This is a genomic window from Streptomyces sp. NBC_01445, from assembly GCF_035918235.1.
In the GTDB taxonomy this organism is placed as follows: Bacteria; Actinomycetota; Actinomycetes; order Streptomycetales; family Streptomycetaceae; genus Streptomyces.
Map to the genome: position 1 here is coordinate 684,655 of NZ_CP109485.1, position 456,614 is coordinate 1,141,268.

Here is a 456,614-nt window from a genome sequence, read left to right on the forward strand (position 1 = left end):
GCACGACCGAGACGTCGTACGCCCGTGTCTTCCGCCACGACCTGCCGGCGCGCGGCGCGCGCTACGTGATGCTCTTCATGCTGAACAACACCACCAACCACCGTGACATCTGCTGGGGTTGGTCGGCCGACGGCAGAAGCTGGACCTTCGACCAGACGCCGCTCGTACGGCACTCGGACGTCGGCGCGGTGAACGTGGGCGGCCCCCACCTGCTGACCCGGAACGGCTCCGCGTACGTCGTCTACAACAAGGACAAGGAGAGCGGCGGCGACCTCATGATCACGGAGGTCGGCGCGGACTTCTCGCTCCGCAAGCACCTCGGCGTCTTCTACGACTCCCGTTCCACAGCCCCCGAGAACGGCCGGGCGGCAGCGCCGTCGTTCGGAACGGAGCACGGGGTGCCGTACATGGTGTACGAGGCGGGCGAGCGGTTGGCCGGGGCCATCGCGGTCGCCCGGGGCTGACCGAACGGATCCCGGGCGGGACACGAACTGACGGGTGGTCCGCACGGCACGTACCTACCGTGCGGACACGCCGACAGCCCTCAGGGCGTCATGCTCTGCGCAGGCCGTCCAGGTGGTCGCGCAGAGCCCGGGCGGCCAGGTCCCGCCCGCCGACGCCGTGCTGAGCGCGCAACCCGGACTCCCCGCCCCGTTCCCCCTCCTCGCCAACACCTGTGCAGAGCACCCCCAGTTAGCCTGGATCACAGCGAAGGGAGGCAGTTCCGAGGACCGCTGGTCGACACGCTGGGTGCTCCGGAGCACCCCGGCCACCGGGCTCCCGCACACTGTGCGGGGGCGGACGAGACCTTCGGCCAAGGCATGATCCGGCCCCACTGACGTGTGGGCCGTTCCATCGTGCCCGGCCGAGTGGTTCTCCCGTCGCCCCATGGGCGCCGATGAGCTGACGGCCCGGCCCCAGCAGAAAGCAAGGCAATGACCTTCGACCCCCTGGCGTTCCTCACCGCCTTCGGGCTGATCTTCCTCGCGGAACTCCCCGACAAGACCATGTTCGCCTCGCTGGCCATGGGCACCCGGATGCGGCCGCTGTACGTGTGGTTCGGCACCTCCACCGCCTTCATCGTGCATGTCGCGATCGCTGTCGGGGCGGGCAGCCTGCTCAGCCTGCTTCCGGCCATGGCCGTCAAACTGGTCTCCGCCGCTCTGTTCGCGTTCGGCGCCGTCGTCCTGCTGCGTGGCGGGGACGATGACGACGAGGAAGGCGCCGCCAAGACCGTCACCGGTTTCTGGCCCGTCTACACCACCGCCTTCATGGCCGTGTTCATCAGCGAATGGGGCGACCTCACTCAGATCACCACCGCCAACCTGGCCGCCACCAACCCCTGGCTGCCCACCGCCCTCGGCTCGGCCCTCGCGCTGATGTCGGTCTCCGCCCTCGCGCTGCTGGTCGGCCGCTTCATCGCCAAGCGCGTTCCTCTCAAGACCGTGCAGCGCATCGGTGCCGCGTGCATGGCCGGACTCGCCATCTGGACCCTGATCGAGGCCTTCACCGTCTGACGCCGCGACGTGAGCGCCTGACGGGCCTCAGGTCGGGCGCTCAGCCCCTTCCCTGCGCCCGATCGACCCACCCGGCGACGGTCCAGGGGCGCGCCTTGACTTCAAGCGCTTCAAGTATTAGAGGGTTGGCTCATGGCGATGACGTACAGGTCCGGCGCGGTGGACGACGCCACACCACTCACGATCCAGCAGGTGTCCAGGCGTACCGGTCTCTCCGAGCCGACGCTGCGCTACTACGAGAAGATCGGCCTGATCGGCACCGTGGGGCGCGACGAGAGCAGCGGTCACCGGCGCTACAGCCCGGCTGCCGTGGAGACCATCGAGGCGCTGAGCTGCCTGCGGTCGACGGGGATGAGCGTGCGGGACATGCGCGCTTACCTCGCGCACCTCGACACCGGTGACGCGCCGCGCCTGCGCGAGCTGTTCCAGGACAACGCCGAGCGCGTTGCCGAGGAGATCGAGCGCATGCGGATCCGGCTGCGCTACCTGCAGCTCAAGGCCGATCTGTGGGCCGCGCGCGAGCGTGGGGACACCGCGGCGGAGCAGCGCGCCGTCGCCGAGGTCACCCCCGTCATCGCCGACCTACGTTGATGAGAAGGAAAGGCAGGAGTACGCCATGAACAACGATCTCGTTCTGGTGACGGGCGGCAGCGGCTATGTGGGGTCGCATGTCGTCAAGCGGTTGCTCGACGAGGGTTTCCCGGTCCGCACGACGGTCCGCTCGATGAACCGGGCGGACGACGTGCGGGCCATGGTGGGCCCGCGTGCCGAGCGGCTGGAGTTCGCGCGGGCGAATCTGACCGATGATGCGGGCTGGGAGGACGCCGTCGACGGATGCACCTATGTCGTGCATGTCGCGTCCCCGTTCCCGCCCGCGCAGCCGGACGACCCCGACGAGCTCATCGTCCCCGCTCGTGACGGTGCCCTTCGCGTCCTGCGGGCGGCGCGGGACGCGGGCGTCAAGCGCACCGTGCTGACGTCGTCGTTCGCCGCTGTGGGCTACAGCCGCAAGCCCGGTGAGGACTACACCGAGACGGACTGGACGGACCCAGCGGACGACAACACTCCCTATGTCCGCTCGAAGGCGATCGCGGAACGGGCGGCATGGGACTACATCGAGGCGGAGGGCGGTGGACTCGAACTCTCTGTGATCAACCCGAGCGGAATCTTCGGCCCGCTTCTCGGCCCCCACCTGTCCGCATCCACCGGCCTCGTCAAGGCGATGCTGGACGGCGCGATGCCCGTCGTGCCGCCTGTGTACTTCGGCGTGGTCGACGTGCGTGACGTGGCGGACATCCACGTCCGGGCGCTGACCCACCCGGCGGCCGCCGGCGAACGGTTCCTCGCCTCCAACGGCCCCGCCATCAGCTTCCTCCAGCTGGCCCGGATCCTCCGCGAGCACCTCGGCGAGGCAGCCGCGCGCGTCCCGACCCGCGAACTGACCCCCGACGAAGTGCGCGAGGCCGCCGTCAGCAACCCCACCCTGCGGGATGCCGTCCGGCAGTCGGGCGGCATCCCCGTCCTCCACACCGAGAAGGCCCGCACGATGCTCGGCTGGGAACCGCGCGACACGGCGACCACGATCGTCGACACCGCCAGGAGCCTCATTCAACTCGGGCTCTGTGAAGGCGAAACGCCCCGCCCGCCGCACCGAGGTGTCAGCCGGCCGAAGGAAGGGCGGTCCCGGATCCGCTGAGGATGAGGCGGGAGCGCCGCCGCGACGCGATCGCAATGGCCGTACCGATGCCCGCGATCAGCAGTCCGATCCCACAGAAGACCAGCGGAATCAGCCACAGCGAGACAAACCCGTCGATCTTCGCGTCCTCCGGGTCATCGGCGCGGTACAGGACGTCAACCCGCTCACCCTCGTCGTACGCCGGTGGGTTGGAGCCCATTGAGCTCCGGAACGTCGTCGGCGCACCGCCCGCCGGCGTGAACTCGACGACCGGGTGCGCCGTGGGCCCGCTGCTCTGCCGTGACTTGCTGGACGAGCTGACGTTGCCGCCCTCCCACTCCAGGTACACCACGGTTCCCCTGGCACGCTCCGCATCCGTCACGAACGAGATCGACACCCCTCCCACAATCGCCCCGATGGCGAAGAACAGCGTCCCGAACGCGATGACCCCGAATGTGATCCACCAGCCGGCACTCCGCCGCCCACGTACCTGAACCTGCACAACTTCCCTCTCACTTGTCCGGAGTGAGAGGACGCTATCCCAAGTGCAAAAACCACTGCGCACCCGCCCCCACGCACGTCGTTCACGACGCGGGGGAACTCCGGGGCCCTGGTCCCCGGCGAGATTCGGCGTACTAGATGGTCGGCCGCTCCAGACGAGGATCGCCTGGCGGACCGATGAACTGCCCGGCGGATCCCTGCGCATGACGATCGGTGATGTCGACGCCGCACCCAAGGACCCCAAGTCCGTCCGGAGCAACGACTATCGCGCACCCGCCGGCCAGACCGAGTGCGACAACGTCAGAATCATCAAGGTCCACGGCTGGTGGTGCACCACCACCGTCTCCTCCGTCGCACAGGACGGCGAGATCGTGCTCGGCGGCGCCGCACCCCGCGCGACGATCCACTCCGCAGGCTTCCGCACGCATTGTTCTGGCCACCACGCGCGGATCCGGCAGCACCACGAGATCCAGCGGAACAGCTGGTCCGGCTGGCGCGCCGACAGCAGGCGCCGCGACACCCCCTGGACAACCGCCCGACACCAGGCCCACGGAACCGTCTCAGCACCCTGCCCGCGCGGACGGGCCGGCACCTACACCTACCGCTGGCGGTCACGGTCGAGGTCTTCGGCGTCCAGGCGGACGACTCCCCGGCCGCGAGCGCCGAAATCCGCGCGGACTGCGGTTCGGGCATCAGCTGAGCGCACACGCGGACACCACGGACGGGTGAAGTCAGCTGTTCTCGCCGTATGCCGCCGCGATCTCCGCCGACTCGGCCCACCGGCTGTACGTCGGCTGCTGCGGCCAGCCCTCCGGCGAGTCCTGCCACTCCTCCTGGCGGCCGTACGGCAGCAGGTCGACCAGGCCGAACAGATAGCTCAGGCGCTCGACGCCGCGGCCGTCGGTGTGCCAGGTCCGGTACACCTTGTCGCCGTCGCGCAGGAACACGTTGACCGCGAATCCGGCGTTCGGCGGGGCGCCGACGTCGCCGCCGAACGAGCTGTTCGCCGTCGAGTACCACGTCATCTCGTTCCCGACCTTGCGCTTGTAGGCGAGCGCCTCGTCGATCGGGCCCTGGGTGACGATCACGAACCGGGCGTCGAACTTCTCCAGGCCCATGAGCCGGGTGAACTGGGTCGTGAAGCCGGTGCAGCCGCTGCACTGCCACTCCGCGTCCTCGAACCACATGTGGTTGTAGACGATCAGCTGCGGGTGGTCGCCGAAGATCTCCGCGAGGCGGACCGGGCCGTCCTCGCCCTCCAGTACGTAGTCGGGCATCTCGACCATCGGCAGCTGACGGCGCTGGGCGGCGATGGCGTCGAGCTCCCGGGTGGCGGCCTTCTCCCGGACGCGCAGCGCCGCCAGCTCCTTCTGCCAGGTGGCCGCGTCGACGACGGACGGCAGGGCGTTTTCTGTGGTGGACATGGTGCCTCCGGACGGATCTGGTGCCTGTCTGGGAGTACTGACTCCCGGGGCGGCCGGAAGTCATCGGTCGTCCCCCCAGCAAGATCGCACCAGCGACGGCAACCGGCACCTTCAGAGCCCGCACGGTCAGCTTCCGGGCCCGCATGATCAGCCAACTGGCCGGACCACTGCACTGCCGTTGCCCCCGGGCGTCGGCGCCCCCTACTTGTTCGGGCCCCGGAAGCGGCCGAACGCCTTCGTGAAGGCGGTCAGCGGCGAGCCGTCCAGTCTGGCCGAGCCCGGGTCGACCGGCCGGGGCACACCCGCGCCGCCGGTCGCCTCCGCCAGCGCGGCCTGCGCCGCCTCGGCCGCCTCCCGGTAGAGGTCACAGGACTTCGTCATGGCCTCCAGCGCCTCGGCGTACCTGACGACCATGCCCTGGGCATGAACCAGCTCCTCGTCCGGAGTGAGCAGGTGCCAGCCCTGCCGCAACCGCGTCAGGGCCCGCTCGGCGTCAGCGGGCATCGGCCTCGGCAGCGCGGCGAACTCCCTGATCCTGTCGAGGAGTTCGGTCGGTTCGGAACCGTCCAGGAAAACACTGCGCACCGTGAAGCGCTCCGCCTCGTACCCCGGGACGGGCGGCACCGTGGGCAGGACGACGGCGCCGCCGCGCGGCATCCGCAGGCTCAGCTCCCGCTTCATCGCGACGTCGGCGATCTGGGCCTGGTCCGGCGTGCCCCGGTGCTCGACCACCCGGTGCCGCAGGCTGGGCGGCAGGAACGCCGAGACAGGCTTCTGCCCCACGGCGTCCGGCGTCATCGCCTCGTGCACCACGACATGGATGAACCAGCTGCTACGGGTGCAGTCCCGCAGCCGGTGGCGCAGCTCGTCGTCGTCCTTGGGCAGGTAGTTCGCGGCCCTCAGGCGCACGCCCGGCACGGTGTCGTGGTCCCAGTCGACCCGGTCGCTGTCGGGCCAGAACATGGTGGCGGGCGAGGGCCAGTGCGCGTCCCACGCCCGCTGCGCCTCGGCTGCGAGAACCCAGGTGACACCCTCGCCTTCCTTGCGGCGGGCCTCGGGGTCGTACGTCGTCAGCTGTGCACGCACGGTGACGTCGTCGGCGACGCGCCAGCGGGCCTCGAAGAGGCGGCGGGCCGTCGGACCGGGGTCGGCGGATTCGTCCCGCGGGTGCAGGGCGGTGGAGCGGGCCGCCTCGACGGGGTCGAGGTCCAGGAAGTCGTCGAGCACCCCGGCCGCCTTGAGGGCGATCAGGTTGCGCCGGACGTCCTGCTCGGGCTCGGGCCCGAGATGGCGCCCGCGCCCCAGCCACGCGGTGTCGGGGGCGATGGTCGAGGAGCTGCTGTTCTTGGCCATGGAATCGTTCTGTGGGTGATCGGGGGCTCGACCAGTATGGTCCCTGCACCTGTCGATGGAAGGGGAACCCCGCCCCGACTTGCATCAATCGCGGCCGGACGGGCCCGAACCCCGACGTCAGGCGCGGGGCGGCGGCTTCGGAACGTGGCGCGTGCACGCGTCGGCCGCCGGCGCCTGGAGCACCAGCACCGACAGGTCGTCCTCGACCGGGCCCGTCCCGAAGTCGTGTGCCGCTCGCCGCACATGCTCCGCGAGCGCCTTGGCGCCGAGGCCCATGCCCTGGCGGAGCACGTCCGCGAGACCGTCGTCGTCGTCCAACTGCCAGTTGCCGCGGCGTCGTTCGGTGACGCCATCGGTCACGCAGAGCAGCGTTTCACCGGGTGCGAGATGGAAGGTGCTGGCTCGGAATTCGGCGCCCTCGTCGATGCCGAGCAGCATCCGGGGTTCGCACGCCGGTTCCACTCTGCCGTCGGTGAACAGATGGAGGGGCGGGGGGTGGCCGGCGCTGGCGACCCGGCAGCGGGCTCCTGCCACGCCCGGTTCGACGGCCAGCTCCCCGTACAACATGCTCAGGAAGCGGGTGGCCGCCTGCTCGCCGTCGGCCGTGAGCGCTTCGGCGCTCTCCTCCGCCATGGCGGTGTTCAGCCGGTCGAGCACCGATTCGACGCCGTGGCCTTCGCGCGCCAGGAGCCGCACCAGATGCCGGGCGAGGCCGGTGACGGACATCGCCTCCGGGTCCTTTCCCTGCACGTCCCCGAGCAGGAAGCACCAGCGGCCCTCGCCCTTCGGGAAGATGTCGTAGAAGTCGCCGCCGACGGTCTGGCCCTCGCCGTGCGGCTCGTAGACGATCGCGGTGTCGATTCCCGCGATGCTGGCCAGGGTCGTCGGCAGCTGCCTGCGCTGGAGGGCCACGCTGATGGTCGTCTGTCTCGTGTACTGGCGGGCGGTGTACACGGCCTGTGCGACGCGGCGGGCCACGTCGTCCACCATGCGCACCACCGCATCGGTCATCTGCAGATGGCCGGTCCGGCCGAGGAGCAGTACCCCGACGTCCGTGTCACGGATGGCGAGCGGGAAGGCGAACGCCGACCCGCCCGCACGGTCGGCCCCGCCGCTCTCCGGCCAGGGCCAGGGCGTGCCCCCGGCGCGGATGCCCGCGGACGGCGGGATCCGCTCCAGTTCCTCGCGCAGCGGCACGATGCGCCGCTCGTCGACGTGCCAGACCCGGGACAGTTGCAGCCCTCTCCCCTGGGTTCTCAGCCAGATGCCGCACCAGTCCGCGAGGCGGGGTACGAGGAGCTGGGCCGCGAGCGCGGCGACCATGCTCTGGTCAAGCTGCCCGGCGAGAAGCTCGCTGGTCTCGGCGAGGAACGACGGGCCGCTGTGGTCGACCCACTCGGCGGCGTACCCATGGCTGCGCACCAGGTGTTCCCTCGCGTCGGTCGATTCCGCGATGCCGGCCGGTGCCTGCCCGGTCCCGGGGCCCGCGGCCTCGCCGGTACGGGCCGCCGTGGCCTGGGTCGCCACGGATCCCGGCTCCGCCGACGAGGCCTCCAGCCGGAACCACACCCGCTTCTCCGACCGCCGGTAGGTCACGCCCCAGGCCTGGGAGATCGCGCTCACCAGCTGGAGGCCGTAGCCGGGCTCCCCGTGCCGGGCGTCCGCCGCGGCGCGTACGCCCCTGGAGGGGTGGCGGTCCACGACCTCCACGACTACGGCCAGTCCGGTGTCCGGGTGCCGCTCCAGGCGGCAGACCACGTCGATGTCGGTGCCCGCGTACACGACGGCGTTGGTGACCAGCTCGCTGGCCAGCAGGACGGCATTGTCGATGAGCCCCTGCGGGACCTGCCCAACGGCCGGAACGGCGTCCTGGCCGGGAGGCGTCGCGGTGGACGCCATTCCGCCCGCCAGCACCTCACGCAGAAATCTTCGCGCCTGTGCGGACGCGAGCTGGTTCGCCGGCAACTCCTTGCTGCACACGAAATCAGCCGAGTGTGCGGGCAACGGGATCACGACGCCCCCTGGGTCCGCCGACAGCGTCTGGGAGAAGTATTTTCGTGCCCCTTATAATATGACAAACATGGCTAAACAGGCCGCTGGTGTGCGCGATGAACTCCGGGCGGAGGGTGGTTCATGACCATGGACACGACTCGGCCCGACCCGGCCGAACCGGCCACTGAGGCCTCCGGGCACTGGGTCCGAACGAGTGAGCTGCGCCCGCTTCTCGCCGCGATGAAGGCCCTGCGCGACGGTGACTTCACGGTGCGTGCGGACGGTTCACGGGACGTGGGGGAACTCGCCCCGCAGGACCCGGTGGTCGCGGAGATGAGCGCCGTCCTCAACCAGGTCACCGCGCGAAACGCGCATCTCGCTACGGAGCTCCAGCGCGTCCGGCACGAGATCATCCGGCGGGGCCGGCTGGACGAGCGCATTTCCGCGAGTCCGGGCTCGGGCACCTGGACGACGAACGTGGAGGCCGCCAACACGGCGATCGAAGCACTGGTGGGGCCCGTCGCCAAGGCCACGCGGGTCCTCGACGCCGTCGCGGACGGCGATCTGACGCAGCATGTCGATCTGCACGACGGAAGCCGCCAGCTCCGCGGCGACCTGCGGCGCCTGGGCATCGGCGTGAACCGCATGGTGGACCAGCTCTCCCTGTTCACCGGTGAGGTGACCCGGGTCGCCCGTGAGGTCGGCACGGAGGGGCGCCTGGGTGGCCGCGCGAAGGCACAGGGGCTGTCGGGCGACTGGCTCCACGTGACGGAGGCGGTCAACACGATGGCGTCGCGGCTGACGGCTCAGGTGCGGGACATCGCGGTGGTGACGACCGCCGTGGCGCGCGGCGACCTGACGCAGCAGGTGACCGTCGAGGCAACCGGCGAGCTGCTGGAGCTGAAACTCACCGTCAACAAGATGGTGGACCAGCTGCGGGCATTCGCCGACGAAGTGACCAGGGTCGCCCGCGAGGTCGGCACCGAGGGCCAGCTGGGCGGCCGCGCCCAGGTCAGGGGCGCTTCCGGGGTCTGGAAAGACCTCACGGACAGCGTGAACTTCATGGCGTCGAACCTGACCTCCCAGGTCCGCAACATCGCCCAGGTGACCACGGCCGTCGCGAACGGCGATCTGAGCCAGAAGATCACCGTGGAGGTCCGGGGCGAGATCCTTCAGCTGAAGTCGACGATCAACACCATGGTGGACCAACTCTCCGCGTTCGCCGACGAGGTCACCCGCGTCGCCCGCGAGGTCGGCACCGAAGGTCAGCTCGGCGGACGCGCGCAGGTCAGGGGCGTGTCCGGGGTCTGGAAAGACCTCACGGAGAGCGTCAACTTCATGGCCGACAACCTGACCTCCCAGGTCCGCAACATCGCGCAGGTCGCCACCGCCGTCGCCGAGGGCGACCTCGGCAAGACGATCACCGTGGAGGCCAAGGGAGAGATCCTCGAGCTGAAGTCGACGATCAACACGATGGTGGACCAGCTCTCCGCCTTCGCCGACGAGGTCACCCGCGTCGCCCGTGAGGTCGGCACCGAGGGCAACCTGGGCGGACAGGCCCAGGTCAGGGGCGCTTCGGGGGTCTGGAAAGACCTCACCGACAACGTGAACTTCATGGCGCTCAACCTGACGTCGCAGGTCCGCAACATCGCCCAGGTCACCACCGCCGTGGCCAACGGAGACCTGTCGAAGAAGATCGACGTCGACGCGCGCGGCGAGATCCTGGAGCTGAAGGACACCGTCAACACGATGGTCCAGCAGCTGAGGGCGTTCGCGGACGAGGTGACCCGCGTGGCCCGCGAGGTCGGCACCGAGGGGCGGCTCGGCGGCCGCGCCCAGGTGCATGGCGCGTCCGGGGTCTGGGAGAACCTCACGGACAACGTCAACTTCATGGCCGACAACCTGACCTCCCAGGTCCGCAACATCGCCCAGGTCGCCACCGCCGTCGCGCGCGGCGACCTGTCCAAGAAGATCGATGTCGACGCACGTGGCGAGATCCTGGAGCTCAAGACCACGATCAACACGATGGTCGACACGCTCTCCGCGTTCGCGTCCGAGGTCACGCGTGTGGCCCGCGAGGTGGGCTCGGAGGGGCAGCTGGGCGGCCAGGCCCGCGTGGAGGGCGTCTACGGGACGTGGAAGCGGCTGACCACCAGCGTCAACGAGCTGGCCCTGAACCTGACCACCCAGGTGCGCGCGATCGCCGAGGTCGCCAGCGCCGTCACGCAGGGCGACATGTCCGGCTCCATCTCGGTGGAGGCCCAGGGCGAGGTCGCCACCCTCAAGGACAACATCAACCTCATGGTGGCGAACCTCCGTGAGACGACCCGGGCGAAGGACTGGCTGGAGTCCAACCTGGCCCGTATCGCCGGGCTCATGCAGGGCCACCGCGACCTGGTCGAGGTCGCCGACCTGATCCTGCGCGAGCTGACCCCTCTGGTGAACGCCCAGTACGGTGCGTTCTTCCTGGCCGAGGCGAGTGCGGAATCGGGCGAGGACCTGGAGCTCCTGGCCGGTTACGGCACCGGCCAGGAAGAAGGCCACAGGCCGCGTCCCCGGCTCAGCCTCGGGGGGCCCGGCTGGGGCCTGATCACCCAGGCCGCCGCGGAGAAACGGCGGATCCTCGTCGACGCGGTCCCCGCGGACTACATCACCATCAGCTCCGGCCTCGGCTCCGCGCCGCCGGCCAGCGTCGTCATCCTGCCGATCCTCTTCGAGGACCGGGTGCTCGGCGTCATCGAACTCGCCTCGTTCAGCCGCTTCAGCGAGGTCCACCTCGCCTTCGTCGACCAGTTCGTGAACACCATCGGTGTCTCCATCAACACCATCATCGCCAACTCCCGCACCGAGTCCCTCCTCTCCGAGTCCCAGCGCCTCACCGCCGAACTGCGCCAGCGCTCCGACGAGTTGCAGCTCACCAACGCCAAGCTGGAGGAGAAGGCGGCGCTCCTTGCCACGTCCTCCCAGTACAAGTCCGAGTTCCTGGCGAACATGTCGCACGAGTTGCGCACACCCCTCAACTCGCTCCTCGTGCTGTCCCGGCTGCTCGCCGACAATCCCTCCGGCCGGCTCTCCGCGGAGGAGGTGGAATTCGCCGTCACCATCCACCAGGCGGGCTCCGACCTGCTGCAACTGATCAACGACATCCTCGACCTGTCGAAGATCGAAGCGGGCCGGATGGATGTGCACCCCAAGAAGCTGCCGCTGAACAAGCTGCTCGACTATGTACGGGCCACCTTCCAGCCGCTCTCCGGGGACCGGGGCCTGTCGTTCGACATCACGGTCGGCGAGGACGTTCCCCAGGAGCTCTACTCCGACGAGCAGCGCCTCCAGCAGATCCTCCGCAACCTCCTCTCGAACGCGGTGAAGTTCACCTCGTCCGGCGGGGTGGAGCTGCTCGTGGAACGTGCGACGCCGACGAACTTCGAGGAGGAGACGCTGCGCGACGCGGACGCCGTCATCAGCCTTGCCGTCAAGGACACGGGAATCGGCATCCAGCCGGAGATGCTCAGCGGGATCTTCGAGGCGTTCCAGCAGTCCGACGGCGCCACCAACCGCAAGTACGGCGGCACCGGTCTCGGCCTCTCCATCAGCCGGGACATGGCGGCCCTGCTCGGCGGCCGGATCATGGCCGAGAGCGAGCCGGGCGTCGGCTCCACCTTCACGCTCTTCGTCCCCGTGCACTACACAGCCCCCATCGTGGAACCGCTCCCCGCGAGCGGCGACGTGCAGGCCATCGCCGGACCGGGCTCTGTGGGCAGCCGGCCCGCGGCCCTCTCCGGGACCGCGCAGTACGAGGCCTTGAGCACTCGGGAGGCCGCGCCCCTGCCGAGAGTCCGTACCCCCGACGAACTCGGCAGCCTCGCCATCGCGGACGAACACACCAGCTGGCCGGAGACGACCCGGCTCAAGGAGTGGCTGACCGGCGACGCGGCCGGGGTACTGGCCAACCGCCGCATCCTGATCGTCGACGACGACATCCGGAACGTCTTCGCGCTGACCCATGTGCTGGGCCGCGTCGGCATCAGCGTCAAGTACGCCGAGAACGGCCGCGAGGGCCTCGAGGTCCTCGACCGGACACCCGATGTGTCCCTGGTGCTGATGGACATCATGATGCCCGAGATGGATGGTTACGAGATGATCGGCGCGATGCGGCGCACACCGCGCTTCGCGAACCTGCCGGTCATCGCGCTCACCGCCAAGGCCATGCCGGGCGACCGCGAGAAGGCGATCGAGAGCGGAGCGAACGACTACATCCCCAAGCCGGTGGACGTCGACCGGCTGCTGTCCGTGATCTGCCGGCTCCTCGACCCGCAGACCCCCTCGGAAACGCCTCCGGGCGGCCCCGGCGACGACACCGACGACACCACGGGGCAGGCGACATGACAGCACCGCAGGGAGCAGCGGCGGACGCCTCCAGCATCCTCATCGTCGACGACATGGAGGAGAACCTGGTCGCCCTCGAAGCCGTACTCGGCTCGCTGGCCCGGGTGGTCCGTGCGCGCTCGGGCGAGGCCGCTCTCAAGGCGATGCTGCGGCAGGACTTCGCCGTCGCGCTCATCGACGTGATGATGCCCGGCATGAACGGTTTCGAGACCGCCGCCAACATCAAGGGCCTCCACCAGACCAAGGACGTCCCGATCATCCTGCTGACCGGTGCGGCGGTCGATCCGAACTACGCCTACCGCGGCTACACGGTCGGCGCGGCCGACTTCCTGATCAAGCCGTTCGACCCGTGGCTGCTGCGGACCAAGGTCAACGTCTTCCTGGACCTTCACCGCAAGAACCGGCAACTCGCCGAACAAGCAGAGCAGTTGACACGCCTTCTGGCGGTCGACGTGCCCGCGAACCCACCCGAGGAGCAGCACCGGCTGGCCGACGTCGAACGTCAACTCGCCCAGGTACAACGCCTGCTGCGCGAAGGAGACGGTTCGGACGAACCCGAGGCGGCGGGCCTCGCCGACCGGATCGCCGTACTGGAAGAGGCTGTGGGACGGCTCCTGGAGCCCCCGGAGCAGTAGGAGCCCACCGGGCGTGCCCCGACGGCCGACGGCAGAACCGGCCGGCGGGCCCGGCTCCCCTCAGCCCGCCGCCAGTGCCTCCTCGGCGGCCTCCAGCTCGTCCTGAGGGTCCAGCATCCGGGACAGCACGTCCAGATCATCTGCGTCGTAGCGGGACCTGACGTCCTCCCGCCAGTGCTCGGCGGCTACGCGCAGCACGTCCACGGCCTCCTTGTGGCGTCCGGTCCGGTTCAGCACGAGGCCGTAGTAACCCGCCGCCTCGGTGCCGAACGCCTCGTCCCGGCCCTCTTCCCATGCCTTGCGCAGGTACGGCTCGGCTTCCTCGTACGCACCGCGCTGGGCGATGGCCTTACCCGCCAGCATCGCGTTCAGTGCGCTGTTGTCGGCTGCCGCGCGGACGTACCACCGCTCGGCCTCCTGGTAGTCCTTGTGGTAGTCGGAAAGCCAGGCCATGGCACCGCAGGCGTCGTGGTCCCCGGCCTCCGCGGCGATCCGCTTCCAGTGGTCACGCCGCACGGGCTCGCCCAGGTCGTCATAGAGCCACCTGAGATCGGCCGCGGCCGCCATGTCGCCCGCCAGCGCCGCGGGCTCGTGCCAGGGAAGCATCCAGCGTGCCGCCGCCCCGCCCGACTCGTAGAGCATCTTCCCGTACGCGTACGAAGCCTGGAGATCCCCGGCCTCGGCCCGTTGACGCAGCTCCTGCAAGCGGCGCAGATCCTGCTCGGGCGGCACCTCGTCCTCCTCACGGAGCCGGGCGATCTTGGCGAGCCGATCGGGGACGACCTCGTCGTCGGGGTCGACCTCCCTCAGCCGGTCCTCGGCCTCGTCGAGCCGGCGCTGCCGGCGGAACAGATCGGAGAGCCTCACCAGCGCAGCACGGTGCCCCGTGTCGGCCGCGAGGGCGTACCAATGCTCGGCCTCGGCGAGTTCGCCGCGCTCCTCGTTGAACAGGCCCAGGATGAAGGCCGCGCCGTCGTACCCCTCGCTGTGGGAGCGCAGGAGGAGTTCACGGACCTCGGGCCAGCGGTCGTCGGAGTGGTGCCGCTCAAGGAAGATCGCGTGCTCGACGAGAGCCACCGGGCTGAGGTATCCGGCCCTGCGGAAGCAGTTCCCAGCTTCGTCGGTCAGACCGGGATAGTCCTTGAACTCACTGTCCAACTCCCCCAGGGGTTCCACCGCCTCGCCCGCGGCCTCGCCGTCCTCGGCGTCCTCCGCCGCCTCGAGGTCATCGGCGACCCGGTCGAAGGTCTCGCGAATATGCTCGAAGAGCTGCACCCACCGGAAGACGGCGATGTCCCCGATGTCCACGCCCTTCATCAGGAACTCGGCTGCCTCATCCGGCTTTCCCTCGGCTGCAAGGAGCTTGCCCAGCTCGATCTTGCAGTCGAGACGGCCCATCTCCCAGCCTTCCCGGAACCACTCCGCAGCCTCCGGGTCACCGTTCTCCTTGAGCAGTACGGCCAGACCGTACGCGCAGCCGGAGTGGCGGTCCGCGGCAAGGCGGTAGAGCCGCTCGGCCTCCCGACGGTCACCGCGGATCTTCCGATAGCGGGCGAGGGTGTACGCCGAGAAGGCGTCGCCCGCCTCAACTGCCCGTTCCCAGTACGGAATTCCCTCGTCGATCCGGCGGCCGAGTACAAAGAAGTCGGTGTGGCGACGGGCGGTCTCCTCGTCGCCCACTACCGCGGCGGCGACGAGGCCCTCGCCACGTTCCTCGATGGTCTGCGCTTCGTTCTGTAGTGCCATGCGAGAGATCGTTTCATCCAGCCGCGACTCAACCAACCTCGGGACATCGGCGCCAAGTTCATGGGCCCAGGGGCCCCGGTTTCGTGTCTCGCGTCTCGTGTCTCATGGCTCGCGTCTCGTGACCACAGCGCGACCGGAGTCGTCGTCTTCATCACCGACAGCCGGGCAACCCGTCAATGCCTAGGCGCGCGAGGCCAGCGCGGTGTTGGCGGCGTCGAGGATGTTGCCGAAGGTGCGGGTGATGATCGGCCGCGCGAGGCGTCGGGTGAGCATGCCTCCGAGCAAGGGGACGGGGATCTCGGCGCGGGTGGTCCAGCACACGCGGGTGCCGCCGTCGACCTCGGTGAACGTCATGCGGCCGAGTTCGTGCCGGGACGGCGGCAGGCTGCGCTCGACGACGTACTCGGTGGCGTGCGGCGGGTCGTAGTGGGTGATGCGTTCCCGGAACCAGCCGATCAGCCACAGGTGACCGCGTACCGCACCGACGCCGTACGGCGCGGACTCGCCGTGCCGGGTCAGGCGGCAGCGCACCACCAGGGGTGAGCTCGTGTAGTTGGTGGTCGTGGTGAGCCAGGCGAAAACATCCTCGACCGGGGCGGCGATGACCCGTTCAACGGTCATGGATTCCATGGCTGTTGGGCTCCTCTGTCGATGAGGGACACCGCGTCGGCGCGATGGAGCTTGTCCGGGTTGCGGATGCCGTACAGGCCGGTGATCCGTCCGTCCCGGATCTCGAACGCGACGAGCCAGTCGAGTTCACCAGCGGTGATGAACCGCGCCGCCGGCATGCCGTTGTACGTCCCGTGCTCGACGTGGGTCGCCGCTGTCGTGGTACGGAGGACGCCGAGGACGAACCGTGCGACGTCGGCGCGGCCGGTGATGGGTCGCCGGGCTGCGACCACCTTCCCTCCGCCGTCGGAGATCTGCACGACATCGGGTGCCAACAGGTCCATCAGCGCCTGGACTTCGCCGGTAGCCGCCGCGGTCAGGAACCGGTCGACGATCTCCCGGCCGGCATCCGAGTGAGGATCGAAACGACGGCGCCGCGCGCGGACGTGCCCGCGGGCGCGATGGGCGATCTGCCGGACGGTGGCCTCGGCCTTGCCCACCGCGGCGGCGATCTCACCGTGGGTGTAGCCGAACACGTCGTGCAGCACGAACACCGCGCGCTCGGTCGGGTTCAGCGTCTCCAGGACGAGCATCATGGCCATCGACACCGACTCGGCTAGGATGATGTCGTCGGACACCTCGGGTGCGGTGCGGATCGGCTCGGGCAGCCAGGGCCCGACGTACTCCTCGCGCCGCGCCCTGACCGAGCGCAGATGGTTGAGTGCCTGCCGGGTCACGATGCGGACCAGGTAGGCGCGCGGATGCTCGACCGACGTCTGGTCGACGTCGCGCCACCGCAGATAGCTCTCCTGGAGCACGTCCTCGGCGTCGGTGGCGCTGCCCAGCATCTCGTAGGCGATGGTGAACAGCAGCGGACGGTGTTCGGTGAAGGCGTCCTCAGTCACGGCCCTCCCCCACCACGCGCTCGCGTCGGCACTCCGGCAGCACGCCCGGCTCCTCTCGTCGGATGCCCATCGAGACACCCCGTACGAGCGATCCGTGACAGTCCGAGCGTGTGATTCAGTTCACAATGTGGTCACGCCGACGTCGACGCTTGGTCGAGGGGGATGACCCGGGCCGTGGCACTGGCGGTCGCGAGGATCGCCCCGCCGGTGTCGGCGAGGGTGGCATCCAGGAAGGCGATGTCCCCTGCCCGGTGCACCACGCGCCCCTTCCCGATGATCCGGCCCGGGCGGACGGGCCTCAGGAATTGGGTGTGGAGTTCCAGCGTGGACTGGAACTGGTCCGGTTCGAGCGTGGCCAGAAGTGCGGGACCGACCGTGTCGTAGAGCATCGCGGCGAGGAAGGCGCCCAGCACGTTCCCGGCCGGGTTGGTGAAGTCCTCCGTCGCGGTGAAGGCGAGCTCGACGGTGCCGTTGTCACCGTCCGCGTCAAGGACCTCCAACCCCAGCGTGGCAGCCGCCCGTGGCAGCGGCGCGCGCCCCTCCACGCCATCCCAGAACGGCCCGGATCGTCCTGTCATCGCAGCGCTCCCAGGTCGAAAATTCTGTCGAGAGCTCCGTCGGGGCTTCTCCTGCCGTCCCTATTCTCCGTCTCCCCCTCGGACCTCACCCCTGGTCGTCCAGCAGGAAGGATCCGTACTGGGGCTTGCCGGCCCGTTCGTAGACGCAGTATTGAACACCCGCGCCGGTGGCGCCGGATTCGGTAAGCGTCCAGGCGACAGAGGCGGCACCTTCGGCGAAGAGCTGCTTGCCCGTCCCGCGGATCACGGGGTTGATGAGCAGCCGGTACTCGTCGACGAGGTCGTGCTCCTGCAGGTGCGGATGAGGTCGCTGCTGCCCTGCGTCATGATCACGCCATCGACCCGGCCCTTGAGCTGTGCGACGGACTCGGCGGCCTCGCCCTTGAGGAGGTGGGAGTTGTTCCACTCCAGGCCGCTGTCCAGGGTGCGCGAGGCGACGTACTTGGGCATCGTGTTCAGCTTCACGGCGATCGGGTCGTTCTCATCGGTCACGCGGGGCCAGTGGGCGGCGAAGATGTCGTACGTCTTCCGGCCGAGGAGGAGATGGTCGGCGGTCTGCTCGACGACCCCCGTCATGAGGACCATGAAGTCGTCGTCGACGTACGGGACTTGCCAGCCACCGTGCTCGAACCCGGCGTCGACGTCCTCGCCCGGATCGCCCGGAGCCTGCATGACGCCGTCCATGGTGACGAACGCGGTGACGATCAGCTTGCCGCTGCTCATGACGGTGCCTTTCCATACGACTGTTTCCGGTCCAGCGGATTCAGCGAGCGCGGCCACCGGGCCGACGGTGCGGTACGCGAATGCGTTACCCGTTGCGCGCGGCCGCCACGAAGCGGCGGATCAGGTCGGCGCTCTTGACGCCCTTCTCTGACTCGACGCCGCTGGACACATCGACACCACCGGGGGCGGCCGAGCGTACGGCCGCGCCTACGTTGTCAGGGTCCAGCCCCCCTGCCAGCAGCCAGAATCCCTGGGGCGGGCGTTCGGCGAGCAGGTCGGTGTCGAAGCGGGCACCGCTGCCCGGCACCGGGGCGTCGAGGAGCAGTCGGTCAGCGGGATCCATCTCCGGGCGCGCGAGATAGCCGTCCCAGGCCAGGGCCCGGATCGTCCGGAACCCTTCGGCGCGGAGGCGTTCGAACGCCGCGTCCTCCTCGTCGCCGTGCAGCTGGACGGTGGTGAGGCGCGCGGCTGAGGCCGTTGCCAGGACCTCCTCGATGGGCTGCCGCCGGAACACGCCCACGGTCTCGACCGCGGCGGGCACGCGTCGTGCCAGCTCGCGGGCGGCTTCGGCCCCGATCAGTCGCGGGCTGCCGGGCGCGAAGACGAATCCGACGGCGTCCGCGCCTGCCGCGACCGCCGCGTCGAGTGTGTCCGCCGTGCGCAGACCGCAGATCTTTACGTACACCGATCCCTGCTCTCTTCCTTCTCTGCCTTCGCCGGGCCGGCCCCGGCGCGATGAGCTGCCGAGGCCTCGTTCGCGGCGGCCGGTGTCACCGTAGACGATCCCGTCACCGCGCCTGCGGGGTGCGTGCCCGGCAGGCGCGGCGAGGGCGACGGGTCCCGCAGCGTCCGCACCGGCGATACGGACTCGGGGGTCTCCGCGTCGACCGGGCGCGGAATCGGCAGGGACATCAGGAACGCGAGCACCATGACCGCGGCTCCGGTGAGCCTCGCCCCCAAGGTGTCCCTGGCCGCTCGAGCTCCCGGCGGCCTGCATGGCGGGCAGGGACCTGCTGATCGCCGCCTCCCACTGCGCGCTCGACAGATGGATGATCCGACCGGACACTCCCGCTCAGACGAAGTGGACGCCATCGCCCGCCGCTGCTGTCCTGTCCTGTCCTCCGACGTTGCGTACCGCTCGAGCTGCTGTTGGCTCCGCTGCCCGGGAGGTTCGCCGTGGTGGCGGTGGCGTCGAGGGGCCAGCCCCTCGACGCCACCCGCGTCACTACTTGGGCATCAGCACCGTGTCGACGATGTAGACGTTGGCGTTGGCCGTCTTGACGTTGCCGCAGACCACACTGGCGGAGTCGTTGACCTTGTAGGACTCGCCGGAGCCCGCGGTCGTCAGCCTGGACTTCTCCAGCGTCGCGTACGAGCCGCTCTCCAGGTCCTTCGGCGCGAGCTTCTGCCCCACGACGTGGTAGGTGAGGATCTTGGTGAGCGTGGCCTTGTCGTTCAGGACCTTGTCCAGGTCGGCCTTCGGGATCTTCGCGAAGGCGTCGTTGGTCGGCGCGAACACGGTGATGTTCTCGGCGTTGTTCAGGGTGTCGACCAGGCCCGCCTTCTTGACCGCGGTCACGAGAGTGGACAGGGCCGGGTTGTTGGACGCGGCGGTCGCGACCGGGTCCTTCGCCATGCCGTCGAAGGAGCCCGCGCCGTCCTTGGGCACGGAGGAACAGGCCGGGCCGAACGGCTCGTCCGCGTTGTTCATGTCGCCCGAACCGCTGTCGTTCGCCTTGTCGGACGCCTGGTCGGACGCGGCGGACGACTTCGTGTCCGAGGCCGCCTTGTCCTTGCCGTCCTCGCTCGAGCAGGCGGTCAGCGCCAGCGGCAGCATCGCCGCCGCGGCGAGAACGAGGGCTCCACGACCGGTTCGGCGGGTGACGGTGTTCATTTCTGCTCCTTGAAAGGTGTGGTGAGGGTGCTGAGTTCAGGTCGTGCGCCGAGATCGGCGCGGCGGTCAGTCCACGGTGACCACCACCGAATGCCAGCCACTGGCCCCATCGGGGATGGTGCGGGTCCGCTTCTCCGTCTGGGTCTCGCCCGTGCGGTCCGTGGCCCGGACGGTCAGGGTGTGACCGCCCGACGCGGCCTTCCAGGGGAAGGACCACTGGCGCCAGGTGTCCGTGGTGTCCTCGGCGGCCAGATCCGCCCGCCGCCAGGGCCCGTCGTCGACACGGACCTCGACCTTGTCGATCCCGCGGTGCTGGGCCCAGGCCACTCCGGCGACCATGACCGTTCCGGCCCCGAGGCGCGCGAACGGCTTGGGGGTGTCGATCCGGGACTGTGTCTTGATCGGCGCCCTGCGCGCCCAGTGCCGCTTCACCCAGTACGGGTCGTAGTCGTCGAACGTGGTGAGTTCGATGTCGTGGATCCATTTACAGGCGGACACGAACCCGTACAGGCCGGGAACCACCATGCGCACCGGGAAGCCGTGGGCGAAGGGCAGGGGCTCGCCGTTCATCCCGAGGGCGAGCATCGCGTCGCGGCCGTCCATGACGTCCTCGACGGGGCTGCCGATGGTCATTCCGTCGACGGAGCGCGCGACCAGCTGGTCGGCGGGCCCGCCCTTCGATGGCGGCTCGACGCCGCACCGGCGCAGGAGGTCGGCCAGGCGCACGCCGATCCACCGCGCGTTGCCGACGTACGGGCCGCCGACCTCGTTCGAGACGCAGGCGAGCGTGATGTTCCGTTCGATGAGCGGCATGCGCAGCAGCTCCGCGAACGACACGGTCGTCTCGCGGGTGACGCCCTTGCCGTGGATCCGCAGCCGCCACGCGTTCGCGTCGACCTTGGGCACCACGAGCGCGGTGTCGACCCGGTAGAAGTCCCTACCGGGCGTCATGAACGGGCTGACTTCCTTGATCCGCAGCGCCGCCCCCTTGGGTAGGGGTGCGGCGGCGGAGGCGGGCGCGGGCAGCGTGATCCGGCGGCGGGAGGCGACGGCGTTCTCGCCCTGCGAACCGTTCAGGGAGCGGCCCAGGAGGCCGAGCCCGGTCGACGCGGCCGCGGCGGCAGTCGCCGCGACAATGAACCCCCGCCGGTCCCAGCCCGCCTCCTCCTCTCCGCGAGCGGGCTCTGCCTCCGCGGGCGCCGTCGCACCTTGGCCGACGGGAACCTCTCTCCTACGTGGCTGCAGGCGCCCGGAGAGCCGGTACAGAAGCCCGGCTCCCACCACGGCTCCGGCCACCGACGGCAGGGCGTCGGCGACGCTCGTGGAGTCGGGCCGGCCGGTCGCGGCGAGGGCCCCGACCACGCCGAACAGGAGCACACCCGCCGAGCCGATCCGCCGGTGCCGTGCCGCCACCACGCCGAGGACGAGTGCGAGAAGCGTGAGCACGCCGAGGATGCCCAGTTGCAGGACGAGCTTGTCGTTCGTTCCGAAGTGGCGGATCGCCCAGTCCTTCACCCCGGCGGGCGTGCGGTCGATCGCCGCCCCGCCCACCGCGACGACGGGACTCGACTCGGGACGTACCGCGACAGACACGAGCTCGGCCGTCGCGAGCGCGGCGTAGCCCGCCAGGAGGCCGATCAACGCACCGAGCCCGACAAGTCGCCACACACGGGGGTGACTTGATGTCTTCGCTTCTGTACTCACACCGGTCATCCGGAGCAGTGGCCGGGTTCGGATTGGCCTCTCACTCGATCGAGGGAGAATTTCTTTCCGACCAATCCGAAGGGCTCGCGGGTACGAATGAACGGGGCGTCGCGGTCCCCTTGTCCTGCGGGGCCCTGCGGAACAAGTCCCTTTGTCGACCGGCGGACAGCGGACCAATCCGGTGGTCCCGCGCGCCAGGAATTACTTATGGACAGGACAGGGACGTGCCTGCGCCCACTCAAAACAGTTCCGGCGAGGCATTTCCATGCCTCGCCGGTGCCATGGAGGATCAGGCGGGGAAGTCCATCAGGGCCACCGGCGGGGAGGTGGGTTTGGGAGATCCGCCCGCCGGTTCGACAGTGATGCCCATGCCGGACGCCCGGTCGACGGGACCGTCCAACAGGACGGCCTGCGACCGCGAGGCGGGGTCCAGGAGTCCGGCCGGACGCATCGTTCCCCCGTCGGCGAACCACAGCTGGTAAACCTTGCCGGACGGCGGTGCGGCCAGGCCGGACGACACGAATGCCGCCTTGTCGCGGCTCTTGGAGACGACCACCGTGCCACTCGCGCCGTCGCCGAGACGCGCGGTGCCGGCCTTGGCGTCGGGCGCCCCCAGGACTGCCGCGAGCTCGGCCGACCGCCGCTGCTCCGCGCCGGCCTCGGCGCGCGCGTCCCGTGCCTCCTCGTGCTGCCACACCGCGACGCCGCCAAGACCGGCGGCGGTCGCCAGGCACGCGGCGAGCGCCCAGCGCGTGGCCCGGCGTCCCCGCGCCGGGTTCCCGCCACCGCGCGAGGGCGGCTTCGGGAGGGGCGACTCCTGGCGGACATTGGGGATCCGTCCCATGACCCGGGCCCTGAGGGCGGGCGGCGGCGTCTCACTGACGGCAAGCCCCAACCTTCCTGCCGTGGCATCCAGTTCAGCGACCTCCTGAGTGCAGGCCTCGCAGGCCACGAGGTGGCGCTCGAAGGCGGCCCGCTCGTCCTCGGACAGCGCGTGGAGCACGTAGGCGCCGGTCAGCGTGTGGACATCGGCGTTCGTCATGCGTTCACCCCCAGGCAGTCGCGCAGGCGGATGAGACCGTCGCGCAGGCGCGTCTTGACCGTGCCGAGAGGCAGCGCGAGCAGTTCGGCCACTTCCCGGTACGTGAGTCCGCGGTAGTAGGCCAGCGTGACGGACTGACGCTGGAGCTCCGTGAGGCCGCGCAGACAGCGGCGTACCTGTTCGCGTTCGAGGCGGTGCTCCACCTGTTCGGTCACCTCGTCGAACTCGGGGGTGCGGTCCAGGAGTGCGGCCTGCCGCTCCCTGGCGGCCGATGCCTCGACCGATCGGACCCGGTCGATGGCCCGCCGGTGGGCGAGGGTGAGTATCCAGTTCATGGCCGTACCGCGGTCGGGTCGGTAGCGGGCGGCGCTGCGCCACACCTCGATCAGGACCTCTTGGGCCACCTCTTCGGACTGGGCGTGGTCGCGCAGCACGCTGCGCACCACGCCGAACACCGGCCCGGCCACCCGGTCGTAGACGGCGGCGAATGCCTCCTGGCTGCCCTTGGCGGTCCGCCCCATCAGTGCCTGGAGATCGGGCTCCGGCACGGGGGACGCCCCAAGGGGTGCGATTCGGTTCACGTGGCGATCTTCCGGGAGGGAACGGCGGGACACCGGTAATGCGTAGCGGGCGGGCCGGCGGATTGGTCCTGATCCGGACGAGTTCTCCACGCGGCGCGTGCTCCGCACCCTGCGGCCGTCGCCGCTCTCGCCCCGCTCACGATGAGCTACCTGCTGCTCAGTGGCAGCGGAAAACCTCTCCTGGAACACCGGCACACGGCCGAGCGCCCCGGACACGCCGGATACGCCGCCCGCACCAACAGCTTCGTCCCTCGCCCGCCTGAAAGAGGCCCTTGACGCGGGCCGCGCAACCAGCGCGCTCAGTCCCGCCCTCGCGCCCGATTGAATCGCTCGAGCCCTTCGGCGAGTTCGATGATCGGGTCCGGGTACGCGTACTTGGCGCGCTCGGGTCCGGGCAGCTTCCACGGTTCGTGCACGGCGGGCCCGGCGAGGCCCGCGAGTTCCGGGACCCAGCAGCGCACGTACGCGCCGTCCGGGTCGTAACGCTTCGCCTGCGTCACGGGGTTGAGGACGCGGTTGGGGCGCGAGTCGGTGCCTGTCCCCGCCATCCACTGCCAGTTGAGCTGGTTGTTCGCGATGTCGCCGTCGACCAGGAGGTCCAGGAAGTGCCGGGCGCCGACGCGCCAGTCGACGTACAGCGTCTTCGTGAGGAAGCTCGCCGTCAGGAGGCGGCCGCGGTTGTGCATCCAGCCCTCGTGACGCAGTTGCCGCATCGCCGCGTCGATCACGGGATAGCCCGTACGCCCCTCGCGCCACGCCTCGATGTCGCGGGCCGCGGCCTGTTCGGAGCGCCAGCGGTCGTGGCGGGTGCGGTAGTCGTGCGCCGCGGACGCCGGGCGCGCGGCGAGGACCTGGTGGTGGAAGTCGCGCCAGGCGAGCTGACGTACGAACGCGTCGGCGCCCGGACCGCCGGCTCGGCGCGCCCGATGGACGAGTTCGACCGGGGACAGCGTGCCGAAGTGCAGATGGGGCGACAGACGTGAGGTCGCGTCGCCGGGCAGGTCGTCGTGCCCGTCCTCGTAGCCTCCGACACCGTGCCGCAGCCACGCGGTCAGCTGTGTACGGCCCGCCCTCTCCCCGCCCGCCGCGAGGCCCGGGGAGGTCCCGGAGACCCGCGCGTGTGACGGCACCTCCTCACTGGCCACGCCGTCCGGGACCCGGATCGTGCGCGGCGGCGCGAGGACATCGCGCAGGCGCTGCGCCGACCAGTGCCGGAAGTACGGGGTGAACACGGCGAAGTGGTCCGACGACGCCGGGGTGACGGCGCCCGGCGCCACCGCGGTCACGACCGCGTCATGGACGATCAGCCTCCGCCTCTGCGCCTCCAGCACGTTCCGCAGCCGCTCCTCGCGCCGCTGCGCGTAAGCGCTGACGCCGGCCGCCATGTGCACCTCGTCCGCGCCGGTCTCGGCCGCGACCCCGGCCACGGCATCGGCGACGTCCCCCGACCGCACCACGAGACGCCCACCGCACGCGCGCAACGCCGCGTCGAGATCACCCAGGCAGTCGGCGAGGAACGCCTCCCGATTGGGCACCGCATACCCGGCGGACGCGATCCCCGTGTCCCGTACGAACAGCGGCACCACCTCACTCGACGCCCGGAGCGCCGCCCGCAGCGGCGGATGGTCGTGCACACGAAGGTCGGACGTGAACAACACGATCGAGACGTTCGCCATGGCTCCGGACTCTACGAGGTGGAACAGCGGGACGTCTGGACGCGGACGGTGCGGTCACCGAGAGTCGTCACCCTCTGCCATCTCCACACGTGAGGAGCCTCTCGGCACCCGCGCCGCCCTCCGAGGGTGCACAGTGGATGGGTGGACCTACGGCGGCGCCTGGGAGGTCTGTGGCAGCGGTGGCAGCCGAGTCACGCGCTGGTGATGCTTCCGCTCGCGCTCATCGTGGTGATCACGGTCGTCGACATCCTGGTGCCGGCCGACGTGCATCTGGGGCCGCTACTGGTCGTGGCCCCCGCGCTCACCGCCTCCTTCGCCGGACCCCGCCTGACGGCATTCATCGGGGCCCTGGCGATCGGGGCCCAGATGTTCATCGGCATCCATTTCGGCGTCCTGACCACGCGCAACGTGATGGTGCAGGTCTTCTCCCTCACCGTGCTCTCCGCCCTGATCGCGTTCTTCTGCCGCGTGCGTGAGCGCCGCAAACAGGAGCTGGCCAAAGTGCGATCCGTGGCCGAGGCCGCGCAGAAGGCCCTGCTGCGACCGCTCCCCCACCGCATCGGCCCGTTGCGGATCACCTCGCTGTACCTGGCGGCGGAGGACGAGGCCGAGATCGGCGGGGACCTCTACACGGCGACAGGCACCGACGACGGCGTACGGATGATCATCGGCGATGTACGGGGACACGGGCTGTCCGCGGTCGGCGAGTCGGCGCAGCTGCTCGGTGCGTTCCGCGTGGTCGCCGACCAGCACGCCACGCTGCCCGCGCTCGCGGGCGCCCTGGACCGGAGCGTGTCCCGTTACCTCACCGATTTCATCGAGGCTGAGGACGGGATCGCCGAGCACTTCATCACCGCCCTGCTCCTGGAAATCCCCAATGACGCGCGCATGACCCGCATGACCTGCTGCGGACATCCCCCGCCGTTACTGCTGCACGAGCGCCACGTCCGTACTCTCACCACCGCCCACCCGGCCCCGCCCCTGGGCGTGGCCGCGCTGCCGGCCGCGCAGTTTCCCGTCGAAGAGTTCGCCTTCGACGCCGGTGACACCCTGATCCTTTACACCGACGGGGTCACCGAAGCCCGCGATGAGAACGGGGTCTTCTACCCGTTGGCGCAGCGAGTCGAGCAGTGGGCCAAGAACCGCCCGGAAGCACTCCTGGATCACCTCCGCCGGGACCTCCTCGCCCACTGCCGAGGACATCTCGGCGATGATGCCGCCGTCATCGCCATCCAGCGCACACCGGCCCCTCGGGTGGACCGGCACTGACGGGTCCGCCTGCGAAAGGGCCCCTAGCGTCGGCCGGTCCTCGGCGGTTCGCCGGGCCGCTGTTCGATGAGAGCGTCCAGCGCCGGCAGCGCGTCGTGCAGCGAGCGCTGCTGGTCGGGGGTGAGCTGGTCGATCCGCTCGGCGAGGCGGGTGGCTGCCTGGCGGCGCGTGGCCTGCAGGAGCGCCTGACCTGTGTCGTTGAGGGCGATCAAGGTGGCCCGCTGGTCCTTCGGGTCCGTCTCACGCTCGATCCATCCGAAGCCGTCGAGGAGGTCCACCATGCGGGAGACGGTGGACAGGGCGATGCCCATGCGCGTGGCGAGGTCGCTGATGCGCAGCGGCCCGTGAGCGGCGAGCGCCGCGAGTGCGGCCAGCCGACTGGGGGTGAGCTGGCTCTGCATGCCCTGGGCGCGGAGTTCGGGGAGGAGCTGCTGGATCGCGGCACGAAGCCCCTCGGCGAGCTCCGCCGACTGCTCGTGGTCGAAGGGGGAGGTGGGGGAGGTCATCACGGCCCCTCGGATCGGGGCGTCGGCGGGGGCGCCTCAGGGAGCGTAGTCGTCTGGGGAGGAAGGGCGGGCGCCGGGAGCGTAACGGGCTTGGGCAGGGTCCGGTCGTCGTAGATATAACGGCCACCACGCAACAGGGAAGCGATGGCGGCGACGACGCACGCGGCGATCGCGAAGCCGAAGGCCACGGACAGGCCGTCGGCGAACGGCTGGGAGATGAGCTCCGGGAAGAAGCCGCGTCCGGTGAGGTAGTGGGCGTGGCCCGGGGGCAGTTGAGCGAGTACGTGCGGGCCGAGCAGGGTCTGGATCGGGTTGTAGCCGAGGAGCGAGGCGAACAGCACGCCGACCGGCGGGAGGGCGGCGACCTTGGCGGCGTCGGCGGCGGGTACCCCCTGGGCGGTCAGGCCGTGGTTGAGGGCGGCGGGCAGGGCGCTGGACAGGCCCGCGATCATCAGGGAGAAGAAGATGCCGATGGAGAGCACCGTGGCCGAGTTCTGGAACGTGGTACTGATCCCGGCGCCCACCCCCCGCTGGTCGGGCGGCAGGCTGTTCATGATGGCCGCCCGGTTGGGTGCCGCGAACAGGCCCATGCCGAGCCCGTTCAGCAGCAGGACGAGGGCGAACATCGGATAGCTGAAGTCGACGGGCAGCGCCTGGAGCGCCAGGAAGGTGGCGGCGGCCAGCAGCATTCCCCCGGTGGCGAAGGCCCTGGCCCCGAACCGGTCGGAAGCCCAGCCGGAGAAGGGCCCCGCGACGAGGAACCCGACCGTCAGCGGAAGCATGTAGATGCCGGCCCACAGCGGGGTCTGCTCGAAGCCGTAGCCGTGGCGGGGCAGCCAGATGCCCTGCAGCCAGATGATCAGGATGAACATCAGGCCGCCGCGCCCGAGCGCCGCCAGCAGACTGGCCACGTTCCCCGCGGTGAACGCGCGGATCCTGAACAACGACAGGTGGAACATCGGCTCGGGGACCTTGGTCTCCACCACGCAGAAGACGACCAGCACCGCCACGCCACCGGCGATCGCGGCGATCACCCATGGGTTGGCCCAGCCCATGATGTCGTCGCCGTAGGGCTGGATGCCGTAGGTGATACCGGCCAGTACGGCGATCAGGCCCACGGCGAAGGTGAGGTTGCCCCACCAGTCGAGCCGGGCCCCTGCCCGTACGCCCGTGTCGTGCAGCTTCAGGTACGCCCACACGGTGCCGAAAAGGCCGAACGGCACGGACACCAGGAACACCAGATGCCAGTTGACGGGGCCGAGCAGGCCGCCGAGGACCAGGCCGATGAACGATCCGGTGATGCCCGCCACCTGGTTCAGCCCGAGTGCGAGGCCGCGCTGACGGGCGGGGAAGGCGTCGGTGAGGATGGCGTTGGAGTTCGCCATCAGCATCGCCCCGCCGACGCCTTGCAGGACCCGCATCCCGATCAGCCACAGGGCGCCCGCCGTGCCGTGCATCCAGGTCACCGACAACAGCACCGAGAACACGGTGAACACCGCGAACCCCATGTTGTACATCCGGACCCTGCCGTACATGTCACCGAGGCGGCCGAAGCTGACCACCAGCACGGCGGTGACCACCATGTAGCTCATGATCAACCACAGCAGAAGGCTCGTGTTGCCCGGCTGCAGCGGGTCCACGCCGATCCCCCGGAAGATGTCCGGCAACGCGATGAGCATGATCGACATATTGATCGTCGCGATCAGCACGCCCAGCGTGGTGTTGGAGAGCGCGATCCACTTGTAGCGCGGTCCTGGCTCACGGAAACGACCCCGACGTGCGGCGGCCGACTCAGCGGTTGTCCTTGCCACAGGGCATCACTCCCGCCCGGGAGTTAGTTGCTTGACATCAACCAATCTACTCCCGGCACCCGCATGCGGCCATGCCACCTGACCTGGGCAGACGCGCCGCCCGTCGAGACTGCGCCATCGGTGTGGCCTCCGCTCATTACCCCCGGGGTAATCGACCGACCCCTCCCCGCTCCCCGCTCCCCGCTCCCCTTGAAGGATCAAGCGCATCGCAAGGAATCCCGCCGGGATCCGGCCGCAGCCGCGAGGAGAGCGCCATGTCCGTCAAGTCCGCTGCTGCGACCGCGAGTTCAGCCGCCAACGCGACTTCCGTCGCCGAGGACACCCGCGTCCGCGGACCACGGCTGTCGAATGCGCCGACCGGTTCACGGAGACGCACCCCTAGAACGCCCGCTCACCTGACGGATCCGTGCGGAGATGGGCTGCGCCCGAGTGCACCGCCCATACGAAGACCGCGAGCGCCAGCACCCCGACCACGACGGAGTCGTACGGAGCCGGCAGATGTCCGGAGCCTCCGAACGTGCCGAGCCATGACAGCAGGGTCAGCGCCGCCAGATGGAAGACGATCCAGGCCCCCTGACGCAGTTCCTCGCGTACGGGGCGTCCCGCCGTCCGGCGCCGTTGCAGCAGGTACAGCGGGACTCCGGCCAGGACCAGAGGCAGGGCGAGCCGCAGGTGTTCCCAGCCGGACCAGTAGACGAACTCGGTGGACACGGCGAAGCTGACCGGCGCGATCCAGCGCACGCCCGGCACCTGACCGTCCGCGAGGGGCACACCGCGCTCGCGGTCGTGAGCCCGGAAGGACGCGACGGCGACCGCCGAGGCCGCGTAGATCAGGAGGTACATGTCCCCCATCACGCTCACGATGTCCTGCCAGCCGCCGAACGGCAGCATGAACAGGATGATGACGACGAGGTTGAGGACCAGGGCGCGGCGCGCGATGCCGGACCGGGGGTCGATCCGCATGAAGAACCGGGGCACCAGGCCGTTCTTCGCGAGGGCGTACGTGTGGCGGGCGTCGATGGCGACGCCCACGTAGGCCGAACCGCCCGGGGAGACGACCGCGTCGGCGTAGAGCAGGGTCGCCAGCCAGTGCAGGTTGAGCACCAGGGCGAGCTGGCCGAACGGGGAATCGAAGTTGACGCCCTGCCAGCCGTGCGCGAGGAGTGAGTCGGGCACCGTGTACAGGAACGCGAGCTGGAGTCCGAGGTAGACCAGCACCGCGAGGGCGATGCCGGTGAGCACGGCTGCGGGGACGTTGCGGCGCGGATTGCGGGCTTCGCCGGAGAAGTCCAGGGGGGCCTGGAAGCCGTTCACGGAGTACACGATGCCGCCGCCGGCGAGTGCGGTCAGGCACGCGGCGTAGCCGTACGGGGCGAAGCCGCCGTGGTCGGAGAGGCGGCCCGAGTGGGTGCCGGACAGGAAGAGCGCGACGATCGTGACCACGGGGACGACGACCTTGAACACCGACACGAGGTTGTTCAGGCGGGCGAACATCCTTACCGCGAACCAGTTCAGCGCGGTGAGCAGCACACTGAGCGCGGAGGCGACGCCCAGGCCCGACGCGGTGAGCTTGCCGCCTTCGTAGAGCCCGGGCACGTAGTGGGCGGCGTATTGCATGATCGCGCTGATCTCGGCGGCGGTGCCGCCCACGGAGAGCAGGACGGACCAGCCGACGACCGTGCCGACCAGTCGGCCGCTCGCGTACAGCGGCCACCGGACGGTGCCGCCGCCCTCCGGCCTGGTGGCGCCGAGTTCGACCATCACCAGGGCCACCAGTGCGCAGAGCGCGCCGGCCGCGATCCAGGACAGCAGTGCGGCGGGGCCGGCGGTCTGGGCGGCGTACAGGGCGGCGAACAGCCAGCCCGAGCCGAGGATGTTGGAGAAGCCGATCGCGGTCAGGCCCCAGAAACCGAGATCCTTGCGGAGCCGGTTCTCCTCGGCTCGGGCGTCCGCATCGCCCACAGTCCCCGCCGGCTGATACTGCGCCACGTGGCCAACCTCCCAGACGATCACAGACCCAGGGGGCTCAGCGTGCCATGCGGCGCCTCACCGTCGAAGGAGCTCTGCCGTGCTCAGCCGCCGCTCTTGCGTCGGAACGACTTCTGGCTCGAAGCCGGACCGTGCGCGCCACGGATCTTCGACGCGGTCTTCGCGGCGCCGCCGGCGGCGTCCGCCTGCATGCCGCGCTTACGGTCGAGCGCCTCGCGGAACTTACGCTTCAGGTCGTACTGGCCCTCCTCGTCGGGCGCCAGTCCTTGCGTCTCGGGCGCCGGCTTTTCCGTCTCGGCCTCGGTCGGCTCCGAACCTTCCTGCGATGCAGACTCTGCAGCCATGGTGACCTCCTGGGTTCGGGCAATGGGAAGGACAGCTTGTCATGCTCGTCAGTACTTGTGTGCCCGCGCCCGGTAGGGCCGGTCGTCGCCGGTGGACGGTCATGTCGGTGCGACGAGTGCGTCGATGACTGTGATGAAGGCGGACCGGTCGGGGTCGGAGCAGCTGAGCGAGGCGGCCGGCTCGGCCGGCGTCGCGGCCGCCGTGTCGACGAGCCAGGACGCCGTCCGCAGAAGCGCTGCCGATCCGGCCGGGTCGGCGCGGATCCCCGACGGGGTCAGGTCCAGACTGCGCATCGCGTCGAGCGCGGCGGTCAGCAGGCGTGCGGCGACCCCGTAGGCGTTGCCGGCCGTGGCGGTGCGGGCCAGTGCGGCGTACCGGGCCCGGGCGGCGTCGGCCGGTGCAGGGGTGAGCAGGGCGTCGAGGCGCTTCCACTCGGCCGCCATGTGTCCGGCGAGCCGGCCGGACAGGCGCTCGTGCTCCTCAGCGGTCGATTCGAAGCGCCTTTTCATCGCGGTCGGTTCGGCCGGTTCGATGCCGTCGGCCATGAAGAGGACGCCGGTGGTCGCCACGGTCGTACGGTCGCTGGGGTCCGGGCAGCCGGCCGCCGCAAAGGTCGGGGCTTCCGGCTCCGCCCGCGCCGGGCCGGTGGCGGCCTCCAGCCAGCGGTCGGCCAGCACCTTCACGGTGTTGGCATCCCTCCGCAGGCTGACAGCGTGTTCGAGCTTGAGCAGGGAGTGGTACCGCTCGTGCTCCCGGTGGGCGCGCGCGACCGCCAGCATGGCCTGCAGTTGTGCGTGTGCAGGTGGTTCGTCGTTCACAGCGCGGCCTCCATGCCGGGCGATCGCGTGGCGCGCAATCTGGATGATCTCGCATCAACTCATCCTGAACAACGGCCCGTTCGACATGCCGACGGGTACCGGCCGGGCGTCGGTACGACGAATTCCGGTCGTTTCCCGTTCCCTGAACGTCAAGCATCTGTCCCCGCTTGCGTTGTGTGCCGTATCTAGGGTCCTCGGAGGTTTCCAAGGAAGGGACTCATGGACGCACGCCTCGCAATACGGGCTCGCGGGATCACCAAGTGTTTCGGCGACGTCATCGCGCTCGACGACATCGATCTGGATGTGGCGCAGGGGCAGATCCACGGCCTGGTCGGACCGAACGGCGCCGGGAAGACGACGCTGCTCGGGCTCCTGCTGGGCCTGGCCGTCGCCGACGACGGCCGACTGGACATCCTGGGTACGCCCATCGGACGGGCGCTCGCCGCTCCCGAAGGCGTCGCCGGCTTCGTGGACGGTCCCGGTCTCTACCCCTCGCTCACCGCCAGGCAGAACCTGGCCGCGCTGGCCGCCCTGCGCGGCGTCGACGCACGGGCGTCGGGGATCGGCGACGTACTCGAAGAGGTCGGGCTCACCGATGTCGCCGACGACCGCGCCCGCGGCTTCTCCCTCGGCATGCGTCAGCGGCTCGGGCTCGCCGCGGCCCTGCTCACCAAGCCCCGGCTGCTCGTGCTCGACGAGCCGTCCAACGGACTCGACCCGGCAGGGAAGAAGCACGTACACGGTGTCCTGGCCCGGCTCGCGACGGAGGGCACCAGCGTCGTGCTGTCGAGCCACCGCATGGACGACCTCGAGGCGCTGTGCTCGGAGGTCACCATCCTGGCCACCGGACGGATCGTCTTCTCCGGCCCGCTGAGCAAGCTGGCCGCCGAGAACAGCGAGCTCGACTACCGGCTGCTGACCTCCGACCCGCAGGCCGCGCGCCTCCTTGCGGCCGACACCTCTGGGATCCGCGTCGTCGACAACGCCGTGGGCGTGAGACGGCACGACACCGAGGCGCTCGTCGTGCGCGCCCCGGTGCCCGCCCTCGACGAACTGGTGGTGCGGCTCGTGCACGCGGACATCGCGCTGCGCGAGCTCGCGCCCGTGGTGTCGCCGCTCGAAGCGGCGTTTCTCGCCCTCACCGAGCAGCAGGAGAACAGCAGATGACCGCAACCATCGCCGCCGGCCCCGCCGCCGCTGCCGCCGCCCGCGTCTCGGTGGCCCGCGGCTACCGCTTCGAGCTCGTCAAGCTCGTCTCGCAATGGCGGATCCGCCTGCTGGTCCTCGCCTGCTGGATCGCGCCGGCGCTCTTCGTCGCAGCGGTGAGCCAGCAGAGCTCGCTCCCCGTCGACACGCTCTTCGGTCGCTGGATGCACGCCACGGGATGGGCCGGATCGCTGGTGGTGCTCGGTTTCTCGGGTACCTGGGCGCTCCCGCTGCTGACTTCGGTGGTCGCCGGTGACGTGTTCGCCTCCGAGGACCGGCTGGGTACCTGGCGCCATCTGCTCGTGGCGGTCCGCTCGCCCCGGCGGATCTTCGCGGCGAAGGCACTGGCCAGCCTCACCGTCATCCTGCTGCTCGTCGCCGGCCTGGCCTGTTCCGGCGCGGCCGGTGGGGTCGTGGCGGTCGGCGACCAGCCGCTGGTCGGTCTCGACGGCCACCTCTTGTCGCCGGGAGACGCAGCCGTCCAGGTCCTGCTCGCCTGGGTCTGCGTACTCGCCCCGACCCTGGCCTTCGCCGCGATCGGACTGCTCGGTTCCGTCGCGCTCGGGCGCTCCCCGATGGGGCTCCTGCTGCCCATGCTCGTCGCGCTCACGATGCAGCTCGCCCAGATGCTGCCGCTCCCGGTCGCCGTGCGCCTGGCCCTGCCCAGCTACGCCTTCATCGCCTGGAACGGTCTGTTCACCGGCCCGGCACAGCTCGGTCCGCTCCTCATTGGCATCGTTGTCAGCCTGTTGTGGGCGGTGACCGCGACGGCGCTGGCCTATGTCCTTTTCCTGAGGCGGGACTTCACCAACCTGACCCACGACGGCTCGGGGCGCCGCGCCATCACGGTCGGAGCGCTGCCGCTCGTCGGGCTCCTCGTCCTGACGGCCGTCGTCGTCGCCCCGGCGACCTCGGCCACGGGCTCCGGGATCGAGCAGGACAAGGTGCAGCGCTCGGTCGCCACGGCATTCGCCCATCTCTACCGCCTGCAGACCGAGCAGCTCAACCGCCCCGACGTCACCGAAGCGCAGCTCAAAGCGAGCGCGGTGTGCACCAAGGGCAGCACCAGGGTCGCGGCCGAAGGGCCGGGCAACGACTGGCGCTGCGTCGTCTCCTGGCATCTCCCCGACGTCGAGGCCACCGGGTCGGCCATCTACCAGCTCGACGTCACCGCTGACGGGCGGTTCATGGCCGACGGCGATGGGCCGAAGGAAGTGAACGGCTACTTCCTGGTGCGGACCCCGACCGGGGACGGACCGAACCCGCTCTGGCAGTTCGACGGCAATGTCGAGCTGCTCTCTACCTCGAAGGGATAACTCCATGCAGGTGACACGCCGTCGCAGGCGTACCGCGAAGGGCCGTTCCGGCCTTCTCGGCAGACGCATCGGCCGCCGGATGCCCCTGGCCACGGCCGGTATCTCGGCTCTCGCCCTCGCTGCCGCGGGCACCGCTTTCGCACAGACGCACCAGTTCGGCACCGACCAGGTCGGCCAGAGCACGCGTCAGGGCCAGGTCATCTCCAGTGATCAGTACATCGCCCCCTACGGCGACCGTCTCGTCGTCAACAACGGCAAGATCATGTCGTCCTCGGTCAGCCCGGACGGCACGCATCTCGCAGCCTCGATCACCGACGGCGGTATGGCCCTTTCCGTCGTGGACCTCAAGACCTGGAAGGTGCAGCAGCTCGTCGGCAACTCCGCGTCGGCCGACCTGCGTATCAGCGGCAACGACGTGGGCCAGGAAGGCCCCACGTACTCGCCCGACGGTTCGCAGCTGTGGCTGGGCCAGATCGACGGCTACACCAGATTCACCGTCGACGCGGACGGCAGCGTCGCCAACCCGACCTCCGTGAAGATCCCGGCGGACGGGCCCAGGCACGCGCTGGTGGGCGAGCCCGTGTTCTCGTCCGACGGCTCCACCGTGTACTCGGCGGTCAACGGCCAGAACCGCGTCGTCGCCATCGACGCGGCGACCGGCGCCGTCGAGCGGAGCTGGTCCGTGGGCAACGCCCCGCGTGACATGGCCGAGGTCGGCACCAAGCTCTACGTCAGCAACGAGGGCGGGCGTCCGGCGAAGCCCGGCGACACCACGATCAACTCCTACAACACCCAGGTGCCCGCCGACCCGGTGACCGCCTCCACCACCACCGGCACGGTCAGCGTCATCGACCTGGCGAACCCTGATGCCGCCGTATCGAGCATCAACGTCGGTCTGCACCCGACCGCGCTGTACGCCAAGAAGAACGCGCTGTTCGTCACCAACACCGCCACCAACGACGTGTCGGTCATCGACACCACCAAGAACAAGGTCGTGCAGACCGTCGCCACCCAGCCGTGGCCGGAGTCGTCGGTCGGCTACGAGCCCGACGCGGTGACGCTCACCGACGACGGCCATCTGCTGGTGACACTCGGCCGCGCCAACGCGGTCGCCGTCTACCGGTACACGACCCCGCAGGAGCCGGTCAGTTACGTCGGCCTGCTCCCGACGGACTACTTCCCCGCCGAGATCGCCACCGTCGGCAAGCAGGTGGTCGTCTCCAACACCCGTGGAATCGACGCCCGCCGCCCCACCACCAGCGCCGGGCACGCCACCCACGACACGACATCGAGCGTGCAGCGGTTCACCTTGCCGAACGACCGCGTCATCAAGTCGCAGACGGCCAAGGTCTTCCGGCAGAACGGCTGGACCCGCGGCTCGGTGACACTGACCCACGGCAAGGGCAAGAAGAAGCCTGTGCCGGTCCCGGAGCGGCTCGGTGACCCGTCGACGATCAAGCACGTCTTCCTGATCGTCAAGGAGAACCGGACCTACGACCAGATTCTCGGCGACGTCCCGGAGGGCAACGGCGACCCGTCGCTGGCACAGTTCGGCGAGAACGTGACGCCGAACCAGCACGCGCTGGCCAAGCAGTTCGGCCTGTATGACAACACGTACGACATCGGTACGAACTCGGCCGAGGGCCACAACTGGCTGATGCAGGCCGACGACCCGGAGTACACCGAGTCCTCGGCCGGTGAGTACGCGCGCAGTTACGACACCGAGGACGACGCGCTCGGTCACCAGCGGACCGGCTTCATCTGGACCGGTGCCCAGGCCGCGGGCAAGTCCGTACGGGACTTCGGCGAGTTCCAGCAGTTCCTCACCAAGCCGGCGGACGCGAGCTGGCAGAACCTGTACTGCGACTCCAAGAACATGGGCGCGACCGGTCAGGACACCGCCTACCCCCTGGTGTCCTCCTCGCCCATCCCGTCCCTCAACTCCGTGTCGGTGCACGGGTTCCCGAAGTTCGACACGAGCGTCCCGGACATCTACCGGTCCGAGATCTGGAAGCGTGACTTCGAGAAGAACGGGCCGGCCAACCTGAACATGTTCTGGCTGTCCAGCGACCACACCGGCGGTCCGGCGAACGCCGCCGCCCAGGTCGCGGACAACGACCTGGCGGTCGGCAGGATGGTCGACGAGATCTCGCACAGCAAGTACTGGAGGGACTCGGCGATCTTCGTGGTCGAGGACGACTCCCAGGCCGGCCTCGACCACGTCGACGGCCACCGCGCCCCGATCCAGATCATCAGCCCCTGGGCCAGGCACGGCGTCGTCGACAGCCACTACTACTCGCAGATCACGATGATCCGCACCATCGAGCAGATCCTCGGGGTCCACCCGATGAACCAGAAGGACAGCGCGGCCAGCCCGATGCGTGGGGCGTTCAGCCAGAAGGCGGACCTCACGCCCTTCAAGACGCTGCCCAACCGGACCTCGCTCACCGGCGGTCTGAAGACCCCGCCCTCCTGCGGCCTGGACACCCCTGCGCCGCAGAACCCCAATGCCGCGGCGGCGCCGTCGGCGAAGGTGCCGGCGGACAAGCAGAAGCTCGCGGCACAGTGGGACGCCTGGAAGTCGCAGCAGCGGCTGACCGGGCGCGACGCCAAGCCCGACTTCGCGAACCCCGCGCAGATGAACCACTTCACGTGGTACCAGACGCACGAGTGGTCGAAGCCGTACCCCGGCGAGAACAAGATCTTCGCCCCGAAGGACGTGCCGGGTGCCTACATCCCGTCACCGGAATCCGACGGCTGACGTAGTCAGAGCGCGGATCCCAGGTCGCAGATCCCAGAAGGGGCCCCTGCCCGGCATCGATGCCGGGCAGGGGCCCCTTCTGCTGATTCGGGGCCCGTTTCAGTCCGGGCGCCGCTGACGAAGCATCAATCCCGCGTAGACCAAGGCGCCCAGGGACATCCCGACGACTGCGGACAGGTCGGCGCCGCCGAGGGCGGCTGCGACCGGGCCGGTGTAGATGGCCGTGTTGGCGCACAGGAGCGCCGCCCCGACGCCGATGGCCCACGCGGCGGCTCCGGCGGGATTCACTCCGTGCCGGTACCAGAAGCGGCTGTTGGGGGTCTGGTCCTGCAACGCGACTCCGTCGTAGCGGTTGCGGCGCAGGAAGATGTCCACGGCGTAGATCGCGAACCCAGGGCCGAGGAACGCGACGGAGAGCTCCAGACCGCTGTTCATGGTGTCGAGGAAGTCGGACACGAACAGGGAGTAGAAGGTGAGGCCGAGCGCGATGGAGGCGTCGAAGATGACGGTGAACGCGCGGCTCCAGGGGATCCCGCCGGATTGAAGGGCCAGGCCGCCGCTGTACGCGGTGAGTACGTTGTTCGTGATCGAGCCGAAGATGACGACCAGCAGGAAGACCGGATAGAACCAGCCGGGCACGACCGCCTTCAGTGATGTCTGCGCGTCGGTCATGTCCACCGCCGTCCCGGCCAGGACTCCGAGTCCGCTCAGCAGGACGGCCGGCACGAATCCGCCGACGGCCGTCCACCAGCACACCGCCTTGCGTGAGGTGTCGGCGGGCAGATAGCGGGCGTAGTCCGCGCTGCTGCTCCATGACAGGGGGCCACCCACCATGATCGTGAATCCCGAGGCGAGGATCACCCACAGCTCGCGGCCGTGGACCGCGGTGGCGGCAGGTGTCCGGTAGCCCCAGTCCGTGTGGCGCAGCACGTAGTACGCCAGGACCAGGACGCAGGCGGTCAGCGCCCAGGTGAACCAGATGCTGCACCGCATGATGGTGGCGTGTCCGTACACGCTGATGGAGAACGTCACGACGGCGGTGACCAGCACGATCGCCACCTTGACCGGGGTGTTCGCGTGGATGCCCAAGTGCTCGACCAGTGCGAATCCGGCGAGGGATCCCAGGGCCAGGCTGATCGCCTCGTAGGCCACCGCGACGGTCCAACCGAGCGTTACGTTGAGGACTCTGTTGCCTCGGACGCCGAACATCGCCCGCGTCACCACCCAGCTCGGCGTCCCGGAGGTGGGGCCGCTGATCGCGAGGTACCCCACGCCGGCCCAGAGGAGGTTACCGGCCACGATCACCGCGAAGGACTGCCAGATGTCGAGGCCGAGCAGCACCATCGCGCCGCCCAGCACGATGTACAGGTAGCTCATGTTGGAGGCCGCCCACACCGTGAACAGGGAACGTGGCCGACCGTGGCGATCGGAGTCCGGGATGTGGTCGACTCCGTGCGTCTCCACGTGACCGGTGCGGTCGGTGACCGGCTCGCCCCGCTCGGGCCCCTCGCTGGTGCCGCCAGTTGCCCTCAACGCCATCCTGACCTCCGGAAACCCACTATTGGGATGCGCACCAGTTGCTTGTTGGGGTGGGCGTCAATAGCATCCCAGGTCATGACGCCGACCTCACGGACCGGACGACGCCGCTTGCCCGCCGGCGAGCGGCGCGCGGAGATAGTGCGGGCCGCGAGCGTGATCGCCGTGAGCGAGGGCCTGGACAAGCTGACGGCGAAACGGGTCGCCCAGGCCGTGGGCGTCGTACCGGGCCTGGTGGACTATCACTTCAGGTCCGCCGACGAACTCATCGCCGCGGCCTTCAGCCACGCCGCGACCGCCGACAACGACGCGGTCTTCGAGCACGCGGAGCGCGTGGACCATCCGGTGGACCGGGTACGGCAGTTGATGCAGGCGTGGCTGCACCAGGACCGCGACCCCGTCAGCCTGTTGTGGCTCGACGCCTGGCAGGCGAGCCGGCGCCGCCCGGCGCTGCTCACGGCGGTCACGCGCCAGATGACCGCCACCCAGGACCGGCTGGAGGCACACATCGAGGCCGGGGTCGCACGAGGCTGCTTCCGCGTCGACAACGCCGGTTACGCGGCGATGCGCATCCTCATCCTCATCGACGGCCTCAGCCCACAGGCCGCCATGCGCACACAGATCGACTATGCCGAAGTGCGCGAGCTGATAACCGCCACGACGGAACGCGTCCTCGGGCTCGACGAAGGTGTCCTCGCCCGGGCGCAGGACCACGGCAGAACCGACACATAGCCAGGCGAACCGACGCGGCGACCGGACGACGAACCGCGCACGGACCCCGCGGTCGCACCAACGGGCCCTCGATCAAGGGCACATGATGGCAAGCCATCCGGCAGCGGCTCTGTCGGATCATCGACGACTACCCGCCGCAGACGGCTCGCGGTAACCCGGGTTCCGCCCGGAGACCTAGGGCCTGCGCCGGATGGGCGAGTGATCGCTTGCTCGCTAGGCTCCGCGTACGACCTGTCAGTTGACAAGAAGTCCTCACCGATCAGGAGTTGACACGATGCCGGCCAACGCCGCGGCTCATGTACGCATCGCCCGTCCGTCGCGTGACCTTGAAGCGGCGGAACACTTCTGGATCTCGGGACTCGGCCTCGACGTCCTCTACCGGCACGCGTCGGACGGCACGCCTGACGACCACTCACTTCTCATGGCCGGCTGGCCGGATGCGGCCTGGCACCTGGAACTCGTAAACGATCCCGCCGCACCCGTGGAGCCGCGGCCGACCGCCGAGGATCTACTGGTGATCTACCTCGGCGAACCGGTACCGGACTCCCTCGTGGAACGCCTCGAACAGCACGGCGGCAAGCGGGTCCCGGCGCACAACCCGTACTGGGACACGTGGGGTGTGACGATCCAGGACCCGGACGGCTACCTGCTGGTGCTGTCCACCCGCAACTGGTCCAACTCCTAGCGCTCTCGTCCGGTCAGACGAGGACGGACAGGAGCAGGGCCATCCCGAGACCCATCACACTGACCAGGGTCTGCACGACGGTCTGTGTCTTGGTGGCCTGGGTGAGGTCCATGCCGAAGGACTCCTTGACCAGCCAGAACCCGGCGTGGTTGACGTAGTTGAGGCCCAGGGAGCCGGCGCCGATCGCGACCACCAGGAGCGAGGCCTCGAGCCCACCACCCGTGCCTATCAGCGGGGCGACGATGCCGGTGGCCGAGACGATGCCGACGGTGGCCGAACCGGTGGTCAGGGACAGGAGCAGCGCGATCAGCCAGCCCAGCACGATAACGTTGAGGTGGGCTCCCTCGGCTGCGGAGGCGATGGCGTCACCGATACCGGAGTCCTGAAGCACCTGCTTGAACGCGCCGCCGCCACCGATGATGAGCAGGATCGCGGCGATGGACTTGAGGCTGTCCGTCAGGGAGGAGCGGGTCGCCTCGCTGGAGCGGCCACCGCGTACGAGGGTCACACCGAGCGCGAACAGGAAACCGGCGAGCATCGCCACCAGCGGTTCACCGACGAACGTGAGCGCCGCACGCACGGTGCTGGACTCGTCGAGCACGGTTTCGGCGAGGGTGCGCAGCAGCATCAGGGCGACGGGTATGAGAACCGAGGTGACGGCCAGTCCCGTGGACACACCGGCGCGCTGCAGAGTGTCGGTGTCCGTGCCCTCGGCCGGGCCGGTGGAAGAAGCGTTGATGGTGGTGTCGACCGCGTTGTTCCGGTCGGCTCCGGTGAACTGGGCCACGAGCACGGGGTCGGGCCGTACCTCGGCAAGGCGGGGCGCGATCCAGCGGGCGTACACAGGGCCGGCCAGGATGACGGTCGGGATCGAGCAGATGATGCCGACGCCGAGGGTCAGGCCGAGGTCCGCGTGCAGGCCTGTCATGGCGGTCAGCGGTCCGGGGTGGGGCGGCACCATGCCGTGCAGGGTGGACAGCGCGGCGATGGCGGGCACGCCGAGCAGCACGTACGGAGAACCCTTCGTCGCGCCGTCGTCCTCCAGGCGGCGGGCGACGCTGAAGATCAGCGGCAGGAGCACGATGAGGCCGACCTCGAAGAACATCGGAATGCCGATGACGAATGCCGCGGCCGCGACGAGCCAGGGGAGCCTGCGGTTGTTGGAGCGGTCGACGATGGCGTGGGCGATGGCGTCGGTGGCGCCGGAGTCGGAGAGGAGGCGGCCGAGCATGGCTCCGAGGGCAAGTGTGAGGCCGATGTCACCGAGCGTGCCGCCCGCTCCTTCCTCGATGGACCCGGTCAGCTTCGCCACGGGTTCGCCGGCGGCGAGCCCGGTGCCGATGGTCACCACTAGGAGGGCGATGAACGGGTGGATGCGGAGCCGGGAGTTGATCAAGTAGATCAGCAGACCGATCGCCACGGTGAGGACGAGCAACAGGTACCAGGTGTGTGAAGTCATACGGGAGGGGGTGCCTTTCGGGATCTGGCCGTGGGTCGGGCCGGGGGAAAACGGGCATGGCTCGGCGAGCCCGCGCACACGGGGGCTGGACCGTCCCGGTCATGGGTGGGTGGGGTCACGTCGGGCAGCTGCCCGTGGTGAAAGCCTTCGGTGTCGAAGCGAGCCGTCGGTGGACGACCGCCTGGTCACTCCCGTCCGAGGGAGGCGGCGAGATCGGCGACGAGCTTGTCCTGCCGGGTGAGGTAGGCCGCGAAGGTGTCGCCGGTGGCGAACGCGTCGGTCCAGCCGTGCCGGTCGAGCTCGGCCTGCCACCGCGCGGACCGATGCAAGTCGGTCAACGCATCGACCCAGCGCTTCCTGTCGGCGTCACTGATGCCGGGCGGGGCGACGATGCCCCGCCAGTTGCTGAAGACCAGGTCGATGCCCGACGACTTGAGCGTCGGGACCCCGGCCAGGGGCTCGACCGGATGCTCGCCGGTGACGGCGAGGACACGCAGCTGGCCGCTGTCGACCTGGTCGAGGAACTCGCCCAGGCCGCTGGTGGCGAAGTCGACCTCACCGTCGAGCAGGGCCGGCAGCAAGTCGCCGCCACCACCGCCGTAGCCGACGTAGTCGACCTTCTTGGGGTCGATGCCGACTGTCTTCGCCAGCTCCATGGGCAGCAGATAATCCGGTCCACCGGGGGATGATCCGCCACCGACGGCGAGGCGTTCAGGGGCCTTTCGCCACGCGGTGATGAGGTCGCCGACCGTTCTGTACGGCGAGTCCTTCCGGACGACGACCGCGCCTGCCTCCTCGATGAGACGGGCGATCGGTGTGGTCCGGGCGACCGTCACCTTCGCCTTCGCCTCATGCGACGCACCCACGACGCCGAGGCCCATCTGGAGCGCGAGCTCTCCGTTGCCTCGTTCGTCGACGATGCGCTGCAGTCCGACCGTGCCGCCCGCGCCGGGAAGGTTGAACACCTGCACATCCGGCGCGATGTGCGTCTCGTCCATGACTCGGGCCGCGGTCCGTGCCGTGGTGTCGTAGCCGCCACCGGGTGTGTTGGGCACCATGATCCGCAGATCGCGGTCCGACTGTGCCTGCCCGCCCGGAAACACCCCACATGCGCTGACGGTGAGAAGTGTCAGTGTGGCGACGGTGCCGAGAAAGGCACGTGCGGGACCTCTCATGGCACCTCGCTTTCGATTTCAACTGCTGGGCGTCATGATTGTCCGACATGGCACGCGGGCTGCCCACGTTGTGTCAGTAGCAAAGATTGAGTTAATTGTGGTCACAACGTTCCGCCGCCATACCCTCGCGGGCCAGATGCTGGTGCTCCAGCTCGCCATCGTCGTGGTGGTGCTGCTGGCGGTCGCGGGTGTCTCGCTCGCCCAGTCCGAGGCCACCTTCCAGCGGGTCGAAGGTCGCAAGGTCGACGCGCTGGCCGAGCAACTGGGCGCCAACCCCCTGGTCCGCAGCCAGCTCGTGAGGCCTTCTCCCGGGGAGGCACTGGCTCCGCTGGTGCACTCCACGCTGGCGCAGTCCGGCGTCACGTCGGTGACCGTGGCCGACGCGCAGGGCCGCATCGTCTCGTCCACCAACCCCACGGTGGTGGGTGAGCGGCTGAGCCTGGGAGCGGGGGTTGCCAGGGGCCGCAGCTGGTCCGGCGACCTGACGCTGGACGGAAGCCGGGAGCTGGTGGCGCAGGTGCCGGTTCTGAGTGCCGCACGGAGAACGCTCGGGCAGCAGCTCGGCACCGTGATGATCGGCGAGGCCTCCCCCACCGTGTGGCAGCGGCTCAGCGGCGCCTCGTCGTACCTGCTCGCCTACCTGGGCATCGCGAGCGGACTCGGCGTGATGGGTTCCTGGCTCCTTGCCCGACGGGTCAAACGCCAGACGTACGGCCTGGAGCCTCGCGAGATCGCGGGCCTCGCCGAGCACCGCGAGGCGATGCTGTACGGGATCGCGGAGGGCGTCGTCGCACTGGACCCGCAACTACGTCTCACGTTGGTCAACGACGTGGGCCGGCGCCTCCTCGACCTGCCCGAGGACTGCGTGGGGCAGAGCATCGACGACCTGGGCCTCGAGGGGCGGCTGCGGGACGTCCTCGTAGGGGCCCGGCACGGCGCGGCCGACCGGCACGACCAGGTGGTGATCCGCCGTGGGCGCCTGCTGGTGATGAACCGGATGACCGTCATGAAGGACGGCCGCCTGCTCGGTTCGGTCACGACCCTGCGCGATCGCACCGAACTGGCCGCGCTGGAACGGGAGATCGGCTCCTTCCGCAGCTCCTCCGAGCTGCTGCGCGCGCAGGCCCACGAGTTCGCGAACCAGCTCCACACCATCTCCGGTCTGATCCAGATCGGGGAGCAGGACGAAGTGGTCCGCTATATCCGCGCCCTCAACCAGCGCCGCCAATCGCTCGATGTCACGCTCGCCCGGCGTGTGCGCGACACCGCGATCGCCGCGTTGCTGATGGCGAAGTCCTCCCTTGCTGCCGAACGCAAGGTCAGCCTGCGGATCTCCGCCGGGACCGCACTCGGCCGGCTGGCACCGGAGGACGCGGCCGATCTGGCCACCGTGATCGGCAACCTCGTCGACAACGCGGTGGACGCCGCCGCTTCCGATGACGACACCGGCGACGCGTGGGTCGAGGTGGAGCTGCGGCAGGACGCGTCCAGCGTGGAGGTCGTGGTCCGGGACTCCGGCCCCGGTCTGCCGCCCGAAGTCGCTCGGGAGGTCTTCGCGCACGGCTTCACCACCAAGGCCGCCCAGGAGGGCGAGCGCGGGATCGGCCTGGCCCTCACCAAGCTCGTCTGCGAGCGCCACAGCGGCGAGATATCGGTGGCCAACACCGCTGACGGCGCCATGTTCACCGCCCACATGCCCCTCGGTCACCCCGCCGATGTGGCGCCCGAAGGAGTCCCCGGATGACCGCTTCGCACGACACGGCCGCAGGAGAAGACTCGATCGACGTGCTCGTCGTGGACGACGACTTCATGGTGGCCCGGGTGCACCGCAGCTTCGTCGAACGCGTCGTGCCGTTCCGCGTCATCGGCACGGCTCACACCGGGCAACAGGCGATCGACGCCGTCGAGGAACTGCGCCCCGACCTCATCCTGCTCGACCTGTACCTGCCGGACGTCTTCGGCCTCGATCTCATCCCCCGGCTGCGGTCCGCCGGCCACGACTGCGACATCATGGTCATCAGCGCCGCCCAGGAAGCGGAGACGGTGCGCCGCGCCGTCCGCCGCGGCGTGGTCGACTACCTGCTCAAGCCCTTCGACTTCGAGGACCTGCTCCCCCGGCTCGAGCGGTACGCCGCCCGACGCCGCAGGCTGCTCTCCGCGGTCGTACGGGGCCAGGCCGACGTGGACCGCGTGCTGGGCGGAACGGCCCTGGCCACTCCGGGCGGTGGCCTGCCCAAGGGCATGAGCGTCGAGACCGCCGCGGTGGTCGAACGCTCCCTTCGCGAGGCCGGCAGTTCTCTGTCCGCCACCGAATGCGCCGCCCTGACCGGCATCTCCCGCGTCAGCGCCCGCCGTTACCTCGAATATTTCCACGGCACCGGCAGCGCCGGCGTGTCACTGCGCTACGGCGTCGCCGGCCGACCGGAGCGCCGCTACGACTGGCAGGGGTGACGTCGGGCGGGTATCCGTGTTTTCGGCGGCAGCCGAAGGGGGCGTCCCGCAGACCGTGCTGCGGAACGCCCCCTCCTGAGGCGGGTCATCGCTGCCCGCGGGCTGGGAGTCCCGCGGGCAGGTTCAGGTCAGCGGTGGCCGCCGCCGTGCCCGCGTCCGTCGCCGCCGTGCCCGCGTCCGTCGCCGTGGTGGCCTCGGTCGTCGCTGTGGCCGCCCCAGGAAAGGGTGTCGACCTTCCAGTTGCGGTCATCGCGCAGGGTGGCGGTGTCGGACCGGTTGTCCCACACGTACCTGCGACGGTCCTGGTACACGTCACGGCCGCTGTCGCGTCCGACACCGGTGTGGACGCGGACCGTCGAGCGGCCCGCCAGGCGGTAGTGATGGAAGGTGTAGGTGCGGCCGTCCCTGGCCGACAGCGTCCACCCGTCGAGGTTCACCGCATAGCGGGACGTGTTGGTGACATCGACCCACTCCTTGTTGAGGGAGCGGTTGGTGCCGTTGTCCCAGCCCGGGGAGTCGTACTGCGCGCCGGAGATCTCGACGCGGTCGCGGTGCGGGCGGCCGGCGGCGTCGGCCGATGCCGACGCGGCGAACGTTCCGACCAGCGCGCCGGCCGCGAGAGCGGCGGCAGCCGTACGGCGGGCAGTAACTGACATGAAAGCGGACATGAACGCCCCTTCATTTCGTACTGCAGACCCGTGTGCCGGCGTGGTGCGCCGCAGGTCTGCTATGTGCGGGTCCCGGCCCGGTGGCCGAGAACGCACAACTTGCCAACGAATCGTCCCGAATGTGCGCAAGGCGTGAAGGCGGTTACAAGTCGTCCATATTTCTGTTGCTCTCATGTGTATCGTCCATTTATGCACTGAAGGCACCAAGTTGACGCCTCAGCCGTTACCCCGCACGGCTCCGGCCCGGCTTCCGCCGCGCCTCGCGGCGTCCCGTCACCCAGAAGCGCGTAACAGCCGCACCGCTCCCCACCCGTTCGGCCCCAATTCCGAGCGCCCGGGCATCACCGGGGGTCTGCGAGCGGGAAGAGTCTCGTGACGACCTGCCGATCACCCACCCATTCCAGTAAGGGAACAAGACGTGCACCTGGATCTCTCGGGCCGGACCGCTCTGGTGACGGGCTCCACGCAAGGCATCGGAGCCGCGATCGCGACCGGGCTCGCACGCGCCGGCGCGCGGGTCGGAGTCAACGGACGCGACCAGGGCAGGGTGGAGGCGGCCGTCGAGCAGCTCAAAGCCGGCGTGCCGGACGGCGACTTCGTTCCGGTCGCCGCCGATGTCGGTTCCGAGGAGGGCGCTCGACGCGCCTGGGAAACGCTGCCTGACGTGGACATCCTCATCAACAATCTCGGCATCTTCGACGCGAAGAACCCCTTGGACATCACGGACGACGAATGGCGCCGCTACTTCGAGGTGAACGTGCTGGCCGCCGTCCGGCTCACGCGGCTGTATCTGCCGGGGATGACCGAACGCGGCCGGGGGCGCGTCCAGTACATCGCGAGCGACTCCGCGGTGGTGATCCCCGCCGAGATGATTCACTACGGCATGTCGAAGACCGCTCTGCTCGCGGTCAGCCGCGGCTTCGCCAAGCACGCCGCGGGAACCGGCGTCACCGTGAACTGCGTCATCGCGGGCCCTACTCACACCGGTGGCGTCGAGGACTTCGTGTACAAACTCGTCGACCGTGACCTGCCTTGGGACGAGGCGCAGCGAGTCTTCATGCGCGAGTACCGCCCGCAGTCGCTGTTGCAGCGCCTGATCGAACCCGAGGAGATCGCCAACATGGTGGTGTACCTGAGCTCCGACCTGGCGTCCGCGACCACGGGCGGCGCGCTGCGGGTCGACGGCGGATACATCGACGCCATCCTCCCGTGAGACGGCGCCCTGCCATCGTGCGCCTCCGGCCGGAGGACTCATGGGGTCGCCGCTGCGCAGCACCACCAAGTAGCCGTCTCCCAAAGGAAGTTCGACGGACCCGCGGCAACTCCCGCCATTCGTCAGACTGTTCGCGCCTTCATCAAACGTACTTCCTCGACCCCCAGCAGGCCGAGCAGCGGAACCCTGCCGGTGCGCTGCCCGGGATCAACGACGAGCCCTGAGCTGCGGATCCGGTCCAGCAGCAGTTCGGCGAGCGGCATCACCATGTGCCGTCCCCAGCAGCGCTCTGAGGCATGCCCGAAGGGCAGATAGCCCGGCGTGGCATCGGGGTCGAGTTCGTCCCAGCGCTCGGGCCGGAACACGGGCGCGTCCTCCCACCGGGCCGGGTCGCGGTGCGAGAGCAGGGGAAGCAGCAGGACATCGTCATCGTCCCGGATCCGGCTGTCGATCGCGGGGTACTCCGCGGAGGCGTTGCGGAGGATGTTCCACGAGGGCGGCAGAAGTCGCAGGGCCTCGTAAACGATGTTGCGGTTCGACGTGCTGTCGTCGAACGGGGAGCCGAGCCACAGCGCGTTCGCGACGAGCGTCGAGACCGTGAAACACACCGGTGCGGCCGCTCGCCGGTAGACACCCATCGCGTACCTGCGGTCCTGGTAGCCGACGGCTTCGGCCGCCCGCCCCGCGAGACCGGTGAGGTGGGCGCCGGGGCGCGGCCAGCCGGGCAGCGCGGCGCCTGCGGCGATCACGGACCAGGTCAGCTTGGGCGTCAGTTCGAGGTTACGGCTCATCAATATTCGCAGACGGAGAGGGTCTTGGCCAAGGATGAGGTCCCTCAGGAAGAGGTGTCCGGTGAGAGGCCAAGGACCCGACAGGTCGACGTCGGGCGGCAAGGGGCGCTTCAGTGCCTCGCGGACGTCGTCGCCTGTCGTCCGGGTGACCGACGAGGCTTCGCCTCGCGAGATCGAGCGGCCGTGCAGCGGCTTGAACGTCGGCCGCTCGGTCTCCGTCGCCCGGCGCGCGGCCAGGATCCGGTCGGCGACGTCGTATCCGGCCACTCCGACGGTGTCGCTCTCGAGCCGGAAGACGTCGTGGCCCAGGTGATCGTGGAGGAGGGCTGTGAGTCGCGGGGCGAGCACGGTACGGCGCGTGCGCGGCGCGGAGGTGAGCGACACGGGGTCTCCGGTGGCGGTGGGTGGCGGAACCCCCGCTGTACGGCAGCCGGCGTCGGGCGCATTGCTCGCTGCCACCGAACAGCGGGGGCGGGTGGAGGCGTGCCGGATCAGTACCAGAGGTACCAGGCGCTCGCCTTCAGGGACTTTCGGGCCGCGGCCTTGTTGCGGATAGCGAAGAGAAGCTTCATCACTGCACCCCCTCTCAGGGCGGACGGAAGACACGCGACGGGTGCCGGGGTGAGCCGGTGAAGATCGCATGCCGGTGGCGCGGTGAACCTTCCCTGCCGTGATCAACGGCCAATCCATCAATTCACCGAAGAGCGTTTCGCATATCCACTTTCAGACCTTTCATTTCCCTCCGAGGACAGCGCTCTGCGTGAACCGGGTGCGGTCTCGAAGGGTCGCCGGGTTCGCTTCATGCCCTGGTCGCGGCCCTGCGGGTGAGACCCGGAAAGGGGACGGTGCAAAGCGCCGGGTTGTGGAAGGCGACGTTCCCACCGCGGCCAGTTTGGCCGGATGGGCAGCCCTCGCCGCCGAGCAGGCAGCGCCGTGACCTGCGTGCGAAGATGGGTGCCGGGTCATTCCAAGGCATCCCTGACGGCGTTGGGGCGCCGTAAAGGGGAAGTCACCCGGCGCCGCCACTGCCCTCTTGCCGATCCCGTCGACGGGCCGGGAGGCTCTCCATGAGCGAACGACGTACCACGTGGCCGGAGCTGGTCTACGAGGATCTGGCGCCGATGGTCGGCTACGTCAACCGGCTGGTGCAGGTCGGAGGCAAGTACACCCTGGACGAGCCCTTCGAGGCCGGCTGGGGAAACATCGTTCTCGATGTCACTTCCCGTGGGCTCCGGACGCCGACCCACCGGCGGCAGGGAGTGACCTTCGAGGTGCACTACCGGCTCCTCGACGGTGACGTGGTCATCGAATCCGACCGGGGCTCGGTGACGGTACCCCTGCCCAACGGGTCCCTCGCCGCCTTCTACACGTCGTTCTGCGACGCCGCTGCCGAGCTCGGTGTGCGCCCACCGCGCACGTCATTGATCTGCGAGATCCCGGGTGCCCCGCGAAAGTTCGAGGACGATCAGATCGAACGTAGCTGGGACGGGGACGCGGCTCGGCTGATGTCGACGGCCTTCAACCTTGCGGCCGGCGGGCTCGAAACGTGGCAGGCGCCCTTCCAGGGGCATCGCCCGCGGGTCGGTGTGATGTGGGGCGGTTTCGATCTGTCCGCCACGCGTTACCGGGCGCATCGAGCCACTCCGGAGGCTGACCGTCCGGCGTTCATGCAGAACGCCGCGCGCGACGAGTACGTGTCGGTCGGGTTCACGTTCGGGGACGCCAAGTCGCCCAACGCCGGTATGTACGCGTACATCTGGCCCCAGCCGGACGGTCTCGAAGGCCGGTCCTGGGGTGTCGACGGCGCGGCCTGGAGTGCCGATGCGGGGCTGGCCCTGCTGCCATGGACCACGCTCAGGGAGATGGCCGATCCGCACCAGGCCATCGTGGCCTTCGGCGACGCCGTCTACGACGCGGCCGTGGAAACGGCGGGCTGGCCGGCCGACCTGATCGGACCCCGCTGCAACGGCTGGCGCATGAGCACGACACCACCAGCAGCCGACTGCGGCCGGGACCACTGAACCAGCCGTCGCCGGCCGGCTTGGGCGCCGGCCGGTCCGTAGTGCCGGGTGACTCTCAACGCCGCGCGTGGCGGATCTTCAACCGGCCGAACCCCATGGTCCCGGAGATCCGAATCCTCGGCCCGCCCTGGCCGGAGCTCCGCGGCGCCTTGTAGCGCAGGTCCTTCCACCCGGTGTGCAGACCCTCGACGTCGACGATCGCGTCGCGAGGAACCGTGATCTTGGCCCTGCCGGTGCCGACTTGGAGCTCGATGTCGACTGCCGGATGCTCGAAGACCGCCCGGGACAGGTCCAGGCGCACGCTTCCGAACGCGGACTCGACCTTGAGATTCCGAGGGACCCGCCATGCTCCGCGCCGCTGGATCCGTCCGCCCAGCGCGCCAATCGTGGACGAGGTGCCCGCATCCTCCTCCGGGAGCGAGGCAAGAGCCGGCCCGAGGTCGCTGTGCGTCTTGGCGGTGAGCACCTGTTGCAGCCGCTCGTCCATCTCCTCATGCGAGAGGTGCCCCTCGGCGTACGCCTCCTGCACACGTTGCACAGCAGTGGTGCGGTCGTCTTCGCTGATCGGACGTGCCGGGTTTTCCTGCGGGAGATTCACCGTTTCACTCTAGTGTCGGGAATTCCGCTGCCGCCGACGAATCCACTCGTCCAGGGCCCGCCCCCCGGGAAGTCGGTCTGCGCCTATCCCCGCTGAGCAGCTGGAACGCGACTAGTGTGCACCCCTGACAAAACGTCACGAAAGGAATCCCTCATGGCCTCTCGACTCAACCCGTACATCAGCTTTGCCGGTGACGCCAAGCAAGCCATGGAGTTCTACAAGAGCGTTTTCGGCGGCGACCTGTCGGTGAACACGTACAGCTCATTCGGCTCCGAGACGCCCCCCGGGTACGCCGACAAGGTCATGCACGGCATGCTCGAGGCTCCGAACGGCTTCACGCTCATGGGGGCGGACAACCCTCCGGGCATGGAGCTCAAGCAGGGCAACAACTTCTCCGTGAGCCTGAGCGGCGACGACGCCGACGAGCTCCGCGGCTACTGGGAGAAGCTGTCCGCCGGCGGCAACGTGGCGGTCCCGCTGGAGAAGCAGATGTGGGGCGACGTGTTCGGCATGTGCAACGACAAGTTCGGCATCACCTGGATGGTGAACATCAGCGAGGCCGGCGCCTGACCAGCCGCAGATGCCGGGCGATTCGCGGACGAGCGGTGTGCGTCAGCTGCCCCTGCGCATCAGCAGACGCCCCTGGCGGAACCGTTCGCCCTCGCGAGGCTCGCGCAGCATCCGGCCCACCTCGGTGAACCCGGCCTTGGCGGCCATCTTCGCCAGGTCGTCGATCGGCCACCGGTAAGCCGTCACCACCTTGTGGTCGAACTCCGTGACCGGATCGTCCCCCGACTCGAAGAAGGCGAGCAAGAGGTGGCCGCCGGGCGTGAGTACACGGCGGAACTCGTCGAAGTACGAGGGCACGTCCTCCGGTGGGGTGTGGATGACCGAGTACCAGGACACGATGCCGTTCAGCGATCCGTCGGCCAGGCTCAGGGCGTCCATGGAGCCGACCTCGAACCGGAGGTCCGGGTAGGTCTCGCGGGCCAGATCGATCATCGCCGGCGACAGGTCGATGCCGAAGACATCGAGGCCGAGGTTCCGCAGGTGCGCCGTCACTCGGCCCGGGCCGCAGCCCAGCTCGGCCACGGGCCCGCCATCGTTCGCCTGCGCGAGTTCGGCGAACGCGGCGAGCACCGCGCGGTCCAGCGGCTGTGTGTCCAGCTCGTTGCGGACGAGTTCGGCGTAGAGGGCGGCCACGGCGTCGTAGGCGTCCGCTGTCGCATTGTGGTGGGAGGGAGTCTCAGTCACAAGCGACGAGACTAGAGCCTCGCGCTGACAAGTGCCCGTCGTGGGCCTCCCCCCTCTCAGGGGCCCATGACTGTGTCAACTCCCTTGTTTCGCCAGTAGTTTGACGCAGCCAACCTCTCAGGCCGCCGCCGCACACACATCGGTCACCGGCCCCCGCTCAGCCCCTTTCGGTGCGCACGCCGCGTCAGTGGGCGGTCGATCGCGTCGACCAGCCAGTCCAGCTCTGCCTGATCCCCGAGTACGGGATTCGAGAGCTTCCCGACGCCGTCGATGGTGATCTCGACGATGTCGCCGCCCCGGAGGGTGAAGTCGAGTCCCGGCACGATGCCGGTGCCGGTGGACAGCACCGCGCCGTCGGGGAACGGCTGGGAGTGCCAGAGATGGTCCACCAGCCCTTGCGGCGGACGGTGGAAGGAGGCCGTGGTGGTCGTCGCCTCGTAGGCGACGGCCCCGCCCCGCCGCACCACGAGGGCGATCTTCAGGGCGGTCGCGTCCTCGATCTCCCAGAAGGGTGCGATGCCTGCGGACACCGCCGCGCTTCCGGCGTAGATCTTGGCCTGGGGCAGATAGAGGGGGTTCTCGCCCTCGATCGAACGGGAGCTGACGTCGTCCACGATCACGTAACCGACCGTCTCGCCATGCCGGTTGAGCACGAGGCCGAGTTCGGGCTCGGGGACGTCGAGGTCCGAGTCCTCCCGTACGGCGATCGGCTCGTCGTCGGTCACGACGCGCCAGGGCTGGGACTTGAAGAACAGCTCCGGGCGCTCGGCGTCGTAGATCCGCTCGTACACGGACTGCTCGGTGCTCTCCGCCACCCGGGCGTCCCGGGAACGCTCGTACGTGACGCCGGCGGCCCACAACTCCATCAGGCCGTCGAGCGGCGGCAGCAGCAGGACGTCGCCCGCCGGAAGGCCCGGCCCGGTGGAGGCCGCGGTGGCCTCCGTCAGCGCGCGCAGTTCCCCTGCCTGAAGTCGCAGCAGGTCGGCGATGCGCGGCGCGCCATCGAAGGTGCGGATGGTTCCGGTCCCGTCGCTGACTCCGGTGTGTACCGTTCCGGTGTCGTCAGCGAAGCGCACGATGCGCGTCATTTTCGTTCCCCTCTGCGGGAGTTCGGGTGGTCTGCCCCACCCAGTCGAAACCGGTGGCCACGACGGCCCCGGCGGCGGCGATCGCCGCGATGACATAGAGGCCGCCGGCTCCCGAACCGGTACCCGACTCGACGGCACCCATCACATACGGGCCGACGAAACCGCCGAGGTTGCCGAAGCCGGAGATCAGCGGGATGGTGCCGGCGATCTGGATGCCGGCGAGGATCGTGGGCGGCACCGTCCAGAACACCGGCTGCGCGCCCAGGAAGCCGAAGGCGGCGACACACAGGGCGGCGACCGCGGGCACCGGCGGCAGGAGCACGCCGCCGAGCAGTCCGGCGACGGTCAGTACGAGGGCGAGCCGCAGGGGCCCGCGCCGGTCGCCGGTGCGGTCGGAGTACCAGGGCAGGATCACCACGCCGAGCAGGGCGAACACCCAGGGCAGAGCGGACACGAAGCCGATACCGACATCGCCGAGACCGTCGATGCGGCCGACCAGCGCCGGCAGCCAGAAGGTGACCCCGTACACGCTGATCTGGATCGCGAAGTAGACGAACATCAGCCGGAGCACCCGGCTGTCGCTGATGATGGCGCGGGCGCGCTGCGGTGAGCGCATGCTCGGGTCCGGGCGGTCCGCGGCGATGCGGTCGGTGAGGAGCACCTTCTCCTCGCTCGTCAGCCAACTCGCCTGTTCCGGTCGGTCGGTGAGGAGCCAGGGGACGGCGATTGCCAGCAGGACGGTGGGCGCGCCCTCCAGGAGGAACATCCACTTCCAGCCGTCGAGCCCGGCCAGGCCGTGGAGCCCGATGAGATAGCCGCCGAGCGGGTTGCCGATGATGCTGGAGATGGCGACGGCGGATTGGAACATCCCCGTCGCCTTGCCGCGGTCGGCGGCCGGGAACCAGTACGTGATGTAGAGGATCACGCCGGGGAAGAAGCCGGCTTCGGCGGCACCGAGCAGGAAGCGCAACGCGTAGAAGCTGGTGGGGCTGTTGACGAGCGCCATCGCGCAGGACAGCAGGCCCCATACGAACATGAGGCCGGCCAGCCAGCGGCGGGCGCCGATCCGGTGCAGAGCGAGGTTGGACGGGACTCCCAGCACGGCGTATCCGACGAAGAAGACGCCGGCGCCGAGGCCGTAGGCGGCGGCGTCGATACCCACGTCCGCCTCGAGGTGGGGTTTCACGAGCGCGACGTTCGTGCGGTCCAGAAAGCTCAGTACGAACATCAAGAAGAGTGGGGGGAGCAAGCGCCGGGACACCTTCCGGCGCACGTTCTCCACGGTGGACACCGTGTTCATCGGACCTCCCTGCGGTCCACGCTGACTCGCGTAGGGGCTGCGGCTGTCTGTCAGATGTCTGGCCTGGGGGCGCCGCAGACATCTGATCACTGGACCGTAGCGATGGCCCAACTAGCGGGCAATACCTGGGAACTAACTTGATGATCTGAGCGAAACATCTGGCGAGCGCGACAGACATCTGACATCTTGGCCATCAATCCGCCGGAACACACAGGAGTGACCGCCGATGACTGCTCGTATCGTCGATGTGGAAACGATCGACGTCCGCTTTCCCACGTCCAAGGATCTCGACGGCTCCGACGCGATGAACGACTCGCCGGACTACTCGGCGGCGTATGTGGTGCTGCGCGTGGCAGGCGGCGACAAGGCCACGGACGTGTCCGAGGGGCACGGCTTCACCTTCACCATCGGCCGCGGCAACGACCTCGCGGTCCAGGCCGCACGGGCGATCGGCGAGCGGGCCGTGGGCATGTCCGTCGCCGAGATCGTCAGCGACCTCGGCGGCTTCTCCCGTCATCTGCTCGGCGACAGTCAGCTGCGCTGGCTGGGCCCCGACAAGGGAGCGATCCATCTCGGCACGGCCGCGGTCGTCAACGCCGCCTGGGATCTGGCCGCCAAGCTGGCGGGCAAGCCGGTGTGGAAGCTGCTCTCCGACTTCTCACCGCAGCAGTTGGTGGACCTGGTGGACTGGCGCTACCTCAAGGACGCGCTGACTCCGCAGGCCGCCCTCGAACTCCTCGAGTCCCGGGTGCCGGGCCGCGCCGAACGGGAGGCGTACGTGCGCCGGCACGGCTACCCCGCGTACACCACCAGCGCGGGCTGGCTCGGTTACGACGACGCCAAGCTCGCCCGGCTGTGCAAGGAGGCCGTCGCGCAGGGCTGGGACGCGGTCAAGCTCAAGGTCGGCGCCGACCTCGAGGACGACATACGCCGCTGCCGCATCGCCCGCGAGATCATCGGCCCCGACCGCAGGCTGATGATCGACGCCAACCAGACGCTCGGCGTCGAGGAAGCGATCGCCTGGGCGGACGCGCTCGCGGAGTTCGACATCTGGTGGTTCGAGGAGCCGACCAGCCCGGACGACATCCTGGGCCACGCCGCCATCGCGCAGCGCATCGCACCGATCCACGTGGCCACCGGTGAACACGCCCACAACGCCGTGATGTTCAAGCAGTTCCTGCAGAGCAAGGCGATCGGCATCTGCCAGATCGACGCCTGCCGGCTCGGCGGCGTGAACGAGGCGGTCGCCGCCCTGCTGCTCGCCGCCGCGCACGATGTGCCGGTCTGCCCGCACGCGGGCGGCGTCGGTCTGTGCGAGTTGGTGCAGCACCTGTCGATCTTCGACTACGTGGCGGTCAGCGGCTCGATGGAAGACCGCGTCGTGGAGTACGTGGACCACCTCCACGAGCACTTCCACGACCCGGTGCGCATCCGCGGCTCGCGCTACCTGGTGCCCGAGGCTCCGGGCTACAGCGCGCAGATCCACCGCGAGACGCTGGAGACCTACCGCTACCCCACCGGTCCGGTCTGGGGCGAGGCCGACCGGATGGGATCCTGAGCCCATGTCAACGAAGAGGGATGCGGACGGCATCGGCGGGAGCGGGCACAGTGTCGTCGACGTGGCGATCAACCGGCTCAAGAAGCGCATCGAATCAGGCGAGTTCGCGCCGGGGCAGCGACTCCCCCCGGAGACCGCGCTCGCGAACGAGCTGCAGCTGTCCCGCCCCTCTCTCCGCGAGGCCGTACGCGCGCTCGCCATGGCCGGGGTCCTCGACGTACGGCGCGGTGACGGCACGTTCGTCACGGATCTGCGGCCGGACCGGCTGGTGCGCGCCATCGGCAGCTTCCTGGACCTCGCCAACGACACCGGGCTCGACGAGGTGCTGGAGTGCCGCAAGGTCATCGAGCCCGGCGCCACCGCGCTCGCGGCCACCCGGATCGACGCGGCCACCCTCGATGGTCTCCAGCAGCGGATCGAGCGCATGCGCACGCTGAACGACCCGGAGGAGCTGGTCCGCGAAGACCTCGCGTTCCACGCCGACATCGTCGCCGCGACGGGCAACCGCACCCTCGAGTCGCTGCTCTCCTCGGTCACCCAGCAGACGGCCAGGGCCCGTATCTGGCGGGCCCTGATCAAGTCCGATGTACTCGCCTGGACCCACGAGCAGCACATGGACATCTACCGCGCGCTGCGCGACCACGACAGCCTCGCCGCCTTCACCGCGGCCAGCCGGCACGTCAACGACGTGGACGCCTGGGTGCGTGACCGCCTGGACGCGGTGCGGGAGCGCTCCTGAGGGAGGGGGACGCCGCCACTGTTCGTGTCACGCGCGCCCCAGGACGACGAGCGCGACCAGCAGCACCGTGACGGCGGCGCTCATGCCGTGGGCGACGACCGCGGTGAGCGGGAAGTTCCGTTCGGCGGTGGCATGGCCCTGCGAATGTCTCCCCCGGCTGGGCAGCCAGCGGAAGAGCATCATGAAGCCGAAGGCGGCGACGATCAGAACGACGGCGCAAGCGGCCCAGGCGGAGCCGCGCGCGTTGCCGAGGAGGTACGCGGTCCAGGCGGCAAGTCCGGCGACAGCGAGGGCGATGTGGCCGAGGACGAGCCACAGCGGCAGCCGCGTCACGCCCGGCGTGCGCTGTTGCAGCCCGCCGTGGCGGATCCACACCGTGGCCAGATATCCGCCCAGGCTCGCGGTGACCAGCCAGACACACAGCACGGCGACACGCATACGCTCCCCCTCGGCATCCGTTGTCCTTTGACCCAGCACAGCGCACCGCCGGGACGTCCGTTCAGACGTCCATTCATCAATTCACTCGTAGGGATGAATAACGGCCCTGTCTCCCCCGTCGAAGCCCTGTGGTTGGCTGCGTTGTATGGGTCTCAGGCGATCGTTCCGCAGTCCGACAAGGGGTGGGTCATGAGTGACCGCCGCGCGCGCTCGGAATCGGAGTCCGGCCGGGCCCCGGCACCCACGGCGGCGCCCCCGTTCGACCCCGAACAGAGCCTCGCACTCGCTGACTTGAACAAGGAGTCGAGGGAGCCGCTCACACCGGAGAATCTTGCGGCCCGGCAGATGCGGGATGCCACGGCCCGGCCCAGGCCAACCGTCGAGGATCTTCGCGCGGACGGCCGCTTCGAGGTGACGGAGTTACGCGCACCGGGACCGCCCGGCGGGCCGGACGTCACGCTCGTGAGCGCCCGGCCGTCCGGGCTCGTCGGACCGCTGCCGCTGCTCTACTACATGCACGGCGGCGCGATGGTCATGGGCAACGCATGGTCCGTGCTTCCCCGGATTCTTCGCGAGTGGGCGCTACCGCTGGACATGGCCGTGATCTCGGTCGAGTACCGGTTGGCGCCGCGGGCGCTGTACCCGGGGCCGCTGGAGGACTGCTATGCCGGGCTTGCCTGGGCGGCCGAGCACGCGGCCGAGCTGGGCGTCGACCCAGACCGCATCATCATCGGAGGCAAGAGCGCCGGCGGCGGGCTCGCCGCGGCCCTCGCTCTGCTGGCCCGCGATCGCGGCGGTCCGGAGCCGCTGGGGCAACTGCTGCTGTGCCCCATGCTCGACGACCGCGGCAGCACCTTCTCCAGCCGGCAGATGTCGGGCCTCGGGCTTTGGGACCTCACCTCGAACGCCACCGCGTGGCAGGCACTGCTCGGTGACCTCTACGGTGCTGAGGACCTGCCCCCGTACGCGGCCCCCTCCCGTGCCACGGACCTGTCACAACTCCCCCCGGCGTATCTCGACGTCGGGTCGGCAGAGATGTTCCGGGACGAGGGTGTGGCGTACGCGAACGCGATCTGGCAGGCCGGCGGCCAGGCTGAACTGCACGTATGGCCCGGCGCCTACCACGGCTTCGACAGCCTGGCGCCAAAGGCGGCCCTGAGCCGGGACGCACGCGACGCACGCACCCGATGGCTCCGGCGCCTGCTCGCCGACCGCCGTACTTGAGCCTGCGCTTGCGCTCGCGGCTGCGGCTGCGGCTGCGCACCGGTGTCAGGGGAACAAGTCTGCGAGCTTGGAGAGTTGATATGCCACGGCTCGACCACTATCCAGCGAATGGAAAGGAATGTTCTGTTCGGGGCGATATCTTCAAGGCATGTCAATGCACGGTTTTGTCGGGACCTGGGCCGGATCCATCGCGCGGCGAAGGTGCCGAGGCGGCCCGCCGCGGGACCTGGTGCACGGAACGGGGGTTGAGGCCCCGTGTCTCTGATGTCCCCGGCACTCGCCGACCCGAACACCCGCACCCGGTCCGCTCTCGTGTCCCGCCACGAGTGGGAGGGATACCGCTGCGAGTCGCGGCTGGTCCGGGCGGCCGCGCCGCGTATCGCACCACTGGTGCTGGTCGGCGGCGCGTTCCAGACCAAGGAGAGTTGGGGCCGTCTGGAACGTGAACTGCTCGCGCACGTGGACGTGTTCACCGTAGACCTGCCGGGATGGGGTGCCGGGAACGTCCTGCCCGACCGCCATGGTGCGGACTTCCTCGCGGACGCCCTGGGTCACATGCTCGACGAGTCGGGGCTGACCTCCGTCAATCTCGTGGGCGGTTCCTACGGCACGGCGATTGTCTACCGCCTCGCGCAGCGGCGGCCGGAACTGGTCGAGAGAATGGTGCTGGTGGGCACCATGACGTCCATTCCCCGGCACGCCCAGGTAGCCATGCGCCGGACTCTGGACCTGCTCGTGGAGCGACGTATGGAGGAGTTCGCCGAGGAGACGGTCGCGTTCATGGTCAACTCCGACCGGATCGACTCCGTCACCGCAGGCTCCCGGGTTCGCCGCTTCCTGATGCGCCGGATGCTCAATCTGAGCGAGGAGGACGTCGCGAAGCACCTCGCCAACACGATGCGTCTGCTCAGGCACGAGATGCTCGACACGAGCCGGCCTCCGGCGATGCCGGTGCTGGTCGCCACCGGGGAGCACGACACGTTCACCACTCCGGACCTGTGCCGACACCTCGCCGCCACGTGCTCCGACAGCTGGTTCACGCAGGTCGCGGATGCCGACCACATGCTTCCGCTGGAGCGACCGGTCGAACTCGCCGATCTGATCACACACTTCCTGGCGGGCGAGGCGTTGGAACAGCTCGCGTACTGCCGCGAAGTCGAGCGGACTTCCCCGCCCTGGCCAGCACGGTGAGAACGCCCGGCGGCGTCCCGGGCAGTACGTGGTCATGTGACTCCCGGTCCGCGTGCTCGTTGGTGGCGTATGGAAAAGCGCGAGTCGCGGCAGCCCATCGACCTGGCAGGAACCCCGGGCTGCGCGACTCCGGTTGAAAGGGGACCCGCACTCGATGCGCATCCAAGTCATCACGGTGGGTTCGACCGGTTCGGTCGCCCCGTACACCGGCCTCGCACATCGGCTGTTGGCCGACGGGCACACCGTCGAGATCGTCACTCACGCCAAGTTCGCCCCGATGGTTGCTTGTTGCGGACTTCGCATGGAGCCGCTCGAAGCCGATCCCTTTGAGGCGCTGATCGGCGCCCACAGGCGTGCCAACGGCGGCGCCAAAGGTGCAGCGCATCCGTCGAGCGCTCCCCACTCGATTCAGCTCCAGGGGCTCAAGTCGCTACGGTCGCTCGTCCGGTCGACCGAACAGGCCATGCTCTCGCTGGTGGACGCCATCCTCGCCTCAGTGGATCCGAAGGCCGACCTCATCCTGCTGTCGACCATCGCGGCTCCGATCGGCGCGGCCATCGCGCGCTACCACGGCATTCCCACCATGGGTGTCTTCCTTCAACCCGACGTACCCACAGTCGAGTTCGCCCCGTGCACGATGGCCTGGCACAGCCCAGGCCGCACCAACCGTCTGCGGGGCCACGCCGCGAACGCCCTCTTCGACACCCTGTACCGCACGGCCCATCGCGCCGTCCACGCCCGCCTGGGTGTCGCCCACCGCAGCGCCCACCGCCTGCGCAGCGTCCGCGAACGCAACCAGTGGCCGATCTGGCACGGCTACAGCCCTTGGGTCGTTCCACGCCCGGCGGACTGGCGACAAGGACTGCACGTGGCCGGCTACTGGTGGCCGCACGAGTGCCCGAACTGGCAACCACCCACCCTGGTGAGGGACTTCCTGGCCGCAGGACCACCCCCGGTACTCATCGGTTTCGGAAGCATGATGCCCGGCGACCCCGAGGAGCTCGGCCAGATCGCAGCGCAGGCTCTTCGGCGCGCGGGGCTGCGTGGGGTCGTCCAGTCGGGCTGGGCCGGTCTCTCGGTGGTCGACGACGACGTCATCACTGTCGGCGAGATCCCGCACATCTGGCTGATGCCGCAGACGGCCGCGGTGGTCCACCACGCGGGCGCGGGCACCACCGCGGCCGGTCTTCGGGCGGGGGTTCCTGCGGTGCCTGTCCCGGTCATGACCGACCAGCCCTGGTGGGCCGCCCGACTCGTCCAGCTCGGGGTGAGTGCGGAAGCAGTCCCCTGCACCGAACTGACCGCCGCACGGCTGGCCGACGCGCTCACCCGCGCGACCCAGGACCGTGCACTGTCGCGGAACGCCGCGGCAGCGGCCGTACGACTGGCGAAGGAGGACGGAGCGGGGGCCGTCGCCCGAGCGGTCGCCGCGCTCGGCTGATCCGTGTCATCCGTGCGTGCGCCGGCCCGGCGCACGCCGGACGCACCGAACGGAGCGGCCCACCGCCAACATCAGCGTGAGGATTCCCTATGACGCAACAAGCCCCGCCACCACACCTCGCCACACCCTTGGCATCACCCGAACACGGCACCTCGCACCCCTGCACCCCAATGCCACCGCTGGACGCCTGGATGCACCGCCAGCAGAGCAGCGGCGGCTCCACCATGACGGCGGCGCTGCTCGCCTGGTTCGAGGGCCCTCCGCCCACACTCTCAGCCCTTCGCCGCCTGGCCGGTGACCGCCTTGCGCGCTACGAGCGGCTACGGCAGTTGCCGAGCAGCGCACCCGAGACCGATCCCACCTGCCACAGCTGGCCTCTGTGGTCGACCGGCGGGCCCTTCGAGGCCGATCACCACGTCGCCGAGAGCCCCGACGTCACCACGACCGGGCTCGAAGCGCACATCGCAGCCCTGTTCACCACACCACTCGACCCACGCCGCCCGCCATGGCAGCTGCACCTCATCCCCACCCCGGGCGGCTTCGTCCTCCTGTTCCGCGCTCATCACGCACTGCTCGACGGCAGGTCGATCGCCACGTTGCTCCGCGCCCTGTTCGACGAAACCGGCGCCCTGCGCCCTCCACGAGTCGGCGGCCCGGCGACGGCGGACGCACCCTCCCGAGCCCGTCAACTCGCCTGGAATGTGGGCGACTTGCTCCCCAAGGCACGCCCACTGCCCTTTCACGGTCCGGTGGACCCTCACCGCGTCCTGTCCTTCCGCCAGGTGCCGCGCAAGGAACTCGACGCCGCCCGCGACTCCTTGCGCTCCGCCGGGACAGCCGAACGCGCCTCCACCAACGCGGTCTTCCTCTCCGCCACAGCGGGAGCGTTGCGAACGATGGGCATCACCGGCCGGCCACTGCCGATGTTGCCCGGCATCTGCGCCCTGGTCCCCGTCGACGTACGCACCAATGAGGAGTCACAACTCCTCGGCAATCATTACGCCACCGTCCGGGTGCCGCTCCCCCGGCAGCGGGACGCGCGGCTGAGACTCGCCGCCGTCGACTCCTTCATCCGGCGAAGTGCCACCGGCGCCAGGGCACGCGCCCAGGCCGCCGTGGTCTCATCACGACCACGCAAGATCACCCCTCTGAGCAACGCGGCGGGCCGTTACGTCGACTCACCCCGCTACTTCTCCCTCCTCTGCAGCAGCGTGTCCACACACGCCGGCGAACTCACCCTCGGACCGGCGCGACTCACTGCGATGGCAGGCATCCCACCACTCGGCCCGGGCCACCCCCTCGCAGTCACCGCCATCCATCACAGCAGCACGTCGGTCGTCACCGCCATCACCGACCACAACCACCGCCACCTGGCCCAAGCGCTCGCTGAACGAATCCACGACGAGATCCGCGCTCTGGCCAACTGAACGCCTCCAGGAAGGAGAGGCGGTCCGCCGGCGTCGGTGGAGTCGAGGTGTCGGGCGTCGGAGTAGACCGCTTCGCCCGAAAGCCCGGACTGGAGAAACTCGCACGACAGTGGGCAATCGGATCGCGTCAATGTCTCGTTCGTACGTCGGCCGCAGGTCACCTCCGAGGACGAACTCCTTGCCCGGCGGCTGCCTCGTGGAGCAGGCCGCTGAGACGAGGTCACTGAGCTGTGCCGCGACCGGCGTGCGCAAGCGTCGGCGCTGTGCCCGCGGCTCGCGTCAGGCAGTCATCGACGGCTCCTGGAAGTAGTGCCCCTTGTCGAGGTCTTCGAGGAGACCGGGCTGGGACGGCTCCCATGCCAGCAGTTCGCGGGTCAGCGTGTTCGACGCCGGGGCGTCGATCCCGACGAAGGCGCTGAGCCAGGTGAAGTGCTCGGCGGCACTCTCGGGCGCCACGGAGGTCACCGGCAGGTCGAGGTGACGGCCGATCACTTCGGCGACGTCGCGGATTGCGACGCCCTCCTCCGCGACGCCGTGCAGGACCGATCCGGCGGGGGCCTTTTCGACCGCGAGGCGGAACAGGTGGGCGGCGTCGAGCCGGTGGACGGCCGGCCAGCGGTTGGCGCCGTCGCCGAGGTAGCCGGAGACGCCCTTGGCGCGGGCAGTGGCGACCAGCGCCGCCATGAAGCCGTTGTCCCCGTCGCCGTGGCAGGTGGGAGAGAGCCGCACCACGGACGAGCGCACGCCCTGCGAGGCGAGGGCGAGCACCGCATCTGCGGTGGCCACCCGGATGGAGATCGGCGAGCCGTCGTTCGTGGCCTCGTCGTGCTCGGTCGACACCCGCCCGGGCGCGAGGCCGGCCACGCCGGAGGCGATGACGAAGGGCCGGTCGGTGCCCACGAGCGCGGCGCCGATGGTGTCGACGGCGCGACGATCCGCCTCCGCGGCCCCCCGGAAGTCGCCGGTGAAGGCGATGTCGTGCTTGAAGGCGAGGTGGATCACCCCGTCCGACGCGACGGCCGCGTCGTGCAGTACGTCGAGGTCGTCGACGGTGCCGCGCAGGACCTCAGCCCCGGCGGCGGTGAGCGCGGCCGCGGAGGCGTCGGAGCGGGCCAGCCCGACGACCTCGTGCCCCGCGTCGATGAGCTCGGGAACGACGGCGGAGCCGATCCAGCCGGACGCGCCGGTCATGAAAATGCGCATGAAAAACCCCAAGGAGTCGATGGCAGGTGGCACCACAGTGATGTCAGTGCCTGTCATCAACGCTACACCTGATGTCATTCACTGTCATCACGTAAGATCTGCGTATGGGTAGATGGGAGCCGAACGCGCGTGGGCGTCTGGCGAACGCGGCGTTGGAGCTCTACAGCGAGCGCGGGTTCGAGCAGACGACCGTGGCAGAGATCGCCAAACGGGCAGGACTCACGGAGCGCACGTTCTTCCGGCACTACGCGGACAAGCGCGAGGTCCTGTTCGCCGGCTCCAGCCAGCTGGAGGAGGCGCTCGTGAAAGCGGTCGCCGACGTTGCGAAGTCTGCGGCGCCGATCGACGCGGTGGCGGTGGGCCTCGACACGGTCGCCGAGTTCTTCGCCGACCGCCGCGACTTCGCGCGGCAGCGTCAGGCCGTGATCATGGCGACCGCGGAACTCCAGGAGCGCGAGCTCATCAAGCTCGCCTCGATGTCGGCCGCGCTCGCCGACACCCTGCGCCGACGCGGCGTGGCGGAACCGGCCGCGAGCCTGACCGCCGAGGCGGGCGTCGCCGTCTTCAAGGTGGGTTTCGAGCGGTGGATCGGCGCGGCCGAGGAACGTGAGATGTCGCAGTGCATGCGGGAATCACTGAACGCACTCAGGACGGCGCTGACGGGCAACTAGCCCGCCTCTCCTCTGTCACGCACCCTTTCGGCGTACGCGAGGCCGGTGCCTGCGTGCCCATTGCTGTACGCCGACGAGCGACGGGAAGCGTTCGTGCAGCTGTTGGGCGTTGCGGTCCAGTTCCTCCATCAGGCGCTGTGAGCGGTGTTCCGTGTCGAGTTCGGCGAGGATGCGGTCGATCTCGGTGAGCAGGGCCCCCTGCAGTTGCCACTGGCTCGGGTCGTCCTGGACGGCGTCCAGAAGCAATCGAGCGACGTGTTCGCGCTGCACATTGGCGGCGGCGAGGTGGCTGATCAGGCGGTCCTCGGCCGTTTCCGATTCCGAGCTGGTTCCGGTGCCGACGAGTACGGCGAAACTGACGACGGCGTCCGCGACATGGCCGAACAGATCACGCATCGCGTTCGACACCTCGGGTTCGAGCAGCCACCTGTCGTCACGCTGTTTGGCCAGGTCCGTGAGGGTCCGGGCGATGACGCGCAGCACGACGGTGCAGATTTCGAGCGTGTCGAGGCCGGTCCGCAGCACCACGCGGTGCAGTCGCCCCTCCCGTACACGCGGATTGAGCCGGAGGCTGTCCTCGGCCTGCCGCAGGGAGGCGTCCACGTCGGCGATGTCCTGGTCGAGGCGGCGCGCCTCGTGGAGCCGTGCCGCAGCGAGTGGCCAGGGGGTCTCCTCGTCGAGCTGGTCGCTCAGGTCAAGCAGCAGTCGGCGCATGCGCCGGGCGAGGTCCTCCAGGGCGTCGCCCGCGGTGTCCACCCAGAGGGGCGGGGCGAAGAAGAGGTTGAACGCGAGCCCGGTCAAAGCTCCGATCAGGGTTTCCAGTACGCGGTCCCATGCGCTCGATGCCACGCGGGTGACGCCGAGTACGAGCATGGCGCTGATCGCCACCTCGGGCACGAACTCGTTTGCGCGCACGAAGGGGCCGATGGTGAGCGAGGCCAGGATGATCAGCGCCAGGCTCCACCAGGTCAGCCCCACCAAGGCGCTGAAGCCGATGGCGATGAACACCCCGACGACCACGGAGTTGATGCGGCGGATGCTCATCTTCACGGTCGCGTACAGGGTCACCTGCACGACCAGGAGAGCGGTCAGGGGTGCGGTCAGGGGGGCCGGTTCGCGGCTGAGGTGCAGGGCGATGACGTAGGCGATCGTCGCCGCGGCGGTGGCCCTCAGAGTCTGCACGGCGACCGGGTGCCGCAGCCGTTTCACGAGCTGACGCCCGTTCGGAACACGGCTCAGCAGCTTCGCCAGCCGCTCGGGTACCAGACGCATCTTCAGTCCCTTCCCCGATCCGTACGACACCTCCCGGCGGCGTAGACCGCCCGGGTCATGCAGGACGAGATCGCGGGCGGCCACCGTGCACCGCCGACGCGGGCGGCACGGTCCTGCGGCTGCTCGGGCTCGGTGACGGCCGGCACGAACTGAAGTTCACGGACGGCTCCAGCGTGAGCAGCGACATCGAGACCTACCTGTAGGACGCCGACGAGCGGCACTCCTCGGCGGCCGAAGACCCGGCACCGGTGGGACCGCGTGCCCGGGGTGACGCTCCTCGGTGACGCCGCGCACCTCATGCCGCCGTCCGGCGAGGGCGCGAACCTGGCGATGTTCGACGGCGCCTACCTCGGGAAGTCGATCGCCGCGCACCCCCGACGACATCGAAGCGGCACTCGCCACCTACGAAGAGGCAATGTTCCCGCGCAGCGAGTCGGAATCCGAGGATGCGCAGCTGCTCATAGCGCTCTGCCTCGACGACCTGGCGCCGCACAGCCTCATCGACTTCCGCACCGGCTGAAGTGGTCTGCGGCACAGGTCTGTTCAGGGCAGATCGGTTCAGGGCGGATCTGTTCAGGAGGGGGCGCCGGCCAGGACTTCCACCTTGCCGGTGTCGAGTGAGTAGTAGGCGCCCACGACGGCGAGATCCCCCTTCTTCACGAGAGGGGCGAGGTCGTTGTTGGTGCGCAGTTCGTTCGCGGTCAAGGTGACCTGCGCGCGGGCCATGGTCTCGACCGGGTCGCCGCCGCCCTCGCGGACTGCCTGCTTGTATGCCGGTTGCAGAGCCTCGACGATCGCCTGCAGGTTGCCCGGCAGCGGCTTGTCGTCGCGCAGGGACTCGTACGCCGCCTTGACGGCTCCGCAGCGCTGATGGCCGAGGACCACGATGAGCGGGGTGCCGCTCGTCATGGGCCCGTACTCGACGGATCCGGTGACGACGGGCCCTACCGCCTCGCCGCCCGTGCGCATGACGTAGAGGTCGCCGAGCCCGGTGTCGAAGAGCAGCTCGGGCGGTACGCGGGAGTCGATGCACGAGAGGACCGACCCGTACGGCTCCTGTTGCTGAGCCACTAGCTCACGCCGGTCCGGATCCCGGTCGGGGTGCTGGAGGTCTCCGCTCACCCAGCGCTTGTTGCCCTCCATCAGTCTCGCGAATGCCGCCGCGGGCGTGGAGGGCCTCGGCATCGACGTGGTGCTGCTGCTGGTCGGTGCTGTGACGGCTTTGGTCGGTGTGCACCCCGCCAGCGCGACCGTGGCGCTCGCGAGTGCCCCGGCGAGCAGAAGTCTGCGGTCCGGAGATGCTGCTGTGTCCATCGGTCGTTCCCCTCGGTGCCGCGTGCCGCTCACACACGCCCATGCGTTCTGACAGGGGCGATTGTGCTGCCAGGTGCGGGTGACCTGACGACAGGCACGAGCGGGCGCGCGGCACTTTGCCACCGGGCGGGCTACAGGGCGGGCCATGCGAGCTGTGCCGGCTGCAGACAGGCTCAGGCGGCGGCGTCGGGGATCCGGTCGGTCGTCAGGCGCGGCAGCGAAGCATCTCCAGCGGGGGGTTGGCGAGGAAGTCCGCCCAGAAGTCCGCGCCGAACTCGCGCACGCCGGCGTCGGACACCTTCAGCGGGACCCAGGTCACCTCGCCGAACCCGGCCGCCCGCAGGCACTCTTCGTAGACCTCGCGGCGCGGGCACGTGGTGACGAACGAGATCGGCCCGACCGGCGGGTCGAGCAGCGCCGAGATCTGGACGCGCGGGCCGGTCTCGGCCTCCTCGCCGGTCAGCTCGGAGCGGAAGCCGTACTTGTCGAGGGACGGCCCGTCGAAGCGGTAGTCGGGTGTCTGGTTGAGCAGGAAGAACTCGGCGCCGGGCGCCAGGTTGCGGTGCACGTTGCGGCCCATCTGCTCGAAGGCGGCGATGTCCTCGGCGTAGTTGAGCAGCTGGACGGCCGTGGCGATGTCGAAGCGCCGTCCGAGGGGCCGCAGTTGGGACACATCTCCCACCTCGTAGCGCACGCCCAGCGGATCGCGCTGCTCCAACTTCTCGGCCACGGCGACCATTTCACCGGAGATGTCGATTCCGAGCACCTCCGTGGCGCCGCGCCGCTTGAACTCCCTGCTGTAGAAGCCGGTACCGGAGGCCAGGTCGAGGACCGACTTGCCGCGCACATCCCCGACCATGCTCAGGAAGCCGGGCACCTCCCCGTACTGTGCCAGCGGCAGGGCCTTGAACCCCTCGAACGCCTCACCGATCTCGTCGTACTGCTGCTGCGCGCTCACCGTGATGTCCTCCCCTGCGCTTGGTCATCCCCTTGGCCCGGCCCCCGTTCCCCCGGAGACGCCGCGGCCACTGGCGGGAAGTCTTCCCGCACCCCGGCAGAAGGTCGTACTGGCAGAAGCCACAAGATCCGGGCATCGACGCGGTGTCCGGGTACAAGCGGGCACAGGACACGGCGAGGTGCTTGCACAAGCGGGGGCAGGACGAGGCGAGATGCTGGGCACAAGCAGGCGCAGGGCGAGGCGAGATGCTGGGCACAAGCGGGCTCCGGATGCGTCAGGGCATACGGGCTCGAATGGCCCGGCGGCTCAGCCGTCGGCGGCGAGACGTTCCAGCCACTCGGTCAGCAGGCGCTGCTCCGCTCCGCTGAGGCTTGTCTGTTCGGGCAGCGCGGCACGCAGGGCGCGCGCGGCGCCGGCCGGGCCCGCGGCCTGCACAGCCGGTTCCTGGTTGGTGACGGTGGCGACCATGGACTCTCGAAGCGTGGTCAACAGGGCCGGATTGCGCTGTTCGTCGGGCAGTGACAGCCAGGTGAGGACCGCGCCGCGCGCCGTGGCATGGATGATCATGGCGGCGAGCTCCTCGTCGACCCGCAGCCATCCGCCGGCGGCCAGCCGCCGGATCCGCCCCATGAGGATCTTCATGCCAGCCTCGAACGCGGCCGACGAAGTGGTCGTGGGTTCGCTGTACATCAACGTGTACAGCGCGGGGTTGTCCAGCCCGAACTCGACGGCCAGATCCCAGCCGGCCCTCAGATCCTCGATGGGGTCCTGCGGATGGGGCGCCACGGTCTTGCCCGCGAGGAACTTGGCGAAACCGTGCTCGGCCACCGCTTCGAGCAGTCCGTCCTTGTCGCCGAACAGCCGGTAGATAGCGGGCGGTTGCAGGCCGGCGGCGACAGCGACAGCGCGCGTCGTGACCGCGTCACGACCCTCGCGCGCCAGCAGGTCGGCGGCGGCCTCGATCACCCGCTGCCGCGGCTCTTCGCGCCCCGCGGGTGCGGGTGTCTCGGAATCGACGTCGGCCGCGCCGCGGCTACCTCGTGAACGTAGTGGCATATATCAACGATACAGCACGAGCGATACCATCGATAATATCAGTGATACGCTAAATGCGATTTCACTGGAACCACGCATGGGAGCAAATCATGATCGTCGTGACCGGAGCGACCGGAAAGCTCGGGCGTCAGATCGTCGAGAGCCTGCTGACACACGTACCCGCGGACCGGGTCGGCGTCAGTGTCCGCGACCCGCAGAAGGCGCAGGACCTCGCGGACCGGGGAGTACGTGTACGGCAAGGCAGTTTCAGCGACGCGGCCGGTCTCGCTCACGCCTTCGAGGGCGCCTCGCAAGTGCTGATCGTCTCCGTCGACAAGATGGGCGAGGAGGCCGTGCGGCAGCATCGCGCCGCAATCGAGGGCGCGGTCGCGGCGGGCGCCCGGCGCATCCTCTACACCAGCCACATGGGCGCGAGCACCACGTCGCATTTCGAGCCCTGCCGCGACCACGCCGCCACCGAAGAGGCCCTGCGGACCTGCGGTGTGCCGTACACCGCGCTGCGCAACGGCTTCTACGCCACGAGCGCGCTGCAGTTCCTGGGGCATGGGCTGGAGTCCGGTGAGGCAGAACTCCCCGCGGACGGGCCGGTGAGCTGGACCGCGCACGCCGACCTCGCCGACGCGGCGGCCGCCGTCCTCGCCGACGAGGGCCGCTTCGACGGCCCGACCCCGCCGCTCACCGCCGCGCAGGCGCTGACCTTCGACGACATCGCCGGCATCGCGTCGGAAGCGCAAGGCCGCAGCGTCAAGAGGATCACGACACCTGATGACGCGTTCCGCGAGCAGCTCGTGGGCCACGGCATCCCCGCCGAGGCTGCCGACCAGCTGCTCGGCGTCTTCACCGCCAGCCGCGCGGGCGAGTTCGCAACAGTCGACCCAACGCTCGCCGACCTGATCGGGCGCGAACCCACCCCCCTGAGCACGGTGTTGCGCGAGCACCTGGGCGGCAACTGATCCACACCCCCGTACGAGCGTTGAGCATCGGGCCCGTCGACGTCAGGTTCCACCGTGCTGGTGGGCCCGCAGCGGCGGGGCGGGCGTGGGTGCCGGGGACTGTCAATCGCCGCTCGGCCACGCGACCAGCGCCAGCTCGGCCACCTGGGACAGCTCATGCGCATCAGCTCCGTCCCGCGCGCGCTGCGAGAGTCCCTGCACGATCGTGGCGAAGTAGGACGCCAGGGCCGACGCATCGGTCCCAGCCTGCAGCTCCCCTTCTCCCTCAGCCCGGCGCAGCCGCTCCTCGATGGCGGCGACGCCCGTGTTGCGCACGTCGCGCAGGAACTTCGCGATCTCCTCGTCATGCACGGTGACGTTGGTGGCCGCGCTGATGGCCAGGCAGCCCGGCGGGTGGGACGGATCCGCGTAGACCGCCGCCGCCTCACGCAGGATCCGCGACACGGCTCCGCGGGCCGTCGGCTCCTCGGCCAGCGCACGCGCCGGGAAGGACCCCATCGGCGACCGCCCGTACACCTCGACGGCCTCCCTGAAGAGCGCCTTCTTGTCGCCGAACGCCGCGTAGAGGCTGCCCGGGCGGATGCCCATCGCCACCGTCAGCTCCCCCAGGGACGTCGCCTCGAAGCCGCGCTCCCAGAACAGCCGGATGGCCGCCCACAGCGCCGCGTCCCGGTCGAACGTGCGCGGACGTCCTCGTGCATTGCTCATGCTGACCATTCTAGAGCGTTCACTCAAAAACTCATGCTACGGTCCTTTCTTGATCGGTCACTCAACAATTAGCGCGAACTCGGTCAGGGGGGTTCTCAGCCCATGAACGGACATCTCGACGGGCATCTGGACGGACACCTGAACAGGCGGCTGGAGAGGCATCCCAGCGGGCAGCTCGGCGGGCAGCTCACCGCGCACCGCCACGACGAGGGGCACACCGTCGCCGGGTGGGCCGGCTTCGCGGTTGCCACGGCCGGGGCGATCGTCACCGGGCTCGGCATCTGCGGCTGGCGCCCGGGGATCTGGCTGGGGATCTGCGCCCTGGCCGTGGCGGCGCTGGTCACATGGGGTCTGCACCTCACGGGCTGGGGCAAGCCGCCGGGCCCGCGACCTTCGGGCCTCAGAGGCCGGGACCGCGCCGCGCGCGACGGGCACGCGGACTGCCTCGGGTGCCGACTGGCGGGACGACGCGGCGTTCCGATACGCCCGGAATCCGCCCCCGAACCCACCGTCACACCCGCACAAACACCGCCCCCCGCCGACCTCTGACACGGGAGACGACCAGGACACACCGGGCGTACATGAACCCGCCCATCACCACCGCTGGCATTATGCAGGTGAATACCTGCATAATCGGAGGGTGAGTTTCGAAGCGACTGCGATGGACCAGGCATTCAAGGCGCTGGCCGACCCCACCCGGCGGCGGCTGCTCGACCGTCTGCGCGAGCACAACGGCCAGACGTTGCGCGAGCTGTGCGACCGCCTGGACATGGCGCGCCAGTCGGCCACCCAGCATCTCGACATCCTCGAGCGGGCCGGCCTCGTGACCGTCGTCCGGCGCGGACGCGAACGGCTTCACTACCTCAATCCGGCCCCGATCCACGAGATCGAGGAACGCTGGATCTCCGAGTTCGACAAGCCCCGGCTGCAAGCGATCAGTGCCATCAGGAACCAGGCAGAGGAGTACGCCATGACCAGCGGATCAGCATCCGTACCGTCCTACGTCTACGTCACCTACATCCGGGCCAGTGCGGAGCAGGTGTGGCAGGCGCTGACGGACGCAGACCTGACAGCGCGCTACTGGGGACACGCCAACGTCTCCGACTGGGAGCCGGGCTCGGCCTGGGAGCACCGGCGCGTCGACGGATCGGGGGCCGTCGACGTCGTCGGTCAGGTCCTCAAGGCCGAGCCGCCGACGCGCCTGGTCATCACGTTCGAGGACACCCCGGACGCCCAGGCGCCGCGCGACCCGTCCGTCGTCACCTTCCTCGTCGAGCCGCACGAAGACATCGTCCGGCTCACCGTGACCCACGAGAACCTTCCCAACACGGAGATGCTGAACGGCATTTCACAGGGATGGCCGGCCGTCCTGGCGAACCTCAAGTCGCTGCTCGAGACCGGCGAGGTGCTCCCGCAGGCACCGTGGGACATGGCCGGCACGCACGCCTGAAGCGGCAGGTACGACGCCACTCCCCCAGTCACCCCGCGCAGGACTGAAGAAAGAAGACGTGATGGACACCATCCCTCTTCGGGACGCCTACCGCTCGCTGATGGACGCGGCCGCCACAGTGGCCGGCTCCGGGGGCACGATGCCCGTCCCGCCCACCGGCGAGTGGAACGCCGACCAGATCCTGGCGCACGTCGCCATCGTCAACGCCACCACCATCGCGACCGTCGCCGCCGCGTCCTCGGGAGCACCCGCTACGTACGACAACCGCACGGCGCACGACACCTGGACCATCGAGCGCGTCATCGGTCTCGCCGGTGACAACGCAGGACTCCGTGAGCGCATCCGCCTCCAGGCGGACGCTCTCTGCGCCCTCGCCGGGCCGATGCTGAGCGAGACCGAACTCGACACGCTGGTGCCGACCTTGCTGCTGTCCCACGACAAGGTCCAGGTCAATCAGCCCCTCCCGCTCAGGGACCTCATCACTGGTCTGGCGGAGGCGGAACTGCCCGGCCACACGCGGCAACTCCTGTCCCTGATGCCGCCATCGGCGACTGGTAATTGAGGGGTGCCAGTTGCCACCTTCCCCCCAGGTGGCTCCGTCGTCGGACACCAACCCCTGAGTGGCCCGGTGCACACCGATGATTTTGTGCAGGCTCCGCAGTCATTCAGTCAGTGACAGTGGGGATCCGCGGGCGAGCAGCCGTAGCGGCCGGCCAGTACGAAGCACACCAGGAGACCGTGAGATGCGCACTCTGATCAGCACCGCCTTCGTCTCGCTCGACGGCGTCGTCGAGGCCCCGGGTGGCGAGCCCGGCTACCGGAACTCCGGGTGGACCTTCAAGGACGTCGAATTCCTCCCGGAGGCGTTCGAGATCAAGGGCCGCGAGCAGCAGGAGGCCGCCGCCATGATGATGGGCCGCGTCAGCTACGAAGCGTTCAGTCCCGTCTGGCCCGGCATGGAGGAGTTCGCCCAGTACAAGGTCATGCCGAAGTACGTCGTCTCCACCACCCTCACCGAGGACGATCTCGTCGCGGACTGGGGCGAGACCACGATTCTGCGCTCCCTCGACGAGGTCGCCGCGTCGAAGGAGACCGAGGGCGGGCCGATCATCATCCACGGCAGCGCCGCCCTCAACCGGAGCCTCTCCGACGCCGGCCTCATCGACCGCTACCACCTGCTCGTCTTCCCGCTACTGCTGGGCGCGGGCAAGCGGCTGTTCAGCGACGCGGACAAGGACACCCAGAAACTCGAGCTGGTCGAGTCCGAGGCGTACGCCAACGGCTTGCAGAAGCAGGTGTTTGACGTCGTCCGCTGACGGCACCGGGTGACGGTTCAAGCGGGCTGAGGCGCGTCGGCCTCGTCGGGGGCCGCAGGGCGGATCCGGCCCCGGTCAGGGATTACGACCTGGTCGGCGGCCGCTGGGCCCGGCGGCTCGCGCGTGATCAGCAGCGTCGTTCGGCCGCGGGTGGCGTCGAGTATGTCCGCGAGCACGGCGGCGGCGGTGTCCGGGGCGCGTCCCTCGGTGGGCGCGTCCAGGACGAGCACGGGCGGGTCGGCGAGCAGCGCGCGGGCCAGGAGCAGGCGCCTGCTCCTGGCCGCCGACGTCGAAGACAGCGGCGTCCCCTTTGAATTCACCCGCCGTCACGGTTCCGGTGGTGCTTCCAGGTGTAGGTCAACGTGCCCGATCCCCCGGTCGGGGCGCAGGACAGAACTGACTGGTGCAGGGCACCTTGAATCCGCCGCTGGACAGCGTGGGGTCCGACGAGACCGGACAGTCGAAGTAGCCTCCCCCGCTGACGGTGACGCCCAGTCGGGCGGTATCCATGTTCGATACCGCCCGCATGACGCCACCGTGTGAAGCGGGCCCCTGCCTCTTGTTCAGGCGGCCCGCGGCGGCCAGTTCTTGATGGCCTTCGTACGCGGCGCCGCGTACGTGCGCACCTTCGAGGTGGAGAGGCCGAGGCGGACGAGGGACTCGGCGATGGTGACGGCCGCCGCGACGCCGTCCACGACGGGGACGCCCGTGCGCTCGACGACCCGCTCCGTGAGGCCGGCCATGCCGCCGCAACCGAGGCAGATCACCTCGGCCTTGTCACGTTCGACGGCCTGGGCCGCCTGTTCCACGATGGCCTCGACGGCGGCTTCCGCGTCGCTCTCCAGGTCCAGTACGGCCATTCCGCTGGCCCGCACCGACGCGCAGCGGTCCGCGAGACCCGCGAGCTTGAGGCGGTCCTCGATGAGCGGCACGGTCCGGTCGAGCGTGGTGACCACGGAGTAGCGGTGGCCGAGGAACTGCGCGGTGCTCGCGGCGGCTTCCGTGATGTCGACGACCGGGACGTCGAGGAGTTCCTGGAGCCCCTCGCGACCGTGCTCGCCGTACCCGGCCTGGATGACGGCGTCGAAGGGGTGCGGGTAGGAGCGGACCGCCTCCATCACGGCGACGGCCGCGAGGTAGCTCTCGTAGTTGCCCTCCACGGACTCGGCCCCGAACGGCGGGGTGAGGGGCACGATCTCCGTGCCCGGTGAGGCGACGGCGGCGGCCTGGGCGCCGATGCTCTCGGTCATCGAGGCGGTGGTGTTGACATTGACGACGAGGATGCGCATTTCTTGGCTTTCTCTGCTGAGGCCGGCCTGGGCCGAAGGTGGTGCGGGGGGGGTGGCGTGGAGTCGTCAGGCGGCGTCGACCGCGATGGCCTCACCGTCGACATCCCGGGTCGCCTTCTGGCGGTCGGCGAGGACCAGATAGACGACGGCGGAGAGGACCGCGCCGATGAACCAGGAGAACCCCGAAACGGACTTGAAGGCGGGGACGAGCGCGATGACGACGGCGACGGCCGCGGCGGGCACGAAGGCGGCGATGGCCTTCAGGTGGAACCCGCGCTGGTAGAAGTAGTCGCCCTGCCGGTCGTCGGTGTAGAGGTCGGGGACGTTCACGCGGGTCCTGCGGACCAGCCAGTAGTCCGCCATGACGACGCCGAAGATGGGGCCGAGCAGTGCTCCGAGGCCGCCCAGGAAGTAGTTCACGACGGTCGGGTTGTCGTAGAGGTTCCACGGCAGGATGACCAGGCCGATGACGGCGCTCACCACGCCGCTGCGGCGGAAGTTGAGCGTGCGCGGGAAGAGGTTGACGAGGGCGTAGATGGGCGCCACGAAGTTCGCCATGAGGTTCACCGCGATCGTCAGCGTGATGAACGCGAGTGAGGCCGCCGCCATCAGGAACGTGTTGGGGATCGAGCGCACGATGTCCTCGGGCCCGGTGATGACCTCGCCGTTCAGCTTGAACTGGGCCCCGCTCAGCACGACCACGATGCCGGCGAAGAACAGCATGTTCACCGGGATGCCGACGAGGTTGCCGCGCACGATCGCCCGGCGGCTCTTGGCGGAGCGCGTGAAGTCGCAGAAGTTGAGCACGAAGGTGCCGTAGATGACGACCCAGAGTGCGGCGCTCTCGAAGATCTGGCGCCACATGTCGAGTCCGTGCGGTGCGTGCCCGGTCGACATGGAGATGGAGCCGTCGGCGCGGATGAACATCCAGATCGCCAGCGCGGACATGGTGATGAGGATCGTCGGCGCCGCGAACGCCATGTACTTGCGGATGAGTTCCATGCCGTAGCTGACGATGACGACCTGAATGACCCACAGGGTCAGGAACGTTGCCCAGCCCAGGGTCGACAGCCCGAGGATCGAGTTCTCGTCGAGCGAGCGCAGGCCGGGGAAGAGCACCTTGACGAGCGCGCCCAGCACGGACGCAGCCAGGTACGTCTGGATGCCGAACCACGCGATGGCCACGACGCCACGGACGATGGCCGGGATCTGCGCTCCCTTGACGCCGAAGGAGATGCGGCTCATGACGGGGAACGGGACACCCGTCTTGCTGCCCATGTATCCCGAGAGGGTCAGGAGCAGGAAGAGCAGCGCTGACGCGATCGCGAAGGCGGCCAGGATGTTCCAGACGCTCATCCCCAGGGCGAACAGGCCTATCGCGAAAGCGTAGTTGCCGAGGCTGTGCACGTCGTTGCCCCAGAGGGTGAAGACGTTGTAGGCGCCCCAGCGACGTCCTTCCTTCTTCGTGGGGGCGAGGTCGGGGCTGTACAGCCCGGGGCTCGTCCGGGGTTTCCCGTCGACCGCAGCGGTGGGTGGCGATTCGTGCACGGCGGCCATGACACACTCCCGGCGTTTCCGTATTGCGGAATAATTTTTCCTTGTTTCGGAACGGGAGATTACGGGGGGTGGTTGGGGCGGTCAATAGGTCGCTGCCCAGAATTTATTCGCAACCGTGCGACGCTCCACCGTGACATCTCTCACGGCGTGAAGATTGCGTGAGCAAATTGTTTCCGGGGGACGCAGGCCTCTCGAACCGCCCGTCGCCACCTCGCACGCCCACGAGCAGGCTTTCTGCATACCAAAACATGAGGCCGCACTGGATCCATGGGCGTGACCTTTACGTTCACCCGTATTTTGGTATACAAAATCTTCATGCCAGCCCCGCCGCCATCACCCAGCACCCAGCACCCAGCACCCAGCAGGAACAGCTCCCGGATCCCCGGCGCTGGTGGGCCCTGTGCGTCCTCGGTCTGGCGCAGCTGATGATCCTGCTGGACAGCACCATCGTGAACGTGGCCCTGCCGTCCATGCAGACGGAGTTGGGCATGGCGGACGGTGACCGCCCGTGGGTCGTCACCTCTTACACGGTCGCGTTCGGCGGGCTGCTCCTGCTCGCGGGCCGCATCGCCGACCATGCGGGGCGCAAGCGCGTCTTCGCCTCGGGTCTGCTCGGTTTCGCGGTCGCCTCGGCGGCGGCGGGAGCCGCTCCCACGGCGCAGGCCCTGTTCGCCGCCCGCGCCGTACAGGGCGCCTTCGCCGCACTTCTGGCGGCCTCGGCCCTCGCCCTGGTGGCCACGACCTTCACCGACCTGCGCGAACGCCGGAAGGCCATCGCCGTCTTCGGTGCTCTCGGCGGGGCCGGCGCCTCCCTCGGCGTCGTCCTGGGCGGGCTGCTCACCCAGTGGTTCGGCTGGCGCTGGTGCCTGCTGGTCAACGTACCCATCGCCCTCGCCGCCCTGCTCGGCACGCTGTGGACACCACGCGATCGCGCCCGGCGCCTCACCGGCCGCATCGATATCGCGGGTGCGGTGCTCGGATGCGGTGGCCTGACGACGGTGGTGTACGGGTGCAGCCAGGCGGAAGCTCAGGGCTGGACGTCTCCCGGCGTAGTCGGCGTGCTGCTCGCCGGGGCCGTGCTGCTGACGGCGTTCGCCTGGTGGCAGACCCGGGCCGCCGCCCCGCTGCTGCCCCCGCGGCTGCTGCGCGACCGTCGCCGAGTCGCCTCACTCCTTGCCGGCGGCGCACTGATGGCGGGCCAGCTGTCCGTCTCGCTGTATCTCACGTACTACCTGCAGACCGTTCTCGACTGGTCCGCGCTGGCCAGCGGCCTGGGCTTCCTGCCCATCAGCCTCGTCACCACCGCGACCGCCACCCAGCTCGGTACCCGCCTGCTGCCCAGGCTCGGACCGCGCGTGATGATGACGGCCGGCCTGTGCATCGCGGCGTGCGGGCTGTTCCAGCTCACGCTCCTGGACCCGGATTCCACGTACGTCGCGAACGTCCTCCCCGCGCTGATCACCTTCAGCATCGGCCAGGGTGGCAGCTTCCTGGCCATCATGACCGGCGCCACCTCCGACGTGCCCGCGCAGGACTCCGGCATCGCCTCGGCGACGGTCAACTCCGCGCAGCAGATGGGCGGTTCCGTCGGATCTGCCGTGTTCAACACAGTGGCCGCGAGTGCGGCAGCGGCCTTCCACGGGAGCCGACGAGCCGCCGCCCTGCACGGCTTCACCTCGGCCATCTGGATCCCCCTCGCCCTGCTTCTCCTGGCAGCGGTCGCGACGGCCACGCTGGCCGGCCACCAATCTACCCGCGTATATGCGCACGCAAATACTTTGCGCCGTAATCCTGAAGACGTCGTAAAAAGGCAGGGGAGCGGAAGTCGCGGCGCTTGACGCGGAGAAATAGAGGGAAATCCCGAAGGTGTGATCCGACTCCCCCAGCGGGCAGCCGGACCACTACCGTCCGTAAATTCCTGAACAGACTTCCTCGGCTCAGGCGAAGACGATCCCCTCCGCGACGTCGGCCCGGATCTCCGTACCCACCCGGCGCTCCAGCAGGTCGTCGATCCGTTCGAGCGGTCCGATGAGCGCGCGTCCGCCGGCCTTCGCGACCCGCACCGCGGCGTCGACCTTCGGCTTCATGGACCCCTCGGCGAAGGTCAGTTCGGAGATCGCTTCCGGGGATGCCGTCAGGATGTCCCGCTGCTCGGGTGTCCCCCAGTTCTCACTGACGTAGTCGCCGTCCGTGAGCATGACCAGCATGTCCGCCTTGAGTTCGGCCGCGAGTGCCGCGCTGGCGAGGTCCTTGTCCACCACGGCCTGCATGCCGGTCTGGCGGCCCTTGCCGTCGATCTTCACGGGCACGCCTCCGCCGCCGACACAGACGACGAGCCGGCCGTTCTCCAGGAGCATCCGCACGAGCGGCGCCTGGACGATGCGCCGGGGGGCGGGGGACGGCACCACGCGCCGGAACGCCGCACCGTCGCGCGCGATCGTCCACCGGTACTCGGCCGCTGCCTCAGCGGCGTCCTGCGCGGAGTACTGGGGGCCGATCAGCTTCGTCGGGCGCTCGAACGCCGGGTCCGCCTCGTCGACCTCGGTGGTCGTGACGACCGCCGCCACCTCGCGCTCCCCGGCGAGAGCGTTGGAGAGCTCCTGCTGGATGACGTAACCGATCATGCCCTGCGTCTCCGCGCCGAGGATGTCCAGCGGATACGCCGCCACGTCCTGGTAGGCGAGGTTCTGCAGAGCGAGCAGACCCACCTGGGGTCCGTTCCCGTGTGTGATGACGAGCTCGTGCTGACGTGCGAGGCCGGCGAGCGCCTCACACGTGGACCTCACGTTCGCCCGCAGATGGTCGGCCGTCATCGGCTCCCCCCGACGGGCCAGCGCGTTGCCTCCGAGAGCCACGACGATGCGCATGGATTCCCTCCACAGACTTGTTCGCTTCCCCATTGTCAAATGGTATACCAGTGAGCGAATGTTGAGGGGACCCCATCACGCCCCATGGGCACGGTGAGGGCGAGGAGGGTGCAGTGACTTCTCTGCGTACAGCCACTGAGCTGCGCGCCATATCCGGCGACGCCGCTCTGATCGCGCACCTGCGCTCACTCCGCGGGCTGGGCGTCGTCGAAGGCGTCTTCCACCGTACGGTCAACGTACTGACGCCTGGTGACAAGCTCATCGCTCTCGCCGCCCGAGGCGGTGGCGACGCTCCACGGACCCTCGTCACCGATGCGGACAGCTGGTCGGACCGGGGCATCGTGGCGAGTCGGACCGTGGAGTTCGCGCCGGGGGTCATCACCCTCCGTGCGGCGCGCGGACGCCTGCGGGTACGTACGGAAGGTGCGGATGAATGGCATCCCATTCTGCCGTCGCTCGCGGCGCTCGGCCCGGGCGAACTCGCGACCGCCGCCTCGGCGCTCGACCAGCTGATCCGCGCACACGGCTCACTCGGCGGCATGCTCGGTCCGACTCCCGCCGCATCGCCGATGGAGGTGGCCGTCACCCGGGCACTCGCCGACGGGCGCGACGTCCTCATACGCGCGATCAGGTCCGGGGACGACGCCGGTATGCGCGGCGGCGTCCTGGCGCTCCTCGGACTCGGCCCGGGACTGACGCCCGCGGGCGACGACTTCCTGACCGCCCTGGCCCTGTTGTCCTCGCTCCACGGCAGCGGGCTCGGCCTCTTCGGGCGGGCGCTTCAGGACGTCCTGCTCGAACACCCCGACCGCACCACGCGGTTGAGCGTCACCACGCTCGACGAGGCCCTGGCGGGACGGGCCCGCGCCTCACTGCTCGACGTCCTGCACGCGCTGGCCCGCCCCGACCGGTGGGGCGAGGTACACGTAACGCAATCCATCCACACCCCGGTCCGACATGTGCTGGCCATCGGCCACACGTCCGGCACCGACATCTTGTCCGGTCTCGTGACCGGGCTTCGCCTGGAGAAAGAACTGCGAGGTTCGCTGTGAGCACCACAGCAGTCGTCAAGAAGAACACCTACTTCGACTCGGTGTCCCTGATGTCCGTCTCGACCCGGGCGAATCAACTGCCCGGCGTGGAGCAGGCGTTCGTCGCCATGGGCACCGAGATGAACAAGGGCGTGCTGAGCAACCTCGGCCTCCTCACGGCGGATCTCCGTGCCGCGGGCACCGGGGATCTCATGATCGTCGTGGAGGCGGGCGAGGAAGCCGATCAGGCAGCGCTGCTGGCGGAGGTCGAGGCACTCCTCGTACAGAAGGCGCCCGGTGCGAGCGGTGCGGACACGCTCACGTACCGGACGGTCGACAGCGCCGCGCGCAGCATCCCCGGGGCGAACCTCGCCATCGTCGCGGTCAACGGCGCGTACGCGGGCCGCGAAGCGCGCAAGGCGCTGGAGAACGGCCTGCACGTGATGGTCTTCAGCGACAACGTCCCGGTCGAGGAAGAGGTCCGCCTCAAGCAACTGGCGCACAGCAAGGGCCTGTTCATGATGGGGCCCGACTGCGGCACCGCGATCATCAACAACGTCACGCTGTGCTTCGGGAACGCCGTGCGGCCCGGCACCGTCGGTGTCGTCGCGGCATCCGGCACCGGCGCACAGGAGGTCAGTGTCCGTATCCACGCGCTGGGCGCCGGCATCTCGCAGCTCATCGGCACGGGCGGCCGCGATCTCAGTGAGCAGGTCGGCGGCATCATGATGATCGACGGGATCCGGGCCCTTGCCGCCGATCCCGGGACCAGCGTGATCGTGCTCGTGTCCAAGCCGCCCGCCCCGGCCGTACAGGACAAGGTGCTGGCCGAGATCGCGGACGCGGGCAAACCCGTCGTCGTCTACTTCGTCGGAGGATCCGAGGAGGCCGTGACCGCGGCCGGCGGACACTTCGCCGCGAGCACCCAGGACGCGGCGCTCCAGGCCGTCCGCCTCGGGTTCGACTCTCATGCTGCCGTCGAGGAACTGGCCGCCAAACAGGTGGACGAGGCGTGCGCCCGGCTCGCACCTGAACAGCGTTACGTGCGTGGCCTGTTCTGTGGCGGGACCCTGTGCGACGAGTCGATGTACGCGCTGCTCGAAGTCAGCGACAACGTATGGAGCAACATCCAGAAGGACCCCGAGCGCCGTCTTGCGGCCGGCAGTCCCAGTGTCGGGCACACCTTCCTCGACTTCGGCGACGACGACTTCACCAACGGCCGCCCGCACCCGATGATCGACCCGTCGCTGCGCCTGGCGCGCCTTGTCCAGGAGGCCGCGGACCCCCAAGTCGCCGTCGTCGTCATGGACTTCGTCCTCGGATTCGGCGCCCACGAGGACCCGGTCGGGGTCACGCTCCCCGCCATCGCGCAGGCCAGGAAGATCGCCTCCGACGCGGGCCGTCACCTGGAGATCGTGGGCTACGTCCTGGGCACCGACCTCGACACCCCGGCCCTCGCCGAGCAGGTCGCGGCCCTGGAGGCCGCCGGAGTCACCGTCACCCGCAGCAGCACCGAGACGGGCCACTTCGCCCGTGAGACCGCCCGGAAGGCACACCGCGCATGAGTACTCAGGCCACCAGCCTCTTCAACAGCGACCTCAGCGTCATCAACGTCGGACTGGCCATGTTCGACCGGGACATCACCGCCCAGGGCGCGCAGGTATCGACCCTCGACTGGACTCCGCCGGGCGGCGGCAGCCCCGAGGTCATCGCGGCTCTCGACGCGCTGGAGGACCCGCGCGTCGCCGAGCGGACCGAGGCGGCCAATACCGAAGCCGTCGACCGCATCATCGGCGCACGTCCCATGCTGGTCGGCTTCGGCCGGGCCATCGACGTGGTGCCCGGGATGACCCCGACGACGATCCTGCACGCCGGCCCCCCGATCACCTGGGACCGGATGGCGGGCGCCATGAGGGGGGCCGTCACCGGCGCCCTCGTGTTCGAGGGCCTGGCGCGCGACCTCGACGAGGCCGCACGGCTCGCGGCCTCCGGCGAGATCACCTTCTCGCCCTGCCACGAGCACGACTGCGTCGGTTCGATGGCCGGTGTCACGTCCGCGTCGATGTACATGCACATCGTCCGCAACGAGACCCACGGCAACACCGCCTTCACCAACCTCTCCGAGCAGATGGCGAAGATCCTCCGCATGGGGGCGAACGACGAGAGCGTCATCGAGCGCCTCGTCTGGATGCGGGACGTCCTCGGCCCCATGCTCAAGGAGGCCATGGAGATCGGCGGCCCCGTCGACCTGCGCCTCCTGCTCTCCCAGGCGCTGCACATGGGCGACGAGTGCCACAACCGCAACATCGCGGGCACCCTGCTCCTCACGCAGGCACTCACTCCCGCCCTGCTGCAGACGAGCTTCACCACCGAGCAGAAGAAGGAAGTCTTCGACTTCATCGCCGGCTCGGACTACTTCTCCGGACCCACGTGGCTCGCCATGGCCAAGGCAGCCATGGACGCCGCTCACGGCATCGAGGGTTCGACGATCGTGACGACGATGGCCCGCAACGGCGTCGAGTTCGGCCTCCGCGTCAGCGGCCTGCCCGGCAACCAGTGGCTCACGGGCCCGGCCCAGCCCGTCGTCGGGCCGATGTTCGCCGGGTTCAAGCCCGAGGACGCCGGTCTGGACATCGGTGACAGCGCGATCAGTGAGACGTACGGGTTCGGCGGTTTCGCGATGGCGACCGCACCCGCCATCGTCGCGCTCGTCGGCGGAACGGTGCAGGAGGCCGTCGCCTTCACCCGGGACATGGGCGAGATCACGACGACTGAGAACCCGAACGTCACCATCCCCGCTCTGGGGTTCCGGGGCATCCCCACCGGCATCGACGTCCGCAAGGTCCTGGCCACAGGGATCCTGCCGGTCATCAACACGGCGATCGCCCACAAGGAAGCGGGCATCGGGATGATCGGCGCCGGCATCACGCACCCGCCCGCCGCTGTCTTCGAGCAGGCCGCCATAGCCCTAGCCCTTTCCAGCACGGTCGCCTGACGGCGCGCCGGCCCACCCACGGAGGCCAGGATGAACAGACGCGATCCCGCCGCGGCGGACACGGCCCACGCGGGCCTCGAGCTGGACCCGGAATACGAGCACACTCCCGTTCCGACGGAGAGCCGCAAGTCCCTTCTCACCGTGTCGGCCGTGTGGTTCGGATTCCCGATGATCCTGACCAACGCCGTCCCCGGCGGAATCGTCGTCGCGCTCATGGGCTTCTGGCGCGGCCTGGCCGCCATCGTCGTCGCGAACCTCGTGATGCTGGTCTACGTCGGTCTGCTCAGTCACCGGGCGGGCAGCACGGGCGAGAGCTTCTCCCTCCAGGCGACCAAGACGTTCGGGAGGGTCGGCTACGTCGTCGCGTCCGGCTTCCTCGCGACGGTCGTCGTCGGGTGGTTCGCCTTCAACACCGGCGCCACGGGTGCCACCCTCCACCAGGCGTTCGGCTGGCACGAACAACTCGTCGCCGCCGTCGCCGGGGTCGCCTTCGTCGCGATCACGTTCCTCGGCATCCGCGCACTGTCCTGGCTGGGCGCGGTAGCCGCCCCGCTGTTCATCCTCGTCGGCCTGATAGCCCTGGTGATCGTCTCCAGGGACCACGACCTCGCGACCGTCCTCGACTACCAGGGCGTCGGCGGGAACAGCGCCCTCACCTTCGGCGCCGCGGTCTCCCTCATCATGGCGACCTTCGCGGACTCCGGAACGATGACGGCCGACTTCACCCGCTGGTCCAGGAACGGCAGACAGGCCGTCATCGCGACGGCCACCGCGTTCCCCGTGGCAAGTCTCGTCGCCCAGGTCACCGGAGGCATCGTCGTCGCGGCCGGCGCCGTCGCCTCGGCCGGCACGGTCGGCGGCAACTTCCTCCCGATCCTCACCGGCGGCCACGGGATCGCCCTCGACGTACTGGCCGCGGTGTTCGTCTTCGTCAACCTCGGCTCCGTCTGCAGCCACTGCCTCTACAACGGCGCCCTCAGCTGGTCACATCTGACTCGTACGAGGATGCGCGTGATGACGCTCGTCCTGGGGGCCGTCGGCACGGTGGCCGCCCTCGCCGGTGTCTGGGACCACTTCCTCGACTGGCTGGTCGTCCTCAGCGTGTTCGTCCCACCGCTCGGCGGTGTGCTGATCGCCGACCAGGTGCTCCTGCGCCGCCGGCTCGACGAGCGCGCCGCGACGGCGGTACGTCCCACCGCGTTCGCCGCGTGGGCCGCCGGAGCAGCGGCCGGAGGGCTCGTGCACTGGTACGCGCCGCAGTTCTCCGACGCGGTCACCGGGCTGCTCGTCGCCCTGATCGCCTATGTCGCACTGGAGGGGATGCCCGTACGAAGCCGGGGTGCGTGATGGCGGACGCAGGTGTGTGTCTACTGCTCCGGGGCGCGCCTGCGGTGTGCGGCGGCTTCGCTGCGGCCGGTCGCCAGGTGCTTGAGGGCCAGTTCCTCGACACGCGGCACGTCCCGGGCCTCGATCGCCTCGTACAGCTCCTCGTGCTCCCTGGCGACGCCGGCGATGTCGTCGTGCTGGCCGAGCAGCCAGCGCATGCGGCTGCTCAGGGTGCGGCCGAGCTCGTTCAGCAGCTCGTTGTCGGCCAGCGCGGTCACCGTCTCGTGGAAGTCGGCCGCGGCCCGCCGCGCCGGTACGGCGTCCCCCTTGGCCGCCGCCGTCAGCTCGGCGTCCAGGTCGGCCCTCAGCCGCGCGAGTCCCGCGCGGGTGCGCCGCTGGGCGGCGAGACGGAACGCCAGCATCTCCAGGGCGGCCTTGACCTCGTCCAGATCCTCGACATCGGAGGCGGTGAACTCACGCACCACGGCCCAGCTCCGCGGGCGCGGCGTGACAAGACCCTCGTTCACCAGGTCCTTGAGGGCGTCACGGACGGGCAGGCGGCTCACCCCCAGCTCGGCCGCCAGTTCCCGCTCCACGAGCTTGCTGCCCGGCGCCCGCACACCGTCGAGAATCTGATCGCGCAGCGTGCGCGTGACCCGATCCGACTCGGGTTCAAAAGTGTCATCCCCTGCCATGATCCCTATTCTCGCACCGCGTCACAGGTCATTCGGCCTTACCCCACCTTCGGCAGAAGACGGAGGCCCGGGTCACGGCCGGCCGGCCGGGTCGTCGGATCCGCGCTCCTGCCGGTCGAGGATGGCCACCGCGATGGCGGCCGCGCCGGCCGCGTTCCCGTCCTTGACGGCCCGGTGCAGGTCCTCGTGCGACGTGTCATCGCCGCTGAGGGTGTGCTGCATGCACTGGTCGGCCTTGACGCTGTCGCGCAGGGCGTCGCTCATCCCCCGGTAGAGGTTCTGCAGTACGGGGTTGTGCGAGGCCTCGGCGATGCGGAGGTGGAAGTCGACGTCGGCGTCCGCGAAGGCGTCCACGTCGGCGTTCCGGCTCGCGTCGGCCCGGTCGTCCAGGGCCTGCTGCATCTGCTGGAGATCGTCCGCCGTGCGCCTCGTCGCGGCGAGCCGGGCGGCGACGATGTCGAGGCCGCGGCGTACGTCGATGATGTCCTGGGCGGCGGCGCGGTCGAGCTGACGGCGCAGCGCGACCTGGGCCTCGTCGGTGGCGGTCACGAAGGTCCCGTTGCCCTGACGGGTCATCAACAGACCCGAGTGCACGAGGACGCGCACGGCCTCGCGCACCGACAGGCGGCTGACGCCCAGTGTCTCGGCGAGCCGGCTCTCGGACGGGATCTTGTCGCCGAGCTGCCAGGCGCCCGTAGCGATCTCCTGTCGCAGCGCGGCGATCACGGTGTCGACGAGGGACGGCGCCCGTTCCACGTTTTTCATCCCCACCCCTTCTCTAGTCATCTGATGACCTGGTAACTCTAGCGGTCGGTTCTTCTCCAACGAAGGAGTTATGCCGTCATGACGCACATCTTGTTCACAGCAATACGTCTGGACGGCGGGCAGCCCCGCGACGTTCTGGTCGCCGACGGGCGTATCGCCGCCATCGCCCCTCCCGCTCTGCCTGAAGAGTACGAAGTCGTCGACGGCGGCGGCGCCTTGGCCCTGCCCTCGCCGGTCGACGCCCACATCCACCCCGACAAGACCACGTGGGGTCAGAGCTGGCTCAGCCGTACGCCCGCGTCGACCCTGCGGGATCTGATCGACGGCGATGTGGCCGCGCGGGCCGGCATGGCGGCGCCGGTCGAGGAGCGCGCCGGTGCGCTCATGGACCGTGCCCTCACCCGCGGCACCCGCGCGATGCGTGCGCATGTCGACGTCGCACCCGTCCACGGGCTCTCCAATGTGCACGGCGTCCGTGCCGCCGCGGCCTCGCGCGCCCACCTGCTCGACGTACAGGTGGTGGCCTTTCCCCAGCTCGGTCTGCTCACCGAGCCGGGGACGGCCGAGCTTCTCGAGAAGGCACTGTCCGAGGGCGCCGACGTGCTCGGCGGCCTGGATCCGGTGGGCGTGGACGGGGACATGCACGGCCAACTCGATGTGCTGTTCGGCCTGTCCGAGAGGGCGGCCGTCCCGCTCGACATTCACCTGCACGACGGTGGTCCGGCCGGCAACGAGCAGGTCACCGAGATCGCCCGCCGTACGGTGGCGCACGGCATGCAGGGACGCGTCACCGTCAGCCACGCCTTCTGCCTCGCCGATCTCGAAGGCGACGAACTCGCGCGGACGGGCGAGATCCTCGCCGGGGCGGGGGTGTCCCTCACGACCTGTGCCCTGGGAGCCGACCCCGTCGTCCCCTTCGGTCCCCTGGGCGGGCATGGGGTGCTGGTCGCGGCGGGCTCCGACGGCGTACGCGACCCCTGGACCCCGTTCGGCGACGGCGACATGATCACTCGGGCCCACCTTCTCGCGTACCGCACCGATGCCCGTACGGACGCCGAACTCGCCGCGTGCTACGCGGTCGTGGCGCACGGGGGCGCCGCGCTCCTGGGCCTTGAGCGGACGGAGCTGCGCGTCGGTGACCCCGCCGACTTCGTGCTGCTTCCCGGCGACTCGGTGGCGCAGGTCGTCGTGGACCGGCCCGTACCGAGCCTGGTCGTGCGGGGCGGACGCGTGATCGCGCGCAAGGGACAGCTGGTCGACGGCCGGCAACAGCGAGACCGTCTCGTCGAAGGGGCCTCCCGATGATGCGCCGCGCTCTCCCCGTGATCGGGCTCGTCCTGACGCTCGCCGCCTGCACCTCCGGAGCTCAACAACCGCAGCAGGGCTCCGCACCGGCGAAGCTCGACCTGAAGACCACCACCCCCGCCGCCACCAAGGGCCTGGGCAAGGTGACGTGGAACCTCCCGTACGAGCCGCAGACCCTGGACCCGATCCGTTCCTTCAACTACGCGGAGAACACCGCCCTCGCCAACATGTGCGAGAGCCTGCTGCGGCTGACCCCGGACTTCAAGATCAAGCCGGGCCTCGCCGTCAAGGCCGCCAACCCGACGCCTACCACCTGGGTCTACACGATCCGCAAGGGCGTGACGTTCTGGAACGGCGATCCGCTGACCGCCGACGACGTCGCGGCGAGCCTGCGACGGCACCTCGACCCGAAGCTCGGCACCTGGTGGGGCGACTACTTCAACACCGTCAAGTCGGTCCGGGCCACCGGCTCCATGCAGGTCACGGTCACCCTCAAGCAGCCCGACGCCCTGTTCAACCAGGCGATGGCCACCGGCGCCGGCGCCGTCGTGCAGAAGAAGTTCCTCGACAAGGCCGGCAAGTCGCTCGGCTCGCCGTCGAGCGGCGTGATGTGCACCGGACCGTTCCAGTTCCATGACTGGAAGTCGGGCGACTCGATGACGCTCAGGCGCTACGACCACTACTGGAACAAGCCCCTCAAGGCCAAGTCCGAGTCCCTGGTCCTGCGGTTCATCGCCGACGAGACGACCGCCGTCAACGCCCTGCGCTCCGGCGAGGTCGACGGCCAGTACTTCTATCTGCCGCCCGCGGGTCTCAGCCAGCTCCAGAAATCGACCACCGGCTCGGTGACCCTCGGCCGCTCCCTCACGTTCTGGGCGCTGCTCGGCTCGGCGAAGTCCGGCCCCTACGCCGACCCGAGGGTGCGCCAGGCCCTGTCGCTCGCGCTGGACCGCGCGGCGATATCCAAGGTCGTCTTCCAGGGAACGGCTTCCCCGCAACGCGCGCTGACGGGCAGCGACTACTGGGGCTACGAGCGCAAGACGTATCAGAAGGCGTACGAAGCCCTCCCACCGGAGACCACCGATCTCGCGAAGGCCAAGGAGCTTCTCGTCCAGGCAGGCTCGCCGACGAAGCCCATCGTGATCGGCGTCCAGGGCAGTTCGGCCGTGCACGAGCAGACCGCCAACCTGCTGAAGGCCACCGGCGAAGCGCTCGGCCTCGACATCGAGATCCGGGTCGTCCCGGTCGAGCAGTACGGCAACCTCTACAGCGACCCCAAGGCGCGCAAGGGCATCGACGCCTTCCTCAGCACCTGGTACGGCAATGTGCCGGATCCGCTGGACATCTACACCGTGTTCCGCAAGGGCGGGCGGACGAACTTCAGCGACTACAAGGCAGTTGACGGCGCCATCGCCAAGGCGCGGGCCGAGGGGGACCCGGCAGCACGGGCGTCGCTCGTCACCGGGATCCAGGAGAAGGTGACCCGCGACGTCGTGTGGATGCCGCTCAACAACCTGCCCGTGATCCTCTACATGAACAAGCGGGTCACCGGCGCCGTGCCGTCCTTCCCCTACCTGTACTACCCGTGGGCCGCAGGGCTGGGGGCCAGATGATCACCTATCTGGCACGGAAGTTGATCGCACTGGCGGTCGTCCTGGTCGTCGCCTCGTTCCTCGTCTACGGACTGCTCTACCTCGTACCGGGCGGGCCGATGGCGTTCCTGCTCGGCAACCGGAGCGGCACGCCCGAACAGATCGCCGCCATCCGGGCCCAGTACCGGCTCGACGACCCCTTTCTGGTCCGCTACGCGGCGTGGCTCGGTGACGCCGTGCGCGGCGACTTCGGCAGCTCCCTGGTGTACCGGCAGCATGTCTCGGGCCTGATGGGTGCCCGCGCGGCGACCACCGCGTTCCTGGTCGGCTACTCCACCGTCCTGATCGTCGTGGTCGGTGTGGCGGGCGGCGTGCTGGCCGGACTGCGCCGGGGCCGCGTGGACGCCGTCATCAGCGCGGTCTCCTCGGCGTTCCTCGCCACGCCGACATTCGTGATCGGTGTGCTCCTCGTGATCGTGTTCGCCCTGGGCCTGGGCTGGTTCCCGGTGTTCGGGCCTGGGGAAGGCCTGTTCGGCCGGCTGTATCACCTGACGCTCCCGGCGATCACCCTCAGCCTCGGCAGCGCCGCCTTCCTCGCCCGCATCACCCGCGCCTCGGTCCGCGAGGAGCTGGGGCGCGAGCATGTGGAGACCGCCCGCAGCCGGGGAATCGCCGAGGCACTGGTCGTCCGCCGGCATGTACTGCGCAACGCGTCGATCCCGGTGATCACCGTCACCGGCCTGACCGTGGCCAGTCTCATCGCCGGCTCGGTCGTGGTGGAGAACGTGTTCGCCCTCGACGGCCTCGGCTCCCTCTTCGTACGGGCGATCCTGCAGCGCGACTTCGCGGTCGTGCAGGCCGTCGTTCTCGTTCTCGTCGCCGCCTTCGTCCTCATCAACCTCGTGGTGGACCTGTGCTACAAAGCCCTCGACCCGCGGATGTCCCGATGACCGCCGTGGCCACCCGCGTGCGCGGGACACTCGGCAGGTTCAGCCCGTCCCGTGCCGTGCGTGCGCTCGGCGTGTCCGGCGTCGCCGCGGCGGCGCTGCTCGCCGTGGTGCTGACGGTCACGCTGCTCGCGCCCGTCCTTGCTCCCTACGACCCCGACCAGCCGGACCTGTTCAACTCGCTGGCCGGGGCCTCGGCCGCGCACCCCCTGGGCGGCGACGCCCTCGGCCGGGACGTGCTGTCACGGCTGATGTGGGGCGCCCGTACGACGTTGAGCGGTCCCGTCCTCATCATCTGCCTGTCCACCGTCGTCGGCACCGCGCTGGCGATCACCGCCGCATGGGCGGGCGGCAAGGTGGACGCGGTCGTCTCGCGCCTGCTGGACGTCCTGTTCGCGGTCCCGGGCATCGTCTTCGCCCTGATCACCGTGGCCGTACTCGGCCCCGGCGTCACCGGCGTCGTCCTGGGCCTTGCCGTCGCCTACACCCCGTACGTGGCACGGGTGGTGCGCAGTGCGGCGCTGCGGGAACGCAACATGCCCTATGTAGCGGCGGCCTGGGTTCAGGGCAGGTCCGCATTCGCCATCTGCGTACGGCATCTGCTGCCCAATCTGCGCCCGATCATCGTCGCCCAGTCGGTGTCCGCCCTGGGCTTCGCGGTCATCGACCTCGCGGCGATCTCCTTCCTGGGGCTCGGCGTGCAGCCGCCCACCGCTGACTGGGGGCTGATGGTCAAGAGCGGACTGGACGGCGCGACGCGCGGACAGCCGCTGGAGGCACTGGGTGCGGGCCTGTTGATCGTGCTCGTGGTCGCCGCGGTGATCGTGCTCGGCGACCGCCTCGGCAAGGAGGAGGGTGACCACCGATGAGTCTCCTGAAGCGTGAGAGGGATCAGCCGGAGAAGAGTCGGGCGGAGACGGGTCTGCCCGGGGGCAGTCTGCTCGATCTGCGTGGACTCGGGCTCGCGGTTCCGGCCGGCCGGGAGTGGCGGCCCCTCGTCGAGGAGGTCGACCTGTCGATCGGCCGGGGCGAGGCCGTGGGGCTGGTCGGCGAGTCCGGCTCGGGCAAGTCCATGACGGCGCGGACGATCCTCGGGCTCACGCCGCCGGGGGCGCGCGTCACCGGTGACATCGTCTTCGACGGGATCCGGGTGACCGGCATGGACCGGCGGGCGCTGCGCGGCCTGCGGGCCCGGCGCATCGCGATGGTCTTCCAGGATCCGCGGGCCCACATCAATCCCGTGCGCAGCATCGGCGACTTCCTCACCGAAGCCATGATCGCCAACCTGGACGTGCCCGCCCCCGAGGCGAAGGCGCGGGCGGTGCGGCTTCTGTCGGACGTCGGTATCGCGGACGGCGAGCGGCGGATGCGCCAGTACCCGCACGAGCTGTCCGGCGGGCTGCTGCAACGCGTCATGATCGCGTCGGTCCTTGCCGTCGAGCCCGATCTGATCCTTGCCGACGAGCCCACCACGGCCCTGGATGTCACCACGCAGTCCGAGGTCATGGCCATCCTCGACGAGCTGCGCCGGGAGCGCGGTACGGCCATGCTGCTGATCACCCATGACCTGGAGCTGGCGGCGGCCACCTGCGACCGGCTCGCCGTCATGTACGCGGGCCGGATCGTGGAAACCCAGGCCGCCGGCGCGCTGACGGCCACGCCCCGTCACCCGTACACCTCCGGTCTGATGCTCTCGCGGCCGAGCATCGATCAAGTCGTCCACCGGCTGCCCGTCATCCCCGGGCGGCCGCTTGCCGCCTTCGAGGCGGAGGACGGGTGCGCGTTCGCCCCGCGGTGCGCGCATGCGCGACCGTTCTGCGGGGACGGGCGGCCGGCCGTGGTGGAACTGGAGGGGGCGCGCGTGGCGTGCACGCGGGCCGGCGAACTCACCTTGCAGGGAGAGTCATGAGCGACTTCGTGATCGAGGCGGCGGGTCTGCGCAAGGAGTTCGGGCAGGCGGTCGCCGTCGACGATGTGTCCTTCACGCTCTCGCGAGGCCAGTCGCTGGCCGTGGTCGGCGAGTCCGGCTCCGGCAAGACGACGGTCGCGCGGATGCTGGTCGGCCTGGAGACGCCGACCGGCGGGTCGATCGGCGTGTGCGGCCGGCCGCGTCGGGGCGGGCGGGTGTCATCGGCGGAACGCCGCAGGCGTGCCCGCGAGATCCAGATCGTGTTCCAGGACCCCTACTCGTCGCTCGACAAGCTCCAGCGGATCGGCGATGTCGTGGAGACCAGCCTCGCCCTGCACTTCCCGCTGACTCCCGCCGAACGGCGCAGGCGGGCGAAGGAGTTGCTCGAAGCGGTCGGACTGGCCGAGCGGCACGCTTCCATGCTCCCCCGCCAGCTCTCCGGCGGGCAGCGGCAGCGCGTCGCCATCGCCCGCGCCATCGCCGTCGAGCCGGAGGTCCTCGTACTGGACGAGGCGGTGGCGGCGCTCGATGTGTCCATCCAGGCGCAGATCCTCAATCTGCTCGCCGACATCCGCGAACGCAGCGGCATCAGTTACGTCTTCATCTCGCACGACCTCGCCGTGGTCCACCAGATCAGCGACATCGCCGTCGTGATGTCCGGCGGCCGGATCGTCGAGCGCGGGGACACCCGCGATCTGCTGCGCGATCCCCAGGAGGAGTACACCCAGGCACTGCGCGCGGCGGTCCCGCGTCCCGGCTGGAAGCCGAGTCGGAGGCAACCCGCCTGAGGCTCGTGAGGGGAGTGGCGGCGGGCGCCGCCACTCCCCCGGCCCCGTTCAGGAACCGACCGTCGCCCCCACCGGCGCGCGCCGCGCGACGTCCACCAGTGACCGGTCAGTGATCTTCAGTGCGGGGGACACGGCGAGCGTCAGAGTGGACACGCTCATGAACGGGTTGAGGTGCTCCCATCCCCACGCCTCCAGGGCGGCTCGCACGGCGCCCGCTTCTTCGGCGACCCGCGCTGCGGGCTCGGCCGACAGCACGCCACCGACCGGGAGCGGCATCCGCGCCGCCACACTCTCTCCGGCGGTCCCGCGGACGACGGCCACGCCGCCACCGTCGGCCACCACGTTCGCCGACGCGGCGGCCATCGCCGCACGGGACGTACCGATCGTCAGCAGGTTGTGACTGTCGTGGGCGTACGTGGTGGCCACCGCGCCCGAGGCCAGGTCCCGACCGAGCAGCGGCGCGAAGACAACTCCGTCGCGCCCGTGGCGATTGCGGACGCGGACCAGCACGGCCCGGCCCTCCCACGCCACTTCGCCGCCGGACACGGGGAGTTCGACCTCGGCGGCCTCGGTATAGGTGTCGCGCGGGTTCACGCGCATGGCCCGGAACCGGTGCGTCCCGTCGGGCAGGTCCACGCGCCAGCGGAACCCTTCGGCCTCCTGCGCCTCAACGTCGACCCGGCTTTCCAGGGCGCCGGCCTCCCCGGACCGTGCCTCGTAGACCGCGGCTCCGTCCCTGCCCACGACCTGGCCGCCGGCCAGCACGACGGCCGGGTCGAACGCGGCGAGTTCGCCGCGCAGGAGGACCAGGTCGGCGCGCTTGCCGGGCGAGACGACGCCCCGGTCGTACAGTCGCAGCCGCTGCGCCGGGGTCCAGGTCAGCGCGCGCAGGACGACGTGCGGCGGGAAGCCCGCCGCCACCGCCACACGGGCAATGTGGTCCAGGTGTCCCTTGGTGACGATGTGGTCGGCGGCGAGGTCGTCGGTCACGAGGCACAGCGGCGGCAGCTGGGGCAGGTCGAGGAGCGCCTTCGCCACGTCCTCGTCGAGGCACTTCTCCTGGAGCATCATCGTCATGCCCAGGCGGGCCTTCTCCAGGACCACTTCGGTGCGGTTCTTGGTGTGGTCGGAGTCCACGCCCGTGGCCAGGTAGGCGCTGAGTTCCGCGCCGCTGAGGTTCGGGCAGTGGCCGTCCAGGATCGTTCCCTGTGCCCGGGCGGCGGCGGTGACCGCTGCCATCCGCGGGTCGCCGGCCACGACCGCCCGGTAGTCCATGACCTCGCCCAGCGCCACCACTCCCGGCCAGCGCAGCATCTCCGCGATGTCGTCGGCGGACAGCGCCGCACCGGCGTGCTCAAGACCTTCCAGCGCGGGCACGCACGAGGGCACGCCCCACAGCTGGGTCTGCGGCGTCCGGTCACCGGCGTCGATCATCCACCGCATGGCGTCCCGGCCCGCGACGTTGACGATCTCGTGCGGGTCGGCGAGGACGGTGGTGGTGCCGCGGGCCAGCGTCACCGCGGCGAACTGCTGCGGCGTGAGGAAGGCGCTCTCGATGTGCATGTGGGCGTCCACGAAACCGGGGACGATCCGCATGCCGGTGGCGTCGATCTCCTCGCGCGCCTCGGCGGGTGTGCCCGGCGGCAGTACGGCGCTGATCGCGCTCCCCCGGACCAGCACGTCCGCGGGGAACTCCTCGCCGGTGAAGGTGGACACCACGCTCCCGCCGAAGATCCGGAGGTCGTGCTGTTCACTCATGTCGTCGTGCTCCTTCGTGGACGGTGCCGTCACGGGACGAGGGTGTAGAAGTAGTAGCCGAGCGGGATCATCACGATCCACAGCGGCCAGGCCACCTCGCGGATCCGCCCGCTGACGGTCTTGACCAGGACGTGCGCGGCCAGGCCCGTCGCGATGCCGGTGCCGAAGTTGCCGAAGAACAAGGTGGTCGCGACGGTCAGTGCCGCGGGGACGGCGTGGGTCGGGTCCTTGAAGTCGACGTTCTTCAGGGCGCCGAGCATGTTCAGCCCGATGTACATGAGGACGGGCGCCGTGGCCGCGGACGGGATCAGCGTCGCGAAGGGGGTGACCAGCAGCAGGAGGCCGAAGCCGCAGGCCGCCCACACCGACGCGAGGCCGGTCCTGCCTCCCGAGTCGGCACCGGCCGACGACTCCAGGTAGGCCGTCATCGAGGGCGCGCCGACGGCGGCCCCGCCCATCACGGAGACGGAGTCGACGAGGAACGGGCGGCGGGAGCCGGGGATGTTGCCGTCCTCGTCGAGCAGCCCGGCCCGCCCGGCGACGGCCAGCAGCGTCCCCGTCATGGAGAAGAACTCCGAGACGAAGAACGCGAAGATGTACGGGAAGTACTCGGGCCTGAGCGCGCCCAGGACGTCGATGTGGAAGAGCAGCGGGCCGGGTGAGTCCGGGGCCGAGAAGAGGCTGTCGGGGACCTCGGTCACGCCCAGCGGGATACCGGCGATCGTCACCGCCGCGATGGTGATGAGGAACGCGCCGGGCACCTTGCGCGAGGCGAGCGCCGTGAGCAGCAGCAACCCGGCCAGGGCCAGCAGCCCGGCGGGCTTCGACAGGTCGCCGACGGCGAGCGCCGCCTTGTCGGCGTTGCCCACGACGAGGTCCGCGTCCCGGAATCCGATCAGGGCGATGTAGAGGCCGAGGCCGCCGCTGATGGCGTACTTGAGGTGCATCGGCATCAGGCGCGTGACGAGGTCGCGGATGCCGAGGAGGGTCAGCACCAGGAAGGCCACGCCGGACCAGAAGACCATGCCGAGCGCCGTGTCCCAGGGGACGTGGTCCTGGCCGACGATGGTGAACGCGACGAGCGCCACTCCGCCGAGGCCCGGGGCGACGACGAAGGGCAGGTTGGCCATCAGGCCCATCGCCAGGGTGGCCAGGGCTATCGCGATGATGACGGCGGTGGTGGCGGCGCCGTGCGGCACACCGGCGCCGGCCAGCTGACCGGGCACGACGACCACGGCGTAGGCGGCGGCCATGAACATCGAGGCGCCCGCCACTATTTCGGTGCGGTGGGTGCTGCCTCGGCCTCGGACGCTGAAGAGACGTTCGGTGAGCGAGGCGGGTGGCTCGGTCGTGACGGCGGTCTGCTCGCCGGTGGTCGGAGCGGTGGGTGGCATACGAAACCTCGGCGGGGATGAGGGGTCGGGCAGAACTGCCTGCGGCGGCGTCGGCGCGGGAGGGCTCGCGGGAGGTGGGGGCACCCGGCTTGGGCCAGGTCTCTGCAACCGGGTTCTGTAACCGGTTGCAGAGACCGGTTGCAGGTATGATGACACGCCGTAAAGCGAATGTGAACACAGGGGCCCGCGCATGCTCGGCGGGCACGTCAGGCAGGGGGCGGCGATGGCGACGCTGATGGATGTGGCGCGCGCGGCGGGGGTGTCCAAGGCCACGGCCTCAAGGGCCCTGCAGCGCCCCGAGCTGGTCGCGGAACCCACCCGCCTGCGGGTACTGGACGCCGCGCAGCGCCTCGGCTTCCACCCCAACGCCGCCGCCCGCGCGCTGACCACCGGGCGGACGGGCCTGGTCGGTCTCGTCGTGCCGACGCTCTCCAACCCGTTCTTCGCGCCGCTCGTGATGGGCGCCCAGCAGACCGCCGAGAAGACCGACCATCACCTCTTGATCGCCGTCTCGGAGTACGACCCCACGCGCGAGGCGGAGCTCGCCGACCGCCTCGCGGAACAGGCCGACGGGCTGATCATGGTCACTCCGGTAGGCACCGATGCCGCGCTGCGCGAACGCGCGCGGCGCGTGCCCCTCGTACTGGTCGACCGCCAGGTGGGCCGGCTGCCCGCAGTCGTGGCCGACACGGCGACGGGCCTGGCGCAGCTCATGGATCACCTCCTCGACCAGGGTCACCGGGACATCGCGTATGTCTCGGGTCCCGCGGGCTCCTGGGCCGACGGGCAGCGGTCCGCGATCCTGAGGGAGCGCGCGGAACAGGCGAAGGCCCAGCTGCATGTCCTCGGCCCGATGCCGCCCACGTTCGACGCGGGGATCGAGGCCGCCCGCACCCTCCCGCGCGAGGCCACGGCCGTGCTCGCGTACAACAGCTACCTGACGCTCGGCCTGCTGCACGGACTCGCGGCGGCGCACCGCCGGGTGCCCGAGGACGTCAGTCTGGCCGCGGCCGACGATCTGAGCAGCCTCAAGTCGACGACACCTTCCGTGACCGCGCTCGACGTCCCGGTGGAGGAGGTGGGCGCACTCGCCGTCACGCGCCTCATCGACCTGCTCGCCGGCCACCACGTCACGGTCACCTCCCGGCTGCCGTCCCGGCCGGTCCTGCGCGCGTCGACGGCTCCGCCCGCGAACCGGTAGCCCCCGCCGGCCCGCTACCGAGCGCGGGTCAACGCGTCCAGACAGTCGTCAAGGAGCTCGGCCTGGCGACGGGGCGGGAACGCCTCGGGGTCGAACAGCGCCTGCACCACCAGGCCGAGTACGAAGGCCTGAGCTCCGGCCGCGATGCGCGCCGGATCCCCGGCGCGCAGTTCGCCCGCCTCCTGAGCGGCCTCGACGAGGTCGCGCAGCTTGTCGCGGCCTCGCCCGTACTTGCCGGCGTAGTCGGCACTCAGCCCGGGGTCGGCGAGCGCGGTGTCCCAGGAGGACACCCAGATCCGGTTGCTGTCGGTTGCCTCGCCCGTCAGCGGGAGGATGCTCATCAGGGCGGCCTTCAGCGCGGCCAGGCCCTCCCCCGCCGCAGGCCGGGGGCGCGAGACGGTCCGCTGCTCGAGCAGGTCGAGGGCGTACGCGACCAGGTCGCGCTTGGCCGGGAAGTAGTGGGTCAGCAGGCCGGTGGACGCGTCGAGTTCGGCGGCGACGGCGCGCATGGTCAGGCCGCCGAATCCGTGCGCGACCAGCACCCGCCAGACCGCCTCGGAGACGTCACGGCGACGGGCCTCATGGTCCCCCTTGGTACGTGGCATGCTGCTACGGTACATAGCCAAAACGCTTGTTGTGTGAATGGGGTCCTCATGTTCTCTCTCCCCTTGCGGGACGACGCCCGTCTCGCCCCGCTCGAGATATGGCATGCCGAGGAGTTCGCCGCCCACCTGGACCGGGCGCGCGAGCACATCCGGCCGTGGGTCGGTGCGGGCTTCGTCACTGTCGACGTCGACGGGGCGCGCGCCACACTGCGCCGGTACGCCGAGCGCCAGGCCGCGGACGGCGGCCGCCTCTACGGCATCTGGCTCGACGGCACGCTCGTCGGCGGCGTGATGTTCGTGGACTTCGACGCCGCTTCCGGTTCCTGCGAGATCGGCTGCTGGCTGGAGCCGGACGCCGAGGGCCACGGCCTGATCACACCGGCGTGCGGCACCTTGCTGGACTGGGCGTTCACCACACGGGGCCTGCACCGCGCCGAGTGGCACTGCCGGGCCGACAACGAACGCAGCGCCGCGGTGGCCAAACGGCTCGGCATGACACTCGAAGGCGTTCAGCGCGAGTCCTGGCCGTACGACGGCACCCGTCACGGCACGCAGCTCTGGGCGATCCTCGCTCCGGAGTGGCGCGCCCAGTAACCACGACACCGCGCGCCCGGGAATGGCGAACCCAGTAGCCACCCACCGCGGCGCCCCATAGCTCGTACGCGTCCCGCGCACACGTTCCCGTGGTGCGGGACGGCGCGCGATCACGTTCCGCTTGGCCGTCTGCCTCATTCGGCAGGTTTGCACTTCCAGGACGCGAAATCGCCCCCTTCGCGCCGTACCTGGCCACCACTCCCGGCTGCTTGCCTTGTGGGTGCAACGAGGAGCTTTCGTACCACCGATCGCTTCGCCCACCCTCGTTACATCTCCTGGGAGGGAATGTGTCCGTACCGGACAGCGCCACCGGTCCCGCGAGCGACGAAGAAACCGCACCTGAAGTCCCGACCGACCAGCAGCTGACCAGTCTCGGTACCCATGCGGCACGCCGGCTGGCCACGACCACCAAGTCCGCACCGCAGATGCAGGCCATCACCTCACGGTGGCTGCTGAAATCCCTGCCATGGGTGGACGTCAAGGGCGGCACGTACCGGGTCAACCGGCGTCTCCAGCTCAGCATCGGCCGCGGCAGGGTGCAGTTCGACCAGAACGGCGGGAACGACATCAAAGTCATCCCCGAGACGCTCACCGAACTCCCCGTCCTGCGCGGGTACGACGACATCGACGTACTGAAGGAAATCGCCACCCGGTTCCGGACCCGGGAGGTGCGGGCCGGGCAGGTCCTCTTCGAGGCCGGGCAGCCGGTGACCGAGGCTTACCTGGTGGCCCACGGGCGGTTCACTCGCTTCACCGAAGGCAAGTACGGCGAGGAGGAGGTCATCGGCGTCGTCACGGACGGCGACCAGATGGGCGACGAGGCCATCGGCCAGCCGGACCCGCTGTGGCTCAGCTCGGTCCGGGCCGAGACCGCGGGCACCGTTCTCGTACTGCCCTGGGACGTCGTCGAGGAGCTCACCGAGCGGACACCGTCCCTCGCCGCGCACCTGCGGGAGTACGTCGAACGACAGCGGCTGCCGAGGAACCGCAAGGGCGAGGCAGACGTCCCCGTGCAGTCCGGGCACACGGGTGAGCCGACGCTGTCCGGCGGCTTCGTCGACTATGAACTCACGCCGCGCGAATACGAGTTGTCCCTCACCCAGACCGTCCTGCGCGTCCACACCCGCATCGCCGACCTCTACAACGACCCGATGGACCAGACCGAGGAGCAACTCCGCCTCACCATCGAGGAGATCCGCGAGCGCCAGGAGTGGGAACTCCTCAACAACCGCGAGTTCGGGCTGCTGCACAACGTCGACTACGGCCAGCGCATCAGCACCTTCTCCGGCCCGCCCACCCCCGACGATCTCGACGAACTGCTCTCCATGCGCCGTAAGACGAAGCTCTTCCTCGCCCATCCGAAGGCGATCGCCGCGTTCTTCCGGCAGTGCAACCGGCGCGGTCTGGTCCCCGGGACCGCGAACGTCGACGGTCACGAGGTGCCCGCCTGGCGAGGCGTTCCGCTGTTCCCCTGCGGCAAGATCCCGGTCACGCCGCAGCACACGACCAGCATCCTCGCGCTGCGCACCGGGGAGTCCGACCAGGGAGTCGTCGGCCTCTACCAGACCGGCATCCCCGAGGAGTACCAGCCCGGCCTGAACGTCAGGTTCATGGGCATCAACACCACCGCGATCATCAACTACCTCGTCACCGCCTACTACTCGCTGGCGATTCTCGTCCCCGACGCGGCGGGGATCCTCGAGAACGTGCAGATCGGACGGACCGCCGAATGACGCGCGACGACGGACGGGGTACGCGATGAGTGCACCGCCGGACACAGCCGCCCCGTTCTCTCCGCCGGGGCCGCCCAGCCTTGCCCGCGCCCTGCAGACACGGCGCGGCGGTGCGGTCCCCGGACTGCGTCACCAGCCGGCGGTCCCCGCCGATCCCGTGAAGGTCGAGGAGGTCGACCGCAGGCTGGAGATCTGGGCCCGCGGTCTCGATCTGTTCCCCGAGGCGTGGTTCGAGGACTTCGCGCGCTTCCAGGTCGGGCGGGCCGTGGTGCTCCAGCACCCGGGGGCGGCCGACCTGGACCGCCTCACCGCCGCGGGCAAACTGCTGCTCGCGGAGAACATGGTCGACGACTGCTACTGCGAGGACAAGGGCGGATCACCGCGCGGCCTCGGCGGCCGGCTGATCATGGCGCAGTCCGCGATCGATCCGTACCACGGGACAGCCGAGGCGGAGGAGCAGTGGCGCCACGGCGTGCAGGCCGACGGCCCGCTGCGCTCGTACCACGTGGCCTTCCAGGACTACGCCGCCTTCGCCACACCCAGCCAGGCATCCCGGTTCGTCCACGACATCGCGCGGCTGCACCTCGGGTACCTCGCCGAGGCCGCCTGGGCGGAGACCCGGCACATGCCGCGCGTGTGGGAGTACCTGGTCATGCGGCAGTTCAACAACTTCCGCCCCTGTCTGTCCCTCGTCGACGCGGTCGACGGCTACGAACTGCCCGAGGCCGTCTACGCCCGGCCCGAGATCCAGCGGGTCACGGCGCTGGCGTGCAACGCGACGACGCTCGTCAACGACCTGTACTCCTTCACCAAGGAACTGGCCAACGACCCCACCCACCTCAACCTGCCGCAGGTCGTCGCGGCCAACGAACGGTGCGGCCTCAAGGCCGCCTACCTCAAGTCCGTCGACATCCACAACGAGATCCAGACGGCCTTCGAAGAGGAGGCCGCGCTTCTGTCCGCCATGTCACCCCTCGTCGAACGGTACGTCCAGGGCCTCAGCACCTGGGTGGCCGGCAACCACGAGTGGCACGCCACGAACAGCCGCCGCTACCACCTGCCCGACTACTGGTAGTCCGCGCACCGGTCCAACCACTCGGACCCGAAGTCCGTTTCACCTGATCCACTGTCAAATGCACTGCGAGGAGTACCTGTTGACCACCGCTCCCCACTTCACCTCGGCCGTTCCGCTGCCGGCCCAGTCCACGTACCAGTCCCGTGTCGCCGAATACTGGAACGCCGAGGAAAACCCGGTCAACCTCGAACTCGGCAAGATCGACGACCTGTACCACCACCACTACGGGATCGGACCCGCGGACAACTCGGTGCTCGACGAGCCCGACCCCACGCGGCGCAACGACCGGATCACCGCCGAGCTGCACCGGCTCGAACACGCCCAGGCCAACTGCCTCGCCGACCACCTCGGACCGCTCACCGCCACCGACCGGGCCTTCGACGCCGGCTGCGGACGCGGCGGCGGCAGTGTCGTGGCGCATCTGCGGTACGGCTGCCAGACCGACGGCGTCACCATCTCGGCCAAACAGGCGGACTTCGCCAACGCCCAGGCCGCCAAGCGCGGCATCGACGGCCAGGTCCGCTACCACCACCGCAACATGCTCGACACCGGTCTGCCGACCGGCGCGTTCGGCGCGTCGTGGAACAACGAGTCGACCATGTACGTCGAGCTGGAGCTGCTCTTCGCCGAACACGCCCGGCTGCTGCGCCGCGGCGGCCGGTACGTGGTCATCACCGGCTGCTACAACGACGGTTACGGCCGGGCGTCGCGCGAGGTGTCCCTGATCAACGCCCACTACATCTGCGACATCCACCCACGGTCGGAGTACTTCCGCGCCATGGCCCGCAACCGCCTGGTCCCCGTGCACGTCGAGGACCTCACGGAGGCCGCGCTGCCGTACTGGGAACTGCGCAAGCAGGCCGACCATCTGGTCACCGGCATCGAGGACACGTTCCTCACCGCGTACAAGAACGGCAGCTTCCAGTACCTGATGATCGTCGCCGACCGCGTCTGACTCCGCCCCCGCCCTGATCCCTGATCCGGCGACGTCCGCGTGAACCGGCCTTCGTGGGGTAGGAAGGCAAGGCCCGCACACCGGGCGGACGGATCACGCGGAACAGAGAGAGGGCGGTCGGGTCATGGCGCTGGAGCAGGCGGCCCACGGCATGGTGCAGGCGGTCGTCATCCACAACGGACGCCTGCTCCTGGTGGAACAGCCGGACGGCAGTGAGCTGCCGTCCGGCATTCCCGAGCCCGCCGAGTCGGCGGAGGCCACCGCCGCGCGCCTTGTGTACGAGCTCACCGGCTATCTCGTCGACGGTTCATCGACACTCGAACCACAGGCGGCTCAGGGAGATCCCGGGCCGGCCGTCCTGTGTCAGCTGCTGACCGAGGATCCGTCGGACGGGGCGCGGCTCAGGCCGGAGCAGATCCATTGGGTTCCGGTCGCGGCGGCCGTCGACGCCACGCCCCCGGGAGCCGTGCGCAACTACTTGGAGGGCCACACGCCGGTGTGAGGCCCTCCAACTGGTCTGCCGGACCTCGTCACGGGGCCCAGCGGCCGTTGGCCTTGCGATGATCGTGGGGCTGCTGGGACTTACCGGGCAGCTGGTCCTTCGCCTGCTTGACGGCCGCCTGCGGGATCTGCGAGTGGAAGTACAGCAGCTTGCCCTGCCCTCGTGCACCTATGCCGTGGTGCCCTTTCGCCGGTGAGTTCTTGCTCATGACTCGGCACCTCGCCATCTCACGTCGGCTTCGCGGGCCCGGAAGTGGAAGTCCCCGGTCGCGCATTCCGTAGATTTCACGGTACGCCGCTCCTGACGATGACGGCGGGTCGAGACGGTGACTGCGGGTCGAGACGAACCCACCCCGCAGGGCAGGGACCTGTTACCCGTCGGTCGGCCGTTTCCGCCCTGCGTGTCCCGGTGATCAATGCGAGGCTGAAATCGTGCATACCTCCGATCTGACTCCTGAAATCCGTGCCGCCCTGAGCAAGAAGCGGCCGTATCCCGCGATCACGTTGGTCACGCCCACCGATCCGGATTTCCCCTTCAGCGACAAGGACCGAATCCTCATCCGAGACCTGGTCACCGAGGCCAAGCGGCGGCTGGTGGACGACCCGGACGTGGAGCGGGAGACGAGGTTGGAGCTGCGGGATCAACTGCTGGATCCCGCGGAGATCGAACGCGCGACCGATCCTTTCCACCCGGACGACGCCATGGTCGTCTATGTGGCCGTGAACGAGCCGGTCCAGGTATGGCGGATGACATCGCTCGCACCGGTGGAACCCCGCGTGGAATTCGGCACGGCATTCCTGACGCGGTACCTGGTGGCTGCCGAGCAGCGCTCCCGCCCGTACCTGGTTCTTGTCCTCGACCAGGAGATGTGCCGTCTGTACCACGGGTCCGTACGACGACTGCAGGAAGTGGAGAAGAACGGGTGGCCGGACAAGCCGCAGATCCCGTCCCCCGAGGATGCGATTCCCGGGTCCATCCCCCACTCCACGCCGTACGAGGGGCATGAGGAGCGGGTCGAGCAGTACCTGCGGACCGTGGACAAACGGCTGGGGCAGTCCTTCGAGGAGCACGACGGACTGCCGCTGTTCGTCATCGGCGGCGACAAGATCCTCTCGACGTTCAGGAGCGTCACCCGCTACGGGAATCTGATCGCCGGGACATTGCCGCTCACGGGCATGGACAAGGAATCGGCCCAGGATCTGGAGAAGCGGCTCCAGCCGGCCCTCGCGGACTTCTACGCCAAGCAGGTCGCCGAAGCCGTCTCCGAGCTGAGCGAAGCGCGTGGACAGGGCAAGTACGTCGGCGGCGCGCCGGAGGTGTGGACCTCGGTCGCCGACAAGCGCGTGCACCGCCTGGTGGTGGAAGAGGGGCTGATGCTGGCGGGCCGCATCACCGAGGACGACCGCGTCCTGGAGCTCGTGGACGTACCGAAGCCGGTGACGTTGCCGGACCCGAAGAAGGACATGGAACCGTCGGCGCACGCACTTGGTGTGGCCACCGACATCGTCGAGCGACTCGTGGACAACGCGATCGCTGCCGACGCCCGGGTCCTGTTCGTGCCCGACGGGACGCTGACGGAGGCCGGCGGCGTGGCGGCGCTGCTGCGCTACTGATCCCCACGTACGGGCGCACGCGAGATGGGATCCCTCAGTGAGGGATCCCATCTCTCGTGTCTGTTTCCGCCGTCTCTCGTGTCTCTGTTTCCGCGCAATCAGAGATACGGCGAACCGGATACATCGACCACGTGCGTGTGGCGCTTGCAGTGTGCCTTTTCTACGTCTGGCCCCGGCGCGACCACAGCAGTATGGCCGTCCGAAAAGGCCACTTGGTAGAGATCGCGGTTCGTACCAGAGATGATCTCCTCGACCCTTACGGTCCTGTCACCCCTGAGGCCGTGCAGGGTCAGATAATCGCCCTTCTTGGCTTCCATAGTGATCAGCCTCTAATGCTGACAGCTTCCGACGCCTCTGATGGGGGCACCGTTTCCACTCAATCCCGGTGGTTGCCGATCCGCAAGCGGAGCGGAAATTGGCCGCCTCCACCCGGCCCCAGCTCCGCCCGGCCCGATGCCGCTTTGTGCTAAAGATAGCTTTTGCCCGAATGTGAGGAACTCCGGCCGAGAGATGGTGCAGTGGTACTAGCAGTCGCTCAAGAGACCATGGCGCGATGGCAGTTCGGCATCACCATCGTCTACCACTTCCTCTTCGTCCCGCTGACGATCAGTCTGGCCGCCATCGTGGCGGGCTTCGAGACGGCCTGGGTGCGGACGGGCAACGCGAAGTATTTCCACGCCACGAAGTTCTGGGGCACGCTCTTTCTCATCAACATCGCGATGGGTGTCGTCACCGGCATCGTCCAGGAGTTCCAGTTCGGGATGAACTGGTCCGACTACTCACGCTTCGTCGGCGATGTTTTCGGTGCCCCGCTGGCGATGGAGGCGCTGATCGCGTTCTTCTTCGAGTCCACGTTCATCGGCCTGTGGATCTTCGGCTGGGACAGGCTTCCCAAGAAGTTGCATTGCGCGTGCATCTGGCTGGTCGCCATCGGCACCCTGCTCTCCGCGTACTTCATTCTGGCGGCCAACTCCTTTATGCAGCACCCGGTCGGCTACCGGATCGACAAGGAGTCCGGGCGGGCCCAACTCACCGACATCGGCCGGGTGTTGTTCCAGAACACCACGCAGGTGCAGATGTTCCACACCGTTACCGCTGCGTTCCTCACCGGTTCCGCGCTGGTGATCGGCATCTCCTCGTACCACCTGCTGCGCGCCAAGCGCGGCAAGGAGACGAACCGCCGGAACATCGCGCCGATGCGGACCTCACTGCGGGTCGGCCTGATCATCGCGGTGGTGGCCGGGCTGGGCACCGCGCTCAGCGGCGACCGGCTGGGCAAGGTCATGTTCGATCAGCAGCCGATGAAGATGGCTGCCGCCGAGGCGCTCTGGGACACGCAGGGTCCCGCCCCCTTCTCGATCTTCTCGATCGGCAATGTCTCCGAGGGCCACAACACCGTCGCACTGGAGATCCCGGGCCTGCTGTCCTTCCTCGCCAAGGACAACTTCCACTCCGCCGTCCCCGGCATCAACAACAGGGCCCGTGACCAGGCGGCCGAGTTCGGCGGTGAGCCGGAGGACTACATCCCGAACATCTTCGTGACGTACTGGGGCTTCCGCCTGATGATCTTCTTCGGGATGACCAGCTTCGTGGTCGGTCTGATCGGTCTGTGGACCACGCGGCGGAAGTTCTGGCTGACGCAAGGGCGCAAGACCGACGACGACGAGCCGCCGATGCTGATGCTCACCGACAAGGTCGAGATGAACGCCTTCTTCACCAAGTGGAGCTGGCGGGTCGGCATCCTCACCATGGCGTTCCCGCTGGTCGCCAACAGCTTCGGCTGGATCTTCACCGAGATGGGCCGCCAGCCCTGGGTGGTCTACCACCTGATGCGCACCTCCGAAGCCGACTCCCCCCACGTGACGACCGGCACGGTGATCGGCTCGATGACCGCGTTCACCGTGCTCTACGCGGTACTTGCGGTGATCTGGGTGAAGCTCATGGCCAAGTACGCCATGGCCGGCCCGGACTCCGGTGAGCGGCCGCCGACCAAGGACCCGACCCTGCGCGGGCCCTCCGCGGAGGATACCGACCAGCCCCTCGCCCACGCGTACTGAGGACGGATCGTCATGCACCTCCACGATCTCTGGTTCATCCTGATCGCCGTCCTGTGGATCGGCTACTTCTTCCTCGAGGGCTTCGATTTCGGCGTCGGCGTCCTCACCAAGTCGCTGGCCCGAAACAGCACCGAGCGCCGGGTCCTGATCAACACCATCGGCCCGGTGTGGGACGGCAACGAGGTCTGGCTGATCACGGCCGCCGGTGCGACCTTCGCGGCCTTCCCCGACTGGTACGCCACGATGTTCAGCGGCTTCTACATCCCGCTGCTGATCATTCTGTTCTGCCTGATCGTGCGGGGCGTGGCCTTCGAATACCGGGCCAAGCAGTCCGGGGCGCGCTGGCAGCACAACTGGGAGCAGGCCACCTTCTGGACGTCGTTGCTGCCCCCGTTCCTCTGGGGCGTGATCTTCGCGAACATGGTCCGCGGGCTGGCGATCGACGCGGACAAGTCGTACGTGGGCGGCCTCGGGGACCTGTTCAACGGTTACACGATCCTCGGCGGCGTCATGACGCTGGTGCTGTTCGTCTGCCACGGCGCGGTCTTCGCGGCCCTGAAGACCCTCGGGGACATCCGTGACCGGGCCAGGACGCAGGCGACTCAACTCGGCGCGCTGGCGGGCCTGTTGCTGCTGGTGTTCCTGATCTGGACACAGGTGGAGTCGGGCAACAGCCGGAGTCTGGGCGTGATGATCGTGGCGTTCCTGGCACTGATCGGGGCGCTGGTCATGACCCGGCTCGGCCGTGACGGCTGGGCGTTCACGCTGTCGGGACTGACCGTCGTGGCGGCGTTCGCGATGCTGTTCCTGGCCCTGTATCCGGATGTCATGCCGTCGACGCTCAACCCCGACTGGTCGCTGACGGTCTCCAACGCCTCTTCGTCGTCGTACACGCTGAAGGTGATGACGATCGTCGCGGCGGTGTTCACGCCGATCGTGCTGATCTACCAGAGCTGGACGTACTGGGTCTTCCGTCGGCGGATCGGCGTCCAGCACATCCCGGCGGGTCACTGATCATGCGACCTGTCGATCCCCGGTTGCTGGCGTACGCCCGCACCACCCGCGCCTTCCTCGCCGGATCCGTGGTCCTCGGCGGGGTGGGCGCGGCCCTGCTCGTGGCCCAGGCAAGCCTCGTCCGAGATCGTGGTGCGGGCGTTCGAGGAGCACGCGTACGACCTGACGTGGCCGCTGCTCGGTCTGGTGGCCGTCGCGCTCGGGCGGGCGCTCGTGGCCTGGCTGACCGAGCTGGCGGCACATCGGTCGGTGGCCCGGGTGAAGTCCACGCTGCGGGGGCGGCTGCTCGACCATGCCACCGCGCTCGGCCCGTCCTACCTGACGGGCCGGCGCACCGGCGAGCTCGCGACCCTGGCCACCCGGGGAGTCGACGCCCTGGACGACTACTTCGCCCGCTACCTCCCGCAGTTGGCGCTCGCCGTCGTCGTGCCGGTCGTGGTGCTGGCCCGGATTCTCGGTGCCGACTGGCGGTCGGCGGCGATCATCGCGGTGACGCTGCCGCTCATCCCCTTGTTCATGGTGCTGGTCGGGCTTGCGACGCAGGACCGGATGACCAGGCAATGGGCCGGCCTGTCCCGTCTTTCGCATCACTTCCTGGACGTGGTGGCCGGGCTTCCGACGCTGAAGGTCTTCAACCGGGCCAAGGCGCAGGCCCGTTCCATCGCCCGCATCACGGACGACTACCGCAGGGCGACGATGCGGACGCTGCGGATCGCGTTCATGTCCTCGCTGACGCTGGAACTGCTGTCGACGCTGTCGGTGGCGCTGGTCGCGGTGGCGGTCGGGTTCCGGCTGGTCGACGGATCGCTGGATCTACGGACCGGCCTGCTGGTGCTGGTTCTCGCCCCGGAGGTGTACCTGCCGATTCGTCAGGTGGGCGCCCTGTACCACTCGAGCGTGGAGGGGCTGACGGCCGCGGGCGAGATCTTCGAGGTCCTGGAGACCGCGCCGCCGGACTCGGGGACCGATCCGGCGCCGGCCGGCGCGGAGATCAGGCTGTCGGCGGTGAGTGTCGCTTACGAGGGGCGCTCGGTGGCGGCGTTGCAGGATGTGTCGCAGACGCTCACGGCCGGGGAGACGGTTGCCCTGACCGGGCCGAGTGGCGCGGGCAAGTCCACGCTGCTCGCTGTGCTGCTCGGGTTTGTCCCGCCGTCGGCCGGTGCCGTGCTCGTCGACGGGCGCGACCTCGCCTCCTTCGACCCGGAGAGCTGGCGTCGACAGATCGCGTGGGTGCCGCAGCATCCACACCTCTTCGCGGGGACGGTCGCCGCCAACGTACGGCTCGCCCGGCCCGAGGCGACCGGCGCCGAGGTACGTGCTGCGCTCGCTGCCGCCCACGCGTCGGACTTCGCGGAGCCGGGCCTGGTGCTCGGTGAAGGCGGTGCGGGGCTCTCGGCCGGGCAGCGGCAGCGGCTGGCCCTGGCCCGCGCGGTACTGGCGGACCGGCCGCTGGTGCTCCTGGACGAGCCGACCGCCAACCTCGACGGCGAGAGCGAGGCCGCCGTGGTCGAGGCCGTCCGCTCGCTGGCAACGGGCCGCACGGTCCTGCTCGTGGCCCACCGCCCGGCCCTCCTCGCCATCGCTGACAGACGCGTGCACCTGGACGTCCCCCATGAGAGCAGGGATGTGCGCACGGCGGAACCCCGGCGTTCATCGGTCGCAGCTCCTGCCGGCCACTGCCCATGTGCGGTCGAGCCACCTCCAGGGCCCGGGCGAGGCAACGAGACCCGGCCCCGGCTCGGCCTCGCCGTGCTCCTCGGGTCTACCTGCGTCTCGCCCGCCCCGACGCCGAGGAGCCCGGCCTGCGGGCCGCACTCGCCAGGGCCCGCCTGCTCGACTGGGTCGACAGCCTGCCCGCCGGTCTCGACACGATGGTGGGCGAGCACGGGGTCCGCCTCTCCGGGGGGCAGCGGCAGCGGCTGGCGCTGACCCGCGCGCCGCTCGCGGACTTCCCCGTACTGATCATGGACGAGCCCGCCGAACACCTCGACCTGCCCACCGCCGACGCCCTCACCGCGGATCTGCTCGCCCTCACCGAGGGCCGTACCACTGTGCTGATCACCCACCGCCTTGCCGGACTTCGCAGTGCCGCCGTCGACGAGATTCTGGTTCTCGACCAAGGCCGGATCGCCGAGCGCGGCAGCTGGTCCGAGCTCATCGACCGGCAGGGTGGACGGCTCCGTGCCATGTGGCTCCGTGAGCGGCGGGCGGACGCCCTGGTTGCCGCGGGCGACGGTGTCCCCGGGCAGGTGGCGCCCATTGATCAACCGGCATAGCCTGACTGAAACTAATATTTTGTCGGCTTATGCCCGTATTTGCATGGTCGAAGGGTTGAGTGTCTTGAGCATCGACAGTGAGGCGCCGGAAGAACTGGAACCCAGTGTGGGGCCGATCCCCAAGGAGGATCCGGAGTATCACCCCTACCACCACCCGGCTGCCGGCTGGGGTGCCGCGAAGAGCGTGACCCAGTTCCTCGTGCGCGAGCGCGAACTGGTGGATGGCCCGCGGGCCATCATGAAGATGAACCACGAGAACACAGGCTTCGACTGTCCCGGTTGCGCGTGGCCGGACGACACCAAGGGCCTGAAGCTCGACATCTGCGAGAACGGCATCAAGCACGTCACGTGGGAGATGACGCGCAAGCGCGTCGAGCGCGACTTCTTCGCCGCCCACACGGTGACCGAGCTGTTCGAGTGGAGCGACTTCAAGCTGGAGGACCAGGGCCGGCTGACCGAGCCGATGGTCTACAACCCTGACACGGACCATTACGTCCCCATCAGCTGGAAGGACGCGTTCGAGCTGGTCGGCAGCACCCTGCGCGGCCTTGAGAACCCGAACCAGGCGTCGTACTACACGTCCGGCCGGCTCGGCAACGAGGCCACGTTCCTCTACCAGTTGATGGCCCGTGAGCTGGGCACGAACAACCTGCCCGACTGCTCGAACATGTGCCACGAGGCCAGCGGCCGCGCCATGCAGGCGTCCCTGGGAACGGGCAAGGGAACGGTCGACCTCAAGGACTGGGAGAGCGCGGACGCGCTGTTCATCATGGGGGTCAACGCCGCCTCCAACGCGCCCAGGATGCTCACAGCACTCGCCGAGGCCTACCACCGCGGCGCCCAGATCGTGCACATCAACCCGCTGGTCGAGGCGGCCGCCACACGCACCATCGTCCCGCACGACTTCATGGACATGGCGCTGTTCAAGACGACGAAGACCAGCACCCTGAACCTTCAAGTGCGCATCGGCGGCGACCTGGCGCTCCTGCGTGGCATGGCCAAGGCGGTCATCGAGGAATCCAAGCTGGACCCCAAGGCGCTGGACCAGGAGTTCATCGAACGCCACACCACCGGCTTCGACTCCTACCGGCAGCTGTGCGAGAGCACCTCCTGGGACGAACTGGAGAGGCAGTCCGGGGTCAGCCGCGACGACATCCTCAAAGCGGCGCGCGTGTACTGCGACGCCGACCGCAGCATCATCAGCTGGTGCCTGGGCCTGACCCAGCACGAGCACGGCGTCGACACCGTCCGCGAGATCATCAACCTCCTTCTCCTGCGCGGCAATCTGGGCCGTGAGGGAGCCGGCCCCTCCCCCGTACGCGGTCACAGCAACGTCCAGGGAAACCGCACCTGCGGCATCGATCACCGACCCGACGACGAGTTCCTCGACCGCCTGGCCGAGTACTGCAAGATCGACCCGCCGCGTGAGCACGGCCTGGACACCATCGGCACCATCCAGGCCATGCGCCGGGGCGATGTGAAGGTGTTCGTCGGCATGGGCGGCAACTTCGCCCTCGCCGCACCGGATTCGCCGATCACGTACGAGGCCCTGCGCAACTGCGACCTCACGGTCCAGGTGAGCACCAAGCTCAACCGCAGCCACCTCGTGCACGGCCGCCAGGCGCTGATCCTGCCGTGCCTCGGCCGCACCGAGAAGGACCATCAGCGCAAGGGCATCCAGAGCACGTCCGTCGAGGACTCGATGAGCATGGTGCACATGTCCGTCGGCATGAAGCGCCCGGCGTCGCCGCACCTGCTGTCCGAGCCCGCGATCGTCGCGGGCATGGCCCGCGCGGCCCTGCCTGCGAGCAGCACGCCGTGGGAGTGGTACATCGAGGACTACGACCGGATCCGCGACACCATGTCGCAGGCCCTCGACGGGTTCGAGGACTTCAACCGCCGCGTGCGCCTGCCCCTGGGCTTCCGCCTGAAGCAGCCCGCCCGCGAACTGGTCTTCCTGACCCCGTCCGGCGGCGCGGAGTTCTCCGACGCGGCCCTGCCCGACGTCGTACCGGCGCCCGGCACCCTGGCCCTGGGCACCATGCGCTCCCACGACCAGTGGAACACGACGATCTACTCGGACAACGACCGCTACCGCGGCATCAAGAACCTGCGCGAGCTCGTCTTCATGAACGAGGACGACATGCGCGAGCGCGGGATCTCCGAATTCGATCCCGTCGACATCACCAGCACGGCAAGGGACGGCAGCCACCGCTACCTCAACGGCTACCTCGCCATCCCGTACGACATCCCGCGCGGCTGCGCGGCCGGGTACATGCCCGAGATGAACGTGCTGTGCGCGCTCGTCGACTACAGCACGCAGAGCGACCAGCCGATCATGAAGCACGTCAAGGTGACCATCGAAGCGGCCGCCTGAGCTGGAAGTCGGGCGAAGGAGGGGCCCCGGCCGGGCTGACGACCGGTCGGGGCCCCGTCGCGTTCGCTCGTGACACGGCGTCAGGCGGGTTGCCGGACTCCGAGGTACCTCAGAGCGGACCTCGCCGCGCCGGCGCCGCACATGCCGTGTGCGCCGGGGCCGGGCGGCGTGGCGGCCGAGCAGATGAACACGCCGGGCAGACCGGTGCCGTAGGGGTCGAGCGCGGGGCGCGGGCCGAGGAGTAGGTACGGGACCGTGTTGGCTCCCGTGACGATGTCGCCTCCGACGAAGTTGGGGTTGGCCGCGGCGAAGTCGGCGGGCCGGGTGATGTGCCGGCCCACGATGCGTTCGCGTACGCCGGGGGCGAATCGCTCGAACTGGCGGAGGATCGCTTCGGTGGCGTCTCCGTCGTAGTCGTACGGGACATGCGCGTAGGCCCAGACAGGGTGTACGTCGCCGACCGAGCGGGTGGGGTCGGCCAGGTACTGCTGGCCGACCAGGACGAAGGGGCGCTCGGGCATCCGCCCGGCCACGACGTCCCGCTCCCCACGTGCCACGTCGGCGAACGGGCCGCCGAGGTGGACGGTGCCTGAGCGTCGGGCGTCCTCGTTCGTCCAGGGCACGCCGCCTTCGACGGCCAGGTCGACCTTGAACGCGCCGGGACCGCGGCGGAAGCGCCGGTAGGCGGACCGTACGCGGGCGGGAAGCCGGTCGCCGTAGATGCGGGCGATCTGGCCGGGGTCGAGGTCGAGGAGCGTCACGTCGGCGGGCGGGATCTGCGAGGAGCGGGTGATGTGTACGCCGGTGTGGATCGTGCCGCCGTGCTCGCCCAGTACGTTCTCCAGGCTGCGGGCGATGGACTGTGAGCCGCCCTCGGCGACGGCCCATCCGGCGGCGTGCCCGGCGGTGAGGATGCCCAGTCCGATCGCCGACGTGAACGGGTGGGTCAGCGGACGGAACGCGTGCGCCGCGACGCCCGCCCACAGCGCCTGCGCCTGGGGGGTTCTGAAGAGACGTGCGAGGACGGTGGCGGGCAGGGTGGTCGGCAGGCCGAAGCGCGCGAGCAGCAGCGGGTGCGTCGGGACGCGCAGCAGAGGGCGCATGACGTCCTGGGCGAGCGCGTCCCAGTGGCGCACGGGCGTTTCGAAGAGTGCCCGGTACCGTCCGGCGTCGGCACCGAGCATGAGGGCGGTGTCCTCGACGGAGCGCATCAGTACCCCCGCACTGCCGTCGTCCAGCGGGTGTACGCAGTCGACGTCCGCCAACTTCCAGCGCAGTCCGTGCCGTTCGAGGCCGAGTGAGCGAAGCGCCGGCGAGGTGACGGCCATCGGGTGGATGGCCGAGCAGTGGTCGTGCAGCAGGCCGGGAAGGACGGCCTCGTGGCTGCGGGTGCCGCCGCCGACCTCGTCCGCGGCTTCGAGGAGCGTGACCTCGAGGCCCGCCTTCGCGAGCAGGGCCGCGGCGACGAGCCCGTTGGGCCCGCCGCCGACGATGACGGCGGACGTCATGACGCCGTGTCCATGGGCGGCAGGCCCTCGACGGAGCCGTCCGCGTCGGGCACCGGCCGCAGCGGGTGCACGGACTGCACACCGTAGACCGGGTAGCCCGGGCCGTCGGTGGGCCACGGCTGCCGGGTCACCATGTCGTGCACCTTGACGTGTCCGCGTTCCAGCAGACCGAGGGCGGCGTCGTGGACCTCATACGTCTGATTCTGCCGGTGGATGGGCTGACTCTCCAGGCAGATCACGCGGACCTCGCCGGGCGCGAAGCCGCAGCGGGCCTGTACGGCGCGCAGGAGCTGATCGTCGTGGAGGTGGCCCTCGCCGAAGTTCCAGCCGATCGCAAAGCCGCCGATCAGCTCTCCCTCGACGACGACGGCGTCTTCCTGACCGTCGGCGACCCGGTCGATGAGTCCGTTGTGGGCGCGGCCATGGGCGTGCATGGCCCGCCAGCCGTGCGCCTTGCTGGCCACCAGCAGCGCGGTGTCCGCGTCGTACAGGGTCTCCAGCTGCTTGGTGGGCAGGCGGCACGACGTGGTCAGTCCCGCCTCCAGTCGCTCCAGGGCGTCGCCGGTGAACACCCACACCGTGGTGGCCCAGTTGCCCGCGTAGTAGCGCATCGCGGGGAGGAAGGAGACGAGGTCGGGCCGTACGTTGCCGAGGATCGGCAGAAACAGCAGGCTCGGCAGGATCACGACCAGCAGCCAGGGCGATTGCAGGTCCTGGACCATGACGTCGCCGTGGGCACCGAAGAGGTAGAACAGCGAGAAGATGAAAAAGAGGTTCCACTCCAGCGGTACGCCCATGGGGACCGTCGAGAGGATGTGGAGGTGGAAGACGGCCATGTAGATCAGGGCCGCCCACGTCCACCAGCCGCCGTCGCCGAAGAACACCAGGTAGAGCGGGACGCCGTATTCGGTGGCGGTTCCGATGTGGGCGAGGAGGAGCGGCAGCGGGGAGGGGCGCAGGTCGCGCGGGTGGTCGCGGTAGAAGACCCGCTTGACGCGGCCCGAGGGGATCAGGGGCGCGTTGCTCATCATCGTCGCCACCACGAACGGGAAGTGGCGGTTGAGCTTGGACGTCGCGGCTCCCCACCACAGCGCCAGCATGACGAGCTTGAAGCCGATGAACATGTCGCTGCAGGGGAAGAAGAAGATCAGCAGCGAGAGCCAGTACTGCTCGCCGCGTGCCGCGAGGAAGATGGTCTTGTCCCGCAGGCCGAGCACGGCGACGGTCGCGATGAGCGGTAGGGCCGCCAACGGGTCGAACAGGCCGACGTGGCCGAATCCCACGATGCTGCTCCCGTCGCCCGGGCGGCTCAGCAGCCATGCGCCCGAGGCGAGTACGGCGGCGTACAGCAGGACGTCGGCGACGGTACGGCGGTCGCCTCGGGTCAGCGGCACCTTGTCCGGCCACGGAGGCAACCTGATGGTGCCCGGCCGCAGCCAGTACAGGATGGAGCCGATCGGCGGGTTGAAGCGGGAGGTGAGCGGGCCGGATCCGCAGCCGAGGCCGATCACTTCCCACAGGAGCGTGAAGACGATCAGCTTCTGGTAGACGATCGGCTCGTCCCACCAGGAGGCCACGTCGGTGACGGTTCCGAGGCCCGGGGTCAGCGAGATCACCAGGGCCGCCCCACCGCCGTAGAGCAGGCACTTGACGACGTAGAACAGGAGCACCCCGTAGGGGCTGCCGAAGCCGTACTCGACCCAGTCCCGGGTGAGGATCTCCAGGCGCTCGCGGCGCGGCAGGGAGCGGAACGTGTCGGCGTCGACAGGCGGCAGTTGGGGTTTGATGAAGCCCATGAGGTCACACCTTTGTGTCTCGTCGGAGCCGTTTGTCGTGAGGAACGCGGTGGCCCGGCCTGGTGGCCTCCGTGAACGTAGGACCAATTGCCCCGCCGCGGCGACGGATGCGCGTCACAAGATGTGCGCGGGCTTTCGTGCGGCGGGCACGAACGAGGGGAGAGCGCCTCCGCGTAAGGTCCGGGCATGTCGACAGAACAGTCGTTGGCCATCGCAGCGGTCGACAGCCTTTGGGACGCGCGGGAAGAGCTCATCGCGGGGCTCGTGCGGGTGACGCCCACCCAGATCGCCGCGCTCGATCACGACGCCGCCCTGCGTTCCCTGCTCGAAGCGAGCATCACCGAGAACATCGTGGCCGCGTTGAACTTCATCAAGCAGGGCATCGACCCGGACGATCTGGAGGCGCCGACCGCGGCTCTCGCGTATGCCCGCGTGCTGGCCCAGCGCGACGTGCCGCTCTCGGCCCTCATCCGCGCCTATCGCATCGGGCATTCCCTGGTTCTCGACCAGGCCTTCGCCAGCCTCGACGACCTGCCACCCGACGACCGGGTGCCGCTCGTTCTTTTCCTTGTCCGCCGCTCGGCGCTGTTCATCGACCAGATCTGCGAGCAGGTCGGGCGGGCCTACGAGCGCGAGCGTGAGCGGTGGGTGGCCGGCCGGAGCGGCGTCCGCCAGCAGTGGGTCAACGAGTTGCTGGGCGGCGGCCCGGTGGACAGGGCGGCCGCCGAGCGGGCACTGCGCTATCGGCACGCCAGGCCGCCCAGGTCAAGGAGATCCTCGCGACACGACTCGACGGCACGCGGACGCGGCTCGCCGGCGCGAGGAATCGGGGCCCGCGCGCCGGCCGACCGCACTGGGTGCACTACGCCGATGTGGCACCGGTCGCGCTGATGGCCGGAGACCTCCCGGCCGTACACGACTTCGTGGCGGCCACGCTGGGCGAACTGGCGCAGGCCGGGCCACGCGGTGCCACCCTGCGCGAGACGCTACGGACGTTCCTCACCCACCACCGCAGCTACGCGGCCGCGGCACGGGCGATGAACCTGCACCGCAACTCCGTCCAGTACCGGGTGCAGCAGGCGACCGCGCTGCTGCCGGACGGCGCCCACAGCCTCGACGACGACTTCCACGTCCGCGCCGCGCTGCTCGCCGCGCACTGGCTGGGGAGTGCGGTCCTTGCGTGACGGATCCCTCGCGCCCACCGGTCACTTGCCGGTGCCGACGGGGTCGACCGTGATGGCCGGGCCGGAGCCATCGGTGGCGGGAACGTTGATGGTGACGGGCAGGGTGTGGGAATGCGTCTCGTTGGGCGGGGTGACGACGAGGCTGGTGAAGGTGACGCCGGAGCCGCCGGAGTCGTTCGACGGGTAGTGGAGCGTGAAGCGGGTCTCCTCGCCGGGCTTGACGCTGACGCTCGGCGGGGCGAGCTTGCTGCGCTCGGCGCTGACGGTGCCGTCCTTGCCCTTCAGGTCGGCTCCGGGGAAACCCTTGAGGGTGCAGGTGGCGGAACCGGTGTTCTTGAGGTTCACGACGAGCGTGCCCTCGGCCATGCCGCCGGAGCTGCTGAAGGCGAGGTGGGAGGTCTGGCAGGCACCCGTACCCGTTCCGGAACCGCCGTTGGAGGAACCCCCGGTGCTCGCGTCGGATCCCGCCGTGCTGGTGCCGTTGCCGGTCGATGCGCTGCTGCCGCCGGAGTCCTGAGAACCGGAGCTCTGGGAACCGGAGCTCCGGGCGGACGAGGAGGAGTCGTCCGACCCGGCCGAGGAGTCGCCGCCGCTCTGGCAGGCGGTGAGCGAAAGGCCCGCGACGACGGCGACGGCGAGGAGGGAGAGCTTCTGGACGCGCATGGGGGGTCCCTTTCAGGGTGTCCGCTCAATCGTCTTGAGCGAGCCGTACTGATCGTTGATCGATCGCTTGCCGATCGCTTCCTGATCGGCTGTCGATCGCTTGCTGATCATTGAGACCCTGGCTGCGCGGGAGCCGTTCCGTCCAAACGTCCTCTAATACATGGCTGTTACAGACACCCCGGCAGGCGGGATCCGGCATACGCGGTGTGTGCCCGCGCAGGACAGAGGGAGTTGGATGCGGCGGAGCGCGGCCGACCCGACGGATCAGGCCAGTTCGGCGTCCAGCCACTGCTGGACCTCGGGGGTGACCGGGTCGGTGATGTCGGCGAACTCCTCGTGCTTCTTGAGGAACTTGGCCACGTAGGGGCAGACCGGGACGATCCTCTTGCCGAGCTCGCGCACGTCGGTGAGTGCCTGCTGGACCAGCTGGCCGGCCAGGCCCTGTCCGGCATACGCCTCGTCAACTTCCGTGTGGAAGAAGACACGTTGCACACCGCGGTCGCGGTAGGCGGTCAGGCCGGCACGTGCGCCGTCGACCAGGATCTCGTACCGGTGGCGCTCATCGTTCCGCTCGACGGAAGGAACGGAAGGAACAGAGGGAACAGAGGAAGGCTGGGTCATCGGGTTCCTTCGGAAGAGATCAGCGACGCGGGGGGGGGTCTTGCGCGGCGCGAGGGCGGCATGGGGCAGAGCAGGGGCGGGGAGACGGTCTCCGGGGTAGCCCTCGACAGCGCCGAAACGCTCCGAGGCGCTCTCCCATTCCTCTCGCGCCCGGACGATGTCCTCGTGACTGCGGCCGATGAAGTTCCACCACATCACGATCTCCTCCTCGAACGGCGTTCCGCCGAGAAGGACTGTCCGGGCCGTCTCGTCGGACTCGTTGACGAGGGTCAGGGTGTCGGCGCCGGGGTGGACGTAACCCAGGTCGGCGGGGCGTAGCAGGGCGTCGGCCACACGGACCTCCCCGTGGTCCACGAGTACGCCGTGTTCGAAATCGGCGTCCACGGCGAGCGTGAGCGACGCACGTGGCGCAAGGGTGATCTCGGCGCCGAGCAGGGGCGTGAAGGTCGGCACCGGGGAGACGGATCCGGCCAGGGCACCCAGGAAGACCCTGATCTCGGCACCCTCCGTCCGCACCGGCTCGGGCACATGGTGCTGGAAGTCCCGCCCGGTGTGCCGGTGTTCTTCGGGGAGCGCCACCCAGAGCTGGACGCCGTGCAAGGTCGTGGTGCGCGGGGTGGAGACCTCGCTGTGGCTGATGCCGTGTCCGCCCGTCATCAGGTTCAGTTCACCGGGCCGTACGTAGGCGTGGCTGCCGAGGCTGTCGCGGTGTTCGATCTCCCCGCTGAACAGCCAGCTCACCGTCTGCAGGCCGGTGTGGGGATGCGGGGCGACATCCATGCCACCTGTGCGGCCGACATCGTCGGGGCCATAGTGATCGGCGAAACACCAGGCACCGATCAGGGTCCGGGACCGCTGCGGGAGCGTACGTCGCACGGTCATCGCCCGCGGCCCGCCCAGAGGGACGTCGCGCGGGGCGAGCACGTCGACCCGTTGGCCCTCGGCCGACAGCTCGCCTGCCACCCGGGAGCCGCCATGCACTCCGACCGGACCTGCTTCCGCATTACTCATCGCGGCCACCTCCTCCACCATGATAGTTTTACGTTCAACAACTTGTCTCGATCTTAGAACACGAAACGGCCCCATGTACACATCGGAGCAAGGGCCCGCGAGCGGCCCGGAGAAGTCCACGTCGAACCAGCCGGCGGCGGGATCCACACCCCGGCGGATCTTCATCGACAAGCAGAGCCCCAAGGCCTACCACGCACTCGTGCAGACGTCGGAGGCGGTGCGAGCGGCCGCCGCCGACGCGGGCCTCGACCGCAGGCTGGTGGAACTGGTCAACCTCCGCGTGTCACAGATCAACGGCTGCGCCTACTGCCTGCACGTACACACCCGGGCGGCGCAGCGCGCCGGCGACACGACCGAGCGGCTGGGCGTGCTGTCGGCGTGGCGGGACACGGAACTGTTCAGCCCCACGGAACGAGCTGCCCTGGGACTGGCGGAGGCGACGACCGTGCCGTCCGACGCCGTCGCGCAGGAATCCGCCTACACCGCCGCCCGGGCCGAGCTCACCGAGGATCAGATCGCCGCCGTGATCTGGGTCGCGATAACGATCAACGCATTCAACCGCGTATCGATCCTCAGCAAACACCCGGTACGGGCGGATGGCTGACGCGTTCTCAGACCTTCACATCCCTAGCCATTCAGGCGGTTGCCGAAATTCGCTTCGTGTGCCGTGGTGGGTGCCTCTACCCTGACCCGGTGACGACTCAGGTGATCGTGTTGAACGGTGGGTCCAGTTCGGGCAAGTCCGGGATCGTCCGGTGTCTACAGGCGGTACTGCCGGATCCATGGCTCGCCTTCGGCATCGACCGGCTGATCGAGGCGATGCCCGCGTCCATGAAGGCATCGGGCGAAGGAATCGAGATCACTTCAGCCGGCGCGGTGAGCGTCGGAGCGGTGTTCCAGGAGCTGGAAGCAGCATGGATGGAGGGGGTCGCCGCGACGGCCGGTGCAGGCGCCCGGATCGTGATCGATGACGTGTTCCTCGGCGGGACGGAGTCACAGGAGCGGTGGCAGAAAGCTCTGGGCGGACTCGACGTGCTGTGGGTCGGCGTCAGGTGCGACAGCGAGGTCGCCGCGGGCCGCGAGATCGTCCGTGGGGACCGCGCCCAGGGGATGGCCGCAGCGCAGGCGGAGACGGTCCACCGGGGCGTCGTCTACGACCTGGAGGTGGACACCACGCACACGGAGTCCCTGGAGTGCGCGCGGACCATCGCCGCCCAGGTCAAGTGATTTTCCGCAGGTCGGCCCGGGTGCCGTCACCATGACCGCGCCGTTTAGGGTGCGGTCATGACCTCGCAGAACTACCTCTCCGAACTGTTCTCGCTCGACGGCCGGACCGCTGTGGTGACCGGTGGCAGCTCCGGCATCGGCAAAGCCATCGCCGGTGCGCTCGCCCGCGCTGGGGCGAGCGTGGTGATCGTGGCCCGCAAGGAGGCCGAACTCACCGCAACCGTCGACGAGTTGACGGCGGAGGGTTGCCGAGCGGCCTGGGTGAGCGCGGACCTGAGCACCCGCGACGGGGTGCGCGCGGCGGCGGAGCGGGCGGCCGGGGTGTTCGGCGAGCCCGACATCCTCGTCAACAGCGCCGGGATCAACCTGCGGCCCCCGATGAGCGAGCTCGACGACGAGGTGTGGGACGTCACGATGGCGGTCAACCTGGAGGCGCCCCACCTCCTGGGCCGGCGCTTCGGACCCGGCATGGCCGAGCGGGGCTTCGGGCGGATCATCCACATCACCTCCCAGCAGGCGCACCGGGCGTTCGTCCAGAGCGGCGCGTACGGGGTGTCCAAGGGCGCCCTGGAGGCGCTGGCCCGCTCGCAGGCCGAGGCGTGGTCGCCCCACGGCGTCACCTGCAACACACTCGTGCCGGGCTTCGTCATGACCCCGCTCAACGCGCGCTTGTCGTCCGACCCGGAAAAGGTGGCCGCGCTGGCCGCCCGCACGATGGTCGGCCGCAACGGCCTGGCCGAGGACTTCGCCGGAGCCGCGGTGTTCCTGGCCGGCCCGGCGTCCGCCTACGTCACCGGCCAGGCAATCTTCGTCGACGGCGGATTCTCGGTTCACTAGCAGCCCAGGGTGGGCTTAACTGCCGTCGTACACATCACGTCAGTTTGAAACTACGCCCCGTGGTCAGCTTCCCGCGCCGCACGCTCGACCCGGCCTCGATAGTCCTCCCACCAGGCCGGGTCGTCCGAGGCCATGCTGTCGTTGCCCTTGCTCATCCCCGAGGCGCCGTCCAGGAGTTCGCGGATGATGTCGGCGTGGCCGGCGTGGCGATGCGTATCGGCGATGACGCGTACGACGGCATGATTCAGCGTCACCTCGTCCCTGCCGCTGGGCCACCAGGGCACCTTGCCGACGGTGTCCAGCGGCAGCGCGTCGATCGTCGCGTCGGCATGCGCCCATGCGCGCCGATAGAGCTCCACGATGAACTCGCGTGACTCGTCGGCGGTGGCCCACATGTCCGCGTTGAGTTCTGCGCTCTCTTCGACCCAGGGCATGGGCTCACCGGACGGCCGCCCGAAGGTGTCACCGAGGTAGCCGAGTTCGACGCTGGCCACGTGCTTCACGAGGCCGAGCAGGTTGGTTCCGGTCGGTGTCAGCGGGCGGCGGATGTCGTACTCGGACAGCCCTTCGAGCTTCCACAGCAGGGCATCGCGGGCGGACTGCAGATAGAAGTGAAGGTCAGCTTTGGGCTCCGAAGCGTTCATGGGGCCAGTCTGCCGCCCGCGCGATCGTCGTTCACCCTCGTCAGCGAACAATATGAACGCTACTGATCCCGTCATAGGTTTTCGGCTCGGCCGTCCCTAGCATCTCCCCCGCCGCGCAACGGTGCGCGCCGGGGTGACGAGGAGCAGGCCACATGGGCATGATGACCAGACGCATCACATCGGGTTTCCGCACGAGGTCCGTGTCCGGTCGGCGCCACCGACGCGCTGCGACGGTTGCAGGCATCGCGGGTCTGGTCGCCTGCGCGCTCCCCGTTCCGGCTTCCGCTTCGTCGGCTGCCCTCGCGAGCAGACCGGCCTCCACCGCCTGCCCCGCGAATCTGGCCGGGAAGGCGACCTGTTACACCGGCCGGGACTCGAACGGCGCCTACTACGCGATCGCCGTCCCCAAGACGTGGAACGGCTCGCTCGTGGTGCACGCCCACGGCGGCCCTGACCTCGGCGCGGGCTCCGACCCCGAGCGCAGCGTCGACGACCTGAACCGCTGGGCGGTGATGGTGGACGAGGGCTACGCCTGGGCCGGTTCGTCGTATCGGCGTGGTGGCTACGGGACGCGGATGGCGGCCGCCGACACCGAGAATCTGCGTCGCCTGTTCGTGGGTGAATTCGGCAACCCCAGGCGGACCTACGTGCACGGCCAGTCCTGGGGCGGCAATGTCGCCGCCAAGGTCGTCGAAACCTACGGCGCGGCAAAGCACGGCCCGTACGACGGAGCCCTTCTCACCAGCGGCGTTCTCGGCGGCGGTTCTCGCGGATACGACTACCGGGTCGACCTGCGCGTGGTCTATCAGTACTACTGCCGCAACCATCCCCGGCCCACCGAGCCTCAGTACCCGCTGTGGGAAGGGCTGCGCGCCGACTCGACCATGACGGCCGCCGGGCTGCGGGCGCGCCTTCAGGAATGCACCGGGTACGCCTCCGAACCCAAGGAGCGGACGGCGACTCAGCAGCGCAACCTCGACGACATCCTCGCGGTCACGAAGATCCCCGAGCGCACCCTCGAGTCGCACCTGCGGTTCGCCACGTTCACGTTTCGCGACATCGTGCACAGCCGGCTCGGCGGGCGGAACCCCTTCAGCAATCAGGGCGTACGGTATTCCGGCTCCCACGACGACCGGGCGCTCAACGCCGGGGTCGAGCGGTTCTCGGCCGACCCGACCGCCGTACGCGACCTCTCATACGACAGCGACCTCACCGGCAAGGTGACCATCCCCGTGCTCACCATGCACGCGATCGACGACCCCACCGCGTTCGTCGAGCACGAGGCGGCCTACCGTGCCAGTCTCCAAGGCGCCCACCGCGAGCGGCACTTGGTGCAGACGTTCACTCGGGAAAGCGAACACAGTGAGCTGAGCAACTCCGAGTACGCCAACTCGATCACCGCACTGGACACCTGGGTGCGGACCGGGAAGAAGCCGACGCCGAACGCGATCGCGGCCTCGTGCGCCGCATTCGACGGCAGGTACGGCACCGGCTGCTTCTACGACCCGAGCTTCTCCCCCAGCGCCTACGCGTCACGGGTCAACCCGCGTCCGGGTGGCCTGCGTTGGCCGGCCATGACCGCCGCCCAGGAGAAGACCTGGAGCCGGATCGACGGCGTGGGCATCGCACCCTGAGACCACCGACGTGACCGCGATGCCACCGGGGGACGGCCCCACTCCCGGTGGCATCACACCGTGGTGATCATGCCTCCGTCGATGACGAAGTCGGAGCCGGTGACGTTTGCGGTTCGGTCGGAGGCCAGAAGCAGCACGAGCTCGGCGACCTCCTCGGGGTGGGTGAAACGGCCGGTCGCGGCTTCCCGCGCGACGTGTTCGATGACCGCGTCCGCCTCAAGTCCCCCGGCCTGACCGACCGTTGCCGCTACGCCGTCCTTCCCCAGCCACAGATCCGTGGCGACCGGACCCGGGCTGACCGTGTTGACGCGGATACCACTAGGCCCCAGCTCCTTGGACAGCGACTTGCTGAAGCTCAGCAGCGCCGCCTTCGCCGCGCAGTAGTCGATCACGAGCGGGTCGGGCAGGCGTGCGTTGATGGACGCCACCGTGATGATCGACCCGGCGGTGCGCTGGAGCATCAGCGGCAGCACCTCGCGGGTGGCGCGTACGGAGGCGAGGAAATTGATGTCCAGGGTGGTCGTCCAGTCCCGGTCGGTGACGGACGAGAAGCCACCGGTGCGTGTCCGGACCGCACCCACGTTGTTGACCAGGATGTCGGGCGGCCCGAAGGCGGAGCCCGCCGCCGAGACGAGCACGGCGGGCCCTTCGGGAGTCGCCAGATCCACCTCGACGGCCTGTACGGATCCTGTCCGGGCGAGGTCGGCCAGTTCGCCGCCCACGTGGCGCGCCCCGGCCGTCACGCGGACCCCTTCGGCCACGAGGGCCTTGGTGATGGCCAGCCCGATGCCCTTGCTCGCACCGGTCACCACCGCGGCTCTGCCCTGCAGCTTCAATTCCATGGGACGCCTTTCTGCGCCGGGCGGCGAGAGAAAACCGCTTAAACGGGACGGCGTTTCACAATACGGACTCCTACGACGCGCACGGCGCGACGCGCGGCAAGGCCGTGCGGCGCCAAACGGGGGTCAACTTCAACGTGAGAACGTCATCGTCGCCAGGCGCTGGTCCGGCCTGCACGGCCTTTTTTTGGCGCAATCGGTCACGAGCACTGCCCACTGTCCGGCGAAGGCGCCCCACAGCGTTCGCAACCCCGTCTCCCCCGGGGTCCGGAGTGTGAGGCAGTGCGTCTCCCGCCCAGGGGCGGCACAGGACCATCAACAGACCCTGGCCACAGAGTTCGGCCAGTTCGCGCATCACGGCGGACGGGTGGACACCCTCAGGGAGTGGTGCCCGGGTCGTCCCACGGGACGTGGCCGACCGCCCGGCCGTGAGGGTCGAGGAGTCGGCCCATGCGCTTGGCCGTGACGAGCGTGACGGTGCGGTCGTGCACGCGCAGATCCGGCAGTTGCTCACACATGTGGGCCTCGAACCCCGTGACATCCTCCGCCGTGCGCAGCCACGCGATGACCAGGAAGTTGGCTGTCCCGCTCACGGCACTGCACAGCCGGACCTCGGGCATGAGGCCGAGCGTGCGTGCCGCCGCCGTCAGTTGGTGGGCGGGGAGGTCGATGCGGTAGGTGGCTGCGAGCGGCCAGCCGGCGGCTCTCTGGGCGAAGTCGCAGCGGAAGTGGACGGACCGCGTTTCCATCAGTCGCTGGACCCTCCGGCGCACCGTCGCCTCGCTGACGCCCAGATCCCGGGCCAGCTCCTGGTGGCTTCGCCGCCCGTCCCGGCCGAGCGCGGCGATGAGTGCCACGTCGGCGGTGGCCGCTGTCGGGGAACGGCGCGGAGGTTGCTGCTGGGGAGCCAGGAGTGAGCGTTGCTGCCGGTCCAGGGCGCGCATGCGCCAGCCGCTCCCTTCTTGGTAGAGGCGCAGGCCGAGGTGGACGGCTGTCGCTTCCACGCCGGGCGCGGTGGGCAGGTCCCGGCGGACAAGGGCTGCGAGGGCGGCCGGCGTCGGGGCGGCCACGGTCACGGTCACGAAGAGATCGAAGTCACCCGTCACCTCCTCGACGCTGAGGACTTGGGGCAGCGCGCACAGGTGGCGCGTCACGTCGTCGACGGTGTTCGGTCGGCAGCGTACGTCGACGTAGGCGAAGCTCGTCGTGCTCGCGGACGGGTAGGCCGTCAGCCAGGCCAGCCCCTGGGCGACCAGCCGGTGCCAGCGCCGGGCCGCGGAGGTGGCGTCCACGCCGAGCGCCGGCCCGATCTGCGACCACGGCGCACGCGGGCTGCGCTGCAGGGCCTCGATCAACGCCAGGTCCGACTCCTGAAGCGAACCGGTCACCGCATCCCGGCGTTCCTCCGGCACTTCTGTGCTGGCATCAGGCATCGTGCACGATTCTCCGTCGAATTCCTGCGTTATCACGAGTGGGTGATCAGTGATCACCATCCTGGACTCACTTCGGCCCAGGTGTCGACCCCCGACCCCCGGACCCCGCCGGAGGTCTGGGAGGACTGACATGGAGACCGACGGGTCCCTGACCGTTGCCGCACCGCGCGAGGGCGTTGCCCTGCGGGACGGCCTCGCCCCGCGACTGCCCGCCCTCGGCCTGCTCTACCGCGATCTGCACTCCCATCCCGAGCTGTCCATGCAGGAGCACCGCACGGCCGGGATCGTGGCCGCGGAGCTGCGCGGGCAGGGCTGGGAGGTCACCGAGGGCGTCGGCGGCACGGGGGTCGTCGGGGTGCTGCGTAACGGCGAAGGACCGGTGGTCGCGCTCCGGGCCGACATGGACGGCCTCCCCGTACGCGAGGCGACAGGACTCGACTACGCATCCACGGATACGGCGCTGTCGCCGGACGGCGAGCCGGTTCCGCTCATGCACGCCTGCGGCCACGATCTGCACACGGCTGCTCTGCTCGGCGCCACCGGCCGGCTGGCGGCGCATCGGGAACTCTGGCGCGGCACGCTGCTGGCGATCTTCCAGCCGGGGGAGGAAACGGGCGCCGGGGCCAGGGCCATGCTGGCCGACGGTCTCCTGGAGCGTTTCCCGCGACCCGACGTGGTGCTCGGCCAGCATGTGGGCCCGCTCCCCCTGGGTTCGGTGGCTACGCGCCCCGGTGTCGTGATGGCCGCGGCGGACAGTCTCAGGGCACGTCTGCTCGGGCGGGGCGGGCACGGTTCGGCTCCGCACGCCACGGTCGACCCCGTGGTCATGGCGGCGGCGACGGTCATGCGGTTGCAGGGAATTGTGGCCCGCGAGGTCTCGCCGACGGAGTCGGCGGTCGTCACGGTGGGCTCACTGCGGGCCGGCACCAAGGAGAACAGCATCCCCGACGAGGCCGAACTCAAGATCAATATCAGGACGTTCGACGCCGCCGTGCGGCAGCGGGTGCTCGCCGCGGTGCGCCGTACCGTCGAAGGGGAGGCGGCGACCTCCGGTGCGCCTCGCCCCCCGGAGTTCAGCGAGCTCAACTCCTTTCCCCTGACGGTCAATTCGGACGGGGCGACGGAACGCGTCCTCCAGGCGCTCGGGGCGGGCGGCGCTCAGGTGCACACCCTGCGCTCCCCGCTGTCGGGCAGCGAGGACTTCGGCCTGCTCGCCACTGCGGCCGAGTGTCCGTCCGTCTTCTGGTTCTTCGGCGGTACGGAGGCCAGCGGCTGGGAGGGCGCCGATCCGGCGGGCGAGCAGCCGCCCACCGTGCACGGCAACCACTCGCCGTCCTTCGCACCGGTGGCGGATCCCGCGCTGCGTAACGGGGTCACGCATCTGCTCGACGCCGCCGCGGAGTGGCTCGACTCGGTGTGAATCCGGCGCCGAGGCCGGCTCAGGCGCCGGCGTCCGTGGGGGCATGCGGTGGCCCCTACGGACGCCGCGCCACAAAGACGAACTCCCTACCGGGACGGTCAGCGGCGTCACGAACCTCGTCGACCACGAATCCGCGTGCGGCCAACTGCCCCTCGATTTCTGAGCGTTCGCGGAACCGCAACGTGGAATCGGACGTCAGCACGTCACCGTCCCCAGAGAATACGTACGTCCACCGAAAGGTCACCAGAGGTCCACTCACGTCCGTCACCTCGACCCAGCTCTCGACCACACCGACTCCCGGGATCCGCGTCTGTGAGTACGACTCCTCGCGGTTCCACTCCTCCCAGGCGCGCCTGGCCGGGTCCCGGGTCTCGAACACCAGGCGACCGCCGGGCCGCAGTGCCTCGTACGCTCCTTGCAGCGTCCGTTGCCAGACCTTCGGATCGACGATGGCCTGCGCGACGTTCGCCGTCATGGTCGCCAGATCCGTCCGCAGGGGCGGGAGCGCTGTCGCGTCACCGCAGATCCAGCGCACCCGCTCGCTGCCGGGCTTGCCCCGGGCCACATCGACGGACGCCCGCGCGGGATCGACCCCCACGACGTCGATCCCCCGATCGGCCAGCAGCAGCGCGAACACTCCCGTCCCACAGCCGATGTCCAGCACGTGACGGGCTCCGAACTCCTCCGCCATACCCACGTATGCGTCGAGATCGCTGCGGTCGGGATCGAGTGCGTCATATACCGCGGCGAGCCGTGGATGCTCAAAACCCTCATCTGCCATGCGGCCGAAGGTACCGGGCACGATCAGTGAACCTCGCGTAATTTCCGGCCGGTTCCGCTCGGCACAACCGCGGCGCGCCGTCATGTGTCCAACCACAGAGCGCCGGCAGGAGCCGGCAAGGGGGACGGGGACGCGGGCCATGGGGAAATACACGGTCGCCCAGCACATCACGCGGTTCTTCTGGCTTCCGCGCGGTACGGAACGGCATCAACCCACTTCGTACGCGCGCCTGACAGGGATCTGGCTGGCGTCGATCGCCGTCGGGACGGCGGTCACCGCGGCCGGCGGGGCCGAGGAGTACGGCGGCGCCGACATCATGACGGTGATCGTCGTCCTGAACGTCATCGACGACATCATCACCGGCGTGCGGCACCGCTGGCCGGCCGCACTCGCGGCAGTGGCCCTCCTGTACGGCGGGAGCCGGCTCACCGGCGCCGTCCTGTCCGACTCCCTCGACACGGACTGGGCCACGACCATCGCCGCCGCCGTCGGCGTCACGCTCGCCCTCGCGGCAACGGCCACCCTCACCCGGCTCCCGCAACGCCCGGCAACGACGGCCCGGTGAGCCGCATGGCGCCCCCGGTTCGCCCCGCAGGCAGAGATGCGGCTCAGCCTTGAGTGATCTGGACAGGCCGATGGAGACACCACGAGCCCCGCACTCCGGGAGTGCGGGGCTCGTGCAGTGCTCAGGAGCTGGTCACGCGGTGACGGAGTACCACCGGGAGCAGATGGCCTCGCCCTTCACCACACAGACGCGCATGTTGAAGGTGTGGCCCTCCGGAAGGTTCTGGGTGTTGCAGTGGACAGCCGGAGCGGTGTCGTGATTGGTGTTCGCCGAGAGACCGACGGCGAGTTCGGCGCGGATGTAGTAGCCCTCGCCCGTGCCGTCCTCGGCACACACGGTGTCGCCCTTCCGGGTGTCGGTCGGGTCCTGGTACCACCTGCCGTCGCCGGCGAACTCGCCGTTGATGTACGCGTAGATCGTCGTGCCGTTCGGGTCGGGCGAATTGTGGAAGGAGACCGAAGGTGCCGCGCTCGCGGGCCCAGCTCCGAATCCGAGACCCGCGGCGGTGATCATGAGGCCGCCGGCGGCGACCGAAGCGACTCGCTTGGTGATCTGCATGGGATGTTCCCCCTGTAGTTGTGGCCCGCCTGGCCATACCTCCGCGGGCAGCCCAGTGGCTTCCGGCGACGCGGTGCGGCGTCGCGGCTCCCGGCCGGTGGCTCGATGCCCAGGCGGCGGACGGCGTACAACGAGAAGTCCAGGGCCTGGTCATGGCCGTACGCCTCAGGAAAGTATCCCCGAGCCGCGCTGGGGAGTCGTTAGCACTCAGTCCATGGATGCCTTGGCTGTGAGTCGACATCGGGCGCGTCCACGACGGAACCGATCACCTGCCGACCGCGTGATCCCGCTGAGTAGGATTCCCGCGCCCCGCCCCGAAGGGTGAGGAAGTGGGCAGGGATTCGGGCAGTGAGGGGCATATGAGATCTGGGGTCGGGGACTTCGTCCGCGCGGGAGTGTGTCTGCTGCTGGCCGTCGTACTGCTCGGCGCGGCCTGGCCGCTGTGGCACACCGCGCAACAGGCACGGCAGGACGACGTCGACTTCTCGAAGGTGGCCGTCGTCGAGAACGGTCATCGCACCGGCCAGTTGAAGGTGTGCGGAGACCTCAACCGCAAGCCGTACTGCCTGCAGCGCGAACGCGTCACCGTCCGGGACTCCGCCTACTCGCTCAAACGCTCCAGCACCAAGTACACCCTGGAACTGACCCGGGCCGACCACCGCCGCACGATGGAACTCGCCTACAGCGATCACCGCTCCCACGACGAGCGGGACTCGGTGTACGGGCGGGCACGTGCCGGGGAGCCGGTGACGCTGTTCTGGTGGCGCGATTCGGTACGCATGATCCAGGCAGGGAAGGACAGCGGCGACGACAGGTCCGTCGTACACACCAGCCACTACCCGGGACGGCTCTTCACCGCGCCCGCGGCCCTGGCCTCCGTCCTTTGGGGGCTCGGACTCGGGCCGCTGTGGGCAGCGATGTGGCTGCTGCTGCGTGGTCGGCGCAACCCGCTGACGATGGCGTGGCAGTGGCTCGCACCTGTACTCGCCCTGGCCACCGCGGGCGGCGTCGGGGCAATGGCCACATTGATCGACCCCCGGCCCAGAGCGGTGGTGCTGAGCTTCGCGGTGGCGGCCGTGGCCCTCCTGGTCCCCGCTCTGCTCGGGCTGCGCCGGTGGACGCGGACCCGGCTGCCGCGCAAGTGCGACGTGGAGCCGGTTCAGCCGGTCGAAGTGCACCCGGTGGACGGCGGTGTCTCCGGCACCGGCCCATGGAAACTCGGCATCAAGGGCCCGCTGTACGTAGGACCGGAGGTCATCGGCACCACCCCCGACCCGGCCGCGAAGGTGGCGCTGAAGCCGCTGCCGGGTCCGCTGCGCGTGATCACCGTACGGCCGCCGTACCGCAGCGACCCGCGCGCAGTACGCCGGTACTCGATCCAGCCCTACCTCGACGAAGAAGCACGCGCACGTAGAGCAGAACAAGAGCGCTGGTACACCCGCGGGCCGCAGAGCCAACCGACCCACCCCCTCGTCGCCGTCTGCGAGGTTCTCGACGGCCCGGGCCGCGGCTCACAGGTACTGATAGGCGCACCGGAACAGGACATGCCGGAGGTGCTGGGCGCCATTGCCGCCCATGCTCGGCAATGGCAGTGAGCCGGGCGGTGCCTGCCGCGAGCCGCTCGAGCAGGTCACCGTCACGTGTCAGGGGGATGGGGGATGGACTTCGGAGGCCACACAAAAATGAAGTCACAAATTAATCACCTGCTGTTCATATTTCCTTCACATGCTCCGTCGACGTAATAGCCTCATCCCACCTGTAACACCTCAGGGGGGACGACATGACCAACGCGTACACAACGCCGCCCGCGCCGCGCCCGGTTGACACCCGTCCGCTGCGCAAGCGGAAGCGCGTGTGGCTCGGCGGGTCGGGGCTGCTGCTCACCGGCGCGCTCATAGTGGGCGCCGGGAACGGCGATCAGCAGCCCGTCGCCGCCGAGGCCAAGCCCGCGCCGACCGTCACCGCCACCGTGACCGCCACGCCGGAGCCCGCGCCGACCGTCACGGAGACCATCAAGGCCAAGGCGAAGCCGCGCCCCACGGTCACCGTCACCAAGACCGCCCGGGCTGCAGCCGACACCGGCAGTGATACGGGCAGCGATACGGGAAGTGGAAGCGGCAGCCAGGACACCACCGGCACCTGCTCGATCACCTCCAACGCGGGCAACTGCTATTCGGCCGGCCAGTTCTGCCGCAACAGCGATCACGGCGCCGTCACCACCAACGAGGGCGGCACGCGCATCAAATGCGTGTACAGCTCCAACGCCTGGCGCTGGACGTACGCCTGACGGCACGTCACTACAGGCCGGTTGGCGCACTCGGCGGCCCACCCGTCAGGGGTCAGGCAGACGGAAGTGAAGGGGACCGGGCCTCACAGGTCGGGGCCCCGGCCTCCCTCACCGAGGTCGTCGGGGAGGCGTACCGCAGCGCCCGGGCCGTTCGGCGCAACGAGGACGTCGCCGTGCGTCTGCGGCGCGTTGACGACCCGCGCATGGATCAGCTCTGCGTCGCCGGCGCACCGGGCCGATACGAGGACTTCTGCTGTCAGCCAAGACCTCACCTCCGGCGTGGCATGGGCGGCAGAATCGTCGAATGCAGCAGGCGGTCTTCGTACTCGTACACAGTCCCTCCGTGGGTCCCTCGACCTGGCACCCGGTAGCCGAGCACCTCAAGGCGAGCGGTCACCAGGTGCGGGTGCCGTCACTCCTGCACATCGGCGCCGGTGTCCCGCCCTGCTGGCCCCGCGTCGTCAGTGCCGTCCGTGACGGACTCCGGGAGGTTCCGGCCGGCAGCCCTGTCACGTTGGTGGCCCACAGCAACGCCGGCTTGTTCCTCCCCGTGATCCGCACGGGGCTCGACCATCCGGTCAGCGGCTCGATCTTCGTCGATGCCGCGCTGCCGGCCCGCGTCGGACCAACTCCCCTGGCACCACCGGAGTTGCTGGAGTTCCTCACGCCCATGGCCGTCAACGGCAGACTGCCGCGCTGGACCGACTGGTGGGACGAGGCCGACGTGGCACCCATGTTCTCGGATCCGACGATGCGTCAGACCGTTGTAGAGGAACAGCCCACCCTGCCGCTGTCCTACTACGAGCAGCGCGTCCCCGTCCCGGACGGGTGGGACGACCACCCGTGTTCCTACCTGCTGTTCGCCCCGCAGTACGAGGATGCCGCCGCCGAAGCCCGCGAACGCGGCTGGCGCGTGGCACACCTGCCGGGCGAACACCTCCACCAGATCATCGCCCCGGAAGCCACGGCACAGCACCTCATCGAACTCGCCCGCACACCTTGACGCGCCGCCCGCTTCACCCCGACCGCACACCAAACGGTTCCGCCGCCGTGCGAGACTCGGGGCATGGCAGGTTCTGGGGAGTTCGAGCCGGAGTCGGAGCGGGTTACGCGGCAGCTCCGGGACGACATTCTCGACGGTGTGCGCAAGCCCGGCAGCAAGCTCGTCGAGCGTGAGCTGGCGTCGCAGATAGGGGTGAGCCGCGTACCCGTGCGCGATGCCCTGCGGGTGCTCGTCGCCGAGGGTCTGGTCACGCCGCGACCACGGACGTGGGCGGTCGTAAGGGAGTTCACACCTACGGACATCGCGGATCTGAACGAGGTCCGCGAGGCCCTTGAGGTGATGACCTTCCGTCTCGCAGCTCAACGCCGTGACCGTGCCGGGCTCGAGCAACTGCGGACGAAACTGGACGAGGAGCTGAGCGCCGCCCGGGCGGGCGACGCCGTGCGCGCCCGGCGCGCGGCGGCCGACTTCCACGAGACGGTGACGTCGATGGCGGCCAACGAGTTGCTGAGCGAGCTCGAAGTCACATTGCGCAGCCGGATGCGGTGGCTCCTTGGCCAGCACGACGACCTGCTGGCGATGGCGTTGGAACACGAGGCCCTCTACGGCGCCATCGAGGACCGCGATGTCGCACTCGTCGAGGAACTCGTCGTCGAGCACCTGGCGAGCAGCCGGCGCGCGATCGCCAGCGGCCCTCACTGACCACAGCCCCGGCCCCCGCCCCCGCTCAGCGGCCGATACCCCTAGGTGGCGTGCCGCGGCCCAGCCACTGCGAGAGCGTCCGTCGCGGGGGCCGCACGGTGATGTCGCCGCCGCGGGACTGTCCGGCCAGCTGCACCCGTCCGTGCCGGACGCCGGCCGGATGCTGATGTCTCCGCTGCCGCGCACCAGGCCGTCGGTGATCACGTGTCATGAACCGCAGACCTGCGGCCCCGGATCAGCCCCGCACCAACGCCAGTTGGTCGGCGACGACCACTCCGTCGTGCAGGACCGTGCGGTCCGTGCCGCGGTCCATCACCGCGCTGGACGGTGTCTCGCCGTCGACAATGAGCAGGTCGGCGCGGTCACCGACCGCCAAGCCGGGCCGGTCGGCAACCCCGGCCGGCCGGGCCACGTCGTGGCTCATGATCGACGCCCCGCCGATCGTCGCGATCGCCAGGGACATCTCGATCAGCTCGTCACGGCGGAAGTTGTTGGTGAAGGCGAGCTGCCAGGTGCGGTCGAGCATGTCGCAGTTGCCGTACGGGCTCCAGTAGTCGCGCTGGCCGTCCTCGCCCAGGCCCACGCGCACGCCCGCCTCCGTCAGATCGACCAGTGACAGCTGCCCACGGGCAGACGGCGCCACCGTGGCCATCGCGATGTCCAGCTCGGCGAAGTCGTCGATGATGCGGCGGCTCACCGACTCGGAGACCGAGCCCAGTTCATAGGCGTGGGACATCGTGACCTTGCCCTGCATGCCGAGCGCCCGGGTACGCTCAAGGATCAGATCGGTGGAGAACACACCCAGCTCCCCGGGCTCGTGCAGGTGGATGTCGACCTCGACCTGGTACTTCTCCGCGAGCCCGAACACGACGTCCAGGTGGCCCTTGGGGTCCCGGTCCAGGGTGCAGGGATCGATGCCGCCCATCACGTCGGCGCCCCCCTTCAGCGAGGCCTCCAGGTATTCGACGGTGCCCTTCTCGCGGAGGATGCCCGCCTGCGGGAACGTCATGATCTGGACCTCGGCCTGATCGGCGAACTTCTCCTTCGCGGCCACCACCGCCTCGAACTTCTCGAGCTTGCAGTCCACGTCGACCTGGGCGTACGACCGCACACGGGTGGTGCCGCGGGCGATCATCCGCTCCAGTGTGCCCGCGACGCGCTCCACGAGCGGGACCTCCGCGGAGCGCCAGTTCTCGCGGTCGTTCATGGTCATCGTCCACACTCCCGGACCGCCGGTGTGCGGCCGGAACGGCAGGCCGATCCGGGTCGAGTCCAGATGCACGTGCACGTCGCTGAACGACGGCAGCAGCAGCCGGCCGCGGCCCGCCACCACCTCACCGTCCGGCTGCGCGGCCGGGTCGTGCGGGCGGATCGCCGCGATGCGGTCACCTGACAGGACGACGTCGCTGCGCTCGCCACCCCACGGACGGACGTCACGGATCAACACTGCTGTCACCTTTCTGCTGTGCCTTGTGGTGTGCTGCTGGCGGTACTGCTGTGCGTGTGGACAGGGGCCGGGCTACCGGGACGTCGTCGTGGCCAGTGTCTCGGCGGTGACGTCGGTGTGGTGGCAGGCGATGTCTCCGCTCGGCACGCTCTCCGTGCACAACTGGCGACGTTCCGGATCCAGTTGCGTATGCACGGGGCACCTGGACTGGAACACACAGCCCCGCGGAGGGTCGGCCGGGCTGGGCAGATCGCCCTTCAGCCGGATCCGCCCGCTCCGGTCCGCCGCCGGGTCGGGCTGCGGTACTGCGGACAGCAGCGCCCGCGTATACGGGTGTTCCGGAGCGCCGAAGACCCTTGAGGTGTCTCCGTATTCCATGATCTTGCCGAGGTACATCACCGCGATGCGGTCGGCGAAGTGCTGGACCACGGACAGATCGTGGGCGATGAAGAGGTAGGCCACCCCGGTGTCCCGCTGGATGTCCTCGAGGAGGTTGATGACCTGCGCCTGTACCGAGACGTCCAGGGCGGACACGGGTTCGTCGCAGATGATGAGCTGCGGGTCCAGGGCGAGCGCCCGGGCGATGCCCACGCGCTGCTTCTGGCCGCCCGAGAACTCGTGCGGGAAGCGGTTGTAGTGGTCGGGGCGCAGGCCCACCCGGTCCATCAGGTCCCGCACCTTGGCCTTGACGCCGCCGGCCGGCGTGATCCGCTGGGCGAGGAGCGGTGCGGCGATCGCGCTGCCCACGGACTGGCGGGGGTTGAGAGAGGACGAGGGGTTCTGGAACACCATCTGCACCCGGCGCCGGTATTCCTGCAGTTCCGACCGGCGTAGCTCGGCGATCTCCCGGCCGTCGAGCCGGATGCTCCCGGACGTCGGCTCGAGGAGTCGCATGAGCAGTCGGCCGGTGGTCGACTTGCCGCAGCCTGACTCCCCCACCAGGCCGAGGGTCTGTCCGGCGTCGACGGAGAAGCTGACGCCGTCCACGGCTTTGATCGCGCCGCCGCCGGGCCTGAAGGCGCGGGAGCGGATCGGGAAGTGCTTGGTCAGGTCGGTGACCTCCAGCAGCGGCGTCATCGGGCCACCTCTCCGGTCGGTTGCAGCGTCTCGAGGTGGCACCGCGAGGGGTGCCCGTCGATGCCGGTCAGTGTCGGGCGGCGCGTACCGCAGGCGTCGTCGGGCACCAGGTGTGTCTTCGGGCAGCGGTCGGCGAAGAGGCAGCCGTCGGGCAGCGCCAACAGTGAGGGCGGGAAGCCCGGGATGGGGTTGAGCCGCTCGGACCGCTGCGCCAGCGACGGCATCGAGGCCAGCAGTCCCTGGGTGTACGGGTGTCGCGGGTCCTTGAAGAGGTTCGCGACGGTCGCCTGCTCCACGCACTCACCGCCGTACATCACCACGACCTGGTGACACACCTCGGCGACCACGCCGAGGTCGTGGGTCACCAGGATGACGGAGGTCCCGGTCTCGTCCTGCAACTCGTTCAGCAGGTCGAGGATCTGGGCCTGCACGGTGACGTCGAGGGCCGTGGTGGGTTCGTCGGCGATCAGCAGCTCGGGTTCGCAGACAAGGGCCATGGCGATCATCGCGCGCTGCCGCATACCGCCGGAGAACTCGTGCGGGTAGGCCGAGTAGCGGCGTTTCGGGTCGGGGATCCCGACGCGGCCGAGCATGTCGACGGCGACCTGTGCCGCGGCCTTCTTGGACACGTTGTTGTGCACCCGGTAGGCCTCGGCGATCTGGGCGCCGACGGGGTAGAAGGGGTGCATGGCCGACAGCGGGTCCTGGAAGATCATCGCGATCTTCTTGCCGCGGTAGGCGCGCATCTGCGTCTCGGTGAGGGTGTTGAGGTCCTGTCCGTCGAGGAGGATCTGTCCGGTGACGGCGGCCGTGGTGTCCTTGAGCAGGCCCATGAGCGCCTGGGACGTGACGGTCTTGCCGGAGCCGGATTCGCCGACGATTCCTACGGTTTCCCCACGCGCCAGGGTCAGGTCCATCCCGTTGACGGCGTGCACGACGCCGTCGTCGGTCGGGAAGGACACCCGTAGATCGCGGATTGCCAGCATGGGCGCGGCTTCGGGCGTGGTCATCAGGCGACCCTCACTCGCGGGTCGATCACCGCGTAGGCGATGTCGACCAGGACGTTGGCGACAATGATGAAGAACGCGGCCATCATGGTGATGGCCATGGTGACCGGCAGGTCGCCGGCCTGCGCGGCGTGCACCGCGGTGAAGCCGACGCCGGGCACCGAGAAGATCTGCTCGGTGAGTACGGCGCCGCCGAGCAGCCCGCCGATGTCGAGGCCGAGCATGGTGACGACCGGAGTGATGCCGGCCCGCGCGCCGTGCTTGAACACGATGCTGCGCCGGGACAGTCCCTTTGCGCGGGCGGTACGCATGAAGTCCTCGCCGAAGGTCTCCAGCATGTTGCTGCGGGTGACCCGGATGTACTGCGCGCTGAACAGAACGGCCAGCGCCACCCAGGGCAACAGGTAGTTCAAGAACCAGCCACCGGGACCCGCCGCGTCGAACGGCGTGGCGATCTCGTTGGTGGTGAACGGCAGCAGGTCCAGCGTGCTGACGAACAGGAGCAGCAGCAACAGGCCGGTCACCGGAATGGGCAGCGAGACGCCGACGGAGGCGCCGCCGACGATCAGCTTGTCGGCGAACCGGCCCTTGCGGAGCGCCGCGAGCAGGCCGAGGCCCACACCGGCGATGGTCCACAGCACGATCGCACCGCTGGCCACCGACAGTGTGTACGGCAGGGCCCGGCCGATGATCGTGGTGACGTCCTCGTTGGTCTGGAACGACTTGCCCAGGCACGGCCAGTTGCACAGGGTCTCGGCGCCGGGTGCGCCGACCGTGTGGCTGCTCACCAGCCCCGACATGTACGTGAAGTACTGGGTGAGGAAGGGCTTGTCCATCCCGAGCGCGACCCGGGCCTCGGCGATGCGCTGCGGTGTGCACTCCTGACCGCAGGCCGCCGCGGCCGGGTCCGCCGGGCCGAGCTGGAACAGACTGAACGTCACGAAGCTGATGACAAACAGGAGCACGATCATCGCGACGAAGCGCCGCATCAGGAAACTGGTCATGGGTGCGACCTGCCGGCTCGGGATGAACTCACCGTTCGATTACCTCTCTTGTGCTGCGCGCGTCAGTGCTCGGCGCCGACGATCGACAGGTCTATGGCGCCGAAGAAGTACCCCATCTGGGCGCCTCGGACCTTGGAGCCGACCACGCTGCTGGTGTAGCTGCGCACCAGCGGGACGAGCGGGTAGGCCTGCATGGTCCGGTCGAAGAGGGTGGCCCACTTCTTGCCCAGCTCTTCGCTGGTCCCGTTGGTGCCGCGGAGCTTGTACATGTCGCGGGCGATCTTCGGGTCGTGGAAGCGCGGGATGTTGGAGAAGCCGTAGGTCTTGCCGTCCAGGCTCGGCCCCACGTTCGGGTCTACGGTGGTGCGCACCGAACCGCTGTCGGCGCCGCCGCACCAGCCGCTGCGGGCGATGTCGGGCATCTGGTCACCGGCCAGCACGGTGTAGTAGTTGGCGGCCGGGATCGGGCGCAGTTGCAGGTCGATGCCGAGCTTCTTGAGGTTCTGCTGGAGCACGGTGCCGACGTTCTTGTAGCGGGCGTTGGTGTCCGCGTAGCCGTAGACCAGCTTCTTGGGGACCTTCTTTCCCTTCAGGAGCTTCTTGGCCTCGTCGAGCTTCGGCTTGCCCGCGGGGTCCAGGTCGGTGTGCTGGGCGACGTAACCGCGCTGGGCCGGGTTGATGTACGACTGGGCCACCTTGCCGAAGCGTGCGCCGCCGTACTGGACCTGGATGGAGCCGCGGTCGATGGAGAGTGCCATCGCCTTGCGGACGTCGGGGTCCTTGATGGTCTCGGTGTTGAAGTTGAGCACGTCCGTGCAGCCCAGCAGACCGGCCGCGGTGCGCTTCTTGACCTTGGGGTCGTTGAGCTTGGCCGCGTCGGACGCCTGGAGTCCGCCGTTGCTGTCCAGCGTGATCGCCGTCGGGTCCGAGTCGGCGAGCAGCTGCTGGCTGATGGTGGCCTGGGCCGTGGACAGCGAGAAGGTGAACGTGTCAGGCAGGGCAGGTCTGTTGGGGTCGGTGGCCGGGTCCCACTGGTCGTTGCGGACCAGCTTCATCGAACGCCCGCGGTCGTACGACTTGATCTTGTACGGGCCCGAGGAGACCGGGTGGTTGGTGTAGTCGAGCTTGGTGTCCTCGGCCTTCGGCACCGGCGCCGTGTTCGACCGTGACACCAGCGCGGGGAACTCCGCGAACGGCTGCTTGAGGTGGAAGACGACGGTGTGGTCGTCGGGGGTGTCGATCGCCTTGAAGTCGCCGCCGGCGTACGGGCCCTTGTAGCCGTCGTCGGCCAGGGCCGAGTTCAGCTCCTGCGGTGCCTGGGTGTAGACGTCGCGGGCGTAGGTGCGCTCGACGCCGTACTTGATGGCCTTGCTGGTGATCGGCGTGCCGTCCTCGAACTTCAGCCCCTTCTTGAGGGTGTAGGTCCAGGTGAGGCCGTCGGCGGAGGGCTTGCCCAGGTCGGTGGCCAGGTCCGGCACGATGGTCGGCGGCCGGCCGGCGGTCTCCTTGGCCATGGTCAGCGTGCGGTAGTACAGCTGGCCGACGTTGGCGGTCTGTACGTAGTTGCTGTTGCCGGGGTCCAGGGTCTGGAAGTCCGAGGACATCAGGACGTTGATGTTCCCGCCCTTGGCGGTGTACCCCTTGCCGACGGTCACCGGCGCGTAGGCGTCCGCCTTGGCGCCGGCCCGGTCACCGGGGGTGGGCTTGGGGCCACCGCAGGCGGTGAGGGCCAGCCCGGCACTCACCGTCAGGGCGAGCGCCGCCTTGGTGCTTCGATTCACTGCGTCTCCTTGCGGACGGGAAAGGGATGGCGCACGTCAGGGGGCGACCCGAGGTGCACCACGGTGGATCAGAGGTGGGTGGATCAGCTTCGGGACGACTTCGGGTCGAGGGCGTCCCGGACCGCGTCGCCGAGCAGGTTGAAGGCGAGCACGGTGATCACCAGTGCGCCGGCCGGGACGGCCAGGAACCACGGGTCGGAGAGGTACCAGTTCCCCGACTGGGCCGCGTTGAGCATCTGGCCCCAGGAGGGCGTGGGGTCCTTGACCCCGACGCCGAGGAACGACAGGGCCGCTTCCGCGGTGATGTTGGTGGGGATCATCATGGTCGCGTAGACCAGCACGACCCCCATGACGTTCGGGATGATCTGCCGGAAGATGATGCTCCGGTGGGAGGCACCGTAGGCCTGGGCGGCCTCGACGAACTCCTGCTGCCGGATCGAGAGCACCTGGCCACGCACGACTCTCGCCAGGTACGCCCAGCCGAAGAAGCCGAGGATGATCACCAGTGAGGCGATCGGCACCAGGCTGCCCGAGTCGAGGGAGGTGCCCCGCAGCCGGGACTGGAGGATCGGGGTCAGCGACAGGACGAGCAGCAGGTGCGGGAAGGCCAGGAACAGGTCCATCACGCGGCTGATCACCATGTCGACCTTGCCGCCGAAGTATCCGGCGGCCGCGCCGAGCACGGTGCCGAGGACCACCGACACCACGGTCGACAGCAGCGCGATGGTGAGGGAGATCCTCGCGCCGTAGGCCATGCGGGCGAAGATGTCGCGCCCGAGCCCTGGTTCGAGACCGAGCCAGTGCTCCCCGGACGGGAAGCGGTAGTACGACAGCGGCAGGCCCGGTGTGTCGAAGTCGTCCAGGAATTCGGGCCCGGTCCTGGCGCTGAACGGGTCGGAGCCCTCGATGGCCACCAGCACCGGGGCCAGGATGGCGAACAGCACCATCAGGGCCACCACGATCAGCGCGGCGACGGCGATCCGGCTGCGCCGAATGCGAAGCCATGCCGTGCCGAGCAGCGATCGCGCGGTGGCGATCTCGGCGGTGGGCTCGCGCTCGGTCGGTGCGGCCTCGGACTCCGGTGAAGGCAGGGTGGCCACCTGCCCTTCGGAGGGCTCCGGCGCGCTGACGCGGCGCGTCCGACTCGGCGACTCATGCGGATCCGGCACGTCGATCCTTCGGTGCTCAGGGGTGTGGGTGGCCGGAACGGTATACCAAGAATCGTGGTTTCCACCAGGGTGATGTGACATCCGGTGCAGCACCGTTGCGCAGCCCACAAATCGGCCTTACTTCCCTTGTCATCGGCGGGTTATGGTCATGCGGAGAGCGGTGCGAGCCCGGTGCCGGCGACCTGTCCGATGGTGCGGCGCAGCCCTTTGCACCCCGGGATTTCGGCGGCCGATCCGCCTACTTGGTGTACCAAATCTGAAAGGGATGTCGATGAGAACCTTGGTGACCGCTTCCTGGGTGATAGCCCACGACGGACGCTCGCACGTGGAGGTCCCGGACGGTGCCGTGCTGATCGACGGCGACACCGTCCTCGACGTGGGTGCGCGCGCCGAACTGGCGCGCCGCGAGGCCGACGAACACATCGACCTCGGTGACGCGGTGATCACCCCCGGCCTCATCGACCTCGACGCTCTCACCGACATCGACCACCTGATCCTGGACTCCTGGGCGTCCCCGGATCTGTCCTCGGGCTTCACCTGGTCTACGGAGTACTTCGCCTCGCCCCGTGCGGTGTTCGACGCGGCGCAGCGGCGCACGGTGCGCGAGTACGCGCTGACCCAGCTCGCCCTGCACGGCGTCACCAGCTACATGCCGATCGCCTCCGAGGTGCACAGCGACTGGGCCGAGACGTACGAGGACTTCGTGGCGATGGCCGAGGTGTCCACGAAGCTGGGTCTGCGTGCCTTCCTCGGGCCGTCGTTCCGGTCCGGGGTCAACGTGATCGGCGCGGACGGCAAGCGCACCGTGCAGTTCGACGAGAAGGCGGGCCGGCGCGGCCTGGCCGACGCGCTGCGCTTCCTGGACCACACCACACAGCTCGCGGACCCGCTGGTGACCGGGGTCCTGCTCCCCTGCCGGATCGAGACGCTCACCCCGGACCTCCTGCGCGACGTCGCCCGGGCCGCACACCAACGCGGAGCGCTGGTACGCCTGCACGCCCTGCAAGGCGTGTCAGAGCGCGACTTCATCCAGCACACCTACGGGCGTACGCCGCTTCAACTCATCGCCGAATCAGGGCTGTTGTCGGACCGGCTGATCGTTCCGCACGGAGTGGTGCTTGACGTGCACCCGGAAGTGCTCGGTGCCGACACCGGAGATGTCGCGGTGCTCGCCGACGCAGGTGTGTCGATCGTGCACTGCCCGCTGACCAACGCCCGGTACGCCCACAACCTGCATACGTTCGCCGGGTACCGGGCGCAGGGGGTGAACCTGTGCCTCGGTACGGACTCCTTCCCGCCGGACCTGATCCGGGGGATCGACGTGGGCACCCAGGTCGCCAAGATCCAGGCCGGCGACCTGGGCCAGGGCCATCTCGCCGGCTACTTCGAAGCGCTCTGGACCGGTGGCGCGACAGCGCTGCACCGGCCTGACCTCGGCCGCCTGTCCGCGGGGGCCACCGCCGACCTCGCGGCCTTCGCCCTCGACGACTTCCGCATGGGCGTCACCGAGGATCCGCTGCGCACCCTCGTGCTCAACGGCACCGCCCGCGACGCGGTCCTGACGATGGTCGCGGGCAAGGTGGTGATGCGCGACGGCGCGATCCCCGGCGTCGACCTTCCCGCACTGAGGCGCGCCGGGCAGGAGCTCTTCGACCTGATGCGGGCGGCGTATCCGGAGCGGGACCATCGGCGTCGCCCGGTGGACCAGCTCTTCCCGCCGGTGTTTCCGCGGAGGTAGGGACCTTGGCCCCTCCCCCTCGATAATCGCTGGCGCGGTGCTCCGCCCCCTGGTGGGGTGTGGGGATGAACGAAGACAAGGAGAGCCGGGCGGCCGTGCTGACGCTGCCCACGCTGGAGCTCCGGCATCACGCCGTCATCGCGGGCGAAGACGGTGAGGAGCAGGTGGCGGCGTCCGTCGGTCCGGACGGGCAGGTGATCGCTTTGTGGTCGAAGCCGCGCGACGTCGCCGGACTCTCGGCCACTACGACCAGCCCCGGGGGCGCGACGTTCCCCGAACCGCGCGCGACGAAAGCCGTCGACGCCCGCGTGACGGTGCACGCGCCGCACCTCACGGCCTCCGTTGAACTGCCCGGCCTGGAGCTCGCGCACGTCACCGTTCAGCCACTGCCTGGGGCGCGGGTGCTTGTCGTCGGCGCCCGAGCCAGGTGGCGGCCGGAAGGCGCTGACCGTAACGCGATCGTCTACGACGCCGACGGCCGCGTGGTCGCCGAAGCCACCCTCGGAGACGGAATCTCGCACATCTTCACCACGCACACCGGCGACATCTGGGTCGGCTACTTCGACGAAGGGGTCTACGGCAACCTCGGGTGGGGCAACCCGGGCACACCGGCGCCCATGGGCCAGTACGGCCTGACCCGCTTCTCCTCCGACCTTGAGACGCAGTGGCACTTCCCGTCGCACACATCCGAGCCGTGGGGAGCGATCAGCGACTGCTACGCACTCAACATCGACGGTGACGCCGCCTGGGCCTGCTACTACACGGACTTCCCGATCGTCCGCATACGCGACGGCGTGGTCACGTCCTGGCACAACAGCGTGGCCGGAGCCACGGCCCTCGCCGTCGAGGACTCACGCGTCGCCCTGCTCGGCGGCTACGGACCGCACCACGACCGGCTGTCCGTGGGCACCCTCGACAGTGACGAGCTCCGCGTCACAGCCGAGTACCGGATCGTGCTGCCGAACGGTGATCCCCTGCCGAAGTACACACAAGTCATCGGCCGCGGCCCGGACTTGCACGTCCTTTCGGGCAACGACTGGTACCGACTCGGCCTCAGGGACATCCCCCACGGCGCTCCCTGAGAGACTGCACGTCATGACCACCGCCACACGCAGCACCACTGTCGAGATTCCCACCGGGGACGGCACCGCCGACGCCTATCTCGCTCACCCCGACGACGACGCCGCCCACCCGGCCGTCCTGCTCTACATGGATGCCTTCGGGCTGCGCCCTCATCTCCGGGCGATGGCCGACCGGCTCGCCGCGGCCGGCTACACCGTACTCGTCCCCAACGTGTTCTACCGTCACGGCCGGGCGCCGGTCGTGACGCTGCCCGACTTCATCAGCGACGCCGAGCGACCGGCGCTGTTCGAGCAGATCGTCCCCCTCATGGGCGACTTGACCGCGGACGCGGTGGCAGGCGACTCCGCCGCGTACCTGTCCTGGCTGGCCGACTGCCCCGCGGCCGCCGCCGGGCCCGTCGGCGTCACCGGTTACTGCCTGGGCGCCCGCCTGGCCCTGCTCACCGCGGGCAGCCATCCCGAGAGGGTCGCGGCGGCGGCCGGCTTCCACGGCGCGGGGCTGGCCACCGACGACCCCACGAGCCCCCACCTCCTCGCCGGCCGGATCACCGCGGAGCTCTACTTCGGTCACGCCGACCAGGACCCGTCCATGCCACCCGAGCAGATCGAACGCCTCGACAAGGCGCTCTCCGCGGCGGGCGTCCGCCACCGCTCCGATGTCTTTACGGGCGCCCACCACGGCTTCACCATGGCGGACACCAACCGCTTCGACACCGAGGCCGCGGAACGGCACTGGGTCGCTCTCCTCGACCTGCTGGGCCGCAACCTCTGATTCTGCGTCGAGCAGCTGGGTCCGATCGCCTCCCGCGAGACTGCCCCGCTCGGAAGCGTGGGAGGCCCGGGAAGCGTAGGAAGCCTGGGAAGCGTAGGAAGCCTGGGAAGCGTAGGAGGCCTGAGCGGCCAACCGCGCAGCGTTCGTGCTGCCACCTCCAGGCCTTCGAGCTGCCCCCGATCCAGGCCCTCGTGCGATGGTTCGCCGCAGGTCACGCGACCGTCCCGCTCACCTAGCGCGTCGCCGCCTGGAACGTGCGCCGGTATGCCAGCGGCGAGACGCCGATCGCGGCGTGCAGATGCTGCCGCAGTGACGCGGCCGTCGCGAAGCCCACTTCGCCGGCGATCCGGTCCACCGGCAGATCGCTGGACTCCAGCAGGTGACGCGCCCTCGCAACCCGCTGCTGGGTGAGCCACCGACCCGGGCTCATCCCGGACTCGTCCCGGAACCGCCGGGCGAACGTACGCAGGCTCATCTGCGCATGGTCCGCGAGTTCGGCCAGCGTCAGCGGCAGGTCGAGGTGGTCGAGTGCCCACTGCCTGGTGGCTGCCGTACCGGCGACGGACGCCTCGGGAACGGGCTGCTCGATGTACTGCGCCTGGCCCCCTTCGCGCCAGGGCGGCACCACACACCTCCGCGCCACCTGGTTGGCCACCTCGGCGCCGAAGTCCTGCCGTACGACGTGGAGGCAGACGTCAACGCCCGCTCCGGCACCGGCCGAGGTGAGGATGTCGCCGTCTTCGACGAAGAGCACATCGGGGTCGAGCCTCACCTGCGGGAAAAAGAGCCGGAAACTGTCGGCCAGGGCCCAGTGCGTGGTGGCGCGACGGCCGTCGAGCAGACCGGCCGCCGCGAGGACGAAGGCGCCGGTGCAGATCGACACGACGCGGGTGCCGGGCGGGATGTGCGCGAGAGCGGCGGCCACCGGGCCCGGGAGCACGGACCCGTTGGGCGGGCACTCGTCGACCGGCGGGATCACCACGGTGTCAGCCTCGGCCAGCGCTTCGGGGCCGTGCTCGACGGTGATCAGGAAATCGGCGTCCGTGCGCACGGGACCACCGTCGACGCTGCAGGTGCGGATCTCGTACCGGCCGTCCGCGGCGCCGAAGATCCGCCGCGGAATGCCCAGCTCGAACGGGTGCACCCCGTCGAGCGCCAGCACCACGACCCTGTGCACGCCACTGACGCGCCTGGCGTCACCGACACCACTGCCACTGCCACCGCTGCCACCACTCATGGCACGATCCTATCGAATGGTGGCAGTCATGCCATTTTCTCGGGCGGTCGGCCACGGCACGCTGGAGCCGTGAGCACTTCAGAGAACACCGCACCCACCACGCCCGTCACGCCCGCCGCCCCCACCATGCGGGCCATCAGCCAGGACACCCTCGGCGGCCCCGAGGTACTGAAGGAGGTCGAGCGCGAACGCCCGGCACCGGGACTGAGCGAGATCCTTGTCAGGGTCCATGCCGCAGGCGTCAACCCGACCGACTGGAAGCACCGGGCGCACGGCATCTTCCTCGGCCAACCGCCGTTCGTCCTGGGCTGGGACGTGTCCGGCGTCGTCGAGGAGACGGGTCTCGGGGTGACCCTGTTCAAGCCGGGCGACGAGGTGTTCGGCATGCTGCCCTACCCGCACGGCGTGGGTTCGCACGCCGAGTACGTCACCGCGCCCGCCCGCGCGTTCGCGCTCAAGCCGTCCGAGGTCGACCACGTGCAGGCGGGCGCCATTCCGCTCGCCGCTCTGACCGCCTGGCAGGCCCTGGTCGACACCGCCCAGGTGCAGCCGGGGCAGCGCGTCCTGATCCACGCTGCGGCCGGCGGCGTCGGCCATCTCGCCGTGCAGATCGCCAAGGCGCGCGGCGCGTACGTGATCGCCACGGCCAGCGCGGCCAAGCACGACTTCGTGCGCGGTCTGGGCGCCGACGAACTGATCGACTACCGGACGACCGACTTCAGCGAGGCGGTCCGCGACGTGGACGTCGTCCTGGACACCATCGGCGACGACTACCGCACCAGGTCCCTGCCCACGCTGCGCCCGGGCGGTCTGCTGGTCTCCATCCTGCCGACCGGCACCACGGAGCTGGCCGAGGAGGCCGAGCGGGTCGGCGTGCGGGCCGTGGAGATGCTCGTGGAGGCCGATCACGCCGGAATGAACGCGATCGCCGACCTGATCGCCACGGGCAAGCTCCGCGCGACGATCGCCGACACCTTCCCGCTCGCCGAGGCCGCCAAGGCACACGAGCTGGGCGACACCGGCCGCACGACCGGCAAGCTGGTCCTCGTCGTGCGCTGATCGCGTCCGCTCGTCCGTCAGCCCATGGACGGGTCGCCCTTGATGAGGGCGAAGGTGGCACCGAACGGGTCCTTCACCATGGCCAGGCGGCCGACGCCCGGCACGTCCATGGGCGGGAAGAGCGTCGTGGCACCGCGCTCGGTGGCGGCAGCGTAGGTCGCGTCGCAGTCCTCGACGCCGAAGTACGGGTGCCACTCGGCGCCGGACCCGGCGTCGAGGTTCTCCTGCTGGAGCTGCAGGATGCCGCCGTGGCCCGCCTCGCCCACGTCCGCGGAGCCGGCCGGGGCGACGACCGTGTACTCGGGGCCGGCCCCGCCCGTCGGCATGTCCTGGTACAGCCAGGAGAACACCTGGCGGTAGAAGTCCTTGGCCGCGCCGGCGTCGGTCGCGTAGAGCTCGGTCCAGCACAGGGCGTTGGGCTGCATGACCGTTTCGAGACCCTGGACGTCACCGGGCTGCCAGACCGCGAACTGTGCACCGGCCGGATCGGTGAAGGCGGCCATCCGCCCCGAGGTGAAGACATCACCCGGGGGAACGCGGACCGTGCCTCCGGCCGCCTCCACCGCCTTGGCGACACCGTCCGCGTCGGGGGTGTTGAAGTAGACCGTCCAGGAAGGGGAGGCACCCTCCTCGGTCAGCGGACCGGCGGCGGCCACGTCCTTGCCGTCGAGCTGGAAGAACCCGTAGCCGCCCCCTTCCGGCCCCGCCGACCGGAAGGTCCAGCCGAACACACCGCCGTAGAACGCAGCGGCCGCGTCCACATCCGGCACACCGAGGTCGAGCCAGTTCGGCGCGCCCGGTACGTACGTCGTCGAAAGCATGATCAGGCCTTTCGTGTACTGACGAATCCCGATGCAACGCAGCATGGCAGCCCGCACTGACAATCGCCGTTCGGCGCACGGTCTCCGCAGGTCGCGGGCGGTGCCGGCTACCCGAACTGGCCGGGCTGGTAGTCGCCGGCGGGCTGCTGAACGAGGACGTTCACGCGGTTGTAGGCGTTGATCAGGGCGATGAGGGACACCAGCGCGGTGAGCTGGTCCTCGTCGTAGTACTTGGCCGCGTTCGCCCAGGCCTCGTCGGAGACGCCGCCACCCGCGTCGGCGATACGGGTGCCCTGCTCGGTCAGCTCCAAGGCGGCGCGCTCGGCATCGTTGAACACCTTCGCCTCGCGCCACGCCGCGACCATGTTGAGGCGCGTCTGGTCCTCCCCGGCCGCCGTGGCGTCCTTGGTGTGCATGTCGGTGCAGAAGCTGCAGCCGTTGATCTGGCTGGCGCGGATCTTCACCAGCTCCTGCGTGGCAGCCGGAAGCGTCGAGTCCGTCACCACCTTGGCGCCCGAGTTGATGTGCTTCAGGACCTTGGCCCCGACGTGGTTGGCGAAGAGGTTCAGGCGGGCTTCTTCCATGGCGAGCTCCTAGTTCGTGCCGGTGGTTACATCCCTCTGACGGAGCGGCTCGGCACGATGTGACGAGTCTGGATGTGACGCGCGCCACACAGGCCTTCCAGGCCCGGGCGCCGGCGGTGAGAGCCCCGCCCTCGGCGTCCCGATAGGCAGTCTGCACGTCCGGCCCAGGTATCGCACGACGGGAGCGCTGACCACGGAGAGGGAACGAGCGGGAGAGAGTGATGCCGGGCTCCGCCGTTCGTCAGCGGATACCAAGTGCCGTCCGGCAGACCGCGCTCGGCCGGATCCCGGTAGCTTGGCCCTATGCCCTCTGCACTTGTTGTTGGTTATGACCCGGAGGCGATTCCCGGCGTCGATGCGGGAGCCCTTCGCAAGGGTCTTGACGAGGAGTTGGACCGGTTCGGCGAGCACGGCATCGATGCGGCCATGGCGCTGGTCGTGTTCGACGATTCCGCCGAGTCCGTCCTCGTGGCGGCGCTGACGGAGCGCCCGTGGGACGTGGTGGTCGTCGGCGGTGGGATCCGCAAGACCGAGCAGCTGCTTCCGCTCCTCGAAGAGATCATGAACCTGATCCGCATCCATGCGCCCCACGCCGCGATCGCGTTCAACACGAACGGCGGCGACAGTGTCGAGGCGGCACAACGCCGGCTGTGAGTCCGGCCTGCCCGAGAGTGGCGGGTGGGACGGGTGCCGGACGCAGCTAGGAAGCCTTCGGCAGGTTCAGGTCGCGGTTGATGACGCGGGCCGCACGCTCGACGGTCGCGACGCCGTTCTCCATGGTGCGGTTGTCGTGGGAGAGCACGGCCATCCCGTAGTCGTGACCGCCGCCTGTGAACACGCCGACGCTGTGCACGCGCCAGCCGTTGGTCGAACGCGGCAGCCAGCCGTTCTTGACGTGAACGGTCGCCGTCCCGGGCGCGCCGGCCGGTGTTCCCCAGCGCTGATCCGGGACGACACGGTTCATGAGCCGCAGGGCGTAGCTCCGGGAACGCGCGCCGAGAACGTTGGTCTCCGAGGTCAGCAAGCGGAGCAGCTTCACCTGGTCGCCCGCCGTGATCTGGGTGCGACCCCACGCGCCCTTCGGGCCGGGCACGGTGTCCCGCATTCCGGCCAGGTTCAGGAAGTGCTGGATGCCGTCATGGCCGATCTGGTGCCAGAGGGCGTTCGTGGCGGCGTTGTCCGACTTGGTGATCATGGCGGTGGTCAGGTCGACCTCGCGTGAGGTCAGGTGACGGTTCTCGTCGGCGACCTGGCGCAGCAGGGCTCCAAGAATCGTGACCTTGACCACGCTCGCCGAGTCGAAGGCCGTGTCGGCCCGGAACGCGCACGACGTGTCCGTGGTCCGGTCGTAGAGCGCGAGCGCCGAGGCCTTGCCGTGCCCGTGGAGCGATGCGGCTATGTCGCGCTCCAGTCGGTCCGCCAGTCCGGGCCGGTGCGAGGTGCACCTCACCGGGGAGCCTCCGACGCTCGTGGCGGCACTGCTCGTACCAGCCGCCGCGCCCGCCTGAGCAGGGGCGGCGGCCGCGAAGGCGGTGAGCGCCGAGCCGGCGGCCAGGGCCGCGGCGAGTCCCTGCTTTGCGCGCCGCGGCAGCGGCATGTGCGTTCCCTGCATGGAGGTTCCGTCCTGCTCTGTGTCTGCGGTCGCATCGGCAGCGGTGCTGACCCGTCAGCGGCGAGGTCCACGTCCTGCGACGAGGTCGGGGTTGCGGCCGATGCCCCACACCAGGGCTTCGCGCCGACCGGTGCGCATAGTCCGTCCGTCACACTCGGTGAGCAGCGCTTCGTCGCGCGCCCGCCGGGCGGCCGGCGGTCGGATGAACGACCCGGATCCCGAATGACGGCGACGCTACAGGGACGGGGCGGCGGCCGGGCGAAAGATGAGTCGGTATGTCCGCTATAGGCGTTTTAGCTGCGTGTGATGTTGTTCATGGATGAATTGACCACCGGGGCGGCAATCGCCACAGGGAGGTGCAGGGGGGCCGAACAGAGCGCGTCCCGTGGGTGGTCGAACAGGCCGTACTCGCATAGGCGGTTGAGCAGGCCGCACACGCACCACCCGCACGAAGACGACACGCCCCACCCGCCCGAATACTCTTGTCCGCCCTTCCCGGCCCGCATTACCGTGCAGCGGTGGATCTCTTCTCACGTTCCTGGACGGCATTGCGCACCGCCGTCGCCGAAGTCCCGGACGAGGACTACGAGCGGCCCTCCGGCTGTACGGGCTGGCTTGTGCGGGACCTCGTGTGCCACCTGGTCATCGGCGCCCAGGACGTCCTGATCACCCTGGTCACGCCGGCGGAATCCGAACCGACCGTGGACGCCGTCACCTACTGGGGCATCGTCGAACCCCCGACCGGCGAGGACCCGCTCGACGCGCTGATCCCCCGGCTGGCCGCCGCTTACGGCGAGCCGAGGTGGCTCAAGTTCCACCTCGACGACGTCGGGTCCGCGGCGGGCCGCGCCGCCCAGCTCGCCGATCCCGCCGCCCGCGTCAGCACCCGCGACGAGGTGCTGACCGTCGGCGACTTCCTGTCCGCGTACGTCCTCGAATGGACCTTGCATCACCTCGACCTGATCGCCCACCTGCCGTCGGCCGCGCAGCCTCCCGCCGAGGCCCTCGCGGCGGTTCGCGCGACGCTGGAGAAGATCTCCGGGACCCCGTTCCCCGCCTCGTTCTCCGACACGGACGCGCTCCTGGTCGGCACCGGACGTCGCACACCGACCGACGAGGAGAAGGCCGCGCTGGGCGACTTCGCCGAGAGGCTCCCGCTCGTCATCGGCTGAGCGGGCTCTGTCCACGGGGCGGGCGCGAGCGACATGACGTCGCGGCAGGGCGACGTCCGAATCCCGCCAGCGTCGGCTCACGCGGGCAGCAAATATCGGTAGGGCCGAAGGCGCCGGCCTGCGGCCGCACCCCTAGGGGCAGGACCTCGAGCCCGCCCCACCCCGCCCCGTTCCGCCGCGCGAGAGACCCCAGACTTGAACCAGCCGCACCAGCGCACCCCCGCCCCGGACACACTCTTCAGCGACCACGCACCGGCCGCCGGCGCGCCACCCCGCATCCCGTACGACCCAACCGTCCCGGCACTCGGCGAACTCAACTGGGCTGATCTGTATGGCCAGTTGAACGATGCGGGCGTCGCCGTCACCCCACCTCTCCTGTCCCGCACACAGTGCCAGGAGATCATCGACACGTTCGGGGAACCCGCCCTGTTCCGGTCCACCGTGGTCATGCAGCGATACCAGTTCGGCCGGGGCACCTACAAGTACTACGCCGACCCCACCGACGTACCGCTCGTCCAGACCCTCCGCGAGCGGCTCTACCCGCCGATGGCGTGGATGGCCAACCAGTGGGCGCCTCAGCTCGGCGAGCGGACCTTCCCCGGCACGCTGGACGAGCTGATCGACGAGTGCGCGGACAACGGGCAGAAGCGGCCGACCCCGCTGATCCTCCAGTACGGCCAGGGCGACTACGCCTGCCTTCACCAGGACATCTACGGCGACATCGTCTTCCCGCTGCAGATCGCCGTCATGCTCAATCAGCCCGGCGAGGACTTCACGGGCGGCGAGAACGTGTTCGTCGAGCAGCGCCCGCGCTTCCAGTCCCGCGCCATGGTGGTCAAGCCGCAGCTCGGCCAGGGAATGATCTTCCCGGTCCGGCACCGCCCGGTCCGCGGCAAGAACGGCTTCCGCCGGCACCCCATGCGGCACGGCACGAACGCCGTCGAGTCCGGACACCGCAACGCCCTCGGCCTCATCTTCCACAACGCCCGCTGACCGTCCGCGCCCAGCCCGCCGCTACCCCTCACGACAAGGCACCGACCCCCGTCAGGGCAATGTCCGAATCCCGCCAGGCATAGCGGTATATAAGGCGCAGAGTTGGCAGTAGGACATCACCTTACGAGGAGATCTGGAAGGAACAGACCCATGACCGTCTACACGACGCTCGACAGCCCGCTGGGTGAACTGCTGCTCGTGGGCGAGGAGTCGGCCACCGCAAAGGGCGGCACCGCACTTGCCGCGCTGACCGTACCGGGCCAGAAGAACGGCGCCGTCGTCAAGGACGACTGGGCCGAGGACGCGGACGCGTTCACCGAGATCACCGCGCAACTGCGCGCCTACTTCGACGGCAGGCTCACGCACTTCGACATCGAGTACACCGGCAGCGGCTCGGAGTTCCAGCAGCGGGTGTGGAAGGCGCTGGAAGCCATCCCCTACGGCAGCACCCTGACCTACGGCGACGTCGCCGCGCGCATCGGCGCCTCGAAGGCCGCCGTCCGCGCCGTGGGTACGGCGATCGGCGCGAACCCGCTGCTCGTCGTACGCCCCTGCCACCGTGTGATCGGCGCCAACGGCACCCTCACCGGATACGCGGGTGGACTTGAGCGCAAGCGGCAGCTTCTGGACCTGGAGGGCCTGCGGCAGACCGCATGAACGCAGGTCCCTGAACGCCGCCCCTACGGCTCCCCCGGCTCCGAGGACACGCACGTCGACGGAGCCGGGGGGACACCTTCGACCCGAGGATCCTCACCATGCTGGACACCACCCGCCTGACAGGCCCGGTCGCGGACCGCGTCGCTCACGAGGAGTGGGGCGCCCTGGCCGACGAGCTCAACACCTACGGAAACGCCCCGACGGGCCGGCTCCTCACACCCGAAGAGTGCCGTCGGATCGCGGACCTCTACGACGACGCCGAACGCTTCCGCACCACCGTCGACATGGCCCGCCATCGTTTCGGCTCCGGGCAGTACCGCTACTTCACACATGTACTGCCGGACGTCGTACGCGAGTTGCGGGAGGCGTTCTATCCGCGGCTGCTGCCCATCGCCCGGGACTGGGCCGAGAAGCTCGGCAGACCCGCGCCCTGGCCCGACTCACTCGACGAGTGGATCGAGATGTGCCACACGGCCGGGCAGGACCGCTCGGCGCAGATTCTGCTGCGGTACGGGCCCGGTGACTGGAATGCGCTGCACCGCGACGTGTTCGGCGACATGCTCTTCCCGCTCCAGGTCGTCGTCGGCCTCGACGCACCGGGAACCGACTTCACCGGTGGCGAGTTCCTGATGACCGAACAGCGCGCCCGCGCACAGTCGAGGGGATCGTCCACCACCCTGCTCCAGGGCCACGGGCTGATCTTCACCACCCGCGACCGGCCCGTCGCCTCGAAGCGCGGCTGGTCCAACGCCCCCATGCGGCACGGCGTGAGTACCGTGCGCACCGGGCAGCGGCACACCCTCGGGCTCGTCTTCCACGACGCGGCATGAACCGAGACGGCCCGCCCGCCCCGTACGAGCATGAGCGCACATACACACTGCTCGGCCGGAGCGGCACGCCCTACCTGAGCACGACCCCGGGAACGCTCGGCGGGCACCGCCGCGGGCGCCTCTACGGGCGTCTGGGCTGCCCGTCCGCGCTGCGGGCCATCTCCCGGGGCCACTACGTGAAGCACCGGGTGTTCTTCCCGGACGAGGCCACCGCCGTCGCGGCCGGATTCCGGCCGTGCGCGGTCTGCCTGCCCGAGGAGTACGCCCGCTGGAGAGCCGACCGAGAGAGCACGCACCACGCCATGAACAACCTCTCCGACCGGGAATCGTCCCGCTCACCCCTGATCAGCCCTGCGGACCTGGCCGCGCACGGCGACCTGCCCCGCCCCTCGCCGCACACGGAGGCCGAACTCGCCGCACTCATACGCCTGTTGACGCTCCCCAGGTCCCGGATCGAGACCGTCACCGTGGGACACAGCCGTGACGAGGCGTCCCGCCAGGCCGCCGGCGCGTTCGCCACCGCCTGGGCCGCGCGGGGCGGCAAGGTGCTCACGACGGTCAACTGGCCCGAGAACGCGGCCTCCTGGCTGCGGCCGGCCACCCGGCTCACTGCCGGACTCCCCGACGCATGGGTGGTGGCCGCGGCCCCGCTCGGCTTCGCCCAACTGGCCCGCCGCCTGCGCCACTCCACCGACTGGGACCCGTCCCGCACCTACGCGTTCGCCTCCCTCAACGACTCCCGCGTGCCGGCACTCACCGGCCCGGACACCCTGCACGGCCTGCGCGGAGCGACCGCCGACGGGGGCACATGGGAGATCCGCCGCGGCTGGGTAACCACGTACGACCCCGCCGACTCGACCTCATGACCGGGACCTCATGACCAGACCGGCAACACCTCTCCGCGCGACGGAATGCGCGGCACTTCGTACAATTTGGCCCCGAACGATACCCTGCCCGGAACGCGCCGCGGTGGCGCCGAAGGAGTGTGCTCGTGCCAGGCCAACGATCCATCACCGAAGCCGAGAAGCTGGCGGAGGCGAAGCTCGGTGGAATGCCGGTCCGCCATGAACAGATGGCGGTGGTTGCCAACATCTACCGTGCCGCCTCGGCCGTCCGTCAGCACCTGGAGAACTCGGTCCTGCGCGAGTCCGACCTCACCTGGACCGCATTCGTGGTGCTCTGGGTGATCTGGGTCTGGGGCGAGTCGGAGACCCGCCATGTGGCTGAGGAGGCCGGTATCTCCAAAGGCACGCTCACCGGGGTCTCCCGCACGCTCGAGGCGCGGGGCCTGGTCCGGCGTGCCGGGCACCCGAACGACGGCAGGCTCGTGCTGCTCAGCCTCACGGACGAGGGCGAGGAGCTGATGCGACGGGTGTTCCCGAAGTTCAACGAGGAAGAGGCCTTCGTCGCCGGGCAGCTCAGCGACGAGGAGTGCCGCAGCATCGCGGACGGGCTGCGCAGGGTGGTGCTCCAGGTCGAGGAGCACGGCGAGGAGCGCCGGCTCGACCTTCTGGACGGCGCCGAGCCCGCCCCCCGCCGCAGCGGGCGCCGCCCCAAGGCCTGACCGGCGCCAAGGGAGGTGTCAGTCGTGAGCGCGCGCGGCCCGGACCAGGGCATCGAAGATGCCCTGCTGTGCGCCGTCCTCGTGTGCCGTGTCCTCCGGATGCCACTGCACGGCAGTGAACCAGCCGCGCGCTTCCGGGAGTTCGAGCGCCTCCACCGTTCCATCGACGGCGCGGGCGGTGACACTGAGTCCGGAGCCGAGCCGGTCCACCCGCTGGTGGTGGTAGCAGGACGCGTCCACCTTCTCGGTCCCGGTGGCCTGTTCGAGAAGCGAGAGGCGCTCGATCGCCACCGGGTGCACGATGTGCCGGTGCTCGCGTTCGGGACCGCCCATGTCCTGGTGCAGCGTGCCGCCGAGAGCGGTGTTGACCACCTGGAGTCCCCGGCAGATCGCCAGTAGCGGTATCGCGGCGTCGAGGGCCTGGCGGGCGAGTTCGAGGTCGAAGGCGTCCTGGGTGTCGTCGACGTCGTAGACGCTGGCGTGTGCCGCGGCGACTCCGTAGCGGTGCGGTGCGATGTCGCCGCCGCCGGGCAGGAGCAGGCCGTCGAAGCGGGCCAGCCGGGCGGCCACCTCGCCGGGGTCGGCGGTGCCGCCCGGTGCGTGCGGATGGACAGTGACCGGTTCCCCGCCGGCGTTCCAGACCGCCTCGATCAAGGCGCGGGCGTTGACCTCTGCGGCGTATCGAAGTGCTGAGGTGGAGGTGGCGAAGCGGGCCGGTACGGCGATGAGGGGCCGGGCCGTCACAGCTGGATCCAGGTGGTCTTGAGTTCGGTGTACTTCTCGAGCGCGTGGGCGGACTTGTCCCGGCCGTTGCCCGATTGCTTCATGCCGCCGAAGGGCACGGTGAGATCGCCCTCCTCGTAGCAGTTGACCCACACCGTTCCGGCCTTGAGAGCGCGGGAGACCTGGTGAGCGGTGGACAGGTCGGAGGTCCACAGTCCGGCGGCGAGCCCGTACTCGGTGGCGTTGGCCAGCGCGACGGCCTCGTCGAGATCGTGGAAGGTGAGCACCGACAGGACGGGGCCGAAGATCTCCTCCCGGGCGAGCCGCATCCCCGGGTTCACCTCGTCGAAGACGGTGGGCTGCAGGAAGCTGCCGCCGGTGTCGGCCAGGGTGCGGGTGCCGCCGGTGCGCAGCCTGGCGCCCTCGCTCGTGCCCGTGTCGATGTGGTCGAGTACGCGGCCGAGGTGGGCCTCGCCGACCAGGGCGCCCATCTCGGTGGCGGGGTCGAGGGGGTCGCCGACACGCAGTTCGCCGGCCCGTCGCACGATCGCCTCGGTGACACGTTCGGCGACGGAGGCGTGGACGAGGAGACGGGAGGGGGCGGTGCACATCTCGCCCTGGTTGAAGAAGATGCCCCAGGCGGCGGTCGCGGCCGCCTTCTCCAGGTCGGGGGCGTCGGGCAGGATGATGTTGGGCGACTTGCCGCCCAGTTCGAGCCAGACCCGCTTGAGGTTGGAGTCCGCGGCGTAGTGCAGGAAGTGCCGTCCGACGGCCGTCGACCCCGTGAAGGCGAGGACGTCGACGTCCGGGTGCAGTCCGATGGCACGCCCGGCGGTGGGGCCGTCGCCGGTGACGACGTTCAGGACGCCGGGGGGCAGGCCCGCCTCGGTGGCCAGCCGCCCCAGTTGCAGCGCCGACAGGGGCGAGTTCTCGGACGGCTTGAGGACGACGGTACAGCCGGCCGCGAGCGCCGGGGCGACCTTCCAGGAGGCAATGGTCAGAGGAAAGTTCCACGGGACGACCGCGCCGACGACTCCGGCCGGCTCGCGGGTGACGAGGGCGAGCGCGTCGGGCGCGGTGTGCGGGGACTCGTCGGTGAGCTTGTCGGCCAACTGCCCGTAAAAGCGGAAGGTGTTGACGGCGGCACGCAATTCGATGTCGTACGCGTCCGTGATGGGTTTGCCCATCTCCAGGCTCACGGTGAGGGCGAGGCGGTCGCGCCGTTCCTCCAGGAGGTCGGCGAGGCGGAGCAGTGCGCGGCCGCGGTCGGCGGGGGCGAGGCGGGGCCACGGGCCGGCGTCGAAGGCGCGGCGTGCGGCGGCCACCGCGGCGTCGACCTCGGCCGCGCCACCGTCCGCGACCTGCGCGAGAACCTGTCCGTCACGGGGTGACACGGCCGCGTAGGTTGCGCCGCCGCCCGGTTCGTCGGAGCCGTCGATGTGGTGGAAGCCGGACAGGTCCAGCTCCTTGGCGCGGCTCAGCCACTCGTCGTGGGTGAGTTCCAGCATGGTGTGGCCTCCGGCTCACTGAATGTGTTTGAGGTCAAAGGAAATCGCGCCCGCTTGTCGGGGTGCGCCGGCGGCCTGTGCGCCGGGCGCACCCCGAGAGGGAGCGGGCAGAGTCAGGCCGTCGCGGCCCGCGCACGAACCGCCCGGGCCGCGACGGCGCTCAGCACGAGGACGGCCGGGACGCTCAGCACGAGCCAGGTCGCCGTCTCGGCCGAACCGCCGATGAGCGTCGTGAAGTTGGCCAGGATCACCCAGATCGCGCCCCCGATTCCGAGCGCGCCCAGGGCCGGCGCGATCAGCGTGTTCCAGGGGCGGGTGTCGAGGCGTTCCCTGCGGAAGAAGACGATCACGGAGACCGACGTCAGGAAGTACAGCAGCATCATCGCGAGGACGGCCACCCCGCTGAACCAGGAGAAGAGGCTCAGCACGGGGTCCTTGCCGAGCAGCGCGAAGGGCACGACAAGGAGCAGCGCGAGCGCGGTCTGCACGGTGCCGGCGGCCCAGGGCGAGTGGCGCCGGTTGAGCGTACAGAGTCTGCGCGGGAGCACCCCTTCGCGGCCGAGCGAGAACAGGTAGCGGTTGGCGGAGTTGTGGAAGGCGAGGATGCCGGCGAAGAGCGAGGTGGCGAGCAGGACCGGCAGGACGTCGCCCGCCCAGCCGCCGAACAGGTCCGCGACGGGCGAGAGGACGAACACCACGCCGTCGCCGCCCGCCAGCGCCTTGCCCGCGGCCGCGGTGGCGTGCGAGGCCCCGTAGGCGGAGACGAGCATCCAGGAGGTGAAGGCGAAGAAGCCGGTGACGACGGCGACGGACAGGTAAGTGGCGCGCGGAACGGTCTTCTTGGGCTCACGCGCCTCCTCTCCGTAGATCGCGGTCGCCTCGAAGCCGAACATCGACGCCACCGCGAACATCAGCGCCACCCCCGGTGCCCCTTGCAGCGCGGCCTTCGGCGAGAAGCTCTCGGCGAGGCCGAGTCCTTCCGGGCCGCCGCCCTTGACCAGGGTGACCAGCGCGAAGACGAGCAGGATGCTGAACTCGGCGATAACGAAGACCGCGAGCACCTTGGCGCCCATCTCGATGCCGGCGGCGCCGAGCACCTGGACGATCACCATCGTGACCACGGCCCAGACCCACCAGGGCGCGTCGAGGCCCGTGTACTGCGCCACAAGCCCGCTCACGATGGACCCGTAGAGCCCGTACATGGCGGCCTGGATCGTGCAGTAGGCGAAGAGTGCGACACCGGCGCTGCCGGTGCCCGTGGTCCGGCCGAGGCCCCTGCCTATGTACGTGTAGAAGGCGCCGGCGTCCACGACATGGCGACCCATGGCGACGAAGCCGACCGAGAAGAGGAAGATCACCGCACCGGCCACGGCGTATCCGGCCGGGGCACCCGCGCCGTTGCCGAGGCCGACGGAGATGGGGAGCGCGCCTGCGATGCCGGTCAGCGGCGCCTGCGCGGAGAGGACGAAGAAGAGGATGCCCACGACGCCGAGGGCGTTGGACTTGAGCTTGCCTGCTGTGGGCGGGTCCTGCACGGTCTGTTGCCTTGTGACCGTCTGACTGTCCACGCGGATCACCTGCCGGGGATGAGGGAGGGGCGATTCGTTTCAGGCCAAACGAGTTGCCCCATAGTCGGATGGGACTCGGCGTTTGGCAAGGCCCTGCGGGATGGTTCCGGCTGGGCTCCGTCTGTCCCCCGAACCCGTGGGTGGCGAAGGTCAGACGTCTTCTTCGGAGTCGGCCCCGAGCCCGCGCAGCAGGGACCTCAACTCCTCCAGCGCGGCCTCGGTCATCTCCGGCTCGCCCAGCACGAGTTGGTGCAGGACGAGACCGTCCAGCGCGGCGAAGACGAGCCGCATGAGGGCCGGGCTCGCATCCTCGGGAAGCATGCGGTTCAACTCGCGCTGGGCCGCGTCGAAGTACTCGTCGTACAGGGTGCGCAGCGGCGGCAGCAGCTCCGGCCTGCGCCGGGACTCCAGCATCAGCTCGTACTGGAACGCCTGCAGGTCCGGGTTGGCCGCGACCATCTCCGACAGCCCGGCCGAGAAGTCCGCGGTCCTGCCGGTGCCGGACTCCATGGCGCTGGTGTGCAGGCTGGTGTGCACCGTGTGGGCCAGCGCCGCCTCGATGAGGGCATCGCGGGAACCGAAGTGGTGCACGACCAGACCGTGGGTGACACCGGCCTCCTCCGCGACGGCGCGGTAGGTCAGTTTGCGCAGGCCACCGCGGGCCACCACCCGCACGGCCGCGCTCAGGAGCGCGTCACGGCCCGCTCCGTAGTCCAGCCGCTTGCGCGCCCCGCCACGAGGGCTTCGGCTCTTCTTCTCGTCTGGCGCTTCGGCGGAATCGGTCACGTCAGGGACCCTACCTAGCTCGCGGTGGCTGCCCGTCGTTTGCGCAGCACCGCGCTCGGGGCGCCGCGCCGGGCGGCTTCGGAGTCGGCCCGGCACGACGCGGTTCGTGGTCCGTCAGCCCCGGCGGGGCGGGCGGATGCCGCGGAACTCCCAGTCGCCGCCCAGCGCGGTGGACAGTACTTCCTCGGACTCGGTGGGCTGGGCACCCACGTCGGAGCGGATCGCGGTGGGTCCGGTGACGATGTGGTTGGTCAGCCGCCCCAGACCCTCCACCTCCACCTCGACGATGTCACCGGGCTGCACGGGGCGGGAGTTGGCCGGTGTGCCCGACAAGAGCACGTCGCCGGGGTACAGCGTGATGGTGCGGGCGATGTCGGCCACGAGGTAGTGCATGTCCCACTCCATCTCCGCCGTGGAACCGTCCTGCACCACCTCTCCGTTGACGTAGGTGCGCAGGTACTTGTCGTGGAAGTCCCAGTCGGTGACCAGGCCCGGGCCGAGCGGGCACAGGGTGTCGGAGCCCTTCACCCGCAGCATGGAACCGGCGTCGGTGTCACGGAAGTCGTGCAGGCCGTAGTCGTTGGCGATCGTGTAGCCCGCGATGTACTCCCCCGCGTCGGCCGGCGAGATGTTGCGCGCCGTCCTGCCGATCACGATGGCGACCTCGCCCTCGTAGTTGAGCCACTTGCAGCCCTCGGGGCGCACGATCGCACCCTTGTGGGAGTTGAGGGCCGAGGTGGGCTTGTGGAAGTACGTCGGGGTGGGCGTGAGCTCGATCTGGAACTCGTCGACGCGGCTGCGGTGGTTGAGATGGACGGCGACGACCTTCGAGGGGACGACCGGGGGAAGGTGCTGGGCGTCCTCCACCTTGACGCGGCGGCCGTCACCGGCGACCAGTTCGTCGTCCTCGCGAAGGACCTGGACGGCCGCGCCGTCCAGGAGGATGCGGCGGTACTCGGGCATGAGGGGGCTCCTAGGCGCGGCTGTGGGGGTTGTGCGGGGCGGGGTGTGCGGGCAGGCCGTTGCCGGTCCAGCCGCCGGCGGGGCGGTCGAACCACAGGTGGACCTGGCCGGTGCCGATCGAGTTCTCGTACTCGCCGTACTGGCGCGCCCTGGCGACGCAGGCGCGTTCGCCGAGGGCGCCCGCCATCATCAGGTAGTGGAAGAACTTGGCCTCGGGCTTGAACTTCCAGAACTCGTCCATCGTGTCGAGGACCTTGTCGTGGCGGCCTTCCTTGAACCAGGCGATGCGTTCGTGGTCGGCCTCGCGCGCCTCGGCGGTGAAGATGTGTGCGGGGTCGCTCGATTCGTGGTCGCGCAGTTGCCGCAGCGGCCAGAAGGTGTGCGAGAGGGCACCCGAGGCGATGAGCAGGACGCGGCGGCCCGGGGTGGCGGCGATTCCGTCGGCGAGCGCTCGTCCTAGGCGCAGGTGGTCCTCCATGTCACCGGTCTGGCAGACGCCGATGGTGACCCACTTCTTGTCGGGCAGGCCCTCGCCGAGGAACTTCCACAGGTTGGTTGTGGCGTAGTAGATCGGCAGGTACGGGTCGTCGATCGCGGTGATCCAGGTGCCGTGCTTGTCGGCGGACCCGGCTATGTTCTCGGCGAGTTCGGGGTCACCCGGGAAGTCGTAGGGCATCCGGCACATGCCGCGCGGCAGCTCTTCGGAGGTGAAGAGGCCGGCCCGGCGCTGCTGGGCGGTGACGACGAATTCGACGGTGGTGGCCCAGTGCGAGTCCAGGACGACGACAGTGTCGTACTCCTGGGAGGCATCCCGCTCGAAGACCTCGCGCCGCAGTTCCTTCAGGCCGGTGACGAGGGTGATCTCCTTGCCCTCGTTCAGTTCCAGGCGCGTCTCCTGCGGAAGCACGACGGTGGGCACGTGAGCGAGCAGCCCCGCCCCGACGATCTCACCCATGGTCCCGCCAGCCCTTCGGCGCCGTCACGGTGTTCTTGAGGTCGCAGTAGAAGTCGAAGCTCCAGGTGCCTCCCTCGCGGCCCACCCCGGAGTGCCGGGAGCCACCGAAGGGCGCCTGGAGGTCGCGTACGAAGAAGCAGTTGACCCAGACCGTGCCGGCCACGAGCCGGTCGGTGACGCGCTCGGCGCGCCCGCGGTCGCCGGTGGCGACGGTCGCGGCGAGCCCGAAGCGGGTGCCGTTGGCCAGGCGGACCGCCTCGTCCTCGTCGGCGAAGGTCTGCAGGGTCAGGACGGGGCCGAAGACCTCCTCCTGCACGATCTCGGAGTCCTGGGCGACATCGGTGAGCAGGGTCGGGGCGTAGTACTGGCCTTCGCCCCGTCGGCCGCCGATGACGGCGCGGGCCCCGGCTGCGAGGGCCCGCTGCACGAAGCCGTCGATCTTCTCCAGCTGGCGGGGGTGGATGTTGGGGCCGATGTCGGTGGTCTCGTCGCGCGGGTCTCCCTGCCGCAGGGCCGAGGCCTTCTCGGTGAAGCGTCGGGTGAACTCCTCCGCGATCGTCTCCTCGACGAGGATGCGGGTCGCGGCCAGGCACACCTGTCCGGCGTTGTCGTACTGCTCCACGGCCAGGTCGACGGCGAGGTCGAGGTCGACGTCCGCGAAGACCAACAGCGGTGACTTCCCGCCGAGTTCGAAGCTGGCGGGCACCAGGTTGGCCGCGGCTGCCGCGGCGATGGTCTTCGCGGTGGGCACCGATCCGGTGAAGCTGATGCGGCGGACGTCGGGGTGGGAGACGAGGGCGCTGCCGGCCTCGGCGCCGTAGCCCTGCACGACGTTCAGGACGCCGGCGGGCAGTCCGGCCTCGGCGGCGATGTCGGCGAACAGGGAGGCGGTGAGGGGCGACCACTCGGCGGGCTTGAGGATCACGGTGTTGCCCGCGGCGAGCGCCGGGGCGATCTTCCAGGTGGCGAGCATCAGCGGTGCGTTCCACGGGGTGATCAGCACACAGGGGCCCGCCGGGTCCCAGCTGACGTGGTTGGTGTGGCCGCGGGTGTCGAAGTCGTCGTGGCCGAGGCTCACGAGCCAGTCGGCGAAGAAGCGGAAGTTGTGTGCCACGCGCGGCATGACTCCGCGCCGGTGCGAGCGCAGCAGGGCGCCGTTGTCGTGGGTCTCGACGATCGAGAGGTCCTCGATGCGCTTCTCTACGGCGTCGGCGACGGCGTGCAGGATCCGGGCCCGTTCGGCGCGCGGGGTGGCCGCCCAGCCGGGGAAAGCGGCGCGGGCCGCGGCGACGGCGGCCGACGCTTCTGCCGCCGTGCCGCGGGCGATCTCGCCGAGGACGCTCCCGTCGATCGGCGAGACGTCCACGAAGGTGTCGGCGGAGGCGACGCGTTCGCCGCCGATCCAGTGCCGGGTGTCGACGGTGACACCGGCCACGGTGAGGGTGTGTTCGCTCATGTTCATTCTCCAAGTGGCAGGTAGTGGGCGGGAGTCACTCGGCTCCGGAGGTGCCGGACTCGAGCAGCGTGCCGCCGTCCCACACGACGCCGACCTGCCGGTAGTAGGCGGCGATCGGCTCCCTGATGTCCAGTCGGGCCAGCTCCTCGGTGGGCGCTTCGAACAGCTCCAGCTCCGCGTCACCGACCCACGCCTGACCGGCCTCGAAGGAGGCGGCGCCGGTCTCTATCAGCTCGTCGAGAGCCAGTGCCTTGCCCTTCTCGATGGAGGGCAGCCAGCGGTGGTGGGCCATCGGGTGGCTGTTGACGAAGCCGTTGGTCTCGGACGGTTCACGCAGGGTGACCACGGCCTGGGCCAGGCGGCGGTCGGCCGCGGCGAGGGTCGCGCCGAAGCGGGCGCCGGCCTCGATCCGCGGGGCGGGACCGTAGGGGTGCGGGCGGGTCTGGTGGATGGAGCCGAGCTTCTTCGGGTAGCCCTGGTGCAGGCCGCGCGCGACGGCGAAGTCCTTGTCGACCCAGATGTACACGCAGCGCGAGTAGGTGCGCCCCTCGTACTGGCAGCGCACGACCGCGAAGGCCTCCTTGTACTGGGCGAGCACGGGGTCGAGCAGCTGGCTCCCGTCCGCGGCGCAGGACTGCCAGTCGGCCCAGATCAGCGCGACGGCACCGGGGTCCTCGTCGGCCAACTCCAGTGGTTCGGGCAGGAGTTCACGCACCCGGGCGGGGTCGGTGCGGTACTCGACGGTGAGCAGGTCGCCGGAGTAGTGCCACGGCGGGGAGGGGATCAGCGAGGCGTCGCCGGTCGCCGTCTTGGGGTGGAAGTAACCACGGACGCTGGCCATGACTGGGGGTTCCTTACGAGGTGAGGGCGGGCTGCGCGAGGAGCTGGGCGCGGTAGCGGGCGGCGCCGGTGGTGGCGGCGGGGCCGCCGAGCGCGACCACCCCGACGAGCCGGTCGTCGGCGTGATAGCCGACGAGAACGTCGCCTTCCGGATCGCCGTCCAGGACACGCACGTCGGCGATGCCCAGGGCGGGTGCGCCGAAGGACTGCAGCCGGAACTCGTGCTGGTCGCTCCAGAAGGTGGGCAACGGGGCGAACGGCGGGGGTTGCGCCACACTGCCGACGAGATGGGCCACGAGGCTCTTCGCGGCATGCTTGGCGGTGTCGGTGGGGATCGACCAGTGCTCGACGCGGCGGGGTACGCCGTCGTAGCGGGCATTGGGGAAGCGGGCGATGTCGCCGACGGCGACGACGTTCGTGTGGCCGCCGACGCGCAGCTGCTCGTCGGTCAGGACCCCGTCGGACAGATCCAGGCCGTTGCCGTCCAGCCATTCGGTGTTGGCGACCGAGCCGACGGACTCCACGACCACATCGGCCGGAAGCACCGTCCCGTCGGTCAGGACGACACCGGTCACCCGGTCCTCGCCCGCGAAGCCCGCGACACCCGCGCCGAGGGCGAAGCGTACGCCGCGCTCCTCGTGGCGCCGGTGCAGCGAGCGGGCCAGGAGTTCGCCGAGCGGGCGCAGCATCGGCAACGGCTCGGGGTCGACCACCGTCACCTCGCCGACGCCGAGGCCCTTGGCGGTGGCGGCGACCTCGCAGCCGATGAAGCCCGCGCCGATGACGACCACGCGGACGCCCGGCCGGGTCAGTTCGTCACGCAGACCCTGGGCGTCGGCGAGAGTGCGCACGGTGTGCCGGCCGCTGCCCGGGCCCGAGGGGCCGTCGCAGCGCAGCCTGCGCGGCCGCATGCCGGTGGCGACGACCAGGCCGTCGAAGGCGAGTTCCGTACCGTCGTCGAGTCCGACGACGCGCTCGTCGAGGCGGGCGGAAGTGACGGTCGTGCCCAGCCGCCACTCGACGTCCGCCGCACTTGCTCGGGGCGTGAACGCGAGGGACTCGAACGGCACCTTCCCGGCGAGCACGTCCTTGCTCAGCGGTGGCCGGTTGTACGGCATATGGGGCTCGTCGCCGATGACCGTGATCGCGCCCGTCCAGCCGGCGGCGCACAGCTGTTCGGCGGCGCGCAGGCCGCCCATCGAGGCACCGGCTATGACGACGCGCCCCGGACTCCGGGGTACGTGAGCCGTCTCGGCCATCTCAGGCCTCGATCCGGATGGCCTGCAGCGGACAGACGTCGGCGGCTTCCTCGACCTCGTCGCGCAGCGCGTCGTCCGGGTCGCTGACGTAGGCGAGGCGCCCGGTGTCGTCCAGCTGGAAGACGTCGGGGGCCGAGAAGACGCACTGTCCGTGGTCCTGGCACTTGTTCATGTCGACGACGACCTTCATGGCCGGTCCTCCTGGAGGTGAGGGCGTCGGGGCGCACTGAGGGAAGTGGGGCCCGGCTCCGTGGCCGGGCCCCTGCCAAAGGGGTACGGATGGCCGCACTCCCCAACTCGTTTGGCTTCAAACAACATAGAAAGCGAACGGACCCTGGTCAAGAGCTATCCAGATGGATAAATTCTTTCCCTGCACCCCTTGCGGAGAGGGGCGACCGTCCATACCGTTTGGCACCAAACAACGGGTGGGCGCCGGTCTGGCGTCCGCACCCCGACGCCGGGCCCTCGCCGGGCGGGCCACCCCGCCCGGCTGCCGGCCACCACGCCCCCGTTCACATCCGCCGAGGAGACATCGGTGAGCGCTCAAGACACCCCAGAAGTCCGCACCGCCATGGACCGGCTCGCCGCCGACGGCATCGACGTGGTCCGGGTCACGTATCCCGACCTGATCGGCACCGACCGTGCCCGTGACGTCCTGCTCGACCATCTGCCCTCGGCCTGCGACCACGGCCTCGCCTTCTGCCGCGCGGTCTACCACACCACCCCGCAGGGCGACGTGGTCCCGGTCCGGGGCGGCCTCGACGCGGGCCTTCCGGACGTGACCGTACGACCCGACCTCTCCACCGCCCGCGGCCTGCCCTGGGAGCCGGGCGTCGCCTGGTGCCTGGGCGAGACGACCGACCCCGCCACCGGCTCGCCCAGCCCGGAGTCCCCGCGCGACCTGCTGCGCTCGGTGCTCGCCCGCTGCGAACAAGCGGGTCTGCGACCTGTCGTCGGCCCCGAGCTCGAGTACTTCCTGCTCGAACAGGACACGGCCGCGCCGACCGGCTGGCGCCGCTACGGACAGGGCGTCGCCGGAGTCGTCTATACGGCCGGACTACGCGCCGACGCCGACAACCACCTGCTGCCCACCCTGCGCAAGCTGCGCGATCTCGGCATCGGTGTCATCAGCGCGAACCACGAGTTCGACGCGGGCCAGTTCGAGATCAACCTGACCCACTCAGAGGCGATGGACGCCGCCGACCGCGCCTTCCTCTTCAAGTCGGCCGTCAAGGAACTCGCCCGCAAGGAAGGGAAGTTGGCCACCTTCATGGCCAAGCCCTTCAACGACGCGGGAGGCTCCGGCTTCCACCTCCACTTCTCCGGCGAAGCCACCGGTGGCTCCGTCGCCGAGGGGGGCCGCAACGTCTTCGACGACCCCTCGGGCGCCTACGGCCTGTCGGACACCGCCCGCCACGCCATCGCCGGCATCCTCGCCCACGCACCCGCGCTCACGGCCCTGCTCAACCCGACCGTGAACTCGTACAAGCGCTTCGGACCCGACACCCTCGCCCCGTGGCTCATCGACTGGGGCCTCGACAACCGCAGCGCCATGGTCCGCATCCCGCCCGAGCGCGGCTCCGGCGCCCGCCTGGAGCTCCGGCTCGGCGACGCCAGCGCCAACCCCTATCTCGCGACCGCGGCGCTCTGCGCCGCCGCGCTCCTCGGCATCCAGGACGGCAAGGAGCCGCCGGCACCCCTGCAGGGCTACGGCTACGACCCCGAGAAGTCCCAGATGCTGCCGACGACCCTGCCCGCCGCACTCGACGCCCTCGAAGCGGACGACGCGCTGACCGAGGTCCTCGGCAAGGACTTCACCGAGTCCTTCCTCACCTACAAGCGCGACGAGGTCGACCGCTTCAACCACCACGTCACGGACTGGGAGTTCACCGAGTACTCCTACCACCTCTGACCGGCCGCACCACCTTCAGGAGCACCCTCATGACGAACCCGACCGACGCCATCGACCCGGCCGACCCCATGCCGCTCGCCGATGTCGACCTCGCCGACCTCGACAACTTCACCGACGGCGTCACCCCCTGGCGCATGTTCCACACCCTGCGCCACGAGGACCCGGTCCACTGGCAGCCGGAAGAGGCCCCCAACTCGGGCTTCTGGGCCGTCACCCGGCACGAGGACATCGCACGCGTCGACCGCGACGCCGAGACGTTCACCTCCACCAAATTCGTCAACCTCGAAGAGGTCGACGACGACCAGATCAAGAAGCGCGCCTCGATCCTGGAACTCGACGGCGTGCGGCACCGCGCGATGCGCAGCCTGCTCCAGCGCCAGTTCGGCGCGAGCGTCATCAACAGCTACACCGACTTCCTGCGCGGGCTGACCGCCAAGACCCTGGACGCGGCGCTCGCGAAGGGCAGCTTCGACTTCGTCAAGGAGGTCTCCGCCGACTTCCCCATCAACGTACTGGCCCGCCTCCTGGACGTGCCGTCGGAGGACAACCAGCAGCTCATCGACTGGGGCAACCGGATCATCGGCAACACCGACCCCGACTACGCGGACGTGCTCCTCGGCAGCGAGGAGAGCGAGAAGTTCCGCGACCTGCCGTTCCGCTCCCCCGCGTCCCTCGAAGTCTTCGAGTACGGACGCGAGTTGGCCCGTCAGCGACGCGGCGGCCACGGCACCGACCTGGTCTCCAAGCTCGTCAACGAGACCCCCCGCGACGGACTGCCGCTGTCCGGACAGGACTTCGACAACTACTTCCTGCTCCTCGTGGTCGCCGGCAACGAGACCACCCGCCACACCATCACGCACTCCATGCTGGCGCTGCTCCAGCACCCCGAGCAGCTGGCCCGCCTCCAGGAGGACCCCTCCCTGATCCCGACGGCGGTCGAGGAGTTCCTGCGCTGGGCGTCCCCCGTCTACCACTTCCGCCGCACCGCGACCCGCGACGTCGAACTCGGCGGCAAGCAGGTCAAGGAGGGCGACAAGGTCGTCATGTGGTACGCGTCCGGCAACCGCGACGAGAAGGTCTTCGGCAACCCGTACGACTTCGACGTCGCCCGCGCGGACAACGACCACGTCACCTTCGGCAAGGGAAGTCCACACCTGTGCCTGGGCAACCTTCTTGCCCGCACCGAGATCCGCATCATGTTCGAGGAGCTGATCCCGCGCCTGGCCGGCATCCGCCTCACCGGCGACGTCCCACGCGTCCGCTCCAACTTCGTCAACGGAATCAAGAAGCTGCCCGTGGAAGTCACGCTCGCCTGACGAGTTCTCCCCCACTGCCAGCCGCCGAGACGCTGCGCGAGACCGACCAACTCGCGCAGCCGACTGCGGCGACCGTCTCGGCCGGGCTCCGATGCCGCCCCGCCGCCCGGCCGCCTCGGAAGCCTCACAAACCCCTGTCGGCCGCGCAGCGCTTCGTGCCAGAATCCGCGCATGTCGGTTCGATACCCGCGCCCCCTGCGTCCCGGTGACCGTGTCGGTGTCACCTCTCCGTCGAGTGGTGTCTCGAAGGAGTTGAGTGCGCGCCTCCAGGTCGCGATCCGTGAGGTGGAGGACCGCGGGTACGAGGTTGTGGTCGGGCAGTGCATGGGCGCTTCCCGGCACATCAGTGCATCGGCCGCCGACCGCGCGGCCGAGTTGATGTCGATGCTGACCGATCCCACCATCAGGGCGGTCGTCCCGCCGTGGGGCGGGGAGACCGCGATCGATCTCATCCCGCTGCTCGACTGGGACCGGCTGCGCGACGCCGAGCCGACCTGGTTCGTCGGGTACTCCGACACCTCGACCCTGATCACACCGCTGACCCTGCTCACCGGCACCGCGACCGTCCATGGCAACAACCTCATGGACACGCCCTATCGCGTGCCCGAAGGGCTGCTGTCGTGGCTCGACATCGTCGCCGCTCCCCCGGGCCACCGCTTCACCCAGACTCCGCCCGGCAGCCACCGTTCCAGCGGCTTCGACGACTACGCCGTATTCCCGGACGTTCGCGAGTACACGCTCGATGTCCCGGGCACCTGGACCCGGATCGACGGCAGCGGCGACGTGGAGGCCGAGGGACGGCTGATCGGCGGATGCATCGAGACACTGTGCAATCTCGCGGGAACGCCGTACCTCGACGCCTCGGCCTTCGCCCGGGACGAGTCCCCCGACGGACTCCTCGTCTACGTCGAGGCGTGCGAGGACAACGCCTTCACCATCTGCCGGAATCTGCACGGCATGAAGCTCGCCGGTCTCTTCGACCACGCGAACGCGATCCTCGTCGGCCGGACCAACGCACCGGACCGCCGCACCCTCACCCAGCACGAGGCCGTGCTGGACGCGCTCGGCCCCCTGAACGTGCCGATCGTCGCCGACCTGGAATGCGGCCACGCCCCGCCCTACATGCCCATCGTCAACGGCGCGCTCGGCCGTATCGTTCACACGTCGACCCGAAGCGAACTCACACAGACACTGGCCTGACGACGTCGGCGGGAGGGCCCGGACCCATCGGCCCAGAGCCCTCCCGCCTGAAGAACCGCCCACCCCCCGTCAGGCGATGTGACGGATCCGGCGCAGGGCGAGGAAGACCAGGACCGCCGCCAGAGCGAGGAAGACGCCCGTCTCGATGCCCTGGAAGGCCCAGAACCGGTCGCCGGGCTGGTAGAGCTGCCAGTTGTGGGACCCGGGTCCAAGGCCCTGATGCGCCATCTGGTCCAGGCACGAACTCGCGCCGGGCCAGCGGGTCCAGAGCCGCGACCGGCTCGTCGAGCAGCAGCAGACGAGGCCGCTTGGCCATGGCCAGCGCCAGAGCCACCTGGGCGCGCTGCCCGCCGGAGAGCTTCCCGACCGGCTTCTTGAACGGAATATCGAGTTGGTCGATCCGCTCACGCGCGAACGCGGCGTCCCAGCGGCTGTTGAGCCTGCCGCCCAAGGTGATGTGGTCGGCGGCGGTGAACTCGCGGTAGAGCGGCGTGTCCTGGGCCACGAACCCGACCTCCCGCAGGACCGCGGTGTTGTTACGCGGATCCTGGCCGAAGACGCGCACCTGTCCGGCGTCGGGCCGCAGCATTCCGACGGCGAGATGCAGGAGGGTGGACTTGCCCGCGCCGTTGGGTCCGGCGAGCCCGGCGATCCGGCCGGCGGGCAGGTGCAGGGAGCACTCCTGGAGTGCCCATGTGCGCCCGTACCGCTTGCCGAGCGCATCGGTCGCCAACGCCATTTCCGTCATGTGCCATCCCCCAACTGGTCACGAGGCGTCCTCGGCCGGCGGTGCGTCGAGCGTGGTGCGCAGAGTGGTGTCGATCAGCGCGGTGATGTCCTCGCGGCTCAGACCCGCGGCCTGAGCCTTGTGGAGCCAGGCGAGCAGGTCCTCGCGCAGCCCGGCCTGGTGGACCAGGGCCGGGCCGGCGAGGGTGCCCACGAGGAAGGTGCCCACGCCGGGGCGCCCCTCTGCCAGTCCTTCGAGCTCAAGCTCGCGGTACGCCTTCAGCACCGTGCTCGGATTGATCGCCAGCGACTGAGCCACCTGACGAACCTTGGGCAGCTGGTCCCCGGACTCGGCGAGGCCGACCCGCAGAGCCTGGCGCACCTGGAGCACGAGCTGCATGTAGGTGGCCACCCGTGAACGGCCGTCAAGTACGAACTCGATCACTACTTCTCCCGTTGTCTTACGACAGTAAGACAGCAGGAGGCAGGGGTGGGCCCGTGGGAGGCGGAGGGGGCTGTTCAGCACCCGTCGGCGTCGATGCGGAAGCGAAGCCTGCAGATCACCGCGTCGGTATCGCGGCGTACCGCGTGGGCGACGACGGAACCGCGGTGGTTCTGGAGCAGCCGCTGCCAGACGTGGGCGAACTCCGTTTCCGGGATCAGCACGGTGATCTGGGAGTCGGCGTGGGTGGCGGACAGCTCGCGTACGTATGCCGAAACGGGACGGCCGAGGGCGCGGGTGGGCGAACTGAGCTCGACGAGATCGATGCCCGGGTTCCACAACTCCCAGTCGCGGCGCAGGGCTTCGGCCTCGCGACGGTCCTCGGGAGCGGGGTGGGTGACGGTGATCGCCAGCACTTCGTCGCCCAGCGAACGGGCCGCGGTGAGCGCCTTGCACGTCAGCTTGGACAGGCCCGCGACGGGCACGACGACCAGCGAGTGAGCCTCCTGCGGCGGCTCGGGGACGCGGCCGAGTTCCAGACGCTCGCCGATCCGGCCGTACGCGCGATGCACCCTCTCGAAGCCGAGGACCAGCAGCGGCACGGCGAGGACGATCAGCCACGCCCCCTCGGTGAACTTCGTGGCGGTGACGACCACTCCCGCGACGCCGGTGAGCAGGGCGCCGAAGCCGTTCAGCACGGCCTTCGCACGCCAGCCCTTGACCCGGTCGCCGTACCAGTGCCGGACCATGCCGATCTGGCAGATGGTGAAGCCGATGAACACGCCGATCGCGAAGAGCGGTACGAGGGTGTTGGTGTCGCCGCCGGAGAAGACCAGCAGGAGCGCGGAGATCAGGGCCAGCGCGAGCACCCCGTGCCGGTGCACCTGCCGGTCGGCCTTGAGGGCGAACACATGCGGGAGGTGGTTGTCGCGGGCCAGCAGGCTCATCAGTACGGGCAGCCCGCCGAAGGACGTGTTGGCGGCGAGCGCGAGGAGCACCATCGTCGCGAACTGCACCACGTAGAAGGCCACGTTGTGCCCGAAGGAGGCGTCCGCGAGCTGCGCGAGGACCGTTACGCCCTCGACCGGCTGGAGATGGAAGCGGCCGATGAGGATGGACAGGCCGATCAGCATCACACCGAGGAGGGCGCCGAGCGCCACCTCGGTGCGCTGCGCGCGACGGGCGGCCGGGGCGCGGAAGGACGGCACCGCGTTGGCCACGGCCTCGACACCGGTGAGGGCGGAGCAGCCGGCCGCGAACGCCTTGAGCAGGAGCAAGGCCCCTACGGTGGTGGCGCTGTTGCCGAGCGCGGAGGTGTGGCCGTCGGCCGACCCTGTGCTGACCGGGCCGTCGCGGAAGAGCCCGACCACGATCATCGCGAGGATCGAACCGACGAACAGGGCGGTCGGCAGCAGGAACGCCTTGGCCGAGTCGACCACGCCCCGCAGGTTGACCGCCGTGACGAGGACGAGAACTCCCAGGCAGATCCAGGTCCGTTCGTCGTAGAACTGCGGGAAGGCGGAGGTGAGCGCGGCGACACCGGCGGTGACGGAGACCGCGACGTTCAGCACGTAGTCGAGGATCAGGGAACCGGCGGCCACCAGGCTGGTACGCCGCCCCAAGTGCCGCTTCGCCACGGCGTACGAGCCGCCGCCGTCCGGGAACGCGGCGATGACCTGGCGGTAGGAGGCCACCAGCACCGCCAGAAGCACGGCGATCGCCAGCGTGACGGGAAGCGTGAACCCCATCCCGTAGGCACCGGCCACGGCCAGCACCAGAACGATCGACTCCGGCCCGTACGCCACCGAGGCCATCGCGTCCAGGGACAGTGCGGCGAGCCCCTGGAGCGCGGTGAGCTTGTGCCGGTCACCGGCCCCGGCGGCTCCGGCGTCCCCGGTGTCAGGCGGCTCCTGGACGCCGTCGCCGTCTGCCGCCGTGTTCGCGCTGCCTGCGTGTATGACCATGTTGCCGGTCCTCCGATAGAGCAATTCGAGGACCAGCGTGCGTGCCGTTCGGGAAGGGGCCCAGCCGTCTTGCCGTGATCAATACGCCCGCCGGAGCACTCTTCACGCGCCTCATACGCCGCGGCAATCGGCGATGGCCCGAATCCGCAGTGCCATGGTCACGGTCAACATTCCCTTCGGATACTGGTGTCGTATCGACAAGCACTGGCCGTGAGGAGAGGGACGACGTGGCAGACAAGCGCAACGAAGTGCCGGACAGCAGCGCCGTACGGGTTGCCCTCTGGCGGGCGTTGCATGTGCGGATCGACGCGCCACCGCACGTGTTCGAGGACGAGGTCGGCCTGGAATTGGCGGCTCCTGAGGCCGGATGGCAGGACCGCCCGGACATGGACCCGCACGCCACCAGCGGATTCCGGGCCGCCATCGTGTCCCGCGCTCGATTCGTCGAGGACCTGATCGACGAGCGGATCGACGACGGCATCACGCAGTACGTCGTCCTGGGCGCCGGGCTCGACACGTTCGCCCAGCGCCGGCCCGACGTCGCGGGACACCTGAGGGTCTTCGAGATCGACCAGCCGGCGACCCAGGCCTGGAAGCGGCGGCGCCTGATCGAGCTCGGCTACGGGGTCCCCGACTGGCTGCGGCTGATGCCGGTCGACTTCGAGGCGGGCGAGGACTGGTGGGAGCAGCTGTCGGGCGCCGGTTTCGATTCCGCCCGCCCGGCGGTCGTCGTGTGCACCGGCGTCACCATGTACCTCACCAAGGACGCCACCTCGGCGACCCTGCGCCGGCTCGCCGGGCTGGCCCCCGGGTCGACGCTCGCCATGACGTTCATGCTGCCGGCCGAACTCATCGACGATGCCGACCGCCCCGCGCTTGAGGCGACCGAGCCGCAGGCGCGGGCAGCCGGAACTCCGTTCATCAGCTTCTACACCCCGGAGGAGATGCTGGAGCTGGCCCACGACGCCGGCTTCAAGGATGTCCGGCACGTAGCGGGAACCACCCTGGCCGACCGCTACTTCGCCGACCGGACCGACGGTCTCCGCCCGTCGAGCGGCGAGGATCTGCTGGTGGCCACGACCTGACACCCCCGCGGCCCACGCCCTCAGCCGCCCCTGGCCGGGCGCGTGATGTCCAGCGCCGCACCCGTCTGATCGGCGAGCGTCACAGCGACGAGGCGGGCCTGGAGCGGCGGGACGGGGCCGGGCCCAGGCGTGAGCATGTAGCGGCCGAGGTAGCGGCCATTGCCGTACGCACGCAGTTCGATCTCGCCGTGCGGCCAGCCCCCGCTGTCGACGTCCCAGCGCCTGCGGCCGACCACCACGGTGCCGTCCTGTTCCAGGCGCGGCGGCCGCCCCATGAGCGTGCCGTACTCGAATCGGCAGCCGCGCAGTCCGAGCAGCTCGGTCAGCTGTTCGCGCACATGGCCGACGACCGCGTCCGCGGAGGTGGACGACTGGGCGAGGTCGGCGGTCCCGTGGATCCGCGCGAGGTACTCCGCGTCGGTCACGGTGACCACCTTCAGCCGGCGCGCGCGGGCCGCGAGCTGCGACACGATCAGCCCGACGACCAGGAGCAGCACCGCCGTTTCGACGTCGTCGGAGTCGGTGATGCTGAACCGTTGGTACGGGCGGGTGAGGAAGAAGTCGAACCAGGCCGCCGCCGAGAGCGCCGCGACGGCGCCCGCCAGCCGGCTGCCGACGGCCGCCACGGCGACGACCACCACGACCAGGATCAGGGCCGCGTTGGTGGACGAGAGGTCCGTACGGAAGGGCACCAGCACGAGCGCGACGAGGAAGGGGCAGACCAGGCCGGCGGCCAGTGCGATCCGGTCCCGCACGGGGTAGCCGGTCAGCGGATTGCCGGTCATACGTGTCGCCTCCAGCTCTCGGGCACCGCCCCCAGACCTACGTATCACGGGGGTGCTCCGCCCGCCCCGCGAAGCCCGGGGCCAGCCGCGTGACCTGCCTTCCTTTCAAGTGTGCTGCGCGGCGTGGGCACCGTCCATCGCCCCGGCCGTGGCCCCGCCGGATGCGCTCCGTCGCCGTGCCGATCCCCCGGCCGCTGGTGACAATGGGCGGCACGGACGTGCGGAACCGTTCCTCTCAGCGCGGAGCCGGGCGTGGGCCTGGGTCTCGCGAGCTGTGGACGTCGGCCCGGGTGTCCGTGTGATGGCCGGGACCCCGGGCTGGGCAGCACGTCAGGAGTACACCGATGGCCACCACCCACGGGCCCCGTACGAGTCGCCTGCGCGCGTGGATGCTCGAGGGCCTGTCCGACATGGCGAAGACCGCTCCGCACGGGGCGGGCGCCGCCGCGGAGCCGTCCCACAAGGGGCAGCCCTGGTGGCGCGTGATGTGTCTGACCGGCGTCGACTACTTCTCCACCCTCGGCTACCAGCCCGGCATCGCGGCTCTCGCGGCCGGTCTGCTGTCTCCGGTGGCGACCATCGTGCTGGTGATCGTCACTCTTGTGGGTGCGCTGCCGGTGTACCGCCGGGTCGCGGAGGAGAGCCCGCACGGCGCGGGCTCGATCGCGATGCTGGAGCGGCTGCTGTCCTTCTGGAAGGGCAAGCTGTTCGTCCTCACCCTGCTCGGCTTCGCCGCGACCGACTTCCTCATCACCATCACCCTGTCGGCGGCGGACGCCTCCACCCACCTCGTCGAGAACCCCCATCTGACCGACACCCTGCACAACAAACAAATGGTCATCACGCTCGTACTGGTGGCCCTGCTCGGCGCGGTGTTCCTCAAGGGGTTCCTGGAGGCGATCGGCGTCGCCGTCGTCCTGGTCGGCATCTATCTCTCGCTCAACGTCGTGGTGGTGGTGACCGGCCTCTGGCACGTGATCACGAAGGAGCATGTGATCACCGACTGGTCCACGGCACTCACCGCCGAACACGGCAACGCGTTCGCCATGATCGGGGTCGCCCTGCTGGTCTTCCCCAAGCTCGCGCTCGGCCTCTCCGGCTTCGAGACCGGCGTGGCGGTCATGCCTCACGTAAAGGGCGACCCCACCGACACCGAGGAGCAGCCGAAGGGCCGTATCCGGGGCGCGAAGAAGCTGCTGACCACGGCCGCCGCGATCATGAGCGTGTTCCTCGTCTGCACGAGCTTCATCACCACACTGCTCATCCCGGAGAAGGAGTTCGAGTCCGGCGGCAAGGCCAACGGCCGGGCGCTCGCGTATCTGGCTCACGAGTACCTCGGCAACACCTTCGGCACGGTCTACGACATCTCCACCATCGCGATCCTGTGGTTCGCGGGCGCCTCCGCGATGGCCGGACTCCTCAACCTGATGCCCCGCTACCTGCCGCGCTACGGCATGGCGCCGCACTGGGCCCGCGCGGTACGTCCGATGGTGATCGTCTTCACCCTGGTCGCGTTCCTGGTGACCTGGATCTTCAACGCCGACGTCGACGCGCAGGGCGGCGCCTACGCCACCGGTGTCCTCGTCCTGATCTGCTCCGCCGCGATCGCCGTCACCATCGCCGCGCGCAAGGCCCGTCAGCGCAACTGGACGATCGGCTTCGCCGTCATCTCGGCGGTGTTCCTCTACACGACCGTCGTGAACGTCATCGAGCGCCCTGACGGTGTGAAGATCGGTGCCTGTTTCATCGCCGGCATCATCCTCGTCTCGCTCCTCTCCCGGCTGGCCCGTGCCTTCGAACTGCGCGTCACCCACGTCACGTTCGACGCCATGGCCGAGCGTTTCGTACGGGACATCGCCAGCCGCAAGGTCAGGTTCATCGCGAACGAGCCCGACAACCGGGACCTCGCCGAGTACCGCGCGAAGATCGACCAGATCCGCCACGACAACGACGTCCCGGCCCACGAGGACTTCGTCTTCGTCGAGGTCACGGTGGTCGACCCGTCGGAGTTCGAAGGGGACCTGACCGTGCGCGGTGAGGTGCTGCACGGACGCTACCGAGTCCTGACCCTGGAGGGCTCCTCCATCCCCAACGCCCTGGCCGCCCTGCTCCTGCACATCCGCGACACCACCGGCCGGGTTCCCCACATCTACTTCGAGTGGACAGAGGGCAATCCGCTCGCCAACTTCCTGCGCTTCTTCCTCTTCGGCCAGGGTGAGGTGGCCCCCGTCACCCGCGAGGTCCTACGCGAAGCCGAACCCGACCCCGCCCGCCGGCCCCATGTCCACGTGGGCTGAACTTCCCGGCGCTCCCGTCAGTCGGTTGCCGTCAGCGCTTCGCGCGCGGCGGTGAGGATCTCCTACGAGATCGGGAATTCCCTGGTGGCGCGGGCCAGAACGAAGATAGACGTCGATCAACGCCTGCTGCGCGGCATCGCGCTGCCCGTCACTCTGCTCGAGGCCGTCCGTGCGACGCCGAGTGAGCTCGGCAACGCTGATGCGCACCCCCCATTGGATGTCGTTTGACATCTATCCTGGAACTCGTTTAGATTGTGTCCATAATCTACTTGGTGGGGCCCGGACACCGGCCCCCCGAATCGCTGGGAGCGGACATGGAACTCAAGGGCGCAGTCGCAGTCGTCACCGGGGCCAACCGAGGGCTGGGCCGCCATCTGGCCGACCAGCTCGTCCAGCGCGGAGCGAAGGTGTACGCGGCGGCGCGGCACCCCGAGAGCGTGGACCTGGCGGGCGCCACCCCGCTCCGCCTGGACGTGACCGACGCGGGGTCGATCCGGGAGGCGGCACGCATCGCATCCGACGCGACCCTGCTCGTGAACAACGCCGGGATCTCCACCGGCACCACCCTCATCACCGGCGAACTGGACGCGGTACGCCTCGAGTTGGAGACGAACTTCTTCGGGCCTCTCGCCCTGACGCGGGCGTTCGCCCCGATCATCGAGGGCAACGGCGGAGGCGCGGTACTGAACGTGCTCTCCGCGCTGTCCTGGCTGCACCCGGCCGGTCTCGGCTCCTACGCGGCGACCAAGGCCGCCACATGGGCGCAGACGAACGCGGTACGCGAGGAACTGGCCCCCCGCGGCATCGCGGTCACTGCTCTGCACGTGGCGTACATGGACACCGACATGGCAGCCGGTGTCCCCGCCGACCAGAAGGTCGACCCCGTGGATGTGGCGGCTCAGGCCCTCAACGCCGTGGAGAACGGCCTCCCCGAAATCCTCGCCGACGACGTCACCCGACAGGTCAAGCAGAGCCTGGCCACCGCACTGAATCCGGCGTGAGGCCGATTACCTCCCAGCCGTGGCCGAGCGGGGGTCATTGCGCCAGATGAAGATCTCTGCGCTCGGCTGACGCTCCGAGAACCGGCCCAACGGGGAGACATCCCACAGCAGTTGGCGTAGGTCCGCCTCAAAGGCGTCGAGGCGCGTGCCGAACAGGTGCGGCGCCGAGAACGACATCGAGAACACGCCTGCGACCAGGTTGTCAGCGGTGCGTTCCACTGGCTGTCCGCCTGGCACGACGTGGCGCTGCGGTCCGGAGAATCCCGCCCGCGTGAGCACTGCGGCCTCGTCGCCCGGTGTCCCGTGAGGCAGCACGCCCCGACCGGCCCGGCGGACCGGTCCGAGATACTGCTTCACCAGCTCGTCGATGGCCGAACAGGGCACCGCCGGGTGCGGAAGCCGATCGACGGCGCGCGTGTCCTTCTCCCTCTCCGTCTTCAGGTCGGAGATGTGCGCGAGGACCCCGCCGGGCCGGAGCATGCCCTTGATGGTGGCCGCGACCCGATCACGGTCCATCCAGTGGAAGGACTGGGCGAAGGTCGCCACGTCGAACGTGCCGAGGCCTGCCGGCAGATCCTCGGCCCGGGCCTGGACCCACCGCGTCTTCCCGGCCACGCCCTGATCGTCGGCTTCTCGCGTGGCTTCGGCGATCATCCCGCGGTCCGGGTCCACGCCGACGATCTCGCTGAACCGATGCGCCAGGCTCAAGGCGATGACGCCCGGTCCGCATCCGACATCGATGAGCCTCCCGCGCCCCTCAAGCCTCAGAACCTCGGCGAGTGTGTCCGCCAGCCCGGGGGCGTACGGCAGTCGCCCGAGCCGGTAGTAGCGAGCGGTGCCTGCGAACAGGGTGTCGTCCCACTCCCATCGACCACTCATCCCCACCCACCGCCCGTCATAGAGTTCACGCACATGTCCGGCGGGCCGATGATTCCACGGCCGGACGGTAACGTCTCGTCGCATGCCGTTTCCCGATGAAGTCGTCAGCCCCTTGGCAGTCGTCGACTACCGGCCGCAGTGGCCGCTGGAGTTCGAGCAGTTGGCCCGGCAGTTGCGTGCGGCCATGGGTGGAGTGCCGGCGGCTGTCGATCACGTGGGGTCCACCGCGGTGCCGGGGCTGGCAGCCAAGGACTGTATCGACGTCCAGATCCGGGTGCCTTCGATCGACGAGGCGCGCGATGTCGCCCTGCTCTCGGCTGTCGGGTTCCGGTGTCGGCCCGAGCCGTGGAACCGTACAGAAGTCTCCGACGGGATCGCGTGCCGCAAGCTCGTCTTCGCACCGCCCGTCGGCGCCAGGTCCTGCAACGTCCATCTCCGGGAGAGCACCGGGTCCAACGCCCGCTACGCGCTCCTGTTCCGCGACCATCTGCGAGCCGACGAGCCGGCACGGCGGGCATGGGGAGCGTTCAAGCAGAGGCTGGCGGCGAGTGTGCCCGACCTGTTCGACTACGGGCAGATCAAGGCGACCGCCACGGAGATCCTGATGGCCGCGGCCGAGCGGTGGGCGACGGACACCACCTGGACCGTCCCGCCGCCGCAGACCCCGACGGCGTCCGAGTGACAACGGACAGCGGGTGGCGCCTACCCCCGCCCCGCATCCCCACTCCATGATTTCGATCATGGGTAATCCGCACGCTTCGCCCTAGCATTCGCGCCGTGAACAGACACCCGATGCGCAAGAAACTCGTCCTCCTCGGCGCGGCGGGCGCCCTCACCGGCACGGTGGTCGCCGCGGGCGCCCTGTGGCCGGACACCGAGGCCACGGCCGCGGCGGACGGCGCACAGCAGCGTTCGGTGGCGGCGGAGCTCAAGCACTGGCCGGCGCCCGTGGCGAAGAAGCTGGCGAAGGTCATCGCCGCCCATGACCACCAGGGCGCGTACGCGGTCTTCGACGCGGACAACACCACGTACCGCAACGACCTCGAAGAGGCCCTGCTCCCCTTCCTGGAGATGAAGGGCGTCCTGACGCGCGACACCATGGACCCGTCCTTGAAGATCATTCCTTTCAAGGACACGGCCACGCACAAGGAGACGCTGTCCGAGTACTACACCCGTCTGTGCGACATCGACGACCAGGTCTCGTACCCGTGGGCCGCGCAGATCTTCTCCGGGTTCACGCTGAAGCAACTCAAGGGCTACATCGACGAGTTGCTGGCCTACGACAAGCCGCTGCCGGGCGGGGTGAAGCCGCCGCAGTTCTCGACGGGCATGCAGGAGCTCTACCGCACCCTGAGCGAGCACGGCATCAAGGTGTACGTGGTGAGCGCCGCGAGTGAGGACCTCGTACGGATGGTGCTCGCCGACCCCAAGTACGGCTACAGCGTCCGGCCCGAGAACGTACTCGGCGTCTCCGCCCTGCTCAAGGACCGCAAGACGGGTGAAGTGACCAGCTCCCGCAAGGAGATCGCAGCCGGCCACTACGACCAGGCGAAGCTCGCCGACCATGAACTGACGCCCACCCTCTGGGCGCCGGCCACCTGGTACGAGGGCAAGCCCGCCGCGATCAGCACGTACATCGACGCCTGGCAGAAGCCCATCCTGGCCGCGGGCGACACCCCGAAGAGCGACGGCCCGATGCTGCTGCGGTCGACGGACGTGGAGCACGGCGGCGTCCGCGTGTGGGTCAACCGCAAGGACAGCTACATGAAGGAGATCGACGGCATGAAGGCCGCGGGAGCGAAACGGCAGAAGGAGCTTGGCCAGAAGGTCACGGCGGACAAGCAGTGGCTGACGGTGACGCCGGAGCAGATCCGCTGACGCCGGCCGTGACGCGGTCGGTCACCGGTGGGAGACGGGCGGGGAGCCGTCCCTGCGTCATGTCTTCCAGTAGTCGCGCTGCGGCAGTTCGACCCACGTGTCCGGTGGGCCTATGACGGCGCGCGCGTCGGTCAGGCGCAGGCCCGCACAGGCGCACGAATAGGCCACCGCGTTGTAGTGGAAGAGGTAGGAGAGCAGGACTTCTTCCGATGTGTCGCCGTGGTCCGGCCCACCTCCCGGGTGGAGGTCCGAGCCTTCGATGACCCCGTCGCGCGCGATGATGCCCTGGTTGCCGCTCTTGGGGTTGGCGTACAGGCCGTAGGAGTAGGTGCCGGTGGACAGCGCGGTCATGACGCCCGGCATCTGGGGCGCGTAGCCCCAGGGCTGGGTGACGACGCACCCTCCTGGCACGGTCGTCACGCCTATGATCTGTAGGCTCTCGTCCATGTCGTAGGCATAGGGGTCGTCCAGGAGTTCTTCGAGGTCCTCGCCGTCCGCGGGCTTCGCCTCCAGGCGGCGGATCGCCTCTTGCGCGTCGATCCCGGCCACGCAGGCGAGACCCGTGCCCTCGTAGTGGAAGGTGCCCAGCGCCTCGACGAGGCGTCTGCCCTCCCGGGCCACCGTGCGCTCCGCCTCGGTCAGCCCGCGTTCGCCTTCGGGCAGCGGGAACAGATCCGGTGTCGGTCCTGCCAGGCTGAGCCTGCCGGGCGACCAACCGCCGAACTGGAGTCGCCAGGGATCGGCCCCTGCAGCGGCCAACGCCCTTGCGTTGTCGGGCCGGTTCCCCATGACCGCCTCCCACAGCGCAGTCGTACCGTCGTCGAACGCGTCCACATCCCGTACGCGTCGCGCCAGTTCCGCCACGACCTCCGGTGAGCCGAAGGTCGCCGCCCGGTGCAACGGGCGTCCTCCGCCCCAGCCTTCGGGATCGGCCCCCTGATCGAGGCGCCGCCGGATGTTGTCGGCGTCCTGCCAGTCCTCCCACCTCACGCCCGCCCAGCCGCTGTTGACCTCTGCCATCGTCCGCCCCCTCCGGTGCTCGCACGGGCAGTTCGTCGCACCGCCCCCGTACGAACACCATGGCAGAGGGGTCTGACAACGCAGGCCCTGCCGCGGTCGGTCAGCCGAGGGGCACGTCCGCCGAGCGCGACGGAACGGCGTCGAGGGAGGCGACCATCGCCTCGTCGAGTGCGATCGCGCCCGCCGCGATGTTGGCCTCGAGATGATCGGGGTCCGCGGTCCCCGGGATGAGCAGCATGTTCGGGGAGTGCTGGAGCAACCAGGCAAGACCGACCTGCGACGGCGTACTGCCGAGGGACTGCGCGGCGGCCAGGACCGCAGGCTCCTCCGTCACCTTCGGAATGCCGGGGAACGCGCTGCCGAGCGGGAAGTACGGCACCCAGGCGATTCCCTCGGCGGCGCAGATTTCCACCATGGTCTCGTCGTCGCGCGCCACGAGGCTGTAGGCGTTCTGCACGCACACGATGCCCGCCGGGATCGCCCGGCGCAGGCCCTCGGCCGTCACGCTGCTCAGTCCGATCGCGCCGATCATGCCCTCGTCGCGCATCGCGGTCATGGCCGCGAGCTGGTCGTCGATGTCGACCACCTGGTCGCCCTCGGCCCGGAGCCCGGGTCCGGAGTCGAGCCGCCGCAGGTTCACCACAGGGACCTGGTCGACACCCAGGGATTTGAGGTTGTCCTCGACGCTCGCCCGGAGCTCCTCGGGCCGCTGCGCGGGGCGCAGGGGAATGCGACCGCCCGGATCGGGGTCAGCGCCCACCTTGCTCACGACGAGTACGCCGTCCTCGGGGCGGAGCGCTTCGCGCAGAAGCCCGTTGACGAAGGCATTGCCGTAGAAGTGCGCGGTGTCGACGTGGTCGATACCGAGCTCGACGGCTCGGCGCAGGAGGGCAAGTCCGGCGCGGCGGTCGTCGCGCAGGCGCTCGAGCTGCATCGCTCCGAAGCCGACGCGCGAGACCGTGCGGCCCGCGAGCTGTCCGGGGCCGCCTGGGCGTGCCGCGCCCGTGGCCGTGGCGTCGGAAGAGGGAGTGCCGGCGGTCGTCATAGGAAGTGGCTCCTGTGGGACGATTGGCTTAAGCGGAGGAACCTCCGCTCTATCGACCGTACCACTACCGGAGGGACCTCCGCTTTGACTCCGCCGGAACCGACCCCCACCGGCGCGCCCGCAGACATGCCTCAACCTGCCGAGCGCGGCGAACGCCCCCTGCGCGCCGATGCCCGGCGCAATCGCGAGAACCTCGTCACTGTCGCGCGGGCAGTCTTCGCCGCCGCCGACGGCACCGTCGCCTTGGAGGGCGTCGCCCGCGAGGCAGGTGTCGGGATCGGCACGCTCTATCGCCACTTCCCCACGCGCGAGGCGCTCGTCGAGGCCGTCTACGCCGCCGAGCTCGACGCCGTCACCACGAGCGCTCCCGCCCTGCTCGAGGAGTTCCCGCCCGATGTCGCGCTCCGCGCCTGGCTCGACAACTACGCGAAGTTCACGGCGACGAAGCGCGGGATGATCGACACCCTGCGAGCCGGCTGGGCCTCGGGACGGATCACGACGCCGACCACGCGCGAACGGATCACGGCCGCGATCGGCACGATCCTGACGGCGGGAGCGGAAGCGGGCTCGCTGCGCGGGGACGTCGACCCGGATGACGTCACCGCGATCGTCCTCGGAGCGTTTCTGTCGACGGCCGCGAACAGCAGCACGCCGGAGCAGACGGGCCGACTGCTCGACCTGGTCGTCGACGCCGTGCGACCGAAGTCGCAGTCGCAGTCGTAGTCGTAGTCGTAGTCGTACAAGAGGCGGACGACGTCAGCCGGATCGCGTCATTCCGCGCTGAATCTGCCGAGCAGCTCCAACGTCGTGTCCAGCGCCGCCTCCAGATGGGCGATGCTGCCGGTGGCCATGAGGACGGTCACCCCGCCCTGCACCGCGGCGACCAGAGCCGCCGCCGTACGGTCGGCGTCCAGCGCGGGGTCCATCCGCCCGCTGCCCTGCATGCACCGCACGCCGTCCCTCAGCGCGGACTGCCACTGGGCGAGCAGCTGCCCGGTCAGCTGCTGCGAGGCGGGCGTTCTGCGGCCCAGCTCGGTCATGAGCACGCCCAAGGGGCAGTTGACGCCCTGCAGTTCGTAGCGCCGGACGACCGCGCCGCGCCAGTCGCGCCATGCCTGCCAGGTGTCCAGCCGGCCGAGGTCGTCCAGGTGGGGCTGCTGGTCCTCCAGGATCCGCTCCGCCTCCAGGGCGGCGACGGCGAGGAGCAGCTCGTCCTTGCCGCCTGGGAAGTAGTGGAAGATCTGGCTCTTGCTGGTCGCGGTGCGGGCGCGGATGTCGTCGAGCGTGGTCGTGGCAGCGCCCCGCTCCCTGATCTCGGCGGCCGCGCCCTCGACGATGCGTAGCCTGGTGGCGGCACCCTTCGCGGTGAGGCGCGCCGCTGTCGTCCCGCTGGAGATCATGGATTCCCTCGCTGCCACTGTGGACCTGCTGGTCCATTCTACGCGGAAGCCCGCGAGGCCAGTCATCGTGCTTCGGCCGAGCCGGTACGGGACTGGGCCCGCCCAGGAGTTCCCTGGCGGGCCCAGTCGTGGTGCTCCGGCGTCAGATCAGCTGGCGGAACAGCCGCTGCCGAGCGCGGGGTTCAGCAGACCGATGACGCTGACGGAGTCGCCGCAGGCGTTGACCGGAATGTCGATCGGCAGCTGGATGACGTTGCCGGAGAGGAAACCGGGCGAGTTGGCGGCGGAGCCGTCCGTGTCGCTGTCGGCGCTGGCCACGCCGGCTCCTGCGAGGACGGTGGCGGCGCCCAGAGCGGCAGTGACGATAAAGGTCCGGATACGCATTCTTCTCCTCGAGTGAGATGACGGTACTTCCGGACCAATAACACCCCCCTCACCCGCCCCGCGCGATTCATTGCACCCATCAGGGGCGTGGCGCCGACCCGGCGCGGCCAAGCGGTCAGCTCGGGAACATCCCCGCCGTCGCGTTGATCCACGTACCCGTGATCGCGGAGGCCGCGTCCGACGCGAGGAAGGTCGCGAGCGCGGCGATGTCCGCGATTCTCGGTGAACGCTTCGTCATGCGCAGGCTGTCGAGGTGGGCGAGTACCCCCTGGAGGGCCGCCTCGTCCATGTCCGGGGCGCCGGCCCCCGCCAGCTTCTCCGGCGTCAGCGTGTCCGCGACACCTGCGGTCCAGATACCCAGGGCACGCACGCCGGACGGGCCCAGCTCCTGTGCGAGTTGGCGGATCAGCGCGTCCATCGCGCCGTCGGCGGCGCCGGTGCCGCCCAGCATCGGGGTGCCGTTCTTGGAGCCGCTGTCGAGGGAGAGGATCACTCCCCCGCCCTGGTTGACCATGCGCCGGGCGGCGGCTCGCGCGGTGATGAACTGCGAGGAGATCCCCTGTACGACCGGCCGCGTGTAGTCGTCGACGGACATCTCCGTGAGCGGGATGCCCTGGAGGTCGCCTCGCGGCACGAGGTTGAAGGAGATGTCGATCCGGCCGGCCCGCTCGACCACCGCGTCCGCCTGCGCCTCCACGGCCGCTTCGTCCAGGGCGTCGACGACGTCGTACTCCGCGCCCACCTCGGCCGAAGCCTTCCGCAGGGTGTCTTCCGTGCGCCCCGCAAGAAAGACCCGCGCGCCCGCGTCCGTGTACGCCCGCGCCACACCCGCTCCCAGGGAGCCGGCTCCGCCGTAGATGACCGCGACCTTGTCCTTCAGCGCGTCCGTGAGCATGGGGCGTCGTCCTCTCCTCGGCCGGACGCCGCGTGCGTCCGCTGCTTCATAAGACTCGTCGTCCGCCGAAACTCATCGCCGCACCGGCAGATTGTTCATAGGAGCGGCACCCCATGGGGTGAAGCTTGCGGGCCCGCCCGTTCGCCGCCGAGGACATGTGGGAGGGGTATGGCCGTACCTCCCGCCACCGGAACGAGGTCGTCACATGCTTCGCACCAGGTTCCTGTCCGTCGCCGCCGCATCGCTGTCTGCCTGGCTCGGTCCGGCGGCCCCAGCGGTCTCCGAACCGCCTGATGCCACGGTCACCGTCACGTCCCCGGCCGCCGATTCCGTGCACCCCGTGAACAGCAGTCTCTTCGTGCGGTGGCGCAACGACACCGGACAGGAGGTCGACGTCTGGCTGACGCAGGGCGACGGTGAGGGCGGAGCGCAGCGCCTGTTCAAGCTGGCCTCGAAAGCGAGCAGCAGACCGGAGACTGAGCTGGTCGCGGCGGTGCCCCCCGTGCCGGACGGCGCCGATTACACGGTCGAGGTCACGGCCCGGGACACGGGTGTACGCGGCTACAGCGCCCCCTTCGAGGTGGGCCCGGTTCCAGCCGAAGCCCCGGCCGTCGGCTCCGGCTCCGAAAAGGCCGCCGCGCCGCTCAGCCGGGTTCAGGCGCAGGACGGGCAGAGCCCTCGGTAGGTCACCTCGACCTTGGACACTCTGAAGCCGAACCGCTCCTGCGCCGGGAGGCCGGACAGTGGGTCGCCGGTCGGATGCACGTCGCGGATGATTCCGCAGCTGGAGCACACCAAGTGCTGGTGCGGCCGGTGCGCGTTCGGGTCGTAGCGCTTCGCCCGGCCGTCGGTGGAGACCTCTATGACCTCGCCCAGCGCGACCAGCTCGCCCAGCGCGTTGTACACGGTCGCTCTGGAGATCTCGGGCAACCGCTGCACTGCGCGGGCGTGCACCTCGTCGGCGGTGAGATGCACATGATCACCGTCGAGAACCTCCGCCACGACGCGCCGCTGAGAGGTCATCCGCCAGCCACGCCCCCGCAGTCGCTCAAGCAGGCCACTCATATCGCTTCACCTTTTCAGGTTCGGTGGGATACCCGAGGTTGACCGGCGCACTTCCGGTCCCATCGGAAATGCGATTGGTGCACTTCTTGACTTGGATTCTGTCCATCGTAGGATCGGTTATGGCGATAGCCAAGGGACAGGAAGACTCCAGTGCGGCAGGAGACAGAAGTTGATCAGCTCCGAGGGGCGCGCGGTCGTGCGTCGGTCGTCGCTCCCTCCACGCCGCCTGAGGCCCTCCGCGCACTCGACGCGGCCGAATTCGTACCGCTTCGCCTCACTTTGAGCCGTAGTGTCGAACTGTCCCGGAAGACCGCGGCCTCGCGATCGACACGATCCGCTCGATCGACACCCGCGTCTCGATTGTCTGGATCGACGAGGCTGAGGCCATCCACGGGGCCCGCGCCCCACCCGTTCCACCGCCGTAGTTCCTGAGCAGTGTGATCCGCCCCGTCCGGAAGGATTCCCAATGTCTGAGAACCAAGATGCGATCGTCACAGACGCGAAAACACAGGACGGAGGAGGCTGCCCGGTCGTGCACGGGAGCGCCCCGTACCCGACGCAGGGCAACGGCGCGAACAGCCAGTGGTGGCCACAGCGGCTCAACCTGAAGATCCTTGCCAAGAACCCTGCCGTGTCCAACCCGCTCGGCGAGGGCTTCGACTACGCCGAGGCGTTCAAGACCCTCGACCTTGCCGAGGTCAAGCAGGACATCGCGGAGGTGCTGACCACCTCGAAGGACTGGTGGCCCGCCGACTTCGGCCACTACGGTCCGTTCATGATCCGCATGGCCTGGCACAGCGCCGGCACCTACCGGATCAGCGACGGCCGCGGTGGCGCCGACACGGGGCAGCAGCGCTTCGCCCCGCTCAACAGCTGGCCGGACAACGGAAACCTGGACAAGGCCCGCCGTCTGCTGTGGCCGGTCAAGAAGAAGTACGGCAAGAACCTGTCGTGGGCCGACCTCATGATCCTCACGGGCAACGTCGCCCTGGAGACGATGGGCTTCGACACCTTCGGCTTCGGCGGCGGACGTGTCGACGCCTGGGAGCCCGACGACGACGTCTACTGGGGTCCCGAGACCACCTGGCTCGGCGACGAGCGCTACACGGGTGACCGTGAGCTGGAGAACCCGCTCGCCGCAGTCCAGATGGGCCTCATCTACGTCAACCCGGAGGGCCCGAACGGCAACCCGGACCCGCTCGCCGCGGCCCGCGACATCCGTGAGACGTTCCGCCGGATGGCGATGAACGACGAGGAGACCGTCGCCCTGATCGCCGGCGGCCACACCTTCGGCAAGACCCACGGCGCAGGCCCCGCCGAGGAGGTCGGCCCCGCTCCCGAGGCCGCCACAATCGAGGAGATGGGCCTCGGCTGGAAGAACGCGTTCGGCACCGGCAAGGGTGACGACGCGATCACCAGTGGTCTCGAAGGGATCTGGACGGACACCCCGACCACCTGGGACAACACCTTCTTCGACATCCTCTTCGGCTACGAGTGGGAGCTCTTCCAGAGCCCCGCCGGCGCCAACCAGTGGCGGCCGAAGGAGGGCGCGGGAGCGGGCACCGTGCCCGACGCCCACGACGCGTCGAAGAGCCACGCTCCCACGATGCTGACGACGGACCTCTCGCTCCGGTTCGACCCGACCTACGAGCCGATCTCGCGCCGGTTCCACGAGAACCCGGCCGAGTTCGCGGACGCCTTCGCCCGCGCGTGGTTCAAGCTGACCCACCGCGACATGGGCCCGATCGTGCGCTACCTCGGCCCCGAGGTCCCGAGCGAGGAGCTGCTGTGGCAGGACCCGCTCCCCGCGGTGACGCACCCGCTCGTCGACGCCTCTGACGTCGCCGCCCTCAAGGACCAGATCCTGGCTTCGGGCCTGACGGTCTCTCAGCTCGTGTCCACGGCCTGGGCGTCGGCCTCGTCCTTCCGCGCCAGCGACAAGCGCGGCGGCGCGAACGGTGCGCGCATCCGCCTCCAGCCGCAGAGCGGCTGGGAGGTGAACCAGCCCGACGAGCTGGCGGCCGTGCTGCGCACGCTGGAGGGGGTCCGCCAGACCTTCAACGGCGCCCAGTCCGGTGGCAAGCAGATCTCGCTCGCCGACCTGATCGTGCTCGCCGGTGCGGCGGGCGTCGAGAAGGCCGCGAAGGACGCGGGCTCCGACATCCAGGTGCCCTTCACGCCGGGGCGTGCGGACGCCACTCAGGAGCAGACCGACGTGGAGTCGTTCTCCGCGCTCGAGCCGTCCGCCGACGGGTTCCGCAACTACCTCGGCAAGGGCAACCGCCTGCCGGCCGAGTACCTGCTCATCGACAAGGCGAACCTGCTCGACCTGAGCGCCCCCGAGCTGACGGTCCTCGTCGGCGGCCTGCGCGTCCTCGGCGCGAACTACGGGCAGTCGGCGCACGGCGTCCTCACCACCACCCCCGGGTCGCTGACCAACGACTTCTTCGTCAACCTGCTCGACCTGGACACGGCGTGGAGCGCGACGGCCGGCGACGCCAGCACCTTCGAGGGCCGCGACGCCTCGGGCAAGGTCATCTGGACGGGCACCCGTGCCGACCTCGTCTTCGGGTCGAACTCCGAGCTGCGCGCGGTCTCGGAGGTCTACGCGAGCGATGACGCGAAGGAGAAGTTCGTGAAGGACTTCGTCGCCGCGTGGGACAAGGTCATGAACCTGGACCGGTTCGACCTCTCCTGATCACACCAAGTCCAGGCCGGCCCGCAGTGGGCCGGCCTGGACTTCTGCGTTTGCGGATCACGACTCCGGCTGCGCCGGCGCGAGACGCGCCGTCCCGGAGGTCACCACCAGTACGCCGGGTACTTCGGCGCCCCGCGCCGCACCCGAGAGGCCGCGAAGCCGGTCAGTACGAGCAGCACGGTGGAGCCGAACAGCAGCGGCACGAAACGGCCGGGGGCCGGCGTCTGGAGTACGACGATGACGGCGGTGGCGCAGGCCGCCGAGTGCGGGGTACGGGCGAGCATCGTCGCGGCGAGCGTGATGCCTCCCGCCAGTGCTGCCGTCCACGGGCTGCTGTTCGTGAGCGCGAGGACCGCATATCCGGCCCCGGCGCCGAGCAGGTGGCCGAGGACGATGCTCCGGGGCTGTGCCAGGGGCAGGGTCGGTGCGCTGTGCACGAGGGCTGCACTCGCGGCCAGCGGCGGTATCAGGACCGGCTCGTGAATCATCGCGCCGATCGCCACCAGACCGAGCAGGACCGCGGTGACCGCGCTGATGCTGTGGAGGGCCGCCGCCGCGCTGGGCCGGGCCGGAGCCCTACCGACTCGGCGCGGCGTTCGGGGCGAATCAGGGGCGGGGGTGGGCTGCTGGCGCAGCACGGAATCAGTGCTCACGGTGACGTTTTCTGGGGCAGGCGGCTCGCGGCCGGCAGGACGACGGGAGAAGGAACGGTCGTAGCTGCGCGGAGCACACCTCTGTGATCAACAGTGGTTCTGACCTTGCGCCTGTCCGGGTGGGGCGGGCGCAGTCCGGGGACAATTTTACCTGTCGAGCCGTACCCGCCAGGCATGGGGGCCGACCGCAGTCCCGGAGCGCTGCGCCGCCCCACGCAGGTCACACCGCCTCGGAGCCACGGCAGCCTTACCCCGCCCTGAACAGTCCCTGACCGCAACCTTGTTGAGCCGACCCGTGGCGCGCGGGACCATTCGCCCCATGGACGAGCCGGGCGCTGCTTACGAGATCCGCTACGGGTGGACCGTCCCGGCATGGGTGGCTCTGGCGTTCGCCCTGCTCATCGGCGCGGGATTCATCCCCGGCGCCGAACCACCGGGAAGCGACCACGTCGAGCTGATCCTCGCGCCCTACGTGGCACTGATCGTGCCGCCCGCCACGCTCCGACTGACCGCCGCACGTATCGGCCCCAACGGCATCACCTTGGGCCGCCTGCTGTTCTTCCGTAGACCGGAGTTCCATCCCTGGTCCGAGATCGTGTCCGTCAGCCTCTCCGACGGCGCGCGGGGGCCAGGACGCTTCCGGCTCCCCGAGCTCACAGTGCGTCACCGCAGCCGGCGCGTCCCGCGACAGGGGCGGACCACGTCCCATGCGCTTCGCGAGTTCGACGCCTATCTGACTGCGTACGTGGATCCCGACTTCGTCGAGGCCTTCAGAGGAACCACGGAGTCCGCCCGTTCCATGGTGCTGTGCAGGGTGGACACGGCACGCCTCGAACGGGCCGTACGCGCCTTCGCTCCCCAGGTCCACTTCTTCGGCGATGTCGGCCGGCCATGACGATACGGCCAAGGATCTGACCGAACGCATGCGTCGTACAAGGGAGTTGAGCGACCATGGAGACGCCTGCGGAGGCGGGCCGGGGAGCGATCGTCACGTACGGGGGACGAGGGAGCCATGGCCGAACGGACGGGGCCCCAGCCACCGTCGCCCTCTCCGGCACCGGTCGCCATGAGCCTTGGCTCGGGCTGCTTCCCGTGGACGGTGCTCGCGGTTCTGATCGCCCTGGTCTCCGGGCTGTTCCTGATCCTCGGCCGCGGCGGCGGACCCGGGAGCGGCCACCCCGACGGGGGTAGACAGCAGGCCTATGTCGACGAGATCGACGAGGCGCGGCAGCAGCTCTTCAAAGGTGAACTCGTCCGCACCAGTACGAAGTCGCTGCATCTTGTGGCCGGCGGCGATCCAGTCCCTTACCGGGCCCAGATCCTGGGCAGTTGGCGCTCGGACGGAGCCGGTGAGACGCACTCCCCGACCAGCGCGGGCGCTCAGATCGGCGTGAAGTTGCACTGCTCGGGCGCCCAAGTGCGGTGCACGCCGCTGTCGTCGGAGCGTCAGAACGTCATCTCCAAGAAGGACACGGCGACGTGGCTGTGGGAGGTGAGCGCCGAGAAGGCAGGGACTGTCACTCTCTCCGTGACGGTGACCGCCTACTACGAGGACACCGACACCGTGCTCTTTGAACAACAGCCCGCGCCGGCCCACGTCGAGGTGGCAGCCCGGCCCGGCGACCGCTTCGCATGGGCGGCAGAGGCGTGGCGGTGGATTTCCGGCGCGATCACAAGCCTGGGCGGGTTCGCCGTGTCCGTGACGGCCGTCATCAGCCTGGCGGTGCTCGTGGCCCGCCGAACGCCCCGGGCGCCCGCCCCGAGCCCGGCAACGACGGCGCCGACGCGGACACCGACTCGCCCTCCTGAGCGTCTCAGAGCGCCGCGACACTTCGTGAGGCCAAGGTCACAGTTTCGCGCGGAGTGGCCGACTCCAAGCCCGATTCCCCAGGTCAGGGCCGACCGCGGGGCAACTCTCGACCTCCGCCCCGCGGCACAGTGACGCCGATTGTCACACCGACCCTCTAGGCTTCTTCACATGTCCACCACTCCGATCCCTGGTTCCGTGCGGTCCGCCGACGATCTGAACGAAGAGATTCGCTGTCTGATGCTGTGCAGCGGTGGCCGGTTGAGTGCGGAGCAGCGCCGGGAGTACGAAGTTCTCGTCATCGAGTGGTCCGCGGCGGTACGTGGCGAGGTTGTGAAGGCCGCGTAAGTCCCGGACCTTCACCTGCCGATCCCCCGCGTGGGTCACTCGGACGGCTGCGGGGTCAGGCGGTGCAGCCCCTTGCGGTCGTAGTAGCGGGTCATCGCGAACCCGAAGACCGCGGAGATGACGGAGCCGACCGCGATCATGATCCAGGCGCGCAGGAGACCGGCATCGGCTCGCGCTTCGAAGAAGAGGATGGAGCGGACTCCGCCGCTGAGCTGCCTCATGGGTTCGAAAATGCCGAGGAAGCGGTAAAAACCGGGGACCGCCTCCAGCGGAATGGTCGCTCCCGACGACGGCAGCCCCAGGACGATGAACACGAACATGGACACGAGCTGCCCGATCCCGCCGAAGGCCGCGTTGATGGCCTGGACGCCCAGGCTGACCGCCAGGGTGGCGCAGTAGGAGAAGACCCACAGCAGCGGCAGGTGTGAGGCGTCCATGCCGAGGATCCCGACGGTCGCCAGCATGATCAATGTGGTCGTGAGGAGCGTGATGCCGGCGCTCATCACGATCTTCAGCAGCAACGTCTGCGTACGGCTGATCGGCACGGTGGGGCGGCGGGCGTGCCAGGGGCCGATCTCGCTGTCGGCGTAGCCCAGAGCGGTGTCGACGCCCATGCTGGTGAGGTTGGCGCCCAGGAACCCGGTCAGGACGAGCAGCAGGGTGTAGTAGAAAGCGCTCAGGCCCAGGCCGCTGTGGTCTCCGATGGGGTGCCCCACCTGCGTTGTGACGCTGATCGGATCGGCGAGCAACAGGCGTGCGGTGGGCGTGACTTGTCGGTCGGCGTTGGCTGCCGTCAGCTGTTTGCCGATGGTCTGGGAGGCCTGCTCGGCTGCCGTCGTACTGATCCTGCCGGCAAGCGAGGAGCCGAGGCTGCCCATGCCGGGGTTGGTCAGCACGGTCAGCGTCGGCCGCTGCGTGGCCCTGCTGGTGGTGAGCGCGCCGATGGAGTCGGTGAAGTCCGGCGGGATGACGAGGGCACCGTAGACCTTGCCCGATTCCAGCTCGTCCTGGGCCTTGCCGCGGGTGAGCGGATGCCAGTCGACCTTGCCGCCGGAGGTGTTGGCGAGGGCGGCCTGCGCGACCTGCGTCCCCAGGTTCCGGCTCTGCCCCGGCAGGGGTTCGCCGCGGTCCGAGTTGACGAGCGCGATGGGCAGGTTCTGCAAGTCGCGGTTCGGGTTCACGATGCCACCCATGTAGAGCAGGGACAGCAGCAGTGCGAGCATCCCGGTCAGAATGGTGGGTACCAGCCACAGCTTCGGGCGACGCACGAGTGCGGAGGCGCGCGCCTTGGCTGCGGCGTGGCGGGGTGCGCTGTCGTCGTCCATGATTCTCCTCGGTTCGCGGCGCCGGGCCGGGCGATCGCACCCAAGGGTCGCCGGAAAGGGGCGAATGAGGTGCGTTTGCCACCTTCTCTGCCGCGACAGCCGTCCGCGACGACCAACACGGCCGAGGACGTACGACCAGGGGCGTTCCAGGTGCCTGCACCAGCAGTCCGGCCCGTGTGGCCACCCCGCCACGTGACCGGCGCCGCATCCCGCATCGGCTCCAGACACAGCAAGGCCCGGATCCAGAAGGATCCGGGCCTTGACCGTCAGTAGCGGGGACAGGATTTGAACCTGCGACCTCTGGGTTATGAGCCCAGCGAGCTACCGAGCTGCTCCACCCCGCGTCGGTAGACACCACCGTACGCCATCGCAGCCGGTCCCCATGACCATGTGCCTGCCGAGCGCTAGCGGACGAGGCACGGGCGCTTGCTGTCGAACTGCCAGTCCGGGACGAGATACCGCATGCCGATGGCGTCGTCGCGCGCGCCGAGGGCCTTCGTCCTGTAGAGGTCGTGGGCCGCGAGGAGCCGGTCCATGTCGAGCTGGACGCCCAGACCCGGGGCGTCGGGCACGGCGATCTCACCGTCGACGATCCGGGGCGGGGCGGTGGTGAGGCGCTCCAGGCCTTCCTGCCAGATCCAGTGCGTGTCCAGGGCGTTGTACTCGCCGGGAGCGGCGGCTCCGCAGTGGGTCACCATGGCGAGGGAGATGTCGAAGTGGTTGTTGGAGTGGCAGCCCCAGGTCAGGCCCATCGCGTTGCAGAGCTGGGCCACGCGGACCGAGCCCTGCATGGTCCAGAAGTGCGGGTCGGCCAGAGGGATGGAGACCGACTGGAGGGCCAGGGCGTGGGTGAGCTGGCGCCAGTCCGTGGCGATCATGTTGGTCGCGGTGGGCAGGCCCGTGGCGCGGCGGAACTCGGCGAGGATCTCCCGGCCGGAGTAGCCGCCTTCGGCTCCGCAGGGGTCCTCGGCGTAGGCGAGGGTGCCGGACAGGGGCGTGCACAGCTCGATCGCCTCGCGCAGCGACCACGCGCCGTTGGGGTCGAGCGTGATCCTGGCCTCGGGAAAGCGGTCCTTCAGCGCCTGTACGGCCTTGACCTCCTCGGCGCCTTCCAGGACGCCGCCCTTGAGCTTGAAGTCACGGAATCCGTACCGGTCGTACGCGGCTTCGGCCTGGCGGACGATTGCTTCGGGTGTCAGTGCCTCTTCGTGCCGGACGCGGTGCCAGTCGACGGCCGCGTCGGGTTCGCGGACGTATTCCAGGTCGGTGCGGCCGGGGTCACCGACGTAGAAGAGGTAGCCCAACACCCGTACGGAGTCGCGCTGTTGGCCGTCGCCGAGGAGTGCCGCGACGGGGACTTCGAGGTGCTGACCCAGGAGATCGAGCATCGCCGACTCGACGGCGGTGACGGCGTGGACGGTGGTGCGCAGGTCGAAGGTCTGGGCGCCTCGTCCGCCGGCGTCGCGGTCGGCGAACCTGGCTCCGATCTCGCCCAGGACGCGCTTGTAGTCGCCCACCTTCGCGCCGACCACGAGGGACTCGGCGTCGCGCAGGGTCTGGGTGATCTTCTCGCCGCCCGGCACCTCGCCCAGGCCGGTGCGGCCTTCCGAGTCCTGGAGGACGACGACGTTGCGGGTGAAGTAGGGGCCGTGCGCGCCGGAGAGGTTCAGCTCCATGCAGTCCCGGCCGGCGACTGGATACACGGCGAACGCGGTGACGGTCGGCTGCTTGCTCAAGGTCATTGCGGTTCCTGTGGTCAGAAGGTGTGTGGGTTGGTGTGTGTCACAGGCTCAGGACGTCCAAGGCCCATTCCATGGCAAGTACGCCGCCCAGGCCCAGCACCGCGAGCACCGTCGTGTACGTGGTCCTGACCTTGATCGCCTCGATGACCGAGAGGTTGAAGTACTCCTTGAAGAGCCAGAATCCGGGGTCGTTCACATGGGAGAACGCGATCGACCCGCAGGAGACTGCGAGCACCATGATTTCGGGGTGGATCCCGCTGCCCGCGAGCAGCGGAAGCACCACGCCGGACGCCGTGACGACGGCGACCGTCGCCGAGCCGAGGGCCACGCGGAGGATGACCGCGATGAGCCACGCCAGGATGAGGGGCGAGATGGCCCAGCTGTCCGTGACGTCCTTGATGTAGTCGGAGATTCCGCCCTCCACGAGGACGTTCTTGAAGGCGCCGCCGGCGCCGATGACCAGGAGGATCATCGCCATCGCCTGGGCCGCCGAGGCGCAGGAGGCGCTGACGTCCGTGAGGCTGCGGCCGATGCGCGGTCCGAAGGCCCAGATCGCCAGGAGCAGCGTCAGCATGAGCGCGATCGGCGCCGAGCCGATGAACGCGACCGCGTGCAGGAGCGGGCTCTCGCCGGACGTGACCATGTCGATCACCGCGGCGCCCGCGATCAGGACCACGGGGAAGAGGGCCACGAGCAGCGACCAGCCCATGCCGGGCATCTCTTCGTCGGTGAACTCGCGGTCGCTGACGAGGCCCTTGGGGATGGACGGGTTCATCGCCTTGACGAACGGCAGGCGCGGCCATGCGAGGGCGATGAGCGCTCCGGCAGGTACGGCGATGAAGAGGCCGTAGAACAGGGTGTGTCCGACGGAGGCGTGGAAGGTCGCGGCGACGGCGGTGGGGCCGGGGTGCGGCGGGAGGAAGCTGTGCATGGTGGACAGGGCGATCGACATCGGCAGCCCGACCCACAGCAGCTTCGCGCCGGTGACCCGCACGAGGGTGAATGCGATGGGCACGATGATGATGAAGGCGACCTCGTAGAACATGGTGACGCCGATGAGCATCGACGTAACCACCATGGCCACCTGCACCCAGCGCGGCCCGAAGGCGTCGAGGAGCCGGTTGGCTATTCGCTGCGCCGCCCCGGAGTCCCCCATGACGCGGCCGACCATGGCGCCGAGGCCGATGGTCAGCATCGTGTCGCCGATCTGGCCGCCGATGCCCTCCGAGAGGACGTCAGGGATCGTCGCCGCCGGAATCCCCTGCACCAGCGCGACGCCGATCGCCACGAGGAGGAGGGCGGCGAACCCGTTCATTCTCAGCCTGGTCATGAGGAAGAGCAGAATCAGAACGCTGATTCCCACTACGACGAGAGGCAAGTCAGTTCCCCTTTGAACTGTGGAGCGCGAGTCGGGCGGTTACGGGGGTGAGCGCGTCGAAGCGGCAGGGCTTCAACTACGTGCGCTTGACGGTCAGTTGACGCGCCGCACGGCTCCGACGAGGTTCAGCCCGGCGTCCAGCACCTTCTCGAGATCCGCGAGGTCGGCCGGGGACGGGTCGGTGAGCGGGGCGCGTACGGGGCCGACCGGGAGACCCCGCAGCCGTGCCGCGGCCTTGACCAGGGAGACGGCGTAGCCCGGGACGCGGTCGCGCAGGTCCACCAGGGGAACGTAGAAGTCGCGCAGCAGCTTGTTCACCGCCTCGTCATCGCCCGCGCGCAGTGCGGTGAAGAAGGCGTTCGCGATCTCGGGCGCGAAGGCGTGGACCGCGGAGGAGTAGGCGGGCACGCCGACGGTTGCGTAGGCGCGGGCCTGCATCTCGGCGGTGGCGGCGCCGTTGAAGAAGAGGAAGCCGTCGGGTGCGGCGAGTGTCAGGCGCTGGAGCCGGTCGAGGTCGGAGTGCCCGTCCTTCAGACCGATGACGGTGGGGATCTCGGCGATCCGGCGCAGGGCATCGGCGTCGAACGTGACCTGGTCGCGCTGGTACGCGATGAGCGGCAGCGGGGTGCCGGCGGCGATCCGCCGCAGTTGCTCCACCAGCCCGTCCTGCGGGGCGCCGACCAGATAGTGCGGCAGCACGAGCAGGGCGTCCGCGCCTTCCTCCTGTGCGATCCGGGCGAACCGCAGCGCCTGCGACCAGCCGTAGCCGATGCCCGCGACGACCGGCAGCCGCCCGTCGGCGACCTCGACCGTGACCCTGAGGACAGCCCGGTACTCCTCCTCGTTCAGCGAGAAGAACTCCCCCGTTCCGCAGGCGGGGAAGACCACGCCCGGCTCGTTGGCCAACTGGGCGGTGAGATAGGTCCGGTAGGAGTCCAGATCGAGGCTGCCGTCGTCCCGAAGGCTCGTGAGCGGGAAGGACAGCACCCCCTTCGCCATCCCGTCACGCAGCCTCTGCGCGACATCCTCGGGTTGCATACCGACCTCGTTCATAGATCTGATCCCCATATGCAGATGGTGTCCATGTATGAGAATGGAGGCTAAGTCGGTGAACTGGCCGGGTCAATGGGTGAAGCGCCGCCGATTTACGATGACCGGCACCGGGAAGCAGGGGGACACAAGTGACATCAGGGGTTCGCGGGGTGAAGTCGGCACTGCGCACGGTCGCACTGCTGGAGCTGCTCGCGGCGAGGGACGACCGGCCCGCGCGCCTGGACGAACTCGCCGAGGAAATGGACGTGCCGCGCAGCAGCATGTACCAACTCCTGCGGACCCTCGTCGACTGCGGCTGGGTGCGCACGGACACCACCGGCTCGCTGTACGGAATCGGGATCCGCACCCTCCTCACCGGTACGAGCTACCTCGACAGCGACCCACACGTGCGTACCGTGCGCCCGTACCTCGACGAGGCGTCGGACGCGCTCGGCGAGACGATCCACCTGGCGCGGCTCGACGGTCCGTACGTCGTCTATCTCGCGACCCGCGAGTCCCACGAGTACCTGCGCACGATCAGCCGTGTCGGCCGCCGCGTCCCCGCGCACGCCGGCGCCCTCGGAAAGGCGTTGCTCGCGGAGCGTGCGGACAGTGAACTACCCCTCGGCGACGGCCCGTTGACCGCCCTCACGGAGAACACCCACACCGACCGCGCCGCGCTGCTCGCCGACCTGGCGGAGGTTCGCGAGCGGGGCTACTCCCTCGACCACGAGGAGACGGTGACCGGCATCGCGGGCTTCGGCTTCGCCCTGCGGTACGACGTGCCGGCGGTCGACGCCATCAGCTGCTCGGTCCCGGTCGCCCGCCTCACCGGGGAACGTCAGGAACGCGTCGTCGCCGTGATGCGGGACGTACAGACGAAGATCGAGGCGGTGTTGTCGCGTCGCTCGGGGGCGCCTGATTGGCGGTGAGTCGGTGCGACGGGGTGAGCTCTGAGCTTCGTCACAGGTGCCGGAGCAGGGCCTCCAACGCCGGATTGTCGTTGTTCTTGCGCCACACCAAGTTCAGCTCGACCGGCTTGGGCTCCCTCAGGTACAGCGGCTTGTACGTGATCCCGCTGAACCTCATCTGAGCCGCGGCCTCCGGGACCAGAGCGATGCCCCAGCCGGCGTTCACCATCGCCAGAATGCTGTGCACCTGGCTGAGGTACTGGGTGAAGACGGGTGCGACCTGGGCCGCGCGGAAGATGCTGACGAGCAGCTCATGGAAGTAGCGGGCCTCGACCGGCGAGTACATCAGCACCTGCTCCCCGTCGAAGTCCTCCACGCGCAGATCGCCCTCGCGCGCGGCCAGCGGATGACCGGTGGGCAGGGCGGCGAGCAGACCCTCCCTGACGGCGGGCCGGGTCTCCACATCGGGCCCGGTGTTCGCGGGGCGGATCATGCCCAGGTCGAGGGAGCCTTCGGTGATGGCCTCCAGCTGGTCGCGGGTGACCAGTTCGCGCAGCACGACCTCCACACGAGGCATGGCCGAGCGGGCCACTTCGAGCAGGGTGCCGAGGGCCGAGTTCGCGCTGGCCGCCGTGAATCCGATGGCGATGGCTCCGGCCTCACCGGCCGACACCTGCCGTACGGCGAGGGCCGCGTGCTCGGACTGGCGCAGGATGTGGCGCGCCTCGTTGAGGAAAGTCCGGCCTGCCGGGGTGAGCCGCACGGACCGGTTGGTGCGGTCGAGGAGCTGTACTCCGAGGTCGTGCTCGAGGAGCTGGATCTGCCGGCTCAGCGGGGGCTGCGTCATCTGCAGGCGCTCCGCGGCGCGGGTGAAGTGCAGTTCCTCGGCCACCGCCACGAAGCTCACAAGCTGTGCCAGCGTGAACAATGATTCCCTCCGGGTATCAGCGCATGCAAAATTGGTCTTGGACGTGGATCAATCGCCGACTTTAGCTTCAAGGGGAGTCAACGCCTCCGTCGGCCGCAGGGCGGCAGCCGCCCGCGCCGACATCAGCCCGCCCCCACCCGCCGACACGACCGGGCGCGCACAGCCTGCCGGCCGGTCGCATCCGCCTCACACCCCAGGGACACGCAGTGGTGACGAAGACCCACACGACCACCAACGCCGCGCACGTCGCAGGCGAGGCGACGCTCGACCGGATCTCCTGGATCAGGCTCTCCTCCGTATCGCTGCCGCTGGCCACGCCGATCAGCGACGCCAAGGTCCTCACCGGGCGCCAGAAGCCCATGACCGAAGTGGCGTTCCTTTTCGTGGAGTTGGAGACCGAGCAGGGGCACGAGGGCATCGGCTTCAGCTACTCCAAGCGGGCCGGCGGCCCCGGCCAGTTCGCCCACGCCAGGGAGATCGCCGACGATCTGCTCGGCGAGGACCCCAGCGACATCGGCAAGATCTGGACGAAGCTGGCGTGGTCCGGCGCCTCGGTGGGCCGCAGCGGTCTGGCCACACAGGCCATCGCCGCGTACGACGTGGCCCTGTGGGACCTCAAAGCCAAGCGGGCAGGCCTGCCGCTGGCCAAACTCCTGGGCGCCCACCGCGACTCCGTACGCTGCTACAACACCTCCGGCGGCTTCCTGCACACCCCGACCGAGCAGGTGCTCGACAACGCGTCCGCCTCCCTGGCGAGTGGCATCGGCGGCATCAAGATCAAGGTCGGCAGCCCCGACCGCAAGCAGGACCTGCGCCGCCTGACCGCCGTCCGCGAGCACATCGGCGACGACGCCCCGCTGATGGTCGACGCGAACCAGCAGTGGGACCGGCCGACCGCCCAGCGGATGGGCCGGGCCATGGAGGAGTTCGACCTCGTCTGGATCGAGGAGCCGCTCGACGCCTACGACGCCCAGGGGCACGCCGCGCTCGCCGCTTCGCTCGACACCCCCATCGCCACCGGCGAGATGCTCGCCAGCGTGGCCGAGCACTGGGAGCTCATCCGCAACAACGCGGCGGACATCATCCAGCCCGACGCCCCGCGCATCGGCGGCATCACGCAGTTCCTCAAGCTCGCGGCGCTCGCGGAGCACCACAACCTCCAGCTGGCACCGCACTTCGCCATGGAGATCCACCTCCACCTCGCGGCCGCCTATCCGATCGAGCCGTGGGTGGAGCACTTCGACTGGCTGGAGCCGCTGTTCAACGAGCGCCTCACCATCAGCGACGGCCGCATGCACGTCCCGTCCCGCCCCGGCCTCGGCATCACCCTCACCGACCAGGCCCGCGCCTGGACCCAGGCCACCCATGAGGTCGGCAAGCGCCACTGACGCCTCATGGCACAACGCTCACTCGTCCGGCGCCTCCTCAATCAAGGAGGCGCCGGACGCATGCCCGCACCTCCCCCGCTCACGTAATACCGATCCTGTATCACCGGATGCGAAATCAGTGTTGGACCGGCATGAGTCGTTGCTCGTAGCGTCGTCACCAGGGGCACCCATCACGCCCTACCTCGACTCCAGGAGCAGAACGCAGATGACGTCGTCCTACACCCCGTCAGAGCTCGGCAGGCGCATCGGATCCGGCCTGCTGTCCTTCCCCGTCACCCACTTCACGGCCGACGACCACTCCTTCGACGAGAGCGCCTACCGCGACAGCATCACGCGCCTGGCCGGGTACGAGGTGGGCGGCCTGTTCGCCGCCGGCGGCACCGGCGAGTTCTTCTCTCTGACGGGCGCCGAGGTCGAGCGCGTCGTCGCCGCAGCCGTGCAGAGCGCCCCCGAGTCGACGCCCATCCTGGCCCCGGCCGGATACGGCACACGTACGGCCGTCGAGTACGCGCAGGCCGCGGAACGCGCGGGCGCCGACGGCATCCTGCTCTTCCCGCCGTACCTCACCGAGGCCGGGCAGGAGGGCCTGGCCGACCACGTCGAGGCCGTGTGCCGCTCCACCTCGCTCGGCGTCATCGTCTACAGCCGCGCCAACGCCGTCTACACCGCACCCACGCTCGCCCGCATCGCCGACCGCTGCCCCAACCTCATCGGCTACAAGGACGGCGTCGGCGACATCGACACCATGACGCGGATCTACGCCCGCCTCGGCGAGCGCCTCACCTACATCGGCGGCCTGCCCACAGCGGAGACGTTCGCTCTCCCCTACCTCGAACTCGGCGTCACCACCTACTCGTCGGCCATCTTCAACTTCCTGCCCGAGTTCGCCCTCGAGTTCTACGGCGCCGTCCGCGAGCGCAAGCACGACACCGTCATCAAGCTCCTGGGCGACTTCGTCCTGCCGTACACCGAGATCCGCAACCGGCGGCCCGGCTACGCGGTGAGCATCGTGAAGGCGGGCATGACCGCGGTCGGCCACAGCGCGGGCCCGGTCCGACCGCCACTGACCGATCTGACTCCGGACGAACTGGCCGAGCTCGCCGCGCTGATCAACGGCCTGCCCACGGCCTGACGCCCCGCCGGAGTGCCCGCCACCGATGTGGCGGGCCGGCCGGTCACAGCTTGAACACCACTCCGCGCCACGTCCACCCCGCGCCGAGGATCGCGTTCTGCAACGGGGCCTTCATCTCCGCGGGGTCGAAGCGGAACACCTCCGTCTTGTGCAGGCGGCCGTCGGACCCCCGCTTGACCTCCCACTGCCGGCTCACCGTGGTCACCTGCCCTCGGGAGTACTCACGTGACCAGGCGAGCCTCGGCGTGTCCCCGACCCACGTGACCTCCCACTGCTCGTCGAGCGCGCGAACCTCATTGCTCTCCGGGACCAGACGCATCCTCGTCTTCAGCGTCCGGCTCATCTGGCTCCGCGAGAAGAAGGTGCGCCAGGCCGGTTCCATGACCCGCCACTCGGCGACGAGGTCGGCACTCTCGGCCGGGGTGCCATTGCGTACGACGTACGGCACGTCGGGCCCGTTGATCGCGAGCAGCGCGGCCCGGACCTCTCCGGCCGGGCGCGGTATGACACCGGCGTCGGGATGCCTGGTGCCGGTCAGTTTGTCGAAGAGACCCATCGGGTCAACCTACGGAGACACCCGCCGTACGGACAAGCTCGCCGCCGACCTGCGCCATGACCCTCGCGCAGACCAACTAGCGTTCCGCGCTTCGTCTTCGCCGGCACCGGGAGATCCACCCGCCGGCCTCCGTCGCGAGGCCCAGCACGAGTATCGAGCCCAGCACCGATGCCACGAGAGCCTGCGAAACGGCTGCCGCCCGCAAGTCCACCTCGAAGAAGCCGACGGCGGCCAGGCCGGGCAGCGCTGAGCCGACACCCAGCGCCACGACGATCCGACGTGTCCCGCCGGGAACGGAACTCCCCTGCGCCGCCCAGACCTTCAGGCTCTCCCGGAACCAGAACAACGCCAGAGCCGCCACTTCGAGGCCGGTGACCAACACCGCCAAGACAAGATCAATCACCCAACCCACCACGTCCCCATGCTTTCGCGCCGATCGGATCCTGGCCTGAGTACGGATACTCAGGACCCTGCGCGCAGGCGCGATTTTGCCGTCATTTTTGCATCCGACCGCACAACCATTTTATGAATGCCATTCGCGCGACGATGCGCAAAAAGAATTCGAAGAATGGTGGAACTGGCGGACCGCGAGTGCAGTCTTATCCCGTGACCAGGAGCCCGCAGGATTCTCTGCGGCACCGAATGACGGGGAAGGTTTCACCGACCATGCACGCTCGCACTCGCACCGCTCTTTTCGCCTCCGCCGCTATCGCGGCCACGCTCTCTCTCACCGCGATCACCCCGGCCCTGGCCGGCACGTCCGCCCACACCACGGCTGTCGCCGCCCCCGCACCGTCCCAGGGCGACCCGCGAAGCACCACCAACCGCGTCGCCGATTTCTACGGTGCGTACATCGACTCGATCTGGGACAACGAGGACCCGGCCGCCGGCGCCAACGCGAAGGCCCTGCGCTCCTTCTACCTGTCGACGGCAGCGCAGAAGAAGGTTGCCGCGTTCGAGGCGAAGGAGCACGCCGACGGGATCCTGTTCGCGCAGAACGTGCCCGTGAAGTGGAAGGTCGACTACACGGGCTCCGGCGCCGGCCACGCGACCTCGCTCGTCACGCTCACCTGGAGCGACGGCGCCAACCCCGAGGTCACCAAGATCAAGGTCCAGTCGGACCTCCAGACCCGCAAGATCACCGACCTGGCGGCCGTCAACTAGCCCGCGCCCGCCTGGCAGTGGCCCGTACCGGAGACGTCCGGTACGGGCCACGCGCATCTCCCTTTCACAGGGCATTCAAAAGCACGGCCGTCGATCGCAATCTCACGGGCCAGGCTTTATCGGCTCATCGCATTCGAGGGTGTAGGCGGGGTCTGAATCCACCGGTTTCAAGCAAGCTCCGGCGATGTGGTTGGTGAGGGCGGGACGCCGCTGGTGACCGCGTCGATTACGGCCTGCATCAAATGCTTGCCCTTGGCCTTGTCCCAGATCCCGGTAGGCAGCGATGGTCCGCTGGTAGACGCCCCAGGTCGCTTCGACCTCGACGTGCCCCTCGACGGCGAACACCGCCTCCAGTCGGGTGCGCTGCTTCTCGGTGAGAAGGCCCGCGCCGGTGTGCAAGGTGCGACGAAGTGCCGATGAACGTCGCCGATCAGTACACGTAGACGTACTGATTGAGGACGTTGATCGAAGGCGACGGATGGCTCTCAGTGGTGCCGTTGGGGTGCACCCAACGCGACAGATGTGTCGCAGGCGTGGGGCCCACTTGGATGTACCGAGGTAACGATCACTCCGCTGATCCGGGGTTTTTGCGCTGGTTGGCATTGAAGCGCGCCTTCTTCTGACGATTCCCGCACGTGTTCATGTCACACCACTTGCGGGTGCGACTCTGGCTGGTGTCGAAGAAGGCGGCTCGGCAGGTCGGTGATGCGCACAAGGCCAATTTTCCGTCTCGTTCGCCTGCGATGATGCTGATCGCGTCGGCGGCGATCACGCTGAGGGCATCTTCCACGCAGGAAGCCGGGCTGAGCCGCCATCGCCGCTCACCCTCGGGCGTCAGGATCGCCGCGGCCCGACCCTGAGTGCTGCAGTCATTGATGACTTGGACAGCAGACGCAGGGAGAGCGTCCTGGATCGCGGCCGCTGTCGCGGCGGCGTGAATCGACTCCCTCAGTTCCCGAGCGAGGTCGAGCTGAGCAGTCGTGCAGGACGCCACGGCGAGGCCGTTCACCGCCAGCCAGTCGACAAGTCGGTGCGGCGTCGGAATGCGCTCCACAGCGTTGCCATGACGCTCCGACAGAGTCCCCGTGAAGCTGGTCGCCAGCACGCTACCGAGGCGGAAGTCAGGGAACCCAGCACGCATGGAACCACCTTAGCCGGTTGCACGCCGGCATGAAGGCGCGGTAGAACCGCCTTAGCCGGTTCGCACTGGTTCGCAGCCGGTTCCACGATGGCCAGGAGGTCTCATGCCCCGTCCAACCAGCGACGTGCAAGCATTTGAAGCCCAGGCAACTGACGCTGACCTCGACGATCTGCGCGCGCGACTGGCCGCGGCGCGGCTGCCGGAGGCTGAGACGGTCTATCGCCCCGCGCCCGACCCCCGCCGATGGGAACAGGGCGTTCCTCTCGCCGACCTCGTGGACGTCGTGAACTACTGGCGCACCGGGTACGACTGGCGGTCGTTCGAAGCGCGCCTTAACCGGATCGGCCAGTTCCGCACGACCATTGACGGTCTGGGAATCCACTTCCTGCACCGCCGATCCGCGCGCGCAGATGCCACTCCGCTGATCTTGACGCACGGCTGGCCAGGCAGCATTGCCGAGTTCATCGATGTAGTGGACGAGCTGGCAGATCCGAAAGTTGCAGACGCGCCGGCGTTCCACGTCGTGGTCCCGTCGCTACCAGGCTTTGGTTACAGCGACAAGCCGGCCACCACCGGGTGGGGAATCGAAAAGATCGCGGCCGCATGGGTGGAACTGATGGGAAGACTCGGCTACAGCAAGTTCGCAGCCCACGGCGGCGACTGGGGAGGTAATGTCACCACGGTTCTCGGCGGCAGGTTCCCGGCGCACGTTCTCGGCATCCACACAACGTTCGCGTTGGCACCGCCCGGGTTGACAACGGACGGGCTGACGGCGGTCGAGCGCAAATGGACCGAGGAAACCCGCGATTTCTGGCGCCACCACCGGGCGTACGCGAAGCAGCAGGCGACCCGACCGCAGACCATCGGCTACTCGCTCGTCGACTCACCGGTCGGGCTTCTCGCCTGGATCCTTGACAAGTTCGCCGAGTGGTCAGACACCGAAGACAGCCCGTTCGAGACGATTTCCAGAGACAGAATTCTTGACGACGTCACCCTGTATTGGCTGACGCGGACCGGCGCATCGGCGGCCCGCATCTACTACGAATGCCCCAACTCGCTCGATCCCGAACTTCGGGTCGACGTCCCGTCAGCAATCACTATGTATCCCCGCGATATCGAGTCGCGCACTCCGCGCGCCTGGGCACAGGAGCGGTACCGACAGATCGTCCGATGGAGGTCGCCCGAAATCGGGGGGCATTTCCCGTCGCTGGAGGTTCCCGAGTATTTCGTGAAAGATCTACAAGAGGGCCTCGCGGCAGTGCTGGCCGCTAATCGGTGAACACGGCTGGGCGCCGGCACTCGATCACCGCCCACGTGCTGCCGTCTCGATGGTCGGTCAGGCTTCCGTGCCGCCCACAGCAGCAGTCCCGGCGTCCACAACGTCAGTGCAACGCAAGCCCGTTGACTCGGCCGGATTGACTGCCCAGCAAACAACAGAGGGCAAGGAGAGTGTCCACTCCCTTGCCCTCTTCAACATATAGCGCACAGGGGGCCTTGCGGCAAGGCCCCCGTCTTACCGCAGAATGGCCGGCCTGGGCCAGGACCTGCGGAAGTCAGAGATTCGCGTAGTACATGCACTTTGTTCATGTATGGGGCATACGTGAATCTCGCCATCGTCGCCATCGTCGTCATCGCTGCCGGACTTCGCGGACCGCCCGGCCCGTATTCAACTCGTCACGTAGGGGATTTCATGATCGACGTCATCGTTGTGGGCAGCGGACCGACCGGCTTGATGCTGGCCGGCGAGCTGCGGCTGCACGGCGTGAACGTGGTCGTGCTGGAGAAGCTGAACGAGCCGACAAAGGAGTCCCGCGGGCAGGGCCTGCACGCGCGCAGCGTGGAGATGATGGACCAGCGCGGCCTGCTTGACCGGTTCCTCGAGGTCGGCGAGAAGTTCAGCGTCGGCGGTCTCTTCGGCGGCATCATCAAGCCGTGGCCGGACCAGTTGGACACCGCTCACCCGTTCGGCGTCAAGGCCTGGCAGCCGGTCACCGAGCGGCTGCTCAATGAGCGTGCGCTCGAACTCGGCGCGGAGATCCGGCGCGGGTGTGAGGTGGCCGTGGTGAGCCAGGACGAAGACGGGGTGAGCGTCGAGCTGACCGACGGCACGCAACTGCGCTCGCGCTTCCTCGTCGGGTGCGACGGCGGCCGCAGCGTGGTGCGCAAGCAGGTCGGCGTCGGCTTCCCCGGCGAGCCCGCCACGGTCGAGACGCTGCTGGGCGAAATGGGGGCGACCGAGGACCCGGAGTCGATTGCCGCCGTCGTCGAGGAGGTCCGCAAGACTCAACTGCGGTTCGGTCTCATCCCCCAGGGGGACGGGATATACCGCATCAGCGTGCCCGCCGCGGAAGTGGCCGAGGACCGTGCGACCGCGCCGACCCTCGACGATTTCAAGCAGCAGCTGCTGGCGATCGCCGGCACCGACTTCGGCGTGCACTCGCCGCGCTGGCTGTCCCGGTTCGGCGATGCCACCCGGCAGGCGGAGCGCTACCGGGTCGGCCGGGTGTTCCTTGTCGGCGACGCGGCACACATCCACCCGCCGACCGGCGGGCAGGGGCTCAACCTCGGCGTCCAGGACGCCTTCAACCTCGGCTGGAAACTAGCCGCAGCGGTCAACGGCTGGGCGCCGGAAGGGCTGTTGGACACCTACCACGCCGAGCGGCACCCGGTGGGTGCCCGTGTGCTGGACAACACCCGTGCGCAGATCACCCTGCTGGGCACCGATCCGGGCGCGGCCGCGCTGCGGGAGCTGCTCTCGAAGCTGATGGACTTCGAGGAGGTGAACCGGTACGTGACCGGGATCATCACCGCGGTCGGGGTCAGCTACGACTTCGGCGAGGGCCACGAACTGCTCGGCCGTCGAATGCGGGACGTGGAGTTGAAGCGGGGCCGCCTGTACGAGCTGATGCACGACGGCCGCGGGCTGCTCCTCGACCGGACAGGCAGCCTCTCGGTGGAGGGCTGGGCGGACCGGGTCGACCACGTCGTCGACGTCAGCGAGCAACTGGACGTGCCCGCGGTACTGCTGCGGCCGGACGGTCACGTGGCGTGGGTCGGCGAGGATCAGCCGGATCTGCTCAGCCACTTGTCCAAGTGGTTCGGTACTGCTGCCAGTTGAGCGCGCAGGCTCGGACGGGAGCGCGGCAATCGTGAAGTGAGACAGCAGGTCGCGGCAGCACCTCAGCAGCACCGGCCCCGTCGGTTGAGCGACGGGGCGGCGCGGGGGACGGCCGCGATGGGTTGTCCCCCGCGACCTGCACAGGAGAGAGATGAACGACGGAATCGGCTGGATCGCCCGCGAAGAGATCGCCTGGACCGGCTACTGCATCACGCTGGCACGCGGCCTGGAGCCCGAGGAACTGGTCAGGCGTCTCGCGGGGAACACGGCCCCTGCCCCTCTGGGCGACTGCACCGGCTACGACCTGGACGCCCAACTGACCCAAGCCGCTCCACGGCTCATGGCCACCGCCGCGGCCCATCGCTCGACCAGGGCCCGAATCTGCCGCTCGTCGTCCGTCATGGCCGGCTCACCATCCCTTCGACGCGCGGCTCGCTCGCCTCAGTCGCCGCGTCTCCACGCCCCGTACGTCTCGCCCCCCACGCTCATACGCTAGCTCCGTTCGTGTGCGCCCGGGCCCTGGCCTCCGTGGCCAACCCGGCCGTCACCACCAGTAGACCGGCGGTCACACCGAAGGCGGCGGTGAGGCCGTTCAGCCACGCGTAGCCACTGCTGCTGGGGTACGTGGTTCCGTCGTCCAGCACGCAGTCGAAGCGCAGCGGCACATAGGAAGTCCGGTGCCCGACCAGGTGCTGGAGGGTGCTGTCGTCGACGGCGTCGCGGCACGAGGGCGCCGGAGACGAGGAGGCGCCGCTCTCCGACTCGTGTTCGGACAGCTGCACCGCGCCGAGCCCCAGCACGTACAGGCCGGCTGCCGCTGCCGCCGCCATCGCGGCACACCATCGCAGCAGATCCAGCGACCAGTCCGCGCGGCGGCCGGGAAGGGCGACGGAGACGAACTTGACGACCACAGCGACGACCCAGACGGGGATCGCGACCAGAGCGGGCAGTGCCAGAAAGACGAACACGAGCCAGGCACCCTTCACAGGCGTTCGGCGCGGACGAGTTCATGGAGCGCAGCTCGCCGCCTTGCCCGGAGTAGACCTTCGAAGGCATCAACAGGTTGTGGTCATCGCCTGTTCGTCACGGGTGTGCGTTCACCGAGTGGTACTCCCGGTACCAGGTAGATCCGCGCCGGGCGGTGCACAGTGGAGTCATGGCGACCACGGAGTTCGGGCACACGGTGCGGCGCTGGCGTGACCGCGTCCCGCCGGAGGCGGCCGGGCTGCCCGTCGGCGGTGGCCGGCGCGCGCCCGGGCTGCGCCGCGAGGAACTCGCCCTGCTGGCCGGTATCTCCGTCGATTACGTCACCCGCCTCGAACAGGGCCGCGCGACCAACCCCTCCGAGCAGGTCGTCGAGGCGCTGGGCCGGGCGCTGCGTGTGTCCGCGACCGAGCGTGAGCACCTGTTCCACCTGGCCGGTCTCGTACCGCCGGGGCAGGGCACGGTGCCCGCCTTCATCACGCCGAGTGTCCAGCGGATGCTGGACCGGCTGACCGGGACGCCCGTCGCGGTCTCCGACGCCACCTGGACGCTGCTGCTGGCCAACCCCCTGTACACGGCGTTGATGGGTGAGCGGCACGGCGACGAGCGCAACGCGGTGTGGCGCAACTTCCTCGGCGCGGCCGGCCGCGTCCGCCACACGCCGGAGTCCCTGCGCGCTCTCGAGACGGCGCAGGTCTCCGACTTGCGTGCCGCGGCGAGCCGCTATCCGCAGGACCAGCGGCTGCGGCGCCTGATCGCGGAACTGCGCGCAAACAGTGACCGGTTCGCCGAGCTGTGGGATTCCGGCGCTGTCGGGCAGGCCGCGGCGTCGCGCAAGACCATCGATCATCCCGAAGTGGGCGCCCTGACGCTGGACTGCGACATCCTCAGCGTCGCGGGCACCGGCCTGCGCATCATCATCTACACCGCCGAGCCCGGCACCAAGGACGCCGAGCGCCTCGCGCTCCTCGGCGTCATCGGCACCCAGACACTCGCCGGACACCAGTTGGGCGCTCAGTGGCCGTAGGGCGGCTCGAAGCAGCCGGTCTCCATGTACGGGCCATTGACACTGACCTCGTAGTTCGTCTCCTGCACGAACGCCGTGACGCATGCGTCGGCATGCACGCGAAGGCCGACCTGTGCGCCTTCGGGCGTGACGTACTGGTCGGTCTCGTAGCGCGCGTCCATCCCTCGCACGCTCAGCGTCCCGCCGGCCCGCTCGCCCACGTCGCCGCTCCCCTCCTGCGCGTAACCGAGCTCGAGGAGTGCCGCGCGGACGCTCTCGGGGTCCCACTCCTTCTGCCCCCAGAGGCGTTTGAGCACGGGCTCGATGCGGGCGGCTTCCCGCCGCGCGTCCTTTTCACTGGCGGGCGACATGTCGCCGGCGCGGCGGTAGGCGTTGTTGTCGCCGATGTGCGGCGCGCCGTCGACCACTCCGGGCTCCACATAGGGGGAAGCGGAAGGAGGCGTCGTGGCGGAAGAGGGCGAGGGAGGCGGGCTGGAACTCGCGGATGAGGTCGGCAGTCCGGCCGCTGTGTCCGCGGCGTGCTCCTCGCCGCAGCCGGTCAGCGTCATGGCGGCAGCGCTCAGCAGGAGTGCGAGCGCGGCGCACCGTCTGCGCTGCGGCGTCGTCAAGGTCAGCATGGACGAGACTCTGCCATTGCCGGGCCGGCCGTGGGGGCCGCCGAGCCATGGTGTCCGCGAATGCGTGACACCGCGTCCGGGCCGTGGGCCGGTCCTCATCCGGCGGCGGTCCGGTATTCCTTCGGAGGCGATCCGTACCTGCCGCGGAAGGCGTGGCTGAAGTGGAACGGCCCCGCGAAGCCCGAGGCCGCGGCCACCTGGGCCACGGTGAGTTCGGTACCCGTCAGCAGGCACGCCGCATGCTGCAGCCGCGCCTCCCGCAGGGCCCGCATCGGCGTGGAGCCGGTCTCCTCGGCGAACAGGTGGGCGAACCGTGAGGGTGACAGGGCCACCGCCGCGGCCAGGGAGTCGACGGTGTGCGCGGCTGCCGGGTCGGCGTCGATCAGGGCCTGGGCGCGACGCACGCGCGCGTCGCCGGGGCCGGTGATGCCGGACGGGGAGGTGGCGAGCAGCAGGGCGCGCTCCACGGAGCCCAGGGCCAGCGCGGCGGCGTCCGGGCCCGTCGCCACCGAGGCCGGGACGGTGCGGCGCGTGGCGCTCATCGGGCGCGGCGGAGCGCCGGCGCCGGTCCAGCGACTGTCGGCGTGCGCCTGCCGCAGCGCCGCGGCGACGCCGGTACGGGCTCCGGGGTGGACATTGGGCATCACGTGGCAGCCGCTGCCGAGGTCGTACGGGCGGAGGCGCTGCTCCCAGCCGGGGCGCAGCAGGAAATGGGCCCACCACAGGCCCCAGTGCTCGGCGTCCGGCGCGGTCCGGTAGGTGTGATGCACACCCGGCGCGAGCAGCACCAGGCTCCCGGGTCCCGCAACCGTCCCGGCGCCGCCCTGGCGGACGTGACCGGCACCGGACTCGGTCCACAACAGGAGCCAGCTCGGGGCGCCGGCCGTCCTGCGGACCGCGTAGTCGGGCTGCCCGTCGTAGCGGCCGACGATCAGGACACCCGAGGGCGGCGCAGCAGTTTCACGAAGGTCTGTGGCGGACACGCGCATAGCCTGGCACACCGGAGCGGTTCTACGGTCGCTGTATGAACACAGTCGACATCTCGAACTTCGAGGCCTCGGGCTACGCGATCGCCCGCCAGCTCCTGTCACGCGAAGAGGTGGCCGCGCTCACCGACAGCTTCATGGAATATCCCCAACGAGGCGCCGTACCAGGTCACTTCCAGCCGTCGGCGCAGAATCCCGACGGCCCGCACGATCCACTGCGCGAGTACCCACGCATCATGCACCCCCACCTGATCGACGACACCGCCATGCGTTACCTGCTCGACCCGAGGATCACCGCGATCGTCGCCGAGCTGATCGACGAGGAGCCGATAGCAGCGCAGAGCATGCTGTACTTCAAGCCTCCCGGCGCCCGCGGGCAGGCGCTGCACCAGGACAACTTCTATCTGCGGGTCGAGCCGGGCACCTGCGTCGCGGCGTGGGTGGCGCTCGACCACGTGGACCGCGACAACGGAGGGCTCGAAGTCGTCCCCGGCACGCACCTCATGGACCTCTTCTGCCCCGAGGAGGCCGACCCCGACACGTACTTCACGAGGGAGTACGTGCCACCGCCGGCGGGCCTCGCGCGCGTGCCCGTCGACATGGAGCCGGGCGACGTCCTCTTCTTCAACGGCAGCCTGGTCCACGGCTCCGAGCCGAACACGACCACGGACCGGTTCCGCCGCAGCTTCGTGTGCCACTACGCCCCGCGTTCGGCCCGCCGCATCGCCCGCCACTACCGCACGTTCACACTGGAGGGCCAGGAGGTCTTCCTGGCCGAGGCCGAGGGGGGCGGCCCCTGCGGTACGGAGTTCCCGGTCACGTCGCCGCACTAGCGGCTCTCGTTCGGATCATGCCGGGTTCGCGGGGCCTGGCACGCCCTCCCCAAGTCTGGCCGCGAGGGCCGCCGACGCGCTCATCCTCGCCGCAGAGGACGCCGGGGCGACCGCGCCGCAGCACTGGCCCAGTGGCAGCCGTGCATCCTCCGGCACGAGGTGGAGCACGGCGGCGGCCGCCCTCGGTGACGGGGTCAGCGCTGCGGCGGCTTGATCAGGTACATCCGGCGGGCCAGATCCAGCGCGGTCAGCAGCACGAAAACCCCGTTCCACCGGTATTCACGGCGCTGCTGCCACACCTCGCCGGTACCGCTCGGGTCGGCGGCGCGTGCCTGAATCACGACCTGGGACCGCTGGTCCCAGCTCGTGATCTCGTCCGCGTGGCTGCGCACCTCCCAGTCCCTCCCGCCACGGATCGCCTGGGTGATGTACGCGGGAATCGCCTGGAACCGCGCCCCTTCTGCCAGGGCCACGGCCAGCGCCTCGACTCCGGTCGCCAGTGTGTGGGTGCTCGTGTTCGGGTCATGATGGAAGATGTCGCGCACCGCGTTCCGCAGGCGGCCCCGGCTGATCGTGGTTCCGGAGAGATTCCGGTAGTTGACGCCCCAGCCGAAGTGCTCCCTGCGGACGCCCGGGTACACATTGCCCGGGATCATGTCCCTCGTGCGGCCGTCCACCTGCTCGGTGAACGTGTAGAAGACCCGGCGGCTCGCGTCCCTGTTCTCCACGTAGAAGCCCAGCAGATAGCTGTCGGACCGGCGGAAGACTCCTCGGACCATGCCACCCAGGATGAACTCGTCCTCGGTGAACCGTCCGATGTTGATCGACTGGAAGGCATTGGGGTCGGGGTTCTGGATCAGGTGGCCGGCGCCGGGCCGTCGGACGCTCTCGTCCCCCAGCATCGCGTTGCGGACGTTCGCGACCGTGCGGGTGTAGAGGTCGGCGAAATCCTCGTCCTCCGTCACCGCCCTCGGGTGCGCCTGCTCCTGGGGCTGTGGCTGGGCCCGGGCGCTGTGGTCCTGCCCGGTCCGGGCCGGTGCGCCGTAGGTGACCGCCCCTCCCGCGCCCAGCGTGCCCGCCAGCACCGAAACCACCACAGCCGCGCTGACCAACCGCCGCCGCACCGGCCCGCGTTCAGACCGTTCGGCCCGTTCAACCCTTCGCGTCATCTCTTCGGTGTCTCCCATGTCAGGCCCAGAACTCGAACTCGGCCTGCAGCGTGCCCCTGGTGACCCGGCCCCCGTCGCTGTAGTAGAGGGCCTTGTACTCCGCGCCCTTCGTCAGGTTCGCGTCGATCAGCGTCGAGCCGTACGCGCCGCAGTTGGCGTTGCCGCAGGCCCAGTCCCACGTGACGCGTTTGCCGTTGCTGTCCTGGATCTCGATCCAGTCCCAGCCGTTGTACGGATCCCGCCCCGAGGGCGCCACCCAGGTGACACTGACCCCCTTGACGTGGGACTGGTACCAATAGCCCCTGAACTGAGCCGGCGATACTTCACTGATCAGGTAGTCGGTGTTGATCTTTCCTGGATGCGGGTCCTCGGGACCATCGCTCCGGACCGTCGGCGGCTGCCAGTGCTCACGCGCCGAATCGGCCGCCGGAACCGCCTGCACAGCGGCCGTCGTCGGCTCCTCCGAACCCTGCGACGCCGCGGAAGCCGTCCCCAGCGCCACCGCGGACACACTCGCGAGCACCCCGGCCATGACCGCGGCCCGCCGCCGGGGCGGGTTCGCCCCGGCCCATAAGGAAGAAGCCTTTCCCGTACCTCGCGTGCGGAACAACATGCGTACTTCACCTCGCTGTCGATGGGTGATCAATGCGACTGAAACGCTAGGGATCGGTGATCGACATTCGTTTAACGATCGCTCAACGCGAGCCTTCACGACTGCGTTGCCCAGGCCGAGGAGACTGGGGCGGAGCGCTTCGAAACGGTCGGCGTCGGCTCCGGGGGCGGCGAGATCGCACAGTCCCGATGGACGCGAAGCGCCGGCGGGTCGCCCGTGCGCAAGACCCTGGACGTGACGGTCCTGGGCGGACAGGCGCTCAGCTCCCGCTCCTGACCTCCAACGCCCTTCCCAGGACGGGCGCCAGAGCTTCGGCGTAACCCTCTGCCATATGGCTTTCGTCCCGGTAGACGAAGGTGTCGTACACCGCGACGGGACAGTCTCCGTGCGTCGTGCACAGCCAGGGCTGCGGGTCGATCACGGAGACGCCGGTCGAACGTGCCGCTGCCTTCGTGGCGTTCCTGCGGGTCACGTCGTGCAACGCCTTGGGGACGCGGACCGAGCAGTCCCGCAGGTGCAGGGGGTGGATGGCCGCGCAGTCGAGTACGTCCTCGCGAGGCCAGGGTGTGTCGAGGAGCGCGACGACCCGGGCACCTGATCGCGAGAGCTTCCGGAACGTCCGTACGTAGCCGTCGGTCCATCCCGCGAGCGGGTCCCGCATCGTCTGCGCCGGGGTGCCCGCGTCGGAGGAGGACACGAGGACGAGTGAGGGACGGAGCTTCTCGATCCGCGAGAGCGCGTCGGCGCGCCAGCGGTCACATGTCGTATAGGGACGGCGTGCGTTGACGATGGTGACCGCAGCCGCCTTGCAGGAGGCCTTGGTCATCGATATCAGCTTCCAATGGTGCTGCAGGGCAAGGACGTTGAGTGCCGGGAACCACTGGGCCGCGTGGGAGTCGCCGAAGAGTACGACGACGTCCTTCGAGGACCGGTCTCCGTACACGCACATGGGTGCGCTCGTGCTGGCGTAGTTCTGGTGGCACCCGTCCCGGTACACGGCGGACCGTACGTCCGTGATCCCTGTGAGTGGCGGTGTGAGGTTGTCCGGCAGGCGGGTGCCGGTCGTACCGAGGGCCTGCGTGAGGCGCGCGCCGGGGTCCGGGGCAGAGGCGAGGGCGTCCTTGAGCACGGGGGCGGGCTCGCCGGAGCTGATCGACGGCGGGAAGGCCGCCGCGATCAGCGCGGTGGACGCGGTGACGGCGGTCAGGACGAGGCCGAGCCGCAGGCCACGGCCCGGGCGGCCGCGCAGGGCCCGGTGGAAGCGCACCGGGTTCTCGACCAGGCGCAGGGTCAGCCAGGCCGGGAGCAGAGCGGCCGCACCAAGGGCCAGCTCCAGGTGCGTGCCGGCCGGCCTGTCCAGCACCTTCGGCCCGATGACCAGGAACGGCCAGTGCCATAGGTACCAGCTGTACGACAGCCCGCCGAGCCAGGTCACCGGCCGTGCGGTGAGCATCCGGCGAGCTCCCGGCCACGCGGGCGAGGTACCGCCGACGATGACGAGGGCGGCGCCGATGACGGGTGCCGCCGCGGCCGTTCCCGGGAAGGGCGTGTCGGCGTCGAAGCGCAGCGCGGCGGCGATGATGCAGGCGAGACCGGCCCACGTCATCGCCACGGCCACGCCGGCCGGCAGACGCGGAGGCCGGAGCAGGGCGAGGGCGGCCAGCGCTCCGGCGCCCAGCTCCCAGGCGCGCGTGTGCGAACCGAAGTAGGCCCACGGCGCCGACTGCCCGGTCACGTAGACGCTCAGCCCGAACGACACCGCGCACAGCGCCACCAGGGGTATCGCCAGGAGCGCGCGGCGCCGCCTCGAGAGCCGCCAGCCGAGGAACAGGAGCAGCGGCCACACCAGATAGAACTGCTCCTCGACGGCCAGCGACCAGAAATGCTGGAACGGGGACGGAGGGCTGCCCTCCGCGAGGTAGTCGGTGCCCGTGGCCGCGAGGCGGAAGTTCACCGCGTACAGAGCGCTGGCGAACGCGTCGCTCATGTACTCGGCGAAGCGGATCTTCGACAGGAACATCCACGATCCGGCGAGGGTCACCAGGCCGACGAGGGCCGAGGCGGGGAGCAGGCGCAGCGCCCTGCGGGCGTAGAACGCACGGATCGATATGCGGTCGGAGGCGGACAGTTCGCGCAGGAGCGAGGACGTGATGAGAAAGCCCGAGATCACGAAGAAGACGTCGACCCCGACGTAGCCGCCGCTGAACCGTGTGACCCCGGCGTGGCCCAGGACGACCAGAGTGACGGCGAGGGCCCGGAGCCCCTGGATGTCAGGGCGCTGCCCAGGCGCGGTGTGTGTCGCGCCCGGCGGAGGTGAGGTGCGCCCGGTGTCGGACGCCGGCTTCTCTTCCCCCGTCCCCGTCGACTGCGTGGCGGGTTCGGTTGCTGCCTGTCCGGCGTGCGTTCTTGCGCGAATTACGGCGTATGGAGTCCTGGTCACGTCTGGGACTGTCCGGTCAGACCCGTGTGTTGCGGCCGCGCACCCTTCTTTTTGAGCACTCAACCAGGTGTTCACCGGTAGGGCGCCTGCGAGTCGTCCGGTGTTGCGCCGGCGCCCGGCACCATGGCGTGGCTCACGCAACGGCTGCCGCGAAACGGAGACATGCGGTCATGGAGGACTCACTGCGCGCCCGGATCAGGGCGGGCGACGCCGATGCCTTCGCGGAGCTCTTCGACGACACCTCTCCCGAGGTGCACCGCATGGCGTTGCGCGCGACGGGCGACTGGGCGCAGGCCGAGGACGTCGTCTCGCTGACCTTCCTGGAGATATGGCGGCTCCGGCAGACGGTGCGCCGCGAGGACGCCCCGCTCCGGCCGTTCGTCCTGGGCGTCGGCCTGAACGTCCTGCGCAACCAGTCCCGCTCGGCCCGCCGTCACCGCGCGGCCCTGGCCCGGCTGCCCGCCTGTGAGCACCTGCCGGACTTCGCGGACGAGGTGGTCGACCGCATCGCGGACGCCGAGCAGGTCGCCGCCGCCCGCACGGCACTGGACGCGCTGAACCGCGCCGAGCGCGACGTCGTCCTCCTGTGCGGCTGGTCGGAGCTCAACTCCGAGGCCGCCGCCGAGATTCTGGGCGTGGCACCGGGCACGGTCCGCTCGCGCCTGTCACGGGCGAGGGCGCGGCTGCGGGCGTCCGTCGACGCGTAGGCCCACGAAGGCAGCGACCCGCGCGAGGGCTCGTCGAAGCAGGCGGGGAGAGCCGGCCGGGTCCACCAACTTCACTGGTAGCCCTGCCCCTCGGGGAAACTCCCTGTCGACCAGGAGCCTGACGAGGGCCTCACTGATCGCGGGGCGCGCCTGCGCGGAATTCGTCGTCGCCAAGCGCGCCTCCTCGTCCCGGCCCCGCCGGCCCGCCCCTACGGCAGGCATCCCGAGCCGGCACAGTCGTGCGCCGCCGCACCCGTCCACCGGTTCTCACCGGAGTACCCGCCCTCACCGGACCTCTCACGCCTCCGAGTCCGGCAGACGCGCCTCGATGCCGTCCAGCAGGAACGTCAGACTGAGTGCGAACTGCTCGTCCATATCGGGCCCGGACGGTTCCTCCATCCAGCGGGCCAGCAGTTCGTGCCCGCCCTGCTGCGCCACTCCTCTGACCGCGTTGACCGCCGCGGCCAGCCGCTCGGGGGTGTCGATTCCCAGCCGGCGGCGCATGGCGTGCTCCTCGGCCTCCTGCTGTGCGCCGCCGAAGACATGGCGGTCGAGCAGCGCGGCGTACGCGACGGCCTCCCCCAATGCGGCGCCGCGCCCCACGAGCACACGCAGCTGGAACTCCGTGCGGTGCAGCATGTGGGGACCCAACGGGGGGCGGGTCGGAACGAGCTGCGCGAACCACAGGTGTCTCTTCGCCATGGCCCAGCTCTCCATCGCGACCCCTCGCAGGTCCGCGCGCCAGTCGGGGCCCGGCTCCGCCGGCACGGGAATCTCCGCGGTGGCGGCGTCGAGCATCAGGTCGACGAGTCCGTCCTTGCTCATCACGTGGCGGTACAGCGCCATCGGCGTGTACGGCCCGAGGCGTCGGGCGACCGCGGCCATGGTCAGGGCCTCCGCTCCGCCCTCGTCGGCGACCGCTGTCGCGGCCCGCACGATGTCGTCCCGCTCCAGCGGGCTCTGCCTGCGCTTCGGCGGCTCCGCACGGGTCCAGATCAAGGGCGTACCGAAGTCTCCGGCCGCCGTCCGCTCGTCGTCCATGGTTGCAGTTTATGCCATCAGCTAGAGTTTATGTCATAAACGTAAGTGAGCGTGAGGAGAGCGTCATGGACCCGACCACCGCACCCGCCGGGATCCGGCTCGGCATCGTCCGGGGCATCAGCTACGGCATGTTCGGCAAGCCGGATCCCTTCGTCCCGCAGATCCGGGCACTGGGCGGTTCGCTGGTGCGTGTCTACGTCTACTGGGGACAGGTCGAGCCGGAACCCGGTCGCTACGACTGGACCGTGGTGGACGCGATCCTCGACCAGTTGGACCCGGCCGACGAGGCGTGGATCACGGTGTGTTCGAGCTCGCCCTGGGCCACGCGGAACCCTTCGGCGTTCCTGCCGTCGTCCCCGGCACATGACAACGCGCAGTACGCGCGCTTCGTGAGCCACCTGGTGACCCGCTGCAGGGGCCGTATCGACTACTGGCAGTGCAACAACGAGCCGAGCAACACGGGCCTCCTCTGGGACGGCACCGCGCCCGAGTACGTCGAGCAGCTGACGGCCTTCACCCGCGCGGTGCGTGATGCCGACCCCGGCGCGCGGATCGTCCTCGGCGGCTGCGGCTACGACGTCCTGTCGAGCCCGCCCGGCAGCGCGGAGCGCGGCTTCTTCGACCATGTGGTGGAGCACGGCCGTGACGCGTTCGACCTCTTCTCCGTGCACCTGTACGGCGACCCGCACGACATCCCGGACCAAGTGGAGTCCGTGCGCGCGATGATGCGCCGGCACGGCTACGAACGGCCTGTGGTGGCCGGTGAGTACAACGGGCCGACCCTGTTCGAGTTCCCCGAGGCCCAGGCAGCGTTCCAGCAGGAGATGATGGCGGCGTTCGCGTCCCCCGCCACCGGCGCGGAGGCGGAGCCGCCGGACCGCGGCACCATGCGGGCGCTGTACGCCCGGGAGGCCGAACTCCCCGACTCGCTGCGGATGTTCCTGGAGGACTGTCCTCCGGAACTCGCCGCGCGCAGGGACCGGATCAACTGCCGCCAGGTCGTGACCCGCAACGTTCTCGCCCTGGCCGCCGGCGTGTCCCGCACCGTCTGCTGGAACCTCGCGCCCGAGATCCCCGGCTACCACGACCGGCTGAACATGATGGGGTTCCTGTTCGGCAAGCTCGCCCTGCTCGACTACGACGGACCGGAGCTGACCGCACGTCACCCTTCGGCCGACGCGTTCGCCCGCCTGGCCGGGCATCTGGACGGCGCCGACGGCGTGCGCCGCCTGGCGGCCGGGGAACGTCCGGAGCTGTACGTCTTCGAGGTGTCGCGGCCCGGGCGCGGTCCCCTGGAGGTCGTGTGGACAGCAGGGGACGTACTCACCGGCGAGGACGAGCCGCCCACGCGGATCGAACGTCCGTGGCCTCATACGGAGGTTCACGCCGTGGACGCGTTCGGGGTTGCCGTACCGGTGACGCGTGACGGGTCGCTCGTCCGCTTTCCCGTGTCCGTGACCCCCGTGTTCCTGTCGGCCGGGCCTGCGTAGTCGGTGGACGGCCCGTCAGGCGCGGCCCGCAGCCTTCTGGCGCGTGCGGGAGAGGGCGTCGACGACCACGGCAGTCGGCAGGGCCGAGCCGTGGACCGGGCCTAGCCCCGGCCGCCGAACAGGATCGTGCCGCCCGTAAGTGGTACGGCGGAGCACGAAGTCGAGGAGTACCAGCAGGATCAGGAAGATGAGGAGGGCAAGTGCCAGGCCCTGGTGGCGGTCGAGGATGCAGGCAGTGGCGAAGGCGATCGCGGCGAGGACGACCGTGCACAGCACGATCTCGGCGACCGGCCGGACCGGCACCCTGGCGACCGGCCGCCGCCTGGCGTCCAGGAGCGACGCGGCCGGCAAGAGTCCGACGCCGACGGCCGCGGTGATGTAGGGCGGCAGCCGGGCATGGAAGCCGCCCCGCTCAGGCGTGCGAAGATCGCCCGATGACGATTCCAGGCAGCGGCGGCCCCACGGTCCGGTCCGCCGACCCGGGCCAGGTCATCTACGAGGACGAGGTCCAGATCGTGGTCGTGACCCGAGGGGAAACCAATGGATGACTTCGGCCCGCTCGACCGGGACCAGGTCGAGCAGCGCGCGGCGCGTGGTGACACGTCGTATCTGCGGGAGTTGGCGGCCCGGCTCGCCGAGCGGCGCGAGGCCGCCGCAGAGCAGGCGCGGGAGTACGGACGCCATCTCGCCCATGTCGTACGGGTGCTGGCACTCACCCCCGGACGTGACAGCCTGAGGCAGTTGCTCCTGCTCCTCGACGAGAAACAGGTGTCGAGCGGCCTCCACCCGCGCTTCGTCGCTTCGCTCCTCGCCGAGCACCAGGAGCCCGCCGACCTGGCGGCCACCGTCTTCGACCTGCCCCACTCGGACCGTCTCGACGAGCTGCGTGGCTGCCTCTTCCACGAGTTGATCCTTCGTGGCGTGGACATCGACGACTTCCGGCCGCTGCGGACCTGGACGATCGTCCGGCCGGGCTGGTCCGCCCTCGCATGGCTGCCGAATCAGCTCCGCGGCATGGAGACCGCCGTTGACTTCCCCAGCCGGTCACTGCGCGGCTCGGCCCGAGGCGGTGGATCGGGCCTGCCCACCGAGGGCCGGATGGATCCGCCCACGCCAAGGGTGACCGCCCGTTCCGCCCTTCAGGACGTCGCCACCACGGACGTGTACGAGAGCATCGTCGCCGCCCCGGAGGCCGGGGAATGGGGTGACCACGGGGCATGGGTCTTCCGGCTCGACGAGGCCATCGGACCGGAGCAGGTGCCGGCCCTCCTTCCGACCCTGCCCATGCCCTGCGTCGACGGGCTCGGCCCCACCGGCCGCTTCGAAATCGCGATCCGCCCGGTGGACGAGATCTGGCGGCTGCTCTTCGCCACGGCGTCGATGGGCGGCATGTACAGCGCGGGCGTCGACGGTGCCTACGGACGGCTCTGGGCATGGCGTTCGCTGGCCGGCCTCAGTGGCACCGCCCCGGACGCGAGCGCCGATGAGGTCGAGCGACACGCGTCCCAGAGCACGTGGTTCCACTTCGAGGCCGACGCGGAGTGGTTCCACAACGACCTCTGCGCCGACTACGGCATCGCCACGCTCTCGCCGGACCGTCGCCGGCTCGCCGTCCTCGCCGCCACGGACACCGACTGATCAAGCCCTTCCAGAGCATGCCCACGGGCGTGACGCCTCATCAGATCTCCGGTTCGACCCACTGCTCAAGGAAGTCGTCACCGAGGTCGGGTACGAGGTCCTCTTCCCCGCCGTACGGGGACAGCTCGGCCCAGATCACCTTGCCGCGCGGCGGATAGCGCGTGCCCCAGCGTTCGGCGTAGTGGGCGACGAGGAACAGCCCTCGTCCGCCCTCGTCGGTGGTGGCGGCCCGGCGCAGATGGGGCGCTGTGCTGCTGCCGTCGGAAATCTCGCAGATCAGGGTGCGGTCGTACAGCATGCGGACCTTGATCGGCTGCGTGCCGTGGCGGATGGCGTTGGTGATCAGTTCGCTGAGGATGAGCTCGGTGGTGAACGCGATCCCGTCGAGGCCCCAGTCGTCGAGCCGGCGCAGGCACGCGGAGCGTACGGGGGCGACGGCCGCCGGATCGGACGGCACGTCCCATTCGGCGACCCGGCCGGGGTCGAGAAGCCGGGTGCGGGCGACCATCAGGGCGACGTCGTCGTCGGGCCGCTCCGGCATCACGGCGTCGAGGACGTCCGTGCAGGTCTCCTGCGGTGTGCGGTTCGCTCCGTTGGACAGAGCGGCACGCAACAGCTCGATGCCGGTGTCGAAGTCGCGGTGCCGGCCCTCGATCAAGCCGTCGGTGTACAGCACGAGTTGGGAGCCTTCGGGCAGGAGCAGCTCGAGGGTCTCCATCGGCATGCCGTCGCCGAGTCCGAGGGGCGGGGACACGGGTACGTCGAGGAGAGTGACGGTTCCGTCGGGGCGGACCACCGCTGGTCCGGGGTGGCCGGACGAGGCCATCGTCACGTGTCCGGTGACCGCGTCGTAGATCGCGTACAGGCAGGTCGCCCCGATGATGCCCGCGCCGTCGCCCTCGCGTACCACGTCGGCGTCGATGCGGGCGACCTGTTCGTCGAGGTGGCTCAGGAGTTCGTCGGGGGTCAGGTCGAGGGACGAGAAGTTGTGGACTGCGGTGCGCAGTTGCCCCATGGTGGCCGCCGCGCGTACGCCGTGCCCGACGACGTCGCCGACGACGAGGGCGACGCGGGCGCCGGGCAACGGGATGAGGTCGAACCAGTCGCCGCCGACCCCCGCTTCGGCGGGCAGGTAATGGTGGGCGACCTCGAGCGCGGACTGCTCGGGGAGCGCTCCGGGCAGGAGGCTGCGTTGCAGGGTGACGGCCATGGCGTGTTCGCGGGTGAAGCGGCGGGCGTTGTCGATCGCCACGGCGGCGCGGGCAGCCAGCTCTTCGGCGGTGGACAGGTCGTCCGGCTCGAAAGGCTCGGTGCTCTCCATGCGCCAGAAGTCCGCGAGGCCGAGCACGACGCCGCGTGCGCTCAGGGGCACGCTGATCAGGGAGCGGACGCCGTGTTCCAGAATCCGCCTGGCGCGCTCGGGGTCCTGCGTCCGCCAGCCGCCGACCGCGCGCAGATCGCCCTCGAGTACCGCACGGCCGTCGCTCATGGACAGGGCCATCGGGGTCGCGGGGGCGAACCGGATCAGTTCGCCCACGGGATAGAACACGTCCTTGCGCGAGATGCCCGTGACGGCCGCGCGCCGCATTTCGGTGGTGTCGCCGCTGGGCTCGCCGCCCCGTATGACGCCGTCCAGGAGTTCTACGGTGACGACGTCCGCGAAGCGGGGGACGGCGACATCGGCCAGTTCCTCCGCGGTGTGTATGACGTCCAGGGTCGTGCCGATGCGTACGCCCGCGTCGTAGAGGAGTTGCAGGCGTTCCCTGGCCGACTGCGCCTTGCCCGCGAGGGCCCGCAGTTCGGTGGAGTCCCGCAGTGTCACCGCGTTACCGGCGGGCCCGCCGTACAGGGCCGTCGGCCGTACGTTCACCGCGAGCAGGCGGTCGCCCGCGCGGTGCACCTCGTCGGTCACGACCTGTTCGGCGACGAGGAGTTCGGCCATGTGCGGGGCGAGGCCGAGGTCCGCGATGGCGCGACCTTCCGCACCCGGCGGCAGTCCGAGGAGCCGTTTCGCCTCGTCGTTGGCGAGCAGCAGGCGGCCGTCCCCACTGGTGATGAGCACGCCTTCCTTCACGGCGTGCAGGACCGCGTCATGGTGCTCGTACATCCGCGAGAGCTCGGCGGGATCCAGGCCGTGGGTCTGGCGCCGCACCCTCCTGCTCACAAGGACCGAACCGGCCGTCACGACGAGTAGCGCGCCCGCGGCGGACCCCAGGAGCATGGGCAGTCTGTCCGACACCCCGGCGTTTATGTTCTCCACGGTGATCCCGACGCTCACGAGGCCGACGACGGAACCGTCGGTGTCGATGACCGGGACGGTCGTGTTCACGGCGGGTCCGACGGATGTGTTGAAGGTGCTGGTGATCGCATGGCCGGCGAGCGCGTGCGCGAACGAGCCGATCACGCGCTTGCCGATCAGGCTCGGGTCGGGGTGGGACCAGCGGATGCCGGCCGGGCTGAACGTCACGACGTAGTCGACGCCGGCCGCCTTGCGGACCGCTTCCGCGCTGGGCTGGAGCACGGCGCTCGGGTCGGCGGACTTCATGGCGCTCAGCGTCCCCGGGGAGTGGGCGAACGCCTCGGCGGTCGCGACCGAGTGCTGCCTGGCCTCCCGCATGGACGAGTCCCTGGTCTGGAGCACGAGCGCCGCCCCGGCCGCGACAACGAGCAGCACGGTCAGTGTCAGCTGCAGCAGAAACACCTGGCCTGCGACGCTGTGCACGCTGACAAGGGAGCGGAGGCTCTGTCCCCAGGAGGGCCGTGGCTCCCCGAAGACGGTTCCCTCCTGTCGGGCGGCAGGCCGCCCGAGGGACTGCGTCATATCCCCTTTGTAACACTGTGCGTAATCAGGGGCGAAGCGCCGGCCGGAGAACCGCTGCGGACCGCGCCGGCGGCGAGTTCCCTCACGAGGAGTGACCCGGTGAACGCGTCAGCCTGCCTGTGATCCGTAAACGCGCTCGACTGTCATCGTCATGAGCACCCTGCGGTCCGACACCATCACCGACCGGTACTCGTCCCAGTCGGGGTGCTCGCCGGACGCGGCGCGGTAATAGCTCACGAGGGCCTCGACCTCGAGGCCGTGCGGGTCCGTTCCCGGTCCTACGAGCGTCACCGGGCCCTCGGCCGTGGCCCATGACCAGCCGTCGGCGCTGGTGACCTCCAGGGCGGCGCGCGGGTCACGGCGCAGATTCGCCGTCTTGGCGCGTCCCTCGGTCATCGAGACGTAGAGGAGACCTGCCTCCTCGTCGTAGAAGGGCATGACGGGGGAAAGCTGAGGCAGGCCGTCCGACTTGATCGTGGCGAGAACACCGAGTCGGCTCTGGGCGAGCAGCGTGCGCGGGCTGAACGAAGTGTCGGTCATATGCAAGTTCAAGTCCCGATCTGACGCCGCTATTCCCCTTGGACACACGCTCACCGCATCGCAGGGCCGGGGTCCCGCAGTCCCGCAGCTCACGGATGGGAGACTGGTCTGCCATTTGGCTTCGAGGGGATGGACGGGATCATGCGACGCCGTCAGGTGACGACACACATCGTGGCACTGGTCATGGCGGTGACCGCGACAGCGGCCGCGACGGGCTGTACCCGCCTTCTCGACGACAAGGGCCCGCTGCCGTCACGGTCCGCGGAACCGCGGCTGTCGGCGGACACGGCGGTGCGCGAACTGACGTCCGCGCTGGCGGCGGAGGGCGTCACGCTCGATCGTGCACCCCAGGACCAGATCGCGATCGAGTGCACCGAGCGCCTGACGGGCCGTGGCGAACCGGCGAAGGCCGGCGCGGCCCTGAAGTCCGGTTTCGCCCGTGCCCGTTCCGACCACGGCTGGAAGAGCGGCCCGGACATCGGCAGCACGTCACTCACCCTGCGCAAGGGCAACTGGACGGCGGCGGCCACCCTCCCGCCCGCGACGGCGGCGTCCCCCGCGACGCCGGTCACGATCATCGTCAACCTCGTGTGCGACGGCGCCCGCTCGAAGTCCGGGACGGGCACCTCGCCGACCCCGGCCGCGTCCTGAGCGTGACGTTTTCGGGCCTCGGCTACTCGCCCGGCCGCGCCGCCTCCGCACGCAGTTTCGCGGCCCGTTCGGTCGGGTCGTAGGCCGGTCCGACGCCCTCGATCAGCAGCAGATCGCCCTCGATGTGGTCGGTCCGCAGCCGCAGAATGTCCTGGTACGGGGGCGAGTTGTACCAGGCACGCGCCTCGGCGAGGCCGGGGAACTCGATCAGCACCATGCTGCCTGGCCAGCTCCCCTCGACCACTTCGGCGGGCGGGCCGTGGATGACGAAGCGGCCCTCGAAGGGGTCGAGCGTGGCCTGGATGCGCTCCAGGTACTCGATGATGTCGGCGTGATGCCGGCGGCTGCGGAGATGCGCGAAGCCATAGGCGGGCACGGTCGGGCTCCCTCGTTCAGGTCCTCGCGGTGCGGGGACGAGGACCCGAACGTAGACCGGGGGCGTTTGAGGGGTCGATTACCTCTGAGGTAGTTGCCAGGGAGCCGCCGCGGCGTTCACGGGACAACCCCCTGGACCATGGTTCAGGAAAGGGCCCCCACGTGCGCGAGGGCCTGCTTCAGGAGGACGCCGTGCCCGCCCGGCATCTCGTTCTGGACCATCTGCGACGAGGCCTCCTCCGGAGTGAACCAGACCAGGTCGAGTGCGTCCTGCCGGGGCCGGCAGTCACCGCTCACGGGGACGATGTACGCGAGCGACACGGCATGCTGGCGAGGGTCGTGGAACGGCGTGACGCCGAGCGTCGGGAAGTACTCGGCGACAGTGAAAGGCTGCAGGGACGCCGGCACGCGCGGCAGGGCGACCGGGCCGAGGTCCTTCTCCAGATGACGCAGCAGCGCGTCACGGACGCGTTCGTGGTGCAGCACCCGGCCGGAGACGAAGGAGCGGCTGACCGTCCCGTCCCGCCCGATACGCAACAGCAGTCCGATGTGGGTGACTTCACCATTGTTGTCGACTCGCACCGGTACGGCTTCGACGTACAGGATCGGCATGCGGGCGCGCGCCAGTTCAAGATCGTCGGAGGTGAGCCAGCCGGGCGTGGTTTCGGTCGTATCAGACATTGGGCGATCGTACTTTCAACGTCCCCCGCGTCACGCACGCCGCTCCCGGCAACACCCCGATCGGGGACGGACGGTCGTACACGAATTCAGGCAAACGGCACGAGGTGGAACACCGGGTGCCGCGCCGACTCCGCGGCGAACTCCTCGTCGGTCGAATCCGGCGTCACGTCGAAGTAGGCCCGGGTGACCGGCACTTCCCGCAGGTACTGCCGCAGTACGGGGACGCTTTCCTCGGGGCCGAGTTCGACCACGCGCAGGTTCTGCGACCGGCCGCCGCGGCTCAGGCCGACCTCGCCGGCGACGCGCGCGTTGCGCACCCAGTCGCCGACCCCGTAGGCGGCGACGAGCCAGCGCTCACCGCCCGCCGACATCACGTCGACCGGGGTGGAGTACGGGCGGCCCGACTTCCTGCCCTTCACGGTCAGGATGTAGCGGTAGCCCTTGCCGATCCCCAGCCGGGTCATGGTCGCGAACACCCGGTTGACGGCGCGTGTCCCGAGTCCGACACGGTATGACTTCGCCATGCGCCCCTCCTCTGCTTCCGACCTGCCGTGCTCGATCCTGTCCTCAGCGAACTCGTCCTGGTCGCCTACGCGCCGAAAGCCTACGTTCTCCTGTTGGAACAGCCCCAGTTGACCATTCGAAGGCAGGCAACATGTCCACACGCCCACCCCTCCCGCCTTTCACCCGCGAGACTGCGATCGAGAAGGTACGCCTCGCAGAGGACGGCTGGAACAGCCGCTCCCCGCAGAAGGTCGCCCTGGCCTACAGCGCGGACTCACGTTGGCGCAATCGCGCGGAGTTCGTCACCGGCCGGGACGCGATCGTGGAGTTCCTGTCGCGCAAGTGGAACCGGGAACTGGACTACCGGCTCATCAAGGAGCTGTGGGCCTTCGACGGCCACCGCATCGCGGTCCGCTTCGCCTACGAATGGCATGACGACTCCGGCCACTGGTTCCGTTCGTACGGCAACGAGAACTGGGAGTTCGACGACGACGGCCTGATGCGCACCCGCCACGCGAGCATCAACGACCTGCCGATCGAGGAGTCCGAGCGCAAATATCGCTGGCCGCTCGGGCGCCGCCCCGACGACCACCCGGGCCTCACCGATCTCGGTCTGTGAACACGCCGACGCCGCTCGCCGCGATGTGACGGCGTAGCGCCCCGCCGTCACGGGGATGGGACGGCGGGGGCTGCCACGTCGAGCGTGACTGTTCAAGTTTCACAGACTCAGGGCGTGATCGGAAGCACGCCTCGCGAACGGACGGACACACGCGGCCACGAAGGCCCGGCACCCAACTCCCCCTCCCCGCCTAACCGTTGGCCGTGGTCGCCTTGTGGCGCTGGTAATAGCGGGCCACGCGCGCGCGATTGCCGCACCGGGCGGCCGAGCACCAGCGGCGGCGGGGGTGGGCCGGCAGGAACAGCAGCACGCAGTCCTCGGCCTCGCACTGCCTGACCCTGGCGATCCCGGGGTCGGTGAGGAGGTCGGCGGCGGACTCCGCCAGGTGGGCGGCGAGGCGGACACCCAGTGATCCGGTTCGGCGGGGCGCCGCTGTCACGGCAGCGCCGTCCCAGGCCAGTTCGCGGACGGCCGGCGCGAGGCGCTGCGCCTCGGTCAGCGCACGCAGGGCCGAGTCGGGGGGTACTTTTCCGTCGGTCACCGCGCGGAGGGTGGCCTCGATGTGAGCGCGGACGGCGTGGACTGCGGCGAGGTCGTCCGCGCTCGGGGTGGCGCGACCGAAGCCCTCAGGGAGTCGGTCCCCTTCGAGGTCCAGCCAGACGGCGAGGCGTCGTGGCGTGTCGATCAGGTCGGCGGGGCGGCCGTCGGGCCCCGTCGGCCGGGTGTTGACGAGGTCCAATGCCAGGGGTTCGCCGGTCAGCGGTTCACCGTCACTCATACTCCTAATGCTACATCTCGCCATTGACACGTTAGAAGAGGAGTCGCTATAACTGGTCGCCCTAACTAATGCATCTTCTCGCACCGGAGGCATGTGACATGGAGTCCCGGACCGCACCCCGCGTCGCACTTCCCGCCCGAACCGCCCACCGGCGCATCGACGTTGACGGCGTCGACGTCTTCTACCGTGAGTCCCTTCCGGAGCGTGCCGACGCCCCCGTACTCCTGCTTCTGCACGGCTTTCCGTCGGCCTCGCACCAGTTCCGTCGCCTGATCGACACCCTGGGCACGCACTACCGGCTCATCGCACCCGACTACCCCGGCTTCGGTCACACTTCGGCGCCCTACGGCTTCGAGTACAGCTTCGACCGGCTCGCCGCCGTCACCGAAGGCTTCGTCGAACGCCTGGGCCTGACCCGGTTCGCCCTCTATCTCTTCGACTTCGGCGCACCCGTCGGCTTCCGCCTCGCGCTGCGCCACCCGGAGCGGATCACCGGTCTGATCGTGCAGAACGGCAACGCCTACGCAGAAGGCCTGTCGGACGCGGCGCGCGACTTCACCGCGCTCACCCCGGACGCTCCCGGGGCCGAGCAGACCGTCATGGGCCTGTTCACCGAGGCGGCCACCCGCTCCCAGTACGAGGGCGGCACCTCCGATACCGCGCTGGTCGCCCCCGAGGGCTGGCTGCTCGACCAGCACTTCCTGGACCTGCCGGGCCGTAAGCAGGCCCAACTGGCCCTGGCCTACGACTACAAGAGCAACGTCGCCGCCTACCCGGCCTGGCAGCAGTGGCTGCGCCGGCACCGGCCGCCGACGCTGATCACCTGGGGCGTCAACGACCCCTTCTTCCCCGAGCCGGGCGCCCGCGCCTACCTCCGGGACGTCCCTGACGCGGAGCTGCACCTCTTCGAGACGGGCCACTTCGCCCTGGAGGACCATCTGCCGCAGATCGCCCCTCTGATCGCCGACTTCCTGGACCGCCTCTGATCCTCCGTGGACGGCCTGCGGCCCGAGGCGCGCACGAGCCTGCCGGGGTGGCGCAAGTCCTGCTCATCGGGGACCTGTTGGCGCGTACGTCTCCCCTGCCGGAGGCGGTGATGGGCGGCCTCGCGGTACGTGCGAAGTGGTCCGCGGGGCCGCCCGGGTGCGCCGTCCTGTCAGGGCGCCCATCGCCGACCGTACGCACAAGATCCTCGCCCGGCGCCCTGAGTTACGCCGTCCGGGATCCTCCGGGCGCGGGCCGCTGAGCCAGGTCCATCTCCCCGACCACCTGGTCATCGCTCATCTCACCGGTCAGCCGGAATCCGAGCCCCAGGTAGAACCCCTCCGGGCCGCTCGCGCCGGGGTGCCACGTGACCGTGAGGCGGGTCCCGCCGCGGCTCCGGATCGCGTCGGCCACGGACTCGACCGCGAAGCGGCCGTACCCCCGCCCCTGTTCACCGGCCGCGATGTTCAGGCGCCAGAGTCCGGAGCGCACGTCGTTGCCCGTACCGTCCCCGGCGAAATCGATGTCGAAGAAGGCCATGAGGAAGCCGACGGCCCTGCCGCCGTCCATGATCAGCCGGGGCCAGGCCACTCCGGGATGCACGTAGGCCTCGGCGAGGGACTTCACCACGGGGGCGACCAGGTGTTCCTGGTCCGGCGGGACCTTGAGGGCTGTCGCGGTCTCGAAGTCGGCCGGGGTGATCGCCTCCAGGCGAGGCTGCGTCGTCATGCCTGCACCCTCTGCGCCACAGGAGGGCGGATCAAGTGCTTTTCGGCGCCATGCGACGGGCGGCCTCCAGTCGTGCCACGTCTCCCGGTTCGCGGGGCATGCGGCTCACCAGGCCAGCATCAGCCAAGCACGATGCGGCAGTTCCGCCTCGGCCGTGATGCCCTCCGCGCCGTGGAACACGCTCGCCGGTTCCGGGGTCTTCAGCGGGTCGAGGCGGACCGACGAGACCGCGTCGGGTGGCGTGGGGATGTCGACGTGGGGCAGCGCGGGATCGAAGCTGCCATTGGCTACGGCGAGTCGCGTCACCCCGTCCTGGTGGGACAGGTGCGGGATCAGGTGCGGTCCGCCGCTGACCAACGGCAGCGTCGGGGCCTGTCCCTCCAGGAACCTGATGACGGCGTGCATGACGCGCTGCCCGAAGTCGTCGCGGGGCAGGTCGGCGGGGTCGGTGGCGGCGAGTACGGCGACGCGACCGCCGAGCTCGTTCACGTATCCGCAGCTGCCGACGCCCCACGCGTCCTCCCCCGGGGTGAGGATGTGCGTCCACACCACGGCGTCCGGATGCGGGCGCAGGCGGGCCAGCGCGGGCTGTGTGTTGACGCTCAGCAGCGTCCCGACGAGGTCGGGGTCGGGGTGGTGGGTGATCTGTTCGAAGCTGAACGGGTCCGCCGTCTGCGCGTCCTCACGGTCGACGACCTCGGCGACCTGGACACCGAGGAGGTCACCGAATCCGCGCTGGGTCAGCACGTCGGCTGCGATCCCGTCGAGCAGCAGTCCGCCCGTGAGCATCTCCCGGATCTCGTCGTCGTCGAACGCCCAGGCCAGCGTGCCGAAGACAGCCTGGACCGGAGCCTTTGAGGCGGTGACCGGGATGCCGTAGCGCAGCAGGAATTCGGCTGCCCCGCGCGGGCCGGTGCGCAGCTCCTCCAGGGTGCCGGTCCGAGTGCGGACGTGGGCCGCCGCGTCGTGCCGGTACGGCAGCCCGACCCCGAGCGTCCTGGCCTGCTTGCTGTGGCGCCCCGCGATCCAGTCGAGGGCCGGTCGTGAGCGGCGCAGCAGCTGAGCCGTGCCGGGGAAGCGGTCGGGGCGGCCGGCCTGCATGGGGTGCACGTTGAGGAACAGCGCGTCCGCGCCGGAGAGTTGGGCCGTAGTCATCTCGGACCAGGTCTGCACGTCGGACTTCGACCAGGTGGTGTGCGGCCAGTTCTCGATCTCCGGCTCGGACTCGACCCAAAGGGGCCGCAGCGCACGCTGGGATTCCAGGAGCCACATCTGGCTGCTGAGGGAGCGCGGGGCGCTGTCGCTGTACGGGGCGAAGTGCGGGCGGTGCGTAGCCCGGCCCTGGACGGCCAGAGCCTGGAACAGCGCCGGCCAGTCGCGGCCCTCGACGGAGTGGACGTCGGGGAGCGAACTCATCAGCCCGAGCCGGGAACGGCCCGCCGAACGTTCCTCGACGACCTCGCTGAGCCGCTCGGCGATCTCCGTCTGGACGGTGCGCCAGACCTGCTGGAGCAGGGCGCGCCACGGGTGCGGCGGGCCGGGTTCCGTGATCGCCCGTACGACCTCGTCGCGGGTCACGGGACGGCCGACGAGATCGGCCAGCCGGTCCAGGACGGGAGCCTCGAAACCCCCGCCCCAGTCCAGCGGGGCGTGGTTGTGGTAGCGGAAGTCGTCCTCCAGCCACAGCACGCGGAAGCCGAGTCCGGCGAAGCGTCCGTAATGGGCGTACAGCCATTCCCGCCAGCGGGGGCAGGTGAACGAGGCCTGCGCGGCAGCGGTCCTCCCGGTGGGCGAGACCATCGGCAGGAAGCCGTGGGCGTCCTTGCGGCCGCGGTCCGCGTGGCCGGCCGTCACCCACGGGTTGAGGCTGACGTCGAGTCCGGCGTCGCGCAGGATGTCGCTGACGGTGGCCGTGGTCTCGTACCAGCGGTCTTCGGCCTCACCCACGACATAGCCGTCGAACACTTCCTCCGCTGCCAGCAGAAGAACGACTTCGTCGACCCCTGCCTCCTGGCAGGCCCCGGCCAGGGCGGTGGCATGCGCGACCACCTCGGCCGGGTCCTTGCGGGGAGGAAGCTGGAATCGCAGGTGGTAGCGCGCCGACAACGGGACTCTCCTTGTACGAGTTGTACGAGGGCGGGCGCGGCCGTTGGCTCCGCCGGCCCACCGTCCTGTCCGCCCACGCAGCTCCGGAACGTGACGAGGGGAGCTGACGCGAGGGACTGACGATCTGCGGACGAAGGAAAGCTATCTGCTTGAAATTGCTCGGTCAATGGAGCTTTCGCGCAACTTCAAGCAGCTCCACTGAGCGGCTCCTGAGCGCCCCACGTCACGCCAGGTCCGTCGACATGGCCAGGGCTCGGTTCCGTTCGAGTTCGCGGGTGACGAGGTCGAGCTTGGCCTCGACGCGGGCCACGGCGTCGGCGCCGAGCAGGAGGCGGAGCGGGGGTTCGGGGGTCTCGGCCAGGCCGACTACGGCGGCTGCCGCTTTGGCGGGGTCTCCGGGCTGGCGGTGGTTGACGTCCGCGAGGGCCTTGCGGGTGGCGCCGGCAGTGGGCGCGTAGTCGTCGATCACGTGGGGTTCGGTGTAGAGACTCGACGCGTCGAGGAAGTCGGTGCGGAAGCCACCGGGTTCGACGACGGTGACGTGGACACCCAAGGGGGCGAGTTCGCCGTGCAGGGCCTCGGTGATGGCTTCGACAGCGAACTTCGTCGCGCCGTACAGGCCGACGCCGGGAGCGGTGGCGAAACCGCCGACCGAGCCGATGTTGATCACGTGGCCCGAACGCTGTTCCCGGAGCGTGGGCAGCACGGCCCGCAGGGTGCCGAGCACCCCGAAGACGTTGATGTCGAACGCGTCGCGTACGGCCGCGTCCGAGACCTCTTCCACCGCCCCGAGGAGGCCGCGCCCCGCGTTGTTGACCAGGACGTCGATGCGGCCGAAGCGCGCGAGCGCGGCATCGACCGCAGTGCGTATCGTCGCCTCCTCGGTGACGTCCAGGTCGACGGCGAGCAGGGCGTCGGACGCGTCCGGGAAGGCGCGGCGCACAGCCTCGGCGTCTCGCGCGGTGGCGACGACCTCATGCCCTCGCGCCAGCGCCTCCCGCGCGATCTCCGCTCCCAGGCCGCGCGAGGCGCCGGTGATGAACCAAACAGACATGTCTCCTGCTTTCGTGAGCGTGACTGACTGCGTGCGCCATAGGGGTGGCACGGGTCGCGGGTGCCGTATGCGCTGTACGCGGATGCGGCTTACGGATGCGGCCGGCGAAGGCGGATTACGGGTGGCCCGGTACGGCACGGGTGAAGGTGAAGACCGCTTCCCGTTCCTGGCCGTCGTCGGGGAGTTCCCGGTCGGCCCACCTGTCCATGACTTCCACGATCTCGTCCTTGAACTGGGCGAGTTCGGCATCGGTCATCCGCAGCCACACCTCGGCGACGAAGGGGCCGAGCGGCCAGCGCTGCTGTTCGGACTGGGGCTGATCGGCCCAGCGGCGCACCTGGTTGATCTGCCGCTCGAGGTTGAGGGACTCGGCGGCCTGCGCGACGGCCTCCCCCGCCGCGTCGTCGGCGAAGTCGACGGAGGACCACAGGAGCTTCGGCGTGGTGCGCCGCCACCACCGTTCTCGGCGGTCGCGGGCGAGTTCGGGGGCCTCCTCGATCAGCCCCGCGGCAGCCAGCGCCTTCAGGTGGTGACTCACATTGCCGACCGCTTCGCCCGTCGCCTGCGACAGTGCGCTGGCGGTGGAAGGGCCGTCGAGCTTGAGCAGGTCGAGCAGGCGGCGACGGACCGGGTGGGCCATCGCGGCCAGCACCCGGGAATCGGTGATCGGAGGGGCCATACGGGTGACACTACTTACACAATAACTCTTGTGCAATGGTTCTTGTGGGATTGCCTCAACCACGGTGGAACAGGTCCTGCGGATCTACGCGCACCCAGCCCTGCCGTGTGGTGGGCGGGCGCGGGACCTCCCGGTGCAGGGCGCGCCATTGATGCACGAGTGCGTCGTAAATGGGCGTCGGCGAGGCGGCCCCGCCCGTGCCCAGCGGGGCAGCATGACGCGGTCGGGGCGCAGGAACGCTTTTGCGCGGGTCGTTCATGCGCTGACCAACGACCGCGTCCCCTCCTGGCCACGCCATTGGCGAAGGATCTTTCCCAGGACACACATCCGAGCGGCGACGGATCGCCGCGGAGCCGCGACGTCGCTCCGTCACACGTCGAGCGTGAGCCTCGGTCCGGCGCTCCGCGACACGCACAGCAGCATCGTCCGGTTCTCGGCGTGTTCCTGGTCGGTGAGCAGGTCGTCGTGGTGTTCGGGCGTACCGGCCAGGACCGGCGTCTCACAGGTGCCGCAGGTTCCCTGGCGGCAGCTGCTCAGGGTGCGTACACCGGCGCGGTCGAGGGCGTCGAGGATGGACTCGTCCGGAGCGACCGTGACGAGGCGGCCGTCACGTGTCTCGACCTCGAATCCCGCTCTGTCTACGGGAGTTGAGGCCGCGGCCGGCGTTCGCGGGGTGAAGCGCTCACTCGTCAGCGTCAGGTTCGGCCGCCCGGCGGTGAAGCGCTCCAGGGCGTCGAGGAGGCGTGGCGGGCCGCAGGCGATCAGGTCTGCGGGCCCGCCGTCGGTGAGCCGGGCAACGAGAGCGTCGAGGTCGACCGGTCCGGTGCGGGCGGCGGGCAGGACGTCCAGCCGGTCCCCGTAGGGGAGGAGTTCGGGCAGGAAGGCCATCGACGACTCGGCGGCACCGAGGTAGGCGAGCCGCCAGTCGGCGCCCGCGCGTTCGGCGGCGGCCAGCATCGGCAGGATGGGTGTGATGCCGATGCCGCCCGCCACGAAGAGGGTCCGCCGTCGGCCCGGCCCGTAGGGGAAGGTGTGGTGCGGGCCGCGTACCGCCAGGCGCAGCCCGGGGCGGGCGATGGCGTGCAGGCGCTCGGAGCCGCCCCTTCCGTTCTTCTCGCGCAGGACGGCGATCCGCCACGACCAGGGGTCGGCCGGGTCGGAGCACAGTGAGTAGTGCCGGATCGTGCCGTCGTCCGTGGCCACTTCTATGTGTGCGCCGGGCTCCCAGGGAGGCAGGTCTCCCTCGTCGTCACGCGCGAGGCTCAGGGAGATGACCCGGTCGGCCACGGCACAGACACCGATAACGCGCACATCGAAGAAATCCCGCGTCATGCCGTCCCCTCCAGTGCAGTTCCCTCCGCTGCCGGACCCTCCTGCGCCAGACTTGCGTTGACCGCCGTCAGTACGTCGCCGTCGTGCACCAGCTCGACGGCCCGGCGCACCCGCGGGTACAGCACGACGTCGCGGTCGGTGCGGTCCACGGGCCGGCCGTCGGCTGACCTGGCCGCGCGTACGGTCTCCCAGGCGGTCCGGGTCGCGGGGCTGAGGGCGGAGGAGTCGGCGCCGGCCGCCGCGAGCCGCAGGTCGAGCGCCTGGGCGGCCATGAGCAGTTCGATGCCGATGACGTTCTCGATGTTGCGCACGACGGTACGGGCATGACGACCGGCGTTGTTGGCCATGCTGACGTGGTCCTCCTGGTTGGCGCTGGTCGGGATGGAGTCCACGCTGTCGGGGTGCGCGAGGGTCTTGCAGTCGGAGACGAGTGCGGCGGCGAGGTACTGCGGGAGCATGTATCCGCAGTCCAGGCCTGTGGTCCGGCTGGCCACGAGCATGTCGGGCAGGCCGCGGTTGAGGGTGCCGTCGTCGAGGCGGAAGAGGCGGCGTTCGGCGATGCTGCCGACCTCGGTCACCACGATCGACACGAAGTCGGCCGCGAAGGCGACGTATTCGGCGTGGAAGTTGCCGCCGGAGACCGCCTTGAGCCTGCGGGTCGCAGGGAGTGCCGGGAAGATCAGCGGGTTGTCGGTGGCGGCGTTGATCTCGTTCTCGATGATGCCGGTGACGAAGCCGAGCGTGTCGAGGACGGCTCCGTGAACCTGGGGCACGCAGCGCAGCGAGTACGCGTCCTGCGGAGGCTGGCGACCGGGGTCGTGGTCGCGGTCTCCGTCCACGAAGGCGCTGCCCGCGAGCAGTTCACGCATGCGGGCGGCGACGGCGATCTGGCCGGCCTGGCCGCGCGCCTGATGGAGGTCGGCGATGAAGGCGTCCCCGAACCCGTTGAGCGCCTCGGTCGACATGGCGGCGGTGATGTGCGCGTGTTCCAGCAGATTGGCGGCGTCGTGGAGGGCGAGCGCCGTCTGGGCGCAGGAGAACGAGGTGCCGTTCAGCAGGGCGAGACCGTCCTTGGCGCCGAGCGGGATGCGCGGGACACCGGCGGCGGCCATCGCCTCCTGTCCGCTGACCACGCGCCCGTCGAGTACGGCCTCTCCGGAGTCACGCTCGTCGTCCTCACCGTCGGCCGGCCGGCACAGCACCAGGGCGATGTGGGCCAAGGGGATCAGATCGCCGGACGCGCCGAGCGAGCCGTACTCCGGAACGGCGGGCAGGACATGGCGGTTGAGCATGTCGACGAGCGTCTCGATGACGGCCGCGCCGACGGCCGAGTGGCCCTGGAGGAGGCTGACGATCCGGATCAGCATGGTGGCACGGACGACTTCGGCGTCGACGTTCGTACCGACTCCGGAGGCGTTCGAGATCACCAGGCTGCGTGACAGTTCGGCGGCGTCGCGCGGGTCGGTGAACGCCTCACGCCCCGCGAGGGATCCGAAGCCGGTGTTGACGCTGTAGACGGGCTCGACCGGCTCACCGCGCTCCATCGCGTCGAGTACGCCGCCGAGCCATTCGGCGGACGGCCGGGTGTTCTTCAGGGCTTCGGCGGTGACGCGGACGGGTCGGCCGTGCCGGGCCACGTCGACCAGATCGCGCAGCGTTACGCGGCTGCCGTCGAGTACGAGGGGGTCCACTGCGGTACTGGCGGGAGAGCCCTCGCGCACGAGCGGTTCGGGGAGCGGCAGTTCAGCTGTCACGGGTTACCTCGTCGAGTCGTCTGGCGGATGATTCGGGGTCGAGTGCGGGTGCGGGTGCTGGTGCGGTCGGGGCCACGGGTGCCCATGTGTGCAGCGAGTCGCCGAGTTCGGCGGCCGACGTCAGCAGCGTTTCGCGGGCGGAGGTGATCCATTCACGGGTGTCGCAGCGCGCGGCCGGGCCCGCCACGTCGAGGGAGCAGACGGCCTCGCCGTGGTGGAAGACCGGCACGGCCACGGAGAGCGAGCCGGGGTGGAGTTCGCCGCGGGAGACGGCCCAACCGTTACGGCGTACGGCCGGCAGTACCGCGCCGAGCTGCTCGCGGGTCAAGGTCGCGTCCGTGTACCGGCCGAGGGGGCCGTCGAGCACCTGGCGGACGACGCCCGCGGGCGCCCAGGCCAGCAGCACGCGCTGTCCCGCACCGGCATACAGCGGCAGCAATTCGTTGATTCCGAAGGTATATTTGAGTGCTTTGTCCGGCTCGACGCGCCGCAGGCACAGCGCCTGGGCGCCGACCCGGATGATCAGCACGGCCGTCTCCCCCACGCGCTCGACGATCCGGCGCAGAACGGCGGTGCCGGTCTCGATGAGGTGGGCCTGCACGGAACTGGTGCCCCACAGCCCGGCCAGGGCGGGTCCCGCCCGGTACACGCCGTCGTCCTCCTCGGTGTAGCCCTGCTCCCTGAGGATCCGGAAGTACCGGTAGGTGGTGCTCACCGGAAGGCCTACGCGTGCGGCGGTCGCGGCGACGGTGGTCTCGCCGGTGACCGTGAGGTCGCGGAGCACGGTGAGCCCGCGCTCGAACGACGAGGTCTCCCCCATGGCTTCTCCTGTCCGCGCCGACCACCGGGACCTACGGGCCATCCGCCCCTGTCCCAAGGTTCGGTCCGTGCCACCCCGCCCGGCCAGCGCTGTTCTCACTGAGTGAGAACACCGCTATCACGCGGCGTGCCCCGTCTCTACCGTGCGGATTCCGGTACACGGCCCGAACGGGCGGCCGGCACGGTTCGCATGGGCCCGGCTCAAACGGGGTTCGGCCCGGCTCGGCCCGGCTCAGCGAGAGGACAGGCCATGACGACGCACGCCCAGGCCCCGCAGATCCCCGTATTCGACGAAGACCCCTACGCCCGCGAGCACTTGGTCGACCCGCATCCGCTGTTCGCGCGGATGCGGGAGGCAGGCCCCGCGGTGTGGCTCGCTCGCCACGGTGTCCACGCCTTCACGCGCTACGAGGTGTGCCGGGAGATCCTGGCCGGCCACGCGCTGTTCCTGTCCGGCGCCGGCGTCGGCCCCCGCGACCTGCGGCGCGAGAAGGCCTGGCGCACCCCCGGCATCCTGGAGACCGACCCGCCTGACCACACCGTGATGCGCGACGCGATGGCGGACGTCGTCTCGCCCCGTTCGGTACGGGCCCTGCGTGCCGGATTCGAGGCGTTCGCCGAGGAGTTGGCCGACGCGGTCGTCGCCCGTGGCCACTTCGACGCTGTCACCGATGTCGCCGAGGTCTTCCCCCTACGGGTCTTCGGAGACGCCGTCGGCATCCCCCGGGCCGGCCGCAGTGAGAACCTTCTGGCTCACGGCGCGATGAACTTCAGCGCGTTCGGCCCGGACAACGAACTCCACCGCAGCTGCTTCGCCGCCGGTGAGGCGACGCACGCGTGGGTGATGCGCAACTGTGCCCGCGAGTCCCTCTCCGACGACGGGCTCGGCGCCCGTATCTGGGAGCACGCCGAGGAGGGGCGCCTGAGCGACGAGCAGGCGACGCTTCTGGTGCGCGCGATGCTGTCGGCCGGTCTCGACACCACGGTGATTGCCATCGGGAACCTGCTGCGCGCCCTGGCCCACGACCCCGGGCAGTGGGCCCTGCTGCGCGAGGATCCGGCGAACATCCGGTTCGCCGTGGACGAGTCGTTCCGTCACGAGTCGCCCTTCCAGTCCTTCTACCGGACGGCCGCACGCGACGCCCGGCCGGGCGGGGTCCCGGTGCCGGCCGGGGCGAAGGTCCTGCTGTTCGTCGGCGCGGCCAACCGCGACCCGCGGCAATGGGGGCCTGACGCCGACGCGTTCCGGGTCACGCGGGCGGCGAGTGGTCATCTGGCGTTCGGGATGGGGATCCACCAGTGCGTGGGCCAGCCGGTCTCCCGGCTCGAGATGGAGGTCCTGCTCACCGCGCTGGTCCGCCGCATCGAACGCCTGGAACCCGCCGGTGCGGAGACCCCGTTCGTGCACAACACGCTGCGCGGCTGGTCCTCGGTCCCGGTGCGCGCGGTGGCCGGCTGAGCCTGCGGAGATCCGGCCCCGCCGCACGCATCCGAGGCCCCGGGTCAGTCCTTCGTGAGCCTCATGGGAATCGCCTTCAGGCCTCCGACGATGAAACCGCCGGCCGGTTCCAACGACTCGGCGGGCAGGGCGAATTCCAGGTCGGGGAAGCGGTCGAAGAGAGCCGGGAGGGCGATCGCGGCTTCCATACGGGCCAGGGGTGCGCCCAGGCAGCGGTGGACTCCGTGGCCGAAGCTGAGGTGTTCGGCGCTCGGGCGGCCGGCGTCGTACCGGTCGGCGGTGTCCCCGTGCTGCCGCGGATCGCGCCCGGTGGCCGCGAACGACGCCAGAATCGGATCGCCCTTGCGGATGGTGGGCCCGTCCGGGATCTCGATGTCCTCGACGGCGAACCGGAGCGGGAGGTTGACGACGCTGGGGGCCCAGCGGAGGGTCTCCTCGATCACGTCGTTCCAGGAGAGCTTGCCCGCACGGACCAGTTCGAGCTGCTCCGGGTGCGTGAGCAGGGCGTGAACGGCGTTGCCTATGAGGTTGACCGTGGTCTCGTGGCCGGCGACAAGGACGAGCAGGAGCGTGTCTATCAGCTCCTGCTCGGTCATTCGTTGGCCCTCCTCGTCCCGCGCGGCGACCAGCACACTGGTCAGGTCCGACGCGGGTTCCTCTCGCTTCAGCGCGGCCAGGCCCTTCAGCAGCGCCTGGATTTCGACGAACGCGGCGCCCGCCTCCTGCGGGTCGACGGAGGTCATGATGATCTCGGAGAGCCGGGCCAGTTCGGCGCGGGTGTCGCCCTCGGGGATACCGAACAGCTCACAGATGACCTGCATCGGGAGCCGGTGCGTGAAGGCCTCGCGGAGGTCGACCACGGATCCCCGGGGCGCCGTGGCGAGTTCGTCCAGGAGCGCGGCGGTGATGCGCTCGACCGAGGGCAGCATGGCGTCGGTGCGGCGGGCCGTGAACGCCGGTGCGATGAGCTTGCGCAGCCGTCGGTGGTCGCTCCCGTACGCGGTGAACATGTTGTTCACGCCGACCCAGGTGGCCAGCCAGGACTCGTGGTACTCGCCGCGCTGCCACGCGGGCCAGTGCAGGTTGGGGTCCTTGGACACGCGTGGGTCGGTCAGCAGGTCCTTGAGCAGGCTGTGGCTGGTGATGGCCCATGCCTCGGGGCCGTCGGGGAGCTGGACGAGCGTCGCCGGGCCCGAGGCGCGCAGCCGCGCGGCCTCGGCGCGGACGTCGGCACCGGCCGGGTCGATTGCGACGGGTTGCGGTCCCATGAAGTGGCTCCTGCCTGGTCGGGATCTTGGGGCCGGAGGATGACGCGCCCCGCGGCGCGAGAGCCCTGAGGAACCTATCCAAGATCATTACGACTGTGAGGCAGGGATGGCCTGTTCGATCCGGCCGGGCCAGGGTTGCCGGTCGCTCGATGGCGGTTCTGGCCGGACGGACGCGCGCGGCACCCCTGAGTGGACCGGTCCTCAACGGGTCCCGTCTTGGCCGAAAGCCAACCAGTCGATGGACGGTCAACAACCGTATGCACACGGCCGAGTTGGCGCGGTGGGCAGACCGGAGACATCTGCCCGCAGGCGCCTCACAGTACTCCCGCCCTGCTCCTGGCAAGTCGTCCCGCGCGAAACTCCAGGCTCAGCTCTGCTCGTTCGGCAGCTCGAGGCGCGTCAGGTGCTCGGGCGTGAGTGCGTGCAGAAAGTTCTCGGCGTCGAACGCTTCGCCGACCGCGACCACGCCGGTCACCACGCGGTCACCTTGGAGGATGCGCGCGAGGGCCTCGACGACGAGCGGCGCCGTGACGGCATAGATGTCACGGCCTCCCGCCATCGCGCGGCGCGTCTCGTGACCGCGAGTCACCACGGCCTCCACGAGGAAGGACTGCGCGGAGCGGCCGTCGGCGTCGGCGGGTACGGGCTCAGGGGTGTCCTCCGCGCGGATGTCGCGCAGCGGCGCGAGGTTCATCACCGCGCGCACCTCGGGGGTGCGCACGTGGCGCGGCAGCGTGACCTGGTCGGCCGTCGCGAACACGACGGTGTCCTGCTTGCCGAGCGGCTCCGGGAAGGTCCACGGGGAGGCTTCCTGCGCATACGAGAAGGGGCTCAACTTGCCTGCGGTGTAGGTGAGGTGGCGCCCGGCGTTGCTCTCGCCGGTGCGGCGGGTGCCCTGCGTCGGGTGCCAGCTGTCGAGGCCGTACGCGAGTGTGATCTCGTCCGCGTCCGGCCAGTCGCCGAGAGCGGCGGTGGCGAGGAGGTCACCCAGCCCGCCGTAGAACGCCAGGGACGGAACGACAGCGATGCCGGCCTCCCTGGCGCGGTCGCGGTAGGTGTCGAACAGGGCGGCGGTGACGGCCTGTTCGGCCCCGACGTCCAGGTAGGGGATACCCGCGCGGAGCGCCGCGTCCACCAGGGGGCGGGCCGTGTCGAGGAACGGTCCGGCGGCGTTGATGACCGCCGCCGCCCCTTCGAGTGCCCGGTCGAGGGAGGCCGCGTCGTCGGCGAGCGCCTGACGTACGGGCGCGCCGGGAGCGAGGTCGCGCACCGCGTCGAGCTTGCCCGCGTCCCGTCCGACGAGCACCGGCGTCGCTCCCCGCCTCCGCAGCTCCGCCACGACGAAGCGGCCGGTGTGTCCGTAGGCGCCGAAGACGACGACCGGCTGCCCGTCGAGCGACCCGGCGGTGCGGTGCGCGGCGGGTCCCGAGAGGGTGTTGCTCATCGTTGACTCCAGTGTCCGAAGGGCGGTGGTGTGCGGTTCGACAGCAATGATCCGGGCGCGGGGCCCGCCCAACCAGTGGCAGGAATGACGAGGGGCGTACAGTTTCGGACATGCATACCGCCGCGCCTTCCGTTGTACGTTCCCCTGCGCATTCGGTTGCGATGGCGCTTCCCGAAGGCACGATGCTTTTCGAGGCCGCGGGCGCGCTCGAAGTCTTCGGCTCCGACCATTCCGACCTGGCCGCGCCTTGGTACTCGTTCACCACCTGCGGACCCGCCGGGTCCCGCGTCGGCGACTGGCTCCGGGCCGACACCACCCACGGACTCGAGGCCGTCGCCAATGCGCAGACGGTGATCGTCCCGGCGTGGCGCGACGTCGAGCAGGAGCCTCCGCAGGAACTGCTCGACGCCCTCCGCACCGCCCACGCGGCAGGCGCCCGGATCGCCTCGCTGTGCACCGGCGCCTTCGTCCTGGCCGCGGCCGGCCTCCTCGACGGCCGCCGCGCCACCACTCACTGGGCGCACGCGGAAAGGCTCGCGGCGCGGTACCCGGGCGTCGGGGTCGACGCCGAGGTGCTGTTCACCGACGAGGGCAGCGTCCTCACGTCCGCCGGTAAGGCGGCCGGGATGGACCTGTGCCTCCATATCGTGCGCACGGACCACGGGGCGACGGTCGCCAACGCCCTGGCGCGGCACCTCGTGACGCCGCCCCATCGGGACGGCGGCCAGGCGCAGTTCATTCCGGCGCCGGTGACGCACGGGCGCGACCATCCGCTCGCCGATCTGCTCCCCTGGGTGCTGGCCCGGATCGACCAGCCGCTCACCGTCGAGGACATGGCCCGTCAGGCGGGCATGAGCAGCCGCAACCTGGTGCGGCACTTCCATGCCGTCACGGGGACGGCACCCCTGAGGTGGCTGCTGAGCCAGCGCGTGCGGGAGGCGCAGGAGCTGCTGGAGTCGAGCGACGACACCGTCGAGCGGATCGCGGCACGGACGGGCATGGGGACCGCCGCTACGCTCCGGCGACACTTCACCCGCGTCACGGGCCTGCCGCCAGAGGCCTACCGGAGGATGTTCGGCGGCCGGTGACACGGGCCGCGCCCCGCACGATGCGTACCCCCCAGGATCACCGAACCCTCACCCTAAAGCTGAGGTCGAGGCGCCACTCGATGAGACCACGCCCGGGACCACGCCTGGGACCGCGCGCGGGTCGACAGGACCACGCCTGGGGCCGCCCGGGTCCCGCCTGGTACCGCCAGTCCCAGGAAGACGGGGCTCCTGGCTGATCGCAGCGTGGGGCCGCACGCTGGTGGCATGACGACAACACTCATCACCGGAGCGAACAAGGGTCTCGGCTTCGAAACCGCGCGTCGACTCATCGCCGCAGGCCACACCGTCTACGTGGGCAGCCGCGACGCCGAGCGCGGGCGCCGCGCCGCCGAGCAGCTCGGCGCACGCCGGGTCCAGCTCGACGTCACGGACGACGCGTCCGTACACGCCGCCGCGAAGACGATCGAGGCCGACGGCGGCCTGGACGTGCTGATCAACAACGCCGGCATCGAGGGCCGGACCCCGGACGGCGGCGTGATCGGCGCCGCGGACGTGACCGCCGACGAGATGCGGTCGACCTTCGAGACGAACGTCTTCGGCGTCGTACGTGTCACCCACGCGTTCCTGCCCCTGCTGCTGAAGTCGAACGCGCCGGTCGTGGTCAACCTGAGCAGCGGCCTGGCCTCACTGACGCGGGTCACCGACGCGGGGACGCCGACCCACGCGTATCCCGGAGTCGCCTACCCGGCGTCGAAGGCCGCGGTCAACATGATCACCGTGCAGTACGCGAAGGCGTTCCCCGGCATGCGGATCAACGCGGTCGAGCCCGGCTACACCGCGACGGACCTGAACGCCCACACCGGCATCCAGACCGTCGAGGAGGGCGCCGAGATCATCGTGCGCATGGCCCAGTTGGGCCCCGACGGCCCGACCGGCACGTACGTCGCCGCGGAGGGCCCTCTCCCCTGGTGAGGACGCAGATCGCCCGACGGGGACGCCCCGCCTCACACCATCCCGTCCGCCATGGCCCGCGTGACGTCACGCCCACCGCGTACCCGTCGCGCGAGGTTGGCGGCGGCGTCGGGCCACCCGGCGTGGTCGAAGGAGAAGCCCGCGTCGAGTAGCCGGCCCGGGACCACGCGGCGGCTCTTCAGAAGGAGTTCGGTGTCCGAGCGGAGCGCGAACGCGCCGAGTTCGGCCATCCACTTCGTCGCGGGAAGGCCCACCGGAACGCCCCATGCCGCGCGTAGCGCACGCATGAAGTCACGCTGCGGCAGCGGCTCGGGGGCGGCGAGGTTCACGGGCCCGTCCAGGTCGTCGCGTTCGATCAGGAACTGGACCGCTCGGGCGAAGTCACGGTCGTAGATCCAGGACACGTACTGGCCACCGCCCGCGACGGGACCGCCGAGGCCGAGCCTGGCCAGGCGCAGGAGGACGTCGAAGACGCCGCCGCGATCGGGGCTCATGACCATCGCGGCGCGCAGGGCGACCTTGCGGGTGTGCGGGGTGTCGGCCCGCTCCTGCGCCCGTTCCCACGCCTTCGCGATCTCGACGCTGTAACCCCAGTAGCCCGGGACACCGGCCTCGTCACCGCCGAGTACGCCGGTCGTCTCGTCGTTCGGTGCGGCGAAGCTGTGGGCGTAGACGGTGGCCGTACTCATCTGCAGCCACGCCCTCGGAGGTCGCGCGGCGGCGGCGACGGCCTCGCCGACGACCTCGGCGGACCGCACGCGCGAATCCATCATGGCCCGGAGGTTGGCCTGTGTGTAGCGGCAATTCACGCTGCGTCCGGCGAGGTTGATCACGACGTCACTGCCGTCGACGACCTCGACCCACGGGCCCAGGGTCTCGCCGTCCCAGCGGACTTCGCCGTCGCGCACCGGCCGCCGCGTGAGGACGACGACTTCGTGTCCCGCTTCGGCCAGCTCACGCTTCAGGATCGTCCCTACCTGCCCGGTGCCGCCGGGTATCACGATCTTCATGGAGCCCCCTCATCGTGTCGGCACCACCTTAGCGCAGATATTTGAACACGTTCAAATAGGCGGGCGCTCGGGAGGGTCGGCCGAGTGGGACGGCCCTCAGGCCCGGTCGCGGACGTGCAGGCCGAGTCCGCTCGTGCCCGGTGTCTCGACTCCCGGCAGGAGCCGCATGTCGTGGTCGTAGTCGCCGCCCGTGAGGGGGCGGAAGGGGACCGGCGTGGCCGTGAAGAGTGTGTCGAGTCGTCGGGCGTACTCCGTCCGTGCCGTGACGAAGCGGTCGTCGGGGAGCTCGTTCGAGCTGTACACCGCGAACGGCTCCAGCGGGTTCATGCCGGTGAACCAGAACAGGCCGTGCTGAATGGGGTGCAGGACGTCCGCGAGGCTTCCGTGGATACCACGGTCGGAGAACGCCGACTCGCGCGCGCCGACGGTCACCGACACGAGCGCCCGCCTGCCCGGCAGGGAGCTTTCGCCGTACGGCGGCGGGACGGCAGGTCCGTACGCGAAGCCGCTCGTGAAGACCCGGTCGATCCAGCCCTTGAGGATCGCGGGCGCCGAGAACCACCACATCGGGAACTGCAGGACCACCGCGTCCGACCAGCGCACCTTCTCCTGCTCCGCCGCGATGTCGGGCGACAGACCGTCCGTCAGCGTCGCCCGCTCGGAGTCGGCCATCACGTGCAGCCGGCCCGCTCCGGTGCGCTCGGGAAAGTCGTCGGCGTCCACCGTCGCCTTCCACTTCATCGCGTAGAGGTCGGACACCTTCACCTCGTGTCCTGCCGTGCGCAGGTGCTCGACCGCGAAGCCGGTCAACGCGGCGTTGAGCGAACGGGGTTCAGGGTGGGCGCTGACGACGAGGATCTTCTTGGGCTGCCGAGGCGTCGTGTCGTTCATACCCTCACGCTCGCCCAAGGGTGTCCGGTCAGCCAGCACCCTGGTCAACGGCGGAACGCTCATCCTGGTACTGCGAGGGCCACGCATACTTGGGCCCATGGACGGCGTGAAGGACATCGGGGACACGGGCGCGGGCGCCACCCTCACCACCGGCGGCTCGCAGCGCGGTCTCGGAGACTTTCTCCGCGCCCGCCGCGCGCGTGTCACACCGGAGCACGTCGGGCTCTCCGGCGGCCGTCGCCGGCGGGTACGGGGACTGCGCCGCGAGGAGCTGGCACAGCTCGCCGGGATCAGCGTGGACTACTACGTGCGCCTGGAACAGGGCCGCGCCACCCAGCCCTCCGCCGAGGTCGTCGACGCGCTCGCCGGGGCGCTCGGCCTCGACACGGCGGAGCGCGGGCATCTCGCCACCCTGGCAGGCGCCCGGCAGGGCCCCGCGCCCGAGGCCCGGGTCAGCCCGATGCTGCGGCGGCTCCTCGACTCCATGGCCGGCTTCCCCGCCTTCGCCACCAACCATCGCCTGGACGTGGTGGCGTGGAACGCCCTCGGCGCCGAGCTGATCGGCGGCCTCGGCGAGCCGGCCGGCCGCGACCGGAACAACGCGCGGTACCTCTTCCTCGACCCCGCTTCCCGCGTCGTCCACCCGGAGTGGGAGGACCGGGCGGCGGAGGCCGTGGGCCAGCTCCGGGTCTGGTCGGGGCGCTACCCCGACGACACGGAACTGGCCGCGCTCATCGCCGAACTCACCGCGCTCAGCCAGGAGTTCAGGCGCATCTGGGACAGCGGCGAGGTCGTGATGTGCGCGGCGGGGCGCAAGCGTCTGAGGCACCCGGTGGCCGGGCTGCTCACCCTGGACTTCGAGACTCTCCACGTACCGGCCGCGCCCGGCGAGACGGGTTTGGTCGTGCACGTCTTCAGCGCCGAGGAGGGCAGCGAGGAGGCCGCGGCTCTCGCGCGGCTGACCGAAGCCGTTACAGTGGCAGACAGGCCGTGACTGGCGCTGGGGTGGAGAACCACCGGGGAGCGGCCTGACCAAAGGGTCGATGTATGCCGTGCGCCTGGGCGAATGGTCAATGACGCCTGGGAGGCGACCATGTCCCCGACACACACAGCCCACCTCATGGACGGCACCGGCACCGCTCGGCGTCTCGTCGAGGAGTCCGCGGGCAGAGCGGCGGAGCTGGTGAGGCGCACGGGCTCGGCGCCCTGCCTCGCGACCGTACTGGTGGGCGAGGATCCCGCCTCCGTCACGTACGTCCGCATGAAGCAGGCCCGCTGCGCCAAGGCCGGTATCGAGTCGCGGCGCGTCCAGCTCCCCGCCGAGACGACGACCGCTGAGCTGGTCGCCACTCTCCGCGAGCTGTCGCAGGACGCGTCGGTGCACGGAATCCTGCTCCAGCACCCCGTGGGCCCGCACATCGACGAACGTGCGGCGTTCGAGGCCATCGCCCCGGAGAAAGACGTCGACGGCGTCACCATGACCTCGTTCGGCGCGATGGCCTTCGGGCTGCCCGGGTTCGTCTCCTGCACACCCGGCGGGATCATGCGGCTCCTCGACGAGTACGACGTCGATGTCGCGGGGCGGCATGCCGTCGTCGTGGGCCGGAGCGCGATCCTCGGCAAGCCCGCCGGGATGCTGCTGCTCACACGGGACGCCACGGTGACGTACTGCCACTCCCGCACGGCCGACCTGAGCGCGTACGTGAGGGAGGCGGACATCGTGGTGGCGGCCGTGGGCCGGCCCCAGCTCATCCGCGGCGAGGACATCAAGCCCGGCGCTGTCGTCATCGACGCCGGCTACAACGCGGGCAACGTCGGCGACGTGGACTTCGACACCGCGGCCGAGCGGGCCCGCCTGATCACTCCCGTCCCCGGCGGCGTGGGCCCCATGACCATCGCCGTCCTCCTGGCCCAGACGGTCACCGCGGCGTACCACCAGCTCGGCGCGGACCTCGATCGCGCGCTCGCCTGACAGGACCGCGCCGATCGCGCATCCGGGATCCCTGGTCGGTGGCGGCGTCGAGAAGTCCGGCCGCCGCCACCTCGAGGGCGGCGCGCGGCAGCGGTTCACACTCCAGCGGTGCGCACACCTCGAAGCCGAGGTGCCGTACGGCCGTCTCGCCCGACGGCAGCAGCTGGAGATACTCGGGCCCGTCGGGTTCCTCGCGGCCCAGGAGGAACCCGACGGTCAGCAGCGTGCCGGCAGCGATCCTCGGGGATCCGGCCTGCGGTTCACGGTCGATCAGCGTGAACTCCCGCTCGTACGGGCCCGTCGGCGGCGCCGCCAAGAGCCACCGGGCGAACTCGGCGGCCCGCGGCGCGCCCTGGCCCAGTGGCAGGCGCCCGAGGAAGTACCCGTCGAACCACCAGCCGCCGTCCCCATCCACCCCGAGGGTGATCCACAGGTCCTCGACGGGCCGGCCCGGGTAGTGGGACCCACGCCATGCGAGGCGAAAGAACGGACCGGTCCCGGGACGCTCACCTCCGTACGCCATGCAGCGATCTCCTTCGTCCTCTGATGCTCAGGCGACCCAGTGCGGCCGTCGCCCGGTGGACACCGACGGAAGGCCGGCGGCGAGCGCCGCCGCCATGCGGTGGACGGCTTCGCGCAGGGTGTCCGCCGGGGTCGTGTACGGGATGCGCATCCGCTGCTCGAAGATGCCGGGGTCGGTGGCGAAGCAGGCGCCGCTCTCGATCCGGACGCCGTTGTCGAGGGCTCGTTCGGACAGCGCGGAGGCCACCGGCTCACCCAGGTCGACCCACAACGACAGGCCTCCGGGAGGCAGTTGCCACGTCCAGTGCGGCATGTGCTGCGTCAGCGCGGCGGCCAACGCGGCGCGCTGCACACGCAGTTGCTCAAGCCGGGGCGGCAGAAGCCCGTCACCCCGGTCCAGGAGAGCGAGGGCCAGCAGTTGATCGACGACCGATCCGCCCATGTCGGTGGCCACGCGCTGGCCCGCGAGTTCGGTGACGAGCCGTGCGGGCGCCCGCAGCCAGCCGATGCGCAGGCCGCCCCAATGCGTCTTGCTCATCGAGCCGATGCTGATGACCTGCCCGGTACCTCCCTTCGCCGCGTGGGAGGCGAAGGGAGGCGGCGGGGGGACGTCGAGCGCGAGGTCGGCAAGCGTCTCGTCGATGACCAGCCAGGTACCGGACCGCTCCGCCGCGCGCAGGACGCGTGCCCGCTCGTGCTCGGGCATGAGACAGCCGGTCGGATTGTGGAAGTCGGGGATCAGGTAGGCCAGTTGGGGCACGACCTGGCGGAGCGTCGATTCGGTGATCTCGATGTCCCAGCCGGTGTCGGTCACGGGGACGGACACGGTACGCAGCCGGGCTCGGCGTAGCGCCTCAAGGGCGTTCGGGTAGGACGGGTTCTCGACCATGACCCGGTCGCCGGGGCTGCCCAGCAGTCCCAGGACGAGTGTCAGCGCGTGCTGTGCGCCCGACGTCACCAGGATCTGTTCGGGCAGGGTGGCGAGGCCCCGTCGGGTGTAGCGCTCGGCGATGGCTGCGCGCAGGTCGGGCAGGCCGTAGGGGTGGTAGCCAGGAGTGTGGGCCTGCTCGGCGAGTTGCGGGGTGATGTGCACGAGGGCGTCGACGAGTGCCTGCTGCGGGAGCCCGGGGGAGGCTCTGGCAAGGTCGATCGCGGTGTCCTGGGGGCCGAGGAGGCGAGTGATGCCACTGGGGGTGCGGCCTTCGGGCAGGGCGGTCCACGTGCCCGATCCCTGGCGGCTGTGTGCGTAGCCGCTCTCGCGCAACAGGTCGTACACGGCGGTGACGGTGGTTCTGCTGGTGTCGAGGACGGCTGCCAGTTCGCGCTCGGCGGGGAGTCTGACGTGCAGGGCGATGCGTCCGTCCAGGATGAGCGTGCTGATCGCCTGCGCGAGGTGTCGATAGGCGGGTCTCGTGCCGGCGGTGTCGGGCAGCATCGCGGCGAGCTGACGGCTGCCCAGGGTCCGGTCCGCGCGGCCCACCCTGTCCACCGGCACAAAGGCGTTCGCATCAGTCAAACCATTCTCCCGAGATTGGCCATGTCATCCGGGCCAATCACTCTACAGAGTTGCCGCAATGGCCTTGAAGGCCCATGGCACCACGGTGGAGGCAGGCGCATATGCAGCAGGACACGGACACGACGGCCCGCTCCGAGCGGGCGACGCCGGGCGACGAAGGGATCGGGCGCAACCGCCCCGCTCCCCCACTCACTTACGTACGCCTCGGCGAACGCCCACTCCGCCGCCTGCCCCAGTTGTTCACCGGCCTCGCCCTGTACGGATTCAGCATGGCCGTCATGGTCCGCGCCGGGCTGGGTCTGAGTCCCTGGAGCGTTCTCAACGAGGGTCTGGAGAAGCACACTTCGTTGAGCTTCGGCACACTCACCGCGGTCGTGGGTGTGTCCGTCCTGCTGCTGTGGATCCCTCTGCGGCAGCGGCCGACGTTCGGGACCGCCGCGAACATCGTCGTCATCGCCGTCTCGTCCGACCTCGGGCTCGCGCTCGTCCCCGGGGGCCTGGCCCTTCCCGAACGAGTCGGGCTCCTCCTCGCCGGGACATTCGCCAATGCGCTGTCCATCGCCGTCTACGTAGGCGCACGGTTCGGGCCGGGGCCCCGGGACGGGCTGATGACCGGTGCGTCCGCCCTGACGGGACGTTCCATCCGCGTCGTCCGCACGTTCATCGAGGTCGCCGTACTCGCCTTTGGCTGGCTGCTCGGCGGCGGCGTGGGACTCGGCACCGTGCTGTACGCCCTGACCGTCGGCCCCGTCACGCAGTTCTTCCTGCCCCGGTTCGCCTGCGCGAGCCCGACCCGGACCGGACGCACGGGCCCACCTGTCACCGGCTCCCGCACGTCTTCGTAGAGTCTGTGCAGTGAACCCTCACCACGCACCCGATCCACACCTGCCGATGCTGAATGTCCCTCAGGCCGAGCGCCTGCGGAGCCTGACGGCCGCCTACTTCCTCGCCCGTCACGGCACCCATATGACCGTGACGGGGGACGCGGTGCGCCTGGAGGGCAGGTTGAGCCCGCTGTCGAACCTCGCGCAGCGGTGTCGCCAGTCCGCCGAGGACGACTGGCCGCGGATCGTGGAGCAGCACTTCGCCGGCCTGGAGAACGCCTCCCAGGGAGGCGAGAGCGCCACGGATCTCCTGGAGCGGACATGCTGGCGGCTGCTTCCCGACGACGCCTTCCCGGGCGACACGGCCGACGGCTTCCGCCATGCGCGGCCGGTCGCCGAGGGGCTGCTCGCGGTCCTCGCCCTGGACGCACCCACCTCCGTGCGAATACTCGACGACCGGGACGTGGCGCGCGTCGGTGCTGAGCAGCTGTGGGCTGCGGGCCGCGCGAACCTGATCCGTGAGCCGGTCGAGCACGACGAATTCCGCGGCCCGCAGGGCGCGTTGATGCACTCCGTGTACGGGGACTCGTTCTTCGTCTCCAGCAAGGCGCTCGTACTCCCGGAGTTGGTACGGGAGTTGACCGGCCGGGAGCTGCCGGAAGCCGGGGCGCTCGTCGTGATGCCGACCAGGCACCTCCTGGCGTTCCACCCGATCGTGGACGGCAGCGTGGTGGACGCCGTCAACGACCTGGGCTCCTACGCCATCGGCGCCTACGAGGACGGGCCGGGCGCGCTCTCACCGCGGCTGTACTGGTGGCGCCAGGGGCGGCTTGTCTCGCTCACGGTCTTCGACCACGAGAACCGGTCGTTCTCCGTGGTGCCGCCGCAGGAGTTGATGGACCTGATGAGGTCCCTGCGCGGCCAGGACTCCGCCGATGCCGCGCCGCAGCCGGCCTCCGGTGCGCAGACCGAGGACCAACTCGCCCAGACCTCAGCAGAGTTGACAGCCCGGCTGCCTCAGTCCCCCGGGGCCTTCGGCGACGCGTTCGCGGCCTCCCTCGCCCTGAGCCACGTGCGCTGCGCGTCCGACCCCGACGGGGGCGCGCTGGAGACCTGGGAGGCATGGGTCGGTGCCATGCAGGTCGGCTCGGCGCTGTTCGCCACCACGACCTCCCGGGAGAGCAGCGTCGCCTGCCGGATCGGGCACGACGTCGTGACGCTTCCGGTCACCGGCCCCGCCCCGTACGCGGACGGCCGCGCCTGGCTCAACGCCTTCTATCTCGCCGTCGTCTGCCGCGAGCGGGACCGCATGACCCAGTTGTGCCACGTGCCGCTGGACGACCTGCGCCGGGCCGCGCCCATGGACGAGTACGTCTTCCACTGGATCGACACGCTCCAGACATACTGGTTGCAGCGCCCCATGGACGATGTGGTCCAGAAGCTGCTCGCCACCATGAACACCTCTCACCCCGATGTGGCGACCCGCACGCCTGCGGACTTCCTGAACCTGGTCGACTACCAGCCCGTCGCGCTCTTCCACCGTCTCGTGACGGGCGACCACGAGGCTTTCGCGGAAGCGCTCACGGAGGCGCTCGCCCATCACGAGCGCTACTGGAGCGACTCGACGGGACCGCACAGCCGGGTGGCCCTCGGCCCGCTCGCGCTGGCGTGCCTCGCCTTCGACTCGGAGTTCCCGGTCGACAGCAAGTCGCCGTATCTGCCCACCTGTCTCCTCGACCGGGCCTGGTACGGCGAGTTCGACACGTGAGAGCGGGCTCCGGGGGCGGCTACCGCCGGGCGGCCTAGCGCCGGTAGAAGTCGAACTGCGTCACGCCGTCGTAGCCGTAGCTCTCGGGGTGCAGTTCGTGCAGCGCGACTCCGCAACGGGCGAGCGGCCCAAGGGCCTTGGTCAGCAGTTCGCCCGCCTCCGCGATGAACGCGGCCTTCTCCGCGGCGCTGTTCGTGCCGATGGTGACGGTGGCCTCGACATGGGCGTCGAGGCCACCGGTCAGCGGCCTGCCGTCGACGTAGTAGCAGTCGGCCGGCACCAGGTCGACGTGCACGATGGTCCTGGCGCCGGACTTGCGCAGAGCCGAGACGGCCAGGCCCGTCAGGCCCTCGGCGAGGGTGCGCTGTACGTCGGCGGGAAGTGCGGTGTCGGTGACCGTCACACGGATGAAAGGCATGGCTTCTCCTGAGCAGGTGCCGGGGGGTGTGCCCGCCGGAGGCGGCGGCACGGACCAAGCGTCACCGACCTGGCACCATTGATCCAACGCATACGTGTCATAGGTATATGAGGCCCACGCATGACCGTGAACCTTTCCCAGTTGAGGGCGTTCCTCGCCGTCGTCGACGCGGGCGGATTCAGCGCGGCGGCGGCCGAACTCGGTCTGAGCCAGTCGGCCGTGTCGCACGCGGTCGCGTCCCTGGAACGCGAGTTGACCGCGCCGCTGCTGGTGCGGGCCACTCCGGTGCGGACCACGGCGCTCGGCGAGCGGGTCGTGCCACACGCCCGGACAGCGGTGGCGGCGACCCGGTCCGTGGAGCAACTCGCGGCTGACGCCGCCACCATGACGGGCACGGTGCGCCTGGCCGCCACCCCGACGGTCTGCCAGGGCCTGATCCCCGGCCTGCTGCGGCACTGGGGCGAGGACCAGCCCCGCGTCACGGTCAGGGTCTTCGAAGGGGACAGCTCCGACATCGCCGGCTGGCTGGAGAACGGGACGGCCGATGCCGCCATCCTGATCGACCCTCCCCCGGGCCCGGGCATCCAGCTCGCCGCCGACGACTACCGCGCTGTGCTGCCCCTGGACCATCCCCTAGCCGGTGAGCCGGTCGTCGACATCCGCGACCTGGAGGACGATCCGTTCCTGATCTCGCCCAACGGCTGCGAGGACCGCATCCGGACGATCCACCGCCTCGCCGGGCTGAGGTTCACCCCCACGCACCGGGTACGGGATCTGGTAACCCTGATCAGCATGGTGCAGGCCGGTATCGGCGTGACCGTCCTGTCGGAGGTGTCCCGCTCCCTGATCCCGCCCGACCTCGCGCTGCTGCCGCTGCACCCCCAGACCTCACGGCGCCTCGTGCTGACCGGACCCCGGGCCCGCCCCTGGCAGCCGGCCGTCCGCACCTTGGCGGACTCCGCTTTGGACCATCTCGCCGCGGCCGGCGCCATGTCGGACACACGCACGACGTCAACTTGACCCGGTCCTAAAGGACTGGGCTTGGAGGTAGCGTCCAACTGGCTGCTGGGTGGGCTCCTCCGTCCAGTCACCCTTATGGGGTGGCAGGGACGCGTGACTCACGCCCCGCAGTCCACACAGCCTCGCCCTTGCGGGCGATGTTGTGGGAAGCGTTTTGGTCTGCGTGGGCAACGACCCCGCAGTTGAGGCAGGTGAACAGGGCTTGGCTTGCCCGGTTCTTCTTGTCGATGTGGCCGCACTCGCAGCACTGCTGCGAGGTGTAGGCGGGATCGACGAAGACCACGGGGACGCCGGCCCTGCGGGCCTTGTAGACGATGAAGTCTGCGAGCTGGGCAAAGGCCCAGGAGTGGAGCGCGACCCGTTGGGGCTTGCGGAGCCGTACCCTCTGCCGGATTCCCTTGAGTTCTTCCAGGGAGATCCCGGCCGAGGTGCGTTCAGCCTCGGTCACGATCGTCTTGGCGATGATGTGGTTCTGGTTCTTCGCGTGGCGCTGTTCGCGCCGGTTGCGCTTCTTCAACAGCCGCTTGGCGGACTTGGTGCCCTTGGCCTGGAGTTTCCTGCGCAGGTCGAGTTGCCGCTTGCGGTGGCGGTTCAGGCCGCGCCCGGCGGTTTTGTGGCCGGTGGATGTGGTGGCGATGTTGGCGATTCCAAGGTCTACGCCGATGAAGTGGTCGGGCTCGTACTGCTCAGCCTCGGGAACGTCACAGGTCGCGAGCAGGTAGAACACGCCGTCGCGTTCGATCAGGTCCGACTCGCCCTGCCGGTGGTCCCGGAGCGTCTTGAGTGCGTCAGGCGAGCAGGCAAAGCGGACGTTCTTGATGCGCCCAGCGGTTGTCCAGATGGACACGGTCTGCGCGTCGTACTGCCAGCTCAAACACCGGTCGTCATACGGTTGCGCGGCCTCGGGCCGAAACGTGATCGGCTTGGACTCCGCCTTGCGGCGACGCTGAGAGCCTTCCTTGCCGAGGTTCCCGGCACGGATGTTGGCCCTGAGGGTCGTGTAGGCGTCGCGGGTCTTCTTGATGATGTGCTGGGCGGCCTGCGCCCCCAGTCCCCGCGACCGCAGTTCACCGTAGGTGTGCTTGCGCAGCTCGTACTCACGCGGGACACCGTGCTCGAACGCCACCGCCGACACCCAGTTCGCGGCCTCGTTGACCGTGTGCAGCGTCACCGACAGCGCGGCGGCCTGCTCGGCCTCCGGCATCAACTTCACTTGCACGACGATCTTCACACGGGCGATCGTATCGACCTATGTCACCACACTGGGAGCCAAACCCCAATATTCGTAAGGGTCCCACGGTCGCTACACCCTCCACGCCCACTTGGTCTTCACACCCCAGTACCGGCGCGGACCGTTCACCGACGAGATCCTTCGACGCTGCGAGGAAGTCATGCGCGCCGTCTGCACCGACTTCGGCGCCCAGCTGCGGGAGTTCAAGGGCGAACACGATCACGTCCACCTCCTTGTGCACTACTCGCCCCAAGGTCGTCATTTCCCGACTCGTAGGCTCCCTCAAGGGCGTCTCCGCGCGCAGGATCCGTCAGGATTTCCCGGAGATATCCGCACGTACCTGTGGGGTGACCGCTTCTGGTCGCCCTCGTACTTTGCCGCCTCGTGCGCAGGCGCCCCCCTGTCGATCATCAAGAAGTACATCGAGAACCAGAGGCGCCCCGGCTGAGGCCAACCGTGCGGACCCGTGGGAACCTGCAGGTCACAGCAGTCCAGAGAAGCGCTTCCTCCGGGGCGTGAACGCCCGGGGTTCCGCGCTAGATCCTGCTGAAGAATTCCGTCGAAGCCACGGGCGGTTTTGCATACCGTGGCGCCATGACCCACGGGAAGACCTCATACGTGTGCCTGCCCTGCCGGGTCTCGTACAAGCAGCCCTACGACCGGGACAGGGAGCGGAGCTGTCCGCGCTGTGCCGAGCCGCTGATCCACGCAGGATCGGCCTTCGCCGCGCCGCGCCGCCGCGACACCGCCGCGTGGCGGACGCTCTCGGTTCTGCTGCACGCGGGCGTGGGTTTCCACAAGAGCTGCTGCGGCGGCCCGGGGTTCCGGCCCCGCGGTCTGCGTGAGGTGCGCGAGCGCCTTGCGTACGCCGAGCGGTCCGGTGAGCCGGTCGCCCGCGCGCTCAAGCGGTACGACGTGCCGTAGATCTGCGGGCCCGGTCGGCGCCGACGGGCGCCGTCGTCGTGCCGAGCGGCGTTGACGCAGCCGCGGGCGGCCACTGCGTCGGTGGTGAGTCGGCGAACTCCTGACCGGCCACGAGCTTGCCTATTGGTCACGCACTCAATAGCATCCCGGTATGCCGTCAAGCGTCCAGCACAAGCGAATTCGGAAGACGCCGGCCGCCCGACGTGCGGAGATCGTCGACGCGGTCGCCGCGGTCGCCCTCGCCGAAGGGCTCGAGTGCGTCACGCTGCGGCGGATCGGCGAGTGGCTCGGCGTCCGCCCCGGACTGATCAGCCACTACTTCCCCTCGGCGGACGACCTCGTGGCGGAGGCCTTCGGCAGCGCCTCCAGCGCCGAGCTCGACAGCCTCCTGCCCGCCGAGCGAGCCCAGGGGACGCCCACGCTGCACCTGGGATGGTTCTTCGCACGCGCGACGGGCACGTCCTACGACGACATCAGCCGCCTCTGGATCAACGCGCGCCACCTCAGCCGCTACCGACCCGTCCTGCGCGACCGGGTCGCCGAGCAGGAGGCGGCCTGGCGCGAGCGGCTCGCCGACCTGATCCGGCACGGCGTCGACCGGGGCGAATTCCGCACGGACGACCCATATGTGACGACCATTCAGATCCTGGTCGTACTCGACGGCCTCGGAGCGCACGCCAACACCGACACCAGCGGCCGTCCCGCCGCGGTGTCGCGCATGGCCGCCACGACGGCGGAACGCGAACTCGGCCTTCCGCACGGGACGCTCACCCGATCCGACGCGCCGATCACGGCGTCACCCACCGGCTAGGGTCCCGCGTCCCGGCCACCACCCACTGGCTGGGACCCGCGTCCCGGCCACCCCCACCCGCCCCTCAAGGAGCCGCTGTGCCCAGCCCTCTCGTCCTGCTCTCCGCCCGCCTGCTCGACCCGGTCACCGGCGCGTTCCTGCCGCAGACAGCCCTCGCCGTGTCCGGTGGCCGGATCTCCGCCCTGGGCGACGACCACGGCATACGTGAGCACGTGGACGCCTCGACCACGGTGATCGACCTCAAGGGCGCCGTGGTGACCCCGGGCCTGGTCGACGGGCATCTCCACCCCGTCTCGGGCGCCGAGCTGACGGGCGGCCTCGACCTGTCGGGCTGTGCCGGCGTGGAGGACGTGCGCACGGCACTCGCCGCCGAGGTGCGGAACCTGGCGCCGGGGGCGTGGCTGCACGGCTGGGGGCTCGACCCGAACGTCTTCGGTGACCGGCCCGTCGGGATCGCCCCCTTCGACTCCGTCCTCGACGGCGTACCGGCCCTTCTGCTGCTGTTCGACGCCCACTCCATGCTGGCCAGCCGGCGCGCGCTGGAACTGGCGGGCGTGGACGGCCCGCGCACCTTCGACCAGGCCTCCGCCGAAGTGGTCTGCGACGAGCAGGGCCGTCCCACCGGTCTGCTCCAGGAGGACGCCGCCTGCGAGCTCGTGGAACGCGTCGCCCCGCAGCCCACTCGGGAGGAACGCCGCGCACGGCTCGCCGCCACGCTGCGCGCCATGGCCGCCTCGGGGCTCACCGGCGGTCACGTCATGGACGCGAACGGCGACAGCCTCGCCCTGTTCTCCGAGCTCGACGCCGCCGGTGAGCTCGCGCTCCGGCTGCGGGTCGCGCCGTGGTGCCAGCCCGGCACCGACGCCGAAGGAGTACGGGCGCTCATCGAGCAGCAGGGCGCCGGCGGCGCGCTGTGGCGCACGGACGGCGTCAAGATCTTCATGGACGGCACCATCGACAACGGCACGGCCTGGCTGGAGCGCCCGGACTGCCACGGCGAGTCCACCCACGCCTTCTGGCCGGACCCCGAGGTCTACACGCGGATCATCGGCGAGCTGCACCGCGCCGGAGTGCCCACCGCCACCCATGCGATCGGCGACGCCGCCGTACGCCATGTCCTCGACGCCGTCGAGAAGGCGCAGGCCACCGGCGGGCGCGGAGCGCGCCACCGCGTCGAACACATCGAGACCGTGCCCGACGACACCCTGGGCCGGTTCGCCGCGCTCGGCGTCATCGCGTCCATGCAGCCCACCCACTGCTGCGACTTCACCCGGGCCGACCACACCGACAACTGGTCGCGCCGCCTCGGCGAGGAGCGCGCGTCGCGCGCCTGGCGCTGCCGCGATCTGCAGGACTCCGGCGCCACCGTGGTCCTCGGCTCCGACTGGCCGATCGCCCCGTATCCGCCGCTCGGGGTCATGGCCGGCGCGCGCCACCGCCGCCCGAGCCGCGACCTCACCCAGGACCCGCACGGACCTGAGCAGGCGCTCACGCCGCTGGAGGCGCTCCAGGGTCTGACGGTCAACGCGGCCTACGCGGCGGGCGAGGAGACCGAGGCCGGGCGGATCGCCGTCGGCTTCCGCGCCGACCTCACCGTTCTCGCCGACAACCCGCTCACCACGGCCGACACCGCGCTGCCGGACCTGCCGGTGCTGCTCACCGTCCTCGACGGCCGCCCCACGCACCGCGACGCGAGCCTGTAGTCGTCCACGGGTACGCGGCGCCGCTCACACCGGCTCCGCGTACCAGCGGCGATGGACGAACGGTTCCACCAGGAGCACCCCCACCGCCGCGACCGCCGCCACCGAGGCCGCCGGAAGCGAACCCCATGCGGCCGCGACCGCCCCGGCGAGCACCACCAGCGGACGCACCAGGGTCAGCGGCCCCAGGCCGACGACCACGGCGAGGGTGCCGGCCCGGAACGGGCCCCACAGGTAGCAGCCCAGGCTCAGTGCGACGATCACCGCGTACGACGCATAGCACAGGAGCATCCGTTGGGCGGCGGCGTCGAGTTCGGCATAGCGCGCGCCCCGGTCCGCCGCGGCGACGAGCAGCGTCACGGCGAGGGCCGCGCTCAGCAGCAGCGCCGGAGCGCTGACCGCGAGTCCGCGGCGGGCCGCGAGCAGCGCCCGTTTCGACTTACGGATGCGGCCGTCCCGTCCGGTGTAGGCACGGAACCCGGCGAACGCCGCGTCGACGAGCGCCAGAGCGGCGAGCAGGAAGGCGTTCACCCGGCGCCCTCCCCCGCCGAAGCCCCGTGGCGTGTCCCGCCCACGGTGTCCGCACGCCCGACCAGGCGGCCCGACGGTCCCGGTCCCAGCTCGGCCCGCAGCGGTGACAGCAGGTCCGGGCGTACGCCGATGACGGGGCGCAGGGTGGTGCAGAACGGGTTGCTGCGGCCCCGCGGTTCGTACACGAGCGGGGTCAGGCCGTCGGCGTGGGCGGCGGCCGCCAGCAGTGTCTCGTCGTCATGGGCGCGGCGGGCCGACATCACACCGTCGTGGCGGCCCAGCGGATCGCGCATCCGCGCCCGGTGGAAGACCCACGCGCCGATCGGGGCGAGACCGGTGGCGGCGATGTCGAAGTGGCAGAACGCGGCGGTGCCCGGCGTGGCCTGGGCGGCGAAGAAGTCGTCGAGGTCATCGCCCCGGAAGTGGTGCAGGACGCCCGTCGACACGTACACGGTGGCGGGCTCGTCGAGGGCGAACGCGTCACCCCGTACGAAACGGCAGGGCAGTGCCTCCGCGCGGGCGAGCCGCCCGGCCTCGGTGACCAGGGCCGCGTTGAAGTCCACGCCGACCAGGTCGACATCGGGGCCGAGGGCGCCCGACGCGGCCAGCCACCGCACGAGGTAGCCGAGGCCGCAGCCGACGTCGACCACCCGCAGAGGGCCGTCGGTCCGCCCGGCGGCGCGGATCACGGCGAGCAGCGGACGCAGGAGTTCGGCGATGCGGTCGCCGAGGCGCAGTTCCTCGCTGAGCCGCTGGAGCTCGGTGTGGACGGCGACGAGCCGGCGGTCCACGGCGAGCGGATCGAGGTTCCCTTCGTCGTCGCACGCCAGCCCGGCGGCGATACGGGCGCCACTGCGGTCACCCGCGGCGACGAGCCGCGCGACGACGTCGGCGCCCCGCACCGGCAGGCGTGCGCGCGTGCCGGGGTCGTGGTCCACGACCAGGTCGGATATCTCGATGAGCTGCACAGGGAGAAGGTACGTGGCTGGGGAGGCCGTCGGCGCCGCGCCCTGGGAGGCGGTGGTGGCGGCCCGGTGTCGCACCACGGCCGGACGGCCCCGCCCGCCCTCGGACGGACGGGGCCATCGCTCTCGCGGCTACCGCGGAACCATCTGATCGGACACCGCACCCGGCACCGGCGCGTAGCCGGTCGCCCGGCTGGTGAACGTGCCCCGGCCCTGGGTCCGGCCGCGCAACTGGGACGCGTAGCCGAAGAGTTCGGCCAGCGGCACCGTCGCCGTGACGACCGCGGTGCCCGCGCGCATCGCGGAGGCGGAGATCTGTCCGCGTCGCGCCGCCAGGTCCCCGAGCACCCCGCCCACGGCGTCCTCCGGCACGGTGGCCGTGACCTCGACGACCGGTTCCAGGAGCGCCATGACGCTCGCCCGGAAGGCCGCCCTGAGCGCGAAACGGCCCGCCGTACGGAACGCCATCGGCGAGGAGTCCTTGGGGTGCGTGGACCCGTCGGTGAGCGTGACCTGCACCCCGGTGACCCGATGGCCGCCGAGGGGGCCCTCGCTCAGGGCATCCCTGCACCCGGCCTCCACGGCCTGGACGTAGTCCCTCGGCAGCCGTCCGCCGGTGACGACCGACCGGAACACGAAGTCCGCCGCGCCGTCGCCCGTACCGTCCTGCGCCACCGGCAGCGGCCGTACGTCGATGACGACGTGCGCGAACTGGCCTGCTCCTCCCTCCTGTTTGACATGCCGGTACACCAGACCGGACACCCCGCGCGAGACCGTCTCCCGGTAGGCCACCTGCGGCCTGCCGACGCCGACCTCCAGACCGTGGGCCCGGCGGATCTTCTCCACCGCCACCTCCAGATGCAGTTCGCCCATGCCCGAAAGCACCGTCTGGCCGCTCTCGCGGTCCGTCCTGACGACGAGCGAGGGGTCCTCCTCGACGAGTCGTGCCAGCGCGGACACCAGCCGGGCGCTGTCGGCGTTCCTGTGTGCCTCGACCGCCACGGAGACGACCGGTTCGGCCACCGTGGGCGGTTCGAGGACGACAGGCGCGTCGGGTGCACACAGGGTCGCGCCGCTGCGGGCGGCCTTCACTCCGGCCACCGCGACGATGTCCCCGGCCACCGCGCGCTCCACCTCGGTGTGCCGGTCGGCCTGGACGCGCAGGATCCGGCCGATCCGCTCCGTACGCCGTGCGCCCGCATCCCGCACCGCCTCTCCCCTGTGAACCGTTCCCGAGTACACCCGCAGATAGGTCAGACGCCCGCGAGGAGTCGCCTGCACCTTGAACACCAGCGCGGCCAGCGGAGCCGCCGGATCGCAGGCCCGCTCCTGCTCGTCGTCGCCGACGGCACCGCGGACCGCGGGCACGTCGAGCGGTGACGGCAGGTAGGCGACGACTGCGTCCAGGAGCGGCTCGACACCGCGGTTGCGGTACGCCGATCCGCACAGCACGACGACGCCCTCACCACTGGACGTCAGATCCCGCAGCGCTCCTGCCAACGTCCCTGCGGACAGAGCCGATCCGTCGCAGAACTCCTCCAGCGCGCCGGGATGCAGCTGCGCCACCGTCTCCTCGAGGAGCCGCCTTCGCCGCCGCGCCTCCTCGCGCAGCTCTACCGGAACAGGCCCCTCCTCGTACGTGTCGCCGCCCTCGCGCCAGGTGAGAAGACGCATGCGGATCAGATCGACGACACCGGTGAACGCGTCCTCTCGGCCGACCGGCAGCTGGACCACCATCGGTACCGTGCCGAGACGCCGACGCATCGACTCGACCGCCGTGTCGAGGTCGGCACCGGCGCGGTCGAGCTTGTTCACGAAGGCGATGCGCGGCACACCGTGGCGGTCGGCCTGCCGCCAGACCGACTCGCTCTGCGGCTCGACGCCCGCGACGGCGTCGAACACCGCGATCGCGCCGTCCAGCACGCGCAGGGAGCGCTCGACCTCGTCGGCGAAGTCGACATGGCCCGGGGTGTCGATCAGGTTGATCCGGTGCCCGTCCCAGGCGCAGCTCACCGCCGCGGCGGAGATGGTGATGCCCCGCTCGCGTTCCTGGACGTCGAAGTCGGTGACGGTGGTGCCGTCGTGGACTTCGCCGCGTTTGTAAGTGGCGCCGGTGACGTAGAGGATCCGTTCGGTGACGGTGGTCTTGCCGGCGTCGACGTGGGCGAGGATGCCCACGTTGCGGACGGCGGTCAGGGGGTCGGTGTCATGACGGTGCAGGTCGGCACGCACGCCTGTGGCCTTTCAGGTGGTTCCACACAGAGGCAGCGCGATTACCGGACGGACAGCGCAACGGGCCCCGCCGAAGGGTCGGTTCGGAGTCGTGCGGACACGTGAGGTGTCAGATGTTCGTCGCGGTGGTCCGGTACCGGCCGCGCAGCCGGTGCCGGGCGCACCGAGACACCAGGATCACCTCGAACCGTGACCGGGGAACGACGACAGCGGTGCGGTGACGCACGGCCCGGCTCCCCTCACTTGTCACGGCGCGCGCTGCGACGAAGGGCAGCGGCGTGGATACGTGGCGAGTGTAGGGAACCGGGCCCGTGCCGGGCACCCGATTAAAAGCGCCCGGAGGCGCATCTCTCAGGGATGCATCCGTGCCCCCTTGAGGACCTTGTCGACGGCGCCCCGCGCGCCGTACACGGCCATGCCGACCAGGTCCAGCTGGTCGGCGGACACGGCCCGGACCGCCGCGCGGTTGTCCCGGTCGTTGCCCGTGCCGAACAGCTCCGCCGTGAACACCGCTGTCGGCAGCGCGCGGGACAGGGCGCGTCCGTGCGCCGTGGTCAGGGTCTGCTTCGACCCCTCGAAGACGAGCACCGGCTGGCGGAACATCGGCAGGTACGCGGTGGCGTCGGCGTCCTCGTACGGGGCTCCGACCACCTCGGGCGCCGCCGTACCGAGCCCGCTGACCAGGAACGCGGTCACGTTGAGCCGCTGCCAGGGCTCCAGGTCGTCGCGCAGCAGGACGGCGATCTTGGTGTCGAAGCGGACGGGCGCGCGGCCGGAAGGGTCATCCGCCCCGGCCGGGGTCGGCGTCGCAATGTCGGTGGGGATCTCGTCCATCGTTCTCATGCTTCGAGACTGCGCTGTCCACCCCGGTCAGGTCTTGTACGTTCCTTGCATGGTGCCCCGGCCGGAGATCTCCGCATGGCGCCCGCAGGTCGCGGGTGTCGTGGAGGTGTTCCACGCCCACTTCACCGAGCACGCGTACCCCATGCACGTCCACGACGCGTGGACGCTGCTGATCGTCGACGACGGCGCGGTGCGCTACCACCTGGACCGCCACGAGCGCGGCACGCCGAACGACACCGTCAGCCTGCTCCCGCCGCGTGTCCCGCACAACGGGTCACCCGCCACCGCACACGGCTTCCGCAAGCGCGTCCTCTACCTCGACATGACGCAGCTCGACGAGTCCTTCATCGGCGCGGCGGTGGACGGGCCCGACCTCACCGACCCCGTCCTGCGCACCCGAGTCGGTCAACTCCACAGCGCGCTCGAGCACCGGGGCGACGAGTTCGAGGCGCAGAGCCGCCTCGCCCTGATCGGTGAACGGCTGCGCACCCACCTGCGTCCCGGTTCCCCCGACACCGAGCGGCCCCACCGGGGCGTCGCCCACGACCTGCGGGACCTACTGGACGCGCGGCTCCTGGACGGCATCGCCCTGGACGAGGCGGCGCGCCTCGTCCACGCCCACCCGACCCATCTCGTACGCGCCTTCAGCGGCGCCTTCGGCATCCCGCCGCACCAGTACGTGATGTCCCGCCGCGTCGATCTGGCCCGCCGCCTGCTCCTCGGCGGGCAGCCGCCGGGCGAGGTGGCGACCGCCGCCGGGTTCTACGACCAGTCGCACCTCACCCGGCACTTCAAGCGGGTCCTCGGCATCACCCCGGGCCGCTACGCCCGCACCGCACGCTGAGCGCTTCGGGTGCTTTTAGCGGGTGTTGTACACGTTCGCGGAACCACTTCCCCCTACCGTCGTTGCACGGATGCCGCCGGGCGCCGAGGCCGGGCCGCGACAAGACCCTGGGAGTGTGCGTGAAGGTTGTCTGTGTCGGTGGAGGACCCGCCACCCTGTACTTCTCGATCCTGCTGAAGCTTCAGGCCCCGTCGCACGACATCACCGTCTTCGAGCGGAACCCGGCCGGCTCCACCTACGGCTGGGGCGTCACCTACTGGCCGGACATGCTGGAGCGGCTCAGGCGCCACGACCCGGACTCCGCGTCCGCGATCAGCGACGGGTCGCTCCGCTGGCGCGACGGGGTCGCCCACGTCGGGCAGCGCACCACGACCCACGAGGGCGACGAGGGCTTCGCCATCGGCCGGCACAGGCTCCTCGACATCCTCGCCCGCCGCGCGGAGTTCCTCGGCGTCGCCATCGAGTACGGCCACGAGATCCAGGACCGCGAGCAACTGCCCGAGGCCGACCTGGTCGTGGCCGGCGACGGCGCCAACAGCCGGATGCGCGAACGCCACGCCGGCCACTTCGGCACGCAGACCACCCTGGGCAGCAACCCGTACCTCTGGCTCGGCACGACCAAGGTGTTCCGCTGCTTCACGTTCGCCTTCGCGGAAACCGAGCACGGATGGATCTGGTGTTACGCGTACGGGTACAGCGGCGAGCACAGCACCTGCGTCGTCGAGTGCTCCAAGGCGACCTGGCAGGGCCTCGAACTCGACCGCCTGCCCCAGCCCCAGGCCCTGCGCCGCCTGGAGGGAATCTTCGCGTCGCTCCTCGACGGCCACGCCCTCATCGGCCGCAGCGACCACGACGGCCCGGCCCCCTGGCAGACCTTCCGCACCCTCACCAACCGGACCTGGTCGCACGGCAATCTGGTGCTGCTCGGCGACGCCGCGCACACCACGCACTACTCCATCGGCGCGGGCACGACGCTCGCGATGCAGGACGCGATGGTGCTGGCGAGCTCCCTGGCCGAAGCGAAGACGATCCGGCCGGCGCTCTCCCTCTACGAGCACACCCGCAAGAGCGAGCTGCTGTCCGTGCAGAGCGCCGCCCGGCACAGCGCCCAGTGGTACGAGAACCTCCCCCGCTACATCCAGCTCCCGCCGGCCCACATGTTCGCCCTGCTCGGCCAGCGGCACTCCCCGCTGCTCCCCCACATCCCGCCCCAGCTCTACTACCGGATCGACCGGGCCGCCGACCAGTTGCAGTCGTTGCGCAGACTCAAGCAGTGGCTGGGCCCCCGTCTCGCCCGCACCCTTCAGCACCGCAACTCCGCGCGAGGGTAAGGCACTTCAGGTCAGAGCCGGATGATCACAACGGCCGTGTCGTCGACATTGCCGCCGCGCGGGATCACTTCGGCGAGGACGGTGTCGGCGAGGCGCTCCGCGTCCGCCGACGCGTGGCGGGTCAGGCACTCGGCGAGGCGGTTCAGGCCCGTGTCGATGTCCTCGCGGCGCCGCTCGACCAGGCCGTCGGTGTAGAGGACGAGCGCTGCCCCGTCCTCGAAGGCGATCTCGGCCTCCGGCCTGGGGGCGGGTTCGGGGCGGGCACCGAGCGGCGGGTCCGTCGCCCGGTCGAGGAACTCCACGGTGCCGTCGGTGTGGAGCAGCGCGGGCGGAAGGTGGCCCGCGCTGCTGTAGGCGATGGTGTGGTGGTCGTAGTCGATGACCACCTGCGCCGCGGTGGTGGACTCGGCGCCCTCGACCGAACGGGCGTAGAGGCCGAGCGCGTCGAGCGCGGCCGCGGGGCCGTCGGCCACCCGCACGGCGGCGCTCAGGGCGCTGCGGAGCTGGCCCATGACGCCGGCCGCGTGCAGTCCGTGGCCGACGACGTCACCCACGGCCACGGCGAGCCGGTTGTGTGGCAGTTCGGCCAGGTCGTACCAGTCGCCGCACACGTTCAGGGCGCCCACGGCCGGCCGGTAGCGTACAGCCGCCCGGCCACCGCCGACGCGTTCCGACACCGGCAGCATCGCGGACTGGAGAGTCAGGGCGACCTCGCGTTCGCGGGCGTGGGCCTGGCGCAGCCGCTCGTTGACCTCCTGAAGTTCCCTGGCGCGGGTGTAGAGCTCCGCCTCCAGCACCCTGGCCCGGTCGCCGTCTCGGCCGCCCCTGGCGCGGATCAGCTCGGTGACCTCCTCCACCCGGTGCAGCAGCAGCACGACACTGCCGTCCGGGCCGAAGACAGGGGCGTTGACGGGGCTCCAGTACCGCTCCTCCCACTGGCCGGGCCGGTCGTGGTACTCGACGTCGTAACGCTGCAGAGCCATGCTGTCGCGTTCCCCGGTGGCCGCCACCCTCCGCAGGGACACCTCCAGGTTGCGCATGCCGGTCGCCGCGCCGTCGTTGGGGTTGTCGGGGAAGACGTCGAACAGGTAGCGGCCGACGAGCTGTTCACGGGCGCGCCCCGACATCTGGCAGAACGCCTCGTTGGCATCCGCGTACACGAGGTCGGGCCTGAGCAGTGCGACCGAGCCGGGCAGCGCCTGGAACACCTGCTCGTAGTCGATTCCGGAATCCCTCACGACGCGTCCCGCCTCCCTGCGTGTGCCGGCCCTGCGGCGACGGGTGCCGGGCCACCTCGCGGTCGAACGACCACAGGGTGTCCCAGCCGCAGGGGCCGGAGCTCCAATTACGTCATCGGCGGCGTGTCCGATGGGCGGACCGCCGGGCCGCCGTCAGTGGTGCCAGGCGCGCCCGCCCGTGTTGTGGATGAAGCGCTGAAGCACCTTGAGGGTGGTCAGATACTCCTCGTCCGAGACGCCCGCGTGCCGCTCGGACCACAACTCACCCTGTAGCGCGGCCAGTTCGTCGAAGAAGTCCTTACCCGCCGCCGTGAGCGAGAGCCGCCCCGCAGCATCCTCGGTGAGCCAGCCGCGGGCGATCGTCGCGTCGATCTCCTCCGCCAGGACGATCTCCCCCACGTCGAGGTAACCGCTGAGGGTTTCGGACACCTCACCTCGCGTTTTGACGTGCTCGGCCCGTGCGACCTGCGCGAGGACCCACCACTGCGGCTGGGTGGTGCCCTTCTCCGCGAGGGCACCCCTGGTGCGGGTGACGACGGCCTTGTAGGCGGCCCAGGCCCAGTAGCCGATGGGCTGCTCGATCAGTTCCGCGTCGTTGTGCGAGTACTCCATGACTGGTTCGCTCCGTCCGGTGCGCACGATCCTTCGGCACTCCCGAGCCTAGAAACTCAACCACACTTGAGGTCCAGGGCCCGCGGCGCAGAAGAGCGCCGCGATTTCGGATCGCGCGCGGCGGCCGTGCCCTGGCACCCTGCTCTCATGAGCGATGCGGAAGTGCTACTCCTCGGTGGAAGGGCCGGCGTCGGCAAGACGACCGTGGGCTGGGAGGTGTCGGCCCTCCTGCGCTCCAAGGAGGTGTCGCACGCCGTGATCGAGGGCGACTTCATGGGTCAGGTGCATCCGGCGCCGCAGGGCGACCCGCACCGGGCCGGAGTCACCGAGGACAATCTGACGGCCGTGTGGGGCAACTTCGCCCGCCGCGGCTACCGCCGCCTCATCTACACGAACACGGTGAGCGTGCTGCCCGAGACGGCCGGCATGTTCGAACGCGCGATGGGAGCGGGCGTCCGGATCGTACGGGTCCTGCTCACCGCCTCCGACGCCACGGCCGGAGAGCGGCTGGCCGCCCGGGAGCTCGGCTCGGAGCTGGAGACGGAGCTGCGGGGCAGCGCCCGCAAGGCGCGGCTCCTGGACGAGCGGGCACCCACGGACACCGTGCGGGTCGCGACCGACGGGCGGACGGTCACCGACATCGCCCACGAGGTGCTGGCGGCAACCGGCTGGGCCGACCGGCCGCCTGTCACCGGGTGGACCTAGGGCCTTTGGTTTGGATCAGGCCGGATCAGGGAGCGGGGTCACGGGGGTCCCTCCCTGCTCGAGCGCAGCCGAGAGCTTGGGGGAGTCGGCGACTGACGACAACGCCGCGAGGTGCGGTGCCAGGCCTCGCGAGCCCGGCATGCCGAACGAGAGGCCCTAGCCCGCCGTGCCCGAGCGGGCCAGCCAGCGTCCCCCGTGGCGTGACACCTCGATGGGGCGGCCGAAGCACTCCGTCATCCGGGCGGCCGTCAGCACCTCGTCGGCCCGGCCCCCGGCAAGAACGCGGCCGTCACGCAGGAGCAGCACGTGGCCGATCGCCAGCGACAGCTCCTCCAGGTGGTGGGTGACGGTGATGGTCGCCAACTCCCTGCGCCCCTCGGCGAGTTGACGCATCGTGTCGATGAGGTCCTCGCGCGAGGGCAGATCGAGCGCGTTGAAGGGCTCGTCGAGCAGGAGCAGGGACGGGTCCGCCATCAGCGCGCGGGCGATGAGAATACGGGCCCGCTGGCCGCCGGAGCAGACGCCGTAGGGCCGGTCGGCGAGTTCCTTGATGTCGAGTTCGGCCAGGAGCATGTGCGCGCGCTCGCGCACGTCGGCGTCGTACTTGCGCCACAGCGGTTGCACGGTGCCGGTGTGCCCGGTGAGGACGACGGCGTGCCCGGTGAGGTCCTGCGGCACGCGCTGCGCGCTCGACACCAGGCCGACGTGCGCGCGAAGTTCGCGTACGTCGACCTTGCCGAGGCGGTGGCCGAGGACCTCGACGGTGCCGGTGGTGGGGTGCATCAGGGCGCCGATGAGGCGGAGCACGCTGGTCTTGCCGGCGCCGTTGGCACCGAGCAGGGCCCAGTGTTCGCCCGAGCGCACCGTCCAGTCGATGTCGTCGAGGATGACCTGGCCCGTCGTGAACCTGCGCACGCAGGCCCCGTCGAGGGCGGCGACGATCCGTCCGATGCTCACTGACGCCTCCTGTCGAATGGACCGGCACAGGGTAGCTGCACACGGCATTCAAACGCGGAGATGTCCAGTTCGTGGACCTCGGTGGGTGGTCAGGGGCTCTTGACGGTGGCGGGCGGTGCTTCCGCGTCGCCCTCTGCGGCGAGGTGCGGCAGGATGGCGGCCCGCCGTACTCCACGTCGGCGCCCGCTACGCGCAAGGGCTTCTCGTTCCGCAGAGGTGTGCCGGGCCCGGCCCCGCCGTCGACGCGCCGTGCCGGGGGCGGCAGCGGGTTCTGGGCGGACAGGACGTGCGGCAGCTTGCCCAGAGAGGTGACGGCGGAGGAGATCTGGCTGCTGAAGCCGGTGAGCGCCTTGGACCCGTCGTGCAGGACCACCTGAGAGCTGTAGCCGACCGCCGCCGGCTAGCGCTCCCTGAGTACGTCGAGGCCTCCCGCGACTGGGTGCCAGGGAGAAGTGGCCGGTGGCCCGGGTGAGGGGCACCTGGGGCATCCATTCGAAGCAGGTCCATACGTCCCGGCACGCCGGGCCGAGGGAGCGGGTGACGTCCGGGGCGCCGACCCCTTCTCGTAGGGTCGTCACCACCAGTCACCACCCGCACATCCGAGGAGAAGCTCGTGACCATTGCCTTCAACGACGTACGGGCCGCGGCCGACCGGATCGCGGGGCACACTCGCCCGCTCGTGCCGGCTCCCCTGGGCGACGGGGCGTTCGACGGTGCGTTCGGCGAGGCCGAAGGGTGGCTGGCGCTGGAGTTCATGCAGCACACCGGGTCTTTACAAGGCGCGCGGCGCCTTCAATTTCGTGAGCAGCCACATAGAGGCGGGCCTGATGCCGGACGCGGGCGTCGTCATCGCTTCCGGGGGCAACGCCGGGCTCGCCTGCGCCTGGGCCGCGGCCCGCCACTCGGTCCAGGCCACCGTATTCGTCCCCGAGACGGCGCCGGCCGTGAAGGTCGACAGGCTCAGGCTCCTGGGCGCCACGGTCCGGCAGGTCGGCTCGGAGTACGCGGAGGCGCTGGCGGCCTCGCAGAAGTACGCGGCCGAGAGCGGCGCCCTGGAGTCGCACGCGTACGACCACCCGCTGATCGCGGCCGGTGCCGGCACGGTCATGGAGGAGATCGTTCAGGCGCGGCCCGGCATCGACACCGTCCTGGTGTCGGTGGGCGGCGGCGGGCTGTTCACGGGGATCGCCGCGTCGGCGCGGGAGCACGGCGTGCGCGTCGTGGCCGTGGAGCCGGAGCGCTGCTGCGCCCTGCACTCCGCGCTGCAGGCGGGCGCGGTGGTCGACGTCCCGGTCGACTCGGTCGCGGCGGACTCCCTCGGCGCGCGCCGCACCTCCGAGATGGCGCTCGAATGGGCGGGCCAGGACCACGTACGGTCCGTTCTCGTCACCGATGAGGCGATCGTGTCCGCACGTCAGGCCCTGTGGGACGACCGGCGGCTCGCGGTGGAGCACGCGGCGGCCGCGGCCCTCGCGGCGGTGACCTCCGGCGTCTACTCGCCCGCACCCGGCGAGCGGGTCGCCGTGATCCTGTGCGGCGCGAACACGGACCCCCGCGACCTGACGCGGAGCGCACGCCTCCCGTCCTGAGCGTGCACCCCCGCGGGCGTTCCAGCGCAAACCCGGGCAATCGAACTTACGATGGGGTTCTCCGGCCCCTCCCCCGCACACGCTCGCGGGGACCGGCGCCGGGCGAGACGCCGATGAGTTCGGGGTGGAAGACGCAATGGCACAGGCCGCAGGCCCAGCGCGCACCGTCATCCTGACCGTGGACGACGACCCGGGGGTCTCCCGCGCCGTCGCCCGGGACCTGCGGCGCCGCTACGGCGAGTCGTACCGCATCGTCCGCGCCGAGTCCGGGGCGTCGGCCCTGGACGCACTGCGCGAGCTCAAGCTGCGCGGCGACCTCGTGGCGGTGATCCTGGCCGACTACCGGATGCCCGAGATGAACGGCATCGAGTTCCTCGAGCAGGCCATCGACATCTATCCGGGCGCGCGCCGGGTCCTGCTGACCGCGTACGCCGACACGAGCGCCGCCATCGACGCGATCAACGTCGTCGACCTCGACCACTACCTCCTCAAGCCCTGGGACCCGCCGGAGGAGAAGCTCTATCCCGTCGTGGAGGACCTGCTGGACACCTGGCGGGCCACCGACCGCAAGCCTGTGCCCATGACGAAGGTCGTCGGGCACCGGTGGTCGGCGCGGTCGTCGGACGTACGGGAGTTCCTCGCCCGTAACCAGGTGCCGTACCGGTGGTACTCGTCCGAGGATCCGGAAGCCCGGTGTCTGCTGGCCGCCGCCGGCGAGGACGGCTCGCGGCTCCCGGTCGTGATCACTCCGGACGGCACCGCGCTCGTCGAACCCGAGGACGCGGAGCTGGCCGCGCAGGTGGGCCTGGCGACGACGCCGACGGCCGACTTCTACGACCTGGTCGTCGTCGGCGGCGGCCCCGCGGGGCTCGGCGCGGCCGTCTACGGCGCGTCCGAGGGGCTGCGGACGGTGCTCGTGGAGCGCTCGGCGACCGGCGGACAGGCGGGCCAGAGCTCACGGATCGAGAACTACCTCGGCTTCCCGGACGGCGTGTCCGGGTCGCAGCTCACCGAACGGGCCCGGCGCCAGGCCGCGAGGTTCGGCGCCGAGATCCTCACCGCCCGCGAGGTGACCGGCCTGGAGGTGAACGGCGCCGCGCGCACCGTGCTGTTCTCGGACGGCTCCGCCGTCTCCGCGCACAGCGTGATCCTCGCGACCGGTGTGTCGTACCGGCAGCTGGACGCCCCGGGCCTCGCGGGACTCACGGGGTGCGGGGTCTTCTACGGTTCCGCGCTGACGGAGGCGAGCGCCTGTCAGGGGCACGACGTGTACATCGTCGGCGGCGCCAACTCGGCGGGACAAGCCGCCATGTTCCTGGCCAGGGGCGCCAAGTCCGTCACCCTCCTCGTGCGGGGCCAGTCGCTGTCCGCCTCGATGTCGCACTATCTCGTCCAGCAGATCGAGGACGCGCCCCACATCTCCGTACGCACCGGCACCGTCCTCGAGGCCGCCCACGGCTCCGGTCATCTGGAACAGCTGACCCTGCGCGACGTGGCGACCGGGCACACCGAGCTCGTCGACGCGCAATGGCTGTTCGTGTTCATCGGGGCGGCGCCGCTGACCGCCTGGCTGGAGGGGACGGTGCTGCGGGACGGGCGGGGGTTCATCATGGCCGGTCCCGACCTGACCCCGGACGGACGGCCGCCCGCGGACTGGGATCTCGACCGCCCGCCGTACCACCTGGAGACCAATATCCCCGGCGTGTTCGTGGCCGGGGACGCGCGCTCCGAGTCCGCCAAGCGCGTCGCGTCCGCCGTCGGAGAGGGAGCCATGGCCGTCATGCTCGTACACCGGTATCTGGAGCAGTCGTGAACGGGCGGCGGGTTCCGTGCAGCCGCGAGGAACTGGGCTCGCTGTTCCTGTTCGAGAAGCTCGACGCGGACCAGCTCGACCGGCTGTGCCGCGAGGGCCGCGTGGAGGCCTTCGATCCCGGTCCCGTGTACGGGGAGAGCGATCCGGCGACCTGCTTCTACGTACTCCTCGAGGGCGAGCTCGTTCTGTCGCGCCGCGTCGGCGCCGACGACGTCGAGGTGAACCGGAGTTCCAGCCGCGGTGTGTACTCCGGCGCCTTCCAGTCCTATCTCGGCGATCGAGCCCCGCAGACATACAACAGCTCGATGCGGGTGACGGAGCCTTCGCGGTTCTTCGTCCTGCCGGCCGACACCTTCTCGGCCGTCGTGCGGGAATGGTTCCCCATGGCCGTCCACCTGCTGGAAGGGGTCTTCTTCGGTGTCCGGAGCGTGCAGCAGAGGATCGGGCAGCGGGAGCGGCTCCTCGCACTCGGCTCACTGTCGGCCGGGCTCACCCACGAACTCAACAATCCGGCCGCTGCGGCCGCGCGGGCCACGTCGTCGCTGCGGGAGCGGGTCGCGGGCATGCGGCACAAGCTGGGCGCGATCGCCGCGGGCCCGTACCGGCGGGCCACGCTGGAGACGCTCATCGAGATCCAGGAGCGGACGGCCGAGCAGGTGTCCAAGGCTCCCGCACTGACCCCCCTCGAAACGTCCGACCGAGAGGACGCCCTCACGGACTGGCTGGACGACCACGGGATCACCGACGGCTGGCAGCTGGCGCCCAACTTCGTCCAGGCGGGCCTCGACAACGACTGGCTCGACCAGGTCGCGTCGGCCGTCGGCGAGGAGACCCTCGAAGGCGCCGTGCGGTGGCTGAACTACACGGTCGAGACCGAGCTCCTCATGAACGAGATCGAGGACTCCACCGCGCGGATCTCCCACCTCGTCGACGCGGCCAAGCAGTACTCCCAGCTCGACCGGGCCCCGTCCCGGTTCGCCGACGTGCACGAGCTGCTCGACAGCACGCTGATGATGCTCTCCGGGAAGTTCGGCCACGGCATCAAGGTTGTCAAGGACTACGACCGCACACTGCCCGAGGTCCCCGCCTACCCCGGCGAGCTCAACCAGGTGTGGACGAACCTGATCGACAACGCGGTATCGGCGATGAACGACGCAGGCGGCAAGGGCACGTTGACCGTGCGCACCGCGCTCGATCGTGACCTTCTGCTCGTGGAGTTCCGCGATACCGGGCCGGGAATCCCCGCCGACATCCGTGGCCGCATCTTCGACCCGTTCTTCACCACCAAGCCGGTGGGCGAGGGGACCGGGCTCGGCCTCGACATCTCGTGGCGCATCGTCGTCAACAAGCACCACGGCCAACTCGACGTGCACTCAGAGCCCGGAGACACCCGCTTCCAGGTACATCTCCCCCTCGCGTCCACGAACTCCGACCCGGAACCCGTACCTGACCCGGTACCCGACCCCCCTCAGGAGCCTTCATGAGTACCCTGAACGGAATCGACCCCTCGGTCCCGCCGAGCGGCACCGGCTGCGCCGAGTGCGACGCGCTCGGCGGCTGGTGGTTCCATCTGCGGCGCTGCGCGCAGTGCGGCCACATCGGCTGCTGCGACGACTCACAGGGCAAGCACGCGACGGAACACGCCAAGAACAGCGGCCACCCGGTGATCCGCAGCTTCGAGCCGGGCGAGAGCTGGTTCTGGGACTACAACACGTCCTCGCTCATCGAATCGGGTCCCGAACTCGCGCCTCCGGTCAGCCATCCCGAGACGCAGTCGACCCCCGGCCCGGCGGACCGAGTCCCTTCGAACTGGACCGAGTTGCTGGGCTGACGGGGTTCCCCGGACGAAAGCGCTCCGGATCAGGCCCGCCCCGGGGCCGTGAACGTCACGTCCGCCGAGTGCGTCGTCGTGTCCGCGTCGCTGCCGAGGGCCCAGGCCGCGACCCGCGATACGGTGGCGGCCGGGATCTCCTCGCTGATGCCGGGGGCCGCCGGGACGTTCTGCGTCGCGTGGGCGTCGTACGGCAGGACCACCCGGTAGCCCCGCGCGAGAGCGGTGCGGGCGGTCGCCTGGACGCACATCTCGGACATCACGCCGCAGACGGCGAGCGCCTCGACCCCGGCGAGCACGCCGCCCAGCGTGGTCCCGTCGAAGCCGTCGTCCCTGGGCTTGCGGATCACGACCTCGGTCGGGCCCGGCTCGACCGGGTGGTGGAGTTCCCAGCCCGGCGTGTGCGGCTCGTCGTCCGCCCCTGGCTGCCCGTCGTTCTGCAGGTGCACGACGAGCGCCCCGCCGGTGCGGGCCCGTGCGATCAGGTCGGTCGTGCGCTCCACGAGTCGGTCCGCGTCGGGCACCGCCCCGTCGCCGACGACGAACGCCGACTGGACGTCCACGACGATCAGGGCCTCCACAGGATGGGTCATGCGGCCATCATGACCGTCGGCGCCGGGCAGCTGCACGAGGTTTTGCGCGCTCCCGTGCCTGTGTTCCACTGACGTCGGATGCCGGTCAGGCCTCTGACGTGGGCGTTGACGCCGACGCCCCATGATCGACAGCAGGGAGAGGTTCGATGACGACGACCGCGAAGCCGAGCGTGCAGCACGAGGACGAGCAGGTGCGGGTGACCCGCTGGGACTTCGAGCCCGACACGCGTACCGGCCGCCACGTCCACGAGCACGACTACGTGGTCGTGCCCGTGGTGGACGGCCGGATCAGCGCGTTCGCCCCCGACGGCACGGTGACCGAGTCGCAGCTGCGCGCGGGCGAGTCCTACGCGCGCCCGGCGGGCGGCGAGCACGATGTCGTCAACACGGGCGGCACGTGGCTGGCGTTCGTCGAGATCGAGCTCAAGGGAACGTCGAAGGCCTAGTGCCTTTCGGTCACCTGACGGCGGTCACTTCACGAGGTACTTGCACCCCGCGATCGACTTGCCGTCCTTGTTGTCCGCGACCTGCTTGCCGTCGACCTTGATGACGCAGGATGCCGGCTCGAGCTGACCGTCCGAGGCGGTCACCGAGCCGGGGACGACCGAGACCAGGCTGCCGACCTTCAATTCGGCTCCCTTGATGGTCAGTCGGGTCGTCTTGGTCCAGGGCAGCTTCACCTGTTCCGTCTTGCTCTCACCGGCCGTCCAGAGGACCTGCGTACTGCCCTGGCCCTGCACCTCGAAGGTCACTTCGCGGGTCGCCTCCTGACCCCCGGCCGGCTTCGAGGCCGCGTGCGAGGGGGCCTTCGACGTGTCCTGCTTCGCCCCGGCCTCCTTGCCGTCTCCCCCGCCACTGCCGCACCCGGCCAGCAGAGCGGCTGTCGCCGCGACCAGAGCAATACCGGTTACCGTCCTGCGCACGTTTCCTCCGTGATCCCCGTACAACTCAGCATGTCGGCCCGGGCACAACTCGCCCGGGCCGAACTGCTGAGCATACTGGGGCGCCCGGGACGGTCACCCGGTGCGGGGGCCGTCCGTCCGCATCTCGTGGACCTGTCATGGCTCTAGGAAGGTTCGGGCCCCGGCGCTACCCTCCGCGCATGATTTCGACCGTTGTCTGGGGTACCGGAAATGTCGGGCGCGCGGCCATCCGTGCCGTCGAGGCCCACCCGGCGCTCGAGCTCGTCGCCGTGCTGGTCCACGACCCCGCGAAGGTCGGCCGCGACGCGGGCGAACTCGCGGGCCTCGACCATGAGTTGGAGGTCAGGGCGAGCGACGACATCGAGGCGGTGCTGGCCGCCCGGCCCCGGGCCGTCGTGTACGCGGCCTCCGGCGACATCCGCCCCGACGACGCCCTGGCCGACATAGCCCGGGCCGTCGGGTCCGGCGCCGTCGTCGTCTCGCCCGCCCTCTATCCGCTCTACGACCACCGAAGCGCGCCGCCGGAGTTCCTGGATCCGGTGGTGGCCGCGATCGCGAAGGGCGGCGGATCCCTGTTCGCATCCGGCGTCGACCCGGGCTGGGGCAACGACGTCCTGCCGCTCCTCGTCAGCGGGCTCGGCAGCACCGTCGACGCGATCCGCTGCCAGGAGATCTTCGACTACTCGACGTACGACCAGCCCGACTCGGTACGGCTCCTGGTCGGCATGGGCCAGCCGATGGACTACGACCCGCCCATGCTGTGGGACACCGTCCCCACCATGGTGTGGGGCGGGCAGATTCGGCTGATGGCGCGGGCGCTCGGGGTCGAACTCGACGAGATCCGCGAGACATTGGACCGCCGCCCGCTCGACGCCACGGTGAGCACGCGCACGATGGGCGACTTCGAGGCCGGTACCCAGGGCGCCGTGCGGTTCGAGGTGCAGGGCATCGTCGGGGGCGAACCCCTCATCGTCATCGAGCACGTCACCCGCATCCATCCGTCCTGCGCACCGGACTGGCCGACGCCGCCCGACGGCACCGGGGCGCACCGGGTGGTCATCGAGGGCCGTCCGCGCATCGAGGTCACCGTCGAGGCCGCGGATGAGGGGGAGAACCGGTCCGCCGGCGGCAACGCCACCGCTGTCGGCCGTCTCGTGAACGCCATCGACTGGCTCGTGGACCAGGCCCCGGGCCTCTACGACGCGCTCGACGTCCCACTGCGCCCCGCAGTCGGAAAGCTCGGCCATCGCGGAAGGAAGCAACGATGATCATCGACATCCCCGAGGGACAGGAACCGATCGGCTACGTCTGGGGGGACATGGTCCCCGGTATCGGCATGGCGGCAGCCAACTTCTCGCTGTCCGTGTACGCCCATACGACCCTGGGGCTGCGGGAGTTCGAGGCGGCCCGGCTGCGGATCGCGCAGATCAACGGGTGTCAGTTCTGCCTGGACTGGCGTACCGACCGGGACGGGGAGAAGGTCGAGGAGTCGTTCGCGGACGCGGTGACCGAGTGGCGTACCAGCGACGCCTTCGACGACCGGACCCGGCTCGCGGCCGAGTACGCGGAGCGGTACGCGCTCGACCACCACGGCCTGGACGAGGAGTTCTGGGCCCGGATGACCGCGCTGTACAGCCAGGTCGAGATCGTGGAGCTGAGCATGAGCATCGGTTCCTGGCTGGCGTTCGGCAGGCTCAACCACGTGCTGGGCCTCGACACGGCGTGTGTCCTGCCCACGGCCTGAGACGCGGGGGCCGCGACCGGCCCCCGCGCTGTGCGCCTGCTACAGATCAGTGGCGATGATCTTCTCGATGTTCCGCTCGGCGAGCGCCGTGATCGTGACGAACGGGTTGACGCTCGTGTTGCCGGGGATCAGCGAGCCGTCGATGACGTAGAGACCCGAATATCCGTGCAGGCGGCCGTAGTTGTCGGTGGCCTTGTTCAGGACCGCCCCACCGAGCGGGTGGTATGTGAGGTGGTCGCCCCAGATCTTGTACGTGCCGAAGAGATCGGTGCGGTAGATCGTGCCCTCCTTCGCGTTGATCTTGTCGAAGATCGTCTTGGCCATGTCGACGGAGGTCTGCTTCCAGGCCGTCTGCCAGTTCAGATCGGCCCTGCCCGCCTGCGCGTTCCACGAGAACTCGGCGCGGTGCGGGGTGTTCGTGATCGACAGATAGAACGAGGCGAAGGTCTCGATCCCGGTCGGCAGCGGCGCGACCTCGGCGAACGCCCCTCCGGCGGCCCAGTTGTCGATGCCGCCGCAGGGGATCGACGCCTGAACCTTGCCCGTCGGGTCCCACAGGTGGTTGGCACGGCCGCACATGACGTTGCCGTTGTCGCCCCAGCCCTTGCCGACCTCGCCGTTCAGGGCGGGCAGGGCGCCGGTGGCCTTGAGCTTGACCAGGAGCTTGCTGGTCCCGACGCTGCCGGCCGCGAAGAACACCTTGTCCGCGGTGACGGTCTTGGTGGCCGTGGTCGTGCCGGTGGTGTCGATCTGCTCGATGACGACCGTGTACCCGCCGCCGGGTGCGGGCGCGACCGAAGTCACCTTGTGCAGCGGCGAGATGGAGACCTTGCCGGTGGCTCCGGCCTGGGCCAGGTAGGTCTTCTGGAGTGACTTCTTGCCGTAGTTGTTGCCGTAGAGGATCTCGCCGGCGAGCGCCGACTTGGGGACCGTGCCGGCCGCTTCCTGCTTCATGTAGTCCCAGTCGTACACGTCGGGTACGAAGACGAACGGGAAGCCGGAGCGCTGGGCGTGCTTACGGCCGACGCGCGCGAACTGGTAGCACTCGGCGCTCTCGAACCAGGCCGGGTCGACGGTGCCGACGCCTAACGCCGCGTTGGCGCGCGGGTAGTACGTCGCGTACATCTCGGCGGCGTCGACCGACGGGAGGATGGCGCCGAAGTTCTCGCGCTTGGGCGTGACCGCCATGCCGCCGTTGACGAGGGAACCGCCGCCGACTCCGCGGCCCTGGTAAACGATGATCCCGCCCATTTCCTCGGCGTCCAGAATTCCGGTGTAGCGGGGGACGTCTTTGTCGAGCGGGAAGCCGAGGAAGTTGCTCAGGGGCTGTTTGGTCTTGGTCCGGAGCCAGTAGGAACGGGCGTCCGGGCTGGTCGTGTTGGCGAATATCTTGCCGTCCGGTCCGGGGGTGTCCCAGGCCATCCCCATTTCGATCATGTGGACGTCGACGCCCGCCTGGGCGAGTCTCAGCGCGGCCACGGAGCCGCCGTATCCGGTGCCGACGACGAGGGCGCGGACGTGCGCGCCGGGGTCGATCGGAGCGGAGGCGGGCGCGGGCGCGGCATGGGCCGCGGGGACGTGAGCCGACAGCGCCGCGGCGCTCAGAATAGAACCGGTTCCAGCGATAAAAGTGCGTCGCGAGACGTTCTTGGAACCGATTGCACGCGTGGTGGGACCACTCATGGCACGTTCCTCACTTTCGATGGAATCGAAACGAGTTCTACTGCTGATGGCGCATCAAGTCACTACACACGAATAGGTAATTCATGTGCGCCGAATGGGTAACTCGCGTCCACTCAACCCCGGGTGCACCGACGGCCCCGGGCTGCCGTCGAAGGCCGCGGAGGAGTTAGCACTGTCACACAGATCCAGGCAAGTCCCTGCATGTAAACAATCGAGCGGGTTACTACACTTCGTCAGGTTGTTCGGCGCCCGGCCGGACCGGCAGCACGGCTTTCATGCGGGATCACCGTTGATCCAGCTCCGGCGGCGACACGCAAGGAACCCATGACGACCTCACACAACGGCAGCGACGTCCCCCCGCTCGACGGACCGCTGCCCGGCACGGTGACACTCGACGACGCAGGGGGCGTCGCGGGGGAGCACGGGACGCCGCCGATCGAACCTCTCGACCTGACGGTCGCCTCCCCCGACGCGGAGTCCTTCGAGGACAGCACCGTCGCGGCGCACAGCGGCATGGCCCTGTTCACCGCGGGCCCTGCCGCCCCTGCCCGCACCCTCATGAACATCTTCGGCGCGTCCGTGCGCGACCACCGCGACGAGCCGGCCCTGGACGACGGTTCGAAGCAGCTCACGTACCGCGCGCTCGCCGACGAGGTGGAGAACCTGCGGGTGCGGCTCGCGCTGGCCGGGGTCCGCAGGGGCGACCGGGTCGGGGTCCGCGTCCCGTCCGGGACCAATGATCTCTACATCGCGATTCTCGGGGTGCTCGCCGTCGGCGCCGCCTATGTCCCGGTGGACGCAGAAGACCCGGACGAGCGCGCCGAGTTGGTGTTCGGCGAGGCCCGGGTCCGGGTCGTCATCGGCGCCGGCCACGACCTGACCGCGTGGGGACCCGACGGCACGGAGGAGGGCGGGATCAGGACTCCCCCGGGGTCGGCCAACTGCCTGCCCGGCACCGAGGACGACGCGTGGATCATCTTCACGTCCGGCTCGACCGGGAAGCCCAAGGGCGTCGCCGTCCCGCACCGCAGCGCCGCCGCCTTCGTCGACGCCGAGGCCGCCCTGTTCCTCGCCGACGAGCCGATCGGCCCCGGCGACCGCGTGATGGCAGGCCTGTCCGTCGCCTTCGACGCCTCGTGCGAGGAGATGTGGCTGGCCTGGCGCAACGGCGCCTGCCTGGTGCCGGTGCCGCGTTCCCGAGTCCGCAGCGGCGCCGACCTCGGTCCCTGGCTCGTCGAGCAGGACATCAGCGTCGTGTCCACGGTGCCCACGCTCGCCGCGCTGTGGGAGCCCCAGGTCCTGGACGACGTACGCCTTCTGATCTTCGGCGGTGAGGCATGCCCGCCCGAGCTGGCGCAGCGCCTGGTCACCGAGGGCCGCGAGGTGTGGAACACGTACGGCCCCACCGAGGCCACGGTCGTCGCCTGCGCGTGCCTGATGACCGGCGAGGAGCCCGTCAGGATCGGGCTGCCGCTGGACGGCTGGGAGTTGGCCGTCGTCGATGAGGCCGGCGTCCCCGTCGCCCTCGGCGCCACCGGCGAGCTCGTCATCTCAGGCGTGGGCCTGGCCCGCTATCTCGACCCCGCCAAGGACGCCGAGAAGTACGCGCCGCTGCCCTCCCTCGGCTGGGAGCGCGCCTACCGCAGCGGCGACCTCGTCAGGGCGGATCCGGAAGGCCTCGTCTTCCTCGGGCGCGGCGACGAGCAGATCAAGCTCGGTGGCCGCCGCATCGAGCTCGGCGAGGTGGACACGGCTCTGCAGTCGCTGCCCGGTGTTGCCGGGGCGGCCGCCGCCGTGCGCACGGCGCGCAGTGGCAACCAGCTGCTCGTCGGCTACGTCGTCACGCAGGACGGCTGGGACCGCGCCGGAGCCGTCGAGCGCCTGCGGGCCGCGCTGCCCGCCGCCCTGGTGCCGCTCCTCGCCCCCGTCGAGAGCCTGCCCACCCGTACGTCCGGGAAGGTCGACCGGGCGGCGCTGCCCTGGCCGCTGCCCGACCTGGAGACCTCCACGGGGCCCGCCGAGCAGCTGTACGGCACGGAGGCATGGCTCGCGGAACAGTGGGCGCACACGCTCGGGGTGTCCGTGACCGGTGCCAAGGACGACTTCTTCGCTATCGGCGGCTCCAGCCTGGCCGCCGCCCAGCTGACCACCCGGCTGCGCACCCGCTACCCCAGCGCCGCCGTCCTCGACATCTACCAGCACCCGACCCTGCGCAAGCTCGCCCGTCATCTGGAGGAGTCCGCACCGGGCAAGGAGGCTCACCGCGATGTCGGGCCGGTGCCGGTGCGCGCCCAGATCGTTCAACTCCTGCTTCTGCTCCCGCTGTTCACGCTGGTGGGGCTGCGCTGGTGTGTGGCTGTCGCCGCGCTCGGCAATGTCCTGCACCGGTTCGGGTCCTATGCCTGGGCTCCGGCCGTGTCCTGGTGGTGGGTGGCCGCGGGGGCAGTGGTGCTGTTCAGCCCGGCGGGGCGGCTCGCGCTCGCCGCGGGCGGCGCGCGGCTGCTGCTGCGGGGCGTCGAGCCCGGCACGTATCCGCGCGGCGGCCAGGTCCATCTGCGGCTGTGGACGGCGGAGCGGCTCGCCGAGTACAGCGGCGCGACCTCGCTGACCGGTTCGTGGCTGCTGCGGTACGCGCGCGCCCTGGGCGCCCGGATCGGCGCGGATGTGGACCTGCACTCGCTGCCGCCGGTGACCGGCATGCTCAAGCTGGGCCGCGGCTGCGCCGTCGAGGCCGATGTGGACCTGTCCGGGCACTGGCTGGACGGCGACCGTCTGGTGATCGGTGCCGTCAAGGTCGGCGGCGGGGCCGTCGTCGGCACCCGCAGCCTGCTCTTCCCCGGTGCGCGCGTCGGCAAGAAGGCCGAGGTGGCCCCCGGATCCGCGGTGACCGCCCAGATCCCGACCGGCCAGCGCTGGGCCGGCTCCCCCGCCGTGAAGCTGGGCAAGGCCAAGCGGGACTGGCCGAAGCAGCGGCCGAAGCGCTCGTACGGGTGGAGGCTGATGTACGGCGCGTCGGGCCTCGCCCTCTCCGCGCTGCCGGCGCTCGCGGCCGTGCCCGCGCTCGCGGTGGCCCTCCGCTTCGTAGCCGTGGACGCGGACCTCGGCGAGGCGCTGCGCGGCGCCCTGCTCGCGGTGGTACCTGCCGCACTGGCCTTCGGATGCGCGTACGCGCTGCTGCTGTTGGGCGCCGTGCGGCTGCTGAGCCTCGGGCTGCGGCCGGGGCTGCATCCGACGCACAGCCGCACCGGCTGGCAGGCCTGGACGGTCACACAGCTGATGGACGCGGCCCGGCAGACGCTGTTCCCGCTGTACGCGGGGCTCGTCACCCCTCTGTGGCTGCGGCTGCTCGGCATGAAGATCGGCCGAGGCGCGGAGGTCTCCACGGTCCTCGCCCTGCCGAGCCTCACCACGGTCGGCGACGGCGCGTTCCTCGCGGACGACACCCTGACCGCGCCGTACGAACTCGGCGGCGGCTGGGTGCGGATCGGGCGGGCCGCGATCGGGCGGCGTGCGTTCCTCGGCAATTCCGGCATGACCGGGCCGGGACGCAGCGTCCCGGACGGCGGTCTGGTGGGTGTCCTGTCGGCGACCCCGAAGAAGGCCAAGAAGGGCACCTCGTATCTGGGGCTGCCGCCGATGAAGCTGCCGCGCGCTCCCGAGGGCGGCGACCACTCCCGTACGTACGACCCGCCGGCGCGGCTGCTGTGGGCGCGCGGCGCGGTGGAACTGTTCCGGCTCGTGCCCGTCTTCTGCTCGGCGGCGCTCGCCGTCCTTACGGGCGGGGTGCTGTGCGCGCTCGCCGGTGCGACCGGCGTGGGCTGGTGGGCGGCCGCCGCGCTGTCCGGGGCGGTGCTCCTCGGCGCGGGCGTCGTGGGCGCGTTGGCGGCGGTCGCCGCGAAGTGGCTCCTCGTGGGCCGGCACCGGGCCGGTGAACACCCGTTGTGGAGCGGCTTCGTCTGGCGCGACGAGCTTGCGGACACGTTCGTCGAGGTGGTCGCCGTGCCGTGGCTGATCGGAGCGGTGCCGGGGACCCCGCTCATGACGCTGTGGCTGCGCGGCCTGGGCGCGCGCGTCGGCCGGGGCGTGTGGTGCGAGAGTTACTGGCTGCCGGAGACGGACCTGGTGACCCTCGGCAGCGCGGTCAGCGTGAACCGTGGCTGCGTGCTGCAGACGCACCTCTTCCACGACCGGATCCTGCGGATGGACAAGGTGGCACTCGGCGCGGGTTCGACGGTGGGCCCTGGCGGAATCGTCCTGCCGGGCAGTACGGTCGGCGCTCGCGCCACTCTGGGGCCCGCGTCGCTGGTCATGGCCGCGGAGTCCGTTCCCGACGACACACGCTGGCTGGGCAATCCGATCGAGGCCTGGCGGTCCTAGAAGGGCGGACACACCTTAAGGTCGGTCAGGACTTCGATGCGTACGGCACGAGGTGGGGGGCACGACACAGACACGTTGAGTACGGCGCAGGGAGTGGACACTTCAGTGAGCGGCCAGACAGCGGCTTCGGAGCCGTACTTCCCCGGCCACGGCGACCCCCGCTACCGGGTGCACCGCTACGAGCTGTCCCTCGACTACCGCCCCGGTCCCAACCGCCTCGCGGGTCACGCCCGCATCAGCGCCATAGCGGGCCGGGCCCCGCTCACCGAGTTCCATCTCAACCTCGAGGGCTTCAGGCTCGGCAAGGTGCTCGTCGACGGCCGGCAGCCGCGCTACACGCACCGTGGCGGCAAGCTCCGGATCCGGCCCGTCAAGCCGCTGCGGGCCGGGGCCGCGTTCACGGTGGAGGTGCACTGGTCGGGCAACCCGAAGCCGGTCAACAGCCCCTGGGGCGGGCTCGGCTGGGAGGAGCTGTCGGACGGCGCGCTCGTCGCCAGCCAGCCCGTCGGGGCGCCGTCCTGGTTCCCGTGCAACGACCGGCCCGACGACAAGGCCGCGTACCAGATCTCCCTCACGGTCCCCTCGCCGTACACGGTGGTCGTCGGCGGGCGCCTGCTCACGCGCACGACGAAGTCGTCGACGACGACCTGGGTGTACGAGCAGCAGGCACCGACGCCGAGCTATCTCGTGGGCCTCTCGATCGGCATGTACCAGACGGTCCTGCTGGGCGAGCCGGGGCTCGGCGGTGTGCCGCAGAGCGCGTACGTGCCCGTACGTCTGCTGTCGGAGTTCTCGCGGGACTTCGCCCGGCAGCCCGAGATGATGCGGCTCTTCGAGGACCTCTTCGGGCCCTATCCCTTCGGTGAGTACGCCGTCGTCGTGGCCGACGAGGACTTCGACGTCCCGGTCGAGGCGCAGGGACTCTCCCTGTTCGGCGCGAATCACGTGGACGGCGCGCGGGGCTGGGAGCGGCTCGTCGCGCACGAGCTGGCCCACCAGTGGTTCGGCAACAGCCTCACCATCGCCGACTGGCGGGACATCTGGCTGAACGAGGGCTTCGCCAAATACGCGGAGTGGCTGTGGTCGGAGCGCTCGGGCGGCCGATCCACGCAGGAACTGGCCGCCGCCGCGCACCGCGAGCTGTCCGTGCTCCCGCAGGATCTGCTGCTCGCCGACCCCGGCCGCAAGTCGCTGTTCGACGACCAGGTCTACGAGCGCGGCGGGCTCACCGTGCACGCGATCCGGTGCGCGCTGGGCGACGAGCCGTTCTTCCGCATGGTGCGCGACTGGGTCTCGGCGCACCGGCACGGCGTGGTCACGACGGAGGCGTTCACGGCGCACGTCGCCCGGTACGCGGCGGCGCCGGTCGGCGACCTCTTGACGGCGTGGCTGCGCCGCAGGCCTCTTCCGCCGCTCCCGGCACCTCTCGTCCCCTACAGGTAAGGATTGCCCCGTGGCTGACGGAACACCACGCTTCCCCCTGGATCCCACGCCCGTCCACGTGCCCGACGCCGTCCTGGACGACCTGCGCCGGCGCCTCGACATGACGCGCTGGCCCGACGACGTGGGGAACGGCGACTGGTTCTACGGGGTCGACCGCTCCTACCTCCAGGAGCTGGCCGAGTACTGGCTGCACAGCTACGACTGGCGCAAGGCCGAAGCCGCGATCAACGCCTACGAGCACTACCAGGTGCGCGTGGACGGTGTCCCTGTGCATTTCATGCGCAGGCCCGGAGCCGGCCCGAACCCCACGCCGCTGATCCTCACCCACGGCTGGCCCTGGACCTTCTGGCACTGGTCCAAGGTCGTCGACCCGCTCGCCGACCCCGCGGCCTTCGGCGGGGACCCGGCCGACGCGTTCGACGTCATCGTCCCGTCCCTGCCCGGCTTCGGCTTCTCGGCGCCGCTGCGAGACCACCCCGACATGAACTTCTGGAAGGTCGCCGACCTCTGGCACACCCTCATGACCGACACTCTCGGCCACACCCGGTACGCCGCCGGCGGCTGCGACATCGGCGCCCTGGTCACCGGTCAGCTCGGCCACAAGTACGCGGACGAACTCCTGGGCATCCACATCGGATCGGGCCTGAAACTGGACTTCTTCACCGGCGACCGCGCCTGGGACTTCAGTGGCGGCCGGCCCATCCCCGACGGACTGCCCGACGACATCCAGGCCGGGATCCTGACCTTGGACCGCCGCTTCGCCTCCCACCTGGCCGTGCACGTCCTCGACCCCAGCACGCTCGCCTACGGCCTGAGCGACTCGCCCGTCGGGCTGCTCGCCTGGATCCTGGAGCGCTGGGTCAGCTGGAGCGACCACCACGGCGACATCGAGACCGTCTTCACGAAGGACGACCTGCTCACCCACGCCACGATCTTCTGGGCCGGCAACACGATCGGCACGTCGACGCGGTACTACGCGAACGCCAACCGCTACCCGTGGACGCCCGCCCACACCCGCACGCCCGTCGTCGAGGCCCCCACCGGGCTGACCTTCGTGGGCCACGAGAACCCGCCCGGCGTCACGACGGCGCAGCAGCGCGTCGACAACTGGCTCGCGAGCGACCGCGCCGACTGGTACCACCACGTGAACGTCAACGCCCATGACGCGGGCGGGCACTTCATCCCGTGGGAGGTCCCGGGCGCCTGGGTCGACGATCTGCGCCGCACGTTCCGCGGGCGGCGCTGAGCGGGGCCTGTGGGCGCTACTCGAACCGCGAAGGGTCGCCCGCCCCGCGCCGTACGATCTCCATCTCGCCGCCGGAGAAGTCGATGACGGTGGTCGGCTCGGTGCCGCAGTCGCCGGAGTCGACCACGACGTCCACCTCGTGGTCGAGCCGCTCCTTGATCTCCCAGCCCTGCGTCAGCGGCTCCTCCTCGTCGGGCAGGAGCAGCGTGCTGGACAGGATCGGCTCGCCGAGTTCGGCCAGCAGGGCCTGCACGACGGCGTGGTCGGGGATCCGCACGCCGACCGTCTTCTTCTTCGGGTGCAGCAGCTGGCGCGGCACTTCCTTCGTCGCGGGCAGGATGAAGGTGTAGCTGCCGGGCGTCGCCGCCTTGATCGCACGGAACACGTCGTTGTCGATCTGCACGAACTGCCCGAGCTGTGCGAAGTTCTGGCACATGAGCGTGAAGTGGTGACGGTCGTCGAGGTGGCGGATCGCACGGATCCGGCTGATGCCGTCCCGGCTGCCGAGCCGGCACCCCAGCGCGTAGCAGGAGTCGGTCGGATACGCGACGAGTTCGTCGGCCCGGATGCTGTCGGCCACACCGCTGATCGTGCGCCGCTGGGGGTTCTCGGGGTGTACGTCGAAGTACTTCGCCATTCGCCGATTGTAGGGGCCGCGGTCACACTTCGATCTCCGAACGGGCGCGGCTCTCCCCCGAAAGCGGTCCCCTCAAAGCAGTCCCCTCAAAGCAGTCCCCTCAAGGCAAAAGGAAATGCGGTCACGACACGCCAAGGTGTTGTATGGCCCTCATGGTGTCTTCCGACCGACTGCTGGCCTTCGCGGCCATGTCGTTCCTGCTGATCGTGATCCCGGGCCCCAGCGTGCTGTTCGTGATCGGACGGGCGCTCAGTCAGGGCCGCCGTGCCGCGCTGACCACCGTCGTGGGCAACACACTCGGCGCCTACGTGCTCGTCGTGGCCGTGGCGCTCGGTGTCGGTGCCGTCGTGGAGCGCTCAGTCCTCGTCTTCACCGCGCTGAAGCTCGTCGGCGCCGCGTATCTGGTGTACCTGGGCATCAAGGCGGTGCGCCAACGGCGTTCGCTGCACGCCGCGTTCACGGGTGACGGAGTCGCGCACGGCAGCCTGCGTACGTTGTGGGAGGGGTTCGCCGTCGGCGTGGCCAACCCCAAGACGATCGTGTTCTTCGCCGCCGTGCTGCCGCAGTTCGTGGACCGCAGCCAGGGGCACGTCACCCTTCAGATGCTGCTGCTCGGCCTGGTCTTCAACGTCATCGCGGTGGCGTCCGACAGCGTGTGGGGCCTGGTCGCGGCGACGACGCGGAGCTGGTTCGCCCGCTCGCCGCGGCGGCTCGGCATGGTCGGCGGCGTCGGTGGGCTCACGATGATCGGCCTGGGCGTCACCGTAGCGGCGACGGGCCGTACCGACTAGGGGTGTTCGCCTGTCTACGGCGCGAGCGCGACGCCCAGGGAGACGGCGCCTATGGGCTTCGGCGCGCCCTGCTCGTAGAAGGCGTCCAGTGCCGTGATCGTGAATCCGGCCTCCGCCAGCAGGTCGGTGATCGGGCGCGTGAGGTGACAGCCGCCGAAGAGCCGCTTGTTCACCGGTTCGATGCGTCGCTGCCGGCGGCGTACGTTCTCGTCCTCTTCCGGTGCGAGCCCGTGCTCCAGGAAATGCAGTGTCCCGCCGGGCCGCAACACGCGGCGCACCTCGCGCAGGGCGGCCCCGGCGTCGGGGATGGTGCACAGCGTCCAGGTCGACAGCGCGGTGTCGAAGCTGTTGTCCTCGAAGGGCAGCGACTGGCCGTCCGGGCCCGCACGGCGCACCGGGACGGACGCCGCGCCGACCCGCTCGGCGGCGAGTCGCCATCCGACGTCCGAGGGTTCGATCGCGACGACGCCCTCGACGGTCGACGGGTAGTAGGGGACGTTGTGTCCCGTGCCGAACCCGATCTCCACGACCTGGCCTCGCAGCCCCTCGCAGACCCGCCGTCTCAGCGGTGCGGTCATCTTCACGCCACAGGCGACATCGATGATCCGGGGCAGCACTTGCTCGGCATAGAACCCCATGGCGGTCCTCCATATCTCCTTTCCAGCATGGCATCGCGGCGGCCCCCGTGCGACGTTGCTGAACCGCGACCTTCCGGACCGCAACCATGGCTGTTTCTGAGCGGTCCAATCCGTAACTCACAGGAGACCCAGGAGGAACGTCTTGTCCCTTGCGCCCCGTAATCGCCGTCGTCTGTCGCAGGCCCTGATCGCCTGCGGATGCGCGGTGACGCTGCTCGCCGGCTGCTCGGAGGGCGACGCCCGCGAGGACCGCACCGCCGACCCGGCTCCGAGGGTGCCCACGGGCCGGGGCACGGGCGAGCGCGGGCTCGGGGACTTCGACCGGGACGGCTACGACGACTTCGTGACGTCCCTGACCACGCGGAACAAGTTCAGCCAGCCGACCGGCTATCACCTGCTCGTCCTCCCCGGCTCCGCGAAGGGCCTGGACCCCGGGCGCCGCAGGACCTACCGCGACTTCTTCTACGGTCCGCTGCTCCGCGCCGACCTCAACGGTGACGGCTACACGGACCTGGTCGCGACGCGGACCGACCACCTCGCCAAGGATCCGGCGCGCCGGGACGACCCAGGCACTGCCGTGATCCTGCCCGGTGGAAAGAAGGGCCTCGGCGACCCGGTCCCCGTCAAGGCCGCCGGTCTCGTCACGGCGAGCGCGGCCACCGATGTCGACGGCGACGGGGCCGTCGACCTGGTCTACGCGGGGTACCACCCCCACGGGAACGACACCGAACTGCCGGACCGGCAGGGCCTGGTGGCCTACGGGCCCTTCGGCAAGGACGGCGCGCCCGCCCGTACCACCGAACTCAAGAGCACGGCGAGCCCCAGCCAGGCGATCAGCGGGGACTTCGACAGCGACGGCTACGGAGATGTCATGTTCACCGACCCCAGCCCGGACGAGGCGGACACGGATCCGCCGGTCGACAACGGCCCGTACGTGACGTACTTCCGGGGCAGCCCCCGCGGGCTGACGCCGGCCCGGCCGCCCGGGAACCTCGGCAACGATACGTACGACGGAGTCCTGGTGCCGCGCAGCGGTGACGTCGACGGCGACGGGATCGAGGACATTCTCGCGCCCGGCTACCGCGACGTGGGTGTCGCGGAAGGCCCCGCCTCGGGGCGGCTCACCGTGGCGTACGGGTCGAAGTCGGGTGTGGGAGGCGGGCGGCCGAACGCCGTCTTCGACCAGGAGACACCCGGTGTTCCGGGCGACTCGCAGGGCAAGGACGCTTTCGGAAGGGGCGCGGGCACCGGCGATGTGAACGGTGACGGGCATCCGGATCTGCTCGTGGACACGCCGGGAGAGGACCAGGGCAACGGCCGCTTCACGCTGCTGCCGGGCGGTCCCGAGGGCTCCCCGACGGGCGCGAACGCGACCGCCTTCGACCTCGACACCCCCGGTTTGCCCGGCAAGCACGACCCGTCGGGCGGTGACGGGTTCGCCGCCACGTTCCCGCTCCTCGACGTCAACGGCGACGGCCGCTCCGACGTGGTGGCGAACGCCCCCGGCTATCGGCGTGGCAAGGGCGGCCTCTGGCTCTTCCCGGGTACCCCGGAGGGACTTGGCACGGCCGGACGGATCCAGTTCCTGGATCCGTCCGGCCTCGGGCTCCCGCCGCGCACCGCGTAGGGCTCAGCCGCCCGGGGGGACCGTCCCGTGTGGCCCGGTTCGCCGGCGAGGGGCATGGTGCCGCCCTGGGGCGTTTCGGGTCGGAGGCGTTGATGCCGGACCTGCGGCCCCGCCAATCGATCAACGATCCCGGGACCGGCCCCGACCACGGCCCTCGCTTCACCCGGTCTCCGGCGCTTCCAGCAGGTCGCGTACCTCCTCCGCGGTCGTCTCCTGAAGGTCCTCGCCGAGCAGCAGCCAGCGGGTGATGGCGATCGATTCGAGGAACGGCAGGTCGTGGCTGGCGATCAGGAGGGCGCCCTCGTACGACTCCAGTGCGCTCGTCAACTGCCGCACGCTGGCCATGTCCAGGCTGTTGGTCGGCTCGTCGAGCATCAGGAGCTGCGGAGCCGGTGCGGCGAGCATCGTCGCCGCGAGTGCCGCACGGAAGCGTTCGCCGCCGGAGAGAGTGCCGGCCGGCTGCTCCGCGCGGGCGCCCTTGAACAGGAACCGCGCGAGCTGTGAGCGGATGTGGTTGTCGGTGACGCCCGGGGCCATGCGGGCCACATTCGCCGCGACGCTCAACTGCTCGTCCAGTACGTCGAGGCGCTGCGGCAGGAACCGCAGCGGGACGAACGTCTTCGCCTCGCCCGACAGCGGTTCCAGCTCACCGGTGAGGGTGCGCAGGAGCGTGGTCTTCCCGGCTCCGTTGCGCCCCACCAGCGCGATGCGCTCGGGGCCGTGGATGTGGAGGCTGCCGTCGCGCAACTTGCCGTGCGGGAGGCTCAGTTCGTCGAGGCTCAGGACCGTACGGCCCGTGGGTACGGCGGTGTGGGGCAGGCTCACGCGGATCTCGGCGTCGTTGCGGATCGCCTCCGCGGCCTCCTCGCGCCGCTCGTGCGCCTCGCCGAGCCGGTCCTCGTGCAGTCCGCGCAGTTTGTCGCCGGACTCCTGCGCGGACCGCTTCTTCTCCCCCGCGACGATTCGCGGGGCCTTGCGCTGGGCGTCCAGCTTCTTGCTCTGCCTGGCGCGGCGGGCCACCTTGATCTGGGTCTCTTCCAGTTCGCGCTTCTGCCGGCGCACGTCGGCCTCGGCGGCCCGCAGCATCCGGCCGGCCGCCTCCTGCTGGGTGGCGAGCGCCTCCTCGTACGCGGACCAGCCGCCGCCGTACCAGCTCACGGAGCCGGAGCGCAGTTCGGCGATGCGGTCGACCCGTTCGAGGAGTTCGCGGTCGTGGCTGACCACGACGAGGACGCCGGAGCGCCAGGAGTCGACGGCCTCGTAGAGCCTGCGCCGTGCGAAGACGTCCAGGTTGTTGGTCGGCTCGTCCAGCAGGAGGATGTCGGGGCGCTCCAGGAGCAGGGCGGCGAGGCGCAGGAGGATGGTCTCGCCGCCGGACAACTGGCCGACGGTGCGGTCGAGTTCGACGTCCGCGAGGCCGAGTGAGCCCAGGGTCGCGAGAGCCCGCTCCTCGACGTCCCAGTCGTCGCCGACCGTGTCGAAGTGCTCCTCGCTCACGTCGCCGTTCTCGATGGCGCGCAGCGCGGCGCGCCGCTCTGCGATACCGAGGGCCTGGTCGACGCGCATCGAGGTGTCGAGGGTGATGTTCTGCGGCAGGTACGCGAGGCTGCCGCCGACGGTCACCGACCCCTGGGAGGGGGCGAGTTGGCCGGCGAGCAGGCGCAGCAGTGTGGACTTGCCGGTGCCGTTCGTGCCGACGAGTCCGGTACGGCCCCGGCCGATGGAGAGGGAGAGCCCGTCGAGGACGGGCGTGCCGTCCTGCCACTGGAAGGACAGGCCGGAGCAGGTCAGGGAGGCGCTGGGCGCGGTGGGTGTCGCCATGGTGTTCTCGCATTCGCAAGCGCGGTGGGAGGGGGCTACGTATGCGAGCACCACGCGGCGACCGAGCCGGGAATCCGGAGATCCGAAAACCGGGCAAGGGGGGTGCGGCTGTCCGACAGATCATCGGGGACGGCTCATGCACCGAGGTCGCATCCACGCGGGGTCACGGGCGGCACGGAACGGCCGCTGCGGCGTGACGGGCGTACGGCGGCGAAGGCCGTACGGCGCGGTGATCGCGATCCTCAGATGCGCAACGTCCACCTCAATCGGAGACAACAGAGACGCTGAAAACCTTAACGAGCGGGTGATCGGAAGGCAAGATCCCCAGGTCACGGGCCCTATCCCGCCCGCCGTGCACCCTGGGCGCCCGACATGCACCATGCGCGGCCGCGTGCAAGTCTGGAGGTGGTCGGACTACCGTCGGGCACTCGCTTCCGGCGCACTCCGGCAGGAGGAGCGATCATGAGCAAGAAACAGAGCCGACACAACCGCGGCGCCCGCTCAGGCGGCCACGACCATGACCGCAGCGCCCCCGCCGCCGAGAAGAAGTCGACGCCGGAGCCGATCACGAAGGCGACCGACCCCTCCGAGGAGCCCGCACGCCGGATCTCGGAGCACCACTCGCACAAACCGCCGCGGAAGTTCGGCCACAACTGACGCACGGGCCGGCCGCCCACACCGTTACGTCCTGCGACACGGGGTCACGGAACGCTGCCCCCGCGTCGAACGCTGCCCCCGCGCACACGAGTGGTGACCGCCCGCCGCCGGCCGGTCACGATCGCGGCCCTAGAGTGCCCGCATGAGCCGCCTCACTTCGAACGGTGCCACGATCCACTTCGACGACCTGGGCCCGGCGGACGGCGCGCCCGTCGTCCTGATCCACGGCCACCCCTTCAACCGCACCATGTGGCGCCACCAGACCGCCGCGCTCACCGCCGCCGGATACCGCCTCATCACCCCTGACCTGCGCGGTTACGGGGACAGCGACACAGTCGCGGGCACCGTCCTCCTCCCCGCGTTCGCGGACGACATCGCCGCCCTCCTCGACCACCTGGAGCTCGACCGCGCCGTCGTCGGCGGCGTGTCCATGGGCGGCCAGATCACCATGGAGTTCCAGCGCAGCCACCCGCAGCGCGTGCGGGCCCTGGTCCTCGCCGACACCTCGCCGGTGGCCGAGACCGACGAGGGCAGGGCCTTCCGCAACCGCCTCGCCGACCGGCTCCTCGCGGAGGGCATGCACGGTTACGCGGGTGAGGTGATCGACAAGATGCTGGCCGCCTACAACGTCACAGCAATGCCCCAAGTCGCCGTGCACGTACTGGAGATGATGCGCGCCACCGACCCGGCGGGCGCCGCCGCGGCCCTGCGCGGGCGCGCCGAACGAGCGGACTACCGCGAGACGTTGGCAGCCACGTCCGCTCCCACGCTCATCGTGGTGGGCGCGGACGACGTGTACACCCCACCTGAGGACGCCCGGGCCATTCAGCGGCTGACCCCGCACGCGACCCTCGCTGTCGTCGAGCGCGCGGGACATCTGCCGAACATGGAACAGCCCGATGCCGTCAACGCCGCATTGATCCGCTTCCTCAACTCCCTGCCCGATTAAGGGATTTACCGGGACAGCTTCTCCCCCGGCTCGTCCGCGAAGAACGGCACGGGCCTGGTGCGGTCCGGCGATCCTGGTTTCGCGAATCCTTTGGGGAGAGTTCGGCGTCCCCCGGCTTCGGCCGCCGCGGACGCTTCGACCGGCGCCGAACTGTCCGCGGCCTAGCCTCTGCGGCATGCAAAACGAAGGGGAGAGGGGCGGGGCGGAGTGACGGTGTGGGAGATGGTCGCCGTTTGTGCGGCCGGGGTGGGCGCCGGAGCCATCAATACCGCGGTGGGCTCCGGGACTCTGATCACGTTCCCGGTTCTGCTCGCCACCGGCCTGCCGCCCGTGACCGCGACCGTGTCGAACGCGCTCGGTCTGATCCCGGGATCCATCAGCGGGGCCATCGGCTATCGCACCGAACTCGCCGGGCAGCGGCGGCGCATCCTGAAGCTGGGTGGTGGTGCCGTGCTCGGCGGGTTCGCGGGCGCGACGCTTCTGCTCGCCCTTCCGGCCACTGCGTTCGAGACGATCGTGCCGGTCCTCGTAGGTCTCGCCGTCGTCCTGGTCGCGTTCCGGCCGCTGATCAGCGGCCGGGTGCGGCGCCGGCGCGAGCGGTCCGGCGCGCGCCCGCACGGCGACGTGGGGCCGCTGCTGTTCACCTCCCTCACGCTCGCCAGCGTCTACGGCGGCTACTTCTCCGCCGCGCAGGGAATCCTCTACGTGGCGCTGATGGGCATGCTCCTGGACGAGCCACTGCAACGCCTGAACGCCGTCAAGAACGTCCTGGTCGCCCTCGTCAACGCCGTCGCCGCCCTCTTCTTCCTGTTCGTCGCCGACTTCGACTGGACGGCCGTACTGCTCATCGCGGTCGGCTCCGCCCTCGGCGGTCAGCTCGGCGCGAAGGCAGGCCGACGCCTCAGCCCCGGGGTCCTGCGCGCCCTCGTCGTGACGGTGGGGACGTTCGCCGTCGTCCAGCTGCTGCTCCGGTGACCGAGGCGCTCACCCCGCCAAGACACCCCCACCGGGTTCGAAGACCGTGAACGGCGCACCCTGGGCGTCCCGCACGGCGGCCCAGCGTCCGGCCTCGTCCTCCCACTCGCCCACCACGGTGCCGTCCTGCTTGAGCGCCGCGCGGGCGCACTCGGCGACGTCGTCCACGGTGAACTGGACCTCCCAGTGCGGCCGGACGTCGGGATCGGGGGCCGCCTCGACAGCGCCGGAGCTGATCCGGGCCATGGACAGGCCGCCGCAGACCAGGACGACCTCTTCGTTCTCGTAGCGGACGTCGCAGCCGCCGGGCCCGGTCCAGCCGAGGACCTCGCCGTAGAAGATGGCGGCGTCGAAGGCGTTCCTGGTCACGAGCCGGAGCCTGACGTGCGCCTCGGGGTGGCATCCGCTCCATTCCCGTTCGACGTGCCCGGACCAGATCCCGAAAGCGGCGCCGCTGCTGTCGGCCACCAGTGCGGCGCGGCCCAGCGGGAAGGGGATCGGGCCCACACCCACGGTGCCGCCGCGTTCGCGGACCCGGCTCGCCGTCTCGTCCGGGTCACCGACGGCGAAGTACGGCAGCCAGGCCGTGGCCACGCCGAGGGCGGACGCCACGGCGCCGATGCCCGCCACCGGTCTGCCGTCCGCCATCGCGACGGCGAACCGGTCGCCGAGGCGGCCCGGGCGGAATTCCCAGCCGAGCACGGCCTCGTAGAACGCTGTGGTGGCGGCCAGGTCGTGCGCCGCGAGGCTCACCCAGCAAGGGGCCCCGAGCACGGCGCCGCTCGGCGGGCCGTCCTCGTCACCGGCCTCGGTGGCCAGTCTGTCGGTCATCGTGCACCATCCCTGAATCACGGCCTGCGCCCATTGCAGCAAGAACCGCCTCGTGCGGCCATCGCCCAGTTGGGCGACACGCACCTGGCCGGAAGCCGCCGGGCTAGAGGCCATGAAGCCGGAGGCGCCTCGGAGCGCCCAGCGTAGAATCAGCATAAAAGGTGCCGAACGGGCACGCTGTGGGTGGTGCCGCGTCGGCTTCGTGGTCTCGGGGAGGGTGGTGCCGCGGTCCCGCCGGAAGGAGTCCACGATGACGACCGGGCAGGCAGTCGATTCCGAGCGGAAAGAAGAGTTCGCCGGGCGCATGCTCCAGGTGGTCAATGACGCGTGTCTGGGCTATCTGTGCAGCCTCGGCCATCGGACAGGGCTCTTCGACACGATGGCACCTCTTCCGCCGTCGACCAGCGTCCAGATCGCCAAGGCCGCGGATCTCGACGAGCGGTACGTACGGGAGTGGCTCGGCGGTCTGACCGTCGCCGGTGTCGTCGAATACCGGCCGGCCGACGGCACGTACTGGCTCCCGCCCGAGCACGCCGCCTCTCTCACCCGGGCAGCGGGGCCGGAGAACACGGCCTCGCTCCTTCAGGACCTCGCGCTCCTCGGCATTGTCGAGGACGAGGTCCTCGACGCGTTCCGCACGGGCGGCGGCGTCCCCTACTCCTCGTATCCGCGGTTCCAGGAGCTCCAGGCCGAGGAGACGGGGCGCGTCTACGACGTGGCCCTGGTCGACACGATCGTTCCGCTGGCGCCGGGCCTGCCGGAGCGGCTGCGCGCCGGGATCGACGCGCTGGACATCGGGACCGGGCAGGGCCATGCGGTGAATCTGCTGGCCCAGGCGTTCCCCAAGAGCCGGTTCCGCGGGGTCGACATCTCCCAGAAGGGCATCGCGGCCGCACGCGCCGAGGCGGAGCGGCTCGGCCTCGACAACGTCCGGTTCGACGTGGTCGACACCGCCGATCTCAGCGGTACGTACGACCTCATCACGGCGTTCGACGTGATCCACGACCTGGCCCGCCCGGCGCGCACCCTGGACGCGGTGGCCGCCGCGCTGCGCGACGACGGCGTGTTCCTCATGGGCGACATCTCCGCCTCCAGCAATCTGGAGGAGAACATCGACCATCCCCTCGGACCCGCCCTGTACACCTTCTCGGTCTTCTACTGCATGACCGTGTCGCTGGGCGAGGGCGGCGCGGGGCTCGGCTCGGTGTGGGGGCGGCAGCGGGCGCTGCAGATGCTCGCCGACGCCGGGTTCGGTGACATCGACGTGGAGCAGGTCGAGGGCGACATCCTCAACGTGTACTACGTGGCCCGTAAGTGACTGTCGCCGGTTGCCGGGTGTCCGCCGGCCTAGGAGCGGCGGACCAGACGGGCGTGCGTGGCCGCCGGGGAGCTGACGAGTTCCACGACCTCGTAGCCGTCGACGCCGTCGCCGAGGTTGTCGAGCAGGCGCTCTCCCTTGCCGACGAGGAGCGGCACGATGGCCAGGTGCAGTTCGTCGACGAGACCGGCGCGCAGGTACTGCTGGATCGTGGCCGGGCCCCCGCCGATGCGCACGTCCTTGCCGTCCGCCGCCTCGTAGGCCCTGGCGAGGACCGTCTCGACGGGCTCGTCGGTGAAGTGGAAGTCCGTTCCGCCCTTCATCGACACCGACGGACGCGGGTGGTGCGTGTGCACGAACACCGGGTGGTGGAACGGCGGGTTGTCGCCCCACCAGCCGGTCCACGCCTCGTTCTCCCACGGTCCGCGATAGGGGCCGAACATGTTGCGGCCCATGATCGTGGCGCCGATGTTGTCCTCGCTGCGGGCGACGAACTCGACGTCGACGCCCTGCTTGCCGTCGGCGTGGTCCTTCATCGCGGCGAACATCCAGTCGTGCAGGCCGTCGTCGATCCCGTCGCCGAAGGGCGCGTCCATGCGCTGGTCGGTACCGGCGGCGAACCCGTCGAGCGAGACAGTGACGTTGTGTACGCGGAGCTTGGGCATGACGTCTCCTTGGTGGTGACGGTAGCGGTCCGTTCCCGCTCTCACCCCTGCGTCGATCGGTGCGGGGCCGGATCGACAGCCCGTCCCGATTTTCTTCCACGAATCCCGTCACCGCAGCGCGCACGGGCCAGGCGACCCCTCAGGCGTCGGGGAGCCCGGCCAGCCACTCGACGAGGATGCGGTTGACGTCGTCGCCGCGCTCCTGCTGGATCCAGTGGCCGCAGCCGTCGAGGATGTGCGACGAACGCAGGCCCGGCAGGGTGGTGGGGTAGGCGTCGATGGCATCGGACAGCCACGTGGTGGACGCGTCCATGGCGCCGCCGATGAACAGGGAGGGCTGGGTGACGGGGGCGCCTCGGAGGGCGGCGAGTTCCTCCCAGTCCCGGTCCATGTTCCGGTAACGGTTGAGCGCTCCGGTCAGTCCCGTGCGCTCGAACTCCCCTGCGTATACGTCGAGTTCGGCCTCGTCGAGCCAGGCGGGGAGCCGGTCGACGGGGAAGCGTTCACGCATCGTTCCGCCCCGGGCGACGAAGTGCGGGTCGGGTGCGCCGGGCGCGGCCATCGTGTCGGCCGACAGCGCGGCAAAGATGCCCGCGAGCCAACCGCGCACGTCCGGCTCGATCTCCGCCTCGGCCCTCCCGGGCTCCTGGAAGTACGAGACGTAGATCTCCTCGTTCCCGCCCATGCCCGCGAAGATGTCGCTGGGCCGCGGTCCGCCGGGCGGGGTGTAGGGGACGCTCAGCAGCGCGACCGCGCGGAAGACCTCCGGCCTGAGCAGGGCCGAGTAGGCGGCGATGTTCGCGCCCCAGTCGTGCCCGACGAGCACCGCGGACCGCTCGCCGAGGGCGTCCACGACGGCGACGTTGTCGTCCACCAGGTCGAGCATTCCGTACGCGGCCGGGTCGGCGGGCTTCGAGGAGCGGCCGTAGCCGCGTACGTCGAGGGCGACTGCCCGGTATCCGGCCGCCGCGAGCGCCGGCAGCTGGCGGCGCCATGAGTACGAGCTCTCGGGGAACCCGTGCACGAGCAGGACGAGCGGCCCGGTGCCCTGCTCCACGAGGTGGATCCGGCCCGCGGGCCCGTCGACCAGTCGGTGTGTGGCTTGCGCGGCCTGCTGCGACATGCGACCTCCTGTAGACACCGTGCGGCCATGCCGGGTGCGACCGGCGATGGCTGCCCTGACGCCGATCATGCAACGGGCCATGGCGCGCCACCGACCCTTCTTGCCGTTCCGGCAAAGAATCCGCTGGGCCGAGGCGATCTGCTGGAGTGCGTTCGGCTCAGTCGCCCGCGCCGCCGATCATGTCCACCAGTTCCGCCAGCGCGGTGGCGGCTTCGGGCAGGCCCGGCGTGGGCGTCACCGGTTCGTCCAGGTACACGTCCCGTCGGAGTTCGATCATGAGTGCGCTGACCCTCGGGTCCTTGCCGTAGTGCCGCAGCGGCACGTAGGTCCCGGCGAACGGTGTGTCGAGGGCGACGTCCCCGAGCCCGCCGAAGGCGGCGCGCGCCTGCGCGAGCAGGGCGTCGGAGGTGTGGAAGGGGTCGGTGCCCAGGCACACGTGCGGGCGCGGGGCCGCGCCGTGGAGTTCGTACGGCAGGGCCCGGCTCGGGTACGAGTGCACATCGACGATCACCGCGCGCCCGGCGGCGGCGAGCCGGTCCTCGACGGCGTCCGTCATCGCGGCGGCGTAGGTGTGGAAGTAGGTCTCGAGGAGCTCGGGAACATCGGCGGGAGGTTCGGGCCTGAGGACCTCACGGTGGGTGGTGCGGGTGTACACCGCACCCATGCCGACCGCGCTCATCTCCTCGCGCTCGTCGGGAAAGCGTTCGGGGTCCACGACGAGGCGGGAGAGTTCGTTGACGAAGCGCCAGGGCGTCATCGCCGCGTCACGCGCGGCGAGTTCGGCGATGTCCTGCGTATGGGCGTCCGTGATCAGGTCCAACTCCCGTTCCAGGGACACGTCGTCGAGCACGATGCCCTTCCGGACGTACGCCGGCACGACACGCGAGCCGTGCGGCACGTGGAGGAGGACGGGCGAGGCCGCGCTCCCGGGAATCAGCCGGTACGACGGCCGGGTGTCCTGTACGGAACTGTCCGTGGTGTCCATGTGCCCACTCTCCCCCGCCCGATCCCAACTGGTGAAACACGGGGTTACGGCGCGCGGGGGCCGCGGGTAGGGTGCCCAGTCATCCACTACTGAACAGCCGTTGAGTAGTGGTGGGCGGGGCCCTGCCGTCCCGCCCGGACCTACGCATGTGACCTTCGTTCGCGAGGAGTTCTTCACCTTGCCCGACGCACCGTCGAATCTGCTGCGCCACCTCTGGATCCCCCTGGCGGACGGCACACGGCTCGCCGCCCGCGTGTGGCTGCCCGCCACCGGGAGCCGCCCCGCCCCCGCGGTCCTCGAGTACATCCCGTACCGCAAGAACGACGCGACGGCGGCTCGCGACAACAGCCTCCACGCCCGCTTCGCCGAGGCCGGCTACGCCGCCGTCCGCGTCGACCTGCGCGGCAGCGGTGACTCGGACGGGCTGATGCTCGACGAGTACGCGCAGCAGGAACTGGCCGACGGCGTCGAGGTGATCGACTGGCTGGCGCGGCAGCCGTGGTGCGACGGGAACGTCGGCATGATCGGCAAGTCCTGGGGCGGTTTCAACGGCCTCCAGATCGCCGCGCTGCGCCCGGCCGCGCTCAAGGCGGTCGTCACGGTCTGCTCGACGGACGACCGGTACGCGGACGACGTCCACTACACCGGCGGCTCGCTGATCGCCTCCGAGATGCTGCCGTGGGCGTCGACCATGCTGGCCTACAACGCCCGCCCCGCCGATCCGGCCGTCGTCGGCGACGGCTGGCGCGAGCAGTGGCTGCGGCGGATGGCGGACACCCCCGTGTACGTGGAGGAGTGGCTGCGGCACCAGGCGCGCGACGCCTACTGGAAGCACGGGTCCGTGTGCGAGGACTTCGGCGCGATCCAGGCCCCGGTGCTTGCCGTCGGCGGCTGGTACGACCCGTACTGCGGGGCCGTACTGCGTCTGCTCGAAGGGCTCGAAGTGCCGGTGCGGGGGCTGGTGGGGCCGTGGGCCCACACCTATCCGCACCAGGCCGAACCCGGACCGGCCATCGACTTCCACGCCGAGGTCGTGCGCTGGTTCGACCAGTTCCTGCGCGGGCGGGACAGCGGCGCCCTGGACGATCCGGCGCTGCGGGTGTGGATGCCCGAGTGGGCGGCGCCCGGCAGCGACCGCGATGTGCGGCCGGGGCGCTGGGTCGCCGAGGAGAGCTGGCCGTCGCCCCGGATCGAGCGGCGCGCGTACGCCCTGGGCGGCGAGTCGGCGGGGACGGCCGCCGGGAGCGATCCGCTGCGCGAGCGTGCCGTGCGCCTCGACAGCACTCGGATGACCGGCACCGCGGGTGGCGCCTGGCTCCAATTCGGCGACGCGGCCGGTCAGTTCGGTCCGCAGGGCGGTGACGACGGTCTCTCGCACACCTTCACGACCGTGCCCCTCGACGAGAGCGCCGCGATCCTCGGCGTGCCGACCGTGACCCTTCGCGTCAGTGCCGACCGCCCGCACGCGCAGCTCGCCGTACGCCTCAACGACGTCGCACCCGACGGCAGTTCACGTCTGGTCACGCGCGGCCTGCTCAACCTCACCCATCGCGACGGCCACGAGAAGCCGCAGGCTCTTGAGCCGGGGCGCGCCTACGACGTGACCGTGCCGCTGGTGGCGACAGCACACTCCTTCGCGCCCGGTCACCGCATCCGCGTCGCGGTCTCGGCCTCGTACTGGCCCCTGGCCTGGCCCTCGCCGCGGCCCGTCACGGTCACGCTCCACCCGGCGCCGTCCGCCGCGCTGCACCTGCCCGTACGCCCGGCGAGCGCCGACGACGCGAAGCTGCGCCCGTACGGGGAGCCCTTGCCGGATCTTCCCGCGCCGCTGCGCCAGTCCCCCGGGGCCACCGGGCGCCGCGTCGAGCACGATCCGGTGAGCGGCACGACCGTCGTCACCCTCCGCGTCGACGACGGCGAGTTCACCGACCTCGCGGACGGGGCCTGGCGGCGCACCGACAGCGTCGACCGCTTCACGCTCACCGAAGGCGATCCCCACTCCGCGCTCGTCGAGTGCGAACGCACCGAGGAGGGCGGGCGCGGCGACTGGAGCTGGAAGGTCATGACGATCAGTCACATGAGCGCCGATGCCCAGGCGTTCACCGTCACCAACACCATCACCGCCCACGAAGGGGACGATCGCGTGTACCACCGCACCACCGATGCCGTGATACCTCGCCGGGGAGTGTGAGCATGCGCCGCCGCACCCTGCTCACCGGCTCCCTCGCCGTCGCGGCCGCAGCCGGGGTGAGCACGGCGGCCGGCTCCGTCGCGGGCACCGGCCCCGTGATCACCGTCGGCTCGAAGCAGTTCACCGAGTCGTGGGTGATGGGCGAGCTGTACGCGCAGATCCTCACGGCCCGTGGCTTCCAGGTCGTCCTCAAGTCGAACATCGGCAGCGCCGACATCATCGACCGAGCGCTGCGCAGCCACCAGATCGACCTCTATCCCGAGTACACGGGCGTGATCCTCCAGACGTTCGCGATGCCGAAGAGCATGCCCGTCACGGCGCACGGAACATATGAGGCGGCGAAGAGATTCGAGGAGGGGCGCGGGCTCACCCTGCTGAGACCTACCCCGTTCCAGAACCGCAACGCCGTCGCCGTGCGCGCCTCCGACGCACGTAAGCACGGGCTGCGGACGGTCGGCGATCTGCGCCGGATGGGGCGGATCTCGTATGCCGAGTACCCCGACAACATCACGGGCCCGCTCGGCTACGACGCCATCGTCAAGGCGTACCGGCTCTCCGCCATGAAGGTCAGGCCGCTCAACATCGGCCTGCAGTACCCGGCGCTCAAGAACGGTGACGTGGACGCCGCCGACGTCTTCACCACCGACCCCCAGCTGCGGCGCTACGACTTCACCGTTCTGGAGGACGACCAGGCGATCTTCGGCTTCCAGAACGTGTCGCCTGTGGTACGGCGCTCGCTCGTCGAGCGGTACGGCAGCCGGCTCACCGAGCCGCTCGACGCGGTGAACGCGCTGCTCACCGAGAAGGCCATGCAGGCGCTGAACGAAGCCGCCGCCATGATGCGGCTGAGTCCGGCGAAGGTCGCCGACCGATTCCTGCGCGCCAACGACCTGAAGTGACCGAGGAGCCCACGATCATGCAGAGCGCTGCCGACATCGTCTTCGACGCGGCCACCAAGACCTACGCGGGCTCCGCCGAACCCGCCGTGGACGCACTGTCCCTGACCGTCCCGGCCGGGGAGATCTGCGTCCTGCTCGGGGCGTCCGGCTGCGGCAAGACGACCGCACTCACCCTCGTCAACCGGCTCACCGAGCTCACGTACGGCGACATCCGCATCGACGGGCGCAGCATCCGCGACCAGGACGTCATCGAACTGCGCCGCTCCATCGGCTACGTCATCCAACAGGCGGGGCTCTTCCCGCACATGACGATCGAGGAGAACATCGCGACGGTCCCGCAGGTCCTCGGCTGGAAGCGGTCACGGACCGCCGACCGCGTCCGCGAACTGCTCGAACTGGTCGGCCTTCCCCACAAGGAGTACGCGGACCGCTATCCCGCCCAGCTGTCCGGTGGGCAGCGCCAACGCGTCGGCATCGCACGGGCGTTGGCCGCGGACCCGCCGATCATGCTGATGGACGAGCCGTTCGGCGCACTGGACCCGGTGACGCGCGAGCACATGCAGGACGAGTTCCTGCGGCTGCACGAACAGGTCCGCAAGACCACGCTGTTCGTGAGCCACGACATCGACGAGGCCGTCCGCATGGGCGACCGCGTCGCGATCCTCGCCAAGGGCGGCAGGCTCCTCCAGTACGACTCCCCCGCACGCATCCTGCGCGAGCCCGCCGACGACTACGTGGCGCGTTTCGTCGGCACGGACCGCGGCCTCAAGGCGCTGACGCTGCGCAGCCTCGGCGAGCTGAGGCTCGACCCGGCGACCGGCGACGACGAGGCGTCGCTCCGCACCGGCGACACCCTGCGGACCGCGCTGTCGGCGCTGCTCGCGGGAGGCGCCGAGCGGCTGCCGGTCGCCGACAAGTCGGGGATGACCGTCGGCAGCGTGACCGTGGACCTCATCAGGGAGGCGGCGTGAGTTCCGCCCTGCTCGCGGCGGCCGGCCCACAGCCGGTGATCCCCGACTTCGGAACGGTCAGTTCCTGCGTGCGCGACAACGGCCTGTTCTGCGTCGACTGGTTCACCGCCAACTTCTCCAGCATGTTCGGGCCCGCGCTCGTCCAGCATGTGCGGCTCACGGTGATCGCGGTCGGTGTCGGATTCCTCATCGCGTTTCCGCTGGCGCTGCTCGCGCACTTCCGGCGCCGTCTGGTGAAGCCGCTCGGTGGTCTGACCTCGTTCCTCTACACGATCCCGCCGATGGCCCTGTTCACGCTGCTCGTCCCGGTGTTCGGCCTCTCCGTCCTCACCGCGGAGATCGCGCTGGTGTCGTACACGCTGATGGTGCTGTTCAAGTCGTCGCTGACGGGCCTCGGTGAGGTGCCGGAGGAGGTGCGCCGGGCGGGCGAGGGCATGGGGCTCACGCGGCGCGAGATCCTCTGGCGCATCGAACTCCCGCTGGCCCTGCCCGCTGTGATCAGCGGGCTGCGCGTGGCGACGGTGACCACGATCAGCGTGGTGGAGGTCGCCGCGTTCATCATCGACCAAGGGCTCGGCTCGCCGATCATCCAGGGCCTTCAGTCGCCGTTCAACACCCAGTTCATCGGGGCCGGGCTGCTGGCCGTCGCGCTCGCTCTGGCGGCGGACGGACTGATCGTGCTGGTGGGACGGCTGCTCACGCCGTGGGCCCGGACGCGGAGGACCGTCTGATGCACACCTTCTTCGCCAGTTTCTCGTTCATGGCCGACCACTTCGGACTTCTGGCCGACCGCACGGTGGACCATCTGAAGCTTTCCGCCGCCGCCGTCGCGGTGGCCCTCGTCCTCGCCCTCCCGCTCGGCGTGTGGCTCGGCCACCGCGGCAAGGGTTCCTTCCTCACCGTCAGCATCTCCAACATCGGCCGTGCGCTGCCGTCGCTGGCGCTCATCGCGATCTTCCTCGGGCTGCTCGGCATCGGATTCGTCAATGTACTGACGGCACTGGTGGTGATGGCGGTCCCACCGGTGCTCACCCACGCGTACCTCTCGGTCGAGCAGGTGGACCCGGATCTGGTGCGCGCCGGACGCGGCATGGGCCTGACGGAGTGGCAGATCCTCACCCGCATCGAGCTGCCCCTGGCCCTGCCGGTGCTCTTCACCGGCATCAGGATCGCGGCGGTGTACGTCATCTCCAGCGCGACCCTGGCCGCGGTCGCCGGCGGCGGCGGACTCGGCGACATCATCCTGAACCAGGTGTCGTACGGCCTGTCGGGGGTGATCGCCGCCGCTCTGTGGGTGGCGGTCCTGGCGCTGGCCGCGGACGCCCTGTTCGGAGCGCTCCGCAGTCGGCTCACCCCGCGCGGGGTCCTCGCGGGACGGAGTGGGTGACCGGCACACCGCTGTCGGGCCGCGCACTCCGCACAAAAGAGCCTAGGTAGGGGTCGGCTGCCATGCCGGTGAGCGGCCCAGGGTCGCGACGATCTCGTCCAGCCGGGTCCCGCCGTCGGCCGCGACCGCCGGCGCGAAGGCCGCACCGGGGCCGAGGCGCGCCTCGCCTCCGGGCACCACCCGCGCCACGGCGAGCGCCGCATCGAGGAGTTCGGGGTCGAACGTCACCGTGTGACCCAGGGTCCGGGCCACGTCCCAGGAGTGCACGACGTAGTCGACGAGGTGGAAGCTGACGGCCTGTGCTCCCGGGAACGGTCCGCCGTCGCGGATCTCCGGGAGCGGGAACGCGCGCTCCGTCACCCCGTCGACGGCGAAGGCCTCCAGGACGTGCTGGGCAGCCGCGCGGTACGCCCCGACGGGGTCGTCCCCGAGGGGACGCGGCTGCCACACCGCGATGTCCGCCTCTCCGCGCGAGGCCGCGGCGAATCCGTAGTGCTGCGCGGCCATGTGACCGAGCAGGTCACGCAGCGTCCACCCGGCGCACGGCGTCGGCCTGACCAGGTCCCCGGCCGTCGCCCGCGCCACCACGTCGACGCTCGTACGCACCGCTTCCGCGTCGAGCGCGACCAGATCCTTATTCGTAGGCATACGCTTATGATCCGCCGACGCCTATCACATGTCAACGTCTATCATCGGCGCGTGATGGCCAAGAACGGCGGACGGCGCGACCTCGCCGCGATGCTGCAGCCCCTGGTGCGTTCCCTCATCGCCGCCGAGCTGCCGGTGCTCGCGTCGCACGGGATCTCGATGTGGGGATACGTCGTCCTCAGCGCCCTGGACGACGGCCCGGTCCGCACGCAGGCCGCGCTCGCGGCGGCCATCGGCGCCGACAAGACCCGGATCATCTCCACGCTGGACACGTTGCAGGAGAACGGGCTGATCTCCCGCACCCCGGACCCGCACGACCGCCGGGTCCGGCTCCTCTCCATCACCGACGACGGCCGGCGCGTGCGCAGGTCCGCGCAGGCCGACATCCACGCGCACGAGGACCGCCTCCTGGCCCGGCTCCCCGCGGCCGACCGCCGGGTCTTCCTCGACGCGGTCCACACCCTCACCCCGGATGCGGACACGCCCTAGTCGGTCCCTGCTCCCATGTGTCCGAGTACCGAGCGCATGGCCCGTCGCACCGCATCGCGCGACTCGCCGGTGGGGTCGATCGTCTCGAAGCCGTGGTGGCCGAGCGGAACGTCGATCACCTCGAGCGCGGCGCCGCAGTCCGCTGCCGCGGACACGAACTCCTCGACCGTCACCGCGATTTCAGGGCGTTCGAGCCCCACCCGCGTCAGCACGATCGGCAGCCGCCCCGCACCACGAACCGCCGCCGCCGGGCGGAACCGGCTGTCGGCGAGCCCCCAACCCGGCAGCGGCGCGAGAATCGGGTACGAGGCCGCCACGCACCGCAGCCAGGACGGCGGCGCCGCGAGCCAGTCGGCCGCAAGGAGTCCGCCTGCGGAGACGAACCACAGCGCGACACGGTCGCCGTCCACGCGTGGATCGGCCCGTACCAGTTCGATCGCCTCGGCGATGTCGTCGGCGGCCCGCCCGTACGCGGTCAGCTCGTGGAGCCGGTGGTCCACGGTCACGCCGACGGCTCCCAGGCTCGCCGCGTACTGCGCGTAGCCCACGAAGGCGGGCCAGTCGCGCGGTGTCGGCCGGGCACCGGCCGGTACCGGTCCGCCGTGGACGAACACCACAGCAGGCCGGGGACCTTCGGCGTCGGGCAGATGCAGGTCGACGCGGCCGGTCCGCTCCCGGGGCCGCTCCTCGACGTCCATGAGGAACGGCCGCAGATGCGTGGGCTGCTCGCGCACGGCGGCCACGCGGTGTCCCTTCCCCGCGGCGGCCCGGAGCAGGACGTCCACGAGCTCACGCGGGGCGGAGAGCATCGGCCAGTGCCCGGTGCCGAGTTCGAAGAAGGTGACACCCTGGTCGGCGAGGGCCTGGAACGCGGGGTCACCCAAGCCCACCATGGCCTCGACCACGGCGATGCTCGACCCGTTGGCCGTGCACAGGACGCCGGTCGTCGGCAGTTCGGCGACCGCGCCGGACAGCCGCAGCGGCTGGGTGAGCGTGGGCAGGGGCTGGGGAGCGGCCTGCTCGGTCAGCCGTGCCAGTGCCTCGGCCGGAAGGCCGGCGACGCTGCCCCAGCGCTGCCACTCCTCCACCGCCGGCGCGGGCAGCGTCCCGGCGCTGTCTTCCCGGGCCAGGCTCAGCACGCGCTCGCGGTCCGTCCGGTCGGGCACCAGCTTGAGGGCCGGGTCGCCGTCCTCGGGGATGCCGACATCCACGTTGACGATCCTGGAGATCCGCTCGGAGCGCCGGTCCGCGGCACCGCGCACCGGGTGGATGCCGTAGCAGTGGCCGACGAGGACCACGTCCTGCCCCTCGATCCGGTCGATCAGCCGGACCAGCTCCTCGATGTGCGTCTCCAGGTCCACACCCGGACCCGCCGCACCACCTCCGCCGTCCATGCCGCTGAGTGTCACTTCGTACGCCCGCGCCCCCGCGTCCCGCAGCCCGGCGGCCACATCCCGCCATACCCAGCCGCCGGTGTGGGCCCCCGCCACCAGAATGAATGCCGTCATGTCCCTCTCCTTCCGCGCCGTTGTCCACGGACCGGCCGCACCGGCCGTCCGCACTCGCCGGTACCGTAGGAACTCCCCCTGAGGGAGGTTCAAGCAGTGTCCGCCGACAGCATGTGGTCCATCGGGGAGCTCGCCGAACGTGCGGGCGTCACCGTCAAGACGGTCCGCTTCTACTCGGACCGCGGTCTGCTGCCCGAAGGCCCGCGCAGTACGGGTGGCCATCGCCGGTACGGGCCCGAGGCGCTCGACCGGCTCCGCGTCATCCGATCCCTGCGCGCCCTCGACCTGCCGGTGCCCGACGTGCGGCGCGTGCTGGGTGAGGAGGACGGGCTGGACGGCGCTCTTGAAGACGTCGTCGCCGGGCAGTTGCGGGACATCGGCTCCCAACTGGCCGCGCTGCGCTGGCGGGAGGCCGCGCTTCAGCTGCTCCAGGACTGCGCGCCCGCCGAGCGCGCCGAGCGGCTGCTGCTCGTCGGCGCGATGTCCGCCCCGCCCAGCACGACGGCACCGGCCCGGTTCTGGCGCCGGTGGCTGCCGGCCCGGATGCCCGCGCGGGTCGTCTCCGCCGTCCTCGACCAGGCCGTCCCGCAGCCTCCGGCGGACCCGACTCCGGCCCACGTCCTGACGTTCGCCCGGCTGCACGCCTTCACCTCGCGTTCCTGCGAGGGCGGCGACCGCGGGCAGCCGGCGGCACATCGTACGGAGGACGGGTTCCGCCCCGGGGTGCTCTACGAAGGGCTCAGCGAGGCCTACGCACTTGCGTCACCGCACCTGTGCGACCAGCGGTCACCCCGGGAGGGCGAGGCGCTGGACTGCTTCGTCTCCGCCTACGCCGCCTCACGGGGCGTACGTGACACCCCCGCGTTCCGCCGCACGCTCAGCGGGGTGCTGGCCGCGGATCCGCGCATCGACCACTACTGGCAGCTCGTCGCGGAGCTGACCGGTCCTGCGCGGCCGACACCGGGGGCCGCCCACGACTGGCTCTGCGCCGCGCTCGACGCCCAGGTCGCACGTCAGGCCACGTAAGGGGCGGGCAGTCATCGGCGGTTAATCGCTTGGGCCGGCGGCGCCCGCCTCCGTATCTTGGCGCAACGGCAGACGCGCCATGTGGCTCTACGCGGAAGGCTTCCATGTGCCCTCGTAAGTTGCGGCCCGAAGAGGCGGACATCGACGCCTCGTTGGTGCGCCGGCTCGTCGACGCACAGTTCCCTGAGTGGGCCGGGCTGCCGCTCACCGAGGTCGTCTCGGCGGGTACGTCCAACGCCATGTACCGCCTCGGTGAGGACATGGCCGTGCGGCTCCCCCGGCTCGCCGGTTCCGCGCAGGACGTGGACAAGGAGCACCGGTGGCTGCCGCTGCTCGCCGGAGCGCTCCCCGTGGCCGTCCCCACGCCCCTGGGCAGGGGGATTCCCGGCGAGGGCTACCCGTGGCCGTGGTCCGTCTACCGCTGGCTCGACGGCGCCAACCCCGCCCCGGGCGGCACCCCCGAACCGGCGTTTCTGGCAAAGGACTTGGCGGAGTTCGTCACCGTACTCCGGGGCGTCGACGCCACCGGCGGACCCGCTTCCTACCGCAGCGAGCCGCTGGCACAGCGGGACGAGGTGACGCGTGCGGCGATCCGTGAGCTGCGGGCGGAGCTGGACGGTGATGCGGCGGCCGCCGTCTGGGAGTCGGCCCTACGGGCGCAGGAGTGGGCCGGGCCCGCCGTGTGGATCCACGCGGATCTGCAGCCCGGGAACGTGCTCGTCGCGGACGGACGGCTCAGCGCCGTCATCGACTTCGGCTGTCTGGGCCTTGGCGACCCGGCGGTCGACCTCATCGCGGCCTGGTACCTGCTGCCCGCCGGTGCGCGCGAGGTCTTCCGGACCGGCTCGGGCTCGGACGACGACGCCTGGGCACGGGGCCGCGGCTGGGCCCTGTCGGTCGCCCTCCTGGAGCTCCGGTCCTACCGGGAGAGCAACCCGGTGATGGCCTCCATCGCCCGCCATGTCATCGCGGAAGTCCTCACCGACGACACGGCGGCGGCCTGACGATCCGTCCTGCCCACGCACCGACACCGCCCCGGATCAGTCCGCAGCGGCACGCAACCACGGTCGAGGCAGGCGCGCTCACCCCCCGGATCGGTCGGCAGCCGCGCGCAACCACTCGTCGAGGCAGGCGAAGTCCGCCTCCGTGAGGCCCCGTCGAGGGTCTACGCGATGCAGCAGGGCGCGTTCCGCGTGATGTGCGAAGACCCAGGCGCGGTCGATGTCGGTGATCTCGTCGTCGACCCATGCGAAGGGACGGCCCTGCGCCTGGCCGACCAGGGCGCGGGTCTTCCAGTGCAGGCCACGCACGCCGTGCCCTTCATCGCGTGCGTCCCGAACCGGCGGGTCGGGCCAGTCCACCACCGGCAGCGGCGGCAGCCCGAGGAGCGGGGCGACGCAGTCGTTCGCCTCTTCCATCCAGGTCGTCGCCCAGACGAGCTCGCACGGGAGCGCCGCGAGCCGGGGGCCGTACGCGGGGTTGATCCTGGCCAGCAGGGGGTTCAGGTCGGCGCCCAGCGGGTCGGGGCCTCCTGGCCGGCACATCGGATACGTCGGGTAGCACTCCGGCGGCCCGCCGAACGGAATCAGCGGCCCGTCGACGTCGAGGAAGAGCAGCGGAAGGTGCTCGGATCCGGTCACTTCAGCACCGTAGCGACTCGGGCGCCACGCCCGGGGCCACGCCGCTAGTGTGACGGGCATGACTGGGGACACGGGGCCTGCGGACAGCCACGAACTGGCCGGCGGCATGATGAACGCGGGCGCGGTCTTCCGGCGGGGCGACGTGGTCGAGCGGCCGGCGCCGCCGAATGCCCGGGCGCTCCACGCCTACCTCGCGGCGCTGCGGCATCAGGGATTCGACGCGGCTCCGGTGCCGGTCGGTGTCCGTGCCGACGGGCGTGAGCAGTTGGGGTTCATTCCCGGCCACGTGGCCGTCCCGCCGTTTCCGCCCTGGGCCATGTCGCAGACCGCGCTCCGGTCTGTCGGGGTCCTGCTGAGGCGCCTGCACGAGGCGAGTGCGCGCGTCGCGGTGGACGTATCCGCCGGCTGGTCCGGGGAGCTGGCCGATCCCGAGGGCGGAACGATGCTGTGCCACAACGATGTGTGCCTGGAGAACGTCGTCTTCCGGGACGGCCGCGCCGTGGCCCTGATCGACTTCGACCAGGCGGCCCCGGGCCGCCCGGTCTGGGATGTCGCGATGACCGCCGGCTACTGGGTCCCGATGCGGGACCCCGAGTCCGCGGCCCCGCACTATCCGGTACCTGACCCCTCTCACCCGTTGGACGCCCCGGGCCGGCTGCGGCTCCTCGCGGACGGTTACGGGCTCTCGCCGCGAGAGCGCGCCGAATTGCCGGAGGTCGTCGAACAGGCCGCCGCGGTATGCCGGGCGTTCGTCGCCCGGCGCGTGGCCGACGGGGACCCCGCCTACCTCCAGGCGCTGCGCGACCGCGGCGGCTGGGAGCGCTGGGACCGGATTCAGTCGTGGCTCAGCGATGGGCGCGAGGCGTTCCGGGCAGCACTGCTCGAAGGCCTCGACACGGGGTCGGTCCGTCCCCTTCCTCCCCCATGAGGTTCCCGAAACCGCCGATTCATCAAGCAGGCGGTGAATAGGGCTGGTTGACGGGGTGAAGAGTGCGCAACCATGTCCACATGACCGCGGCCCATCGCGCCATGACCCAGCTGGAGTCGTGGCCGAACCTGGTAAGTGGCTCTCCCCGGTGCGCCGTAGGGCGCTCCTTCGGGACAGCGGGGTGCGACATCGTGCATTTCCATGCCAACGATGCGGCAGATCTGTACCTCACCCGGACGGCGGTCGAACGCCTCCTTCCGCAGCTGCGCGACAGCACCGCGATCCGGGTGCGCCCCGGCGCCTCGTGGATCACCGTGCTGCTCGACTGCGACGACGACGTGGCGCTCCTGCTGACACTCATCAGCGTGGCGCTCAAGGAACACGACGCGGTCAGGGGGCCCGAGGAGGAGTACGGCGGACCGCGCACCGCCCGTACGGCTCCGCCCTGCGACTGGGAGCCGCGGGCGATGCCTTCGCCGCGCGCGGCCGGACCGGTGGCAGCGTCCGCTCATCACGGCCGCGTGCACGACGCGTGGAAGGCCGTCGGCCGGATGCTGCCGCACGGCCACTGACGGGAGCGCCGGGGTGCGTGAGCGGGAGTACGCGACGGAGGCTCGGCAACTGACGTCGGCCGCACGTCAGTTGCTCCCGCTCGCCGCTGTCTCGGCGCCCCGCGCCGCCCCCGTGCTGTCGCGCTCGATCAGTCGCGGCAGCGGCACCTGGACCGTCCGCGACGGGCCGCCGTCCAGGAGTGCCGTCAGTTCCTGGGCAGCGGTGCGGCCGAACTGGACCGTGTCGCGGGACAGTGCCGACAGCCAGGGCTTGACCATGCGGCACAGCGGGGAGTCCTCCCAGGCCACCACCGACACGTCGCCGGGGACCGAGAAACCCAGCTCACCGGCGGCGGCGACCCCGGCGACGGCCATCACGTCGTTGTCGTAGACGAGCGCAGTCGGGGGTGTGTCGCCCTCCATGACGCGGCGCGTGACCGCGGCGCCCTCGGCGTCCGAGTAGTCCGTGGTCACGGAGCGCACCTCGGTCAGGCCACGGCGCTCGGCCTCGGCGCGCAGGGTGCGGATGCGCCGCTCGGTGTGCGCGAGGCCCGGCAGGCCTGCGATGTGGACGATGCGGCGGTGCCCGAGCGCGTACAGCTCGTCGACGACCGACGCCATCGCGCCGGCGTCGTCCGCCCACACCGTCGACATGCCAGGATGCTCCGCGTCGGGCACTCCGCCGATCACCACGGCGGGCAGCCCGAGTTCGTCGAGGAGTGCGGGGCGCGGGTCGGCCGTGCGGGGGTCGACGACGAGCACGCCGTCCACCCGGTGCTCGGCCCACCAGCGCCGGTAGACGGCGCACTCGGCCTCGACGTCCTCCACCACCTGGAACAGCAGGCCGAGGTGACGCTCCGCCAGGACTTCCTGTATGCCGGAGATGAGCTGGAGGAAGAACGAGTCCACGCCCAGCGTGTCCGCCGGGCGTGCCACGACCAGGCCGACCGTGGCCGCGCCTTCGCCGGACAGGGCGCGGGCCGCCGTGCTGGGCCGCCAGCCGAGCTGCTCGGCCACCCGCCGCACCCGGTCGCGGGTCACCTCGGAGACTCCTGGCCGGTCGTTGAGCGCGAAGGACACGGCGCTCTCCGAGACACCCGCCCTGAGCGCGATGTCCTTCATGGTCGGTCGGCGCGCGGGAGACCGCTTGGCTGGCACAGGTGCCCCTTTCCCCGTGGAACCCCGGTGGGCCCCGACCAGCCTAGCGCATACGGTCAGACACTAATGCGCTTGAGTTCAAGACTCTAAAGCGCATTAGTTTCGCCTTGCAAAAGGTCTACTCCACTGCTCTGACCTGGTGTCCTTCCAGGCGACTCCTGGCAGTTCCAGAGAATGCATTGACTTTTTCCGTGATCGCAATGCAGGGTCTGCACGGCAACATTCGACGCCGCCGCAAAGGAGCCGTGTCACCGTGCCCATCTCTCGCAGAGCACTAGCCGCTGCCGCCGCCATCGCTGTCGTCCTGCCGCTGAGCGCGTGCGGTTCCGGGGGTGACGACAGCGGCTCGACGGACGCCTCGGGCAAGATCGAAGGCAGCATCACGTTCCAGACGTGGAACCTCAGGGCCAACTTCAAGCCGTACTTCGACGGCCTGGTCAAGGACTTCGAGAAGAAGTACCCCGGCACGCACGTGAAGTGGATCGACCAGCCGGGCGAGGGTTACGCCGACAAGATCAGCGCGGATGCCGCCGGAGGCACGCTGCCCGACGTCGTCAACGTCTCCCCCGACCTCGTCGCCCCGCTCGCCAAGGCCGGCCTCGCGCTCGACCTCGACAAGGCGGCGTCGAAGTACAAGAAGGAGTACCTGCCGGGGGCCTGGGCGAGCCACCAGATACCGGGCATGGACGGCACGTACGCCTTCCCCTGGTACCTCAACACCGGGCCGCTGTTCTACAACAAGAGCCTGTTCAAGAAGGCCGGACTCGACGCGTCGCAGCCCCCGAAGACGTACGACGCGCTCTTCGACGACGCACTCCAGCTCGCGAAGAAGAGCAAGGGCAAGGTGGCCACGCTCGCCAACGTCCCCACCATCGAGGACTTCGGCCGCTACGGCGCTCCGCTCATGAACAAGGAGGGCACCGGCTTCGCGTTCAACGACGCCAAGGGTGTCGAACTCCTCACGAAGTACAAGGAGTTGTACGACGCGAAGGCGCTCGACCCGCAGGCGCTGACCGCGACGCCCGAGTCGACCGGCAAGAAGTTCCTGACCGGGGCCGTGGCGATGAACCCGGGCAGCGCGCTCGACCTGTCGAAGTTCAAGAAGGACGCGCCCAGCCTCTACAAGAACATCGGGATCACGGACCAGATCACCAGCACCGGCAAGGTGAACATGTACGTGATGGGTGTGATGGTGAACTCGCGCTCCAAGCAGAAGCCCGCGGCCGTGGCGTTCGCGCACTACGTCACCGACGCGCAGCACCAGATGGAGTTCGCCAAGAAGGTCGCCATCTTCCCGAGCACCGCGGGCTCCCTGGACGACCCGTACTTCACGAAGCAGGACGGCTCGGACGAGACGCGGGTGCGGATCGCCGCGGCGGACTCGCTGAAGTCCGCGGTCAACTACACGCCGGTCCTGTTCAGCGAGCAGATGAAGACCGAGCTGCGGAACTCCGTGGCCAAGGCCCTCCAGGGCAAGGAGAGCCCCAAGACCGCACTTGACAACGCTGTCAAGGCCTGCGACCGGCTGCTCCAGCAGCAGGGCTGAGCCCCGGAGCCGTACATCATGACGAGTCCCCTTCCGACCGTGAAGACCGCCGCCAAGACCCCGGCGAACGCAGAGGTGACGTCACCCGCGAAGCCCTCGGGCGAGCGGCCGGTCTCCCGCGTCCGACGCCATCTGCCCACCAGCCCCTGGCTGTTCGCCGCTCCCGGGCTGCTGGTCGTCGCCGTCTTCATCCTGTATCCGTTCGTCTCCACCGTGGTCAACTCCTTCACCGACCGGCGGACCCTGATCCCCGGTGAGTTCGTGGGCCTGGCCAACTTCCGGGAGCTGCTGCACGACGACATGTTCTGGACGGGGCTGCGCAACAGCGTCCTGTACATGGTCGGGGTCGTCCCCGCCCTCGTACTCCTTCCGCTGCTGCTCGCCCTCCTCGTCCAGAAGAACATCCCGGGCATCACCTTCTTCCGGTCGGCCTTCTACACGCCGGTGGTCGCGTCCATCGTCGTGGTCGGCCTGATCTGGGTGTGGATGCTGGACGAGCGCGGCCTGGTGAACTCAGTTCTCGAAGCCGTGGGGATCGGCAAGGTCGGCTTTCTCAGCGACCAGTGGCTGCTCCTGCTGAGCGCCATGGCCGTCACGGTCTGGAAGGGCCTCGGCTACTACATGATCATTTATCTGGCGGCGCTGGCCAACGTGCCGCGCGAGCTGCACGAGGCCGCCTCGGTGGACGGTGCGGGAGCGGTGCGCCGCTTCTTCACCGTCACCGTGCCCGCCGTGCGCTCCACCATGGTCCTGGTCGCCGCGCTCTCCTCGGTCGCCGCCTTCAAGGTGTTCTCCGAGGTCTATCTGATGGCGGGGCCGAACGGTGGCCCCGCGGGCGAGGACACCACGCTCGTGATGCTCGTGCAGCGCACCGGCACGGGCCTGACCGGCCGCGTCGGCTACGCCTCGGCGATCTCCGTCGTCGTCTTCGTCGTCACCGTCGCGCTGATGCTGCTCGTGCTCCGCGCCGACCGGAAGGAGGACGCGTGAGCGTCACCGAGGACGTCCGCGCCACAACAGCTCCGGATCCGGGGCCCGTTCGGCGCCGGCGCGCGCCGGGCGTCACCGACGAGAACGGCCGGCGCATCCGCGTCTGGGAGCTCGTACTGCGCTACGCGCTGCTGCTCGCCGTGCTCGCGATCACCGTCGGGCCCTTCCTCTGGCAGCTGTCCACCTCCCTCAAGGGAACGCACGAGGACATCTTCAGCTCCCCGCCGAAGTTCCTGCCCGGCGATCCCACTCTCCACAACTACGAGCGCGTCGCCGACACCATCCCCGTCTGGGACTACGCGTTCAACTCCCTGAAGGTCGCCACCGCCAACGTGGTCACCAACTGCGTCGGCTCCGCTCTCGCGGGCTACGCGCTCGCCCGGCTGCGCTACCGCGGCCGGAAGATCGCCACCCTCGTGTTCATCCTCGCGATGCTGGTGCCCGTCGAGAGCATCGTGATCGCGCAGTTCACTACGATGCGCGAACTCGGCCTCAACAACACCCTCGTCGGCGTGGTCCTGCCGGGCTGCATCGCCGCCATGAACGTCCTGCTGATGCGCAACGCGTTCCTCAATCTGCCGTACGAGATCGAGGAGGCGGCCTACGTCGACGGGGCGAACGCCTGGCAGCGCTTCCTGCGGATCGCGCTGCCGTCCGTGAAGGGGACGCTCGCGGTCGTCGCGATCTTTGCGTTCATGGGCGCCTGGGACGACTTCCTGTGGCCTCTGATCGTGCTCAGCGACCCGGCGAAGTTCACCCTCACCATCGGCCTGAACTATCTGCACGGCACCTTCGCCAACGACGAGCGGATCGTCGCGGCCGGAACGATCATCGCCGTCGCGCCGCTGATCATCCTCTTCGCCTGCCTCCAGCGGTACTTCTTCCGCGGGGTCGGCGAGGGAGCCGTCAAGGGCTGACGCCCGTACCGCGGACATCTCGTCACCGAGGCCCCCACGTACCACAGAACCAGGACTCCGCATGACTTCTGCCGTGCGCTTCGGCGTCAACTACACACCCAGCCAGGGCTGGTTCCACCACTGGCTCGACTTCGACCTGGACGCCGTGCGCGCCGATCTCGACTCGATCGCCGCGCTGGGTCTCGACCACATCCGGGTGTTCCCGCTGTGGCCCTACTTCCAGCCCAACCGCACCCTGATCCGTCCGCGCGCCGTCGAGCAGCTCGTCCAGCTCGCCGACGCGGCGGCCGAACGCGGGCTCGACGTGAACGTGGACGGTCTGCAGGGCCACCTGTCGAGCTTCGACTTCCTGCCCGCGTGGACGCAGACGTGGCACAGGCGGAACCTCTTCACGGACCCTGATGTGGTCGAGGGCCAGGAGGCGTATCTGCGCACGCTCGCGGGGGCGCTCGCCGACCGGCCCAACTTCATCGGCATGACGATCGGCAACGAGGTCAACCAGTTCGCGGCGGGCCCGCACCCCGACCCGGACCGCATCACACCGGAGCAGGCGGGGAGTTGGCTGCGCCGTGTGCTCGCCGCGTGCGAGGAGGGCGCGCCGGGGCGGACCCATCTGCACGCCTCGTACGACGCCGCCTGGTACCAGGACGACCAGCCGTTCACGCCCGCGCACTCCGCACGGCTCGGCGCGCTCACCGCGGTGCATTCGTGGGTGTTCAACGGTACGGCGCAGCGCCACGGCCGCACCGGGACGGCCACCGAGCACCATGCCGCGTACCTCGTCGAGCTGTCCAAGGCCTGGGCCGGCGATCCGCACCGGCCCGTCTGGCTGCAGGAGGTCGGCGCGCCCGCGCCGCTCGTCCCGGCCGAGCACGCGGCGCACTTCACCGAGGCCACCGTCGAGAACACGCTCGACTGCCCGGACCTGTGGGGCGTGACGTGGTGGTGCTCGCACGACGTCAGCCGTGATCTCGCCGACTTCCCCGAACTCGAGTACAGCCTCGGGTTGTTGACGAGCGAGCGGCAGCCGAAACCCGCGGCGAAGGCCCTCGCCCGCATCGTCGCGGACCGGCGCGCCCGTCCCTGTGCACCCGCGCCACGCACCACCGCGCTCGTCGTCGACGCCGGTGACGACGAGGCCGCCCCGAACCGCTCGGTGTGTGCCCCCGGCGGCGCCGTCTTCGAGGCGTTCGTCCGGCTCACGGCCGACGGGGCCCGGCCCACCACGGTCCTCGCCGGCCGCGCCGACGACAAGGAACATCTGATGGCGCGCGGCATCACCGAAGTGGTCACACCGGACCACGTCACACGGACCGTCGGCACGGCTCCGTAACCGGTCGAACCCGATGCGGACCGCACGATTCGAGGTGCGCCGCGTCGGGGAGTTGTACAGCGTCCCGCCCGCCCCGCCTGGTGATCACCCGCACCTCGGACCTTACGGAGTACCCCTCATGCATGACGACCGCACCCTGGTCGAAGCCCGTCTCAAGCGCGTCCTCGACGAGCGCATCCGACCCGCCGTGTACCCCGAGTCCGTGCCGCTGGAGATCGCGGTGTGGAACGCGCCGGGCGAGCCGGTGCCGGTCGAAGAAGGGCTCGCGGCGACGCCCGAGCCGATCGCGGTGGGCGCGCGCTGGGGCGCTCCGTGGGCCACCTGCTGGTTCCGCGTCACCGGGACCGTGCCCGAGGCCTGGGCGGGCCGGACCGTCGAGGCGATCCTCGACCTCGGCTTCGACGAGAACATGCCCGGCTTCCAGTGCGAGGGCCTGGTCTACCGCCCGGACGGTACTCCGGTGAAGGGCCTCAACCCACGCAACCAGTGGGTGCGCGTCGGCGCCCCGGTGGAGGGCGGCGAGGAGGTCCGCCTGCACATCGAGGCGGCGTCCAACCCGGTCATCCTCGACTACCACCCCTTCCTGCCGACGCAGTTGGGCGACAAGGAGACCGCGGGCAGCGAGCCGCAGTACACGCTGGCGCGGATGGATCTCGCGGTCCTCGACGAGACCGTTTGGCAGCTCGTCATGGATCTCGAAGTGCTCGGGGAGCTGATGGCCGAGCTGCCGGTGGAGTCCGCGCGGCGCTACGACATCCTGCGCGCCGTGGAGCGCGCCCTGGACGCGGTCGATCTCCAGGACGTGAACGGCACGGCGGCCGCCGCCCGCGAGCGGCTGACGGGCGTCCTGGCCACGCCCGCCGTACCGTCGGCACACCGCATCAGCGCCGTCGGCCACGCGCACATCGACTCGGCGTGGCTGTGGCCGCTGCGCGAGACGGTGCGCAAGGTGGCGCGGACGACGTCCAACATGACGGCGCTCCTGGAGGACGAGCCCGACTTCGTCTTCGCCATGTCGCAGGCCCAGCAGTGGGCGTGGGTCAAGGAGCACCGGCCCGAGGTGTGGGCGCGGGTGAAGAAGGCGGTCGCCGACGGGCGATTCGTGCCGGCGGGCGGCATGTGGGTGGAGTCGGACACCAACATGCCGGGCTCGGAGGCGATGGCCCGTCAGTTCGTGCACGGCAAGCGGTTCTTCCTCGACGAGTTCGGGATCGAGAACGACGAGGCGTGGCTGCCCGACACGTTCGGGTTCGCCGCGGGCCTTCCGCAGATCATCAAGGCCGCGGGCTCCAAGTGGCTGCTCACGCAGAAGATTTCGTGGTCGCAGACCAACAAGTTCCCCCACCACACGTTCCAGTGGGAGGGCATCGACGGCACCCGGATCTTCACGCACTTCCCGCCCGTGGACACGTACAACTGCTCCATGAAGGGCAGTGAGATCGCCCACGCAGCGAAGAACTTCAAGGACAAGGGGGTCGCCCGGCACTCGCTCGCGCCGACCGGCTGGGGTGACGGGGGCGGCGGCACGACGCGCGAGATGGTCGCGAAGGCGGCCCGTCTCCGTGACCTCGAAGGGTCCGCGACGGTGGTGTGGGAGACACCGGAGGAGTTCTTCAAGAAGGCCGAGGCGGAGTACCCGAACCCGCCCGTGTGGGTCGGCGAGCTCTACCTCGAACTCCACCGCGCCACGCTGACCTCCCAGGCCAGGACGAAGCAGGGCAACCGGCGCAGCGAGCACCTGCTGCGCGAGGCCGAGCTGTGGGCCGCGACCGCTGCGGTGCGGGCCGGATTCCCTTACCCGTACGAGGAGTTGGACCGGATCTGGAAGACGGTGCTGCTGCACCAGTTCCACGACATCCTGCCCGGCTCGTCGATCGCCTGGGTGCACCGCGAGGCGCGCAGGACATACGAGCGGGTCGCGGAGGAGCTGAACGGCATCATCGGCGCGGCCCAACGCGCCCTGGCCGGTGAGGGCTCGGGGACGCTCGTCTTCAACTCGGCGCCGCACACCCGCGACGGCGTGCCCGCGGGCGGCGCCCGTAACCCGGTCATCGAGGGCGAGGCCGCGATCGCTTCGCGCGCGGCGGGCGGGTTCGTCCTGGACAACGGGCTGTTGAGGGTGGAGATCGACGACCGGGGCCTGGTCGTGTCCGCGTACGACCTCGTCGCGGGTCGCGAGACCGTGGCGCCGGGCCGGGCCGCGAACCTGCTACAGATCCACCCGGACTTCCCGAACATGTGGGACGCGTGGGACGTCGACGAGTTCTACCGCAATACCGTGACGGATCTCGTGGACGCCGACGAGGTGGCCCCCGGTGAGGGCGCGTCGGTGCGCATCGTGCGCAGCTTCGGAGACTCGCGTGTCACGCAGGTCGTCTCGCTGACGGCGGGTGAGCGGCGGCTCGGCATCGACACGGAGGTCGACTGGCACGAGACGGAGAAGTTCCTGAAGCTGGCGTTCCCGCTGGACATCCACGCCGAGCGGTACGCGTCCGAGACGCAGTTCGGGCACTTCTTCCGGCCCACGCACACCAACACCAGCTGGGAGGCGGCCAAGTTCGAGGCGTGCAACCACCGGTTCGTGCACGTCGAGGAGCCCGGCTGGGGCGTCTCGCTCGTCAACGACTCGACGTACGGCCATGACGTGACGCGGACCGTGCGGGACAGCGACTCGGGCACGACGACCACCGTCCGTGTCTCGCTGCTGCGCGCGCCGCGCTTCCCCGACCCCGAGACCGACCAGGGTGTGCACCGCTTCCGGCATGCGCTGGTGCCGGGCGCGGCGATCGGGGACGCGGTCCGCGAGGGCTACCGGATCAACCTGCCGGAGCGGCACGTGACCGGATCCGGCGAGGTCGCTCCGCTGGTGGACGTCGACCAGGACGCGGTCGTCGTGACGGCGGTCAAGCTGGCCGACGACGGCAGCGGCGACGTGGTGGTCCGCTTCCACGAGTCCCGCGGCGGCCGGGTGCGCGCCACGCTCACGGCGGGCTTCGAGGTCGCGGCCGCGGCGGCGACGGACCTCCTGGAGCGTCCGCTCGCCGACGCGGCGGCCCCGGAGCGCGACGGCGACCGGATCACACTGTCGCTGCGCCCCTTCGAGCTGGTGACGCTGCGTCTGAAGCGGGCCTGAGCCGGCGTTGTCGTCCGGTGGGCCGGTGACGGAACCGGCCCACCGGACGGCGCGTTCAGTCCTCCGCGCCGGGTGCCGTCCCGGCCTCCCGGGACAGCAGGATCAGGCTGCGGGCCTCGACCAGCACATCGGTGCCCGGCTTGTGTTCCATCTCGTCCGCGACACCTCGCGGGTCGGTGGTGTCGATCCGGGTGGTCCACCGCTCGCCGTAGGTGGCGTCCGGGAGGCGGAAGCGGACCGGCTTCCAGTAGCTGTTGAGGAGCAGCAGGAAAGAGTCGTCGACCACCGGCCGCCCGTACGGAGTGGGCTCGGCGATGGCGTCGCCGTTGAGGAACACGGCGACCGAGTGGGCGTCGCCGCGCTGCCAGTCGTCGTCCGTCATCTCGCGCGCGTCCGGGCGCAGCCACACGAGGTCGGGCAGGGGCTGACCCTCGTGGGTGTGCGTGTCGCCGCGGAAGAAGCGGCGGCGGCGCAGCACCGGGTGGGCGGCGCGCAGGGCGATGGTGCGCCGGGTGAACTCCATCAGTTCGCGCTGGTCGTCGTTCAGGCGCCAGTCGATCCAGGAGATCTCGTTGTCCTGGCAGAAGGCGTTGTTGTTGCCCTGCTGGGTGCGGCCCAGTTCGTCGCCGTGGGCGAGCATGGGGATGCCCTGGGAGAGCAGCAGCGTGGCGAGGAGATTGCGCTGCTGCCGGCCACGCAGTTCGAGCACGCCTTCGTCGTCGGTGGGCCCCTCGGCACCGCAGTTCCACGACCGGTTGGTGCTCTCGCCGTCCCGGTTGTTCTCGCCGTTGGCCTCGTTGCGCTTGCCGTTGTACGAGACCAGGTCGCGCAGCGTGAATCCGTCGTGGGCGGTGACGAAGTTGACGCTGGCGCGCGGGCGGCGGCTGTCGTGCTGGTAGAGGTCGGAGGAGCCGGTGAGCCGGGAGGCGAACTCGGCGAGGGTGTTCTCGCCGGAGCGCCAGAAGTCCCTTACGGAGTCGCGGTACTTGCCGTTCCACTCCGACCACTGGGGCGGGAACTTGCCGACCTGGTAGCCGCCCTCGCCGACGTCCCACGGCTCGGCGATGAGCTTGACGCGGCCGATCACCGGGTCCTGCTGGATCAGGTCGAAGAACGCGGAGAGCCGGTCCACCTCGTGGAACTGCCGGGCCAACGTCGCCGCGAGGTCGAACCGGAAGCCGTCGACGTGCATCTCGGTGACCCAGTACCGCAGGGAGTCCATGATGAGCTGGAGCACGCTGGGGTGCCGCATCAGCAGGCTGTTCCCGGTGCCGGTGGTGTCGTAGTAGTGCGCAGGGTCTCCGTCGACGAGCCGGTAGTAGGACGCGTTGTCGATGCCGCGGAAGGAGAGCGTCGGGCCGTTCTCGTTGCCTTCCGCCGTGTGGTTGTAGACGACGTCGAGGATCACTTCGAGGCCGGCCGCGTGCAGCGCCTTCACCATCGACTTGAACTCGGAGACCTGCCCGCCGCGGCTGCCCCGGGCGGCATACGCGTTGTGCGGGGCGAAGAAGCCGATCGTGCTGTAGCCCCAGTAGTTCGACAGGCCCTGGTCACGCAGGAAGCCGTCCTGCGCGAACTGGTGCACCGGCATCAGCTCCACCGCGGTCACGCCCAGCGAGGTCAGGTGCTCGATGACCGCCGGGTGCGCGAGGCCCGCGTAGGTGCCGCGCAGTTTCGCCGGGACCTTGGGGTGGGTGCGGGTCAGGCCGCGTACGTGGGCCTCGTAGATGACGGTGTCGGCGTACGGGCGCAGGGGCGGGCGGTCGTTGCCCCAGTCGAAGGCGCTGTCGGTCACCACGGCGACGAGGGTGTGCGACGCGCTGTCGGCCGGGGTCGGTCCGCCGGCCGTCCGCTCGAAGAGTGACGGGTCGTTGTCCATCTGTCCGTCGATGGCCGTGGCGTACGGGTCGAGGAGCAGCTTCGCGGGGTTGCAGCGATGGCCCGCCGCCGGGTCCCACGGGCCGTGCACGCGGTAACCGTAGCGCTGGCCGGGGCCGACGGCGGGCAGATAGCAGTGCCATACGAAGCCGTCGACCTCGGTCATGGTGACCGTGTCGTGGGTGCCGTCGTCGTGGAGGAGGACGAGGTCGACGCGCTCGGCGACCTCCGTGAACAGGGCGAAGTTCGTTCCGTCGCCGTCGAATGCCGCGCCGAGGGGATAGGGGCGTCCGGTCCAGGTGAGCATCCGGCCACCGTACGGATGATCTTGGAGTCGGTGTCGTCACCGCGCCGCCCGCACCCCGTCTGCCGCGCGCCCGGCCCCTCGTGTGCCGCTGTCCTGGCACGCCGCCGGGCCGCGGCTGCCGAAGCAGACCGCGGCCCGGTGCGACACGCTCCGGACGGAGCGCGGTGCTGATGTCACATCACCGGCGTCGGGCGTACCACCCTGCGTGGGACGGACAGTTCGGGCCCGCGCGCACGGGCCGCCGGGGCGGCGGCCACGAGCGGATCCGCGACCGCTGACCCCGCGAACGCCGGGACAGGCACCTCGCGCGGCATCTCGAGCGCTTCGCTGATGCGCGGCGGGGGTCCGACCGGGAGCAGCGGGGCGCGCTCTCCGAGACGGGCACGGCGCGAGAACCAGATGATCTTTCCCGTGGCGGTGGCGCAGCCGCCCCAGCCGTCGCTCAGCGCGGCAATCTCCGCGAGGCATCCCTCCTTCGGGGCGTAGTGCGGGCCCGGCAGGTCACGCTCGTGGTCGGACACCGCGGTGATCAAATGCTGGCCGTTCCACCACATCTCAACGGCGGTGTTCTTGTCCGTGGCGTGCTCGTCGATCGTGTGAAGCAACACCTCGACGCCGCGGCAGACGGGGTCGACGAGCATGTCCAGCTTCCAGTACCGGAGGTGGGCGGCCAGGATGCGCCTGACCTGCCCTACACGCTCCGAGCTGACCTCGACGTCGAGGTGGTAGTAGCAGGGCACTGCTGTATTCATCGTCTTCGGCTCCTCACCGGCGAAGCTCCCGCTCGTTGCTCGCCCCCTACGGGCCATACCCCGAACACGTAGCGTGAGCACTGATCGCTCCTGAGTCAGCCTCAGCATGAGAGCGCTACTCCATTCGTGCAACACGAGGAGCCGCTCCCGGCGTCGTTGAAGCTCCAACAGGACGGGAAGTGCCGCCAAATGCACCATGGAACGGGGTACCGATCGGCGTAATGGTTCGGTACCTCTCCGTGCACGGCCGCAGCGCACCGACCCGGTGCACCGTGCGCATCGAAGAGTGGGAAGTGAACAGCGACATGTTGCTGCCTACCAAGACCGAAGTCGCCAGTCATCTGGCGCAGTACCGCGCATGGGAACGCCTGCGGCTGGCGGCCCCCGCCGACCGCCAGGTGCGGGCCCACTTCGAGGACACGGCCTACACGTTGTGCGTGCTGATGGGAAAGCGCTGCGGGCGCGAGGCCGCCGACGCGGCCGAGCACTATCTCCGTCCCAGCGTGGAGCATCCGCCCATGGCCGCCCCGCCGCTCGCGGCGCCCGCGGTCGCCGTCGCCGCCCTCAGCGGGCCGTGACGCCGGACCCTCCGGCAGAAGCGGGACGCCGGCCGACACGCCTGAACCGGGGCATTTCCCGACAGGCCGAGCCCGGTCGGCTCCCGTAGCGTGTCGCCGGAGGGACGCAGCCCGTCGATGACACCCTGCTGTGCCCGGCCACGTGCCGGGCCAACTGGTGTGCGAGTGACGGCGCCTCCCGTGGCGCATGTGAACCCGGCGGGCCCCCGAGCGAGGACGGCCCTGCCTCGAGCACGGCGGAGGTGCAACTGATGAACCCAGGCACGGTGACGGGCCGCGTCCCGATCGTGGACGTCCTCCCGGCCGTCGACTGCGGCAGGCGTCCGGCGAAGGCGGTCCCGGGCGAGACGTTCGAGGTCTCCGCCACGCTCTTCGGCGAGGGCCATGCCGCCGTCTCCGCCAATGTCGTGCTGCGCGGCCCCGACGGCCGGCCGGGCCCGTGGACCCCGATGCGTGAACTGTCCCCGGGCAGCGACCGCTGGGGCGCCGACGTCACTCCGACGGCCGTGGGCAACTGGACGTACTCGGTGGAGGCGTGGGGCGATCCCGTGTCCTCGTGGCGCCGGGCCGCCGGCATCAAGGTCCCGGCCGGGATCGACACGGAGCTGATCCTGGAGGAGGGCGCCGCGCTGCACGAGCGTGCCGCCGCCGGCGTTCCGGAAGGCGCGGGACGCAACGCGGTCCTCGCGGCCGTGGACGCGCTCCGCGACGAGGACCGGCCTCCCGCCGCCCGCCGCGCGGCGGCCCTCGCGCCGGACGTGACCGCCGCGCTGGCGGAGCATCCGCTGCGCGAAAACATCTCCCGCTCGGCGCCCCTGCCGCTGCTCGTCGAGCGCGAACGGGCGCTGTACGGGGCCTGGTACGAGATGTTCCCGCGCTCCGAGGGCGCCGTGGTCCGCGAGGGCGAACGCCCGGTGAGCGGCACGTTCCGCACGGCGGCCGAGCGCCTTCCCGCCGTCGCCGCCATGGGTTTCGACGTGGTCTATCTGCCGCCGATCCACCCCATCGGCACCACCTTCCGCAAGGGGCCGAACAACAGCCTGTCGGCCGATCCGTGGGATGTCGGAGTGCCGTGGGCGGTCGGCTCGCCCGAAGGCGGTCACGACGCGATCCACCCGGACCTCGGCACGCTCGACGACTTCGACGCGTTCGTGCGCCGGGCCGGGGAACTCGATCTGGAGATCGCGCTCGACTTCGCCCTCCAGTGCTCCCCGGACCACCCGTGGGTGGAGAAGCACCCGGAGTGGTTCGAGCACAGATCCGACGGCACGATCGCGTACGCGGAGAACCCGCCGAAGAAGTACCAGGACATCTACCCGATCGCGTTCGACCAGGACATGCTGGGGCTGATCGAGGAGACCTCCCGGGTCCTGCGCTTCTGGATGCGTCACGGGGTCCGCGTCTTCCGCGTCGACAACCCGCACACCAAGCCCGTCATGTTCTGGGAGCGGGTGATCTCCGACATCAACCGCAGCGACCCGGACGTCGTGTTCCTCGCCGAGGCCTTCACCCGGCCCCCGATCATGCGGGCGCTCGCCAAGGCCGGTTTCCAGCAGTCGTACACGTACTTCACCTGGCGCGACACGAAGCAGGAGCTCACCGAGTACCTCACGGAGCTCTCCCGGGACACGGCCGCCTACATGCGTCCCAACCTGTTCGTGAACACACCCGACATCCTGCCCCGCTACCTCCAGAAGGGCGGCCGCCGCGCCTTCGAGGTGCGCGCCGTGCTCGCGGCCACACTCTCCCCGACCTGGGGGGTGTACGCCGGATACGAGCTGTGCGAGAACACCCCGGTCCGCGAGGGCAGCGAGGAGTACCTCCACTCGGAGAAGTACGAACTGCGGCCGCGCGACTGGGAGTCGGCCGAGCGCGAAGGGCGCTCCATCGCCCCGCTCATCACCACCCTGAACCGCGTCAGGCGGAACCACAGCGCCCTGCGCCTGCTCAGGAATCTCCACTTCCACCGGACCGACAACGACGCGCTGATCGCGTACAGCAAGCGCTCGGGCCCCGACACGGTCGTGGTGGTCGTCAACCTCGACCCCCACCACACCCAGGAGGCGACGGTTTCTCTGGACATGCCTCAGCTCGGACTCGACGCGCACGCGAGCGTGCCGGTCCACGACGAGCTGACCGGCGAGACATACCAATGGGGCAGGACGAACTTTGTGCGCCTGGAACCGGGCCGCGCGCCCGCGCACATCCTCACCGTCCTGCGACCGTCCTCACCGCCCACCGGAGGGTCACCCACCACATGATCGTCAACAAGCCCGTCCAGGACAAATTCGAGGACACCCCCACCAAGGACAGGGATCCCGACTGGTTCAAACGTGCCGTCTTCTACGAGGTCCTCGTCCGCTCCTTCCAGGACAGCAACGGCGACGGAGTCGGCGACCTCAAGGGCATCACGTCCAGGCTGGACTACCTCCAATGGCTGGGCGTCGACTGCCTCTGGCTGCCGCCGTTCTTCAAGTCACCACTGAGGGACGGCGGTTACGACGTCTCCGACTACACGGCGGTCCTGCCCGAGTTCGGCAATCTCGCGGACTTCGTTGAGTTCGTCGACGCCGCGCACCAGCGCGGGATGCGCCTGATCATCGACTTCGTCATGAACCACACGAGCGACCAGCACCCGTGGTTCCAGGAGTCCCGCAAGGACCCCGACGGGCCGTACGGCGACTACTACGTCTGGGCCGACGACGACAAGAGTTACGAGGACGCGCGGATCATCTTCGTCGACACCGAGGCGTCGAACTGGACCTTCGACCCGGTGCGCCAGCAGTACTACTGGCACCGCTTCTTCTCGCACCAGCCGGATCTCAACTACGAGAACCCGCGCGTCCAGGAGGAGATTCTCGCCGCGCTGCGCTTCTGGCTGGATCTCGGCATCGACGGCTTCCGGCTCGACGCGGTGCCCTACCTCTACGCCGAGGAAGGGACCAACTGCGAGAACCTCCCCGCGTCCCACGCCTTCCTCAAGCGCGTACGGGCCGAGGTCGACGCGCACTACCCGGACACGGTCCTGCTCGCCGAGGCCAACCAGTGGCCCGAGGACGTGGTCGACTACTTCGGCGACTACGCCTCCGGCGGCGACGAGTGCCACATGGCGTTCCACTTCCCCGTCATGCCACGGATCTTCATGGCCGTGCGCAGGGAGTCGCGCTACCCGGTCTCGGAAATTCTCGCCAAAACCCCTGCCATTCCGTCGAGTTGCCAGTGGGGCATCTTCCTGCGCAACCACGACGAGCTCACGCTCGAAATGGTCACCGACGAAGAACGCGACTACATGTACGCGGAGTACGCCAAGGACCCGCGGATGCGCGCCAACATCGGCATCCGCCGCCGCCTCGCACCCCTCCTCGACAACGACCGCAACCAGATCGAACTCTTCACCGCCCTGCTGCTCTCCCTGCCCGGCTCGCCGATCCTCTACTACGGCGACGAGATCGGCATGGGCGACAACATCTGGCTCGGCGACCGCGACGCGGTCCGCACGCCGATGCAGTGGACCCCCGACCGCAACGCCGGCTTCTCGTCCTGCGACCCCGGCCGCCTCTCGCTCCCCACGATCATGGACCCGGTCTACGGCTACCAGGTCACCAACGTCGAGGCATCCATGTCGTCCCCGTCCTCGCTGCTCCACTGGACCCGACGCATGATCGAGATCCGCAAGCAGAACGAGGCCTTCGGCCTCGGCTCGTACACCGAACTCCCCTCGTCCAACCCGGCCGTGATCGCGTTCCTGCGCGAATACAAGGACGACCTCGTCCTGTGCGTGCACAACTTCTCGCGCTTCGCCCAGCCCACCGAACTCGACCTCCAGGCCTTCGACGGCCGGCACCCGGTCGAGCTCATCGGCGGGGTGCGCTTCCCCGCCATCGGCCGGCTCCCGTACCTGCTGACCCTCGCGGGCCACGGCTTCTACTGGTTCCGGCTCCGTAAGGAAGCCGTCAGCGCCACGTGGTGACCGGCGGCCCCACGCCCCTGGGTCCGTCTGTCCGCCCTCGAAAGGAGTCGTCGCCATGCCCAAGGCCGCACTGCAGAGTCCGACCGGCGTCAGCCCCTCTCTGCTGCTGAACTCACTCGCCGGTCTGCTGCACGAATGGCTGCCGCGGCAGCGCTGGTTCGCGGGGAAGGGCCGGCCCGTCACCGGGCTGACCCTGGCCTCGATGACCGAGCTGCACCCGGGCTGCCTGCACCTGCTGGTGCGTGCGGAGCACGCCGCGCAGGCGACCCGCTCCGGCTCGGGCACGCCCCCGGCCGACAATCTCTACCAACTCCTGCTCGGCGTAAGGGAGATGCTGCCGCCCTCGCTCGCGCCGGCCTTCATCGGCCGCGCGACCGAGGGCCCGCTGACCGGCCTCATGGTGTACGACGCCCTCCAGGAGCCCCGGTCCGCCGGGCTGCTCCTGGAGCGGCTGCGCCACCCGGGCGCGGCGGGCCCCCTGCGCTTCGAACGCGACCCGCAGGTCACCGTGCCCGCCGGGCTCACGCCACGCGTCCTCGACGCCGAACAGTCCAACACGTCGCTGGTGTACGGGGATTCGTTCATCCTGAAGGTCTTCCGGCGCGTCCAGGCCGGCGTCAACCCGGATCTGGAAGTGCCCTGGGCGCTCGCCCGGCAGGGCTGCACCCGCGTGCCGGGACCCGTCGCGTGGTTCCGCACCTCGCAGCCCCAGAAGGCGACACTCGGAGTCCTCCAGCCGTTCCTGCCCGACGCGGACGACGGCTGGACCCTCGCGCTCCGGTCGCTCGCCTCCGGCAGGGACTTCACCGACGAGGCGTACGAACTGGGTCGGGCGACCGCCGAGATCCATCTCGCGCTGACCGCGGCATTCCCGGTCGACGCCCCTGTGCCGCACCGCAACCGGCACCTGGCGGAGGCGATGACCGAACGCCTCGAATCCACGGCCCGTTCCGTGCCCGCGGTACTTCCGCACGCGCCCGGGCTGCGGGCCGCGTTCGACGCGTTCGCGCTCGTCGACTCGGCGCGGCCCGCGCAGCGGATCCACGGCGACCTCCATCTGGGGCAGGTGCTGTGGTCGGGGCAGCAGTGGTTCGTCATCGACTTCGAGGGCGAGCCGGCCCGCCCGCTCGCCGAACGCCGCCACGCGCAGTCCCCCGTACGCGATGTGGCGGGCATGCTCCGCTCCTTCGACTACGCGGCCCGCACCCGTCTGCCCTGGCGGCCCGAGTGGTCGCTGCGCTGCCGGGACGCCTACTGCGCCGGCTACGCGGCCGAGTCGAAGTCGGACCCGCGCGAGGAACCCGACCTGCTCCGCGCCTTCGAGACGGACCGGGCCCTTTACGAAGTGCTGTACGAAGCGCGGCACCGGCCCGACTGGCTGCCCGTGCCGATGGCGGCGATCAGCCGCCTCGCCGAACCCCGCTGAACCAGGCGGCGGCAACCCCGCCGTCCGCCTGCAGGACTCGCTCACCTCCGAGGAGACAGAACCGTGGCAGCTCGCAAGACCTCCGCCCCCAAGGCTGTCGGCCTGTCCGACAAGCCCGGCCCCGGTCGCCTCAAAGTCCTGCCCGCCCCCGTTCTGGACGGGGCGGACCGCGGACGCCTGCTGTGGGGTGAGCATCACGACCCGCACTCCCTGCTCGGCGCGCACCCGGTGGACGGCGGTGTCGCATTCCGGGTGCTGCGGCCTTACGCCCAGGCCGTCGCCGTATCGGTCAAGGGCCGGCGCGCGGAGCTCCGTGACGAGGGTGACGGTCTCTTCGCCGGGGTGCTGCCGCTCGACGCGATTCCCGCGTACACGCTGCTCGTGACGTACGACGGGGACGAGCGGGAGGTGGATGACCCCTATCGCTTCCTGCCCGCGCTCGGGGAGTTCGACCTGCATCTGATCGGCGAGGGGCGGCACGAGGAGCTGTGGACCGCTCTGGGCGCCCAGCCGATGACGCACGAAGGGGTCGCGGGCACCCGGTTCACGGTGTGGGCGCCGAACGCGCGGGGCGTACGCGTCTGCGGGGACTTCTGCGCCTGGGACGGCACCGCGTTCCCGATGCGGTCGCTCGGCTCGTCGGGCGTGTGGGAGCTGTTCCTGCCGGGCATCGGCGAGGGAGCGCTGTACAAGTTCGACATCACGCGCCCCGACGGTTCGCACACCGTGCGCGCGGACCCGCTGGCCCGGCGCACCGAGGTGCCGCCCGCGACCGCGTCCGTCGTGACGGAGTCGTCCCACACGTGGGGGGACTCCGCGTGGATGAAGATGCGCGGGCAGCGCCCGGTGCACGAGGCGCCCTTCTCGGTGTACGAGGTCCATCTGCCCTCCTGGCGCCCGGGCACGAACTACCGCGAACTCGCCGACCAGCTCGCCACCTACGTGAGCGATCTCGGCTTCACCCACGTCGAGTTCATGCCCGTGGCCGAGCATCCGTTCGGCGGGTCGTGGGGCTACCAGGTCACCGGCTTCTACGCCCCGACGTCCCGCATGGGCTCCCCCGACGACTTCCGCCACCTCGTCGACACCCTGCACCAGGCAGGCATCGGCGTGATCGTGGACTGGGTGCCGGCCCACTTCCCGAAGGACGACTGGGCGCTGGCGGGCTTCGACGGCACCGCCCTGTACGAGCCGCAGGACCCGCGCCGCGCCGAGCACCCGGACTGGGGCACCCTCGAGTTCGACTACGGCCGCAAGGAGGTCCGCAACTTCCTGGTCGCCAACGCCGTGTACTGGTGCGAGGAGTTCCACATCGACGGCCTGCGCGTCGACGCCGTCGCCTCCATGCTCTACCTCGACTACTCGCGCGAGGAAGGCCAGTGGTCGCCGAACGAGCACGGCGGCCGCGAGAACCTCGATGCCGTGGCCTTCCTCCAGGAGATGAACGCGACGGTGTACCGCCGCTGCCCGGGCGTCGTGACGATCGCCGAGGAGTCGACCGCGTGGGACGGTGTCACGCGGCCGACCCACCACGTCGGCCCCGGCGGTTTCGGTGGCCTCGGCTTCGGCCTGAAGTGGAACATGGGCTGGAGCCATGACTCGCTGCAGTACATCGCGCACGAGCCCGTGCACCGCAAGTACCACCACAACGAGCTGACGTTCTCGATGGTGTACGCCTACAGCGAGAACTATCTGCTTCCCCTCTCGCACGACGAAGTGGTGCACGGCAAGCGCGCGCTCGTGTCGAAGATGTCCGGCGACTGGTGGCAGCGGCGAGCCGACCACCGCGCGTACCTCGGCTTCATGTGGGCCCACCCGGGCAAGCAACTCCTGTTCATGGGCCAGGAGTTCGCGCAGGGGGCCGAGTGGTCGGAGGGGCACGGCCCGGACTGGTGGCTCCTCGACCCGGCCTACGATGCCGAGCCGGACCACCGCGGGGTCCTCGACCTGGTGCGCGACCTCAACCACGAGTACGCGGCCGCGCCCGCCCTCTGGGAACGGGACACCACACCCGAGGGGTTCTCGTGGATCACCGCGGACGCGGCCGACGACAACGTCCTCGCGTTCCTGCGGTTCGCGGCGGACGGCGCGCCCCTGCTGGCCGTGTGCAACTTCTCCCCGGCAGTCCGAGAGAACTACCGGCTCGGCGTGCCGGACTCGGTCCCCGGCTGGTTCGAGGTCCTGAACACGGACGCGGCAAGGTACGGCGGGGGCGACGTCGTCAACGCCGGCGTCCTCAAGCCGGACCCTCAGCCGAGCCACGGCCGGCCCGTCTCGCTCCAGCTGACAGTGCCGCCGCTGGCGACGGTGTGGCTGCGGCCGGCCTGAGGACCGTCCAGACGTCACTCGAAGGCCGCCGCCTCACGCAGGGCGGCGGCCACCCCTCCGTCACGGTCGAGGAGGTCGGCGGCCGGCTCGGCGCCGTCATCTCCGGCGTACGCCTCGGCGGCGACCTCTCGGTCGCGACAGTGTCCGCCGTCCGCTCCGCACTGCTGTTCCTCGGTACCGCTGTCCCCGGAATCCGTACCGGACCCGGCCTTCGGCATCGCTTCGGGGCGGGCCGGGCCCCGCTCCCCTCACACTTCGCGGACGTTCCCGAAAACGGCTGGACCCGGCCTGCCCCCGGCCCTACGCTCACCCTGTTTCACCCACGGTGTGAAACAGCTGAACCACCACTCGAACCAGAGACTTCTGCCCGGTGACGGAGTCGGCGTGGGGCGTGCGTCCCCGCTCCACGCCAGCATTGGACGGTTCCAGGCGATGACCACGGGTCGGCCCCTTCGGACGCCGACGGCCCCGGGTGGTCCGCCCCGTCGGGCAGCGAAAGGGACGCGCCGTGCCGTCGGCGACCTATCGCACCCTGCTCCGCACACCGGGTGCGGCTGCCTTCTTCCTGACCGCCACCATGGGCCGCGTGGGCATCGCCATGACGAGCCTCGGCATCGTCTGGCTGGTGCACGACCGGACCGGTTCCTATGCCACGGCCGGTCTGGTGACCGGCGGGTTCGCCGTCGCCGAGGCGCTCGCGGGACCCCAACTCGCCCGTCTGGCCGACCGTTTCGGCCAGTCGCGGGTCCTGCCACCCGTACTGTTCGCCCACGCCGCGGCGGTGACCGCGCTGCTGTGTCTGGTCGCGAGCGATGCCCCGGACCACCTGCTGACGACGGCTGGAGTCCTGGCCGGCGCCACCATCCCCCAGCTGGCTTCCCTGTCTGCGGCCCGCTGGTCGGCACTGCTGCGCGACGACCTGGCCCCGGCCCTGCCCACGGCGTTCGCGCTGGAGTCACTCGGCAACGGACTCGGCTACCTGGCAGGTCCTGCGCTGGTCAGCATGCTCGGGGCGAGCGGTCACCCTGCGCTCGGCACCCTGCTCGCGGCCGGTCTGGTGGTGGGCGGGGGCCTCCTGTTCGCGGCCCAGCGCCGTACCGCTCCCCCCGCCGTGAGCGCCGTCGAACGTGACCGCTCGGGCCGCTCGCTCCTGCGCCTGCCGTTCTGGGCCCTGGTCGGTGTCAGCCTCTCGCACGGCGTGTTCTTCGGCGCCATGCAGGTCTCGGTGGCTGCGTTCGCCGTCGAGCACGACGCTCCGGGCCGGGCCGGCTTGCTCTACGCCGTGTCGAACTGCACGGGCTTGCTGTCGGGCTGGCTGTACGGTCTGCGCCCCCGGCGAACCCCGCCACAGAACCAACTCGTCTACGCCACAGTCTGGTTGGCGCTCAGCTGCCTTCCCCTCCTCGTCGCCGACACGCCCCTGGGCGTCGGCGCGGCACTCGCCGCGACGGGCCTCGCCGTCCAGCCGATCCTGGTGCTGTCACCGGTCCTCGCGCAGGCGACGGCCCACCGGGCCGTCCTCACCCAGGCGTTCACGTGGCTCAACTCGGCGTCCGCCGCGGGTTCGGCGGGCGCGGCGGCGGTGTCAGGCCGTCTGATCGACTCGCACGGATCTCATGCCGGCTTCGCACTCGCGGCGGCGGCCGCTACGGCCATGGCGCTCCTGGCTGCGCCCCGGACCGGCGCGCGACGGACCCGCCGTACCGTGAGTGGCCCCCGGTCGGGCGGAGCGCGGTCGCCGCGGTCTTGACGGGGGGCGTCCCGTTCAAGGTGTGGACCGCAGCGGCGGTGCCTGCTGCGTCATCCCTGGTGGCTGGAGCAGAGGCGAGGGCTCTGGGCCGGGGTCATCGGTGTCGACGACTCCGGCGGCCGAGTGGTCGAAGCCGACGGGCCAGCGAGTCCGCTCGCTGGCCACGGCGCCTGTCAGGCGTGCTTCGAGAAGGTCGGCGGTCCTCAGGTCGGTGCCGCGCAAGTCGGCCAGGCGAAGGTCGGCATGACGGAAGACCGCGCCCTGGGCGTCGGCCTTGCGCAGGTTTGCCTCGCGCAGGTCGGTCTCGGTGAAGTCGGCGTCGCGCAGGTCGGTTGCGACCAGCTTCGCGCCCCGTAGGTCGGCCAGAGTGCAGCGAGCCCGGCGGAGAGTCGCAGTCGCGAGGTCGGCGTGCCGCAGGTTGACCGCGACCAGGGATGCCTGGGTGAGATTGGTGCGGTACAGGCCCGCCGCTTCCAAACAGGCGCCGTCGAGGTTGACCTCGGGGAACCACAGACCGTCGCAATCGGCCCGTCGCAAGTCGGTGCTGCCGAGATTGACCCAGGCCTGCTCCCTGTGCTGGCACAACACACCGAGCGCGGTCAGCGCCACCTGGGCGTCGGCCGCGCGGGTCTCCAGAGGGGCGATGTCGTTGATGGGCACGTTCGCCGCCGGCGATTCCGGACCGGTGAGTGGCCAGGGCAGGTGCGTACGCAGATATGCGGCCTGGATGGAGATGATGGCCTCCCGGTCGCGAGCCGACTGCTCCGCGATCCGCCACAGCGCGTGCAGCCCGCCGATGCGCACGTCCAGCTTGTCGCTGCCGAGCTGGTCGACCGCCCGGCTGAACCGGTCGGTCACGTAGCCCTCCTGGGTGGCACGCAAACCGTCCTGGCTCACCCGCAGTTGCCGCCACGTGGCGTAGGCGCCGAAGAGTACGACGAGACCGCCTGCCGCCTGCAGAAGCGCCGTACGGACATCGTTCACCGCCTTCAGGCGATCTTGCGCGGCGACGCTCGCCCCGGCGAGATCGTGGTCGACCACCACACCCGGCAGTACGACGAACACCGCGCCCAGAACGGCCAGCGCCGCCGCCCCGGCCAGCAGCGCTGCGACTTTACGATGCCTGATCAACCGGCCGAGCCACGCCTGCCGCCCGTTGCCCTGTCCCCCCGTGCCCATGGGCATGAGAGCCTATGCGCCGCCCAGAAAGCGATCAAGGGGACTGGTTGCGTCTCCCCCTCAGACCCCGTACCCGCAGGACCCGCCCGCCAGTAGGTCTTCGACCTCGCTGTGGGCCGCGTTGACGATGGCCGTCACCGCTTGCGCCGCTTCGGCCGAGCGGCCCGCGGCCACCGCTGCGGCCACCTCCTGGTGGCGGCGTACGGCAGCCATGTCGATGTCGTGCGGCATCAGGGACAGCTCGCGGCGGGCCACGAGGAGTTCCTCCGTCACCTCCGCGAGCTGGGCGAACATGCCGTTGCCCGATGCGCCGAGCAGCGCTCGGTGGAAGGCCGCGTCCGCCTCGACGAAGCCGGCGCTGTCGCCGGCCCGGGCCGCGCTCGCCATGACACGGGCGTGCTCCGACAGCGACTGCCGGGCCTCCGCGTCATCGCTCGCCGCGGCGAGGGCCGCCGCGGACGGCTCCACTGCGGCGCGCAGCTCCGCCAGTTCGCGCAGCTGGACCTCGCGGCGGGGCGAGGCGAGGCGCCAGCGGATGACCTGGGGGTCGTAGAGGTTCCACTCGGGCATCGGGCGGACCGTGATGCCGATGCGCGGGCGGCTGGTCACCGCCCGCTTGGACTCGAGCACGCGGACGGCCTCACGCGCGACCGTGCGCGAGACGCCGTACCGCTCCTGGACGTCCTCCAGGCGCAGGACCTCCCCGGCGCGGATCTCGTCCGCCGCGAGGGACAGGCCGATCCGGTCGACCACCTGTCCGTGCAGGCCCTGAAGTTCCACGCCACTCCCTGTGTCGTCGTGTGCATCGTGTGCGGGTATCCCGGCCGGTGCGTTGTCGATTGTCACACCTCCGGTGGGAATCGGAGCACCCGGTGTGGCGTGCCCGCGGCATCATCGCAGCAGCTCAGGCACCATTTCGGCGAACTCGGCGCAGAACCGGTCGATCATGGCGATCTCCTCCCTGTCGAGGGTGTGCCCGGGTGCCCGGCAGTGCGCGGAGCCGAACCAGCCGCGGCGCACGGAGATCTCCTTCTCGGCCGCGACGATCAGCTCGACGCCCTGCATCCAGTAGGAGAGGTACGGCGTCATGCGGGTGTGCAGGGCGACGGCGCCGGTCTCGTCGCCGCGTTCCCAGCGGCGCCACAGCTCCACGTACAACTCCGTGAAGGAGCAGCCCGGTTGGACGCCGACCGCGCCGCGGCGCAGGGCATCGGGGAGCTGGAGACCGGCGTAGCCGACGAGGGCGGGCAGCGGACGCTCTCCCTGAGCGAGTGCCGCGATGAGGCGTCCGGGCGGGGCCGACTCGACCTTCACCCAGCGGAGGTTGGGGTGTTCCGCGGCGAGGGTGTGCAGGGTGGGTGCGTCCAGTGCGGTGCCTGTCTGGGCGGGGGCGTACTGGACGACGACGGGCAGCGGGTCCACGGCGGCGAGCACCGACCGCACGTGGGTGAGTACGGCGTCCCGTGAAGGACCGAGGAAGTGCGGCGGCAGGACGTTGACCGCATCGGCCCCGCGCTCGGCGGCGCTGACGGCCTGAGCGACGGCGTGCCGGGTGGCATGGTCGGGGACCGACACGATCGCGGCGGCGTCCGCCCGGCCGCGGGTGCGCTCCAGGAGCAGGCCGGTGAGCAGGTCCCGCTCCCCCGCGTCGAGCTTGTGGAACTCGCTCGCGAAGCCCGGGAACATCACGGAGCCGACGCCGGTGGCGAGGACGCGGTCGACGACCGTGGCGAAGCCGTCGGGGTCGAGAGCGCCGTCGTCGCGGAAGGGGACTTCGAGTACGGGTGAGACACCGCGAACGAGGGAGTCGACGTCCTTCGTCGACTTCTTGGAGTCTTTCGTCAACTTCTCTGATTCTTCAGTACTCATGACGGATCCTCAGAACGCCTGGCGGGGCGGGGCGGAGTCGCTGGCGCCGACCAGGAAGTCGAGGTCCACGCCCGTGTCGGCCTGGGTGACGTGCTGGGTGTAGAGGTAGGTCCAGCCGCGGTCGGCGGGCGGTGCCGGCGGCTGCCACTCGGTGCGGCGCCGCTCCAGTTCCGCGTCCTCGACCAGTACGTCGAGGCGTCGCGCGGGCACGTCGAGGCGTACGTCGTCCCCCGTGCGTACAAGGGCGAGCGGGCCGCCGACCGCGGCCTCGGGCGCGACGTGCAGGACGCAGGTGCCGAAGGCGGTGCCGGACATGCGGGCGTCGGAGATGCGGACCATGTCGCGCACGCCTGCGTCCAGGAGCTTCTTCGGGAGCTGGAGGTTGCCGACCTCCGGCATACCGGGGTAGCCCTTGGGGCCGGTATTGCGGACGATGAGGACGGTGTCGGCGGTGACGTCCAGGTCGGGGTCCTCGGCGACGGCGAGGTAGTCCTCCAGCGAGTCGAAGACGAGCGCGGGCCCGGTGTGGCTGAGCAGCTTCGGGTCGGCGGCCGACTGCTTGATGACGGCGCCGTTCGGGGCTAGGTTGCCGCGCAGGACGGCGGTGCCGGTGCCGGCGGGCTGTACCGGGCGGTCCATGGGGCGGATCACCTCACGGTCGTGGACCTGCGCGCCCTCGCAGTTGTCGACGAGGCCACGTCCGGTGACGGTGACCGTGTCGCGGTGGAGCTGGTCGCGCAGGTCGTTGACGAGTGCGGGCAGCCCGCCGGCGTACGCGAACTCCTCCATGAGGAAGCGCCCCGACGGCATCAGGTCGATGAGCAGCGGGAGTTCGGCACCGAGACGGTCGAAGTCGTCGAGGGCGAGCGGCACACCGAGTCGGCCCGCGATGGCGAGGAGGTGGACGACGGCGTTGGTGGAACCGCCGATGGCCGCGTTGATCCGGATGGCGTTCTCGAAGGCGGCGCGCGTCATGATGCGCCCCGGGGTGAGGTCACTGCCGGCGAGTGCGACGGCGCGGGCGCCGGTCTCCTCGGCGAGGGTGCCGCGGCGCGCGTCGACCGCGGGCAGGCCCGAGCCGCCGGGGAGCATCATGCCGAGTGCCTCGGTCAGGCACGCCATGGTGGAGGCGGTACCCATCGTCATGCAGTGACCGGCGCTGCGGTTGAGGGAGCTCTCGAACTCGGTGAACTCCTCCTGGGTGATGGTCCCGGCCCGCAGTTCCTCGGTCATGCGCCAGATGTCCGTGCCGGAGCCGACGTTGCGGCCCTGGAATCGCCCGTTGAGCATCGGGCCGCCGGTGAAGACGATCGCGGGGACGCCCGCGCTCGCGGCGCCCATGAGGGCGGCGGGGGTGGTCTTGTCGCAGCCGGTGAGCAGGACGACGGCGTCCAGGGGGTTGGCCCGTATCTGTTCCTCGATCTCCATCGCGGCGAGGTTGCGGTAGAGCATCGAGGTGGGGCGCAGGAACGGCTCGCCCAGGGACATGGCGGGGAATTCGAGAGGGAAGCCGCCGGCCTGGAGGACGCCGCGCTTCACGGCGTCCGCGATGAGCTGGAGGTGGCCGTTGCAGGGCGTCAGTTCGGAGAAGGTGTTGCAGATGCCGATGACCGGGCGGCCGTCGAAGTTGTGACCGCCGCGGCCCATCGCGCGCAGATGGTGGCGGGAGATGAAGCCGTTCTTGCCGCCGTCGCCGAACCAGGCGCGGGAGCGCAGCGGCGCCTCGCTGTCGGCGGGCGTGGGTTCGAGCGCGGCCATTTATGGTCCTTCCGGTGCAGTGCCGGGGCCGTGACCGCGGCCGTGATCAAGCCGTGTCCGACGCACCCCTTCAATGGTGCTATCAAATCACGATACGGTCCCGGCGTGTCCAGAGGATCGACGCGGATCCGGCACGAACGACGTGGGAGAGCCGTGGAATCGACAGTCATGAAAGCGGTCACCTGGCGGCTGATGCCGTTCCTGGTCCTGCTGTATCTGGTGGCGTACATAGACCGGTCCAACGTCGGCTTCGCCAAGCTGACCCTCCAGGACCAACTCGGCCTGTCGAACGCCGCGTTCACCTTCGGCCAGGTCGCGTTCTTCATCGCGTACGCGATCTTCGAGGTGCCGAGCAACGTCTACCTCGACCACTTCGGCGCGCGCCGCTGGTTCACCCGCATCATGCTCAGCTGGGGCGTGGTGACCGTCCTGACGGCGCTGGTCACCAACGACTGGCAGTTCTACGCCGCGCGCTTCCTGCTCGGCGTCGCCGAGGCCGGCTTCTACCCGGGGGTCCTCTACTACCTCACCAAGTGGTACCCGTACCGCTACCGGGCGCGCATGACCGGCTGGTTCATGATGTCCGCGCCGCTCGCCTTCATCATCGGCAACCCCGTGATGGGCGCGCTCGACGACCTCGACGGCACGCTCGGGCTCGAAGGCTGGCAGTGGATCTTCATCGCGACGGGCGTACCGGCGATCGTGCTCGGCTTCGTCACCCTGCGGCTCCTGCCCGACGGTCCCGAAGGCGTGCGCTGGCTGGCCGCCGACGAGCAGGCCTGGATCGCCGGTGAACTCGCCGCCGAGGCCGGTGCGTTGGGCGAGCGTGGACACGGCAGTCCGCTGCGCGCGCTGCGCGACCGGCGCGTACTCCTGCTGTCCCTCTTCTACCTGTGCTTCCCGCTGGGCGCCTACGGGCTGAGCTTCTGGCTGCCTACGATCGTCGACGGCTTCGGCGGCCTCTCCACGACGGCCACCGGCTTCATCACCGCCATCCCGTACGTCTTCGTGGCCATCGGCCTGTACGTCGTGCCGAAGCTCGCCGACCGCAGCGGCACCCGCTATCCGTGGATCGCGGGCACCGCCGCCCTCGGCGCCCTCGGTCTCGCGGCCAGCGCCCTGACCGGCAACCATGTGCTGCAGATGGCCTTCATCAGCCTTGCGGCGATGTGCATCTTCGCGGGGCAGCCGGTGCTGTGGTCGCTCCCCTCACGCTTCCTGACGGGGATTCAGGCGGCGTCCGGCATCGCGGTGATCAACGCCGTGGGCAATCTGGGCGGCGGCTTCGGGCCGATGGGGATCGGCGTGGTCGTCGACCGCACGGGGTCGGCCGTGGGCGGGCTGTGGTTCCTGGTCGCCGCCATGGTCATCGCGGCGGTCGCCACGCCGGGGATCCGGCGGCTCGTCGAGGGCGGGCCCGTGGTCGCCCACGTGCCCGCCGCGTCGGCCACGGCTGAGGGGCGTACGAAGGTCTGAACGCGGTGAGAGCGACCGGACGCGGTGGGGGCGACGGACTGCCCCCACACCCCCACCGCGACGGCATCACGCGCCGAGACACTCGCGTACAGCCGCGATCAGGCGGTTGGCGCGGGCGTCGCCGTGGCCGATCATTCGATTGGCCACATAGGCGAAGCCGACCCCGAACTCGTCGTCCCCAAAGGCGAATTGGCCTCCGGCGCCGTCGTTGCCGAAGCTGCGGGCACCGAGCATCGGGCGGAAGGACGGCGAGTCGAGCAGGAAGCCCGATCCCCAGCGCGCGCCCGCGTCGAAGCCGAGCCACCCCTCCCCCGAGGACACCTCACGTACCGCGTCGGTCACCGTGTCCGTCGTGAGCAGCCGCTCCCCGCCCTCGATACCGGTCACGGCGGCCGCGTAGAGCCCGGCGAGGCCGCTCGCGGAGGCGACCGCGCCCGCTCCGGGGAGTTCCATGGCGTGCAGCTCCGGGTCGTTCCAGCCGTGCGGCGCGTCGAGCCCGGGAAAGACGAGCGCGCCGTTCATCGTCACGATGCGCGTGAGCAGGTGCTCGGGTCCCGGCATCCCCGGCCGCCCCTCGGCCTCGACGAGCCGGGCCACACGATCCGACTCGACGGCGGGCAGGCCGATCCAGGCCCGCAGCCCGAGTGGGTCACCGACCGTACGGCGGAAGCAGGCGCCCGGGGTGCGGCCGGTGATACGCCGGATCACCTCGCCGACGAGGAAGCCGAACACGTGACCGTGGTACTCGTACGCGGTGCCCGGCTCCCACAGGGGCTTCTGCTCCTCGATGGCACGGATCACCGGTGCCCAGCCGGCGATCTCCTCGAAGGAGAGCACCCGGTCGAGGGCGGGCACTCCCGCACGGTGGCCGAGGACCATGCGGGTGGTGACGGTCTCCTTGCCGTGGCGGGCGAACTCCGGCCAGTAGCGGCTCACCGGAGCGTCGAGGTCGACCCGACCCTCCTGCGCGAGCAGATGGGCGGTGAGGCTCACGAGGCCCTTGGCGCAGGAGAAGACGGGGACGGTGGTGTCCCGTTCCCAGGCACGCCCGGTCCGCTCGTCCGCGACGCCGCCCCACAGCTCGACGACCTTGCGTCCGCCGGCGAACACCGTGACGGCAGCGCCGAGTTCGGGGAACTCCGTGAAGTTCCGCGCGAACACGTCGGCGACCGCCCCGAAGCGTTCGTCGGCCCAACCGTTGCGCTGCTCCATCGTGTCCCGTCCTCCGCGTGGTCGTTTCGCGGAGTCGCCGGCACCAGCTGCCCGTACACCCCGCGGTCGTCGAAACGATCACCGTACGGGGATGCGCCGCGGGCCTCGAACTGTTTTCGGGCGGGCCCGTGCGGCGTCGGGTGCGGCAAGGTGCCGGGCCGCAGTCGCGGGGCGGCCCGGCACCTCGTGGTGCGTTACGCGATGTCGATGATCGTGCGCAGCGCCTCGCCCGTGTGCATCTGGCGGATCGCCTCGTTGATGTCCGTCAGAGGGACGTGGTGCGTGATCATCGAGTCGAGGTCGATCCGGCCCGCGCGCCACAGGTCGATGATCGTGGCGTAGGTGCGGCGGACGTCGTCGCCTCCGTAGAACGACGGCAGGATCGCCTTCTCGCTCATGACCAGTTCGCCCATGCTGATGTCGGTCATCTCCGTACGGGAGCCGGCGCCGACCAGGCAGACCGTGCCGCCGAGGCGGGTCACGTCGTACGCGGCGCGCAGCGTGGCGGCCTTGCCCACGGCCTCGAAGGCGTAGTCGACGCCGAATCCGCCGGTGAGGCCCTTGACGGTCTCTGCCAGGTCCTCGGGGGCGACAGCGTCGGTGGCGCCGAACTTCAGGGCCGTCTCACGGCGGCCGGCGGTCGGGTCGACGGCGATGATCCGCGCGGCTCCGGCCACCTTGGCGCCCTGGAGGATGCTGATGCCGACGCCGCCGAGGCCGATCACGACGACCGACGAACCCGGCTTCACCCTGGCCGTGTTGAGGGCGGCGCCTATGCCGGTGGTGACGCCGCAGCCGATCAGGGCGGCTATCTCGTAGGGCACGTCGTCGGGGATCGGGATGGCCGCGTACGCCGCGATGACCGTCTCCTCGGCGAACGTGCCGGCACCGAGCATGCCGGGGACGATCGTCTCGCCGTCCTTGAAGTTGGGGTTGCCGAGGTTGCGGTAGCCGCTGCGGCACATGTGGCCCTCGCCCGCCTTGCAGGAGGGGCACTTGTCGCACGGGGGCATCCAGCAGACGATGACGCGGTCGCCGGGCTTGACGTGCGTGACGCCCTCGCCGACCTCGACCACCTCGCCCGCGCCCTCGTGGCCGGGGATGAACGGCGCGGGGTGCGCGAGCACACCGCTCATGGCCGACAGGTCGGAGTGGCACAGGCCGGCCTTGTGCATCTTGACGCGGACCCGGCCGGGGCCGAAGGACACGGTCTCGACGTCCCTCACGTCCAGGCTGCCGTCTCCGGTGTTGTGCAGGATTGCTGCGTGCACGGTGTTCTTCTCCTCGGTGGTCGTGGGGTCGGTCAGGCCTTGGCCGGAGCCGGCAGGTTGACGGTCTTGTACTCGAAGTAGGCCGCGAGGCCCTCGGGACCGAACTCGCGGCCGATGCCGGAGTTCTTGTAGCCGCCGAAGGGGGCGGCCAGGTCGAGGCGGAAGCCGTTGACGGTGATGGTGCCGGTGCGCACCTTGCGGGCTACCTCCGTGGCGCGCGCCTCGTCGGCGCCGAACACGGCGCCGGACAGGCCGAATTCGGAGTCGTTGGCGAGGGCGACCGCCTCGTCCTCGGTCTCGTAGCGGATGAGGCAGACGACCGGGCCGAAGATCTCCTCGCGGGCGATCCGCATGTCGTTGGTGACGTCGCCGAACAGGGTCGGCTCGACGTACCAGCCGGTGGTCAGTCCCGAGGGGACGCCGCCGCCGGTGAGGACCTTGGCGCCCTCCTCCCGGCCGATGCGGATGTAGTCGAGGTTCCGCTCCCGCTGCTTCCTCGTCACCATCGGGCCGACCACGGTGGCCGGGTCGGACGGGTCGCCGACCTTGAGCCCGGCGAAGGCGCCGGTGAGGACGGCGGCCACCTCGTCGTAGCGGGCGGCGGGCACGAGAATGCGGGTGAGGGCGACGCACGCCTGGCCGCTGTTCGCGGCGCAGGTGCCGCCCACGATCGCGGGCACGGCGACGGAGAGGTCCGCGTCGTCGAGCAGGATCGCGGCGGACTTGCCGCCCAGCTCGAGGGAGACTCGCGTGAGGTTCCGGGCGGCGGCGGCTGCGATCGCCTTGCCCGCGCCGACCGAGCCGGTGAACGCGACCTTGTCGATCCCCGGGTGCGCCACCAGGTAGGAGCTGGTCTCACGGTCGGCCGGCAGAACGCTGAGGACACCCTCGGGCAGACCCGCGTCGGCGCACACCTGCGCCAGCCACAGGGCGTCGAGCGGTGTCTCCGGCGACGGCTTCAGTACGACGGCGCAGCCCGCGAGCAGCGCCGGGGCCAGCTTGCCCGCGATGGTCAGTTGCGGCACGTTCCACGGGGTGATCGCGGCGACCACACCGACCGGTTCGCGGCGTACGAGGACCGGGCCGCCGGTGCCCTCGCGCTCTTCCTCCTCCTGGATCCGGCCGGCGGCAGCGATGGCGACACCGAAGGTACCGACGGCGGACAGGGCCTGACCCCGCACCGAGAACAGCATGGGCGAGCCGTTCTGCAGGGTGATCAGCTCGGCGAGCTCCTGATGGCGGGCGGCGAGGGCGTCCTTGATACGGGTGACGACCTCGATGCGCTCCTTGAGCGGCAGCCGCGGCCACGGGCCGTGGTCGAACGCCTCACGTGCCGCGGCGACCGCGAGGTCCACGTCCTCGGGCGTCGCGTGGGGCACGCGGCCGACCACGCGCTCGGTCACGGGCGAGATCACCTCGATGGTGTCGCGGCCGGCCGGCTCGGCCCAGCGGCCGCCGATGAAGAGCGTGCGGTGTTCCACGACGGCGTGGCTGTCGGTCATGTGCTTGGTCCTCGCTTCGTTGCGCATGCCGGGGTTACCGGATGGAATCGTGAACCGTCCCCACCACCGGCCTGAAGTGAACTGCTTCTCATTCGGAGACGCGCGGGATGGGCATGAATACCCGGCCACACACCCATCAAGTTAATTCACACTAACTCTTTGGTCCAGGGGTTGCACACCCCGAAACCCTGGACAGGGCGGTTATCGCGAATTAACTTAGGCACGGCTCGGCGAGTGTGCCGGGCATGCGAGGAAGGAACCGTGACCGTGCGTCGCAGGGTGTTCACCAAGGACCACGAGGCATTCCGGACGACCGTCCGTGACTTCATCGCCGAGGAGGTCGTCCCCCACTACGCGGACTGGGAGCGGCGGGGCCACGTGCCGCGCGAGCTGTACCGCAAGCTCGGCGACCTCGGCGTCTTCGGCATCAACGTGCCCGAGGAGTACGGCGGCGCGGGCGTCACCGACTTCACCTACCAGACCGTGATCCGCGAGGAGTGCGGGCGCGCGGGCGTCGGGTTCGGCGCGGAGTCCGTGCACACCTGCCTCGTCCTGCCGTACCTGCTCGAGTTCGGCAGCGAGGAGCAGAAGAAGCGCTGGCTCCCCGGCTTCCTGTCCGGCGAGACGATGACCGCGATCGCCATGACGGAGCCCGGGACCGGCTCCGACCTCGCCGGCATCGCCACGCGCGCCACCCTCTCCGCCGACGGCACGCACTACGTCCTCAACGGCGCCAAGACGTTCATCACCGGCGGCGCGCAGGCAGACCTGATCCTGGTCGTCTGCCGGACCTCGCCCTACGACCCCGCCGACCGCCGCGGGGGGCTCTCGATCCTGTGCGTGGACACCACGTCCGGGGGATTCGCCGTCGGCCGCAAGCTCGACAAGATCGGCCTGCGCGCGCAGGACACCGCCGAACTGTCCTTCACCGACGTCAAGGTGCCGGTACGCGACCTCCTCGGCCAGGAGGGCGCGGCCTTCGCCTACCTCACCCACAACCTCGCGGTGGAGCGCCTCGGCGCCGCCATCGGTGCCTACGCCAACGCCGCCGGCGCGATCGGCCTCGCCCAGGAGTACGTGAGCGGGCGCCAGGTCTTCGGGAAGCCGGTCGCCGCCTTCCAGAACACCAAGTTCGTCCTCGCCGAGTGCGCCACCGAGGTCGCCGCCGCCCAGGCCCTCGTGGACCGCGCCCTGGAGGAGCACGCGGCGGGTGAGCTGACGCCGGCCGACGCGGCCAGGGCCAAGCTCTTCTGCACCGAGGTCGCGGGTCGCGTCATCGACAAGTGCCTCCAACTGCACGGCGGATACGGCTACATGCTCGAGTACCCGATCGCCCGCCTGTACGCGGACACCCCCGTCAACCGGATCTACGCCGGTACCAGCGAGGTCATGAAGACGATCATCGCCAAGGACCTCGGGCTCTGAGCCCCGCTCCCCCACCCTCTTCCCCCCCAGGCCCCCTCAGGAGGACTCCATGCGCGACGCAGTGATCGTCGACGCGGTACGCACCCCCGTCGGCAGGCGCGGCGGCTCGCTCTCACGGCTGCACTCCGCCTCACTCTCCGCCCATGTGCTCAACGCCCTTGTCGAGCGCGTCGGTTTCGACCCGGCCCTCGTCGACGACGTGATCTGGGGCTGCGCCTCCGCGGTCGGCATGCAGGCCGGCTGTGTCGGCCGCGCCGCCGTACTGGCCGCGGGCTGGCCCGAGTCCGTCCCCGCCGTCACCGTCGACCGACAGTGCGGCTCCTCGCAGCAGGCCGTGCACCAGGCCGCGGCCGGGGTCATCTCCGGCCAGTACGACGTGGCTGTGGCAGGCGGCGTCGAGATCATGAGCCGGCTGCCGCTCGGCACCACGCGCGGCGACGGCTCGTTCGGCGAGCCCTTCGGCCCCGACGTCTTCGACCGCTACGACGGCATCCGCTTCAACCAGGGCATGGGCGCCCAGATGATCGCCGACGAGTACGGCATCACCCGCACCGAGATGGACCAGCACGGCCTCGACTCCCACGCGCGTGCCGCCCAGGCCGTCGACGAGGGCCGCTTCAAGGACCAGATCGCCCCGATCACCGTCACCGACGAGGACGGCACCACCCGCGTCTTCGACACCGACGAGGGCATCCGCCGCGGCTCCACCCTCGACAAGCTCGCCGGCCTCAAGCCCGCCTTCAAGGAGGACGGCACCATCACCGCGGGCAACGCCTCGCAGGTCTCCGACGGCACCGGCGCGCTGCTCGTGACGACCGGCGCGTTCGCGAAGGCGCAGGGCTGGACGCCCATGGCGCGTATCCACACCGCCGTGGTCGCGGGCACCGACCCGGTCACCATGCTCAAGGGCCCGATCCCCGCCACGGCCAAGGCCCTCAAGAAGGCCGGCCTGTCGATGGACGACATCGGCGCCTTCGAGATCAACGAGGCGTTCGCCTCCGTCTCGCTCGCCTGGCTGCGCGAGACCGGCGCCGACTACGAGCGCATGAACCCGCTCGGCGGTGCCATGGCCATCGGCCACCCCATCGGCGGCTCCGGCGCCCGCATCATGACCACCCTCGTCCACCACATGCGCGACAACGGCATCCGCTACGGACTCCAGTCCATGTGCGAGGGCGGCGGCATGGCCAACGCCACCATCCTCGAACTCCTCTGAGGACGGCCCGCGATGCCCGCCATGCCCGCGACACCCACAGCGCCGGGCCACGCGACGGGACGGGGCCCGGCCGGCGACTTCGGTGGCTTCCTGAACCTGGAGCAGCTGGACCGCGACCTGTTCCGCGGCTGGTGCCACGCCGGCATCCCGCTGCGTGCCTTCGGCGGACAGGTCGCGGCCCAGGCGCTCACGGCCGCGGGCCGGACCGTGCCCGACGACCGGGCCGTGCACTCGCTGCACGGGTACTTCCTGCGCGCGGGAGACACCAGACGCCCCCTCGTCTACACGGTGGAGCGGGTCCGGGACGGATCGTCCTATCTGTCGCGCCGGGTCACCGCCGTGCAGGGCGGCGAGATCGTCTTCACTCTCTCCGCCTCCTTCAAGAAGCGGGAGCCGGCCGAGGACCGCCAGACCACCATGCCGGACACCCCTGACCCCGGGTCGCTGCCCGACCTGTACGAGATCTGGTCGCGGAACAACCCTGAGGACTACGCGCAGGCCGAGTTCCGCCGCGTTCTCGAGATGCGCTATGTCCCCGGGCCCGACGTGGCGACCCCCGGCCTCACGGAGCAGAAGCTCTGGATGCGCTCGGTCGAACCCCTGCCCGACGACCCGATGTTGCACGCCTGCGCGCTCGCGTACGCCTCCGACCTGTTTCTGGCCCCGGCGACCGTCCTGTCGACCGAACTGCCCCGGATGCTGCGCGACGAGCCGCCGTCGATGTTCCTCACCTCCCTCGACCACGCCGTCTGGTTCCACCGGCCGTTCCGCGCCGACGCGTGGATGCTGTTCGCCCAGCGCAGCCCCACCGCGGGTGACGGCCGCGGCCTCGCCTTCGCGGACGTGTGGAGCCTTGACGGCGAGCTCATCGCCCACGTGGTGCAGGAAACCGTGGTGCGCCACGCACGCTGAACCCCCTGTTCGCCCAGCTCAGTGCCTCAGTGCCTGAATGTCTCACCGAAGGAACCCACATGTCCGATCTGGTCCTCACCTCGTTCTCCGACGGTGTCGCCGTCGTGACGATCAACCGTCCCGAAGCCCGCAACGCCGTGAACCGCGCGGTGGCGGACGCCGTCGCCGAGGCGATCGACGAGCTCGACGCCCGCGACGACCTCGTCGTCGGTGTCATCACGGGTGCCGGCGGCACCTTCTGCGCCGGTGCCGACCTCAAGGCCCTTGCCGCGGGCGAGCGTTCCGGGATCCCCGGCCGCGGTTTCTGCGGCGTCACCGAGACCCCGCCCGCCAAGCCGCTGATCGCGGCCGTCGAGGGCTACGCGCTCGGCGGCGGCACGGAACTCGCCCTGGCCTGCGACATGGTCGTCGCCGCCCGCACCGCGAAGTTCGGACTCCCGGAGACCAAGCGCGGCCTCATCGCGGCCGGTGGCGGGTTGGTGCGCCTGCCCCGCAAGATCCCGTACAACATCGCGATGCAGTACGCGCTCACCGGCGCGTTCCTCGGCGCCGAGCGCGCCCACGGCCTCGGCCTGGTCAACGAACTGACCGCGCAGGGCGAGGCGTTGACGGGTGCTCTCGCGCTCGCGCAGGAGATCGCCGCGAACGGCCCCCTCGCCGTGCGGGCCAGCAAGCAGATCGTCGTCGAGTCGGCCGACTGGACAGCCGACGAGGCGTGGGAGCGCAACACCGCCGCCTGCGCCCCGGTCTTCGCGTCGGCGGACGCCAAGGAGGGCGCGCGGGCCTTCGCCGAGAAGCGGGCCCCCGTCTGGGGCGGCCGCTGACGGCCTCCCCGCCGCCGCACGCCCGGTGAGACGCATCGTCGAGCTCCACGGCACCGGGGTGATCCACAGCTACAGTCCCGAGGCAACGCGCTCGGGCATGACTGGACGAAGGAGTTCCGCCATGACCACCACCTGGCCCACGGGGATGCCCCGCACCCTCGACTACCCCGACGGCACGATCGCGGACCTGCTCGCCGGGTCGGCCCATGCCTACCCCGACCGTGCCGCGCTCATCGACGGCGACGAACGCCTCACCTACGCCGAACTGTACGAGCGCGCCCTGCGCGTCGCCCAGGGGCTGCGCGACCAGGGCATCGCGCCGGGTGACGCGGTGGCCGTCCACATGCCCAACTCGCTCTGGTTCACGGTCGGCTACTACGGCATCCTGTTCGCCGGGGCGTCCGTGGTGCCGGTCAACCCCGCCCAGCCCCCCATCGCGCTGCGCCGTCAGCTCGACGACTCGGGCACGGTCGCCGTCCTCACCCACCCGTCCGTCGCCGCTCAGCTGGCCGAGGGGATCGCCGGCTCGGAGACGGTCCGGCTCGTGTCCGTCGCCCCGCCGACGGCCGCCGCGCCGGCGCCGGGCGGAGACCGGGCTCCCGTCACTTTCCCGGTCCCCACGGTCGCGTTCGACGACCTCATGAAGGCCGAGGCGGCGCCCCCGACCGCTGTGGAGGGGGACGCGATCGCGCACCTCGCCTTCACCGGCGGCACCACGGGCGTGCCGAAGGCCGTCATGGTCCTGCACCGCAACCTCGTCAAGAACGTGCTCCAGGTGGCGTGCTGGCGCAGCGCCGCCGTCCCGGCCGCCGACGAGGAGGGCCGCATCACCCTGAGCCACGTGGGGAAGGCGAGGACCGCGCACCACATCCCCATCGGCTCCGCCACCGGCATCTCCATCGCCCCGCTCTTCCACGGCATGGGCATGGTCAGCCAGAGCGTGTTCGCCGCCGCCGGACTGACCATGGTGGTCTTCGGCCGCTTCGATCCGGTCCGCTACCTGGACACCGTCGAGCGCCTCGGCGTGCACGCCATCACCGGCTCCCCGGCCCTGTGCCACGCCCTTCTCGCGGTGCCCGGTGTGCGCGAGCGCGACCTGTCGTGCGTGCGCCTCGTCAGCAGCGGCTCGGCCCCCATCAACCCGGCCGCGACCGCGGAGCTCGCCAACGTCTTCCCGCGCGCCATCGTCAGTGACGGGTACGGGCTGACGGAGGCCACCATGGGCGTCTCCATCAGCCCGCTGGACAGTGCAATGCCCCGTCCCACGGGCAGCACCGGCCTCGCCCTGTTCGACACCGAGATCGAGATCCGCGACATGGACGGCGTCACCCCCATGGCCCGGGGTGAGAAGGGCGAGGTCTGGGTCCGGGGTCCGCAGATCACGGCCGGCTACCTCGGCCACCCGGAACTCACTGCCGGCCAGTACGTCGACGGCTGGCTGCGCACCGGTGACCTCGGCACGTACGACGAGCAGGGCTGGCTCTCGCTGGTCGGCCGGGCCAAGGACATGCTGATCTACAAGGGCTACAACGTGTATCCCGGCCCGCTGGAGAACATCCTGCGTGAGCACCCGGCGGTGGCCCAGGCGTCGGTCGTGGGGCGGCCGCACCCGGAGCACGGCGAGATCCCGCTCGCGTTCGTCTCCCTCAAGTCCGAAACGGGGGGCGTGGATTCGGCAGCCACTGCCGAGGAGCTGATGGCGTACGTGGCCGCGCGCGTCGCGCCGTACCAGCGGATCCGGGACGTGGTGATCGTGGACGAGCTGCCGCTCTCGGCCACGGGCAAGATCCTCAAGACGGAGCTGCGCAGGCGGGCGTCGGGTTCCTGACACTGGTCGGTACAGCACGGCGGGGCCGGGCGGAGTGGACACTCCGCCCGGCCCCGCCGTCGTGACAGAAACGTCGTGCAGAGACACAGAAGACCGGGGCCCGCGTGCGCGGGCCCCGGTGCTGTGAGCAGGCGTTACGGAAGCACGATCGGGAAGTTCCGCCGGGGCTTCTCCAGGAGGCCGTAGAAGGTGGAGATCACGGTGACATCGCCCGCCACGGTCACGGCGCCGGACCCGATCGCCTCCGGGAAAGAGGTGCGCTGGGCCAGTACCTGATTGAGCGTGGCTCGTTCCAGACGCAGCGTCAGCTGCGGGCTCTCCGCTCCGGGCGCGTCGCCCCGGATCGGGGTGAGCACGCCGTTGCCGACCAGAAGCGTCCACACCTCGTCGGTGTCGGTGAACTCCCAGCGCAGCAGCAGTCGGTGGGCCGCCGCGCGTGGGCCGTCGAGGCGGACCGCCATCGAGTCGAAGATCTGGGCGGTGGTGAGAGCGGCGAGCATCTGGACGCTCTCCTTGCCCGGCGCGCCGGTCGCGCGCCTCTCCTGGCCGGCCTCCCGCAGCTCCTTGGCGCCGGTCAGGTAGATGTTGCGCCAGGTGCCGTTCTCCTGGGCGAAGCCCAGTCGCTCGTAGGTGGCGATCTGCAGCTCACGGGCCGCGGTGTGCTCCGGCTCGGCGAACAGCACGTGGTTGAGCAGTTCGGCGGCCCAGCGCAGGTCTCCGCTCGCGACGGCCTCGCGGGCCGAGGCGACGGTCGCGTCCGCGCCGCCGATCGCGGCGACGTACCGCTTGGCCTGCTCGACCGGCGGGTGCTGCCACAGGTGCGCCGGGTTGCCGTCGTACCAGCCCATGTAACGCTGGTACACGGCCTTCACGTTGTGGCTGATGGAGCCGTAGTAGCCGCGCACGCTCCAGGCCTTGCCCAGCTCGCCCGGGAACGACTGGATCTCCTCGGCGATCTCGGGCCCCGTGAGGCCCTGGTTCATCAGCCGGACCGTCTGGTCGTGGAGATAGGCGTAGGCGTCGCGCTGCTCGGTGAGCACACGGATCACCTCGGCCTCGCCCCACGTCGGCCAGTTGTGGGAGCCGATGAGAACCTCGGCCTCGTCGAACAGCTGGATGGACTCGGTGATGTAGGACGCCCAGGCGTGCGCGTCACGGACCTGGGCGCCGCGCAGGGTGAGGACGTTGTGCAGGGAGTGGTTGACGTTCTCGGCGATGAGCAGGACACGGTGGTCCGGCAGATAGAAGTTCATCTCCGAGGGCGCCTCGGTGTCCGGCGTCAGCTGGAAGACGAGCCGCACACCGTCCAGGACGAGTTCCTGGCCGGTTCCCGTGATCGACTCCGTCGGCGGGATCAGTCCCACGGTGCCGGTGGACAGGGCCTGCCCCAGGCCGAAGCCGACCGAGCCGTCGGCGCCGACCGGCAGCGAGCGGCCGTACATGTAGACGGCGCGCCGCAGCATCGCCGGTCCCGCGAAGACGTTCTCGCTGACGGCATGGTGCATGAACGCGTCGGGGGCGACGACCGCGCAGTCGCCCGCCGCGACCGCCTGCTCGGTGGTGACGCCGAGGACGCCGCCGAAGTGGTCGCCGTGGCTGTGCGTGTAGATCACAGCCTTGACCGGCCGCTCACCGCGGTTGCGTGCGTACAGCCCGAGGGCCTCGGCGGCGACCTCCTTCGACGTCAACGGGTCGACGACGACCACGCCGGTGTCGCCCTCGATGATCGTCATGTTGGACACGTCGAGGCCGCGGACCTGGAACACGCCCGGCACGACCTCGAAGAGGCCCTGGGCCGTGTTGATCCGGCTCTGCCGCCACAGGCTCGGGTGCACGGTGTCGGGGCAGTCGTCCTTGTTCAGGAAGTCCCAGCGGTCGTTGTCCCACACGACCCGGCCCGCTTCGTTGCGTACGACGCAGGGCTCCAGCTTGTCGACGAGGCCGCGGGTGGCGTTGACCTGGTCGGTGGTGTCTTCCCAGTCCGGTTCGGGTGTGGATGGCATCGCTCTCCTCGTTGCTGACGGTTGGCGGGGTGCGCTCTCTATCGGCCGGTGGCCGTGATGCGGGTCCACACGCCGCTCTCGCCCGCCTCGGCCGCGCGGCGCCCGAGGCTCTCGGCCCAGCGGCGCTCGGAGGCGACGGCGTCACGCCAGGACCACAGGCGGCGGGTCAGGCGGTGCAGCGGGTACTCGTCGGTGATGCCCATGGCTCCGTGCAGCTGGTGGGCGATCTGGGCGATCTCGGTCGCGGCGGCCGCCGTGGTGATCCGTGCGATCTCGACGGCACCGCTCAGCGTTGCCGCCTCGCTCGCCAGGGCCAACGCGGCGTCGGCCTGGACGAGTTGGACCCGTATGCGGGCGAGGTTGCCGGAGACGGCCGGAATCTTGAGCAGCGGTGCGCCGAACTGCTCCCTCTCTGAGACATACGTCTTCGTGAGGCGGTACGCGCCCCGGGCTGCGCCCAGTACGGCCGCGGACCACACAAGCGCCAGCCGCTCGCGTACGACCTCGTGTGAGGGGGCGCCGTCGAGGACGATGACCGGAGTGTCCGTGAGCGTCACGGTGTCACGGGGCTCCCCGGCGATGTTGTCGACATCCCGCACGGTCACCGAGGGGTGCCGCAGGTCCACCAGGAGCGGCGCGGCGCCCGGCGCGCACAGCACGAGACGGGCCGCGTCGCGCGCCCACGGCACGGCGGTCAGTTCGGCCGTGATGACACCGGAGGCCGTCCCGGGCGCCCGGTCGAGCAGCAGGACGGTGGTCAGCTCCCCGTCGAGTCGCCTCGCGTGGCTGAGCACCCAGTCGGCGGTGGACGCCTCGACGACGGGTACGCCGATGCCGTGCCCCGCGAGGGATTCGACGACCACGAGCAGGTCGTCGAGGGAGCCGCCCGAGCCGCCCCTCTCCTCCTCGATGCCGACCCTGGGCAGGCCGAGGTCGCAGAGGCTGCCCCACAGATCGGGCCTGCCGGACGCGGCCAGGTCGTCGACCAGGCTCCGCAGTTCGTCCGCGAACCTGCTCATGAACGGGCCTCCTGTCGGGCGATGAGGGAGAGCAGCACCTCGGCCGCGCCGCCGCGCAGGCTGAAGGCCGGCGAGGCGAGCAGCGCCTGGCCGAAGGTGGAGTCGAAGGCGAGGTCCTGGCACAGGTCGGTGCGGCGCAGCGCCTCGATGACGTCGTGCTCGAAGGCGTTGCCCAGGTACTTGAGGGCGGCGGCCTGCTGGACGGGGGCCTGGCCTGCGTCCATGGCACTCGCGACTTCGAAGCAGAGGCGGCGCAGGACGGCGAGACGGGCGACCAACGACCCGAGCAGTGCGTGCAGTTCGCGGTCGTCCCGCTGCCGCGCGGCCTCGGCGATCAGCTCCACGAAGACGGGATAGCTGGACAGGGAGCGCTCGGCGCCGCCGCGCTCGAAGGAGAGTTGCTCGACGACCTGCTTCCAGCCCTTGCCGACCTCGCCGATGACGCGGTGGGCAGGCACGAAGACGTTCTCGAAGCGCACCTCGTTGAAGTGGTGTTCGCCCGCGAGGTCGACGATCGGGGTGACCTGCACGCCCTCGGCGTCCATGTCGAGGATGAACTCGCTGAGCCCGTCGTGCTTGCGCTCCTCGCGCGAGGTGCGGGCGAGGAGGTAGGCGTGGGTGGCGTGGTGGGCCTGGGTGGTCCAGATCTTGTGTCCGTTGATCAGCCAGCCTCCCTCGACCCGCTCGGCCTTCGTGCGTACCGAGGCGAGGTCGGAACCGGCCTCGGGCTCGCTCATGCCGAGGCAGAAGACCGCCTCGCCCGAGGCGATCCGCGGCACGATCTCCTCCCGGAGCTCGCGCGTGCCGTGCCGCAGGACCGCGGGGCCGATCTGCCGGTCACCGATCCAGTGCGCGGCGACGGGGGCGCCCGCGCGCAGCAGCTCCTCGGTGACGGCGAGCCGCTCGACGTTGGTGCGCTCGGCGCCGCCGAACTCCTTGGGGTACGTCATCGCGACAAGCCCGCGGGCGGCGAGTTCCTTGCTGAACTCCAGGTCGAAGGAGCGCAGCCAGGAGTCACTGCGTGGGACGTAGCGTCCCGTGTCCCGCCACTCGGCGGTCAACTCGCGCACCTGTGCGCGGAGTTCGGCGCAGGAGTCCGTTCCTGGGGAGTGGTCCATGGTGGCCTTTCGGGCGTAACGGTGGGGAGGTCAGCGGCCGTTGAAGACGCCGGGGCGCTTCTCCTGGAAGGCAGCGAACGCCTCCGCCGAGTCCTCGGTCGAGGTGATCACGGCCATGTGCGACGAGATCAGGTCGAGCGCGGTGCGCAGGTCGTGCCGGGCGCCCTGGCGGACGGCGCGCTTGATGGTGCGGATCGCGACCGGCGGGCGCTCGGCGAGCCTGGCTGCGTACGCGTACACCGCGTCCATCAGGTCCTCGTCCTCGTGCACCTCGTCGACCAGCCCGATGCGCAGCGCCTCGTCGGCGCCGACGAAGTCGCCGGTCCACAGCATCCGTAGGGCGGTGGAGGTGCCGACGGCGCGGGGCAGCAGCCAGCAGCCGCCGTCGCCGGGGACAAGACCGACCTTGATGTAGCCCTCGGAGAAGCGCGCGCCGCGCCCCGCGAAGCGCAGGTCGCACAGGAGCGCCATGTCCATTCCGGCGCCCACGGCAGGCCCTGCGACGGCGGCGATCACGGGCTTGTCGACGTCCTCCAGTGCGAGGGCGACGCGATGCACGTTCTGGGTGAGCAGTTCCTTCTCCCCCAGCGGCGGCCGCTCCTCGCCCTTGAAAGCCGAGAGGTCGACGCCGGAGCAGAAGGAGCCACCGGCGCCGGTGAGGACGATGACGCGCACCTCGGGGTCACGCTGGGCCTCGGTCAGGGCGTCGGCCCAGGCGTGCACCATGTCGATGGTGAAGGCGTTCTTGCGCTCGGGGCGGTTGAGCAGGATGGTCGCGATCCCGTCGCGGACCGTGTACTCGAGATCGGCCATCGCCGTCCCTTTCTTCAGTGGATGTTCCCTACTTGAGGCCGGCCCGCAGCTCACGCTTGAGGACCTTGCCGTTGGGGTTGCGGGGCAGCACCTCGACGAAGTGCACGCGGTGGGGCTTCTTGTACGAGGCGATCCGCTTCCGCGTGAAGTCGATGAGTTCCTGTTCACCGGGGGCGTCGGTACCGCGGCGCAGGACGACGACGGCGGTGACGGCCTCGCCCCACGTCTCGTGCGGGACACCGACGACCGCGACCTCGGAGACGGCGGGATGTTCCGCGAGGACGGACTCGACCTCGGCCGGGTACACGTTCTCGCCACCGCTGACGATCATGTCCTTGATCCGGTCGGTGAGGAACAGGTAACCGTCGTCGTCGAGGTAGCCGCCGTCGCCGGTGCACAGCAGGCCGTCGGCGTCGTACAGCGCCTCGGTCTCCTCGGGGCGTTTCCAGTACCCGGGGGTGTTGTGGCGGGAGCGGATGCGGATCTCGCCGGCGGTGCCTGCCGGGACGGGCTTCCCGGTCGCGGTGTCGGCGATGACGACGCCGACGCCGCGCCGCGGCCTCCCCACCGACTGGAGCAGGTGCCGCTTCGGCCCGTCGGCCTCGTGGTCCTCGGGCGGCAGCTGGGTCACCGTGCCGCCGCCCTCGGTCAGCCCGTACTTGCCCATGAAGTGGCAGGCGAAGAGTGTCATCGAGCGGCGCAGGAGCGCGGGGGTGATGGGGGCGGAGCCGTAGGTGATGAGGGTGAGGCGGGAGAAGTCGCGCCGCTCGATCCCGGGGAGCTCGGTGAGCATGTGGAGCACCGAGGGAACGAGGAAGGCGTGGGTGACGCCCTCACTCTCGATGCTCTCGGCCGCCGCGTCCGGCGTGAATTCGGGGAACATCAGGCTGTTGGCGCCGGCGGTGAGGGCCACACGCAGCCAGCCGAGGCCGCCGATGTGGAACATCGGCAGGGCGTTGAGCGCCACCGACCCGGCCTCCCAGAGGTACTCCTCCAGCTCGGTCGCGTCGGCGTAGAAGTTACCGTGGGTGAGCAGGACGCCCTTGGGCAGGCCGGTGGTGCCGGAGGTGTAGATCTGCAGGAACACCTCGTCCGCCTCGGCGGCGGTGCCGCGGCCCGGGTCGTCGTCGGGGTGGGCGGCGAGCCAGGTCTCGTAGGCGGGTACCTCCGAGTCGTCCGACGGTCCGATGACGACGAGCCGCAGGCAGGGGAGAGCCGCGCGGACGGCATCGGCCGCGGCCCGGAACTCTGGCTCGACGAGCAGGACGCGCAGCTCGGCGTCGCGGGCGACGTCGGTCAACTCGGGTGTGGCGAGGCGCCAGTTGAGCGGCACGTTGACCAGGCCGGCCTTGGCGGCACCGACCAGGATCTCGCCCGCTTCATTGCGGGTGCGGGCAAGGAAGCCGATCCGGGACCCGGCGTCGGCGTCGGCGAGGAGGGCCCTCGCGATCCGGTTGCTGCGGGTGTCCAGTTCGGCGTAGGAGACGGTGCTGCCCGCGCACGTGAGCGCGGCGGAGGTGCCGCGCTCACGTGCGTGCAGGCGGATGGCGTCGGGCAGATGCAGGCCCATGAAGGAGTCCCTCGATCATCTTGGGGTGGTGCGTCAGCCCTTGGGGCCGCCGGCGACGTACAGGATCTGGCCGGAGACGAAGCCCGCCTCCTCGCGTACGAAGAAGGAGACCGCCTGGGCGATGTCCTCGGGGCGTCCGCCCCTGCGGACCGGAATGGTCTTGGCATACCGGTCGGTGAACTCCTCGAAGGTGATGCCCATGCGCTGCGCGGTCGCCTCGGTCATCTCCGTGGCGATGAAGCCCGGGGCGACGCAGTTGGCCGTGACGCCGAACGGGCCGAGCTCGATGGCCAGGGTCTTGGTGAGCGCCTGCAGGCCGGCCTTGGCCGAGGAGTAGTTGGACTGGCCGCGGTTGCCGAGCGCGGCTGCGGAGGACATGTTGACGATCCGCCCCCACTTCGCGTCGACCATGTGCGCCTGACAGGCCTTGGCCATCAGGAACGCGCCGCGCAGGTGGACGCCGATGACGGAGTCGAAGTCCTGCGGGGTCATCCTGAAGATGAGGTTGTCGCGGATGATGCCGGCGTTGTTCACCAGCACGGCGGGGGCGCCGAGTTCGGCGGCGACCCTGGCGACACCGGCCTCGACCTGCTCGGGGTCCGAGACGTCGCAGCCGACGGACAGGGCGCGTCCGCCCTCCTTCTCGATTTCTTCGACTGTACGGGCGCAGGCGGCCTCGTCCAGGTCGAACACGGCGACGGCGAAACCGTCGCGCGCCAGTCGTGCGGCGGTCGCCGCACCGATGCCCCGGGCGGCGCCGGTGACGACGGCCACCTTCTGGGCGGAGCTGTTTGCGGACACGGGAAACTCCCTGGTCAAGAGCGGGTGGGGACGGTCTACTTCGGAGCCATGCGGATGGCGCCGTCGAGCCGGATCGTCTCGCCGTTGAGCATGGGGTTCTCGATGATGGACGTGGCCAGATGCGCGTACTCGTCCGGGTTTCCGAGGCGCGAGGGGTGCGGCACCTGGGCGCCGAGGGCGTCGAGGAACTCCTGCGGCTTCTTGTTCAGGAGCGGGGTGGAGAAGAGGCCGGGGGCGATCGTCATCACGCGGATCTTGGCGGCGGCCAGGTCGCGGGCGATCGGCAGCGTCATGCCGACGATGCCGCCCTTGGACGCGGAGTAGGCGCACTGCCCGATCTGGCCCTCGAAGGCAGCGGCGGACGCGGTGTTGATGATGACGCCGCGCTCCCCGTCGACCTCCTCGGTGCTGGCCATCTCGGCGGCGGCGAGGCGCAGCACGTTGAAGGTGCCGATGAGGTTGACGCCGACGACGAACTCGAAGTCCTCCAGGGCGTACGGCGTTCCGTCGCGCTTGACGGTGCGTCCGCCCTTGCCGAGGCCGGCGCAGTTGACCGTGATGCGCAGCGGGGCCTGCGCCGCCGCGGTGGCCACGGCGCGGGCGGCGTCGTCGGTGCTGCGGACGTCACCGGCGACGAAGTGCGCGCGTTCGCCGAGCTCCTTCGCGACGTGTTCGCCGTTGGAGGTGGGCAGGTCGAGCAGGACTACGTGGGCGCCCTGGCCGACCAGGCGCTTGGCGGTGGCGAGGCCGAGGCCCGACGCGCCACCGGTGATGACGGCGGAGACTCCGTTGATCTGCATGGTGTGGGTTCCGTTCCTGGATGGGGTGCCGAGGTGCTCGGCGGGTCAAAGGCCGATGGACCGGCGGGTCAGAGGCCGATGGATTTGGCGATGATGGTCTTCATGACTTCGCTGGTGCCGCCGTAGATGCGCATGACGCGGGTGTCGGCGTACAGGCGGGCGATCGGGTACTCGAGCATGTAGCCGTAGCCGCCGTGCAACTGGAGGCACTTGTCGATGACGCGGCCGGCGGTCTCGGTGCACAGGAGCTTGGCCATGGCGGCGTAGTCCGCGGACAGCTCGCCTCGCGCGTCGCGCTCCAGGGCCTCGTACGCCATGAGCCGGGCGGCCTCGACCTCGGTGGCGCACTCGGCGAGGACGAACTTGGTGTTCTGGAAGGAGGCGACGGACTTGCCGAAGACCGTGCGGTCCTGGGTGTACTCCTTGGCGAACCGCACGGCGGCCTCGGCCGCGGCGGCCGCCTGGACGGCGATGACGAGGCGCTCTCGGGCCAGGTTGCGGCCCAGGTAGAAGAAGCCCTCACCCTCCTCGCCGAGGAGGTTCCCGACAGGGACCTTGACGTCGGTGAAGGACAGTTCGGCGGTGTCGGAGGCGTGCAGGCCGATCTTGTCGAGGCTGCGCCCGACCGCGTAGCCCTCGCCCGTGGTGTCCACGACGAGGACGGACAGGCCCTTGCGGCGGTTGTCGGCGGGGGCGGGCGAGGTGCGGCAGACCACGAGGACCAGGTCGCACTGGGTGCCGCCGGTGATGAAGGTCTTGGCGCCGTTGAGGACGTAGTGCGTGCCGTCCTCGGAAAGGACCGCCTTCGTCTGGATGCCGGCCAGGTCCGAGCCGGTGCCGGGCTCGGTCATCGCGATGGACAGCATGATGTCGCCGGAGACACAGCCGGGGACCCAGCGCCGCTTCTGCTCTTCGGTCCCGAAGTGCAGAAGGTACGGCAGGATGATGTTGGCGTGCGTCATGGCGGTGCCCACGGTGGCCCCGGCTCGGGCGACCTCCTCCGCGAACACGGCACCGAAGTGGTGACCTGTCTCGGCGCCGCCGCCGTACTCCTCGGGCACCTCGATGCCGAGGATGCCCAGCTCCCCGAGCTTGCGATAGAAGTCGCGCGACACGGCCTTCGCGGCCACCCAGTCCTGCAGGTGCGGAACCGCTTCCTTGGCGAGGAAGTCCCGGACCACCTGCCGGAACGCCTCGTGCTCCTCGTTGAAAACCGTGCGCGGCATGACGGCCTCTCTCTTGATCGTGGGTTAGCCGTTTTTCACTTTCACGCTCGTTTCCGCAGCTGTCAAGGCGTTCAGGACGCGAGAAACATCCTGGACATCGAGGTTAGCTTGGAATAACTTGTTGGTCAGTCGCGCCCGTCCGCGACCGCGCCCTTCCCCCTCTTCCAGGAGCAGCCCATGCGTGACGCAGTGATCGTCGATGCCGTGCGGACCCCGGTCGGCAAGCGCGGCGGTTCCCTCGCCGGCATCCACGCCGTCGATCTGTCCGCCCACGCCCTGACGGCTCTGGCCGAGCGCACCGGCCTCGACCCCGCCACCGTCGACGACATCGTGTGGGGCACCGTCTCCCAGGTCGGCGAGCAGGCCGGCGTCGTCGGCAGGTTCGCAGCACTCGCCGCGGGCTGGCCCGAGTCCGTGCCCGGTGTCTCCGTCTCCCGCGCCTGCGGCTCCTCCCAGCAGTCCGTGCACTTCGCCGCGGGCCTGGTCACCGCCGGTCAGTACGACATCGCCGTCGCCGGTGGCGTCGAGTCGATGAGCCGGGTGCCGATGGGCTCGGCCCGCAGCGTCCCGGAGGCCGGCAAGGCGTACGGCCCGCTGGTCCTCAACCGCTACTTCCCGGACGGCGACGGCGAGTTCGACCAGGGCGTCGGCGCCGAACTGATCGCCGAGCAGTACGGCTTCAGCCGCGCCCAGCTCGACCAGCACGCCCTGGACTCGCACGAGCGCGCCGCCCGCGCCATCGACGAGGGCCGCTTCACCGGACAGATCACGCCCGTCACAGTCACCGCCGAAGACGGCACCACGCGCGTATTCGACACCGACGAGGGCGTCCGGCGCGGCTCGACCCTGGAGAAGCTCGCGAGCCTCAAGACGCCGTTCAAGGCAGACGGTGTGGTCAGCGCGGGCAACTCGTCCCAGATCTCGGACGGCGCCGCCGCGCTGCTCATCACCACGAGCGAGATCGCGCGGCAGAACGGCTGGACCCCGATCGCCCGCGTGCACACCGCGGTGCTCGCCGGCGCCGACCCTGTCACCATGGCCCTCGGCCCCGCACCTGCCACCGCCAAGGCTCTCAAGCGCTCCGGCCTCTCCATCGGCGACATCGGCGCGTTCGAGATCAACGAGGCGTTCGCCCCGGTCACCCTGGCCTGGCTCAAGGAGACCGGCGCCGACTACTCGCTGATGAACCCGCTCGGCGGCGCCATGGCCATCGGCCACCCGCTCGGCGGCTCCGGTGCCCGTCTGATGACGACGCTGGTCCACCACATGCGTGACAACAACATCCGCTACGGCCTCCAGGCGATGTGCGAGGCGGGCGGCATGGCCAACGCGACGATTCTCGAACTGCTCTGATACATCCGGAAGTTCACACCAAAGCAGAAAGGGGAGGGCCGCCCGCCGGCGGCCCTCCCCTTTCTGCTGCGTCAGCCCTTCGGAGCGAGAGCGTCGATCGCGGGCACGTCCAGGCCGACCTCTTCCAGGACCTCGCGGGTGTGCGCGCCGACCATCGGCGCGGGGCTGGGGGTCGCGGCCGGAGTCCCTTGAAAACGAGGGGCGGGCGCCGGCTGGAGCAGACCGTTGTCGGTGTAGTACGTGCCGCGGGCCACGTTGTGCGGATGTGTGGCGGCCTCGGTCAGCCCGTACACCGGCGTGACGCAGGACTGTGTGCCGTCGAAGACCTTGGTCCACTCCTCGCGGGTGCGCCCTGCGAAGATCTCGGTGAGCCGCTCCCCCATCGCAGGCCAGGCCGCCCGGTTGTGCTGCTCGGCGAACAGCGGGTCGTCGCCGAGGCCCAGGACGTCACGGAGCACCGCGTAGAACTGCGGCTCGACGCTGCCGACAGCCATGAAGCCGCCGTCGGAGGTGCGGTAGGTGCGGTAGAAGGGGGCGCCCCCGTCGAAGAGGTTGACGCCACGCGCGTCCTCCCACCGGTCGACTGCCAACAGACCGTGGATGAGGGAGAGTTGTACGGCGGTGCCGTCGGTCATGGCGGCGTCGACGACCTGGCCCTTGCCGGTGCGGGCCGCGCTGACCAGGGCGGTGGTGATGCCCAGCGCGAGCAGCATGCCGCCTCCGCCCATGTCGCCGAAGAGATTCAGCGGGACGGGCGGGTTCTCGTCGGCGGCGCCGAGCGCGCCCAACGCACCTGCCACGGCGATGTAGTTGATGTCGTGACCGGGAGCCTGGGCCAGCGGCCCGTCCTGACCCCAGCCGGTCATCCGGCCGTAGACCAGTTGGGGATTACGGGCCAGGCACGCCTCCGGGCCGAGGCCCAGGCGTTCGGCGACACCGGGGCGGAAGCCTTCGATGAGCGCGTCGGCGCTGTCGACGACGGCGAGGACGGCCTCGACGCCCGCCGGGTCCTTGAGGTCGAGGGCGACCGAGCGGCGGCCCCGGTGCAGGATCGGGTGCTTGGAGGCGGTTCCGGCTTCGGCGGGGCGGTCGACGCGGATGACTTCGGCGCCCTGGTCGGCGAGGAGCATGCCGGCGAAGGGCCCCGGGCCGATGCCGCCGAGCTCGACGACGCGGATGCCGGCCAGCGGTCCTGCGGAGGGTGAGGTGGAGGGGGTGGAAGTGGCGGCGGTGGGTGCAGTGCTCACGGAAGGGCGGCTCTCTCGGGCGGCGGGAAAGGGAACGCGGGCGGAGGGCTTCGGGAAGGGCGGAAATGGGGAACGGCCGCCCTGCCGTGGGTGGGGCAGGGCGGCCGGAGTGCGCCCGGGCCGGCCCGCCGGGGGTGATCGGGCGGCCCGGGCACGTCGGGGCGGACCTACAGACCCAGGTCCTTCGCGATGATCGTCTTCATGACCTCGCTGGTGCCGCCGTAGATGCGGGAGACACGGGTGTCGGCGTACAGACGGGCGATGGGGTATTTGAGCATGTAGCCGTAACCGCCGTGCAGCTGCAGGCACTTGTCGATGACGCGCGCGGCGACCTCGGTGCAGAACAGCTTGATCTTGGCGGCGTCGGCGGGCGACAGCTCGTGCCGGTCGTCGAGTTCGATGCCCTTGTCGACCATGGCCTGGGCGGCCTCGACCTCGGCGGCGCACTCGGCGAGGACGAACTTGGTGTTCTGGAAGGCGGCGACCGGCTTGCCGAAGACCTGGCGCTCCTGGACGTACGCCTTGGCGAACTGGATCGCGGCGCTCGCGGTGGCGACACCGCCGACGCCGATGGAGAGGCGCTCGCGAGCGAGGTTGTTGCCCAGGTAGGAGAAGCCCTTGCCGACCTCGCCGAGGACGTTCTCCACCGGCACCTTGACGTCCGTGAAGGACAGTTCGGAGGTGTCGGAGGCACGCAGGCCGATCTTGTCCAGCTTGCGGCCGTACGCGAAGCCCTCGCTGTCCGTCGGGACGACGAGCAGTGTCAGGCCGAAGCGGCGGTCCTCGGCCGTGGGCGGGGAGGTGCGGGCCACGACGACGCACAACTCGGAGTTGAGGGCACCGGTGATGAAGGTCTTCGCGCCGTTGAGGACGTAGTGGGTGCCGTCGTCGGACAGCTCGGCCCGCGTCCGGATGCCCGCGAGGTCGGAGCCGGTGCCGGGCTCGGTCATCGCGATGCACAGGGTGATCGCGCCACTGGCGATGCCCGGCAGCCAGCGCTCCTTCTGCTCCTCGTCGGCGATGTTGAGCAGGTACGGCAGGACGATGCCGGTGGTGACGGTGTAGTGCCCGAAGGAGACCGCGGCTCGCGCACACTCCTCGGTGATCACCGTCTGGTACTTGTAGCTGGTCTCGCCCGGGCCGCCGTACTCCTCGGGGATGCCGAAGCCCATGACGCCCAACTCGCCGAGCTGGTGGAAGAGTTCACGCGGGACGCGGTTGTCCCTCTCCCACTCCTCGTAGCGCGGGGACACCTCCTTGGCGATGAAGTCCCGGACGACGGACCGGAACGCCTCGTGGTCCTCGTTGTAGACAGTGCGCTTCATATCTCGTCACTCCTGGGATTCAGCGGTATCCGCCGTCGGCGGTCAGGACCTGGGCGCTGATGCGGTTGGACGAACACCTCGTCGCCGACGGTGACTCTCGTTGTCCGGCCAGCAAGTTATTACAGATTCACTTTCTTGCTCGTTTGGCCAGGTGTCAAGCCATCTTTTGTTGAGAGTGATAGTTTTCAATGCATAGCACGGTGTGCGGTCGGCGGTCAGGACGCCGCCGCCAGGCGCGCCGCGTCGCGGTCGGGGTCGACGAGGAGGAGCGCGGCAACGGCCCCGATGATCATCGTGAAGCCGAGGACCAGGAAGCCGTCCCCGTAACCTGCCGCGGCGGACGTGCCGGCGTCGACCAGCCTGCCGATCACCAGCGGGGCCACGACCCCACCGAGGCTGTAGATGCCGGTGACGATCCCGAACACGGTGCTGCGCTGACCGGTCGGCGCGACATCGGCGAGCCCGGCGAAGGCGACGCCGTATCCCGCGGAGTTCAGACAGGCACCGATGACGAGCAGCGTCATCTGCGGAACGCCACGGTCCAGCGAGGAGAAGGCCACCGTGCACACCCCGGAGGCGAGCACCATGGCGGCAGGCAGAATCCCGCGGGCGACACGGTTTCCGACCCCTCTCCTGGTCAGGGCGCTGGAGAGGACCCCGACGAGGATGACGGCGACGGCGGCACCGAGGAAGGGGAGGACGACCAGCTTGCCCGCGGTGGTGGCGTCGTAGCCCAGACCGTCGCGCAGGTAGAGCGGCAGCCAGCTGACGCCGACGGAGGTGTTGGCGTACGCGACGAAGAACAGGAGCGCCATACCGATCAGTGTTCCCGTGGAGAACAGGCGTCGCAGCGGCACATGCTCGGGCAGCGCCGTCGCCGCTACGTGGTGATCGCCTGCCCGCGCGCCCTCGGGCCCGGAGCCACCACCGAGCAGCCAGAGCACAGCGAAGACCGCACCGAACGCCGCGAGGACACCGAAGGCCGCGTGCCAGGAGTACGTCTCGATGACCCAGGTCAGCACAGGGGCCGCGATCAGTGGGCCGGCCCCGGCGCCGGCGATGACGATCGAGCTGGGCACGGTCCGCCGGTGCGCGGGGAACCACGAGTGCGCCACCTGCATCGCCAGCGCGACGGTCGGCCCCTCCGCGAAGCTGAGCAGTACCCGGCAGGCGACGATGGTGGTGAAGCCGACCTGGGCGGCCATGGGCACGAGGCTGAGCACCCACAGCGCGGCGATCCCGGCCAGGAGCCAGCGCGCCCGCACCCTGCCCCCGAGCCAGCCGCCGAGCACGGAACCGACGGCGAAGAGCCAGAAGAAGCTGCTCTGGATGACGCCGAACTGGGAGCTGTCCAGGCCCAGTTCCCTCTTCATGCCCACGCCGGACAGGCCCACGACGACCTTGTCGGCGAAGTTGACGAGCATCAGGCAGACCAGCAGCGCGAGGACGAACCACGCCCGGCGCCGCACGGCGGGCACACGGGCCCCAGAGGCGGTCGCAGACGGCAAGCCGGGCACTTCTTGTCGATCGACGGCCATGGCGGCCCTCCCTGATCCAAGGGGCTGATGTGAGCAGGAAGTGAAACACCTCTAACCAAGGTGCACAATGGATCAGACGGAGTTTCCGGTGCACAGAGCGATCACGCAGCACCTGAGTGATTTCTGTCTAACGCCACACCATGCGGTTTACTTGTTGATCACGGTGGTGCTCGGATGTTGTACCTTTGCCGAAGACGGCCGGACGGTGAGGGGCGAACTGGGATGCAGACGGAAGCGTCGGGTCGGACGACCGCGCGCAGACCCCCGGACCGCAAGGCGCGGATCGTCGCCGCGGCAGCCCGGCTGTTCCGCGAGCGCGGCTACCACAACGTGTCGGTGGCCGACGTGGCGGCCGAGGTCGGCATCACCGCACCCGCCCTCTACCGGCACTTCCGAGGCAAGCCCGATCTGCTGCTCCACGTCGTGGACACCACGGTCAACACGATCCTGGAGTCCCTCGTCGCGGCTCCGGACCTGGATTCCTACCTCCGCACGACGGCCAACGAGACCATGGACCGTCGCGGCTCGGCCGTCCTGTGGCAGCGCGAGGCCAGGCACCTGCCGGAGGACCGCCGCAAGGAACAGCGCCGCGCTCTAAACGACGTCGCCGACCGGATCGCCGCCCTGATCGGGGACGAGCGCCCGGACCTCGACGAGCCCGACCGCCAACTCCTCGCATGGTCCGTCCTGTCCGTGTTCGGCTCCATCTCCTGGCACCGCACGTCGCTGCCCCGCCGCCGTTTCGAAGAACTCCTCTACCGGCTCGCACACGCCGCCGCGCACTGCCCGCTCGGGGCGAGTACCGGCGCCGAGGCGGGAACTGCGCCGGGTGGATACGCGGGTCTCGCGGTCTCCCGCCGCGAGGAGATCCTCGTCGAGGCGATCCGCCTCTTCGACGAGCGGGGCTTCCAGTCCGTGAGCACCGACGACATCGGCGAGGCCGCCGGAGCGACGGGCCCCAGCATCTACAAGCACTTCCCCACCAAGACCGACCTGCTCGTGGCCGCCGTGATGCGCGGTGGCGAGCAGCGGCGCGCGGGCACGGCACAGGCACTCGCCAAGCCCGGCACCCCGCGTCAGACCCTCGACCGGCTGCTGCGCTCGTACATCGAATTCACCCTGAGTCAAAGCCACTTGATCGGCCTGCTGATCGGTGAACTGGACCAGCTCCCCGAGAAGGAGCGCAAGGCGGCCCGGCAGAATCAGCGGGAGTACCTGGCACTGTGGGTGCGCCTGCTCGACGAGGTGCGCCCCGGACTCGACACCGCCGAGGCCAGGATCGTCGTCACCGCGGTGCTGACGGTCATCGACAACGCGGCCCGTACGGGCTCCACGGGCGACCGCACGGATCTCGCCGACCGCCTCGCCGAACTCGGCACGGCACTGCTCCTGAGCGAGAACCCGCCCGCATAGATTCGTGGCCGGCAGACCGCCCCCCTGGTGTGCCTCCCGGGACGGGGAAGCTACCCTGGCCGACGTACCGGACACGGGGTGCCCCGCACGAGGGCTGAGATCACACCCGTCGAACCTGAACCAGTTAGCACTGGCGGAGGGATGTCAGCCAATGTCGTTGCCCCATGCCTCAAGCAGCACCCGGGCCACCGGACCGCGCTCCGTCTTCGACGGGCGGATGCCCGCGGCGCCCGGTGACCTGCACGTCGAGGCGCGCGGAATCGCGCCGGTTCCCGAGGCCCACCGCTATGGCGGCGCCGGGCGCCTGTTCACCGTGTGGTTCGCCCCGAACCTGACCATGACGGGCGTCTTCACCGGCACCGTCGGCATCGCACTCGGCCTGGACTTCGCCACCGCACTGGCCGCCGTCGTCATCGGCACCCTCGTCGGCGCCGTGCCCACCGCGTATCTCGGTACGTGGGGCAGCGCGACCGGCGCGGGGCAGCTCCCGCTGGCGCGGCTCGCGTTCGGCCGGGCCGTCGCGGTGCCCGGCGTCCTGCAGTGGCTGTCGTCGGTCGCCTGGGACGCGCTGATCGGCCTGTTCGGCGGTGACGCGCTCGCCCGGCTGTGCGGCTGGCCGTTCTGGGTCGGCGTGCTCGTGATGATGCTGGCGCAGGGCGCGCTGGGCGTGCTCGGTTACGAGGCCGTCCACCGGCTCCAGAAGCTGATGACCTTCGTACTGGCCGCCGCCTTCGTGGTCCTCGCCGTCAAACTCCTCGACGGTGTCCATCCGGTCGCCAACGGGGCCGCGCACGGCGCCGACCAGGCCGGTGCGTTCGTCCTGACCAGCACGATCGCGCTCAGCCTGTCCCTGTCCTGGGCCCCCTACGCCAGCGACTTCAGTCGCTACCTTCCGGCGGCCACATCCCGTAAGCGCATGTTCTGGTTCACCCTCCTCGGCGTCACCGTTTCCTTCGTCGCCGTCCAGGCGCTCGGGTTGTGGGGCGCCTCCGTCTTCACCGACCAGACCGCGCGCGGCGTCGACGAGCTGCTCGGCGGCGGCGTTCTCGGCTCCTTCGGGCTCCTCGCCGTGGCGCTGGCGGCCCTGTGCAGCAACGCCATGAACGACTACAGCGGCTCGCTGGCCCTGCAGACCATCGGCGTCCGGATCCCGCGGCCGCTCGCGGCGGCGCTCGCCGCGGTGCTCGGCTTCCCGCTGGTGCTGTGGATGCACGCCGCCGACACCGCGGCCCGCTTCCAGAACGTGCTGCTGTTCGTCGGCTACTGGATCCCCGGCTTCGTCGCTGTCGTGGCCGTCGACTGGTTCGCGCGCGCCAGGGCCCGGGGCGGCGCGCCGGTCGACCTGGCCGCCGAGTCCGCCCGGCCGCAGCCCTGGTGGCCCGGGCTCCTCGCCTTCGTCGCCGCCTTCGCCGCGGCGGTCCCGTTCATGGACAGCGGCCTGTACGTGGGCCCGGTCGCAAAAGCCCTGCACGGCGCCGACCTCGCGTACTACGTGGCCTTCGTCGCCGCGCTCGTCGTGTATGCGCCCCTGAGGCTGCGCCGCCCGACCGCTGACGCCCGCACCGCACCGTACGAGGAGGCCCGCGCATGACCGTGCCTGCGAGCGGCGGACGCGTCGCGCCGCCCCGCGTCCTGACCGTCGCCGGATCGGACTCGGGCGGTGGCGCCGGGATCCAGGCCGACCTCAAGACGATGCTGGCGCTCGGTGCCCACGGCATGAGCGTCCTGACGGCCGTCACCGCGCAGAATTCTCTCGGGGTCCAGGGAGCGTGGGAACTCCCCGTCGACGCGGTGCGCACGCAGTACCGCAGCGTCGTGGACGACATCGGCGTCCAGGCGGTCAAGACCGGGATGCTCTCGTCGCCGGTCCTCGTCGAGGCGGTGGCCGAACTGCTCGCCGGCACGGACGCCCCCGTGGTCGTGGACCCGGTGAGCGTCTCCAAGCACGGCGATCCCCTGCTCGCCGAGGACGCGCTGGACGCCGTACGCACGAAGCTGCTGCCGGTCGCGACGGTGGCCACGCCGAATCTGGACGAGGTGGCGCAGCTGACCGGCCTCGCCGTCACGGACGACGACGGCATGCGCCGGGCCGCGGCACGGCTCCTGTCGTTCGGCCCGCGCTGGGTGGTCGTCAAGGGCGGCCACCTGCCCGGGGCGGCCGTGGACCTGCTCACCGACGGCACGCAGGAGCACTGGCTGCGCGCTCCCCGCCACGACAACCGGCACACGCACGGCACGGGTTGCACCCTGGCGTCGGCCGTCGCCGTGGGCCTCGCCTGTGGCCTGCCCGTGCCGGAGTCCGTCCGCCTGGCGAAGGAGTACGTCACGGGGGCGATCGCCGCCGGGTTCGCGCTGGGGTCGGGCATCGGCCCGGTGGACCACGGGTGGCGCCTGCCGGGCGACCGGTCCATGGGTGCCGGGAAAACGGACTGACTCCGCCAGGTACCACCTGGTGGACGCGCAACACGCCCACCTGCACACAATCAGGGCCCGATGGGCGTGACCGCCCTCCCATCCACTTGACTGTTGCCATGACCACCCTGCCCCGCCAGCATCAACAGGACCCGCCGACCGGCCACATGATCGTGTGCGGTGGTGACGCGCTCGCCGAGCGGCTCGCCGCCGAACTGCGCGCCGTGTACGGCGAGCGGGTCACAGTCGTGGTGCCCTCCGTACGCGTCACCAGGCAGGGCGCCGGTCCGGCCGGGCGGGCGCGGGCGGCCGCCCTGCTCTCGCGGATGCAGGCGGTCATGAGCCGTACCGTGTCCACCGTGGCCGGCGACGGCGTTCCGCCGCCGCGGGTCATGGAGGCGCCGGAACTCGACGAGGAAGCGCTGGCCGAGGCCGGTGTGGCCGACGCCGCCGCGCTGGCCCTCGTACACGGCGACGACGAGACCAACATCCGGGCCGCCCTGGCCGCCCGCCGCCTCAACCCCCAACTGCGCCTGGTCATCCGGCTCTACAACCGCAAGCTCGGCCAGCACCTGGAACACCTCCTCGACCAGGCCGCCGCGCTCTCCGCCCCCGGCGTCGACCCCGAGGCACTGGACACCACGACGACCGTGCTGTCCGACGCCGACACCGCCGCACCGGCGCTCGCGGCCACCGCCGTCGCCGGAACCAGCAAGGTCGTCCAGGCCGACGGGCTCCTGCTGCGCGCCGTGGAGCGCACCCCGCCGGGCCGGGGCGAGGTCGCCGACCCCGGCCTGTGCACCCTCGCCCTGCTGTCCGCGACCGCCAACGACCCGGCGGGCGCCGAGGGTTCGGACGTGGGCGGCGAGGAAGGCCCGCTGCTGCTGCCCGACGAACGCACGGTCGCCGCCGCGACCGGGCGTGGCACGGTGGTCCTGGAGGCCGTCTCCCCCACGGTCGCCACTCCCAACGGCCGTGCGAGCAGCCGCCGCATGCCGCTCGGCTCGCTGTTCTCGCGCCGGCTGCGCTGGTCCCTCGCCGGTCTCGTCACGAGCGTCCTCGGCCTCGCCGTCGCCTCCTGGGCCACCACCGGCGACCACCCGCTGCACGCCGGATACCTCACGCTCCTCGACCTGTTCGCCATCGACGACCCGGCCATCGGGGAGCCGCTCGCCCGTCAGCTCCTCCAACTCCTCACGGGGCTGGCCGGACTGCTCCTGCTGCCCGTGCTCCTCGCGGCAGTCCTCGAAGCGCTCGGCACCTTCCGTACGGCATCGGCCCTGCGCCGTCCGCCGCGCGGCCTGTCCGGTCACGTCGTGCTCCTCGGCCTCGGCAAGATCGGCACCCGCGTCCTGGCCCGCCTGCGTGAACTCGGCATCCCCGTCGTCTGCGTGGAGGAGGACCCCGAGGCGCGCGGCGTCGCCCTCGCCCGCCGCCTGCGCGTACCGACCGTCATCGGCGACGTCACCCAGGAAGGAGTCCTGGAGGCCGCCAAGGTGCACCGCGCCCACGCCCTGCTCGCCCTCACCAGCAGTGACATCACCAACCTCGAGGCCGCGCTGCACGCGCGGTCGGTCAAGCCCGATCTGCGGGTGGCGCTGCGCCTGTTCGACGACCGCTTCGCGACCGCCGTCTACCGCACGCTCCGCTCCGCGCATCCCCGGGCCCTGACCCGCAGCCGGAGCGTCTCCACGCTCGCCGCACCCGCGTTCGCGGGCGCCATGATGGGCCGCCAGATCCTCGGCGCCATCCCCGTCGAGCGCAGCGTGCTGCTCTTCGCCGCCCTCGAAGTGGCGGGACATCCGCTGCTCGACGGCCGGACCGTCGCCGACTCGTTCCGGGCCGGTGCCTGGCGGGTGATCGCGCTCGACGCGACGGCGCCGAGCGAGCGGCGCCCCGACCTGGCCGCGTCCCCCGCCGACGACGACCCCGACCGCCCCACGGGTCTCGTGTGGGACCTTCACCCCGGGTATGTGCTGCGTACCGAGGACCGCGTGGTGCTCGCCGCGACGCGCCAGGGCCTGGCCGAACTCCTGCGGCACGGCCCCCTGGCCCGTACTCGTGCAGGCGACCCCTAGGAGGCCCAGTGCCCGGTGTGATCACCACCTCTCACCTTCTGCACGAGCCACCCGGCGAAGTGTGATCATCGGCTCTCCGCGCGCCTTATCCTTGATCCCGCCACACCCCTCCCGCTCGTCCTCGCGCTCGCGCGGGGCGAAGTACGTTCCGTGGCAACCAATTTGACGGGGCTGTCTTTCAAGGGTGGTGCGCAGGTTGTTGCTGGCGGATCGGTACCGGTTGCACAAGGCGATAGGCCGCGGCGGTATGGGTGAGGTGTGGCAGGCGACCGACGAGATGCTCGGCCGGCCCGTGGCCGTGAAGCTGCTCCTCGCGCAGGACGCGGACCCGTCCGCGGCGGCCAGGTTCCGCATGGAGGCCCAGACTTCGGCGTCGCTCAGCCACCCGCACGTGGTGGGTGTCTACGACTTCGGCTCCTGGGAGCAACGCTTCTACCTCGTCATGGAACTCGTCGAGGGCGGCAGTCTGGCCCACGAGACCGCGGGCGGCGCGCGGCTGACGCCGGAGCGCGTGGCCGACATCGCGACCGGCGCGGCCGCCGGTCTCGCGGCCGCCCACCGACAGGGCGTGGTGCACCGGGACATCAAGCCGGGCAATCTGCTGCTCACCTCCGACGGCACGGTCAAGCTGGGCGACTTCGGCATCGCCCGCTTCCTGGACGATCCCGCCGCCGGGCTCACCACCACCGGGCAGATCGTCGGCACCGGCCTGTATCTGGCGCCCGAGCGCGCCCTCGGCAAGAACGCGGGCCCGCCGTCCGACGTGTACTCGCTGGGCTGCGTGCTGTATCAACTCCTCACCGGAAACCCGCCGTTCCGCGCCGACACCGCGACCGGCCTGCTCTACCAGCACGTCGACGCCGCGCCCGTGGCCCCGGGGCGGCTCGGCATCCAGCTGCCCCCGTCGTTCGAGAACTATCTGCTCGGCCTGCTGGCCAAGCAGCCGGAGGACCGGCCGACGGCCCAGGAGGTCACGGACTGGTTCCGTACGGGTGCCTGGCAGGGCCGTCCCGAACCCCTCCCGGAGCCTGTGCCGGTGGCCCCCGCGCCTGCGCCCGTGCCGCACCGTCACGCCGCCCCGGAGATCCGGACCACTTCCACGACCTATCAGCTGCCGTCGTCCGGCCGGGCGTCACGCCGCGGGGCGGCCCGGCGCGGCGGCGTCATGGCGGCGGCAAGACGCAGACCGAGAACCATCGGGGCCATCGCCGCTGCCGCTCTCTTCGTCGCGTCCCTCCTGATCGGCATGGCGTGGTTCGCCCCCGACGACAGTGCCGCGACCACACCTACGGGCGCACCGTCGCCCGCGTCCGCGCACTGACGGGGCGCGCGTTCCGGCGGAGCACGCTGCGGCGATGATGGGTGCGCCGTCTTCTGACCGACCACCATGGAGCTCACACCGTGCACACCCGATCCTGGGCCGATCTCGCCGTCCACCGCAGCCGGGTACGCGGTTGCCTCCTCGGCGGCGCGATCGGTGACGCGCTCGGGTACCCCGTCGAGTTCCTCTCCCTCGACGCGATCCGCGCCACGCACGGCGCGGCCGGGGTCACCGGCCTGGCGCCCGACGCCGACGGTGTGACGGGCCGGGTCAGCGACGACACCCAGATGACCCTGTTCACCGCCGAGGGGCATCTGCGGGGGTACCGCCGCACCCGGGACCGCGGCATCGGCGGCGCGGAGGCGCAGATCGTCCGCGACGCGTATCTGCGGTGGCTGGAGACGCAGAACCACCCCGGTCCGCTGCCCGAGGAGGACCTGCGCCACCGCATCGGGTGGCTGCGGCACGAGCCCTGGCTGTACGCGCGCCGCGCGCCCGGCAACGCCTGCCTCAGCGGCATCGAAGCGGGCTTCGCCCCCGACCCGTACGGAAAGCCCACCGGTGAGCCGGGGCCGGTGAACCCGAACTCCAAGGGCTGCGGCGCCGTCATGCGCTCCGCGCCCTTCGGCCTGACCGACCTGGGCGCCCGCCGGTCGTTCGAACTCGCCGCCCAGTGCGCCCAGATCACGCACGGACACCCCACCGGCTATCTCGCCTCCGGTGCGTTCGCCGCCCTCATCAGCCACCTCGTCGACGGCGAGTCCCTGGAGGGCGCGGTGCTGCGCACCCTGCGGCTGCTCGCCGGTTACCGGGGCCACGAGGAGACCACGGCCGCGCTGACCCGGGCCGTCGCGCTCGCCGAGGAGGACGGCGACGCGACCCCGGAGAGGGTCGAGACGCTCGGCGCCGGATGGGTCGCGGAGGAGGCCCTCGCCATCGGGGTGTACGCGGCGATGGCCCGTACCCGTCCGCAGACCTTCTACGTCGGCAAGGAGGGCACTGTGTGCAACCCGAAGCCCCCGCGCACCCCGATCGAGGCCGCGTTCCTGCTCTCGGTCAACCACTCGGGCGACAGCGACTCCACGGGCTCCCTGTGCGGCAACATCCTCGGCGCGCTTCACGGTGACGTACACCTCCCGCACCAGTGGCTGACGGAGATCGAGGGACGTACCGCCGTCGCCCGGCTCGGCGACGACATCGCGGCCGAGATCCGGCCCGGCGAGAAGCGTCCCTGGAACTACTGACGCCGCGGCCCGTGCCGGCCGGCCAGCACCGCCCGCTCCTTCGCCGCGCGCACCGACGCCGACAGCCCGTCGATGTCGTACGCCCCGTGGTGGCGCCGTCCGTTGACGAAGAACGTGGGGGTGCCCGAGACGCCGCTGAGGTCGGCCGACTCAAGGTCCTCGGAGACCCGCCCCACTCCGCTGTGCGCCCGCAGGTTCTTGTGGAACCGGTCGGTGTCCAGGCCGAGTTCACCCGCGTACTTGAGGAGGTCGGCAGCCCGCAGCGCGTCCTGGTGGGTGAACAGCAGGTCGTGCATCTCCCAGTACGCGCCCTGCTCACCGGCAGCTTCTGCCGCCTCCGCGGCGAGCTGGGCGTGCGGGTGTACGTCGTTCAGGGGCAGGTGGCGCCAGACGTAGCGGATGTCGCCGAAGCCGGCGAGGAGTTCCCGCACGACGGGTTCGGCCTGTCCGCAATAAGGGCACTCGAAGTCGCCGTACTCGACAACCGTCACGGGCGCGTGCCGCGGTCCGCGCATGTGGTCACGGTCCGGGTCGACCGGCACGGCCAGGTCGACGATGCCTTCGGCCGTTCCGAGGAGGGCCCTCATCCGGGTGGGGCGGGGCAGGACTCCGATGACCCAGGAGACCAGCCAGGTCATCAGGAACGCGCCGACGACCGCGCTGAGGATGCCGATCTTCGCCTCGGCCAGTTGGTCGCCGTCGAACGCGAGGGTGGCGATGAGCAGGGCCACCGTGAATCCGACACCGGCGATGGTTCCCCCGGCCGTGGTGGCGCCCCAGCCGACGGACGGGCGCAGCCGGCCGCGGCTGAGCCGGGTCGTCAGCCAGGCCGCGCCGACGATGCCGAGCGGCTTGCCGAGGACGTAGCCGAAGAGGATGCCGAGGGTGATCGGCGAGGCGAACGCGCGGGCCAGTTCGCCGCCGCTGAGCTCGATGCCGGCGTTGGCGAGGGCGAACAGCGGCACGATCACATAGCTGGTCCACGGGTGGTAGAGGCGCTGCAGCCGCTCGTTGGGGGACAGGGCCGACGCGAGGCCCCGGCGGACCGACCGCTCCAGTTCGGGGGTCGGCTGCTCGCGGAAGAGCCGGAACAGGCCGCTCGCCCGCTCCAGCGCGGTGCGGCTCGCCGGGTACGCGAAGGTCAGCAGCCCCATGGCCAGGCCGATCACGACGGGGTCCACCCCCGACTCCAGCAGCGCCACCCAGACCGCGCCGGCCAGGAGCACATACACCCAGCCGCGCCGGGTGCCGGTGGCCCGTACCAGCAGGATCACGCCGAACAGGCCGAGCGCCACCAGCAGGGCGGGAACGTCGATGTCTCCGCTGTAGGCGACAGCGATGATGATCAGCGCCACGAAGTCGTCGACGACGGCCACGGTCAGGATGAAGATGCGCAGCCCGCCGGGCAGCCGGTTGCCGAGCAGCGCCAGCATGCCGAGGGCGAAGGCCGTGTCGGTCGACATCGCGGCGCCCCAGCCGTGGGCCGTGCTCTGCCCCGCGTTGATGGCCAGGTAGACGGCGACGGGGACGACCATGCCACTGAGTCCCGCGACGAGGGGCAGCGTGACGCGCCGGCGTTCGCGGAGCTCCCCCATGTCGAACTCGCGCCGCGCCTCCAGGCCGACGACGAAGAAGAAGAACGCCATCAGGCCGCTGTTGACCCACTCCCGCAGGTCCAGCGACACCCCGGCGGACCCGATACGGACGGAGAAGTGCGTCCCCCAGAATTCCTCGTACGTGCCGGGTCCGATGTTCACCCAGGCCAGTGCCGCGAGCGCGGCGACGAGCAGCACGGAGGCGCTGCCGGTCTCGGTGCGCAGGAAGTCGCGCAGCGGTGTGCGCAGCTCCTCGCCGCTCGTCGTCTGCCCGTCGAACCCCGAGCTCATCGGCGGCATTCCCGTCTCTCGATGGCCCGCGCGGACCTGGCCGGCGGCTGCTCGGGCGAGCGCCCGAGCGCGGTGAGACGTTAGTGGACGCGCGGCGGTCGTGCGATTCGACACGGCGACCGTGGTCGAGTGCCCGCCCCGTGAGGCGGGCACTCGAACGGTCGGGTGACCTCAGCCGAGGCCGACCGCGAAGACGTGCAGGTTGCCGTTGTCGGGCAGCGTCACGCTCTTGATGTGCTTCCCTTCCGGTACGTCGAAGGGCTTGGTGGCGAAGACGTACGCGGCGGGCCCGGCGCCTCCTGACTGGTTGCGGTGGTCGGTGCGGGCCACGGTCGTGTTGCCGAAGACGGGGTCGGTCCCGCCGCCCGGCAGGGTCCAGTCGCCGAACGACAGATCCGCGGTGGCGGTGGAGCCGTCGGTGAACGTCACGGTGGCGCTGCCGCGCTGGTCGCTGTGCGTCGCCGAGCCCACGAACAGCAGCTTCCCGGCGTCCTCGGCCCGGTCCTCCAGGTCGATGCGCTGACCTGCGGCCACGACGTTGTCGGGCCGCCCCTGGGGCGCGGCGGGCCACACGAAGGACGTGCCCGCCACCTCGACGCGCGCTCCGCCCTTGAGGCCGGCTGCCTCAAGGCCCTGACGGGAGTAGGTGTTGCCGTCGCCGTCGTAGTCGCCCTGGCCGCGGTCGGCGTCGTCGGAGGAACCGGTGTTGTCGTACGCGGCGGCGAGACCGCCCTCGGGGGCGACGAGCACGAACACGGAGAGCTGGACGGGCTTGTCCCCGGGCCCCTGCCCGCGGACCGTCACCGGGATCTCGTAGTAGCCCTCGGCCGTGCCGGCCGCGGCCTTCACGGACAGGGCGAGCTCGCCCGAGCCGGTCTTCGCGTCGAGGCCGAGCCGCCCGCCCGCGGGCGAGACGGTCAGCCCTTCGGGGGCCTTCGCGGAGACGGTCAGTGCCTTGTCGTGCCCGGCCAGACGCCGGCCGTGGACGGTGACCTTCGCCGCGTCGCCGCCGGGGACGGCCGACGCCGCGTTGGGCGTCGCGCTCGCGAGGAAGGGACGCTCGCCCGAGCGGTAGGAGGGCGGCGCGGCCTTCGCGGATGTCGCCCAGGTCTTGTCCGGGGTGCCCGACAGCGTGAAGTCGAGGCGCGCCCCGTCCTTCACCGCGGACTGCGGGAGATAGGTGCGCTCCCAGGTGCGGCCGTCGAGCGCGAGCCCGTGGACGTACGGCGCGTCGGCGGACGCCTTCGGGGCACGGATGTCCAACTCCCCTCCCTTGCCGGGCAGATCGAGGACCGCGCGCTCGAAGAGCGGACTGTGCACGGCGAGATCCGGGGTGCCGGGTGTCGACGGGTACAGGCCGAGCGCGGCCCACACGTACCAGGAGGACTGAGCTCCCAGGTCGTCGTTGCCGGGCTCGCCGTCCGGAGTCGGGCTGAAGAGGGTGGTGGCGACGTCCCGCACGGCCTTCTGCGTCTTCCACGGCATGCCCAGGTGGTTGTACACCCACGGCACACCGAAGTTGACCTCGTTGCCGGCCCACATGTAGGGCTCGTTCGGCCCGGCGTTCAGCTTCGTGAAGAAGGTGTCGAGGCGGTCGGCGGCCGCGTCGCGCCCACCCATGGCCGTGATCAGACCCTCGGTGTTCTGCGGGACGAGCCAGTTGTACTGCGCCGCGTTGCCCTCGTCGAAGCCGTCCTGGCCGAACTTGCCCGGGGGCGGCGGCTGGTAGGCCGGGCCGTCCGGGAAGCGGCCGTCCTCGCCGCGCGGCTGAAGGTAGCCGGTGGCGGGGTTGAGGATGTTCTGCCAGTTCTGGCCCCGGCGGGTGAAGGTGGCGGCGGTGTCTTTGTCGCCCACGGCCTTCGCCAGCTGCGCGATGGCGAAGTCGTCGATCGCCCACTCCAGGGTGACCGATCCGCCCACGCGCTGATGGTCGCCGCGCGAGGCGTCGTTGTTGGGCATGTAGCCGCGCTCGACGTACTCGCCGATCCCGGGCCGTTCCTTGTACGCACCCGGGGTGTCGTCCACCGAAGTGGCGCCCTTGACCAGGTACTTCAGCGCCTTCTTGACGTCGAAGTCGCGGGCGCCGAAGGCGTAGAGGTTGGCGATGAGGGGGACGGAGTTGTCGCCCGTCATTTGGCCCGTGTAGTCGTTGGCCAGGGGCCAGCGCGGCCACCAGCCGCCCTGTTCGGCGTCGTTGACGAGCGACTGCGCCATGTCACTGGCCTGCTTCGGCCACAGCATCGCCTGGAGGGGCGCCAGCGAGCGGTAGGTGTCCCAGTCGGAGAAGTTCGCGTACTGGTTGTGTCCCGCGGGCAGCGTGCGCACCTTGTCGTCGAAGCCGATGTAGCGTCCGTCGGCGTCGTTGAAGGTGTTCGGGTGCATCAGCGAGTGGTACAGCGCGGTGTAGAACGTCTTCAGCTCACCGGTGTCGCGCCCGGCGACGCGGATCCTGCCGAGCGTGTCGGCCCACTGGTCGCGGGTCTGCCGGTGCAGGGCGTCCAGGCTCCAGCCGGGCACCTCGGCCGCCATGTTGGCCTCGGCGCCGTCCACGGACACGTACGACATGGAGACCTTGGCCCGCACCGTGCGCGAGTCCGCCGTCCCGAAGGTGAGGTAGGCGCCCGCCTTGGGGGCGTCGACCGAGTCGGTGTCCTTGGAGACGGTCTTGCCGTCCCACGTGCCGTGCGCGGTGAACGGGCGGTCGAAGGTGATCGCGTAGTGGACCGTGTACTCGTTGCCCTTGCCGCAGAAGTTGCCGGTCGTCGCGGACCCGGTGACCTGCCGGTCGCCGACGACGCGCAGGTCGGCGCGCTTGTTGCCGGAGAGGCTGGCACCGCCCTTCACCAGCACCTGGGCCGCGTCCGCCCCTTCGGGGAACGTGAACTGCGCCAGACCCGTACGCGTGGTGGCGGCCAGTTCGGCCCGCACCTTCGAGTCTCCCAACGTCACCGCGTAGTACCCGGGTTCGGCCTTCTCGTCCTCGTGCGAGAAGGACTCGGTCCGGTCCCACGGAGCCGACCCGACGTCTCCGGTCACGGGCAGGATCGGCACGTCGCCGAAGGCCGTGCAGCCGACCGAGGCGTGATCGAGGCTGAAGCCGCGGATCTTGTCGCTGTGGTACTGGTACCCGGCGTACGAGCCTGCCGTGTCCGGCGAGAACTGCATCATGCCGAACGGGGCGGCGGGGCCCGGGAAGTTGTTGATCTCACCGACGCTCGCCCCGCCGCGGCCCGTGCCGATGAGCGGGTCCACGTACGCGGCGGGATCACCCACCAGGGACGGCTTCGCCGCGGTGGCAGGGGACTTGGATGACGTAGACAACGTTGTCCTGGTTTCTGACAACGTTGTCGGATCAGCCGAGGCCACCGCCGACGCCCCCATCAACAACCCGGCAGCCAGCGCGGCGGCCACCGCACTGCGGGTTCTACGACTTCTCGCACGTGTCACACATGCCTCCGTGGAATAAGCGCGGCTCAGCCACCACACACTCCGGGAGCAGGTGCCGTTCGGTCAAGGGGAGTGCGCCGATTGCCTCTTGAGCCGCCGCGACTCCTCCTGCCCGGCCTCCCTGTCGAGCTACCTGGCGTTCCTGTCGAGCTTGAGGGCGTTGGCCCAGAGCGCGGTGGACGTCTCGACCAGCTCGTCGAGCGTGTCGTCCTCACCGAGCCCGTACGCGTAGTAGGCCATGCGGCTCACCATGCCCGAGAGCGCCCGCGCCGCCTTGAGGGGGTCGAGGTCGCGGTCCGCGAGCCCGCGGTCCTGGAGGTCCTTGATGGCGCGCGCGTTGCGGTCGGCGAACGCGCGGCTCCGGCGCCGGCGCACCTCCCGGAACCCGGAGTCACCGGCCGCGACCTGGTCGAGGATCAGCATGAGCTTCGCGTTGCGCTTGTACGCCTCGAAGTAGGCGCGGTTGCTGGCCTCGATCACGCCGACGGGCGAGCTGTCCTCGGGGTCGAGGCGCGGCATGCCCGGGTGCAGCATGTCGTCCTGCGCGACTTCGAGCACGGCCTGGAAGATCTCCTCCTTGCCGGCGAAGTACGTGTAGAAGGTGCCGGTCGAGCAGGCGGCCTCGGCGGTGATGTCGGTGAGGCGTGAGTCCAGATAGCCGTCGCGTTCGAACACGACGCGGGCCGCGGCCACGAGCGCGGCGCGGGTCCGGGCGCCGCGCGCGGTGGCGGGGGGGTCACGCAGGGCGGAGGTGTCCGCGAGCGAGGGGATGTCCTCCCCGTCCGGTGCGTGGCCGCGGGTGGTCATGTCGTGGGGCCTTCCTGTGGTGGCTTCTGCTGCTCGCGTGTGTGCCCGCCGGGCGCTGCACGCCTGGTACTGCTCGCCGACGCCGCACACCTGCACGCTCACCTGTGGTGCCCGCCGGTACGGGAGCGAGGCGATCTTCGCACACCCTCGTGCGCCGATCGCCTCCGTTCCCCCCTTGGCCCGGCAGGACCCCTCGCCGGTGCCGTGCGGTCAGCGGGTGCGGCCCCACTGCGGTTCCCGGCGGCGCAGTTCACGCATCGCGATGGTGCGCTTGTGGACCTCGTCCGGGCCGTCGGCGAGGCGCAGGGTGCGCAGATGTGCGTACATGCTGGCGAGCGGGAAGTCGTCGGAGACGCCGCCTCCGCCGTGCACCTGGATGGCCCGGTCGACCACCTTCAGCGCGACCTCGGGTGCGGCCACCTTGATCGCGGCGATCTCGGTGCGCGCGTGCCGGTTCCCCACGGTGTCCATGAGGTACGCGGCCTTGAGAGTGAGCAGCCGGACCATGTCGATCTCGATGCGGGACTCGGCGATCCAGTCCTGCACATTGGCACGGTTCGCCACGGGCTCGCCGAAGGTCGTACGCGCCTGGGCCCGGTCGATCATCAGGTCGAGGGCGCGCTCCGCCATGCCGACGGCGCGCATGCAGTGGTGGATGCGGCCGGGGCCGAGCCGCGCCTGGCTGATCATGAAGCCGTCGCCCTCTCCGGCGAGCAGCGCGGTGACCGGGACGCGGACGTTCTCGAAGACGACCTCGGCGTGCCCCTCGCGGTCCTTGTAGCCGAAGACGGGGAGGTTGCGCAGGACGGTGACGCCGGGGGTGTCGATCGGCACGACCATCATGCTCTGCTGACGGTGCGTCGCGGCTTCCGGCTCCGTCTTGCCCATCACGATGAGCACCTTGCAGTTCTTGTGCAGGGCGTTGGAGGTCCACCACTTGCGCCCGTTGAGGACGTAGTCGTCGCCGTCCCGCTCCATGCGGAGCTGGATGTTGGTGGCGTCGGAGCTCGCCACGGCGGGCTCGGTCATCGCGAAGGCGGACGCTATCTCGCCGTCGAGGAGCGGCTTGAGCCACTTCTCCTTGTGCTCGTCGGTGCCGAAGAGGGTGAGCACCTCCATGTTGCCGGTGTCCGGCGCGTTGCAGTTGGTGGCCTCGGGGGCCAAGTGCGCGCTGCGGCCCATGATTTCGGCGAGCGGGGCGTACTCGAGGTTGGTGAGGCCGGGGCCCCACTCGGGGTGCGGGTGGAAGAGGTTCCACAGGCCGCGCTTCTTCGCGTCCGCCTTGAGCTCTTCGAGGACGGGCGGGTGGAAGTGCGGATCGCCGGACTCCGCCATCTGCGCCTCGTAGACGGACTCCGCCGGGTAGATCCGCTCGTCCATGAAGGCGAGCAGTTTCTCCTGGTACTCCTTGGCCCTGTCGGTCAGCTCGAACACGTGGTTCTCCTCACGGGGGGGATGGATTTCAGGGACCGGCGCGGCAGCGCGGCGCGGCCGGCTAGCGGGATCGGTCATCGGGCTGCGCGTCTGCCCGTGTTGCTTGTGCTGCGCGTGCTTCGTGTGCTGCCTGTGCTTCGTGTGCTGCCTGTGCTGCCTGTGCTGCCGCTGCCTGTGTCGCCTCTTTCGCCACGTCCAGGTGCAGCAAGGACCTCAACTCCTCGGCGGTCGTGGCCGCTTCGCGGTGGACGATCCCGGCGAGGCCGGCACGTCGTGCCGCGACGATGTTGTGTTCGAGGTCGTCGACCATGACGGTCTCGGCGGGATCGGTGCCGAGCCGCTCGCACGCGATGGCGTAGGCACGCCGGGACGGTTTGCGTACGCCGATCTCTCCGGAGATCGCCACGGCGTCGAACATGGCCTCAAGGTCGAAGCCCGCGTAGCAGTCGTCGCCCAGGGAGTTGGAGAGCAGGCCCACGCGGTGTCCCGCGGTCCGAAGCTCGGCGACGAGGTCGAGCATCGCCTGGTCGGGGCGCAGTTCGGTCTGCATCAGGGACAGGAGTCCGGGACCCTGGACATCGGCTCCGTGCGCGCGCAGCCGCTCGGCGAAACCGTCCTCGAAGTCACGCTGGCCGAGTCGGCCTTCCTCGTGCTCCACGAGGAGGGCGCCGGAGGGCTCGTCCTTCGCGAGCAGCCGGAGCGGGAGCCGCGGATCCACGCCGAGCTTGGTGCCGAAGGCCTCGAACGCCTTGAACACGCTACTGGTCAGCACTCCCCCGAAGTCGAAGAGGACGGCGCTGATTCGGGTACCCAAGAGACAGCCTCCTGGTCGCAGGTTCGGGAAGCATCCGCAACGTACCTGAACCCGGACTCAACTTCAATGACTCCCCCTGTGCTCGACCGCCTCAGGGCATGTACGAAACCGAGACATCCCACGCGTGTCGCCCCGATCCACCGGCGTCCTCGGGCAAAAGTGACCGGACAGCCGACCACCCCCTTCCAGCTCCCCGACCTGCCCGGTTCCAGCCCCCTGACCTGCCCGGCGGTCTGCGTCCGCTTCGCGACAAGGACGCGATCGACGAGGAGTGACAGGCCCTGGCCCGCACGGCCGGACAGGACGCCCCCGGGATATGGCCGCAAGGGGGAACGTCCTGCAGCCGGTCCGCTGCCCGGCTGCCCGAGCGCAGCAGGTGGTCGCGCCGGTGCTGCTCGGCGGCCTGCCGAGTCGGACGATGTTGCGAAGGCGGCGGTCGCCCTCGTTCTGGCAGACCGAAGCTGCTCAGCGCAGTACGGCCGCCAGCAGGTCGGCCCCCAGCGCCGTCAGATCGGGCAGATTGACGGTGTAACGGACGTAACGGCCCTGCCGCCGGGCCGTGAGCAGGCCCGCGCGGCGCAGGACAGCGAGGTGGCGGGAGACTTCCGGGGGCGAAAGCTCCCAGGCGTGGGCCAGCTCACCGGTGGTGTGCGGGCCGCGGGCCAGGGTGCGCAGCAGCCGCAGCCGTACCGGATGCGCGAGCGCCTCCAGCCGTAGCGTGACCGTTTCCAGCGATACCGGCTCTGATGGACTCGGCTCGGCGACGGGGTACTGCACCACCGGCTGCCAACCGGGCGCGTGGACCGCCACCAGATGCGGGCGGCCGAAGACACTGGGGAGGAAAGTGACCCCGGTGCCGTGGGCGGCGGTCGCATTGTCCTGCAGCTTGTCCACGATGATGCAGTTGCCGTCCGGTGCCAGGGTGACGGCGCTGGAGATCGACGCGAGTGCCGCCCCGATGCCCTGGCGCTTCATCAGGTCGTTCTTCAGGCGCAGGTCGGTGGCGAGTTGCACGGCGGCGCCCATCCAGGCGGCGTCGAAGAAGGCCTCGGCGCACTGTTCGAGGGTGTGGCGCACCCGCGCCCGCACGGCTGCGGGGTCCGCGAGCAGCCGTTCCGCGAAGGCCTCTTGGAGCGCGCCGCGGGCCTGGGCGAGGTCCAGGGCCCGCTCGCGCGCCGTCGCGTCGGCGAGCGGTGACGGCGCGGCGAAGTGGACCCGGTTGCTGCCGCACGTGGTGACGAGCGCGGCGGTCACATAGGTTTCGTCGTCGATCCGGTCCACATCGTCCAACTCCTCGGCGAGGGTGGGCCGGGGACGAGCGGGGACCAGGAAGTCGGCTCGTGAGGAACGCCAGAGGAACTCCGCCTCCCTGAGCCGCTCGGCCAGCTCCGGCCGCAGCCCGGCCCAGACGTCCCCGGCCCAGCCGGCGAGCTGCGGGTGATGCCCGGGTTCGGCCAGCACGTGCAGCATCGCGGTCAGCTCGGCCAGCGGGGAGGCAGCGAACCGCAGTCGTCCGGACGGCAGGCCGCCGATGTCGATCCTCAACGTCATCCCCTCATTCTCGGTGGTCGGACAGCCGACGACCGCGTCGGTTGACGGTGTTCGTCAACCGACGCGGTCGGCCCGGCGGCCGAACGCACCGTTGACGCCATGGCAACCACCACCAAGATCCAGCCGCGCGCCCTCGTCCGTGCCTCCGGAGGCCCCCGCTATGCCGTCGCTCTGGCCGTGGACGCGCTCGGCACCGGCTTGCTGCGGCCCTTCCTGCTGCTCTACGGGATGAACGTGCTGAGGCTGTCCCCACCCGCCACCGGCATCGCCATGACGGTCGGCGTCGTCGTGGGTCTGGTGTGCATGCCCGCGGTCGGCCGATGGCTGGACCGGGGCGCACGCAGCACGGTCGTGGCAGCGTCGATGCTGGTGCGGGTGCTGGGCGTGGCGCTGCTGCTGGCCACCCCGGCGGGGCACGTCCGGCTGTTCGCGACGGCGGCGCTCTTCCTCGGCATCGGCAACCAGGCATGGCCGGCCGCCCACGCAGCTCTCGTGGCCACGGTCGCCCACGGCCGCGAACGCGACACCGCTCTCGCGGCCGGCCGCGCCCTGCGCAACGCCGGCCTGGGTGCGGGCGGCCTGGTCGCCGCTGTGTGCCTGGCGGGCGGCACCACCGCATTGCAGGCGCTGGCAGCCGTCACCGGGCTCGCCTACCTCACCGCGGCGTCCTTGGCGTGGTCGGTCCACGTGCACGCTCATCCGGCCGCTGCTCCGGCCAAGGACAGGGACGACGGGCCCGCACCCCGGATGCGCGCGCTGCTGGCCGCCAACGTGATCTACGCCTTCTGCCTCAACGTCCCCGAAATCGCGCTCCCCCTCGTCCTGGCGAAACAGTTGCACGCAGCCCCGGTGTGGTCGGCAGCCATCTTCGTGGCGAACACGGTGCTGGTGGTCACCCTGCAGGTCCCGGTCACCCTCCTGATGTCCCGCTTCTCCCGGCGGACCGTGCTGGCTCTCGCCGGCGTGGTAATCGCCGCGTCCTACCTCGGCTTCCTGGTGGCCACCTCACTGGGGCACGGCTGGGGCGCCCCGGCCGTCGCCACGGTCTCCGTGGTCTGCACCATCGGCGAGATCATCTACGCCGGCAGCGCCACGGCGCTCGTCACCGTCCTCGCCCCGGCGCATGTCCTGGGACGCGCCCTCGCCCGCTTCCAGCTCTCCACGGGCTTCGGCCTCGCCGTCTCCCCGGCGGCCATCACCGCTCTCGCCTCCCGCGGCTCGGCCGCCCTCTGGGGCAGCCTGGCCGCTGCCACGCTCCTCTCCGCCTCAGCCGTTGCCACCGAGAAAGATCAAGGAACGCGGCTCAGCAGTTACTGCCGCCGGGCGCGAGCAGGCTCGCGAGCTCGGCGATCGCCACGGGAGACGGCTTGAAGCAGCGGCGGACGATCGTAGGCTGCTTGTGCCGGGACTTCGCCATCCGCATCAACAGCGCGGCCTGTTCGCCGAGATGGGTCAGTGCGGAGTGGCGGTACTCGTACAGGTCCCAGCCCGTGCCCGGTCCGCGCAGGACGGTGTGCTCGTCGAGCAGGGCGCGGGCCTGCCCGTAGGAGAGACGGGCCAGGCCGGTGTCCGGGCACACGTCGCGTGGGCTGACGACCTTGCCCGGCCCCGGGCGGCGGTGGGTGACGGACTCGGACCATCGGTCCGTCGTAGCCGCGCTCACGGCACCGGCCGAGCCAGGACAGCACCCCCGCCCGGCGGGAGTTCCAACAGCGGCCCAGGGCGCGTCATTCGCGGAGTGTCAGGGCGTGACGTGCGCGGCCATGACGTGCTTGATCCGCGTGTAGTCGTCGAAGCCGTAGCGGCTCAGGTCGCTGCCGATGCCCGACTGCTTGTATCCGCCGTGGGGCATCTCGGCGAGGACCACCTGGTGGCAGTTGAGCCAGACACAGCCGAAGTCGAGTTCGGCGCTCAGCCGCATGGCGCGGCCCAGATCGGCGGTCCATACGCTGGACGCCAGGCCGAAGTCGACGCCGTTGGCCAGGGCGACGGCCTCTTCCTCGGTGTCGAAGGGCTGGACGGTGACGACGGGGCCGAAGATCTCGCCCTGCACCACGTCGTCGTCCTGGCGGACACCGGAGATGACGGTGGGCGGGAAGAAGTAGCCGGGCCGGTCGACGCGCCGGCCCCCGGTCTCTACGTGGGCGTGCTCCGGGAGCGTCGCGATGACGGACTCGACGCGGGCGGCGTGGGCGGCACTGTTGAGAGGACCGTAGAAGGCGTCCTCGTCCGGTGAGCCTGTCCGGGTGTCGCGGGCGGCGTCGACGAGGGCCGTCAACAGGGCGTCGTAGAACGGGCGTTGGACCAGGATCCGGGTCACGGCAGTGCAGTCCTGGCCGCCGTTGAAGAAGGCGGCGTCGGCGAGGGCGCGGGCCGTGCGGACGGGGTCGACGTCGGCGAAGACCACGGCCGGGGCCTTGCCGCCCAGCTCCAGGTGGACGTTCTTGACCTCGCGGGACGCCTCGGCCATGACCTCGGAGCCGGCCCGGGTGCTGCCGGTGATGGCCACCATGTCCACGTCCGGATGGGCGACGAGCGCGCGTCCGGTGTCCCGGTCGCCGCACACGACATTGACGACGCCCGGCGGGAAGACGCGCGCGGCGAGTTCCCCGAGCAGGACGGTCGACCAGGGCGTGGTGTCGGACGGCTTGAGGACCACCGTGTTGCCCGCGGCGAGCGCGGGGCCGAGCTTCCACACGGCCATCATCAGCGGATAGTTCCAGGGCGTGACCTGGGCGACGACACCCACGGCCTCGCGGCGGACGTACGACGTGTGGCCCTGCGCATACTCGCCCGCGGCGACGCCCTCCAGGACACGGGCGGCGCCCGCGAAGAAGCGCAACTGGTCGGCGCCGCGGCCGACTTCGAGGGTGCGGGTCGTCTCGCGCGGCTTGCCGGTGCTGCGCACTTCCGCGTCGACCAGCTCGTCCGCGTGGGCGGTCACGAGGTCGGCGAGGCGCAGGAGTGCCTCCTGCCGCTGGGCCGGGGTGCTGCGGCGCCAGGCGGGCAGGGCCCGGCGCGCGGCGGCCACGGCCGCGTCCACGTGCGCGGCGGACGAGCGGGGCGCGGTGCCGTAGACCTCACCCGTTGCGGGGTCGGTCAGCTCCATGCGGTCCGCGACCTCGGTACTGCGGCCGTCGACGATGTTGTGCAGGGTCAGGTCAGACATGGCAGCTCTCCTTGCGCAGGGAGGCGACGGTGACACCGGGGGCCAGGCGCCCGTCGGTCACCTTCAGCTCGATGAGGGCGGCCTTGCCGCTGTCGAGGGACCGCTGGAGCGCGGGCCCGAACTCGCCTGTGCCCGTGACGGTTTCGCCGTGGGCGCCGAAGGCGCGGGCGTACGCGGCGAAGTCGGGGTTGCCGAGTCCTGTGCCGCTGACCCGCCCTGGGTAGGCCTGCTCCTGGTGCTGGCGGATGGTGCCGTACTTGGCGTTGTTCAGCACGATGATCAGCGGCTTGGCGCCCTCGGCCACGGCGGTGGCCAGTTCCTGACCGTTCATCAGGAAGCAGCCGTCGCCGGCGACGGAGACGACCCGGCGGTCCGGATCGTGGATCGCGGCGGCCACGGCGGCGGGTATGCCGTATCCCATGGACCCGTTGCGAGGGGCGAGTTGGCGTGTGCCGTCGTGGTAGGTGAGGAAGCGCTGCGCCCAGATGGCGTGGTTGCCGGCGCCGAAGGTGATGACGGCGTCCGCGGGCAGCCGGTCGTCGAGGGTGGCGAAGACGGTGGCGAGGTCGAGCGGGTCCCCCTCCGGGACCGGGGTGCGGAACGCCAGATGGGCGGCCCTGTCCTGCTTGGTCCGTACGGCCCACGGCAGGGGGCTGCCGGGGCGCAGGGTGCGTACCGCGTCCGCGAATGCCTCGGGGGCGGCGAGCAGGGTGAGTTCGGCGGGGTACAGGGCGCCCGGCGGCTGCGGTTCGGGCAGCACCTGGACGAGCCGGGGGCCGGTTCCGTCGGTGGGAAGCAGCGTGAACCCGTCGGTCGCGACGTCACCCGGTGCGGTCCCGAGTGCCAGCAGAAGGTCGGCCTCGCGGACCCGCTGCGCGAGCGCGTCGTCGCGTCCGTAGCCGAGCGGGCCGACGTACACCTCGGACTCGTTGTCGATGAGGTCCTGGCAGCGGAAGTCCACCGTCACGGGCAGGGACCACGCCTCGGCCCAGTCCCGTACGGCGGCGCGGGCGTCCGAGGTCCAGCGGCCGCCGCCGAGAAACAGGAGGGGTCGTTCGGCGGACGTCAACAGCCGTTCCAGGGAGGTGAGTTCGGCCGGGGTCAAGCCGCCGCCGGGTACGGGCAGCGGAGTTGCGTCGGCGACCCGTACGACGTCCGTGAGCATGTCCTCCGGCAGACCCAGGACCACGGGTCCCGGCCGGCCGCTGCTCGCGACGGCGAACGCGCGGGCGACGTACTCGGGGATGCGCGCGGCGTCGTCGATGGTCTCGACGAGCTTGGCGCTCGCGCCGAACGTGCCGCGCAGGTCGAGTTCCTGGAAGGAGGCGCGGTCGGTGTGCCCGCGCGGCACCAGACCGATGAACAGGACCATCGGCGTGGCGTCCTGGTACGCGGTGTGCAGGGCGACCAGCGCGTTGGTGGCCCCGGGGCCCCGGGTCGTGAAGCAGACTCCGGGGCGCCCGGTGAGCTTGCCGTGGGCCTCGGCCATGTAGGCGGCGCCGCCTTCGTGGCGGCAGACGACCATGTGGACAGGAGCGTCGTGCAGGGCGTCGAGCGCGGCGAGGTAGCTCTCGCCGGGCACGCCGTAGACGGTCTCGACGCCGTGTGCGGACAGCTGGTCGATGAGGACCTGGCCGCCGGGACGGGCGGGGTGGTGCTGGGTCATGCGGTGGCCTTCTGAGGTGCGGAGGTGTTCTCGGGCGTGGTGGCGGACCGGCTGCCGAGCAGCGGGCCTGCCAGGAAGGAGCCGGCCGCGGTGCAGGCGGCGATGAGGACGAGGAGGAGGGCGACGCCCCAGGACGCGCCGTCGGTGACGCCGGTCAGCCAGGCGGCGACGAGCGGGACGAAGCCACCGAGGACACCCGAGAGGTTGTACGACATGGCGACGGCGCTGTAGCGGAAGGTCTCCGGGAACAGGCCCGTGACGACGGCGCCGATGGTGGCGTAAGGGATGGAGATGACGGCGACGCCGAGCGTCACACCGAGGATGACGAGGGCGGTCTGTCCCGTGTCGACGAGCCAGAAGACCGGGAAGGCGACCAGGACGGACAGCACGCCGCCGACGGCGCACACCTTCCACGGGCCGACGCGGTCCGCGATCCGGCCGCCGATGTAGATCACGACCATCTCGGCCACGGCGGCAAGGAGCGTGGCATTCAGCATCACGGACTTCGCGATGCCGAGCTGTTCGGTGCCGTACGAGATCATGAAGGTGGTCAGCAGGAAGAAGCCGCCGATGCCGAGGAAGGCCGCGAGGACGCTGATGATCATGCGGCCCCAGGTCTTGCGGAAGGCTTCGATGAGGGGGGCGGGCGCGGGACCGTTCTTCTCGGCGTCCTCGATCATGGAGCGGAAGACCGGGGACTCCTCGATGCGCAGGCGCAGGTAGAGCGCGAAGACGAGCAGGCCGAAGGCGGCGAGGAACGGGATGCGCCAGCCCCACGCGTAGAAGGCGTCGTCGGGCAGCAGGCCGACCAGGGCGAAGGCGCCGCTGGAGAGCAACGTGCCGACGGGTGAGCCGAGTTGGGGAACCGCCGAGTAGCTGCCGTGCTTCTCCTTCGGCGTGTGTTCCAGGGTCAGGAGCATCGCGCCGCTCCACTCCCCGCCGACCGAGATGCCCTGCACGAAGCGGAGTACGGCGAGCAGCACGGGGGCCCAGATGCCGATGGTGTCGTACGACGGGAGGAGGCCGATACAGCCGGTGGCGACACCCATCATGACGACCGTGATGATCAGCGCGGCCTTGCGTCCGTAGCGGTCGCCGATGTGGCCGAAGACCGCGGCGCCGATGGGCCGGGCCGCGAAGCCGACGGCGAAGGTCACGAAGGAGGCGATGGTCGCCGTCGTGGCGTCGAGCGAGGGGAAGAACAGCTTGTTGAAGACGAGCGCGGCCGCGGTGCCGTAGAGGAAGTAGTCGTACCACTCGAGGGCGGTGCCGATGAACGCGGCGGACAGGAGGCGCTTGATGTCGGCGGTGCCGGCGACGGTGCGGCCTGTTGGCGGCGTCGTGCTGTTGGAGCTCACGGAATCTCCCGGGGGACGGTGACCGCCTGGGCGGTCGGGGGACGGTGGAGCGAGGAGCGTGCCTCAGGCGGAGGCGGTCAGGCCGAGCGGGTCGTGGGCGACGGTGCCGCCGACGGAGGTGGCCAGGATCCGGATCGCGCCGATGCGGTCCGGCGAGATGCGGGTGGGGTCGGCGTCCAGGACGGTGAAGTCGGCCAGGTGACCGGGGCGCAGGACGCCCTTGCGGTCGCCGTGGCCCGTGGCGTGCGCGGAGCCGACGGTCCAGGCACGCAGCGCGGCGAGTGCCGTGACGCTCTCGTCCGCGCCATAGGGCGCGCCGGTCTCGGTGAGGCGCTCCACCATGGACTGCATCGCGGGCAGCGGGGCGCCGGGAGCGACCGGCCGGTCTGAGCTGCCGGGCACGACAATGCCCAGGTCGAGCAGGGAACGCAGCCGGTACGACCACGGGGTGCGCTGCGGCCCGAGCGCTGCCGCCATGGCGTCTCCGAAGGCGTACAGGAAGTTGTGCTGCGGCACGGGCACGGCGCGCAGCTCGGCGAAGCGGGCGAGCTGGTCGGGGCGTACGACTCCGGCGTGCTCGATCCGGTGGCGCACCTCGGGGCGTGGGTGGGCCCGTTGGGCGCGGGCGAAGGTGTCGAGTGCGAGGTCGACGGCCCGGTCGCCGATGGCGTGGGCAGCGACGGTCCAGCCGGCCCGGTGCGCGGCCACCACGGTGTCGGCCATCGCCTCGGGGTCGCCCTGGAAGTATCCGGTGGCGGACGTGTCGTGGGGGCAGCCGCAGAACGGTTCGGTGACGGCGGCGGTGCGGCCGAGCAGCGAGCCGTCGAGGAAGATCTTTACGGGGCCCAGCGAGAGCCGGTCGTCGCCGAAGCCCGTGCGCATGCCGAGGTCGAGGCCGAGGGTGATGGCGTCGTCGGCGTGAGCGGTGAGCGGGTGCAACACGTCGGAGGCAGCCATCACCTGGGCCCGGGCGTGCAACTGGCCGCTTTCACGGGCGAGTTGATAGGCGGCGAGCTCCACCGGGCTGTGCCCGATCCAGCCGCCGCCGATGCCCGCTTCGGTGAAGCTGGTGATGCCCTCGGCGAGGTAGTGCCGGGTGGCGGCGCCGATGGCGTCGGCGAGGGCGGCCACGGGGTACGGCAGCACCTGGCGTTGCACGAGCTGCTGCGCGGTCTCTTCGAGAAGTCCGTTGGGCCGCCCGTCCGCGTTTCGGGCGACGACGCCGCCGGTGGGGTCGGCGAACCCGTCGGCCAGCGCTCCGGCCTTCTCCAGGACAGGCGAGTTGACGATGCAGGCGTGTCCGGAGGTGTGCTTGAGCCACACCGGGCGGCCGCCCGCGGCGCGGTCGAGTGCGTCGCGGTGCGGCTGGACGCCGCCGAGCTTGTGGTGGTCGAGCCCGGCGCCGATCACCCACGCGTCCCGCGGCCGGCCTTCCGCGTGGGCGGCGACGGCGGCGTACACCTCGTCCACCGACCGGGCCTTGGACAGGTCGAGCTGGGCGAGGGTGAGGCCGAACCACGCGGTGTGGCAGTGGGCGTCGTTGAAGCCGGGGACGAGGGTGGCGCCGCCCGCGTCCAGGACGCGGCGCGCGGGCAGGTCCTCGACGTCGTCGTCGAGTCCCGCGATCCTGCCGTGCAGGACTCCCAGGGTGCGGGCGGTGGGCCGGTCGTCGTCGAGGGTGAGGATACGCGCGTTGCGCACCAGCAGATCGAGGAGCATGGGGTGGGTCCGTCCCTCAGGCGAAGTGGTGCAGTTGGGCGAGGGGCAATTCGGTGACGGCGTCGGTTCCGGTGGGGACGTCGTCGACCAGGACGGGAGCGGGCTCGCGCGGCACGTGGACGCGTGGTGTGGCGGTGTTGTGCAGCATGTCGGCCCGGGTCAGGCCGCGTGCGCCGACGATCGGCGCGTACTGCAGACCCTGCGGGAGCGCGGCGCGGGCGGCCCGGTCCTCCAGGGCGGCCTGCGCGACGAAGATCCGGGACAGGCGTGCGGGGGCGTCGCCGAGTGCCCCGAAGTAGGGGCGGTAGGTGCGGGGCTGGGTCAGGCGGGTGGAGCCGGAGCCCGATCCGGTGTTGCCCCAGGCCACGAAGCCGCCCTTGACGACGAGTTCGGGCTTGGTACCGAACCAGGCGGGGTGCCACAGGACGAGGTCGGCCATGCGGCCCGGCTGGAGGGAGCCGACCTCGTGGGCCAGGCCGTGAGCGATCGCCGGGTTGAGGGTGATCTTCGCCAGATAGCGCAACGCCCGTGCGTTGGCGGCGTGTTCCACTCCCCCGGCGCCGTTCGCGAGGGCCTGCACATGGGCGAGCTGCCAGGTCCTGCGCACGGTCTCGGCCATCCGGCCCATGCCCATGGAGTCGGAGTTGACGATGCTGATCGCACCCAGGTCGTGCAGGGCGTTCTCGGCGGCGATGGCGTGGCCTCGGATGCGGCCCTTGGAGATCTCGATGTCGCTGGGCGAGTGGTGGTTCTGCCGGTGGACCGTCATGGTCATCGGGAACAGCTCGCCGACGGTGTTGGCGGTGTACGGAACCGTCGGGGTGGTCGACGAGGGAAGCACGTTGGGCTCGGAGAGAATCTCCAGGAGGTCGGGGTGACCGCCGCCGCCCTCGACGTGGTAGGCGTGCACGGTGCGGCCGCGGGTGGCGCCGATGGTGTCGCGCAGATAGCCGGACTCGTTCATGGAGTCGGTGTGCATGGCGACGGGCAGGTCCGCCTGTTCCGCGGTGCCCAGGCACGTCTCGATGATGCGCGGGGTGGCCCCGAAGTCCTCATGGATCTTGAAGCCGCCGGCGCCCGCGAGAACGGACTCGTCGAGCAGGGCGCGCGAGGTGGAGGAACCGCGGGCGAGGAAGGCGATGTTGAGCGGGGTGCCGCGCCAGGACGCCATCAGGGTGTGCAGGTTGTGCGCCGGGTTGCAGCCGATCTCCCAGACGCCGCCGAGACCCATGCCGACGAGCGTGGTGACTCCCGCGGACAGCGCGGCGGGTGCCACCTCGGGCGAGGAGAGGTGGACGTGGCTGTCCACGATGCCCGGGGTGGCGATCAGGCCCTCGCCCGGGATGACCGAGGTGTGGGAGTCGATGGCGAAGTCGACGTCCATGACATCCGGGTTGCCGACGCCGCCGACGGCGACGATCCGGCCGTCCTTGATGCCGATGTCGGTCTTGCGGACGCCCAGCACCGGGTCCATCAGGACCACTCCCGCGACCACCATGTCGAGCGCGGAGTCCCGCTCGGAGCGCGGCGATGCGAGCAGTCCGTCGCGCACCGTCTTGCCGCAGCCGCCGAGCAGTTCGTCGCCCGGCGTGCCGTCGTCCTGCTCCACCTCGACCCACAAGCACGTGTCGCCGAGCCGGATCCGGTCGCCGGTCGTGGGCCCGTAGAGGGCGTTGTACGTGCGGCGGTCGACCTGTGTCATGACGCCTCCTCATGGCGTGCCGTCACCACGTCGACTTCGCGTACGGCGCCGGGTTCGAAGGACAGGGCGGTGCCCGCCGGGATGTCGAGCCGCATGCCCGCGGCGGCCTCGCGGTCGAGCTCCAGGGCCGCGTTCGCTTCGGCGAGCGGGTAGTGCGAGGACAGGTAGACGGTGCGGTCGCCGTTGTTTCGGATGGTCAGCCGCGAGCGGAGCCTGCCGGTGTTGATCAGGACCGGGTCGGGTGCGGTGCGGACGGCTCCCGGCCCGGGTTCGCCGCTCCCGCCCGTGGTGGGGATCGGGTGGTCGATCGCCACCAAGGACGTACCGCTGGGGAACAGGGCCTCGACCTGGATCGTGGTGACCATCTGCGGCACCCCGTCCATGACGTCGTCCTCGGTGAGGACCTTGCGGCCCGCCGCGATCACGTCGTCGAGGCTCAGGCCGTCCCAGGCGGCTTCGAGAACCTCGTCGCAGATCAGGGCGATCGCCTCCGGCGCGTTCAGCCGGCGCCCGCGCGCCCTGCGGCGGCGCGCCAGTTCCGCGACGGTGAACAGCTGGATCCGCTCCAGCTCGCGAGGGGTCAAATGCACAGCTACCCGGCCCTCCATGCAGTGGAATTCCGGCCACGGCCTGCCGGACACTCCAAGAATTCACGGGGTCTGGCGCGAAGCCAACGTTGATATGGCGCCGATGGGGCGGCCAGGATTGTGCACATGAACAGTGAGCCCGTCCTCTTCCCGCCCCCGGATCCCCGGGTCACCGAGCTAGCCCGGGGCTGCCTCGAGGACATCGACAGCCTCGTCGGCCTCTGGGTGGAGTGCGTACGACCCGTCCGTGCCTCCTACGCGGACCGCGTCTCGGAGGAGGACTTCCGCGCCACGGCCTGGCAGGCGTTCGAGTACCTGCTGCGCAAGGTCGCCTGCCTGCCCCTGCCCGAGCGCATCGCCACGGTCTCCGAAGAGATCGGGGAGAGGCGCGCCCGGCAGGGTGTCCCCCTGGACTCCCTGCTCGCGGCGGCCCGCCTCGACTTCCGCGTGGTCTGGGCGGCTCTGGTCGACAAGGCTGGCGAGAAGGACAAGGCCGAGCTGGTGACGTCCGCGTACCACGTGTGGGAAGCCGTGGAGAAGCATGTCACCGGGATCATGACCGCGTATCAGCGCACCATCCTGGACATGGGGCGCCGCGCGGCGGACGAGCGGCGCATGTGGTTCGCCCGGCTCCTGGACAGCGAGGGCCGCAATCCGACGGTGGTACGGGACGCGGCGCTCGCTCTCGGCTTCCAGCCCGACGACCGCTTCCTGTGCGCGGTGGCGCCGCCGCAGCACGGGGCAGGGCTGCGCAGGGCCGCGACGGCGCTGCGCACCGCGGAGACACCCGTTCAGCTGCAGGAGGTCGCGTCGGATCTGGTCCTCGCCGTGCAGCTGGGGCGGCGCACCACGGCGGAGACCGTGCTCGCGCTGCTTCAGGAGACGCCGTGCGGGGTCGCTTCCGCCCCGGCGGGCCTTGCCGCGGTGCCGCGTGCGGTGGTGCTCGCGACGGCCACGGCGCGCGTGCTGCCGGTGGACGCCGCGGGTCCACGGCGGCTCGAGGACAGCTGGCTCGATGTCCTGGTGCAGCGCGCGGAAGGCTTCGGGCGGGATCTCGCCGACGACGTCCTCAGCGGGCTCGACGCGGAAGCGGTGCCCGTCGGCGAGACGAAACGCCTCCTCGATACCGTACGGTCGCACCTGGCCGGGACCGGGTCCGTCGCGGACACCGCGGCCGCCCTGTACTGCCATCGCAACACGATCCAGCAGCGGATCAACCGGTTCGCCGAGCTGACCGGCCGCGATGTGCGGCGCCCCGAGGACGCCGCTCTGGTGGCCCTCGCCCTGCGCGCCCGTGACCAGCACGAGAAGGACCACCGGCCATGAACAGCAAGCACGTCGCGTTCGACGACCTCGACCGCAAGATCGTCGCCGCCCTGATCGCCAACGCCAGGACGAGTTTCGCGGAGATCGGCGCGGCCATCGGTCTGTCCGCCACCGCGGTCAAGCGGCGCGCCGACCGGCTGCGGGAGAACGACGTCATCACCGGCTACACCGCCACGGTCCGGCCGGCCGCGCTCGGCTGGAGCACCGAGGCGTTCGTCGAGGTGTACTGCGACGGCGCGGCGCCGCCTCGTCGGCTCGCCGAAGTCGTGCGCAACCACCCGGAGATCACCTCCGCAATGACCGTGACGGGCGGCGCCGACGCATTGCTGCACGTCAGGGCCACGGACGTCGGCCATTTCGAAGAGGTGCTCGAACGCATCAGGGCCGAGCCGTTCATCCGCAAGACGATCAGCTACATGGTCCTTTCCCATCTGCTGCCGGACAGCGCGGAGGCCGGCGCCCGCGAGCCCGCCCCGGACGACGCAGCAAACCAGCGCTGACTTCCCCATCTGCGCAGCATTACTGCGGGCACACGCATCCAAATACTCTTGTCGAGCGCGACTGCCGCTTCCTACCGTGGAGACACCCTCTGATCGTTGTCCCGCCGGAAGCGGAGGTACCCGTCTGTGCCCAGGCGCTATCTGGTGTGCGAGCCTCGATACTTCGACGTTCAGTACGCCATCAACCCGTGGATGCGTGACGACGTGCGGGTCGACACCGCGCTCGCCATCGCGCAATGGCAGAACCTCATCGAGACCTACCGCGCGCACGGACACACCGTGGAGACCGTGCCGCCCGTCCCGGGCCTGCCCGACATGGTGTTCGCCGCGAACTCGGCGCTCGTCGTGGCCGGCCGTGTCCTCGGCTCCCACTTCCATGCGGAGCAACGCCGCCCCGAGTCCGCGGAGTACGAGACGTGGTTCAAGGCGGCGGGCTACGACGTCCACCGCCCGGAGTCGGTCTGCGAGGGCGAGGGCGACCTCGTACCGGCGGGCCGCTACGTTCTCGCGGGCAGCGGATTCCGTACGACGCGTGCCGCGCACGACGAGGCGCAGGAGTTCTTCGGCGTACCGGTCATCGGACTCCGCCTGGTCGATCCGTACTTTTACCACCTGGACACCGCGCTGTTCGCCCTCGATCACCCCGACGATCCAGTTGATCCAGATGATCCGGACGGCGGCACCATCGCGTACTACCCGGAGGCGTTCTCGGCCGGGAGCCGCGAGGTGCTCGCGCGGCTCTTCCCGAGCGCCGTGCTCGCCACCCGCGACGACGCGATGGCCTTCGGCCTCAATTCCGTCTCCGACGGCCGTCATGTCTTCGTCGCCCCGCAGGCCACCGGGCTCATCGCACAGCTCACCCACCGCGGATACGTCCCCGTCCCCGTCGACCTCTCCGAGTTCCACAAGGCCGGCGGAGGCATCAAGTGCTGCACCCAGGAGATCCGTTCATGACCGTCGCCCCCGTCCAGGCCCCGCGTTCCTCTGCCGAGCTCATCAGCGCCGAGACGCCGGTGCTCGCGCACAACTACCACCCCCTGCCCGTCGTCGTCGCGCGCGCCGAGGGCACCTGGGTCGAGGACGTCGAGGGCCGCCGCTACCTCGACCTCCTCGCGGGTTACTCGGCCCTCAACTTCGGCCACCGCCACCCCGCCCTGATCGAGGCCGCCCACCGTCAGCTCGACCAGCTCACGCTGACATCGCGCGCCTTCCACAACGACCGTCTGGCCGGCTTCGCCGAGGGCCTCGCGGAGCTGACCGGGCTCGACATGGTGCTGCCGATGAACACGGGCGCCGAGGCCGTGGAGAGCGCCGTCAAGGTCGCCCGCAAGTGGGCGTACGAGGTCAAGGGCGTCCCCGCGGACCGGGCGACGATCGTCGTGGCGGACGGCAACTTCCACGGCCGGACGACCACGATCGTCAGCTTCTCCACGGACGAGTCGGCCCGCGCCGGGTTCGGGCCGTTCACCCCGGGCTTCCGCGTGGTCCCCTACAACGACCTGGCCGCGCTGGAGGCGGCGGTCGACGAGACGACGGCGGCCGTCCTGCTCGAACCCATCCAGGGCGAGGCCGGGGTGGTCATCCCGGACGACGGCTATCTCACCGGGGTACGCGATCTGACGCGGCGGGCCGGCTGCCTGTTCATCGCCGACGAGATCCAGTCGGGGCTCGGCCGCACGGGCCGCACGCTCGCCGTCGACCACGAGGCCGTACGCCCCGACATGCTGCTCCTCGGCAAGGCGCTCGGCGGCGGCATCGTGCCGGTGTCGGCGGTCGTCGCGGGGCGGGACGTCCTGGGGGTGCTGCGGCCGGGCGAGCACGGTTCCACGTTCGGCGGGAACCCGCTGTCCGCGGCGGTCGGCTCCGCCGTCGTCGACCTGCTCGCCACCGGAGAGTTCCAGCGCCGGGCGGCAGATCTGGGCGAGGTGCTGCGCGCCGGGCTCGAAGCCCTGACCGGTAAGGGAGTCAAGGCCTTCCGGGCCCGCGGTCTATGGGCGGGCGTCGACATCGACCCGGCCATCGGCACGGGCCGCCGGATCAGCGAACTCCTTCTGGACGAGGGCGTACTGGTCAAGGACACCCACGGTTCGACGATCCGCCTGGCCCCGCCCCTGACCATCACCCGCGAAGAACTGGAATCGGCGCTCGCCGCGCTGGGGAGGGTGCTGGGCTAGCCCCTGGACCCGGGCGCGATCGGCAGACCGGCCCGGCCACCGTCAGCAGTGGCCGGGCCGTGACCTCGGGCTCAGCGTGGAAAGGACCGCTCTCCCCGATCGAAATCGATGTGTCGTCATGGCCGACAGGCGGATGAGCCCGCGCGCCGTCGTCGAACTCGCCGCAGGGCACGCTTCGTTGGCCTCGCGGCCGGGCCCGGTCGCCGACCTGATTCGAAAAGGCGGCGAACGAGCTCTCCCGCCGGCGGTCGGGCCGGCGCCCCGCAGCGGACCGACAGCGGCTCAGGCGGTCGTCGACAAGCCGCCCGACGCTTGATTGGCTTGCGCCATGCGCATCGACCGACTCGACCACCTCGTCCTCACCGTGCACGACCTCGACGCCACGGTCGCCTTCTACACGAAGGTCCTGGGCATGGGGGCGATCACGTTCCGGGGCGGCCGCCGTGCCCTGACCTTCGGCCGCAGCAAGATCAACCTCCATGAGGCGGGCCACGAGTTCGAACCGAAGGCGGCCCGCCCCACGCCCGGCAGCGCGGACCTGTGCCTGATCGTCGACGAGCCCGTCGAGCGGATCATCGCCGAACTGGCAGGCCACGGCGTCCCGTTGGAGGAGGGGCCGGTGGAACGCACGGGCGCCACCGGCCTCATCGTCAGCGTGTACGTGCGGGATCCGGACGACAACCTGATCGAGCTCAGCAATTACGTGGACACGGCGGACCCGCACACATCCTGACCAGGGTCTTTCGTTTGGATCGGACTGGATCTGGGAGCGGGGTCATGGAGGTACCCCCTGCTAGAGCGCAGTCGAGAGCCCGGGGAAGTGCGTGCCAGACCCCGCGAGTCCAGCGTGATCCGAACGAGAAGCCCTAGCGCTCCTCGCGCCCCACGTCCCGTACGAGATCCAGCGCCCTGCCCAAGGTGGTCAGACGGGCATCCAGGGTGTCGCCGGCCGGGTAGAGGCGGACCGTGTCGACGCCCGCGGCGCTCCAGACCCGCAGGCGTTCGCGGACCATGGGCTCGGTGCCGATGAGGGTGGTGGCCAGGACCATGTCGTCGGTGATCAGTTCCGCCGCGCCGTCCCGGTCGCCGGCCTGCCACCGCGCGCGGACCTCGGCCGCCGTGTCGGCCCAACCCTGCCTGCTGTAGGCGTTGTTGTAGTAGTTGGTGGTCGCGGATCCCATGCCGCCGAGGCTGAAGGCCAGTTCCTTCTTTCGGCCCGCGACCATCGCGCGCAGCGCGTCCTCGTCGTCCGCGAACGCCACCTCGGCGCCCTGGCAGATGTCCAGGTCGGACCGCTTGCGGCCGGCCGCGGCGAGCCCGGCGTCCAGATGGTCGAAGTAGGCCTCCTGCGCACCTTCCGGCACGAAACTCGTGCCGAGCCAGCCGTCTGCGACCTCACCCGTGAGCCGCAGCATCTTGGGCGAGAGTGTGGCCAGATAGACGGGCAGGTCGTGCTCGGCGCGCATCGACAGGCGCATCGGCTTCGCCTCGCCGCCCGGCAGCGGGAGGGTGAACTCCCGTCCCTCATAGGAGAGTTTCTCTCCGGCCACGGCCTGCCGGACGATCTCGACGGTCTCGCGCATACGGGACAGGGGCCGCGCGAAGGGGACACCGTGCAGCCCCTCGATCACCTGAGGTCCCGACGGTCCGAGTCCGAGCAGGAAGCGGCCCTCGGAGATGTTGGACAGGGTGATCGCCGCGCGGGCGATCGCGGCCGGGGTGCGGGTCGCCAGCTGGATGATCCCGGAGCCGAGCAGCATCCTCTCCGTGCGCGCCGCCAGATATCCGAGCGGCGAGGGCGCCTCCGAGCCCCACGCCTCGGCCACCCAGCAGATGTCCATCCCGAGCCGCTCGGCCTCGGTCACGAAGTCGACCGTCTCGCGCCAGCTGCCGCCCGAGGCCTCGATCGTCGTAGACGTACGCATCACTCGCCCCGCCCTTCCGGAGCCGGGCCGCCCTCGGCCAGGTCCTTGATCGCGTCGAGCGTGGCGGTGATGTTCCGCTCGAACTCCCGCAGCCGCACGAACACGATCTTCTGCTCCTTCTCCGGCATCGCGTCGATCGCGTACGAGAGCCCGGAGCGGCCGGGGCCGAGCTGCATCCACTGGGCCAGCTCGGTGCCGCCGTCGTCGAGCGGTGTCAGGGTGAACTTCCAGAGGGCGCTGGGCTGTTCGGGGTCCTCGACCCCCCAGGCGAACTCGCGTGGCGCCTCACACGCGACGACATACGAGGTGGTCTCCCACTCCCCCAGCGACTCGTGCCTGCTCCGCCCGAGGAACCGGGCGCCGAGCGTGGGGCCCGCCGCCCCGTCCAGCCAGGCGACCGACTGGAGTTCGGCGCTGAGCGTCGGCATCAGGTCGATGTCGGAGACGAACTCCCACACCCGCTCCGGCGACGCCTGAACCCTTCTGCGGACCTCGACCGTCGGTTTGTCGGCGTAGCGCGCGCCCGTCCACTCCATTGCCGGTTGCCTCTCCGTCTGCGGGAAGTTCACTGGGCGGATCCGTGAAAAGCGACCCTGAGCATGAGAGTTGCGTAGATAGACTCACTCGTCAAGGGGCAACCCCGAAGGGCGGGACAACAGGGAGTCAGTCCGCGAAACGGGCCTTGATGTCGGGGCGCTCCGCGAGGCGGGGCGGATAGCCGGGGCCGAGCCGGGGCCGCGTGTTCTCGGCCGTCATCGGCTCCTTGCACTCGCTGCACACGACCTCGGCGTGACCCTCGTGGCCACACCGGTCGTGGTGGAACACGACGGGCGGTCCGGCCTCCTCCGCCAGCCAGCGGTCGCCCCACCTGTTCATGGCGGCGAGCACTCCGAAGAAGTCGCGTCCCATGTCCGTGAGGACGTAGTCGTAGCGGACGGGCTCCTGCTGATAGGCCCGCTTCTCCATGAGCCCCTCGTCCACGAGGCGCCGGAGCCGGTCGGCCAGGGTGTTGCGCGCGATGCCGAGCTCCTCCTGGAACACGTCGAACCGCTTGATCCCGTAGAACGCCTCACGCAGGACGAGCGGCGTCCACCAGTCGCCGAGCAGGTCCATGGTGCGGGCGATGGAGCAGGGCCAGTTGGCAAAGGAGGTCCGCCTCATGCCGTCAGCATACGAGGGTCTCGGATTGAGACCCAGCAGTTCGGGGACCGAGGACACCCCAGCAGCCGACCGGTTCGGGCGTTCCGTACGGCTGTGGCACGTGACCTACGACGCAAACAGCGCGTCCCTGTTGTGGAGCGCCTCGCGGAACTGATCCAGTGACCGCAGACCAGCCGGCGCGCGGCGCCGCACGAGGAGGGGGCTCACCCATGACGTCCGGGTACTTCACGTCCGTCGACGATGTGTCCGCGCGGCTCGCCGCGACGGGCTACCTGGCGTCCCCCGCGGTGGCCACCACGGTCTTCCTCGCCGACCGCCTCGGCAAGCCACTCCTCGTCGAGGGCCCCGCGGGCGTCGGCAAGACCGAACTGGCCAAGGCGGTCGCCGAAGTCGCCGGCGCCACCCTCGTCCGGCTCCAGTGCTACGAGGGCGTGGACGAGTCGCGCGCCCTGTACGAGTGGAACCACGCCAAGCAGCTCCTGCGCATCACGGCAGGCCGCGACGAGTCGTGGGACGAGACCCGTACGGACATCTTCAGCGAGGAGTTCCTGCTGCCGCGCCCGCTGCTGACGGCGATCCGCGGCAGCGACCCGAAGGTGCTCCTCATCGACGAGACCGACAAGGCCGACGTGGAGGTGGAGGGCCTGCTCCTGGAGGTGCTCAGCGACTTCCAGGTGACGGTGCCCGAGCTCGGCACGATCAGCGCGACGCGCCGCCCGTTCACCGTCCTCACCTCCAACGCGAGCCGCGAGCTGTCCGAGGCGCTGCGCCGGCGCTGCCTGTTCCTCCATATCGGCTTCCCCGAAGAGGAGTTGGAGCGCCGGATCGTGCGGCTCAAGGTGCCGGGGCTCGACGAGGCGCTGGCGCAGGCCGTGGTGCGGGTGGTCGGCGCGCTCCGCGCGATGGACCTGCGGAAGGTGCCGTCGGTCGCGGAGACCATCGACTGGGCCCGCACGCTCCTCGCCCTCGGCGCCGGAACGCTCGACGAGCAGGTCGTACGCGACACGCTCGGCGTCGTCCTCAAGCATCAGGAGGACGTGCTGAAGGCGGCGGCCAAGCTGGACCTGGACGCCGTGTGAGCGCGACGGCGACCGGCGTCCCGGAGCGGCTCACCGCACTCGTGCAGGCGCTGCGCTCGCACGGCGTCCGGATCGGCACCGGCGAGACCGTCGACGCCGGGCTCGCCGTCGAGGCGCTCGGCCTGACCGACCGCGAGCATCTGCGGGAGGGCCTGGCGGCGGCCCTGCTGCACAGCGAGGGGCAGCGGGCCGTCTTCGACCCCGTCTTCGATCTGTACTTTCCCCGGAGTGTCGGCGCCCCGCAGGACACACGGCACGAGCCGGGCTCCGGCAGTCCGTGGCAGGACTCCGACACGGCCGACCTGCGCGAGCGGCTCGCCGCCGCGCTCGCCGCCAACGACCAGGAATTGCTGGACCAGTTGGCGGCCGAGGCGGTGGACGGCCTGGGCGGCTACAGCACCGCGAACGGGGCGGGCGGCTCGGGTGGGTCCGGAGGATCGGGTCCGTCGGACCGCTCGGACGGCTGGTCCTCGCACCAGACGCTCGCCCGGCTGCGCCCGGAGACCCTGCTCGCCCGGATCCTCGCCGGGATCCGGGCCGGGGCCACCGGCGACGACGAGTTCACCGACCGGCTCCGGGCGGACGAGATCCGCCGCCGCATCCAGGCGTTCCGCGGACGCGTGGGCACCGAGGCGCGGCGCCGGGTCGCCGAGCGTCGCGGCACCGACGAGATCGCCCGCCGCGCCATCGCACCGACCGCCGACCGTGTCGACTTCCTCATCGCGGGCCGCGCCCAGCTGGACGAACTGCGCCGGGCGGTTCAGCCCCTGGCCCGCAAGCTGGCCACCCGCCTCGCCGCCCGCAGGCGCCGGGCCGCGCGCGGGCGGATCGACCTGCGCCGCACGCTCCGCGGCTCCCTGTCGACGGGCGGCGTCCCGATGCGGCCCGTGCTGCGCCGCCGCCGTCCCGCCCGCCCCGAACTCGTCCTCCTGTGCGACGTGTCCGGCTCGGTCGCGGGGTTCGCCAACTTCACGATGCTGCTGGTGCAGGCGCTGCACGACCAGTTCAGCAAGGTGCGGGTGTTCGCCTTCGTCAACCGCGTCGACGAGGTGACCGACCTCATCGGCCGCGACACCGCCGGGCCCGAGGGACTCGGTGCCCGCATCCTCTCGGCGGCGTCCGTGACGGGCTGGCACGGAAGCAGCGACTACGGCACGTCGCTGGGCGAGTTCGCCGAGCGGTACACGGACGCGGTCGGCCCGCGCAGCACTGTCTTCGTCCTGGGCGACGCCCGTACGAACATGAGCGACCCCAACACGGGGGCGCTGCGTGACGTCGCCGGGCGTGCCCGCAAGGTGTACTGGCTCAACCCCGAACGGCGCTCGCTGTGGGACACCGGCGACTCGGCGGCAGACACCTACGCGGAGATCGTCGAGATGTACGAGTGCCGCAACGCCCAGCAGCTGAGCGCGCTCATCGCGCGGCTGCTGCCTGTTTGAGCGCTCTTCGCGGCGACGGGGAAACTGTGCCCGCCGGGGCGCGACGTGCGAACCGGAGTCAGCGGAGATCGGCGGAGTCAGACATGTGCGAGGAGCCTGTCCAGAGGGCGTGGAACGCGGTCGAGGTCGAGCCGTTCCACGAGTGAGCGCGCGTACTGCGTCTTGCGGCCGCTGTGCGTCCCCATGAACCGGCGCAACTGCCGCTCCACGCCCCGGTCCCGCTGCGCCGGCTGCTTCTGGAAGGTGCGGAATGACCTCAAGTCGCCCTCGACGTCCAGGACTTCCTGCACGGTGTCCGCGCCGAGGCCGCGGATCAGCTCGTCCTCCAGGTCCGCGACACACACGTAGAAACCGAGCTGCTCCATGTCGGCATGGGTGAGGTGGGGGCGCGGGCCGGTCCGCTCGAGAACGCTGCGGAAGTAGTGCTCCTCCCCCGCGTCGCACAGCCCGGCGACGGTGACGTCGAGCCCGTCCGGGCCGCACACGGCGAGGAATCTCCCGATGCTCATCGCGCCACCGAGCGGCAGCACCGCGACGCCCTCCTCGTCGAGGCAGCGTCCACGCCGCCGGGCCAGCGCCTCGACGGCAGCCAGGTCGCTCTCCCCCTCGACCAGGACGACCTTGCGCACACCGGCCACGACGGCCAGCTCACGGGCCGCCTCCGCGGCGGGCCCGTCGTCTCCTCCGCGTGCCGCCCACGCTCCGGCCGCCCGACGGAACCGCCTCATCTCGTCCACACGCCCAGTTTCGCAGGGCACGAGGTGTTTCCGTCCAGTCAATTAGCTCACACGTTCGAATCTAGGAGTACGCTGCCCTCATGGCAACGCACCAACTCCAGGGGTCCCTGTTCGACCAGAGCGACGACGTGCGACTGCGCCCGCTGGACGGGGTCCGCAGGACCGCGCTCGGCGACGGCGCCTGGATCGACCTGCTGCCGGGCTGGCTGACCGGCGCCGACGCCCTGTTCGAGCAGCTGGCCACGGACGTGCCCTGGAAGGCCGAGCGGCGGCAGATGTACGAGCGGGTCGTGGACGTGCCGCGCCTGCTCGCCTTCTACGGCGCGGGCGAGCCGCTCCCGCACCCCGTCCTCGACGAAGCGCGACAGGCACTGTCGGCGCACTACGCGGCCGAACTCGGCGAACCCTTCACCACGGCCGGGCTGTGCCACTACCGCGACGGGCGTGACAGCGTCGCCTGGCACGGCGACCGCATCGGACGCGGCGCCCGCGAGGACACCATGGTCGCCATCCTGTCCGTGGGCGCGCCGCGCGATCTGCTCCTGCGCCCGCGCGCCGGCGGCGACGTGGTCCGCCGGCCGCTGGGCCACGGCGATCTGATTGTGATGGGCGGCTCCTGCCAGCGGACGTGGGAGCACGCCATCCCGAAGACGACGCGGGCCGCGGGCGGACGGATCAGTGTCCAGTTCCGGCCGCACGGGGTGCAGTGATCCCGCGAGGCCGCCCGGATGCCAGGATCCCTGGCATGACGGACACGAACGAACTCACGGTGCGCCCGCGCGCCGACGCCGACCTGCCCAGCTGCGTCGAGGCGCTCGCAGGGGTCCAGGCGGCCGACCGCTATCCGGTGGACTGGCCCGCCGATCCGGCGGGCTGGCTGACCCCGCACGGGATGACCGACGCATGGGTCGTCGTGGCGGGCACCGATGTCGTCGGGCACATGGCGCTCACCCCGCCGGGAGCTGACCTGGCCTCTGCTGCGGGGCTGCCAGAGCGGCGCCTGGTGGCCGTGGCACGGCTCTTCGTCAGCACCGGCGCCCGGCGGCGCGGGGTGGCTGCCCTGTTGCTCGACCGGGCGATCGGGACCGGCGCCGCCCGCGGGCAGACACCGGTCCTGGAGGTCGAGACGGCCGCGAGCGCCGCCATCGGGCTCTACGAGCGCGCGGGCTGGCGGTACGCCGGCACGTCCACCGCCGACTGGACAACCGCCGACGGCCGGCTCGCCCGGATGCGCGCGTACGTGGCACCCTCGGAGCTTATGAACTCCTCGCATCCCACGGACTTCTGACGGCGCATTAGGAAGCCGCACGGGCTTCAAGGTCCGGCCCATCAGCCACCCCAGCCGGGCCACCGCACGACGCGGCTCCGGCGGCGATCAGCACCCGAAGCGACGGCAGCGGACAAACCTTGACATCCGTTCGTCCGGCTCTTTACGGTCGGCCGTGGATCTTGAGCGTTCACGGCTCGGCATCGAGCGAGCCGGGAGCAACCTTGCCTCCGTCGCCTTCGACACCCACCACACCGGTGCGCGCCCGCCGCATCCCGCGCCGGGCCACCGCCGACGGCCCGCCCACGACGAGCAGGACTGCCATGGCCACACCTTCACACGCCGGCGACTCCCCCGAGCGCGACGCGTTCCACCCCGACCTTCCGGACCACGACGAGCCGCTGCCGCTCCGGGCCCGGCTCCACCACATCCGCGCGGGCGAACTGGACGGCGACACCGCGCAGACCGGCGGCATGCGGCGGTTCGCGGCGATCAGCGGGAGTACGGTCGGCTCCGAGCGCATCTGGATGGGCCAGACCCACGTGGCCCCCGACACCGCCTCCTCCAATCACCACCACGGCGCCTCGGAGACGGCGATCCATGTCGTGAAGGGCCACCCGGAATTCGTGTTCCTGGACGACTCCAGCGGCACCCCTGTAGAGATCCGGCTGCGCACCTCACCGGGGGACTACATTTTCGTGCCGCCCTACGTCCCGCACCGCGAGGAGAACCCGAGCCCGGACGAGGAAGCGGTCGTGGTGATCGCGCGCAGCACGCAGGAGGCGATCGTCGTGAACCTGCCGGAGCTGTACGTACTCGACCAGGATTCCCCTTCCCCGGCAGAGAACTGACGCTACACCACCATCGCGGTCACAGAGGCGGATCGGGCCGGAGATGAGCCCGGAGTTCGCGTGCCATCCGGTCCGCCTCACCGTCCGTCACCCACTCCCCCTCCGGCCGGCCGAGCATCGCGAAGACGCCGGGACCGCGGCGCTCCTGCGGGAGGTCGGGCAGTCGGGGCACTACGTGGAAGTGCACGTGCGAGAAGCCTTCGGCCTCCGCGAACTGCGCCACGTAGGTCTTCTCGCAGCCGGTCACGCTCCGCAGCGCGCGGGAGAGCCTGACCTGCCAGACACCCAGCGTCGCGGCCTGCGCGTCAGTGAGGTCGTGGACGGCCGTGACGTGGCGTCGCGGCAGCAGCACCAGCCAACCGGGCAGCGCCGTTCCGATGGCGTGGACCACCCGCCAGTGCTCGTCGAAGGCGATGCGTTCGCGTGGCGGCAGACCGGCGAACTGCGCTTCCTTGCCGCATGGGTAGCAGTCGTGATCCGTCATGCCGGGGATCCTAGGAGCCCGATCCGCGGCCTCGCACCCCCTTACGCAAGGGGGTGGCGTCCGAGGTGATGGTCCGCGAGGTTCAGTGCCTCGCTCACCAGGCGTCGCAGATGCCCGTCGGGCAGCGCGTAGATCATGCGGCGGCCGTCCTTGCGGACGGTCACCAGGCCCGCGAGACGGAGTCTCGCCAGATGCTGGCTGACGGCGGGGCGAGCCGCGCCGCACGCCTCGGTGAGCGTCGTGACGTCCGCCTCGCCCTTGCCGAGCGTGTGCAGCAGTACGAGACGCGTGCGGTCGGCGAGGAGGCCGAGGAGGTCGGCGGCGTATGCCAGTTGCTCGCCGCTCGGGTCTTGCGGGTGCACACCGTGCGCAGGTGACAGGTGCATGCGTGCGCTCATACGCACATAATGGAGCGAGACGCCTTCCGGTGTCCACCCCGACCCCTGTCCCCCGGCCCCTCCCCTCCGCCCCCTGTCCAGGAAGGCCCGACCCTTGAGCCCTCAGCACGGACACGCACCCCACGACAGCACGCATCACCACGGTCACGAGCACGGCCCCGCGTCCGGAGCGGCCCGGTGGCGGCACCGGCTCGCGCACGTCCTCACCCCCCACTCCCACGAAACCGCCGACAAGACCGACCGGGCGCTCGAAGCCTCGGCCCGGGGCCTGCGCGCCCTGTGGATCTCGCTGGCCGTACTGGGCGTGACCGCGGCGGCCCAAGCGGTCGTCGTCGTGCTCTCGGGATCGGTCGCGCTGCTCGGCGACACGGTCCACAACGCGGCGGACGCCCTCACCGCGCTGCCGCTCGGCATCGCCTTCGTCCTGGGCCGGCGGGCCGCCAACCGCCGCTTCACCTACGGGTACGGGCGCGCCGAGGACATCGCCGGGCTCGTCATCGTCCTGACCATCGCCGCCTCCGCCGCGTTCGCCGCGTGGACGGCCGCCGACCGGCTCCTCAACCCGCGCGACATCACGTATCTGCCGGCCGTGGCCGCGGCCGCCGTGATCGGGTTCCTCGGCAACGAATGGGTCGCCCGCTACCGCATCCGCGTCGGCCGTGACATCGGCTCCGCGGCACTGGTCGCCGACGGCTTGCACGCGCGTACGGACGGGTTCACCTCGCTCGCCGTGCTCATCGGGGCGGGCGGCGCAGCCGTCGGCTGGCGGCTCGCCGACCCGATCGTGGGGCTGGCCATCACCGCCGCCATCCTTCTCGTGCTGCGCGACGCCTGCCGTGAGGTCTTCCGGCGGGTGATGGACGCCGTCGACCCGGCCGTCGTGGACAGCGCCGAGCACGCACTGGGGCACGTACCGGGAGTGCTGGCCGTCAGTGAGCTGCGAATGCGCTGGATCGGGCACCGCCTGCGCGCCGAGGTGGCCATCGTCGTCGACGGCGCGCTCAGCGTGCGGGCCGCCCACGAGGTCGCGGTCGCCGCGGAGCACGCCCTGCTGCACGCCGTCCCCAAGCTCACCGGCGCTCTGGTGCACGCCGACCCGGCGCCCGTCCCCGGCGTGCCCGACCCGCACGCGGCACTCGCCCACCACGCCGCGTAGAGGCCGTCGTTCTGCGCCCCCTGGTCAACAGAGCACTCACAGGCACCGCTTAGCATCACCGGTGATGACGGGAAGCAGGACGCAGCGTGCGAGGCGCGGCGCGTGGTGGGCCACGCGGATCGCGGCGCTCTGCCCTGCGCTGAGCGTGCTGCTCGCGGCGCTGGTGATGTGCCTGGGCCCTGCCGCCCACGGCACCGGCGGCATGACGGACAGCTCGCTTCCCGCAGTCACCTCAGTTGCCTCAGTCACCTCTGTCACTTCTGTTACGCCTGGTGTCGCGGCTCAGCACCACGTGCGGTCCGCACACCCACACGCTGCGGAGACCGTCGCGCGCCGGAGCGCCTGTCCGGACGGGGACAGGTGCTGCGACCCGGTCTCCCGGGGTGTACGCGCCGTGCTCTCCGCTCCCGCCCAGCCGCATCCGGCGGTGCTGCCCCGTATGCCCGCCGCCGCGATGGCGGAAGCCCCGGCCCCGAGCGCCTCGGGCCTCCCACCCTCCGGCACCGCCCCCGATCTCCACGTCCTCCAAGTCCAGCGGACCTAGGCCGATGTCGGGCCGGCGCGGCGTCCGACGCCCCGCCGTGCCGCCGCACGCGCGCTCGCGCGCACCACGACATTTCCCGTACCGCAGGACCGCCGCGCCACACACCGCGCGGCGGTGAGGAGTCATACCCATGAGCAGAACCCGCAAGAAGGCCGCGGCCACCGCACGCAAGGCCCGTATCGACGAGATGCGCCGCGCCCAGCAGGCCCGCGACCGGCGCAACCGCGTCATCACGATCACCCTCGGCACGGTCATCGTCGCCGGGCTCGTCGGCTTCGGCGCGTACGCCATCAACAGCGCGAACGACAAGGACGACCAGCAGACGGCCGCGGCGAAGAAGCCCGTGCGGGGCGAGAAGAGCTGGGACGCCAAGAAGCTCGGCCGCAACCATGTCACCAAGGCCGTCACCTACAAGATGGATCCGCCCGTCGGCGGGGACCACAACCAGGCCTGGATGACGTGCGACGGCACCGTCTACACCAAGGCCATACCGAACGAGAACGCCGTGCACTCCCTCGAACACGGCGCGGTCTGGGTGACGTACAACGGCAAGGCCGGTGACGCCGACGTCGCCGAGCTCGGCGAGAAGGTCGCCAAGACGCCCTACTCGCTGATGAGTCCGGTCGACGGCCAGGCCGGTCCGATCATGCTGTCCGCGTGGGGCCACCAGCTCACTGTCGACAAGGCCTCCGACCCGCGGGTCGAGCAGTTCTTCACCAAGTACGTGCAGGGTGCGCAGACCCCCGAGCCCGGCGCCGCCTGCACCAACGGCCTGGAGGGGAGCTGATGACGGCCTCGACGGACACGGCCAGGTCCGGCGAGGCGGCCGGGCGGCCCGCTCCCGTCCGGCTGCTCCTCGTGGGCGCGGCCGTCCTCGTCGCCCTCGCCCTGGCCCTGTGGGTTCTGGCCACCCCGGGCAGTGGCGCCGGGAAGCCGTCTTCGGCCGAGCCGCCGGCCGTGGGCTCCGCGGACGCGGGGTTCGCCCGGGACATGGCCGTCCACCATCAGCAGGCGGTGGAGATGTCGTTCATCGTCCGCGACCGCACGGGCGACGAGGAGGTGCGCCGGCTCGCGTACGACATCGCCAACACCCAGGCCAACCAGCGCGGCATGCTGCTGGGTTGGCTCGATCTGTGGGGGCTGCCGAAGGTCTCGCCGGACGGCGGCTACATGGCGTGGATGGGCGGCGGCCACGAGCATGACCACGGGGACGACGGACGTGCCGCGAACAGCGGCGCGCTCATGCCCGGGATGGCCGCCGACGCCGAACTCGACCGGCTGCGCAAGGCTCAGGGCAAGGACGCCGAGGTGCTCTACCTCCAGTTGATGACGGCGCATCACATGGGCGGCATCGACATGGCGAGCGCCTGTGCCCAGCAGTGCGAGGTACCGGTGGAGCGGAGTCTCGCGCAGGGCATGGTAGACGCGCAGGAGTCGGAGATGACGCTCATGGCCGACCTGCTGCGGGCGCGCGGTTCGGCGCCTCGCTGACGCGGTCGGGGCCGTCCCGCCGACCGCGGGACGGCCCTCTCGGGCACTGCCAGAATGGCGGTGCGCCCGACCCTCGACAGACGCTCGACCTGCAGTGAAGGATCACCCCGCCCCGGCAGAAGGCACCCCCATGACGACCACGCTCGATTCGCAGGACCCGATCGCCGTCGCGGTCACGGCGGCGATCCGCCAGGGCGACGTGCCGGCGCTGCGCCGCCTGCTCGCCGAACACCCGGGGCTGGCCTCCACCGCGATCGCGGAGACCGCCCGCCCGGACTGCTCCGGGATCCGCACACTGCTGCACATCGCGACCGACTGGCCCGGCCATTTCCCCAACGGTGCCCAGGTCATCGCCGCCCTTGTGGAGGCCGGGGCGGACCCCGACGCGCGTTTCTCCGGCGCACACACCGAGACGCCCCTGCACTGGGCGGCGAGCACTGACGACGTCGCCGCCGTCGATGCCCTCGTCGCGGCCGGCGCGGACATCGAGGCGCCCGGCGCGGTGATCGGCAACGGCACGCCCCTCGCCGACGCCTGCGCCTTCGGGCAGTGGCGCGCCGCGTTCCGGCTCGTGGAGCACGGCGCCCACGTCACGTTCGAGGAGGCCGCGTCGCTCGGCCTGATCGACCGGGTCATGGCCTGGGGGACCGCCGGGGAACCGCCGACGCCGGAGGAGGTGGCCGGCGCGTTCTGGTGCGCCTGTCACGGCGGCCGCCTGGCCACCGCCCAGTACTTGTACGGACTGGGGGCGGATCCCGGCCGGGTCGGCTACGGCGACAAGGCGCCTCTGGACGTCGCGCGCGAGCAGGGGGCCACGGACGTCGTCGAGTGGCTTTCCGCTGTCGCAGCGAAGCCGGTGGGTGACTCCACGTAATCCGTGCGATTCGGTGCCGCTCCCGGGGTGCTCAATCGGCCCGTGGCGGCTCCAATGGAGGTTGGGGAACCTCGGCGAGGAGGCCTGTTCCATGACGAACGCGACGCGACTGCTGACCGCCCTTCCTCACGAGCATCGCGAGCGGCTGATGACGCTCGCCAAGGAGGTGTCGTTCGACGAGGACGAGCGGATCTTCGAGGAGGGCCACATCGCCGACCGGTTCTGGGTCGTGCGCTCGGGCGCGGTCTCTCTGGACCAGCAGGTCACCGAGCACAGAAAGGTGACTGTCGCCTCGCTGGGCTCGGGTGACCTGCTCGGCTGGTCATGGCTGTTCCCGCCGCACAAATGGGACTTCGGAGCCGAGGCGTTCAGCCCCGTGCGCGCCTACGAGTTCGACGCGCAGGCGGTGCGCGACCTCTGCGAGACCGATCCAGCGCTGGGCATGACCCTGATCCGTACCGTCGCCGAGATCCTGGCGTACCGGCTCGGGGCGACCCGCGCCAAGCTCATGGAGCAGTACTCCATCCACCGGACGCAACCGATCTGACACCGGCCGCAACCGATCCGCCCGGGCCGCGCACCGCCGCAGCCGCCCTCAGACCCCGCTCGCCACCTCCCGTTCCGTCACCGCGGACAGACCCTCTCCCGGCTGCGGCACCCGCAGGTGCCGGAGTCGGGCCGTGCACCAGATGCCGACGGCCGAGATGGCCATGAGCATGAGTGCCGTCGGCCAGTAGTGGCCGCCCGCCGCCGCGGCGAGGGAGACCGCCGCGAGCGGCGCGAGGCCGCCGAAGACCATGTTGCAGATCTGGTAGGACAGCGAGATGCCGGTGTAGCGGACGTGCGGGGCGAAGCCCTCCGCGAGGATCGAGGCGATGGGCCCGTACAGCGCGGACATCACCAGGCGCATCGCCAGCATCATCAGCCAGATCAGGACGACGCTGCCGGTGCCGAGGGCCATGAACTGCGGGATCGACAGGACGATCACGCCGGCCAGGCCCGCGATGACGACCTTGTGCGGGCCGACCCGGTCCGCCAGCCAGGAGAGCCACGGCGTGACCAGGAGTTCCAGGAAGGCTGCCAGGGTGAGGCCGTTGAGGAGCATGGACTCGGACAGGTGCAGGTCACCTGTGCCGTACGAGAGCAGGAAGCTGGTCACGACGTAGTAGCCGCCGGTCGCGGTGGCCAGGGCGAAGACGCCGATGAGGACCGTTCGCCACGCCTTCTGGAAGACCTCCACGACGGGCAGCTTCAGTTCGGCGGCGGCGTGCTCCTCGCGCACCTCGGACATGACGGGCGACTCCTCCAGCTTCACCCGTACGACGAGGCCGACGATCACCAGGACCGCGGACGCCAGGAACGGCACGCGCCAGCCCCAGCTCATGAACGCGTCGTCGCCGAAGAGATTCATGAGACTGAAGGCGCCGGTCGACAGCAACGCGCCGACGGATGAGCCGAGTTGGGCGAACGAGCCGAAGAACGCGGACTTGCCGGGCGGGGCGTTCTCCACCGCGATCAGTACGGCGCCTCCCCACTCGCCGCCGATCGCGATGCCCTGGATGAGGCGCAGCGTGATGAGCAGGACCGGGGCCAGCGCGCCGACCTGGGAGTAGGTGGGGAGCAGGCCGATCGCGAACGACGCGACGCCCATCATCATGAGCGTGATGACGAGGGTCTTCTTCCGGCCGACGCGGTCGCCTATGTGGCCGAAGACGATGCCGCCGAGCGGGCGCAGCAGGAAGCCGACGGCGAAGGTCGCGAACGCCGAGAGGGTCTTGAGGTAGGGCGACATGTCCGGCGGGAAGAACACGTCGTCGAAGACGATCGCCGCAGCGGTGGCGAAGGCGTAGAAGTCGTACCACTCGATGGAGGTGCCGGCGAGGGCCGCGAAGGCGGCTCTGTACGGGCTCTGTCGGGTGGCGGATGGCTGTGTCGGCATGAAGCCTCCGGGGACAGGAGAGGCGGGGAAGGGGAGGAGGGCGGAGGGTCAGCGGCCGGGGGCGGCCCAGGCGCGGGCGCCGCCGATCCAGGTCTCGCGCACGCCGATGGAGGCGAGTTCGGCCGGGTCCGCGGTGAGCGGGTCGCTGTCGAGGACCACGAAGTCGGCGAGCATGCCGGGAGCCAGGGCGCCGACCGCGTGTTCGCGGTGCAGGGCGGCGGCCGCCGCCGCGGTGTGCGCGTGCAGGCCGTCCGCGACGGGCATGCGCAGCGCGGCGTCGCCAAGGACGGTGCCGAGTACGGTGCGCCGGGTGGCCGCCGCGGAGATCGCCTCAAGGGGGGCGGGCGGTGCGACGGGCGCGTCGGAGCTGAAGACGACGGGCACGCCCGCGGCGAGGCAGGTGCCCGCCGGGTTGTAGCGGTGGCCGAGGTCGCCGACGGCAGTGAGCGTGCCATCGCCCGTGCGAAGGTGGTGCTGGGGCTGCATGACGGGTACGACGCCCAACTCGCCCATGCGGACGATCTGTTCGTCGGTGGGCAGACCGGAGTGCTCGATGCGGTGGCGGATGCCGGGCCGCTCGCGGTCGGCCTGCGCCTTCTCGACGGCGTCGAGCACCATGCCGATGGCGAACGGGGACTGGGCGTGGGTGGCGGTCTGCAGGCCCGCGCGGTGGGCGCGGCCGACGAGCTCGGCGTACTCCTCGGCCGAGTGGTAGAGCTGCCCGTGGTGGCAGCAGTCCGCCGCGTATCCGTCGGGGAAGTACGCGGTCCAGCCACCGAGCGTGCCGTCGGCGTAGAACTTCACGCCCTGGACACGGAAGTGGTCGTCGCCGAAGCCGTTCACGACGCCCAGGTCGAGCGCGGTGTCGAGGAGCGCGGAGGTGAGGTAGGCGGAGACGCGCAGGCGCAGTGAACCGTCCTGACGGGCCCTCAGGTAGGTCTCCATCTCGCGGCGTGAGGCCTGGGCGTCACCGACAGTGGTGACGCCGGCGGCGAGGAAGACCTCCTGGGCGCGCAGGAGGTGATCGGCCATGATCGCGTCGGGTTCGGAGAGGTGGAAGTTCGGCCCGTGGTTGCCGATCTTCACGCCGCCAGGTCCGGTGAGCAGGTCGCAGGCCGCGTCCCAGAGCTGTCCGTCGGGTTCGCCGGAGGGCAGCCGGCCGATGCTGCCGCCCTCGGGGTCGGGGGTGCCCGCGGTGACGCCGCAGGTGCGCAGGGTGTGGGAGTTGACGACACCGCCGTGACCGGAGGCGTTCATGACGTACACCTCGCGGTCGGTGGCGACGCGGTCGAGGTCGTGACAGGTGGGGTGGCGGCGTTCGGCGAGCCTGCGGTGCTCGTACCCGAAGCCGCGCACGGGGACTCCGGCGGGGAGTTCGCGGGCGGCGTCGGTGAGGACGGCGACGAGGGTCTCGATGTCGGGGACGCGTTCGGGCCGGCAGTCGACCCAGGCCAGGGCCTGTCCGTACATCACGGGGTGGCAGTGGGCGTCGACGAAGCCGGGGTGGACGAGGCCGCCGTCGAGTTCGAGGCTCTCGTCGATCCGGCCGCCGAGCGCGGCGCGCGCCTCGTCGGCGGTGCCGACGAGGACGACGCGGCCGCCGCGTACGGCGAGTGCCTCGGCGCGTACGGGGGTTCCGGCGGCGGCGACCGCCGCGCCGGTCACCAGGAGCGTGCGGTCGGCGTCATCGAGGGGGTGGTGCATGAAGGGGCCTGCTTTCGACCGTGGGACGACCATGAGGGCAGCCGCGCACAGAGAGGCGCGGCGAATGATTCGTTCGCATGGACGATAAGCAGCCGACGTTGACTTGACTAGATGTACCGCTGAGAAACTTTTCGTAAGTTCAGGCGAGCCATCACTTACGTATCATCCGGCCTGAGCCTCATTCGGCGGCCGGATCCTCGTAGCGCTCCTTGATGAGTTCCAGGTGCACCCAGCTCTCCACCGCTCGCACGCCCTTCACGGCCCGCATGTCCTCGACGGCCGTCCGGATCGCCGCGAGGGACTCCACCGTGATCGTGCCGACCAGGTCCGCGCGCCCCATGCAGGAGGACAGGAAGGAGACCTGGTCGCGGTCGGCGAGACGCGCGGCGACCTCATCCCGCTCCGCCTCGACGCGCACCGCGAAACCGCACAGGATGCCGAGGCCGAGGAGTTCGGGACGCACCAGCGCGAGGACCTTCGCGACGCCGCCGTCGAGGAGCCGCAGCGTGCGCGCGCGGGCCGCACCGGCCGACAGGCCGACCCGCTCGGCGAGCTCGGCGAACGGGAGGCGGCCGTCGGCCTCCAGCTCGCGCAGGACGAGCTGGTCGGTCTCGTCGAGTTCCGTGACAGCCGGCTCGCCCGCGAGCAGATACGGGTCCTTGAGGTGACGGGTGGAGATCAGCGGGTCCACGACGTCGACACCGGGCAGGCAGCGGACGCGTTCGATCGCCCGGTCCAGATCGGCGATCCCCTTCGTGCGCAGCTCGGCCATGACCGCGTAGCCGCCGGCGGTGAGCGTGACGAACGGCGCCTCGGGCATGGCGGCGATGGCGCGCGCCACGGGCCCGGCCAGTCCGCGGACACCGATCGACAGATGCGCCGACGCGGTGAGACCCCGGACGGCGGGGTGCACGACGGCCGCCACACGCACACCGCCGCCCTCGAGCAGCCGCTGGACGCGGGCCCGGGTGGCGGGCCGGGAGAGGCCGACCCGCTGCGCCAGCGTCTCGTACGTCAGACGGCCGTCCGCCTGCAGCTCGCGGACGACGGCGAGGTCGATGTGGTCCAGGTCCACCGGGGCTTCCCCTCAGCTCGGCTGCCCGGGTACGGCCGCACCCGGGGTCGGCGCCCATTGTCGACCACGGGGACACGCGTGCCGGACACCCGTGACGCCCATCACGGACGCCCGTCTCATGCGGACTGGACAATTATGGAAGACGAAACGTAACTTCAACACCGAAGCGACCGACGAATCATTCGTCACCCTGAGTTCGTCGCTCCAAGCGTGGGGAGAAATGTGATGGGTCAGCCGGTGGTGGTCTTCACCGACCCCGAGGAGCTGGATGTCGAGCCGGGCGCGCGCCTGCTGCGCGACGCGGGCTTCGAGGTCCGCGTGGTCGGGAGCCGCGACCCCGCCAGGATCGCGGCTGCCGCGCACGACGCCGAGGCCCTGATCGTCGGCTACGCCCCGGTGGACGCGACCCTCCTGGACCGGCTGCCGACGGTGCGCATGCTGGCCACGATGTCCGCCGGTTACGACATGGTGGACACCGCCGAGGCCCGCCGGCGCGGCCTGTGGGTGAGCAACCTGCCGCACGCGGCCACCGAGGACGTCGCCGTGCACGCACTCGCGGCCACCCTCTCCCTCGTGCGCCACCTGCCGCACGCCGACACCACGGTGCGGACCGGCGGCTGGAACACGGAGTTCGGAGAACTGCCGCGCCGGGCCAGTGAGTTGACGCTCGGCCTGGTCGGGTTCGGCCGTATCGCCCGGGCCCTGGCGCGGATGGCGGCGCCCGTCTTCGGCCGCGTGGCCGCCTTCGACCCGCACGCCGACCCGGCCGGCTGGCCGACCGAGGTCGACCGGCTCGACCTCGACGAGCTGGTGAGCCGCGCCGACGTGCTGTCCCTGCACACCCCCCTCACCCCGCAGACCCACGGTCTCGCGGACAAGGCCCTTCTCGCCCGGATGCGGCCGGGCTCGTTCCTCGTGAACGTCTCGCGCGGTGAACTCGTCGACCCCGACGCGCTCCTGCGCGCGCTGGACAGCGGGCACCTCGCCGGGGCCGCGCTCGACGTGTTCCCGGTCGAACCCCCACCCACCGACGACCCGTTGCGCACCCACTCGCGCATCCAGCTCTCCCCGCACAGCGCGTTCCTGTCCGACGCCTCGCAGCGCGCGTACGTGTGCGCTCCCGCCGAGAACGTCATCGCCTGGCAACGCACCGGCCGCCCGCTCACGCCCGTGGTCGACCCGACCCTCGAAGGAGCCGTCTCGTGACCGACCTGCTGACCCCCGCCACCGATCAGGACGCCGCGCAGACGGAACTGCGGCTGCGCCGCGAACTCGCCGCCGTCTACCGGCTCGTGGCCCACTTCCGCATGACCGACCTGATCTTCACGCACATCTCGCTGCGCCTGCCGGGCCCGGACCACCACTTCCTGATCAACCCGTACGGGCTGCTCTTCGAGGAGATCACCGCCTCCAACCTGGTCAAGATCGATCTGTCCGGGAACCCGGTCGAGCCGACCCCCTATCCGGTCAACCCGGCCGGGTTCGTCATCCACAGCGCGATCCACGCCGCCCGCGAGGACGCCCACTGCGTCCTGCACACGCACACCAAGGCGGGCTGCGCCGTCGCCGCACAGCAGGGCGGGCTGCTGCCGCTGAACCAGATGTCGATGGAGTTCCACAACCGGGTCGGCTACCACGACTACGAGGGCGTGGCGCTCAACCTGGACGAGCAGAAGCGCCTCGTCGACGACATCGGCGGCCACCCCGCGCTGATCCTGCGCAACCACGGCCTGCTCACCGTCGGCGGGAGCGCGGCCCAGGCGTTCCTGCGCATGTACTACCTGGAGAAGGCCTGCGAGATACAGGTCACCGCACAGGCGGGCGGCGTCCCGCTGACCGTGCCGTCGCCGGAGGTGTGCGAGTACACCGCCCGGCAGCTCGCGGGCGAGGCGGAGGCCGACTCGGACTTCCAGGACGAGGACGCGTACGAGCTGGCGTGGGCGGCAATGCTGCGCCTGCTCGACCGGATCGCGCCCGACTACAAGGACTGAACAAGGACCGAGCAAGGACCGAGCGGGAACCAGGAGCTGAACCGAGCGTCAGCGGAAGTGGACGGCGGGGCCCGCTTGGGGCCCCGCTCGCCCTTCGTACGGTGGTGCTTCGCCTGGAGTTAACCCGCGCGTCACCCCGCGACCGCCATGGTCGGCAAGCATCTGTTCTTCCGATCGCGGTTTCACCAGGGGGAACGACAGTGCAGAGCGCCCGTGCCAGACGTGTGATCAAGCGGAGCGCTCCGGCCGGCGTGGCTTCCCTCGCGGCCGTGCTCCTGCTCGCGGGGTGCGGCGCGGGCGGCCCGGGTGACTCCGACGGTCAGGCGTCCTCGGCCGGCGCCTCCCCCGTGGCGGACATCGACTGCGCGGGCAAGAGCCAGGTTCCCGGCTCGGGTTCGACCGCCCAGCAGAACGTGATGAAGTACTGGATCGACCAGTACCAGCGCGCCTGCCCCGGCGTCCAGATCGCGTACAACCCGCTCGGATCGGGCGCCGGTGCCGCCCAGTTCCTGCGTGGCGCGACCGCGTTCGGCGGCTCGGACAGCGCGCTGAAGCCCGAAGAGGTCGAGCTGTCGAAGCAGACGTGCACCGGGGGCCGGGCCATCAACCTGCCCATGGCCGGCGGCCCCATCGCGGTCGGCTACAACCTGCCCGGCGTCGACGACCTGGTCCTCGACGCCGCGACCCTCGCCAAGATCTTCGACACCCGGATCACCACCTGGGACGCCCCGGAGATCCGCGCGCTCAACCCCGGCGCGGAACTGCCCTCGACCCGCATCCGCCCCGTGCACCGCTCGGACGACTCGGGCACGACGCAGAACCTGCAGGCCTACCTCGCGGGAGCCGCCCCGGCCGCCTGGCCCTACTCGGCGGAGAAGTCGTGGCAGGGCAAGGGCGGCGGCTCGGCGAACGGCTCCAGCGGTGTCGTCTCGCAGGTCAACTCCTCGTACGGGTCGATCGGTTACTTCGAGCTGTCCTTCGCCGCGAGCAGCCAGGTACCGACCGTCAGCATCGACACGGGCACGGCGGAGCCCGTCGCGCCGTCGCCGGAGTCCGCGTCCGCCGGAATCGCCGCGGCCCGTGTCGCCGGCGAGGGCAAGGACATGTCGCTGAAGTTCCGCTATGGTCACTCGGCCGCGGGGGCGTACCCGATCGTCCTGGTCACGTACGAGATCGTGTGCGACAAGGGCAACCGGGCCGCCACACTCCCCGCGCTCAGGTCCTTCCTGACCTACACCGCGAGCGACGAAGGCCAGCAGGCGCTGACCCGGATCCACTACGCGCCGCTTCCGGACACGGTCGCGACCCAGGTGCGGGAGACCGTGCAGTCCCTGTCCTGACGGCCGCAGGACCGCGCCGTCCGAGCGCACTCGGCCCCAAGTACCCTGACGTCACCGGGAGTTCGCGCGGCAGTGCGTGACGCCCCGTTCCCCTCGTCGCCCGTGAGTGTCACCATGCTGAGCCCGGGCATGTCCCGCGGCCTGACGGGAGGCTCATATGGCTCAGGTGTACTTGCGGCGGCTGTCTCGGTGGCAGGCGGAGCAGCAGCGAGACTCCGTCGCCGACGTGTATGTCTCGGCGTACCACGGGGCCGCGGGGGCCGAGTACCGCGACCGGCAGGGGTTCCTGACCCGCTTCGAGAAACACGGCCGGCGTCCCGACTTCGACATGGTGGTGGCCGACTCGGGCGGCCTCGTCGGCTGCGTGTACGGGTTCCGGGCCGACCGCACCGGTGACTGGTGGGCGGGCTTCCGGGGTGACCTGCCGACCGAGTTCGAGGAACTCACCGCGTCCGGCCGGGCCTTCGTCCTCGCCGAACTGATGGTGCTGCCCGCCCATCGGCGCCACGGCGTCGCGACGGACCTGCAGGTACGGCTCCTCACGCGCCACGACACCGATCTGATCGTCGCCGCGGTGGACCTGCCGGACCCCGCAGGCCCTGAGGTGCCGGGCTCGACGCTGCTGCGCTCCTGGGGCTGGCTGAATCTCGGCACATCGGACCCCGGCGACGCACCTGGAGCGCGCGACAGGCAGCTGTGGGTGCGCAGGCCCCTGAGGTGAGCGCCCGGCCCTCCCCCACGCGCGGTCTATAGCCTCTCCCCATGGGTCTGGACATCACCGTTCTCGTCGTCGACTGGGACCACCTCGGGCGGATACCTGCCGCTGAGCGCCTCGCGATGCTTGAGGACGCCGCGTACCCGGACGACGGCTGCGACGACGGTGGCGGTGCGGCCGCGCGGGTCGAGCACGGGTGGGTGAGGTGGCCCGAGATGCCGTGGTGCGCCCTGTACGAGTTCTTCGAGACGCTCGGTTCGTTCAAGCCGCACTTCTGGGCCGGCCAGGCGTGGGAGGACGTCCGTGACTTCGCCGAACCCGGCCTGCGGGCCGCGCTCGACGCGTTCCTGGCAGGGCTGTTCTGGATGGGCCTCGACGATGACGCCGACACGGGCACGAGTACGGGTACGGAGGACGAGCCGGCCGTCGGGCTCTTCCCCGCCGAACCGGACCCCTGGCACCCTCGGCTGCTCGTCGTCCGTACGCCGGAACAGGTTCCGGACCTGGCGCGCGCGTGGGCCGTGGCCGCGCCCCTTCTCGAAGGGCTCCGCGAGCCGTACGCGATGCACGCGGAGCGTCCGGGGCGGTGGATCGCGAACTTCGAGGAGTTCGCCATGCTGCTCCGCGACTGGGGCGAGGTCGTGACCGAGGCGTCCCGGAGCGGCCGTGGCCTGATCGGACTCCCGATCTGACGACGACATATGACGACGTGTGATGACAGCTACGGACATCGCAGGACGGCTGAAGACCGCTGCCGTCGAGGTCCCGTACCGCCTCCCACCTCCTACGACCGGCCTCGGACCGCTGTTGACGCGCATGGGATGCTGAGGCGTCCGCGGATCATGGCTGGATCAGGAGGGTGCGGCAGAGTGAGGGCAGTGACACGGGTGACGAGGATCGGAGGCACGTGGGACCGGTTCGTGGCATCCGATCCGGGGCTGCTGCGGCTGATGGCGGGACTGCGGACGGTCGGCGCGATCGCGCTCACCCTGGCCGTTCTCGCGGCGTTCCACACCGATGTGACGCACATGGTCGCCGGCGCCATGGCCGCGATGGTGGCCACGTTCGCGATCAGGGAGAAGGACGTACGCGGCCAGGCCGTCACCCTCGCCCTCGGCCTGCCCGTGGCGCTTGCGGCGGTATCGCTGGCCGCGCTGCTGCACAACCAGGTCGTCGCGGGTGACCTCTTCTTCATCGCCCTGATCTTCGGCGCCGTCTACAGCCGCCGCTTCGGGGACCGCGGCACCGCGCTGGGCCTGATCGGCTTTCAGATCTACTTCGTCTCCCTGTTCGTGAGCGCGACGGTGTCGTCGCTGCCACGGCTGTACGCGACGCTGGCCGTCGCCTTCGCGTGCAGCGCGGTCGTGCGCTTCGCCGTCGTACCGGAGACACCGGAGCGCGTGCTCGGCCGGCTGCGGGACGCGTTCAGGGCGCGGCTCGCGCAACTGGTGGGCACGCAGGCGGAACTGCTCGACGCCGAGCCGGACCAGCTGGAGAAGGTCCTCGACGACCTGCGGCGGGGCACCGCACGGCTGCACGAGACGGCGCTGATGATCCAGGGCCGCCTGGAGGAAGGCACCCGGGACTCGGCCACGGCCGCCCTCGTGCAACGCAGGGTCGCCGACGCCGAGATCGCGGCCGAACGGCTCGGCGTCCTGCTGCTCAACGCCCGCAGCGCCGAGCGTGCCGACACCCTCACCCTGCATCTGCCGCACGCGCCCGTGCCGGAGCCGTCGAAGCGCCTGTACGCCGACGACGACGTGACGGCGACCCTGCGCCGCGACCTCAACGCTCTGCACCTGCTCGTCGCCCGCCCGGTGACGGGCAACCACGGGACGGCAGTCGCGCACGTACGCAACCGGCTGCTCGCCTACCGCGACGAGGACAATCTGCCGCGCGGCTCCGCCGCCGTGCAGGACGTCTTCCGCGGGATCGGTGAGGCGGCGCGCGCCGTCATGGGTCTGCGGGTCGCCCTCGACGGGCCGCAGGACGAGTCCGACGACTCCCCGGCGACGACGCGCTCCCGCGAGGAACTCGACGCCGAGGACCTCGCGATCACCAGCTCCGAGCAGGACGAGGACGACAAGGACGACCGCACCGGGCTCCGGCGGCCCACCACGCGGGCCGCGTTCCAGGTCGCGGTGGGCTCGTCCCTGGCCATCGTCGGCGGCGAGTTCCTCTCCAGTCAGCGCTGGTACTGGGCGGTCCTGACGTGCTGGGTGGTCTTCCTCAACACCGCGTCCACGGGCGAGATCCTGGTCAAGGGCTACCGCCGGCTTCTCGGCACGGTGTTCGGCGTGGTCGCCGGTGTCGCGCTCGCGGGCGTGGTCGGCAACCACACGTGGACGGCGTTCGCCCTCGTCCTGGTCTTCATCTTCGCGATGTTCTTCACGGCGCCGCTGTCGTACGCCCTGATGTCGTTCTTCGTCACCGCGATGCTGGGCCTGCTCTACACACTCCTCAACACGTACAGCCTGGACGTGCTCGTCCTGCGCATCGAGGAGACGGCGCTCGGCGCCGCGTGCGGCATCGTCGCCGCGGTGCTCGTGCTGCCGGTGCACACGGACCGCCGTACCGACGAACTCCTCAGTACGGTCCTGGTCAGGCTCGGTGACGTCGTGTCGGCGGCCGTGGAGCAGCTCAGCGGCGGGCCCGCGGTCGATCTCCTCGACAAGGCGCGGGACCTGGACACGGCCCTGGACGATCTGCGCGCCTCCACGAAGCCGCTGACGCACCCGATCACGCCGCTGCGGGTGCGCAGGCAGACGGCCCGCTATCTGGTGGCACTCCTGGAGACCTGCGCCTATCACGCCCGTTCTCTGGCGGCGACGGCCGAGCTCGTGCCGTACAGCAAGACCATCGCGGCGGATCCGCGGCTCGAGCGGGCCGGGGTGCGTATCGCGCACAACATCGACGTGATCGACGCGCATGTGCGGGACGAGAAGACCGGCGGGGAGGTCCAGGCGGGCGCGAGCATCGCCTCGATGCTGGAGGCGGACGGGCCCGGAGCGCTGCGCTCGGGCACGGTCACCTACCGCGTGCTGCGGCATCTCCAGCGACTCGACGAGGGAGTCGTGGGTCTCGCCCGGCCGCTCGATGTGCCGGTCGCGGGGCGACGGCGCTGAGGGGTGAGCCGCTGAGCGGTGAGGCGCTCAGGGTTGAGGCGCTGAAGGTTGAGGCGTTTCTGGAAGGCGGGAATGGAGCGGGCCGGGGCGGCCTGATCGGCCGCCCCGGCCCGTCGCTGTGTCCGTCCGCCGGCTTTCGAGTGGCCGGCGGTCAGGCGTCGTACTTCAGGCTCAGAGAACGCCGGACTCGGAGATGGTGACCTTCGCCGAGGGCGCGCCGCTGCGGGAGCCGAGGCCCTCGATCTTCTTGACGAGCTCCATGCTGGACTCGTCGGCGACCTCACCGAACACGACGTGCTTGCCGTCGAGCCAGTCGGTCACGATCGTGGTGATGAAGAACTGCGAGCCGTTCGTGTTCGGGCCCGCGTTGGCCATGGAGAGCAGGCCCGGCTTGGTGTGCTTGAGCTGGAAGTTCTCGTCGGCGAACTTCTCGCCGTAGATGCTCTTGCCGCCCGTGCCGTTGCCGGCGGTGAAGTCGCCGCCCTGGAGCATGAACTGCGGGATGATGCGGTGGAACGACGACCCCGCGTAGCCGTAGCCCTTCTCGCCCGTGGCCAGGGCGCGGAAGTTCTCCACCGTCTTCGGGACGACGTCGTCGAAGAGGTTGAAGCTGATGCGCCCGGCGGGCTTGTCGTCGATGGTGATGTCGAAATATGCCTTGATTGCCATGACGACATCCTTGCACTCCCCATGACCCGTGCGCTCCTCGGGCCGGGCTTTCGCAGGTCGCTCGGGCCGCGCGTCCACTCGTTCGGCCCGCCCCCGCATCGGCGACCGGGCCGCTCCCCGCTGAACGAGGCGCCCCGCCCGTACGTACGTGAAGCGAGGGGACGGGCCGGTCGGCGCTCTCAACGCCCGTTCTCCTCAAGGTCGTTGACCTGTTGTCCGTACGCCGTTTCGCACGTTGGGGAGTCTGGATGAGGCACGCGCGACGCACCGCCCGGCGGATCACACGCCTTGCTGCCGTCGGCGGCCTGCTCTGCGGAAGCCTGCTGGTCACGCACGCGATAGCGAGCGAACCCGGCGCCTCCGGCCCGCCCGTCCCGGTGGGCGAACGGCTGGTGACGCAGCTCGGCACCGCCCGTACGGCGGGCAGCTGGCTCGGCGCGGACGGGCGGACGGTGGTCGCGGTGACCGACGCGGGCGCCGCGGCGGACGTGCGGCGGGCCGGGGCGCGGGCCGAGGTCGTGCGCCACAGCATGCGCGACCTGCGCTCGGCCGCCGCGACGCTGCGGGCGGCGCCCCGCGTGGCCGGTACGGCGTGGGCGATGGACTACGGCTCGAACGAGGTCGTGGTGCGGGCCGACTCCACCGTCTCCGCCGCCGACTGGTCGCGGCTGGCCGACGTCGCCAAAGCCATCGGCGCGTCCGTCCGCATGGAGCGGACCCGTGGCACGTTCACCACCCGCGTCGACGGCGCCTCGCCGATCTTCGCGAGCGGCGGGCGCTGCTCGGCGGGCTTCGACGTGACCGACGGCAGTGACGCGTTCCTGCTGACCGCGGGGCACTGCGGCCCGGTCGGCACGACATGGTTCGCACGACCCGGCGACGCCACGGCACTGGGCACCACCGTGAGCGGCACGTTCCCCGGGAACGACTTCTCCCTCGTGCGTTATGACGATGGGGTGCCTCACGCAGAAAGTGACGTCGTCGCCATCGGCGGAGGCCGTGGCGTACGCATCACCGGGGCGACCGATCCCGTGGTGGGCCAGCGGGTCTTCCGCAGTGGCAGCACCACGGGGTTGCACTCCGGCCGGGTGACGGCGTTGAACGCGACGGTGAACTACCCGGAGGGCACGGTCACAGGACTCATCCAGACCACGGTGTGCGCCGAACCCGGCGACAGCGGCGGCCCCCTGTTCGCCGACGGGCTCGCCCTGGGCCTGACGTCGGGCGGCAACGGAAACTGCGATGCCGGGGGCACGACGTTCTTCCAGCCCGTCGGAGCGGCGATGACGGCCCTCGACGTACGCCTGGCCGGCGCGTCCGGGGACGCCGGGTCGGAGGCGGGGGCCGGTTCCGGGCAGGCGCGGCCCGGCGGCGACGGCTCAGCCCCGTCCACGCCTCCCGCAGGCTCCGAGGCGGGCGCTCCGGGTGGGGGCGGAACGGGTACGGGAGTGGGCACGGGTACGGGTCCTGGCACGAACATGGGCGGGGCCGCCGAGACCGGGGACGGCACCGTCTCCGGCACGGGAACCAGCACTGACACCGGCCCGGTCGCCGCGATCTCCAGGGTCGTGAACACCCGCAGCATCGGCCCGGGCCTGCTGGTCATCGGCGGCAGCCTGATCGCCCTCGTGGCGGTGCGCTCCATGCGCTCGTCACGTCTGTCACGGCGGGGGCGCGGGGCCTGGTCCTAGGTGATTCGACGGTGCGGCTGTGCGTGGCACTCCTTCAGAACAGCGGCCTCAGCGCAGGAGACGTACCGTCGGCCCCCACCCCTTCAGGCCTTCAGCTCAGACTGGACAGTCTGGGCTGAAGGTTTTAGCGTGGACGCATGAACAACGCCGAGGGCATCGACCACGCCGAGGGCATCTCAGAATCCGCGGACCGTGCCGCGCGGGAACTGCGCGTGATGTTCAGCCGCCTTCGGCGCCGGCTCCGCGAGGTCTCCGACAGCCAGGACCTCACCCCGTCCCAGGTCTCCGCACTCAACCGGCTCAGCAAGGCGGAGGCCGCCACGGCCAGCGGCCTCGCCGCCGCCGAGGGCGTTCGGCCGCAGTCGATGGCCGCCACGCTCACCGCGCTCGACCAGCGCGGGCTGATCGAGCGCAGGCCCGACCCCGAGGACGGCCGCCGCCAGCTGGTCACCCTCACCGACGCCGGCCGCGAGAGCGCGGAGGGCACCCGGCAGGCCCGCGGGGAATGGCTGGCCCGCACCTTCCAGGACGGCTACTCGGAAGAGGAACGCCGGACCATCGTCACCGCACTGACCCTCCTGGAACGGCTCACAGAAGCCTGACCGGAGCCCCCCAAAACAATCGATCCACCCCGAAAGGCCCACCCATGGCTCTCACCACCCTCGACGAGCACACCGCTCTCGTTGTCGTCGATCTTCAGAAGGGCATTGTCGGCGCACCCACGACTCCGTACAGCGGCCCCGAAGTCGTCGCCCGCTCGGTCGAGTTGGCCGATGCCTTCCGCGCACACGGCCTGCCGGTCGTCCTCGTGCGCGTCAGCGCCGCCCCCGACGGAGCGGACGCCGTGCCGGGGCGCAACGAGACTCAGGGCCGCACCGGCGCCCGGCCCGAGGGCTGGGACGTCATCGTGGACGAACTGTCCGGCCACCCCGAGGACATCACGGTCACCAAGCGCAACTGGGGCGCCTTCTTCGGCACGGACCTGGACCTCCAACTGCGCCGCCGCGGCATCACGCAGGTCGTGCTGACCGGCGTCGCCACCAGCATCGGCGTCGAGTCCACGGCCCGCGCCGCCCACGAGCACGGCTACCACGTCACCCTGGCCACCGACGCGATGACGGACCTGGATGTGGAGGCGCACCGCAACAGCATCGAGCGGATCTTCCCGCGCCTCGGCGAGAGCGGCACGTCCGAGGAGATCACCGAACTCCTGGCGAAGACCCGCGCCTGACAGGCGAGTTGTGCCCGACGGCCGCCCCGCCACTGGTCGGATTCCGGACGGTACGCCGCCCGACCTTGGCGGAACGGACCCGTCCGGGACAAGATGCCCGCATGAAGGGTGATCTCTTTTCCAGCGAGCACGTCGTACAGCCCGCCTCCGCGCCGGGAATGACCGCACAGAACGCCAAGTCGATCCGCTACGCCGTCGACGGCGACATGATGGCCCGCCAGGGAGCCATGATCGCCTACCGCGGGAACCTGCAGTTCGAACGCAAGGGCCAGGGCATGGGCGGCATGCTCAAGCGCGCGGTCACGGGCGAGGGCCTGCCCCTGATGACGGTGCGCGGACAGGGCGAGGCCTGGTTCGCGCACGAGGCGCAGAACTGTTTCATCGTCGACGTCGAAGCGGGCGAGGCCCTGACGGTCAACGGGCGCAACGTCCTGTGCTTCGACTCCACGCTGTCGTACGAGATCAAGACCGTGAAGGGCGCGGGCATATCCGGCGGAGGGCTGTTCAACAGCGTCTTCACCGGGCAGGGCCGGCTGGGGCTCGTCTGCGAGGGCAACCCGCTGGTCATCCCGGTCTCGCAGCAGCAGCCGGTGTTCGTCGACACGGACGCGGTCGTGGGCTGGACGGCCCATCTGCACACCTCGCTGCACCGGTCGCAGTCCATCGGGTCGATGATCCGCGGCGGTTCGGGCGAGGCCGTCCAGCTGAAGCTGGAGGGTGAGGGGTACGTCATCGTGCGTCCCAGCGAGGCGACTCCGCAGAAGGCCCAGCAGCACTGACGCCACACGGTCCCCGCGCACTCCGAGGTGGCGGCCCCGGGATCCGGTGAACCGTCACCCCAGGGTGAGCTGCCACCGGATCTCGCCGTCGTGCATCCGGTCCGTGGGCGCCAGTCCGCAGGCCTTGGCGACGGCCGCCGACGCGGCGTGGTCCGGGTGGATGTGCGCGACGACGGTGTGTACGGGCCGCTGCCCGAGCCAGTCGACCAGTCCGCGCGCCGCCTCCGTGGCAAGGCCCCGGCCCTGCCACGGCACGCCGACGACCCAGGCGATCTCGGCTTCGAGCCCGTCGTCGCCGGGGCCGACCGTGGCCTGGACCGTCCCGGCCAGACACCCTTCCTCCCCGACCCGGACCACCCAGTTGCACCACGAGACGGCCGGATCCGGGGAGCCCGCGATCAGGCGCCCGTAGCGTTCACGCAGCTCCGGCGGTGTCAGCGGTGCGCCGCCGATGAACGTATGCAGAGCCGGGTCGCCGAGCACCGCGGCCATCTCGTCGGCGAACTCTGCCTGGAGCGGCAGGAGTTCGAGCCTTCCGGTCGCGATGACCGTCGCCGTCACGGGTTCGCGGAGTCTGTCCATCGCGTCACCGTACGTCCACGCCGGTGCGCCGGACACCGCGACCACGGCATCCGGCGCACCGGCCCAGCCTCGTTTACTGAACCGTGATCGCGAACACGTGGATCGCGTCCGCGTCGGGCAGGGTGACCGTGCGGATCGTCTTGCCCGCGGTGAGCGGGACCGAGTTGCCGAACAGCTTGTAGCCGGTGCCGAAGTTGGCGGGGCCGGTCGGAGTGTTGCGGTGGTCCGACGTGGCGACCGTCGTCGCGCCGTACTCCGTGCCCGCCGTGCAGCACCAGTTGGGGAAGCCCAGGCTGCCGGTGCTCGTGGTGCCGTCGGTGTAGGTGACCTTGACCTGGCCCGAGGCGAAGCCGGCCTCCGCGCCGAGGAACCAGAGCTTGGAGCCGCTCCCGGTGAGGGTGATCGACTGGCCGGCGAGTTCGACGTTGTTCGGGGTGCCCGGCTTGGCGGCCGGGAACGTCCAGGTCACGCCGTCCTTGCTGACCTTTGCCCCGGGGGTGACCCCTGCTGCGGCGAGGGCCTGCGCCGAGTAGCTGTCGCCGCCGCCGTCGAAGTTGCCGGTCGTGTAGTTGCCCTCGGCGGGCGGCGCCCCCTCGTTGGTCACGCCGACGTTGTTGAAGGCCGCGTCCAGGCTCGGGTAGGGCACTTCGGTGACGATCGAGGCGCGTCCCGCCACGGAACCCTCGCCCGCGCCACCCGCTCGATAGCGGGCCGTCGCGGTCAGGGTCGTGACGGTGGTGCCGGGCTCGGCGTCGGGGCCCTTCGCGGTGACGGTCGCGGTGGCCGAGCCGCCCGGCCTGACCTTGCCGAGGGACACCTTCGACGCGCTGAGGCGCCAACCTTCCGGGGCGCTGATGCTCAGTTGCGCGCCGGTGAGTCCCGTCGGGCCGTGGTCCGCGAGCGCGACCTTCCAGGTGGAGGTGGCGCCTTCGCCGCCGGTCCGCGTCCAGGTGATCGCGGTGGCGGGCTGCGCGCGATGGGCGGCGCCGGCGTGGACGCGGTAGAGCACGGTCGCGTGGGCGGGCACGTTCGCGGCAATCGTCCCGGTGGTCTGGGTGGTCCGCTTCGACCAGAGGTCCTTGAGGAGGTACGAGGATCCGGCGGGCAGCCCGGCCTTGGCGGCCGTCGTCGTGATGGTCCGCGCCTCGTCGGACGAGTTGAACAGAGCCACGGCCCGGTCGCCGTTCGCGAGCGGCTTGGACAGGACGTCGTAGCCGTCGCCCTGCTGGACGATGCGGCCCTGGAGGCCCTTGGCGTCCTGGTCGACGGCAATGACGTCCTTGTTGCCGAGCACGGCGAGTGCCTCGGGCGAGGCCTTCGTCAGGTCGGTGCTGGAGATGAGCGGGGCGGCCATCACGGACCACAGCGACATCTGGCTGCGGATCTCGTCGCCGGTGAGCCGGGACTGCCCGGCGAGCAGGAAGTCGGGGTCGTTCCACCGGCCCGGGCTCTGCAGGTCGGCCAGCGGCACGTTGTAGGCGTAGTTGTACTTGATGGAGGCCCACTTGCCGCGCGCGGACGACGACTCCATGGCGACGTCGGCGCCCTCCCGCCACAGGTTGCCGACCTCGGCGGACCAGGAGATGACGTGGTGCCAGTCCTTCTCGCCCTCGAAGTAGGCGGGCGCGGAGACGGAATAGACGATGGGCCGGCCGGTGTCGAGGAGCGCCTGGCTCATGTCGCCGTAGAGCTTGTGGTAGACGTCGTCCGCGCTCTGGCCCGTGGGAACGGGCACATTGCAGCCGTCCAGCTTCAGATAGTCGACCTTCCACTTGGCGAAGAGGTCGGCGTCCTGCTTCATGTGCCCGTACGAGCCGGGGTAGCCGCCGCAGGTGGCCGTGCCGGCGTCCTCGTAGATGCCGAACTTCAGTCCCATCGCATGCAGTTGCTCGCCGACGTAGGCCATGCCGTGCGGGAAGCGCGTGGGGTCGGGGACGAGGTTTCCGTCGGCGTCGCGGGTGTGCGTCATCCAGCAGTCGTCGGTGGTGACGGTGTCGTAGCCCTTGGCGGCCAGGCCGGAGGAGACGAGTGCGCGGGCATTGGCGAGGACGGTTTCCTCGCTGATGTCGCAGCCGTAGTAGGACCAGTTGTTCCAGCCCATGGGCGGGGTCGGGGTGAGGTTGGGGTACGGGGTGGTGGCCGCGGCGGCGGGTGCGGCGGACGGTCCCGCGAGGCCACCGAGCGCGAGTGCCGTGGCGGTGGCGGCCACGGACAGGGCGCGAAGGGTGCGGGCCCGGCCGCGGCGCGAGGGGTGCGGGGAGGTGCGGCGCCGTGTGGATCTGTGCTCTCTGTGAGCTCTCCCGGACAAGGGATCTCCCGTCTACGAGCGTCTACGAGCGCGCCGGGGATGACGCGACGGGGACACCGTGCCGAGGGAAGCTCGTTCCTGCAAGATGTATGGCGATTTCTTGCACAAACAATCAACTGCTGGGGTGATTCGGCGCCGTGTGTACCAATTCACCCTCTTCGCTTGTCAGTTGACCCCCGGAACGTCGGTGAACCGCGGGCAAACTTCTGCACAACCCTTCCCCCTCATGCACTGTCAAACAGGGCGCCGGACAAGGAACGGGCCCTTTCCGGACACCCCCCGCGCTGCCCGGTCGTCCTTCTCATGAGGAGCCGCTCGTGCGCAAGAACCGTTCCGCCGCCCTGGCCGCGGCGTCATTCCTCCTTCTGTCCGGTGCGGCCATCGCCACCGCCCCCTCCGCCTACGCCGGCACCCCCGGAGGCACGCACGCAGACGACCGCAACAGCGATTTCAACGGCGACGGTTACGAGGACGTCCTCGTCGGCGCGCCCGGTGCGACCGTCAGCGGGAAGAAGGGCGCCGGCCTCGTCACCGTGCAGTACGGGTCGTCGAGAGGCATCGGGACCACCCATGTCGCCCGCTTCAGCCAGTCCACCTCCGGTGTGGCCGGCGCCGCCGAGACCGGTGACGCGTTCGGGAAGGCGGTGGCCACGGGCGACCTGGACGGGGACGGCTACGACGACGCGGTCGTCGGCATCCCCGGCGAGGACATCGGCACGACCGCGGACGCGGGCGGAGTGGCCGTCCTGTGGGGCTCCAAGGCCGGCCTCACGGGCGCCGCAAGCGACTGGCTGGAGACCCAGGAACCCACCGCCGGCGAGAAGTTCGGCACGGGCGTCACTGCGGCGCACTTCACGAACGACACGCCGGGCGACGTCCTCGCCGTCCTCGACCGCGACGACCTGGAACTCTTCGCCTACGACTCCGCGCCCCAGCCTGCGTCGAAGGCGCCACTGGAGCGCCGCTCCACGAGCCGCCTGTCCAAACTCGCCGACGCGCGCGACATCGTGCCCATGTCGCTGACCACGGGCGACTACGACAACAACGGCTTCGCGGACCTCGTCGTCTCGGGCGTGACGGCGGGCTCGGAGCCGGGACACGGCTGGTCGTCGTACCTGTCCGGGCACGCCGACGGCCTCACCTACGAGCGCGATCTGCGCGGCGGACCCGTGGCGGCCTCGGGCGACATCAACCGCGACGGATACGACGACCTGGTGACCGGCGAGCCCAACTCCCCCGACGACGGCGGTGCTTCGATGACCGGTGGGCTGGTGGGCGTGCGCCTCGGCGGGCCCGAGGGGCCGTCGTCCGACGTGCAGTGGTGGACGCAGGACTCCGCGGGCGTGCCCGGCACCGCCGAGCGCGGCGACGGCTGGGGCACGGACCTGTCCGTCGCGGACACGAACGGGGACGGGTACGCCGACGTGGCGATCGGCGCGGCCGGCGAGGACATCGGCACGGTCGCCGACGCGGGCGCCGTGTGGGTGCTGCGCGGGGCGTCGACGGGCCTGACCGCGACCGGAGCGCAGTCCTGGGACCAGAACTCGGCGAACGTGCCGGGCGCGCCCGAGAAGGGCGACAAGTGGGGCGGCCAGGTCCGCCTCACCGACCCGAACCGCGACGGCCGCTTCGGCCTGCTCGCCGCGGCGCCGGGCGAGAACACCAACGACGGTGTCGTCTGGGTGTTCTCGGCGGGCTCCGGCGGTGTCACGGCCTCCGGCTCCTGGACCTACGGCGCGGGCTCCCTCGGAGCACCGTCCGCGGACGCGATGTTCGGCGCGGCGATCGACGAGTAGGGCGGCCGACGCGTAGGACCAGCAAGGAACATCCAAGCCAGGCCGCCCGCCTCCCCACCCCCTCGGAGACGGGCGGCCTTCCGTACTTCCCGTACGTCCATGTGATGACCGGTCGACGTCAGGTAGCACTCAAGTCGTACGGCACAACACATACGTGGACGGATCCGCCGGGACCCTCGCCGCTCGTACGTTCTTGATCAGAACGCAGCGGCACGACGGGACCGGCGAAGGGACACGGCTACATGTACGGCAAGGCATTCGCCCCTGAGTATCAGGGCGAGTTGCGCACGGCCCTCGGGGTGAACTCCTCCTACGAGGATGTGCGCGCGGCGGCGGGCCGGTCCCTCGACACGGCGGCCGGCCCCCTGGAACGGGCACGCGCCGCACTGGCGCTCGCCGAGGCGAACCGGCGGCTCGGCCGCGTCCGCGAGGCGGGCGACGCGTGGCGGGGCAGCTATCGCAGCGCGCGGACCGCCGGGCACACGGGGGCGATGGCCTGGGCGCTGTGGAGCGGTGGCACACTCGCCCGCCAGTGCGGCTCGTTGCGCCTGGCCCGGCGTCTGCTCGGGCACGCCGTCACCCTGGCCGCCCACAGCGACGACCGGCTCGCCCACGGCTACGCGCTCGCGGGCCTGGCTGAGACGGGACGCATCCAAGGCGACTACGCGGCGGTAGCCGCCCTCCACGAGGAGCTGCTCGAACAGGGCCGCGCCCACGGCGAACCGCGGCACATGGTCTGGGCGATGTCCGGCATCGCGCAGATGCACCGCAACACCGGCGACCATGCCAAGGCCCTGGAACTGTTCGAGGAGTCGGTCCGGGTGGCCACCGAGGCGGACGACGCGCGGGGCCGCGCGTGGTCGCTGCGCGGCGTGGCCGATGTGCTGTCCGTCCGGGGCGAACCCGACCGGGCGTTGTCCCTGCTCTCGGAGGCCGAGGGCATCTGCCGCGCGATGGATCTGGCGAGCGCGCTCGCGTACAACCACAAGATGCGCGCCAACGTCCTTTACCGGGACGGGCGTTATGAGGCAGCCCGGGACACCTATGCGTCGACGCTCGCCGAGTTCCGCCGTCTGCACGAGCCGCGCGGCGTCGCGCTGTGCCGGCTGGGGCTGGTCAAGTCGCGCTCCCGGCTGGGCCGCGACCGGCGTGACACGCTCGCCGAACTCGACGTTCTCGAGGCCGACTTCACGCGGATCGGGCTGCGGCACGCGCGGGAGATGGTGGTCGCGTTCCGCGCGGAGACGACTCCGGGTGCCCTTCGGCCCGGGCACCGTGAAGCGGCCTGACCGCCTCGGTCACTCGTCGAGCGTGATGCGGATGCCCACGGTGCCGTCGAGGCCGCGGCGCAGGCGGCTGCCGAACAGCGTCACCTTGCCGAGCAGGCCGTACTTGCTCCCGATCAGGTTGCGATAGCGGGCCGTCACCTCGGGGGAGCAGATCTCCGCCGTGGCGGGCGACTGATCGCCGGTCGGGTTGCCGCGCGCGTCGCACGGCCCCACCAGGACGTCCGCGCGATTGCGGATCCGCTTGACCTTCCACGAGTCGGCGGGGGTCCAGGCGCCGAGCGCGGCCCCGTCCCTGACCACCCAGACGGGGGTGGCCACCGGGCTCCCGTTCTTCCGGAAGCTGGTGACCAGCAAGTACTTCCCGGCGCCGAGCCGCGCGAGTCGCGTGGTGTCCATGTCTCGAGTCTACGGCTCCCCGGCGGGCGGCTGTCGGGGCCCTGTCACGTCCGCCACTCCGGGTGCGGACGTCGCAACAAATTGTGAAGAAGGTGAGAGCTTTCTCTGCATCCCGGTGATCCGCGCGTCCGAGCCCGGCCCGGCCCGCCACGATGATCACGCCGCGCGCCTCCTCGTGGCATCCAGATCGGGGTGCGCAGAGCCAGGAGACTCCAGAAGCGCCGACGCCTTCGGCGCTTCTGGAGTCGTGCGGGCCACGCGACCGCGGGGGTCGGCGCAGGCGTGCGGGCCGCACTGCCGCCGGGGTCAGCGCAGAGCCGTCGCCAAGAAGGTGGTGAGCGACAGGGTGAGCCCCACGATTGCCATCAGAAGCGTCCCGTACTCACGCCAGGCCCGAGGCCGGGGCTCCGCCTCGGCCGGATGCTCGCCGGGGCGCGGGTCGGCGGCATCGGCGGGGCTCTGCTGTCCGTGCGGCTGGGTCACACCGGGTCAACTCCCCGCCGGGCGAGGGCGATGCGCCCGAGATCAGCCACGCAGGACGACTCCGTGGCGGGTTCGCATCCTCCGCAGCTCCCACAGAGAGACGGCCGTGACTGACAGCGGGCCACCCAGCAGGGAGCAGAGCTGTGCCGCGGCCGGGCCTTCCGGCATGCCCTCCACGATCAGGTTGAAGACCGCCACCGCCCACACCAGTACGGCGGTGAGCACGGCGGGCAACATCGGATGCACGTGGGCGGTGTTGAAGGCGGTCTTGGCGGAGTAGAGGGAGGCGAAGAAGAGGAACGGCAGGCCCCAGACGATGACGGCCAGGACGACGATCGCGCTCACGGCCGCCGCCCACTTGGGCAGCTTGTCCAGGTAACCGCTGGTGGCCGCCACCACGATCACAGCGGCGAAGACGGCCACGGACAGGACGTACCAGGCCACCGTCTTGAGCGGTCCCTTGAGCCGGGAGCGCAGTGCCGACCGCAGGTGGGGAGGGGCGTACAGGATGAAGCCCAGGACGACGAGCGGACCTGTGACGATCAGCAGGACCGGCGTGATGATCAGGTTGCCGAAGCCGTCGCTCGCCGCTCCGTTCCACGCTTGCTCGCCCTTGCCGTAGTAGAAGGCCAGGGCGAGCGTGGCGACGAGGCCGAGCACCGAGCGGAAGAGCTGGACGCACAGCACCAGGGGGTCGTTGATCCGGACGCCGCCGTCCTGCACGAAGAGCCGGGTCGCCACGCGGTGTCCCGATTGAATGATCGCGGAGATGATGTTGAGGAACGGCACGCGGCGCAGCGGGTTGCGGCGCCGGGGTGGCACGGGCGGCCGCGGCGGGATGGGCTGCGGAGGTCCGTACGGCCCGGCCCCCGGCTGCGGGCCGTAGGGGCCTGTGGGTGGCGGGCCGTACGGGTTGCCCGGGCCCGGACCCGCCGGTGCCTGCCCGCCGTTGTGCTGGGGGCCGTTTCCCGGTCCCCATCCCCCCCGTTGCCATGTGTCCTCCGCGCCCGGCCGTCGACGGCCGTCGTTTCGTGCGGGGCGCATCGTGGGACCCCTCGTCGGCCGAGCATTCCAGGCCACCGATTCGGTCAGGACGGTCGCCTCCGCAGCCTCTCCCCACGATCCCCCGGCGACGTCTCGTCAGACCAGGAGGTCCGCGACGAGTTCGGCGAACTCGTCCGGCGTGGCCAGGCGGATGCCCAGGTCCTCGGCCTTGGCCCGCTTGGAACCCGCGCCTTCACCGGCGACCACGAGCGAGGTGCGCTTGGAGACGCTGGAGGAGGACTTGCCGCCGGCCCGCTCGATGAGTTCGTTCATCTGGTTGCGGCTGAGCTTCTCCAGGGGGCCTGTCATGGCTCCCGTGACGACGACGGTCATGCCGTCCAGCGGGCCCGCGTCCGCCGCCCGTTCGCCCGCTCCGTCCTTCTCGGTCTCTTCCTCCGGGGCAGGCGGGGTGGCGCCGGGTTCCGTCACGTTCACCCCCGCCGCCGCCAACCGGTCGATGAGCGGGGCGAGTTCGGCGAGCTCGGAGACGATCACCGGGGCCTTCTCGGCGCCGATGCCCTCGACCCGCTGCATCGCCTCGGCGTCCGCGGCGCGGATGTGGTCCATCGTGGCGAAGTGCCGGGCGATACGGCGGGACATGGACCGCCCGGTGCCCCGCACCCCGAGGGCGCACAGCACCCGGGACAGCGGCTGGGCCTTGGCGGCCTCGATCGCGGCGAGGAGGTTGTCCGTACTGGTCTCCCCCATCCGATCGAGCGCCAGGAGTCCGTCACGGGTGAGCGCGAACAGATCGGCGAGATCGGCGACCAGGCCCGCGTCGACGAGCTGGACGACGCGGGTGGCGCCGAGGCCCTCGATGTCGAGCTGGTCGCGGCCCGCCGCATAGGAGAGCGATGCCACCAGGTGGCAGTTCCGCCCCCGCTCGCAGCGCCAGCGCTGCTCGCTCGTGTCGATGCCGGAGCCGCACTGCGGGCATACGTCGGGGAAGGCGATCGGCTGTTCGTCGCCGGTGCGCAGATGGGCGACGGGCGCTTCGATGCGGGGGATGATGTCGCCCGCCTTGTAGACCATCACGTGGTCGCCGAGCCGCAGGTCGCGGCGGGTGATGTCGGCCGGGTTGTGCAGCGTGGCGTACGTGACCGTGCTGCCGTCGATGTCGACGGGTTCGAGGACGGCGCGCGGGGCGATGATGCCCGTACGGCCGACGTTCCACTCGACGTCGAGGAGGCGGGTGATCTTCTCGACCGCCGGCAGCTTGAAGGCGATGGCCCAGCGCGGGGCGCGCGTGCCCGTTCCGGCGACCTCCTGGTCTGCCGCGAGGTCTGCCTTGACGACGATCCCGTCGATGCCGAACGGCAGCTCGGCGCGCAGGCCCGCGATGTGCTCGACCCGCGCGAGCACCTCCTCGACGGTGTCGACGGTGAGTCCCGAAACAGCCGTCGTGGCGGGTGTGTTGACGCCGAGCGCGGCCGTGCGGTCCATCAGTTCGCCGTGGGCCAGGGAGCGCAGCGCGTCCGCGTGCTCGGCCGACGTGTCCGGCAGGGGCAGCAGGCCGTACGCGAAGAACGTCATCGGCACCGTGTAGGCGCGTTCCTTGGCCCTGAGCGTGCCCGCCGCGGCGTTCCTCGGGTTGGCGAAGGGGGCGCCGCCGTGCTCCGTACGCACCTCGTTCGCGTGCTCGAACTGGCTGATCGTCATGAGGACTTCGCCCCGCACCTCGACCGTGTGGGGCTCGGTGAGGCGGTCGGGCAGGCCCTCGATGGTGCCGATCGCGTGCGAGACGTCCTCCCCGGCCGTCCCGTCGCCCCGGGTGATCAGCCGCGTGAGACGGCCCTCGTGGTAACGCGCTGCGATGGCCAGGCCGTCCAGCTTGGGCTGGACGTTCCACCGGGTCACCTCGTGGCCGATCCGGCGGGCCACCGACGCGGTCCAGGTGGTGAACTGCTCACCGTCGAACACGTTGTCCAGGCTCAGCATCGGGACCGTGTGCGGCACGTCCCCCTCGACGGCGCCGCCCGCGACCTTCCCGGTCGGCGACTGCGGCAGCACCTCGTCGGGGTGGTCCGCCTCGTACGCGGCGACGGCCCGGACGAGCCGGTCGTACGCGTCGTCGTCGAGGGCGGACGTACCGCCCGTGTAGTAGGCACCCGCCGCCAGGGACGCGTCCGTGACGGCCTGGGCATAGGCAGCAGCATCGGCCAGGACGAACTCACCAGAAGTCGTTGTCATGCTGCCATCGTGCCTGGTGGCACTGACAATCGACCGGAGGCGACGGCGACGCCCGGACTCAAGCGCTCCGCTTCACACCCTCAGCCGGTCCTGCGCCTGCACCCCGTCCTCGAGGCCCGCGACGCCGAACGCCTTGGCGAGGCCCTGGGCCGGCATGTCTCCGTAGATCGTCTCGTAGGAGCCCTCGGGTACGACGTACGTCTCGTGCCAGATTCCCACGTGCGTCGCGCCCTTGCGGGCGTACCGGTTGATCCGCGCCCACCACGGGTGATGGCGCTTGTCCGGGGCCGCGGCGTAGGCGAGCAGCTTCTCCTTCGACTCCCAGTACTGGACGACCATGTAGGTGCGCGGCGAGCCCGTGAGGAGGATGTGGTGCAGGAGGCCGAGAGAGCGGTCGCGGTTCAGCTCCTTGATCATCATGGGCATCGCGATGAACACCGGCAGCCACCGGTGGACCGCCCAGAAGTGGTTGATGCGCATGCCGATGAGGAAGACCACCACATCCCCCTGTGCACCCGCGGTCATCCGTCCGGCATGTGTCTTCGTGCCCATGTCGCCCCCGATTCGGCCGTGTTGGAGGGTTCCGGAGATTTGGAGAGTGCCGCTACCCAGACACCCATGCTTGGATAGTGGCACTGCCCAAGGAAGGGTGCAAGAGATGCGACTCGCGGAACTCAGCGAGCTGAGCGGGGTCTCCATCCCCACCATCAAGTACTACCTGCGGGAGCAACTCCTGCCCCCTGGGCGGCGGATCACGGCCACACAGGCCGAGTACGACGACTCCCATCTGCGTCGGCTGCGTCTCGTACGGGCACTGATCCAGGTCGGCCGGGTGCCGGTGGCGACCGCTCGCGAGGTGCTCGCGGCGGTGGACGACGACTCGCTTGGCCGCACGGTCCGCCTGGGCGCGGCCCTGTGGGCGCTGCCGCAGCCGCCGGAGGCGCCCGGGGACGACCCGGCGACGGTCGAGGCGACCTCGGCCGTCGACCGGCTCCTCGAGGAACTCGGCTGGGACACCGCGCGCGAGATCGGCAGCCTCTCCCCCTCGTACCGCACCCTGGTCACGACGGTCGCCACGCTCAACCGCCTCGGCTACACCTGCGGAACGCCCGAACTCGCCCCGTACGCACGGCACATGGAACGCGTCGCCGAGCACGACATCGACCGGCTCGACACCTTCTCCGAGGACGTGGAGAAGGTCGAGATCGCGGTCGCGGCGGCGATCCTGTACGAGCCGGTCCTGCTCACGCTGCGCAGGCTGGCCCAGGAGGAGCAGTCGGCGCGCCGGTTCGGGCTGTGATGGCTACGCGGACTGCGGGGTACGTGGATTGTGACCCCGCGCGCCGGCACGCGCCGCCTCATGCCGACGGGTCGAACCCCGTAGCCATCCGGGCGTACGCGTGCAGCATGGCGATCACCTCGGTGCGTGTGCGGCGCCCCGCGAGCACCTCCATCTGAAAGCCGTCCTCCATCGCGACGAATCCGGCGGCCAGTTGACCCGCGGGCTCGACGAGCACGAAGTGCCCCTGCGCCTCGCCGAGGACCAACGTGGCGTAGTACACGGCAATTTGACGCTCGGTCAGCGTCGCGTCGAGAGTGGCCGCGCGGGGGTCACGCAAGCTGCGCGGCCAGTACTCGAAGAGCAGCCGGGGCAGCAGGTCGTCGGGCCCGTCGGCGACGCCGTGCTCGACGCAGGCCCGCAGCCGGTCCCGGGCGTCCGGGAACTTCTCGGCGCTCTCCTCGCGCTCACGGCTGAAGCGCTCGATCGCCCGCTGGAACGTCTCGTACATCAGCTCGTCGAGATCGTCGTAGTAGTAGAGCACCGCGGCCGACGTGACCCCCGCCTCCTCGGCGACATCGCGCAGCCGCAGACCTTCGAGACCCCGGCTGTGCAGTGCGCGCAGCGTGGCCTGGTGCAGTTGCGCGCGCCGCGCCTCCTGGTCCTTGCGCCGTCCCACGACCGCCTCCGTCCGACCCGGGTCCAACCCGATTCACTGATGACGCGGTAAAGATACCGAACCCACTCTTGACAGGCCTCATGGCCCGTTCGTTAAATCTGCGTTTAACGAAACGTCGACGCCGACCAGAAGGCCGCCGTGAACCCTGATCCCCCTCAGACACTCGCCCCCACCACCACGTCCCCACCGCCCTCCAAGGGCCTGCGGAGCGGGTCCGTCGGACTGCTCGCCTCCGTGGCGCTCGGCCTCTCCTCGGTCGCCCCCGCCTACAGCATCGCCGTGACCCTCGGCTTCGTGACGATGGCCGTCGGCAACCTCGCGCCCGCCGCGCTGCTCCTCGGATTCGTGCCGATCCTGCTGACGGCGTTCGCCTTCCGCGAGCTCAACAAGGAGATGCCGGACTGCGGGACCACCTTCGTGTGGACGACGCGCGCCTTCGGCCCGTCGTCCGGCTGGCTTCTGGGCGGCTGGGTCACCCAGTTCGCCACGGTCACGGCCATGGCCGCGCTCTCGCAGGTGGGCGCCGGTTACCTCCTCGGGCTCCTCGGCCTCGACTCACTGGCCTCCGACGAGACCGCGGTCGCTGTCACCGCCGCGCTCCTGATCGGGGCCATCACCGTCATCGCGTACCGCGGCCTCCAGCTCGCCGCGGTCGTCCAGTACGTCCTGCTCGGGCTTCAACTCGTCGCCCTCTTCGCCTTCGGCGCCGCCGCCCTCGCCCGGCACGGCGCGCTCACGCCGTCGCTCGCCTGGTTCGACCCGTTCGGCTTCGACAGCTTCGGCGCGTTCGCCAAGGCGGTCCTGCTCTGCCTCTACATCTACTGGGGCTGGGACGCGCTGCTCACCGTCAACGAGGAGACCCGCGACAGCGAGCGCACCCCCGGCAAGGCCGCGCTCATCTCGACGCTCATCCTCCTGGTCACGTACCTGTTCACGGCGGTCGCCGCGATCAGCTTCGCCGGGACGGGCACTTCGGGCCTGGGGCTCGGCAACGCCGGCAACGCGGCCGATGTCCTGTCCGCCCTCGGACCGCCCGTCCTCGGCACGGCGCTCGCGAAGGGCGTCCAGCTCGCCGTGTGCGTGTCCGCGATCTCCGCGCTGCTCACCTGCGTCGTCGGCAGTTCGCGGGCCACGCTGTCGATGAGCGTCCACGGCGCGCTGCCCCGGGCGTTCGCCCGCATCCACCCGCGCCATCGCACGCCGTCCTTCGGCACCGTCTTCATGGGCACGGCGGCCGCGGTTCTCCTCGCGGCCCTGACCTGGCTCTCGCCCGCCTTCCTCGGCGACGCGATCCTCTCCATCGGCCTGCTCATCGCGCTCTACTACGGCGTGACGGGCCTGGCCTGCGCCTGGCTGTTCCGTGGACAGCTGCGCCGCTCCTGGCGGGACGCGCTCCTCAAGGGGGTGCTGCCGCTAGCGGGCGGGCTGATGATGCTCGCCGCGTTCGTCCGCAGTGCGGTCGACATGACCGACCCCTCGTACGGCTCCACCTCACTGTTCGGCGTCGGCGGCGTACTCCTGCTGGGCCTCGGCTCCGTCCTGCTCGGCCTGGTCGTGATGCTGGCGCTGCGCCACCGCTTCCGCCTCTTCTTCCGCGACGGCCGCACCGCCGTCACCCGACTGACTGTCACCGAGGACTGATCCATGCGCACGCTCAGCATCGCCGCCGTCCAGACCGCCCCCGTCCCCTTCGATCCCGAGGCCACGTGGGCGCTGTTCGCCGACCGTGTCCGCGCGACCCGCGCCATGCTTCCGCACGTCCAGCTCGTCGTGGTTCCCGAGCTGATGCTGTCCGCGGAGGCGCCTCTGTTCGACGCCCGCGAGGACTGGATGGACAAGGCGGCCGTCACCGTCCCAGGACCGCTCACCGACCGGATCTGCGACCTCGCCCGCGAGACGGGCCTGTGGCTGATACCCGGCAGCGTCTACGAGCGGGCCGCCGACGGCACCGTCTACAACACCGCCCTCGCGGTCTCCCCGCAGGGCGAGATCGCCGCCCGCTACCGCAAGGTCTTCCCCTGGCAGCCCTACGAAACGACGGCGCCCGGCAGCGAGTTCGTCGTCTTCGACATCCCGGGCATCGGCAGGATCGGCCTCGCGATCTGTTACGACGGCTCGTTCCCGGAGACCGCGCGCCAGCTCGCCTGGCTGGGCGCCGAAGTGATCGTCCAGCCCACCCTCACCACCACGAGGGACCGCGACATGGAGATCGTCTGCGCCCGAGCCAACGCCTGGACGAACCAGGTGTACGTGGTGAACGTCAACGCCGCGGACCCCGCCGCCGTGGGCAACAGCGTCATCGTCGACCCCGAGGGCACCGTCCGCCAGCAGGCGGGCCCCGGCCAGGAACTCCTCGCGGACGTCCTCGACCTGGACGCCGTCACCCGCGTCCGCGAGTTCGGCTCCTCGGGCCTCAACCGGCCCTGGGCCCAGCTGGAGAGGTACGGCTCCAGTGTGCAACTGCCGATGTACGGCGGCTCGTTCCAGCCGCGACCTCATCGGGGCTGAACTCCCCATGCCGGGCCCACCCTTCGACCACCAGGAGGGCGGGCCCGGACCTCGGCGCTGGAGGCCGAGGATCAGGAGTGGAACGCGAGATACGGAGCCAGCGCCAGGAGTGTTCCTACGAGGGCGTACTTGAGGCGGCGCGCCGGGACCGCGTGGGCGATCTTCCATCCCACGATCACGCCGGCCAGCTCCGGTACTCCGACGAGCGCGGCGAGCCCCCAGTCGACGGAACCGTGCAGCACGTACCCGGCCGTGCCGATCGCCGCGATCACCACGGACTGCGCCTGAGCCGCGGCCAGTGCGGAGAGCACCGGGAGTCCGCAGACGACCAGGAGTGGCACGCTCAGCATCGGACCACCGAGGCCGAAGAGCCCGGCCACGACTGCAACTCCGAAGCCCACCGAGGCAATTCGCGTCACCGGCACGCTGACCGGCTCGCTCCCCGCGACCCGCGTGCGGCGCTCGCGCAGTCACCGTGACGGCGCACGCGAGCAGCATCCCGAACCCCCGTCCCGAGACGAGGGTGTTGAGCACGACACCGAGAGGTGTGCCGACCAGTGCGGCCACGGCGAGGACCGTTGCCGTGCGCCGCGTGACCGCGTCCCGCAGCTGACCCGATCGCGTGTACGCGGCGGTGCCGAGCGCGCCGGTCGCCACGTGGGTGGCGATGGCGGTGCCCGCGACGCCTGCCGGGGAGAGCCCCGTCAGCAGGAACATCCCGATCGTGGGCAGCACACCCCCGGGCCCCACCGCGGTGATCCCGATGCCTCCCGCGAGCCCGAACAGGGCAAGGAGCACCAGGGTGAGGACGTCGAGCTGCATGGGCATGGGGTGACTCCGGAACACGGCGGTGGGTGCGGGCGGCTTGGGTCAGGCGCGAGGGGACCTCGGTCAGGAACGGGGCGGTACGGGTCCCCGGTGGACCAGGGCGTGCAGGGCGAACCGGTCGGCCCGCACGCGCAGGGTCTCCGCGTCGACGGGGCGGCCGTCGGCAAGACACGTAAGGCGGTCGATCGCGAACAGGGCGGCGCCCGCGGGGATTTCGAGGAGCCGCGCGGTGTCCGGTTCGGCGGTGACGGCATGCACGGTGACCTCCGCGCTGCCGAGCCGGTGCCCCGTCGTCTCCTCGATGAGGTCGAAGACATCCCGGTGGGCCAGATCACCGTCGAGGAGGGGCCGGCCGATGTCGGGGGCGAGCCAGGTCGAGTCGACGGAGAGGGGGCGGCCGTCCAGGCTCCGCAGGCGTTCGAGGTACACGGCCTCGGATCCGTCGGGGAGCCGGAGCCGTTCGGTGACCGCGTTCGGCGCGTGCGGCACGATCCTGGCCGCGCGCACCTCGTTGGTCACGGTGCCGTAGTCGACGAGCGTCTCCGCGAGGCCGGTGAGGCGTTCGAGGCCGTGCCCGTACTTCGCCGTCACGATGCGGGTCCCGATGCCACGCCTACGGACGATCAGCCCCTCGTCGCTCAGCAGCGCGAGGGCCTCCCTGACGACGTTGCGGGTGGCGCCGAGCGCGTGGCCGAGCTCGCGTTCGTCGGGGAGCATCCCGTGTTCGTAGACGCCTGAGGTGATCTGCTGCCGAAGCGTGTCGGCGACCCGCCGCGCCCGCTCGGCCCGGGGCGGGGTGCCGCCGGGATACGGGGGATGTTCGTCACGCATAGGGCGTTTCACCACCGTTCGTCACCTGCTTTCCGGACCCGAAGCTACCCCACCGCCCCCACTTACGTGTTACGCCGAAGTTACGCCACCCATGCTGACCTGCGAAAACCACTGAGCTGCGGTTTCGCCGTCGGATTTCCGGGTTTCGCCGGGCAGCGCACGTACATACCCGGCGTCCGATGGGGGATGCGCGCGTCCTTCAAGGAAGCCCTGCCGTCGGTGCACTCCCCCGCCGATGCCCCGACACCTACCAATCGCTACTCTGCCCGGATGCGCGATGGGGGAGGCGACGGCAGCGCCGTGAGCGAGAAGGACGGCAAGGGCAATGACGAGCACGACGACGCGACACCGGAGAGCGGCGCCGGTGCCACTGCGCTGCGGCGCCTGACCGGCCCGTTGCGCGCTCACCGGCTGTTGTCCTCGGCGGTGGCGGTCGCCGTCGCCGCAGCGGTCACCGTCCCGCTGGTCCTCGCCGGATCCGGTGCCGACGCCGCACCCTGTACCGCGGTGTCCGACGCGACCCGTGCCCTCGCAGGCGATCCCGCCGCCGCCACGAAGGCGCTGGACCCCGGTGACAGCATGGCCCGTATAGGCGGTGCGAAGAAGCTGCTCGCGCACGACGGGTTCTGCGGGGACGGAGCCCGCGTCCTCGGGCGGGTCATCGACGCGGGCACCCGCGCGTCCGGGCCTGGAAAGCCGCACACCATGGCGCAGGCCCGCAGCGCCTACGCGGTGGCCTCAGTCCTCTGCGACCGCGAGATCCCGGCGGGCCTTGCGCCCTCGGTGGCGCGGATGATCGCCGAGTACGAGGTGGACGCCCTCCGCGACGACGACTTCGGGGGTTTCCGGGCGGACGAGGCGTCCGGACCCGCCGTTCCACCGGCCGAAGCCACGCTCGACAACCATGGCTGGGTGTGGCTGGGCCGCTTCCTCTCGCCCGGCGAGGCGCACGCCACCTTCGAGTACGGGGACAGGTACGCGGACGCGACCGCCGACATCCCCGGTCTGGTCGCCGAACTCGCCAAGAACCCCGAGGCGTTCGCCATCCTCTACGACGCGCACCGCGCCCAGCTCGCGCACTATCTGGAGCGGCTGACCCGCCAGGGCGGCGACCCCTCGTACCGTCCCGACGACAAGTACGGGACCCCCACGACCTGGACCGACAACGACCTCCAGGACCTGGCCGACCACATCGGCACCCTCATGGCCCTGCGGTCCGGCTACGCGAAAGACAGAACGATCAAGGACGTCGCGGCGTTCGACGCGTCGGTACGCGAGCACAGCCGCGGCACCTTCCGGCCCGCGTCGCGCCAGCTCACGACCCGCCCACCGATGGGCGACATCGCCGACCGGCCCACGTCGGGGCCTCTGCGCGGCGACGTGATGGACGGCCGGCGCCAGATGTTCACGGTGCTCGACAGGTGGGCGAAAGAGCGCAGCGTACCTTCCGAACGAGCCGCGGCCATGCGGCAGTTGATGGACGACTTCTACGTGCGGGCCCTGTGGATGGTCTCCATCGAGCGATTCTGAGCCGGAGCGTCGCGTCGCTCCGGCTCGGAAGAGCCGAGGCTATGTCGCTGTCGCTCAGAAGAACCGCAGTCCGGAGCAGCCGCGCCGCCGCACCTGGTCCTCGGCGAACGCCTTGAGCAGTCGTCGCCGTTCCGCTTTGTCGACGCCGGGGGTGTCCTTCGTCGCGTCGAGCGCGAAGTTGGCCGCCTCGCCGTCGCAACGTGCCGTGGCGGTCAGGGGCCGGCGTTCGCCGTTGTCGTCCGATGCCGTGAGGCGGCTGCTCCAGTCCCCGTACCAGGCACCGAACTCCATCCCGGCCCGGCCCGCGCCGTCGCCCCGTTCCATGCGCAGGTCGCAGACGCTCGTGGGCGCCGTGTCGTTCGCCTCCGCCGCGAGGCGCCATCCCTCGCTCTTCGCGAGACCAGCTCGGGCCAGCCAGTCACACCCGGTGCCTTCCGCCTTCGCCGGGGAAACGGCTCGCCGCCATCGCTCCTCGGTGTCGAACCCGGTGATCCTGTGCGGCACCTTGAGGGGGCGGGCGCCGCAACTGAGGATTTTCGAGGCCGAGTTGGCGAGGGCCACGGCCGTACGGTAGACGGCCCCGAGAGCACTCCGGTCGACGTCCCCGAACGTCCCGACGCGGACCAGCATCTTCCGCTGCCGACCCTCGGCGTCCTTGCCCAGCGCCGGACACTGCGTCACGATCCGCATGACCCCGGCGTCGTCGACGGTTCCGGGCAGCCCGCCCGACAGCACGGCGTTCGGCGTGAAGCCGCCCTCCGGGAAGGCCCTCTTGAACTCCCGGTCCTGGTCGTCACGACCGGTGTACGCCGACATGGCGACCAGGAACACACCCTCGGTGTCGTCCCCGTCGAACGCGAGGCTGCATCCGTAGAACCCGAGTTCCGGAATCCGGCGCGACTCCTCCTTCGTGAACTGCGCGTCGTCAGGCGTGAGTTGTGCGACGGAGTCGCGGGGCAGGGCCCCGTCGCAGGCGCGTCCGACGAGCCACCAGTCCTGCGCATACGGCTCGGCCATGTAGCCACCCAGGCCGACGACGGCCGCTGCCGCCACCGCCACCTTGATCCAGCGCCGCATCGTCCCTGCCCCCGTCACCACCGAAACCGTGCGGCCCCCGTGGCCTCACACGTACCGCCGGACCCTACCCGGCCCGCCTGTTCGCCCCGCGCCCGGCCCGAGCCGCCCCTCTCCCGGCTCAGGCCGTGATCGTGCGGACCGGGCTCCCCGCCAGGAACGCCTCGACGTCCTCGACCGCGCCCTCGAAGTAGCCCTCGTAGTTGCGGCGGGTGACATAGCCGAGGTGCGGCAAGCCGAGGAAGTTCGGGGCGGTGCGCAGGGGGTGGTCGGCCGGGAGCGGTTCCGTCTCGAAGACGTCGGCGCCCGCACCCGCGATCCGGCCGTCGTGCAGGGCGCGCACCATCGCGTCCTGGTCGACGATCGCGGCGCGCGAGGTGTTGACCAGGTAGGCGGTGGGACGCATGCGCTTGAGTTCGTCCGCGCCGATCAGGCCGCGCGTGCGGTCACTGAGTACGAGGTGGACGGAGACGAAGTCGCTGCTCTCCAGGAGTTCCTCCTTGGAGGGCGCGAGGGTGACGCCGGCCGCCGCGGCGCGCTCTTCGGTGAGGTTCTCGCTCCACGCGGCCACCTCCATGCCGAAGGCCTGGCCGACGCGGGCGACCTTGGTCCCGATCTTCCCGAGCCCCAGGAGGCCGAGGCGGCGTCCGTGCAGGTCGGCGCCGAGTGTGCTCTGCCAGGGGCCCATGTCGCGCAGGGCGGTGCTCTCACGCACCACGCTCCGGGCGAGGCCGAGAATGATCGCCCACGTCAGTTCGACGGGCGGCTCGGAGTTGCTGGCGGTGCCGCACACCGTGACGCCGTGCCGAACCGCTGCGGCCAGGTCGATGGACGCGTTGCGCATCCCCGAGGTGATCAGAAGACGCAGCTGCGGGAGGCGTGCGAAGAGGGTGTCCGTGAAGGGTGTGCGCTCCCTCATCGCGACCACGATCTCGCAGTCGTCGACCGCCTCGACGACGGCGTCCTCGGTCGGCAGGTGGCGTTGCAGGGACCGGACTTCGACGTCCGTCCCGACTCTGGTCCAGTCCGCCATGGACAAGGCCACGCCTTGGTAGTCGTCGAGCACGGCGCAGCGCAGTCTGGTCAACGCAACTCCCCTGAAAGATCCGGTACCGGAAACACTAATGGCTCCTCGCGGTGGCCGTGCGACGACCGCGGGCTGAGCACACCAGTACACCTGCCGAGTCGACGCACGGACAATTCGAGTGTGGACTCGGTGCTGGACCGCCCCCGGCTCACCGCTGAGGGCAGTCCCTGAACCTGATGATGGAATACGGCATGGCGTCACGCACGAACGTACTCATCCATGTCCTGGTCGCCACCCTGCTGTTCCCGCTCGCCGTGGGGTGCTCGTCCGGCGACGCGAAGAGCGAAGGCCCGGACTGGAGTCCGCCGCCCCGGCACGCGGGGTTCGACTACCAGATCGGTGGTGCCTATCCGCCCGCGAAGGGCGTCGGTGTCGTAAGCCGCGACCGGGCGGCTCGGCCCGCCCCAGGCGTGTACAACATGTGTTACGTCAACGCCTTCCAGGCCCAGCCCGACGAACGGGACGACTGGCCCGCCGACTTGCTGCTGCGCGACCGGAACGGACGGGTCGTGATCGACCAGGACTGGGACGAGCCGCTCCTGGACATCGGCACGCCGAACAAGCGTGAGCGGGTGGCCGCCCGCGTCGGCCCCTGGATCGACGGGTGCGCCGACCACGGCTTCGACGCGGTCGAGCCGGACAACTACGACAGCTACACACGCTCGAAGGGCCAGCTGAGCGCCCGCGACGCAAAGGCGTTCATGTCGTTGCTGGTGAGGCGCGCGCACCGGGCCGGACTCGCCGTCGGTCAGAAGAACACGGCCGAACTGGCCCCCGACGGCAACCAGTTGGGAGTCGACTTCGCCGTCGCCGAGGAATGCGGCGCCTACGACGAGTGCGGCGTGTACGCCAAGGCCTTCGACGACCGGGTCGTGGTGATCGAGTACACCGACACCGGCCTGCGCAAGGCCTGTAGCGCATTCGGAAAGCGGTTGGACATCGTGCGCAGGGACCACGACGTGACGACTCCCGGCAGCAACGGCTACGTGAGGCGCACCTGTTGAGAGGTGTGCGGGTACGCGTCGGGCAGGACACGCATGACTGGGGGCACGGTGTCCCGCAGGGCCACCCCTGCGGCGTGCGTGCCGCGCTGCGGTCCGAGGTCGAGCGAGCGCAGGGACCAGCCGGAGGGGTGGACGGCTCCGTGGCGTGGACGGTCACCCACGTAGTCCGCGTCCAGTGCACGCCCCAGGCCGACGCCGACGCCCTTGAGGTAGGCCTCCTTGCGGGACCACACCCGGCAGAAGGCCGCGGCGCGCGACCCGGCAGGGAGCGCGGCGAGATCGGCGCGTTCCGCCGGGTGCAGCTCCTTCACCAGGTCGTCAACGGCCCCGGGGTCCGGCACCCGCTCGGCATCCACGCCCACCGGGCTACCCGCCACGCAGATCAGGACAAGCTGCTCGCAGTGCGAGAGGGAGAAGTGCAGCGGCGGGCGGGGGCCGGCCAGCGCCGGGCGCCCGTGCGGGCCGCCGCACTGCGGACACGGCTCGCGGGTGAACCTGACACTCCCCGGTGAGGTCCCCAGACACGCACCGAGGAGCCGGCGCAGGGAGATGTGTGCGGCCAGGTACAGGTCGCGGTCCGTGCTCCGTACGAAGACGGCGGCCCGGGCGCGCTCGTCGGCGTCGAGAGCGGAGTCGTCCAGCAGCGGGTACGGCTCTCCACGCTCCGGGGTCCTGAGCAGCCACAGAGACGGGCGACCGTCCCAGTCACCCGGAGCCGCCGGGACGGCGGGGTCGGGAGCGAGGTCCGGCTCACGCGCGAGGTCCGGCTCCTGGGTCACGCGGATCCCACCCTCATCACGCCACCCGCCGATCCCTACAGCCCGCCCGGCTCACTCCACCGCACCCGCGCCCGTACGGCATTCCGGGTGGCCCCAGCCTTTCGGGTTCTTGGCGATGGGCTCACCGGCCGCGTAGGACCGGCCGCAGACGCAGCGGCCCGGGAACTTGGCGTTGAGCGTGCGCGACGAGGCCGTCTTCGATCGGGCCGGGCCCGCCTTGGGCTTCCTCTTCGACGGGCCGGCGACCGTGTCGGGTGACGGCGGGGGCTCCGGGGACCCGTACTCGGTGCCCGCAGGTTCCTGGGCGACGGCAGCCTGGCTCGCGGCCCGGTCGGCGAAGTCGTTCAGCCGGTCGCCGTCGACCTGGTGCGCGGGAACGTACCGGAACTCGACGGCGCGCCCTTCGAGCAGCGCGTCGATGCGGGTGACGAGCTCCTGGTTGGCGACCGGCTTGCCCGCCGAGGTCTTCCAGCCGTTGCGCTTCCAGCCGGGCAGCCACGTCGTGACCGCCTTCATCGCGTACTGGGAGTCCATCCGGACCTCGAGCCGCTCGCCCGGGTCCGTGGCGGCGAGGAGGCGCTCCAGGGCGGTGAGCTCCGCGACGTTGTTCGTCGCCGTGCCCAGCGCGCCCGCCTCCCAGCGAACCGGGGTCTCCCCGCCGTCGGCGATGACCCAGGCCCAGCCGGCGAGCCCTGGATTTCCTTTCGACGCCCCGTCACACGCGGCGATTACGCGATCTGCCATGACACCGATCATGCCAGTGCCGGTGAGCGGCGGACGCCGCACCCCGTCGCCCGGCCCTGGCACGCACGCGACCGCGCCCGCACCGGCGATCAGGCCCGCGCCACCAGCCGCTCGGCCGCAGAACGCGCGGAGGCGAGCACCGCGGACCGCTCCGCACCCCGCTGGCCGATCACGATGCGCGTGCTCAACCCGTCTAGCAGGGCGAGAAGTTGGGAGGCGCGCTCGGCGGTGTCGAGGGGGGCGAACCGCCCCTGCTTGACCCCCCGGTCCAGAAGGGTCTCGAGGTCCTCCTGCCAGCCCTGGTCCAGCTCGTCCTGGGCCTGGCGCAGCGCCTCGTCGGTCGAGGTGCGGGCCCACAGCTCGATCCACAGCGTCCAGCGCGGGTCACGCGGGCCGCGCGGCAGGTACAGCTCGACGAACTGGTCGAGCTTGCGCTCGGCGGTGACGCGCCGGGACAGCAGCGCCCTGCGTTCGTCGGCGAGGCCGCTCTCGCTCCAGCGCAGGGCTTCGAGAAGGAGGCGGTCCTTGCTGCCGAAGTAGTACAGGATGTGGCCGCCGCTGGTGCCGAGGCGCTTGCCGAGCGCCGACATCGTGAGCGATGCCAGGCCGTCCTCGGCGATGGCCGTCATCGCCTCCTCGAGCATTCGCTCCTGGGCGACCTGCCCGTCGCGCCGTCGCGCAGTAGCCGCCACAGCCGCGCCTCCCTGATCCGTGGTCCCGACACCCATGACCCTATCCGGCGAATTTCGCGAGGGGTCTTGACGTACGGGACGAGGAGGCGCATCTTGAATGCCGTTCAAGGAGTTAGAACGATATTCAAGAACAACATTCAAGGACGGCGGGATGACACAGCAGCACACCGAGGAGGCCGGACCCGCGGATGCCGGACCCGCACAGGCCGGACCGACGGTCGCCGCCACCGGTGACGAGGTCTTCCAGGTCGAGACCCACGGGATCGACCCCATCCCCGACGAGGAGCGGCACGGCGGCGCGAAGGACCTCTTCTGGCTCTGGTTCGGCTCGAACCTCACCTTCACGTACGTCATCAACGGCGCGCTCGCCGTGTCCTTCGGGCTCTCGTTCTGGCAGGCGACCGCGGCCGTCGTCGTCGGAGGCCTGGCGTTCTTCGTGATCAGCGCCGCCGGACTGAGCGGGATCCGCACCGGCACCGCGACCCTGGTGATCTCCCGCGCGCCCTTCGGCGTCCGCGGGAACTGGCCCGCCGGCCTGCTCAACTGGATCGTCTCGATCGGCTACACGATCGTGAACACCGTGGTCGGCGCGCTCGCCCTCGAAGCGTTCTGCGCTGACCTCGGCTGGCACGGCTCAACCGCCCGCGCCTTCGCGCTGGCCGTCACGATGGTGCTCACCTTCGCCGTCGCCCTGTGGGGCCACGCCACCGTGCAGTTCGCCGAGCGCTGGATGGCGTACATCCTCGCCGTGGGCTTCGCCGCACTCCTCGTCTTCCTGATCCCGGGCGCCGACACCGGCGCGTCGACCGGCGGTGTCCCCGGCGCCTCGGGCTGGAGCCTCGCGTTCGTCGTGATGCTGGCGGGACCGTTCTCGTACGTCCCGATGCCCGCCGACTACACCCGCTACCTGCCGCGCACCACCTCGCTGCGGTCGATCACCTGGAGCGGCGCGCTCGGCGGGCTCATCTCCTCGGTGGCGCTCGGTGTCGCGGGTGTCGCCGCCGCCACGCAGGCCGACATGTCGGACGCGGTGGCCGGTGCCGAGGGGCTGCTGCCGGGCTGGTTCCAGCCGCTCTTCCTCGCCCTGGTGCTCGGCGGCTCCGTCACCAACTCGATCATCACGCTGTACTCGTCGAGCCTGAACCTCCAGGTCCTCGGCATCCCGTGGAGCCGGGCCAAGGCGATCCTCATCAGCGCGGGCGTCACCGTGGTCGGCTCGCTCTACGCCCTGTTCCTCACGGATTTCACCGACTCGCTGCTGTCGTTCCTGTCCCTGCTGATCATCGTGTTCGCGCCGTGGGGCGGCGTGTTCCTCGCCGACATGGTGATGCGCCGCTGCCGGTACGACGCCCCGTCCCTGCACACCGGCCGCGAGGGCGCCTACTGGTACCGGGGCGGCTACCACCCGGCCGGGGTCGTCGCGCTGCTCGCCGGCATCGTCTTCGCCTCGCTGACCTGCGACTCCGAGCTCTGGACCGGCCCGCTGGTCGCCCCGCTCGGCGGCGCCGACCTGACGCTGCTCGGCTCGGTCGTCTCCGCCCTCGTGTACTGGGCGCTCGCCCGGCGGACCGTCGCCCCCGCCGCGTAGACCTTCTCCCGAACCACCGGTATCACCACAGGAGTTACCCCTCATGTCCCACTCCCCCGCCCCCGCCGACCTCGTCCTGCGCGGCGCACGCGTCCACACCGTCGACGCGGCGCTGCCCGAGGCGCAGGCGCTCGCCGTGCGCGACGGAAAGATCGTCTGGCTCGGAGCCGACACGGACGCCGAGACCTGGACGGGGCCCGGCACCGAGGTCATCGACGCCGGCGGGAAGCTGGTCCTGCCCGGCTTCATCGACGCGCACAACCACGTACGGCTCGGCTCCGACGACGCCTGCGTCCAGCTGGCCGGCGCGGACACGCTCGACGAGATCCACGACCGGATCCGCACGTGGCGGGCGGCGCACCCCGGCGCCGCCTGGATCGAGGCGGAGGCGTTCGACTACTCGGCGATACCCGGCGGCCGGATGCCCACGGCCGCCGACCTCGACCCGGTGACCGGCGACACCCCCGCGTTCGTCCTCAGCTACGACGTGCACACCGCCTGGCTGAACACGGCCGCGCTGCGCCGCCTCGGCATCGACAAGGACCGTACGAGCCTGCCGTTCGGAGAGGCCGCGACCGACTCCGAGACCGGTGAACCGACGGGATTCATCAAGGACTTCGCGGTGAAGGGCCTGTCCCGCGACGGGCACCGCGCGCTCAAGGAGATCGGCGTGCCGTGGGCCTCGGCCGACCGCCAGTACGGGCGCCTCGCCAAGTCCCTCGACGACGCGATCCGCTTCGGCATCACGACCGTCGTCGAACCGCAGAACTCGATCGACGACCTCGCCCTGTTCGAGCGCGCCCGCTCCGAAGGCCGGCTCCGCTCGCGGATCGTGGCCGCGCTCTTCCACCCGCGCGGCACCACCGACGCCGACCTCGACGACTTCGCCGCCGCCGCGGCCCGCCACGCGGACGACCGGCTGCGCGTCGGACCCCTGAAGCTCTACATCGACGATGTCGTCGAGCCGCGCACCGCCGCGCTCCTGGAGCCGTACGCGGGGTGCGGCCACCACCGCGGCGAGACCTTCTACCCGCCGGAGGAGTTCGCGGACCTCCTTGCCAAGCTCGACGCGCGCGGCTTCCAGTGCTTCGTCCACGCGACCGGTGACCGCGGCATCCGCACGGTCCTCGACTCCGTCGAGCACGCCCGTACGGTCAACGGTGAGCGGGACGCCCGCCACCAGGTCGTGCACGTCGAGTGCCTCGACCCGGCCGACACCGCGCGCTTCGCGGCACTGGGCGTGGTCGCCTGCATGCAGCCAAGGCACTGCGCCCCCGAGGTCGCCGGGCCGGGCAAGGACTGGGCGGAGAACGTCGGCACAGACCGCTGGCACAAAGCCTGGCCGATGCGCAGCCTCCACGAATCGGGCGCGGTCCTTGCCTTCTCCAGCGACTGGAACGTGGCCGAGATGGACCCCATGGTCGGCATCTACACGGCTGTCACGCGACGCCCGCTGGACGGCGGCGAGCCCTGGATGCCGGGCGAGACGGTGGACGTGGAGACCGCGGTGTACGGGTACACGATGGGTTCCGCGTACGCCAACTTCCTTGAGAACGAGCGGGGTTCGCTGAGCGTGGGCAAGACGGCGGACTTCGTGGTCCTGTCCCGCGACATCCTGAGCGCCGCCCCCGAGGACATCCCCGGCACCGTGGCCGAAACAGTCGTCGTGGGCGGCAAGATCGAGCACAGCGCCTGAGACCCCACACAAGTACCCGCGTACAAAACGGTCAATTAGGAAGGATAAAGTAGCGGGTCAACCTTCGTCCGCCCGAGACGCCTCAGGAGAACCACGTGACCTCAGCGACCGCCCCGACAGAATCCGCAGCAGCAGACGTCGCGTCCGAAGGGGCCGTCCCGGCGCAGGCCGGGCCCGCCGAGGCCGAGGCGAACATCTGGGTGCCGGGCGGGGAGAGCGTGTCGGAGGAGGAGGCCCCGGAGGACGCCGCGCCGGTCTCGGACCTGGTCGCCGAGGACGCGCGGGCCTTCGGCGTCTACGCCCGGACCGGCGGCTGGGCGTTCGCCCTCATGGTGGCGCGCAGCGTGCGTCCCGGCGGGCAGGCCGTGGGCGAGACGCCCAAGATCTCGGCCCGCCGGTTCAGCGAGCTGGCGGGCTGCTCGGCGGAGCGCGTCATGCGCTACTACAAGGCCTGGGACAAGGCGGCCGACGACGGTCTCGTGCCGCACCTCGAGGCGCTCACCCCGGGCCAGGACGTCGAACTCCCGGACTCCGACGCCTGGTTGACGTACTACGCGTCGCGCTCCATCGCCGTGTCGCCGCGCGGCCACGCGATCTCGGCGGCCGCCGAGGCCGAGGGCATCCGCCCGACCAAGGCCTTGGAGGTCGCCGAGAACCCGACCGCGCTGCGCGCCGCGATCCTCGCCGACCCCGGCACCGCCGAGGCGGCCAGGAAGGCCCTCATGGACCGCCTGGAAGAGGACCCCGCCCTGCGCACGGAGCTGGTCAGGGACATCGTGCGCACCGACGACCTGAAGAAGGCCGTAGCCGCCGAGGCGAAGGCCGGCGACCGGGTCGAGTACGTGCGTCAGATCGCGGAGAACGGCCAGATCAAGACAGCGGCGGGACAGAAGATCGAGGCGCCGCGCGAGCTGCGCGAGGAGGCCGAGCGCCACCTCTCCCTGATCGACGAGCTGGACGACGACGAAGAGGCCGGCGAGTGGGCGCGTGAGGCGTACGACAGCGTCCGCGAGCTCGTCACCAAGACCGTCGAGAGCGACCCCGACCTCCGGGTGAAGGAGCGCAGGGCGAAGTTCTACAACAGCCTGCAGAAGGCGACGAAGGTATTCGAGGAGCTCACCCTCGACGACGCCGAGGACGACGTCTACGAGGACGACATGCTCAAGCGCCTGGAGGACCTCCAGCAGGCCATCGCCTCGTGCATCTCGGCAATCCAGGCAAAGGTCCAGTAGGAAGCCGCCCAACCGGAGCCCCCCACAGGCGATCAGCCGCGTGCGGGGCATGGCCGGAGACAGCGAAGTCCCACGTGACGGCCAGGCGCCGACGAATCGGGAGGGGACGTGGGGGCATGTGCGCGCAGCCACCAGCACCACGCACAGGCAATCAACTGGCTGACGTGCACCCGTTGAACAACGTGCACCCGTTGGGCAGCGAGCACGTACATGCCCCCGCGGCCCCGCACCCAAAAACGCAACCGACGAGCCCGCACCGAGCCGGCGCCTGACGGCACACCTCAGCAGAACGACCACCCCGAGCCCGCACCGGACAGAAACGCATTGCCGCCGCACGCCCGCATGAACTAGGGTCTCGCCCCGTGACTGCCGGGTCGGCCTTGGGCCATCAACGAGTAGGGCACCCGGCCTCCGAGTGAGGCCGGGGCGGGCGCGAGGCCCGCCGATCTTCTTTTGCTTCCGCGATCCAGATTTCGTAAGTCCCGGAGACGAAAGAAGAGAATGCCCAACGATTTCAATCAGCACGTCATCGAAGAGTTCCGAGCCAATCGCGGCCGGCTCTCAGGCCCCTTCGAAGGTGGCCGGATCCTCCTCCTCACCACCACGGGAGCCCGCTCGGGCGCGGCGCACACCACGCCGGTCGGCTTCCTCCCCGACGGCGGCGAGCGCGTCCTGGTGATCGCCTCGGCGGGAGGCGCGCCCGGCAACCCGGACTGGTTCCACAATCTGCTGGCCACCCCGCGCGTCTCGGTCGAGGACGGCGTGTTCACCTACGAGGCGGAGGCCGAGGTCCTGACGGGAGCCGAGCGCGACACCGCGTTCGCCCGGGCGGTCGAGCGCGATCCCGGCTGGGCGGAGTACCAGGCGAAAACCTCCCGCGTGATCCCCGTGGTCGCCCTGCGGGCCGTCGAGAGCGGCCCGCCGAACGTGACGGGCGCGACGTCATGGGGCGACGGGCTCAAGGCCGTCCACGACGGGATCCGGCGTGAACTGGGCCTGATCCGCAAGGAGATGGCCGAGTCGGGCCCGGGTCTCGGTCTGGGAGCCCAGCTCCGGGTCAACTGCCTCACGCTCTGCAAGGGACTGCACAACCATCACGCCGGAGAGGACGCCGCCCTGTTCCCGTTCATCGGCTCGCGCCATCCCGAGCTCGGCGCGGTCCTGGAGCTGATGCGCGAGGAGCACGAGCGGATCGCCGCGCTCCTCGCACGTCTGCAGGAGACGGTCTCCACCGACGCCGCCGACCCCAGCCTGGTGCTCCCCGAGGTGGAACGGCTCACGGACGAACTGGAGAGGCACCTGCTGCACGAGGAGGAACAACTCATCCCGCTGCTGGACGCGGCGATGTAGGGCCGCCTCGCCAAAACCGGTCCCGGACGAGCCCCACACCGGTCACGCACCGGTCACGCAACCTCGGTGACCTTGGCCGCGAAGGCGTCCAGGTTGCTCATGGCGCGGGCGATCCGCTCATCGAGCGAGAGCGACTCCTCGTAGCGCCCGGCCCGCAGCTTGGGCTGCCGCTTGCCGCGCAGATAGAGCGAGCAGGCGAGGTCCGCGCAGAGATAGATGCCGACGGTGTTGCCCTCCCGCCCGCGCGCCCCGGCCAGGGGCGCCGCGAGGAGGGCGACACCGGAAGAGGCGTGTCCGGTCAGGCACACCTGGCACATGCTGGACTTCACGGCGCTGGTCCGACCCACCGAGGGCACCCGCAGGGTGATGCCGAGGGGCCCGTCGGGGCCGGGGCGCACCAGGTGGGCCCGCAGGGGAGCTCCCGGGTCGACCCAGCCGAGGAAATCGAGGTCCTCCCAGGGGACCTCGGCGAAGTCGAGGGGGAGCTTCATCCGGGCGGCCTCACCCTTCGTGCAGTTCACGAAGGACGCCCGGATCTGTTTCTCGTTCAGTGGTTCCACGTGCGGCGACGATACCCACTGCCGTTCGCACAAGCATCCGCATTTCCCCGCGGGTGCGGCCGGCACCGGTGCGGTCTACGGGGCGCGAACAAGCCGCGTCACGCCCGAGGACACCCCATCGGCTCCGGCCGTTCGGCACATGCCCCGTCCGCCCCGCCGGTCCGACGGCACGCCCCGACCTGACAAAACACACCCCTGGCAGAATCGGAACAACAGGGTTCGGCCAGATGTCCCTGATGGGCGGACTGGCCGATCTTCGAGTGGCCGACTGGATGCCCAAGGCATCTAATAAAGATCACCGAGGAAGACTCACCGCCTGCGAGGTCACCATGACCGTGACACCCCCCACGCCGGACACCGTCGCCTTCCCCCAGGACCGCACGTGTCCCTACCACCCGCCGGCCTCCTACGATCCGCTGCGCTCGGCGCGGCCCCTCTCCCGTGTCTCGCTCTACGACGGGCGGACTGTGTGGGTGGTCACCGGCCAGTCGACCGCGCGCGACCTGCTCATCGACCCGCGCCTGTCCACCGACCGGGAGAACCGCGCCTTCCCGATGCCCACGGAGCGCTTCGCCCTCTCCCGCAAACGGCGCATCGCCCTTCTCGGAGTCGACGACCCCGAGCACAACACCCAGCGCCGCATGCTGATCCCGAGCTTCACCCTCAAGCGAATCACGGCACTGCGGCCCCGCATCCAGGAGACCGTCGACCGGCTCCTTGACGCGATGGTCGAGCAGGGCCCGACGGCCGACCTGGTGAGCGCGTTCGCGCTGCCCCTGCCGTCGATGGTGATCTGCTCACTGCTCGGAGTGCCCTACGCCGATCACGACTTCTTCGAGGAGCAGTCACGGCGGCTGCTGCGCGGGCCGGACGTGACGGACACGGAGGCCGCGCGCGAGCAGCTCGACGCGTACTTGGGCTCGTTGATCGACCGCAAGCGGCGTGAGCCGGGCGACGGACTGCTCGACGAGCTCATCCACCGGGGGCCGGACGAGAAGGAGATCGACCGCGAGGAGCTCATCGGCCTCGCCACGATCCTGCTGATCGCGGGGCACGAGACCACGGCGAACATGATCTCGCTCGGTACGTTCACCCTGCTCCGGCATCCGGACCTCCTGGAGGAGCTGCGCTCCGCCGACTCGCTGCTGCCCGCCGCGGTCGAGGAACTGCTGCGCTTCCTGTCCATCGCCGACGGCATCCTGCGCGTCGCCACTGAGGACATCGAGGTCGCGGGCGAGACCATCCGGGCGGACGACGGGGTCGTCTTCTCCACCTCGCTCATCAACCGCGACGAAGACAGCTTCGCGGCCCCCGACTCCCTCGACTGGCACCGCCCCACGCGCCACCACCTCGCGTTCGGCTACGGAGTCCACCAGTGCCTGGGGCAGAACCTGGCACGGGCCGAGATGGAGATCGCGCTGCGGTCGCTGTTCGCGCGGCTGCCGGGGCTGCGCCTCGCGGCGCCCGCCGAGGAGATCCCGTTCAAGCCGGGAGACACGATCCAGGGCATGCTCGAACTCCCGGTCACGTGGTGACCGCCCGAGCCGCAAGAAAGGCGCAGACCGTGCGGATCCGGATCGACAAGGACAGGTGCGTGGGCGCGGGCATGTGCGCGCTGACGGCGCCGAACGTGTTCACGCAGGACGACGACGGCTTCAGCGAGGTGCTGGAGGGCCGCGAGGACGGCGCCGGTGACCCGCTGGTGCGGGAGGCGGCCCGCGCCTGTCCGGTGCGGGCCATCACCGTCGCCGACGACTGAGGACACGTACTAGGCGGGCGGTACGACGGCCACGGGACAGGGCGCATGGTGCATCACGGCATGCGCGACGGACCCGATCCGGGACCCGACGGC

The 456,614-nt window shown here is 70.4% G+C and carries 416 protein-coding genes, 1 tRNA gene, 8 pseudogenes and 2 riboswitches (2 of these 427 only partly in view); of the genes and pseudogenes, 210 read left to right on the forward strand and 215 right to left on the reverse strand.

What is annotated here, in order from left to right:
* The 4 genes from OG574_RS03400 to OG574_RS03415 form a co-directional block, all read left to right on the forward strand.
* Nucleotides 1–464 carry the 3' end of a hypothetical protein gene (locus OG574_RS03400; RefSeq protein WP_326771768.1) on the forward strand. The gene continues 541 nt to the left of window position 1, outside the view, so only the last 464 of its 1,005 coding nucleotides appear in the window; its start codon lies off the left edge, out of view; its stop codon occupies nt 462–464.
* Between the two features lie 471 nt (nt 465–935).
* On the forward strand, nt 936–1,517 hold the full coding sequence (locus OG574_RS03405) for a TMEM165/GDT1 family protein (RefSeq protein ID WP_326771769.1): 582 nt from the start codon (nt 936–938) through the stop codon (nt 1,515–1,517).
* A 138-nt stretch (nt 1,518–1,655) separates the two neighbouring features.
* Nucleotides 1,656–2,108: a MerR family transcriptional regulator gene (locus tag OG574_RS03410; protein WP_326771770.1), complete on the forward strand. Its 453-nt coding sequence runs from the start codon at nt 1,656–1,658 to the stop codon at nt 2,106–2,108.
* A 25-nt stretch (nt 2,109–2,133) separates the two neighbouring features.
* Nucleotides 2,134–3,213, forward strand: a complete 1,080-nt coding sequence (locus OG574_RS03415) for an SDR family oxidoreductase (protein WP_326771771.1) — start codon at nt 2,134–2,136, stop codon at nt 3,211–3,213.
* On the opposite strand, the gene OG574_RS03420 is transcribed toward OG574_RS03415, so the two are convergent.
* The 4 genes from OG574_RS03420 to OG574_RS03435 form a co-directional block, all read right to left on the reverse strand.
* Nucleotides 3,176–3,589, reverse strand: a complete 414-nt coding sequence (locus OG574_RS03420; protein ID WP_398377468.1) for a DUF3592 domain-containing protein — start codon at nt 3,587–3,589, stop codon at nt 3,176–3,178. The genes OG574_RS03415 and OG574_RS03420 overlap by 38 nt on opposite strands.
* 835 nt (nt 3,590–4,424) lie before the next feature.
* Complete coding sequence (locus OG574_RS03425; protein WP_326771773.1) at nt 4,425–5,117, reverse strand: DUF899 family protein; 693 nt, start codon at nt 5,115–5,117, stop codon at nt 4,425–4,427.
* Between the two features lie 201 nt (nt 5,118–5,318).
* Nucleotides 5,319–6,470: a hypothetical protein gene (locus OG574_RS03430; protein ID WP_326771774.1), complete on the reverse strand. Its 1,152-nt coding sequence runs from the start codon at nt 6,468–6,470 to the stop codon at nt 5,319–5,321.
* Between the two features lie 117 nt (nt 6,471–6,587).
* Nucleotides 6,588–8,450, reverse strand: coding sequence for a SpoIIE family protein phosphatase (locus OG574_RS03435; protein ID WP_326771775.1), 1,863 nt, complete (start codon nt 8,448–8,450; stop codon nt 6,588–6,590).
* A gap of 153 nt (nt 8,451–8,603) precedes the next feature.
* Here OG574_RS03435 and OG574_RS03440 point away from each other — a divergent pair, with 153 nt between their 5' ends.
* Nucleotides 8,604–12,848, forward strand: a complete 4,245-nt coding sequence (locus tag OG574_RS03440) for a HAMP domain-containing protein (RefSeq protein WP_326771776.1) — start codon at nt 8,604–8,606, stop codon at nt 12,846–12,848.
* Complete coding sequence (locus OG574_RS03445; protein WP_326771777.1) at nt 12,845–13,483, forward strand: response regulator; 639 nt, start codon at nt 12,845–12,847, stop codon at nt 13,481–13,483. Before OG574_RS03440 ends, OG574_RS03445 begins: the two co-directional genes overlap by 4 nt.
* A gap of 60 nt (nt 13,484–13,543) precedes the next feature.
* On the opposite strand, the gene OG574_RS03450 is transcribed toward OG574_RS03445, so the two are convergent.
* From OG574_RS03450 to OG574_RS03510, 12 genes are all read right to left on the reverse strand, one after another.
* Nucleotides 13,544–15,229: a sel1 repeat family protein gene (locus OG574_RS03450; protein WP_326771778.1), complete on the reverse strand. Its 1,686-nt coding sequence runs from the start codon at nt 15,227–15,229 to the stop codon at nt 13,544–13,546.
* Between the two features lie 180 nt (nt 15,230–15,409).
* The gene (locus tag OG574_RS03455) at nt 15,410–15,859 is read right to left on the reverse strand and encodes an SRPBCC family protein (RefSeq protein WP_326771779.1); all 450 of its coding nucleotides are present in this window, start codon (nt 15,857–15,859) and stop codon (nt 15,410–15,412) included.
* Entirely contained in the window at nt 15,847–16,743 is an 897-nt protein-coding gene (locus OG574_RS03460) for an RNA polymerase sigma-70 factor (RefSeq protein ID WP_326771780.1), read from the reverse strand. The genes OG574_RS03455 and OG574_RS03460 overlap by 13 nt, the downstream gene beginning before the upstream one ends.
* Before the next feature lie 131 nt (nt 16,744–16,874).
* Nucleotides 16,875–17,321, reverse strand: coding sequence for a PaaI family thioesterase (locus OG574_RS03465; RefSeq protein ID WP_326771781.1), 447 nt, complete (start codon nt 17,319–17,321; stop codon nt 16,875–16,877).
* An 85-nt stretch (nt 17,322–17,406) separates the two neighbouring features.
* Nucleotides 17,407–17,568, reverse strand: a complete 162-nt coding sequence (locus tag OG574_RS03470) for a hypothetical protein (RefSeq protein ID WP_326771782.1) — start codon at nt 17,566–17,568, stop codon at nt 17,407–17,409.
* The gene (locus OG574_RS03475; RefSeq protein ID WP_326771783.1) at nt 17,565–18,044 is read right to left on the reverse strand and encodes a dihydrofolate reductase family protein; all 480 of its coding nucleotides are present in this window, start codon (nt 18,042–18,044) and stop codon (nt 17,565–17,567) included. The genes OG574_RS03470 and OG574_RS03475 overlap by 4 nt, the downstream gene beginning before the upstream one ends.
* Nucleotides 18,045–18,129: 85 nt before the next feature.
* Nucleotides 18,130–18,729 (reverse strand): phosphoribosylanthranilate isomerase, encoded by a 600-nt coding sequence (locus tag OG574_RS03480; RefSeq protein WP_326771784.1) that lies wholly within the window; start codon nt 18,727–18,729, stop codon nt 18,130–18,132.
* A 540-nt stretch (nt 18,730–19,269) separates the two neighbouring features.
* Nucleotides 19,270–19,938 (reverse strand): fasciclin domain-containing protein, encoded by a 669-nt coding sequence (locus OG574_RS03485; RefSeq protein WP_326771785.1) that lies wholly within the window; start codon nt 19,936–19,938, stop codon nt 19,270–19,272.
* A 66-nt stretch (nt 19,939–20,004) separates the two neighbouring features.
* Nucleotides 20,005–21,651, reverse strand: coding sequence for a molybdopterin-dependent oxidoreductase (locus tag OG574_RS03490; protein ID WP_326771786.1), 1,647 nt, complete (start codon nt 21,649–21,651; stop codon nt 20,005–20,007).
* A gap of 280 nt (nt 21,652–21,931) precedes the next feature.
* The gene (locus OG574_RS03495; RefSeq protein WP_326771787.1) at nt 21,932–22,684 is read right to left on the reverse strand and encodes an anti-sigma factor; all 753 of its coding nucleotides are present in this window, start codon (nt 22,682–22,684) and stop codon (nt 21,932–21,934) included.
* Nucleotides 22,681–23,265, reverse strand: coding sequence for a sigma-70 family RNA polymerase sigma factor (locus tag OG574_RS03500; RefSeq protein WP_267893695.1), 585 nt, complete (start codon nt 23,263–23,265; stop codon nt 22,681–22,683). The genes OG574_RS03495 and OG574_RS03500 overlap by 4 nt, the downstream gene beginning before the upstream one ends.
* A gap of 299 nt (nt 23,266–23,564) precedes the next feature.
* Complete coding sequence (locus OG574_RS03510) at nt 23,565–24,941, reverse strand: cryptochrome/photolyase family protein (protein WP_326771788.1); 1,377 nt, start codon at nt 24,939–24,941, stop codon at nt 23,565–23,567.
* Nucleotides 24,942–25,145: 204 nt separating this feature from the next.
* Here OG574_RS03510 and OG574_RS03515 point away from each other — a divergent pair, with 204 nt between their 5' ends.
* Complete coding sequence (locus OG574_RS03515) at nt 25,146–26,210, forward strand: PP2C family protein-serine/threonine phosphatase (protein WP_398376919.1); 1,065 nt, start codon at nt 25,146–25,148, stop codon at nt 26,208–26,210.
* A gap of 23 nt (nt 26,211–26,233) precedes the next feature.
* Here the strand turns inward: OG574_RS03515 and OG574_RS03520 are convergent, their stop codons facing one another.
* The 5 genes from OG574_RS03520 to OG574_RS03540 all read right to left on the reverse strand — a co-directional run bounded on the left by OG574_RS03520 (nt 26,234) and on the right by OG574_RS03540 (nt 31,679).
* Nucleotides 26,234–26,716, reverse strand: a complete 483-nt coding sequence (locus OG574_RS03520; RefSeq protein ID WP_326771790.1) for a MarR family winged helix-turn-helix transcriptional regulator — start codon at nt 26,714–26,716, stop codon at nt 26,234–26,236.
* The gene (locus OG574_RS03525; RefSeq protein ID WP_398376921.1) at nt 26,716–28,404 is read right to left on the reverse strand and encodes an MFS transporter; all 1,689 of its coding nucleotides are present in this window, start codon (nt 28,402–28,404) and stop codon (nt 26,716–26,718) included. The genes OG574_RS03520 and OG574_RS03525 overlap by 1 nt, the downstream gene beginning before the upstream one ends.
* Before the next feature lie 501 nt (nt 28,405–28,905).
* Nucleotides 28,906–30,516, reverse strand: a complete 1,611-nt coding sequence (locus tag OG574_RS03530; protein ID WP_326771792.1) for an APC family permease — start codon at nt 30,514–30,516, stop codon at nt 28,906–28,908.
* Nucleotides 30,517–30,599: 83 nt separating this feature from the next.
* Nucleotides 30,600–30,860, reverse strand: a complete 261-nt coding sequence (locus OG574_RS03535; RefSeq protein WP_326771793.1) for a DUF5302 domain-containing protein — start codon at nt 30,858–30,860, stop codon at nt 30,600–30,602.
* A 99-nt stretch (nt 30,861–30,959) separates the two neighbouring features.
* The gene (locus OG574_RS03540; protein WP_326771794.1) at nt 30,960–31,679 is read right to left on the reverse strand and encodes a hypothetical protein; all 720 of its coding nucleotides are present in this window, start codon (nt 31,677–31,679) and stop codon (nt 30,960–30,962) included.
* 219 nt (nt 31,680–31,898) lie between these two features.
* On the opposite strand from OG574_RS03540, the gene OG574_RS03545 reads away from it, so the two are divergent.
* Genes OG574_RS03545 through OG574_RS03555 form a run of 3 tightly spaced genes read left to right on the forward strand, consistent with a single transcriptional unit; the run spans nt 31,899 to nt 36,962 of the window.
* Nucleotides 31,899–32,846, forward strand: coding sequence for an ABC transporter ATP-binding protein (locus OG574_RS03545; RefSeq protein WP_326771795.1), 948 nt, complete (start codon nt 31,899–31,901; stop codon nt 32,844–32,846).
* Nucleotides 32,843–34,201 (forward strand): ABC transporter permease, encoded by a 1,359-nt coding sequence (locus tag OG574_RS03550; protein ID WP_326771796.1) that lies wholly within the window; start codon nt 32,843–32,845, stop codon nt 34,199–34,201. The genes OG574_RS03545 and OG574_RS03550 overlap by 4 nt, the downstream gene beginning before the upstream one ends.
* A 4-nt stretch (nt 34,202–34,205) precedes the next feature.
* On the forward strand, nt 34,206–36,962 hold the full coding sequence (locus tag OG574_RS03555; protein ID WP_326771797.1) for an alkaline phosphatase family protein: 2,757 nt from the start codon (nt 34,206–34,208) through the stop codon (nt 36,960–36,962).
* A gap of 99 nt (nt 36,963–37,061) precedes the next feature.
* On the opposite strand, the gene OG574_RS03560 is transcribed toward OG574_RS03555, so the two are convergent.
* Nucleotides 37,062–38,501: a purine-cytosine permease family protein gene (locus OG574_RS03560; RefSeq protein ID WP_326771798.1), complete on the reverse strand. Its 1,440-nt coding sequence runs from the start codon at nt 38,499–38,501 to the stop codon at nt 37,062–37,064.
* Nucleotides 38,502–38,576: 75 nt separating this feature from the next.
* Here OG574_RS03560 and OG574_RS03565 point away from each other — a divergent pair, with 75 nt between their 5' ends.
* Both OG574_RS03565 and OG574_RS03570 read left to right on the forward strand, forming a co-directional pair.
* Nucleotides 38,577–39,230 (forward strand): TetR/AcrR family transcriptional regulator, encoded by a 654-nt coding sequence (locus OG574_RS03565; protein ID WP_326771799.1) that lies wholly within the window; start codon nt 38,577–38,579, stop codon nt 39,228–39,230.
* 274 nt (nt 39,231–39,504) lie between these two features.
* Nucleotides 39,505–39,915, forward strand: coding sequence for a VOC family protein (locus tag OG574_RS03570; protein WP_326771800.1), 411 nt, complete (start codon nt 39,505–39,507; stop codon nt 39,913–39,915).
* 13 nt (nt 39,916–39,928) lie between these two features.
* Here OG574_RS03570 and OG574_RS03575 read toward each other — a convergent pair whose 3' ends face one another.
* Both OG574_RS03575 and OG574_RS03580 read right to left on the reverse strand, forming a co-directional pair.
* A complete protein-coding gene (locus OG574_RS03575; RefSeq protein WP_326771801.1) occupies nt 39,929–41,374 on the reverse strand; it encodes a GntP family permease in 1,446 nt (481 codons plus the stop codon).
* Nucleotides 41,375–41,559: 185 nt separating this feature from the next.
* Entirely contained in the window at nt 41,560–42,549 is a 990-nt protein-coding gene (locus OG574_RS03580) for a Bug family tripartite tricarboxylate transporter substrate binding protein (RefSeq protein ID WP_326771802.1), read from the reverse strand.
* A gap of 97 nt (nt 42,550–42,646) precedes the next feature.
* Between OG574_RS03580 and OG574_RS03585 the strand changes: the two genes are divergently transcribed.
* Together OG574_RS03585 and OG574_RS03590 are read left to right on the forward strand one after the other, a co-directional pair.
* Nucleotides 42,647–44,293 (forward strand): sensor histidine kinase, encoded by a 1,647-nt coding sequence (locus tag OG574_RS03585; RefSeq protein WP_326771803.1) that lies wholly within the window; start codon nt 42,647–42,649, stop codon nt 44,291–44,293.
* Entirely contained in the window at nt 44,290–45,000 is a 711-nt protein-coding gene (locus OG574_RS03590; RefSeq protein WP_326771804.1) for a response regulator, read from the forward strand. Before OG574_RS03585 ends, OG574_RS03590 begins: the two co-directional genes overlap by 4 nt.
* Nucleotides 45,001–45,128: 128 nt before the next feature.
* On the opposite strand, the gene OG574_RS03595 is transcribed toward OG574_RS03590, so the two are convergent.
* A complete protein-coding gene (locus tag OG574_RS03595; protein WP_326771805.1) occupies nt 45,129–45,668 on the reverse strand; it encodes a lamin tail domain-containing protein in 540 nt (179 codons plus the stop codon).
* A gap of 418 nt (nt 45,669–46,086) precedes the next feature.
* On the opposite strand from OG574_RS03595, the gene OG574_RS03600 reads away from it, so the two are divergent.
* A complete protein-coding gene (locus tag OG574_RS03600) occupies nt 46,087–46,881 on the forward strand; it encodes an SDR family NAD(P)-dependent oxidoreductase (RefSeq protein WP_326771806.1) in 795 nt (264 codons plus the stop codon).
* 122 nt (nt 46,882–47,003) lie between these two features.
* Here the strand turns inward: OG574_RS03600 and OG574_RS03605 are convergent, their stop codons facing one another.
* Nucleotides 47,004–48,056 (reverse strand): cytochrome P450, encoded by a 1,053-nt coding sequence (locus OG574_RS03605; protein WP_326771807.1) that lies wholly within the window; start codon nt 48,054–48,056, stop codon nt 47,004–47,006.
* A 107-nt stretch (nt 48,057–48,163) separates the two neighbouring features.
* Nucleotides 48,164–48,244: a tryptorubin family RiPP precursor gene (locus OG574_RS52655; RefSeq protein WP_227300733.1), complete on the reverse strand. Its 81-nt coding sequence runs from the start codon at nt 48,242–48,244 to the stop codon at nt 48,164–48,166.
* A 495-nt stretch (nt 48,245–48,739) separates the two neighbouring features.
* Here OG574_RS52655 and OG574_RS03610 point away from each other — a divergent pair, with 495 nt between their 5' ends.
* Entirely contained in the window at nt 48,740–49,693 is a 954-nt protein-coding gene (locus OG574_RS03610; RefSeq protein WP_326771808.1) for a DUF5996 family protein, read from the forward strand.
* 55 nt (nt 49,694–49,748) lie between these two features.
* Here OG574_RS03610 and OG574_RS03615 read toward each other — a convergent pair whose 3' ends face one another.
* A complete protein-coding gene (locus OG574_RS03615; RefSeq protein ID WP_326771809.1) occupies nt 49,749–50,291 on the reverse strand; it encodes a DUF1707 SHOCT-like domain-containing protein in 543 nt (180 codons plus the stop codon).
* 153 nt (nt 50,292–50,444) lie between these two features.
* On the opposite strand from OG574_RS03615, the gene OG574_RS03620 reads away from it, so the two are divergent.
* Complete coding sequence (locus OG574_RS03620) at nt 50,445–50,861, forward strand: VOC family protein (RefSeq protein ID WP_100593535.1); 417 nt, start codon at nt 50,445–50,447, stop codon at nt 50,859–50,861.
* A gap of 42 nt (nt 50,862–50,903) precedes the next feature.
* Here OG574_RS03620 and OG574_RS03625 read toward each other — a convergent pair whose 3' ends face one another.
* The 3 genes from OG574_RS03625 to OG574_RS03635 all read right to left on the reverse strand — a co-directional run bounded on the left by OG574_RS03625 (nt 50,904) and on the right by OG574_RS03635 (nt 53,933).
* Nucleotides 50,904–51,545 (reverse strand): class I SAM-dependent DNA methyltransferase, encoded by a 642-nt coding sequence (locus tag OG574_RS03625; RefSeq protein ID WP_326771810.1) that lies wholly within the window; start codon nt 51,543–51,545, stop codon nt 50,904–50,906.
* 143 nt (nt 51,546–51,688) lie between these two features.
* On the reverse strand, nt 51,689–52,633 hold the full coding sequence (locus OG574_RS03630; protein ID WP_326771811.1) for a fumarylacetoacetate hydrolase family protein: 945 nt from the start codon (nt 52,631–52,633) through the stop codon (nt 51,689–51,691).
* Nucleotides 52,608–53,933 carry an MFS transporter gene (locus OG574_RS03635; protein WP_326771812.1) on the reverse strand — a complete coding sequence of 442 codons (1,326 nt, stop codon included), beginning with the start codon at nt 53,931–53,933 and terminating at the stop codon, nt 52,608–52,610. Before OG574_RS03635 ends, OG574_RS03630 begins: the two co-directional genes overlap by 26 nt.
* Nucleotides 53,934–54,159: 226 nt before the next feature.
* Between OG574_RS03635 and OG574_RS03640 the strand changes: the two genes are divergently transcribed.
* Nucleotides 54,160–55,491, forward strand: a complete 1,332-nt coding sequence (locus OG574_RS03640) for an enolase C-terminal domain-like protein (RefSeq protein ID WP_326771813.1) — start codon at nt 54,160–54,162, stop codon at nt 55,489–55,491.
* A 4-nt stretch (nt 55,492–55,495) separates the two neighbouring features.
* Nucleotides 55,496–56,230, forward strand: coding sequence for a FadR/GntR family transcriptional regulator (locus OG574_RS03645; RefSeq protein ID WP_326771814.1), 735 nt, complete (start codon nt 55,496–55,498; stop codon nt 56,228–56,230).
* A 27-nt stretch (nt 56,231–56,257) separates the two neighbouring features.
* On the opposite strand, the gene OG574_RS03650 is transcribed toward OG574_RS03645, so the two are convergent.
* Nucleotides 56,258–56,668, reverse strand: a complete 411-nt coding sequence (locus tag OG574_RS03650; protein WP_326771815.1) for a hypothetical protein — start codon at nt 56,666–56,668, stop codon at nt 56,258–56,260.
* A 189-nt stretch (nt 56,669–56,857) separates the two neighbouring features.
* On the opposite strand from OG574_RS03650, the gene OG574_RS03655 reads away from it, so the two are divergent.
* The 4 genes from OG574_RS03655 (at nt 56,858) to OG574_RS03670 (ending at nt 61,951) form a co-directional block, all read left to right on the forward strand.
* Complete coding sequence (locus tag OG574_RS03655) at nt 56,858–57,892, forward strand: alpha/beta hydrolase (RefSeq protein ID WP_326771816.1); 1,035 nt, start codon at nt 56,858–56,860, stop codon at nt 57,890–57,892.
* Nucleotides 57,893–58,156: 264 nt separating this feature from the next.
* A complete protein-coding gene (locus OG574_RS03660) occupies nt 58,157–59,083 on the forward strand; it encodes an alpha/beta fold hydrolase (protein WP_326778354.1) in 927 nt (308 codons plus the stop codon).
* Between the two features lie 154 nt (nt 59,084–59,237).
* Nucleotides 59,238–60,524, forward strand: coding sequence for a glycosyltransferase (locus OG574_RS03665; protein ID WP_326771817.1), 1,287 nt, complete (start codon nt 59,238–59,240; stop codon nt 60,522–60,524).
* Between the two features lie 191 nt (nt 60,525–60,715).
* Nucleotides 60,716–61,951, forward strand: coding sequence for a wax ester/triacylglycerol synthase domain-containing protein (locus tag OG574_RS03670; RefSeq protein WP_326771818.1), 1,236 nt, complete (start codon nt 60,716–60,718; stop codon nt 61,949–61,951).
* A 279-nt stretch (nt 61,952–62,230) separates the two neighbouring features.
* Here OG574_RS03670 and OG574_RS03675 read toward each other — a convergent pair whose 3' ends face one another.
* Nucleotides 62,231–63,154, reverse strand: coding sequence for an SDR family oxidoreductase (locus OG574_RS03675; protein WP_326771819.1), 924 nt, complete (start codon nt 63,152–63,154; stop codon nt 62,231–62,233).
* Between the two features lie 104 nt (nt 63,155–63,258).
* On the opposite strand from OG574_RS03675, the gene OG574_RS03680 reads away from it, so the two are divergent.
* Complete coding sequence (locus tag OG574_RS03680) at nt 63,259–63,825, forward strand: TetR family transcriptional regulator (RefSeq protein ID WP_326771820.1); 567 nt, start codon at nt 63,259–63,261, stop codon at nt 63,823–63,825.
* A 15-nt stretch (nt 63,826–63,840) separates the two neighbouring features.
* Here the strand turns inward: OG574_RS03680 and OG574_RS03685 are convergent, their stop codons facing one another.
* Nucleotides 63,841–65,097, reverse strand: coding sequence for an FUSC family protein (locus tag OG574_RS03685; protein WP_100593874.1), 1,257 nt, complete (start codon nt 65,095–65,097; stop codon nt 63,841–63,843).
* A gap of 243 nt (nt 65,098–65,340) precedes the next feature.
* On the opposite strand from OG574_RS03685, the pseudogene OG574_RS03690 reads away from it, so the two are divergent.
* Nucleotides 65,341–65,617, forward strand: a pseudogene (locus tag OG574_RS03690) (FAD-dependent oxidoreductase); the annotation flags it as partial.
* Between the two features lie 53 nt (nt 65,618–65,670).
* Here OG574_RS03690 and OG574_RS03695 read toward each other — a convergent pair.
* The 3 genes from OG574_RS03695 to OG574_RS03705 form a co-directional block, all read right to left on the reverse strand.
* On the reverse strand, nt 65,671–66,411 hold the full coding sequence (locus tag OG574_RS03695; RefSeq protein WP_326771821.1) for a carbonic anhydrase: 741 nt from the start codon (nt 66,409–66,411) through the stop codon (nt 65,671–65,673).
* A gap of 205 nt (nt 66,412–66,616) precedes the next feature.
* Nucleotides 66,617–67,375, reverse strand: coding sequence for a class I SAM-dependent methyltransferase (locus OG574_RS03700; RefSeq protein WP_326778355.1), 759 nt, complete (start codon nt 67,373–67,375; stop codon nt 66,617–66,619).
* Between the two features lie 300 nt (nt 67,376–67,675).
* The gene (locus tag OG574_RS03705) at nt 67,676–68,335 is read right to left on the reverse strand and encodes a TetR/AcrR family transcriptional regulator (RefSeq protein WP_326771822.1); all 660 of its coding nucleotides are present in this window, start codon (nt 68,333–68,335) and stop codon (nt 67,676–67,678) included.
* Nucleotides 68,336–68,514: 179 nt separating this feature from the next.
* Here OG574_RS03705 and OG574_RS03710 point away from each other — a divergent pair, with 179 nt between their 5' ends.
* Nucleotides 68,515–69,378, forward strand: a complete 864-nt coding sequence (locus tag OG574_RS03710) for an NmrA family NAD(P)-binding protein (RefSeq protein ID WP_326771823.1) — start codon at nt 68,515–68,517, stop codon at nt 69,376–69,378.
* A gap of 102 nt (nt 69,379–69,480) precedes the next feature.
* On the opposite strand, the gene OG574_RS03715 is transcribed toward OG574_RS03710, so the two are convergent.
* Nucleotides 69,481–70,095, reverse strand: coding sequence for a TetR/AcrR family transcriptional regulator (locus OG574_RS03715; RefSeq protein WP_398376923.1), 615 nt, complete (start codon nt 70,093–70,095; stop codon nt 69,481–69,483).
* A gap of 93 nt (nt 70,096–70,188) precedes the next feature.
* Here OG574_RS03715 and OG574_RS03720 point away from each other — a divergent pair, with 93 nt between their 5' ends.
* The 4 genes from OG574_RS03720 (at nt 70,189) to OG574_RS03735 (ending at nt 72,852) form a co-directional block, all read left to right on the forward strand.
* Nucleotides 70,189–70,635, forward strand: coding sequence for an HGxxPAAW family protein (locus OG574_RS03720; RefSeq protein ID WP_326771825.1), 447 nt, complete (start codon nt 70,189–70,191; stop codon nt 70,633–70,635).
* Between the two features lie 112 nt (nt 70,636–70,747).
* Nucleotides 70,748–71,536 carry an ArsR/SmtB family transcription factor gene (locus OG574_RS03725; RefSeq protein WP_326778356.1) on the forward strand — a complete coding sequence of 263 codons (789 nt, stop codon included), beginning with the start codon at nt 70,748–70,750 and terminating at the stop codon, nt 71,534–71,536.
* Between the two features lie 61 nt (nt 71,537–71,597).
* Nucleotides 71,598–72,098 (forward strand): hypothetical protein, encoded by a 501-nt coding sequence (locus OG574_RS03730; RefSeq protein WP_326771826.1) that lies wholly within the window; start codon nt 71,598–71,600, stop codon nt 72,096–72,098.
* A 181-nt stretch (nt 72,099–72,279) separates the two neighbouring features.
* Nucleotides 72,280–72,852 carry a dihydrofolate reductase family protein gene (locus OG574_RS03735; protein WP_326771827.1) on the forward strand — a complete coding sequence of 191 codons (573 nt, stop codon included), beginning with the start codon at nt 72,280–72,282 and terminating at the stop codon, nt 72,850–72,852.
* Nucleotides 72,853–72,869: 17 nt separating this feature from the next.
* On the opposite strand, the gene OG574_RS03740 is transcribed toward OG574_RS03735, so the two are convergent.
* The 3 genes from OG574_RS03740 to OG574_RS03750 form a co-directional block, all read right to left on the reverse strand.
* Complete coding sequence (locus tag OG574_RS03740; RefSeq protein WP_326771828.1) at nt 72,870–73,172, reverse strand: hypothetical protein; 303 nt, start codon at nt 73,170–73,172, stop codon at nt 72,870–72,872.
* 243 nt (nt 73,173–73,415) lie between these two features.
* Nucleotides 73,416–74,141, reverse strand: a complete 726-nt coding sequence (locus OG574_RS03745) for an aspartate/glutamate racemase family protein (RefSeq protein WP_326771829.1) — start codon at nt 74,139–74,141, stop codon at nt 73,416–73,418.
* A gap of 66 nt (nt 74,142–74,207) precedes the next feature.
* Nucleotides 74,208–75,698, reverse strand: coding sequence for an NCS1 family nucleobase:cation symporter-1 (locus tag OG574_RS03750; RefSeq protein WP_326771830.1), 1,491 nt, complete (start codon nt 75,696–75,698; stop codon nt 74,208–74,210).
* A gap of 425 nt (nt 75,699–76,123) precedes the next feature.
* On the opposite strand from OG574_RS03750, the gene OG574_RS03755 reads away from it, so the two are divergent.
* Nucleotides 76,124–77,536 (forward strand): MFS transporter, encoded by a 1,413-nt coding sequence (locus tag OG574_RS03755; protein ID WP_326771831.1) that lies wholly within the window; start codon nt 76,124–76,126, stop codon nt 77,534–77,536.
* 99 nt (nt 77,537–77,635) lie between these two features.
* Here the strand turns inward: OG574_RS03755 and arcC are convergent, their stop codons facing one another.
* Nucleotides 77,636–78,565, reverse strand: coding sequence for a carbamate kinase (gene arcC, locus OG574_RS03760; protein ID WP_100593515.1), 930 nt, complete (start codon nt 78,563–78,565; stop codon nt 77,636–77,638).
* A 113-nt stretch (nt 78,566–78,678) separates the two neighbouring features.
* Between arcC and OG574_RS03765 the strand changes: the two genes are divergently transcribed.
* Genes OG574_RS03765 through OG574_RS03780 form a run of 4 tightly spaced genes read left to right on the forward strand, consistent with a single transcriptional unit; the run spans nt 78,679 to nt 83,938 of the window.
* Entirely contained in the window at nt 78,679–79,617 is a 939-nt protein-coding gene (locus OG574_RS03765; protein WP_326771832.1) for an oxamate carbamoyltransferase subunit AllH family protein, read from the forward strand.
* Complete coding sequence (gene fdrA / locus OG574_RS03770; RefSeq protein ID WP_326771833.1) at nt 79,614–81,161, forward strand: acyl-CoA synthetase FdrA; 1,548 nt, start codon at nt 79,614–79,616, stop codon at nt 81,159–81,161. Before OG574_RS03765 ends, fdrA begins: the two co-directional genes overlap by 4 nt.
* Nucleotides 81,158–82,591, forward strand: coding sequence for a DUF1116 domain-containing protein (locus OG574_RS03775; RefSeq protein ID WP_326771834.1), 1,434 nt, complete (start codon nt 81,158–81,160; stop codon nt 82,589–82,591). Before fdrA ends, OG574_RS03775 begins: the two co-directional genes overlap by 4 nt.
* 30 nt (nt 82,592–82,621) lie before the next feature.
* Nucleotides 82,622–83,938, forward strand: a complete 1,317-nt coding sequence (locus OG574_RS03780) for a cytosine permease (protein ID WP_326771835.1) — start codon at nt 82,622–82,624, stop codon at nt 83,936–83,938.
* 20 nt (nt 83,939–83,958) lie between these two features.
* Here OG574_RS03780 and OG574_RS03785 read toward each other — a convergent pair whose 3' ends face one another.
* Both OG574_RS03785 and OG574_RS03790 read right to left on the reverse strand, forming a co-directional pair.
* Entirely contained in the window at nt 83,959–84,612 is a 654-nt protein-coding gene (locus tag OG574_RS03785) for a GntR family transcriptional regulator (protein ID WP_326771836.1), read from the reverse strand.
* 72 nt (nt 84,613–84,684) lie between these two features.
* Complete coding sequence (locus OG574_RS03790; RefSeq protein WP_326771837.1) at nt 84,685–85,377, reverse strand: FadR/GntR family transcriptional regulator; 693 nt, start codon at nt 85,375–85,377, stop codon at nt 84,685–84,687.
* A gap of 78 nt (nt 85,378–85,455) precedes the next feature.
* Between OG574_RS03790 and OG574_RS03795 the strand changes: the two genes are divergently transcribed.
* The 6 genes from OG574_RS03795 to OG574_RS03820 are packed head-to-tail and all read left to right on the forward strand — an operon-like array spanning nt 85,456 to nt 91,918.
* Nucleotides 85,456–86,682: an amidohydrolase family protein gene (locus OG574_RS03795; RefSeq protein ID WP_326771838.1), complete on the forward strand. Its 1,227-nt coding sequence runs from the start codon at nt 85,456–85,458 to the stop codon at nt 86,680–86,682.
* Nucleotides 86,679–88,295: an ABC transporter substrate-binding protein gene (locus OG574_RS03800; RefSeq protein WP_326771839.1), complete on the forward strand. Its 1,617-nt coding sequence runs from the start codon at nt 86,679–86,681 to the stop codon at nt 88,293–88,295. The genes OG574_RS03795 and OG574_RS03800 overlap by 4 nt, the downstream gene beginning before the upstream one ends.
* The gene (locus OG574_RS03805; RefSeq protein ID WP_326771840.1) at nt 88,292–89,224 is read left to right on the forward strand and encodes an ABC transporter permease; all 933 of its coding nucleotides are present in this window, start codon (nt 88,292–88,294) and stop codon (nt 89,222–89,224) included. The genes OG574_RS03800 and OG574_RS03805 overlap by 4 nt, the downstream gene beginning before the upstream one ends.
* The gene (locus OG574_RS03810; RefSeq protein ID WP_326771841.1) at nt 89,221–90,090 is read left to right on the forward strand and encodes an ABC transporter permease; all 870 of its coding nucleotides are present in this window, start codon (nt 89,221–89,223) and stop codon (nt 90,088–90,090) included. Before OG574_RS03805 ends, OG574_RS03810 begins: the two co-directional genes overlap by 4 nt.
* Nucleotides 90,087–91,130: an ABC transporter ATP-binding protein gene (locus OG574_RS03815; protein WP_326771842.1), complete on the forward strand. Its 1,044-nt coding sequence runs from the start codon at nt 90,087–90,089 to the stop codon at nt 91,128–91,130. The genes OG574_RS03810 and OG574_RS03815 overlap by 4 nt, the downstream gene beginning before the upstream one ends.
* Nucleotides 91,127–91,918, forward strand: coding sequence for an ABC transporter ATP-binding protein (locus OG574_RS03820; RefSeq protein ID WP_326771843.1), 792 nt, complete (start codon nt 91,127–91,129; stop codon nt 91,916–91,918). Before OG574_RS03815 ends, OG574_RS03820 begins: the two co-directional genes overlap by 4 nt.
* Before the next feature lie 48 nt (nt 91,919–91,966).
* On the opposite strand, the gene OG574_RS03825 is transcribed toward OG574_RS03820, so the two are convergent.
* Nucleotides 91,967–93,676 (reverse strand): adenine deaminase C-terminal domain-containing protein, encoded by a 1,710-nt coding sequence (locus tag OG574_RS03825; protein ID WP_326771844.1) that lies wholly within the window; start codon nt 93,674–93,676, stop codon nt 91,967–91,969.
* A 29-nt stretch (nt 93,677–93,705) separates the two neighbouring features.
* Nucleotides 93,706–95,070 (reverse strand): NCS2 family permease, encoded by a 1,365-nt coding sequence (locus tag OG574_RS03830; RefSeq protein WP_326771845.1) that lies wholly within the window; start codon nt 95,068–95,070, stop codon nt 93,706–93,708.
* 190 nt (nt 95,071–95,260) lie between these two features.
* Between OG574_RS03830 and OG574_RS03835 the strand changes: the two genes are divergently transcribed.
* Nucleotides 95,261–96,271, forward strand: coding sequence for a LacI family DNA-binding transcriptional regulator (locus OG574_RS03835; RefSeq protein WP_326771846.1), 1,011 nt, complete (start codon nt 95,261–95,263; stop codon nt 96,269–96,271).
* A gap of 14 nt (nt 96,272–96,285) precedes the next feature.
* On the opposite strand, the gene OG574_RS03840 is transcribed toward OG574_RS03835, so the two are convergent.
* Nucleotides 96,286–96,876 (reverse strand): TetR/AcrR family transcriptional regulator, encoded by a 591-nt coding sequence (locus tag OG574_RS03840; RefSeq protein ID WP_326771847.1) that lies wholly within the window; start codon nt 96,874–96,876, stop codon nt 96,286–96,288.
* A gap of 48 nt (nt 96,877–96,924) precedes the next feature.
* Here OG574_RS03840 and OG574_RS03845 point away from each other — a divergent pair, with 48 nt between their 5' ends.
* The 5 genes from OG574_RS03845 (at nt 96,925) to OG574_RS03865 (ending at nt 101,735) form a co-directional block, all read left to right on the forward strand.
* Complete coding sequence (locus OG574_RS03845) at nt 96,925–97,470, forward strand: GNAT family N-acetyltransferase (RefSeq protein ID WP_326771848.1); 546 nt, start codon at nt 96,925–96,927, stop codon at nt 97,468–97,470.
* Between the two features lie 287 nt (nt 97,471–97,757).
* Nucleotides 97,758–99,203, forward strand: coding sequence for a family 2B encapsulin nanocompartment shell protein (locus OG574_RS03850; protein ID WP_326771849.1), 1,446 nt, complete (start codon nt 97,758–97,760; stop codon nt 99,201–99,203).
* 25 nt (nt 99,204–99,228) lie between these two features.
* Complete coding sequence (locus OG574_RS03855) at nt 99,229–100,278, forward strand: family 2 encapsulin nanocompartment cargo protein terpene cyclase (RefSeq protein WP_326771850.1); 1,050 nt, start codon at nt 99,229–99,231, stop codon at nt 100,276–100,278.
* A gap of 79 nt (nt 100,279–100,357) precedes the next feature.
* Entirely contained in the window at nt 100,358–101,233 is an 876-nt protein-coding gene (locus OG574_RS03860) for a geranyl diphosphate 2-C-methyltransferase (RefSeq protein ID WP_100593867.1), read from the forward strand.
* Nucleotides 101,234–101,357: 124 nt separating this feature from the next.
* On the forward strand, nt 101,358–101,735 hold the full coding sequence (locus tag OG574_RS03865; protein ID WP_326771851.1) for an NUDIX hydrolase: 378 nt from the start codon (nt 101,358–101,360) through the stop codon (nt 101,733–101,735).
* A 28-nt stretch (nt 101,736–101,763) separates the two neighbouring features.
* Here OG574_RS03865 and OG574_RS03870 read toward each other — a convergent pair whose 3' ends face one another.
* Nucleotides 101,764–101,943, reverse strand: coding sequence for a hypothetical protein (locus OG574_RS03870; protein WP_100593497.1), 180 nt, complete (start codon nt 101,941–101,943; stop codon nt 101,764–101,766).
* A gap of 223 nt (nt 101,944–102,166) precedes the next feature.
* On the opposite strand from OG574_RS03870, the gene OG574_RS03875 reads away from it, so the two are divergent.
* On the forward strand, nt 102,167–103,348 hold the full coding sequence (locus OG574_RS03875) for a baeRF3 domain-containing protein (protein WP_326771852.1): 1,182 nt from the start codon (nt 102,167–102,169) through the stop codon (nt 103,346–103,348).
* 98 nt (nt 103,349–103,446) lie between these two features.
* On the opposite strand, the gene OG574_RS03880 is transcribed toward OG574_RS03875, so the two are convergent.
* Nucleotides 103,447–103,665: a DUF1918 domain-containing protein gene (locus OG574_RS03880; protein WP_100593495.1), complete on the reverse strand. Its 219-nt coding sequence runs from the start codon at nt 103,663–103,665 to the stop codon at nt 103,447–103,449.
* Between the two features lie 201 nt (nt 103,666–103,866).
* On the opposite strand from OG574_RS03880, the gene OG574_RS03885 reads away from it, so the two are divergent.
* The 4 genes and pseudogenes from OG574_RS03885 (at nt 103,867) to OG574_RS03900 (ending at nt 111,072) form a co-directional block, all read left to right on the forward strand.
* Nucleotides 103,867–105,405, forward strand: coding sequence for a cytochrome ubiquinol oxidase subunit I (locus OG574_RS03885; RefSeq protein WP_326771853.1), 1,539 nt, complete (start codon nt 103,867–103,869; stop codon nt 105,403–105,405).
* 12 nt (nt 105,406–105,417) lie between these two features.
* The gene (gene cydB, locus OG574_RS03890) at nt 105,418–106,419 is read left to right on the forward strand and encodes a cytochrome d ubiquinol oxidase subunit II (protein WP_326771854.1); all 1,002 of its coding nucleotides are present in this window, start codon (nt 105,418–105,420) and stop codon (nt 106,417–106,419) included.
* Nucleotides 106,420–106,421: 2 nt separating this feature from the next.
* Nucleotides 106,422–108,695, forward strand: a pseudogene (gene cydD, locus OG574_RS03895) (thiol reductant ABC exporter subunit CydD).
* 43 nt (nt 108,696–108,738) lie between these two features.
* Nucleotides 108,739–111,072, forward strand: a complete 2,334-nt coding sequence (locus OG574_RS03900; RefSeq protein ID WP_398376882.1) for an FdhF/YdeP family oxidoreductase — start codon at nt 108,739–108,741, stop codon at nt 111,070–111,072.
* An 80-nt stretch (nt 111,073–111,152) separates the two neighbouring features.
* Here the strand turns inward: OG574_RS03900 and OG574_RS03905 are convergent, their stop codons facing one another.
* Entirely contained in the window at nt 111,153–112,697 is a 1,545-nt protein-coding gene (locus OG574_RS03905; RefSeq protein ID WP_326771856.1) for a phytoene desaturase family protein, read from the reverse strand.
* Nucleotides 112,691–114,376: pseudogene (locus OG574_RS03910) on the reverse strand (DUF3556 domain-containing protein); the annotation flags it as partial. The gene OG574_RS03905 and the pseudogene OG574_RS03910, both read right to left, overlap by 7 nt.
* A gap of 186 nt (nt 114,377–114,562) precedes the next feature.
* Here OG574_RS03910 and OG574_RS03915 point away from each other — a divergent pair.
* Together OG574_RS03915 and OG574_RS03920 are read left to right on the forward strand one after the other, a co-directional pair.
* Complete coding sequence (locus OG574_RS03915) at nt 114,563–115,267, forward strand: hypothetical protein (RefSeq protein WP_326771857.1); 705 nt, start codon at nt 114,563–114,565, stop codon at nt 115,265–115,267.
* Entirely contained in the window at nt 115,249–115,560 is a 312-nt protein-coding gene (locus OG574_RS03920) for a helix-turn-helix domain-containing protein (RefSeq protein WP_326771858.1), read from the forward strand. Before OG574_RS03915 ends, OG574_RS03920 begins: the two co-directional genes overlap by 19 nt.
* A gap of 21 nt (nt 115,561–115,581) precedes the next feature.
* Here OG574_RS03920 and OG574_RS03925 read toward each other — a convergent pair whose 3' ends face one another.
* From OG574_RS03925 to OG574_RS03935, 3 genes and pseudogenes are all read right to left on the reverse strand, one after another.
* Nucleotides 115,582–116,223 (reverse strand): DUF4232 domain-containing protein, encoded by a 642-nt coding sequence (locus OG574_RS03925; RefSeq protein ID WP_326771859.1) that lies wholly within the window; start codon nt 116,221–116,223, stop codon nt 115,582–115,584.
* Between the two features lie 264 nt (nt 116,224–116,487).
* Nucleotides 116,488–116,844 carry a GNAT family N-acetyltransferase gene (locus tag OG574_RS03930; protein WP_326778357.1) on the reverse strand — a complete coding sequence of 119 codons (357 nt, stop codon included), beginning with the start codon at nt 116,842–116,844 and terminating at the stop codon, nt 116,488–116,490.
* 27 nt (nt 116,845–116,871) lie between these two features.
* Nucleotides 116,872–117,855, reverse strand: a pseudogene (locus OG574_RS03935) (pirin family protein); the annotation flags it as partial.
* A 73-nt stretch (nt 117,856–117,928) separates the two neighbouring features.
* Between OG574_RS03935 and OG574_RS03940 the strand changes: the two are divergent.
* The 3 genes from OG574_RS03940 to OG574_RS03950 all read left to right on the forward strand — a co-directional run bounded on the left by OG574_RS03940 (nt 117,929) and on the right by OG574_RS03950 (nt 119,919).
* Nucleotides 117,929–118,459 carry a carboxymuconolactone decarboxylase family protein gene (locus OG574_RS03940; RefSeq protein WP_326771860.1) on the forward strand — a complete coding sequence of 177 codons (531 nt, stop codon included), beginning with the start codon at nt 117,929–117,931 and terminating at the stop codon, nt 118,457–118,459.
* Between the two features lie 89 nt (nt 118,460–118,548).
* Nucleotides 118,549–119,082 (forward strand): chloramphenicol phosphotransferase CPT, encoded by a 534-nt coding sequence (gene cpt, locus OG574_RS03945; protein ID WP_326771861.1) that lies wholly within the window; start codon nt 118,549–118,551, stop codon nt 119,080–119,082.
* Between the two features lie 57 nt (nt 119,083–119,139).
* A complete protein-coding gene (locus OG574_RS03950) occupies nt 119,140–119,919 on the forward strand; it encodes an SDR family NAD(P)-dependent oxidoreductase (RefSeq protein ID WP_326771862.1) in 780 nt (259 codons plus the stop codon).
* A 50-nt stretch (nt 119,920–119,969) separates the two neighbouring features.
* On the opposite strand, the gene OG574_RS03955 is transcribed toward OG574_RS03950, so the two are convergent.
* On the reverse strand, nt 119,970–120,563 hold the full coding sequence (locus tag OG574_RS03955; protein ID WP_326771863.1) for a DinB family protein: 594 nt from the start codon (nt 120,561–120,563) through the stop codon (nt 119,970–119,972).
* 152 nt (nt 120,564–120,715) lie between these two features.
* On the opposite strand from OG574_RS03955, the gene OG574_RS03960 reads away from it, so the two are divergent.
* Nucleotides 120,716–122,197, forward strand: coding sequence for a hypothetical protein (locus OG574_RS03960; RefSeq protein WP_326771864.1), 1,482 nt, complete (start codon nt 120,716–120,718; stop codon nt 122,195–122,197).
* Between the two features lie 53 nt (nt 122,198–122,250).
* Here the strand turns inward: OG574_RS03960 and OG574_RS03965 are convergent, their stop codons facing one another.
* On the reverse strand, nt 122,251–123,039 hold the full coding sequence (locus tag OG574_RS03965; RefSeq protein WP_326771865.1) for an oxidoreductase: 789 nt from the start codon (nt 123,037–123,039) through the stop codon (nt 122,251–122,253).
* 374 nt (nt 123,040–123,413) lie between these two features.
* Nucleotides 123,414–124,424 (reverse strand): Lrp/AsnC family transcriptional regulator, encoded by a 1,011-nt coding sequence (locus tag OG574_RS03970; protein ID WP_326771866.1) that lies wholly within the window; start codon nt 124,422–124,424, stop codon nt 123,414–123,416.
* Nucleotides 124,425–124,599: 175 nt separating this feature from the next.
* Between OG574_RS03970 and OG574_RS03975 the strand changes: the two genes are divergently transcribed.
* Nucleotides 124,600–125,889: an amidohydrolase gene (locus tag OG574_RS03975; protein ID WP_326771867.1), complete on the forward strand. Its 1,290-nt coding sequence runs from the start codon at nt 124,600–124,602 to the stop codon at nt 125,887–125,889.
* A 55-nt stretch (nt 125,890–125,944) separates the two neighbouring features.
* Here OG574_RS03975 and OG574_RS03980 read toward each other — a convergent pair whose 3' ends face one another.
* Nucleotides 125,945–126,670 carry a class I SAM-dependent methyltransferase gene (locus tag OG574_RS03980; protein WP_326771868.1) on the reverse strand — a complete coding sequence of 242 codons (726 nt, stop codon included), beginning with the start codon at nt 126,668–126,670 and terminating at the stop codon, nt 125,945–125,947.
* 139 nt (nt 126,671–126,809) lie between these two features.
* On the opposite strand from OG574_RS03980, the gene OG574_RS03985 reads away from it, so the two are divergent.
* Nucleotides 126,810–127,235 carry a hypothetical protein gene (locus OG574_RS03985; protein WP_326771869.1) on the forward strand — a complete coding sequence of 142 codons (426 nt, stop codon included), beginning with the start codon at nt 126,810–126,812 and terminating at the stop codon, nt 127,233–127,235.
* A gap of 132 nt (nt 127,236–127,367) precedes the next feature.
* Here the strand turns inward: OG574_RS03985 and OG574_RS03990 are convergent, their stop codons facing one another.
* Nucleotides 127,368–127,793 carry a hypothetical protein gene (locus OG574_RS03990; protein WP_326771870.1) on the reverse strand — a complete coding sequence of 142 codons (426 nt, stop codon included), beginning with the start codon at nt 127,791–127,793 and terminating at the stop codon, nt 127,368–127,370.
* Between the two features lie 359 nt (nt 127,794–128,152).
* Here OG574_RS03990 and OG574_RS03995 point away from each other — a divergent pair, with 359 nt between their 5' ends.
* The 4 genes from OG574_RS03995 to OG574_RS04010 all read left to right on the forward strand — a co-directional run bounded on the left by OG574_RS03995 (nt 128,153) and on the right by OG574_RS04010 (nt 131,785).
* Nucleotides 128,153–129,388: a hypothetical protein gene (locus OG574_RS03995; RefSeq protein WP_326771871.1), complete on the forward strand. Its 1,236-nt coding sequence runs from the start codon at nt 128,153–128,155 to the stop codon at nt 129,386–129,388.
* 185 nt (nt 129,389–129,573) lie between these two features.
* Nucleotides 129,574–130,080, forward strand: a complete 507-nt coding sequence (locus OG574_RS04000; protein WP_326771872.1) for a hypothetical protein — start codon at nt 129,574–129,576, stop codon at nt 130,078–130,080.
* 304 nt (nt 130,081–130,384) lie between these two features.
* On the forward strand, nt 130,385–131,083 hold the full coding sequence (locus tag OG574_RS04005) for an alpha/beta hydrolase (protein WP_326771873.1): 699 nt from the start codon (nt 130,385–130,387) through the stop codon (nt 131,081–131,083).
* A gap of 63 nt (nt 131,084–131,146) precedes the next feature.
* On the forward strand, nt 131,147–131,785 hold the full coding sequence (locus OG574_RS04010) for a GntR family transcriptional regulator (RefSeq protein ID WP_326771874.1): 639 nt from the start codon (nt 131,147–131,149) through the stop codon (nt 131,783–131,785).
* Nucleotides 131,786–132,020: 235 nt separating this feature from the next.
* Here OG574_RS04010 and OG574_RS04015 read toward each other — a convergent pair whose 3' ends face one another.
* From OG574_RS04015 to OG574_RS04040, 6 genes are all read right to left on the reverse strand, one after another.
* Entirely contained in the window at nt 132,021–133,232 is a 1,212-nt protein-coding gene (locus OG574_RS04015; protein ID WP_326771875.1) for an amidohydrolase family protein, read from the reverse strand.
* Nucleotides 133,233–133,304: 72 nt separating this feature from the next.
* A complete protein-coding gene (locus OG574_RS04020; RefSeq protein ID WP_326771876.1) occupies nt 133,305–134,309 on the reverse strand; it encodes an ABC transporter ATP-binding protein in 1,005 nt (334 codons plus the stop codon).
* Nucleotides 134,306–135,319, reverse strand: coding sequence for an ABC transporter ATP-binding protein (locus tag OG574_RS04025; protein ID WP_326771877.1), 1,014 nt, complete (start codon nt 135,317–135,319; stop codon nt 134,306–134,308). Before OG574_RS04025 ends, OG574_RS04020 begins: the two co-directional genes overlap by 4 nt.
* Nucleotides 135,319–136,320, reverse strand: coding sequence for an ABC transporter permease (locus OG574_RS04030; RefSeq protein WP_326771878.1), 1,002 nt, complete (start codon nt 136,318–136,320; stop codon nt 135,319–135,321). The genes OG574_RS04025 and OG574_RS04030 overlap by 1 nt, the downstream gene beginning before the upstream one ends.
* A 62-nt stretch (nt 136,321–136,382) precedes the next feature.
* On the reverse strand, nt 136,383–138,101 hold the full coding sequence (locus OG574_RS04035) for an ABC transporter substrate-binding protein (protein ID WP_326771879.1): 1,719 nt from the start codon (nt 138,099–138,101) through the stop codon (nt 136,383–136,385).
* Nucleotides 138,102–138,184: 83 nt separating this feature from the next.
* The gene (locus tag OG574_RS04040; RefSeq protein WP_398376926.1) at nt 138,185–139,192 is read right to left on the reverse strand and encodes an ABC transporter permease; all 1,008 of its coding nucleotides are present in this window, start codon (nt 139,190–139,192) and stop codon (nt 138,185–138,187) included.
* 349 nt (nt 139,193–139,541) lie between these two features.
* Between OG574_RS04040 and OG574_RS04045 the strand changes: the two genes are divergently transcribed.
* The 3 genes from OG574_RS04045 to OG574_RS04055 all read left to right on the forward strand — a co-directional run bounded on the left by OG574_RS04045 (nt 139,542) and on the right by OG574_RS04055 (nt 142,862).
* Nucleotides 139,542–141,008 carry a chlorohydrolase family protein gene (locus OG574_RS04045; protein WP_326771881.1) on the forward strand — a complete coding sequence of 489 codons (1,467 nt, stop codon included), beginning with the start codon at nt 139,542–139,544 and terminating at the stop codon, nt 141,006–141,008.
* A 65-nt stretch (nt 141,009–141,073) separates the two neighbouring features.
* Nucleotides 141,074–142,090 carry a hypothetical protein gene (locus OG574_RS04050; protein WP_326771882.1) on the forward strand — a complete coding sequence of 339 codons (1,017 nt, stop codon included), beginning with the start codon at nt 141,074–141,076 and terminating at the stop codon, nt 142,088–142,090.
* Nucleotides 142,091–142,103: 13 nt separating this feature from the next.
* Nucleotides 142,104–142,862, forward strand: coding sequence for a dienelactone hydrolase family protein (locus tag OG574_RS04055; protein WP_326771883.1), 759 nt, complete (start codon nt 142,104–142,106; stop codon nt 142,860–142,862).
* A gap of 232 nt (nt 142,863–143,094) precedes the next feature.
* Here the strand turns inward: OG574_RS04055 and OG574_RS04060 are convergent, their stop codons facing one another.
* The gene (locus tag OG574_RS04060) at nt 143,095–144,099 is read right to left on the reverse strand and encodes a GlxA family transcriptional regulator (protein WP_326771884.1); all 1,005 of its coding nucleotides are present in this window, start codon (nt 144,097–144,099) and stop codon (nt 143,095–143,097) included.
* A gap of 126 nt (nt 144,100–144,225) precedes the next feature.
* On the opposite strand from OG574_RS04060, the gene OG574_RS04065 reads away from it, so the two are divergent.
* A complete protein-coding gene (locus tag OG574_RS04065) occupies nt 144,226–145,158 on the forward strand; it encodes an NADP-dependent oxidoreductase (protein ID WP_326778358.1) in 933 nt (310 codons plus the stop codon).
* A 17-nt stretch (nt 145,159–145,175) separates the two neighbouring features.
* On the opposite strand, the gene OG574_RS04070 is transcribed toward OG574_RS04065, so the two are convergent.
* Complete coding sequence (locus tag OG574_RS04070) at nt 145,176–145,979, reverse strand: VOC family protein (protein ID WP_326771885.1); 804 nt, start codon at nt 145,977–145,979, stop codon at nt 145,176–145,178.
* A gap of 107 nt (nt 145,980–146,086) precedes the next feature.
* Nucleotides 146,087–146,563, reverse strand: a complete 477-nt coding sequence (locus tag OG574_RS04075; RefSeq protein ID WP_100593462.1) for a carboxymuconolactone decarboxylase family protein — start codon at nt 146,561–146,563, stop codon at nt 146,087–146,089.
* Between the two features lie 303 nt (nt 146,564–146,866).
* On the opposite strand from OG574_RS04075, the gene OG574_RS04080 reads away from it, so the two are divergent.
* Nucleotides 146,867–147,217, forward strand: coding sequence for a hypothetical protein (locus OG574_RS04080; protein WP_326771886.1), 351 nt, complete (start codon nt 146,867–146,869; stop codon nt 147,215–147,217).
* Nucleotides 147,218–147,263: 46 nt separating this feature from the next.
* Here OG574_RS04080 and OG574_RS04085 read toward each other — a convergent pair whose 3' ends face one another.
* Nucleotides 147,264–148,175, reverse strand: a complete 912-nt coding sequence (locus tag OG574_RS04085) for a serine hydrolase (protein WP_326771887.1) — start codon at nt 148,173–148,175, stop codon at nt 147,264–147,266.
* Between the two features lie 518 nt (nt 148,176–148,693).
* On the opposite strand from OG574_RS04085, the gene OG574_RS04090 reads away from it, so the two are divergent.
* The 6 genes from OG574_RS04090 (at nt 148,694) to OG574_RS04115 (ending at nt 153,391) form a co-directional block, all read left to right on the forward strand.
* On the forward strand, nt 148,694–149,347 hold the full coding sequence (locus OG574_RS04090; RefSeq protein ID WP_326771888.1) for a maleylpyruvate isomerase N-terminal domain-containing protein: 654 nt from the start codon (nt 148,694–148,696) through the stop codon (nt 149,345–149,347).
* A 195-nt stretch (nt 149,348–149,542) separates the two neighbouring features.
* Nucleotides 149,543–150,340: a 2OG-Fe(II) oxygenase gene (locus OG574_RS04095; RefSeq protein WP_326771889.1), complete on the forward strand. Its 798-nt coding sequence runs from the start codon at nt 149,543–149,545 to the stop codon at nt 150,338–150,340.
* Nucleotides 150,341–150,490: 150 nt separating this feature from the next.
* On the forward strand, nt 150,491–150,997 hold the full coding sequence (locus tag OG574_RS04100; RefSeq protein WP_326771890.1) for a methylated-DNA--[protein]-cysteine S-methyltransferase: 507 nt from the start codon (nt 150,491–150,493) through the stop codon (nt 150,995–150,997).
* 98 nt (nt 150,998–151,095) lie between these two features.
* On the forward strand, nt 151,096–151,827 hold the full coding sequence (locus tag OG574_RS04105; protein ID WP_326771891.1) for a 2OG-Fe(II) oxygenase: 732 nt from the start codon (nt 151,096–151,098) through the stop codon (nt 151,825–151,827).
* Entirely contained in the window at nt 151,824–152,693 is an 870-nt protein-coding gene (locus OG574_RS04110; RefSeq protein WP_326771892.1) for a hypothetical protein, read from the forward strand. The genes OG574_RS04105 and OG574_RS04110 overlap by 4 nt, the downstream gene beginning before the upstream one ends.
* A gap of 125 nt (nt 152,694–152,818) precedes the next feature.
* On the forward strand, nt 152,819–153,391 hold the full coding sequence (locus OG574_RS04115; RefSeq protein ID WP_326771893.1) for a MarR family winged helix-turn-helix transcriptional regulator: 573 nt from the start codon (nt 152,819–152,821) through the stop codon (nt 153,389–153,391).
* Nucleotides 153,392–153,409: 18 nt separating this feature from the next.
* Here OG574_RS04115 and OG574_RS04120 read toward each other — a convergent pair whose 3' ends face one another.
* The 10 genes from OG574_RS04120 to OG574_RS04165 form a co-directional block, all read right to left on the reverse strand.
* Entirely contained in the window at nt 153,410–154,135 is a 726-nt protein-coding gene (locus OG574_RS04120) for a gamma-glutamyl-gamma-aminobutyrate hydrolase family protein (RefSeq protein ID WP_326771894.1), read from the reverse strand.
* Nucleotides 154,132–155,622, reverse strand: coding sequence for an aldehyde dehydrogenase (locus OG574_RS04125; RefSeq protein WP_326771895.1), 1,491 nt, complete (start codon nt 155,620–155,622; stop codon nt 154,132–154,134). The genes OG574_RS04120 and OG574_RS04125 overlap by 4 nt, the downstream gene beginning before the upstream one ends.
* A gap of 113 nt (nt 155,623–155,735) precedes the next feature.
* Nucleotides 155,736–157,190, reverse strand: a complete 1,455-nt coding sequence (locus OG574_RS04130) for an APC family permease (RefSeq protein WP_326771896.1) — start codon at nt 157,188–157,190, stop codon at nt 155,736–155,738.
* Between the two features lie 150 nt (nt 157,191–157,340).
* Nucleotides 157,341–157,976: a TetR/AcrR family transcriptional regulator gene (locus tag OG574_RS04135; protein WP_326771897.1), complete on the reverse strand. Its 636-nt coding sequence runs from the start codon at nt 157,974–157,976 to the stop codon at nt 157,341–157,343.
* 114 nt (nt 157,977–158,090) lie between these two features.
* Entirely contained in the window at nt 158,091–158,939 is an 849-nt protein-coding gene (locus OG574_RS04140; protein WP_326771898.1) for a fumarylacetoacetate hydrolase family protein, read from the reverse strand.
* 10 nt (nt 158,940–158,949) lie between these two features.
* Nucleotides 158,950–159,894, reverse strand: a complete 945-nt coding sequence (locus tag OG574_RS04145) for a 3,4-dihydroxyphenylacetate 2,3-dioxygenase (protein WP_326771899.1) — start codon at nt 159,892–159,894, stop codon at nt 158,950–158,952.
* Nucleotides 159,887–161,350: an aldehyde dehydrogenase gene (locus OG574_RS04150; RefSeq protein WP_326771900.1), complete on the reverse strand. Its 1,464-nt coding sequence runs from the start codon at nt 161,348–161,350 to the stop codon at nt 159,887–159,889. The genes OG574_RS04145 and OG574_RS04150 overlap by 8 nt, the downstream gene beginning before the upstream one ends.
* Before the next feature lie 34 nt (nt 161,351–161,384).
* Nucleotides 161,385–162,191, reverse strand: a complete 807-nt coding sequence (locus OG574_RS04155; protein WP_326771901.1) for an acetoacetate decarboxylase family protein — start codon at nt 162,189–162,191, stop codon at nt 161,385–161,387.
* Nucleotides 162,192–162,204: 13 nt separating this feature from the next.
* Complete coding sequence (locus tag OG574_RS04160) at nt 162,205–163,449, reverse strand: NAD(P)/FAD-dependent oxidoreductase (protein ID WP_326771902.1); 1,245 nt, start codon at nt 163,447–163,449, stop codon at nt 162,205–162,207.
* A gap of 1 nt (nt 163,450) precedes the next feature.
* Nucleotides 163,451–163,639, reverse strand: coding sequence for a ferredoxin (locus OG574_RS04165; protein WP_100593447.1), 189 nt, complete (start codon nt 163,637–163,639; stop codon nt 163,451–163,453).
* A gap of 345 nt (nt 163,640–163,984) precedes the next feature.
* Between OG574_RS04165 and OG574_RS04170 the strand changes: the two genes are divergently transcribed.
* From OG574_RS04170 to OG574_RS04180, 3 genes are all read left to right on the forward strand, one after another.
* A complete protein-coding gene (locus OG574_RS04170; RefSeq protein ID WP_326771903.1) occupies nt 163,985–165,361 on the forward strand; it encodes a glutamine synthetase family protein in 1,377 nt (458 codons plus the stop codon).
* 29 nt (nt 165,362–165,390) lie between these two features.
* The gene (locus OG574_RS04175) at nt 165,391–166,677 is read left to right on the forward strand and encodes a cytochrome P450 (RefSeq protein ID WP_326771904.1); all 1,287 of its coding nucleotides are present in this window, start codon (nt 165,391–165,393) and stop codon (nt 166,675–166,677) included.
* A 171-nt stretch (nt 166,678–166,848) separates the two neighbouring features.
* The gene (locus tag OG574_RS04180) at nt 166,849–167,877 is read left to right on the forward strand and encodes a S66 family peptidase (protein WP_326771905.1); all 1,029 of its coding nucleotides are present in this window, start codon (nt 166,849–166,851) and stop codon (nt 167,875–167,877) included.
* Here the strand turns inward: OG574_RS04180 and OG574_RS04185 are convergent.
* From OG574_RS04185 to OG574_RS04195, 3 genes are all read right to left on the reverse strand, one after another.
* Complete coding sequence (locus OG574_RS04185; RefSeq protein WP_326771906.1) at nt 167,858–168,625, reverse strand: ABC transporter ATP-binding protein; 768 nt, start codon at nt 168,623–168,625, stop codon at nt 167,858–167,860. The genes OG574_RS04180 and OG574_RS04185 overlap by 20 nt on opposite strands.
* Before the next feature lie 18 nt (nt 168,626–168,643).
* Nucleotides 168,644–169,048 (reverse strand): GntR family transcriptional regulator, encoded by a 405-nt coding sequence (locus OG574_RS04190; RefSeq protein WP_326771907.1) that lies wholly within the window; start codon nt 169,046–169,048, stop codon nt 168,644–168,646.
* Between the two features lie 74 nt (nt 169,049–169,122).
* Nucleotides 169,123–171,009: an APC family permease gene (locus OG574_RS04195; protein WP_326771908.1), complete on the reverse strand. Its 1,887-nt coding sequence runs from the start codon at nt 171,007–171,009 to the stop codon at nt 169,123–169,125.
* Between the two features lie 227 nt (nt 171,010–171,236).
* On the opposite strand from OG574_RS04195, the gene OG574_RS04200 reads away from it, so the two are divergent.
* On the forward strand, nt 171,237–172,094 hold the full coding sequence (locus OG574_RS04200) for a class I SAM-dependent methyltransferase (protein ID WP_326771909.1): 858 nt from the start codon (nt 171,237–171,239) through the stop codon (nt 172,092–172,094).
* Nucleotides 172,095–172,114: 20 nt separating this feature from the next.
* Here OG574_RS04200 and OG574_RS04205 read toward each other — a convergent pair whose 3' ends face one another.
* Entirely contained in the window at nt 172,115–172,879 is a 765-nt protein-coding gene (locus tag OG574_RS04205) for a DUF4118 domain-containing protein (RefSeq protein ID WP_326771910.1), read from the reverse strand.
* 344 nt (nt 172,880–173,223) lie between these two features.
* On the opposite strand from OG574_RS04205, the gene OG574_RS04210 reads away from it, so the two are divergent.
* From OG574_RS04210 to OG574_RS04220, 3 genes are all read left to right on the forward strand, one after another.
* Nucleotides 173,224–175,176 carry an amino acid transporter gene (locus tag OG574_RS04210; protein ID WP_326771911.1) on the forward strand — a complete coding sequence of 651 codons (1,953 nt, stop codon included), beginning with the start codon at nt 173,224–173,226 and terminating at the stop codon, nt 175,174–175,176.
* A gap of 51 nt (nt 175,177–175,227) precedes the next feature.
* On the forward strand, nt 175,228–175,404 hold the full coding sequence (locus OG574_RS04215; protein WP_326771912.1) for a hypothetical protein: 177 nt from the start codon (nt 175,228–175,230) through the stop codon (nt 175,402–175,404).
* An 86-nt stretch (nt 175,405–175,490) separates the two neighbouring features.
* Nucleotides 175,491–176,177 carry an SDR family oxidoreductase gene (locus tag OG574_RS04220; protein WP_326771913.1) on the forward strand — a complete coding sequence of 229 codons (687 nt, stop codon included), beginning with the start codon at nt 175,491–175,493 and terminating at the stop codon, nt 176,175–176,177.
* Between the two features lie 6 nt (nt 176,178–176,183).
* Here OG574_RS04220 and OG574_RS04225 read toward each other — a convergent pair whose 3' ends face one another.
* A complete protein-coding gene (locus OG574_RS04225; protein ID WP_326771914.1) occupies nt 176,184–177,056 on the reverse strand; it encodes a class I SAM-dependent methyltransferase in 873 nt (290 codons plus the stop codon).
* Between the two features lie 82 nt (nt 177,057–177,138).
* Between OG574_RS04225 and OG574_RS04230 the strand changes: the two genes are divergently transcribed.
* Nucleotides 177,139–177,738, forward strand: coding sequence for a GrpB family protein (locus OG574_RS04230; protein WP_326771915.1), 600 nt, complete (start codon nt 177,139–177,141; stop codon nt 177,736–177,738).
* Between the two features lie 95 nt (nt 177,739–177,833).
* A complete protein-coding gene (locus OG574_RS04235) occupies nt 177,834–178,934 on the forward strand; it encodes an HAD family hydrolase (RefSeq protein WP_326771916.1) in 1,101 nt (366 codons plus the stop codon).
* A gap of 57 nt (nt 178,935–178,991) precedes the next feature.
* On the opposite strand, the gene OG574_RS04240 is transcribed toward OG574_RS04235, so the two are convergent.
* The gene (locus OG574_RS04240) at nt 178,992–179,954 is read right to left on the reverse strand and encodes an ankyrin repeat domain-containing protein (RefSeq protein WP_326771917.1); all 963 of its coding nucleotides are present in this window, start codon (nt 179,952–179,954) and stop codon (nt 178,992–178,994) included.
* A 100-nt stretch (nt 179,955–180,054) separates the two neighbouring features.
* Nucleotides 180,055–180,999: an aldo/keto reductase gene (locus tag OG574_RS04245; RefSeq protein ID WP_326771918.1), complete on the reverse strand. Its 945-nt coding sequence runs from the start codon at nt 180,997–180,999 to the stop codon at nt 180,055–180,057.
* Between the two features lie 126 nt (nt 181,000–181,125).
* Here OG574_RS04245 and OG574_RS04250 point away from each other — a divergent pair, with 126 nt between their 5' ends.
* Complete coding sequence (locus tag OG574_RS04250; protein WP_326771919.1) at nt 181,126–181,722, forward strand: TetR/AcrR family transcriptional regulator; 597 nt, start codon at nt 181,126–181,128, stop codon at nt 181,720–181,722.
* Nucleotides 181,723–181,769: 47 nt separating this feature from the next.
* On the opposite strand, the gene OG574_RS04255 is transcribed toward OG574_RS04250, so the two are convergent.
* From OG574_RS04255 to OG574_RS04265, 3 genes are all read right to left on the reverse strand, one after another.
* The gene (locus OG574_RS04255) at nt 181,770–182,399 is read right to left on the reverse strand and encodes a TetR/AcrR family transcriptional regulator (RefSeq protein ID WP_326771920.1); all 630 of its coding nucleotides are present in this window, start codon (nt 182,397–182,399) and stop codon (nt 181,770–181,772) included.
* A 147-nt stretch (nt 182,400–182,546) separates the two neighbouring features.
* Entirely contained in the window at nt 182,547–182,783 is a 237-nt protein-coding gene (locus tag OG574_RS04260) for a chaplin (protein WP_326771921.1), read from the reverse strand.
* Nucleotides 182,784–182,898: 115 nt separating this feature from the next.
* On the reverse strand, nt 182,899–183,678 hold the full coding sequence (locus OG574_RS04265; RefSeq protein WP_326771922.1) for an SDR family NAD(P)-dependent oxidoreductase: 780 nt from the start codon (nt 183,676–183,678) through the stop codon (nt 182,899–182,901).
* 205 nt (nt 183,679–183,883) lie between these two features.
* On the opposite strand from OG574_RS04265, the gene OG574_RS04270 reads away from it, so the two are divergent.
* A complete protein-coding gene (locus OG574_RS04270) occupies nt 183,884–184,363 on the forward strand; it encodes a Ser-Thr-rich GPI-anchored membrane family protein (protein ID WP_326771923.1) in 480 nt (159 codons plus the stop codon).
* Here the strand turns inward: OG574_RS04270 and OG574_RS04275 are convergent.
* A complete protein-coding gene (locus OG574_RS04275) occupies nt 184,333–184,743 on the reverse strand; it encodes a Fur family transcriptional regulator (RefSeq protein ID WP_326771924.1) in 411 nt (136 codons plus the stop codon). The two genes, OG574_RS04270 and OG574_RS04275, sit on opposite strands and share 31 nt — an antisense overlap.
* A 466-nt stretch (nt 184,744–185,209) precedes the next feature.
* Between OG574_RS04275 and katG the strand changes: the two genes are divergently transcribed.
* Nucleotides 185,210–187,441: a catalase/peroxidase HPI gene (gene katG, locus OG574_RS04280; RefSeq protein WP_326771925.1), complete on the forward strand. Its 2,232-nt coding sequence runs from the start codon at nt 185,210–185,212 to the stop codon at nt 187,439–187,441.
* Between the two features lie 101 nt (nt 187,442–187,542).
* On the opposite strand, the gene OG574_RS04285 is transcribed toward katG, so the two are convergent.
* The gene (locus OG574_RS04285; RefSeq protein WP_326771926.1) at nt 187,543–188,094 is read right to left on the reverse strand and encodes an HPP family protein; all 552 of its coding nucleotides are present in this window, start codon (nt 188,092–188,094) and stop codon (nt 187,543–187,545) included.
* Between the two features lie 319 nt (nt 188,095–188,413).
* On the opposite strand from OG574_RS04285, the gene OG574_RS04290 reads away from it, so the two are divergent.
* The 3 genes from OG574_RS04290 to OG574_RS04300 all read left to right on the forward strand — a co-directional run bounded on the left by OG574_RS04290 (nt 188,414) and on the right by OG574_RS04300 (nt 190,249).
* Nucleotides 188,414–188,989, forward strand: coding sequence for a hypothetical protein (locus tag OG574_RS04290; protein ID WP_326771927.1), 576 nt, complete (start codon nt 188,414–188,416; stop codon nt 188,987–188,989).
* 117 nt (nt 188,990–189,106) lie between these two features.
* On the forward strand, nt 189,107–190,036 hold the full coding sequence (locus OG574_RS04295) for a hypothetical protein (RefSeq protein WP_326771928.1): 930 nt from the start codon (nt 189,107–189,109) through the stop codon (nt 190,034–190,036).
* Between the two features lie 36 nt (nt 190,037–190,072).
* On the forward strand, nt 190,073–190,249 hold the full coding sequence (locus OG574_RS04300; RefSeq protein ID WP_326771929.1) for a hypothetical protein: 177 nt from the start codon (nt 190,073–190,075) through the stop codon (nt 190,247–190,249).
* Between the two features lie 35 nt (nt 190,250–190,284).
* Here OG574_RS04300 and OG574_RS04305 read toward each other — a convergent pair whose 3' ends face one another.
* The 5 genes from OG574_RS04305 to OG574_RS04325 form a co-directional block, all read right to left on the reverse strand.
* Entirely contained in the window at nt 190,285–191,574 is a 1,290-nt protein-coding gene (locus OG574_RS04305) for a YhgE/Pip domain-containing protein (RefSeq protein ID WP_326771930.1), read from the reverse strand.
* 270 nt (nt 191,575–191,844) lie between these two features.
* Nucleotides 191,845–191,918 (reverse strand) — tRNA-Met (locus OG574_RS04310).
* A gap of 60 nt (nt 191,919–191,978) precedes the next feature.
* Nucleotides 191,979–193,316 (reverse strand): enolase C-terminal domain-like protein, encoded by a 1,338-nt coding sequence (locus OG574_RS04315; RefSeq protein ID WP_326771931.1) that lies wholly within the window; start codon nt 193,314–193,316, stop codon nt 191,979–191,981.
* A gap of 40 nt (nt 193,317–193,356) precedes the next feature.
* Entirely contained in the window at nt 193,357–194,694 is a 1,338-nt protein-coding gene (locus tag OG574_RS04320; RefSeq protein WP_326771932.1) for a gluconate:H+ symporter, read from the reverse strand.
* Between the two features lie 93 nt (nt 194,695–194,787).
* Nucleotides 194,788–195,762, reverse strand: a complete 975-nt coding sequence (locus tag OG574_RS04325; protein WP_326771933.1) for a 5-dehydro-4-deoxyglucarate dehydratase — start codon at nt 195,760–195,762, stop codon at nt 194,788–194,790.
* 134 nt (nt 195,763–195,896) lie between these two features.
* Between OG574_RS04325 and OG574_RS04330 the strand changes: the two genes are divergently transcribed.
* Nucleotides 195,897–196,658 (forward strand): IclR family transcriptional regulator, encoded by a 762-nt coding sequence (locus tag OG574_RS04330; protein WP_326771934.1) that lies wholly within the window; start codon nt 195,897–195,899, stop codon nt 196,656–196,658.
* Between the two features lie 31 nt (nt 196,659–196,689).
* On the opposite strand, the gene OG574_RS04335 is transcribed toward OG574_RS04330, so the two are convergent.
* Entirely contained in the window at nt 196,690–197,565 is an 876-nt protein-coding gene (locus tag OG574_RS04335) for a LysR substrate-binding domain-containing protein (RefSeq protein ID WP_326771935.1), read from the reverse strand.
* A 206-nt stretch (nt 197,566–197,771) separates the two neighbouring features.
* Between OG574_RS04335 and OG574_RS04340 the strand changes: the two genes are divergently transcribed.
* Nucleotides 197,772–198,953: an L-talarate/galactarate dehydratase gene (locus OG574_RS04340; protein ID WP_326771936.1), complete on the forward strand. Its 1,182-nt coding sequence runs from the start codon at nt 197,772–197,774 to the stop codon at nt 198,951–198,953.
* Nucleotides 198,954–199,158: 205 nt separating this feature from the next.
* Complete coding sequence (kdgD, locus tag OG574_RS04345; RefSeq protein ID WP_326771937.1) at nt 199,159–200,085, forward strand: 5-dehydro-4-deoxyglucarate dehydratase; 927 nt, start codon at nt 199,159–199,161, stop codon at nt 200,083–200,085.
* A gap of 43 nt (nt 200,086–200,128) precedes the next feature.
* On the opposite strand, the gene OG574_RS04350 is transcribed toward kdgD, so the two are convergent.
* On the reverse strand, nt 200,129–200,641 hold the full coding sequence (locus OG574_RS04350; protein WP_326771938.1) for a hypothetical protein: 513 nt from the start codon (nt 200,639–200,641) through the stop codon (nt 200,129–200,131).
* A 76-nt stretch (nt 200,642–200,717) separates the two neighbouring features.
* The gene (locus OG574_RS04355) at nt 200,718–201,056 is read right to left on the reverse strand and encodes a DUF6234 family protein (RefSeq protein WP_326771939.1); all 339 of its coding nucleotides are present in this window, start codon (nt 201,054–201,056) and stop codon (nt 200,718–200,720) included.
* A 251-nt stretch (nt 201,057–201,307) separates the two neighbouring features.
* On the opposite strand from OG574_RS04355, the gene OG574_RS04360 reads away from it, so the two are divergent.
* Nucleotides 201,308–201,805, forward strand: a complete 498-nt coding sequence (locus tag OG574_RS04360) for a hypothetical protein (RefSeq protein ID WP_326771940.1) — start codon at nt 201,308–201,310, stop codon at nt 201,803–201,805.
* Nucleotides 201,806–202,005: 200 nt separating this feature from the next.
* On the opposite strand, the pseudogene OG574_RS04365 reads toward OG574_RS04360, so the two are convergent.
* Both OG574_RS04365 and OG574_RS04370 read right to left on the reverse strand, forming a co-directional pair.
* Nucleotides 202,006–202,213: pseudogene (locus tag OG574_RS04365) on the reverse strand (ISL3 family transposase); the annotation flags it as partial.
* A 157-nt stretch (nt 202,214–202,370) separates the two neighbouring features.
* On the reverse strand, nt 202,371–202,946 hold the full coding sequence (locus OG574_RS04370; RefSeq protein ID WP_326771941.1) for a CGNR zinc finger domain-containing protein: 576 nt from the start codon (nt 202,944–202,946) through the stop codon (nt 202,371–202,373).
* Between the two features lie 103 nt (nt 202,947–203,049).
* Here OG574_RS04370 and OG574_RS04375 point away from each other — a divergent pair, with 103 nt between their 5' ends.
* The 3 genes from OG574_RS04375 (at nt 203,050) to OG574_RS04385 (ending at nt 206,560) form a co-directional block, all read left to right on the forward strand.
* Nucleotides 203,050–204,225: an epoxide hydrolase family protein gene (locus OG574_RS04375; protein WP_326771942.1), complete on the forward strand. Its 1,176-nt coding sequence runs from the start codon at nt 203,050–203,052 to the stop codon at nt 204,223–204,225.
* A gap of 411 nt (nt 204,226–204,636) precedes the next feature.
* Nucleotides 204,637–206,064 (forward strand): rifampin monooxygenase, encoded by a 1,428-nt coding sequence (gene rox / locus OG574_RS04380; RefSeq protein WP_326778359.1) that lies wholly within the window; start codon nt 204,637–204,639, stop codon nt 206,062–206,064.
* Nucleotides 206,065–206,215: 151 nt separating this feature from the next.
* Entirely contained in the window at nt 206,216–206,560 is a 345-nt protein-coding gene (locus tag OG574_RS04385; RefSeq protein ID WP_326771943.1) for a DUF6461 domain-containing protein, read from the forward strand.
* Here the strand turns inward: OG574_RS04385 and OG574_RS04390 are convergent.
* On the reverse strand, nt 206,550–207,032 hold the full coding sequence (locus tag OG574_RS04390; protein WP_326771944.1) for a hypothetical protein: 483 nt from the start codon (nt 207,030–207,032) through the stop codon (nt 206,550–206,552). The two genes, OG574_RS04385 and OG574_RS04390, sit on opposite strands and share 11 nt — an antisense overlap.
* A 188-nt stretch (nt 207,033–207,220) precedes the next feature.
* On the opposite strand from OG574_RS04390, the gene OG574_RS04395 reads away from it, so the two are divergent.
* Nucleotides 207,221–208,075 carry a helix-turn-helix transcriptional regulator gene (locus OG574_RS04395; RefSeq protein WP_326771945.1) on the forward strand — a complete coding sequence of 285 codons (855 nt, stop codon included), beginning with the start codon at nt 207,221–207,223 and terminating at the stop codon, nt 208,073–208,075.
* On the opposite strand, the gene OG574_RS04400 is transcribed toward OG574_RS04395, so the two are convergent.
* Both OG574_RS04400 and OG574_RS04405 read right to left on the reverse strand, forming a co-directional pair.
* A complete protein-coding gene (locus OG574_RS04400) occupies nt 208,063–208,692 on the reverse strand; it encodes a hypothetical protein (RefSeq protein ID WP_326771946.1) in 630 nt (209 codons plus the stop codon). The genes OG574_RS04395 and OG574_RS04400 overlap by 13 nt on opposite strands.
* Before the next feature lie 95 nt (nt 208,693–208,787).
* Nucleotides 208,788–209,681, reverse strand: a complete 894-nt coding sequence (locus OG574_RS04405) for a helix-turn-helix domain-containing protein (RefSeq protein WP_326771947.1) — start codon at nt 209,679–209,681, stop codon at nt 208,788–208,790.
* A 35-nt stretch (nt 209,682–209,716) separates the two neighbouring features.
* On the opposite strand from OG574_RS04405, the gene OG574_RS04410 reads away from it, so the two are divergent.
* Nucleotides 209,717–210,511, forward strand: a complete 795-nt coding sequence (locus OG574_RS04410) for a phytanoyl-CoA dioxygenase family protein (RefSeq protein WP_326771948.1) — start codon at nt 209,717–209,719, stop codon at nt 210,509–210,511.
* Nucleotides 210,512–210,705: 194 nt separating this feature from the next.
* Here OG574_RS04410 and OG574_RS04415 read toward each other — a convergent pair whose 3' ends face one another.
* From OG574_RS04415 to OG574_RS04425, 3 genes are all read right to left on the reverse strand, one after another.
* Complete coding sequence (locus tag OG574_RS04415) at nt 210,706–211,605, reverse strand: ribosome-inactivating family protein (RefSeq protein ID WP_326771949.1); 900 nt, start codon at nt 211,603–211,605, stop codon at nt 210,706–210,708.
* A gap of 94 nt (nt 211,606–211,699) precedes the next feature.
* Complete coding sequence (locus OG574_RS04420) at nt 211,700–212,293, reverse strand: hypothetical protein (protein ID WP_326771950.1); 594 nt, start codon at nt 212,291–212,293, stop codon at nt 211,700–211,702.
* Nucleotides 212,294–212,552: 259 nt separating this feature from the next.
* Nucleotides 212,553–214,733 carry an acyltransferase family protein gene (locus OG574_RS04425; RefSeq protein WP_326771951.1) on the reverse strand — a complete coding sequence of 727 codons (2,181 nt, stop codon included), beginning with the start codon at nt 214,731–214,733 and terminating at the stop codon, nt 212,553–212,555.
* Nucleotides 214,734–214,903: 170 nt separating this feature from the next.
* On the opposite strand from OG574_RS04425, the gene OG574_RS04430 reads away from it, so the two are divergent.
* Nucleotides 214,904–215,440 carry an RNA polymerase sigma factor gene (locus OG574_RS04430; RefSeq protein ID WP_100593404.1) on the forward strand — a complete coding sequence of 179 codons (537 nt, stop codon included), beginning with the start codon at nt 214,904–214,906 and terminating at the stop codon, nt 215,438–215,440.
* A 297-nt stretch (nt 215,441–215,737) separates the two neighbouring features.
* Here the strand turns inward: OG574_RS04430 and OG574_RS04435 are convergent, their stop codons facing one another.
* Nucleotides 215,738–216,481, reverse strand: a complete 744-nt coding sequence (locus OG574_RS04435) for a TetR/AcrR family transcriptional regulator (RefSeq protein ID WP_326771952.1) — start codon at nt 216,479–216,481, stop codon at nt 215,738–215,740.
* A 65-nt stretch (nt 216,482–216,546) separates the two neighbouring features.
* Between OG574_RS04435 and OG574_RS04440 the strand changes: the two genes are divergently transcribed.
* Complete coding sequence (locus OG574_RS04440) at nt 216,547–217,971, forward strand: hypothetical protein (RefSeq protein WP_326771953.1); 1,425 nt, start codon at nt 216,547–216,549, stop codon at nt 217,969–217,971.
* A gap of 15 nt (nt 217,972–217,986) precedes the next feature.
* On the opposite strand, the gene OG574_RS04445 is transcribed toward OG574_RS04440, so the two are convergent.
* The gene (locus tag OG574_RS04445) at nt 217,987–218,322 is read right to left on the reverse strand and encodes a hypothetical protein (RefSeq protein WP_326771954.1); all 336 of its coding nucleotides are present in this window, start codon (nt 218,320–218,322) and stop codon (nt 217,987–217,989) included.
* Between the two features lie 189 nt (nt 218,323–218,511).
* On the opposite strand from OG574_RS04445, the gene OG574_RS04450 reads away from it, so the two are divergent.
* The gene (locus OG574_RS04450; protein ID WP_326771955.1) at nt 218,512–219,609 is read left to right on the forward strand and encodes a DUF6183 family protein; all 1,098 of its coding nucleotides are present in this window, start codon (nt 218,512–218,514) and stop codon (nt 219,607–219,609) included.
* Nucleotides 219,610–219,649: 40 nt separating this feature from the next.
* Here OG574_RS04450 and OG574_RS04455 read toward each other — a convergent pair whose 3' ends face one another.
* Entirely contained in the window at nt 219,650–222,430 is a 2,781-nt protein-coding gene (locus tag OG574_RS04455; RefSeq protein ID WP_398376912.1) for a SpoIIE family protein phosphatase, read from the reverse strand.
* 108 nt (nt 222,431–222,538) lie between these two features.
* Nucleotides 222,539–222,970 (reverse strand): PPOX class F420-dependent oxidoreductase, encoded by a 432-nt coding sequence (locus OG574_RS04460; RefSeq protein WP_326771957.1) that lies wholly within the window; start codon nt 222,968–222,970, stop codon nt 222,539–222,541.
* Nucleotides 222,971–223,111: 141 nt separating this feature from the next.
* Here OG574_RS04460 and OG574_RS04465 point away from each other — a divergent pair, with 141 nt between their 5' ends.
* Nucleotides 223,112–223,621: a hypothetical protein gene (locus OG574_RS04465; RefSeq protein WP_326771958.1), complete on the forward strand. Its 510-nt coding sequence runs from the start codon at nt 223,112–223,114 to the stop codon at nt 223,619–223,621.
* A 22-nt stretch (nt 223,622–223,643) separates the two neighbouring features.
* On the opposite strand, the gene OG574_RS04470 is transcribed toward OG574_RS04465, so the two are convergent.
* The 3 genes from OG574_RS04470 to OG574_RS04480 all read right to left on the reverse strand — a co-directional run bounded on the left by OG574_RS04470 (nt 223,644) and on the right by OG574_RS04480 (nt 225,201).
* Nucleotides 223,644–223,997 carry a DUF1330 domain-containing protein gene (locus OG574_RS04470; protein ID WP_100593396.1) on the reverse strand — a complete coding sequence of 118 codons (354 nt, stop codon included), beginning with the start codon at nt 223,995–223,997 and terminating at the stop codon, nt 223,644–223,646.
* Between the two features lie 143 nt (nt 223,998–224,140).
* The gene (locus OG574_RS04475; RefSeq protein WP_100593395.1) at nt 224,141–224,677 is read right to left on the reverse strand and encodes an NUDIX hydrolase family protein; all 537 of its coding nucleotides are present in this window, start codon (nt 224,675–224,677) and stop codon (nt 224,141–224,143) included.
* Nucleotides 224,678–224,763: 86 nt separating this feature from the next.
* On the reverse strand, nt 224,764–225,201 hold the full coding sequence (locus OG574_RS04480; RefSeq protein WP_326771959.1) for a nitroreductase family deazaflavin-dependent oxidoreductase: 438 nt from the start codon (nt 225,199–225,201) through the stop codon (nt 224,764–224,766).
* Between the two features lie 131 nt (nt 225,202–225,332).
* On the opposite strand from OG574_RS04480, the gene OG574_RS04485 reads away from it, so the two are divergent.
* Entirely contained in the window at nt 225,333–225,800 is a 468-nt protein-coding gene (locus OG574_RS04485) for a nuclear transport factor 2 family protein (RefSeq protein ID WP_326771960.1), read from the forward strand.
* A 190-nt stretch (nt 225,801–225,990) separates the two neighbouring features.
* On the opposite strand, the gene OG574_RS04490 is transcribed toward OG574_RS04485, so the two are convergent.
* Nucleotides 225,991–226,578: a CGNR zinc finger domain-containing protein gene (locus tag OG574_RS04490; protein WP_326771961.1), complete on the reverse strand. Its 588-nt coding sequence runs from the start codon at nt 226,576–226,578 to the stop codon at nt 225,991–225,993.
* 98 nt (nt 226,579–226,676) lie between these two features.
* Between OG574_RS04490 and OG574_RS04495 the strand changes: the two genes are divergently transcribed.
* Complete coding sequence (locus OG574_RS04495) at nt 226,677–227,564, forward strand: alpha/beta fold hydrolase (RefSeq protein ID WP_326771962.1); 888 nt, start codon at nt 226,677–226,679, stop codon at nt 227,562–227,564.
* A 223-nt stretch (nt 227,565–227,787) separates the two neighbouring features.
* Here the strand turns inward: OG574_RS04495 and OG574_RS04500 are convergent, their stop codons facing one another.
* The 7 genes from OG574_RS04500 to OG574_RS04530 form a co-directional block, all read right to left on the reverse strand.
* Nucleotides 227,788–228,291, reverse strand: a complete 504-nt coding sequence (locus OG574_RS04500) for a GNAT family N-acetyltransferase (RefSeq protein ID WP_326771963.1) — start codon at nt 228,289–228,291, stop codon at nt 227,788–227,790.
* A 105-nt stretch (nt 228,292–228,396) separates the two neighbouring features.
* Nucleotides 228,397–230,397, reverse strand: a complete 2,001-nt coding sequence (locus OG574_RS04505; protein WP_326771964.1) for a hypothetical protein — start codon at nt 230,395–230,397, stop codon at nt 228,397–228,399.
* A 223-nt stretch (nt 230,398–230,620) separates the two neighbouring features.
* Nucleotides 230,621–231,451, reverse strand: coding sequence for an oxidoreductase (locus OG574_RS04510; protein ID WP_326771965.1), 831 nt, complete (start codon nt 231,449–231,451; stop codon nt 230,621–230,623).
* Between the two features lie 115 nt (nt 231,452–231,566).
* Nucleotides 231,567–232,130 (reverse strand): winged helix-turn-helix domain-containing protein, encoded by a 564-nt coding sequence (locus tag OG574_RS04515; protein WP_326771966.1) that lies wholly within the window; start codon nt 232,128–232,130, stop codon nt 231,567–231,569.
* Nucleotides 232,131–232,499: 369 nt separating this feature from the next.
* Entirely contained in the window at nt 232,500–233,462 is a 963-nt protein-coding gene (locus tag OG574_RS04520) for a PDR/VanB family oxidoreductase (protein ID WP_326771967.1), read from the reverse strand.
* Nucleotides 233,459–235,216, reverse strand: a complete 1,758-nt coding sequence (locus OG574_RS04525) for an HAL/PAL/TAL family ammonia-lyase (RefSeq protein ID WP_326771968.1) — start codon at nt 235,214–235,216, stop codon at nt 233,459–233,461. Before OG574_RS04525 ends, OG574_RS04520 begins: the two co-directional genes overlap by 4 nt.
* Nucleotides 235,206–236,036: an IclR family transcriptional regulator gene (locus tag OG574_RS04530; protein ID WP_326771969.1), complete on the reverse strand. Its 831-nt coding sequence runs from the start codon at nt 236,034–236,036 to the stop codon at nt 235,206–235,208. The genes OG574_RS04525 and OG574_RS04530 overlap by 11 nt, the downstream gene beginning before the upstream one ends.
* 249 nt (nt 236,037–236,285) lie before the next feature.
* Between OG574_RS04530 and OG574_RS04535 the strand changes: the two genes are divergently transcribed.
* Nucleotides 236,286–237,494 (forward strand): cytochrome P450, encoded by a 1,209-nt coding sequence (locus tag OG574_RS04535; RefSeq protein WP_326771970.1) that lies wholly within the window; start codon nt 236,286–236,288, stop codon nt 237,492–237,494.
* Between the two features lie 44 nt (nt 237,495–237,538).
* On the opposite strand, the gene OG574_RS04540 is transcribed toward OG574_RS04535, so the two are convergent.
* Both OG574_RS04540 and OG574_RS04545 read right to left on the reverse strand, forming a co-directional pair.
* Complete coding sequence (locus tag OG574_RS04540; RefSeq protein ID WP_326771971.1) at nt 237,539–238,762, reverse strand: cytochrome P450 family protein; 1,224 nt, start codon at nt 238,760–238,762, stop codon at nt 237,539–237,541.
* Nucleotides 238,763–239,129: 367 nt separating this feature from the next.
* The gene (locus OG574_RS04545; protein WP_326771972.1) at nt 239,130–240,206 is read right to left on the reverse strand and encodes a saccharopine dehydrogenase family protein; all 1,077 of its coding nucleotides are present in this window, start codon (nt 240,204–240,206) and stop codon (nt 239,130–239,132) included.
* Between the two features lie 161 nt (nt 240,207–240,367).
* Here OG574_RS04545 and OG574_RS04550 point away from each other — a divergent pair, with 161 nt between their 5' ends.
* Together OG574_RS04550 and OG574_RS04555 are read left to right on the forward strand one after the other, a co-directional pair.
* Entirely contained in the window at nt 240,368–241,294 is a 927-nt protein-coding gene (locus OG574_RS04550; protein ID WP_326771973.1) for a helix-turn-helix domain-containing protein, read from the forward strand.
* A 225-nt stretch (nt 241,295–241,519) separates the two neighbouring features.
* Entirely contained in the window at nt 241,520–242,227 is a 708-nt protein-coding gene (locus OG574_RS04555) for an SDR family oxidoreductase (RefSeq protein ID WP_326771974.1), read from the forward strand.
* Nucleotides 242,228–242,259: 32 nt separating this feature from the next.
* Here the strand turns inward: OG574_RS04555 and OG574_RS04560 are convergent, their stop codons facing one another.
* Complete coding sequence (locus OG574_RS04560; protein WP_326771975.1) at nt 242,260–243,237, reverse strand: DUF1731 domain-containing protein; 978 nt, start codon at nt 243,235–243,237, stop codon at nt 242,260–242,262.
* A 96-nt stretch (nt 243,238–243,333) separates the two neighbouring features.
* Nucleotides 243,334–244,128 carry an NAD(P)H-dependent oxidoreductase gene (locus OG574_RS04565; protein ID WP_326771976.1) on the reverse strand — a complete coding sequence of 265 codons (795 nt, stop codon included), beginning with the start codon at nt 244,126–244,128 and terminating at the stop codon, nt 243,334–243,336.
* Nucleotides 244,129–244,225: 97 nt separating this feature from the next.
* Here OG574_RS04565 and OG574_RS04570 point away from each other — a divergent pair, with 97 nt between their 5' ends.
* Together OG574_RS04570 and OG574_RS04575 are read left to right on the forward strand one after the other, a co-directional pair.
* A complete protein-coding gene (locus OG574_RS04570) occupies nt 244,226–245,122 on the forward strand; it encodes a helix-turn-helix domain-containing protein (RefSeq protein ID WP_326771977.1) in 897 nt (298 codons plus the stop codon).
* Nucleotides 245,109–245,199, forward strand: a riboswitch (ZMP/ZTP riboswitch). Its footprint overlaps the gene before it by 14 nt.
* Nucleotides 245,200–245,221: 22 nt before the next feature.
* A complete protein-coding gene (locus OG574_RS04575) occupies nt 245,222–246,100 on the forward strand; it encodes a bifunctional 5,10-methylenetetrahydrofolate dehydrogenase/5,10-methenyltetrahydrofolate cyclohydrolase (RefSeq protein ID WP_326771978.1) in 879 nt (292 codons plus the stop codon).
* On the opposite strand, the gene OG574_RS04580 is transcribed toward OG574_RS04575, so the two are convergent.
* Both OG574_RS04580 and yczR read right to left on the reverse strand, forming a co-directional pair.
* On the reverse strand, nt 246,048–246,623 hold the full coding sequence (locus tag OG574_RS04580) for a hypothetical protein (protein WP_326771979.1): 576 nt from the start codon (nt 246,621–246,623) through the stop codon (nt 246,048–246,050). The genes OG574_RS04575 and OG574_RS04580 overlap by 53 nt on opposite strands.
* A 27-nt stretch (nt 246,624–246,650) precedes the next feature.
* Complete coding sequence (gene yczR, locus OG574_RS04585; protein WP_326771980.1) at nt 246,651–248,138, reverse strand: MocR-like transcription factor YczR; 1,488 nt, start codon at nt 248,136–248,138, stop codon at nt 246,651–246,653.
* 101 nt (nt 248,139–248,239) lie between these two features.
* Here yczR and yczE point away from each other — a divergent pair, with 101 nt between their 5' ends.
* Both yczE and OG574_RS04595 read left to right on the forward strand, forming a co-directional pair.
* On the forward strand, nt 248,240–248,983 hold the full coding sequence (yczE, locus tag OG574_RS04590) for a membrane protein YczE (RefSeq protein ID WP_326771981.1): 744 nt from the start codon (nt 248,240–248,242) through the stop codon (nt 248,981–248,983).
* A gap of 10 nt (nt 248,984–248,993) precedes the next feature.
* A complete protein-coding gene (locus OG574_RS04595; protein ID WP_326771982.1) occupies nt 248,994–250,730 on the forward strand; it encodes an immunity 49 family protein in 1,737 nt (578 codons plus the stop codon).
* Between the two features lie 34 nt (nt 250,731–250,764).
* On the opposite strand, the gene OG574_RS04600 is transcribed toward OG574_RS04595, so the two are convergent.
* Nucleotides 250,765–251,148: a tautomerase family protein gene (locus tag OG574_RS04600; RefSeq protein WP_326771983.1), complete on the reverse strand. Its 384-nt coding sequence runs from the start codon at nt 251,146–251,148 to the stop codon at nt 250,765–250,767.
* 120 nt (nt 251,149–251,268) lie between these two features.
* Here OG574_RS04600 and OG574_RS04605 point away from each other — a divergent pair, with 120 nt between their 5' ends.
* On the forward strand, nt 251,269–252,168 hold the full coding sequence (locus tag OG574_RS04605; protein WP_326771984.1) for a LysR family transcriptional regulator: 900 nt from the start codon (nt 251,269–251,271) through the stop codon (nt 252,166–252,168).
* Nucleotides 252,169–252,241: 73 nt separating this feature from the next.
* On the opposite strand, the gene OG574_RS04610 is transcribed toward OG574_RS04605, so the two are convergent.
* Complete coding sequence (locus OG574_RS04610) at nt 252,242–253,399, reverse strand: RNA-guided endonuclease InsQ/TnpB family protein (RefSeq protein ID WP_442816791.1); 1,158 nt, start codon at nt 253,397–253,399, stop codon at nt 252,242–252,244.
* 91 nt (nt 253,400–253,490) lie between these two features.
* Between OG574_RS04610 and tnpA the strand changes: the two genes are divergently transcribed.
* From tnpA to OG574_RS04630, 4 genes are all read left to right on the forward strand, one after another.
* Nucleotides 253,491–253,847 (forward strand): IS200/IS605 family transposase, encoded by a 357-nt coding sequence (tnpA, locus tag OG574_RS04615; protein ID WP_326771985.1) that lies wholly within the window; start codon nt 253,491–253,493, stop codon nt 253,845–253,847.
* A gap of 146 nt (nt 253,848–253,993) precedes the next feature.
* A complete protein-coding gene (locus OG574_RS04620) occupies nt 253,994–254,323 on the forward strand; it encodes a deoxyxylulose-5-phosphate synthase (RefSeq protein ID WP_326771986.1) in 330 nt (109 codons plus the stop codon).
* Between the two features lie 151 nt (nt 254,324–254,474).
* Nucleotides 254,475–255,134 carry a TetR/AcrR family transcriptional regulator gene (locus OG574_RS04625; protein ID WP_326771987.1) on the forward strand — a complete coding sequence of 220 codons (660 nt, stop codon included), beginning with the start codon at nt 254,475–254,477 and terminating at the stop codon, nt 255,132–255,134.
* A 77-nt stretch (nt 255,135–255,211) separates the two neighbouring features.
* On the forward strand, nt 255,212–256,837 hold the full coding sequence (locus tag OG574_RS04630) for an amidohydrolase (protein ID WP_326771988.1): 1,626 nt from the start codon (nt 255,212–255,214) through the stop codon (nt 256,835–256,837).
* Between the two features lie 24 nt (nt 256,838–256,861).
* Here the strand turns inward: OG574_RS04630 and OG574_RS04635 are convergent, their stop codons facing one another.
* From OG574_RS04635 to OG574_RS04650, 4 genes are all read right to left on the reverse strand, one after another.
* Nucleotides 256,862–257,365, reverse strand: coding sequence for a hypothetical protein (locus OG574_RS04635; protein WP_326771989.1), 504 nt, complete (start codon nt 257,363–257,365; stop codon nt 256,862–256,864).
* Nucleotides 257,362–258,333 (reverse strand): class I SAM-dependent methyltransferase, encoded by a 972-nt coding sequence (locus OG574_RS04640; RefSeq protein ID WP_326771990.1) that lies wholly within the window; start codon nt 258,331–258,333, stop codon nt 257,362–257,364. Before OG574_RS04640 ends, OG574_RS04635 begins: the two co-directional genes overlap by 4 nt.
* 129 nt (nt 258,334–258,462) lie before the next feature.
* Nucleotides 258,463–260,562 carry an elongation factor G gene (gene fusA / locus OG574_RS04645; RefSeq protein WP_326771991.1) on the reverse strand — a complete coding sequence of 700 codons (2,100 nt, stop codon included), beginning with the start codon at nt 260,560–260,562 and terminating at the stop codon, nt 258,463–258,465.
* A gap of 351 nt (nt 260,563–260,913) precedes the next feature.
* Nucleotides 260,914–261,396 (reverse strand): DUF2000 domain-containing protein, encoded by a 483-nt coding sequence (locus tag OG574_RS04650; protein ID WP_326778361.1) that lies wholly within the window; start codon nt 261,394–261,396, stop codon nt 260,914–260,916.
* Between the two features lie 58 nt (nt 261,397–261,454).
* Between OG574_RS04650 and OG574_RS04655 the strand changes: the two genes are divergently transcribed.
* Both OG574_RS04655 and OG574_RS04660 read left to right on the forward strand, forming a co-directional pair.
* On the forward strand, nt 261,455–262,249 hold the full coding sequence (locus OG574_RS04655; RefSeq protein WP_326771992.1) for a helix-turn-helix transcriptional regulator: 795 nt from the start codon (nt 261,455–261,457) through the stop codon (nt 262,247–262,249).
* Between the two features lie 119 nt (nt 262,250–262,368).
* A complete protein-coding gene (locus OG574_RS04660; RefSeq protein ID WP_326771993.1) occupies nt 262,369–263,580 on the forward strand; it encodes an FAD-dependent monooxygenase in 1,212 nt (403 codons plus the stop codon).
* Between the two features lie 11 nt (nt 263,581–263,591).
* Here OG574_RS04660 and OG574_RS04665 read toward each other — a convergent pair whose 3' ends face one another.
* Complete coding sequence (locus OG574_RS04665; protein ID WP_326771994.1) at nt 263,592–264,818, reverse strand: PP2C family protein-serine/threonine phosphatase; 1,227 nt, start codon at nt 264,816–264,818, stop codon at nt 263,592–263,594.
* A 153-nt stretch (nt 264,819–264,971) separates the two neighbouring features.
* Nucleotides 264,972–265,430: a MarR family winged helix-turn-helix transcriptional regulator gene (locus OG574_RS04670; RefSeq protein ID WP_326771995.1), complete on the reverse strand. Its 459-nt coding sequence runs from the start codon at nt 265,428–265,430 to the stop codon at nt 264,972–264,974.
* A 147-nt stretch (nt 265,431–265,577) separates the two neighbouring features.
* Here OG574_RS04670 and OG574_RS04675 point away from each other — a divergent pair, with 147 nt between their 5' ends.
* Nucleotides 265,578–266,135 (forward strand): AAA family ATPase, encoded by a 558-nt coding sequence (locus OG574_RS04675; RefSeq protein WP_326771996.1) that lies wholly within the window; start codon nt 265,578–265,580, stop codon nt 266,133–266,135.
* Nucleotides 266,136–266,291: 156 nt separating this feature from the next.
* On the opposite strand, the gene OG574_RS04680 is transcribed toward OG574_RS04675, so the two are convergent.
* Both OG574_RS04680 and OG574_RS52660 read right to left on the reverse strand, forming a co-directional pair.
* On the reverse strand, nt 266,292–267,092 hold the full coding sequence (locus OG574_RS04680) for an ABC transporter ATP-binding protein (RefSeq protein WP_326771997.1): 801 nt from the start codon (nt 267,090–267,092) through the stop codon (nt 266,292–266,294).
* 249 nt (nt 267,093–267,341) lie between these two features.
* Nucleotides 267,342–267,542, reverse strand: a pseudogene (locus OG574_RS52660) (hypothetical protein); the annotation flags it as partial.
* 163 nt (nt 267,543–267,705) lie between these two features.
* On the opposite strand from OG574_RS52660, the pseudogene OG574_RS04685 reads away from it, so the two are divergent.
* The 4 genes and pseudogenes from OG574_RS04685 to OG574_RS04700 all read left to right on the forward strand — a co-directional run bounded on the left by OG574_RS04685 (nt 267,706) and on the right by OG574_RS04700 (nt 272,325).
* Nucleotides 267,706–268,681: pseudogene (locus tag OG574_RS04685) on the forward strand (threonine/serine dehydratase).
* 136 nt (nt 268,682–268,817) lie between these two features.
* A complete protein-coding gene (locus tag OG574_RS04690; protein ID WP_326771998.1) occupies nt 268,818–270,494 on the forward strand; it encodes an FAD-dependent oxidoreductase in 1,677 nt (558 codons plus the stop codon).
* A complete protein-coding gene (locus OG574_RS04695; protein WP_326771999.1) occupies nt 270,491–271,978 on the forward strand; it encodes an ATP-binding protein in 1,488 nt (495 codons plus the stop codon). Before OG574_RS04690 ends, OG574_RS04695 begins: the two co-directional genes overlap by 4 nt.
* Nucleotides 271,975–272,325, forward strand: a complete 351-nt coding sequence (locus tag OG574_RS04700; RefSeq protein ID WP_100593360.1) for a UBP-type zinc finger domain-containing protein — start codon at nt 271,975–271,977, stop codon at nt 272,323–272,325. The genes OG574_RS04695 and OG574_RS04700 overlap by 4 nt, the downstream gene beginning before the upstream one ends.
* A 29-nt stretch (nt 272,326–272,354) precedes the next feature.
* On the opposite strand, the gene OG574_RS04705 is transcribed toward OG574_RS04700, so the two are convergent.
* Entirely contained in the window at nt 272,355–272,918 is a 564-nt protein-coding gene (locus tag OG574_RS04705; RefSeq protein ID WP_326772000.1) for an isochorismatase family protein, read from the reverse strand.
* 146 nt (nt 272,919–273,064) lie between these two features.
* On the opposite strand from OG574_RS04705, the gene OG574_RS04710 reads away from it, so the two are divergent.
* Complete coding sequence (locus OG574_RS04710) at nt 273,065–273,364, forward strand: cupin domain-containing protein (protein WP_326772001.1); 300 nt, start codon at nt 273,065–273,067, stop codon at nt 273,362–273,364.
* A 24-nt stretch (nt 273,365–273,388) separates the two neighbouring features.
* On the opposite strand, the gene OG574_RS04715 is transcribed toward OG574_RS04710, so the two are convergent.
* Complete coding sequence (locus OG574_RS04715; protein ID WP_326772002.1) at nt 273,389–273,841, reverse strand: hypothetical protein; 453 nt, start codon at nt 273,839–273,841, stop codon at nt 273,389–273,391.
* 179 nt (nt 273,842–274,020) lie between these two features.
* On the opposite strand from OG574_RS04715, the gene OG574_RS04720 reads away from it, so the two are divergent.
* Together OG574_RS04720 and OG574_RS04725 are read left to right on the forward strand one after the other, a co-directional pair.
* A complete protein-coding gene (locus tag OG574_RS04720; RefSeq protein WP_326772003.1) occupies nt 274,021–275,109 on the forward strand; it encodes an NAD(P)H-dependent amine dehydrogenase family protein in 1,089 nt (362 codons plus the stop codon).
* Entirely contained in the window at nt 275,106–275,585 is a 480-nt protein-coding gene (locus OG574_RS04725) for a carboxymuconolactone decarboxylase family protein (RefSeq protein WP_326772004.1), read from the forward strand. Before OG574_RS04720 ends, OG574_RS04725 begins: the two co-directional genes overlap by 4 nt.
* A 39-nt stretch (nt 275,586–275,624) precedes the next feature.
* Here the strand turns inward: OG574_RS04725 and OG574_RS04730 are convergent, their stop codons facing one another.
* Complete coding sequence (locus tag OG574_RS04730) at nt 275,625–277,268, reverse strand: GMC oxidoreductase (RefSeq protein WP_326772005.1); 1,644 nt, start codon at nt 277,266–277,268, stop codon at nt 275,625–275,627.
* 513 nt (nt 277,269–277,781) lie between these two features.
* Between OG574_RS04730 and OG574_RS04735 the strand changes: the two genes are divergently transcribed.
* From OG574_RS04735 to OG574_RS04745, 3 genes are all read left to right on the forward strand, one after another.
* The gene (locus OG574_RS04735; protein ID WP_398379457.1) at nt 277,782–281,645 is read left to right on the forward strand and encodes a Pls/PosA family non-ribosomal peptide synthetase; all 3,864 of its coding nucleotides are present in this window, start codon (nt 277,782–277,784) and stop codon (nt 281,643–281,645) included.
* 105 nt (nt 281,646–281,750) lie between these two features.
* Nucleotides 281,751–283,088: a M1 family metallopeptidase gene (locus tag OG574_RS04740; RefSeq protein ID WP_326772007.1), complete on the forward strand. Its 1,338-nt coding sequence runs from the start codon at nt 281,751–281,753 to the stop codon at nt 283,086–283,088.
* A 10-nt stretch (nt 283,089–283,098) separates the two neighbouring features.
* Nucleotides 283,099–284,334 (forward strand): epoxide hydrolase family protein, encoded by a 1,236-nt coding sequence (locus OG574_RS04745; protein ID WP_326772008.1) that lies wholly within the window; start codon nt 283,099–283,101, stop codon nt 284,332–284,334.
* Nucleotides 284,335–284,350: 16 nt separating this feature from the next.
* On the opposite strand, the gene OG574_RS04750 is transcribed toward OG574_RS04745, so the two are convergent.
* Nucleotides 284,351–284,971 (reverse strand): L-threonylcarbamoyladenylate synthase, encoded by a 621-nt coding sequence (locus OG574_RS04750; protein WP_100593352.1) that lies wholly within the window; start codon nt 284,969–284,971, stop codon nt 284,351–284,353.
* A gap of 152 nt (nt 284,972–285,123) precedes the next feature.
* Here OG574_RS04750 and OG574_RS04755 point away from each other — a divergent pair, with 152 nt between their 5' ends.
* Entirely contained in the window at nt 285,124–285,762 is a 639-nt protein-coding gene (locus OG574_RS04755; RefSeq protein WP_100593848.1) for a LysE family translocator, read from the forward strand.
* Nucleotides 285,763–285,776: 14 nt separating this feature from the next.
* Here the strand turns inward: OG574_RS04755 and OG574_RS04760 are convergent, their stop codons facing one another.
* Nucleotides 285,777–286,400 (reverse strand): class I SAM-dependent methyltransferase, encoded by a 624-nt coding sequence (locus tag OG574_RS04760; protein ID WP_326772009.1) that lies wholly within the window; start codon nt 286,398–286,400, stop codon nt 285,777–285,779.
* A gap of 142 nt (nt 286,401–286,542) precedes the next feature.
* Here OG574_RS04760 and OG574_RS04765 point away from each other — a divergent pair, with 142 nt between their 5' ends.
* Complete coding sequence (locus OG574_RS04765; RefSeq protein WP_326772010.1) at nt 286,543–288,027, forward strand: FG-GAP repeat protein; 1,485 nt, start codon at nt 286,543–286,545, stop codon at nt 288,025–288,027.
* A 159-nt stretch (nt 288,028–288,186) separates the two neighbouring features.
* Here the strand turns inward: OG574_RS04765 and OG574_RS04770 are convergent, their stop codons facing one another.
* Entirely contained in the window at nt 288,187–289,848 is a 1,662-nt protein-coding gene (locus OG574_RS04770) for an ABC-F family ATP-binding cassette domain-containing protein (RefSeq protein ID WP_326772011.1), read from the reverse strand.
* A gap of 462 nt (nt 289,849–290,310) precedes the next feature.
* Between OG574_RS04770 and OG574_RS04775 the strand changes: the two genes are divergently transcribed.
* The 3 genes from OG574_RS04775 (at nt 290,311) to OG574_RS04785 (ending at nt 292,429) form a co-directional block, all read left to right on the forward strand.
* A complete protein-coding gene (locus tag OG574_RS04775) occupies nt 290,311–290,505 on the forward strand; it encodes a hypothetical protein (RefSeq protein ID WP_234374259.1) in 195 nt (64 codons plus the stop codon).
* Nucleotides 290,506–290,647: 142 nt separating this feature from the next.
* Nucleotides 290,648–291,454, forward strand: a complete 807-nt coding sequence (locus tag OG574_RS04780; RefSeq protein WP_326772012.1) for an alpha/beta fold hydrolase — start codon at nt 290,648–290,650, stop codon at nt 291,452–291,454.
* Nucleotides 291,455–291,661: 207 nt separating this feature from the next.
* The gene (locus OG574_RS04785) at nt 291,662–292,429 is read left to right on the forward strand and encodes a sulfite exporter TauE/SafE family protein (RefSeq protein WP_326772013.1); all 768 of its coding nucleotides are present in this window, start codon (nt 291,662–291,664) and stop codon (nt 292,427–292,429) included.
* Nucleotides 292,430–292,438: 9 nt separating this feature from the next.
* Here OG574_RS04785 and OG574_RS04790 read toward each other — a convergent pair whose 3' ends face one another.
* Nucleotides 292,439–293,260 carry a VOC family protein gene (locus OG574_RS04790; protein WP_326772014.1) on the reverse strand — a complete coding sequence of 274 codons (822 nt, stop codon included), beginning with the start codon at nt 293,258–293,260 and terminating at the stop codon, nt 292,439–292,441.
* A gap of 250 nt (nt 293,261–293,510) precedes the next feature.
* On the opposite strand from OG574_RS04790, the gene OG574_RS04795 reads away from it, so the two are divergent.
* Nucleotides 293,511–294,578 (forward strand): class I SAM-dependent methyltransferase, encoded by a 1,068-nt coding sequence (locus OG574_RS04795; RefSeq protein WP_326772015.1) that lies wholly within the window; start codon nt 293,511–293,513, stop codon nt 294,576–294,578.
* Nucleotides 294,579–294,607: 29 nt separating this feature from the next.
* Here OG574_RS04795 and OG574_RS04800 read toward each other — a convergent pair whose 3' ends face one another.
* The 3 genes from OG574_RS04800 to OG574_RS04810 form a co-directional block, all read right to left on the reverse strand.
* Nucleotides 294,608–295,243, reverse strand: coding sequence for a dihydrofolate reductase family protein (locus OG574_RS04800; RefSeq protein WP_326772016.1), 636 nt, complete (start codon nt 295,241–295,243; stop codon nt 294,608–294,610).
* Nucleotides 295,244–295,382: 139 nt separating this feature from the next.
* Entirely contained in the window at nt 295,383–296,366 is a 984-nt protein-coding gene (locus tag OG574_RS04805; protein WP_326772017.1) for an alpha/beta fold hydrolase, read from the reverse strand.
* A gap of 157 nt (nt 296,367–296,523) precedes the next feature.
* Nucleotides 296,524–297,351, reverse strand: a complete 828-nt coding sequence (locus tag OG574_RS04810; RefSeq protein WP_326772018.1) for an N-formylglutamate amidohydrolase — start codon at nt 297,349–297,351, stop codon at nt 296,524–296,526.
* A 148-nt stretch (nt 297,352–297,499) separates the two neighbouring features.
* Here OG574_RS04810 and OG574_RS04815 point away from each other — a divergent pair, with 148 nt between their 5' ends.
* From OG574_RS04815 to OG574_RS04835, 5 genes are read left to right on the forward strand one after another with little or no spacing between them, the layout of a single operon-like run.
* The gene (locus OG574_RS04815) at nt 297,500–299,542 is read left to right on the forward strand and encodes a CocE/NonD family hydrolase (RefSeq protein WP_326772019.1); all 2,043 of its coding nucleotides are present in this window, start codon (nt 297,500–297,502) and stop codon (nt 299,540–299,542) included.
* Nucleotides 299,543–299,544: 2 nt separating this feature from the next.
* Complete coding sequence (locus OG574_RS04820; RefSeq protein ID WP_326772020.1) at nt 299,545–300,441, forward strand: ABC transporter substrate-binding protein; 897 nt, start codon at nt 299,545–299,547, stop codon at nt 300,439–300,441.
* A 17-nt stretch (nt 300,442–300,458) separates the two neighbouring features.
* Complete coding sequence (locus tag OG574_RS04825; RefSeq protein ID WP_326772021.1) at nt 300,459–301,412, forward strand: ABC transporter ATP-binding protein; 954 nt, start codon at nt 300,459–300,461, stop codon at nt 301,410–301,412.
* A complete protein-coding gene (locus OG574_RS04830; protein WP_227299323.1) occupies nt 301,409–302,143 on the forward strand; it encodes an ABC transporter permease in 735 nt (244 codons plus the stop codon). Before OG574_RS04825 ends, OG574_RS04830 begins: the two co-directional genes overlap by 4 nt.
* A complete protein-coding gene (locus tag OG574_RS04835) occupies nt 302,143–302,799 on the forward strand; it encodes an ABC transporter permease (RefSeq protein ID WP_326772022.1) in 657 nt (218 codons plus the stop codon). Before OG574_RS04830 ends, OG574_RS04835 begins: the two co-directional genes overlap by 1 nt.
* A 42-nt stretch (nt 302,800–302,841) precedes the next feature.
* Here OG574_RS04835 and OG574_RS04840 read toward each other — a convergent pair whose 3' ends face one another.
* Nucleotides 302,842–303,447 (reverse strand): TIGR03086 family metal-binding protein, encoded by a 606-nt coding sequence (locus tag OG574_RS04840; protein WP_326772023.1) that lies wholly within the window; start codon nt 303,445–303,447, stop codon nt 302,842–302,844.
* Between the two features lie 54 nt (nt 303,448–303,501).
* On the opposite strand from OG574_RS04840, the gene OG574_RS04845 reads away from it, so the two are divergent.
* On the forward strand, nt 303,502–303,936 hold the full coding sequence (locus OG574_RS04845; protein ID WP_326778362.1) for a MarR family winged helix-turn-helix transcriptional regulator: 435 nt from the start codon (nt 303,502–303,504) through the stop codon (nt 303,934–303,936).
* On the opposite strand, the gene OG574_RS04850 is transcribed toward OG574_RS04845, so the two are convergent.
* Nucleotides 303,933–305,444, reverse strand: a complete 1,512-nt coding sequence (locus OG574_RS04850) for an alpha/beta hydrolase (protein ID WP_326772024.1) — start codon at nt 305,442–305,444, stop codon at nt 303,933–303,935. The genes OG574_RS04845 and OG574_RS04850 overlap by 4 nt on opposite strands.
* A gap of 96 nt (nt 305,445–305,540) precedes the next feature.
* On the opposite strand from OG574_RS04850, the gene OG574_RS04855 reads away from it, so the two are divergent.
* Both OG574_RS04855 and OG574_RS04860 read left to right on the forward strand, forming a co-directional pair.
* A complete protein-coding gene (locus OG574_RS04855) occupies nt 305,541–306,470 on the forward strand; it encodes a helix-turn-helix domain-containing protein (protein WP_398379454.1) in 930 nt (309 codons plus the stop codon).
* Between the two features lie 104 nt (nt 306,471–306,574).
* On the forward strand, nt 306,575–307,474 hold the full coding sequence (locus tag OG574_RS04860) for an aminoglycoside phosphotransferase family protein (RefSeq protein ID WP_326772025.1): 900 nt from the start codon (nt 306,575–306,577) through the stop codon (nt 307,472–307,474).
* Between the two features lie 78 nt (nt 307,475–307,552).
* Here the strand turns inward: OG574_RS04860 and OG574_RS04865 are convergent, their stop codons facing one another.
* Entirely contained in the window at nt 307,553–308,110 is a 558-nt protein-coding gene (locus OG574_RS04865) for an HAD domain-containing protein (RefSeq protein WP_326772026.1), read from the reverse strand.
* Between the two features lie 58 nt (nt 308,111–308,168).
* Here OG574_RS04865 and OG574_RS04870 point away from each other — a divergent pair, with 58 nt between their 5' ends.
* A complete protein-coding gene (locus OG574_RS04870; protein WP_326772027.1) occupies nt 308,169–309,038 on the forward strand; it encodes a phosphotransferase in 870 nt (289 codons plus the stop codon).
* Between the two features lie 191 nt (nt 309,039–309,229).
* A complete protein-coding gene (locus OG574_RS04875) occupies nt 309,230–309,610 on the forward strand; it encodes a luciferase domain-containing protein (protein WP_442816792.1) in 381 nt (126 codons plus the stop codon).
* A 66-nt stretch (nt 309,611–309,676) separates the two neighbouring features.
* On the opposite strand, the gene OG574_RS04880 is transcribed toward OG574_RS04875, so the two are convergent.
* Nucleotides 309,677–310,747 carry a LacI family DNA-binding transcriptional regulator gene (locus tag OG574_RS04880; RefSeq protein ID WP_326772028.1) on the reverse strand — a complete coding sequence of 357 codons (1,071 nt, stop codon included), beginning with the start codon at nt 310,745–310,747 and terminating at the stop codon, nt 309,677–309,679.
* Between the two features lie 253 nt (nt 310,748–311,000).
* On the opposite strand from OG574_RS04880, the gene OG574_RS04885 reads away from it, so the two are divergent.
* The 5 genes from OG574_RS04885 (at nt 311,001) to OG574_RS04905 (ending at nt 318,666) form a co-directional block, all read left to right on the forward strand.
* The gene (locus OG574_RS04885) at nt 311,001–312,293 is read left to right on the forward strand and encodes an ABC transporter substrate-binding protein (RefSeq protein ID WP_326772029.1); all 1,293 of its coding nucleotides are present in this window, start codon (nt 311,001–311,003) and stop codon (nt 312,291–312,293) included.
* An 18-nt stretch (nt 312,294–312,311) separates the two neighbouring features.
* The gene (locus tag OG574_RS04890; RefSeq protein WP_326772030.1) at nt 312,312–313,283 is read left to right on the forward strand and encodes a carbohydrate ABC transporter permease; all 972 of its coding nucleotides are present in this window, start codon (nt 312,312–312,314) and stop codon (nt 313,281–313,283) included.
* Nucleotides 313,280–314,200: a carbohydrate ABC transporter permease gene (locus OG574_RS04895; RefSeq protein ID WP_326772031.1), complete on the forward strand. Its 921-nt coding sequence runs from the start codon at nt 313,280–313,282 to the stop codon at nt 314,198–314,200. The genes OG574_RS04890 and OG574_RS04895 overlap by 4 nt, the downstream gene beginning before the upstream one ends.
* A 61-nt stretch (nt 314,201–314,261) precedes the next feature.
* Complete coding sequence (locus OG574_RS04900; protein WP_326772032.1) at nt 314,262–315,533, forward strand: glycoside hydrolase 5 family protein; 1,272 nt, start codon at nt 314,262–314,264, stop codon at nt 315,531–315,533.
* A 118-nt stretch (nt 315,534–315,651) separates the two neighbouring features.
* Complete coding sequence (locus tag OG574_RS04905) at nt 315,652–318,666, forward strand: alpha-mannosidase (protein WP_326772033.1); 3,015 nt, start codon at nt 315,652–315,654, stop codon at nt 318,664–318,666.
* 55 nt (nt 318,667–318,721) lie between these two features.
* Here the strand turns inward: OG574_RS04905 and glgX are convergent, their stop codons facing one another.
* On the reverse strand, nt 318,722–320,851 hold the full coding sequence (gene glgX, locus OG574_RS04910; protein WP_326772034.1) for a glycogen debranching protein GlgX: 2,130 nt from the start codon (nt 320,849–320,851) through the stop codon (nt 318,722–318,724).
* Between the two features lie 173 nt (nt 320,852–321,024).
* The gene (locus tag OG574_RS04915) at nt 321,025–321,603 is read right to left on the reverse strand and encodes a pep a2 (protein ID WP_326772035.1); all 579 of its coding nucleotides are present in this window, start codon (nt 321,601–321,603) and stop codon (nt 321,025–321,027) included.
* 305 nt (nt 321,604–321,908) lie between these two features.
* Between OG574_RS04915 and OG574_RS04920 the strand changes: the two genes are divergently transcribed.
* The 5 genes from OG574_RS04920 to glgB all read left to right on the forward strand — a co-directional run bounded on the left by OG574_RS04920 (nt 321,909) and on the right by glgB (nt 329,905).
* Nucleotides 321,909–322,181: a DUF5133 domain-containing protein gene (locus tag OG574_RS04920; protein ID WP_100593842.1), complete on the forward strand. Its 273-nt coding sequence runs from the start codon at nt 321,909–321,911 to the stop codon at nt 322,179–322,181.
* Nucleotides 322,182–322,432: 251 nt separating this feature from the next.
* Nucleotides 322,433–324,442, forward strand: a complete 2,010-nt coding sequence (locus OG574_RS04925; RefSeq protein WP_326772036.1) for an alpha-1,4-glucan--maltose-1-phosphate maltosyltransferase — start codon at nt 322,433–322,435, stop codon at nt 324,440–324,442.
* A complete protein-coding gene (gene treS, locus OG574_RS04930; RefSeq protein ID WP_326772037.1) occupies nt 324,439–326,151 on the forward strand; it encodes a maltose alpha-D-glucosyltransferase in 1,713 nt (570 codons plus the stop codon). Before OG574_RS04925 ends, treS begins: the two co-directional genes overlap by 4 nt.
* 55 nt (nt 326,152–326,206) lie before the next feature.
* Nucleotides 326,207–327,577, forward strand: a complete 1,371-nt coding sequence (locus OG574_RS04935) for a maltokinase N-terminal cap-like domain-containing protein (RefSeq protein WP_326772038.1) — start codon at nt 326,207–326,209, stop codon at nt 327,575–327,577.
* 102 nt (nt 327,578–327,679) lie between these two features.
* On the forward strand, nt 327,680–329,905 hold the full coding sequence (gene glgB / locus OG574_RS04940; protein WP_326778365.1) for a 1,4-alpha-glucan branching enzyme: 2,226 nt from the start codon (nt 327,680–327,682) through the stop codon (nt 329,903–329,905).
* A 14-nt stretch (nt 329,906–329,919) separates the two neighbouring features.
* Here the strand turns inward: glgB and OG574_RS04945 are convergent, their stop codons facing one another.
* On the reverse strand, nt 329,920–330,123 hold the full coding sequence (locus tag OG574_RS04945) for a hypothetical protein (RefSeq protein ID WP_326772039.1): 204 nt from the start codon (nt 330,121–330,123) through the stop codon (nt 329,920–329,922).
* 290 nt (nt 330,124–330,413) lie between these two features.
* Here OG574_RS04945 and OG574_RS04950 point away from each other — a divergent pair, with 290 nt between their 5' ends.
* Nucleotides 330,414–331,655 carry an MFS transporter gene (locus OG574_RS04950; RefSeq protein ID WP_326772040.1) on the forward strand — a complete coding sequence of 414 codons (1,242 nt, stop codon included), beginning with the start codon at nt 330,414–330,416 and terminating at the stop codon, nt 331,653–331,655.
* A gap of 15 nt (nt 331,656–331,670) precedes the next feature.
* Here the strand turns inward: OG574_RS04950 and OG574_RS04955 are convergent, their stop codons facing one another.
* From OG574_RS04955 to OG574_RS04970, 4 genes are all read right to left on the reverse strand, one after another.
* Nucleotides 331,671–332,834, reverse strand: coding sequence for a pentapeptide repeat-containing protein (locus OG574_RS04955; protein WP_326772041.1), 1,164 nt, complete (start codon nt 332,832–332,834; stop codon nt 331,671–331,673).
* A gap of 60 nt (nt 332,835–332,894) precedes the next feature.
* Nucleotides 332,895–333,614, reverse strand: coding sequence for a FadR/GntR family transcriptional regulator (locus OG574_RS04960; protein WP_326772042.1), 720 nt, complete (start codon nt 333,612–333,614; stop codon nt 332,895–332,897).
* Nucleotides 333,615–333,725: 111 nt separating this feature from the next.
* Entirely contained in the window at nt 333,726–334,703 is a 978-nt protein-coding gene (locus OG574_RS04965; RefSeq protein ID WP_326772043.1) for a dihydrodipicolinate synthase family protein, read from the reverse strand.
* Between the two features lie 9 nt (nt 334,704–334,712).
* Nucleotides 334,713–336,461, reverse strand: a complete 1,749-nt coding sequence (locus OG574_RS04970; protein ID WP_326772044.1) for an IlvD/Edd family dehydratase — start codon at nt 336,459–336,461, stop codon at nt 334,713–334,715.
* 168 nt (nt 336,462–336,629) lie between these two features.
* Between OG574_RS04970 and OG574_RS04975 the strand changes: the two genes are divergently transcribed.
* Complete coding sequence (locus OG574_RS04975) at nt 336,630–337,937, forward strand: MFS transporter (RefSeq protein WP_326772045.1); 1,308 nt, start codon at nt 336,630–336,632, stop codon at nt 337,935–337,937.
* Nucleotides 337,938–338,003: 66 nt separating this feature from the next.
* Here OG574_RS04975 and OG574_RS04980 read toward each other — a convergent pair whose 3' ends face one another.
* The 3 genes from OG574_RS04980 to OG574_RS04990 form a co-directional block, all read right to left on the reverse strand.
* Entirely contained in the window at nt 338,004–339,149 is a 1,146-nt protein-coding gene (locus tag OG574_RS04980; RefSeq protein WP_326772046.1) for a serine hydrolase domain-containing protein, read from the reverse strand.
* Between the two features lie 194 nt (nt 339,150–339,343).
* The gene (locus OG574_RS04985) at nt 339,344–340,420 is read right to left on the reverse strand and encodes a zinc-binding dehydrogenase (protein WP_326772047.1); all 1,077 of its coding nucleotides are present in this window, start codon (nt 340,418–340,420) and stop codon (nt 339,344–339,346) included.
* Nucleotides 340,421–340,452: 32 nt separating this feature from the next.
* The gene (locus OG574_RS04990; protein WP_326772048.1) at nt 340,453–341,922 is read right to left on the reverse strand and encodes an aldehyde dehydrogenase; all 1,470 of its coding nucleotides are present in this window, start codon (nt 341,920–341,922) and stop codon (nt 340,453–340,455) included.
* Nucleotides 341,923–342,189: 267 nt separating this feature from the next.
* Between OG574_RS04990 and OG574_RS04995 the strand changes: the two genes are divergently transcribed.
* From OG574_RS04995 to OG574_RS05015, 5 genes are all read left to right on the forward strand, one after another.
* Complete coding sequence (locus tag OG574_RS04995; protein WP_326778366.1) at nt 342,190–343,347, forward strand: acyl-CoA dehydrogenase family protein; 1,158 nt, start codon at nt 342,190–342,192, stop codon at nt 343,345–343,347.
* A 49-nt stretch (nt 343,348–343,396) separates the two neighbouring features.
* Nucleotides 343,397–344,563: a thiolase family protein gene (locus OG574_RS05000; RefSeq protein WP_326772049.1), complete on the forward strand. Its 1,167-nt coding sequence runs from the start codon at nt 343,397–343,399 to the stop codon at nt 344,561–344,563.
* Nucleotides 344,564–344,575: 12 nt separating this feature from the next.
* Complete coding sequence (locus OG574_RS05005; RefSeq protein WP_326772050.1) at nt 344,576–345,475, forward strand: acyl-CoA thioesterase; 900 nt, start codon at nt 344,576–344,578, stop codon at nt 345,473–345,475.
* A gap of 59 nt (nt 345,476–345,534) precedes the next feature.
* Nucleotides 345,535–346,299, forward strand: coding sequence for a crotonase/enoyl-CoA hydratase family protein (locus tag OG574_RS05010; RefSeq protein WP_326772051.1), 765 nt, complete (start codon nt 345,535–345,537; stop codon nt 346,297–346,299).
* 121 nt (nt 346,300–346,420) lie between these two features.
* Entirely contained in the window at nt 346,421–348,127 is a 1,707-nt protein-coding gene (locus OG574_RS05015; protein WP_326772052.1) for a class I adenylate-forming enzyme family protein, read from the forward strand.
* 134 nt (nt 348,128–348,261) lie between these two features.
* Here the strand turns inward: OG574_RS05015 and OG574_RS05020 are convergent, their stop codons facing one another.
* The 8 genes from OG574_RS05020 to OG574_RS05055 form a co-directional block, all read right to left on the reverse strand.
* Entirely contained in the window at nt 348,262–350,130 is a 1,869-nt protein-coding gene (locus OG574_RS05020) for an alkyl/aryl-sulfatase (RefSeq protein ID WP_326772053.1), read from the reverse strand.
* 38 nt (nt 350,131–350,168) lie between these two features.
* On the reverse strand, nt 350,169–351,149 hold the full coding sequence (locus OG574_RS05025; protein WP_326772054.1) for an acyl-CoA dehydrogenase family protein: 981 nt from the start codon (nt 351,147–351,149) through the stop codon (nt 350,169–350,171).
* Nucleotides 351,146–352,267, reverse strand: coding sequence for an acyl-CoA dehydrogenase family protein (locus OG574_RS05030; RefSeq protein WP_326772055.1), 1,122 nt, complete (start codon nt 352,265–352,267; stop codon nt 351,146–351,148). The genes OG574_RS05025 and OG574_RS05030 overlap by 4 nt, the downstream gene beginning before the upstream one ends.
* 30 nt (nt 352,268–352,297) lie before the next feature.
* Nucleotides 352,298–353,080, reverse strand: a complete 783-nt coding sequence (locus OG574_RS05035) for an enoyl-CoA hydratase/isomerase family protein (protein ID WP_100593312.1) — start codon at nt 353,078–353,080, stop codon at nt 352,298–352,300.
* A gap of 28 nt (nt 353,081–353,108) precedes the next feature.
* Nucleotides 353,109–354,650, reverse strand: coding sequence for an AMP-binding protein (locus tag OG574_RS05040; RefSeq protein ID WP_326772056.1), 1,542 nt, complete (start codon nt 354,648–354,650; stop codon nt 353,109–353,111).
* A 33-nt stretch (nt 354,651–354,683) separates the two neighbouring features.
* On the reverse strand, nt 354,684–355,451 hold the full coding sequence (gene fabG, locus OG574_RS05045) for a 3-oxoacyl-ACP reductase FabG (RefSeq protein ID WP_326772057.1): 768 nt from the start codon (nt 355,449–355,451) through the stop codon (nt 354,684–354,686).
* 35 nt (nt 355,452–355,486) lie between these two features.
* Nucleotides 355,487–356,251: an SDR family NAD(P)-dependent oxidoreductase gene (locus OG574_RS05050; RefSeq protein ID WP_326772058.1), complete on the reverse strand. Its 765-nt coding sequence runs from the start codon at nt 356,249–356,251 to the stop codon at nt 355,487–355,489.
* Between the two features lie 68 nt (nt 356,252–356,319).
* Nucleotides 356,320–357,477: an acyl-CoA dehydrogenase family protein gene (locus tag OG574_RS05055; RefSeq protein ID WP_326772059.1), complete on the reverse strand. Its 1,158-nt coding sequence runs from the start codon at nt 357,475–357,477 to the stop codon at nt 356,320–356,322.
* 177 nt (nt 357,478–357,654) lie between these two features.
* Here OG574_RS05055 and OG574_RS05060 point away from each other — a divergent pair, with 177 nt between their 5' ends.
* On the forward strand, nt 357,655–358,830 hold the full coding sequence (locus OG574_RS05060) for a thiolase family protein (protein WP_326772060.1): 1,176 nt from the start codon (nt 357,655–357,657) through the stop codon (nt 358,828–358,830).
* A 71-nt stretch (nt 358,831–358,901) separates the two neighbouring features.
* Here OG574_RS05060 and OG574_RS05065 read toward each other — a convergent pair whose 3' ends face one another.
* The 3 genes from OG574_RS05065 to OG574_RS05075 form a co-directional block, all read right to left on the reverse strand.
* Complete coding sequence (locus OG574_RS05065) at nt 358,902–360,077, reverse strand: CaiB/BaiF CoA transferase family protein (protein ID WP_326772061.1); 1,176 nt, start codon at nt 360,075–360,077, stop codon at nt 358,902–358,904.
* Between the two features lie 167 nt (nt 360,078–360,244).
* Complete coding sequence (locus tag OG574_RS05070) at nt 360,245–361,402, reverse strand: acyl-CoA dehydrogenase family protein (RefSeq protein ID WP_326772062.1); 1,158 nt, start codon at nt 361,400–361,402, stop codon at nt 360,245–360,247.
* Nucleotides 361,403–361,617: 215 nt separating this feature from the next.
* A complete protein-coding gene (locus OG574_RS05075; RefSeq protein ID WP_326772063.1) occupies nt 361,618–362,910 on the reverse strand; it encodes an MFS transporter in 1,293 nt (430 codons plus the stop codon).
* Between the two features lie 252 nt (nt 362,911–363,162).
* Between OG574_RS05075 and OG574_RS05080 the strand changes: the two genes are divergently transcribed.
* The 6 genes from OG574_RS05080 to OG574_RS05105 all read left to right on the forward strand — a co-directional run bounded on the left by OG574_RS05080 (nt 363,163) and on the right by OG574_RS05105 (nt 371,408).
* The gene (locus OG574_RS05080) at nt 363,163–364,353 is read left to right on the forward strand and encodes a TetR/AcrR family transcriptional regulator (protein ID WP_326772064.1); all 1,191 of its coding nucleotides are present in this window, start codon (nt 363,163–363,165) and stop codon (nt 364,351–364,353) included.
* A 64-nt stretch (nt 364,354–364,417) separates the two neighbouring features.
* Nucleotides 364,418–364,512: riboswitch (TPP riboswitch) on the forward strand.
* The gene (locus OG574_RS05085; protein WP_326772065.1) at nt 364,505–365,944 is read left to right on the forward strand and encodes a purine-cytosine permease family protein; all 1,440 of its coding nucleotides are present in this window, start codon (nt 364,505–364,507) and stop codon (nt 365,942–365,944) included. It overlaps the preceding riboswitch by 8 nt.
* A complete protein-coding gene (thiD, locus tag OG574_RS05090; RefSeq protein ID WP_326772066.1) occupies nt 365,941–366,786 on the forward strand; it encodes a bifunctional hydroxymethylpyrimidine kinase/phosphomethylpyrimidine kinase in 846 nt (281 codons plus the stop codon). The genes OG574_RS05085 and thiD overlap by 4 nt, the downstream gene beginning before the upstream one ends.
* 146 nt (nt 366,787–366,932) lie before the next feature.
* Nucleotides 366,933–368,843, forward strand: coding sequence for a potassium channel family protein (locus tag OG574_RS05095; protein ID WP_326778367.1), 1,911 nt, complete (start codon nt 366,933–366,935; stop codon nt 368,841–368,843).
* 220 nt (nt 368,844–369,063) lie between these two features.
* Nucleotides 369,064–370,164, forward strand: a complete 1,101-nt coding sequence (locus tag OG574_RS05100) for a serine/threonine-protein kinase (RefSeq protein WP_326772067.1) — start codon at nt 369,064–369,066, stop codon at nt 370,162–370,164.
* A gap of 80 nt (nt 370,165–370,244) precedes the next feature.
* Nucleotides 370,245–371,408, forward strand: a complete 1,164-nt coding sequence (locus OG574_RS05105; RefSeq protein WP_326772068.1) for an ADP-ribosylglycohydrolase family protein — start codon at nt 370,245–370,247, stop codon at nt 371,406–371,408.
* Here OG574_RS05105 and nhaA read toward each other — a convergent pair.
* The 6 genes from nhaA to OG574_RS05135 all read right to left on the reverse strand — a co-directional run bounded on the left by nhaA (nt 371,402) and on the right by OG574_RS05135 (nt 381,347).
* Nucleotides 371,402–373,303 carry a Na+/H+ antiporter NhaA gene (nhaA, locus tag OG574_RS05110; RefSeq protein WP_326772069.1) on the reverse strand — a complete coding sequence of 634 codons (1,902 nt, stop codon included), beginning with the start codon at nt 373,301–373,303 and terminating at the stop codon, nt 371,402–371,404. The genes OG574_RS05105 and nhaA overlap by 7 nt on opposite strands.
* Nucleotides 373,304–373,465: 162 nt before the next feature.
* Entirely contained in the window at nt 373,466–376,615 is a 3,150-nt protein-coding gene (locus OG574_RS05115; protein WP_326772070.1) for a GH92 family glycosyl hydrolase, read from the reverse strand.
* Nucleotides 376,616–376,870: 255 nt separating this feature from the next.
* Nucleotides 376,871–377,548 carry a TetR/AcrR family transcriptional regulator gene (locus OG574_RS05120; protein ID WP_326772071.1) on the reverse strand — a complete coding sequence of 226 codons (678 nt, stop codon included), beginning with the start codon at nt 377,546–377,548 and terminating at the stop codon, nt 376,871–376,873.
* 210 nt (nt 377,549–377,758) lie between these two features.
* Nucleotides 377,759–378,982 carry an acyl-CoA dehydrogenase family protein gene (locus OG574_RS05125; protein WP_100593295.1) on the reverse strand — a complete coding sequence of 408 codons (1,224 nt, stop codon included), beginning with the start codon at nt 378,980–378,982 and terminating at the stop codon, nt 377,759–377,761.
* A gap of 61 nt (nt 378,983–379,043) precedes the next feature.
* Complete coding sequence (locus tag OG574_RS05130) at nt 379,044–379,796, reverse strand: HAD family hydrolase (protein WP_326772072.1); 753 nt, start codon at nt 379,794–379,796, stop codon at nt 379,044–379,046.
* Nucleotides 379,797–380,261: 465 nt separating this feature from the next.
* Nucleotides 380,262–381,347 carry a helix-turn-helix domain-containing protein gene (locus OG574_RS05135; RefSeq protein ID WP_326772073.1) on the reverse strand — a complete coding sequence of 362 codons (1,086 nt, stop codon included), beginning with the start codon at nt 381,345–381,347 and terminating at the stop codon, nt 380,262–380,264.
* A gap of 99 nt (nt 381,348–381,446) precedes the next feature.
* Between OG574_RS05135 and OG574_RS05140 the strand changes: the two genes are divergently transcribed.
* A complete protein-coding gene (locus tag OG574_RS05140) occupies nt 381,447–382,718 on the forward strand; it encodes an MFS transporter (protein WP_326772074.1) in 1,272 nt (423 codons plus the stop codon).
* Here OG574_RS05140 and OG574_RS05145 read toward each other — a convergent pair.
* From OG574_RS05145 to OG574_RS05175, 7 genes and pseudogenes are all read right to left on the reverse strand, one after another.
* Nucleotides 382,651–382,974, reverse strand: a pseudogene (locus OG574_RS05145) (site-specific integrase); the annotation flags it as partial. The gene OG574_RS05140 and the pseudogene OG574_RS05145 sit on opposite strands and share 68 nt — an antisense overlap.
* A gap of 114 nt (nt 382,975–383,088) precedes the next feature.
* Nucleotides 383,089–384,516, reverse strand: a complete 1,428-nt coding sequence (locus OG574_RS05150) for an aminobutyraldehyde dehydrogenase (RefSeq protein ID WP_326772075.1) — start codon at nt 384,514–384,516, stop codon at nt 383,089–383,091.
* A complete protein-coding gene (locus tag OG574_RS05155; protein ID WP_326772076.1) occupies nt 384,509–386,182 on the reverse strand; it encodes a thiamine pyrophosphate-dependent enzyme in 1,674 nt (557 codons plus the stop codon). Before OG574_RS05155 ends, OG574_RS05150 begins: the two co-directional genes overlap by 8 nt.
* Nucleotides 386,179–387,540: an MFS transporter gene (locus OG574_RS05160; RefSeq protein ID WP_326772077.1), complete on the reverse strand. Its 1,362-nt coding sequence runs from the start codon at nt 387,538–387,540 to the stop codon at nt 386,179–386,181. Before OG574_RS05160 ends, OG574_RS05155 begins: the two co-directional genes overlap by 4 nt.
* A gap of 63 nt (nt 387,541–387,603) precedes the next feature.
* A complete protein-coding gene (locus tag OG574_RS05165; protein WP_326772078.1) occupies nt 387,604–389,259 on the reverse strand; it encodes an amidohydrolase in 1,656 nt (551 codons plus the stop codon).
* A 16-nt stretch (nt 389,260–389,275) separates the two neighbouring features.
* Nucleotides 389,276–390,961 carry an urease subunit alpha gene (locus OG574_RS05170; protein WP_100593287.1) on the reverse strand — a complete coding sequence of 562 codons (1,686 nt, stop codon included), beginning with the start codon at nt 390,959–390,961 and terminating at the stop codon, nt 389,276–389,278.
* Complete coding sequence (locus tag OG574_RS05175) at nt 390,958–391,551, reverse strand: urease subunit gamma (RefSeq protein ID WP_326772079.1); 594 nt, start codon at nt 391,549–391,551, stop codon at nt 390,958–390,960. The genes OG574_RS05170 and OG574_RS05175 overlap by 4 nt, the downstream gene beginning before the upstream one ends.
* 123 nt (nt 391,552–391,674) lie before the next feature.
* Between OG574_RS05175 and OG574_RS05180 the strand changes: the two genes are divergently transcribed.
* The 5 genes from OG574_RS05180 (at nt 391,675) to OG574_RS05200 (ending at nt 396,281) form a co-directional block, all read left to right on the forward strand.
* Nucleotides 391,675–392,874, forward strand: coding sequence for a PucR family transcriptional regulator (locus OG574_RS05180; protein ID WP_326772080.1), 1,200 nt, complete (start codon nt 391,675–391,677; stop codon nt 392,872–392,874).
* The gene (locus tag OG574_RS05185) at nt 392,871–393,374 is read left to right on the forward strand and encodes an Lrp/AsnC family transcriptional regulator (RefSeq protein ID WP_326772081.1); all 504 of its coding nucleotides are present in this window, start codon (nt 392,871–392,873) and stop codon (nt 393,372–393,374) included. Before OG574_RS05180 ends, OG574_RS05185 begins: the two co-directional genes overlap by 4 nt.
* 96 nt (nt 393,375–393,470) lie before the next feature.
* Nucleotides 393,471–394,328 (forward strand): dimethylargininase, encoded by an 858-nt coding sequence (ddaH, locus tag OG574_RS05190; protein WP_442816793.1) that lies wholly within the window; start codon nt 393,471–393,473, stop codon nt 394,326–394,328.
* The gene (gene rocD, locus OG574_RS05195; RefSeq protein WP_326772083.1) at nt 394,325–395,548 is read left to right on the forward strand and encodes an ornithine--oxo-acid transaminase; all 1,224 of its coding nucleotides are present in this window, start codon (nt 394,325–394,327) and stop codon (nt 395,546–395,548) included. Before ddaH ends, rocD begins: the two co-directional genes overlap by 4 nt.
* Before the next feature lie 328 nt (nt 395,549–395,876).
* Nucleotides 395,877–396,281 carry a VOC family protein gene (locus OG574_RS05200; RefSeq protein ID WP_326772084.1) on the forward strand — a complete coding sequence of 135 codons (405 nt, stop codon included), beginning with the start codon at nt 395,877–395,879 and terminating at the stop codon, nt 396,279–396,281.
* A gap of 133 nt (nt 396,282–396,414) precedes the next feature.
* On the opposite strand, the gene OG574_RS05205 is transcribed toward OG574_RS05200, so the two are convergent.
* From OG574_RS05205 to OG574_RS05215, 3 genes are all read right to left on the reverse strand, one after another.
* A complete protein-coding gene (locus OG574_RS05205; protein ID WP_100593280.1) occupies nt 396,415–397,473 on the reverse strand; it encodes an LLM class flavin-dependent oxidoreductase in 1,059 nt (352 codons plus the stop codon).
* Nucleotides 397,473–398,009 (reverse strand): SRPBCC family protein, encoded by a 537-nt coding sequence (locus OG574_RS05210; protein WP_326772085.1) that lies wholly within the window; start codon nt 398,007–398,009, stop codon nt 397,473–397,475. Before OG574_RS05210 ends, OG574_RS05205 begins: the two co-directional genes overlap by 1 nt.
* Nucleotides 398,010–398,136: 127 nt before the next feature.
* Nucleotides 398,137–398,634 (reverse strand): winged helix-turn-helix transcriptional regulator, encoded by a 498-nt coding sequence (locus OG574_RS05215; RefSeq protein WP_100593836.1) that lies wholly within the window; start codon nt 398,632–398,634, stop codon nt 398,137–398,139.
* Nucleotides 398,635–398,843: 209 nt separating this feature from the next.
* Here OG574_RS05215 and OG574_RS05220 point away from each other — a divergent pair, with 209 nt between their 5' ends.
* Both OG574_RS05220 and OG574_RS05225 read left to right on the forward strand, forming a co-directional pair.
* Complete coding sequence (locus OG574_RS05220) at nt 398,844–399,713, forward strand: AAA family ATPase (protein ID WP_100593278.1); 870 nt, start codon at nt 398,844–398,846, stop codon at nt 399,711–399,713.
* Nucleotides 399,710–401,152: a vWA domain-containing protein gene (locus tag OG574_RS05225; protein WP_326772086.1), complete on the forward strand. Its 1,443-nt coding sequence runs from the start codon at nt 399,710–399,712 to the stop codon at nt 401,150–401,152. The genes OG574_RS05220 and OG574_RS05225 overlap by 4 nt, the downstream gene beginning before the upstream one ends.
* A gap of 77 nt (nt 401,153–401,229) precedes the next feature.
* Here the strand turns inward: OG574_RS05225 and OG574_RS05230 are convergent, their stop codons facing one another.
* On the reverse strand, nt 401,230–401,880 hold the full coding sequence (locus OG574_RS05230) for an ATP-dependent endonuclease (protein ID WP_326778368.1): 651 nt from the start codon (nt 401,878–401,880) through the stop codon (nt 401,230–401,232).
* An 89-nt stretch (nt 401,881–401,969) separates the two neighbouring features.
* Here OG574_RS05230 and OG574_RS05235 point away from each other — a divergent pair, with 89 nt between their 5' ends.
* Nucleotides 401,970–402,599 carry an alpha-ketoglutarate-dependent dioxygenase AlkB gene (locus OG574_RS05235; protein WP_326772087.1) on the forward strand — a complete coding sequence of 210 codons (630 nt, stop codon included), beginning with the start codon at nt 401,970–401,972 and terminating at the stop codon, nt 402,597–402,599.
* A gap of 35 nt (nt 402,600–402,634) precedes the next feature.
* Nucleotides 402,635–403,177, forward strand: coding sequence for a GNAT family N-acetyltransferase (locus OG574_RS05240; RefSeq protein ID WP_326772088.1), 543 nt, complete (start codon nt 402,635–402,637; stop codon nt 403,175–403,177).
* A 169-nt stretch (nt 403,178–403,346) separates the two neighbouring features.
* On the opposite strand, the gene OG574_RS05245 is transcribed toward OG574_RS05240, so the two are convergent.
* On the reverse strand, nt 403,347–403,481 hold the full coding sequence (locus OG574_RS05245; RefSeq protein ID WP_326772089.1) for a hypothetical protein: 135 nt from the start codon (nt 403,479–403,481) through the stop codon (nt 403,347–403,349).
* Here OG574_RS05245 and OG574_RS05250 point away from each other — a divergent pair.
* Nucleotides 403,480–404,007, forward strand: coding sequence for a cupin domain-containing protein (locus OG574_RS05250; RefSeq protein WP_326772090.1), 528 nt, complete (start codon nt 403,480–403,482; stop codon nt 404,005–404,007). The two genes, OG574_RS05245 and OG574_RS05250, sit on opposite strands and share 2 nt — an antisense overlap.
* 19 nt (nt 404,008–404,026) lie before the next feature.
* Here OG574_RS05250 and OG574_RS05255 read toward each other — a convergent pair whose 3' ends face one another.
* Together OG574_RS05255 and OG574_RS05260 are read right to left on the reverse strand one after the other, a co-directional pair.
* Nucleotides 404,027–404,491 carry an HIT family protein gene (locus OG574_RS05255; protein WP_326772091.1) on the reverse strand — a complete coding sequence of 155 codons (465 nt, stop codon included), beginning with the start codon at nt 404,489–404,491 and terminating at the stop codon, nt 404,027–404,029.
* A 41-nt stretch (nt 404,492–404,532) separates the two neighbouring features.
* Complete coding sequence (locus OG574_RS05260; RefSeq protein WP_326772092.1) at nt 404,533–404,889, reverse strand: ArsR/SmtB family transcription factor; 357 nt, start codon at nt 404,887–404,889, stop codon at nt 404,533–404,535.
* 94 nt (nt 404,890–404,983) lie between these two features.
* On the opposite strand from OG574_RS05260, the gene OG574_RS05265 reads away from it, so the two are divergent.
* On the forward strand, nt 404,984–406,045 hold the full coding sequence (locus tag OG574_RS05265; protein WP_326772093.1) for a cation diffusion facilitator family transporter: 1,062 nt from the start codon (nt 404,984–404,986) through the stop codon (nt 406,043–406,045).
* Nucleotides 406,046–406,081: 36 nt separating this feature from the next.
* On the opposite strand, the gene OG574_RS05270 is transcribed toward OG574_RS05265, so the two are convergent.
* Complete coding sequence (locus OG574_RS05270) at nt 406,082–406,294, reverse strand: hypothetical protein (RefSeq protein WP_326772094.1); 213 nt, start codon at nt 406,292–406,294, stop codon at nt 406,082–406,084.
* 145 nt (nt 406,295–406,439) lie between these two features.
* Here OG574_RS05270 and OG574_RS05275 point away from each other — a divergent pair, with 145 nt between their 5' ends.
* From OG574_RS05275 to OG574_RS05295, 5 genes are all read left to right on the forward strand, one after another.
* Entirely contained in the window at nt 406,440–406,589 is a 150-nt protein-coding gene (locus OG574_RS05275) for a hypothetical protein (protein ID WP_326772095.1), read from the forward strand.
* Nucleotides 406,590–406,719: 130 nt separating this feature from the next.
* A complete protein-coding gene (locus tag OG574_RS05280) occupies nt 406,720–407,376 on the forward strand; it encodes a DUF3105 domain-containing protein (protein WP_326772096.1) in 657 nt (218 codons plus the stop codon).
* Nucleotides 407,376–408,080, forward strand: coding sequence for a DUF305 domain-containing protein (locus OG574_RS05285; RefSeq protein ID WP_326772097.1), 705 nt, complete (start codon nt 407,376–407,378; stop codon nt 408,078–408,080). The genes OG574_RS05280 and OG574_RS05285 overlap by 1 nt, the downstream gene beginning before the upstream one ends.
* A gap of 130 nt (nt 408,081–408,210) precedes the next feature.
* Nucleotides 408,211–408,954 (forward strand): ankyrin repeat domain-containing protein, encoded by a 744-nt coding sequence (locus OG574_RS05290; RefSeq protein ID WP_326772098.1) that lies wholly within the window; start codon nt 408,211–408,213, stop codon nt 408,952–408,954.
* A gap of 91 nt (nt 408,955–409,045) precedes the next feature.
* Nucleotides 409,046–409,501 (forward strand): cyclic nucleotide-binding domain-containing protein, encoded by a 456-nt coding sequence (locus OG574_RS05295; RefSeq protein WP_326772099.1) that lies wholly within the window; start codon nt 409,046–409,048, stop codon nt 409,499–409,501.
* 48 nt (nt 409,502–409,549) lie between these two features.
* On the opposite strand, the gene OG574_RS05300 is transcribed toward OG574_RS05295, so the two are convergent.
* The 3 genes from OG574_RS05300 to OG574_RS05310 form a co-directional block, all read right to left on the reverse strand.
* Complete coding sequence (locus tag OG574_RS05300) at nt 409,550–410,893, reverse strand: MFS transporter (RefSeq protein WP_326772100.1); 1,344 nt, start codon at nt 410,891–410,893, stop codon at nt 409,550–409,552.
* A 48-nt stretch (nt 410,894–410,941) separates the two neighbouring features.
* Nucleotides 410,942–412,597, reverse strand: coding sequence for an amidohydrolase (locus tag OG574_RS05305; protein WP_326772101.1), 1,656 nt, complete (start codon nt 412,595–412,597; stop codon nt 410,942–410,944).
* A 178-nt stretch (nt 412,598–412,775) separates the two neighbouring features.
* The gene (locus tag OG574_RS05310) at nt 412,776–413,672 is read right to left on the reverse strand and encodes an Lrp/AsnC family transcriptional regulator (protein ID WP_326772102.1); all 897 of its coding nucleotides are present in this window, start codon (nt 413,670–413,672) and stop codon (nt 412,776–412,778) included.
* Between the two features lie 225 nt (nt 413,673–413,897).
* On the opposite strand from OG574_RS05310, the gene OG574_RS05315 reads away from it, so the two are divergent.
* From OG574_RS05315 to OG574_RS05340, 6 genes are all read left to right on the forward strand, one after another.
* Nucleotides 413,898–414,878 (forward strand): C-terminal binding protein, encoded by a 981-nt coding sequence (locus OG574_RS05315; protein ID WP_326772103.1) that lies wholly within the window; start codon nt 413,898–413,900, stop codon nt 414,876–414,878.
* Entirely contained in the window at nt 414,875–415,663 is a 789-nt protein-coding gene (locus tag OG574_RS05320) for a class II aldolase/adducin family protein (protein WP_326772104.1), read from the forward strand. Before OG574_RS05315 ends, OG574_RS05320 begins: the two co-directional genes overlap by 4 nt.
* Nucleotides 415,664–415,914: 251 nt before the next feature.
* Nucleotides 415,915–417,003, forward strand: a complete 1,089-nt coding sequence (gene pstS / locus OG574_RS05325) for a phosphate ABC transporter substrate-binding protein PstS (RefSeq protein ID WP_326772105.1) — start codon at nt 415,915–415,917, stop codon at nt 417,001–417,003.
* 157 nt (nt 417,004–417,160) lie between these two features.
* On the forward strand, nt 417,161–417,724 hold the full coding sequence (locus tag OG574_RS05330; RefSeq protein ID WP_326772106.1) for a hypothetical protein: 564 nt from the start codon (nt 417,161–417,163) through the stop codon (nt 417,722–417,724).
* A 41-nt stretch (nt 417,725–417,765) separates the two neighbouring features.
* Nucleotides 417,766–418,410 carry a hypothetical protein gene (locus tag OG574_RS05335; RefSeq protein WP_326772107.1) on the forward strand — a complete coding sequence of 215 codons (645 nt, stop codon included), beginning with the start codon at nt 417,766–417,768 and terminating at the stop codon, nt 418,408–418,410.
* A 258-nt stretch (nt 418,411–418,668) separates the two neighbouring features.
* Nucleotides 418,669–420,843, forward strand: a complete 2,175-nt coding sequence (locus OG574_RS05340) for an FUSC family protein (protein WP_326778369.1) — start codon at nt 418,669–418,671, stop codon at nt 420,841–420,843.
* 171 nt (nt 420,844–421,014) lie between these two features.
* Here the strand turns inward: OG574_RS05340 and OG574_RS05345 are convergent, their stop codons facing one another.
* Nucleotides 421,015–421,512, reverse strand: a complete 498-nt coding sequence (locus tag OG574_RS05345; RefSeq protein ID WP_100593257.1) for a peptidylprolyl isomerase — start codon at nt 421,510–421,512, stop codon at nt 421,015–421,017.
* 248 nt (nt 421,513–421,760) lie between these two features.
* On the opposite strand from OG574_RS05345, the gene OG574_RS05350 reads away from it, so the two are divergent.
* The 4 genes from OG574_RS05350 (at nt 421,761) to OG574_RS05365 (ending at nt 425,213) form a co-directional block, all read left to right on the forward strand.
* Nucleotides 421,761–423,203: a S1 family peptidase gene (locus OG574_RS05350; RefSeq protein WP_326772108.1), complete on the forward strand. Its 1,443-nt coding sequence runs from the start codon at nt 421,761–421,763 to the stop codon at nt 423,201–423,203.
* Between the two features lie 137 nt (nt 423,204–423,340).
* Nucleotides 423,341–423,805, forward strand: a complete 465-nt coding sequence (locus OG574_RS05355; RefSeq protein WP_326772109.1) for a MarR family winged helix-turn-helix transcriptional regulator — start codon at nt 423,341–423,343, stop codon at nt 423,803–423,805.
* 44 nt (nt 423,806–423,849) lie between these two features.
* A complete protein-coding gene (locus OG574_RS05360; protein ID WP_326772110.1) occupies nt 423,850–424,434 on the forward strand; it encodes a hydrolase in 585 nt (194 codons plus the stop codon).
* Nucleotides 424,435–424,535: 101 nt separating this feature from the next.
* Nucleotides 424,536–425,213, forward strand: coding sequence for an AIM24 family protein (locus OG574_RS05365; protein WP_326772111.1), 678 nt, complete (start codon nt 424,536–424,538; stop codon nt 425,211–425,213).
* A gap of 54 nt (nt 425,214–425,267) precedes the next feature.
* Here OG574_RS05365 and OG574_RS05370 read toward each other — a convergent pair whose 3' ends face one another.
* Both OG574_RS05370 and OG574_RS05375 read right to left on the reverse strand, forming a co-directional pair.
* Nucleotides 425,268–425,795 carry a GNAT family N-acetyltransferase gene (locus tag OG574_RS05370; protein WP_326772112.1) on the reverse strand — a complete coding sequence of 176 codons (528 nt, stop codon included), beginning with the start codon at nt 425,793–425,795 and terminating at the stop codon, nt 425,268–425,270.
* Nucleotides 425,796–425,868: 73 nt separating this feature from the next.
* On the reverse strand, nt 425,869–428,004 hold the full coding sequence (locus tag OG574_RS05375) for an NEW3 domain-containing protein (RefSeq protein ID WP_326772113.1): 2,136 nt from the start codon (nt 428,002–428,004) through the stop codon (nt 425,869–425,871).
* Between the two features lie 416 nt (nt 428,005–428,420).
* Here OG574_RS05375 and OG574_RS05380 point away from each other — a divergent pair, with 416 nt between their 5' ends.
* Nucleotides 428,421–429,899, forward strand: a complete 1,479-nt coding sequence (locus OG574_RS05380) for an esterase (protein WP_326772114.1) — start codon at nt 428,421–428,423, stop codon at nt 429,897–429,899.
* A gap of 242 nt (nt 429,900–430,141) precedes the next feature.
* Nucleotides 430,142–431,188: a tetratricopeptide repeat protein gene (locus tag OG574_RS05385; protein ID WP_326772115.1), complete on the forward strand. Its 1,047-nt coding sequence runs from the start codon at nt 430,142–430,144 to the stop codon at nt 431,186–431,188.
* Nucleotides 431,189–431,197: 9 nt separating this feature from the next.
* On the opposite strand, the gene OG574_RS05390 is transcribed toward OG574_RS05385, so the two are convergent.
* From OG574_RS05390 to OG574_RS05410, 5 genes are all read right to left on the reverse strand, one after another.
* Entirely contained in the window at nt 431,198–431,584 is a 387-nt protein-coding gene (locus OG574_RS05390) for a PPOX class F420-dependent oxidoreductase (protein WP_100593250.1), read from the reverse strand.
* A gap of 306 nt (nt 431,585–431,890) precedes the next feature.
* Nucleotides 431,891–432,067, reverse strand: coding sequence for a hypothetical protein (locus tag OG574_RS05395; protein WP_326772116.1), 177 nt, complete (start codon nt 432,065–432,067; stop codon nt 431,891–431,893).
* 42 nt (nt 432,068–432,109) lie between these two features.
* Complete coding sequence (locus OG574_RS05400; RefSeq protein WP_326772117.1) at nt 432,110–432,889, reverse strand: hypothetical protein; 780 nt, start codon at nt 432,887–432,889, stop codon at nt 432,110–432,112.
* 318 nt (nt 432,890–433,207) lie between these two features.
* A complete protein-coding gene (gene ligA / locus OG574_RS05405) occupies nt 433,208–435,301 on the reverse strand; it encodes an NAD-dependent DNA ligase LigA (RefSeq protein WP_326772118.1) in 2,094 nt (697 codons plus the stop codon).
* 72 nt (nt 435,302–435,373) lie between these two features.
* Nucleotides 435,374–435,853, reverse strand: coding sequence for a DUF4188 domain-containing protein (locus OG574_RS05410; protein ID WP_100593247.1), 480 nt, complete (start codon nt 435,851–435,853; stop codon nt 435,374–435,376).
* Nucleotides 435,854–435,959: 106 nt separating this feature from the next.
* Between OG574_RS05410 and OG574_RS05415 the strand changes: the two genes are divergently transcribed.
* Complete coding sequence (locus OG574_RS05415; RefSeq protein ID WP_326772119.1) at nt 435,960–436,601, forward strand: MerR family transcriptional regulator; 642 nt, start codon at nt 435,960–435,962, stop codon at nt 436,599–436,601.
* Between the two features lie 58 nt (nt 436,602–436,659).
* Here OG574_RS05415 and OG574_RS05420 read toward each other — a convergent pair whose 3' ends face one another.
* On the reverse strand, nt 436,660–437,259 hold the full coding sequence (locus tag OG574_RS05420; RefSeq protein WP_326772120.1) for a TetR/AcrR family transcriptional regulator: 600 nt from the start codon (nt 437,257–437,259) through the stop codon (nt 436,660–436,662).
* A gap of 138 nt (nt 437,260–437,397) precedes the next feature.
* Between OG574_RS05420 and OG574_RS05425 the strand changes: the two genes are divergently transcribed.
* Together OG574_RS05425 and OG574_RS05430 are read left to right on the forward strand one after the other, a co-directional pair.
* On the forward strand, nt 437,398–438,900 hold the full coding sequence (locus OG574_RS05425; RefSeq protein ID WP_326772121.1) for an APC family permease: 1,503 nt from the start codon (nt 437,398–437,400) through the stop codon (nt 438,898–438,900).
* A gap of 3 nt (nt 438,901–438,903) precedes the next feature.
* A complete protein-coding gene (locus tag OG574_RS05430) occupies nt 438,904–439,767 on the forward strand; it encodes a carbon-nitrogen hydrolase family protein (RefSeq protein ID WP_326772122.1) in 864 nt (287 codons plus the stop codon).
* A 71-nt stretch (nt 439,768–439,838) separates the two neighbouring features.
* Here OG574_RS05430 and OG574_RS05435 read toward each other — a convergent pair whose 3' ends face one another.
* Together OG574_RS05435 and OG574_RS05440 are read right to left on the reverse strand one after the other, a co-directional pair.
* Complete coding sequence (locus OG574_RS05435) at nt 439,839–440,147, reverse strand: sulfite exporter TauE/SafE family protein (RefSeq protein ID WP_326772123.1); 309 nt, start codon at nt 440,145–440,147, stop codon at nt 439,839–439,841.
* Between the two features lie 511 nt (nt 440,148–440,658).
* Nucleotides 440,659–441,426, reverse strand: coding sequence for a GntR family transcriptional regulator (locus OG574_RS05440; RefSeq protein WP_326772124.1), 768 nt, complete (start codon nt 441,424–441,426; stop codon nt 440,659–440,661).
* A gap of 270 nt (nt 441,427–441,696) precedes the next feature.
* Between OG574_RS05440 and OG574_RS05445 the strand changes: the two genes are divergently transcribed.
* Nucleotides 441,697–442,956 carry a hypothetical protein gene (locus tag OG574_RS05445; protein WP_326772125.1) on the forward strand — a complete coding sequence of 420 codons (1,260 nt, stop codon included), beginning with the start codon at nt 441,697–441,699 and terminating at the stop codon, nt 442,954–442,956.
* Between the two features lie 54 nt (nt 442,957–443,010).
* Here OG574_RS05445 and OG574_RS05450 read toward each other — a convergent pair whose 3' ends face one another.
* Nucleotides 443,011–444,051 carry a hypothetical protein gene (locus OG574_RS05450; protein ID WP_326772126.1) on the reverse strand — a complete coding sequence of 347 codons (1,041 nt, stop codon included), beginning with the start codon at nt 444,049–444,051 and terminating at the stop codon, nt 443,011–443,013.
* A gap of 100 nt (nt 444,052–444,151) precedes the next feature.
* A complete protein-coding gene (locus tag OG574_RS05455; RefSeq protein ID WP_326778370.1) occupies nt 444,152–445,063 on the reverse strand; it encodes a D-2-hydroxyacid dehydrogenase family protein in 912 nt (303 codons plus the stop codon).
* A gap of 245 nt (nt 445,064–445,308) precedes the next feature.
* Here OG574_RS05455 and OG574_RS05460 point away from each other — a divergent pair, with 245 nt between their 5' ends.
* A complete protein-coding gene (locus tag OG574_RS05460; RefSeq protein ID WP_326772127.1) occupies nt 445,309–446,121 on the forward strand; it encodes an endo alpha-1,4 polygalactosaminidase in 813 nt (270 codons plus the stop codon).
* On the opposite strand, the gene OG574_RS05465 is transcribed toward OG574_RS05460, so the two are convergent.
* From OG574_RS05465 to OG574_RS05475, 3 genes are all read right to left on the reverse strand, one after another.
* A complete protein-coding gene (locus OG574_RS05465) occupies nt 446,100–446,900 on the reverse strand; it encodes a 4'-phosphopantetheinyl transferase family protein (RefSeq protein WP_326772128.1) in 801 nt (266 codons plus the stop codon). The genes OG574_RS05460 and OG574_RS05465 overlap by 22 nt on opposite strands.
* A 51-nt stretch (nt 446,901–446,951) precedes the next feature.
* Entirely contained in the window at nt 446,952–447,656 is a 705-nt protein-coding gene (locus tag OG574_RS05470; RefSeq protein ID WP_326772129.1) for a ribonuclease H family protein, read from the reverse strand.
* Between the two features lie 77 nt (nt 447,657–447,733).
* Nucleotides 447,734–448,336 (reverse strand): TetR/AcrR family transcriptional regulator, encoded by a 603-nt coding sequence (locus OG574_RS05475; RefSeq protein WP_100593235.1) that lies wholly within the window; start codon nt 448,334–448,336, stop codon nt 447,734–447,736.
* Nucleotides 448,337–448,487: 151 nt separating this feature from the next.
* On the opposite strand from OG574_RS05475, the gene OG574_RS05480 reads away from it, so the two are divergent.
* From OG574_RS05480 to OG574_RS05495, 4 genes are all read left to right on the forward strand, one after another.
* Nucleotides 448,488–449,924, forward strand: coding sequence for a purine-cytosine permease family protein (locus tag OG574_RS05480; protein WP_326772130.1), 1,437 nt, complete (start codon nt 448,488–448,490; stop codon nt 449,922–449,924).
* Between the two features lie 43 nt (nt 449,925–449,967).
* Complete coding sequence (locus OG574_RS05485) at nt 449,968–451,620, forward strand: amidohydrolase (protein ID WP_326772131.1); 1,653 nt, start codon at nt 449,968–449,970, stop codon at nt 451,618–451,620.
* Nucleotides 451,621–451,715: 95 nt separating this feature from the next.
* Entirely contained in the window at nt 451,716–452,852 is a 1,137-nt protein-coding gene (locus OG574_RS05490; protein WP_398376798.1) for a hypothetical protein, read from the forward strand.
* A 501-nt stretch (nt 452,853–453,353) separates the two neighbouring features.
* The gene (locus tag OG574_RS05495; protein ID WP_326772132.1) at nt 453,354–454,202 is read left to right on the forward strand and encodes a nitroreductase/quinone reductase family protein; all 849 of its coding nucleotides are present in this window, start codon (nt 453,354–453,356) and stop codon (nt 454,200–454,202) included.
* A gap of 53 nt (nt 454,203–454,255) precedes the next feature.
* Here OG574_RS05495 and OG574_RS05500 read toward each other — a convergent pair whose 3' ends face one another.
* Complete coding sequence (locus OG574_RS05500) at nt 454,256–454,762, reverse strand: FBP domain-containing protein (RefSeq protein ID WP_326772133.1); 507 nt, start codon at nt 454,760–454,762, stop codon at nt 454,256–454,258.
* A gap of 329 nt (nt 454,763–455,091) precedes the next feature.
* Here OG574_RS05500 and OG574_RS05505 point away from each other — a divergent pair, with 329 nt between their 5' ends.
* Nucleotides 455,092–456,297: a cytochrome P450 gene (locus OG574_RS05505; protein WP_326772134.1), complete on the forward strand. Its 1,206-nt coding sequence runs from the start codon at nt 455,092–455,094 to the stop codon at nt 456,295–456,297.
* Between the two features lie 29 nt (nt 456,298–456,326).
* Complete coding sequence (locus tag OG574_RS05510) at nt 456,327–456,521, forward strand: ferredoxin (protein ID WP_100593829.1); 195 nt, start codon at nt 456,327–456,329, stop codon at nt 456,519–456,521.
* 9 nt (nt 456,522–456,530) lie between these two features.
* On the opposite strand, the gene OG574_RS05515 is transcribed toward OG574_RS05510, so the two are convergent.
* A protein-coding gene (locus tag OG574_RS05515; protein ID WP_326772135.1) for a universal stress protein crosses the window boundary here: on the reverse strand, nt 456,531–456,614 show its final stretch. Its footprint extends 789 nt past the window's final position; only the last 84 of its 873 coding nucleotides appear in the window; the start codon falls outside the window, past its right edge — the gene reads right to left on this strand; its stop codon occupies nt 456,531–456,533.

Bases quoted from the DNA above. Each gene is read 5' to 3' on its own strand.
- OG574_RS04675 (WP_326771996.1), top strand. From the start codon at position 265,578: ATGAGCGATGCGGAAGTGCTACTCCTCGGTGGAAGGGCCGGCGTCGGC.
- OG574_RS04080 (WP_326771886.1), top strand. From the start codon at position 146,867: ATGCCCTCTGCACTTGTTGTTGGTTATGACCCGGAGGCGATTCCCGGC.
- OG574_RS05295 (WP_326772099.1), top strand. From the start codon at position 409,046: ATGACGAACGCGACGCGACTGCTGACCGCCCTTCCTCACGAGCATCGC.
- OG574_RS04275 (WP_326771924.1), bottom strand. From the start codon at position 184,743: ATGAGTGGCCTGCTTGAGCGACTGCGGGGGCGTGGCTGGCGGATGACC.
- OG574_RS05360 (WP_326772110.1), top strand. From the start codon at position 423,850: ATGGCTCTCACCACCCTCGACGAGCACACCGCTCTCGTTGTCGTCGAT.
- OG574_RS04350 (WP_326771938.1), bottom strand. From the start codon at position 200,641: ATGGGTCTCTTCGACAAACTGACCGGCACCAGGCATCCCGACGCCGGT.
- OG574_RS03855 (WP_326771850.1), top strand. From the start codon at position 99,229: ATGAGTGCACCGCCGGACACAGCCGCCCCGTTCTCTCCGCCGGGGCCG.
- OG574_RS04955 (WP_326772041.1), bottom strand. From the start codon at position 332,834: ATGGGCACGGGGGGACAGGGCAACGGGCGGCAGGCGTGGCTCGGCCGG.
- OG574_RS03985 (WP_326771869.1), top strand. From the start codon at position 126,810: ATGGGGAAATACACGGTCGCCCAGCACATCACGCGGTTCTTCTGGCTT.
- OG574_RS05430 (WP_326772122.1), top strand. From the start codon at position 438,904: ATGCGCACGCTCAGCATCGCCGCCGTCCAGACCGCCCCCGTCCCCTTC.
- OG574_RS03550 (WP_326771796.1), top strand. From the start codon at position 32,843: ATGACCGCAACCATCGCCGCCGGCCCCGCCGCCGCTGCCGCCGCCCGC.
- OG574_RS04385 (WP_326771943.1), top strand. From the start codon at position 206,216: ATGAACGACGGAATCGGCTGGATCGCCCGCGAAGAGATCGCCTGGACC.
- OG574_RS04820 (WP_326772020.1), top strand. From the start codon at position 299,545: ATGCGCCGCCGCACCCTGCTCACCGGCTCCCTCGCCGTCGCGGCCGCA.
- OG574_RS05005 (WP_326772050.1), top strand. From the start codon at position 344,576: ATGCCCGCCATGCCCGCGACACCCACAGCGCCGGGCCACGCGACGGGA.
- OG574_RS03440 (WP_326771776.1), top strand. From the start codon at position 8,604: ATGACCATGGACACGACTCGGCCCGACCCGGCCGAACCGGCCACTGAG.
- OG574_RS03775 (WP_326771834.1), top strand. From the start codon at position 81,158: ATGAGTACTCAGGCCACCAGCCTCTTCAACAGCGACCTCAGCGTCATC.
- OG574_RS03815 (WP_326771842.1), top strand. From the start codon at position 90,087: ATGAGTCTCCTGAAGCGTGAGAGGGATCAGCCGGAGAAGAGTCGGGCG.
- OG574_RS04465 (WP_326771958.1), top strand. From the start codon at position 223,112: ATGCGACGCCGTCAGGTGACGACACACATCGTGGCACTGGTCATGGCG.
- OG574_RS03445 (WP_326771777.1), top strand. From the start codon at position 12,845: ATGACAGCACCGCAGGGAGCAGCGGCGGACGCCTCCAGCATCCTCATC.
- OG574_RS04720 (WP_326772003.1), top strand. From the start codon at position 274,021: ATGATTTCGACCGTTGTCTGGGGTACCGGAAATGTCGGGCGCGCGGCC.
- OG574_RS04145 (WP_326771899.1), bottom strand. From the start codon at position 159,894: ATGGGTGAGATCGTCGGGGCGGGGCTGCTCGCTCACGTGCCCACCGTC.
- OG574_RS05485 (WP_326772131.1), top strand. From the start codon at position 449,968: ATGTCCCACTCCCCCGCCCCCGCCGACCTCGTCCTGCGCGGCGCACGC.
- OG574_RS03900 (WP_398376882.1), top strand. From the start codon at position 108,739: ATGGTCGAAGGGTTGAGTGTCTTGAGCATCGACAGTGAGGCGCCGGAA.
- OG574_RS03810 (WP_326771841.1), top strand. From the start codon at position 89,221: ATGACCGCCGTGGCCACCCGCGTGCGCGGGACACTCGGCAGGTTCAGC.
- OG574_RS04710 (WP_326772001.1), top strand. From the start codon at position 273,065: ATGACGACGACCGCGAAGCCGAGCGTGCAGCACGAGGACGAGCAGGTG.
- OG574_RS05080 (WP_326772064.1), top strand. From the start codon at position 363,163: ATGCAGACGGAAGCGTCGGGTCGGACGACCGCGCGCAGACCCCCGGAC.
- OG574_RS05410 (WP_100593247.1), bottom strand. From the start codon at position 435,853: ATGGGCACGAAGACACATGCCGGACGGATGACCGCGGGTGCACAGGGG.
- OG574_RS05240 (WP_326772088.1), top strand. From the start codon at position 402,635: ATGACGGACACGAACGAACTCACGGTGCGCCCGCGCGCCGACGCCGAC.
- OG574_RS04605 (WP_326771984.1), top strand. From the start codon at position 251,269: ATGACCGTGAACCTTTCCCAGTTGAGGGCGTTCCTCGCCGTCGTCGAC.
- OG574_RS04495 (WP_326771962.1), top strand. From the start codon at position 226,677: ATGGAGTCCCGGACCGCACCCCGCGTCGCACTTCCCGCCCGAACCGCC.
- OG574_RS03575 (WP_326771801.1), bottom strand. From the start codon at position 41,374: ATGACTTCACACACCTGGTACCTGTTGCTCGTCCTCACCGTGGCGATC.
- OG574_RS04945 (WP_326772039.1), bottom strand. From the start codon at position 330,123: ATGCCGAAGGCCGGGTCCGGTACGGATTCCGGGGACAGCGGTACCGAG.
- treS (WP_326772037.1), top strand. From the start codon at position 324,439: ATGATCGTCAACAAGCCCGTCCAGGACAAATTCGAGGACACCCCCACC.
- OG574_RS04600 (WP_326771983.1), bottom strand. From the start codon at position 251,148: ATGCCTTTCATCCGTGTGACGGTCACCGACACCGCACTTCCCGCCGAC.
- OG574_RS04965 (WP_326772043.1), bottom strand. From the start codon at position 334,703: ATGAGTACTGAAGAATCAGAGAAGTTGACGAAAGACTCCAAGAAGTCG.
- OG574_RS05070 (WP_326772062.1), bottom strand. From the start codon at position 361,402: ATGAAGCGCACTGTCTACAACGAGGACCACGAGGCGTTCCGGTCCGTC.
- OG574_RS04295 (WP_326771928.1), top strand. From the start codon at position 189,107: ATGGCCGAACGGACGGGGCCCCAGCCACCGTCGCCCTCTCCGGCACCG.
- OG574_RS05200 (WP_326772084.1), top strand. From the start codon at position 395,877: ATGCGCATCGACCGACTCGACCACCTCGTCCTCACCGTGCACGACCTC.
- OG574_RS04175 (WP_326771904.1), top strand. From the start codon at position 165,391: ATGACGAACCCGACCGACGCCATCGACCCGGCCGACCCCATGCCGCTC.
- OG574_RS04560 (WP_326771975.1), bottom strand. From the start codon at position 243,237: ATGAAGATCGTGATACCCGGCGGCACCGGGCAGGTAGGGACGATCCTG.
- OG574_RS03510 (WP_326771788.1), bottom strand. From the start codon at position 24,941: ATGGCGAACGTCTCGATCGTGTTGTTCACGTCCGACCTTCGTGTGCAC.
- OG574_RS05445 (WP_326772125.1), top strand. From the start codon at position 441,697: ATGCGCGATGGGGGAGGCGACGGCAGCGCCGTGAGCGAGAAGGACGGC.
- OG574_RS04850 (WP_326772024.1), bottom strand. From the start codon at position 305,444: ATGACGGCATTCATTCTGGTGGCGGGGGCCCACACCGGCGGCTGGGTA.
- OG574_RS05350 (WP_326772108.1), top strand. From the start codon at position 421,761: ATGAGGCACGCGCGACGCACCGCCCGGCGGATCACACGCCTTGCTGCC.
- OG574_RS03560 (WP_326771798.1), bottom strand. From the start codon at position 38,501: ATGGCGTTGAGGGCAACTGGCGGCACCAGCGAGGGGCCCGAGCGGGGC.
- OG574_RS04265 (WP_326771922.1), bottom strand. From the start codon at position 183,678: ATGCTCACGGACGCGCTGAAGGACAAGGTCGCGGTCATCTACGGCGGA.
- OG574_RS04395 (WP_326771945.1), top strand. From the start codon at position 207,221: ATGGCGACCACGGAGTTCGGGCACACGGTGCGGCGCTGGCGTGACCGC.
- OG574_RS05340 (WP_326778369.1), top strand. From the start codon at position 418,669: ATGGCGGGACTGCGGACGGTCGGCGCGATCGCGCTCACCCTGGCCGTT.
- ligA (WP_326772118.1), bottom strand. From the start codon at position 435,301: ATGACAACGACTTCTGGTGAGTTCGTCCTGGCCGATGCTGCTGCCTAT.
- OG574_RS03870 (WP_100593497.1), bottom strand. From the start codon at position 101,943: ATGAGCAAGAACTCACCGGCGAAAGGGCACCACGGCATAGGTGCACGA.
- OG574_RS03665 (WP_326771817.1), top strand. From the start codon at position 59,238: ATGCGCATCCAAGTCATCACGGTGGGTTCGACCGGTTCGGTCGCCCCG.
- OG574_RS03405 (WP_326771769.1), top strand. From the start codon at position 936: ATGACCTTCGACCCCCTGGCGTTCCTCACCGCCTTCGGGCTGATCTTC.
- OG574_RS03950 (WP_326771862.1), top strand. From the start codon at position 119,140: ATGACCTCGCAGAACTACCTCTCCGAACTGTTCTCGCTCGACGGCCGG.
- OG574_RS05015 (WP_326772052.1), top strand. From the start codon at position 346,421: ATGACCACCACCTGGCCCACGGGGATGCCCCGCACCCTCGACTACCCC.
- OG574_RS03545 (WP_326771795.1), top strand. From the start codon at position 31,899: ATGGACGCACGCCTCGCAATACGGGCTCGCGGGATCACCAAGTGTTTC.
- OG574_RS05250 (WP_326772090.1), top strand. From the start codon at position 403,480: ATGGCCACACCTTCACACGCCGGCGACTCCCCCGAGCGCGACGCGTTC.
- OG574_RS03685 (WP_100593874.1), bottom strand. From the start codon at position 65,097: ATGCGTCTGGTACCCGAGCGGCTGGCGAAGCTGCTGAGCCGTGTTCCG.
- OG574_RS03830 (WP_326771845.1), bottom strand. From the start codon at position 95,070: ATGCCACCCACCGCTCCGACCACCGGCGAGCAGACCGCCGTCACGACC.
- OG574_RS05470 (WP_326772129.1), bottom strand. From the start codon at position 447,656: ATGATCGGTGTCATGGCAGATCGCGTAATCGCCGCGTGTGACGGGGCG.
- OG574_RS04055 (WP_326771883.1), top strand. From the start codon at position 142,104: ATGACCACCGCCACACGCAGCACCACTGTCGAGATTCCCACCGGGGAC.
- OG574_RS04105 (WP_326771891.1), top strand. From the start codon at position 151,096: ATGCTGGACACCACCCGCCTGACAGGCCCGGTCGCGGACCGCGTCGCT.
- OG574_RS04450 (WP_326771955.1), top strand. From the start codon at position 218,512: ATGGATGACTTCGGCCCGCTCGACCGGGACCAGGTCGAGCAGCGCGCG.
- OG574_RS04970 (WP_326772044.1), bottom strand. From the start codon at position 336,461: ATGGCCGCGCTCGAACCCACGCCCGCCGACAGCGAGGCGCCGCTGCGC.
- OG574_RS03490 (WP_326771786.1), bottom strand. From the start codon at position 21,651: ATGACCGGTGTGAGTACAGAAGCGAAGACATCAAGTCACCCCCGTGTG.
- OG574_RS04110 (WP_326771892.1), top strand. From the start codon at position 151,824: ATGAACCGAGACGGCCCGCCCGCCCCGTACGAGCATGAGCGCACATAC.
- OG574_RS04690 (WP_326771998.1), top strand. From the start codon at position 268,818: ATGGCACAGGCCGCAGGCCCAGCGCGCACCGTCATCCTGACCGTGGAC.
- OG574_RS05255 (WP_326772091.1), bottom strand. From the start codon at position 404,491: ATGACGGATCACGACTGCTACCCATGCGGCAAGGAAGCGCAGTTCGCC.
- OG574_RS03430 (WP_326771774.1), bottom strand. From the start codon at position 6,470: ATGGCCAAGAACAGCAGCTCCTCGACCATCGCCCCCGACACCGCGTGG.
- OG574_RS03660 (WP_326778354.1), top strand. From the start codon at position 58,157: ATGTCCCCGGCACTCGCCGACCCGAACACCCGCACCCGGTCCGCTCTC.
- OG574_RS05260 (WP_326772092.1), bottom strand. From the start codon at position 404,889: ATGAGCGCACGCATGCACCTGTCACCTGCGCACGGTGTGCACCCGCAA.
- OG574_RS03680 (WP_326771820.1), top strand. From the start codon at position 63,259: ATGGGTAGATGGGAGCCGAACGCGCGTGGGCGTCTGGCGAACGCGGCG.
- OG574_RS03525 (WP_398376921.1), bottom strand. From the start codon at position 28,404: ATGTCGATCATGCTCATCGCGTTGCCGGACATCTTCCGGGGGATCGGC.
- OG574_RS04030 (WP_326771878.1), bottom strand. From the start codon at position 136,320: ATGACCAGTTTCCTGATGCGGCGCTTCGTCGCGATGATCGTGCTCCTG.
- OG574_RS03580 (WP_326771802.1), bottom strand. From the start codon at position 42,549: ATGAGAGGTCCCGCACGTGCCTTTCTCGGCACCGTCGCCACACTGACA.
- OG574_RS05505 (WP_326772134.1), top strand. From the start codon at position 455,092: ATGACCGTGACACCCCCCACGCCGGACACCGTCGCCTTCCCCCAGGAC.
- OG574_RS04370 (WP_326771941.1), bottom strand. From the start codon at position 202,946: ATGCGTGCTGGGTTCCCTGACTTCCGCCTCGGTAGCGTGCTGGCGACC.
- OG574_RS03980 (WP_326771868.1), bottom strand. From the start codon at position 126,670: ATGGCAGATGAGGGTTTTGAGCATCCACGGCTCGCCGCGGTATATGAC.
- OG574_RS05300 (WP_326772100.1), bottom strand. From the start codon at position 410,893: ATGCCGACACAGCCATCCGCCACCCGACAGAGCCCGTACAGAGCCGCC.
- OG574_RS05210 (WP_326772085.1), bottom strand. From the start codon at position 398,009: ATGGAGTGGACGGGCGCGCGCTACGCCGACAAACCGACGGTCGAGGTC.
- OG574_RS04070 (WP_326771885.1), bottom strand. From the start codon at position 145,979: ATGCTTTCGACGACGTACGTACCGGGCGCGCCGAACTGGCTCGACCTC.
- OG574_RS04650 (WP_326778361.1), bottom strand. From the start codon at position 261,396: ATGGACGAGATCCCCACCGACATTGCGACGCCGACCCCGGCCGGGGCG.
- OG574_RS05025 (WP_326772054.1), bottom strand. From the start codon at position 351,149: ATGAGCAGGTTCGCGGACGAACTGCGGAGCCTGGTCGACGACCTGGCC.
- OG574_RS04435 (WP_326771952.1), bottom strand. From the start codon at position 216,481: ATGGACGACGAGCGGACGGCGGCCGGAGACTTCGGTACGCCCTTGATC.
- OG574_RS04530 (WP_326771969.1), bottom strand. From the start codon at position 236,036: ATGGGGGAGACCTCGTCGTTCGAGCGCGGGCTCACCGTGCTCCGCGAC.
- OG574_RS04455 (WP_398376912.1), bottom strand. From the start codon at position 222,430: ATGACGCAGTCCCTCGGGCGGCCTGCCGCCCGACAGGAGGGAACCGTC.
- OG574_RS04165 (WP_100593447.1), bottom strand. From the start codon at position 163,639: ATGAAGGTCGTCGTCGACATGAACAAGTGCCAGGACCACGGACAGTGC.
- OG574_RS03825 (WP_326771844.1), bottom strand. From the start codon at position 93,676: ATGAGTGAACAGCACGACCTCCGGATCTTCGGCGGGAGCGTGGTGTCC.
- OG574_RS05440 (WP_326772124.1), bottom strand. From the start codon at position 441,426: ATGCGTGACGAACATCCCCCGTATCCCGGCGGCACCCCGCCCCGGGCC.
- OG574_RS03915 (WP_326771857.1), top strand. From the start codon at position 114,563: ATGTCGACAGAACAGTCGTTGGCCATCGCAGCGGTCGACAGCCTTTGG.
- OG574_RS03710 (WP_326771823.1), top strand. From the start codon at position 68,515: ATGATCGTCGTGACCGGAGCGACCGGAAAGCTCGGGCGTCAGATCGTC.
- OG574_RS04750 (WP_100593352.1), bottom strand. From the start codon at position 284,971: ATGGCGAAGTACTTCGACGTACACCCCGAGAACCCCCAGCGGCGCACG.
- OG574_RS04565 (WP_326771976.1), bottom strand. From the start codon at position 244,128: ATGAACGACACGACGCCTCGGCAGCCCAAGAAGATCCTCGTCGTCAGC.
- OG574_RS03865 (WP_326771851.1), top strand. From the start codon at position 101,358: ATGGCGCTGGAGCAGGCGGCCCACGGCATGGTGCAGGCGGTCGTCATC.
- nhaA (WP_326772069.1), bottom strand. From the start codon at position 373,303: ATGCCGCCGATGAGCTCGGGGTTCGACGGGCAGACGACGAGCGGCGAG.
- OG574_RS04570 (WP_326771977.1), top strand. From the start codon at position 244,226: ATGGACGGCGTGAAGGACATCGGGGACACGGGCGCGGGCGCCACCCTC.
- OG574_RS04810 (WP_326772018.1), bottom strand. From the start codon at position 297,351: ATGGACACCACGGACAGTTCCGTACAGGACACCCGGCCGTCGTACCGG.
- OG574_RS05230 (WP_326778368.1), bottom strand. From the start codon at position 401,880: ATGAGGCGGTTCCGTCGGGCGGCCGGAGCGTGGGCGGCACGCGGAGGA.
- OG574_RS04230 (WP_326771915.1), top strand. From the start codon at position 177,139: ATGCCGTTTCCCGATGAAGTCGTCAGCCCCTTGGCAGTCGTCGACTAC.
- OG574_RS04705 (WP_326772000.1), bottom strand. From the start codon at position 272,918: ATGACCCATCCTGTGGAGGCCCTGATCGTCGTGGACGTCCAGTCGGCG.
- OG574_RS03750 (WP_326771830.1), bottom strand. From the start codon at position 75,698: ATGGCCGCCGTGCACGAATCGCCACCCACCGCTGCGGTCGACGGGAAA.
- OG574_RS03475 (WP_326771783.1), bottom strand. From the start codon at position 18,044: ATGAGCAGCGGCAAGCTGATCGTCACCGCGTTCGTCACCATGGACGGC.
- OG574_RS03840 (WP_326771847.1), bottom strand. From the start codon at position 96,876: ATGCCACGTACCAAGGGGGACCATGAGGCCCGTCGCCGTGACGTCTCC.
- OG574_RS05385 (WP_326772115.1), top strand. From the start codon at position 430,142: ATGTACGGCAAGGCATTCGCCCCTGAGTATCAGGGCGAGTTGCGCACG.
- OG574_RS03930 (WP_326778357.1), bottom strand. From the start codon at position 116,844: ATGACCCAGCCTTCCTCTGTTCCCTCTGTTCCTTCCGTTCCTTCCGTC.
- OG574_RS05460 (WP_326772127.1), top strand. From the start codon at position 445,309: ATGGCGTCACGCACGAACGTACTCATCCATGTCCTGGTCGCCACCCTG.
- OG574_RS04760 (WP_326772009.1), bottom strand. From the start codon at position 286,400: ATGGGGTTCTATGCCGAGCAAGTGCTGCCCCGGATCATCGATGTCGCC.
- OG574_RS04550 (WP_326771973.1), top strand. From the start codon at position 240,368: ATGGCGCTTCCCGAAGGCACGATGCTTTTCGAGGCCGCGGGCGCGCTC.
- OG574_RS04155 (WP_326771901.1), bottom strand. From the start codon at position 162,191: ATGGCCAGCGTCCGTGGTTACTTCCACCCCAAGACGGCGACCGGCGAC.
- OG574_RS04270 (WP_326771923.1), top strand. From the start codon at position 183,884: ATGCTTCGCACCAGGTTCCTGTCCGTCGCCGCCGCATCGCTGTCTGCC.
- OG574_RS04210 (WP_326771911.1), top strand. From the start codon at position 173,224: ATGGCCACCACCCACGGGCCCCGTACGAGTCGCCTGCGCGCGTGGATG.
- OG574_RS04835 (WP_326772022.1), top strand. From the start codon at position 302,143: ATGCACACCTTCTTCGCCAGTTTCTCGTTCATGGCCGACCACTTCGGA.
- OG574_RS03590 (WP_326771804.1), top strand. From the start codon at position 44,290: ATGACCGCTTCGCACGACACGGCCGCAGGAGAAGACTCGATCGACGTG.
- OG574_RS05480 (WP_326772130.1), top strand. From the start codon at position 448,488: ATGACACAGCAGCACACCGAGGAGGCCGGACCCGCGGATGCCGGACCC.
- OG574_RS03465 (WP_326771781.1), bottom strand. From the start codon at position 17,321: ATGACAGGACGATCCGGGCCGTTCTGGGATGGCGTGGAGGGGCGCGCG.
- rox (WP_326778359.1), top strand. From the start codon at position 204,637: ATGATCGACGTCATCGTTGTGGGCAGCGGACCGACCGGCTTGATGCTG.
- OG574_RS04405 (WP_326771947.1), bottom strand. From the start codon at position 209,681: ATGCGCGTGTCCGCCACAGACCTTCGTGAAACTGCTGCGCCGCCCTCG.
- OG574_RS03555 (WP_326771797.1), top strand. From the start codon at position 34,206: ATGCAGGTGACACGCCGTCGCAGGCGTACCGCGAAGGGCCGTTCCGGC.
- OG574_RS04325 (WP_326771933.1), bottom strand. From the start codon at position 195,762: ATGGGGATCAGATCTATGAACGAGGTCGGTATGCAACCCGAGGATGTC.
- cydB (WP_326771854.1), top strand. From the start codon at position 105,418: ATGCACCTCCACGATCTCTGGTTCATCCTGATCGCCGTCCTGTGGATC.
- OG574_RS04185 (WP_326771906.1), bottom strand. From the start codon at position 168,625: ATGACGGAAATGGCGTTGGCGACCGATGCGCTCGGCAAGCGGTACGGG.
- OG574_RS04100 (WP_326771890.1), top strand. From the start codon at position 150,491: ATGACCGTCTACACGACGCTCGACAGCCCGCTGGGTGAACTGCTGCTC.
- OG574_RS04485 (WP_326771960.1), top strand. From the start codon at position 225,333: ATGTCCACACGCCCACCCCTCCCGCCTTTCACCCGCGAGACTGCGATC.
- OG574_RS05245 (WP_326772089.1), bottom strand. From the start codon at position 403,481: ATGGCAGTCCTGCTCGTCGTGGGCGGGCCGTCGGCGGTGGCCCGGCGC.
- OG574_RS04900 (WP_326772032.1), top strand. From the start codon at position 314,262: ATGACTTCTGCCGTGCGCTTCGGCGTCAACTACACACCCAGCCAGGGC.
- OG574_RS04890 (WP_326772030.1), top strand. From the start codon at position 312,312: ATGACGAGTCCCCTTCCGACCGTGAAGACCGCCGCCAAGACCCCGGCG.
- OG574_RS04905 (WP_326772033.1), top strand. From the start codon at position 315,652: ATGCATGACGACCGCACCCTGGTCGAAGCCCGTCTCAAGCGCGTCCTC.
- OG574_RS03990 (WP_326771870.1), bottom strand. From the start codon at position 127,793: ATGCAGATCACCAAGCGAGTCGCTTCGGTCGCCGCCGGCGGCCTCATG.
- arcC (WP_100593515.1), bottom strand. From the start codon at position 78,565: ATGCGCATCGTCGTGGCTCTCGGAGGCAACGCGCTGGCCCGTCGGGGG.
- OG574_RS05235 (WP_326772087.1), top strand. From the start codon at position 401,970: ATGGCAACGCACCAACTCCAGGGGTCCCTGTTCGACCAGAGCGACGAC.
- yczE (WP_326771981.1), top strand. From the start codon at position 248,240: ATGCAGCAGGACACGGACACGACGGCCCGCTCCGAGCGGGCGACGCCG.
- OG574_RS04020 (WP_326771876.1), bottom strand. From the start codon at position 134,309: ATGACGCCGCTGCTGGAGGTCACCGACCTGACCAAGCACTTCCCGATC.
- OG574_RS05010 (WP_326772051.1), top strand. From the start codon at position 345,535: ATGTCCGATCTGGTCCTCACCTCGTTCTCCGACGGTGTCGCCGTCGTG.
- OG574_RS05155 (WP_326772076.1), bottom strand. From the start codon at position 386,182: ATGACCCAGCACCACCCCGCCCGTCCCGGCGGCCAGGTCCTCATCGAC.
- OG574_RS03565 (WP_326771799.1), top strand. From the start codon at position 38,577: ATGACGCCGACCTCACGGACCGGACGACGCCGCTTGCCCGCCGGCGAG.
- OG574_RS04420 (WP_326771950.1), bottom strand. From the start codon at position 212,293: ATGTTGTTCCGCACGCGAGGTACGGGAAAGGCTTCTTCCTTATGGGCC.
- OG574_RS04655 (WP_326771992.1), top strand. From the start codon at position 261,455: ATGGTGCCCCGGCCGGAGATCTCCGCATGGCGCCCGCAGGTCGCGGGT.
- OG574_RS05365 (WP_326772111.1), top strand. From the start codon at position 424,536: ATGAAGGGTGATCTCTTTTCCAGCGAGCACGTCGTACAGCCCGCCTCC.
- OG574_RS03800 (WP_326771839.1), top strand. From the start codon at position 86,679: ATGATGCGCCGCGCTCTCCCCGTGATCGGGCTCGTCCTGACGCTCGCC.
- OG574_RS05030 (WP_326772055.1), bottom strand. From the start codon at position 352,267: ATGGACCACTCCCCAGGAACGGACTCCTGCGCCGAACTCCGCGCACAG.
- OG574_RS04410 (WP_326771948.1), top strand. From the start codon at position 209,717: ATGAACACAGTCGACATCTCGAACTTCGAGGCCTCGGGCTACGCGATC.
- OG574_RS03450 (WP_326771778.1), bottom strand. From the start codon at position 15,229: ATGGCACTACAGAACGAAGCGCAGACCATCGAGGAACGTGGCGAGGGC.
- OG574_RS03650 (WP_326771815.1), bottom strand. From the start codon at position 56,668: ATGCGTGTCGCCGTGCTGTGTGTCTGGCTGGTCACCGCGAGCCTGGGC.
- OG574_RS03940 (WP_326771860.1), top strand. From the start codon at position 117,929: ATGTACACATCGGAGCAAGGGCCCGCGAGCGGCCCGGAGAAGTCCACG.
- OG574_RS04800 (WP_326772016.1), bottom strand. From the start codon at position 295,243: ATGCCCAAGCTCCGCGTACACAACGTCACTGTCTCGCTCGACGGGTTC.
- OG574_RS03845 (WP_326771848.1), top strand. From the start codon at position 96,925: ATGTTCTCTCTCCCCTTGCGGGACGACGCCCGTCTCGCCCCGCTCGAG.
- thiD (WP_326772066.1), top strand. From the start codon at position 365,941: ATGACCGTGCCTGCGAGCGGCGGACGCGTCGCGCCGCCCCGCGTCCTG.
- OG574_RS04580 (WP_326771979.1), bottom strand. From the start codon at position 246,623: ATGGCGTACGGAGGTGAGCGTCCCGGGACCGGTCCGTTCTTTCGCCTC.
- OG574_RS04180 (WP_326771905.1), top strand. From the start codon at position 166,849: ATGTCGGTTCGATACCCGCGCCCCCTGCGTCCCGGTGACCGTGTCGGT.
- OG574_RS04260 (WP_326771921.1), bottom strand. From the start codon at position 182,783: ATGCGTATCCGGACCTTTATCGTCACTGCCGCTCTGGGCGCCGCCACC.
- OG574_RS05020 (WP_326772053.1), bottom strand. From the start codon at position 350,130: ATGCCATCCACACCCGAACCGGACTGGGAAGACACCACCGACCAGGTC.
- OG574_RS03630 (WP_326771811.1), bottom strand. From the start codon at position 52,633: ATGACGCGCATCGTGCGCTTCGCTGACGACACCGGAACGGTACACACC.
- OG574_RS03410 (WP_326771770.1), top strand. From the start codon at position 1,656: ATGACGTACAGGTCCGGCGCGGTGGACGACGCCACACCACTCACGATC.
- OG574_RS04975 (WP_326772045.1), top strand. From the start codon at position 336,630: ATGAAAGCGGTCACCTGGCGGCTGATGCCGTTCCTGGTCCTGCTGTAT.
- OG574_RS04360 (WP_326771940.1), top strand. From the start codon at position 201,308: ATGCACGCTCGCACTCGCACCGCTCTTTTCGCCTCCGCCGCTATCGCG.
- OG574_RS03515 (WP_398376919.1), top strand. From the start codon at position 25,146: ATGCTTCCGCTCGCGCTCATCGTGGTGATCACGGTCGTCGACATCCTG.
- OG574_RS04790 (WP_326772014.1), bottom strand. From the start codon at position 293,260: ATGACCGACAGACTGGCCACCGAGGCCGGTGACGAGGACGGCCCGCCG.
- OG574_RS04755 (WP_100593848.1), top strand. From the start codon at position 285,124: ATGGTGTCTTCCGACCGACTGCTGGCCTTCGCGGCCATGTCGTTCCTG.
- OG574_RS03730 (WP_326771826.1), top strand. From the start codon at position 71,598: ATGGACACCATCCCTCTTCGGGACGCCTACCGCTCGCTGATGGACGCG.
- OG574_RS03535 (WP_326771793.1), bottom strand. From the start codon at position 30,860: ATGGCTGCAGAGTCTGCATCGCAGGAAGGTTCGGAGCCGACCGAGGCC.
- OG574_RS05355 (WP_326772109.1), top strand. From the start codon at position 423,341: ATGAACAACGCCGAGGGCATCGACCACGCCGAGGGCATCTCAGAATCC.
- OG574_RS04510 (WP_326771965.1), bottom strand. From the start codon at position 231,451: ATGTCTGTTTGGTTCATCACCGGCGCCTCGCGCGGCCTGGGAGCGGAG.
- OG574_RS03780 (WP_326771835.1), top strand. From the start codon at position 82,622: ATGAACAGACGCGATCCCGCCGCGGCGGACACGGCCCACGCGGGCCTC.
- OG574_RS04205 (WP_326771910.1), bottom strand. From the start codon at position 172,879: ATGACCGGCAATCCGCTGACCGGCTACCCCGTGCGGGACCGGATCGCA.
- OG574_RS03640 (WP_326771813.1), top strand. From the start codon at position 54,160: ATGACTGCTCGTATCGTCGATGTGGAAACGATCGACGTCCGCTTTCCC.
- OG574_RS05060 (WP_326772060.1), top strand. From the start codon at position 357,655: ATGCGTGACGCAGTGATCGTCGATGCCGTGCGGACCCCGGTCGGCAAG.
- OG574_RS03755 (WP_326771831.1), top strand. From the start codon at position 76,124: ATGATCCTGCTGGACAGCACCATCGTGAACGTGGCCCTGCCGTCCATG.
- OG574_RS03610 (WP_326771808.1), top strand. From the start codon at position 48,740: ATGAGCGAACGACGTACCACGTGGCCGGAGCTGGTCTACGAGGATCTG.
- OG574_RS04700 (WP_100593360.1), top strand. From the start codon at position 271,975: ATGAGTACCCTGAACGGAATCGACCCCTCGGTCCCGCCGAGCGGCACC.
- OG574_RS04980 (WP_326772046.1), bottom strand. From the start codon at position 339,149: ATGGAGCAGCGCAACGGTTGGGCCGACGAACGCTTCGGGGCGGTCGCC.
- OG574_RS03820 (WP_326771843.1), top strand. From the start codon at position 91,127: ATGAGCGACTTCGTGATCGAGGCGGCGGGTCTGCGCAAGGAGTTCGGG.
- OG574_RS05095 (WP_326778367.1), top strand. From the start codon at position 366,933: ATGATCGTGTGCGGTGGTGACGCGCTCGCCGAGCGGCTCGCCGCCGAA.
- OG574_RS03745 (WP_326771829.1), bottom strand. From the start codon at position 74,141: ATGCGCATCCTCGTCGTCAATGTCAACACCACCGCCTCGATGACCGAG.
- OG574_RS04490 (WP_326771961.1), bottom strand. From the start codon at position 226,578: ATGAGTGACGGTGAACCGCTGACCGGCGAACCCCTGGCATTGGACCTC.
- OG574_RS05390 (WP_100593250.1), bottom strand. From the start codon at position 431,584: ATGGACACCACGCGACTCGCGCGGCTCGGCGCCGGGAAGTACTTGCTG.
- OG574_RS03790 (WP_326771837.1), bottom strand. From the start codon at position 85,377: ATGAAAAACGTGGAACGGGCGCCGTCCCTCGTCGACACCGTGATCGCC.
- OG574_RS05370 (WP_326772112.1), bottom strand. From the start codon at position 425,795: ATGGACAGACTCCGCGAACCCGTGACGGCGACGGTCATCGCGACCGGA.
- OG574_RS05040 (WP_326772056.1), bottom strand. From the start codon at position 354,650: ATGGGCCTGCATCTGCCCGACGCCATCCGCCTGCACGCACGTGAGCGC.
- OG574_RS04010 (WP_326771874.1), top strand. From the start codon at position 131,147: ATGGCAGGTTCTGGGGAGTTCGAGCCGGAGTCGGAGCGGGTTACGCGG.
- OG574_RS04920 (WP_100593842.1), top strand. From the start codon at position 321,909: ATGTTGCTGCCTACCAAGACCGAAGTCGCCAGTCATCTGGCGCAGTAC.
- rocD (WP_326772083.1), top strand. From the start codon at position 394,325: ATGACCGTCGCCCCCGTCCAGGCCCCGCGTTCCTCTGCCGAGCTCATC.
- OG574_RS03880 (WP_100593495.1), bottom strand. From the start codon at position 103,665: ATGGAAGCCAAGAAGGGCGATTATCTGACCCTGCACGGCCTCAGGGGT.
- OG574_RS03955 (WP_326771863.1), bottom strand. From the start codon at position 120,563: ATGAACGCTTCGGAGCCCAAAGCTGACCTTCACTTCTATCTGCAGTCC.
- OG574_RS04620 (WP_326771986.1), top strand. From the start codon at position 253,994: ATGACCCACGGGAAGACCTCATACGTGTGCCTGCCCTGCCGGGTCTCG.
- OG574_RS03835 (WP_326771846.1), top strand. From the start codon at position 95,261: ATGCTCGGCGGGCACGTCAGGCAGGGGGCGGCGATGGCGACGCTGATG.
- OG574_RS03670 (WP_326771818.1), top strand. From the start codon at position 60,716: ATGCACCGCCAGCAGAGCAGCGGCGGCTCCACCATGACGGCGGCGCTG.
- OG574_RS04475 (WP_100593395.1), bottom strand. From the start codon at position 224,677: ATGTCTGATACGACCGAAACCACGCCCGGCTGGCTCACCTCCGACGAT.
- OG574_RS04225 (WP_326771914.1), bottom strand. From the start codon at position 177,056: ATGAGTGGTCGATGGGAGTGGGACGACACCCTGTTCGCAGGCACCGCT.
- OG574_RS04515 (WP_326771966.1), bottom strand. From the start codon at position 232,130: ATGGCCCCTCCGATCACCGATTCCCGGGTGCTGGCCGCGATGGCCCAC.
- OG574_RS05120 (WP_326772071.1), bottom strand. From the start codon at position 377,548: ATGACCACCCGCGGCCACGCACCGGACGGGGAGGACATCCCCTCGCTC.
- OG574_RS04670 (WP_326771995.1), bottom strand. From the start codon at position 265,430: ATGGAGTACTCGCACAACGACGCGGAACTGATCGAGCAGCCCATCGGC.
- OG574_RS03570 (WP_326771800.1), top strand. From the start codon at position 39,505: ATGCCGGCCAACGCCGCGGCTCATGTACGCATCGCCCGTCCGTCGCGT.
- OG574_RS03805 (WP_326771840.1), top strand. From the start codon at position 88,292: ATGATCACCTATCTGGCACGGAAGTTGATCGCACTGGCGGTCGTCCTG.
- OG574_RS04775 (WP_234374259.1), top strand. From the start codon at position 290,311: ATGAGCAAGAAACAGAGCCGACACAACCGCGGCGCCCGCTCAGGCGGC.
- OG574_RS04315 (WP_326771931.1), bottom strand. From the start codon at position 193,316: ATGACCTTGAGCAAGCAGCCGACCGTCACCGCGTTCGCCGTGTATCCA.
- OG574_RS05285 (WP_326772097.1), top strand. From the start codon at position 407,376: ATGACGGCCTCGACGGACACGGCCAGGTCCGGCGAGGCGGCCGGGCGG.
- OG574_RS04085 (WP_326771887.1), bottom strand. From the start codon at position 148,175: ATGCAGGGAACGCACATGCCGCTGCCGCGGCGCGCAAAGCAGGGACTC.
- OG574_RS04915 (WP_326772035.1), bottom strand. From the start codon at position 321,603: ATGAATACAGCAGTGCCCTGCTACTACCACCTCGACGTCGAGGTCAGC.
- OG574_RS04400 (WP_326771946.1), bottom strand. From the start codon at position 208,692: ATGCTGACCTTGACGACGCCGCAGCGCAGACGGTGCGCCGCGCTCGCA.
- OG574_RS04125 (WP_326771895.1), bottom strand. From the start codon at position 155,622: ATGCTGGAACTCACCCACGACGAGTGGCTGAGCCGCGCCAAGGAGCTG.
- OG574_RS03735 (WP_326771827.1), top strand. From the start codon at position 72,280: ATGCGCACTCTGATCAGCACCGCCTTCGTCTCGCTCGACGGCGTCGTC.
- OG574_RS04725 (WP_326772004.1), top strand. From the start codon at position 275,106: ATGATCATCGACATCCCCGAGGGACAGGAACCGATCGGCTACGTCTGG.
- OG574_RS04160 (WP_326771902.1), bottom strand. From the start codon at position 163,449: ATGGCCGAGACGGCTCACGTACCCCGGAGTCCGGGGCGCGTCGTCATA.
- OG574_RS04045 (WP_326771881.1), top strand. From the start codon at position 139,542: ATGAGAACCTTGGTGACCGCTTCCTGGGTGATAGCCCACGACGGACGC.
- OG574_RS04480 (WP_326771959.1), bottom strand. From the start codon at position 225,201: ATGGCGAAGTCATACCGTGTCGGACTCGGGACACGCGCCGTCAACCGG.
- OG574_RS05205 (WP_100593280.1), bottom strand. From the start codon at position 397,473: ATGCGTACGTCTACGACGATCGAGGCCTCGGGCGGCAGCTGGCGCGAG.
- OG574_RS04430 (WP_100593404.1), top strand. From the start codon at position 214,904: ATGGAGGACTCACTGCGCGCCCGGATCAGGGCGGGCGACGCCGATGCC.
- katG (WP_326771925.1), top strand. From the start codon at position 185,210: ATGTCTGAGAACCAAGATGCGATCGTCACAGACGCGAAAACACAGGAC.
- OG574_RS03925 (WP_326771859.1), bottom strand. From the start codon at position 116,223: ATGCGCGTCCAGAAGCTCTCCCTCCTCGCCGTCGCCGTCGTCGCGGGC.
- OG574_RS04805 (WP_326772017.1), bottom strand. From the start codon at position 296,366: ATGTCGCAGCAGGCCGCGCAAGCCACACACCGACTGGTCGACGGGCCC.
- OG574_RS04520 (WP_326771967.1), bottom strand. From the start codon at position 233,462: ATGACGCGGGATTTCTTCGATGTGCGCGTTATCGGTGTCTGTGCCGTG.
- OG574_RS05280 (WP_326772096.1), top strand. From the start codon at position 406,720: ATGAGCAGAACCCGCAAGAAGGCCGCGGCCACCGCACGCAAGGCCCGT.
- OG574_RS05220 (WP_100593278.1), top strand. From the start codon at position 398,844: ATGACGTCCGGGTACTTCACGTCCGTCGACGATGTGTCCGCGCGGCTC.
- OG574_RS03695 (WP_326771821.1), bottom strand. From the start codon at position 66,411: ATGGACACAGCAGCATCTCCGGACCGCAGACTTCTGCTCGCCGGGGCA.
- OG574_RS04845 (WP_326778362.1), top strand. From the start codon at position 303,502: ATGGCCAAGAACGGCGGACGGCGCGACCTCGCCGCGATGCTGCAGCCC.
- OG574_RS04460 (WP_326771957.1), bottom strand. From the start codon at position 222,970: ATGACCGACACTTCGTTCAGCCCGCGCACGCTGCTCGCCCAGAGCCGA.
- OG574_RS03645 (WP_326771814.1), top strand. From the start codon at position 55,496: ATGTCAACGAAGAGGGATGCGGACGGCATCGGCGGGAGCGGGCACAGT.
- OG574_RS04625 (WP_326771987.1), top strand. From the start codon at position 254,475: ATGCCGTCAAGCGTCCAGCACAAGCGAATTCGGAAGACGCCGGCCGCC.
- OG574_RS04375 (WP_326771942.1), top strand. From the start codon at position 203,050: ATGCCCCGTCCAACCAGCGACGTGCAAGCATTTGAAGCCCAGGCAACT.
- OG574_RS04935 (WP_326772038.1), top strand. From the start codon at position 326,207: ATGCCCAAGGCCGCACTGCAGAGTCCGACCGGCGTCAGCCCCTCTCTG.
- OG574_RS03415 (WP_326771771.1), top strand. From the start codon at position 2,134: ATGAACAACGATCTCGTTCTGGTGACGGGCGGCAGCGGCTATGTGGGG.
- OG574_RS04860 (WP_326772025.1), top strand. From the start codon at position 306,575: ATGTGCCCTCGTAAGTTGCGGCCCGAAGAGGCGGACATCGACGCCTCG.
- OG574_RS03520 (WP_326771790.1), bottom strand. From the start codon at position 26,716: ATGACCTCCCCCACCTCCCCCTTCGACCACGAGCAGTCGGCGGAGCTC.
- OG574_RS03995 (WP_326771871.1), top strand. From the start codon at position 128,153: ATGAGATCTGGGGTCGGGGACTTCGTCCGCGCGGGAGTGTGTCTGCTG.
- OG574_RS52655 (WP_227300733.1), bottom strand. From the start codon at position 48,244: ATGAAGCTTCTCTTCGCTATCCGCAACAAGGCCGCGGCCCGAAAGTCC.
- OG574_RS05055 (WP_326772059.1), bottom strand. From the start codon at position 357,477: ATGCCGCGCACGGTTTTCAACGAGGAGCACGAGGCGTTCCGGCAGGTG.
- OG574_RS05085 (WP_326772065.1), top strand. From the start codon at position 364,505: ATGTCGTTGCCCCATGCCTCAAGCAGCACCCGGGCCACCGGACCGCGC.
- OG574_RS04075 (WP_100593462.1), bottom strand. From the start codon at position 146,563: ATGGAAGAAGCCCGCCTGAACCTCTTCGCCAACCACGTCGGGGCCAAG.
- OG574_RS04065 (WP_326778358.1), top strand. From the start codon at position 144,226: ATGCGGGCCATCAGCCAGGACACCCTCGGCGGCCCCGAGGTACTGAAG.
- OG574_RS04195 (WP_326771908.1), bottom strand. From the start codon at position 171,009: ATGGTCATACACGCAGGCAGCGCGAACACGGCGGCAGACGGCGACGGC.
- OG574_RS03975 (WP_326771867.1), top strand. From the start codon at position 124,600: ATGGAGACCGACGGGTCCCTGACCGTTGCCGCACCGCGCGAGGGCGTT.
- OG574_RS05330 (WP_326772106.1), top strand. From the start codon at position 417,161: ATGGCTCAGGTGTACTTGCGGCGGCTGTCTCGGTGGCAGGCGGAGCAG.
- OG574_RS03675 (WP_326771819.1), bottom strand. From the start codon at position 63,154: ATGCGCATTTTCATGACCGGCGCGTCCGGCTGGATCGGCTCCGCCGTC.
- OG574_RS05035 (WP_100593312.1), bottom strand. From the start codon at position 353,080: ATGGCCGATCTCGAGTACACGGTCCGCGACGGGATCGCGACCATCCTG.
- OG574_RS05290 (WP_326772098.1), top strand. From the start codon at position 408,211: ATGACGACCACGCTCGATTCGCAGGACCCGATCGCCGTCGCGGTCACG.
- OG574_RS04305 (WP_326771930.1), bottom strand. From the start codon at position 191,574: ATGGACGACGACAGCGCACCCCGCCACGCCGCAGCCAAGGCGCGCGCC.
- OG574_RS05140 (WP_326772074.1), top strand. From the start codon at position 381,447: ATGGCAACCACCACCAAGATCCAGCCGCGCGCCCTCGTCCGTGCCTCC.
- OG574_RS03655 (WP_326771816.1), top strand. From the start codon at position 56,858: ATGAGTGACCGCCGCGCGCGCTCGGAATCGGAGTCCGGCCGGGCCCCG.
- OG574_RS05185 (WP_326772081.1), top strand. From the start codon at position 392,871: ATGAACAGCAAGCACGTCGCGTTCGACGACCTCGACCGCAAGATCGTC.
- OG574_RS03425 (WP_326771773.1), bottom strand. From the start codon at position 5,117: ATGTCCACCACAGAAAACGCCCTGCCGTCCGTCGTCGACGCGGCCACC.
- OG574_RS04545 (WP_326771972.1), bottom strand. From the start codon at position 240,206: ATGAGCAACACCCTCTCGGGACCCGCCGCGCACCGCACCGCCGGGTCG.
- OG574_RS04140 (WP_326771898.1), bottom strand. From the start codon at position 158,939: ATGCCCGAGTACCGCCGCATCCTCCTGGACGGCGCGGCCGTCCAGGTC.
- glgX (WP_326772034.1), bottom strand. From the start codon at position 320,851: ATGCTCACCTGGACCGGACGCCCCTATCCCCTCGGCGCGGCATTCGAC.
- OG574_RS05305 (WP_326772101.1), bottom strand. From the start codon at position 412,597: ATGCACCACCCCCTCGATGACGCCGACCGCACGCTCCTGGTGACCGGC.
- OG574_RS04770 (WP_326772011.1), bottom strand. From the start codon at position 289,848: ATGGCGACACCCACCGCGCCCAGCGCCTCCCTGACCTGCTCCGGCCTG.
- OG574_RS03785 (WP_326771836.1), bottom strand. From the start codon at position 84,612: ATGGCAGGGGATGACACTTTTGAACCCGAGTCGGATCGGGTCACGCGC.
- OG574_RS04925 (WP_326772036.1), top strand. From the start codon at position 322,433: ATGAACCCAGGCACGGTGACGGGCCGCGTCCCGATCGTGGACGTCCTC.
- OG574_RS05000 (WP_326772049.1), top strand. From the start codon at position 343,397: ATGCGCGACGCAGTGATCGTCGACGCGGTACGCACCCCCGTCGGCAGG.
- OG574_RS04840 (WP_326772023.1), bottom strand. From the start codon at position 303,447: ATGCCTACGAATAAGGATCTGGTCGCGCTCGACGCGGAAGCGGTGCGT.
- OG574_RS05180 (WP_326772080.1), top strand. From the start codon at position 391,675: ATGAACAGTGAGCCCGTCCTCTTCCCGCCCCCGGATCCCCGGGTCACC.
- OG574_RS04540 (WP_326771971.1), bottom strand. From the start codon at position 238,762: ATGGGACCGCAACCCGTCGCAATCGACCCGGCCGGTGCCGACGTCCGC.
- OG574_RS04245 (WP_326771918.1), bottom strand. From the start codon at position 180,999: ATGACGACCGCCGGCACTCCCTCTTCCGACGCCACGGCCACGGGCGCG.
- OG574_RS03620 (WP_100593535.1), top strand. From the start codon at position 50,445: ATGGCCTCTCGACTCAACCCGTACATCAGCTTTGCCGGTGACGCCAAG.
- OG574_RS04050 (WP_326771882.1), top strand. From the start codon at position 141,074: ATGAACGAAGACAAGGAGAGCCGGGCGGCCGTGCTGACGCTGCCCACG.
- OG574_RS04795 (WP_326772015.1), top strand. From the start codon at position 293,511: ATGACGACCGGGCAGGCAGTCGATTCCGAGCGGAAAGAAGAGTTCGCC.
- OG574_RS03795 (WP_326771838.1), top strand. From the start codon at position 85,456: ATGACGCACATCTTGTTCACAGCAATACGTCTGGACGGCGGGCAGCCC.
- OG574_RS04005 (WP_326771873.1), top strand. From the start codon at position 130,385: ATGCAGCAGGCGGTCTTCGTACTCGTACACAGTCCCTCCGTGGGTCCC.
- OG574_RS05165 (WP_326772078.1), bottom strand. From the start codon at position 389,259: ATGCTCCTCGATCTGCTGGTGCGCAACGCGCGTATCCTCACCCTCGAC.
- kdgD (WP_326771937.1), top strand. From the start codon at position 199,159: ATGACGTCGTCCTACACCCCGTCAGAGCTCGGCAGGCGCATCGGATCC.
- OG574_RS04290 (WP_326771927.1), top strand. From the start codon at position 188,414: ATGGACGAGCCGGGCGCTGCTTACGAGATCCGCTACGGGTGGACCGTC.
- OG574_RS05170 (WP_100593287.1), bottom strand. From the start codon at position 390,961: ATGACACAGGTCGACCGCCGCACGTACAACGCCCTCTACGGGCCCACG.
- OG574_RS05335 (WP_326772107.1), top strand. From the start codon at position 417,766: ATGGGTCTGGACATCACCGTTCTCGTCGTCGACTGGGACCACCTCGGG.
- OG574_RS05415 (WP_326772119.1), top strand. From the start codon at position 435,960: ATGCGACTCGCGGAACTCAGCGAGCTGAGCGGGGTCTCCATCCCCACC.
- OG574_RS03485 (WP_326771785.1), bottom strand. From the start codon at position 19,938: ATGAACACCGTCACCCGCCGAACCGGTCGTGGAGCCCTCGTTCTCGCC.
- OG574_RS04575 (WP_326771978.1), top strand. From the start codon at position 245,222: ATGTCCCCGACACACACAGCCCACCTCATGGACGGCACCGGCACCGCT.
- OG574_RS04735 (WP_398379457.1), top strand. From the start codon at position 277,782: ATGGCCCTGTTCACCGCGGGCCCTGCCGCCCCTGCCCGCACCCTCATG.
- OG574_RS03960 (WP_326771864.1), top strand. From the start codon at position 120,716: ATGGGCATGATGACCAGACGCATCACATCGGGTTTCCGCACGAGGTCC.
- OG574_RS03725 (WP_326778356.1), top strand. From the start codon at position 70,748: ATGGACCAGGCATTCAAGGCGCTGGCCGACCCCACCCGGCGGCGGCTG.
- OG574_RS03965 (WP_326771865.1), bottom strand. From the start codon at position 123,039: ATGGAATTGAAGCTGCAGGGCAGAGCCGCGGTGGTGACCGGTGCGAGC.
- OG574_RS04500 (WP_326771963.1), bottom strand. From the start codon at position 228,291: ATGACGACGCAGCCTCGCCTGGAGGCGATCACCCCGGCCGACTTCGAG.
- OG574_RS04220 (WP_326771913.1), top strand. From the start codon at position 175,491: ATGGAACTCAAGGGCGCAGTCGCAGTCGTCACCGGGGCCAACCGAGGG.
- OG574_RS04825 (WP_326772021.1), top strand. From the start codon at position 300,459: ATGCAGAGCGCTGCCGACATCGTCTTCGACGCGGCCACCAAGACCTAC.
- OG574_RS05050 (WP_326772058.1), bottom strand. From the start codon at position 356,251: ATGCAGATCAACGGAGTCTCCGCCGTCATCACCGGTGGCGCGTCGGGC.
- OG574_RS03495 (WP_326771787.1), bottom strand. From the start codon at position 22,684: ATGACGAACGCCGATGTCCACACGCTGACCGGCGCCTACGTGCTCCAC.
- OG574_RS04730 (WP_326772005.1), bottom strand. From the start codon at position 277,268: ATGAGTGGTCCCACCACGCGTGCAATCGGTTCCAAGAACGTCTCGCGA.
- OG574_RS05345 (WP_100593257.1), bottom strand. From the start codon at position 421,512: ATGGCAATCAAGGCATATTTCGACATCACCATCGACGACAAGCCCGCC.
- OG574_RS04250 (WP_326771919.1), top strand. From the start codon at position 181,126: ATGCCTCAACCTGCCGAGCGCGGCGAACGCCCCCTGCGCGCCGATGCC.
- OG574_RS05135 (WP_326772073.1), bottom strand. From the start codon at position 381,347: ATGACGTTGAGGATCGACATCGGCGGCCTGCCGTCCGGACGACTGCGG.
- OG574_RS04300 (WP_326771929.1), top strand. From the start codon at position 190,073: ATGTCCACCACTCCGATCCCTGGTTCCGTGCGGTCCGCCGACGATCTG.
- OG574_RS03635 (WP_326771812.1), bottom strand. From the start codon at position 53,933: ATGAACACGGTGTCCACCGTGGAGAACGTGCGCCGGAAGGTGTCCCGG.
- OG574_RS04870 (WP_326772027.1), top strand. From the start codon at position 308,169: ATGACTGGGGACACGGGGCCTGCGGACAGCCACGAACTGGCCGGCGGC.
- OG574_RS04990 (WP_326772048.1), bottom strand. From the start codon at position 341,922: ATGACCGACAGCCACGCCGTCGTGGAACACCGCACGCTCTTCATCGGC.
- OG574_RS04440 (WP_326771953.1), top strand. From the start codon at position 216,547: ATGGACCCGACCACCGCACCCGCCGGGATCCGGCTCGGCATCGTCCGG.
- OG574_RS05150 (WP_326772075.1), bottom strand. From the start codon at position 384,516: ATGTCTGACCTGACCCTGCACAACATCGTCGACGGCCGCAGTACCGAG.
- OG574_RS04240 (WP_326771917.1), bottom strand. From the start codon at position 179,954: ATGGCAGAGGTCAACAGCGGCTGGGCGGGCGTGAGGTGGGAGGACTGG.
- OG574_RS04000 (WP_326771872.1), top strand. From the start codon at position 129,574: ATGACCAACGCGTACACAACGCCGCCCGCGCCGCGCCCGGTTGACACC.
- OG574_RS05215 (WP_100593836.1), bottom strand. From the start codon at position 398,634: ATGAGGCGGACCTCCTTTGCCAACTGGCCCTGCTCCATCGCCCGCACC.
- OG574_RS04535 (WP_326771970.1), top strand. From the start codon at position 236,286: ATGACGACGCACGCCCAGGCCCCGCAGATCCCCGTATTCGACGAAGAC.
- OG574_RS04025 (WP_326771877.1), bottom strand. From the start codon at position 135,319: ATGACCACGCCCGAAGCCGCGCCCATGCTGGCAATCCGCGATCTACGG.
- OG574_RS04255 (WP_326771920.1), bottom strand. From the start codon at position 182,399: ATGATCTCCAGCGGGACGACAGCGGCGCGCCTCACCGCGAAGGGTGCC.
- OG574_RS05315 (WP_326772103.1), top strand. From the start codon at position 413,898: ATGGGTCAGCCGGTGGTGGTCTTCACCGACCCCGAGGAGCTGGATGTC.
- OG574_RS03715 (WP_398376923.1), bottom strand. From the start codon at position 70,095: ATGGTCAGCATGAGCAATGCACGAGGACGTCCGCGCACGTTCGACCGG.
- OG574_RS05495 (WP_326772132.1), top strand. From the start codon at position 453,354: ATGCCCAACGATTTCAATCAGCACGTCATCGAAGAGTTCCGAGCCAAT.
- OG574_RS04555 (WP_326771974.1), top strand. From the start codon at position 241,520: ATGACGACAACACTCATCACCGGAGCGAACAAGGGTCTCGGCTTCGAA.
- OG574_RS05455 (WP_326778370.1), bottom strand. From the start codon at position 445,063: ATGGCGGACTGGACCAGAGTCGGGACGGACGTCGAAGTCCGGTCCCTG.
- OG574_RS04150 (WP_326771900.1), bottom strand. From the start codon at position 161,350: ATGAGCGAACACACCCTCACCGTGGCCGGTGTCACCGTCGACACCCGG.
- OG574_RS03455 (WP_326771779.1), bottom strand. From the start codon at position 15,859: ATGGAATCCATGACCGTTGAACGGGTCATCGCCGCCCCGGTCGAGGAT.
- OG574_RS04780 (WP_326772012.1), top strand. From the start codon at position 290,648: ATGAGCCGCCTCACTTCGAACGGTGCCACGATCCACTTCGACGACCTG.
- OG574_RS04060 (WP_326771884.1), bottom strand. From the start codon at position 144,099: ATGAGTGGTGGCAGCGGTGGCAGTGGCAGTGGTGTCGGTGACGCCAGG.
- OG574_RS03595 (WP_326771805.1), bottom strand. From the start codon at position 45,668: ATGTCCGCTTTCATGTCAGTTACTGCCCGCCGTACGGCTGCCGCCGCT.
- OG574_RS03720 (WP_326771825.1), top strand. From the start codon at position 70,189: ATGAACGGACATCTCGACGGGCATCTGGACGGACACCTGAACAGGCGG.